The sequence below is a fragment of the Paenibacillus sp. FSL R10-2778 genome, assembly GCF_038593035.1.
In the GTDB taxonomy this organism is placed as follows: Bacteria; Bacillota; Bacilli; order Paenibacillales; family Paenibacillaceae; genus Paenibacillus_AQ; species Paenibacillus_AQ odorifer.
Map to the genome: position 1 here is coordinate 4,145,752 of NZ_CP151956.1, position 461,373 is coordinate 4,607,124.

Sequence of the window (461,373 nt, forward strand, 5' to 3'; positions counted from 1 at the left end):
ACTATTAATGGTGATCAGTACATCCGTCCAACGTGCCATCAAATACTCCAACGGATAATAAAGCATCCAGTTCAGAAAAGGAGCACCTTTAAAAAAATGAAAACCATGAGCTGTATACAATACGCTAGGGACACCTGCTCTATGGGCTGCAATCCGTCCGAGAATCGAAGCCACTGGTGTATGTACATGGACGAACTGAAATTTTTCCGCTTGGAAGCTTTTCGTTAAGATCCGCAGAGCCGTCCAATTCTTCAACTGTAAAGGACTTCGTTGTATAGGTACGTCGTGACATACAATTCCCCGCTGTTCCAAGCGCTGTCTGGCTTCGCCCGGCTGAGCGTAAGCATGGACTTCACACCCTTTTTGCAGCAATAACACCATGTAAGGTAAATGAAAACTCTCGAAATGCCCATATATGGAGGCTACAAAAGCAACCTTTGCTTGTAAGCCACCCTCAGCTGGAATACTCCCGATGTCCTTACTTGAGCTTTTATTGAGGTTGCTCTGCTCGTTGTCGAAGCTTGCGCCCAGTTGACCGTTCAACGTGTTGGGTTCGATAGGGCATCTCTCCTTTCAGGTTTTTGTCTGTTAACCGGATGCAAGCTCCGTTCATCGCCATCATGAACCACCAATACCGCTGGAATAACGCCTCAATACCCATCGATAACCCAATCATCGCCGCATGGGACAACAGCAATGCCATAATAATTGGCCTATGAATGGGATCTGCTGCACGATAAGAACGGATACCCACAATGAAGAACCAAATCATAAATCCTCCATATACAATCAAGCCCAATAAGCCGAATTCAGTCAAAAACCATATTGGCGTGTTGTGGATAATAATGCGCAGTTCGTAATTATAGGAACCAAGCCCAATGCCTAATAATGGACTTTGTGCGATCCAATCCACCGCTTTGTCAATGATGTCAAGACGCGACTGGATCTGGGAAGGTCTGCTGGACATAGACTCCAGCACATTTAGATAAGCGGTGCCTTTATACAGCAGCAGAGCTATAAAAGCTACACCAAACCCCATTCCGATCTTGAGCAGTCTGGAAGGTTTGGTAATCAAAAGTGTAAGTAATACAAGGAAGAGACCAATCCATGACGAGCGCGAGAAAGTCATCATAATGCCCCCGGCTAAGCTTATCGTCGCTAGTATGCTGACCCATCCCCGCAGCAGCTTTATCTTCTCCCCACTCGTCATGATATGAATGGCAAAAGCCGTCACCAGCAATCCTCCGTATGCATTGGGATCAATTAACATGCCGGACAACCGCCCGTCTTGCACCATAAACGGAACCTTTACTCCGCTGAAAAAAGCGAATAGGGCAACACCATTTAAGAGCAGCACACTGATCAGGAAAAATCGGAGCATCTTATATAACCGTTCCCAGCTATCTACGGCTTGCACAAGCATGATGTAGGTCAACAATAGGAGTATGAATCCAATATCTTTTTGCAGTAAGGCGTATTGGGTTATGAAGCCGTTGCGCCAAATGGATACAAAGGAAGCTAGAACAAAAATGAACAGCATGCCCCAATGCCATGAGCTGAATATCCTCCGGTCCAATTTGAGATGAAATCCAGCGGCAAACAAACCTAACATTAAGAAGAGATCCGACGGGGCGATACGGAAGGCTCCACCAAAATCAAACTGTGCCGGAAGGCATATGATATACCCCATGACCGCAAACAGAAATAAATTGTGCATGGTGTAGGGCTTCCCTACAACAGATACAGATGTCATACAAGTCCCTACTTTCCTACTTTCCTACTTTCCTATAAAACAAAGAACTTATGCTGCCGCTTCCGCTGTTCCCGATTTCTTACCTTTCCGATGACACGATACAGCACAACTACACTGCCAATCATCTGTACAAATAACGACGAACTAGCCCCCATCGCAGCACCTACTACCCCGTAATGAGGTACCAAGATCAGACAACATAAGCCATTAGTGAATGCTGTGCACAGAAACAATGGAATCTGGGCTTTGTACCTTCCGGTAGCCGTTATGGCGTACCACAGGTAGGATGAAATAAATACCAGCATGGTGGACGCCAGTAGCCAATGAAACAACCCTAACTCTCCTGCCACGTCTGAACTGAATAATAAGGTTAACAGCTTGTGTCCAAACAACCACCCTATCAAACAAGCGACCGCACTAAAACCCAAACCCATCGCTATCATTCGGCTGAGTAAAGTGACAAACTCCTTGTGTCTCCCGGCTGAATGCCACCTGGCAAGACGTGGTGTTATGGCTTCACCAAGTGCGGTGACGACAACATTACAGGCAACAATCATATATGAGAGTGAAGCATAAATACCTAAGTCATGCTCCCCTTTAAAATAGGAAATCGCGTATAATGGGATATTCGTATTTAACGACATCAACGCCAACACCACGCCTAGCGGTGAACTGACGATCAGTAAACTCCATAGGCTTCTTTTGTTGAAGAGTGGCCTGAGAGAAGTGTATATTCTTGCTTTACGAGCATCATATCCAATCGTTATCGCTAACCATCCGATAATCATGACTAACAAGGCAAGAACAAGGCTCTGTGTAGGGATAAATACGAGGATGAAGATTAGAATGGAGAATAACCCTTTTGCCATTCTGGAGATTGAGATTTGATCTAATCTCTCCTCCTTTTGAACGATGCCCAATAAAATATCACTGATTGATTCAACGATTCTATACAGACCGATGAAGAAAATAACCAATGCTGTATTCCAATCCAAACCACTCATAATGCAAAAGCCTGCGGTAATCGTAAACGCAAGGGCGGTTGTTATCAGCCGAAGGCCCAGAAAGTCTCCAAAACAGTATTTTCCCGATGAATCAACGATTAATACGGAACGAAGATGTAGATGCGACAGCATAAAGATCGGAGCAGTAACTGCAAGCCCTAGCGAATATTGCCCCACGATTGCCGATGACCCGAATTTATTCAACAGGATCACAATCACAAACTGAGCACCAGCGTAAGTGATATTCCCGAGCAAATAACGAAGAGAAGCAAATGACATAGACGTCAGACCATTCCTGAAGAAGAGGCCCACTCGGCAAAATCTTCACCACGAATCTTGGAACGCCTGCTCTTTTTCCGATAATTCAATACGGCTCCCAGTAAATGTGCTCCCTGCTGCTCTAACAAGTGCTTGGCAGAACTCGTGTGCTTTAAGAGCACTTTTCCGGATTTCACAACTAGCAATACCCCCTCAGTCATCGTTGCCAAAATAAGGGCATCCGAAAATGGCATTAATACAGAAGATGAGTCGATGACAATCGTATCAAAACGCACGCTCAGCTCTGCAAACAATCGCTTCATTCCTTCAGAGCCTAGTAATTCAGCGGGATTTGGTGAAATCGGACCAGAGGTCAATACAGACAAACCTTCTGCTTCCTCAATAGAAATAATGCAATCCTCTAAGCGGGTATGATCCACTAAGATACTGCTAAGCCCGATCCAATTAGGCAGATCAAATGCCTTATGCACCGTTGGCGTACGTAGATCCCCATCAATGAGTAGAACTGTCTTACCAGCTTCCGCCATGGCAATCGCCAGGTTTATCGCTACCGTTGATTTCCCTTCATCCGGAAGCGAGCTTGTGACTAATAAAGAGCGGATCTCTCCACCAACGCGGGTATAACGAATATTGGAGCGTATGCTTCGGAATTGATCTCCGTTAGATGACTTCGGTTGTTCCAGGCAATATAATTTTGGCGTCTTCTTCTTCATAACTTGTGGCTCCTTCTGCTGATTTGGTTTTCGCTTTATTCCGCCGTTTACGTGGCTTCAATTTGCCCACGGTTCCCAGAAGCGGAAGCTGCAAATCAAGCTGAATATCTTTGGCACTTCTCACGGGTTTCTCCATCATTTCCCGGAGGATAGAGATTGCGATCCCGGTAATCAGCGCCAATCCGAAGGCAATAGCCATATTGAAGACCGGCTTAGGTGAGACAGGATCAGAAGGAACCTTGGCACGGTCGAGAAATACAACATTCTCCACTCCCATAATCGATTGAATATTCGCATTAAAGGCTTCTCCGAAGCCATTCGCGATATCTGTTGCCCGTTGAGCTTTTGAATTGGTCACAATTACCGTTGTTACGAGTGATTCACTATTGGTTCTTGTCTTCACATTTTTGAGTAACTCTTCCGCTGTCATTTTTAGCTGCAGCTTTCTGACAACCTCTTCCGCTATCCTGCTGCTTCGAATGATCTCCCCGTAAGTGGTTACCAGTTTTTGTCCGGCCATAATGTCATTAATTGCTTTCTGCTGCCTGTCTCCTTGAATAAGTATAGAAGCTGTCGCCTCGTATTTCGGCTGTAAAACATAATAGCTAACACTACCAGCGAGCCCGACTGCAGCGATACATAATACAATAATGAACAGCAGCCTACGTTTTACTAGTTTCAAAATGCTGCCCAGTTCGAATTCCATCGATCATTTCTCCTAACTAGTTAATGTATTGTCGCCTCTTTAACAAGATTATTGTTGTATATTCATATTCTCTTTCTCTCAACATATGTCCAAGTCCGTACTTAAAATTTAAATGTCAAAATATTAAAGGGCTCATTTAGCTCACCTGTTAAAATCCAACAAAAAAAGGCATTCTTCCAGCAAAATCAACTGGTAGAATACCTTACATATAATCTATCTAGTTCAGGAATGTACAAGTGCAGTTAACACCATCAGGAGATATCTTTACGTTTCAGAACATGATGAACATTGCTTAACATGCCGGATAGAACTCCAGCAATTGGGAATACTGCCCAATTGACGTCCCAGCGCCCATAGACAAAACCCGTGAACAGAAAAATCGCCGTCGCCAAAGGCCATAATACAGCCCCAACAACTCCAACAAATCGGTTCTCTTCCTGCTTCTCTGCAGTGATATTCGGCTCCTCCAGCAACTTCGTATAAGTACCCTGGATATTCCCGTAATAGATGAACAAAAACACCGCCACAGCTGCAATAAACAGAAAAGCAGCGACTCCATAGGGAGCATAGTCATCGTTGACATAGCTAGTGGTAAAGATAAAAGCCGGCGACAGCACGCATAGGCAGACTCCTGTAATCAGAGAAAGACGGTAAGTCGGAGCATAAAGACTTTGGCTGCGTTGAAGCGCCATTTTTAGAGCATAAGGCAGCTGAAAGCCTTGCTCCAGACTCTTAAAGCGATCCAGCTTCATTCCGCTGTGTATAAACATCCCGACCGCGATAGCGACCAGCACGAACATTCCGACCAGCCCCAGCATCGAACCTTTATCACTCATAACAGCCTTATTTTCAAATATTGTATCCAGGGTGATCAAAAACGCCACTCCGCATGCGCAGAGAAAAACGCCGATCCCCGTCCATAATCCAGCGCTTCGTCTGGCCGCCGCATAAGCGTAAACCTCTTCTTCCGTCAGCACCGGAATAGCCTGTTCTGGCGCAACTGGATCGATGCCAAGCTCCGCTGTCAGCTCTTCAATATTGCCGAATTCCGATATGACGATACCAATCGCCTCATTCTCCGACTTGCCAGCAAGCTTCAGCTCCAGGTACTTCTCCTCCATCCCTGATAGCAGCTCTTGCTTCAGATGTTCCAGTTCCGGAGTCTTTGGCAGACCCGCAAACATATTATCCAGATATACTATGATCGTCTCCATGCTCTATCACCACTCCTTGATAAATTGGTTTACAACTTGCTGTGTAACCTTCCATTCCTCACATTTTTCTCGGTAATAGGCGAGACCCAAAGGGGTAATCCGGTAATACGTACGCCGCTTGCCAAGACTCTCATCCAGATAAAAGGATTCTATGTACCCGTTTTTCTCCAGTCGGGTGAAGGCAGAATATAATGTTGTCTCTTTCATAACATATTTCTCCTGTGTTAACTGCCTGATATTTTTGGAAATCTCGTACCCGTAAGATTCCCCGTCCAGCAGCATGTAGAGGATCATCGTATCATTGTAGCCGCGTATAACATCACTGCTGATCAAAAATATCCCCCCATGATTACTTCATCTGTCGTAGTAGTTGCAGTATAACATAATTACTACGACAGATGAAGTAGTTAATGGAAAAATAGGCCAACATAATTTGAGGACCGAACCTTCCTTGATTAAATCACAATTGCTGTCTGCGCATGACGTAGCTTCCAATATGAGGTTAGGTATACGAAGGTGCAGGCCAGTAGTGTTTGCGGGGACGATGGTGTTTACTAGTAGGCTGTTTGCGAGGGCGGGGTGTTTACCAATTGGTTGTTTGCAGGACGATTTACTAGTAGGCTGTGTGCATAGACGGTGACGTTTACCTACTCTTAGTTTGGCGGATGAGGTACTATCGGACTCAGTTGGCGTTATTCGAGGCATTTTACTACTTTTCAGGTTCTATCGGACCCCAATGCACCTATTGGCGCACAAAACATCATATTTAGGGCCCTTTCTAGGGAATAGCTGCACTGGAGTCCGAAACTGCGCTGGAACTGCGAAAAACATACTAATAACGCCATTGGGGTCCGTTAGCCTTCCTTGCCCCATTATCTATTGAAGCAACAAACCAACGCTGGTTTGTTTTCCTTTTTATTGAACCTTAATACAATAAGGCTGACTGCAAGAACATAGGTGTTTACTTCCCCTTACTTTGCCGGACGAGCTACTATCGGACTCAGTTGACCTTATTCGCAGAAATCCCCCATTTTGCTGATCCTATCGGACCCCAATGCACCTATTGGCGCACAAAACATCATATTTAGGGCCCTTTCTAGGGAATAGCTGCACTGGAGTCCGAAACTACGCTAGAACTGCGAAAAACATACTAATAGTGTCATTGGGGTCCGTTAGCCTTGCTTGCCCCATTATCTATTGAAGCAACAAACCAACGCTGGTTTGTTTTCCTTTTTATTGAACCTTAATACATTAGTTAGTTAATTACCCTGAACGAGGTACTATCGGACTCAGTTGACCTTATTCGCAGAAATTCCCCACTTTTCTGATCCTATCGGACCCTAATGCACCTATTGGCGCACAAATCACCATATTCGAGCCCACTTCTAGGGAATAGCTGCACTGGAGTCCGAAACTACGCTAGAACTGCGAAAAACATACTAATGACGTCATCTGGGTCCGTACCACAGTGGATGATTATGAGTCGGCGGTGTGATTGAGATTTAGATGTCGATTGTTGATGGTGATGTTGATGTAGTTTGATGTTGTTAGATGATGTTGATTTTGTTGATGTAAATCCAAGCGAAACTGAGTCAAAGTCAGCAAGTCAAAACACAAAACAGCGGTTCTCCCATATTGGGGAGAACCGCTGTTTTGTTGTTTTTTTATAATTAAAATACTTGATCATTGCTAACGAATACACCAACTTGAATACGTTGACCTATTAATGTCGTGTACGGAGCATGCGTCCAACAAAATAAAGCATTTGTTTTCGTGTGAAAAAACGTGACATTTGAGCAGAAATATAGTTTGTAAATCCTGGGACAGCAAATACTTTTTTAGCCTGAAGTGACCGAAGAGCCACTTGAACGACATTTTCTGGAGTGTCTCGTTTGCCTACCGAAGCCTCATCGGCTCCCACGACATTAAAAAATTCTGTTTCCGTAGCCCCCGGACATAACGCAAGAAATTGTACGCCCCGTTTCCGATTTTCCTCCCATAGCGCTTGAGTAAATGATAATACAAAAGCTTTTGTCGCTCCATATACAGCCATATTAGGGAGAGGTTGAAATGCAGCTGTTGATGCAACGTTTAAAATCACTCCACTTTTTCTATTTAACATCTCTGGCAAAAACAAATGGGTCAGATCTACAACCGCCAAAACATTTAGCATCACTTCTTCATGTTGTCTCGAACCAGATAGTTGTTCAAAAAGCCCATGCGTAGCAAAACCTGCATTATTAATAAGAATATCAACGTTCAAGCCACGTTCTACACATTGTTGATAGAGCCTGTCAGGGGAACCTTCTTGAGATAAATCAGCAACTAGAACCTCCGCTTGAATTTGAAATTCTCGTTTTAATTTTTCCGCTAAAGCAATCAGTTTATCTTCAGAACGGGCGACTAAAATTAAGTGACTTCCTTTGGCTGCAAGCTCTCGAGCAAACGCTTCACCTATCCCCGAAGAAGCTCCGGTAATCAACGTCCATTTATTTTGAATTGTAATCATTGCTATCCTCTCTCCCTTTAACGACCATTTAGAAACAGTGTTTCAATAAGAATCATTGTATCCAAGTGAGGTTGTGTTGTCAAATAAAGTTCTACACATTTAATTATTGGCTATTTCTCTTCTACATCAGTAAAATAAGGGTTAGAAATAACGGCTATCTAAAAAAAGCTAAAGTAAAGTTCTAAGGAAGTGAAACTACATGCAAAAATCGTCCAAAATATCTTCTATAGATGCTGAATCCGTTACAACCTACCCAAAAGCAAAGCAACGGCATGCGGAAATATTAAGACTGAACATTATCGAAGCCGCTGCGGCCATTATGCATGAATCTGGACCCGAAGGTGTAACCATCCGTAAGGTTGCTGAAAAAATGGAATGTCCCACAAAAATCATTTATAACTTGTTTGGAAACAAGGAAGGTTTAGCGAAGGAGCTTTTTCTGCAAGGGTGTAAATTGTTGGCTGCTGCCTTTCAAGCGGTTCCAAAACAAGACAATCTAAATTTATATCTTCGCGAGCTTGGACAAGCTTATTGGGATTTCTCACGGAATCATACTAGCTATTATATGGTTATGTTCGGAGGAGCCTTTAGCGAATTCAAACCGGAGGAGGAAAGCTTACATGCTATCTTTACGGCACTACAACAAGTGATAGCCCTTATTACAGCAGCCATCGAACAAGGATTTATTAACGAAAAAGACCCTCTGCTTGTTGTGAACCTGGTGTGGGCGTCATTGCATGGCGTCATTCATCTGCATTTAGGGGGACATATTCAAAATGAGGAAACGGCTAAAATATTGTATGATAGATCGGTCTCCAATTTAATTCATACCTTCTTTAAAAAAGATAATTAATTCTAAAAGGCCTCTTTGCAAGTCCCTACTCAATAAATTCAAGCCGTAATCTTGGGATATCCTTAGATCACGGCTTTTTTAACATGCTAAAAAAACACAAAAAAAACGGCATTTCTGCCGCTTTTCTTCTTCTCTCTAATTATGTCCGGCGCATATATGCACGCACAGTAATAGGTGCAAAAATTGCAACAATCACAGCGGCTCCGATAAGTGAGATAGCGAAATCCCAGCCTACGGTTCCAGAGTTAGCAAGCTCACGGACAGCTGACACAAGATGCGAGATTGGATTGACTTTGACAAACCATTGCAGCCAGTTAGGCATCGTATCTACAGGCACGAAGGCGTTGGATAGAAACGTGAGTGGGAACAACACAATCATTGATATCCCTTGTACGCTGGAAGCGGTTCGGGCAATCACACCAAAGAAAGCGAAAATCCAGCTAATCGACCAGGAGCAGACAATAACCAAAAGCGCAGCAATTGCGACATGCTCCAGACCGCCATCAGGTCGGTAACCCATAATATAGCCCATGACAAAAGTAAGCACAGTAGCGATCGTATATCGAATCGTATCTGCCAACAAAGCTCCGGCTAATGGGGCTATACGGGCAATCGGCAATGACTTAAAGCGGTCAAACACCCCTTTATCCATGTCTTCCCGCAGTTGGACACCAGTGACGATGGAGGTCGTGATTACAGTCTGCACTAGAATACCAGGAATAATAACGGGCAAATAGCTCACTACATCTCCTGATATGGCTCCACCAAAAATATAAGTAAACATTAGTGTGAAAATAATTGGCTGCAGCGTTACGTCGAACAATTGCTCGGGTGTGCGACGTATTTTCAATATCCCGCGATAAGCCATCGTTAACGAGTTACGAACAGATTGTTTGAAGCTCGTATGGTTTTTCAATTGTCGGGTCGCACCTGGACTAATAGTAGAAGTTCTCATACTCATGCTCTTGCTGCCTCCTTATTCATTGATTCTTGTGATGCTTGGGATGCCTCATCTGTAACTCCATGGCCAGTGATCGTCAAAAACACTTCATCAAGCGTCGGTTTCTGCACACTCATCTCCGCGAGTGGAATCCCCGCTTCGCGGAGTGCAATAAGCAAATCAGTGACTAAATCAGCGTTCGCCATCGGTGCAGTAATTTTTCCAGCCTCATTCGGCACAATAGACTGGATATGCAGCACATGTTCCACAATCCGGCGCGCTTGAGCGATATCTTTAAGATTTTGGACTTTTAAGTGCAGCGAGGTGGTGCCCACTGAAGCTTTTAGCTCATCCACGGTGCCTTCTGCAACGACATGGCCATGATCAATAACTGCAATGCGGTCTGCCAGCTGATCGGCTTCCTCAAGATACTGTGTAGTTAACAGCACTGTTGATCCTGTGTTCACCAACCGACGAATGGTATCCCACATTTGCGAACGTGTCCGTGGGTCCAGACCTGTTGTTGGTTCATCCAAAAAGATAAGCGGGGGCTGGGCAATCAGACTCGCTGCAAGATCCAGACGTCGGCGCATACCGCCAGAGAAATTTCGAAGCGGCCGTTTCGCTGCCTCCGTCAGACCAAACTCTTCTAACAACTCCGCTGCCTTTTGCCGCGCCTCTGCCCGCCCTAACCCTAAAAGACGTGAAAAGATAATCAGATTCTCTGTAGCACTAAGTGACTCATCCACAGAAGCATATTGTCCCGTAACCCCTATCAATTGCCGGACAATCTGCGACTCCTTTACCACATCATGCCCGAAGATTCGCGCCGACCCCGCATCCGGACGAAGTAACGTAGCCAGCATCCGAATTACCGTCGTCTTTCCTGCCCCATTGGGACCCAGAACGCCGTAAATCGTGCCTGCCTTAACGTTCAGATTTACTCCATCAACTGCGCGATTGTCACCAAACGTTTTGACGAGCCCACGCGCTTCGACGGCCCAATCTCCAGGGTTGGGCTCAATTATTTTTTTGCGTTCATTTACCATTACAATTCCTCCAACGTTTTAGTTTGTATTGTGATGGTAACTCCCTTTTATAAACTGAATTTAAACAACACAAAAAACCGGGGAGCGCGATCTCACGCCACCCGGTTTATCACTTCTCGTCTGAGTCAGACTCAACATATTCTTTAAGCGCAAACAATTTATTAGCCCAGTAACCTTCAAAAAAGGCAAGCCAATCTTGCAGCTCCAGCAAAGGTTCTGGCTGAAGCTTATACCGGGTCTCCCGTCCGACTTTCTGACTGCTAACAAGCTGCGCATCGGACAATACCTGTAAATGCTTATTAACAGCGGTTCGGCTGATCGGGTAGCAATCCGTAATAGATGCAATAGACATTTCCTTATTAGCGAGCAGCTTGAGCAGACTGCGGCGGGTAGGATCTGCTATCGCTTGAAATACATCATGTCCTGCTTCAGCAACCGGCATATTAAGCCTCGATATAAGCAGGAAGTTTTTCTTGGACGATTTTTTCCCAGCCGCTGTTCATAAAGCCGCGTACGATTGGATGTGGTTGGCCAAATTCAGTAACTTTTTCAGGGTCCCATCCAGAATGAATCAAGGTAAATTCAGTTTTCCCTTCGATTTCTTTCAGTTCAAAAGCAAGATGCCAATCCTTCCCCCAATTAAAACCAACACGATTCGGAGGATCAACTTCGGTTACTTTACAAGGAGAATCTCCGAATTGTCCAGCATGCAGGATGAATTCATGCCCAACAACAGGCTCAAATGTACTAGGCATCCACCAGGCTGCCATTCCTTCTGCCGTGGCAACAGCTTTCCAAACCTTTTCTATTGGCGCATTTAGTAAAATCGTTTGACGAATTTCTTGTAAGGGTTCTTGAGTTTGCATAATAAATAGCCTCCAGCATTCATTTAATATAACACCTTTTGGGTTCACTTTTCATTATAACACCTTTAGGTGTTATGTCAATTTACAGATTTCCCTAATTCTCCGTTCGTTATTCAACGTCTCAATCCTTCAATAATATCCTTTAACTGCTATAAAAAAGCCCATCCCTCGGTCATCCCGAAGAAAGGGCCTTCCTATTACATCAGCTCTATGGTCAGTTTCTTGGCTTGACAGTTACTGTGATTTTCTCGCTAGATGTCTCGCCTGATGCATTGACTAATACCGCGTAGTATTCATATATACCCGGTGTCTTATCTTTAAGTTTCGTAACTGTCATCTGAGCCGCAGGGGTAGCCGTGCTTAGTGTCTGTGTGTCGATTACTTCTCCATTCTCATACAAACGGTACTCAGTACCATTGGTTCCCCACCACATATTCATCACAACGTCGTAAGTTCCATCCCCACTCCAGTTGTCGTGGGATACTATAGGCTTGCCCGGCGCTGCATCTGTAACAGTAAGGATTAGCGGATCGCAGGTAGTCGAACCGAAGCTGTTGACTAGCTCGCACGTGTACGTGTAGGTTCCATTTGATTTGCCCACAATATCCGTACTCATGGCTTGTGCATTCGGTGAGCTGTCCGTCAGCATCTGGGTACTGATCAGTACATCGTTTTCATAGAGCTTAAACTCGGTACCGTTGTTCCCCCACCAAAGATTCATCGTGACGGCATAGCTGCCATCTCGAAGCCCGGTGTCGTGCCCATTATTGTCAGATAACACTGGCTTTCCAGGGGCTCCACCAGCAAGCGGAGTTGTACTCTGGAGCCATTGTGACCAACGGACTAGAACCTCTGCCTGCTCAGAAGTGAACACCTGATTGCTCTGGAGATTCACTTCACTATTAAAAGCTTCCAGCAAGCTATGAACTTCTGCGCCAGCATGCTGCTGAGCTTTTTCTTTGGCGTTAGCCAGCTGCTGCTTAAGTGAATTGGTTACGTTTTCTAAATCTGGAGCACCCGTCTCAGCTGCAAAATTTTTGGTTAATGCCGACATGCTGTCAAATGTCGCATATACACTATACGAATGCTCTGCCAGCCCGACATTGCCCGCCGCATCCTCGGCTTTCGCAGTTACACTATGAGTTCCCGCTTCCAGCGTATATGCTTTAACATCTGCGAGCGTTGAATCACATTGCGAATAAGTGATGCCTGATACAGTATCAGCTGCACTACAGGTGATGTTTAATGTCTGCTCTATGGTATAGGAACTCTCTCCTTTAATTACCACCTGTGGTGCGGTCCGATCAATCTTCACCACAGCAGGCTTCTGCGGCTGTTCCACATTACCCTCTCTATCAACGCTCCAATAAACTAACTTATGTGTTCCTTCATTGGACAAAATAACTGAATTCCCGGTTTGCTGCTCGCCATCGTTTACTGTGAAATAGGTTGCCGCAACACCAGAGCCTGCATCTGTAGCTGTGAAGGTTACCAACGTATCCTTGTTGGTCCAACCTTGTGGCGCATCATCCGTTGTCACCGGAGCTGTTGGGTCCGCCCCTTTCACTACGCCATAAAAGCGTAATTCCGCCATGTTTCCAAACCAATTACTACTATTATAGATCCGGATATAACGATAGGCTTCTGCGTTACTAATACTTAAGGTCTGCCAATCCATCGTTTTTCCTGCAGGAGAGGAGATTGTCGTCCAGCTTGTATGATCATTCGAACCCTGAACCACAGTCCCATTGATTCGTGTAAAATAATTATCTTGCCTGGAAAGCACCTCTGCCTTGGACAGCTGGACCCTATTCCCTTCTTTAAAATCAAACGTTATAAATCCTCCATATCCACTACCATTTACCCGAAAATCCGTAATTGTGCCTGCATTTCCATCGAATAATGATCCCGCAACATTCCTGAGGTCGGTTGGTGTTCTCCCACTGGAATCACTTAAATTAGTAATCGCAAGCACATTACTAATCAACTCGGTCTCATCGGGAATGTACAGAGAGGAACCATCTGTAGTTGATGTTTTTTCCGGCCCCTCGATTCCCTCCTTTGACTTGTATTTAATACTAAAGTTCACAGGTCCAGGTTGTGCGTTATTGCCCATGACCGCTTCAGCCGTCCAATTGATCTTATCGACAGTAGCAACGGTTGCAACTTGATCCTGAATATTGACATTCACTTGGTTAATTGCATCGCTTGCTTTAAAAGACAATTTCACCGTGTCCCCAGGCACAATTCGTTTCTGGATACTTTGGTCGGAGCTAATGGACACCGCATCAAGCTTTGAATTGATTGTAACATCACCATACAAACGTAGTTCAGCCATGTTTCCATACCAGTTGTTTCCATTGGTGATGCGGATATAACGATAGGGTTCTGTGCTGTTAATCGTCAACGTCTGCCATTCCGGCGTATTTCCTGCTACATTAGAGATCGTGATCCACGTCACATTGTCGTTGGAGCCTTGCACCACTGTTCCATTAATTCTGCCCGCATAATTATCTTGCCTTCCGATTACTTCTACCCTAGACAGCAATGCCTGGCCGCCTTCTTTAAAGTCAAAGGTTAGATATGCACCATAACCACTGCCATTTAAACGAAAATCAGTGATAGAACCTAAATGATTATCAAATAAAACTTTTGCTGTTGCCAAAAGATCAGCCGGATTTCTCCCACTGGAATCGATTAGGTTTGCTATCTCAAGCACATTAGCGACAAGTCCCGTCTGATCTGCAATGAATAAAGTAGAACCATCTGTTGTAAAAATAGTCTCTACTGCATCCGCTCCAGCTGCCGTTTTATAATTGATCTTAAATTTCACAGTACCTGATGGAACATTTTCATTCACCACAAGCTTAGCTGTCCAGTTGATATTGTCCACAGAACTGACTGCAACAGGTTGACCCTGTATATGGGCCGTGGCATTATGGATCATTTCTGTAGACTTAAAGGATAATTGAATCGTATCCCCTGGTATAATTCGATTTCTTAAGCTTTGATCCGAGTGAATGGACACGGACTCTAATTGATTTACTGTCTCATACCGCTGGCCAAAGATTCTAAATTCAGCAATTTCCAGCATAGTACTCGAAGGCTTTATCATTTCCATTTTCAAAAATCGGAATTTTTCATGCTCCAGGTCTGCTTGAACCTCAAGTCTCTGCATCTCTTCAGTAACTGTTGTCAAGCCGGGGGTTAAGCGGGTCCAATTTTCTTTGTCATTCGATCCGAACATTGCAACGCCGCCAATTCTCTCCGGAAAACTAGCTCTTACCTGAAGCTCAAAGCTTTCTGCTGATATTTGAAAATCCGGTCCTAAATCCATGTAATGCGCCCGATCCTGCGCTGTATAATACCCCACAAAACTATCATTTGTGTTGTCCAGCAGATTCGGGACAGCGTTACCAAAGGTTGAGCTAACAAACATATTCGTAAAATTAACACTTCCATCTTTCATTAATGGCGTCAATTCTTTAAGACTTTGCACTGCGAGATTCAGGTCAAATAACTTCTGATAGAAGACCTCGTCAGTGGCAGTAGTAATTACATCCATTACCTCAGCGTGCACTTGCTTATAGTAAGCTAACGTTGCCGAAGTGTAAGGCACATCAACATGATAAGGAGAAATGACGGCGTTGACGGCAGATTGCCGATCATTCGCTACTACAACACTAACATCCTTGGCTGTAACCGAAGTTCCATCTGCGGCACTCACTACAAAGGAGTAGGTTCCCGCATGTGCTCCAGACCAAGAGAAGACACCTGAAGTCTCATTGAACACTGCACCCTCAGGTAACTGATCCGCTTGATAGGTAACAACATCCGTTGCACCTGCGTCTGTCGCAGAGAAATCAAATTGAATTGCAGCTGTAGATCCCTCATAGGTAAATAAAGATACTGGTGCCTTTCCTGTTGTAAATACTGGAGGGGTAAGCTGTGCCCCAGCTTTTAAATTAATATGGTCAATATCGACTGTTGTTCCATTTCCTTTTACATTAAAATAGACAAGATCGCTGAAGCCTTGGAACTCATTGAACTCATACTGAATATACCTCCATTGCCCCTTTGTATCAGGCAGCGTAACGGTATCGCCAAACACCTCCATGGTTGCTATGCCATTAGTCCGAATCTTAAAAGCAATGATTCCTTCGCCACTGCTTGCACCCACAAAAGCAATTTTACTGCCCTCATCTGTTGCGGTAATTTCAACGTAAGTAGTGTCTCCTTCTTGTTTTGTGGTGGAGTGACCATCAAGCTTCGTGTACCGGTCTTCTAGTTCTCTCAAATCTGGATTCGTTATCACCTTCGGCAAATTGAGCGTACCCTCGTCCTCTGCTTCTTTAGGAATGTACAGCCAATAATCCCCGCCTCCATCCGGAGACTCCCAATAGAAAGGCAATCGCTTAGCAAACATCTCGCTAAAATAAGGAGCTTCAACCTCCATATTTATTCCAGCTGTATATTTATAATAATAATAAAGATCATAGACATTACCCCCAATTCTCCCCCTGTAACCGCCAGCCAAGTGTTTATAGATAATCGTTGGATTTCCATTTACATCTGTATGTGCCGCCACTGGAATCCATGGTGTATCATGGCCAATCATATACTGAGCAAAGTAGTCGGCAGCTTTTAAAATCCGTTGATCTAGAAATTCATACGGACCCACCGCATTTGGCGCACTAGAAACAGTCCCCTCTACCGGATCTACCTTTGTTTCCTGAGCCAATAATAAACGTGATAAAATCTCTACATTCGTTATATCCCCAGCGCCATGCGCCTGATCTCTGCCCATTTCAACATGCTGAACTACGGGTGGATTAACTTTTTCCCCTGTTACAATATTTGTATCAACCCATCTGAATAAAGCTTTTATCGCGCCATTTTGCCCTTGATCGACAGCGGTTTTATTGACGGTAAACCATTCAACTCCCTCATTGTACCTCTCTGTATTTCCTGTAAAAATATAACCTGACATAGCTCCAAGCAGCGGATAAAGATGCTGGTTCATAAAACGATCATTTGTGTGTTGGAACGTTTCAATAACCGGATTAATAAGATTATTCGTAAAATCAGCGACATCTTTTTCCGTCCATTTCAGCTCTTCAGTTTGAGCACTTGTGTACCTTAAGATTTCCGCCGCAGTAACCATTCGATTAAGTGGAATTCCTGTATGAATATGTGCATCATTAAAATACACGTATTTCTCAGGGTCCATCTGTGACCAAATCCGGATAATATGCATGGCATTGGCTCTGTAAACCTCATCACCCGATATTACATACAATAGAGCTTGTGTATAAGCCTTCAAACCATCCGCTATAAATCTTGAATTAAAGCCCTGGCTATTAAAAGCATCGCTCGCTGGTTTCAACGGATCCGCACCACTTTGATTGTTGGAAGTGACCGTCCTTGAAGCTGCCGGAGAGAGAAGCATCTGATTATAATAAGTGATCCAGGGTTCTTTTTGCGCCCGTACCTGTGTCCTAATATTCTCAAGAATATCCTTGGTCAGGCCAACACCCGGATGTTTGAATCCGCTTTCATCTATAACCTCATTAATGGTAGGTTGGTAATCCGTAATTATCGACAGCTCTGTCGATTCTACTGCGGCTCCTTCTGCCGATAAAGGCACTAGCGTTATCAACAAACTTAAGGAAACTGTGATCCTAACAATACGTTTAAGCGATTTTCCAAAGAGTAGCTCTTTAAATGAATTCATTGTTCTCCTCCATTCATTTACATCCTCTGATTTAATGCAAATAAATACCGCTGGCAAATTCATTCACTACAAAATGTTTGTTATTCAGGTCGACAATAACCTCCCCATTAATCTGAAGATTATAAAAATAAATATCCTTCACACCTCTTTCCTCGTCATAGCCGAATATACGGGAAGGATTGATATTCTTCCCATTGTAGGTGATATCGCTAAACTCTATATTTTCGATACATCGTCCTGCCACCGGATTATAGGTTTTATTCCACACCACGCGGACATCAAACAACTGCCCCAGTTCAAAATCCTCCACCCGGATATTTTTGAAAGTAACCTTACGAACGGTATTGTTATCCCCTGCACAGATTGCCATAACCCCCCAATAATTTTCCTGCGGCTCGTGATGCTCAAGCACATCGATATTTTCAAACCAAATATTTTCTATAAAATCGCCATTATGTTGGTGATCACCATGAATACCGACATGCATGGCATGAGCAACGTCCGCCCAGAGTATGGAATCTTTAACTGTGATATGGCGTGAGTCTCCATAATACTCTCCACGGCTGCCGTAAATGGCAATGCAATCATCAGAAGTTCTCAAGAACACATCTTTAATATCCACATTTGAGCTAGCCATCATATCAATTCCATCACACCAGCCGCGTGTACTGAAAGCTTTGAAGTTATGAATGCGGATATGTTTAGACGCTCCGATATATATACTGTAATGCGGAGGATCAAGCGTGATGATCCCTTCGATCTCAATCTGTTCAGAATGCTGGATTTGAACGCCTCTTAAATAAGTGGTTTTCTCCATATCCGCTAAATACAGAACACCTCTGCCGCGAACAACAACATTCTCAGCATGGTCAATCATTATGGATCCGCAAAGGAGCGCGCCTCCGGCAATATAAACTGTGGTCCCAGAAGGGATATGCAGCATTGGATTCTCGAATTGATGAAGCCCGGGCATAAAATATATCGTCTGACGCTCCCCATTAGCCCTTTCTGACAAATGCTGAACTTGTTCTGCGATAGCCGCAAATTGATGTATTCCTGGTTGGACAAGCACTACATTATCATCGTCAAGTATAGGTGGGGCTGTCTCCAAGGGGTTTGCAAAAAGATGCAAGTTACTAAAACGTTCTCCATTGATTTCAATGGAAAGCTTACACGGGTGCTCCAATGTGAACAAAAGGGTATTCTCTTCGATTTGAAAGGGAATATGGGTTGCCAAAGGGCGAATAACCGCTTGTTCAATCTGCCGGTTATTACAATGAACAGAGACCTCCACCGTGCCCTCCATATCAAAATAAACCATCGATGTCGATCGAACCTGATGCATATCCACCTTTGCTTCAAAAACAAACAGTGCTTGCCAAACCCCACCAGGCTCTCGTACACTCACTGTAAAATCGTCTTTCCCCAGGGCTTCATTCGGCTGCTCATAAATAATTAATTCGCTCATTTTTACCTCCGTTATCTTAGAATCAACTCACTTAAGGGTTTAATAAATAGGCTGGAGCAAGCTTTTGCTCCAGCCTATCATCCAGTACTAATCAGCGAACCCTGCTATTTACGATCTGCCAGCACTTTATTTACCTCATCCGTTACTTCCTGACCTCCGGCCTTTAGCCAGCTATCCTTGAAATTATCAAAATCTTTACCCGTGTTCGCTTCTCCTGTAACTGCTTTGATAACAAACGTATCTTGCAACGTCTTCAGATTGCCCCAATACTTGGGTTTGCTTGTTAATACCGCTGGTCCCAGTACATCTAGCAATGGTGTAACACCTGGAGTGATCTTGTCTCTCAAATCTAGCAATTCTTGTTTTACCGTATGTTTTTCCATTGAAGTGTCTGTGGAGCTAAGTGGATTATAGAAATTACCTGCTCCCATCTTCGGAGCACTAACCTCTTCATCCGCTTTTGGAATGGCAAGGTCCCCTTCCATATCATAGCTCACACCCAATTGACCGAAACCTGTCAGCAGAAAACCTTCGGAATCCGTAGACACATATTCGAGAATTTCCATAATCTTATGACGTTTCTTCTCATCCTTTTCGAGTTGAACACCGAACAATACCGGTGCTTGTCTTGCACCATACGCGAAAGAATAAGCAACGCCATCTGGGGCTGTAAACGGCTTGCCAGGCACGAATATTTGACCTTTCTCTAGACCAGGTTTTGCGACAAACCCAGATTCTTTATAAAAATTTCCCCACTTCCCGTTATCAACCATACCCACTTTTTGATCAGCAAATTTAATATTGATTTCGTTATTATCACTAGTTATGAATTCAGGATCAATCAGACCTGCTTTGTACCATTTGCTCAATAACGCCAATGCTGATCGCGTCTCTTCTGTAATGCCTCCATAAACTACGTTCCCGGAAGCATCCTTCTTGAACTGATAAGGGGAAACAGCAAATGCTGAGAATACACTTGTGAACAATTGCTCTGGAAGCTTGCCGCGGCCGATTAAGCCGTAAGTATCCTTCTTCCCATTTTTGTCCGGATCTTCATTAACAAATTTGGTGAGTACATCCTCAAGCTCTTCCAGGGTCTTTGGAGGTTCTGAGTAGCCAATATTTTTCAGCCAGGCTTCATTATAGCCCGGAATAAATCCATCAAGACCACCTGGCCAAATTTTCGGGATCCCCCAGTTTTTTTCGTTGTATAAGCCTACGCCCCATGCCCCGGAATCAACCGAATCCAATGCTGCTGCATATTTCGGCATCAGGGATTCAATTTCAGCCTTATCAATCGTCGCAATAATCCCTTGATCTGCCCATTGCACCATATCCGTTTCGTTTGCATCGACCGGGAAGATATCAGGAATATCTCCAGAAGCTAGAAGCACCGAAAATTGTTCTTTCCAAGTTCCACGTTCCAATTTAATATTTTTGATTTTTACATTAAATTTCTTCTCGAGCTCGGTTTGCACATAGTTACCGTCTTCTTCTGGCGTATTAAAGTTGTTCGCCCAAATAATTTCAATCGGAGCTTCAGCTGCTGATGCCCCCCCTTGACCTTGATTCGTCGCCTTCGCTTCGTTAGTGCTATTATTCGCCGCATTCCCGCCGCAACCACTCATGACAAGTGAAGCCGATAGGGCTATCGCAGCAATTTCCAACCATTTCTTGGATGTATGCCTCATATTCTTTTATTTCCTCCCTTTTTTTGTTCATCTATATATTTAGACAGCCCGCGGATATAGCGGACTGTTTAAACCGTTCTAAGCCTTCTAACCCTTAAGTGATCCAACCATAATTCCTTTGACGAAGAAACGTTGCAGGAATGGATAGATCATTAATATAGGCAGCGCTGTAAACATAATAATAGCCGCTTTGACCATTTCAGGAGCCTGCTCATTGGTAGGAAGTGGTAACATCGGATCTCCTTCGGCTGAAATAACAAGCCGTCTTAAGAAAAGCTGCAGTACAATCTTTGATTGATCCTGCATATACAACATTGCATCAAACCAAGCGTTCCAGTGCCCTACTGCAGTCCATAGGGCTAATGTTGCTAGAACAGGCTTCGACAGCGGAATAACAATCGTAAATAAGATCCGCATATCATTAGCCCCATCTATTTTAGCTGAATCCTCCAGTTCCTCCGGTATACCCATAAAGAAATTTCGCAGGAGCAGAAGATTAAACGTGCTGAGCAGGCCGGGGACAATATAAACCCATAACGAATTTATAAGTCCCAGACTTTTGATTAGCAGATAGGTAGGGATAAGCCCGCCGCCAAAAAACATCGTTACGACAATGAACATTGTATAAAATCCCCGGTGCGGCAAATATTTACGAGATAGCGGATATGCTCCCAGTGACAGAAACACGAGTGTCAGAACTGTTCCTACAACTGTGCGGAAAACCGTATTCCCCATCGTTTGCCAGACCGTATCTGTTGTCAGTACACGCTTCCAAGCAAAGAAGGAAACTTCTTTGGGATAGAAATGAATTCCCGGCCGTAGTGCTTCCGCAGGGGTGCTAAACGATATAGAAAGCACATGCAAGAAGGGATAAATCATCGTAATACAAAGAATGATTACAAATAGGATTAGAAAGACTTGGAATACTTTTTCACCAGTGGATAGCTTCAATTGTAGTTACTCCTTCCTTACATTCATTCATTAATAAAGACCTTCCTGCCCCATTTTTTTCGTTATGAAGTTAGCAAATAACACCAGGATAAGACCCACCACATTTTTAAATAATCCAACAGCCGTCGTTAGACTGAACTGAAAGTTTTGCAGACCTATCCGGTACACATAAGTATCTAACGTATCCGCCACCCCATATACAGCTGGTGAATAAAGTGTTAAGACTTGATCGAAGCCAGCATCCAGCACACTCCCTACCCGAAGAATAAGCAGAATAGCAATCACCGGCAGGATCGAAGGAATGGTGATAAATAACGTTTGTTTCCAGCGATTGGCTCCGTCCAGAACTGCAGCTTCGTACATTTGGGAATCGATGCTTGCTAATGCTGCTAAGTATATAATCGTTCCCCAGCCGATTTCCTTCCATATCCCTGACATAACGAGCGTAAAGCGGAAATATTTCTCGCTGCCTAAAAAGTAAATGGGATCAAAGCCGAGCCACTGAATAATATAATTGACCACACCGGAATTCGGAGATAACAAAGCGATCAATATCCCCCCAATAACGATCCAGGATAAGAAATGGGGTAAATAGGATATCGTCTGTGCAACCTTCTTGAAGAAGGAAAACCTAAGTTCGTTAAATAACAGAGCCAATATGATCGGTGCAGGAAAACCAAAAATGATATGGTAAAAACTGATAATAAGCGTGTTCTTAATGATTTTCAAAAAGTCGGGTGAAGCTGTGAACAAATATTCGAAATGCTTTAAGCCGACCCAAGGACTTCCCCAAATTCCATCACGAATAAAATAATCTTTAAAAGCCAGTTGAATGCCATACATCGGGCCATAAGCAAATACGGTATACCAGATGATCACGGGAGCTAGTAATAAGAATAAATATTTGTTTTTTTTGTATTGGCGCCAAGTATGTGTCCACCTCGAGACTTTCGGCTTAAGATTCTCTCCCTGTTTTTGAATGCCAGCAGTGCTTGCCGGGTTCATAGTTGTTTTCTCCTTCCGAATACGATTTTGCGTTAAGACTGTGTCTGAACACCCCTTACGTTAGGGCATTGTAAGCGCTTTTTCTATTGTAAATTCATTAAAATCAGTAAATTATCTTCGTATTGGGGCTATAATTTTTCGAACAAAAGAAAAGACAATCGCGAGACGATTGCCTTTTCCACATGGATTGGAGAATTATGCACTTGAATGGTTCGAATGGTTTGCATTGCCTGCGTTCCTATACTGGACCGGTGTAACTCCGTAACGTGTTTTGAATTTGTTGTGAAAATATTGCGGGTTACGATAACCCACCTGAGCAGAAATCTCAGCCACGGACAGCTGCTTTTTTTCTCTTAATAAATCAGCCGCCTTCTCCAACCGCACTCGGGTTACATATTCAGTGAACGATTCATTCATAACGGTTCCGAACAAGGTAGAAATATACGATGGCGCCAACGAAGCAACCTCAGATAATTTATTTAGCGATAAATCCTCTTGAATATTATCATCGATAAAGATTTTTAATTTATGAATGATCTCTGTATGTGCGTGATTTCCTGACTCTTGAATATAAGCTGTAATTTGTGCCGATAAATCACGAATGGAATCAAGGGTTTCGGCCAACGTCTCCTTTTTGAACTCATCGAACAGACTGGAAGGCGAAACGATTTGTTGCAGATCAAGCTCAATAATGGTCTGATACAGGACCGTAACCAACTGAAGCAGGCCTAACTCAACTGTCTCCAATTGGACATCACCTTTCTCCATGACCCTTTGGAAATCGTCCATAAACCTGTTCATCGTAACGTCATTGCCCGCCTTTAAGGCATTTTTATAAAGATCAAAAGAGAATAAGTGTGGCGTAACATCGTTAAGCGGGATATGTGAATACCGCGCAATAGCTTCCGAACCATAGATAAACCGATATCGATAGGCATGTAAGGCATTTTGATACGAAAAGGGTATTTCTTCAGGTGCCTGAACCTTCGATCCAAGCGCTGCTCCAAAGTGTAGTTGCTCAGGCAACACATTTTTTATAAGCTCCAGTTCCTTCAATAATAGAAGCTCCAGCTCTTCGTGATCCTTATTCAACTCACTGAAATAGATAAGCGCCGCTTCCTGGGTATTTAAGCTGATAAATTTATAAAAGCTATAGGCAGCATGCTGTTCATAAAAAGCCCTGAATTCCTCGCAATCTCCCTTAGTTATACGAATATAGCTAGTCATGTAATGACATTGCAAAGGTAAATAATCGTAATAATCCGAGCCAACGCCTGCACCTAATACCAGATTTTTTAGTTCATTCACTTTAGCTTTAGATTCTAAGGTTTCGATTTTTCGACCTAGCTTTGAGATTGTACTACCAATAATAGCGAATTCATTTTGCGAATAGTTTACGGTGCCTGGATGATAAAAGCTGCGAACATTGTTAACAAGCTTCTTCATCGGAACATATACACGTTTGGAAATCAAATATGCGAATAGAAGCCCAATTAACAATACCAGGATACAGCTGACAAATATTTGGCTCTTCAGCTGCTTTGATGAGGATACAAATGAATTCATAGGCCGTATTAATACGTATTTCCATTGATTATTCGAGGTTTGGTCATTTTTAAAAGACAACACATATTTGTCGCGTTTATTATAATGAATTTCCTTATTATTCCCTGCTGACTCCATCCATTGCTTAGCAGTCTTAAGCCCCTCTTCGACGTTCGAGCCCGTATGGATAATAGGGCTGCCCTTTTCATCAAAAGCATATAGCTTTTCCATCGGCGAGCTCATCGTGCTGGAAATCATTTTATTGATGTATTCTAAGCTAACGTCAATGTACATGGTGCCTGTTGATGTTTTTGATAAAGCACCATAGGGAAGGGCGATTGCGTAAGTCAACACCTCTTCTTCATCCGATAACGTTCTATATGTCCAGCGGTTTAAGGCTGGTGTCACTGAAGTTTTCAAGAAGGAAGCATCTGGAGAATTGTCCAGCTTCGAATAAAATTGGCTGTTATCGATGATATAATTTCCTTTCTCGAAGTATGTAGATATTTTGTAAACGCCTTCATTAGTAAGCTTGAAAATTTCGAGATCCTTGCGAAAAGCTAATATTCTGCTCGTATTGCCTTCCCATTCACTATCCAGTAAATAATTCAGCATAGATTGATTTTCTAACGACAAGGTAGACACTGCTCGGTTGCGGATACTGTTTTCGTATTTTTGCAGCAGCGTATTCTCCACAAAATCACTTGAAGTCATCAGTCGTTGCTTACTGTCTCTGGCAATCTCATCCACCATTAAGCGATTAGCCTGAACATACAGATAACTGCCCACAAGTCCGATTAAAACAACGGCTAATAATGTGAATGAAAAAATCAGATGGGTAAACCATGTGCCTCCATTTCTTAATCTGCCGCCGATCTTCATCACAAGCCCCCCTTTAGTTCATAGCCCTATCTCTGTAACTTTCTAAATTGAAAGCATTTATAATTAAAGATACTAAAATACACCAACTTTAGCCATTATAAAATCTTCTGTTTAAAGATAACGCATCTTATAAAACCGAAAAAAACAGGCTTCCCCGAAATTAATCGCTGGAAACCTGTTTATTAACCTATACAAAACATCTATCGCGACAAAGAAAGTAACTTCAATGCCCCCGCTCCCTTTTTGAATATTCCTTCACCCATGCAATCCATTCTAACCTGTGCGTATACATAAGGATCACAAAGCTCCCAAACCATACCCACAGGATAAGAGCAGACCACTTACTGATGCACAAATAAACACAAAGGAGCAGCATTCCGCTAACCACTTGCACACCATCCGAGACAGGTGAATTTCCTCTGCTTTTGTATCCGCTGCCGAGCACTTTCAACACTGCCAGGATAACTGCTAACGCTAAAGAGGCCTTGAATCCTGTCAACGCGCTCCATACCCCAAAGGTTACGGCAATCGCCTTCCCTCCTTTTCCTTTAAGAAATGGAGAGAAGGCATGACCGGCAATAGGAGCTAAGGCTAGCGGAATAATGAAATAACTCTGACTATAATGACTTTCCATTACCCATAAAAGAGGCAAATATCCTTTTAAAAAATCCAACAACACCCCAAAAATTCCTAATTTATAGCCAGATGACTTCCATAGATTCAATGCCCCCGGATTACCGTCGCCAATGTCTTTCAAGTTCTTTTTACGCGCAAGACCAAGCCAATAGGAAAACATAAGAGATCCCGACAAAAATAAACCCGCGACCCACAATATGATCATTAGTCCCTAGGGCCTCCCACCTGGATCTGCCTTCCTTTCCAGCTTACATGCCTCAGAAAAACGACCTGATATATCGAATAAAGCATAATCAAGATAAAGAATAGAGTTGCCACCACGTGAAATACAGGAATAACGATGCCAAATACACCTACATATTTTATAAAATAAAAGAGTTGGAACATATAAAGGAGATAACCGATCAATAAAGGCATAAACCATGAAGTATTCGCAAAAATAAACACAGTTTCTGAGATGATGAGTCCGATCACCCAAAGCGCGATTGGAATAATTGTCCGCGGGCTTAACGTTGAGGTGCTTAAGACAGCCCCTTTACTGAAGCCTTCAATCTCACTTTTTATCCCCTTCGGATACATACGAAAAGATACTAAGCCATAACCGATAAAATTTCTAATGGGAACACCTGCAGCGATAAACTTCTCTCCTAAAGACAAATCATCCAGCACTTCAGATCTAATACTTTGATGGCCATTAACTTTTTCATAATCCTGCCTTAAAGCTAGAATACACGAACCGTATAATCCTTTTTTAGCGTTATTCTTTTCAAAAACAGAGGTGAATGTGAAGATCCCCAGCATATTCATGATTAAGGCAAGTTTCTCAAACAGCTTTTCTGTATGATGAAAAGGAACTACCGAAATGACACCTTTCGATAGCTCCCTTGCTTTTAATAATGAGGCCAGAGCGTTAGGCTTTAACCGGATATCTGCATCCAGAAAAGCAAAAATATCGCCCGAGGCTTGTAAATATCCATTCCAGACTGCCCAGCTCTTGCCCGTCCATCCCTCAGGGAGACTGCTGTTGGCAATAACCTTAACTCCATAGCTTTCGGCAATTTTCTTGGTCCGATCCTCCGAGAAATCATCCACAACAATAATTTCATAGGGGGCAATGGTTTGGAGCTGGAGTGAGTCGAGCAGAAAACGCAAATTGTATTCTTCATTTCTTGCGGGGATGATGATGGACAATTTCTCCGGTCCTTGAAAATGTTCGGGATCGGCGGCCAATATATTCTTTCTAAACAATATAAAACCGGAGAGACATCCAACACCTATAATAATTAACAACCACATTTACAGCTCCCCCCTCCTATAGCTATATATATGAAGGGTTAGTCCGTAATATATTCAATTCAAATTTAACCGACATTTACTTTTGCTGAGTATTGATTTAGCTTTTCTGTACACAAGAGCATAACGATGGCGAAAAAAACGATCATCGCAGGAAAAATACCCAGCGTGAATTTCGAAGCTAATAAGCCGATAAAAGGCGGCATCAGCGTGGTGCCGGTATAAGCTGTTGCCATCTGAAAGCCCATAATCGACTGAGCATGTTTCTTCCCGAATCGTACAGGGGTTTCATGTAGCATACACGGAAAAATAGGGGCTAACCCTAAACCTATAATCATAAATCCTACAAGTGAAACTATAGTTGGAAGCGGCAATACTAACAGTACCGTACCGATTAAAGCAATGAGCTGGCCATATCGAATTAGCTGTTTATTACTCATTTTAAAAGTAATGAAACCCGTCACCATTCTACCAAAGGTAATCCCTAGATAAAAAAATGATACCCATGTCGCTGCAGTTGATGCAGGAATGTCTTTAATGTTTACAAGAAAGCTGCTCCCCCATAAGCCCATACTCGTTTCGATGGCAGAATAAAATAAAAAGGTTAACATTGCTAGCTTTACCCCTCTTAATTTCCATGGTTTTGTGTTCTCTGCGGCATGCTCTAGCTCCGGATGGTTGAACTCAGGATCACTTTCAGCATTCGGGTGGTTGTTGCTCCCAGCCACTCTATCCCATAAAGGCAGTGTAACGAATAGAATAATGACTAAGCTCAATTGTATGTAAGCAACCGTAAGATAACCTTGCCGCCATAGACCTTCTCCAGAGATAAAAGAGCCCATAATAATAGGACCCAGCGTGGCGCCCACTCCCCAGAAACAGTGTAACCAACTCATATGATGGGCTTTATAATGCGTAGCCACATAACTATTTAATCCGGCATCTACAGATCCCGCACCTAAACCAAGTGGAATTGCAGCAATAATTAACCAGACTAACGAAGGTGACCCTGCAAAACCAAGCAACGCTACAGCAGTCATGATACAGCTAATAAGAGTCACTTTCCCTGTACCAAAACGTTTAAGGATAACACCACTCATTAAACTGGACACAATTGTCCCTACTGCAATAACCATCGAAAGAATTCCAGCAGTACCTAATGAAGCATTTAAGTCCATTCTCATCACTGGCCAAGCGGAGCCAAGCAATGAATCCGGCAAGCCTAAACTAATAAATGCTAAATAAATAATAATAAGAAAAAAAGTTGCCATAGTTATCTCCTTAATTGTTCTCATCTATTTGTTGTGAAACTAATAAGCCTAATCCAAGACTTTGTAATCCATTCAAATAATCACGTTTCAAGTTACTTACCGCTAACGCTGGAAGATGCTCCTTCGGAACGTATATTGCACTCCGTTCATAGATTTGATTAAGCATGGCTGGAGCTAATTCATCCTCACAAAAAATAATATAATGCGGATTCAAAATAGAAGTCATAGTAGCCACTAATCGACTAATCGCATCCACACTATGATTCGATTGCATACTTTGTCCAACAGGATCACCAGTTAATGCCTCTATGAAATTTTTATGATCATACTGTGGCAAAAATTGAACTTCTCCTGAAAAGAACGTCTTTCCTCGCACGATTTCACCATTGACCGCGATCCCAGCCCCCGGACCATTTTTCCCTAAATACAGATACATTAGAGATATATTCTCTTTCAAATTTTGTTGCGTCATATAGCCGATTACAGCGGCATTCATATCATTTTCCACGATTGTCGGAATAGATAGTTGATCTTCTATGTGTCTTTTCAAATCTAAATTCTGATATTTCTCATAACCCGGAATCAGAAAAATCTGCCCATGATTCACCGCACCTGGAACTCCAATAGCCACAGATTGGATTTTAGGATTGGCCTTTTTTTCATCTTCAATAAGCATGACCAGTTTACTAACATCTTCCTCAAGAATACTGGGCAAACTCCCTTCTTTGATTACCTCACCAATGCAATTATAGATGGTATAATTGGTTTCATTTTTTTCCAAAAAAACAGCCATCCCTAACCGATAATTCGGATTATAGGTGTATCTTATTGCCCTTCTTCCCCCACTTGACTCATCCAGACCGCTGACCGTTATTTCCCCTGCCTCTTCCATCTGCATTAGAAATTTACTTATCGTTGGGAAACTGTATTGCAATTTATGGCTTAACTCTGCCTTCGTTGCTTTTCCTAGTTCTAATAATGCTGTTCGAATACTTCGGATAATTTCAGATTTCATTTGCTGTGAAGGAAGTCGTTTCTCACTCGCCATGGCTCTCCCACTCTCTCACCTATAGTCATACTGACTTATTAAACGCGTTTAATAAGTCAGTATGACTATAGCAGCAATTAAACCTAACGACAAGTTAATTCTTGAATCAAGCTCCTTCAGTAGGTGCAAGAATGAAATAAGGAGGCGTATAGCCCCCCCCTAATTCCTAGCATTTATCATTGTCAAAATCAAAGCCTTTGCAGGATTCGGTCCCACCTTCCAGGATGACTATCGTCTAAGTACACCGGCTGAAATCCTAATTTCAAATAAATACGGATGGCGGGCAGTCTGAAATCATCGGTCTCTAAAGAGGCTGCCGCTCCACCTGATTCTCTTATTTTGTGCAAAATAGCAAGACTTACAGCATAACCGAGTCCTTTGCCAGAATATTCCGGAAGCACTCCAACCATATGCAAGTACCAGCTCTTAGGGTCTCCACTGCCTAATTCCCAGGCCGTAGCAGTCGCTACAGGCTGATTCCCGCGGCAAATGAACAACAAGCGATCCGAATACAAGGGTACATGAGCACTGATTTTATGAGTAAATTTAACTTCTCTCGTAAAAGAATGACGGATAAGATCCTCCCAATTTCGCTCGTCCTCCGGCTGGAAGGACGTAAGTCGATACCCAGCGGGGCAATGAAAAGCAGGCAAGTCGGACAGCATTTCTTTTTTCATTACAAGTTTGGAAAGCGCCTGTTCCACCGTCAAATTCTCACCTTCGATCTAAAATCAGGAAAAGCTATAACTTTCCCACCCATCTCTACAGATTCCATAGATAATGTAAACACAGAGCTCCAAGTAACGGCATCATATACGTCCACCGAAGGGGTGCGATCCTCCTGAATCGCGGAAATGAATTCCTCAAGCACCATAAAATCACCTCCGCCATGTTTCGTCCCAGCAGCGTATTCGCCCCATTTTTTCCAGGTTGGATGATCATAAAGTGGCTGATAGCTGCTTAAAGGCTCCCACAATTCCTCTCCATCCGCTATATTTTTGGGCGAAAGATTCCTGAACCAGATCAAATCTTCCTCTTGCTGATGGCGGCCCGTAATATACGCCCCTTCAGTTCCTTGCAGCAAATAATGAGTTTTATTATGAGGTCGTACAGAGCTCCAATCTACACGCAGCTCAATCAGTACACCCTTTTCCGTTTGGATGACCGCAACCGCACTGTCGCCTTGCCGCCAGAAACCTTCACGCGCTGCCGGATGATCTTTTCCATAATGCTCTCCAAAATAATATTGTAAGGATCTTGATTTAGAAACAAAAGTCGAGATGCTTTTTAATCGATCTCCATCAGGCTTATTGAGATTAATCCATTGGGCAACTGGACCTATAGAATGCGTCGGATAATTGATCCCGTTATACTGCTGATGTAATTGCCCCCGCCAAGTCAGAGATCCATCCGGATGATGAGTCAAGTGACGTAAATCATGGATGTATCCGCCTTCCAGATAAGTAATTTCACCGAACATGCCTTGATCCGCCATATGTTTAATCGTCAGATTGGAGCGCGAGAAGCAGTAATTTTCAGACATCATATATTTAAGTCCAGTTTGTTCAACAGTTTCGATAAGCTCCCAAGCTTCCTCTAAAGATTGGATCGAAATCACTTCGCTTAGGACATGCTTACCCGCTTTTAAAGCATCCATAGATTGTCTGGCATGCAAATGCATGGGGCTTAAGATAAACACCGCATCAATTGCCGAATCTTTTAACATTTCATGATAATCCCGATACGTTCGGATGTCCGGAAATTTCTCTTTCCATTGATTAAGAACCCACTCATTCAAGTCACAAGTGGCGGTCAGATGTATCCGATCCGATAGAGAGTATAGTGCATTCATAAAACTGGCCCCGCGATTCCCGCCTACGATGGCTAATCTTACTGGCTGGCGATTCATTGCTGGTCCACCTGCTTTCTGTCCCTTTGAAGTCGATTGATGATTAGTTCCTGATCTCCCGCCTCCCCTTCAGCCTGCGGATATTTTTCATAATCAAAAATGCTGAGGGTAAATAATGAAGACCATTTACTTAATTGCTCGCTCGCCAGACTCACCATCTCTAACCGGATCTCATCTTCAAGCACAGTGAGAATTCGAGCAGCAGGAATATCCAGAATGGAGGCCGTTTGAATGAAATGCCAGTTTTCTTGTCTAACGATGGAATGTACATGATTATGGCCGTTAAAATAAAAACCCACACCTTGCCACTGCTTCAATATCGGCCAAATATCCAAGCTGGGATCCAGTGACATCATCGGTTCGGTTGATCTAGCCGTCGTATTATACAAGGGATGATGGCCAAAAACGAATAGTGGCTTATCTGTAGTCCGCTTCATTTGTGCTTCGAGCCAGGCTAACTGTTCATCATCAAGCGTTCCGCTCCAATCGTCACGATTTTCCCGTGCGGTATCCAGCAATATAATGATCGCATGGGTCTCTTCAATCACACTGTATCGCTGCTGCCGGGTGACGGAAAGGATTTCTTGCTTAGGATAAGTGTACGTATCATGATTGCCAAGAACATGTAGAAAACGCCTGGAATGCTTGCTGTCCTTAATCTTACCCATGATATAATTAAATTCGCTAAATTCTCCTGCATGCACCATATCTCCCACAGAAATATGATAATCGGCTGGGATGGACAAAAATAGATTCATAAATTGCCCGTAAAAAGCATCTCGTGCCTCTTTAATCAAAACCTTGTTGTTTAACAATTCGTCCGGATAATGTAAGTCTCCGATAATCGCCAGCCTCATAAATGCCTCCTCCTAACCTTTAATGCCAGAGCTCATAAAACTACCTATCACTTGCCGTTGGAACAATAAAAATCCAATCATTAAGGGTGCCGAGACAATCAGCGTAGCCGCGCAGACATCAGACCACTGTGCGCCTGATTCCGTGGTTTTTGCAAACATCGCCAATCCTACAGTTAACAAGCGATTTTCCTCTGAATTGGTTACAATTAACGGCCACAAGAAATCATTCCAATGAAAGCTGACCGACACGATGGCAAAGGACACATAAATCGGGCGTGACAGTGGAACATAGATTCTGGAAAGAATACGCAGCCGTGAGGCGCCTTCCACCCGGGCAGCTTCATCGAGCTCATAGGGTAATTGCTTAAAGGATTGTCTTAAGAGAAACACTCCAAAGGAGGAGGCAAAGTAAGGCAGCATAATCCCCAGCTTGGTATCCAGCAGACCCATTTCGTTCAACACTTGATAGTTGGAAAAGATAAGAACATCCGGCGGCACCATAATTTGCACCAAAAACAACAGGAATAGCAGCTCTTTTCCAAAGAAACGTACCCGTGCGAACGCATAAGCAGCCAATGTCATCGTAACGAGTTGCACAGCTAGCACAACACCGCACACCAGCAATGTATTCATTAAAAATCGTCCAAAAGGCGCTCCTTTCCAGACATGAATCAAATTCTCAAACGTAAAGCCCCAAGACCAGCCCGAATCGATAGCGACGTCTTTGGGTAAAAAAGCCGTTCTGACCACCCATAGGAAGGGAATGATCCAGACCGCGGCAAAAGTAAATCCAGCCGCATGCCACAGTATCTGCTGGATTCGGCGCTTCGTTTTTTCTGAGTTCAACATACGCTCCTCTTCTAAAGCTTTACGTGTATTCTGCCTTAATACTAAGGGCAGCTTTAATGGATTATCCTCCACGGATTCCACCTCCTATTCATAATGAATTTTCCGATCCCAGCCAAAAAACTGCAAAGAGGAAATCAGGAGCAGCAACACGATCATGACCACCGTCATCGATGCGGCCATTCCTTGATCGTAGAAATTAAAAGTGGACTCGTAGATATAATAAAGCAGCAGGTTGCTTGCATTGTTCGGGCCGCCTTTTGTCATAATCCAGAGATGGTCAACCAGCTTAAAGGAATTCGTTATCGCCACAACAGCCACGAACAATGTTGTTGGCATCGTGAGTGGAATTGTGATTCTACGAATGGAAGTGAACGTACTGACTCCGCTTACTGCAGCCGCTTCATATAAATCCTTAGGAATCTGCTGCATTCCTGCTAAATAAAAAATCATAAAATATCCGGCTTCTTTCCAAATCATCATGATGACTAATGCGCCCATCACCGTATCAGGTGTTCCCAGCAAATTCACAGGCTGATCTGCGATCCAAGAAGCCAGTCTGGCGAAAAGCCCAAAATGAGGGGTATACAGAAACAACCAAATGTTCGCCACCGCGATCATTGGGATCATATTCGGATAGAAAAAGGAAAGACGTGCCAGTCCCCGCCCTTTTATCGCCTTGTCGGCAAACAGTGCCATCAAGAAAGCCAAAACTATTGAGGTTGGTACTGTACCAAGGGCGAACCATATATTGTTACTGAACACCTTCAAAAAAACATGGTCATGCAATAGATTAGCGTAATTCTCAAATCCTACGAACAAAGGCTCAGGAGTTGCTAAGTTTTTCTCATAAAAGCTGAGCCAAAGGGATTTAAACATAGGGTAATAAGTAAACAAGCAAAGAAAGAGCAGCGAAGGCAACACAAGTCCCCAGCTTAATCCGTTTCGTCTAAGCCTCTCACTCCATCCGGCATTCATACCATTCAATCCTTCCCTGTTAAAGGTTTCTAAGATTATTGAATAATGGAATGACGCCAGAACATGCTACCAAGGCTGTCCTGGCGTACCCCATACCTTAATAATTACTTATTGAAGGGAGCTAGTGCCTGATCTGCTTCTGCTTGCGCTTTTTTGAGCGCACCTGCGGCATCAATCTCTCCTGCCAATGCCGCTTGAATCTGATTTGTTATTGCCGTCGATACTTTACCATGATTATGAGTGGATAATTCCCGGAACGCATATTCCAGCTGGTTTCTTGCAACCAATGCTTGCGGGAAATCCGCCGTATATTTCTTCATTGCATCTGTATCATATGCGGATTTTCTTACGCCAACATAACCGGATGAGCTGCTGAAGAGGGCCGCCTGTTCCGAAGCCGTCATGTATTTGGCGAATTCCCAAGCTGCAGCTTGTTTTTCAGGAGATGTGTCCTTGAAAATATACAGATTGCCGCCACCAGTGGGTGATCCAAATTGCTTTTGTGCAGGTGGGAACGCTACACCGAATTCGAATTTTGCATTATTTTTTACATTGGTCAAGTTGCCGCTTGTATGCATCATCATGGCTGTTTTACCTTGAATGAAATCTGTTGGAACCGTGGCCCAATCAATAACACCTTCCGGCATCGCCTTATATTTATGGGACAAATCCAACCAGAATTGCAATGCCTCCACATTCTCCGGTGTATCAAACATCGCTTTTTTGCCATCGGAAGACATTATGTTTTGCTTCGGATCAGAAGCATTTTGCCGAGCAAGCATTTGAAACATCCAATACGAATCATCATTGCCCGGAATTTCCAGCCCAACGTGACCGTCTTTGTTCAGCTTCTTAGCATAAGTTACAAGCTCATCCCATGTAGTGGGTGGTTTCTCTGGATCAAGTCCTGCGGCTTTGAACATTTCTTTGTTGTAATACATAACAATCGTGCTTCGCTGAAAGGGCAGGCTGTACGTTTTACTTTCAGACTGAGTATCCTCCACAAAGGCGGGATAAAAGTCTTCCATTTGAATGTCCTTGTCCTTCGCAATATAATCATCCAGCGGAACAATCGCATTCATATCGAGCATGCTGTATAGCTCTGTTGACATCATGACCGCGACATCCGGTGGCTGCTTAGCTTGTACACCCGCTTGGATTTTTACGGTATTATCACCGTAATTGCCTGTGTACACGGGATTAACTTTAATCTCTGGGTGCTGTTCCATGAATGCATTAGCCATCCCATCGATTACTTTAGTAAGAGGCCCCCCCACATTAACCGGATAATAAAAGGTAATCTCCACCGGTTTAGCGGCTGGAGTCTCTGTGGATTCAGGAGTTGCTACGATTGCTGTAGGCTGAGCGTTATTAGTTTTCGCTTTGGCTTCAACTGTACTATTATTTGCTTGGCCGCAGCCCGCTACTGCCAGCATAGAAACGGATAATAGCGTCAGAATGATTTTGGATTGCTTTAGCATTTCTGTTAGCCCCTTTTTCGCTTGGATTTGAATTAGAATGCATAATGGCGAAAGTTCACACTAATACGATTTGAGCCTACATCAAGAATATGAAGCTGGGCACCATCAGCGGTGGGCAATACAGCAATTCCCTGAGCTTCAGTACCACTAGGCAGATTGCGATCAAAGGCCACAGATACGTTTCCAGTCTCCGGATCAATCTGGTAAACCGTTTGGGTCGCGTTATCCGTAGAGGCATATAGAACCCCGTTGTACACTTCGGCACCTTGAATTCGATCAATGCTTTGGGAAAGTGGAACGGTTGTGATTACATGCATATCGTCGAGGCTAAGTACATTCAAGACGCTTGCATTACTCCACTGAGCTGTATAAACCTGACCGCGAGCGGCATCCACCGCTACCCATGGTACACCGCCAATATGCAAATTCAGCGGCAAAGCATAGGATGTGCCTGTATATTTCAAAGTGTTCACATCATAAAGGGCGATGTAAGGATGCTGATAGTTTTTGCCGTCTTCAATAGGAGCGTATATTTTACCGTTATAGTAGGAAATATCACCAATATGGTCTCCACCTTGGGAGGCAATCTCCAGTGGAATAGCCAATTCATTCCGTGCTTTTACGGATTTTCCATCAAGTCCAGTCCGTAAGAGCCCATACGAGGAATTAAAGATCCATGAATTCCCGTCTGTAGCCACCCCTTGTCCTCTTTCAAGAGCATCTAGTACCCAAAAGGTTTGCTTGGATACTTCATGCCATCCAGCAGTGATCATAGAAGCTGAAGTTGACTCTGCGCTGGACTCTACCTCGGTGTTTACTAGGTTATCCGGTCCGACAGGTGTGGCAGATGCTACTAAAGATAAAGAACTGGTCGTAAGTACCCCCGCGCAAATCAGACTGAATAATCTTTTTAATCTCATGTTTTCTCTCCTCCTAATAAGGTTGTAGTTCGGCATTTGTACGCCTTACTTCAACCTTATTATAGGAGCTGGCTGCAGCTCTCTAATTGAACAAAACACTTCATTCCTTGAATAAAACTCTCATTTACAAGAATAAAATTAATAAACCATATGATTAGGCTTGGAGGTGCTTTGATTCGCATACAGCTTTGGGGTTAGGCCGGTTTCTCGTTTGAACAATCTAGTAAAATGTCCTTGATCGGCGAAACCCACCTGAGACGCAATTTCCTTCAACCCAATTTTCCCGGAACGAATAAGAAATTTAGAACGTTCGATTCGCAGCCGGATTAAATAGTTATGGGGGGTATACCCTGTCTGTTGTTTAAAAATCCGAATAAAATGTGATTGGCTCATATTAGCCATGGTTGCGAGATCAGTCAGTTGAATCTCATCTTCCAGCCGCTCACGCATAAATTGAATGACCTGAAATATCTCTTGGTTGGCGGGCGTTTTACTGTTTGAGTGCTGGGGGATCACAGAAGAATAGTGTTGTAACAAATGAATAATTAACATATTCGATAAAGAGTCGCTGTATATTTTCCCTTTGGCACCGCCATTCTGCAATTCCTCCAGCATCCAAAGCCCTAATTGCAGCAGCTTGGAATCCTTGACATGAAATTTGCGGTCCAATTGGATATGTCCTTCCTTCAGATAACCTGATTCACGAGCAATCTCTTCGATGACCGCTGGTGTAATTTCAATTTTCAAAAAATAGAGCGAGGTTCTGCCCCAAGGACAAAGAAGGCTCTCATTACAAGGGGTAATATGAATGGTGTAATAGTTTTCGTAGTAGGCTGTGCAGTGAATCCCAATTAAATATTTTGACTCCGGGGATGGGGTGAAAGCTTGCTGCGGGCTATACCATTGTGAAACCTGAAGCTTATCCCAACCAAAAGTATCGCTTGCAAGAACAGGCTGGGTAGTGGTAAAGGACGATTCTTCCATTTCTCTCATATTTCATCCCCCTTTTCCCCTCAATATAACAAGCCTATATACGCTCCGCGTCAATGAGCTGTAAAAGCTATATTAATTTCCTCTCAGCTTCGAAAGGTGTATACTTCGAAACAGCAAAAAAGAGGGGTAGCCCCCTCTTAGTATTTTTGCATATTCCGTTTCTACTTATTGAAACTATCTACTCTTATTTCTCATCCAACCACAAAATCGCTGTAACGCCACGCGGATAATATTTACTGCCCGTGATCTCACCGGAAATAATCTGATCGCTCCAGCTCCAGATGGAAAGCTCCGGATGGGTGAGCCAAGCTACGTGAGCACGATCCGCTGCCGCTCCCCGTTCCTCCCATTCCAGTCCCAGAATGCTGCGGGAGATGAATTGGGAGAGATAGATTTTACTGAGCCAGCTATTATTGCTGGTTGAAGAGATTTTCCAGCCTCCGTCTTCGAATAAGCATACTCCCGGCTGTAACACCGCATGCAGATGCTTGTCGAGTGCGCCAATATAGGCGGCGAACCGTCCATTACGATCAAGAGCTTCTTTGCAGCCTGTAAAGTAAGGGAACACAAGGCCTTCGATAGCCGGAATGATCTTGGAGTCATTGCCTTCTCCAATGACAGCCGGAATATACCCGTCTGCTGTAACACTTGCCACCATTGTTGCGGCGCATTTTTCAGCCTGATCCCCTGCTGTTTTGGACTGTTCCGCACGCCCATGCTCTGCAAATATTTTCTCCATAGCCAAGTAAGCAGCCCAGCATTTTCCTGCCAGATAAATATTGTTACGAGCCTGACCTAAAGACACATCCAGACTGTCATACGTAGTAATTTCGGCTCCGCCCATCGTACGTGAGCTATCAAGCCCCATGACACCATTTCTTTGTTCAGGATCTGGATGATCGCGATTTACCATGCTATCCAGGCATTTCTCCATAATACTGAGATTACGTTCCATCCAGCCGCGGTCGCCTGTATGCTCTACATAAGTTGCTGCACTCAGCACCCAGTTAACCAATTGTTCATGTGTCATATGTGAGAAACAACCATCAATGCCATAGACCTCATAAGCAGAATATCCCGGACGTGAAACTACGTTGGCTACACCCATATCATGTGTGAAGCTAATTCCACCTGGATACTCTGTATCATCACCCGGGAAACGCACCGTATCTTCGTAGCTGAATCTTTCCACGAACATATCTAGTTCATTACGTACAGTCCAAGAATTCAAACGCAGCTCATAAAATAACTGATCGACGGTAAGATCAAAGGTATTCATCATCCGGTATTCGCCTTCGTTGACGATCCAAAATGGCTTATTCTTGTAGTCCAGCAATTGCGTGGAGCCATAATAACTACGAATCGCATGCGCTAACATAAAGGTTTGATCTGCGGAAAGGTCATCATGAGTAAATCTATCGTTAGCTTGCTCCGCTTCTTGCTTAAGGATATCAAATCTAGCTAATGCATATTCAGCCACTGCCTCTATATTGTTGAAATAATGATTGTAGTAATAAGAAGCATCAATTCCTGAGGTGACATAACCTGAACGGTGAAAACAAATAGCAAAGCGGTAAGTTTCTTTTACTCCGGCTGGAACATCCATGATCAAAGCGCCGACTCGTCCCAGTCCAAAGGTCCAATTCTCCTGCAGCTCCTCCGTTAGAATATCCTCCATCGTGAAATGCAGTGCGGACTTTGCAGTTCCTTTTTCCGCAGCAATCGCAATAAATCTTCCTTGGCCAACGCCTGTAATCTCCGATGATACATCATCCAGTCTTCTCATTCCGCTATACACATCTGTTCCCTGAAAACCAAAGAATGCACGGCGCGAGGTGGCGGATGAGGAGTTGTCCACTTCGAGTTCAACCAGCACTGCAGGCAGCAGCACATCCTTCATTTCTTCTATAGAGGCAGTTTCTGGATCCGGTACAGAACGAACGGGGGACAGAATCCGGAAGGTCAAATCACCCGCACTCCAGCTGTCTGTGGCTACATGAAAATCTCTGGAAATCTTATTCTCTTGAAAAGGGAACAGAATATTCTCCTTGTCAGGATTAGGATCCGGATTCTCAATATCATAACGTTTGCTTTCGTCCTCACCCCCGATTTCATGAAATGGCAGTGTATCATATCCCTTCCCGTCAGCACGTTCTAATCCTATGAATATATTTTGTCTAGGTGGTTTTCCAATCTCCAGATCGAAACCTCCACTAGCTCCTTTGAATCCTAAAGTGAAACTCGCAAATGCACCAATCGGTGAATGATGGGCATTAAAAAATTGATTATGCGCCATAAATAATAACACTCCTTCCAGCATGGTCCCGGATACCTCCGGGCTATATCTCCATGTTATCGATCTTTCCGGAAGTACAACAGGGTTAAAGCCTTCTTTTATTTGGGCAAATCAAACATCGATAATAACCTATGTTATAATGAAGCCAAACTTTACAGTAAAAGAGGATTGAAATGATCTCGAATGATCCCGCTTTTCATAATTCTATTGATGGCCAGATGTCACCAGACATCCAAGCGGCTTTCCATATCTTCGCCGCGCATTGGAGAAAAGTAAATCCGGATTGGCAATATCCCGTACACACTCATCCTATGTTTGAGATTAACGTTGTACTGCAGGGTGAGCAACATATGACGGTCGGCAATAAATCTTTTATCCAGCAAAGCGGTGATATTTTGTTCATTCGTCCCGGTGTAGAACATAGCAGCCTCGGTTCGAATGCTAGTCGTGACATGACTTATTACTGCCTACATTTTGATATTGATGATCTGATTTTACGGCGAGCTTTGCTAACAGCAGACGCTGTTAGTCTAAGTGGGAATACCCCGGAGCTGCGAGCCATTCGTTCCGCTCTAGATGTCATCATAAATTCTTCCATCCTGTCAGAGTCAAAGGACACACACAGAAATCGCCTGATTACATTGCATGCTTCGCTGCAACTTCTAACCGCGCTCAGCGGCTGGGTACTTTCGGAGATGCCCCTCCTGGCAGATACAGAAGCTACGGAAAATACCGTCGCCTTAGCTAACGCCATCGAAGGATTGCTGCAAGAATCTGTCTCCTCTGCTGCAAGCACAGGCGAAAGAGGCGGCGGTATTGAGTACATTGCGGCAAAACTCGGATACAGTACAACTCACTGCAATCGTGTTTTCCACCAAATTTATGGCATGTCGCCAAGACAATATTTATCCCGCTTGATCATTCGTCACGCCAAACTGCTGCTAATGGATAATAGTCTATCTGTCGAATCGGTCGCCCACCGGCTAGGATACCGGGATGTGTCCCATTTCAGCAAGCAATTCAAACGCTGGACAGGTCTCCCGCCAATGGGCTACCGCCGTTTAACCGCGAATCCAAATACGCTTTAGTGATTGTTACGCATACAAAAAAAAGGGATGTACCCCGCAGCCCACTAAGTGGTTACAGGATATATCCCTTTTTATGAATTAACCCTTCGTTGCACCAGACGCAATCCCCTTAACAAAATACTTCTGCAAGGCGATAAACACAATCAGCACAGGCACAACCGACATTGCTGTTCCTGCAAAAATCATATCCCAACGTGAGGAGAATTCTCCGATATAACGGTAAATTTCCACGACCATAGTTTTAGCCTGTCCTGAAGGCAATACCAGCATCGGCATCAGGAAATCATTCCAGATTCCAAGTCCGTTTAAGACCACCATACTGGCTGTGACGGGTCCTAGCAGCGGGAAAACAATTTTCCAGAATATCGCATAACGAGAACATCCGTCGATCTCTGCCGCTTCTTCAATTTCTCTAGGAATGCCTTTGACAAAGCTTGTATACAGCAGGCACCCAAAGCCCACCGCACCGGCTACATAAATTAGAATTGGACCGGCAAGGCTGCCGTATAACCCCAGCATTCTAAGCTCTTTAAACAGAGGAATCATATACGCCTGAAAAGGGATCATCATTCCTGCTAAAAAGTAAACGAACATGAACCGGGTCCATCTGGCATTTCTGCGTTCAATTGCGTAGCCCGCCATCGGAATAATCAAGACCTGTGCCGCAATAGAAAATGCTGTCAAAATCAGACTATTCAGAATAGCCCGTGGAAACTCTGTTTCGGTTAACAGATATTTAAAGCTGTCCAGATAAAGGGTTTTCGGAAAAGCAATGGCATCCTTCATAATCTCTGCATTACTCTTGAAGGCTGACATCAAATTAAAGAAAATAGGAAAGAAAAAGATAATAGCCACTAATAATGTAACAATGAAAAGTGCGATTTGCCCAACTCTTTTGCGTGTCTGCATCGTCATCTTAGAGCTGCACCTCCCGCTTCTGGAGAACCTTCACTTGGAAGACTGTAATGATAAGTATGATTAAGAACAAGACCATCGCCAGCGCAGTACCAAAACCTTGTCTTAATTCACCAAACCCAACCTTATAAATAATATAAGTTAATGTCTCCGTCTCAAAGCCCGGACCACCATCCGTCATGACGGCAATCTGATCAAAAATCTTCAAGGCACTGATCATCGATAATACCATACATACAGTCATTGACCCCGCAAGCAGCGGAAAGGTAATATGCCGGAACTGTTGCCAGCCCCCTGCTCCATCAATACTAGCCGCCTCATTCAATTCCTGCGGAATACCTTGCAATCCAGCGAGATAAATGATCATATAATACCCCGCGCCTTTCCAAACGGTAGACAAAATAATCGACAGCATCGCATATTTAGGGTTGCCCAACCAATCCACAATCCAGGTTCCAAGCCCAACAGACTCCAGAATCTGATTAAATACACCAAAGTTGTAATTCAGGATCATCGCCCAGACGAAACCCATTACGATCCCACTAAGCAACGTAGGGAAATAAAATACACTTCTGAATAAATTCCGGAACCAGCGTACCTTATCGACCATCATAGCCATTGCAATTGCTGCAATATTCTCTAGAACAACAAGTGAAATGGTCATGATCATCGTATTTTTCAGTGCGTTATGCACCCTTGGACTATTCCAAATTTCCACAAAGTTAGCGAAGCCGATATACCTTACGTTGTCGCTAATGCCATCCCATGAGGTGAAGCTTAAATAGACACTGCCTACCGTAGGGACGATAACGAACAAGGTGTACAAAATAAATGATGGTAATATAAACAACAGAGCGTAGGACTGCCATTTTTTCTTTTTCTTTTTGTGCTGCACAGTGCCTATCAATGACTTGTCAGCATTTACTGCGGATGTAGCCATGGCTACTCTCCCTCCCTTAAAGACCGCGCTTGTTAAAAAGAGAACCTCTGCAGCAGCAGAGGTTGCTCGATCAGGCGCTGCTCTTACATCTGATTAGCTTTCACTTGGTTGTCATACTCTGTATCCGCATCTTTCATGTACTTCGCTACATCTCCATCTTTTACCACGAGATCCTGCAACAGCTTGTAGTACCAGTTACGGAATTGTGGAGGGATTAGATTGTCTCCCCACCAGTTATTGATCGCCAACGATTTCACTACATTCGGGTCAGCAATAAGATCCAAAGCCACCTGCATTTGTTCACTTGTGTCATAGGTTACTTTCTCTTTTGTTGAAGGAATCGCATTTATCGTTGCTAAATAGTTCGAATACTGTTCTGGGGCGAAGAAGAAACGGATAAAGTCTTTGATGGCTTCTGTTTTGTCTGCATCCTTAGCGGCTTCAGCCGATAAAGACCAGCCTGCTGGTGACGGAAGACCAATGACATTGATTTTCCCTTCACGGTCAGGAAGAGCATAGAAGCCAAATTCAAAGTTCGGGTCTGCTTCAGCGATTTGTGTAAACATCCACGTACCGGAGTACAATTGTGCTGCTTTGCCAGAAACAAGAATCGAAGCGGTCTGATTGTCGCCCGTGCTGAGCCAACCTTTATCGACATAATTCTTGAACAATTCTTTGAAGTCCGTTATGCCCTGAACTACATTAGCATCAGTGAAGCTGACCGTTTTAGCGGTACGTTTGGAGTTCCAATCTGCATCTTTCGAGTAGACCTCATCAATCAGGAATTTGTTAACCCAGAAGCCCATATGGAAAATATCTTTTCCGCCTACTACAATCGGAGTAATGCCCGATGTTTTCAATTTTTCTTGGATGGCGATGAATTCGTCATAGGTTTTTGGAAGCTCGGTGATCCCTGCATCCGCATATGCTTTTTTGCTGTAGATAATCCCTTGGGGAGCGTTCACTTGCAGCGGTGCGTTCCACACCTTACCATCCACTTGTGGAGGGGCTTCGAACAAATCTAGCAGATCGGAAGGCAGCTCTACAATCTTACCCGCATCGGCAAAAACTTCTGTATCCCGCATTTCCACCAGGTCCGGGAATTCACCCACAGCATCCTTGGTTTTCAGCCAGTCAAGATAGGCAGCGGATGAAGTTTCGCTCAAATCTTTAATAGTGACATTCGGATTAGCTGCAGTAAACTTTTTGACCGTATCTGAGATAGCTTTTTTGGTGGCCGGATCTCCGGAGGCGTAACCTATCGTAAAGCTAACCTCTTTTTTGTTCTCTTGCGGTGTATTTGAAGGCGTCTCGGATGCTGGCGTATTAGTTGCCTTACTTCCTGCATTATTATTATTTCCACCGCAAGCAGTCAAAACTGTTGTTGTGGCAAGTAACAATACGGATAGTTTCATCATTGTTTTTTTGTACATATCATAATAACCTCCCCTTTTAGTGAACCGTGGAAACTGAAGCAAGATGTGCGCATCATCTCTCGAAAGCGTTTCCGTTGCTAATAGAATAGCATTCCTTATAAATAGTTAGAATGAACTTTTTTAAGCGGGATATGCGGTGAATTTAAGAATAAGTAAAAAAAGAACGAAAGACCGCAGTCTTCCGTTCATCGTCTATCCTTTACGCATTCTCCGAATCCGAGATTTTATACGGATCCTCTACAATCGGAAGCAACAATAGAATTGATGTCCCAATATGCTCCCGGCTGCTGATAGATACCCCGTATTCTGCACCGTACACTGTACGAATTCGTTCATGTACATTTTTTAGTCCAACATTTTTGCTAGGCGAACTAGGCTCTTCCAAGGTTTCAGCCAACTGCTGTACCTTTTCCTTGCTCATACCGATTCCATCATCATAGATCGTAACCAACAGCATTTCATCTTTCTTTTCGATCGTCAATCCAACTGTCCCTCTGCCTTGACTGCGCAAGCCATGCTGGATAGCATTTTCAACTAACGGCTGAAGTGACAATTTCAGAATGTACCAGTTCAGATCCACTTCGGGTGAGAGATCGACTACAAGCTCAAACTTATTCTCATACCGCACAGAGATAATATAGAAATAATCCCGTAGATGCTCCAGCTCCTGTCGTATGCTTACCCTATCCTCTCCATAGTCGATTACATATTTCAACTGGTTAGAGAGTGATAAAATCATATCTGCGACCTCATCATTATCTTTATCCACCGCATTCATTCGAATGACTTCCAGGGTGTTGTATAAATAATGCGGACGAATCTGACTCTTCAGAGCATTTAACTCCGTTTGCTTCTGCTTGATCTGGGCAACGTAAGCTTCATCGATATAGGCTTGTAAACGCTCGACCATTCGGTTAAAACCATGGCTAAGTCTACCCATTTCATCATTGCTGTTCACGACCATCTGGGTATCCAAATTACCGGATTCTACGATAGCCATTTGCTTAATTAAGTTCCGAATCGGAGCAGCCAGCCGCCTAGAGAACCAGACGCCCATGATGATCATTGCAATCGCACAAATAAACATCGCTATAAACACCGTCGTACGTGCTGAAAAAAGCTGATCGAATAAATTCGCTCGATGAATTCTGGCAGTCACCGTGCCTTTAAGAAAAGGAATCTCTTCACTGAGAACGATCATCTCCTCGTCCTTTTTAGCCCGAAAAGCCTCTCCATTCGCCGACCTTGTCTCATTCGTGAAATATACATTTCCGTCGCCATCCAGCAGGAATAATTCATCTTGTCCCCCCAGATTTAATTCTCTGAAGAACTGATTAAATAACGAAACATCCACATCCATAAACAAGGTCCCTACTATCTTGGGATCTTTGGTGACACGCCCGGAAATATCAATTAAAGTACGGCCGATGGTGAACACACTGCGCTTTGAACCTGTATAATATTCTTCGGAATGGGTAGGGAAAATTGCCACTTGTGAAGGATTTGGAGCCATTTTAGTTAACCACTCTTGATAAGGCAGCAAATCAAAATTGACCCCTCTGTTTTCTTTTTCCTGATAGTAGAGCTTATCGTCTGACTCCCTATGAAAATAAACACTGGTGATGTAGGAATCACTGTAGAGAACTGTTTTTAGAAAGGTTTCAATAGGAATCGTATTGATCTGCTCCAGCTCATTTACATTATAGGTTTGATTCTGAGAATAACTCTCGATAAAACCTTCATATCGTCCCGTATACATCAGCTTAGAGACCTCATTGTACTGATTAAAAGCTGAATTCAGGTTATAGCTCATATATAGCACCATTTGCTGCAAATTGCTTGTTGTGTAACGCTCGACATATCCGGAAAACGTCTGCACAGAAATGTAGCTAAGTGCAAAAAGCGGAATTAGGCCGACTAATAAAAAGGAAGCGGAGAATTTAACAAATATACTTTTGGATCTTCGGCCCCAGATAAACATGAATGAAGGCATCCCCTTTGCTATCCATCTGACTATTGGCTTTTGAAGGATTGCTTATATTCTTGTGGCAGCTTGCCATATTTCTTCTTAAACATATCGCTAAAATGCCGGGCATTGTTGTAGCCTACACTATCAGCAATCTCATAAACCATCATATCGCTTTGCAGCAATAAACGAAGGGCATGATTCATCCTCACCTCAGTGACATAATTCTTAAAGTTCTGTCCGGTATGTTTTTTGAAAAAGCTGCTGAAATAATAGGAATTCATAAACATCATCCCTGCCATAGATTCCAGTGTAATATTTTCTGGATAATGCTCCTCAATATAAGCCTTCACCTGGGATAGCTGTTTCAGTTCCTTACTGCCTATGCGACTGCCAATTTGCCCGGACATTTTGCTCAAAAGCACACGGAAATCTTCCTCCACCTCTTGGAAGGTAGAATAATTAGCCAATCGTTCAAGAATCGGATTTGTATCCTGAAGTGATGGACCTGCCTCCACACCGAATTGAATAAGCTCCTGTTCAAGCTGCAAGAATGTATTGTATACGGTAGAAACGGCTTGGTTTCTATTCCCGCCTGCCGTCTGCCGGATCGTCTGAAATAATCGCAGGCACTCTTGCTCAATTTGTTCTTTGTGTTGTAATTTCATGGCAATCCCAAGGGCGGACTGGATTTCATGCAGCGGAGCTTGAATCAATGATTCACTCTCATACCTGCTCTCTTTAACAGGAATCACACGATTAGGCCCTGTAAAATATTTATAATTTAGCGCTTTCAAAGCTTGACGATAAGATTCATCAGCATCATCCATACCGTCAACAGGATTGCCTACCCCAAGGGTCACCTTTAATTTCAGAAAACTTGTAATTTTGTCATGGAGGTCTAAGGCAATTCTCGCTGGTTCCTCAGCATGCTCATGCTGGAGCAGAATACAAAAACGTTCCCCTTTGCGGAACATATAGCTATTATCGCTTTGCTCCACGGTTTCTTTAATAATGTTAGACAGAGCAAAATCAATTAGCTTACGTTCTCGTTCTTCCCATCTGGAAGGCTGCCCCGACGACTCGTCCGTCTCTACCAAACAAATACTGACGTAGCGACTTAACGCAATAATTCCCATATCAAGCAAGGTGTCTGCTGTTCCCTTATTGCCGTCCGTCAGCTTGTCGAGCAATTCTTCGATCGTTAATCTGCGGTTTCTCTGTTCATAATGGTTCAGCTTCTCTTTGTTGCGCTCGCCTTCTGTTTCTTGACGAATAAGGGAAACGGCTTTGCTCACAACCTGTTCCAGCTGATTTTTGTTCACGGGCTTCACCAAATAATCCAGCGCACCATATTGCAGTGCTTGACGGGCATACGTAAACTCCTGATAAGCGCTTATAAAAATAACCTTCACCGCTCTGCCAGCTTCATGAATTTCGCGGATGATATCAATCCCTGTATATCCTGGCATGCTTATATCACTAATAATCAGATCAGGATCACAATCCTCGATCTGTTGTTTCAGCTCAATTCCATCACTGGCCTCTCCAACAATGGTGAGTCCAAGCTTCTCCCATGAAATCAGTTTTTTTAGGCCTCGCAAAATCACCGGTTCATCATCTGCGAGCAGTACCCGAATACTCTTCATTATGCAGTCCTCCTACCTTAGAGAAATCATCCCACAGCTGTCCAATCCTCTTAATCTTATGATAACAGACAAACAATCTTTGGTGCAGCTTCAAGCGGATGAACTTTCTTAAGAAGAAACCGCAGTTTCTTAAGAATATTATATCTACGCTTGTTACTACTCACCTGTTATTTTTATCTAAAGTTCAATGAAACAAACTATCCTCAACTTTAATATTGTTGAAATAGAAACAAAAAATCAATATAATTTATTAATGTAAGAGCGCTGGGAGGACAGGCCATGAACAAAGAAGATCAGGTCATGATGGGTTTCAGGGACGTATATAACAAGATGGTTTGGCTTAATAAGGATAAGATGGAAGACAGTCTTAAGGGTTATAAACCTTCTGAAGTACATTGCATCGAATACATTGAAAAAAATGCAGATTCCAACGTCACAAAACTTGCAGAGTCCTTTTATATGACTCGCGGTGCCATAAGTAAATTAACTAAGAAGCTCATCCAAAAGGGCCTCATCGAAAGCTACCAAAAATCGGATAACAAAAAAGAAATCTATTTTAGGCTTACTGAGCAAGGGAAAGTAATTTATAAAATCCATGAGGACCTGCACAAAGAGTTCCAAGAGCGGGATAAAGCCGTATTTGAGAAGGTAACTGAGGAGCAATTTGACAGTATGCTTAGCTTCGTAGAAAAGTATAGTAGGCATTTGGATGCAGAAATAAAGAAACAGGGTATAGATTTTAATCCGAATAAATTCGAATAATGAAAATGAAACTCCATGCAGCCGGGCTCTTATGAGAAAGGCTGCATTTTTATGGTTATTATTTTGTTGACACGGAAACAAAACCGTGATAAAAATGGTGATGTACCAGATTTGTTTCCAAGGAATCAAAAAATCAACTTTTGAGGAGAGAATTTAATGTTCAAATTCAGATCACATAATGAACAGAACACAGAGCAAACCGTAGATAAACACGCTCTAATCTTCGGTTTGATCTCTGTGTTTCTGTGCGGAATAGGCTTCAGTATCATCATGCCCGTTGTCCCATTTTTAGTGCAGCCTTATATAAGCAATCCGGGAGAACAGGCTATAGTTGTCACGCTGCTGACGTCTGTTTATGCAGTCTGCGTATTTTTTGCAGCCCCTGCACTTGGAGCTTTGAGTGACAAATACGGGCGTCGTCCATTACTTTTGGTATGCCTTTTGGGTTCCGCGATTGGATACTTAGTTTTTGGAATAGGAGGAGCGTTATGGGTACTTTTTGTTGGACGTTTAATAGAAGGTATAACCGGCGGAAGCATAGGTACTATCTTCGCCTATTTTGCTGACATCATTCCACCAGAACAGAGAACCAAATACTTTGGCTGGGTGAGTGCAGTTGTAGGTGTAGGCACCGTCATTGGTCCAACGCTAGGAGGTTTACTTGCCAAGTTTGGTTATTCTGTACCTATGTATTTCGGAGCAATAATAACCTTATTAAATGTTGTTTACGGATTCTTTTTTATGCCTGAGAGCCTTGACAAGAACAATAGACTAAAAGAAATTACCTTGGTAAGACTGAATCCATTTACACAGCTTGCAAGCATATTGTCCATAAAAAACTTAAAAAGGCTACTGGTCTCAGCATTCTTACTCTGGATACCCAACGGATCTTTACAGGCTGTTTTTTCACAATTCACAATGGATACTTTCAGCTGGAAGCCTGCACTAATCGGACTGATGTTTTCAATTATGGGCTTCCAAGACATCATTTCACAGGGTTTCATCATGCCTAAGCTTTTGCTGAAATTTAGGGATAAACAGATTGCAATTCTTGGAATGGTTTCGGAGATTATAGGCTACAGTCTTATTGCACTATCTGCTTTGTTCTCATACTATCCGCTTTTTATCGCTGGAATGTTTATATTTGGTTTTGGGGATTCGATCTTTGGGCCTTCATTCAATGGGATGCTTTCCAAGTCTGTCGATTCTAGTGAACAAGGGAGGATTCAAGGCGGTAGCCAATCTATTCAGGCTTTAGCAAGAATGATCGGGCCTGTCATTGGAGGGCAAATATATGTATCACTTGGCCATGCTGCACCCGCTTTTATGGGGATGATCCTGATAGCTGCGGCAATATCCGTTTTGTATAAGGATACGCATGTAAATATGTAATCTTGCAATCTCATGTTACAATACAACCTGAACTTATATTTTTAGAAGGCGGTTGATACTGTTGATTTACATCATCAAATTTGTATACAGCTTTGTGCTTCCCCCCGGCCTGTTTATCGTGCTTCTGCTAGGTTTAGTCATTTGGTTATGGAAAAAAAACCGCCGGCCAGCACTAGTTCTACTCGGGGTTACACTATTAATGTATTTCTCCATGACACCCTTAATCAGCGATGCGCTGATCGGCAGTCTAGAACGGAAATATCCGCAGCCGGAAACTTTGCAAGGAGATGTCATCGTCGTACTCGGCGGGGGCGCCAGCTCTGGCACACCGGATATAGACGGCGAGGGCAATTTATACGGATCAGCGGCAAATCGCCTGCTTACTGCTGTTCGCCTCCATCGGCAGACTGGTCTGCCAATCTTATTTTCTGGCGGACAAGTATTCTCCGACAGTGGTAATGAAGCGGATATCGCGCAAAGACAACTACTGGGTCTCGGCATACCCGAAGAGGACATCCTGATCGAAAATCAATCCCTCAACACGGAGCAAAACGCTGTAAATACCGCAGCCATCCTTCAACAAACCGGACTAAAAAAACCTATATTAGTTACTTCAGGTTTTCATATGTCCCGTGCGATGTTGCACTTTAAGAATGCAGCGCTAACAGCGCAAGCCTATCCTACGGATTATATCGCCAGCGCTGATATTGCACTGCAGCCCGCCAAGTTCAGTCCATCCCCGGGAGCGATCTCCACAACAGGGTTAGCATTGAAGGAATATTTAGGCCAGCTTGCTGCTCGGCTATTTGATTAGTTCTGTAAACTTCGCATGCACAACCTCAGCGAGTAACTGTGGGGCTACGTCCATTTGCTGGCCAATCTTCCCAGCGCTGACAGCCATCGTGTTCAGCCCTTCTGCACTACTATCAATGAACGTGGGGTACAGCTTTTTCATTCCAACAGGTGAACAACCACCGCGGATATACCCTGTCCATTTCTGCAGATCCTTCACTGGCAGCATCTCAATTTTTTTCTCTCCGGCGGCTTTGGCCGCCTTTTTGAGATCCAGCTCTTCGGCAACTGGGATAACAAATACATAAAGATTTGCGCCGCTATGAGCGACCAACGTTTTAAAAACCGTCTCTGCCGCCTTTCCAATCTTCTCAGCCACAGCCGTGCCATGGATTAGTCCATCTTCATTGTCATAAGCGAACACTTCATAGCCTATTTTTTTGGCATCCAGCATTCGCATCGCGTTGGTTTTGGTTACTTGCATTGTTGACCTCCCTTTCTATATCCTCTATTCCTTACCTTTATGATCAAAGAGGCCCCAAAGCTATGATAGCTTTCAGGACCTCCTGTTGCTGCCGTGCCCATTAATCTCTGGGATAATTAACCTGCATGATATCCATAAAAGGAACTTTTATGATTTCTTCATGGTTACTGAGGTGTACTTTCCCGGTTCGCGAATCCATTTCCACGATCATGCCGCGTACCTCTTCTTCTTTTCCCCATACGGTCAATAAAATCTCAGAACCTTCTTGCTTAGCTTCAACTAACTGATTACCTAACTCCTCAAGCACAAATTCATCTCTTGTGGGCCGCTTGGCCACCTTTGCTTTTGCCACACTAATCCTCCAATAAGCTATTACGGATATTAAGTATATTAAATACTAAGTATGAATGCTCTCATTTATTATACCATGTTTCAGATTAAGGCTCGAACCCCTTCTGGCTCAAGAATAGCTCCTCTTCGGAAAAAACTTGCTGAAGTCCTTCATACACTCTGCGATATGCTGCAGGATCATACCAATCTTCCAGTTGCAGCTCTTCATATAGGGAATAAATCCCTAATCTCCGTGTGCGTTTGCCGCCGCTGCCGTCGCCCATAAAATAGTCATCCACACAGACTCTATCCACAAAAGCCCTTAAGGTTGCTGGAAAAGTTGGACTGCTTGGCAGTACTGGCGCTATAGTAGCTTGAATGGGGATGCCAGCTTCACGTAGAAGCTGTAACGTCTTCAGTCTTGCAGCAATGGAAGGGGCGCTTGGTGTGAATTTTTGGCGAATATCTTCTCGGTCTGTTTCTACAGTTATACTTACACGAACCTTATCCTCTAAACGTAATAATAAATCTATATCTCTGCGAACCAGCGGACTACGCGTCTGCACGAATAGGAAATCGGGCGGATCTTGAACCATAACCTCCAGTAAAGATCTCGTCACCTCTTCCTTATGCTCTACCGGTTGATAGGGATCTGTGCTTGACGACATAAAAATAGAGACGGGACCTTTCGCCTTCGCTTTGTGCAGTTCTTTTTGTAAAATTGCAGCCGCTTCTTGTTTAACATCTACCCACGTCCCCCACTCCTCTTTGCGGAACAGCGAGACAGGCATCTGACGTACATAACAATAGGAACAGCCATAAGTGCAGCCCGTATATGGATTTAAGGAATGACTGTAGCCTGACAGATAACCTGTTCCTTTATTCAGCAAGGTTTTTGGGGAGGTGTAATTGGACTCTATTTTCATATATCTGCTGTATACTCTCCTCTTTCCAACTGAAGTAGCTTGGTCTTCATATCCAAACCACCCCGGTATCCTGTTAATGTCCCATTCTTACCAATAACCCGGTGGCAGGGCACCGTAATCAGAATCGGATTCGCGCCAATGGCAGTCCCTACCGCGCGCACCGCAGCTGGTCTTTGAATATGTGTGGCAATATCCGAATAGGACCAGGTTTGTCCATATGGAATTTCACATAACGCCTTCCACACCGCAAGCTGAAAAGGAGTTCCCTGATAATCAAAAGGAATGCCGAAGCTCTGCCGGTTCCCTTGCAAATATTCACTAAGCTCCCTCACATAAGGCGCCATCTTCTCATCGTCCTGCACCAGTTCACTCCCCGGAAAACGACGTCTAACCCATTCGCTTAATTCCTCAAAGGGTTGCTGCTGCGAACTCACATAACTTAAACCCTTCTCTGTGGCTGCAATATAAAAACTCCAGTCCTTATCGGTTAATAATGTCCAGTATAGAATAGCATTTGTTTTATTCTCCATGATTCGGTCCCTCCAAATTAAAATCAGAAGCCAACGTTACTTTCTGTTTGTTAAGCTGACGAAACTGTGTGGGCGTATACCCTGTTTTTTTCTTATATAAAGTAATAAAATACGATGTATTGGGCAGACCCACGCGCAATGCAATCTCAGCAACTGCCTGCTCTGTAGTAAGCAAATACTCAGATGCCTTAGCGATTCTCTTTTGCTGTATATAATCCACGGGAGTGATTCCTGTTACTTTCTTAAAGGTTCGATGTAAATGATAAGGACTGCCATGACATACCTCAGCTAACGTTTCAAGGGTGAGGGGGGCCATATAATTATGATCAATGTACTCCGTCATCACAGCTACCCATTCCTTATCAGGAAGACGCTCACCTGTCGGTTTACATCTTTTGCAAGGACGAAATCCGGCTGCCAGCGCTTGTTCAGCATTCTGAAAAACACACGCATTCTCCCGATTGGGTGCTTTGGATTTGCAGGAGGGTCGACAAAAAATTCCTGTAGTCTTCACCGCATAAAAAAATATGTCGTTATAAGCAACATCGTTTTGCAAAATAGCCTGCCATTGCTCCTCAGTCATTTGTTCCTCATCTTCAATCCTGTTCATCGCCTTCACCTCTAATGCAATTATACCCCTGAGCAGGCTCATCTGTACTCAATTTGGAATGGAAAAGCAAGATAGTGAAATCCAAAAGGGTGAGATTGCTCGTAATTACACTTTGTTTAGCGAATACGCACTACCTTTGTCAACCGTGCAGGGAGCCGCTGCTGGACAACGAATATTACTCATAACATGACTACGTGAACTGGAGGAATCGAAATGGATATTCTAAAAACAAAAGATGCCGCAGAGCTGCTGTCAGTTAGTCTAACCACAATTAAACGTTGGGCTGCCATGTTCCCTGATTTTTTTCCAAAAGACCGATTTGGCCATTATGTGTTCTCGGAGCAGCAAATCGACCTGCTCAATCATATTAAAGACCGTATTAATCACGGAGAGGCCTTGGAATGTATACAACTCACACTCACGAATGAGCAGCAAATTTCCACATCACAACAGGAAAACCCACTACAGCACACAGATGCTGAGCCTATGAAGGATATCTTGTCTCGCATCAACAATGTTGAACGTGCACTCGATCAAAAAGCCGATGAAGTAGTATTGATCCAACTGCTCCAGCAGCGTGAGGAGCTTGAGGACCTACGAATAATGATCAAGCAAATCGCGGCATCCATAGAACCGTTGCAAGTGTCTAACGGCAAACCGCTCACCTCTTATGAAAATTCCCAGTCCACTGCCTCTACCAGGCTAACGGCTCCGCCAAGAAAACGCGGCCTGTTACGTTCTTTATTTTTCTTTTAAGCCTGAAATGTAAAAAAAGAACCTACTTCAGACAATCGCGAAGTAGATTCATATAAGTAAAACATATTTAGGATCTCCCCCTGTCACCCTAAACGGTGGCGGGGGTTTGCTTTTTCCAAACAAAAAGCTCGATCCTCCGGAACATTCTACTCTTTATGCAATAAAGCTGCTCCTGCAATTCCCGGGTGTGTCATTTCGTATGGGTCCAGAATCAGATTAAGCTCTTCTTCGGTCAGCACATTATATTTAATGCACAATTCCCGTACAGATTCCCCAGTCAAAATCGCCTCTCTAGCGATCCGCGATACCACTTCATACCCCAGATGCGGGTTCACAGCCGTAATGATTCCGACACTCCGCTCCACATCCCGCTCAAGCTTCTCCTTATTGGCTTCAATCCCAGCCAGACAGAAGTCTGTGAAGACTTGGAAGGAATTGTTCATGATGCTGATGGACTGAATAAGATTGAACACAAGCACTGGCTCCATAACATTCAGCTCCAGTTGACCCGCTTGGGAAGCCAGACAGATCGTATGATCGTTCCCTATGACTTGAAAAGCCACCTGATTAATGACCTCTGCCATAACCGGATTAACTTTGCCCGGCATAATTGAAGATCCAGGCTGGCGTGCAGGCAATGAAATCTCATTAAACCCAGTCCGCGGACCGGAGGCCATCAACCGCAGATCATTAGCGATCTTGGACATGTTCATCATGCACACTTTTAGGGCAGCAGACACTTCTGTATAGGCATCCGTATTTTGGGTGGCATCGACGAGATGATCTGCCGTTACGAGCGGCAATTCACTGATCTCAGCTAAGTGCTCTACCACCAATTCAATATAACGAGGATCAGCATTTAATCCTGTACCCACTGCTGTTGCTCCCATATTGACTTCATACAAATGATGGCGTGTATGCTCAATACGTTTGATATCTCTTTCAAGCACTCTGCGATAAGCCTCGAATTCTTGACCCAGACGAATCGGCACTGCATCTTGAAGATGTGTCCGGCCCATTTTTATCACAGGATCGAATTCATCCGCTTTTACCGCAAACACATCATGCATTCTGTGCATCGTTACAAGCAGCTGCTCCAGCAGTGAAAGTGTGGCAATATGAATTGCTGTCGGAAACGCATCATTTGTAGACTGCGCCATATTTACATGTGAATTGGGACTTAAGTGACGATAGTCTCCTTTTTCATGGCCAAGCAGTTCTAAGGCACGGTTAGCAATAACCTCATTCGCATTCATATTTAACGAGGTACCTGCACCACCCTGAATAGGATCTACAATAAATTGCTCATGCCACTGACCCTCGATGATTTCTTCTGCTGCTTTCACTACAACTTCTCCAAGCCCTCGATAGAGACGGCCAACTTCCATATTTGCAAGCGCAGCGGCTTTTTTTACAATCCCCATCGCTTTGATTAACTCTTTGTGAACCCGATAGCCCGTAATAGGAAAGTTCTCGACTGCGCGTAGTGTCTGAATCCCATAATAAGCGTTCTTATCTACCTGTTTACTGCCTAGAAAGTCATTTTCTACACGAAATTCAGTTTCAATCACTGTTATATCCCTCGCATTCATTATGATTAGGTTTATTAGAAAATAAGTAAGCGCAATCATTTCTATCTCACTTAGATATTAACCTTTATTGTGACAAATGTCTCTCAGAAAAATAGGGTTTAATGTAATTAATTACTATTTAGTAACCTAACACCGCTATTCTAAAGGGAAATGTGCTTAGGGAGGATTGAATTACCAAATCGTTAGGTCTAGTTTATCCAGATAAATCGTCGTTCACCCCAATTATAAGTATTTTGGACAAAATCACGTTTACGGATACTTAGGTATCTATTGCGGGCTGTGCAATGGGGCATCACATCCTTTCATGTAGCTCCTTATTAAAGAAGCCGGCCAAAAAAGGCCGACTCGGATTACTATTTATCACAGCAATTGTGTTTTTTTATACTGAATAATGATCTAATGAGATCTGGATTCCATTAAGCTGAGCTTGCGGTAATTCTGACTCCCTACTAATACTCAAAACTAAGCTTTCACCATCTATGTTGATATAATTCGCTGCTAATACCTCTCCCACTTCGAAATTCCTTTCTTTATGAGCCATAGCTGCGGCAAAAGCCTCTAAACCAATAATACCACATTCGGCAGCTTTCTTAATGCCCAATGCTTCAACGATTACACCGCCCGGCATCCCTGCGACGGATACCTCTATGAATCTGGACCGTTCCTGCAGCTGATAAGGGTGAGATAAATAAATAATAAAATACGTCTCACCAACCTGCCCGTACAATGTATTAGGCTCTTGTTTCCATTCCCCTTGGGGAAGTACACCGATGATCGTATTCTTCTCACCCTGAGGGATTGGGAATAAAGAAATGATGACATTCTTGTGATAGAGAACCTCCATATAACGGCTTTGATGACGGGGATCTCCCTCATTGTAGCCTTGTCCCGGATGGAAGAAATACAGCTGATTTGCGCTTCCCTCTCCACTCACAGGTAACGAAAAAGCCCAGCGAAGCTGCTCATTATCGAATTCCTCAACCCGCTCCCACATCCCGCCTGCTGCAAACTCCTCTGTAATATAAGCATAGGAATGAAGCAAAGGCTGCGGCTGTGGATCCGTTGGGACAACCTTCTGAGTAATCTTCCCTACTTCCATTGGTGTCTGGCGATTCATAGCTGCGGCTAATATTTCATCGGATGCTTGATAGAATAATAAACCGGCATACTCAGTGCGCGGCATCCTCTCAGGCAGCTGGAAATCTCCAAACTGAACATAATCATGAAGTACATTAGCATCGCCGGGAACATCATGCGGCCAGCCTCTAGAATGCGCACCAACCCAAGCGCCACGCAGATAGAATTCAGCTCGTACATTCCATAAATGGTCAAGCATTTCTTTAAGGCTCGTAGTAAGCTCCGTATCCTCAGGCGGGACAAGTTCCAACGCGCAGGTGAATGCCTGCACCCAATGCCAAAACCACGGTAGACTGCCGTATTCCGGCATCCCTTTAGTACGAATATAAGCCAGTGTATCCTTCAGACTCTGCCGGCCATCCTCAAGCAATATTTCATCCGCAAACAGGGTGCCAAAAATCAGCTTAGCAGCTGTATATTTAGCTTCATGATGCCCAAAAGTAACCACCGGCTTACGGTAGAAATCACTGCGATAAATATGTCCAAACGCTGTATTCAGAACTATGCGAAGTTGAGCATTTAATGCTCCTCCGTATCTTTTGCAAAAATACGCCAGCAGGTTGCCCATAAGCTCCACTGGTAACTCATGCGGTGACGCATCTCGCGGAACCGGATTCAAACCGAGCGGCCAATGACCATATAACTCCGTGCCGGGCTGCCGGTTCTGAAGCATTAAGATCTCCAGCAGTACATCCTGTGCTTTCTGTTTCGCTTGCTCACGATCAAAAGGCAGCTCAAAAGAATCATCAACAGCCGCTGCAAAAAGATACGAAGCATAATAAAAGTTATTTCGCACATCATCATGGAACCAGAGTCCACTTTCCAATAAAGGGCGTTGCTCTGCTTCCAGTGCTATATTAAAAATAATTTCTTGCTGACGTTCCTTATAAGTACTCTGGATATTTTTCAACCCCGGCATTACATTTCAACCTCCATCGTTTCAGTTTTATATCATCTTCCGGCATTCATGAAAATCGAGCATAATAGCTCTATTGTGCACACTTTCCGTTCATTTTGCAATTGGAAAAACCAATAAATAAACATAAATAAACGAAATAAAAAAGATTAGCACTTGTAAAATGAACATAAATGGACTAAAGTGTACCTATACGAACGATAATATGTACACAAAGGAGATTGAACATTCAATGGAAAGACGTTTCGCATCCCATCCTAATGAAGTAAAACAATTTGACACTGAGCGCCTCCGTAAGGAATTCCACATTCCCGTTATTTTTGCTCCTGATGAGCTAAAGCTTGTCCTAACCCATGAAGATCGTATGATCGTTGGTGGAGCTAATCCTGTAAAAGAAGAGGTTGCGCTAACTACTGACCTTAAAGAACTTGGGGTTACTTATTTCTTGGAACGCCGTGAACTGGGCATCATCAATGTCGGTGGTAAAGGCTCCGTGGTTGTAGATGGCACAGAATATGAAGTGGATTTCAAAGAATGTCTTTATGTAGGTCAAGGCTCTAAAGATGTAGTCTTCAAAAGTGCAGACGCTTCCAAACCTGCTAAATTCTATTTGAATTCTGCTCCTGCCCATCAGTCCTACCCTACTACCAAAACCACACTGGCCGATTCTGAATCCGGTGCGATGGGTGGTCTGGAGAACTCTAACGAGCGGACAATCCACCGCTTCATTCACACAAATGGTGTGCAAAGTGCCCAACTGGTTATGGGTATGACCCAACTGAAACCAGGCAGCATGTGGAACACCATGCCAGCACATACCCATCCACGCCGGATGGAAGCCTATTTCTATTTTGATCTTCCGGACGATTCCGTTGTGTTCCACCTGATGGGAGAACCTGACGAAACCCGCCATATCGTAATGCATAACGAACAAGCCGTTATTTCTCCAAGCTGGTCCATCCACAGTGGTGTCGGCACTCATAACTATACTTTTATCTGGAGTATGGCTGGCGATAATAAAAGATATGATGATATGGACCCCGTATCCATGAAAGAATTACAATAGAGATAAATCAACTACGGAAAGATGAGGCAGGCGGATGAACCCGATACGACGACACGAGATGATTATGGAAGTTATGCTGAACCAAAAAGATGTAACGGTGAATGAACTGAGCGATAAGCTTCAGGTTACTGGAAAAACAATACGCGAGGATTTAAGCAGGCTGGAGGAACAAGGGCTGATCGTACGTGTACATGGCGGAGCTGTGCTGGCACAAAGCGACCAGTTTGGTATTTTGCCCTCCAAGGACCCGCTGGATAAATACTCTGACGAGAAGACGGAGATTGCCTTGCGTGCGCTTGCTCATATTGAACCGGACGATATTATCGCTCTTGACGGCGGTAGCACTACGCTTGAAATTGCTCGGCGTCTGGACAATATGCCACTAACGGTAGTCACCAATGATGTATACATCATCAGCGAACTGGTTCCCAAAGATAACATCCGTCTGGTCGTTCCCGGTGGTTATCGTGTCCGTAATATGTTGGCTGGTCCTGAAGCCGTCTCCTATGTACAAAAGCTTAATATTCAAAAAGCATTCCTTTCATCGACTGCTATTCATATAGAGCATGGGCTCTCCATTTATACCGGAGATTTAATTGAGTTCAAGCAAGCCCTTGTATCTACAGCCCGTAAGGTATTCGCGGTTGTAGATCATCATAAATTCGGCCATACTGCACTGCGTACCTTCGCTTCCCTACAAGAAGTTGACGTGATTCTGACGGACAAAGGGCTCTCCCCCGAAACGGCAGATCAGTTCCGCAGTGCAGGCGTTACCATTGAATGCGGGTAAACCCGGAATAACAATCCATTTACAATAAAGGGGCGTAATTTATATGTCATCATTATTCAGCTTGGCAGGTAAAACAGCTATTGTAACAGGCGCAGCTCAAGGTCTTGGACAAGGAATCGCGCTTGCATTTGCAGAAGCCGGTGCAGACGTTGCGTCTGTCTCCCTTAATTCGAGTGAAGAAACAGTAAATGCAGCAAAAGCTTTTGGAGTAAAAGCAGTTAGTATCGAATCTGACTTAAGTGATCACAGCAAGCTGCAAAGCACTTTTGACCAAGCGCTAGAGCTGACCGGACATGTTGACATTCTCGTAAACTGCGCAGGAATGATCCGCCGTGCACCGGCAAAAGATCATAGTGAAAAAGACTGGTTTGATGTCATCAATTTGAACCTGAACACAGTTTTTCTTCTGTCGCAAATCGCAGGCCGCCACTTCCTGGAAAGAGGATCCGGCAAAATCATTAACATCGCCTCCATGCTCTCCTATCAAGGCGGAATCAATGTCCCTGGTTACACTGCGAGTAAACACGGGGTTGCGGGTCTTACTAAAGCTTTTGCCAATGAATGGGCAGGCTCCGGTCTGAACATCAATGCAATTGCACCAGGCTATATGGCTACTGAAAATACCGCTCCAATCCGTGCCGACCAAAGTCGTTCGGACTCTATCTTAGACCGTATCCCTGCAGCACGTTGGGGAACGCCTGATGATGTTAAAGGTCCTGCCGTATTCTTGGCTTCCGCAGCATCTGACTACTTGAACGGTCACGTTCTTAATGTGGATGGCGGATGGATGGCTAGATAATCCATACAAAAATGGGTGTCCCATAGGGGCACCCATTTTTTGTATGGATATGAAACACTATCGGACACAGCTGAACAATCTGCACACGCAGCAGCTAAAGACTCAACTGAGCGATCTGCGCACGCAGCAGCTTAAAGGACTCAACTAACCAATCTGCACATGCAGCACCTAAAGGACTCAGCTGACCTTATACACCGTTTTATCCGCTATTTGGATAGCTATCGGACCTCATAGCCGCTATTGGTGCAAAAAACACCAATTATAAGCTCTTTCATGAGCAATAGCGACGTTGGAGTCCGAAAACCTGCTCAAAAGGCGATAAATTCGCAAATAGGGGCATCTGGGTCCGAAAATCTCAGTATCAGTGGTTGTGGATCGTTGTGCATCATTTAAATAAGCTTGCAATGGAATTCACATCAAAAGCACTAGTCATTCTAAAGTTTCCCGAACTGTATTTGTCCTTCTTATCAAGATCTGTCACATACAGGAAGTTAGTATCCGTAAGATTCATGCCAAACCTCAAGCTGTTATTCACAATAATACTTATCCAGTAGGTCTCCGTAGATTTGTCCAAAGCACTACTTCTTCTCAATTTTACATCTGAAAAAGCATAAATGATCTTTTCAATTTCCTTCGGATCTTCAATCACTACCTTTTCATCCACTAAAGATTTCTCAATCTCGATTGAGGTGATTTCTGTTTCATCGATTTGATCCAACACTAAATTCTCAAATGAATTATAACTATGGTAGAGATTAATGATTACAGGGATTTCGATTAATAAAAAAATAAGTACGAGAAATACATAACGTTTCTTCATATTCATAATTATGAACACCCTATTTCTACAAACTCCTCTGGATGAGTGCGAATATATTCGCCGATAATTCTATGCGTATTTGGTGTCAGGTTCTTATATCGTTCGAATAACTCACTAATTACTTCTAACAGCTGAGGGTCTCGATCCAAATCCGTGATGGCCGCATCCGCCCACTCTTTACCCAGTCGATGATTTCTTTCCTCGAGAAATGTCTTTGTTTCCTGAAGCAAAAGAATCATGGGTGAATCGTCAAAAAATCGTATGCCTCCTATCACCCCTGTCCAATACCCTGGCAGGTCTTGCATGTAGGAAATCCAAGCATAATATTCCCCTTCGGAATTACAGCTGTGACCATATAGCACTCTGAACATACATAAGGCTTGTTGCCCCTCTGTGAGCTTCGAGATCACTTCTGATTTGGTCGATGGCGATTTTCCGCGAATCAGCTGAAAGGTAGGCTCCATACAGGCCCATCCTAACCTTTCATCACTTAAAGTGTCCAAGTCTTCCCGCTTCATGGCTACTAAATTCATTTAACTCCTCCTTTGATTAACATCCAAAAATATACATATATTTCTTAACGATGTCAATAAAAATCACTTGGGGACATTAAGCAATTCGATCGTTTTTATGATAGGCTTTAAGCAGTAGATATTTTCACAAAGGAGCTTTTCTATGCATAATGAGATACTTACTATATTTGATGAAGCGGGACACCGAATCGGTACAGCTCCACGGGCAGAAGTACATCGGTTAGGACATTGGCACGAGACCTTCCACTGCTGGTTTATAAGCAAAACCCAAGAAATCCCCTATATTTATTTACAGCTTCGTAGTGAGCAGAAACAAGATTATGCAGGATTGCTGGACATCACGGCCGCTGGACATTTGCTGACACACGAAACGGTAGAGGACGGGATTCGCGAGGTTCAAGAAGAACTCGGTTTGGAGCTAGCTTTTGATGAACTGATTCCCTTAGGTACGATTCCTTACAGTATGATCAAAGAAAATCTTATCGATAAAGAACGAGCGCATGTTTTTGTTTATAACAATCCTTATCCTCTGGACGATTTTAAGCTGCAAGAAGAAGAGGTCGCAGGAATAGTTATCACAAAGTTTGCCGACTTCCGAAGCTTTTGGCAAGGAGAAATACATAGTCTACAAATCAATGGTTTCAAAGTGGATTCAAACGGACAAAAAATCAACATTCAACAAAGTGTGGATCGGACTCATTTTGTGCCTCATGAAGCAGCCTATTTCACTCGGATCATTGAGGGCATCGAAGCAATAATTCTAACATCACCCATCGTCACGGAGGACATATGATCATTAATCCTCAAACATTTACAGTGAATGGAATCCAATACAGCATTAGATCTGCGGCCTCTCATGATGCTAAAGTGTTATCTGAATTAAGGGTGCGGATCGATGGAGAAACCGAGAATTAGATCGGGAACCAGGCGAAGCCTTTATTGACGAAAAAGGGTTTGAACAGCTTATTCAAGCCGATTCCGAGAAAAATAATAACCTTTTTCTAGTCGCAGTAGTTGATAATCAAATCGTTGCGTTCTCCAGATGCGAAGGTTATCCCTTAAAAAGATTTGCTCATAAAGTAGAATTTGGAGTATGTGTGCTGCAGGATTATTGGGGATATGGTATTGGAAAAAATCTTCTCGCCGAATCGATTGCCTGGGCTGACACTAATGGTATTCAAAAGATCACCCTAAATGTGCTGGAAACGAACACCAACGCTATTAAGCTATATCAAAAGCTTGGCTTTGAAATTGAAGGGATTTTAAAGAAAGATAAACTTCTATCGGACGGCAAATTGTATAACACCATTATGATGGGAAGAGTTAAGAACTGATTCTATTCAAAAAAAAGGCAGAACCTGAAACTCAGGTCCTGCCTTTTTATTATACTAATGCTTTACGCTTCAACATCGCAAGTCCATTCACCGCTAGATTCAATAGGGCCGGAGCTGAAAGACCTGTTTCCAAGTCTGTGTATTCCGCTCCATCCAGCTCTACCGTTTGCGGACTGCCGCTGAAATTTTGCACAAAAACATAATCACTTTCGCCATCTGTGCGAAGTTGTGCAGTCACACCTGCTGGAAGCTCACTATCCATCGCACGGGTAATTCCTGCCTTAGATGTGATCGCTGCGTATAGCTCAACATAGAACGAAGTGTCTTTCACACGGGTAGCAAGATGGTACGCATTTCCTTCACCAAAACGATTGACTGTAAGCGCTGGACGGCCCGCATAGAAATCGTTGCGATAATGCCCCAAAGCCTCTGCACCTTCCAAATGAATCAGCTCGGCTATCTCATGCGCATCGTAGTCACCGCTTAGCTTAAGTTTATTACCTACCTCCATTACTAACCCGTTCAGATCACGGCTGTGCAGCCCTTCTGTCTCCTCTGCCCAAATCCCCAGTGTTCTGCGCAGTGGACCAGGGAATCCTCCCAGATGACATAAATCCGTTTCGTTAACTACTCCTGACCAATAGGTTGCGAGGAATGTGCCGCCTTGCTCCACATATTTCTCAATGCGCTTTCCATTCTCTTCACTAATCAGGTATAGCATAGGGGCAACAACCAGCTTGTAAGCAGACAGATCATCTCCAGAGCCTATAATATCAACTGGAATGCCCAGCTCCCAAAGTGCACGATAATGCTGTAGCACCGTCTCCTCATAACGTAATCCAGAATTACGGATGCCTTGCGCATCCTTTATCGCCCAGCGGTTGTCCCAATCGAAAATAATCGCCGTCTGCGCCGGAGTGGACGTACCCACTACTTCCGTCATTCCCGCCAGCGTCTTTCCTACTTCCGCTACATCTTGGAATACTCGAGTCTCGGAGTGGCCACTGTGGTCTACAACTGCGCCGTGGAACTTCTCACTTGATCCGCGGCTTTTGCGCCATTGGAAATACTGCACAGAATCCGAACCATGCGCTACCGCTTGCAAGGAAGACAGCTTGTGCATTCCGGGACGTTTCAGCTTACTGACCGATTGCCAGTTCGTAAGGGATGGCGTGCTTTCCATCAGCAGGAACGGTTTCTTTTTAAAAGAGCGCATTAAGTCGTAGTGCATCGCCGTCCATGCTGCCAATCTAGTATCGTCACCGTCTTCGGTATAATGCCAGTCTGGATAAGCGTCCCATGAGACCACATCCAGGATTTTGGCCAGCTCGCGGTAATCAATGCCATCGATCATATGCATATTCGTCGTGATTGGCAGCTCTGGATTATAAGGACGAACGGTATTGATCTCGTGCTGGCAGAAATCAATCGTCCGTTCACTAACAAAACGCCGCCAGTCAAGATTCAAGCCGTGTACTTGTGTCTCACCATGTGGAGCTGGGGATTCAATCTGTGACCATGAAGTGTAGGTATGGCTCCAAAAAGTAGCCCACCAAGCATGATTCACCTCATCCAAACTGTTATTATATTTCACTTTCAGCCATTCTCTAAAAGCATCCTGGCAGAGCTCGCAGTGACACTCCCCACCGAACTCATTCGAAATATGCCAACCGATAATGGCTGGATGCTGGCTGTACCGTTCCGCTAACTTTGCATTCAGAATTGCAGTTTTCTCCCGGTACACTGGTGAGGTAAAGCAATGGTTATGACGGAAGCCATGCAAATTGTGAACACGGTTACGCTCCACTCTTAAGACTTCTGGATATTTTTGCGACATCCATGCTGGGCGGGCACCACTTGGCGTTGCCAAGATAGCGTAAATCCCATTCTCTGCAAAAGAATCAAGTACACCATCCAACCATTCGAAAGTGAACACACCCTCTTCAGGTTCAAGAGATACCCACGAGAAAATGCCTACGGACATGACATTGCAGCCCGCCAGCTTCATTAATCGGATATCCTCACGCAATACTTCCGGATATTTCAGCCATTGTTCAGGATTATAATCAGCACCGTGCAGCATGACACCAGCTTTACTGCTTATCGGGGAATGTTTTTTATTCATTGTGTACGATCATCCTCTCAATTCTGCCCATATATAGAATGGGACTATTCTCTGATGATAGGCTAGAAGCGTAAGCTATCTTATTCAGTAATCATCATTTATACTATTTATAATATAGGAAAAGTCATTTCAATCAGTAGGAATATAGTCTCGAAGTGATAGCACAAAATGAAGATGAGGTGATAAACCTGCTGCCTTTTTCTCTGATTGAATTACCGCGCGACTCTGGAACGTTGCCCCTATCCCCCTACTCTGTAGGTCGCCATATCCAATTCCATCATGTGCGCCCAGCAGGATTTCCTGTGTATCAAATCTTTTTAATCCGGACCGGAACCGGGTTATTTCGTGATCTGGAAAGTGGCACAGAAATCATACTGGAACCGGGGATGGCTTTTGCCTTCCCGCCCGATCGTGGTCATGAATATTATCCTACCTCTCATGAACCGTGGCATGTTGGCTTTATCGGCTTTCAAGGCAGTCAAGCTCATGGATTGCTGGAAGCGCTTGAACTGCTCCCTTCTGTTCCTTATCGAACGGATCGTTTTGAACAATGCTGGGAAGAAATCGGCCAAATCTGGCATACGGTGAATTCTCCTGCCCCCAATCGGCAGGACGAGATGTGGATGCAAGAGTTGTCTATCACACTCTATAGACTGCTCTTAATGCTGCGCCCTGCCAAGAGTTCAGAAGGCTCCGGTAAACGTCTAGCCTTTGAGTCGGTCCGAAATGAAGCCCTAACTACAGCCGTCGGGCTGATCAACGAACATTACACAGAACCGCTTCTGATCTCCAATCTTGCAGCAGCAGTCGGGTACTCTGTGCAGCATTTCCAGCGTTTATTCGTGCAGGAATATGGGGTCACTCCGCATAAGTATTTGCAGAATCTGCGGCTGGAGCGGGCGCTGCAATTAATGACGGAGGATGTGGAGATTCCCGTTCAAGATATAGCGCTTCAGCTGGGCATGGAGACTAATTATTTTATACGTGTCTTCCGAAAAAACTACGGCTGTACACCCGGAGTAATGAAAATACGTTTGCTACAAGGCGAGCAAATGAAGTAACGCTTCCAAGCCTAAAGAAGATATTGTAAAATTAAGCAGATGATAGCTTGTAAATTGGGGGCACCTTTAATGAAAACATTATCTGATATTAACTTTAGAGATCCCTATATCCTATCTGTGCCTGAACTTGGACAATACTATTTATTTGGCACAGATGGCCTAACAGCTTGGAGTGGCGCACCTCACGGCTTCGATGTATATATCAGCTCAGATCTTCAGGAATGGTCCGGGCCCATTGCTGCTTTTCGTCCAGATGCTGATTTTTGGGCTGATCATCATTTCTGGGCACCAGAGGTTCACCGCTACAACGGAAAATATTATATGTTCGCTTCTTTTAAAAGACATGGCGTTCCACGGGGGACACAAATATTAAGCGCGGAAACACCTGAGGGTCCTTATCTCCCTATCAGTAATCATCCGATTACCCCTGCTTCTTGGGAGTGCCTTGACGGAACGTTATATGTAGATAAAGAAGACAAACCTTGGATGATCTTTTGCCGTGAATGGATTGAAGTGACGGATGGAGAAATGTATGCCGTTCGGCTGAAGGAGGATTTAAGTGCTACTATTGGCGAACCTATGCTGCTTTTCCAGGCTTCACAAGCTCCTTGGACGGTAGGCGGCAAAGAAGGGCAATACGTAACTGACGGTCCTTTTATGCATCAGACTAGCAGTGGTGAACTGCTTATGTTGTGGTCTAGCAGTGGAGCTAGTGGTTATGCCATGGGTTTAGCCCGATCCGTCAGCGGTGACATTAGTGGACCTTGGCAACATGATCCTGAGCCTCTTTATGCCAAAGATGGCGGACATGGAATGTTGTTTCGTGATTTGACGGGCAGACTTATGCTGGCCATTCATGCCCCAAATCTCAACCCACAAGAACGGCCGCTGCTTATTAAGGTCCAGGAAAGCTCCAGAACGATTTCGATAAAATCATTGTAGTGTAGAACGGAGTAGAACCCTTGGAACAAAAGATTAAGTCCTTATTTAAGGATCAGATTGTAAGTGCTGCCTGCACGAAATACGGTATCCCCATAGATGAGCTAAGCTTCATTGGCGGATTTCAAAATTTTGTTTATGAATATCAACTTAGCAATCATCAATATATTCTAAGATTTACTCATAGCTCGCTGCGCAGTATGGAATTGTTAACGGCTGAACTTGAATGGATTCTATACCTGGCAGATCATGGCGTTTCCGTATCAAGACCCGTGGGTTCTCTTCTGGGTAATCTAGTTGAGCAAATAGAGATTGATGATTCATGCTTTATGGTATCTTCCTTTGAAAAAGCACAAGGAAAACGAATAGGTTACCCAGACTGCCTGAAGGATCTAGACCTCTATGAGCAGTGTGGCATGATCACTGGACAAATGCACAGATTAGCAAAATCTTATAAACCACAGTCCAAAAGACATGCGTGGCATCAGAACTACTACCTGCAGAATGTAACGAAGTTTATTCCTCCATCCCAAAGTGGCGTTTTAGAAAGCTGTAAGGCGCTTATGAATCGGCTAAAGCATCTCGACGCTGAAATAAATACCTATGGTCTCATCCATGGGGATATCAATGTAGGCAACTTTTTGGTCGACAATGGTAAGCTGACTTTGTTTGATTTTGATGAAGCTCAGTACAGCTGGTTTGTAGAAGATATCGCCATTCAACTGTATTATCTAGTCTACGTTTACGGGGATGATAGTATGGAGGACAGGCAGCTTCAATGTCAGCGTTTTATGGAGCATTTTCTAAAAGGCTACGTTAAAGAGAACAGGATTTCAGAAAATGAGCTGAAGCTAATTCCTCTTTTTCTTCGATTAAGAGAGATTATTGTTTATACAGGGATGTACCGGAGTTTTGATATGTCTAACCTAGATGATTGGACCAAAGATTATTTAACGCAGAGTAAGGCGAGAATCGAGAATAGCGTATCCATCATTGAATCTTATTTCTGAACAAACATCCAAAACGTTTCATATGAATTGTCTCTCTTACAAAACCCACAGCTATCACTGTGGGTTTTGTGTTCTTTAAACAAGTCCATTTTTGCTTTTAAGAGGTTGATATGCCGTTACTCTATCCTAACTTGGACATATCGTATTATGAGACTTTTCCCAAAAATGCATATGAGGGGTTGGTTAAATGAGTGCTGTACCTCACAACAAAGCGAAGCAACAAGGTGTTTCCATTATTACCTGTACCAATCGCCATAATTATTTAAACAACCTACTCCAAAATTTCAGCAGACAAAGATATGCAAATAAAGAACTTATCATTATTATCAATAATAATAAAATTCCACTATCCCCCTACCAAACCTTAGCTAAAAAATACAAAAATATTAAGATATATCGTAAACCTGAACAGCAATCTCTCGGTTCATGCTTAAACTATGCCGTAACAAAATGCAAATATCATACCATCGCCAAATTTGATGACGACGATTACTATGCCCCTCATTATTTGACGGAAAGTATTCTGACCTTAAAAAGAACTAAAGCTGATATCCTTGGAAAACGGGCTCACTATATGTATTTACTAGGTTCAAAGACTTTGATTCTTCGTTTCGCAAATGATGAACACCGAATAGTTACCCATCTCCCTGGCGCTACGCTCGTCTTCAACCGAAAAGTATTCGATCATGTAAAATTTCCTAATAAAAACGTAGGTGAGGATGATCTCTTTTGCAGCAGAAGCAAAAAGAAAGGTTATAAGGTTTATTCTGCAAGTAAAAATAACTTCGTTGCCATACGTAGAAAAAACTCTTCAAAACATACATGGATCATCAGTGATAGTACACTAATAGCTAACCATAAGATCATCCGGAATATTAAAAACTACAGGAATTTTGTTGGACGCCGTCCAAAGATTTCGTTATGAAATTAACTGCTGAATCTACTTCATCTGCCGTGTCTATTCTAACTTGTACAAAACGAATGGATTGTATTAAAACAATATTTGATAACTATCAACGACAGAATTTCAAATCAAAAGAGCTTATCGTGATCATTAATAATGATAGCTTGAAAATAGAAGACTATATACATGCTGCAAAAAAACATAAAAATGTACGGATCTATAAACTACCTGAATATCGTTCACTGGGGTTTTGTCTGAATTTTGGTGTGCACTTAGCGAATTATAGTTGTATCGCTAAATTTGATGACGACGATTATTATTCTGCCAACTATTTAACGGATAGTATGAACATCCTCCATAAAACTAAAGCTGATATCGTTGGAAAACGAGCTCACTATATGTATTTAACTGATAAGAAGCTACTTTTGCTTCGTTATCTTCATATGGAAAATAAACAGGTAACCAATGTTCAGGGAGCGACCCTACTCGTAAAACGAAATGTCTTCCAGCAGATTTCCTTTCCAGATTGGAATAAAGGTGAATGCGTTAAGTTTTGTGCGGATTGTGCTGCACAGGGCTTTAAGATCTATGCAGGAAATAAGTATAACTTCGCTGCGATTCGTAGAAAAAACTCCAAAGATCACACTTGGGTCGTTAGCGACAAGAAACTTCTAGCTCAAAATGTTAAAGTTCTAAACGTGAAAAACTTCAAAAAATACGTAACGCGAGGCTGATTTAATCAATCTAATCCTACCAGCTATGCCTTAGTAACCCAATAAAAAGACTGGACAGCAATATAGCTAAGCGGCTATTCGCATCCAGTCTTTCATATTTTTAAAAAGTATAATCGTAAAATTTCTCTGCATTCCTTAAGCTGGACCATACATCAGAACTTTCTCCGCCTATATACCAATAAGCTACTCCAGCTAGTTTTTTAGTAACCGCTAAGTTGTATTTAGTTATTAATGAACGCCCATCCTCAATCCAGATCGTATGTTTTATAGCTTGTTTCGAGTAGCCCGCGACATATTGTCCCAGCGAAGGATTCCACACGGGTCTCGATGCATAGCTGCTGATAATCTGATTTTGCTCCGGAAGCGTAATATATTGAGAGGATAAAACCGTCCCCTTCTGGTTCAATGTCCAATCCCGATTATATAAGGGCAATGCCAATATAACTTTTTGACTAGGTACAACTTTTAGGATTGTATTCACAGCCCTTTGATCATAAGAAAGCGAGGCATTGGACCCCGGAACTTGACTCCCGTCATAATGCTCATCATAACCCATCATCACCATATAATTCACTTGCTTGCCTAGGGCAGCATAGTCAAAAGCTTCTGTCCAATCCGTTCCAAGATCAGGAGATACATCCATCGACAGGATAACATCTAGCGAACGCATTTTCTCGGCTAATAAAGTAATAAACGAAGTCAAATACACACGATCTTCGGCCGCTACATTTTCAAAATCTATATTTAGTCCATCTAATCCATATTTACTCACTAAAGCAGCTAACTGATTGACTGCCGTATTCCTTGCGGTTGTACTCAACAGTATCTGATGCGTCGCTTCTTGATCCGATCGATTGCCAACCATCGCCCAGACTTGCTTTTTATTCTTTTTTGCCCAAGTTACCAGTGAGGCGTCTGTCGAATCCGTTACTGCCCCTGTTTTCCCAACATAATACCAACGTGGTGATAATGTGTTGACGTTCGATTGCAGAACATGATTCTCAAATTGTGCCGTCGTGAGACCATACTGCCAGCCTATAACAATACGTTTGTCCGGATTACTTTCCAGCTGTGCCGCCCAGCTTGTATGTTGCAGCACCCGATCCATCAGCACTGCCGTCTCTTGCCTGGTTATCGGGTCCGCGGGCCGAAAATTTCCGCTATTATCGCCCTTCATTACTCCGCGATCATTAACCTTAGCTACAGCAGCACTTGCCCAGCTAGCAATTTGTTGCCGATCCTTAAAATTAGTTTGTGCGGCAGTTGCAGTGTTTGTTTGCTTTAGAGCTTTGGCTATCCACACAGCCGCTTCCTGCCGAGTGACTGCTTTTGCGGGTGCAAAAGTAGTTGCCGAAGTGCCGTTCGCCAGTTCAAGCTGAACCGCAGCCTGAATCCAGCCGTAATACCAAACGCTTTTGGCTACGTCGGTATAAGGAGATACCGGACTCAACGCTGGATCAAGCTTCAACAGTCGATCAAGAACTGTTATAAATTCAGCTCTAGTAATCGATTGAGTAGGTGAAAATTTAGTATTCGAGGTGCCAGTTAATATATTCCGGTTATATAAATCTATGATTTCTTTTTTTGCATAACTAGTGTTTATATCGTCAAAAGGAACCCCGTTATCGGCCGATATATGCTGAATAAATACTCCGGCGGCTAGCACGACAGCGAGGGTTATTATAGTAAATCTAGCAAATATATTTTTCACGGGTTAAGAGATTCCCCCTTGGTTATCAATCTTTGAATTATACCAAGGATACAATCAATAAACATCGCTAAAATATTGGTAGAGTACGATAGGATCAGCTCTTCGGATTACGCAAAAAGAGACTAAGAACCACACCACACAGCGCCAAGCCCAATGAAACTAGGAACGTGTCGTGGAATCCTGCAACCATAGCCGCTGAGGGTAGTTTCTGATTCCCTTGACTCATATGTGTAGCTATATTGGAAGTCAATAAGCCCGACATTATAGCGACAGCAAAGGAACCCACAATTTGTTGCGCAGAGGCAGTAAGTGGGGTAACACGGCTGATCAGATCCTTCGGAGCGGCTTTAAGCACATGTGTACCGAGCTGCATAGTAGTTAATCCTTGGCCAAGTCCCATAATGGCAAAATAACTGATCATAACGTATACACTTGTATCATTTTGTAAACGTGACAAGAGAAAGAGTCCGGTGGACAGCAGCACAAGTCCAGAGAACACAACGGGCCGAGCTCCAAACTTATCAAATAACTTTCCTCCAATAATCATGCCAGCAAAGGATATTAATGCTTGGGGAATAACTAAAAGCCCCGATTCAAAGGAAGAAAAACCTCTGACCTGCTGCAAAAAAATTGGAATTAACAGAATCGAACCAAATAAGGCGAACTGATTAATCCAGGTCAAAATCATACCTTTACTAAATTCTAGAGATCGAAAAGAGCGAAGTTCCAATAACGGTTCTTTTTGGCGCAATTCCACGAAAATAAACAAGACTAAAGCAATGAAGCTGAACGCAAGAGATATAATCGTTATACGATCCCCCCAGCCATCTACTCCCCCTCTATGCACCCCAAATACCAAGCTGGAGAAGGCGAGCGGTGATAAAATCACACCCCAAATATCCAATTTAGCTTTATTCCCCTTCTCTATTACCGGAAGAAATTTCACTCCAACAATCATTGCAATAATGCCAATGGGAACATTAATCAGAAAAATCCAATGCCAGCTGGCATATTCCAACAGCCATCCTGACAGTACAGGGCCAAGAACAGGCGCAATTAACATCGGTAGTCCAAGCAATCCCATGATTGAACCTCTTTTATCGGGAGGTGCGATTTTGAATGACATAGCCATACCAATTGGAGCAATCATCCCTCCGCCTAATCCCTGCAAAATACGAAAGATTATCAGCTCTGTTGTGGATTGTGCCATAGAGCATAATAAAGAACCTATGGTAAACAATACGATCGAAGCTAAAAAAACACGTTTGGCAGTAAACTTATCCGAGAACCAACCGGCCAATGGGATAATTACGGATAAAGCCAGCGTATAACCCGTAATGGCCCACTGTATTGTTTTTAGGCTGGCATTAAAGGTTTTTTCAAGCTGCGGGATCGCTACATTCATAATTGTACTGTCGAGCATAACCAGCAGCATTCCTGTTATAAGTGCCAGTATTACGGGAAGTATTGCTTTTATAGAAAATTCTTTGGTGACTGGTTGGGATTGTTCCACTTGAAGATTACTCATGGGTCTATACACATCCTTTTTAATTTTTACTAATAAAATTGCTAACTGCTGCCTCCTTTTTTTAAAAAATCGCACCTTTAAACTAACAGTGTAAGATTAATATAGCACCCGTTTATTTGCTTGTAAATAAAAATATCTAACACTGTAAGATAAAGCGGTAATCTAACGATGGTAGACCAGCCATTCATCTTCGCTTATGATAGAGAAAGACAGTAACAGGAGGTCGTTTCGATGAGAATCAAAAATCTGCAAATCACTGAACAAGATATAATAAAAGCTTCTTGGGAGCTGTTGGATGATATCGGCATAGAGGCATTTAGTATGCGTAAATTAGCAGAACTACTAAAAATACAAGCCGCCTCTCTGTATTGGCATTTTAAGAGTAAACAGAGCATTTTCCAGACGCTTGCTAATGAGGTCGCCAAAGAAGCCCTCGAAACTGCGAATCTCGAAGGTACTTGGCAAGAACAGTTATTTAATTTTGTGGACCGAATTCGTGGGGTTTTACATAAGTATCCTTGCTCGGCTCAGCTGATGATGAGAACCTTGCCTTCTGAACCAAATTATCTATCTTTACTGAATACTTTGCTTCAGATCGTGGATCATCTTCCTTTAAACGATAGTGATAAATTCTCCTTGATAGCATGCGTGTTAAACTATGTAATCTCATTCGAATTGGACAAATATGAGCAGGATCGAATTGACTTAGCCATGAAAAATGAACCTAATGGAGATGCTAGAGTGGTTTTTAAACAATCGCTTGAGCACTTATCCGGGGATGGACCTAATGTTATAAAACGAATGTACGAAAACAATATTTTTAATGAAATTGGCTCCGATAAGATGTTCTATACAGGTCTAAAAATAATGGTGGGTGGAATTGAACAGTTAGCTAATGAACGACAAGAACAACAAGAGCGACGGTAGAACTTAGGGATTTTTCACGAAAATAAATCTTGCACAAAAAAAGGGCATCCCAGCAGCCAATTTCGGCTTTTGGAATGCCCTTTTTTTAAAGAGCCCGAAATAAAAATTCTCCTGTGGACTGGATGTATCTATACATCACTCCACACGCTACTAATATCACCACACCAATACCTAACATAACGAGATTACCATTTAGATCAGATAAAAGAAAACTAAAACCAAATGGAATCAGCAAGCTGATAAATCCTATAATCATCGCTACAAGGACCGAAGCACTTTGTTTAATTACAGAGACTTCATTGGTCCACTCCAGTTTAGGAAGCTTCAAGTTTACGATCACACCTACCATTGCGGTAAAACAAGCGTATAGGACGGGGATTATTAGCAATAACAAGCTCTCCATCCAGCCAGTGCCCAGAGAAATCATAAGAAGCACACTACTAACAATCACAATCGGCACAGTAATGGTGAGATTCACTGTGATTTTACTTAATAATATAGTTTTTGTCGGAACGGGAGCGCTTTTTAAAATCCAAATATGGTTACCTTCAAGCGAAATCGAACTCGATGTCGTACAGCTTAATGCTACAAAGAGGGAAACAAATAGTGGCGCCAATCTGCTTAGATAATTAGAGAGTTCTGGTATCTCAATAATCTTTCCTAATTGCTCTGAGCTAACAAACAGTAAGGTGATCGCCATGACAAGTAGCATTACCATACCAATACTTGTATTTAGCACATATATAGAAGAACTGAAATAGCGGCGCAGCTCTTTTTTATACAATGTGTAAAGCGGTGAAGAGACTGCAAGTGACCTCATTTGATACTTATTCTTTGAGTAAGAAGTCGTAAGACCTGTGTGTATTGCTTTATATTTGCTGCCAAGAATAAGGGTAAACAGCATAAAAGAAAGTAATGAAATTCCTATAAATAATAGTAAAGGAGCTACCTGATACGAGCAGACAGCATCTACATACATGACCGTCAAAGGATATAAGTTAAAGATTTGATCGGCAATTTGTGTGCTCATATCCGCAAGTAACTGCGGGTCATTCCCATTCATTTGGCTTGAACCCAAAATAATAACAATGATTACGGCAAAAGTCAGAATAAGACTTATTAAACGACTTCCTTTAAAACGTGAGGAAATCCAACTAATCAATGTCCCTATAATCGTTGCAGCAATGATCGGCACTAATGGGATAAATAGCAGCGTTATCATGAAAAATAAATAATACACTACTGCCGGATTTACCTTTATAGCATAAACTACACCTGCTGGCACCATCACCATCAATGAGAACAGTATATTCAGCACGTAGAGCTGAACTACACGGCTTGCTACGATATGGCTCGTTTTGATAGGCAGCGACATTACGAGATCGTAATCTTTGGAGCCAAATAATACCCCACTCGCCTTATAGATCGTTGTAAAAAATCCAATCAAGCAAGTAACAGCCATCATAATCGCAAGCAGCAGCTCTGGCCGGCCTATCTGTTCAAGGGTCTCTGCTATCATGAAGCTATATCCAAACGAAACCACTGCCATCATGACAATCCCTATTAAGATACCGATGCTCAGCAAAAGCATTTTTCGTCTTTCTTTCAAATCTCGTGTATGCAAAGCTTTATTTAACCCAAAGGATGAGATTAGCTGAATTTTCGTCAATCTCCAGATATTAATCATGTTTTATCAACTCCAAAAACACATCTTCAAGGCTGCTGTCACCCTTCACCTCTTCTGTTTTCCCATGAGTGATCAATTCACCCGCTTTGATAATGGCGATCTTATTGCAGAGCTTCTCGGCCACGTCCAGTACATGCGTCGAAAAAAAGATCGCACTGCCCTGGCTGCAAATATCCGCCATAATTCTCTTGAGCGTGTGTGCCGCTTTTGGATCAAGTCCCACAAAGGGTTCATCCAGAACCAGCAGCTTCGGTTTATGAATAAGCGCAGAGATAATCGCGAGTTTCTGTTTCATACCATGAGAATACGCGGAGATCAAATCCCCCAGATTAGAGGTAATCTCAAATTCATCGCTATATTTCTTTATCAATAACTCCCGATCCGCTTTCGATACGCTAAAAAGATCACCAATAAAATTCAAGTACTGAATGCCCGTCAGATGATCGTATAAATCCGGATTATCTGGAATATACGCAGTAATCGCTTTGCAGGCTAAGGGATCTTTTTTAATGGAGTACCCACCAATCTCGATATCTCCCTCCTCAAAATCTAAAACTCCGACCACTGCTCGGATAGTCGTTGTTTTACCTGCACCGTTATGACCGATAAAGCCGTAGATGTCACCTTTTTCGACCACCAAATTCAGATCATTTACCGCCTTCTTGCCACCCTTATAGCTTTTGGTAAAATGTTTGATTGTCAACATCTTGCCACTCCCCTTCCAATCTCATAACACTCTCAATATGCCATATTTACTGTAGCTTCGTCGTCTTCAATATACGTTTCTTATAATACGTTTAGCCCGTCCAGATAGTTCATTCGTTTGCAAATATTTATTTTGAGATTTTTACCTCTAACGGGTGGGATAAAATTACGATTAAGTGCAACACGGTCCGTAAGGGCAAACAAACTACTTTGGGGACGTTGAGTTAGCTACTTGGCTGACGATGAGATAGCTAACTTTGGAACGCTAAGCGAACTACTTGGGTGACGATGAGATAGCTAACTTTGGAACGCTAAGCAAACTACTTTGGAGACGGTTGGCTGACAGCTTTGGAACGCTAAGGCAGACTGACGATGAGCTAACTAAATTGGAACGCTAAGAAGACTGACGATGGGATAGCTACTTTGGAACGCTAAACAAACGACTTTCTAAGCAATCTACTCCGGATCAGAAGCAATCTACCTTTGGTGGTGGCAGCCATTGCTACGTATCGGACCGAGGCGCCCTTATTTCGCAAATTCACGCTCTTTTCCACCCCGTTCGGACTCAAATGAAGCTATTGTGCCACATCCGCTCCTTTTTGCTGCAAAATCAGCCGAATAAGTGCTATGCAGTCCATTACTTTGAAAAAAGGCGTCAAAAACACCATTTAGCTGCAATACGGTCCGTAACGGTAAACAAATCACTTTGGAATGATAAGCAAATTACTTTGGTGACGATGAGCCAACTACTTTGGAACACTGAGCAAACGACTTTCTAAGCAATCTACTCCGGATCAGAAGCAATCTACCTTTGGTGGTGGCAGCCATTGCTACGTATCGGACCGAGGCGCCTTTATTTCGCAAATTCACGCTCTTTTCCACTCCGTTCGGACTCAGATGCAGCTATTGTGCCATATCCACTCCTTTTTCCTGCAAATTCAGCCGAATAAGTGCTATGCAGTCCGTTACTTTGAAAAAAGGCGTCAAAAACACCATTTAGCTGCAATACGGTCCGTAAGGGGAAACAAACTATTTTGGAACGGTAAGCAAATTACTTTGGTGACGATGAGCCAACTAAATTGGAACACTGAGCAAACGACTTTCTAAGCATTCTACTCCGGATCAGAAGCAATCTATCTTTGGTGGTGGCTGCCATTGCTACGTATCGGACCGAGGCGCCCTTATTTCGCAAAATCACGCACTTTTCCACTCCGTTCGGACTCAGATGCAGCTATTGTGCCATATCCACTCCTTTTTCCTGCAAATTCAGCCGAATAAGTGCTATGCAGTCCGTTACTTTGGGAAAAGTCTCCAAAAACACCATTTAGCTGCAATACGGTCCGTAACGCTAAGCGAACTACTTGGGTGACGATGAGATAGCTAACTTTGGAACGCTAAGCAAACTACTTTGGAGACGGTTGGCTGACAGCTTTGGAACGCTAAGGCAGACTGACGATGAGCTAACTAAATTGGAACGCTAAGAAGACTGACGATGGGATAGCTACTTTGGAACGCTAAACAAACGACTTTCTAAGCAATCTACTCCGGATCAGAAGCAATCTACCTTTGGTGGTGGCAGCCATTGCTACGTATCGGACCGAGGCGCCCTTATTTCGCAAATTCACGCTCTTTTCCACCCCGTTCGGACTCAAATGAAGCTATTGTGCCACATCCGCTCCTTTTTGCTGCAAAATCAGCCAAATAAGCGCTATGCAGTCCGTTACTTTGAAAAAAGGCACCAAAACACCATTTAGCTGCAATACGGTCCGTAAGGGGAAACAAACTATTTTGGAACGGTAAGCAAATTACTTTGGTGACGATGAGATAGCTACTTTGGAACGCTAAGCAAACTACTTTGGGACGGTGAGCTAACTACATTGGAACACTGAGCAAACGACTTTGGTGACGGCGGGCTACACCCAAACCAAACCAAACAAAACTAACTCAACCAAAAAAAGCATTCACCCCCAATTTAGGGATTGAATGCTCTTTTTCTTAATGCAAAGTCTAAGCTGATGCGAACTGACTGTTATATAATCTGGCGTAATATCCACCGCTGGCTAGGAGTTGGTCATGCGTGCCACTTTCGACAATGTCTCCGTCCTTCATGAAAAGAATGAGATCCGATTCTCGAATCGTTGACAAACGGTGAGCAATTACAAAGCTGGTCCGACCAGCGATCATTTTTAGAAAAGCCTTCTGAATCCGTACCTCAGTCAGCGTATCAATACTGCTGGTGGCTTCATCCAAAATGAGCATAGGCGGATCTACGAGCATCACTCGTGCTATGGTAAGCAGCTGCTTTTGTCCTTGCGACAAATTATCTCCTGAGCCACTGATCTTTGTATCATATCCCTCAGGCAGGCGTTTAATGAAGCTATGAGCATTTGCAGCCTTAGCAGCAGCGATGACCTCTTCTTCGGTAGCCTCAGGTTTGCCGTAGACAATATTTTCTCTAATTGTGCCGCCAAACAGCCAGGTGTCCTGCAACACCATCCCGAAATTACGCCGCAGACTGTCACGGGTAATCGTCTTGATATCCACACCGTCAATCTTGATGGAACCCTTATCCACATCATAAAAACGCATAAGCAGATTAACCAGTGTGGTCTTCCCCGCTCCCGTCTGCCCTACAATTGCAACCCGGGTACCTGGTTTCACTTCCAGACTGAAATCATTAATCAGAGGACGTTCAGGATTATAAGCAAAGGATACTTTTTCAAAGGTAATCGTCCCTTGGCTTGTATTCATAATTTTGGCGTCTGTTGCATCCGCTGGTTCAGGCGAGAGGTCTAGAATGGCGAAGATCCGCTGCGCTGATGCCGTTGCCGATTGAAGCTGCGTAATCACACCTGTAATTTCATTAAACGGCTTAGCGAACAAGTTGGAGAAGATCAAAAAGCTGGACAAATCCCCTACCGTCACAAGCCCGCGAATCACCATAACACTACCGATCATCGCGATAACAGAGAAGGTAATATTATTTACTAACCGTGTTGTCGGATTGGACAAGGAACCGTAAAATTGTGATTTCACGCCAGTCTGGTACAAAGTCTCGTTTCGTTCTTCAAACTGGGTCAGTGCACGGTCTTCATAATGATAAGCTGTGACCACTTTTTGTCCGCCAATCATTTCCTCCACGTATCCGTTGAGACCGCCCAGAATTTTAGCCTGCTCCTTAAACATCTTCTGGGAGCGCATCGTAATGAATCTTGCCACAAAAAATGTAACGGGTGCTGACAGAAGAACAACTAGGGTCATTAAAGGACTAATGTACAACATAAGTACAATTGCCCCCACGATAGTGATGATCCCCGTGAGCAGTGTTGAGAAGCCTTGCAGCAGTCCATCAGAGACCGCATCCATGTCATTAACAAACCGGCTGATGCTGTCCCCTTGCGGGTGGTTATCGTGAAATTTTAACGGCAAAACATTTAATTTATCAAAAAGCTCCCGCCGTAAGTCATATACAGTCCGATAGGCAATTCGATTAGTCAGGTAGGTAAGAAGCCATCCGAAAAAGCTGCCGACAATATACACCCCTGCCAGAATCAAAAGCAGTCTAAGTACGGCGTCAAAATCAACCTCTCCCGGCCCGATCATAAAATCGATGGCGCTGCCGATGAGCAGCGGGCCAATTAGACTGGCAATCACACTGAGTATTGCGCAGATTACTGCACCTATAGCTATTTTTTTATAATGCCCTGTGTATACAATAAGTCTTTTCCAAATGTTATTTTTGTTCATTGGCCCGACTCCTCACTTGATAGCTGGGACAGGCAGATTTCTTTATACTCTTCACAACCACGCATCAGCTCCTCATGGGTTCCGACACCGGCGATCCGCCCTTCCTCAAATACCATTATTTTATCCGCTTGCCTTACAGTGCTTACCCTCTGCGAGACAAGGAGTACGGTCATTTCCTGGCTGCTCTCTTTGAGAGCCTTTCGAAGTGCCGCATCTGTGGAGAAATCCAGCGCACTGGAGGAGTCATCCAAAATAAGAATCGATGGCTTTCCTACTACTGCACGAGCTATGGTTAAGCGCTGCTTTTGTCCACCGGATAAATTTAATCCCCCACGAGATACTTGCGTATTCAACCCTTCGGGTAATTTACGTATAAACTCCTCCGCTTGAGCAATAGAGGCTGCCTGCATGATTTCTTCCTCAGTTGCATCTTCCTTGCCCCAACGTATATTCTCAGCGATCGTTCCTGTAAACAGCACAGCTTTCTGCGGTACAATCCCAATCTTCTCACGAAGCTGATGCAGCTTATAATCTCGGACATTCACACCATCCACTTTCACTTCACCTTGAACCGCATCATAAAAACGAGGGATCAAATTCACAAAAGTTGACTTACCTGAACCCGTACTGCCAATCAGGCCCACGGTCTCTCCGCGATTAATTACTAGAGATATATCCTCTAATGCCGATTCACCTGTCGTATTATACCCAAAGGATACGTGATCGAATTGTATAGCAGGGGCAGCAGGGGCAGGGGCAGCAATCACTGCATTTCCTTCCTCAGACACGGAGACCTTAACACCCAGCACTTCATTTACACGATTAGCTGAGGATGAGGCTTTTGTAAAAATAATAACCAAGTTGGAGACCACTATCAGCGCCAGCAAGATTTGAGTGATGTAATTGATGAAAGCAATGATCTCCCCTTGAGACAATCGGCCCCCATCGATATGAATTCCGCCTACCCACAAAATAGCAATGATTGCCGCATTTACTACAAGTGTAGTCATCGGCCCAAGCAAAGCTGAAATCCGCGAAACCCGGATCGCTGTAGTAGTCAAATCATCGGACGAAGCATCAAAACGTTCTTTTTCTGTATGTCTTTTGGCAAAAGCACGAATCACTCGAATCCCCGATAAATTCTCACTCAGTACGAGCGCAAGGGCATCCAGCTTCTGCTGGTATTTTCGGTACAAAGGAGCACTGCGGGTGATAATAAAATATAAAATAATGCCAAAAACCGGTGTTGCCGCAATTAGAATCAGCGATAATCTAAAATCCAAAATCATGGACATTAGGATAGCCCCGATACAGATAAACGGTGCACGAATAACTAGACGAATTAGCATAGCCACAGCAATTTGCAGCTGGTTTACGTCATTGGTAATCCGATTAATCAGTGTAGGTGTACCTAAGGTATCCAGCTCAGCATACGACAAAGAGGTGATATGTCTAAACATCTTATTGCGTAGTGTCGTACCGAATCCCTGTGAAGCCCGGGCTGCATAGTATTGGCATACCATGGAGCAGCCGAAGCCAAGCAGTGACATCAGCACCATTAGGCCACCCATGCGGTAAACATAGGCGCTGTCATGATTGCCAACCCCGTTGTTGATGATCAATGCGACAATGGTAGGCAAAATCAGCTCCAGAATCGCTTCCATCAGTTTGAAGATCGGTCCAATGATCGCTTCTTTTTTGTACGGCTTTAAATATACTGCAATTTTGAACAAATTCATCCACACCCAACATAAGAAGTATTTAACCACTTGAAATATGTATAAGAACAGTTATGATTATGGCATATCTACTCACATATTAATAATATTGGATTCGTATCGCTCCCATACGATTAGCATATCTCAAGTTCGGAGGATTTTTATATGGATATTAGACAACTTAAATATTTTATGGCGATAGCTGAGGAAGGACAGATTACATCTGCAGCCAAAAAACTGCAAATGGCCCAGCCTCCGCTGAGCCAGCAGCTAAAGCTCCTAGAGGAAGAACTCGGTGTAAAGCTAGTGGAACGAGGTCCACGCAGCGTGCAGCTCACTGAAGCTGGAGCCATATTGCGGGACCGTGCCCAACAAATCCTGGAGCTGGCAGATTCCACTGCCCGTGAGCTCACTGATTTTGTCAAAGGTTTAAAAGGAACCCTAGCCATTGGTACTGTTTCTTCCTCTGGAGCTACGTTGCTTCAAGATCGGCTATGTGAGTTCCACAAAACGTATAGAGGTGTGAAGTTTGAGATTCATGAAGGAAATACCTTTAGAATCATTGACCTCCTGAATAAAGGTATTGTCGAAGTCGGGATTGTTAGGACACCCTTTAATGGTACAAATTTAGAATGTCTTTACACACAAGCTGAACCTATGATTGCCGTAATGACACCTGAGTATGACTGGAAAACGGATGAAAACTTTATTGAGATCGGTGAGTTAAAGGATAAGCCGCTTATTATCTACCGCCGTTTTGAGCAGCTTATCCGGGAAACATGTCTTGAGAACGGCTTTGATCCGCTGATTTTCTGTATGAATGATGATGCTAGAACAACACTGCTCTGGGCAAACGCTGGTCTTGGCATTGGAATCATCCCCAAATCCGCTTTCGAATTAACGAGTAACCGTAATTTGATCTATAAAGAAATCAGTAGTGAATCACTACGCACACGGGTCGCCGCCGTCTGGATTAAGGATAAATACTTATCATCCTTGGCTTCCAAGTTTATTGAAAGCTTCAGGAATGGATAAATACCAGCTCTATTTATTCACTTCCTGTTGATCTAGCCTATCCTCTTCTTCTTTAATACGGCTAATATCAATTCGTTCAAACAATAATTGTAAATCAGTAACCTGTTGGTAAGGGGGCACCGAGCAAGGCTGCCAATTCGGTAGTTCTAACGACAGGAACCCCCTGATCTTGTCACAAGAGAACGGTAGAAACGGATGCAACAAATTCGCTAAGTTCGCAATAATCTGCACACATGTGTATATTGCAGAATCACAAGAAACCTGATCCTCTTTTATCTGTATCCATGGTTTTTGCAGATCGAAATACTGGTTTGCCTTGCGCACATAAGAAAAAATAAACTCCAGCGCATCTTTTAGATTCCCAGCCTCAATAAGCCGTCCTGATTCCAGATACAATAGGTCGATATTGTCCTTCCACCCCTTATCTAATTGCCCATTTGGCACTTTCCCTTCATAAAACTTATCTACAAAAGCCAATGAACGGTTCACAAAGTTACCAAATGCTCCAAGCAGCTCTCCATTATGGCTATAAATAAACTCTCTCCAGGAAAAATCCGTGTCCCGCTTCTCAGGTCCATTGGCAATTAAGAAATAACGAATAGAATCTGGCTGATACCGCTCTAAAATATCAGGTACCCAGACCGCCCAATTTCGGCTAGTGGAGAATTTCTGCCCTTCAAGGGTTAAATATTCGCTAGATATAATCCTGTCCGGTAAATGCAAACCTCCTGCTCCTAATAACACAGCCGGCCATATTAAAGTGTGAAAAGGAATATTGTCTTTACCATGCACATAATAAGCGGTAATCGCCCCTTTTTCCTCTAACCAAAAATCCTCCCAGCTTCCTCCGGACTGTGCAGCCCACTGCTTACTGGCTGATAAATAACCACTTACCGCCTCAATCCAAACATAAATTTTTTTATCTTCAAATCCAGCCACAGGAACATCTACACCCCAAGACAAGTCTCTTGTTACCGCGCGGTCCTGCAGCTCTTCTTGTAAATAACGTTTGGTCAGTTTTATAGCATTTTCTCTCCAAAATTGTGCTTCCTCTACATATTCCGTTAATTCAGACTGAAAATTAGATAAGCTAAGATAATAATGTTCTGTCGGCCTTTCTGTTGGTGTATTCCCACATAATTTGCAGACTCTGTCTAACAAATCGGCAGGATCTAGAATCGTAGAACAATAATCACATTGATCCCCTCGCGCCCGCTCACCACATACCGGACAAGTCCCTTCCACATATCTGTCTGGCAAAAAGCGCTGATCCACCTCGCAGTAACATTGAGCAATGGTTTTTTTATATAAATGACCATTCTCTAGCAGCTTTGTAAACAACGCTTGCACAACCTTATGATGCTGCTGTTGATCCGTTCGAGTATATAGATCATAACTAAATCCCAGCTGTTCAAAACACTTCAGAAACTCTTCATGATATCTGCTTGCAAAAGCTCCCGGCGTAATCCCTTCATTCGCAGCCTGAACTGCTACGGGTGTGCCATGGCAATCACTGCCTGATACATATAATACGTTATCCCCTTTGGAGCGAAAATATCGTGCCAGCACATCCCCAGGCAACACACTTGATAATCTCCCCAGATGTAAAGATCCATTCGCATACGGCCAAGCGCCACCTATAAACACATTACTCATTAACCTTCTCCTCCTTTTTTTAGACAACAAAAAAACTCCCATCCACAAAGGACGAGAGTTCTACTCACGTGTTACCACCTAATTTTATAAATGCCTCATGACATTTACCTCTTCAGGTACGACGTTAATTAACGTTTATACCCTAGCACTGTAACGGATGCAGGTTCCGGCGCAGCCTACAACCCATAAGGTTTCGATGCGCAGCTCTGAGACCATATTCCCAAGGGTTTTCTTTACTCCTTTTCAGCGACCGGAGCTCTCTGTTGAAAGAATTGCCGTGGTACTCTTTCTCTTCTTTGCTTTTACATATTCAAGTTAGAGAAAATAATACTCAATTTGTTGTTTATTGTCAATGCGAAACATCAAGCTCTCTGTAACTTTTCCAGTTAATCTCCGTCTTTTATATAAATACGTTACAAGGAGGTCCCTCAGTGAAAAAAGTAAATTTGCTTACACTATCTGTTCTTTTACTAGCAGGAGTATGGGGTTGTTCCGATCATAAAGTTAATTCTGTTCCCAAAAGTGAACCCTATACTTCCAAAGAAGCCATCAGTAGAGGGGATATTGTTTCTTTTGAAAAAGTGTACAACCTCGATAAATTCGAGAAATTTATAACTAATCTCTCCAGCAACAAAGCAGACAATATACGCGTTACAAGTTACACAGATGAAGGCGATCCCATATTTAAGGATTTAAAATTTGACGGTAACGTGATTAATTACAGCTATGATACTTCTAATGATGCATTCGGTGGAAGCAACACAGGAGTCAGAACCGATACCTGCTCCGAAGTGACGAGTAAAAAAAGCACACAAGGTGAAATTATCTATTCGATCAGCGGTTGCACAAATAATGACTCTGAAATTGATTACTACCTTTTTCGCACAACAAAATGAAATACTGAAATAAAAAAGACCACCCAATCATAATACAATTGGATGGTCTCTGTACTTCATATTATTTCATGATTTTGCAAATATCATTGGTGAATTGAACAGGATCACTAACCTGTAGACCTTCGATCAACAGGGCTTGGTTGTACAGCAGGTTCGTGTATAAACCGAGCTTTTCATTGTCGTTCTCTGCTGCCGCCTTCAAGGACTGGAACACTTCGTGATGGATGTTGATTTCGAGTACCTTATCCGCTTGCACCTCTTGGCCATTCGGCATCGATTTCAGGATTTTTTCCATCTCGATTGTCAGTTCACCTTCAGCAGAGAGACATACCGGATGAGTCTTTAAACGTTTGGAAGCTTTGACATTTTTCACTTTGCCGGACAGGATGTCCTTCATCGCTTCAAAAAGCTCCTTGTTTTCGTTCTCTTCCGCTTCCGTTGGCTTGTCCGCTTCGTCGGCTTCGATCCCCAGATCTCCGCTGGATACGGATTTAAATTCTTTTTCCTTATAAGACTGAATCATCTTGATCGCAAATTCATCAATATCATCAGTGAAGTAGAGAATTTCATACCCTTTATCCGATACAAGCTCGGTTTGCGGGAGCTTCTCGATTCTGTCGATCGACTCTCCGGAAGCATAGTAGATATATTTCTGATCTTCTGGCATTCTTGAGACGTATTCGTCCAGCGTAACCAGCTTCTTCTCCTTAGAGGAGTAGAACATCAACAAATCTTGAAGGGTGTCTTTGTGCATCCCATAATCGTTATAGACACCAAACTTAAGCTGTCTGCCAAAAGCATTATAGAACTGCTCATATTTCTCTCTTTCATCCTTCAGCAGGCTTTGCAGTTGGCTTTTCACTTTATTCTTAATGTTCTTAGCGATCAGAGTCAGCTGACGGTCATGCTGGAGCATCTCTCTGGAAATGTTCAAGGAAAGATCCTCTGAGTCCACCATACCTTTTACAAAGCTGAAGTAATCAGGCAGCAGATCCGCACATTTGTTCATGATCAGCACACCATTGGAATAGAGCTCAAGACCTTTTTCATATTCCTTTGTGTAATAGTCAAACGGCGTATTTTCTGGAATGAACAGGATTGCATTGTACACTACAGCACCATCAGCACTGATATGAATATGTTTAAGCGGCTTATCGAAGCCGTAACGTTTCTCTGCATAGAAGTTATCATAGTCTTCTGTAGTCAGCTCGCTTTTGTTCTTGCGCCAGATAGGCACCATGCTGTTTACGGTTTGTTCTTGAATAACTTCTTCGAACTCGTTCTCCGTGCCTTCTTTTGGCTTTTGCTCCTTCACGTCCATTTTAATTGGGAAACGAATGAAGTCGGAGTATTTTTTAATGATGGATTTCAGGCGGTATTCTTCCAAATATTCATCATATTGATCTTCTTCCGTATTCTCTTTAATCTTCAAAATCACATCAGTGCCGATAGAATCCTTCTCGACAGTCTCGATGGTATAGCCGTCAGCGCCCTTAGACTCCCATTTAAAGGCCTCGTCACTGCCTAATGCCTTACTGATCACTATAACGTCATCAGCCACCATAAACGCAGCGTAGAAGCCCACCCCGAACTGCCCGATGATGTTGTGGCCATCTTTAGCTTCGTTCTCTTTCTTAAAAGCAAGAGATCCACTCTTCGCGATTGTACCTAAGTTATTCTCCAGCTCCTCTTGTGTCATCCCGATACCTGTATCGGAAATCGTCAAGGTTCTGTTCGCCTTATCGGCGGTCACTTTAATATAATAATCCTCTTTATTGAAGACCAGGCCTTCATCAGCTAATGCTTTGTAATAGATCTTATCAATCGCATCACTTGCATTGGAAATCAGCTCACGCAGGAATATTTCCCGTTGTGTATAAATGGAGTTAATCATCATTTCCAGCAATCTTTTCGATTCGGCTTTAAACTCTTTTTTGGCCATGAATAAATAAATCTCCTTTCAAAATAACCTTCTTGTCCAGCACATCGTGATTAGCACTCTTCTTAGATGAGTGCTAATTCTTCTTTTTATATAACATAAACTGATTTTCAATGTCAATATTTACAGCGACTTTCATTAAATAAAGCTGTATTTTGCATACAAATTTAGGATTTGATCGATAAATAACATTCAACTTGCACATAGGATGATTCTATGTTTTAAATAGATTAGATACATAAATTACAAATAAAGGTCTAGCATCTTCTCTGGAGGGATTCAAATGCATGAACAAGCACAGTCCATTGTAAATTCTTCAGCAACAAGTCCCATTAAGAATTTGATTGGCAGTGTATTTATCCCCGTACACGATATTGAAAAAGCTCGTAACTGGTATTGCCAAGTCCTAGAACTCCAAGAAGCAGATCATTCGATTATAAACGGTCATTTATGTCCGTTAACTATGCAAGGAAGCACTGGGATCATTCTGGACACCATGCCCATGTGGGGAGGTTTAGAGCCTGAAGGGGCTCCTCCAATTACAACACCTGCTCTTATGCTTATAACCGATGATCTGCAAGCCTCTTTCAACTATATAAAGGAGCTCGGTGTAGATATAGTAACCGAAATTCAAGATCAAAAATGGTTTGTAGTAAAAGACCCTGATGGAAATAAACTAATGATTTGCAAACAGCATTTGGATTAGAAATTGCAGTGGTTGTGATTTCCACTTCTTAGGGTGCATCAGAAGCTGCAGATCAAAATGAATTTCGGGATGAACAAAGGACAGCTCAGCCAAGCTTCCCCGTTCAATTTCTTCCTCTGCCACGATTTTTGGTAACAAAGCAATTCCAAGACCATTCATTACACAACGTTTAATGGCCTCCAGATTCGAAAGCTCAAAACCTATGCGGAATATGATCCCGTGCTCTTTTAACAAATTCTCGAACAAACTCCGGTAAATACAGCTTTCCTCCGAGACTATTAGCTCACAGTTATTCAGATCCTGTAGGGTTACCGTATCCATCTGGGCAAGCGGATGATGAATGGGAGCTATCAAAACAAGCGGCTCATCTCTGACGATCGTACGCTCAAGGATGGAATCCGCAGTGGTGCGATCCAACATTAAGCCTAGATCTACTTCGCCATCTTTTATTTTGGCAAGAAGATTAGCTTCCTGCATCGTTTGCAGATGAATATCCAGCTTCGGAAATTTAGTCCTTAGCTGCTGCAGGTAAGGAGGTAAATAAAAAGCCGCTAAAGAATCTATCGTCCCAATAGTTAGCGTACCTCCGATTTGCTGGGCGATGGTTTCTTTTGAACGATCATATAAATCCAAAATCTCCACGAACAGCTTCAATAACTCTTCTCCTGGCGGGGTAAGCCGCAGCTGACGGCCATGCCTCTCTATTAAAGGTACTCCATATTCCTTCTCTATCTTCTGAATCTGCATCGTCACACTTGATTGTGCATATCCCAATTCTTCAGCAGCTCGCGTAAAGCTCTGACGTTTAGCCACCTCGCGGAAGGTTCGTAAATAGGTTAAATCCATTACCTCACCCTAACATCAATATTTTTGATGATCCATATCATTTATTATAGCTAACGACGATGCTACTTTCCATGGTAAAGTGTATGTAGAGGAATTAAAATATTTTGGAGGCCGATAATTTATGCTTACAGAACAACAGATTTATGGAGTTTATGTCCCCGTGGTCACCCCGTTCAATGCTGCTGGTGAAGTTGATTTGGATTCGTATCAGCGTTATGTAAAGAACATTATTAACAACAGCATACAAGGTCTGGTCGTTAATGGAACCACCGGAGAATCGCCCACTGTAACCGTAAATGAAATGCAGCTTCTAGTAAACACTTCCCGTGAGCTTCTACAATCCACATCAATCCCCTTAGTAGTTGGTACAGGTACCAATGATACAGCCTCTACGGTTGCACGCACGGAAATTGCTGCAAACCTTGGTGCTGATTGTGCACTAGTAGTCGTACCTTATTATAGTCGTCCTTCACAAGAGGGTATCATTGCCCATTTCCGCAAAGCTGCAGAAGTAGGCATACCAATCATGGCTTATGATATTCCAAGTCGTACAGGTACGGCCATGACGGTAGATACTGCACGTACAATCCTAGAAATGAATAATGTTGTCGGTTTAAAAGACTGCTCAGGCAGTACAAAAATGGTTACAGAGTTAGTCCGTACAGGTGCTAAACCTGTGCTTGGCGGCGATGATTCCCTCTTTTATGAAATGCTTAGCTGCGGAGCAGCTGGGGGGATGCTCGCTACTGCCAACGTTTTCCCGGCAGAATGTCTTCGTATCTTTGAAGCCTTTACATCTGGTCAAGTGGACTTCGCTAAAGAAAGCTTTGAACAACTACTGCCGATCATCCGCCTATTATTCAAGGAATCGAATCCCGCTCCAATTAAATGGATGCTTAGCCAAAACGGCCTACTGTCCTCGGATACGCTTCGCCTCCCTATGACTTCCATCAGCGCAGGACTTCAGCAAGAACTGAGCCCCTATGTTCAGGACAATACAATTGAAGCAACCGCATAAATGAAATAACAACAGCCGTTGTACAGTGAGGAACTGTTTAGCGGCTGTTTTTTGTTGTAAATTATCAGGAAATAAAACATAAAAACCATCAGATTTACTCTGACGGTTTTTTTATTTTGCTATAGAAACGATACGCATTCAAACTAACTTATCTGCTGCTCGTTTTTTGTCTTCCTTTTGTGAACCACTCGGACTTTGGCTTCAATGGAGGGTTAGACTTAGGTTTTGCTTTAGCTGGTTTAGATGCCGCTGATTTTGTTGCTGCCGGTTTTGTTGCCGCAGGTTTAGCAGTTGCTGGTTTGGAATTCGACGGTCTGGAAGACGATGGTCTCGAAGCTGCTGCTTTCGAACCTGACGGTTTCGCCGAACGATCTGTCTTCATTTGCGTTTTACGAGACATCGGATAAGGATGGTCCTTAACTTCCGGAATCGATTTTCCAATCAATTTTTCAATATCTTTAAGGAAAGGAAGCTCTTCAGCTTCGCAAAAAGAAATTGCCGTTCCGCTCAATCCCGCTCTGCCTGTACGACCGATCCGGTGCACATAGGTTTCCGGAATGTTCGGTAAGTTGAAGTTGATTACGTGAGACAGCTCATCAATATCAATTCCCCGGGCAGCTATATCCGTAGCTACGAGAACACGAGTCGCACCGCTTTTAAAATTCCGCAAGGCGTTCTGGCGATCATTTTGAGATTTATTGCCGTGTATGGCTTGAGCAGCAATGTTCACTTTAGCCAGATCGCGGGTAACACGGTCTGCACCACGTTTGGTACGAGTAAACACCAAAGCTGAGACGATGGATTTATCCTGTAACAGCAGGTTCAATTGGTTTTGCTTATTTCCGTTCTCTAATAAATAGATCGATTGATTGATTCTATCCGCAGTAGATGACACAGGTGTGATTTCCACCTTCACTGGATTCACAAGCAATGTTTTGATCAATTTAGAAATCTCAGTTGGCATCGTTGCCGAGAAAAACAGAGTCTGCTTCTTCGTAGGCATTTTGGCGATGATTCGTTTCACATCATGAATAAAGCCCATATCCAGCATCCGGTCAGCTTCATCCAGAACTAAAATTTGTACATATTGCAGATCTACACGTTTCTGATTGATCAGGTCGATAAGTCTACCAGGGGTAGCAATAAGAATATCGGCACCTTGATTCAGTGCGCGCTCTTGCACTTTCTGTGACACACCGCCAACAATGGCAGCAGAGCGGATATCTGTATATTGGCTATACGCTTTTATGTTATCAGCAATTTGAATCGCTAGTTCTCTTGTCGGTGTTAAAATCAACGAGCGGATGCGTCGCACATTATTGGATTTGTTTGGGCTCGATTGTTCGCTTAGCAATTGAATAATAGGCACGGAAAATGCAGCTGTTTTTCCTGTTCCCGTTTGCGCGCATCCAAGTAAATCTCTACCCGCTAATACAGCTGGAATCGACTGCTCCTGTATTGGTGTAGGTGATGTATAGTTTTCTTTGCTTAAAGCCTTCAAAATTGCAGGCACAATATTCAGTTCATTAAATGTCATTGGGTCTCCTTAATTTCTAATACATATATTCTTAACAATAAATCCTTTTGTCACGTCATAAACCATAATCATAACACAATAAGTTACATAATAATAGATTTTCTTTATCATCACACCAATTTTCATTAAAAATCCATTTCAGGATACTATCCGTTCTGCTCTTACAGAAATTTTTTTGCTAACCGTAAAATACTCCTCTTCAATTTATCCTGCGGCGTATCTTTTGTTAATCCTGTCGATCCTGTTGAGCCTGCTGAGACTGCTGAGACTGCTGAGACTGTTGAGCCTGTTAAGCCTGCTGAGCCATCGGACTCAGACGCCCTTATTATGAGGATTCATGGATTTTGGACACGCTATCGGACTCAGATGCAGTTATTCACACCTTCGAAGCCCAAATCAGTACAAATATAAAGCAATAAGAGCTATGCAGTCCGAAACCTTGGCAAAATAGATCAAAATGCTGAAATAGCTGCAACACAGTCCGATAAGTACAAGCCGTCGGGTAAACCACACAATCCTTACAGCACGCAGATCAGCCACACAATCCTTACAGCACGCCGATCAGACACACAATTCTTACAGCACGCCGATCAGACACACAATCCTTACAGCACGCCGATCAGCCACGCAATTCTTACAGCACGTGGATCAGACACGCAATCTTTACAGCACGTAGATCAGAAACGCAATCCTTACAGCACGCAGATCAGACACGCATTCCTTATAGCACACAGATCAACCACACAATCTTTACAGCGCGCCGATCAGACACGCAATCCTTACAGTACGCCGATCAGACACGCAATCCTTACAGTACGCCGATCAGACACGCAAAAAAAGCGGAGGATTTCTCCCCCGCTTCTTATCTTTGCTATAACTATGATGACTATTCTACGATTTCAGCAGTATCGCCGTTGTTGGCACCTGCAGCGTTAGCTTCGTCAGTGTCAATATGCATATCCAGTTTAAAGCTGTCTGATACGCGTGCAATTACGTTCTCCAATACGAGACCACGGTCGCCTCCGAGGCGAACTTTAAGCAATTGCTTATCAGCAATGCCCCAAGCTTCAGCTTCAGAAGTATGGAAGTGAATGTGACGAGCGGCGATGATAACGCCTTGTTCCAATTCTACTTCGCCAGCAGGTCCTTTAAGCGTAATGCCAGGTGTTCCATCAATATTTCCAGATTCGCGAACTGGAGCTTTCACGCCAAGTGCGAAGGAGTCAGTACGGGAAATTTCTAATTGGGAAGCCGGACGAGCAGGTCCCAAAATTCTTACTTTGTCAAATTTACCTTTGCTGCCGATAACTGCTACTTGCTCATTTGCTGCAAACTGTCCTGGTTGAGAGAGGGGTTTGAACTCCGTTAGTTGATATCCTGGGCCAAACAAAGCCTCCACATGCTCTTGCGTAAGGTGAATATGTCTAGCCGACACACCTACGGGTACAGTCTTACTCATAGTAAAGTCACTCCTTGTATTTTCTCTAGTATCTGTACAAGCCATTAACCATTATACATCTTCTTAACCAAAAATAAAAAGCCCCACATCATAACGAGGGCCTTTTTTTCGACAATTCATACTTTTAGAGCAGGATTGTCATGATTTAGACACCTGAGAAGGTAAGTTTGTGCGCAGGTAGGAGACCGCATTCTCATATAACCAACCTTTTACGGAAGCTTCTGGATAGTAACGAAGCAGGTGCTCCGCGAGCTCAGGGTATTTTCCCGGATGCTCCATGTTCTCTACCCAAGTGTCAATGCCGTCAAAATCCGAACCAAACATCATATGTTTCTCGCCACCTAGACTACATACATGATCAATATGCTTTAATAAATCATCCATACGAGCTTTTCCATCATCACATACAAACCACGGATAAAAGGTCAGGCCCATTCTTCCGTCCATTGCAATCAAAGCTTTAATCTGTTCATCATTTAAATTTCTAACATGCCCACAGATTGCTGCGGCGTTCGAATGGGAAGCTATAAACGGACGTGTGCTTAAGTCGGCTAGCTCCCAAAAACCTGCCTGAGACAAATGCGACACATCAAGCAGCATTCCACTGTCGTTGCACCATTCGATCAGCATTCGCCCTTTTTCCGTAAATCCGCCGTTGCGCTGCTCCAGAACACCATCCGCTGCCCAATTGGCATAATTCCAAGTGATTCCCAAAAACCGCACGCCAAGCTCAAAGCAGAGCTGTGCATAAAACAAGTTCCCTTCTAGACCGTCTACACCCTCCAGAGAGAGCATTCCCCATGGGGATGCTCCAGCTGTTCGTTTTCCTACCTCCTCCTTCCAACGCAGCCACTGAAGGCTCTCTGCGCCTATTATTTTTTGCCGGAACAAATCAATTTGTCCTAAAACATTCTCAAAGCTAGGTCTACCTCTACTTGCCGAAAGATATATTGCAAAAATCTGCAATTCCACACCGCCCGCTACCAACCGATCTCCGGTAACATCCAGCCGAGGATCATTCTTAAAATCCATATCCGGTGATGCTTGCATTTTACTCAGAACATCACAATGAAAATCCGCAACCTGTAGCTTATCGGTTCTCATCCCAAGCCCTCGCTTTCATGCAGCCCTATTCCAGATTCTATGCTTAAAAACGCCAGACTATATATCAAAAGCAAAAAACCTGTTTACATAAGTAAACAGGTTCATCCGTTCTATGCTTCTATTATCTGGGTTCTACAATCAATTTAATCGCGGTTCGATCCTCTCCATCAATCACAATGTCTGTAAATGCCGGAATGCAGATCAAATCTACTCCGCTTGGTGCAACAAATCCCCGGGCAATGGCAACTGCTTTGACTGCTTGATTCAGTGCTCCAGCTCCAATAGCTTGTAATTCGGCCGATCCACGTTCACGAAGAACACCTGCTAAAGCGCCGGCGACGGAATTTGGATTGGATTTAGCTGATACTTTTAATACATCCATAGTAAGTACCTCCCCTGGGAAAATAATGGTGTTCTTCCACTACTTTAGATGTTATTCGCGAGAGAAGAAATAATTCCTTCTTTTTGCGGACTACTCTGGAGAAAATGGTACAATAGATACTCTTTTTCGATATAATAAATATCACACTTTACCCTTATTCGGCGAATTTACCCGGAAAATCACTTATCTTATCCTACTACTAGCTCATTACCCATTCATCTTCACGTAGCCGTATTTTCTCCAGACGGGTAGCCGCGCCAGTACTCTCGTCTAACTCTGCAAATAAACCGTGAAGCTGCCACTTGCCTTCATCAACAACAAATCGTGCTGGAAGCTGTGTAGTGAACTTATAAAGTACTGCATCTCTTTCCATACCCAGAATCCCTTCGCTTGAACCAACCATGCCCGCATCGGTCAAGTAAGCCGTTCCACCCGGCAAAATCACATCATCATTCGTCTGAACGTGAGTATGGGTCCCTACTACAATTGATGCGCGACCATCCATGAAATAGCCCATGGCGATTTTCTCAGAGGTAACCTCTGCATGGAAATCAACGAGAATGCATTTATGATCTCGACGTAGCTCTTCCACAATTTCTTCACCCACACGGAAGGGACAATCAATCGCAGGCAAAAATGTGCGGCCTTGCAGGTTAACTATAGCCAGCTCTTTGCCGTTACCTTTAACAACTGTATATCCTCTTCCCGGAGTTCCTGGAGGAAAATTAGCAGGACGGATAATCCGAGCCTCATCGTCAATAAACTCGAAGATATCCTTGTTGTCCCATGTGTGATTGCCCATGGTGATTCCGTGAACGCCCCAGTTAAAAAATTCATTTGCGATCGCTTTGGTAATACCTCTACCGGCAGCAGAATTTTCACCGTTAACTATAATTATATGTGGTTGATATTTGCTTTTTAATGAGGGCAACATCTCCCGAAGTGCCTTCCTGCCTACACTACCTACGATATCTCCAATGAATAGTACTTTAATGTTTCTCTCCTCCTAATCTTAACCTCTTCATCTAGCGGATAAGTCTTCATATTTAAAAGAAAAAAGGCCCCGCTTAGGGGCCAATTTTCATCAAATATAAGAAAGTATAAGTTATATCTTATCCTTTAACCTTATATTCCTAGCAGAAACATGTACCAGGAAACGATCATAAATATCGTTATTTCCGAAGCGTATGTTATCTACTTATTGCCTATTTAGCGTATTCAACAGCCCGTGTCTCACGAATAACGGTAACCTTGATATGTCCTGGATAATCCAGTTCACTTTCAATCATCTTCGTAATATCGCGAGCAAGACGGAATGCCTCTGCATCGTCAATCTTCTCTGGCTGTACCATCACGCGCACCTCACGGCCCGCTTGAATAGCAAATGATTTCTCAACGCCTTCGAATGACTCTGAGATTTCTTCCAGTTTCTCTAGACGTTTAATATACGTTTCCAGTGTTTCACGGCGAGCACCAGGTCTAGCAGCCGACAATGCGTCAGCGGCACCAACCAACATAGCAATAACCGAGGTAGCTTCGCAGTCTCCATGATGAGATGCGATACTGTTGATAACAACCGGATGTTCTTTATATTTCTTCGCTAGTTCAACGCCGATCTCAACATGCGAACCTTCCACTTCATGATCCAGCGCTTTGCCGATATCATGGAGTAATCCTGCACGTTTTGCAAGCACGATGTCTTCCCCAAGCTCACCGGCCATCAGTCCTGTTAAATAAGCAACCTCCATGGAGTGCTTCAATACATTTTGACCATAGCTTGTACGGAATTTCAGACGCCCCAGAATCTTGATCAAATCTGGATGTAAACCGTGAACGCCCACTTCGAAAGTAGCTTGTTCACCATATTCCCGAATCCGTTCGTCCACTTCTTTGCGGGATTTCTCCACCATCTCTTCAATACGAGCGGGGTGAATACGTCCATCAGCCACCAATTTCTCAAGTGCCGTACGGGCCACTTCACGGCGGATTGGATCAAATCCTGACAAAATAACTGCTTCCGGCGTATCATCAATAATGAGGTCGATACCTGTAAGAGTTTCCAAAGCACGAATATTACGGCCTTCACGACCGATAATCCGACCTTTCATCTCTTCATTCGGCAACGTAACAACTGAAACCGTTGTTTCCGCTACGTGATCAGCTGCACAGCGTTGGATAGCGAGTGTGATGATTTCACGGGATTTCTTATCCGCTTCTTCTTTCGCCTGCTGTTCAATTTCTTTGATCATTTGTGCCGTTTCATGGCGAACTTCTTGCTCAACATTGCTAAGAATGATACTTCTTGCATCTTCGATGCTTAAATTGGAGATACGTTCCAATTCAGTGACTTGGTTTTTGTAAATAACATCAATTTGCTGTTGGGTTTCATCAATTCGTTTCTCTTTGTTAGCTACTTGTTCTTCTTTTCTTTCAAGCGATTCCATTTTTTTATCCAGAGATTCTTCCTTTTGCAGCAAACGTCTCTCTTGCCGTTGGATTTCATTCCGACGTTCACGAGTTTCTTTCTCAGCTTCAGTACGGATTCTATGGACTTCGTCCTTAGCTTCCAATACTGTTTCTTTCTTCAGCGCCTCAGCGTCCTTCTTCGCATTCTCAACGATGACAACGGCTTCTCTTTCTGCGCTTTGGATTTTAGCTTCTGCAAGGGATTTACGAATAAAATAACCGAACCCAAAGAATATTGCAGCTACAACGAGAACGATAATGACCCAGATCCATGATTCCAGCATCTGTTCACCTCCTCGTTGGTTCCTCTCCAAGGTATATCCCTGGGAATTGTGCAGTTGTTTAACTATCCGTTCATCACCATACAAAAAACCGGTAAACAACCGATTGCCATACTGCACATGCTGCACATGCACACTGCCCGCCTTATCCGGCGATTACATTTCATATGAGTTGTACGTGAACCGTTTAAAACAGTCTCCTTTTTGGGAAGGAAAAAGGATTCTAATTTTATGCCGATTCATGTTATATTTTATTATTTATAAAAAGACATTGTCAAGAGAGTCGATATACGCATTAATGTCAAGAGAATCAGTGATTCTAGTAAAACTCCTCATCTTCACCTTCATAATTGTCTTCCGCAAGTAAAGTATTGATCACTTGGCGAACCATATCGCCCGAAAATCCACGGCGCATAAGGAAGGCTCCAGTCTTTCTTCGCTTATCTGAAGCTTCTCCACGGATGAGATTCCATTTCTTGCGCCCAGTTTCGAGTGCGCTCTCCAGCTCTTGTTCAGGAGTAATATTCTCCAAAGCTTCCGATATAAGGGTTTTGTCAATCCCTTTCTCACGTAGCTCTTGTCGAATCCACATCTTCCCTTTCCGCTGGTTCGCTATTCGTTGCTCTGCCCATTGCTTAGCATATAAAGGGTCATCAAGAAGTCTTTCCTCCTGCAGCCGCTGCACCACTTCCGCAATAATAGTCTCTCCTATTTCCTTCTGGCGTAAACGGCGAGTCATTTCCATAGCGGTGCGTGGTTTACGTTCTAGATAACGGAGGCCTTCTACATAAGCTCGTTGACGCTCATCAGCTACAACAATTTCCAACAAATCAGCCTTCATAAAAGAATTACCAGTAATCATTCGATATTTAATCATGACGTCCTCGTGCACAGTCATGTTATATGCTCCGAAATGTATGATATAACGGTGGTCAGATTTCTTTTGACGTTCTACTTTAGTGATCTCTAAGAGTTCTCCTTCAGGAAAATCAGATAACACCTGCTCATCTTGTTCTTCTGCTTCAAAATCCAGTTGTATTACCATAGTTGTTTGTCACCTCATAGCAATAGATCGGTTATCGTCTTACTTTCATTACTTGTTAAGAAAAGACACCCTGCAACAATCAATCACAGGGCGTCCTATTGCTTAATATACTATTCGATTTCGAGAAGCAATTTCTCTTCTTCTTCTTGCTCTGCAATAATATCTTCATTCTTCGGCGCAGCAACAATAGTGGATAAATTACTTGCTTCACGGATCTTATTCTCAATAATAAGGGCTATATCCTGATGTTCCTTCAAAAACTGTTTAGCATTCTCACGACCTTGACCGAGACGCTCGCCTTCGTAGGAATACCATGCACCACTCTTATTCACGATATCCATTTCAGTACCGATATCTACAAGACTTCCCTCTTTGGAAATCCCTTCACCGTACATGATATCAACATCAGCCTGTTTAAATGGAGGAGCTACTTTATTCTTCACAATCTTGATCTTAGTACGGTTACCAACCACATCGTTCCCCATCTTGATGCTCTCTACGCGACGTACATCTAAACGTACAGAAGAGTAGAATTTCAATGCACGACCACCCGGAGTTGTCTCAGGGTTACCGAACATAACACCGATCTTCTCACGAAGCTGGTTGATAAAGATAGCGATCGTATTGGATTTGCTAATGGCACCAGAAAGCTTACGAAGTGCTTGAGACATCAAGCGAGCCTGCAATCCGACGTGGGAATCACCCATATCGCCTTCAATTTCAGCCTTAGGTACCAAAGCAGCAACGGAGTCAACGACAATAATATCAACGGCTCCACTACGAACAAGTGCTTCGGCGATTTCCAGCGCTTGTTCACCCGTGTCTGGCTGAGAAAGCAGCAATTCATCGATATTTACGCCCAAGTTACGTGCATATTTCGGATCAAGCGCATGCTCGGCATCGATAAATGCAGCTTGTCCGCCTTGTCTTTGCACTTCTGCAATAGCATGAAGAGCAACTGTTGTTTTACCTGAAGATTCCGGTCCATATACTTCAATAATACGTCCCTTTGGAAGTCCGCCTATACCTAACGCAATATCAAGTGCCAAAGATCCGCTAGGTACAACTTCCACTTGCATATGCGTGGATTCTCCCAGTTTCATTACCGAACCTTTACCAAATTGTTTTTCTATTTGACGAAGCGCCATATCAAGCGCTGCACGACGATCTGACAATCAGACCACTTCCTTCACTGTTTATAGTAATATAATAACGTGTTTTTAAGGTCTTGCCAAGCTTTTTTTCGAACATACATTCGTTTTTTTTGTCTTGGGCGTTATTTATCCCTTTTATTGTAAGCCTCCCTCCGGAGATAGAAGTTAGTTAAATTCCCCACTTCACCGGACATCAACGACTTATGATCATGAGTAGCCATCGTGATCAAAATCTCTGCAAATATACAAAAAACCGCAGCAAAGAAATCTCAGTGCCACGGTTCTTCCGTATGTGTTTATTATAACTGGGCTAATCTCCCATTACAAGTCTGAACCCTCAAGAGGTGTCTCCACCTTGCGTTCCTCAAGTCTCCGCCACAGACGATACAGCAGAGCCTTTACAGTACGCAACCGGATATTTTCCCGTGTACCTTTAAGATTAAGCTCATAGACCTCTGTCTTACGTCCCCGTTCAGCCAAGCCGATAAATACAAGTCCAACAGGCTTGCGCTCAGAATAACCCGGTCCAGCCACACCCGTAACAGATAAGCCGAAATCGCTGTCTGCAATCATTCTCACTTGGTCAGCCAACACCTCGGCAACTTCTCGACTTACGGCTCCAGGAGCATTGGGTCCCTCCAAATAAGCACTTGGCACATTCAGTAGCTTTTTCTTTAAGTCATTCGAATAGCAGACGATTCCGCCGGCAAACATCGATGCACTGCCTGGAATATTTGTTATGCTCTCCATCAGCAAACCTCCGGTGCAGCTCTCTGCCGCACTTAAGGTCAGGCCGGCATCCGCCATCCAATCCACAATCAATTGCTCCAGCGGCACATCAATGTTCGCATACAAATGTTCCGGCAAAATCTCCTTGATTTGTTGTTCCAGTATCTCCAGCTTTTTTGTAGCTTCATGCTCAGAAGGGGCCTTTGTCGAAATACGAACAGTTACCTCTCCCTCTTTGGCATACGGAGCAATCGTTGGATCCGTCTGACTGCGAATCAGTTCGATGAGCTTGTCCTCCAGCAGTGATTCTCCGATGCCGGCAAATTTGAGCATTTTTGAATAAAGCGGTGTTTCGTTCGTCAAGGCGTGCTGCTGTAGCCACGGTACTGCTTTATCTACGAACATCGGTTTCATCTCACGAGGTGGACCTGGAAGCACAATATAATATTTCTTCTCATGCTCAAAAGCAATCCCAACCGCAAGACCGATTTCATTCGGCAACGGTGTAGTTCCTTCAATTATAAGTGCCTGTTTGCGGTTATTTTCGGTCATAACGATCTTACGATCATCAAAGAAACGTTGTACATGATCCATCGCCAAACGATCAATATGGAGCATTCTACCTAGCGATGCAGCCAGTGCATCTTTAGTCAGATCATCCTCAGTGGGGCCAATTCCGCCCGTAAAGATAATAACGTCGGCCCGACTCTGAGCGATCTCGATGGCTTGCTGCAGGCGGCTGCTGTTATCACCGACAACGGTTTGAAAGTATACATCGATCCCGATGGCAGCTAGCTCTATAGACAAAAACTGGGCATTACTATTCACGATTTGACCGAGCAAAAGCTCTGTCCCTACTGCAATAATCTCCGCTTTCATACCTGGCTTTCGCCTCCTCGTTATAATGTAGGTACACTGCTTTTGGATTTCAAAAAAGGTAATAGGTGCTTCACCTATTACCTTTCCTTGTATATCCAGCTTACATGCTTACGCATTATGCAGCTGTAGCAGATCCTTATTCTTCACAAAATAATCAATTCCAGAATAAATAGTGATCAGCGCTGCGGCCCAAATAGCAATATCGTCTACAGGAATACTGACAAATTGAAATGGGAAATTATTCAACAACAGCAGTGAGATCGCAACAATTTGTACAACCGTCTTTATCTTGCCCCATTTGCTGGCGGCAACCACTTTTCCCTCTAGCAATGCAATCTGGCGAAGTCCGGTGACTGCAAACTCACGACTGATGATTACAATAGCAATCCATGAATCGCATCTGCCCAGCTCCACAAGTGAAATCAGAACTGCAGATACCAGCAGTTTGTCCGCAAGTGGATCAAGGAGTTTACCGAGATTGGTGACCATATTATATTTCCTAGCAATGTAGCCGTCTATTCCATCCGTGCTGGCCGCAAGCAAAAAGATTACAGCTGCTACCAAATGATTAACAGATAGCTGAAACGAGCCCCAATGTATCGGTTCTGGATAAAAACTGAAATCCACCAGTAAAAAAAACATCATAATCGGGATCAGGCAAATACGAGCTAGCGTGATGCGGTTGGGCAAATTCACTGAAGTTTTCCTCCCCTAAATCGTTCATACAAATTGCCTAAATCAGGCTAATCCATTTCTACTTAAGCAAGTATATTATAGCAATAAATAGGTGTCAAAAAAACAGAAAGCACCCCGCGTTGTTAGTGCTAATAAGCACTGCGGGGCACAAAATTCTATTTCATGTTCATGAATTGTAGATCCAGCGGCAAATCAGCTTTACGCAAGATCTGAATAATCTGCTGCAAATCGTCGCGGCTCTTACCGGTCACACGAATTTGATCCCCTTGGATCTGGCTCTTCACCTTTAATTTTGAATCACGAATCAGAATATTAATCTTTTTCGCATTCTCCTGATCAATGCCTTGCTTAAGCCCTAAACGTTGACGTACAGATCCCAGGGAAGCCGGTTCTACTTTACCGAAATCCAGATTCTTTAGGGTAATGCCTCTTTTCACCATCTTTGATTGTAAAATATCAATAACAGCGTTGAGCTTATATTCGTCTTCAGAGGCGATAATAAGTGCATCTTTCTCCAGCTTCAGACTGCTTTTGCTGTTCTTAAAATCAAAGCGGTTGTCGATCTCTTTCTCTGTTTGGTGAATAGCATTCGTTAACTCCTGCATATCCATTTTGGATACAATATCAAATGAACATTCTGAACTCATTAAACTCCACGTCCTTTATACAATTAGTCTGCTACTATTATAAGAGAATGGTACTATTAAGTCTAATTTTGGATAAATCATTATGTAGCTCACCCGACATAGAAAACAGCCCCACTAAGTGGAGCTTTTCCTTCGAGTGAGTTTGGTTCAAAGGGTAGAAACACGTCTCCACCGGAAGTACGCCGTTGGAGACGTGTTTCTACAGCTTCTATCTGCTTCGGACCGGATTACGAAACATATCCAGAATTCCTAGCACAATATGTGCAATACCGAATCCGAGAATTCCGTATCCCCAAGCACCTGGTGTCAAATAGTATCCGATGAGACTGACAACAACCCCAAGGCCAGCTACAATCCAGCTAACTGTCATAAGATGTACACCTCACTTTGGCTAAAACTGAAAACAGTCTTATGTTCTCCCTAAAGCCAAAGTCTATACATCCTATTTGTTATTCGCCTGTCCCTTCACTTTGGGTACCTTCACTTCCAGAACCGTCATCAAGATTAAGCAGGAGACGTGAGGACGTCTTCTCATCCGTGATTACTTGACCATTTACGGTAATCTCAGTTGCTGGGGAATATCCAGACTTAATATACATGCCCTCACTACCAAGAACGAAGCTCAGATGATCTCCAGCTCCTGTAGTTCCGAAGGAGAGTTTTTCACCTTTAGAGTTTTCGCCTTTATAAACTTCAAGCCAGCTCTCTCCAGTAGCAACAATCTCAACCTTAACTTCGCTTCCGGCAGGAGCTGTAACCTTAAATTTCGTTGTTTTGCCTGACTTCCCATCTGGTGTAACCGTGATCGATTGAGGAGACGGCGTTGGTGTCGGTGTTGGCGTAGGCTCCGTAGTTGGCTCAGTAGTTGCTTCTGCACCTGCCGAGGAAGTAGGCGCTACTACACCGCCTCCTGATGCGGGTGGAGATGTTTGTGCTGTATTAGGATCCTGCACATTATTGGTGATATTTGTTTGATCAACTTGATCAGGGTCTGCTTTGTTTAAACTAGAAGCATAAATGTAAATCACCACAATAATCAATATAGGGAATGTCCACATCAGCACCGTTGGCAGCCATTTTGCATTCCGTTCGGTTTCGGGTCTACGGCTGCGCTTTTGAATCACCGTCTCCATGGTCGTGTCTGCGGGTGGTGCAGGTACGTTCCCATGCTCCTCGAGCAGTTCGTCAGGACTCATGCCTACTGCTTCTGCATACGTTTTGATAAACGCCCTCACATAAAAACTTCCTGGAAGCACCTTGTAGTCTCCAGACTCGATGGCTTCCAAATACTTTTTGCGAATTTTTGTTACTTCCTGGACATCGTCAAGACTCATCCCTTTTTGCAGACGTGCCTCTTTCAATTGCCGGCCCAGTTCCGACATACCATCACCTCCTGTAAGTTCTATGAATGTAAACTTCCTTAACCAGCTTTATAAAAAAACATGCTCGGAAGTGTATTCTTCATCGTTTGTGTTCTATAAATCATCACTGTAGCTCGTCGTAAATGACTCGTACAAGATTTCTTCCGTTGGATTATTCCGCAGCTCAATAATAATATCAAAGTCATCGTAACTATACTCAGATTCGCGTACGAAAATATCTGGATGCTCAATAACCTTTGTGCTTGGCATGCTCATAACATTTTGCAATAAATTATAATGTTTCTCATTAGAGCGGATCGTACTAACTATACCATCAATTATAAATACATTATGTGGGTTCATCTCATCTTCAGCCAATTGACTGCGCACCGTCTGCCGCAATAATGTGGAGGAGACAAATGTCCAGCGTTTCATAGCACAGACACTGCCAGCTATAATGGATTCCGTCTTTCCTACACGGGGCATACCACGAAGTCCTATAACCTGATTCCCATCTTTTTTAAACAGTTCACCGAGAAAATCAACCAATAGACCTAGCTCATCGCGGGTGAAACGAAACGTCTTCCGATCATCTGAATCCCGTTCAATATATCGCCCATGGCGTACAGCCAGCTTGTCCACGAGCCTTGGAGACCGCAGAGCTGAAACTGTAATATTATCAACTTTTTTGAGCATTTCGCCCATCAGCATAATTTTCTCATCATCATTGGTCTCCAGCAACATTCCGCGAGTTTTTCCTTCAACTCCATTAATCGTCAGAATGTTAACTTCCAGCATCCCTAACATTGAAGCGATATCACCAAGCAGACCGGGTCTGTTCTTGTGAATCTTGTATTCCATATACCACTGTTTATATTCCACTTGTACACCTCATAGATTCCTTTTCCCTACCCTTTGCCAATACAGCAAAAAAAGCTGCCCCGGCAAAGCGGTCTTTTACACGGGTCATGTTAATGATATATAAAATAAAAATGAAAGGCAAGGTCAGTCCTGTAATAATTGCAGAAAAGCTCCCACAGGGGGAGCTTTTCCGCAAACTTAGGCGTTGTCTTTCGCCAACTTGACCATGAGTTTAGCAATCGTTTGCTTTTCTTCATCGTTGCCGACATCCCATAGCTCTTTGATCGCACGGTTTTGAGTGTTTGCTGGATCCACTTTTTCATCAAGGAATTCCCCGATTTCAAAAGCCAGCTTAGAGATTGTGTCTTGACTCATCCCAAGTTTCTCCGCCTGTACAACCCGTTTACCTAGGAATTTCTTCCAGGTGTCAAAATTTTTGATTACGCTATCGTCTTGTGTCATCTTAAATCCTCCTTCATGTTTACGGTCAAACACCTGCATACAGGCTGTAAGCCGCCTTACGAGAGATTAAAAAACAACACTTATAATATGTCTCAGACGATAGATTCTTATGCTGGAGCTTTTCTCCAAGTTAAGCATTACGTAATCCAGCCACCGTTAGGGCTAATGATCTGCCCAGTAATATACCCGGATTCAGGCAGTGCTAAAAAGTAAATCAGTGAGGAGATCTCGTTCGGTGTAGCCAAACGTCCCGCCGGAATCTCATCCTCCAGCATCCGGACCTCATCCTCCTGTAGGTTAGACAACATATTCGTATTAACCGCTCCTGGAGCTACCGCGTTCACAGTTACGCCAGAAGGTGCTAATTCCTTGGCTAACGCCTTAGTAAAAGCATTTACTCCGCCTTTACTGGCTGAATAAGCGACCTCGCAAGAGGCTCCCGATATTCCCCACACGGAAGAAACGTTGATGATTCGACCATAACGCTGGGATACCATGTACGGCATAAAAATCTGGCTGCACATAAAGGTACCTTTCAAGTTAATGGCCATAATATCGTCCCATTCCTCTTCACTCACATCAGCCAGCATCCCATAATGAGATTTACCGGCATTGTTGACAAGAATATCCGGCTGCATTCCAATACTTTCAAGCTTCTCCGCCATTCGTACAATCTGACTGCGATCCTTCATATCCGCATTTACAGTCATTACCTTTGCTCCCAGGGCCATACAACGCCGAGCGACATCATTAGCAGCTTCATGTGAGTGCTTGTAGTGAATAACAATATTCATGCCTACAGAGGCAAACCGTTCTGCAATGGCGCCACCGATTCCCCCGCTGCCCCCTGTCACCAGAACTGTCATTTCTCCTAATGGTTTGTTGCTCTCTCCCAAAAGCGCCATTTAAGGACTCACCACTAGTGAAACAGCGAGCTGCTCCCAATTTACATGGGCATGTAAACGCTCATTCACTTCAGCTAAAGTAATCGATTCGTAAATAGGCAGAACTTCAAACAGGTCACCACCGCGGAATTGGTAACGTGTAAATTCATGTGCGATACTTTCAGGGGAGTTCAGCATGCGCAAATATCCGCCTATTTTCTTTTTCCGTGCCCGCTCGAAATCCTTATCAGCAAAGCCAGACTTTAAGATCTGATCCACTTCTTCTTTAATTCGTTTTAGCAGCAAATCCGGGTCTTTGGTATCTCCACCCATAGCTGAAAAAGCATATTGTTCTGAACTATTAAATTCATGGCCAAAGCTGTCTGAGATCAGTTCTTCATCATAGAGTTTTTGGTACAACGCTGTGCTGCTGCCAACCAGCAAATCAAGCATAAGCTTTGTGGCGAGATCACGCTTAAGCGCAGCTTCACCTGTAAGACCATCAACTTTTTCCTTAAATCCAAACATAATCTTAGGCATCGAAACTGCGAGTTTGCTTTCTAAGCGCTTCGTAGCGACTTGTTCCGGCTCCTCTTCAAAAATACGCTTAATCTCACCTTGTTTACCATAAGATTTCCCCTGCTGATTGCTGCGAATCAAGGAGAATACCTTCTCCGGATCCACACCACCCACTACGAACAACAGCATATTGCTGGGATGATAAAAAGAGTTGTAACAAGTGTACAGTGTTTCTTTCGTAATCGTACTAATCGACTCTATAGTTCCGGCAATATCAATCCGAACCGGATGTTTCGAATACATCGCCTCAATAAGGCCAAAGTACACGCGCCAGTCTGGATTATCTGCATACATATTGATTTCTTGACCAATGATCCCTTTTTCCTTTTCTACATTTTCATCCGTAAAATAAGGTCGTTGTACAAAATCAACGAGTGTACTAAGGTTGGTCTCTATGTTCTCTGTTGCCGAGAAAAGATAAACCGTCTGATCAAAACTTGTAAAGGCGTTAGCTGAAGCTCCATTTGAGGCAAAAGTGGCAAAAATATCGCCTTCTGGCTCTTCAAACATTTTGTGCTCCAAAAAGTGAGCTATACCATCAGGAACAGTGGTCTCTTCTCCACCTGCGACATAAAAATGGTTATCTACAGAACCATATTTAGTTGCAAATGTGGCGTAAGTTTTTTTGAATGTTGGTTTTGGCAATACATAAACCTGAAGCCCATTATCCATCACCTCATGATAAAGGGTCTCTTGAAGTCTGTCGTATTGAATCTGTTCCATCTCTATTCCTCCTTCCCTGTCAAGAAATAAATCGTATCCAGCTGAAAGGTCTCCGCTGCAGCTTTTACTTCCCCTGCACCGATTTGTTCCACCTCTTCTAGCAGCTGATCCGCTGTCCGTTCTTTTCCTGACAACTGGCGGTTGAAGTCGTAAGAGATCATCTCAAAAGCAGAATCCGGAATCTCGGAAAGCTGATTGCGGATCATGGCTTTGGTCTGGCTTAACTCCAGATCACTGATATTGCCAGCTTTCATCTCTTCCAATTGTTTCTCTATAATTTCAACAGCTTTGTTGTAATTTTGCGTTTCGATACCTGATTGTATCGTTCCAATCCCCTTGTGACCGTCATAGCGTGAAGAAGCATAGTATGCAAGACTGGCCTTCTCCCGTACATTGACGAAGAGTTTGGAGTGCGGATACCCTCCTAATATTCCGTTGTACATAAGTGCGGACGCATATGTATCGTCCTTGTACGTAATTGATGTGCGCAGACCCATGTTCAACTTGCCCTGACTGACATCCAGCTTCTCCTCTACCGTCCGTACCTCGCTGACGGATACTGGGACAAACTTGGAGCTATATAAGCCCACCTCCGACTGAATGCGTCCGAAGTGATGCTGCACAAGCTTTTCAACTTCCTCAGTAGTCGTATCTCCCACTACATAGAGATCCAAAATAGCTCCATCCAGCCATGAGTTATAGGATTCGTACAAACTTTTTGGAGTAATCCGATCCAAATCCGCTCTTTGACCCAGTGGATGAAGACGATAGGGCTCGTTACGGCACATTTCTTCGATACAGCGTTCTGCAGCATAACGAATCTTATCATTTACGATAGATTCCAGCTTCTTGCGCACTGTTTCACGCTCTGTTGCAACATAGGAGGAACGGAAGCTTCCATCCTCCACCAACGGACGGGTCAGGACTTCTCCTAGGAAAGCAAAGGATTGTTCAAGCAAGCTCTCCTGACTCTGCACGAAGGAGTCATTAATGGTGTCCATGCGAAACTGAACAATCTGATAATCGCCTCTTTTATAAATATCAAAACCAAATCCAGCGCCATACAGCTCCTCCAAACGCTCGCGGAATTGAGTAGTCTCTGGATAAGAAGCGGTACCTCTGCGGAGCACAAATGGAGCAAGTGCTGTAGGGGTTACCGTATCCTCATTAAGTGGGACGCCGGCATAAAGTGAGATGGCGTAGGTCTTGAACGCCTTGGTAGGCATCACGTGAATACGCATACCTGCAACGTTGCCATGCTGAAATACATTATTAGTCAAGTCCAAAACTCCTTTACCGCGTGGATAGTTGCTCATTAACATGTTTATGAATTAATAACCATTCTAAACCATTCCAAAGTAAGGAAGCAACCGGATGCCTCTTCCCGGTTGCTCTCTGGATTTACTTCTTTACTTATCTACATACAGAAAATATGCTGGCCGATAGTCTTGACCTGTGGACGAGTCCAAATCCATTTGGAGGTCGCCGTTTTAGGGTTGAAATAATACAAACATCCACCCGAAGGATCCCAGCCATTCAGCGCTTGCTGCACTGCTTTTCGTGCCTGCTCATTTGGCTCCAAATAAATCTGCCCGTCAGCTACAGCTGTAAAAGCTCCCGGCTGAAAAATAACGCCAGACGGCGTATTTGGAAAGCTCGGAGATTTTACCCGGTTCAAGATTACTGCAGCAACAGCAACTTGTCCTTCGAAAGGTTCACCTCTTGACTCACCATAGACGGCATTAGCCATAATTTTGAGATCATTTTCTGATAATCCCATCGTATTCCCTGAAGACAGAGACGCTGAATCCGAATTATTGGTTGTATTTGTTTTGTTACCGGTGTTGTTGTTTGCTGTATTATTTCCGGTTGCTGAAGCCGACTCTGTTGGCTTCCAGTTCTTAGTTGCGTTATACAATTTCAGCTTAGTCTTAGCGCCTACGATGCCATCAGACTTCATTCCAAACTTCCATTGAAACCACGTTACTGAATTTTTCGTTTTCGGACCAAACTGACTGTCTATTTTCCCTTCATAAAAGCCCAGATGTTTTAAACGTCCTTGCAACTCATAAACATCCTGACCAGAAGAACCGAGTTTAATCGGAGTCGTGCTGAAGGCAGGCAAGGCCTCTTCTTCAGGATGATTTAGTTCATGGACAAATGACGCAGCAGCACTTTGCTTGGTCTGTAGTATGCCATTACCCTGGAGCAGCATTCCTGCAAACGGCGCGGCAGCAAGTGCAAGGGTTAAAGAAGCAAAGATCCACAACTTATGTTTCTTCATAGGGGTTCGCTCTACCTTTCTTTTGTGAGTTCTGCATGGATGGCTAAAGTTATTATGACGACTGTCAGGACATCCTATGCATTACTAAAAAAGAAGTAATAGCGTTTCATTGTAATTGAGAATAATTATCAACTATAATCGAAATAAGAAAACGTTGGAGTTGATATTAATCATGAATTTAAAGGACCACATTTTATTGTGGAACCACGCATTAATAGAAATTATTGATATACGCCATACTTTTCAACGATCAAGTGATCTGAATTCACATTATCAGCTGCCCTCAAGCGCATTCTTGTTGATCATAAACGGCAAAGCCGAAATACTGATTGACGAGATCCCGCATGAGATCGGCAACTTTCATATCCTTCATGGTGGAAAAGGAATGAACATTCAATTTTTACGCACGGAGGAACTACTGGAGTATTACTTAATTTTATATAAAGCAAACCTTTCACTCGCCTCACGCAACAATCTAAAAGCAATTATGGAACACAATAATCCCTTTAATCTTCAATATGGATTTACGCCTACTAGTCCACTGCCCTTATTTGATAAGATGGAGAACATGTTTACTGATTGGGGCAAAACAGGTCTTTTGGATCGGTTGCATGTTAAAACACTGTTTTATCAATGGATTTATGAGATACTTAGGCAGCTGCATACGCTGGAAACACAGTTAATCCAACCTGATCCGCTAGATCAAGCAATTCGCTATATGCAGACTTATTATAAGGAAACCTTCTCTCTTGAAAAATTAGCTAAAGCGGTAAACAGCAGCCCTAGAACATTATCCAGATTATTCAGAACACGGCTGCAGACTAGCCCTGCTCAGTACTTAATCAGCATCCGCATGGAAAAATCGAAAATACTGCTCCTGAACACTGAGGCGAGCTTGCATGACATCGCAATTGCAGTAGGTTATCCTGATGGCTATTATCTAGGAAAAATGTTCAAAAAATATTACGGAACCTCCCCTGTCCGATACAAAAATAAATTGATCACCCAACCCAGTTGGCGTGATATGCCATCCCAAGGTGCACAAATTGACATTGCCCGAACACAACCTCTCCGTTATATTGATTATGATAATCATTATCAATATAACGGAGAAGGGGAATTACCAATGTTTAGAAATGCCAAACCATCATTACTGCTCACCCTGTTATTATGCTTTACCATAGTGTTAAGCGCTTGTTCCACGGGAACCACAAATTCAAATGCGTCAAGCAATGGGACACCAACCCCCTCAGCAGAAACAAGTACAGGAGCAAATACAGATAAAGCTGCTGTCGAAGCACAAACCCGGATAATTTCCACAGTTAAAGGAGACATTGCCGTTCCCACTAGTCCACAAAGAGTCGTAGTTCTTTATTTGCTCGGTGATGTACTGGCTCTAGGCATTAAACCTATAGGTGTATCCGATGTATCCGAGGGTGCTGCATTTGAAGATGAGCTAAAAGATGTGCAAAAGCTTGGCACCTGGTTTGAGGCTAGCCCTGAAGCAATCCTTGCTCTAAATCCTGATCTTATCATCGTGCCGTCAGAGGAAACTTATGAAGCCCTCCACCAAATTGCACCAACAGTGTTAGTTCCGTATGAAAAAATGTCAACAGAAGAACGGGTGTCCTTTATTGGACAAGTCGTAGGCAAAGAAGATCAAGCAAAAGAATTATTTACTGATTTCCATAAAAAAGTTGAAGACAGCAAACAAAAGCTGCAAGAAGCTGGTATTCTGGATCACACAATATCCATCATGGAAGGTGGAAAAGACAACAGTATGGCTGTTGTGGCAAGCAAACAATTCGGACGTGGTTCGCAAATCATTTATGAATATTTAGGCATGAAGGCGCCGGAAATCATTCAACAGAAAATAGATACGGCGACTGGTGCGGATGGCGAATCCGTATCCTTTGAAGTCCTTGGCAAATACAGCGGTGACTATATCTTCCGCTCCTCTTATGATGGTATGGCTGATCTGACCCAAAACCCAATTTGGAACAATATCCCTGCCGTGAAAGAAGGCCGTTTGATGGAAATTGATTTTGGATTAGGTTATTACAGTGATATCTATTCTCTAAATGTGCAACTGGATTATATTGTTGAAGCTTTGCTTGCTGCACCAAGAGTCAAATAAGTACTCAGGATACAAAAAAGAGATGGTCCACTTCATAAAGTGGCCATCTCTTTTACTGTCTATTGAAGGTTTCGACGGGCTTGTCCAGCTTAGGAGCTGATCTTGTTATGCTGATATTGCTCAAGTGACACCAGCACCTCACGCGGCTTGCTGCCCTCGTAAGGACCGATGACTCCACGAGCCTCCATAGAGTCAATCAACCGGGCTGCACGGGTATAACCGACACGCATACGACGCTGTAGCAGCGACACTGAAGCCTGTTTAGCCTCCAGCACAATTTGTACGGCCTGCTCGTATAATTCATCCTGCGGCTCCTGATCCTCTGTGATTGTATCATCCACTTCAGGAACGATGGACTCATCGTATTCGGCTTCACCTTGACTGCTGACATATTGAACAATAGTCTCTACTTCTTGGTCGCTCATAAAAGCTCCCTGTACACGAATAGGTTTAGATGCGCCCATTGGCAAGAACAACATATCACCTCGGCCTAACAGCTTCTCTGCACCGGGCATATCCAAAATGGTACGTGAATCCACATTGGACGATACGCCAAAAGCGATCCGGGACGGAATATTAGCTTTAATTAAACCTGTGATTACATCTACTGAAGGGCGTTGTGTAGCGATAATTAAATGAATTCCAGCCGCCCGCGCCATTTGTGCAAGTCGGCAAATTGCATCCTCGACATCATTGGCTGCAACCATCATCAAATCCGCAAGCTCGTCCACAATAACAACGATATACGGGAGAATTGCCGCTGGATTCTCAGCCATTAGCTTATTATAACCTTCCATATTCCGTGTTCCCGATTTGGAGAATAGCTCATAACGCTTCTCCATTTCCACAACAATCTTCTTCAAAGCTAGGCTAGCCCGCTTTGGATCTGTGACAACCGGAGCCAAAAGATGGGGAATTCCATTGTACACATTCAGCTCTACCATCTTAGGATCGACCATGAGGAATTTAACTTCATCAGGTTTAGCTTTGTATAAGATGCTTGTTATAATCCCGTTGATGCAGACAGATTTACCGGAGCCAGTTGCACCGGCCACCAATAAATGGGGCATCTTAGCCAGATTGCCAATAATGGTCTGGCCGGAAATATCACGGCCAAAAGCAATCGATAATCTGGATTCAGCCTCCTGAAAAATCTGTGTTTCCATAACTTCGCGCATGGTAACAATAGACACCTCAGAGTTCGGAACTTCTATCCCAATTGCAGATTTACCCGGAATCGGCGCTTCCATCCGAATGTCTTTGGCTGCAAGTGCAAGGGCAATGTCATCCGTCAGATTTACAATACGGCTAACCTTAACCCCAATATCCGGTTGTATCTCATACCTCGTAACCGCTGGGCCTCTTACTACCTCCAGCACCTTAGCCCGTACCCCAAAGCTTTCAAGTGTTGCTTCTAACTTACGGGCTGTCTGCATATAATCATTCTGATCTCCAGCTTTGCCACCATTGTTAGGTTTGGCTAGAAGACGGAACGATGGCAGCTTATATGGCTTCGGTGGCGGTGGTGCTGGAGGAGCAGGAATAATCTCTCCATCTGGAGAAGCACCTAGCAGGCCTTCCAAGTCTATGCTTACATTCTCCTCAGACTCATCCGTAGGCTGCTGCTTAACGGCATTAGGTCCGGCTACAGCAGGTTTAGCTGCTTCACCACGAGCTGCGGGTGAGAATTCACTCCACTCTTCCCGGTCTTCTTCGTTTAACCCTTCTGAACGGATATGTTCAAAGAAGTCACGAATAATAGGCGTCACAGGTTCAATATCCAGATCCGCATCATCAAAATCATGATCGATATCGTCTAATGGAATTACATGACTATCTGGAGTTAATCCCGAAATAATCGGACCGGTTGAAGCACTTGTCACAATTGGACCCTGATCGTCATCCTCAGAATCTGCTTCCACCTGTGAACGCGTGGAGCCTGAGAACCAGCCAGATATTTTTTTCATAAGGACAGGTTGTTTGCGATTAGGCAAATACCGATCGTCTTCGTCTTCTTCCTCCTCGTCATCATAGACAGGCTGCTTCACCTGCCGAGCCTTAGCTGGAGCAGCGGCTCTAGAAGGTCTGGCCGCTACGGGAACCGCCTTCGGACGGTTTGCAGCATGGAGACGAATCCCCTCCACAAACTTAACCAAGCGCACTCGCAAAAGCGTAAAAATCTCCACATAGGACAAGTTGGTAATTAGCATAAAGCTGATCGCCAGCATGACGATCATAAGCAGCTTAGCGCCCAGACTACCAAAAAGCCATAACAGCGCTGCATACTCCAACCCGCCGATGTACCCTCCGCTTATATCCTTACCCAGCATATAGACATTGCTTTCGTTCGAGCCAGGTGAAAGTGATCCCGAAAGATCATTATGTATTTGTGTCATTACATTGCCAGGATGTAACAAAGACAACGGGCCAAGCTTCTGCTCCATTGCAGATATTGTGCTCATAAGGCACATAGACAATAGAAGCAGAAGCACGCCAGTATGCCTGCTGTTCCACGAGGAAGGCCATCTTCGATGGATCATCACCATAAGTCCATAAAAAATGCCGATAAGCGGCAACACAAAATAAAATCTCCCTAATAAGTAACCCGCCATACTTGAAAGTGAGCGCCCTACGGCTGCTTCACCAGACAGTGCAATGACGGAAATAGTTATTAATAAAATTCCATATATTTCATATTTTAAAACGCTGCCGAGCAGCGCTTTTTTCTTCTTCTTTTTTCGTTTAGCCACGCCAGCCACCCCCGGAACAACATTATACCATATAATGGCGTGGCGTACCTATGTTCTCTTTTGTCAGAAAATGAATCTTTATGTTAATGTAATTATCGAACCTGGAGAGAACGCCGGATCTAGATAACGGTTCAGCGGACAATCCAATAATCTCACAATCCGCGCACGTCCTTCCTCCATCGGTTCAACCTGCATCAGCATGCCCTGCACACTAACTTCTCGGGTTGCGGCATAATTGTTAAATGCCCCCTCCCACACCTGTTCCATTGCAACTACTGTGTACAGTGTCATTGCGTAATCCCTCCTGGAGTCGATGCTGAGAAATCCCCGCCGATCATTCGGTTAAGATGCGCAAGTGCCGCTCCGATCCCGCCGACCTCATCCATCAGACCATATTTAACGGCATCCAAGCCCCCCACAGCCGTCCCGATATCACGATTGAGCTCACCTGTCTTAAACATGAGATCACGGAACTGTTCTTCAGAAATACGCGAATGGGAAGTCACAAATTTAACGACACGTTCCTGCATTTTCTCCATATACTCGAAAGTTTGCGGCACTCCGATCACTAAACCATTCATTCGAATCGGATGAATCGTCATCGTTGCACTTTCAGCAATAATCGAATAAGTGGAGGAAACTGCAATCGGCACCCCAATGCTGTGCCCGCCTCCAATGACTACGGTTACCGTTGGCTTGGAGAGGGATGCAATCATTTCCGCAATTGCTAATCCCGCTTCTACATCTCCACCTACCGTATTTAAAATGATAAGCAGGCCTTTGATGTTTTTATTCTGCTCAGCTGCCACCAGCTGCGGAATGATATGCTCATACTTTGTTGTTTTGTTCTGTGGAGGCATAACAATATGTCCTTCAATCTGACCAATAATCGTTAAGCAAAAAATATCAGGCTCTCCACTTGGGACTACTGTTTGTCCAAGCTCCTTAATCGCTCCCATTGTAGTGGGCGGCATATTTTCATTAGGATTCGGATTAGTTTCTCCTGGGACAACTTCCTCATTTTTTGCTCCATTTGATCCTTCGATGTAGTTCATCTTCGCAGCTCTCCCTTGTTATATGCAGCTCTAGTCTGCTGTTGCCTTACTAACAATCCTTAGTATGACGTTTCAGGGTGCTGCATTATGCAATTTTCAGCTTATGAACATACAAAAACCCCTTCTCCCGTGGAAACCGTCCAATATTTCCGGGGAAAAGGGGCTCAGCCCTAGCTATATATTCATTGAAGGAGAAACTCTCCTTACACTTCCATGATAATTGGCAAAATCATCGGTCTGCGGCGCGTTTGTTCATATAAGAAACGGCCCAGCGAATCTTTTACGCTTGTTTTAAGGGAAGCCCACTCATTTACTTTTTCACTCATCAGGCGTTGCAATGTACTGGATACAATTCGGTTAGCTTCGTCGAGCAGCCCTTCGGACTCCCGAACATAAACAAAACCACGTGAAATGATGTCAGGTCCAGAAACAATTGCACCATTCTGCTTGCTAAGTGTAACCACGACAACCAAGATACCATCTTGAGACAGCAACTTACGGTCACGCAATACAATGTTACCAACATCGCCTACACCTAGTCCGTCAATCAATACGTTACCAGCTGTTACTTTACCAGCCTTACGAGCGGCACCGCCCTGGATTTCAACAATTTCACCGATTTCAGTGATGAAAATGTTCTGTGGCTCTACGCCAACCGATTCTGCCAGTAAAGCATGTTTGCGCTGCATGCGGTATTCACCGTGGATCGGAATGAAGAATTTCGGTTTCATCAGGTTAAGCATAAGCTTAAGTTCTTCTTGACTACCGTGACCGGATACGTGAACGCCGGAGTTGGAACCGCTGTAAATCACATTAGCACCAAGACGGAACAATTCATCGATAGTACGGCCTACATACTTCTCATTACCTGGCACAGGTGTTGCCGCAATAATAACGGTATCGCCTGGCAGGATATCTACTTTACGATGACTAGAACGTGCCATACGTGTCAATGCAGACATTGGCTCGCCTTGGCTGCCTGTGCAAAGAACAACTACACGATTTGCTGCCATTCTATTCATTTCTTCCGGTTCGATCAGCATTCCGTCAGGTACGTTCAAATATCCAAGCTCTGAAGCGATGGATACAACGTTGACCATACTGCGGCCAATTACCGTAATCTTACGACCCGTAGATTCTGCTGCATTAACCACTTGTTGAATACGGTGCACATTGGAAGCAAAAGTTGCTACAACGACACGTTGCTCAGCCTTGCGGAAAATATCTTCCAGCACAATACCGACATTCTTCTCAGATGGGGTAAAGCCTGGTTTCTCAGCATTCGTACTATCTGACAAAAGAGCAAGTACGCCCTTTTGGCCAATCTCTGCCATCCGATGCAGATTTGCAAATTGACCGTTGACTGGGGTGTGGTCAAATTTGAAATCGCCCGTATGAACAACATTTCCTTCCGGAGTCTCAATGCATACACCCACGGAATCAGGAATACTGTGGTTGGTTCTAAAGAAAGTTACCTTAAGTGAGTTACCCAATTGAATTTCTGAATCTTCGTTGATCAGAATCCGTTTGGTGTCCCCCAGCAGGTTCGCTTCCTTCAATTTGTTCTCTACAAGACCTAAAGTCAATCTTGTTCCATAGACTGGAACATTCAAATTCTTAAGGACATAAGGCAGACCACCGATGTGATCCTCGTGTCCGTGAGTAAGCACAATACCTCTTACCTTGTCACGGTTCTCTGTCAAATACGAGATGTCAGGAATTACGATGTCAATACCGAGCATATCCTCTTCCGGAAACTTGAGTCCCGAATCCACGACTACAATGTCAGCTCCGTATTGAATAACATACATGTTTTTCCCGATTTCTCCGACTCCGCCCAATGCGAAAATCGTCAATTTATCGTTGTTGTTTTTTTTGGACAAATGAATCTAACCCTCCTATGATGTTGGACGTCATACTTTTATTGGTAAATATCGAACTTCGATTATTTCAGCGGCGCTGAACACATTTCTTTCAAACAGCCAATAACTTCCAATCGACGAGGAAATTCCTGAAATCTGTAAAATGCGCAATGCGAAAGCTCCCGATTCCGGGCAGTAAAGTTCATATTGAAGCGGACAAACGCCGTCAAAATTCACCGTCGCGCCCCTCGCGCGAAGACATGTCATTTATTTAAACAGACTCATCTTGGGACCTATCCTGTCTCACAATGTATTACATTGACGGAAGATTACCGCATATTTAATTTTAACCGCACCCAGTCACTTAAGATCATTATACATGATTTTTTTGGCAAAAGACAAGTCATCCGCCTCGTATCCAAATTCTTTCCTTAAATTCGCCTCAATATTTCAGAAAAAAAATATAAATGAAAAAACCGGCTCCCTCAATAGAGTAGCCGGTTTAGAACGTACATCAGCAATGATTAATTCTTAGTGAAATAGTGCTTCAATAAAAGCCGCTTCCGCTTCCGTTGGCGAAATAAGCGGCAATCTGACTCCGCCCACAGGGATCCCCTTGAGTCCTAAAGCATATTTTACAGCTGAAGGATTGGGCAGCGGTTGTGGGCATTCAAACATTCCTTTAAAAATCGGGAACAGCTGGCGATGAATCTCTCCAGCAAGCTGAACATTGCCGGAGGTATAAGCGTAAATCATTTCTGACATCTGCGCACCAACCACATGGCTAGATACACTTATAATTCCGTATCCACCGACAGCCAGACTGGCAAGACCTGAGGCATCATCACCCGTATATACACGGAAATCATCTGAACAATCAGAGGCAATAAGTGTTACCTGATCTACAGACGCGCATTCTTTCGTAGCAACGATGTTCGGAATCTCAGCAAGCCGCAGGGTAGTGGCCACGCTCATACTTACACCTGTTCGACCTGGAACATTATATAGAATCACTGGTAATGAAGTTTCTGAAGCAATCGTGGAAAAATGCTGATAAAGACCTTCCTGATTCGGTTTATTATAATAAGGAACGACCAAAAGCACTCCATCTACGCCTATTTTCTCCGCTTCCTTCGTCAGCTGAATGGAATGTTTCGTGTTATTGCTGCCAGTTCCAGCAATAACTTTACAACGTCCATTCGCCTTTTCCAGCACAAAAGAAAACAGCTGCAGCTTTTCCTCATCGCTTAATGTAGGCGATTCCCCTGTCGTTCCGCAGACAACCAAAGCTTCTGATTTCTGTACCTCAATTAAATAATCGACAAGCTGTGAAGTTACATCCCAGTTGATTTCTCCATCCCCATCAAAAGGGGTTACCATGGCTGTTATTAATCTTCCGAAATCCACTTTGAATTCCTCCTTGTCAGCGGTGCAATTCAAACATAGCATGCAGCGAACGCAGGGACTGCACCATATCTTCTTTTTTCACAAGCACCCATATCGTTGTATTCGAATCCGCGGATTGTAGTATTTGAATGTTTTGCGAGCTAAGCGCCTCAACAATGCGCGCCATAATACCAGGCACACCATTAATTCCGCCCCCGATAACAGAAACTTTGGCACAACCCGACAAACTCTTAGGTCGCAAACCCAGCTGCTGTAGAGCAGAAATAGCCTTCTCTGATTTGTCATCAAAAACCGTATAAAGAGCTTCCGTAGGTGTTACATTAATAAAATCAACGCTTATTCCGTTATCTGCCATACTCTTAAAGATTTGCAGCTGCACTCCGGTTCCGTTACCGTCCGGGCATTCCACAGAAATCTGTGTAACATTGCTGACATAAGCAATCCCTGTAACGAATCGATCCACAATTCCCCCTGCTTGGATATCGTTAAATCCTTCTGGATTCGTAACCAACGTACCTTCAGCTTCTGAAAAGGTTGAACGAACACGAACTGGGATCTGTGCCTGCATAGCAATCTCAACCGCACGTGGATGAATGACTTTCGCTCCCTGATGAGCCATATTGCAAATTTCAGTATAACTAACGTAAGTTAATGGCTTAGCATCTTCAACGATCCGTGGATCTGCTGTAAGAATTCCGTTAACATCCGTATAAATATCCACCATATCAGCATGAAGAGCAGCACCCAGTGCTGTAGCAGAGGTATCACTGCCGCCACGGCCTAAAGTTGTCAAATCACCCGCCTCAGTCTGGCCCTGGAACCCGGTAACAATAACTACCTTATCCTCACGCAGCTCACGGAGAATGCGTTCCGGACGCACATCCAGAATTCTGGCATTACCGTAGTTGCTATCTGTCAGAAATCCTGCCTGAGCTCCCGTTAACACTGTAGAAGCGATGCCTTCATTCTCCAGCAGCCCACATAGAGTAGTAGCTGAAATAATTTCGCCACAGCACATCAAGAGATCTTTTTCCCGGTCTGGAAGTGCATCTCCGTTCTGCACAGCCCAATCCAGCAAAGTGTCAGTTGCGTAAGGCTCTCCACGACGGCCCATAGCCGATACAACAATTACAAGACTATAGCCACTTGCCAGCTCCCTTTTGACATTGCGGATTACGTGTTCTCTAGCTTGCGGTGTGGATAGCGATGTTCCTCCGAATTTTTGTACCAGAATACCCATGTATAATTCCCCCATTATTATCAAAGCAAACACACTAATCATTCGTGAAAAGATTACGGTACGTGAGCTTATTCGTTAAGTAAGTTGTTAAATGGCTGTACCGCCCTCGAACCTGAGGACGGTAGCAATACTGCTTATATTTTTTTGATAGCAATGAACTTAGCTGGTTCCACTACGTTATCTTGGCATTTCTCATTGCTCATTTGGTGCATCTCCCCTTTTATTGTCCACAACAAAATCAGCCGAACTCTGTCAATTTTCTATGCTGAATGAAACCGTTCGATGATCATCGGCTGTAGTTGTTTACCTTGCAAAGCGGCATAGCAAGCTTCCGGGATAAGATCCATGCGTGCCACGAGCGAGTTAGGTTTACCCTCAGGGTTATCTTGACCGAATGGTACAAAATAAATATGTTTAGCCACCAGAAGCTTAGCAATATTTGCGGCATTTAGGCCCAATCCATCATTTGTAGATATCGCTAGAACTAGTGGACGTCCGTTGCGCATCTGTGATTTAGCTGCCATTAGCACGGGACTATCCGTCATGGCATTAGCCAGTTTACTCGTTGTATTTCCTGTGCAAGGTGCTATTGTCAGCACATCCAGCAGCTTGGAAGGACCCAGCGGCTCCGCTTCAACAATTGTAGAAATGATATCATTCCCTGTTATATCTTTCAACTGTTTTAACCAATTTTGCGATGTCCCAAAGCGGGTGTCTGTTCCTAGTACAGAGGCAGAAACTATAGGTACTACGTTTGCTCCCCCGTCTACGAAGCGCTGAATTTGTGGCATTACCTCAGCAAAAGTGCAATGAGATCCAGTGATCGCATACCCTACTGTTTTTCCGTGCCAATCCATTTTATTCGTCCCCCTTGATTAAAGCCTCGTCCGAAATCGACTGTACCAGCGCATTTGCCATAATAATCCCAGCGCTTTTTGGAGCTACAATGCCAGGGAGTCCTGGAGCCAGCATCGCCTTAATCCCACGTTTCTCAGCATAACGAAAGTCACAGCCGCCTGGTGCAGATGCCAGATCAATAATTACGCAATGCGGCGCAAGCCGCGAGAGCACCTGCGCGGTGATGATCATACTTGGTATCGTGTTAAATATAAGATCCACATCGGGTACGTGAAGCAGCAGCTCATTGGTCATAAAAGGCTTCCAGCCCATTTCCTCAGCACGTGCATAATGTTCTTGTTTTCTGACACCAACCTTTACAATGGCCCCCAGTCCCTGTAGACTTCGAGCCATTGTAAACCCAGTTCTACCTAAACCAAGCACCATTGATTTCGAGCTGTGAATCGTAAAATCCGTGTTCTGAATGGCCATTACCAGCGCTCCCTCCGCTGTCGGGATAGAGTTGTAAATAGCCACATCATCACGATTAAGCAGTTCGATTAACTTCAGTGAGTGCTTGGTACACATCCCGCGCAAGTAACTTTTAGCCATACCGGTATAAACTAAACAATCGGATGGCAGCGCAGTGAAATGCTCCTCCAGAATCGTTAAACGCTCAGAAGAAAATAGAGCACTAATATTTCCTTCATCATCACAGCCTACCGTAGGCAACACTAATACATCTGCATTACTCAGCAGCTCTACCGTCAATTGTTCCAGGCTCACCCCTGGGCTAGGGGTCTCCCACTTATCGAACCCGGCAGCGCTTACCGTCGCATCCAATTCCACACATTTCCGAATCACTTCAAGCTGTCTCGCGTCCCCGCCCAGGAACACGATCCTGACGCCAGTAAGCATAGGGATGACGCTCCTTTCAACATACACTATCGACTATAAAGCATCTTATGCTGGGCATAGTTAATGGGTGAAGAGCGGAAATGAAATCCCCGGCACGCATGGCTGATGATGAACTAACGGGTTACGGGTTACGGGTTACGGGTTACGGGTTACGGGTTACGGGTTACGGGTTACGGCTGATGAGTTAAGGACCGAGATGCAACTATTTGTGTATTTTTTGCCTTTTAGGAGGAGTTTCGGACTGGAGTGCTCTTATTCGATATAAACAGGCTCGATATCAGGTGTTTTTGATCAAATAGTGACACTGGGGTCCGAAAACAGCCGAATTAAGCAGAATTGTTATAAATAAGAGCACTGGGGTCCGATAGGGGCTTCGTCTTTACTTTGACGGTAGGGTTAGAGTAGTGGCAGAGCGCCAATGACAATGCTGAGTTTATTCGATGGGGAAGTCGGAGTTAGTTGTATAACAATCGAAGAATTAAAACTTTGGATAATTAACTCTACATAATAAAAAAAGCTCACGAATCATGCCTTGGGCATGAATTCGTAAGCTTTTTAAATGAATTGTAACAACAATCTTACTTGCCAGTATGGCCAAAGCCTCCGGCTCCGCGTTGAGTTTCGGACAACTCTTCCACTTCCACCAAATTAACCACTGGAACGGCTTGAAATACCATTTGGGCAATCCGCTCATTGCGAGCGATAGCAAAAGGCTCCTGCCCCAGATTGATCAAGAGCACTTTGATCTCTCCGCGGTAATCGGCGTCTATAGTTCCAGGTGTATTCAAGCAGGTAATCCCGTGCTTCAAGGCCAGTCCACTACGCGGACGGATCTGCGCTTCAAGCCCCTCTGGCATAGCCAGTGAAATCCCTGTTGGAATTAATGCCCGCTCTCCTGGTGCAAGTACAATTTCACCCGCAACGGCAGCATAAAGATCATAACCGGAAGCTTGCTCCGACATTTTACAAGGAAGATTTACATCCTCGTTTCCAGCAAGTTTATTGATTTGTACGTAATAAGACAAGATCATCTCTCCTAACATTTGCAATAGCTTTATCTGATGAGCCTACCATCGCTAAAGAAAGCGGCTCCGCGAACATATGATCCAGCACACTGTTGATATTGTCCATCGTCACTAGCTGAATTTTGGCGATCATATCGTCCAATGTATTATGTCTTCCGAGCATAAGTTCATTTTTTCCGATACGGTTCATTCGGCTGCTAGTGCTTTCGAGACTAAGGATGAGGCTGCCTTTAAGCTGCTCCTTACCTTTTCTCAGCTCATCTTCACTGAGGCCGTTGGTAGCAAGTTCGTACATCATTTCCTTGATTAACTCCATGACATCCTTTGTTTGCTTGGGCGCTGTTCCAGCATAGACCGTAAACAGACCAGAATCTGCCTGGGAGCTGTGATAGGAATACACCGAATAAGCTAATCCGCGCTTTTCACGAATTTCCTGGAACATGCGGGAGCTCATCCCTCCGCCTACGGCATTATTAATCAGCACCATAGCATACTGCAGGGGATCGCCAGAACGGACACCTGGTAAGGAAAGACAGATGTGATTCTGCTCTGTTTTCTTGCGGTGAAATATGAGCTCTCCATAGTAATCTGGTGGAGTCAGCGGAGCACTTGTACCATGATTATCAAAAGAACCAAAATGCTGTTCCAGCAGTTCAATCAATCCATCACTAATGTTGCCGGCAACGCTTATAACCGTATTCTCAATCGTGTATTGTTCCTTCATATACGCCCGAAGATCATCCGGCTTCATCTCCATTAGCCGTTCCTTCAAGCCAAGGATGGAATACGCAAGCGGATGGTCCTTGTAGGCAGCAGCACACATCAAATCATGCACAAGATCATCCGGCGTGTCCTCGCACATGGAAATTTCCTCAAGGATGACATTCTTTTCTTTCTCCAGCTCTTCAGCGTCCATCCGTGAACGGAAGAACATATCCGCTAACACATCTACAGCGATAGGCAGATGCTCATCCAATACTTTAGCATAATAACATGTATATTCCTTTGAGGTAAACGCATTTACATTGCCGCCGATGGCGTCAAACTGCTCAGCAATATCCTTGGCGCTGTACCGATCCGTTCCTTTAAAAAGCATATGTTCTACAAAATGGGATATCCCGTTGTTTCCAGGATGTTCATTCCGAGAGCCTGTCTTTACCCAGATTCCGAAAGAAACGGACCGGCCGGTCGGGATTTTCTCCATTACCACTCGTAAACCATTGGATAACACTATTTTTTCCACTTCAAGTCCTCCTGGCTAATAGCCATGTTCTATCTAATTTAATTACACGTGCCTATAATCCTACCAGAAATACATCTCTCACTCAACATTAGAGGGGATTAGCCGCTCTGCTGAGAGCGTTTGACTAACTGTGCCTAGCTGTAACCCTTTTGCTTTGATTCCACGTATCATGGCCTTCAGAGCTTTAGAGGATGCGGCTGTGGGATGCATTAGGACTAGAGTGCCCGGTTCCGCTTTGCTTGTGATTTTGGCAACCACAGATTCAGGAGACGGATTACGCCAATCTACGGTATCCACGGTCCAAAGTACGGTTTTGAGCCCTAAACTGCCTGCAATTTCTACGGTCTCCTGATCGAAATCACCAGAAGGGGGGGCGAACCATTTATTAGTGACTCCAAGCGATTCCTTTAACAGCTTTTGTGTCTTCTCAATTTCTACAGTAGCTCGCGCACGACTTAAAGTACTCATATTAGGGTGGGTATAAGCGTGATTCTCCATCTCATGACCGCGTTTTAGCATTTCTTTAGCCAGTTCCGGGTTTTTACTCAGCCAGCTCCCATCCAGAAAAAACGTAACTTTAACGTTCTCTTCATCCAAAACATCCAACATTGGCACAATGTACTCATTTCCCCACGCCACATTAATCATCAGCGATACCATCGGCTTAGCCGGATTCCCACGATATATGGGTTCAGCTCCCAGTTGATTCAGGGATATCTGTGGTTCGATCTGCCGATACACAAATTTTATAGGTTCTTTTGGTGCCAAAAGAGCATTCCGATATGTACTCTCTACATCAATTTCAAGCCCGTTATAACCCGGAATCGCCTTCCATACCCGATCAACCACAGCATTCACTGGAGGGGCATTAAGCTTGGCTGCGGCGGTCTCAATCCGTGTCCGAAGATCATTGTTCTCCGCCTTAGAAATATCCTTCCACACAGCTAGGTCATCCTGCGGCTTCAATTGCGCAAGCATGTCCTTTACCGGTCCCTGAGTGCTGCCAATTCCTATCACGATCGCAATACAAGCAACCACTAAAGCCACTTTTTCCGTCTTCATGACGACTTCCTCCCCGGTAGAAACGACTTGTAGTCCGTTCCACACGAATACAAAGACACTTTGTCCCAATCTATGAGACAAAAGAGGAATTTATGTCATAAGAACAGAGGCCAGAGGCGTGATAGTGATGCACATTACTTTATTTCATATAAAAAAAGAGCCAGAACGCAATCGCTTCTGTCTCCTTTTATTATGCTATTAGGTACTTTAGAAAAGGTACCTCTACAATCGAAACTTAAGCTTTAGCTCCAGTTTCCGAAGTCAATACCGCTTTACGCGACAGGTTAACCCGGCCTTGTTGGTCGATTTCGGTAACTTTAACGGTAATTGTATCCCCGACAGCTACAACATCTTCAACCTTAGCTACGCGCTCAGTAGACAATTGGGAAATGTGTACCAATCCGTCTTTACCCGGAATTAGTTCAATAAATGCTCCAAATTTCTCAATACGTCTAACTGTACCCACATAGATTTCTCCAACTTGTACTTCACGCACAAGTCCTTCGATAATCGAACGCGCCTTTTGGATCATTTCTTCATCTGAAGAACCGATAAAGACACGGCCATCTTGTTCGATGTCGATTTTTACGCCGGTTTCTTCAATAATTTTATTGATAATCTTACCACCAGCACCGATAACATCACGGATTTTGTCCGGATTGATGTTGATAATAATGATTTTTGGAGCATATTTGGACAGATTAGGTCTTGGCGCAGAGATCGCTTCATTCATTTTGTCCAAGATGAACAGACGGCCTTCTTTAGCCTGCTGAAGTGCATCCTGAAGAATTTTGCGGTCGATACCGGCAATCTTAATGTCCATTTGAATAGCTGTAACACCTTCTGCTGTACCAGCTACCTTGAAGTCCATATCTCCGAGATGATCTTCCATACCTTGAATATCCGTCAGGATGGAGACATGCTCTCCGTCTTTGATCAGACCCATTGCTACTCCGGCTACAGGTGCTTTGATTGGCACACCAGCGTCCATCATAGCCAGAATGCTGGCACAGATACTTGCCTGGGAAGTAGAACCGTTAGATTCAATCGCTTCTGATACTAGACGAATCGTGTACGGGAATTCAGTTTCACTAGGAATAACCTTGGATAATGCACGTTCTCCAAGTGCTCCATGACCGATTTCACGGCGTCCTGGTGCTCTAAGCGGACGAGCTTCCCCTACGCTGAACGGCGGGAAGTTGTAATGGTGCATGAAACGTTTCGTTTCAGTAGGATCGATTCCGTCAAGAATTTGCACATCACCTAGTGCCCCAAGAGTACAAACGCTAAGGATTTGTGTTTGTCCACGTGTAAACAGACCGGAACCGTGTGTACGCGGTAACAGACTTGTATCACATTCAATCGGACGGATTTCATCAAGTTTACGTCCATCTGGACGAACCTTATCATGTGTGATTAGACGTCTTACTTCATCCTTCACGATATCATGTAGGACTTCTTTAACATCTTTCAGAAGCTCCGGTGCTTCTATGTACTTCTCTACGAAATACGCAACCGCTTCATCATTAACGACATCAATCGCTTCCTGACGCGCATGTTTTTCAGCTATTTTAACGGCTTCCACCAGACGAGCCTCAGCAAATGCACGGACCTCAGTATTCACGTCAGCATTCACTGTATGCAGCTTCACAGCCATTTTTTCTTTACCAGCCACTTTAACCAGTTCTTCAATGGTTGCAACGATCTTGCGGATTTCATCATGACCGAACATAATCGCTTCGAGCATCACATCTTCCGTCACTTCGTTCGCTTCTGCTTCAACCATCATGATTGCATCCTTCGTTCCAGCAACCACTACATAAACATCACTGATTGCTTGCTGAGACATATCCGGATTGATCACAAACTCTCCATTAATCCGACCTACAGCAACGCCGCCGATTGGTCCATCAAAAGGCACATCGGAAATACTAAGTGCAGCTGAAGTACCGATCATAGCAGCAATATCTGGTGCGCAGTCCTGATCCACACTCATTACCATGTTCAATACCTGAACATCGTTACGAAATCCTTCAGGGAACAGTGGTCTGATTGGACGGTCTGTCAAACGGCTTGACAGAATCGCTTTCTCACTCGGTCTACCTTCCCGTTTAATAAATCCGCCAGGAATTTTACCTACCGCATATAATCTTTCCTCATAGTTAACTGTAAGCGGGAAAAAATCCAGATCCTTAGGCTCTTTCGAAGCCGTAACGGTACATAATACCGAAGTATCCCCGTAACGCACCATAACAGCTGCATTTGCTTGTTTAGCCAGGCGGCCCGTTTCCAGCACAAGGCGTCTTCCACCCAGCTGCATTTCTACACGTTTTTCCATAAATACCTCCTTGAATAGTAGTAGACCCGCAGTCTAAAATAGCAGGTTCACATATCGATCTAAATGATTTGGAAAGGCTTGTCCCAAAAGGAGGTTGCCTATTCTGTATGCATATAAGAAGAAACGGCTGGGCCTTACTGAAAAGTAAAGCCGCCGTTTTTGCGAATAATCTCATCGATCCTAATATTAAGTTTTCCCTAAATTTTCAAAAAGCAACCCAGCTGTCCCGCTGTCGCTCCGAGAAGGACATACGGTATACAACCAGGCTGCTTTAAGAGTAATCTTATGGAAAATTAACGACGCAATCCCAGTCTTTCGATCAGGGCGCTGTAACGTCTGATGTCTTTGTTTTTCAAATACGCCAGAAGTTTACGACGTTGTCCAACCATTTTCAACAATCCACGACGGGAGTGATGATCTTTCTTGTGCGTACGCAAGTGGTCAGTCAAATTAACGATGTTCTCCGTTAGGATAGCAACTTGCACCTCAGGGGATCCAGTATCGGATTCGTGAGTTTTGTGCTCGTCGATCAATTGATGTTTACGTTCTTGAGTTAATGCCATCCTGTTCACCTCCTTCAATATAATCGCCACTAGCCTCGTCACCGTCGGTGAGAACGTGCAACCAAGCTAAGGTTATGATGCTGTAAGCCAGCAACGTTACTTAGTATAGCATCTCCATTAACAAAAGTAAACGGCTTGTCCGGGATGACTATAAATTATACTCCAGAATCTTCTTCGCGGTTTCTGCATCCTCGCCAATCTGAGTAATCAATGCCCCAATGGAGTCAAACTTCCGTTCTGGACGAATGTAAGATACCAATTCTACCTTAAGCTCTTGATCATACAGGTCACCCTCGAAGTCAAACAGATGTACCTCAAAGCTCGGAGTCAACACACCCTCATGAAAGGTTGGTTTAACACCCACATTCATAACCCCGTACAGAACTTTATCCTTATAAAAGACTCGGACCGCATATACACCTTTGGTCGGAATGACAAAATGATCACTGAGCTTCAAATTGGCAGTTGGAAAACCAATTGTGCGGCCTCTCTTCTCACCATGCCCCACTTCACCACGCAGATGATAGCAACGTCCGAACCAGGAGTTTGCCAGTCCCAGATCTCCATTTTGGAGACTTTTGCGAATGCCGGAGCTGCTAACCTTTTCGCCTTCAAGCAGAAAAGGAGGAGCAACTTCCACATTCATAACACCTTCACCCAGCTTACGAAGCATCTCAACATCGCCTTCACCTTGGTAGCCAAAGCGAAAGTCAAAGCCAACAACTGCAGTTACAATATGTAGCGGCAAAAGCATAACAGAGACAAAATTCTGAGGACTAACCCGGGAAAGCTGTTCATTAAATTCAACAACATACAGGATATCGACACCCATGCTGGCAAGAATCTCTTGCTTTTCAAAGGGTGGCGTCAAGTACCCTTCATAATCCCCCTTACCCATAACATCTTTGGGATGAGGATGAAATGTAAGGACTGCAGCCGGCACACCTTGTTTACGGGCTAAGGCCACAGCGGATGTAATGACGCTGGCATGTCCACGATGCAGGCCGTCAAACTGCCCTAGAGCAGCCACTTGAGGTTGTGCCCATTCGGCAGCAGTCTCCGGCGACATCGGATAGGTTAACGTTACGGTTCTCACGCTGTTTCTCACCTACAATTCACTTGGTAAAATTGATTTAAGCTTGTGCAAACACTTTTACTGGGGCAATAGCACCTGTCTCTTCCAGCTCATAAATGCCAAGAAACAATCCCTGAAGATCGTATAGCCGAATTTGACCTGCTGTCTTCACTTCTGGAGCAATGAACCGCGAAGACAAACGTTGACCCTGCAGTGCTGCCTTCTTCTTCTCATCCATAACGGTATGCTTAGGCAAATGCGAAATTGCCTCATCAGCAGCGATTAAATGATCTTCCAATGTTCCGGCTTCCTTGTGCGCGGCAATATCCTCAAGGGATAAACAATGGCTGGCAGAAATTCCTGCCGACATTGTTCTCTCCAGCTTCACCATTACACCCGGCAGCCCAAGCGCACGACCGATATCAACACAAAGTGTACGAATATACGTGCCTTTGGAGCATAATACCCGGAAAGTGATGTCGGGATGATTACCTTCCCAAGTCATATCCGTCATTTCGATTTCATAAATCTCTACTTCACGACTTTTCCGTTCAACGGTTTTGCCTTCTCTAGCCAATTCATAAAGACGTTTGCCGTCCACTTTCACCGCAGAGTACATGGGAGGAACCTGAGAAATTACGCCTTTGAAAGAGGCAAGCACTGCAAGAATCTCTTCCGCAGTTACATGAACCTCATCTACAGTTTCCGTAATGGTTCCAGTTAAGTCTTCAGTATCACTGGACATCCCCAGTCTCAGTGTTGCCACATATTCTTTGGGCAGCTCCTGAATATACTCCACAACGCGAGTCGCACGTCCCAGACAAAGCGGCAATACACCAGTCACTTGGGGATCTAGTGTCCCCGTATGACCAATCCGTTTCATGCCGAGAATACGACGTGCCTTGGCTACAACATCATGTGAAGTGAAGCCTGCCGGTTTATAAACCGCCAGAACACCTTCTAGTTCACTCATAAATGACGTCTTACCTCCTCAAGCACCTGAGCTATTGCCTCTTCAAGCGTAGCTTCTATACGCGCACCTGCAGCACGGGTATGACCGCCGCCTCCAAACGTTTGCGCCAATGCAGCCACGTCTACTTTACCGGCAGAACGTAGGCTAACCTTGACCGCATGTTCGTGAATAACTTTAAAAAGAATGCCTACTTCCACGCCCCGAATATTACGAGGGTAGTTCACGATTCCTTCCAAATCTTCATTAGCAGCAGCACATTCGATCATATGCTCGGGTGTAACATATAGCCAGGCAATATCTCCTTCAGGAGATAATTCCAGCGTATTTAAGGCTTTATTTAATATTTTAACCTGTGGCAGCGTCATTTCTTCAAGCAATGTCTCAGCGAGTTCAGGACCGTTAACTCCAAGGGATAATAGCTCAGATACAGCTGCCATTACTTTTGGTGATGTGTTGGTATAACGAAAACCACCGGTATCTGTTAACAGACCCGTATATATAGCTGTGGCGATATCAATATCCCATTCGATCTCGAATGTCTTCAGCAGGTCGAACAAAATTTCCGCTGTCGCAGCTGCATCCGGTTTGATTAAATTAACGAATCCATAACCGTTATTTGTTGGATGGTGATCAATATTCAGGATAAGAGCCTCATTCGCAAAATAGCGATTTGTGAGCCCTACTCGCTGAAAATCCGCACAATCCACACAGATGACGTTGCTGTATTGACGGGGCGGTTCACTAGAGGCCATATTGATGATTTCATCCGAATGCCATAGGTATTCCATTCGCTTCGGGATTGGTCCTTCATTCAGCATAGTGTATTTTTTGCCCAGACATGAGAGAAGCCAGCCCACCGCAAGGGTGGAGCTGACTGCATCTCCGTCCGGCTGAACATGCGACACTACAAGGTAATCGTCGTGTTCCAGCAGAAACTCACGGGTCTGCTGGAGACTTTGTTCATAGCTCTGCATTCGCCGTCTCCTTTTTAAAGGTTGTTCAAAATAGCATAACGCTATTTTGAACCCCACTTTAATCACTTATTTCTAATCGTTCTTATGAAGCTCTCCAAGAAGCTTCTCAATATGACTGCCATAAGCGACAGATTCGTCGATCTTGAAGATCAGCTCCGGTGTATGCCGAAGGCGAATGGCCTTGCCAAGCTCTGAGCGAAGAAAACCATTGGCTTTCTCAATCGCTTTAAGCGAGTCTGACTTCTGCTCTTCATCCCCGAACACGCTTAGGTATACCTTAGCTTGCGATAGATCGTTAGTCACGTCTACGCCAGTTACAGTTACAAAACCGATTCGAGGGTCTTTCAGACCGCTTTGGATAAGTTGACTAAGCTCTTTCTTGATCTGCTCGCCCACTCGTCCTGCTCTAATTTTAGACATCTATATTCACCTCTTCGCTTAGCGCTCTACAGTTTCCATAAGAAACGCTTCGATAATGTCGCCCTCTTGGACGTCATTATAGCGTTCCAAAGTTATGCCACATTCATAACCTTGCGCCACTTCTTTGGCATCATCTTTGAAACGTTTCAAAGTATCAACCTTACCTGTGAACACTACGATTCCGCTACGGATCAAGCGCATTTCAGCATTACGGGTAATTTTACCGGAAGTAACCATACATCCTGCAATGGTACCCACTTTGCTGATTTTGAACACGCTGCGAACTTCGGCGTGACCGATAACATTCTCTTTATAGATAGGATCGAGCATACCTTTCATGGCACTTTCGATTTCTTCAATTACGTTGTAGATAATGTTGTGCAGACGAACATCTACTTTTTCTTGCTCAGCAGCTGCTTTGGTCTGTGCGTCTGGACGAACATTAAAGCCGATAACGATAGCATTCGATGCTGCTGCAAGCGTAATATCGGATTCAGTAATCGCACCAGCACCGCTGTGAATGATCTTCACGCGTACGCCTTCCACTTCGATCTTAGCCAAGGATCCTTTAAGCGCCTCGACTGAACCTTGTACGTCAGCTTTGATAATCACGTTAAGGTCTTTGATCTCGCCATCTTTAATGTGCTGGAACAGATCATCCAAAGTTACACGGGTGTTCGTATTCAGCTCAGATTGACGTTGGGAAGTAGAACGTCTATCAGCAATCGCACGCGCTTTACGCTCATCTTCGAAAGCCATAAACGGATCGCCAGCTTGTGGCACCTCAGTCAAACCAGTAATTTCTACTGGAGTAGATGGTCCAGCTTCTTTGATCTTACGACCTTTATCATTGACCATCGCACGTACACGTCCGAAGCAGTTACCTGCTACAAAGGCATCGCCGACTTTCAACGTACCGTTCTGAACGAGTATACGAGCAACTGGTCCACGGGATTTATCAAGCTCAGCTTCTATAACAGTACCGCGTGCCCGTTTGTCAGGGTTCGCTTTGTACTCATTAACTTCAGCTACGAGCAGGATCATTTCCAGCAGTTCTTCCAAGTTAATACGTTGTTTCGCAGAGAGGTTAACGAAGATGGTATCTCCGCCCCACTCTTCAGGAACAAGTTCATAACTTGTAAGCTCTTGCTTCACCTTATCAGGATCTGCACCCGGTTTGTCGATTTTATTAACAGCGACAATAATCGGAAGTCCAGCAGCCTTAGCGTGTGCAATAGCTTCAACGGTCTGAGGCATAACACCGTCATCAGCAGCTACTACGATAATTGTCATATCCGTAACCTGTGCACCACGAGCACGCATAGCAGTAAATGCTTCGTGACCAGGTGTATCAAGGAACGTGATTTTCTTTTGGTTGATTTCGACTTGATAAGCACCGATGTGCTGAGTGATTCCGCCGGCTTCGCCTAGCGTCACATTGGTCGAACGAATAGCATCAAGTAGTGTAGTTTTACCATGGTCAACGTGACCCATAATAGTAACTACTGGAGGACGAGTCTGAAGATCCTCTTCATTGTCATTCTCTTCCACTGTTTCGAAGCTGTCCTCGTCAACAGGAATCTTCACTTCTACTTCTACGCCAAATTCAGCAGCGAGTAGCAAAATGGTGTCGATATCAAGTTCTTGGTTGATGGTAGCCATAACACCCATCGAAATCAGCTTTTTGATTACTTCAGAAGCATCCTTGTGAAGCAATTTCGCTGTTTCACCAACGGTCATGCTGCCACGAACGATGATTTTCTTAGGTGTGTTATCGATCTTCTCGCGGTGTACCATTGGCTGGTTCTTGCCACGGCCATTCTTACCACCACGACCGCGGTAGTTACCACCTTTACCATCATCGAAACGTCTTTGATTATTATTCGGTCTGCCACCAGTTGTGTTCTTTTTAGGACCTCTGTCATCACCGCGTGTGAAACCTCCGCCTGTGCCAGATTGACCTTGTGGACGGCTGTCAGTGCGTGGTGCACTGCTTTGTCCTTGCGGACGGCTGCCACTTGTATTGCTGCCTTGTGGACGGCTTCCACCAGTGTTGCTGCCTTGTGGGCGGCTACCACCAGTATTGCTGCCTTGCGGACGGCTGCCACCGGTATTGCTACCTTGTGGACGGTTGCCGCCAGTATTACTGCTTTGCGGACGGCTGCCACCGGTATTGCTACCTTGTGGGCGATTGCCGCCAGTACTGCTGCCTTGCGGGCGGCTGCTACTAGTACTGCTAGTACTGTTAGTACTGTTAGTACGTGGAGCACCGCTTTGTTGCGGACGTGCATTCTGCGTTGAACCTGTTTGTGTTCTGCGGGAATCTTGTCCGCTTTGGGGCCTTGGGGACGTCGTCGATTGGTTGTTGTTTTGGTTACTGTTCATACCTACCTGCTTTTCCTGTTGATTTTTGTTGGCATTCTGAGCACTTTGAGGTTCGGCTGTTACCGCACCGGTTGTTACCGGCCGGCTGCTGGTGCCGGTATCCCGCTTGGCTGCAGCATTTGATTTGATATCCTTAAAGAACTGTTCAACTTTGTTCACGGATCCATTCTCCATGACACTCATATGATTATTCACAGGGACATTCAAACGCTTCAGAATAGTAATAATTTCTTTACTGCTCATGTTTAGTGACTTGGCGTATTCGTACACGCGCAATTTATCTTTGTTCTCTTCTTTAGTCAATAAATCCACCTCCGACAGTATCTCCGAGTTGCTTGGAGATCATTTCCGCGAATCCTTTATCCGTAATGGCCAGTACTACGCGCTGGTCTTTACCAATACTTGCACCGAGTTCATCCCGGTGAAATGCGATTACTAGTGGAATATCGTAAGTTCCGCATTTATCACGGAACTTTTTTTGGGTATTATCTGAAGCGTCACCTGCCAGAACGACCAGCTTCGCCTCTGAAGACCGTACAGCTTTGAGTACAGCCTCGTCACCGGTGACTATCTTGCCTGCTCTCATGGCAAGCCCTAAATAAGAAAGCGCCTTACTCATTATCCTCACTATCCTTTGCTGCTAGAAACTGCTCTTCCACGGAAGTAAACTCCCGGGCTAGCTGGGCGTAGATTTCAGGACTCACTTGACATTTCAATGCACGGTCAAGTGCTTTGTTCTTTTGTGCCAGCTGAAAGCATTCAAGCTTGCCGCATATGTAAGCACCACGGCCTGACTTCTTGCCCGTCAGATCAATCAGCACTTCACCTTCAGGCGTTCTTACCACACGAATCAGCTCTTTTTTAGGCATCATCTCTTGGGTAGCAACGCATTTACGCAGCGGCACCTTTTTTTGTTTCATTACAAACGCCTCCCGTCAAGCAGGTTAATTAATCTATGGAGACGGAATCCTGATGCATTTCATCAATAGAAGATTTCGGTCTGCCGTATTCCTGCTCCGCTTGAGTTTCACTCTTGATATCAATCTTCCAGCCGGTAAGTTTAGCGGCAAGACGTGCATTTTGCCCTTTAATACCGATAGCCAGTGACAATTGATAGTCAGGAACGATAACTCTCGCCATCTTCTCCGTTTCAAAGACTTGAACTTCAAGAACCTTTGAAGGGCTAAGTGCATTCGCAACATATTCCTGCACCAGATCAGAATAACGGACGATATCGATCTTCTCACCGCGAAGCTCAGTAACGATGGTCTGAACGCGTGTGCCTCTTGGACCTACGCAAGAACCAACGGGATCTACTTCTGGATTGCGGGAATACACAGCAATCTTCGAGCGGAAGCCAGCTTCACGGGCTACAGAACGAATCTCAACTACACCGTCAAATATTTCAGGAACTTCAAGCTCGAACAGACGCTTCAGTAATCCAGGATGACTGCGGGAGAGCATAATCTGCGGACCTTTTGTTGTATTCTCAACTTTTGTGATATAAGCCTTGATGCGTTCGCTTTGTTTGAACTTTTCACCTGGCATCAATTCGCTAAGCGGAAGAACCGCTTCGATTTTACCAAGATCAATGTAAATGTTCCGCATATCTTGACGTTGAACTAGTCCAGTAACGATATCATCTTCTTTGTCGATAAAAGCATTATAGATAAGTCCACGCTCTGCCTCGCGAATTCGTTGAGTTACAACCTGCTTAGCAGTCTGTGCGGCAATACGTCCAAAATCACGCGGTGTCACTTCAAGCTCAGCGATATCTTCCAGCTGGAAATGCGGGTTAATTTCTCTGGCTGCCGGCAACGAGATTTCAGTCCTTGTATCCAGGACCTCCTCAACAATTAACTTGCGGGCAAACACTTTAATGACACCTGTATTGCGATTCATGTCAACACGCACGTTCTGTGCTGCATTGAAATTACGTTTATAACTAGAGATCAGCGCCGCTTCAATCGCTTCAAACAGCACATCTTTACTGATGCCTCTCTCCCTCTCCAGCTCATTCATTGCTTCAATAAACTCCATACTCATGAATTTCCGGCCCCCCTTTCAAGACGTTAAAAAATAATGGCCAATCTCGCACTTGCGACCTTGGCGTACGGTACTACATGTTCTTTTTTGCCCGCGGAGATGAGCAGTTCCTCGTTCTCGAACGAGAGCAAACGACCTTCAAATTCTTTGAGTCCTTGAATCGGCTCATAAACAGTCACATACACGTCCTTACCTACCGCTTTAGCTACATCCGAAGCTTTTTTGAGAGGACGCTCTGCTCCCGGCGAGGAAACCTCAAGGAAATATGCCTCAGGAATAGGATCATTCTCATCTAACTTCTGACTGAAATATTCGCTAATGATCCCGCAGTCATCAATATCAATGCCGCCTTCTTTATCTACGAATATACGCAGAAACCAATTGGAGCCTTCCTTCACGTATTCAACGTCCACCAGTTCGAAACCATTGTCGTCGAGATAGGGCCCGAGCATCTGCTCTACCGTTTGTTTAATTTTAGATTTGGGTGTGCTCAAAAGAAAATTACCTCCACGAACTTGTCTTTTGCTATATACCAAAGATAAAGAGTGGGTTTCCCCACTCTTTACACAACGGACTTATCTCATTATTACCAAAGAAATTATACCATAGGGAAACTGGACTGACAAGTGCTAGCCCTTGACTCCCCCTTTGGAGCACTCTTTTCTAGCCATGAAATAAGTGTTGTTAAAGCCTTTAAAATAGGGAAAGTTGATTGCTTTCCGGTAAGCCGCGGAAGCAGCCCATGCCGGTCAGCAGCTCAATAACCGTCTTACTTGCCTTTGATTTCTGCTGGAAATCTTCAATAGACAGGAACTCGCCAGCATCTTTCGCAGCAGCTATGTTGATAGCAGCATTCTCACCAATTCCCGCTAAAGCAGAAAACGGAGGAATCAAACTCTTGTCATCAACAATAAACTTATTCGCTTCTGAACGGTAAAGATCAATGTTTTTGAATGTAAACCCACGTGCCGTCATCTCCAAAGCCATCTCAAGGACAGGCAACATAGCCTTTTCCTTAGGCAAAGCTTGAAATCCTTTTTGCTCAATTTCTACGATCTGACGGCTGATGGCTTCATACCCCTTACAGCACAATTCAATATCAAAATCTGCTGCACGTACAGAGAAATAAGTCGCATAATATTCAATAGGATGATACAGCTTGAAGTAGGCGGTACGTACTGCAGAAATTACGTATGCAGCAGCATGCGCCTTCGGGAACATGTATTGAATCTTTAGACAAGAATCAATATACCATTGTGGGACCTTGCACTTTTTCATTTCCTCGATCCATTCGTCAGACAAACCTTTACCTTTACGAACACTCTCGGTAATTTTAAAGGCTAAGCTCGCATCCATTCCCGCTTTATAAATTAAGAAGAGCATGATGTCATCACGACAACCGATAACGGTCTTAATGTTACAAGTGTTATTCTTTATAAGCTCTTGAGCGTTACCAAGCCAAACTCCAGTACCATGAGACAAACCTGATATTTGCAGTAAGTCAGCAAAGCTGGACGGCTTCGACTCAATAAGCATTTGACGTACGAACTTGGTACCCATTTCGGGCACACCATAGGTCGCAACCGGTGATCTGATTTCGTCAGGTCTTACTCCAAGTGCATCTGTAGAGTTAAACATGCTCATTACTTTCGGATCATTCATCGGGATAGAAGTTGGATCAACACCTGTCAAATCCTGAAGCATCCGCATCATCGTCGGATCATCATGACCCAGAATATCAAGCTTCAGCAAATTCGCGTCAAAAGCGTGATAATCAAAGTGTGTGGTCTTCCATTCAGCATTGACATCATCCGCCGGGAATTGTACTGGCGTAATATCTTCTACCTCCATATAGTCTGGAACAACGACTATACCACCCGGATGCTGTCCCGTACTACGTTTAACGCCTGTACAGCCAGCCGCCAGACGGCCAACTTCAGCTCCACGCCAACGTTTCTGGTGCAGTTCTTCGTATTTTTTTGCAAATCCGAAGGCTGTCTTCTCAGCTACGGTACCAATCGTTCCGGCACGGAATACATTTTTCTCACCAAACATTTCTTTGGTAAAGTTATGTGCATTCGGCTGATATTCCCCTGAGAAGTTCAAGTCGATATCGGGGACTTTATCCCCTTTAAATCCAAGGAAGGTCTCGAACGGAATATCCTGGCCTTCACCTTTGAGCTTCTGACCGCAATCCGGGCAGACTTTATCTGGTAAATCGAATCCGCTCCGCACACTACCGTCCAGGAACCATTCATTATGGCGACACTCGGGGTTTAGGCAAATATAATGCGCAGGCAAAGGATTTACTTCTGAAATCCCAAGAAATGTAGCTACTACAGAAGAACCTACGGAACCCCGCGAGCCTACGAGATACCCATCCTGATTTGACTTTTTAACAAGACGTTCAGAAATCAAATAGTTGGCAGAGAACCCGTATTTAATAATCGGTGCAAGCTCTTTCTCCAAACGGGCAATAACTACCTCAGGCAGCTCTTCACCGTAAATGGATTTGGCAGTATTGTAGCAGGTCTCGCGAATTTCTTCGTCCGCCCCGTCAATAATTGGTGTAAATAGCTTATCTGGAAATAGCTCCAGTTCTTCAAAACGCTCCGCCAGCTCAACTGTATTTGTGACAACGACTTCCATCGCTTTTTCAGCACCAAGAAATTCGAATTCAGACAGCATTTCATCTGTTGTGCGGAAGTGTGCATCCGGTTTGCGTTGGTCTTTAAGCGGACTAAAGCCCGTGATCCCATTAATCGTAATATCACGATACAGCTTGTCCCGGGGTTCAAGATAATGTACATTCCCCGTTGCGATAACAGGTTTATTCAACTGTTCCCCTATTTCGCAAACCTTCCGGACTACATCGCGAAGCTCATCAGGGCCTGCTACAAAGCCCTTGTCCACCAAGTGCATGTACATGGTCAATGGCTGAATCTCCAGCACATCATAAAAATGAGCAACCTCCATGGCTTCCTCAGTCGTTTTGTTGAGTACTGCTTCAAAAAACTCTCCACGTTCACAACCCGAAATCACGAGCAGTCCATCTCTATGCTCTTCCAGCTTGGATTTCGGAATACAAGGTACACGTTTGAAATATTCCGTATGTGACATGGAAATGAGCTTATAGAGATTTTTTTTCCCTATTTGATTTAGTGCATAAATATTACAGTGGAACGGTCGTGTGTTCGAAAGATCATTACCCACATAATCGTTTAGTCGATCAAGGCGGGTCATGCCCTTCATCTTTTCAGCATCTGCGAGCAATCCTGTTAATATACCGCCGAGTGCTATGGTATCATCAATCGCACGGTGATGGCTTTCCAGAAGAACTTTATATTTATCGGCTAATGTGTTCAGCCTGTGATTCTTCATGCTTGGATATAGTAACCGCGCGAGCTCAAGCGTATCAAGAGATGGATTCGGAAGCACAGGTTCACCTATTTTACGTAACGAGGCCTGAATAAAACCCATATCAAATCTGGCGTTATGAGCTACAAGGATACTATCACCCACAAATTCAACAAACTTACGCAGTACTGGCTCAAGATCAGGAGCATCCTTAACCATTTCATCCGTAATATTGGTCAATTGCTGAATATGATAAGGGATTTTCTCATGCGGATTAACAAAAGTAGAATAACGGTCTACTTCTTTGCCTTCGCACATTTTAATGGCCGCCAGCTCCGTAATATTATTGCGGGTAATCGATAAACCCGTGGTTTCTATATCAAACACTACATAGGTAGCTGTCTTCAAGTCCAAAGGCTGAGCGTTCTCGACAATATTCACAGAGTCATTTACAACATTAGCTTCCACGCCATAAATCATTTTTATCTTATGCTTATGAGCTGCATGGTTTGCATCAGGAAAAGCCTGAACGCCGCCATGATCAGAAATCGCAATCGCAGGATGCCCCCACTGGGCAGCTGTTTTGACATAGGTAGTGATCGGAGTGACCGCATCCATCGTACTCATCGTAGTGTGAAGGTGGAATTCCACCCGTTTCTTAGGAGCTGTATCTTTACGCGCAGGCGGTGCCTTAACTTCCGTTAAATCCGAAGGGATCATCACGAGCTCAGGAATCTGCATAAAACGGTCATATTCTACTTTCCCGCGTGCTCTTACCCATTTGCCATTAGCTAGCTGACTCATAACCTTCAGATCATCTTTAGTCTTCGCGAACATCTTCATTTGTAGAGAATCCGTAAAATCGGTCAGACTGAAAGTGAACAAGGTACTGCCATTGCGAAGCTCCTTACGATCCAGACCAAAAATGGTACCCTGAATTGTAATTTTCTTCTCTTCATCTTGAATTTCAAGAATCGGCACGGCCTGTTCCTTAATTTCATACCCCACTTGAAGCTTAATTACTTCATTAGGATCGCTATCATCAGCAGGAGCTTCTGTTTCCACAGCAGTCATCATCTGCTCAACGATCTCGCGTTGTTCTTGCTGAAGCTTTTGCTGAAATTCTTCGAATGCTTCAACATTATTATTTTCGTTCTCCGCCATTAGTAATTTAACCTTTAAGGAGAGACCGAAATACTTATCATAAAATTTAATAATTGCTCCATCGATGCTTTTTTTGCGAGCTAACTCCATCGAAGTGGAATCACTCATCGTTAACATTAAAGTATCCTCTTTAAGCTCCTGCGAGGAGCGGGTCAGCCAGCCGTTTACCGATGGAATCTCCCGATGTACCCACTCCAGAAACAGTCCCCAATATTCCTGGACAAGCTCCGCTCTGCTAACCTTCTCATCATATAGGAACAAAAAGCTTACTTTAGCTATATGCTGTAGCTTCTCACGCATTCTAAGGCAAAATGTCCGATATACCTGTGCTGGAACCAGACTATCTTTCGCTATAACGATTTGCCAGTCCCGGTTGCCACGACTGATCTCAACACGTTCTATATACCCATCCAAAAAGTAGGGGTCCATGATTGCAGGTGGAATTTCACCCTGCTTCATCAAGAGCTCGAACCTTTTTCTTCTCTCCTGGTTTTGTTCCATGCTTTCCTCCCACCTTTAATAACCCAGTTAAAACTATCCATGATATACAGTGAAAGTACAATATGATAAGAAGAAACGATGTAGTCGACTTTTAAAGACGACAACTGTTTCTCGTAAAAATATAAGAATTTATAGTGAAAACCTATAAATTCTTATATTTTAAAAAGCTTCTGGGTTCAAAAAGCATTGGGTTCTTACGGCCCGCCGACTCCTCTCGCCAGAAGCTAAATTAAAATACTACAAGACTGTTGATCGGTGCCTAAAGATTAATATGCCTTTGCAAAAACCACAGTATGCTTGGCTGGTTGGCCACAGCATATGCAGACTTGCTTAGTCTCCGCTGGATCAAAAGGAATATTGCGGCTACCCGCACCTGTCTCTTCCTTAACTTTGGACTCGCATTCTTCGGAACCACACCATCCCGCTAGAGCAAATCCACGTTTTTCGTCCATCGAAGCTTTCATTTCCTCCAAGGAATCTACAGAATAGAAATGGTCCTCACGGAATTTCAGCGCACGTTCGAACATTTCATTGTGAACCTGTTCAAGCATTGTTTGAACCTCTTCTACGAGGTTTTCCTGTTGAATAACCTTCTTCTCACCAGTGACACGTGAGACGAGAACGCAGACGCCATTCTCCATATCGCGTGGTCCAAGCTCCAAACGTACTGGCACTCCACGCATTTCATATTCATTAAACTTCCAGCCTGGGGTAACATCTGAACGATCATCTACACGTACACGAACGCCAGCATTCTTCAATTCCTTAAACAGCTCGTCCGTCCGCCCAATCACAGCTTCGCGGGTCTTAGGAGGTCCGATAGGAATCATAATAACTTGCGTTGGAGCTACCTTAGGCGGCAGAACAAGACCGCGGTCATCTCCATGTACCATAATCAAGGAGCCAATCAAGCGAGTGGTTGAGCCCCATGAAGTAGTGTGTACATACTCCAAATTATTGTCACGGCTTAAATATTGAATCTCAAAAGCTGTGGCAAACTTGGTGCCAAGGTAATGTGAAGTAGCAGCCTGAACAGCGCGTCCATCCTTCATCATCGCTTCAATAGAATACGTATCTACCGCACCGGCAAAACGCTCGGAAGGTGTCTTTTGTCCGGTAATAACCGGAATGGCAAGATAGGTCTCGACAAAATCACGGTAGTTATCCAGCATCCGCATAGTTTCTTCACGAGCTTCCGCTTCATTCTCATGCGCGGTATGCCCTTCTTGCCAAAGAAACTCAGTAGTGCGGATAAATGGCAATGTACGTTTCTCCCAACGAACCACGTTCGCCCATTGATTGATAAGTACAGGAAGGTCACGATAAGATTGAATCCATTTGGAGTACATGTGGCCGAACATGGTCTCTGAAGTAGGACGAACTGCGAGACGTTCCTCAAGTACGTCACCACCCGCTTCTGTTACCCATGGCAGCTCTGGATTAAAGCCTTCAATGTGATCCTTTTCCTTCTGAAAGAAACTCTCTGGAATGAACACTGGAAAATAAGCGTTTCGATGCCCAGTTTCCTTGAGTCGACGGTTCATTTCCTCCTGAATATGCTCCCATATTTCATAGCCTTCTGGCTTAAATACAATACAGCCACGAACAGGAGAGTAATCCATCAAGTCTCCTTTTTTAATAACATCAATATACCAGCGTGAGAAATCCTCGCTTTGCGGCGTGATTTCCGTAACGAATTGTTTATCTTTTGCCATGTAATGGAATGCCTCCCGAAGAAAATTAGCCGCTGATCAAACGTAAAATATCATTATACGTAACAGCAATCATTAATAAAAATAGCAGTGCAAAACCTACAAAGTGAACCATGCCTTCATGACCCGGATCCACAGGTTTGCCACGCAGTGCCTCTACACCTAGGAATGCCAGACGGCTTCCATCGAGTGCCGGAATCGGCAAGAGGTTAAATATCCCCAGATATAGACTCAAAATAGCGGCCCAGTATGTAAGATACTGAATACCTTGTTGAGCAATTTGACCGGTTACTTCAAACGTACGAACCGGACCTCCAATATCATCCATATTGAATTTATTGATCAATTGTTTAAAGCCCAAAAAGATAGCTTCTGTCGTATCGACCATAGCTTTTCCTGAACCTGTTATCGTCTCGCCAAAACCAGCTTTACGAGTAGGCAGCTCAGGAGTGATGCCTATTTTACCGCCTTCTTGCCCTTCCATACTACGAGGAACTAGCGTAACGTTAAGGGTTTCCTCTCCCCGCTGCAGCGTCCAGTTCATTTCTTTCCCTTTGGACTCCGAGGTCAAGCTAATCATTTTTTGGTAATCAGCACCGATCTTCTCACCATTGATGGAGACAATGATGTCGCCCTTTTGGAGTCCTGCTTCTTGCGCAGGCATTCCTTCGGAGACGTCGCCAATCTTAACAAAAGTAGGATTTTCAACTTGAATACCGACCATTTGCAAATGGATGGCGAAGAGTACAAAGGCTAACAGAAAGTTCATCACAGGACCCGCAACAATAGCCAACGCACGCTGACCCACGGTCTTGCTGCCGAATTGACGATCTTTAGGTGCAATTTGTGTCTGTTGCGTTCCTTTAATCATCATCGCTTGCGGATGAACATCATAAGTTGTAACTTCTCCGTCCACATCTAAGGTAATCTGCAATTTATCCTCGAGATCGGTATTCAGCGCCTCACCACGGATAACATTTCTACGGGTGTCTAGTGCATCCAGATAAATGTTTTTAACTTTATTGTCTTGTCCGAGCCTTACCGCAATGGTCTGTCCAGAACCAATCTCGACAATCTCAGGATCTTCACCAGCCATACGGGCATAACCGCCAAAAGGCAGTAAGCGAAGAGTGAACTGAGTCTCATTCCGTTTATAAGAAAACAGTTTCGGACCGAAACCGATAGCAAATTCCCTCACGAGAATACCGGCGCGTTTGGCAAAATAATAGTGACCCCATTCGTGTACAGTCACAAGTACAAAAAACATGAGCACCGTTAAAAAAACGACCTGAACCATTTCCAAACGTATCATCCCCCTTTAGGTGTAAGACCGAAGTATGTCCTCTTAATTTATCATTATTCTCCGATCAGGCACAAGAGAATCAACTGTCCCAACCTATTTTTAGGGCAAAGTAAGTATTTCCAGTCAAGCAATAACGCCATCGGTGTCCCTTAAGGAGACGGTACGCGTTTACGCGAGAAATATAAGGATAATGTATAAAGTGAAACTTATACTTTCTTATATTTTGAAAAGGAGATCTTTCTACGTTCTACAGTGTAGCCGCCAGTTCTCGAACACGTCTATCACAGGATTCAATTTGTTCCAGATTCGGATTATGCTCGTTATTATGACGATCTAGCACTTCTCCGATAATCTCCTCAATACGCAAGAACGAGATCTCATGACTCAAGAATCGAGCAACAGCTATTTCGTTCGCAGCATTAAAAGCTGTAGTCGCCGTTCCACCAGCTTTTCCACAATCTATCGCTAGCTTCAGTGCAGGGTAACGTTCAAAGTCCATTTCACGGAAGGTCAAACGTCCTATCTCAGCTAACGACAACCGCTGTGCCGGAGATTCCCAACGAGCTGGATAAGTAAGTGCATATTGAATCGGGACACGCATATCGGGATTGCCAAGCTGGGCAATAATACTGCTGTCACGGAATTCAACATATGAGTGAATGATGCTCTCCGGGTGCAGCAGCACATTCACTTGTTCATACGGAAGACCGAATAACCAATGCGCTTCAATAACCTCTAGGCCCTTGTTCACCATTGTAGCAGAATCTATCGTTATTTTCGCGCCCATGCTCCAATTCGGATGACGAAGCGCATCTTCTACCGTCACATCCTTAAGCTGATCACGCGTGAAGTCGCGGAATGAGCCGCCGGATGCTGTTAAAGTAATGTAGGCAATATCTGAGATGTTCTCGCCATTGAGACATTGATAAATAGCTGAATGCTCACTATCAATCGGCAACAGCTTAACTCCCTTACGATTAGCGAGATTAGTGACCAAATGGCCGGCCGTTACTAATGTCTCCTTATTGGCGAGTCCAATATGTTTGCCAGCTTCAATTGCCGCTAGTGTTGATTGAAGCCCTACGCTCCCCATAACAGCCGTTACGACCATTTCGGCATCGCCGCCAGCCGCCACTTCAACAAGCCCTTCATTCCCGCTGTAAAGCTCTATACCAGAAGGTAGGCTGGATCTAATCTCATCTGCCAGCTCTTTCGTTGCCACAGAGACTCTACGCGGGTTAAAACGACGAACTTGCTCCAGCAATAATGTTGTATTTGTTCCGGCCGCCAAGCCATCTACTTCAAAAGAGTCTGGGTGCATTGCGATGACATCTAGAGTCTGAGTGCCGATCGAACCCGTCGAACCTAGAACACTTATTTTTTTCATAGTTATACTCTCTCTCCCTTCGTTTAATAGTAAGGCATAAGCATTACAATATGTACGAATGGAAATACGATAATCCAGCTGTCACATCGATCAAGAATACCGCCATGCCCTGGCAAAAGTGTACCTGAGTCTTTAATGCCATACGCACGTTTATAAGCTGACTGCACAAGATCTCCAAGCTGTCCTAATATCGCACAAGAAAGCCCAATAAGCAATGCTCGTCCTATCGTCAAGTGTTCAGGAGCAAGCAACGCAAACACGATAGAAATAAGCATCGAGATCAGTACCCCGCCAACAGCACCTTCCACCGTTTTGTTAGGACTGATGGCCGGCCAGAGCTTGTTCTTGCCAAAGCTTCTGCCTACAAAATATGCCCCCGCATCACTGCCCCAAATGCAGAACAGGAGCAAAAAAGTCCAGAACAAACCATGTCCGTCATCCGATGCACGAGCCACGGCCATATAAGAGAAGCCCATTCCAATGTATACAATACCAGTAAACAGCAAGGCTGTTACTCGAATATCTAATTTATTTTTAGTAAAAACGGTGACCAGAAGGAACAATAACAGCAGAATCCAAATCCCTTGCTCCCAGGACAACGGCTCATTAACACCAAGCAAATTCCATGGGATCATGAAGCTTAGAATAGCTGCGTAACCCAGAACAGTAGTACCGGAAAGCGTAGGAATACCTATCATTTTGACAAATTCATAAAAACCTATAAGAGCCATAGCAATAAGCAGAACCTGATACGGCCAGTTTCCCAGTACACATAACCCTAAAAATAATATTCCGGCAACAATTCCGGTAATCAATCGCTGCTTCAAAGGTTCCATCTCCTAACAAGCTACTTCAGTCCACCATAACGGCGTGTTCGTCGTTGATATTCAGCAACGGCCTGATGCAAATGCTCTTTGTCGAACTCAGGCCAGTACACATCAGTAAACCACAGTTCACTATAGGCAACCTGCCATAACATAAAATTGCTAAGCCGAATTTCTCCGCTTGTACGTATCAGCAAATCAGGATCGGGTAAACCAGCAGTTAATAGTCTGTTGTTAATCAACTCTGATGTAATTTCTTCTGGCGACAATATACCAGCTTGGATATCTTTCCCTAAACTGCGCATACAGCCTTCTATTTCATTGCGTCCACCATAGTTAAGAGCAAAATTTAAGATCAATCCAGTATTCTCTTTTGTTCGAGCTACCGCCTCTTCCATAGCCTTACGGGTATATGAAGGTAAAGCGTCAGCGTCACCCATCATGCGTACTTGAACATTCTTCTCGATTAGCTCATCAAGCTCAATCGCCAGAAACTCCCCAGGCAAACGCATCAAGTAATCGACTTCTTCTTTCGGGCGTATCCAGTTTTCTGTCGAGAACGCATACATCGTTAAGTATTTAATACCTAATTCGTCTGCAGCGATCGTAGCACGTTTGACAGCCTTCATGCCGTTCTGATGACCCATAACGCGCGGTAAGCCGCGCCGTTTAGCCCAGCGTCCATTACCATCCATTATCACAGCCACATGCCGGGGAATGTTATCCGGTGAAATCTCGACTGACTGTTGCCTGTCTTTACGGCTCAGCCACGCTTGAATCCGTTTGATCATTTCCGTTTCCTCCAAGCTCTTATCAGAAAGAGACAAACCCCACCATTAACGGAGGGGCCTTCAGTCTCTTGAATATCATTAAACTTCCATAATCTCTTTTTCTTTGGAAACAAGCACTTTGTCAACTTCGGCTATGAACTTATCCGTTGTTTTTTGAATGTCTTCCTGATGGCCACGGGACTCATCTTCAGAGATACCGTTTTTCTCCATCTTTTTAATATCATCGTTGGCATCACGGCGAATGTTGCGGATCGCAACTTTCGCTTCTTCACCAAATTTCTTAGTCAGCTTAACCAAGTCCGTCCGACGCTCTTCAGTCAGCGGAGGGATAGAAAGACGAATAATGGTGCCGTCATTGGCAGGTGTCAATCCGATATCGGATTTCATGATCGCCCGTTCAATATCAGACATCGATGTTTTGTCCCACGGCTGAATCAACAGTGTCCGGGAATCCGGAGTGCTAATGTTGGCCAGCTGATTAATTGGAGTAGGTGCCCCGTAATATTCAACTTGAATACGATCGAGAAGCGATGTTGTTGCACGTCCTGCACGTAATGTCGCCAAGTCACGTTTTAGCGATGAAATCGCTTTTTCCATACGCTCTTCAGCATTTTTTTTGACCGATTGTGGCATTAATCTACACTCCCTTTAACAATCGTTCCGATCTTCTCACCGAGAACGACACGTTTGATATTGCCTTGTTCTGTAATGGCAAATACAATGAGCGGTATATTGTTATCCATGCATAAAGATGAAGCTGTTGAATCCATAACACCGAGGTTTTTGTTCAGAACATCCATATAAGTAAGCTGTTCGAATTTCTCAGCGGTACTATCTTTGAACGGATCAGCAGAATATACTCCATCAACCTTATTTTTCGCCATCAGAATAACTTCTGCTTCGATCTCTGCCGCTCTAAGTGCTGCAGTAGTATCTGTTGAGAAGAATGGGTTACCTGTGCCTGCTGCAAAAATAACAACACGGCCCTTCTCCAAGTGGCGAATCGCACGACGACGAATGTATGGTTCAGCAATTTGCTGCATCGAGATCGAAGTCTGTACTCTTGTTGGCACATCGATTTGCTCCAATGCATCCTGCAGTGCAAGTGAGTTCATTACTGTTGCCAGCATGCCCATATAATCTGCAGTAGCGCGATCTATGCCGCTTGCGCTGCCCGCGATCCCGCGCCAAATGTTCCCCCCGCCACAAACAATCGCAACCTGAACGCCAAGTTCTACAACTTCCTTGATCTGTTCAGCGATGGAAATAATCATGTCGGCATCAATACCATATCCGTTTTGTCCTGCCAAAGACTCTCCACTTACCTTAAGGACTACTCTCTTAAATACCGGCTGTTCCAAATGTATACCCTCACTTTCTGCAAAAGACGGAACACTACGTGTACGTGTTCCGCTCTTCTGATGCTTGCCTTTATTCAATTCTTCACATTTATGATGAAACTATTATTGATTAACTTGTGCCATAACTTCTTCAACAAAGTTATCCACTTTCTTTTCCAAACCTTCGCCAAGTTCAAAACGAGCAAAACGACGGATCGAGATGTTTTCTCCGATGGTGCTGATTTTTTCATTCAACAATTGGGAGATTGTTTTGTCAGGGTCTTTAACGAAAGTTTGCTCAAGCAAGCAATATTCTTCGTAATATTTACCAATACGTCCTTCAACCATTTTTTCAATGATTTTCTCAGGCTTACCTTCGTTCAAAGCTTGAGCTTTCAGGATTTCTTTTTCTTTCTCAACATCTTCTTGTGGAACTTCTTCACGACGAACATAACGCGGGTTTGCTGCAGCGATTTGCATAGCGATATCGCGAGCAAATTCCTTGAAGGAATCTGTTTTACCAACAAAGTCAGTTTCGCAGTTGATTTCTACAAGTACACCAATACGGCCGCCAGCGTGGATGTAAGATTCTACAACGCCTTCAGTAGCAATACGCCCTGCTTTGTTCGCTGCTGCGGACAGACCTTTTTCACGAAGCAATTCTGCTGCTTTAGTGATATCGTTATTAGCTTCTTCAAGCGCTTTTTTACAATCAAGCATACCAGCGCCTGTTCTTTCACGAAGTTCTTTTACTGCTTTTGCATCAACTGCCATTGTTTATTCCCTCCAGGTAATTGTCGTTTTCTTACATTATTCAAGGCCTTTATCCTAAAAAAAGGGCAGTGAGAGGTTATCCACCTGCCAACCACCCTTTTCATTTAAGTTCTTGTATGTGTTAGTCGCTACTTAAGCAGTAGTTGTGTCTTCGCCTTGGTGAGCTTCAACAACAGCGTCTGCCATTTTACCAGTCAACAATTTAACAGCGCGGATAGCGTCGTCGTTACCTGGAATTACGTAGTCGATTTCGTCTGGATCACAGTTAGTATCAACGATAGCTACGATTGGAATACCCAATTTGCGAGCTTCTGCAACTGCAATACGCTCTTTACGCGGGTCAATGATGAACAGCGCGCTTGGAAGACCTTTCATGTTCTTGATACCGCCCAAGAATTTTTCAAGACGATCTTTCTCTTTGCGAAGAAGGATAACTTCTTTCTTAGGTAGCACTTCAAAAGTACCGTCTTCTTCCCAAGATTCCAATTTTTTCAAGCGATCAATACGCTTTTGGATAGTTTGGAAGTTAGTAAGAGTTCCGCCCAACCAACGTTGGTTAATGAAGAACATACCGGAACGTTCTGCTTCTTCTTTTACGGAATCTTGAGCTTGTTTCTTTGTTCCTACGAATAGGATTGTGCCGTTGTCACCAGCGACGCTTTTTACAAAGTTGTAAGCTTCCTCTACCTTTTTGACTGTTTTTTGCAAGTCAATAATGTAAATTCCGTTTCTTTCAGTGAAGATATAACGATCCATCTTTGGGTTCCAACGACGAGTCTGGTGACCGAAGTGTACCCCAGCTTCTAGAAGCTGTTTCATGGAGATTACTGCCATCTTCACACACCTCCTAAGTTTGGTTTATTGTGTGTCTCCTCCGCCATGCGTCATCTTTCAGCAAGACTTTCTTCAGAAGAAAGCACCCCTTGTCGAAATCAACCGGCGTGTGTTTTAACACCGTCAATTACTATACCATATTATCTCAGTGTATGCAACGATCACTTTAAAGTTATTAATTTCTCTATTATTGAGTCAATACTTTCTCCCTTATTAAAGCTATAAGAACCGGATTGAATTTTGGTATTAATCTTACGTTTGTTTGCAGCCTCTAGAAAAGTAGACTTATCTTTAATGACACCAGCCTTCGCTAAAATATCTGTTGTTGCGGTCAATGTGCTGCCAGATGGAATTCGAACAGAAACACTAGCATTTGCTGTGACTTTAGGCGTTACAGGAGCTACAGCGGTTGGAGCGGCACTGGCCTTTAGAGTGACCTTTGGCTGCTCAACCTTGCCGTTAGTAGGCGTAGATGGCTTGTTCGGCGCAATGGCTTTATCAGAGCTCTCAGGCGTTGTAGGTGACACTGCCGGCGTGGGGGAGGCTGCAGCAGCCGGCGCAGAGGGGCTGACGTTCTCCTTGCTTTCTGCTGTCGGCCCCCCGGTCTCTGTGACTTCCTCTTTATTATCATTCTCAGCTTCCCCCGAGGAAGGTTCTGCAGCTTCATCGATGACTTTCATATTCAATTTCTCCGCACCCTGTAGAACTTGTTCTTTGGTAAGTGGGGCCGCTCCACCGGAGATCATTAGTTGAAGTAATAAAGCGCCAGTAATTAGTCCTGTGCCTAGCCCGAACAAGAATGAACGGTTCTTAATCATACCGATTCCTCCTGTTTGGCAAGTTGCAGAATCAGTTGCACTTCCCCTCGCTGAAGTCCAGCCGTCTTGGCAATGGAGTCTATCGATTTGCCCTGCTCATGCAGTTCAAACAATCTTGGGTAACGTAATTTTATCGAACTAATAGGTTTCGCTTTCACATCTGGCGACACTGAACTCATCTCTGCTGGGAGAGACGGATCTTCGTTAACACCAACTTTAACCTTCGAACCTTGTTCAACCGACACTGCAAGTTCTTTCAAACTCTTTTCTTCCTCGGCCACTCGTGCTTCTAGCTTTAAAGAGCTGTTCTGCAACTCTACCACTTGACTCTGTAATTCATTAACCTGTCCCTGCAGTACATTATGATGAGTTTGCGATTGTTGTTTAATACTACTAACTAATTGTACCAGTTCCTCATTCTCGCGCTCTATGTCTGCCATATATAGCTCAAGCGCAGCCTCTGTTTCTTTGAGGCTTTGCTGATTAGCTTTTCCTTCCTTAACACGTGCGGGAAGTAAAAGGGCATAAAGAATAGCGGCGACACCTACTAGCACAATATAAACCCATGGTTGCAAGTGCCTTATCTCCTTTTACATATCAGATGTAGATTCATGTAGATTCTTATTAAAGACTTAGATCAATACGTTGTCCTTTGTAAGGATGCTCGGCATCACGGGTTGCAGGCGGGTTCGAATGTTTATCTGAAGAAGAATTGCCACCTGAATGCTGATTGCCTTTTCCACCGCCATCACGTAAAGCGGATTCAGAAGACTCATCCACTTCTGTGCTTCGCATGGCCAATTCCTGGCTTTGTTTAACATTTTGGCCAGCCAATTGATGTTGGTCGATAGCAGGACGTTGCTGAGATTCATTCTGGATCTTGCCCGCCTCCGTGGTGCGAGGCAAAGCAATTTGCAGTTCCACCGGTTTAAGGCTCATCTTAACCCTTCTCTCACAAGTAATGGCCGGCCGCAAATGCTGCCCGCCCGATTAATTGTACGGCGTTAAAGATATATCCCCATCACTGTAAATAAACACAACCCGTTCCGTAGGATCTTTAACAAATCGGGTATATCTGCCGATCATGATCTTTGAACCGCCATAAATGGTTTTGATAACCTCAACTCTCGCTCTACCTGTATCTTCTAACATTCTTTCTATCTCTAGCACCCGTTCTTTAATTCTTTTTTCTTCACGTTGATGGGATTGTTTAGTAGCATTTAATTTGACGCGAAGCGCCACTTTATCCGCAGGGAGCTGTCCGTTAGTAGCCAATTGATTTAATAGATACAAAGCTTTAGAGGTTTTATCCTCGTTCTCCAGCAGCTGCCGCAGCTCTTGACGAAGTTCGTTAATCTCATTTCTAAGCTCTGGAACCACGCCTACCTCAATCACAGTCGCAGTGGACATGGTGTTACCTATAGTTCTTGCTACAACTCTTTCTCCAGACTGAACGATTCCACCCACAATCAAACCTTTAGAGCCGTTACAGATAACATCTCTACCCGCGCGTATATTGGAATGCATAATACTCTGAGAAACAATTACATCTTCCCCAGCGGTTACGTTTCCATCTTGAATGAAAGAAACCTTCACACTTTTCCCAGCGGTAACTTGGCCTTTGTTATATCCGATAATTCCACCAGTAATTTCAATGGAGCCCCCAGAGATTAACTCTGCACCTTCAACGCCGCCTACAACCCGAATGTCACCGGCAGACTTTACAGTGAAGCCTGAAAGGACATTCCCACGTATGACGACTGTACCTACAAAATCAATATTTCCAGTGCTGTAATCCACATCACCATTCACTTCATATACAGGAAACACATTGATTTTCCCGTTATCAGTTAACGTGACCAGCCCATCAATCGCTGCATACATCGAAGTGCCATCATTATCAATGAGTACATTTTTCCCGATTTTAAAATGAGCTTCCTTTCCAGCCTTGAAAGCAAGCTCATCACCAGTTACAGTCATCCCTAACTTTCCAGGCTGGGCAGGGATAATTTTAGCTATTAACTTTCCTTTAAGCACATTACGAAGCCGGACCAAGTCCTTATAGTCGACCTTACCATCCGCTTTCTCAAGCGGTTTGCGGTCCTCTTCCAGATCAACAGTAAGCATAACTCGTCCATCCGTGCCATGCGCAGCAGGATAACCAGCAGCAATCGGAACTTTACTCCAAAAAAACTCCTCAGGATGACTACAAATACGTTCGACAACATCACTCTTGATACCGTAGCGAATATTGTGACTGTGCAGGAAGGCTTCCAGTTCTGTAGATGAGCAGGAAAAATTCTCATCCTTTTTGGAGAACTGCAAATACGCGATTCCTTTGTCCTCCGAAAAAGTTATACTCAAGTACTGATTCAAAGCATATTGACCGATCAAATTTTGCTCCCCCTTGTCACCGCTAACGGTTAATCGTTCTGCATAAGGAGATCACGGTTCTTCTCGAGCGTTCCCCTCAGCCGCAAAATAGCTTTGGAATGCAACTGCGAAATTCTTGAAGGAGATAACGACATGACCTCAGCAATCTCACTTAAAGATAAATCTTCATAATATAAAAGGGACACAACGGTCCTTTCTTTCACCGTTAATTTCTCAATACCTTTGGTGAGCGCTTCGCGCAAGTAGAATTCATTTACCTTGCTATCCGGATTCTTAGCTTTATCGTCCACCAGTATGGACATTCGGGTCTCTGATTCCTCTTCACGAATCGGGTCTTCCAGTGAGCAAAGTGACATCACAGCCACATCCTGCAACATATTTTGAAATTCCAGTTCACTAATATTAAGGTATTGGCTCATTTCCTCGTCACTAACTGACCTTAAGTGCTTCTGCTCCAGCTGCTGATAAGCGTCCTCAATTTTTTTAGCTTTTTCCCTAACGGATCTAGGTACCCAATCACTTTGGCGTAATGAATCTAATATCGCACCACGCACACGCCAGGACGCATAGGTCTGAAATTGCAATCCTCGTTTGTAGTCGAATTTCTCAATCGCATCAATTAGTCCCATAACCCCATTGCTGGCTAAATCATCTTTGGATACATTCTTGGGTAATCCCACAGCCAAACGACTGGATACATAATCAACAATATGGAGATAACTCTCTATCAGCTTCTTTTTGGCATCAGGGTCTCTGTGTTCTTTCCACAGTTCCCATAGCTCGTCAGTTTCCAATTGAGAAGCTTTACGCTCGTTCAATAGCTTTCACCCTTCCCAAAGTTTAGTCAGCGAGCATGCGCGGCGAAATGTACCTTCCAATAAGATCACCGATTCCGCCTCAGCCCTCACTTATTCTTCTTTCAGGTGACGAACGGCCTTGGCCAATTCTTCAGGATCCTTCATCGAAACTAGCTTAGGAGGTGTAAGAGGCTTAAACCCCTCGCTATTTTCGTTTCCTAGTCCTGGCTTCGGTTTTAGTAGATTGATTAATTCTTCATCCTCATTAGGCGTGCTGATGTCCAGCTTCGCCCCAAGTTCTTCGCCGCCAGTGTCCACTTCATCCGGAGGCGATGTTTGAATCATAATAAAACCCAATACCCATCTTACGAGGAAAGCAAGCAGAAACCAGATGATAAATGCAATTAGGCTTCTTAATAAACTAGTACCCAATACATTGTTACTGTAGGTTACAAAAAAGGTAAATATGAAACCTACCAAACCCGACACCAAGTTTATCAAAATGTTTCCAATCATATTCATAATTATAGTTCCTTAGCGCCTTTTTGCACACTGCGAATAAACAATACACCAGTGTTGCAGGCTATTTCTATCGTACGGCCATAATTGCCGCCTGTGTCTTCTGCGATTAACGGAATTTTTAAATTTTCAAGTGCTAGTTTACAAGATTCAACATTACGAGGCCCGATCCTCATGGTGTCGCTCCCCCCGGCAAAGGCAAACATCTGTGAACCTCCGGCCATCTTGGCTACGATCCGGCTCCGAACCGCCCCAAGCTCTAGCAGACGGGATAAGAGCTCCGGCACTGCAGTATCTGCAAACTTAGCAATGTTTAACTGCCCTTCCCTAGCAATCTCAGATGATGGGAGCATCACATGCGCCATCCCTGCGAGCTTTTTTCCAGGGTCAAACAATGTTAATCCCACGCAGGAGCCAAGACCTGTGGTACGAATTAAACTGTCTTGGCTTCCAACGTTAAGATCCGCCATCCCTACTTTAATAATGCTTTGTTCTTCAATCATTTTCAAAAGGAACTCCTAGCGATTTGAAGATTTTCGGGAATGATTCCGGATCGGGAATAAGGAAAAATTGCCCTTCAATTTCGTTTTTTCCTTCAAAGAAGGTAGTGTCGATCAATAAAGCATCGTCCCCCATCTGCCCGAATTGCAGCAGACCGTAGCTAAGGATAGCGCCAGCCATGTCCATAGCAAGAGCCGGAACCGTTGGATACATAGAAAGTGCGGTGAAGTCTGCCAGAGAAGAAAGATACGATCCTGCTAGAATATTGCCAATTTCGCTTAGTGCAGAAAGCTCCATTTCTCCAAGCTCTTCATCACTCGATAGCTCAATGCCTGCAATACGACTAAGTAAGTTCATAGCCGCTTCTGGTGACAGAATGAAAAATAGGTTACCTGGAGCTTCACCCTCCACACGTAGAAACACCGCATATACAAGTTCTTCGGCTCCGCCAACTTTATCTGTTATTTCTTCAAAGTTAAGGAGCTGTACCTTAGGAACAGCCATATCTATAGGCTTATTCAAGAGCTGTGATAATGCGGTGGCTGCATTTCCAGCTCCAATGTTCCCAACTTCCTTAAGCACATCCATTTTGAAATCCTTATAGTGCTTAAATAGTTCCACAGGTTAGCCCTCTAGGCTTTCTAATTGAACGATTTCGCTTTTGTTAAGCACTTCTGACAAGTTAAGCATAATCAGTAAGCGCTCGTCTCCAATCTTGGCCACCCCATCCAAATACTTTGCCTTGATGCCGCCAACAACATCAGGAGGTGTATCAATAGAATCTCTGTTCAGATCTATAACATCATTTGCAGAGTCTACAATGAAGCCTACTTCCATTTCATTCACAGATACGATGATGATTCTTGTCTGATCGGTGTGTTCAGCCTCTTCGATGCCGAAACGGCCCCGCAGATCAATTACAGGAATAACAACACCACGTAAATTAATTACACCTTTGATAAATGAATAGGTCTTAGGTACGCGAGTAATGGGCATCATACGCTCAATAGTTTGTACCTTTTCAACTTCAATTCCATATTCCTCTACGCCTAATTTAAACACTATCACTTTAATATCTTCAGCCATGGAATGAACCTCCCTGTTCTATCCTAGTTATTTAATAAAAGCGTTCGGATCAATAATAAGTGCTACTTGACCATCACCAAGAATGGTTGCGCCAGATATTCCTTGTACATCAGGCAAATATTTACCCAGATTCTTAATCACAACCTCGTTCTGGCCAATAAAATCCTGTACTGCTAAGGCAACTAATCTTTCTCCCTTACGCACCACTACGATTTCTGTTTCTTCTTCGGTACTCTCATCATAATCTGGTACTGAAAAGAGACGACTTAGCGAAACCAGAGGAATATGCGAATCACGGAATTCTACCATTTTATTGCCATGGATTGTACGGATCTGAGATTGCTTCACGATTCCGGTTTCCACTATAGAGGTCAAAGGAATGGCATACTTCTCGGAACCTAATCGGATAAGCATTGCAGCAATGATTGATAGAGTTAAAGGCAGCTGCACTGAGAAATTTGTTCCTTTACCTGGAGCAGAATAAATCGTTACATTGCCGCCTAAAGAAGAAATCTTAGATTTCACTACATCCAGCCCTACCCCGCGGCCTGAAACATCAGAAATGACCTCTGCTGTACTGAAGCCTGGGGCAAATAACAACTGAAAAGCTTCATCGTCCGACATACTGGCTGCCTGCTCTTGTGTTATAACACCCTTCTTCACAGCAGATTTCAGAACCTTCTCTGGATAAATCCCTGTTCCATCTTCTTCGATCTCAATGAAGACGTGATTACCACTGTGGAAAGCCCGCAAATAGACCGTACCGGTCTCAGGCTTACCAGCAGCAACACGATCCGCAATGGATTCAATACCATGGTCAACTGCATTACGCAATAAATGCACCAGCGGATCCCCGATTTCGTCAATGACCGTTCGGTCTAGCTCAGTTTCTGCTCCTGTGATGATAAGATCTACTTTTTTGTCTAGTGACTTGGCTAGATCACGAATCATACGTGGGAATCGGTTAAATACTGTATCTACTGGAACCATCCGCAGCTTCATTACAATATTCTGGAGATCTCCGCTTACCCGGCCCATATGCTCAACCGTTTCTGTAAGATCACCATTTTGAACCTCAGAAGCCAGCTGTTCCAATCGGACACGGTCGATAAGAAGTTCACTGAATAAATTCATCAACACGTCCAAACGTTCAATATCTACACGAATGGTACGTGATGGTGCCCCACCTGTTTTATGAGCTGCCGGTTTGTTGCCCTCTTCTTTGGTTGGCAGGGGTTTAGCGGCAGAAGCCGCAGGTGCAGCTGCTGCTGGAGCCTCAGTAGTCGTGGCAGCCACTTCAGAGGCTGCTGCTGTTTCTTGACCCAGCTGTTGCAGAGAGTCTTGATCCAATGCTACTGCCGATACTTTATCAATCTCAGACAGATTTAGTATCATAGCCTGAATTTGATCAGCACTTTTTTGAGTTATGTAATAGAGAGAGAAGCTTTGATCAAATTTCTCTTGTTCAATATCCTGAACGGATGGGAAGGATTTAACCACTTCACCTGAACGCTCCAAAAGATCAAACACCATATATGCACGTACTGCCTTAAGCTGACAATCCTTGCGAATGGTTACGTCCACATATAATACTTGATGTCCTTCTTGAATCGACTGTTCTAGAACAGAAAATTGAAACTCATCTAAATGAATCGGGGTTTCAACCGCTTGTGCAGCAGGTCCTGAGACAGAAGCTGCCTCACCACCCGCAACAGGAATCTCTCCCCGGACTATAGCCTGTAAGGAGGAGACGATAGACGAAACATCCGCTTTACCCTCGCCTCCTCCCGTAATATCCTCAACCATAGACTCCAAGGCATCCAAACTTTTGAACAACGTATCAAAAATGAAATCCTGCATGCGCAGTTTGTTGTTGCGTACCAAATCAAGAACATTTTCCATTTGGTGTGTGAGTGAAGCCAAATCTTCAAAGCCCATAGTTGCTGCCATACCTTTTAAGGTATGCGCAGAGCGGAATATTACCTGTACAATACTAATGTCCTCAGGATTCGCTTCCAGCCCCATCATGCTCTCGTTCAATGACTGCAGATGATCGTTCGACTCATCAATAAACATGGATAAATATTGGTTCATGTCCATCAGTGAGCACCTCCCCTTTGAGTTCGCTTTTCTGTTATTTAACAGCTTGCACCAGCCTTGGAGCAATTTCTTGCAAAGGCAGTACGTGCTGGACGCACTGTAATTCCACCGCAGATCGCGGCATTCCATATACGACACAAGTTTCTTCGCTTTCAGCAAAGGTTGAGGTTACCCCAGAGTCGTATAAGGATTTCATCATTCTTGCCCCATCACTACCCATCCCTGTCATTAGTAACAAATGACGTTCTAACGATGTGAGCGGCAGCAATGATTCAAATAAAACATCCACAGAAGGTCGATGGCCATTACGTGCCTCCTCCTTTGTGAGTACAACCGCATATTGCCCTCTAGAGGATGGGACAACTTGTAAATGATAGCCTCCAGGTGCTATATAAGCAGTTCCTTTTTGCAATATCATCCCCTGCTCAGCTTCAATCACTTCTAGCGGGCTGAAGGTATTCAGTCGCTGGGCTAGTGATTTGGTAAAGTTAGGCGGCATATGCTGCACAATAACAATAGGCGCTGGAAAATCCGCAGGAATCTTTTCCAGAAATACCTTTAGAGCACGTGGTCCACCTGTAGAGCACCCCACGGCAACCAACTTTTGCAGATCATTACTCCCATACTTCCGGACCTGAGGATTTGCAGGAGCGTCAGAAGACACTTCCACTTTAGGTTTAGGCAACGGTTTTGGTGGGGTAGCGTTATTCTCTACTCTTGACCTTGCATTACTCTTTTCTGATAAAGGTGGTGGAGTAGGGATTAATGGTTTTGCTGCTCTTTTAGGATCAGTATGATCTAACAGCTGCTTCACCCGCGGTTTTTTGGTCACTTCATTTTTGAGTGAAGCTTTAGGTTCTACCTTGGGTTTGCCGGGCATCACTCTCGGTACAGTTGGCGGTGCGACTTCTACTGGCGGTATGTCTGGCAACTTAAATGCAGAAGCACGTGCTTCGCGCTGCTCCCGGGCCATCATAGCCTCTTTCATTTGTTCCCTTAAGGATTCTCCCACTCCCATGATATCCTGAGAGTTGGTAATCGAAGGTTTACGAATAAAGTCAAAAGCGCCCCATTCCAGTGCAAGAATGGTTTCCTTCATGCCCTCTTCATTGATCCCTGACAGCATAATCACTGGCAGAGGGTCTGAGGCCATTATTATTTTCAGCGCTTCCAGGCCGTTCATTTCTGGCATTTCTACATCCATAGTAACCAGATCTGGACGAAGCTCATTGATTTTTTCGATAGCCTCACGACCGTTTTTTGCTGTTGCCGTCACCTGAAAGTCAGCGTCATTTTCAATTAAATCGGAAATGATCTTGCGCATAAATGCCGAATCATCAACAACCAATACTTTATATGGCTTCATATCATTTCCACCTCTGTCCCAAATTCAGAACAACTATTTACTTCGCTTTAACCATTTATGGATAAAGCCTTTAATCCCTTGGACTTTTGTGGTCTTTTTAGAATCAATGGTCAAATAACTTAGGGCAAGCCGATGTATATCTTTTGCAGCAATACTGTTTGGAAAAGCCAATGTGAAAGGCGTTTGCCTTTTGACAGCCTGCACTACATGGGCATCTGAGCTTATATGACCAAGATAAGAAATATCTAATTGCAAAAAACGACTGGCGGCCATTCGGATCTTGTCGCTTGTCGCTATGGCTTCCCTTTCATCACCTGCCTGGTTCACAATCAATTTAAAGGAAGTCTCAGGATAGGAACGATTCACAACCTTCATTAATGCGTATGCATCTGTGATAGCTGTTGGTTCTGGTGTAGTAACGACTAAGCAATCGTCGGCAGAAGTTATAAACTTCATCGTTTCCTTAGATAATCCAGCACCTGTATCGAACAAAATATAATCCATGCTGTCCGCGATAAGTGCTATCTGATTTGTGAAATAATCAAGATCAGACTCTGAAAGAGTAAATAGCTCATCCATTCCAGAACCACCTGCTATAAAAGGGAGCGAATTCGGACCGTATTGAATAATCTGCTCGATATCCGCTTCTCTTTTTAACAAATGATATAGATTATATCTCGCCGATACGCCCATCAACACATCTATATTAGCCATGCCGATATCTGCATCGAACAGCAAAACCCGTTTGCCCATAGCTTTTAAAGTTAGAGCGAAGTTAAGTGTAAAATTCGACTTACCAACGCCCCCTTTACCACTACACACCGTAATGATCCTGGCGGATGATCCCCCTCTTACAGCTACTTTAGAATCCTGACTGGATACAAGCTGTCTTAAGGATTGTGCCTGATCCATCATGTTTCACCTGTTCCAAGAAGCAACTCACTAAGCTGTCCTTTGGTAGCCATAAGCAGATCATCAGGTACATTTTGACCATCGGTCATATAAGACAAGGTAAGTGGGAAGTCATTCAGGACATTAAAGAGCGGGCCGTAACTCCCCGTCTCATCCAGCTTTGTGAAAATAACCTTGTCCAGTCTATATCTGCCGAAATGCTCTGCAATAAGTTTCATATCTCGGCTTTTGGAGGTCAGGCTAAGCACAAGATAGGTTTCACTTCTCAATTCCTTCGCAAGCAAGCTTTGCAATTCTGCTACTAGCATATCATTGCGATAATTTCGGCCAGCTGTATCCATTAATACTAGATCACAACTCTCCAAGCGAAAGAGTGCTCTTTGCAAATCTCCTGGCGATTGGACAACCTCCAGTGGGACATTGAGGATAGCAGCATAGGTTCGCAACTGTTCAACAGCTGAGATTCTATACGTATCTGAGGTGATAAACCCTACCTTGCGTCCGTGCTTAAATAGCTGTTCTGCCGCAAGCTTAGCTATGGTTGTGGTCTTTCCAACTCCAGTAGGTCCGGCAATATATACAATTTGAGTATCCCGGGCAATTCCATCAGCAATTCGCCCCGTCAGGAAACCGTCAATCTGTTCTTTAAGAGACCCCATAAATTTCTCTGGTCCCCATGTACGCCCTTCATCTACCCACCGTTCCGAGATGTTACTGATCCATTCCTCAACAAGCACAGCATCCATTTCCTGCTCTAACAAAAGATCCCGTAACTCCTGCAGACTGTCTGGCAATTCTCTTCCACCTGAAGAGTGTCTGGCAATTCGCTCCATCCAGAGCTTCATATCTCTAATCTCACGAAGAACATCATTTTCGAGACCGGTGGCAACCTGTGAAGATTGTTCTAATCCTAATGATTCATACAACGCTGATACAGAAGGTTCATCATCCAGATTTAATTCAGGAAGTTTCTGCTCAGATTCTGGCTCTGCCTGCTTGGCTGTCGATTCTTGTACATTAATAGCTTCTGATAAGGCTGCGGCAATCTCCGCAAACGTCCGTGACTCTTCTGGCTTTTCTAATGAAACAGAAGGTACGGAAGGTATAGAAGATGTAGTTGAAGCAGATGACGCTTTTTGATAAGCCTGTGGTACTGCACTCCGTGGAATGTTCATCGCTGGCGCAGCCGGCTTTTTTGGAACATTATTCTTCTCTGCCTTTTCTACTGCTGCTACAACTTCTATTTTTTTCTTCTTAAATAATCCTAAAAATCCGCCGATTTTGATTTCCTTTGTACTTAAAATGACGGCCTCGCTCCCAAGCTCGTTGCGAATGGAAAGCATGGCGTCAGGCATCGAATCGACCACGTAACGCTTTACTCTCATAAATTCACCACTCCGACGCTTTGTATTTCAATGTTAGGCTCTAGCTCGCTATAAGACAGTACAGGAATGTCCTGCATCGTTCGTTCAATCACCTGCCGCAAATACATACGAATGGTTGGTGATGTGAGCACTATTGGCTGTTGCCCTGTCTGCAGCAATCGATTGATCTGTTCACTTAACCGCTGATAGATCGTTTGTGTCGAAGTTGGATCTAGGGCCAAATAACTTCCCTGTTCAGATTGCTGCACACTCTCGGAAATTTTCTTTTCAAGATTAGGTCCAACCGTGATGACTTTCAGCGTTTCTCCTACTTGTGAGAATTGCTGAGTAATCTGTCTAGACAAGGACTGACGAACATATTCAGTGAGAATATCCGGATCCTTGGTGTATGTCCCATAATCCGCCAATGTCTCAAAAATCGTAACCAAATCTCTGATCGATATCTTTTCACGAAGCAGCTTAGCAAGAACCTTCTGCACATCCCCAATCGCCAATACGGAAGGAATAAGATCGTCGACGAGCACTGGATAATTATCCCTAAGGTTGTCCACCAGCATCTTAGTTTCCTGTCTTCCTATCAGCTCATGTCCATGACGTTTGATTAACTCCGTCAGATGTGTTGCGACAACAGATGGAGGGTCGACTACAGTATAGCCGGACAATTCAGCCCGCTCTTTAACCGATTCATCAATCCATAATGCTGGAAGCCCAAAGGATGGTTCGATGGTCTCAATACCGTTTATAGATTCATCATCATATCCTGGACTCATTGCAAGGTAATGATTAAGTAATAATTCACCACCACCGACTGTATTTCCTTTAATTTTTATGACATATTCATTCGGTTTTAGTTGAATATTGTCGCGAATACGAATAACAGGTACTACAAGACCCATTTCTAGGGCACATTGCCGTCGAATCATGATGATACGATCTAACAGATCGCCTCCCTGACCTGTATCCGCCAAAGGAATAAGACCATAACCAAACTCGAATTCAATGGGATCAACTGACAGCAAATTAATGACACTTTCCGGACTTCGTACCTCTTCAATCTGCTTCTCTTCAACAAGTTGCTCTTCGGCAATCTGTTTCTTATTTAAATTTTGTCCCATACGGTAGGCTGCAAAAGCCAGCAAACCGGCCAATGGGAGCGTTGTAATCATATGTATGGGTGTAAAGAGTCCAAGAAAAGCTACCGTAACTGCGACAATATACAACAATTTCGGATAGGACAACAACTGTCCTGTCAGCTCTTCTGCAAGATTACCTTCCGAAGAAGCTCTAGTAACAATCAAGCCGGCTGCTGTCGAAATCAGCAAAGCTGGAATTTGACTGACGAGACCGTCCCCGATGGTCAATACAGAATAAGTGGATAACGCAGTAGCAAAGTCCATCCCGTGAACCATCATACCGATGATAAATCCACCGATGAGATTGATCAGCAAGATGATAATACTCGCAATCGCGTCTCCTTTAACGAATTTACTCGCACCGTCCATGGCTCCGAAAAAATCCGCTTCGCGTTCTACGTTACGACGACGCTCACGTGCCTGGGTTTCGTTAATCATGCCTGCGTTAAGATCGGCATCAATACTCATTTGCTTACCGGGCATCGCATCCAAGGTAAATCTAGCGCCTACCTCAGCTACGCGCTCTGAACCTTTGGTGATAACAATAAACTGAACTACTACCAAGATCAGAAACACGATAAATCCAACAGCAATTTGTCCGCCAGCGATCCAGCTACCGAAAGTAGATACCACTGAACCGGCATCTCCATAAGTCAGGATCAGTTTTGTAGTCGAGATGTTAAGTGACAGACGAAACAGTGTGGTTACTAGGAGCAATGAAGGGAAAATTGAAAATTCGAGTGCATTTTTCGTATTCATAGCAACCAGAATGATAATTAATGCGATTGAGATGTTAATAACAAGCAAAACGTCCAATAGCCAGGACGGGATAGGCAGAATCATCATAAGCACGATCCCGATGATGCCTAGCAAAACTGTTAAATCTTTAGCTTTCAATGTCCTAACCCCCCCGCCTTATCTCCTCTTACCTTTAAGCTTATATACATATGCCAGCACTTCAGCCACAGCCTGGAACAGATCATTTGGAACGACATCTCCAATCTCTGCCCTTTGGAATAATGCCCGTGCCAGCGGTTTGTTTTCCATAGTCACGACGCCGTGCTCTTTAGCCAGCTCCCGGATGCGAAGTGCTACATAATCCTGCCCTTTTGCTATAATCTGCGGCGCTTCCATCTTGGTACCGTCATATTTAAGCGCAACAGCAAAGTGCGTAGGATTCGTAATGATTACATCCGCATTTGGAACTTCCTGCATCATACGCTGCATGGCCATTCTACGTTGGCGTTCCCTGATCTTACCTTTGATTAGAGGGTCACCCTCCATTTTTTTGTATTCATCCTTGATATCCTGCTTGGACATTTTTAGGCTTTTTTCATGCTCGTATTTCTGATACATGTAGTCCAGAAAAGCCATAACCAATAGGGCAGCCCCGATTTTCAAACCAAGACTCATCGTCAGCTTGGCCGCAAATTTAAAAATCCCCTCCGCACTGATATGCGACAGGGATGCAAAGTTCTTCTTTTCTCCCCATAAAGTGCTATATACCAGATAAGCGATAATTAGAAGCTTAAATATGGATTTCAGGAACTCGACAAACGAACGCATGGAGAAAATATTTTTGAACCCTTTTATCGGATTAATCTTGCTGAATTTAGGGGTGATCCCCTCTCCTGTGGTCATAAATCCCACCTGCGCCAAATTGCTTACAAGCGCCATAACAAAAACTATTCCAAGTAATGGAGCTAGCAAAATCAGTATTTGTAGTCCATATTGATTAAATAGCAGCGTTATATTCTCAGGAGTAACCTCCATCGTCATTTGATTCTGAAATACGTCCATATATAGCTTCATGAAACGTTCTTTCATAAAACCACCAAACATCATCAAGCTAACTATTGCTGATAACAATACAACTGCACCGGATAGCTCAGCACTTTTGGCTACTTGACCCTTCTTACGAGCATCTTGCCGTTTCTTCGGGGTTGCTTTTTCCGTCTTTTCACCGGCGAATTGTTGAAGATCCAGTCTATACCGCTTCGTCTTAGGCATAATACGCTCCCCTTACGGTCACCTACGGACTCTTCCCCATGAGACTCAATAAATTCTCCATGGATTCGAACATGATATCGAAGAGATTCTGAAACAGCACAGCCAGACCAGGCATGAGCACTAAAAGCAGTGCAAGACCTATAATGATTTTGAGCGGAACCCCAATAACAAATACATTATATTGCGGAGCCGTTCTCGCCAAGAAAGCAAGGCCAACATCAGTCAGAAACAGCGCAGTTACTAAAGGAGCCGACATTTGAAAAGCGAGTACAAAGGACTGCACAAATGTTCGAACCAGAAACTCTGATAAACTACCGTCAATCATGCCTAGAAATAAATCATTATTCATAGGAACCCATTTATAACTGTACACAATAGCATCTAGCAGATGGTGATGACCATTCATGCTCAGAAACATTAGCAGGGCAATCATATATTTGAAATTACCGATAACAGGTGCAGATGTTCCAGTCATAGGATCAATGACATTAGCAATACCGAAGCCAATCTGAATATCTATAAACGAACCTGCTGTCTGAATCGCCATAAACATCAAATATCCAATGAAACCTAGCAATAAACCTATTAATATCTCTCTGGCAATCAGCAAAATATAACTGAAATCCTGCGGGATTGTAAGTCCTGTTCCATTAGCGCTAAAGACAACCAATGCTACAAAAAAAGAAATGCCAATCTTAAAGGTTGTCGGGACCCCTTGTGAAGAGAACACAGGAACGACAACAAAAAAAGCGGTTATTCGACAAAAAATAAGCAAAAAGACGGGTAAACTTTGCAGTAGGGTCTCCATGTTCATTCTTTAACCAATATACATATAGAGATTACCCAAAATTTGGCTTGTAAAGTCAATCAGCTTCGTGACGATCCACGGACCAAATAGCAATAAAGCCAGTAGCACTGCGACGATTTTGGGAACAAACGCTAGCGTCTGTTCCTGAATCTGTGTCGTAGCCTGAAAAATACTGATTATTAGTCCTACCACCAGACCAAGAATCAGCATGGGTGCGCTGACTTCCAGCACTAAATATACGGCTTGGCTTGCTAGCCCGATTATAAACTCCGTACTCATCCCTCATGCCTCCTCTTTAGGTCAGGTGTTAAAACTAAGAAGTAATGATTTAATGACTAAGTACCAGCCGTCTACCAGTACAAAGAGCATTATTTTAAAAGGTAATGAAATCATAACCGGGGGAAGCATCATCATCCCCATGGCCATCAGCGTGCTCGCCACAACAATATCAATAATCAGGAATGGTATGAAAATTAAGAAGCCCATTGTAAAAGCTTTTTTCAATTCACCAATTGCGAAAGCTGGCACCATCACCGTCAGTGGAATATCACTGTATGTAGCCGGTTTAGTAGATCCGGTATAACCGGTGTATTTCATAAATAACAGAAGATCTTTGGTGTTCGTCTGTTTAAACATAAATTCTTTCATCGGATCAGCAGCTTTATCAAAAGCTTCGGTCTGGGTGATTGTCCCCTTCATATACGGCTGCAACGCGTTTTCATTCACAGTGGCCAGCGTTGGTGACATAATGAACAGGGTCAGAAACAGAGCAAGTCCTACCAGCACCTGGTTCGGAGGCATATTCTGAGTACCCAGCGATGTTCTCACAAAACCTAATACGATTACAATTCTAGTAAAGCTAGTCATAAGAACCAGAAACGCCGGAGCAATACTCAGAACCGTAACAAGAAGAAGAATTGATATGGAACTGGTACCACTGCTTGAACCTTCATTACCGACCTGAATATTAACATTAGGTATAGGATCAGCATGTATCGGCGTCATCATAACCACACTGATAATACCGAACAGCAGAATAGCAAGAATTAGCTTCTTTTTCATATATTCCTCGACTCATCCTTAGTAACATCATCCCGAAGCAGCTCTTCCATTTTCTCTTTACGCTCTGGTGCAGAACGAAGCTTGGATTGCAGAGTCTCGTAAAAAGATGATGTTTCACTAAGTTCAATTTCCTGAGATGGAACCTCCCCACGCAGCTTTACCTTAACCTTGGCAATAAGCGGTGCGAGGAAATTATTCTGGTTAGAGGACTGATCCTCAAATGCCGCAATGATCAATGCTACCTCATCCGGATCGGTGACTTTATCCAAAATGGATATATTCTCACCAATCCCGATTAAGTAAAGACTGCTTCCCAGTTCGATAACCTGCATCGACTTATTAGGTCCAAGCCCAATTGCACCAAGCGTTCTTATGGAACGGTTGCTCATAAAGGTCTGATTACGTCGTCCAAGAAAACGAATTAGTACCACTATAAGTACAATGATTATCGCCAGGACAATAATAACTTTAAACAAATTCAGCAGGGTGTTACTGCTTCCGAACGCTTCGGAATATAACATGACTTTATCCTACGCGCCCAACGTTTTGTTAATAGCTTCGATAACCCGGTCAGCTTGGAAAGGCTTCACAATAAAGTCTTTAGCTCCTGCTTGGATTGCATCGATAACCATAGCCTGCTGGCCCATGGCTGAACACATAATAACCTTTGCAGCCGGATCTACTTTTTTGATTTCTTTCAGGGCGGCGATTCCGTCCATCTCAGGCATAGTAATATCCATCGTGATGAGGTCCGGACGCAGTTCCTTGAATTTTTCTATCGCTTGAGAACCGTCCTGAGCTTCGCCCACTACTTCAAATCCGTTTTTCGACAAAATGTCACGGATCATCATTCTCATAAATGCTGCATCGTCCACGATTAGAATTCGGTTAGCCATTTTTACAAAATCCTCCCTAAGTATGCTTATTGTAATTTCTGAATTCGGTCCCACTGGCTGACGATATCCGTAACGCGTACGCCAAAGTTTTCGTCGATAACAACGACTTCACCTTTGGCAATAAGCTTGTTGTTAACCAAAATATCTACAGGCTCACCTGCGAGCTTGTCCAGCTCAATAATTGAGCCTTGTGACATTTCTAAAATATCTTTGATCTGCTTCTGGGTCCTTCCTAATTCTACGGTTACTCTAAGCGGTATGTCCATCAATAAATTTAAATTATTTTCATCAATATGACCAAAGGCCCCACCATTCAGATTTGCAAATTGCACAGGCTGTACATTTACATTGCGATTTGCCTCAGAATTAAGCGGTGGTGTCTGTCCATATGGCATCCCTTGCGGTGGCATACCGTATGGTGGCATCCCAGGCATTCCGTATGCTGGCATACCCGCTGGAGGATAATAATACCCGCCTTCTGGCATCCCTGGATACGGTGGCATACCCTGCGGTGGATATGGTGGTTGCGTTCCTCCTGCGGGCTGTGAGGGCGCCTGTTGCACCGGAGGTGCTGGAGGTGGTGTCTCAGCAGAATTAGTCACGGCAGGTGTTTCAGCCATTGTGACCGCTGCCTCCTCCTCTGCAGGACTAACATCACCAAGAAGCATGGATACCATATCTTTTGCGAACTGAACAGGCAAGAGCTGCATAATAGTAGAATCTATCAAATCACCAATTTTAAGCCGGAACGAAATACGAATTAAGGTCTCATCGTCTGGCAGACTGCCTACTCCTTCTCCGCTGGACATATTCAAAATGTCGATACCCGGAGGCGAGATATTAACAAAACGATTAAAAATCGTAGACATCGATGTAGCAGAAGAACCCATCATTTGATTCATAGCTTCTTGCACAGCGCTAATATGAATTTCGTTCAACTCTTCATCCTGAGGTTCGCCAGCACCGCCAAGCATCAAATCGGCAATGACCTGCGCATCCCTAATCTTAATAACTAGTGAGTTAATGCCTTGAAACCCATCCACATATTGAACGTGAACAGCTACATGCGGTTTAGGAAAAGCAATTTCAAACTCCCCGCGTGTAATGATCGAAACTTGAGGGGTTGTAATATCTACTTTTTTCCCTAGTAAAGTGGAAAGTGCTGTTGCTGCACTGCCAAACGTTATATTACCAATTTCGCCCAAAGCGTCCTGTTCAAACGGTGTTAAATAGTCATCTACCGTTTTCTCCGTAGGAGCTAATGAGCCCTCCGCAGATTGTCTCAGAAGGGCGTCGATTTCTTCTTGGGATAAATAATCTTTACTCGTCAAATTCTTCAACTCCTTCATTGACAATTTCGTCTATTTGCACGGCTACCCGATCTTTAACCATTCCGGGACTTCCGATGAACTTAAGCTTCTCCCCTACCTTAATCGACAGTCCAGAATCTACGTTTCTGTTGAGAGAAATCACATCACCGACACTAAGCCCTAAGAATTCAGATATGGATAAGCTCGATTCTCCAAGTTCAGCAACAATCGGCAGCTTCGCTTTATGAACTCTAGCTCTAATGGCTAGAAGCTCATCTTCATCCCGTGTCTTCTTCTCTGTCACAAACCATTGATGAACAGAAAGTCTGGACATGATAGGCTCTAGAACGACATGCGGTATACAAAGATTGATCATGCCCGTTGTATCTCCAATTTTGGTACTTAGAGAGATTAATGCAATGGTCTCATTGGGCGATACAATCTGCATGAACTGCGGGTTCGTCTCGAGAGCTTCCATCCGCGGATGAATATCCAGCACCGTTTTCCAAGCCTCCTGCAGACTCTCAAAACATCTACTAAAGATACGCTCCATAATTGTTGTTTCGATCTCAGTAAGAGCATTAATCTTAGAAGGTGCAGTTCCAAAGCCTCCAAGCAACCTGTCCAGCATAGCAAAAGCAATGTTAGGATGAACTTCCATTACCATGCGGCCCTCTAAAGGTTCTGCTTCAAAAATGTTCAATATCGTCATTTTCGGTATGGAGCGAATAAATTCATCATAAGGGAGCTGCTCTACTTGAACGACATTAATCTGAACGAAGGTGCGCAATTGGGCTGAAAAATACGTTGTAAGATAACGGGCGAAATTGTCATGTATCCGTGTAAGACTGCGGATATGATCTTTGGAAAAGCGGACAGCCCGTTTAAAGTCATAAGAGCGGATTTTCTTCTGAGTTTCTTCCTTTTTTAGTTCATCGGCGTCCATCTCACCTGAAGAAAGTGCAGCAAGTAGAGCATCAATTTCGTTTTGTGATAGTACATCAACCAATTCAATCACCCCCCCATCAAAGAATTATCAGGAATAAAGCTACACAGAAGCCAAAAGGAATTTGGTGATTTCGATCTGAGTAATTTGGCCCTCAGTCAATGTCTTATTGATCAGATTAATAAGCTTACTGCTAAGCTGATCTTTTCCATTCGCTCCATTAAGGTCCTCAGGTTTGGTATCTGCAAGCGTCTTGATAATTATTGGTTTGATTTTGATCTCTTTTATTTTTTCGAATTCTTCCTTTGATTTCGCAGAACTTAGTTGGAAGGCGAAATCTACTTGAAGGATAAAATCGGGATCAGCAAGATTTGTTTTGATATCAATGATCTCTGCCGTCAATTCGACGATTTCATCTGCAGTTAAATGTTTTGTTTCCACATTTTGAACAGCAGCACTTACCTCGTTCGTATCTTTCGGAAAGATCCTGTCCATTAGTAAAAATGCGGCGACCACGATCAGAGTAATCGCTAGTAATATCGTGATAAGCCACGGCATCATCTTTTTCATGTTAGCTCCTCCATTGACTGGATTTTAATGGTGGCAGCATATGTGCCTATGTCCCTGTTATAATCCCGGATCTTCGTAATAACCTCATCGGCTTTTTCGAGAACGATTAGTCTTTTTCCAGTTACGAGCGTAATATATGTATCCGGGCTTTCTTCTACCATTTCGACCAGTAGGGCATTGATCCACATCGGTGTTCCATTTAATCTCGTTACCGATATCATAACAGGCCTCCTAACAAAATAGGGGGAGGAGTAACTCCCCCACGACTCCGCATGAACCATTTAAGAAAATTTAGAAATTATTGATTAAATTAACGCTTCAGGTTTACTACTTCCTGCAGCACTTCATCAGAAGTTGTAATGATACGTGAGTTCGCCTGGAATCCACGCTGTGATACGATCATTTCTGTAAATTCACTGGTAAGATCTACATTGGACATTTCCAGCTGTCCAGAGATGATTGCTCCGGTTCCATCTTCTGTATTATTTGCTGTAGTCGGAACTAGTTCGCCTTCTGCATTCGCATTAAGTGTCATACGGTATAGATTGCCTCCGATTTTCTCCAGACCAGATGGGTTAGTAACCTTAGCTACACCAATCTTCACTCCGGCTCCAGTTGTTCCATCTGCCAAGGTCTGTACAATCGTTCCATCATTAGAAATAGAAAACGCCGTTACATCGTCTCCTAATTGAATGAGCCCACCTTCGGAATCTAAAACATGGAGTCCGTCAGCGGTAACCAGATTACGCGCAGCGTCAATGTGGAAATCTCCAGCGCGGGTCAAAAATGCAGTCTCCTGATCCTCAGTAAGCTTAACTAGAAAAAATCCATCCCCATCGATACGTAAATCTGTCGGGTTATTAGTAGTTTGAGCACTACCAGCTAAGTGAAGAGTATCAACAGATGCAATACTAACTCCTAGCCCTATTTGTTTAGCATTCACCCCACCTTGACCATCCTCACCCGGTGCTGTAACACCAGAAACAGTTTGGCTCATAATATCTTTGAACATAACACGTCCGGATTTAAACCCGATAGTGTTTACGTTAGCAATATTATTACCGATTACATCAAGCTTAGTTTGAAAGCCTCTCATTCCTGAAACCCCTGAATACATTGATCTTAACATGTTTAATGTCCTCCCAGATTATAGAGTCCTAATAACTTTCCAAGTGAATTGGGACCGCGTCAGTCGGTCAGCGGCCGCCTCGGCTTTCCGTTAGGACCAGCCTATTATGAAATCACTATTGCACTATCGATTTGTGTAAATACATTATCTTTGATCGAGTTACCATCCATAGCAGTAACTACTGTGCGATTAGGAACGCTAACGATAAAAGCCAAATCCTTCATTAATATCAAGGATTCTTTACTTCCCTTAGCAGCTGCTTTATCCACAGCAGATGAAATTTGATCCAGCTGGCCGCTTCCAAGCTCTATCCCTCTTTGTTCTAGGCGCTTAGCAGCATGATTGCTGAATTTTAATAGTTTCTGTTGCAGTAGACTCTCAAAAGAAGCTTCCCCCGCCACAGACTGCTTAGGCAGCGAAGATCGTTGTAACGTTGAGGAATGCAGGGACGCAGGATACAGTTGGCCTATAGTAAGCCTGTCACTCATATGGTCGCCCCGCTTCCTCCGCTATTCTCCGGAGTATTACTATCTGTACCAGAACCGCCTTCTGGCGTTGCTGCGGCATTCTGAATTTGTGTAATATCGGTTAAAGCAATTCTGTCTTTCCCCACAACCGCATATTGAATACCATTGCTAACAACGATAGATTCAACATTACCTGTTTTAGGCAGCTTTGTGGCGGCGTCTGTCCATGTAATATCTTTACCGATCAACCCGGATACAGATCCAAGGGACTGATTCATAGCCGTAAGCTGAGTTGAGATATTCATCAATTGCTCCACGGATGTAAACTGGGCCATTTGCGCAATAAATTCTTTATCTTCCATCGGTTGCATCGGATCTTGATTTTGCAGCTGAGTAATCAAAATTTTCAAAAACTGATCCTTACCTAAAGTAGAATTACCCGTTGTGCGTGCACTAGAGTCGGGAGTTGTATAATTCCACTGATCTTTAGTAGAGACCGGAACTGTTGTCGCCATAACCACTCACCTCTCTTTCCTTTGTTATTAAAGTTAAGCCTTAGCAGAAAAAGATCCACCTTGGGACTGATCTTCTTGTCCCGCATTTGAAACCCAGTCCTTCCATTCACCATTCAGCTCTGCGGCTAGAACAGCATCACTGGCTTCCTCTCTGCTTTCTTTGGAGCGTCTACCCTGCTGTCCACTTCCGGAATTAGGTTGGCGTCCTTCCTGCCCCCATTGCGAATTAAGAGGGGTATTATTTTGCGTAACTTCCAGCTTCTCCACTTGAAGACCTTGAGATTGCAATGCAGCACGAAGCTGGTTCATTTGTTGTTCCAGCATGTCTTTAGCGCCGGAATGTTCAGTCATGAACTGGGCAACTAAATGACCATTTTGCATGGTGATCTTAACATCAACTTGTCCGAGATTTTCTGGAAAAAGGGATATAGTCGCTTCAGCGATACCACCTTTTTGCACAATCTCTAATTTACCCGTAATGAAACCTGTCATTTCCTGAGCAAATTGCTGAACCGGAACAGGTGCTGTTGGCACTTCAGCCTTCAGCGGTGCTGTAATTCCTCCGCGCAGAGATAACTGCCCCGCAGTAACAACCTCATGATCCCCTTCGTTAGCTGTAATTCCTAGCGGGGAATCTTGAGCAGATTCTGTTGTCTTCGTTTCCCCGGTTACGCCTGTCTTGATTAACGGTGTGTTCGCAGTCTCTGCTTCAGCTTCTTGCACAGTTCCTGATGTCACAGGCGAGCTTACAACCGTATCATTTTTCACTACAACAGCTTCTCCGGAACGACTGCTCACATTCTGAATTGTTTTATCCGTTGGGTTATTTTTGCTTTCAGTAATAACGGGCTGTTGTAAGGAAGAATCAGAATTAATACTCACATTGCTGGTCTTTCCCTTCCCCTTATTAGTGTTAGAGGAGGACTCTTCTAAAAGCCCTGTGAAATTATTCAATAAACTGATTCCCTTAGTTGCAACTTCCTCATTGCCACTTACTGCAGCTTCTTGAATCATAGAAACTAAACTTTGCAAGTCATCTTGAACTGCAAATCTTAATGTATCAGCATTCTGTGCCAATGGTGACAAGCTTCCAGCCACTTCTGCTTCCGTTGTAGTAGTACCATTCTCTGGAGCATGGCTTCCAGATAGAAGTGCAGATACCTGAAGAATCCAAGCTTGCAAGGCTACCAACAGAGCTGGATCACTACTGATACTTTCATCCAGCTTCTCAACATCAGCAGCAAGTTTTTCAAGGAGCTCACCCTTCTGAGTGTCTTGCCCTGCTTGCTCTTCTCCAGTCGGCTGCACTTCCTTTAAAAGGCCTTGCAGCAAAAAAGCTAGATTTCCCAATAGGGGTTCAGCTGGAGTCGACGGGGTGTTGGCATTGCCTCCCATGGTTTGTACCAGGGTTTGAGCAAATGGTGCACCCGTCGTTGTTGTGCCCGTTGTAGTCGATGAACTCCCGTTTACTGCAGTTGCGTTTGCACTCACAAGCGATTGAACGACTAAACTCATTTATTTTTCACCTCCTTTCCCTATCTATTTAGCACCCATCAGACGATTAACAATTTTCGCAGTTTGCGCGCTATCATTTTTAGTCATTTCTCCCAAAATAGATGAACGAACACTATCACTTACGGTATTCATAATCGTCACGACCTTATCAGGGCTAATCTTGTACATTTCTCCTAGTAACGATGCTGCATTAGCAGGAGTCATTGAGCTGAAGGTCTGATTCAACTTTTCCTTATCCAAATTCTTACTGGTTGTTGCTGTTGCTGTTGTGCCGGCATCTTTCTTCAATCTAGATTGAAGGGCTGCGATCGCCATGTCACTCGAAGATGTGGTTTCTTTTAACTTAATTGTTACATCTGCAGCCTTTTGCGGATCCATTTTTTCCAAAATCGCAGTTTTACTCGCTTTATTCATGACACTGAAGATCTGTACCATTTCTTCTGTAGTTAAATTCTCCATGATCGGTGCAGCCTTCGAAGCTTTCATGCCCGCATACAGCTTAGCCAAATCAGAAACCTGTTTCTGATAAGGATCTTCAGTTTCTTCTGTGCTTGCTTCTGCGGTTTCAGCTTCCTTCTTCATTCCCTCAATCTGTGACTCTAGCGCCTGAACCTTGGTATCCTGGGCTGTTTTTTCTTCTGTAACCTTCTTCAGGTTTTCTTCCTGCTGGGCGAGCTGAGCTTTAAGCTCCTTAATCGTTGTCGCTGAGCTCACTTCCTGCTTTTTGCTTTCTTCCTTCGGTTTAGAAGGATCCGCAGGCGGATCAGGAACCCATTTTTCCAGGATAGGAATTTTATTCGCAACTTCAAGCACATTATTACGAATGTCCATATTAAAAAGCGTCAACAGTACTCCAAGCAGTACTAGCGTGAAGATAATCGGTATCATTAAGAATAAGAACCGCTCAAATTTCCCCGCTGACCCTTCATTTTCAAGTTCCATATCATTATCAATATTAGCCACTAGCGGAAACCTCCCGGGTTAGAGGGATTTCATCGCGAAGCGGACGGTTGCCATCTCATCCAGTTCGTTTTGTTCCCGTAAAATCATACTTTGCTGAAACAGTGTCTCAGCCTTGTCTTTTGCCTTCAACCATACTTTTTCATCTAAAACCTTAGTGCTTAACTGATCTTGTTTCTTCTGGACTTCTTGATGTGCACGGCTAATGTCCGTATGCTTACGGGCAATGCATTTATCCAGATATTCCACATACTCCTGCATTTCACGAATCTTAATCATAGGTGTCTTTTGCTCTGCGGCATTTTGTAAGGATAGCATGATAGCACTCCGCTGAAAGATGAGTTCATCCAGGCTTCTTTCCTGTGCCTGCAATTCTCCAAGCGCGCTTGAGAGCATCCATTCTGCCTGTGTCTTCTCATTGCCCTTCAAGTCAACGACTTTTTGAAAAGTATAATGAAACCTCATAATACCGAATCAACTCCTTGAGAACTGTGAAATTAAAGACTGTTGAACTTCAGCCAGCGTAACTTTTTCATTCACCTTTTGTTTGGTGAAATCCCATATACTGTCGATAAATTCCATCGACTCGTCAATTTGAGCATTAGAGCCTCTTTGATAAGCTCCAATATTAATCAAATCCTCTGAATCCTTATAAACGGCCATAAGGCGTTTCACATTCTCCGCTGCTGCAATCTGTTCTTCTGGAGCAATATCCTTCATTACTCGACTTATGCTGGAAAGAACATCTATTGCTGGAAAGTGTCCTTTGTTAGCAATATTTCGATTGAGTACAATATGTCCGTCAAGTATTCCTCTGACTGCATCTGCGATTGGCTCGTTCATGTCATCACCATCAACCAGTACCGTATAGAAGGCTGTTATAGAGCCTGTAGGACCTGTACCGGCGCGTTCCAGCAGTTTGGGTAAGCTGGCAAACACCGAAGGTGTATATCCCCGCATGGCTGGCGGTTCTCCAACTGCAAGTCCAACTTCACGTTGGGCCATGGCATAACGGGTGACCGAATCCATCATCAGCATTACATTAAGGCCACGATCGCGAAAATACTCGGCAATCGTTGTAGCGATAAGAGCACCTTTTATGCGAATCAATGCAGGTTGGTCAGAGGTAGCAACAATTACTACGGATCGCTGCAAGCCCTCTGGTCCTAAATCACGTTCGATGAAATCCAATACTTCTCTGCCACGCTCACCAATCAGAGCAATAACATTTACATCGGCCGATGTATTCCGGGCAATCATCCCCATCAAAGTACTCTTGCCGACCCCCGAGCCAGCAAAAATACCGACCCGCTGTCCCTTGCCAATCGTTAGCAAACCATCAATCGCTCTCACACCAATACTGATGGGTTCCTGCACCCGCGGTCTATTAAGTGGATTGGAAGGAATATTAAAGGTAGAGCTATGTGGCATTCGTGCTGGAATGAGAGAGCCATCAAGCGGCTGCCCCAGACCATCCAGTACTTTTCCTAACAATTCAGAACCTACTTGCACGCTAAGCGGCTTACCAGTGCCCACTACATCACAACCAGGTCCAATCGCCTGCAGTTCACCAAGTGGCATCAATAGTACCTTGTTATCACGGAAACCAACGACCTCAGCTTGCAGCGGTTTGTTTCCTTTAGAAGGGTAGATGTAGCATACATCACCTATACTTGCGTCAGGACCTTCCGATTCAACCATTAGACCGATTACCTGCGTCACTTTCCCATTGATCCTCACCGGATCGAGATTACGAAGTTGCTCCTTATAACGGTTGCTATTAAGCATCGTCTTCCCCATTTCTCTGCTCATCGGTGTCCAGCGCAATTCTTACCAGCTCTTTCTTGATCTCTGCGAGCTGAGTGTCGATTCGAGCATCAATGCTGCCAAAGGAAGAGCGGATAACACATCCTTGGTCTTTTACCGTTGAGTCGGGCAAGATTTGCAGTTCAGCCTGTGAATCAACAGCTAGTGATAATTCTTCCCGAGCAGCATTCACAAAAGCGAACTGCGCTGGGGATACACAAAGTGAGATCAAACCCTGTTCTCGCTTACGAGCCAGATTTTTGCGAATTAAGTCCATTGCGAATTGTGGTTCTACCGTTAACTGCTTGTCCACAATTTTCTCTGCAATATCACAGCTTAACTCTACTAAAAAAGGCTCCGCTTCCTGAATAATCACTTCTCTTGCTTTATACGCCTCAGTCAAAACAGCACGCGCTTCTTCCATCATCTCTGCGATCTTATGCTTCATCTCTTCCTCAGCCTGAGAAACACCTTCCTCATAACCTTGCTGATGAGCTTCAGCTTTGATAGCTTCGATCAGATGTTCATCCTGCTCACGCCGTTGTTTCCACCACTCTTCAGCCTCCGCTTTCGAGGACTCTACAATCTGTTCCGCTTCAAGAGATGCATTCCGAACCTGCTCTTCAGCAAAATCCTGAGCGTCCTTAAGCATTTGCTTACGCGTCTCTTCTGCCTCTTCACGTGCGGGATCATGATAGTCAGTCTCGCTTAAAGTCTCCTCGGGAACGGGCTCCTCAGTTAGGCCCGCATATTGCCGGGCCTGTTCCAGTCTCTTAAAGACATCAACCGGAACATACTGGGAGTGTTTGATCAGCTTAGACAATGATGTCATCTCCTCCGCCACGAGCGATGATAATTTCACCAGACTCTTCGAGTCTGCGGATCGTGCCTACAATACGAGTCTGTGCTTCTTCAACATCACGCAGCCGCACAGGACCCATGTATTCCATTTCTTCTCGGAACGTTTCTGCCATACGCTTGGACATATTTCTGAAAATAACATCCCGTACTTCTTCGCTGGCAACCTTGAGTGCAAGCTGTAAATCCGCATTATCGATATCACGAACAATGCGCTGTATTGAACGATTGTCCACATTAACAATATCTTCGAATACGAACATCCGTTTTTTGATCTCTTCGGCAAGCTCTGGATCTTGAATTTCAAGAGAATCCAGAATCGTACGTTCTGTCCCCCGGTCAACCCCATTCAAGATTTGTACAATTGATTCGATACCACCAGCATTTGTATAATCCTGGGTTACTGTAGCGGAAAGCTTCTGCTCCAGCACACGTTCAATTTGCGTAATTACCTCTGGAGAGGTACTGTCCATCACAGCAATTCTTCTCGCCACCTCTGCCTGCTTCTCTTGAGGAAGTGAGGAAAGGATTGCAGCAGCTTGTTCAAATTGCAGATAAGACAATACAAGTGCAATAGTCTGTACATTTTCATTCTGGATAAAGTTGAGAATCTGATTAGGATCCGCTTTTCGTGCAAAATCAAAAGGTCTTACTTGCAATGTTGCAGTCAGACGATTAATGACCTCCATTGCTTTTGTTGACCCAAGCGCTTTCTCCAGAATTTCTTTAGCGTAGTTAATACCGCCTTGTGATATATATTCCTGGGCGAGGCATATCTGATGGAATTCAGACATGATCGACTCTTTTTCACCGCTGTCCACTTTGCGAACATTAGCAATTTCAAGAGTCAGCTGTTCAATCTCCTCGTCTCTTAAATGTTTGAAAATTTGCGCCGATACCTCGGGCCCTAGTGTGATAAGCAGGATCGCAGCTTTTTGACGGCCACTAAGTCCCTGCTGGCTAGCCTTTGCCATTAGTTCACCTCTGTTCGTCTGCAAGCCATGTACGCAGCAGATTTACGAATTCGTCTGGCTTCTTCTTGGCCAAACTTTCCAATTGCTTACGAACTTGACTTTCATTCGTCACGCTCTCCAAGTTAATAGAAGGAAATTCAGTAGGAACCTGCAATGGAATGTCTTCATCTTCCTCTTCCACAGTCTGTTTACGACTCCGGTAGATTAGATATCCTCCACCTGCTCCAACCAGCAATGCTGCTGCTCCGATAGCCCATATCATCCAAGAAGCGAGACCACCTTTAACGGTGTTGGCATCGGTGCCACCAAATTGTTGCGAGTAGACCGAAACCTTTTTGGTCAAATCAGCGTCTGTATATGTAGTACCTGAATCTGCAAGAGAAGCGCGAACAATATTCACCAAAATATTTTGAATTGCAGCTGATGTTGCATCATCTAAACTTTTTTCTCCTGAAGGTGGTTCAACTGCAACATTTATGGTTAAGTCTTTAACAGTATACGGACTAGCAATAACATCTTTAGTAATTCGGTTAACTTCGAAGTTCCTCGTTTCCGAAGATTCCTCCGAGGTAGAAGTATCCGCACCCGCATTAGAAGGATAGCCCGTAACATCTTGAGAACCAGTGCCAGCCACTCCGCCAGTCGTGTTACCTTGACCCGAATACGAATTACTAATTATTTGTGAACTGATCTCAATCCCCTTCATGTTCTCTGTATCCACAGGGGTAACAAGATCTTCCTTCCGGTTTTCCTTGTCAAAGTTCAACTTTGAGAACACAAGAACATCCACTTTATCAGGACCGGTAAGAGTGCTAAGGAATTGTTTCACATTTTTCTTTACTTCTTCTTCGAATTTCTTCTGAAGAGCGAAGTTTTCTTCAACTTGGTTTGTGACACCAGCCTGTCCACCTTTAGCTGTTGGCATTAATTCAATTTCATTATTTGCAATGGTAATGTTGTCAATTGGTAAATTAGGCACAGCAGTTTTCACAAGATTGAAATACCCGTCAATATTGTCTTGGGTAGGTCTAAATCCTGGATCAAATGAAAGCACAACGGATGCAGACGCCTGCTCCTGATCAGCCTGTGAGGCAAAAACTGTCTCTTTAGGCAAATTAATCAGCACTTTTGCATCTTTAATCCCTTGCATACGTCTCATTAACTGTTCAACTTCACCGTTTAATGCATTATTGTACTTCACGTTAAACTCGCTATCTGTTGTACCTATCATTGACGAATTTTCGTCAAAGACTTTATATCCGATAGAGCCACCTTGAACAATCCCCTGAGAACCGATATCCACCTTGACCCGAGCTGCTTCTGTACTTGGTACAGAAATACTCTTTCCATCTTGACTTAATCGGTATGAAACACCTGCTGAATCTAAGGCTTTCATTACTCCAGCCGAATCCGTACTGTCCAAATCTTGAAATGCTACTTCATATTCTGTTTTTGAAAGCTGCATGGTCATAACTACGATTATTATTAGAATGATAAACAATGTTGAAAAGAATAAAATCTTCTGTTTACCACTAAATCTGTTCCAATACAAGAGAACCTTCTCCCGATATTGGGCAAATCTTTCATTCACAGTGTCACCCCATCCGAAACTAAGCTAGGATTTATTATATTTGAGTTCTCATAATTTCTTGATAGGCTTCAATCACTTTGTTCCGGACTTGTGTAGTCAACTGTAAACTCAGTAGAGCCTGTTGGGAAGAAATCATCACTTCGTCAATGTTCACTTCTCCCAATACAAATTTATTACTCATATCCTTAGCTTGTTGTTCCTGATCAGCCACTTTATTGAGCGCATCCTCAAGATAAGAGCCAAAGCTCTCCATCGAATTAGCAGGAGTGGATGAAACTTCGGAAGTTGTCGGTTTCATAGCAAGCTGCTGTACAGCCTGAACCCCATTAGATATATTCTGTATCAACTGTTTCCCCCCTTAAGTTAATCAACATTCATTTATCTACCAATTTCGAGTGCCTTGCTTACCATAGCCTTGGATGCATTAAGCATCGTAACATTGGCATCATAAGAACGAGATGCAGATAACATATCAACCATTTCTTTGGTAATGTCTACGTTTGGCATATAGACATATCCTTCAGCATCCGCATCAGGATGGCTCGGATTGTATACCGGCTTCAATGGTGAAGTATCTTCTATGATCGACTGCACCTTAACCCCTTCATTGCTATTATTCATTTTCGAATTTAGTATATTCGAGAATTTATTACTTTCGTTCGTTTCCAAAACAACCAACTTACGTCGGTAAGGAACAGCCTTGCCATCCACCACGGATGCTCTTGTAGTTTCAGCATTGGCTACGTTGGAAGAAATTACATCCATCCGCAACCGTTGAGCCGTTAATGCAGATGCGCTGATCCCAAAACTACTTCCAAAGTTCATACTCTCTTATCCTCCTTGAATTACGGCTCGCATCATCGAAATCTGACTGTTAATCTGTTCAACATAAGAACTATACCTAAGCTGATTCTCTGCGCTTAACGCCATTTCGCGATCTACATCCACATTGTTGTCGTTATTGTTCATAGAGGTAGTTTCATCAGTATTTTCAACAGCAGCGGGAACAATTGTGTTGCTGCCAAATTGATAATGCCGGGTATCCGAAACTTTCGCTCTAAGTGTAGATTGGATTCCACTTTCCTGTTGTTGCAGGATACTTTCGAATGAAACATCAGAACGTTTGAAATTGGGCGTATCTTGATTAGCCACATTATTTGCTAGAGCATTTTGTCGTTTATAGGCAGCATCAATGCCTCCCTGCAATCGTTGAAAACTGACACTATTCAGCAATCCCAAGACAATTCCTCCTTTCAAAGCTATCATAATGAAAAGAATTCCACAACTTCCATCAAAAAACCTGCTTGCTTTCGACAAATAAAGAAAAAAATACTCTAAATTTACGGTATTCCGTCGAACGCTGTCGCAATGAATAACACTTAGCATTTTCACATACATTGATTTTCATTTAATTTGTATATTATTACAATAAGAAATAAGCCCTATCTTTTTAGAAAAGACAGGGCTTTTAGCACTTTATTACTATTTATTTACATTTTCAACTCATTTTTTTCTTTTTAATTGCATGTTTTGACATAATTTTACGTTTTCGCGACACCAATTTGTAATTTATCTAATCCGTTATGCCCAAATTCAAAATACATAGATTTTTTGTTTTTTTGTCGCTTTAAAGAATATACTGACTTAAATCACGATCCTGAGCTATACTTGCCAATTTCTCGCGCACATACTCCGGGGTAATAACCATTTTTTCTAAAGTCAGCTCAGGTGCTTCAAAAGAAAGATCCTCTAACAGCTTCTCCAAAATAGTATGAAGACGCCGAGCACCTATATTCTCCATATTTTGATTCACTGAAGCCGCTATTTTGGCGATCTCATGTATAGCATCCTTCTGGAATTCCACTTCTAAATTTTCTGTTTTAAGCAGATTCACATATTGTTTAGTTAAAGCATTCTCTGGTTCCGTCAAAATAGAAACGAAATCCTCTAACGTTAGACTACTCAGCTCTACGCGAATCGGAAAACGACCTTGAAGTTCTGGAATCAAATCTGAAGGCTTAGCAATATGGAAAGCTCCGGCAGCCATAAAGAGTACATAGTCTGTCTTCACAGGACCGTATTTCGTCATAATGGTCGAGCCCTCTACAATCGGCAAAATATCCCGTTGCACGCCTTCACGCGACACATCCGGTCCAGACCCTTTTCCCTGACTTGCTACTTTATCGATTTCATCGATAAAAATAATGCCTGATTGTTCAGCCCGAGTCACGGATTCCTGGATCACATCATCCATATCTATCAGCTTGGCCGCCTCATCCTGAATGAGTACCTTGCGCGCTTCCCGAATAGGAAGCTTACGTTTCTTGGTCCGCTTAGGCAGCAAACTGCCGAACATCTCTTGCATATTCATACCCATCTGGTCATTTCCTTGACCTGCAAACATATCCATCATAGTTGGCGCTGTATCCTCAACATCAATTTCAATGATGTCATCTTCCAGCTGACCAGCTAACAGCTTAAATCTAACCCCACGGCGGCGTTCACTTAGGCTTCCATCCTGCTCAGCGTCTTCTTTAGAGTCCTCTTGGGCAGAATTCCCTCCAAAAATCATCTCGAAAGGATTCTTTTGTGATTTATTTTTGGAAGAGGAAGGGACCAATATAGAAACAATCCGCTCATTAGCCAGTTCTTCCGCACGATCCTTAACCTTCTCCGTACGCTCAAGCTTCACCATACGAATAGAAGTCTCTACCAGATCACGAACCATAGATTCCACATCTCGACCTACATAACCGACTTCAGTAAATTTAGTGGCCTCCACTTTGATGAACGGTGCATTAACAAGCTTTGCTAGACGCCGGGCAATTTCTGTCTTCCCCACACCTGTAGGTCCGATCATCAAGATGTTCTTAGGAACGACTTCATCACGCAGTTCCTCTGCTAGCAGACTGCGCCGATACCGGTTACGAAGCGCAACGGCTACCGATTTCTTGGCTTGCTTCTGACCTACGATATATTTATCCAATTCGGCTACAATTTGACGGGGTGTAAGCGATTGATTCACCATCGTGAATTCCTCCTTGTCTCTATGGCACTGAGTCTATAATTGTTCAACAATAATGTTGGAATTAGTGTACACACAAATTTCAGAAGCTACCTGAAGCGATTCTCTAGCAATATCCGCAGCGGAAAGATTGGGTGCATGACGTTTGAGTGCTCGACCTGAAGCCAGCGCAAAATTACCACCGGAACCAATCGCAAGAACGTCATCATCCGGTTCGATAATTTCACCATTTCCGGAGATCAGGAGCATTCCTTCCTTATCCATAACAATCATCAAAGCTTCAAGCTTCCGAAGAATACGATCTTGACGCCAGTCCTTCGCTAATTCAACTGCAGCCCGCTGCAGGTTCCCATGATGCTCCTCCAGCTTGCCCTCGAATTTTTCGAATAGGGTAATAGCATCCGCAACGGACCCCGCAAAGCCTGCTATTACTTGTCCTCTGTACAGGCGACGGACTTTTCTGGCCGTCGTCTTCATAATAACACTCTCTCCGAATGTAACCTGTCCATCACCTGCTATAGCTGCCTGTCCGTTATGTCTTACAGCACAAATTGTAGTCGCATGAAAGCTGGGTACCATGATTGTAAGTTACCTCCTTAAGATGGGCTTTGTTCGCTATCGACAACCTCCGGCTCCGAATAAGCGAGTCCTGTACGGTTGGCATATTCGGCAAGACTGTCCAGAGCGCGATGAGCTAACATTTCATTCTTTTCCTTCTTATTGCGGATCTTCTTCTCTACCTTCGGCAACAAACCGAAATTGGCATTCATAGGCTGAAAATGCTCTGGATCGGCAGAAGTAATATAAGCTGGCATGCTGCCTAGAACAGTATCCTGCGGGAAGATCAGTCCTTCCTGTCCAAGTGCTGCCCGTGCAGCATTAATACCAGCAATGAGCCCGGAAGCAGCTGATTCAACATAACCTTCTACACCTGTCATCTGTCCAGCAAAAAAGAGTCTTTCCTTGCCTTTCATCTGATAGGTAGGGTGCAGAAGCTTAGGAGAATTAATAAATGTATTTCTGTGCATCACACCATAACGAACATATTCAGCATTCTCAAGACCTGGGATCAGCGAGAATACACGCTTCTGCTCGCCCCATTTCAAATGGGTCTGAAAACCAACAAGATTGTAAAGTGTGCCGGCAGCGTTATCCTGACGGAGTTGCACAACCGCGTAAGGAAGTTTACCTGTATGCGGATTGATAAGTCCTACTGGCTTCATTGGGCCAAATAACGCTGTTTGCTTGCCGCGTTTCATCATGATTTCAATAGGCATACAGCCCTCAAAGTATATCTCTTTCTCAAAATCCTTGAGTGCTGCTGTCTCAGCAGAAATCAACGCATCATAAAACACGTCGAACTCCTCTTCTGTCATCGGACAGTTCAGATAAGCCGCTTCTCCCTTATCATAACGGGAAGCCAAATACACCTTGTTCATATCAATGGTGTCTTTCTCAACAATCGGTGCTGCTGCATCATAGAAGTAGAAATACTCTTCACCCAGCAGCCCTTTTATTTCAGCAGATAATGCCGGTGAAGTTAGTGGGCCCGTTGCAATAACAACAATCCCTTCCTCCGGTATATGCGTAAGTTCTTCATTTATGACTTCAACGAGCGGATGATTATGCAAAGTATGGGTGATCTCACCTGAGAATCCGTCCCGATCTACGGCGAGTGCTCCTCCTGCGGGTACCGCGTGTCGGTCAGCAGCACCTAATACAAGAGAGTTCAAACGCCGCATTTCTTCCTTCAATACACCTACAGCATTTCCTAATCCATTCGCACGCAAGGAGTTGCTGCATACCAGTTCAGCAAATTGATTCGTGTGATGGGCTGGTGTCTTTACTACGGGTCTCATCTCATATAATCTTACCGGTACTCCTAGTGATGCTATTTGCCAAGCGGCTTCGCTTCCTGCGAGACCCGCTCCAATTACTGTTACTTTTGCTGTATCTGACACTGTCTTTTTTCCTCCCATAGAGACTATTAATCTGCTAATTCTTCTTCGTTGTCTAGAACCGCCTCTGTATGATCACAAGATGTACATTGTAGCTTGGTTCCTTGCTTATTACGTTTCTCAATCATCCAAGATCCACATGATGGACATGGTTTTATAGAAGGTCTATCCCATGAAACGAAATCACAACCAGGGTACTGGTCGCAGCCATAGAAAACTCGCCCTTTTTTGCTGCGTCGCTCCACAACCTTACCTTCATGACATTTAGGGCAAGTTACGCCAATATCCTTGATAATCGGTTTCGTGTTTCGGCAATCCGGAAAGCCAGAGCATGCTAGGAATTTCCCAAAGCGACCCAGCTTATACACGAGAGGTTTGCCGCATTTCTCACAGATCTCATCAGAGACTTCATCTTCAATCTCAATTTCTTTCATCTCTTCTTCCGCGAATACCAAACGCTTCTCAAACGATTCGTAGAACTCTGCAAGAACCTTTACCCAGTCTTCTGAGCCCTCTTCCACATGGTCAAGATCCCCTTCCATGTTCGCGGTGAATTCAACGTTTAGGATTTCCGGGAAAAATTGCTCCATCTGCTCTATAACAAGCTCGCCAAGTTCGGTTGGCATGAATTTTTTCTCTTCAATAGCCACATAACCACGCTTCTGGATGGTTTCCAGCGTTGGGGCATATGTACTTGGACGGCCTATACCCAGCTCCTCAAGCGTCTTTACAAGTCTTGCTTCCGTATATCGTGGAGGCGGTTGTGTAAAGTGCTGCTTAGGCTCGATCTCCTGCTTATTTAAAGCATCTCCCGCTTGAAGCGGCGGCAAATACTTGTCTTCATCTGTAGTTCCGTCATCGTTGCCTTCTACGTAAACCTTCATGAACCCGGGGAATGAAACCTTCGAACCAACAGCTCTGAATGTAGCATTACCTGCAGCAATATCGACCGAAAGCGTATCCAGCAGGGCAGAAGACATCTGACTTGATACAAATCGCTCCCACACTAGCTTGTAGAGACGGAATTGATCACGGCTCAAGAACTCTTTGACCATTTCAGGTTCGCGTAATGCCGAGGTAGGACGAATCGCTTCATGCGCTTCCTGTGCTCCAGCTGCCTTTTTAGAATACTGCCGTGGGGATTCTGGCAAGAACTTCTCACCATACTTAGCTGTTATAAGCTCTTTAGCTTCATCCTGAGCGGTGACAGAGAGACGCGTGGAGTCAGTACGCATATAAGTGATCAAACCTACGGTACCTTCTTTACCGAGTTCCACACCTTCGTATAGCTGCTGTGCAACAGACATTGTCTTAGCGGCACGGAATCCAAGCTTACGGGCTGCTTCCTGTTGAAGTGAACTGGTGGTAAAAGGAGCTGAAGGATGACGTTGTCTTTCCTTCTCCTTCACATCACTCACCTTAAAAGATGCGTTCTTAATGGCTTCAAGAACCTCCTGAACATCACTTTCCTGGTTCAGTTCTTTTTTCACACCATTCAGCTTATGAAACTTAGCTTCAAAGACGGAATCCCGGATTCCAAGCTTCGCTGTTATGCTCCAATATTCGGTGGGTACAAAAGCGGAGATTTCATTCTCACGATCCATAATGATCTTCACGGCAACGGATTGTACACGTCCAGCAGATAAACCTTTTTTGACTTTCTTCCATAATAGAGGGCTAATCTTGTACCCTACCAGTCGATCCAGAATACGTCTAGCCTGCTGTGCATTCACGAGATCCATATTAATCTTACGCGGTGTCTTAAAAGCATCTTTTACCGCTTGTTTGGTGATCTCATTAAAAACAACTCTGCATTCTTGTGTATTATCTAAATCCAGCGCATGCGCCAAATGCCAAGCAATTGCTTCCCCTTCGCGGTCGGGGTCAGCTGCGAGATAAACTTTTTTAACTTTTTTACTAGCGTCTTTCAATTCCTTCAATATAGATCCCTTACCGCGGATAGTAATATATTTGGGACTGAAATCATTCTCCACCTCAACACCAATTTGACTCTTCGGTAGATCTCTAATATGTCCCATTGATGCCTTTACAATATATTTACTACCTAGATATTTGCCAATTGTCTTCGCTTTTGCAGGCGACTCGACAATAACTAATGCATCTGCCATAGACTCTTCCTCCTCGTTAACACTCGCACCTCTATATCAAATTACCTTGTAAATAGCTCCTGGTAATTGTGTTACCGCTTTTTTTATGATTAAAGATAACAGAACTGAATGCAAATGTCCAAAATCCCATCCTGTTCTTACAAGCAGATCGTCCAACATAAAAGGGCCTTGATGCAGTATATGGTATAGGTGAGACTCCTCATTTGTCAATTTCTTTTCAATCATAAAGTCGTCTGCTGTCTGTTCGGTAGTGCTATTATTCCCTGTTTTTATTACGTTTGTCGGCAAATAAGAAGTGTATTCTTCTATAATATCTAATCCACTGGTTACCAGCTTTGCACCCTGTTTGATAAGCTCTAACGCCCCTCTGCTTTTAGGTGATGTAATAGGTCCGGGAACTGCGAAGACATCCCTTCCAGCTTCCAAGGCAGCATCGGCTGTAATAAGTGATCCACTGCGACTGTCAGCCTCCACGACCACTGTCCCCCGTGATAAACCTGCTATGATCCGATTGCGCTGTGGAAATAATCCAGGATGACTTTTAGTTCCAAGAGGATACTCTGTAATGACAAGCCCATCCTGAGAGATACGCCGCTCCAGTTCAATATTCTCAGTTGGATAGACTTTGTCCAACCCTGTTGCCACTACCGCTATGGTCCCTCCACCGCTTCTTAGCGCCGCTTCATGACAAATGCTATCGATCCCCCTCGCAAGTCCGCTAACCACCGTTAGACCTGCTGCACTAAGCTCCTCCGCGAGAATCTCCCCTACCTTTCGTCCATAAGCTGTTGGCATACGAGTGCCAACCATCGCCACACTAGGAGTTGATAACAGTTCCAAACGCCCTCGATAATAAAGGATCCACGGTGGCTGTGCCGTCTCCTTCAACAAAACAGGATAAGCCGCATCAAACACAGTTACCATTTTCACTGCACATTCTTCCATTAATAAGCGCCTTTTGGCGATCCATTCTAATGTATATATGGAAGCAAGATAATTCGACAGCTTTCCGTTCAATCCGATCGTTTCCCAATCTTTTGCACTACAGCAAAATGCTCGTTCTGACATTAAACCGGCTCTGCGAATCTTGTCGATACTCTTCCAGCCAATCCCCTCCACTTCATTAAAACCAAACAGCAGATCTTTTTCTTCCATATAAGCTTACTCTCCTTTAATGGAAGGGGTTAGCCTTCCCTATTTTGTAACATGAATTAGAGTAATGCAATATTTTCTTGTAATTCAATATTTTTCTATGTCAAAAAACAAAAAAGCAACCTTTTATCCCTTGGATAGGAACAAAAGGTTGCTTACCTCTGAAATAATTATACACGAAAGAAGCCCACTCGCGTAGAGTGAATTCCTTCAATTAAATAAAATAATTAATGCGTTGTAAAAGCGCTAAGAATACCGCGTTCTTCAAGCACACTCACCAGCGTTGAGCCCATTTCGGCAGGTGTAGGAGCAACCTTGATTCCGCACGATTCAAGTACGGCAATTTTCTCACTCGCTGTGCCTTTGCCTCCGGAAATAATAGCACCCGCATGCCCCATACGTTTGCCAGGAGGGGCAGTAGCACCGCCAATAAACCCTACAACCGGCTTAGTCATATGCTCGCGAATCCACTCTGCTGCTTCTTCCTCTGCGGTTCCGCCAATTTCGCCAATCATGATGACTGCCTTTGTACCCGGATCCTCATTAAAAAGCTTCAGAATATCAATAAACTCCGAGCCTTTAACAGGGTCACCGCCAATACCAACAGCTGAAGATTGCCCGATTCCACGCGTAGTCAGCTGATGAACAGCCTCATAGGTTAGAGTTCCGCTGCGCGAGACAACACCTACGTACCCTGGCATATGAATATAACCCGGCATAATTCCTATTTTGCACTCACCAGGAGTGATAACTCCCGGACAGTTGGGTCCGATCAATACAGTAGAGCGCCCCTCCATATAACGGGACACTTTTACCATATCAAGCACTGGAATCCCTTCGGTAATACAAATCACCAAATCGAGTTCTGCGTCCACGGCTTCCATTATGGAGTCTGCTGCGAATGCCGGCGGCACATAGATTACACTAGCGGTTGCGCCTGTAGCCGCCTTAGCAGCTACAACAGTATCGAAAACCGGAAGGCTAACCTCACTGCCATTTTCAAGCGTGATGTTGACAGCTGTTCCACCTTTACCCGGTGTTACCCCTCCAACCATCTGTGTTCCATAATCCAGCGCACCTTTAGTATGGAACAAACCCGTTGATCCTGTAATTCCCTGCGTGATAACTTTCGTATTTTTATCTACAAGAATGCTCATGCCTTAAGTCACATCCCTACTTATATTGTCAAATACGATAACTGGCTTCCTAAATCAGGCCATTATTGCACAAGAGACACAATCTTACGGGCACCGTCCGCCATAGAATCAGCAGCAACAATATTAAGTCCCGATCCAGCCAAAATCTGCTTGCCCAATCCAACATTTGTTCCTTCAAGACGCACAACCAGCGGTTTGGTCAAACCCAGTTGACTAGCCGCTTCTACAACACCGTTAGCGATAACATCACAGCGCATAATACCACCGAAAATGTTAACAAAAATTCCGTTCACCTTTTCATCCGATAAAATGATTTTAAAGGCTTCTGTTACCTTCTCGGTCGTTGCACCGCCCCCTACATCCAGGAAGTTGGCGGGTTCGCCCCCATAATACTTAATAATATCCATAGTCGCCATCGCGAGACCTGCACCGTTTACCATGCACCCAATATTGCCATCAAGTGCAATGTAACTAAGGTCATACTTCGAGGCTTCGATTTCCTTTAAATCCTCTTCATCCAAATCCCGCAGCTCTAGAATATCCTTATGACGGAACAAGGCATTGGAATCAAAATTCAGTTTGGCATCCAGTGCCATCACATTCCCATCCGCAGTCACTACCAAAGGGTTAATTTCGGCAATAGAGCAATCTTTATCCACGAAAGCTAAATATAGCGCTTGCATGAATTTCACAGTTTTGCCTACCAGCTCATTGGGAATAGCGATGCTGTAAGCAAGCTTACGTGCCTGGAACGTCTGCAAACCTACTGCCGGATCAATGATCTCTTTAAAAATTTTCTCCGGATGTGTTGCAGCTACTTCTTCAATTTCAGTACCGCCTTCTTCAGAAGCCATCATGACCACTCGGCCAGTACCTCTGTCAACTACGATACCAATATAATACTCCTTAACAATTTGACAACCCTCTTCAATGAGCAGTCTTTTTACTACCTTACCCTCCGGTCCAGTCTGGTGAGTTACTAGAGTCTTGCCCAGAATCTCAGTTGCGTAACTACGCACCTCATCGATATTCTTAGCAACCTTTACTCCTCCAGCTTTACCGCGTCCACCTGCGTGAATCTGAGCTTTAACTACAACAACCGGTGTGCTCAGTGACTCTGCGGCTTCTACCGCTTCCTCCACTGTATAAGCTACTTTTCCATTCGGTACGGCTACACCGTACTTCTTAAGCACTTCTTTTCCCTGATACTCGTGGATATTCATAGCGGTAGCCTCCTAAAGTAGCGTGGTGACTAAACAGGCAGCCTGTTGTCATCTCGCTTTCCGTTTTGATTGCCGCGGGGTTAGGGATAGGCTGATGTTATACATGCAGCACTATTCCGGAACCAGCAGAAACTGATCTACCACTCGTAAAAAGAATGGCATTATTTCTGCAAGAGACATTGTGTAAATCTATAAGACTAAGCTTATATTTACCTATATGCCATACAAAGGAACCCAGAATAGTGTAACATGTTTTTAAAACGCTTACCTTAAATATATTCATGATTTGTACACATTTTTTCGCTTGATTTCATGCCGGAATGCGAACGATCGCATTGACTCCTTACTACGCTTACTTTTTACTATCTTGGATATTAGCTTCGTGAACACGATTCAGTAAGTCTTTAAACTGATCAAGTAGCTCTATGGATTCATTATTTGTCAGTGTCGTTTCTTCCATCATTTTGCCGGGAATACACACGGCATCACTTTGGAGTGCCCAGCCTTGTTTCGTTAGTGAGATTAATACCTTTCGCTCATCCTGCATCGAGCGTTCACGTATAATTAGGCCTGCAGCTTGCAAGCGTTTCAATAGCGGAGTCAGCGTGCCTGAATCCAAAAATAACGCCTCACCAATCTCTTTTACTGTACATTGCTGCCGTTCCCATAACACAAGCATTACTAAGTATTGGGAGTAAGTTAAACCGATCTTATCCAAATACGGTTGGTACAGCTTTGTAATCTCACGCGAGCAAGCATAAATGGTAAAACAGAGCTGATTCTCGATCAGCAGCTCTGGGGTTGTAGTCATTTTCTGCATATCTTCTTCACTCATTTTCATATTTATTCACCCGCCTTATCTCTTTATTTTATCATAATTCACTCATACATCATAATAATAGCAAAAAATTAATTTGACTTTTATATTAATTGTGATAAATTAGATTGTACACAAACTAATTAATGAATAGGAGAGATTTATTATGATGACAATTCAACAAAAGATGTATGAAACCACAGTTAAAGCCGTTGGGGGAAGAAACGGTTATATAGAATCAGAAAGCCCTAAACTCAACCTTACGATCAGTACACCACGCGAAATGGGTGGTGCCGGTGGTGAAGGCACTAATCCTGAACAATTATTCGCAGCTGGCTACTCCGCTTGTTTTGACAGTGCTCTAAACATGGTTGCTCGTCTTGGAAAAGTTAAGATTGAAGGCAGTGAAGTTACGGCTACTGTAAGCTTTGGTAAAGTTGAAGATGGCGGGTTCGGTATTGCAGTTAAGCTTGACGTGCTGGTTAAAGGCGTTGACAGAGAAACCGCAGCATCTTTGGTAGAAGCTGCCCATGGCGCATGTCCTTACTCCCGTGCCACTCGTGGCAATATCGAAGTAGAACTGAATGTACTGTAAGAAATTATAGAGAAAAATGTATGTGAAATTTGCTAAACGATCTAACCTTCGTTTGAATACGTGGCATTTCACATTCGAAGTCGCTAACGGACACAGTTGATCTTAAACGCAACTTAATCCCATATTTGGGATGCTATCGGACCTCATAGCAGCTATTGGAATGAAAACCACCCAATATAACCTTCTTCCGAAGGAATAGCGTCTTCAGCGTCCGAATCTACGCTCCAAGGGCTAAAAACTTGCAAACAACGTCCTCTAGGTCCGTTCCGTAAGCACCAGTGGATAATAATGGTACGGCGGTGTTCCTCACTACTGGCCCATAGTATAGAGCAGCGATTCTCATTAACGGGAATCACTGCTCTTTTATCGATATTCCTCCGCTAATACCTGTCGATCCAGATTACGGTATTGCACAGCTTCCGCGAGATGTGCAGAAGAAATATCCTGTGCACCCTCCAGATCAGCTATGGTACGGGATAGCTTAATAATCCGATCATGCGCTCGCATGCTTAGACCTAAATTCTCCAAAATATCATACAGCATTCGAGCACTCTCTCGGTTTAGGCTTGCATATTTCCGAAGGGAAGCACCGGAAAGTTCACTGTTCCATGAAATCGCCAGTCGTTTGTAACGTTTAGCTTGGATGGCCTGAGCAGCCAACACCTCCGCACGCATATCTGCTGACGATAAAACATGCCCCTGCCGATTCCATTCCTTCGGGCGGGGAACATCAACCTGTAAGTCGATCCGATCCAACAATGGACCGGATATTTTGGCTCGATATTGGGCAATCCTTGATGGACTACAGGTACAATTTTGCTGGGAGATACCGCTTCCAAAAAAGCCGCAGCTGCACGGATTCATCGATGCAGCGAGCATGAATTTGGCAGGAAAAGTAAAGGAAGCCCGGGCACGACTTATAGTAACCACCCCATCTTCGAGGGGCTGTCGCAGCACTTCAAGTACATTCCGGGAGAATTCAGGCAATTCATCCAGAAACAGAATACCTCGATGCGCAAGACTTACCTCACCTGGCTTGGGAATACCGCCCCCTCCAATTAATCCGGCAGAAGATATCGTGTGGTGTGGAGAACGAAATGGACGACTTCGCAGCAAACCGTTGTGTGCATCCTTCAAATTTCCAGCCGCACTAAAAATTTTGGTTACCTCAAGTGCCTCACTATCCGACAATTGCGGAAGGATACTGGGAAGGCGTTTGATCAGCATCGTTTTGCCTGTGCCAGGTGGGCCGATGAGCATAATATTATGCATCCCTGCAGCCGCGATAGTTAGTGCTCTTTTCACATGTTGCTGTCCAAGCACATCACTGTAATCATCCATTATTTCATTCGCTTCGGAAGAAGCAGCCTCAGAATCAGAATATTTAGGGTTATATTTGAGATGCTCTACAGAAAGAACAAGCACCGGAGGTTGTTCTTTTGCCCCCGTCCCCATACTCACGGATACAGGAAAAGGAAGTGGTGATCCTTCAGATTCTTCTAGAGGAACTAGCTTATCTATAATCGGACCAAAGCTAGCCACAGATTCAGCAGCATTCGCTAACGCTTGCAAATGGTCGATGGTATAAACATTTATGCCACTGATTAAAGCGGCTTCTGCCGCATTGCCTTGCGGGAGCAGAACGGCTTTAAACCCGCTTTTACGCGCTGCTTCAACCATCGGCAGCACACCCGAAACCGGACGCAGACTGCCGTCGAGCGCAAGCTCTCCAATCAAAAGCATCTCTTGAGCTGAAGGCATAATCAACTGGCCACTAGTTATCAGTATCCCTAAAGCAATCGCTAGATCAAAAGCGGAACCTTCTTTACGGAGGTCAGCTGGAGCAAGATTGATCGTAATACGTTGCTGTGGATAGCGGTAACCGCAATTTTTAACGGCAGCCCTAACTCGTTCAACAGCCTCGCGAATCGCTGAATCTGGTAAGCCAATGATATTCGTCTGCGGCAGTCCATTTGCAAGATCGATTTCCACACCAATCATTACCCCTTCAATCCCATACAGACACGCGCTAAACATTTTCCCGTACATAATAAAAACACCTCATCTCCTGAATTACACCCTAATTTGGTGTCATAGCTTCAAGAAAAAAGGTGCTTCCTTATTTTCCAAATATATATTAGCTGTTAAGTACATTATAGAAGTTGTGTCCTAACGCAATCTGTGAGCAATTTATCTTTAGAATAAGAAATTCAAGTTTTACATAAAAGCGAAAGCACATCTCTAAAGACCTACATCAATCCCCTTCTTTAACTACGACCGAGTCCCTAATCTGCTCAAAAGTCAACGGTTTATAGTTCCAATGCTCTACACAAATGTTAAAATGATTGTTTCCCTCATATTTTTGCCCATGAATATGGCCGTGCACATTTACGTAAGGCATATGTTTATTCATGTACATAGGCTCATGTGAGAGGAAAAAGAAATCCTTATAAATCAAAGGATATTCACTAACCTCATCAAAACCTGCATCAAGCCACCAGCTTCGGCTGCGGCCGCGATCATGATTGCCAAGGATCAGGATTTTGTATCCATGCAGCCTGGCCACAATCGCACGAGTTGCCTCCTTATTCAGAAAAGAAAAGTCTCCCAAATGAAATACTTTGTCGTCCGGATTCACTACCGAATTCCAACTTTCAATCATAACTTCATTCATTTGCTCTACATCGTTGAAGGGCCTGGATTCAAAATCAATGATCAACTTATGCCCAAAATGATGATCAGATGTGAAAAAAACCTTAGCCATGTGCACCCTCCTTTTGTTCCTATTCTAATGACAGTATGTATGAAAAAAGCTCCGACTACCCATAAACCCTAGGAAATTCGGAGCCCCGAGGACTTTTCCGCCTAATTTCTCACGAAATTATACGTATCATTCTATGTCATGAGGCGATGACGGAATACCTCTTTATTGTTAATGTTACTTTTCCCAGTCGCGCCGCTTACTCGAACGTTTATTAACATCACTCTGAATCAGTTCAGCTAAAGGAGGCGCCTCCTCATTGTCTATGAGCCAACCACGCATCTCCTTGATCGCTTCCACCTGTCCATTGCCTTTGTCACGCCATGTAAGCAGTTCAATAACTCTAATTACAAGCGCTAAGAGACTGCTATTGCTGTTTTGCGACTTTTCAGCCCGGATTTTTTGAAATAACGCTTCATTTTCCCAATCTATTAATATTTCCTCCGCTATAGTGGGCCGCATTACCGTGAAGGTCTTATTGCAATTATCGCAACAGACGACAGATATTGGCTCTGCTTTAAATTTCACTTCAATCTTCTGCTGGCAATATTGGCATGTAAAACTAACCTGCATTTCAGAAGGTTTATTCTTCACTAGACAGCCCTCCTCATGATGACATTAAAAAGTTACTCCTAATGTTTACCCATTTCTTTTGAGAAATGACCCACAGTGCGGAAGGTATGTAAAGACTTTTTTATCAGAACAGCAGCAAATTCATAAAGAATCGCATGAGAAAATAGAGTTACTCTTAAAACGCCTCGCGAATATGACTAAGTGAAGCTAGGCTAAGATCGTCATTTAACAAGACGCTAATTACATCAAAAGAAACCCGCCGTTCCTCATAACCCTTCATATGCAAATAAACCTGTGTTGTACTCCGAACCTGGTTTATTTTGCGAGCATTCACCGATTCTTCTGGAGTTCCCTGAAGCAGCTCTCCACTGCGGCTACGAACTTCGACAACAACAATACAGTCTTCACGCTCCGCAATGATATCAAGCTCTCCAGTACGACAACGCCAATTCCGTTCCAATATCATATACCCGCTAGAAGATAGGTACTGCACAGCTCCGTTCTCTGCAGCAGTTCCTTTCTCTTTGCGGTTATAGTGCTTTCTTACATAGGGCTCTTTCATTCTTGTCCCCGTTCACCAGCGGAACGATCGCTCTGATACACAAAGCTGAGGATTTCCGCCACCAGCTGATAGAGCTCAGACGGAATCTGTTGGTCCAGATCAAGCTTTGAAAGAACCTCCACGAGGGCTGCATCTTCCTGAACAGCAACCCCGCTCTCCTTAGCCTTTTGCAGAATAAGGTCTGCTATCGCGCCTTGTCCCTTGGCTACTACGACAGGAGCCTCGTTTTGTCCGGGACTATATTTGAGAGCGACCGCTTTTTTGAGCCCTTGTGAAATTGGCTGTACAGGCTCATTCATATACGGTAATCCACTCCTTTGTAAGCCTCAGGAACATAATCAACAAACTTATTAGTATTGGAGCCAGCAAGCTCTTTAGGCAAATTCAATTCTGGCAAGGGTTCGGTTCTTAAACCTGATAATTGATAACCGATGGATTCTACTGCAGTTTTTATATCTTCACGCCGCGTCTCCAGCAGCTCAAGCACCCACGGATGATCATTATGAAGCTTAAGACTAACGATTCGATCTACAACCTGCACATCTACCAATGTCTGCCCTAGCTGCTTCATGTCCAAATCGAACCACAATCGACAGTTAGCTGCATCCAACTCCCCTTTGCGGCCCCGCCTGGACTGGATATGAACCGATGCAGTTTCCTGCCCATCTGGACCTTGCAGCGGCAAGAACAATGTAACCTGCGCGAAGGGAGCAGTCCGATCTGTATTCAGCAGCAGCTGTTGGCCTGTCAGCTGCTGCACTAGCCCGCTCGCGGCATCTTTTACCGCGGGCGGCACCTCGCTGCTGCTCATAAGCTGCAGCAGCACGCCCTTCAACGTGTCGGCAGCTTGCTCCCCGCCGACACTGCCTAGCGCGGCTGCAGCTGTCCCCGCTGCCGCTCGCGCTGTCTCCGCGGCCGGCAAAGCGCCGCCGCGCACGGCCTGCTGCTCGTGCTCCGCACCGAGCAGCTTCAACACCCGCCCCACCCACGACTCCGCATCCGCGGGTGGGGCGGTGTCTGGCTGCACCGGCGAAGCCGCAGCAGCCGTGGTCTCCCCGCGCGGCGCTGCCGGCGCGGGGGCAGGTTCTTGTCCCGCCGCGTCAGCGGGCGGGACGTTCGCGAGCTGCGGCATGCTGCCGCGCAGCTCGGTGAGCACGCCCTGCAGCTTCGCGAGCAGGGCAGCCCCGCTAGGCGCAGCAGCTTGGCTTCCCGCAGCAGCTTGGCTATCTGCACCTGCTGATCCAGTGGCGCTTGTAATCGCGCCACTGACACTACCCTGCGCTCTATCTTTATTTAGACTCATTTCATTGCCATGAGTTTCGCTCTGATTAGAACTATTTTGATTGCTTACAATTCCGTCCCCTTGCGTGTTAGCAGCACTACTCTGAGTTCCTGAAGCAAGCGTAGAAGTTATTTTCCCAGTCAAAGGTTCACCAGTATTTCCACTCTTCGAGAGCTGAGCTACCTCACCAGCCTCTTCGGGGACCACTGGCTTAGCAGTTACAATACCGGTTTCATTCTCAGGAGTTACAGCTGTACTTGCAGCTGCACTTCCTGATATTTCTGATTTCACTGAATTCAAAGGAATTATTGGTTCATCAGAAATAACTCCGGCTCCCGTTGCCCCTCCTGTTGCAGCAGCACTTCCGCTTGTAGTAGTAACACCAGCACTACCTTCAGCAGGTTTACTTACAGGTTGTCCAGTTCCTTTAACCGCCACCTGGTCCATTTCCGCATCAGCATCACCTGCTGATACCGCTTCCCCGTTAATCACAGCGCCCGTACCTGTCGTTACAGGAGCATTCAGCTTTCCGGTTGGGGTACCCATTCCAGTTTTAGCTTCGGCTGTTGTTGTTTCTTCACCGGCGACTTGACCTGCCCAAATCGTAATCTGTTCTTCGAGCGCTGACAAAAGCTGATGAAGCTGCGGACCAAAAACCGCCTGCTGCAATCCTTTCACACTTTCAGGGGTAACCGGCAAGCCCCGCTTTACAGAAATGACAGCTGCATCAAGCCACTCTGAGGTCGGCACGCCCGCAGGTTTCGCACTCATTACAGCATCCAGAATCGCCGCTGTCTCTTTGGTAAGCGGAATACCACCCGACTGCATCGCCAACACAATTTCCCGACCCGCTTTGGAGTCAGTAAGCCCAAGCGATTCCAATGCCTCGCCCATGTTTTGCGGGGTGGCTAACACCGTTTCGCCGAGGGAGACCGGCTTCAATACGGGCAATCCGCCTTCTCCGGGTGCTCCAACCTGTAAGTTCAGGGTCTCTCCTGGCAGTAGTGGTGTTTCCAACTCCGCACGAACAGGTGTGCCTTGAATCTGCACAACGGCTTCTTTTCCCGAATCCGATACAGACAATACAACACCACGTACAACCTGCCCTTCCTTCAATTCCAAAGACTTGGCTGCTCCCGGTTTATTATCCCCGAGCAATCCACGGATCAATGTTCCGATATTCATACCGTTTCTCCTCCCTCCATTTTCTCTCTTCTTACTATATCGGTATTAATCCGACTTTTTTGAGCGGTGAATTTATCCAAGCTTAAACGCCTTTGGCGTCTTTTATATTCTGATATTTCTAAAAAAGGGTTTGCTGTTCAGCAAGAATCTTCCCAATAAAGCTGCGCCGATGCATAGGTGTCGGACCTAACGCCGTAATTTGTTCCCTGTGAAGCTTGGTCGCATAACCTTTATGTATCGCAATCCCATAATCAGGGTATAATTCCTCCCACACCCCTTCACACAGTCTATCTCTTGTTACTTTAGCTATAATCGAAGCTGCCGCAATGGACTGGCTGTTTGCATCTCCTTTTATGATCGCCTGCTGCGGCAACGGAAGATCAACTTTTTCAGCATCGATTAACATATAGTCCGGGGTATGACTAAGACCTTCTACCGCTTTTTTCATCGCCAGACGAGAAGCCTGTTTAATATTAATTTCATCAATCATGCGAGAATCCACATAACCTACACCAATAGCTATCGCCTGCTCCATAATAATCTCGAATAAGGCATCTCTTTTTTTCGCTGTAAGCTTCTTAGAGTCGTTGACGCCATCAATAATAAGCCCTTCCGGCAAAATCACCGCTGCTGCAACAACATCCCCAAACAAACAACCTCTGCCTACTTCATCTACGCCGGCTATACGGCGATAAGACTGTTCCCAGCCCTCTTTTTCATAACTCAACATATCTATCGTACTCACGATCTGTCACCGCCAATTATAAATTATTCTATAAACTACATAAGTAGCTTACCATAGTAAAGCTCACATGGTCATGTACAAATAACCACTCCAATTTGATCCAAATCAGCAAAAAAAAGAGCCCCCGAAAATTTCCGGATGGCTCTTCCATACCCATTCATTTAAACGCCTTTAAGGTGTTTCCAGCGTAAAACGACCAAGCTTACCTGCCCGCAGCTCATGCAGCAAAGCACGTGAAGCTTTTTCCAGATCAACACGTCCACCGCTAATCAGACAACCGCGTTTGCGGCCCACGGCTTCCATAACTGCAACGATCTCATCAGGGTTCTCAAGATCCTCAGGAAGCTTCTCAATACCAAAGCGTTCTTTAAATCTGGAACCATAATCCTTGACCAAATACTTCACTGCATAAAAAGCAATGTCCTCAATGTTCAGGATTTCTTCTTTGATCGCACCCGTCACGGCCAAGCGGTAACCCACGTCTTGATCCTCAAACTTCGGCCATAAGATACCAGGAGTATCCAGAAGCTCCAGATTACCTCCTGTTTTAATCCACTGCTGGCCCTTAGTAACCCCCGGGCGATCACCCGTAGCAGCGATACTCTTACCAGCCATTCGATTAATCAGCGTTGATTTACCGACGTTAGGAATACCGACGATCAATGCGCGCATAGCCCGTGGGTTCATTCCCCTTGCGATCTGCCGATCAATCTTTTCCTTCAACAGCAGCTTGACCTGCTCCGGAATCTCCTTAACGCCTGTTCCAGTAGATGCGTCCACAGGATGGGCAACATGCCCTTGTTCCTTAAAGTACGCCAGCCACTTCCGAGTAATTTCCGGATCCGCCAGATCCGCTTTGTTCAAAATAATTAATCTCGGCTTGTCCCGCAAAATATCGTCAATCATCGGATTGCGGCTGGAAAGCGGCAGACGGGAATCGAGCAACTCTATAACAACATCAATCAGCTTCAGCTTATCCTCGATTTGCCGCCTAGCCTTCGTCATATGACCAGGAAACCAATGAATGGCCATTGCCGTCACCTCCTTTGACTTCTGTCAACTTAATGGTTAATCAGTGTAATATCTTTTATCGGCCAGAAGATTAAATCTGCACGACCCACAATATCACCCAGCGGCACATAGCCAATCATCCGGCTGTCTGTACTATCCGAGCGATTATCCCCCATAACGAAAATATGTCCTTCTGGTACAGTACCATCCGTGAATTTTTCATTTGGAAAATCTTTATTATTATACAGAGCGTTGTTACTATGCGCAGCATCAATAGCGCCTTGGATGTAAGTCTCGTTAACAACCTCACCGTTAACTGTAACTACATCTCCTTCTACTTTCACAGTATCTCCAGCCACACCAATTACACGTTTAATAAAATCTCTGCCTTCAGATGGCACGTGGAATACAATAACCTCACCCCGCTGCGGAGATCTTATATCGTATAAAATTTCATTAACGATAACACGTTCTCCCGTATGGAAATTAGGCTGCATGGAAGGTCCATCTACAATAAAAGGCTTGAATAAAAGCCAGCGAATCAGTATAACCAGAACTAAAGCAATCGCAATGGCCTTGACCCATTCCAGCACTTCATTTTTCTGTTTACGTGGGTTCTGCTCGCTTGATTCCAAAGTTTCGCTTTGTTCCTGCTGCATAGTTCACCGTCCTCTCTTAATACTACTCTTACTATACAACACAAAAAAACTCCTGCCAAAAACCCCTCCACAGATACTCCTTCAGGAGGCCTTTTCGGAGAAGCTTATCCCCAAGCGTATATGTCACACGCATTGTATACCAAGCTAAAACGCCCTCAGCGTCCTTTTAAGGACGGTATGCGTTTATGCGAGAAATATAAGAATAATGTATAACGTAAAACTTATGCTTTTCTTATATTTTCAAAAAAAAATAAAGCGAAAGGGGCTTGAACTCAAGCCCCTCTCCTCTGTCACTATTCTAGCGACGAATTTCTTTAATTCTCGCTGCTTTACCACGTAGTTCACGAAGGTAATAAAGCTTAGCACGACGCACTTTACCACGACGAGCCACTTCGATTTTTTCGAGTTTAGGCGAGTTGATTGGGAATGTTCTTTCCACACCAACACCGTAAGAAATTTTACGAACCGTAAAAGTCTCACTGATTCCACCGCCACGACGTTTGATTACAACGCCTTCGAACAACTGGATACGCTCACGAGTTCCCTCGATAACTTTTACATGCACCTTCAAAGTGTCACCCGGACGAAAACTAGGGATATCTTTACGAAGTTGCTCTTGCGTAATAGCTTGTAGGATATTCATTAAGGACTTCCTCCTTCCGTACAGGTGTTCTTGCCTCTTCCGGAGAGATCTGAGCTCTCCCTCATTATCCGCAGCGGACCACCGTATTCCACACAACAGAGTTAATAATATCATAAAGGACGGGCTAATACAACTTATTTTTCTATTTTATAACGGTAACATATCTCTTTTTTTTGCCTTAGACTGGCAGTCTTTACACAAGCCGACCACGGTTCCATTGTCTTGAGCATAGAAGATCAACTTCCCATTCTTCTTCTTGCAAGAAGAGCAAGGTTGCTCCCCTGGACTCTGTTTGGCTTTGCGATGACTATCCATTGAGATCACATTACTGCTAGTTGTGCGCAAAGGATCGCTTGAGCTGCTTGTTTTCTTTTTCTGAACGATATAATACCCAACACCCAGCGCTAGCAAGACAAGCAAAATAACTACATATTTCATCTGGCTCCCTCCGCTCTTCATGATTTACTTGAGGTAAGAAAATAAAAAGACCGCCCTGTGATGCAAGTAAGGCAACGGTCTATATCGTATTCGCAAACTAGCCTTAGCACATCTCACTATAAAAAGCGCTTTTCAGTAGCTGCTGAAGATTATATATGAGAGCATCTTCGCTCTTTTTATATGTACCCTTACCCATTTTAATGTGAGCGTAAGATCTATATTTCATTTTAGCACAATTGAAATTTGAAGTGTAGTGAACACTTTTTAAATACCTAGTCTTTGGTCCAGTATATTAACCCGCCTACAGCCGTTTTTACAATAAATCCCCATAGGCTATACTTACAGAAGTACGTACATAACGTAGCGCTTAGGGAAGAACACATATACCCAAAAATAAGGAGGATTTTATTCAATGAAAAAGAGTAATACAACTAGCGTAATGGCAGCTGTAGCCGTCTTGTCCATCGTACTTCTGGCAGGATGCACAGAATTACCGGGTAGGCAATCCGCTAATAATGAATTAGGAAAGAATATTACTGAAGATGTGCAGCAAAATATTGGTGAGGCTGTGAAGCAAGAGCTAGGTAAAGCCGCTGCAAGCGTGGAGCAGGCCGTTCAGGATACAGCTACCAAGGTGGTCGACGAAGTTAAAGCAAACAGCATTAGCAAAGAACTATCCTTATCTAAAGAGATCGGCTCTGCTTCAGTGCTTAGCATGAACAATGCAGTGGGAGAAATAGAAGTTACATCAACTACGGGTGATCAAATTAATGTGAGTGCGACAATCTTAGCCCATAACAGCTCCGCTCATAAAGCTGACCGCCAGAAAATTTTGGATGACGCTGAGATTTCAATAGACGTTAGTGACGATACTCTGAAGGTATCTACAAATTCCAAATCAAATCCGAAGAAGGATTTATGGACTTGGGCTCAAGACAAATACGGTTATTCAGATTTTAGCATTAACTATACCATTGAGATCCCCACCCGTATGGATGAATATCAAATCACCAATAATGTCGGGCAAATTCGTCTCCGCAATCTGGACGGAAATTACCGCATCGTCAGCAACGTTGGAGCTATTGATATCGAAGGAGCTAACATCACCGGTAAGTCCACTCTAGAGTCTAATACAGGAAGCATACGTATGGATATAGCCGGAATGAAGAGTGATAGCCGTCTTAAAGCGACAACAAATGTAGGTAGCCTCAATGCTGTTCTAGCCGATGGCGTGAAATGTAGCTTGGTGGCTAAAAGTGATCTAGGCCAGATCACCGGGGTTGAGGGTGGCAAACGTGATGTTAACGGAGGAGGTCCTTTGTTATCCTTAAGCTCAGATATAGGTGCAATTACAGTAGAGTAACCAACCACTAAAAACAGACCGTCCGGATTAGCGGACGGTCTGTTTTTGCATCATCATATCAGATTAATGCAATAGCCAACAGCGTGAACAAGCTGAGAGTTAAAATATTGTCAGCAGCATAAGGGTAACCAAAAAATGCAGAAGTCTGCACAGGTCCATTGGATCCTGTTCTTAAGTAAACATTATATCTGTCCACATCTGTAATCACACCTTCATGCTGTCTGCCATCAGTAGTCAGGATACGTACCCTTCTATTCTTACAACGTAAGCAATTATAATAAGCCTCCACTAGTGTACTCCTCCTCATTCGTAATGATATACTCTATGGTGAGGAGTACAGGTCGGTAACGGCTAAGTTACATAGGTCATTTGTTTGGATCGATATTTACTTTCCGTTCTCTGCATTTTTTGTATTCCCAAAGGTTATATATAAGGAAAGACATATTTTCGGCTTGTTATCCGTACCATCCTATCCATTCAAGGAGGCCAATCGAATGAATGTAGCACGTAAACAGTTTATTAAGGAAGGCGTACTGCGTATTACCATCTTTATTATTTTATCATCGCTTACCTATACCGTTCGCAACTATGCATGGGCAGTTACTGTTCTCGTATGTTTTGCGCTTTACGCTCTACTTACAGGAGTATATCGCCTCTTTCGCAAAGAGTAGAATGCGCCTCCACGAATTTTTATAGTTAACCAAACGCCCCCTTTCCAAAGAGTTTTTAATTCTCCTTGAAGAGGGGGCGTTTACATTCTGATCAGAATCACAGGGTTTGACCTCTTAGTAGAGCACAATAAAACCATTAGATGTAGTGAACTTTCGTTCGCTATACTCTAATGGTTTTATTGGACTTGCTTATTCATACTTAATTATTAATCTTATATGTTCAAGCTTTAAAGGGCGAATGGGAATTACGATTTGCGATTTGTATAATAATCGATAATATCATTCACGGTGCGGAGCGGCTCCGCATCTTTGTGGATCGTGTCCACGCTAGGCTTGAATTCTTCACGCGTCTTCGTAGTCACTTCAGTTCATTCCTTTCAATAGTTAAGCTTGCTGCATCGTAAGCTGCATATAGTATTATGCCACCTCTATCTATTACCCCAAATAGAAGAGTTCAACGCACCTATGCTAATTTGTTTTGGAAATTACGCAAAAAAATACGAGATTATAGCCCTTCTTATACTTAAGTAAACATAACAAAAACGCCTCCTTAACGTAAGATACGTTAAAAAGACGTAAAATATGCCTGTTTTATTAAAATTTTACTCCGGCTTGATTTCATTTTTCAGACGTTCCAGTGTTTTCTTGTCTTTCAATGTTAGTTCTGCACTTTCGAGCAAATCAGGTCTACGTTCAAGTGTACGCTGTAACGCTTGCTCTCTCCGCCATACTTCGATGTTGGCGTGATGGCCACTCAGCAACATATCTGGTACCTTCCAGCCGCGAAATTCAGCGGGTCGAGTGTAGTGAGGATACTCCAACAGCCCTGTACTGAACGAATCCGTGATCGCAGAGGTTTCATTTCCAAGCGCCCCTGGCTGTAGCCGAACTACTGAATCAATAACCGTCAGTGCTGGTAGTTCTCCACCCGTTAACACGTAATCGCCAATCGACAGTTCATCTGTAACCAGATGCTCCCGTATCCGCTCATCGTAGCCCTCATAATGACCACATATAAAGATTAGATGCTGCTCTTGTGCCAGTTCCTCAGCAATCTTCTGATTATAGGTCTTTCCTTGTGGGCACATAAGAATGATGCGCGGCTTCACAGAGGAAGGCGACGGGACTGCAGATTCAGAACCATTCTCCAAAGGACTAGCCTCGATCCCCAATACATGTTCTACCGCTGCAAAGATCGGGTCAGGCTTTAGTACCATACCCCCGCCCCCGCCATACGGTGTATCATCCACACTGTTGTGCTTATTTCCTGAGAAATCACGAAAGTTCACAGCATTCAAAGATACAATCCCTTTTTCGCGTGCCTTACCAAGAATACTTGTGCTAAATACGCCTTCGCACATCTCCGGAAAGAGCGTTAGCACATCAATTCTGATCATGGCAATAGTCCTTCCATTAAGTGAACCGTAATTCGTTTGGCCTCAATGTCCACGTTCAGCACTACATCGTTAATTACAGGGATAAGGATGTCTTGACCTTTAGCAGGCTTAACAACCCACACGTCATTTGCACCTGGCTGTAAAATTTCCGTAATTGTGCCAAGCGGTTCACTTCCAGCATCATCCGTATAAACTTCACAGCCAACGATTTGGTGGAAGTAATATTCGTTCTCTGGCAGATCAACCAGATCATTACTTGGCACCTTAAGCAAACTTCCCTTATACTTTTCCACTTCGTTAATATTGGTATATCCCTTAAGCTTAACGATAAACATACCCTTATGCTCTCGAGCGGATTCTACAGTCACTTCGAATTTTGCACTGCCATCCGCAGGAATGACGAACAGCTTCTTGTCTTTAGCGAAACGAACCTCAGGAAAATCGGTATGGGATAATACTTTAATCTCCCCGCGAATTCCATGTGTATTCACAAGCCGGCCTACGGTTAATTCTTCCGTCATATAACCCTCTCCTCTACAAGCTTCATCTATATATTTGAACAAAAAGGAGCCGGGATATACTATCCCTAGCCCCTCATTGTACGCATTATTTAAGATAAAATATCTACAGTTACGCGTTTATCGCTCTTGACTGCTGCAGATGTGACTACTGTACGGAGCGCCTTGGCGATCCTGCCTTGCTTGCCGATGACCTTTCCTACATCATCTGGATGTACGGACAGCTCATAGACAATCAAATGCTCTTTCTCCACAGCCCGTACCGTCACATCTTCTGGATGATCCACTAAAGCCTTAGCAATTACTCCAACTAATTCTTCCATAGAGGACCCTCGCAATCAGTCATTATTTCTGTTGCTTAAGCTCATGAAACTTCTTCATCACGCCTGCTTTGGAAAGCAAGTTGCGGACGGTATCAGATGCTTGCGCACCTGTTTGAAGCCATTTAAGAGCTTTTTCCTCATCGATCTTAACTACTGCCGGTTGTTCAATCGGATTATAATAACCGATTTCCTCGATAAAACGACCGTCACGAGGGGACCGGGAATCGGAAACCACTACACGATAGAAAGGCGCTTTATGCGCTCCCATTCTTTTTAGACGAATACGTACTGCCACGAAAAATCACCTCCTTATAATAGTTTCCAACATTAGTTGGTCAGACATTCAAGATCATTTAAAAGGGAATTTCAGCCCTTTTCCACCACCAAGACCTTTAAGCTGCTTCATGGCATTTTTCTTGGAGGCTTTGCCGCCTCCGCCCATCATGCCGGAGAATTGCTTCATCATCTTACGCATCTCATCAAATTGTTTGATGAGGCGGTTGACCTCAGCGACTGAGGTTCCGCTGCCGGTTGCAATACGCTTGCGGCGGTTATGGTTAATGATCTCAGGCTGTTGCTTCTCCGCCTTAGTCATAGAATGAACTATGGCTTCAACGCGTCCCATTTGCTTATCGTCGACCTTTAAATCTTTAATGCCCTTGGCTTTGTTCATACCCGGGAGCATATCAAGAATTTGATCGATAGGGCCTAGCTTCTTCACCTGATCCATTTGCTCAAGGAAATCATCGAACGTAAACTCTGCATTACGCATCTTACGTTCCATTTCTTTAGCCTTGTCAGTATCAATGTTCGCCTGGGCTTTCTCAATCAGCGACAGCATGTCGCCCATACCCAGAATCCGCGAAGCCATACGTTCCGGATGGAACGGCTCCAGCGCGTCGATCTTCTCCCCTAAAGCGGCGAATTTGATCGGGCAACCGGTAACAGCTTTTACTGACAGTGCAGCACCACCACGGCTGTCGCCGTCGAGTTTCGTCAATACGACCCCTGTAAGCTCAAGCTGCTTATTAAAGCTCTCGGCTACATTCACGGCATCTTGACCTGTCATAGCATCTACTACAAGAAGTACTTCATCAGGATTTACAACATTGTGAATCTGCTTGAGTTCTTCCATTAGTTCTTCATCAATATGCAGGCGGCCTGCAGTATCGATAATAACATAATCAAGTCCGTTATCCTTCGCATGTTGTACAGCTTGTCTGGCAATTTCTACCGGACTAGTCTGATCACCAAGTGAGAATACAGGAACCTTAATCTGTTCTCCCAGCACTTGCAGCTGCTTGATAGCAGCAGGCCGGTAAATATCTCCCGCAACCAGGAGCGGACGATGATTGCCCTTCTGTAACAGCTTAGCCAGCTTACCTGAAGTGGTTGTCTTACCAGCCCCTTGTAGACCCGCCATCATAATGACGGTCGGCGGCTTGTTCGACTTGGCCAGCTTCGCTTGGCTTCCGCCCATCAGCTCGGTTAGTTCCTTGTTGACGATGTCGATAATTACCATGCCAGGCGTAAAGCTGTCCATGACTTCCTTGCCGATGGACTTTTCTTTCACCTTAGCCACGAATTCTTTAACTACCTTAAAGTTAACATCGGCTTCCAGAAGGGCTAACCGCACTTCACGCATAGCTTCGTTTACGTCTTCTTCGGATACTTTACCTTTACCGCGTAGCTTGCTGAACACATTCTGCAATCTTCCGGTTAAACCTTCAAACGCCATATGCAGATTTCTCCCTTCATGCTACTCTAACCTCTGCAAGCGATCCACGATCTCCGCGAACCGAAGTTTATATTGCTCAGGCAGCATCCCATTCTCCGGCAGTCTGCGCAGCTCTTCTAAATATTTAGTACGACTCTCATGTTTCACTAATAGTCCAAGTTTTTCTTCATAATTCTCAAGGACTTGCTCAGCCCGCTTAATATGCTCATAAACAGCTTGGCGGCTGATTTCAAATTCAGCGGCAATCTCTCCCAAGGAAAAATCATCGTGAAAATAATATTTAAGAAACGTTTGCTGCTTATCTGTAAGCAGTCGTTCATAGAAGGCAAAAAGCAAATTGATACGATTCGTTTTCTCGAGCCTATTCTCCTGACTCATTAAGGACAACCCCTTCGTCAAGGAAAAACACTTTACACCTTCACAACGTCCCTTATGATACCTAAAAGAAAGAGAGATGTCAAGCACTTTTGCTTGTCATCTCTTTCTTTATTAAAAATCCATATTTTCCGCGATAAATCCGCTTGAAATTATTGGATTGGCAGTACATAAATCAATATGGCGAAGAAATGTGTGACACTGCCTGCAAGAACAAATACATGCCAGATGGCGTGATGGAACGGAAACCCTCTCCATACATAAAAAACTGTGCCTAGAGTATAAAGCACTCCGCCAGCCATCAGCAGAATCATACCACCGTCCGCTACCACTGCCGATAGAGGATTCCAGGCGATAACAATCAGCCAACCCATAGCAATGTAGAATACCGTAGACATGAACAAGAACTTTTTAACAAAAAACGCTTTGAAGAAAACGCCAAATACTGCGATTCCCCATATAACACCAAATAAACTCCAGCCAAGTGTTCCCCGAATAGCTACTAGCAAAAAGGGTGTATACGTGCCTGCGATAAACAGATAAATAGAGGAGTGATCGAAAAATTCGAACAAATCCTTCGCCTTGCCCTCTTTGAGACTATGCACAAGTGTTGAATTGAGATACAGAAGCAGCATTGTCGTTCCATAAATGGAGAAGCTGACTACATGCCATGCCGTTCCTTTCAGACTTGCAAAAACAACAAGCAGGACAAGTGCAGCGACGCTTAATACAGCTCCGATCCCGTGCGTAATCGCATTCGCGACTTCTTCTCTCCGGGTGTAGGTGTGAGTATTTGCCATATCCATATCCTTCCGTCTAAGCTTTCTTTCTATTATACCACGCGGACCTCACTGGATTACAGTTTGTAAATCTCCGTGTATTTCTCCTCCAAATAATCAGCCAGATAATCTGGACTGAGCGGCTCACCTGTTACTTGTTCGATAATTTGCGAAGGGGTCAGGCTTTTTCCGAAACGGTAGATTTTTTCTGTTAACCATTCTTTAATCGGCAAAAGATTTCCCGCAGCAATCAATTCATCGAAGTTCGGCAGCTCCTTGCGGAGTGTATTCAAGATTTGGGCAGCATACATATTTCCCAGAGAGTAGGATGCAAAATATCCGAAGTCTCCACCGGACCAGTGCACGTCCTGCAATACACCAAGCGCATCATTAGGCGGTGTAATACCTAAATATTCTTGATATTTAGCATTCCATACCTGAGGCAGATCTTTGACAGATAGACCTTCATTAAAAATAAGCTTTTCGATCTCGTAACGCACAATAATGTGCAGATTGTATGTAAGCTCATCTGCTTCAATTCGGATGAATGAATTTTCCACACTGTTAATAGCCCGGTAGAAATCCTCTACATCTACATTCGCAAGCTGCTCTGGGAAATGCTGCTGCAGATCACCGTAATAACGTTGCCAGAACGCACGGCTGCGGCCGATCATATTCTCCCATAGTCTCGACTGAGATTCATGAATCCCCATCGATGCGCCTTGAGCCAGTGGTGTTCCCACTAAATCTTGGCTGATATTTTGTTCGTAAAGCGCATGTCCACCTTCATGCAGTGAGCTGAAGACGGCGCTAGTCACGTTATCAAGTAAATAAGCAGTCGTAATACGAACGTCACCTGGATTCAGCCCTGTAGCAAAAGGATGCACACTCTCATCCAAGCGGCCTGCGTCGAAGTCATAGCCCATTTGCTTCAGAATAAAGTTACCAAACTTTTGTTGCTGCTCTTTAGGGAAAATCTGCTGCAAGAAGCTGGTATCTGGTTTATTGGGTGAAGCAGCGATAGCTTCCACTAACGGAACCAAGCGGCTGCGGAGGCGACTGAACACTTCATCCACCTTTTCTACCGTGAGATCAGGCTCATACATATCTAGTAGCGTATCGTAACGTGTGCCATTTACACCCCAATAATCGATGAACTCTTGTTTCAGAGCTACGATTTTACTCAAATAAGGTTCAAATGTAGCAAAGTCATTGTTCTCCTTAGCTTCTTCCCAGATTGTTTGGGAATGAGCAGACAGGACAGCGTACTCTTCAAATCTTTTGGAAGGAATACTCTTACTGCGCTCATACTCTTTGCGGCAATCGTTGACGATCTTTTGTTGATTAGCTGTAAGCTGGCTCAACACTTCTGGACGGCTGAAAAATGCTGTGAAGTCACCCATCTCCTGTGAAATCTCAAGTCTGAACAATTCTCCACTCAGCATCCCAATCGTACCGGAACGTACTTCTACTCCCTTACGCGGTGCACCTGTGCGCAAATCCCAGTGCATTAATTCTATGGCCTCTGAATATCCACTAATTTTTGCTAATAACTCGCTGAATTGTTCCCATCGTTCCTTTACTTGTTGTTCCATTCTACTCCACCTGCTTTCTCTGTTTTACAGACTCCTCTTGATGATACTTTTTTGAATGAGTATAATCAACTTCAGAGATTACATCTCTAATTTTAAATATTTAATGAGTTACATAAGAAGCAGAGCATGCTTCGAACAAAAATCAAGGAGCGTGAACAGGGCTATGATGATTCAAGTTACACCTCTCGCAGAAAGGAAGTTGAAGGAAAGGCTTGGAGATCAGCCAGGATTTTTCAAGCTCTTTTATGATACGGTAGGCTGCGGGTGTGACGGAATTAATGTGTTACTGATTGTTTCAGAAGTGGAGCAAGGCGATTCTAGGATAGAGACGAATTCTCTTCCCTTTATCGTAAGCCGGCAACAGGAAATCTTTTATGAAGACAAGATGCGACTCGATGCAGAGGAACGTTTCTCTTCCTATAAGCTGGTCAGTGATTCTCAGATTTATGGTAACAATATCATGGTAAGAGATATGCGCAACGTAAGTACAATTCAAGGAATTTAAGGGAGGAAGCTAATATGAGCCACGTATCAGAAATTATTAACTTTAATAAAAGTTTTGTAGAGAATAAGGACTATGAAGCTTATTTAACCAGTCGTTATCCTGACAAAAAAATGCTGATCATCACCTGTATGGACACTAGACTCGTTGAATTATTGCCGAAAGCCATGAATTTCAAAAATGGTGATGTCAAAATCATCAAAAATGCTGGTGCGGTTATTTCTCAGCCTTTTGGTAGTGTTATGCGTAGTGTAATGGTAGCTCTATATGAACTAGATGCTGAAGAAGTAATCGTGGTTGGACACTATGAATGCGGTATGGCCTCCCTCAATGCGGACCATATGATCAATTCCATTAAAGAACGTGGAGTATCTGAAGAAGTGCTGTCTACACTGGAGAATTCCGGAATCAAACTTACAAAATGGCTGCGTGGGTTTGACAATGTCGAAGAAGGGGTAATTCAGACTGTGGACCTGATTAAACGTCATCCACTGCTTCCCCCTAATGTACCTATCCATGGCATGATCATCGATCCGGCAACCGGAGCGCTTGAGCTTGTCGCTGATGGGTATAAGTAACGAATGACGACTCTCTAACTGCTGTTTGCGTGGATCCTGGATCCACGCTTTTTTTGTGCATAAAAGTATAAATTATGATAAATAAAATTGAAACCTTGTGGGGCATGTCTGCGTATTACCGACCATACACAAAAATTCATGCTCACAGGAGGGTTTTCGTACTAAATGAAACCAATGAAACGCGTAATGATGATTCTAATGGCCTTCACTCTGTTTTTTGCAGTGGTTGCTCCAGACTTTGCCGATGCACGTCGAGGTGGCGGCGGATTCAAATCCGGCACTCGCAGCTATTCAACAACCCCAAAAAAATCAACAACAACAAATAACATCAAAAAAAGTGACAGCACTAAAAGTTCCACAGCAGGATCTGCTGCAAATACAAAACGTGGCTTCTTCAGCGGCGGCAGCTTAATGAAAGGCATGATGATCGGTGGTTTGGCCGGATTATTATTCGGTGGAATGTTTGGTGGAATGGGAGCTTTTGGTGACTTCCTAGGCTTTGCCGTTAATATGCTAGCTATCTATGTATTGGTTATGCTCGTGATGTCCTTCTTCCGTCGTAGAAAAGAACGTCGCCGCTTAGAAGAACAGGATGGTCGTTACTAATGTCTACAATTGTTCTAAGCATGGATGAGATCATCAATGCCCTCTGTCTGCACATGGCGGAACGAAAGGCTGTTCGCCCAGAGGATGTTCAGGTAGAACTGAGCTGGGAAGAAGATACCGGTTACTCTGCAGAGGTTTGGGTACAGGGCCGCAGTCAATTTCTAGTGGAGTCCAATATGATTGAAGCGATCCTGCGTTACATGCTCAGCGAATATGGTGTTCGCGCCTATCGTGAAGATGTAAGACTGGACCTGGATGAGGAAATCACAGCGATTGTAAATACAGGGAACTAATGATAGTAAAAGGGACAACCCGAGGGGTTGTCCTTTTTTGATATAACGCTATTCATAGAAATATTGCTTTACCGTCCCTACTCCGTCTGCCACTTCAATTTCTGCATAAGCTCCATTAATAAAAGTAACCTGCGGCGGGACATGACCACAATCGATATCATAAACGATCGGTACCTTAAGCTCTTCAAATAGTTCAGCATAGATATCCTCGGCAGTATAGTTATCCACAGGCCGATTAGCTGGACTTCTGCCAAACATAATCCCCGAACAATTCTCAAACCACCCTGCCAGCTTCATCTGCACTAAAGATCTGCGTAAATCCGCTGTGTTCAATTCACAATTTTCCAAATACCAAACAATAGGTTCGTCATGAATCATTTCTTGCTGAAAATGCTGGAGCTTTCCATAAGTCGTGCCGATCAAATGCCTAATTACATCTATACAACCACCCAACAGACGTCCTTTCATCGTTACAGCATCTGTAGTTAGAGACTTCCAATAAGTCTCCTCTGTCAAATGAAAAACGCATGGCGAAGGCACATCATGCTGCCATTCCCGCTGATATTTAAGAGATGAATGCTGCACAATGGACTCACCCACTGGTGTCTCTAGAACCGCATGCCAGAGGGCTGTAGTATCATCCGAATACTCTCCCCGTAAATCAATGAGATTCGCTCCGTGGGCAGTAGCCAACCCGGTTGTCAGCGTGACCGCAAGCAGCAAGACGCTTATATCTGAATATCCCACGATCCATTTGTCCTGCAAAGCATCAAAATCAATAAACTCCAGAGCTTCAATTAACAATTCCCCGCCCCAAGGCGGAATAAGGACATCGATTCCATCATCTTTGATCATCTCATTAAACTCATGACCACGAACATTTGCTGGTGCAGATTTAGCCTTATCTTGCTTCCATGCCGTTTCGCCGATAATGACATTAAATCCTTGCGACTTCAACCGGCTGGAGGCCAGTGTAAGAAGTTCTGCATTTTGAATGCCTACTCCAGATGAAGGTGCTGTAACGCCTATCGTCGCATTTTTTTTCAAAAAAGGGTATCTAATCATATGCCACCTCCCAGAGTTTGTACCCATTATATCCCTAAAGTGATAATGAGAACACCTTCTTCTAACACATACTTTGCTCATATAAAAAAAGGACCTGGCTGGATGCGTCAACGTATGACCGCAAATCCTGCACATGTCCTTCTTCAATTAAGCTCAAGCACTAGATTAAAGAGATAGCAAGCAGTTCAAACAACACAAGCGGTAAAATCACATTATTATTGTATGGGGGACCTGGATAAGGTCCTGGATATGGGCCAGGTCCCGGGCCCGGATGAGGATGATACGGCTGATGAGGGTTGTAAAACCCGCGGGGCATTTGCCCATTAGCTGCAACATTCAGATACAAGTGTTTATTATCTACTCCGGCTATAACGCCTTCATGTACAAAGCCATCTATTGTCTGTACGTTCACCTTATGGTTAAGGTATGGCTTGCAAGATTGATGTAAAGAATCACGGACACCGTGCAGGTGCCGGATCACAGCAGGATCGGCCTGATAAATCACATTTTGTTGCTGCCCAGTGTTAAATGTCGACATGGATGTTCTGACCTCCGTAAATGGATTTGCTCCATTCTATGCAGAAGCCTAGATTACGGTGCCTATTAAATGGGCTATTCTTAGAATGGCAGAGCGACTTTCTCAACCTTAACATTTACGGAAACTAGAGACAGTCCCATCATATTTTCAACAGCATTTCTTACATTTTGCTGCAGCATATAGCAGACCTCTTGAATCACACATCCGTAATTAACTATGACCTGAAGATCGATGGCAACATCCACTTCTTTTACTTCAACGGACATTCCTTTTTTTACATTTTTACCGCTTAGACGTTTAGCCCAGTTGTCCGAGATACTGCTTCCTGACATGCCGGCAATACCCGGTGTGTCCAGAACCACTTGCCCGACGATCGAAGTCACCACATCATCTGAAATATGAATTAGTCCTTGCTCCGTTCCTTCATTCATAGAAATCCCTCCATAATGTTTTATTAACTTATGAGATATCAGAACTCTCCTCTACCTCTATCTCTACCCGGCGTTGCTTGACAAACAAATAATAGGCCTTGGTCAAGACGATTTTAACAATCATATACAGCGGAATAATCAGTAAAATCGCAATGATCCCGCCTAAATCGCCGCCAACTAATACCAGAATAATCGTAGTCAGTGGATGAATATCGAGCTTTTTCCCAAAGATGTAGGGAGCGATTAAATTATCCTGTATCTGCTGCGCTACCAGAACAATGATGATGGACCAGACGGCAATAGACGGTGATTGAATGAATCCGATGATAAAAATAGGGATACTAGACAGTATCGCTCCAATAAAAGGCACGAAGTTCATCACAACTGCGATTACAGTCAACAGCAATGCATATTGCAGGCCAATAATAAGGAAACCAATATACATCAGAACGCCTAAGGCCAAATTAACAAGCACCCGGCCCACGATAAAACCACTAAGCGCACTGTCGATTTCAGTCATCATTGTAGTTCCTTCTTCACGATACTTCTTTGGAAAGAAACTTACAATCTTACGTCCGAATTTCCCACCTTCCTTAAGCATGTAGAATAACATGATCGGAAAGGTGAATAAAATGATCGCAAAATTCGAAACAAAAGAGAACAGTCCTGAAACGTAATTCGTTAACAGCGTAAACCCTTTATTCAAATAATCCGTCAATGTGGAGGCTGGATTCGCATCAGCAGGGATCAACGCAGACAGAAATTCATTATCTTCTAGTTTCAATAGCTGTTGATTCAAGGAGGCAATGAGATTCGGCATATTATCGACGAAATTAACTAATTGTGTGCGAAGTGAAGGCCAAACGCCGATAATAAAAGCAAACAGAAGCACTAAAATAACTACATATACGATGATAATCGCCAAAGAACGATTCAGCTTATATTTCTCCAAGGTATCGATCAGTGGCCGCAGCAGGTAATAAAAGAAACCCGCCAGCATTAAAGGCACTATAATGACACTGAACAAAGACAGGATCGGTGTGAATAAAAAATCTACGCGTGAGCCTAAAAATACAATGCCTAACACTAAAAGGATCGCTAGACAAACTCTGATGAAATTGTTCAGTTTAGCCATACTTTCTCTCCCGTCTTCTGATTTGGATGTCTTCCAGCTCGTTATTTCGGAATCCGGATGGTGAATACCGTAGGTTCCTTCTTTGAGTGACTGAGATGAAGCGTCCCCCCCATTTTCTCTGTATTTTTCATAGCTATCGAGAGACCTAGCCCTGTTCCTCCCGAAGCTGTCCGCGCTTTATCTCCCCGAACAAACGGATCAAACATTGTGGACCACAGTTCTTCTGGAATACCCACTCCAGTATCAGCGATTTCAATCATGACTTCTTTCTCCAAAGGGATCACCTCCACACGCAAATGTGTACCTGGAGGATTATAGATCAGTGCATTGGAGATCAAATTATGAACCACACTCGAGAGCAGCTCCGCATCAAAGTTCAAGAACACATCCTCTTCGGGAACATTTAGATGCAAAACAAAGTTCTTTTGTTCAATCTCTCCGTACGTATCTGCAATGATTTCACGAATAAATTCGCCCAGTTCTTGATGCTCCATTCGTAGCAAGAAATCCGGTGAATCTATTTTTAACAGCTCCAGCATGTTCTGAATCAGCTTAGTAACCTGTGAGGATTTATTATAAATATAGCTTAAATATCTTTTTTGGCGTTCGTCATCCTCGCCTCTACCCTCTACAAGCGCCTGTGCAAAGCCCTGTATACTCGTTATCGGCGTCTTCAGATCATGGGACAGATCAACCATCATCCGTTTCTTACTTTCCTCTGCCTGGCGTTTTTCTTTGGTCGTCTTTTCAATTACGTCTGCCATATAATTAAAAGTCTCTCCAATTTGCGAAAATTCCTTCTCTGCATATAAAGCGATTCGAGTATCATAATTCCCCTGAATCATCTGCTTCAACCCAAGCGTGATGATACGCAGTGGTTTCCTGATTCGCCGCGCCACCCAATAGCTGTACACGATAATTAGCAAAAGAATCATTCCCACACCCAAAAAGACGTAGTATGAAAGCGAATGATTAAAGTAGGCCACGAAGGGATCACTATTAATGGTGATGGTGATAGCTTCCCGCGGCAGCTTCAAGAGCAGCCACTCCGATTCGCTCTGAGCATTTAGCGTGGTCAACGAGTAAAAGTAAGCTTGATCTTCTCCATTTTCCAAACTTTTTAAAAGCTGGTTACTGGTATATTGGGTTACACCGTCTTTTTTTTCTCCAACAACCTTGGTGACCTTCATGTCTTGATCCAAGACCTCGATCCATCCCCCGCTCCGCAGAAGACGTTTGGTTTCTATCCCATGCTCCAGATTATCTCGATAAGCACTAGCTTCCACCTTCAAATCAGGATCAGCGATTTTATTTTTTTCAAAAATATGGGTCACATCAAGATTAATAAACAAATAATATACAATCACGAGAAAAAACAAAATACAGATAAACAACAAAAAATCCAGCGTCAGCGATGATTGTAAAGGTCGTTGATCTCTATTGCTCCATAGGCGCTTCAATTTTGTATCCCAGCCCTCTAATAGTCTTTAAATATACTGGCTTTTTGGAATCTTCCTCAATTTTTTCCCGGATATTGCTGATATGTACCATGATACTATTATCTTCGTACACATAGAAATCTTCCCACACGGCCTCATATATTTTTTTGCGTGTAAAGACTCGTCCAGGCTGCTTCATCATTAGTTCCAAAATTTTGTACTCGGTAGAAGTAAGCACCACAGGTTCACCTGAACGATAGAGCAGACACTGGCTTTGATCCAGCATTAATTCACCTAATACAATCTGTTCAGCTTCTTTTTCCTCAACGACTTGCGCATCGAAATGATGTACACGCCGCAGCAGTGCTCCAACACGGGCTACTATTTCTAATGGATTAAACGGTTTGGAAATATAATCGTCGGCTCCTAGTTCAAGACCCAGAATTTTGTCATGATGTTCGCTTTTGGCGGATAAAAATAACACTGGAAAATGATGCACCTCGCGGATCTTTTTCAATAATTGCAGTCCATCCAGACCCGGCATCATAATATCCAGAATTGCCAAATCAACTTTATGGTTCCGTACCTGCGTTAAGGCTTCAGTACCACTGTTTGCTTCCAAAATGGTGTACTCTTTCTCTAAATATAATCTTAGCAATTCTACAATTTCTGCTTCATCATCAGCGATCAATATTGTATACATGATAATCCCCCCATCTAACTATATTCTGTGATTATTAACAGAGCCTAAACACAATCTAAAGAATAGCTAAATTATCACATAGTAATAAAATAAAAATCGCACACGGGAAACCGTCCCATGTACGATCGTAATTTGTCTGGATTGTGAGGATCACTACTTTAAAAAGCTACGCCAATTCCGCCTTCCCCAGCATAGGTTCCCATAACCGGACCCATGCTTGAGAGTAAGACTTCTTTGAAGGGATGCTTTAGTAAAATGCGTTCTTTAATCTCGAGTGCCAGCTTCTCACAATTACTGTGTACAATAGCGATAACCGCTTTCTCGTAATCATGCTGCTTCTCATCCAAATGCGCTAGCAGACGATTCAGTGCTTTTGGAAGACCCCGGGTCTTCTCCACTACTTCGACAGTGCCTTCTTCGCTGATTTTGAGCAGCAACTTTATATTGAGTACAGACGCTACGGCTCCCGAGAGCCGACTTAGACGTCCGCCTTTCATTACATTCTCCAGAGTGTCCAGCGTAAAATAAGCGTTAACTTCCTCTATCTGCTGAAGCACCTTTTCCTTGAGCTCTTGCAAGCTTGAACAAGTTAAGGACCACTGCGCCGCCAGGCCGACAATCAATGACAGCCCGCCTGAGAAGTTTTTGGAATCTATAACCTCTATTGCATTGGTATGTCCTTCATCCTTATACATTTCCATAGCAATCATAGCCGTCTGATAAGTGCTACTAATATTAGAGGACATACAAATGACCATAATGTCAGTTCCCTCCTCCACTTGCTTGAACTTCTCAAGGAATTCGTTGGGACTTGGACTAGCTGTGGTAGGCAGCTCCTTGGATTCGCGCATTTGAGCATAAAAGTTTTTCGTGTCCGTATCAGCCGGCATTAACTCATGCCCAAAATGAACCGGTAGGTGGATCACGGAAACATTATACTTCTCCATGTAGTCAAGGGGTAGGTCTGAACCGCTGTCTGTTATGATCTTGATTGCCATAATATAAGTACTCTCCTTTCAATATCAGTACTATTATAGCCACCATAAAATGAAATCTCCAGTAACCTTTATAACTTGAAAAATTCTTCGATCTGTGTTATGTCTTTCTTCCTTAACTTGTCCTTATATGATATGGTTTATGAATAAGCGTATAGAAATGGAGTGTATGTATGAGTAAGGGTAGAGTATGGAACAGAGGCAAACATGATGGTACAGGACTATCGAGGAAAAAAACTGTAGATCAAGAGGGTACAGCTTCTACTGAAACTGAATCCACAGAACCTTCGAATGAACCTTCCAATTCAAGAATTGATACTGTAAAACCGATGAATCGCACGAATTGGGTGACCAGACCCACCCGTGTCAGCAATAAAAATTCGAAAGACAAACGATAATTCATACATTCTAAGATTTGAGGACCCAGATGACGTTATTGGCAAATTTCCAGCCTTTTGAGCAGAGTTTCGGACTCCAGAGCCGTTATTCCGTAGAATGAGGTTCATATATGGTGTCTTTAGTGCCATTAGTGGCTATACGGTCCGTTAGCATCCCAAATGCGGAATAAAACTGCGTTTAAGGTCATCTGTGTCCGATAGTTATCTTTGTACATGCAAAAGTAATAAAATCCAGCGAACAACAAAAAGGGTTGTCCCAGTAGCCATTTCATCATTTCATGGCTTATGGAACAACCCTCTTCTATTTTCTACGCCATATATCCTAACTCCGCTTCATCTCTGGAGGGGGCTTCGCCAATTAACTGCTTCAATAGTTTTTTCATCATTACCGAAGCCTTTACTTTGGTATGAAGACACGGAGAAACCTCTATTTCATAGTTCCCTTGTTTGATAGCTTCCTTCAATTCTTCCACAGTTGAGCAGGAGTCTTGCAGACGATTCACAACACTGCCATATTGCAAACACTGATGACTGTCACTGCCAGCAATCACAGGCACACCCAACTTCTCAGCAAAGGGCGTGATCAGGTTCTTATAAGTCTCCACCCCCTGCATGTAAATATCCTTAGCGTTGAAATCAAAAGCGTCTAATCGCTGAAGCAATGCCGGATCCAGTTGATGTAAAGGCGTAGAAGTTCGGAAGGGGTGGGCTCCGATTTTCCAAAGATTATGTTCATCGGCCATATCAAGCAACTGCTTAAAAGGTATGAAATTCCCCTCCTGCGTATGCTCATCTAGTAAAGCGCGGACAGCTAGAACATTCTCCTTCAGTCCGATCAAGAGGATATGACCTGTCTCCGCGATATCCACTTCCATGCCTGGAAACAGTTTAAGTCCGTTCACATCGTAATAATGCCCGTTATAGGGATAAGTCTGATCCAGCGCATCATACATCACAAAGAAATTAGAAGTATTAAAATGCTCGGTCAATGCTACAGCCTGTAATCCATTTGCCTTGGCTTCGAACATCATCTCCGCAAAATATTCGGGGGAAAACGTAGATTTTTTAGATAATTTACCATGGGTATGCAGATCAATATTCATCATGTCTAATTCGTCTCCTTTGAGCTTGTAAGTTATGTTAATACACCAGTTCAGGGTAGAGATAACCAATACAGAATATCAAGATGACATAAGCAGTGGATCCGGATAAAAAGTACCAGTCGGACCGCTTCATTTTCAAATAAGATAACTTGATCTTCTTCACTTTCTTATTATTAAGGCCGTAGCTAAATCCCCGAGTCTCAAGTGCTTCAATCGTTGTTCGAGAACGTTTAGCTGTGTTCAACATGAGCGGGTAAAATGCCAGAATGACGATTCGCAAATAATACGTGATTGTTCGCCAGTAGAAAATTCCATGTTGAAGCGGTCGTTGCCCTCTCAATCTAAAGGAAAGTAGAATTTGATGGAATTCCTCCAGTAAAGTAGGCAAAATACGATAGCCATAAGATAAGCTGAATGCAAAAGTATCAGGGATTCCTAAAGACAGTAAGCCGTCACTAAGTCGTTCCGGATCAAGACTAGAGAAAACCGTTATACTCGCCAGCGAAATCACCGAAAGCTTAAGCGTCAGTGTCAGCATAGGCAGCAAGGATTCAATCCCCCCGCCGAAAAAAAGCGACAATATAAACATCCAGCCAATCTGGCTGATTAAGCCGAGACATAATATAAAAATAATATAAGGGCTGACCCGGGAGAGGACGGTCGTTAAAACCATAAGCACGAACATCCCTAACAGGATTGTCCGGTTATGTACAAACCAAGGCACGATGGCAAAAAAGAGATACCAGAGCAGCAGAGTTCGCGGGTCCAGCCTGCCCAAAAAAGTACTGCTGCTATTATATGCGGTTCCGAGCAACTCCAATTTGATTTGTTCTACAGATATACGGTCAAGTGCCCGTTTAACGGCTTCCATGGATTGCAGCTACCTCCTTCTTTTCCACTAAACTCACAAACTCTTCTAAGCTACTGCAAATTCTAGGGAGACCGAGCATACGACTTAGCTCCATCAATTGGGTCTGAGCCAGACCCGCACGCCGTAAAAGAAGGCCGTCAGCGAAAATTTCATCCTTCGTCCCATCCGCAATTATCCGCCCTTGATGCATTACAATTATTCTGCTGGCCCATTCAGAGACAAGCTGCATATCATGAGTTGCGATGACGACCGTCTTCACATGATTACGAAGCGTCTCCAGCACATGTACCATTTCTTGTTTGGTCGAAATGTCCAGATTAGCTGTCGGTTCATCAAGCAACATGATAGCAGGCCTAACCGCGGCACCAATCGCCAAGGATACCCGGCGCTGCTGCCCTCCACTTAGCAGTCGGGCATCCCGTTCAGCCAGCTCGCTTAAGCGAAATGCCTTTAGCATCTCATCCACTCTTCCATCCGTATCTGGTAGTTTCCGCGCCTTCAGATAATAAGCAATTTCCTTACGCACAGAATCCTCGATAAACATTTCCTCCGGATTCTGGAATACGTAAGCTACCGTACCGGAGAGACGTTCAGGCGGCAGCCCGTTCACCGTCATTTCTTTAACCTTTACGGTTCCAGCTGTAGGTCTGACAATACCAGCAATCAGCTTCATTAATGAAGATTTACCTGCTCCGTTGTTGCCAATAAGAGCAATGGACTCTTCCTGCCCCAGTTCTAGCTGAATTCCATTCAGTACAGGATGCAGCACCTTATGAATCGTACGGTAAGAGAGGTGAACATTCTCCAGCTGAACGATAGAATTTCCTTCTTTTGCAGCTATGGGGAGCTGCTCTTGCATACGTCCGATTGGAAGTGTCTCCTTGGCATCCTGACGAAGCGTCATGCGGGTACTGCCTTCCTCAGCATTTAAGGGAAGCAGCTTTGACTTCTGATCATCAGGCTGTAGCAGCCAAGCCGCCCGGGTCACATCCGGTGGGTATATGCCCAGCTCTAGCAATTCTTGTACAGATGACAAAGCTTCACGCACAGGCTTCTGCCAGCGCATTTCCCCCTGATCCATCAGGACAACATTTTTGCAATAATCCGCAATAAATTCCGCATGATGCTCAATCACTACAATGGTCTTTCCATGCTCCTCATTCAAACGCTGCAAAATATCATAGATATGACGGGCATGCTGCGGATCCAGCTGGGCTACGGGTTCGTCGATCACCAGAATTTCCGGATCCATAGCTAGGGCTCCAGCTAGAGCGAGCAGATGTTTTTGCCCACCACTTAACTGCCAAATAAATTCATGCCTCAAGTCACTAAGTCCGGTTAGCGCCAGCGCACGCTCTCCCCGTTCCTTGTAATCCGTAAACCCATAATTTAGAGGTGTAAAAGACACATCATCAAGCACAGTCGGTCGTACCAATTGATTCTCGAAATCCTGATAAACATAACCGATACGTTTGGACAGCTCTGCTACACTTTTTCCATCCGCAGATTGGCCGCAAACTGTCACCTCTCCACTGAAATCACCAGTGTAATAATGTGGAATTAAGCCGTTAAAGCATTTGCAGAGAGTAGATTTCCCGGAGCCATTACTGCCGATGATCGCAATAAAATCCCCTTCTCCCAGTCGTAAGTCTACGTCTTGCAGTACTGGTTGTTCAGCTCCCGGATACGTAAAGTTAATTTTGTTCAATTCAAGAATTGTATTACGCATCTGCTTGACCCGCTTCCTGTCTTTTTCGTGCCGAACGCCGAAGCAGTGCAATAATCGCCGTTGCCGCTACTACAGCCGCCACCAACATACTGAGCCAAATCAAGGTCTTTTCATTCGATTCCGCCCCTGCAAGCTCAAAATCACCGAAGTTCCAGCCCGATTCCGATAACAATTCCGAACCCACTGCTACCATCACTAGAAAGGTTCCGGCAATGACCAGCTTAGGAGATAGCCACGCTCCTGTTGCATATTTCATATTCCGCTCACGCGGTTTCATGCCGAGTAATGGTTCAATTTTTCCATATAAACGCGGAACCAGATACATGGTAGGAATTAGCGCGAACAAAATGCCGGAGAAAAGGACATCATTCAGGAACCCTACTCCCTCAATTACAACGATACTTTCTGCCAGCCCTTTAACAGCCTCTAGCTCTTCTACCCCTACCCACACCTTCACAATATCTATAATGGAGCTAAAAAACTGGTGAATCGCCACGCCGGTAATCGCAGCCACTCCAACTTGTCTTCGATTTTTCGGATCAGACACCATACGGCCTGCGGTGTACATCGCCAGTGAGAAGGTAATGAATTTCTCCAGCTCCCCTAAACCTCCAAATTGGCCTAACATCAATTCCCCGAAGATTACCTCACCAACAGCTGCTCCGACCGCCGCATATAAGGGGTGAAACAACATACATAATGTCAAAGGAATGAAGGCGAAATATTCAATGGATAATTCAATCGGGCCCAGTTTGATCCCAGGCACTAGCTCGGTAAACATATTGGACAACCCGTAAAGCGACATCGACAGTACAAAAATCATCATTTTTTGTGACTGAGTCAGTGTGTAACGCGTTTTTATCGTGCTCATGAAATATTTGGCCTCCCAATAAGAATTTATCTTCATTATAAGAAGGCCATGTCATCACAGCTTTTTTCATTTGTTAAATGAGAGTAATATTTTTTTCAATATTTTTAACGTTGTAAAAATATTTACAACATATTCACACGTTATATTCTATCTATCGCATCATCATAGGAGGATTGAGAGATTGTATAAAGATTGGAACCACCGCGCTTTTTCGCCTAATCAACGGATAATTGCCGACTTTATTCAAAAAAATGAGCAACGTGTGGTCTATATGACCGAACAAGAAATGGCAGACGAGCTGCATTTGAGCATCGCCTCCGTTTCACGGTTCTGGAAAGCTGCGGGATACAAACATGCCAAAGATTTTAAAAACCGGCTCCGTTTCCGCTTTGAATCCACACCTTCTGTAAAAATGCGTGATGCCATGCAGCGATCAGACGATACCTCACTCCCTCAACTGCTGCTGGACAATTGTTCACATCATTTGCAAGAAACACGCCGCTATTTAAGCGACGATGTACTAAAGCGTGCAGTAGATGCGATATCTACAGCTCGGATTATTTATGTATACAGCCCTGGACCTTGCGCCGGATTAGCAGAGCTAATGATCTATCGAATGGCGCGTTTTGGTCTTCAAATGAAAAAAATGGCCCCCAGCGGCCATGAGCTGCTAGAGACCTTAATGCATGCTGACAAACAAGATGTCTTGCTTGTCTTTGGATTTGTACAAATACTGCCTGAGATTGAAGTCATACTGAACCATGCACGTGAAGCAAATTACCAGGTCATCCTGATCACAGATAGACTTGTATACCCGCGATCCCAAGATGCAGATATCGTAATTTATGCGGGGAGAGGTGAGGTTTGGGAGTTCCATTCCATGGTTGGCCCCACCTATATTATTGAGAATCTGATCCTTGGAGTGGGATTAGCGAATAGGGACAGTAGTCTAAGCAAGCTGGATAAATTGCAGCAATTGCGCGCGCAGTATGGGGGGAAGCTCCCGCGGAGTTAGCTTTAGATTTGACTGCAAGGAGAAGGGAAATTTAATTCATTCCTAAAGCTTCTTTAATTTGTGGGATAGATAAACCGTTTGCTTTCATTTCTTTGATCCAAAGAATGCGCGCGACGGTTTCTTCTCTTTTATATCTGCGTGTTAAATTCTCCTCTGCCTGTTCAAAGGGCAGCATGCCTTCTTCTGTATAATGTTTGAGTGTACTATAACGAGCATTTGTGATTCTTACTAATTCCCCTATCGATACATATTCTGACGCCATAATATTCTCCATGGATCGTTGTCTAGACATTGATAACCAACTCCTTTACAGCGGGCGCTTCGGAATAAGACGCACACCTTGAATTGGCACTTTCATCATTACAAAATGTGGGATCGCATCGTAGAGCAAATTATCAATTTTAAGAGTCGCAATCGATCCTCTCTCCAGCACCTTAACTTCATGTCCATAGGACATTAATCTTGTAATAACTGCGTCTAACCTTTGATTAGAATTATCAAACCAGGACTCTGTTTCTATAAAGACAGCTCGTGATCGCTCCAGGGCAGGGAAGATAAGATTGATACTACTGCCGATAAAGGTCTTCGCAAACTTTGTCTTCAATGCTAAAAAACGTTTGATACCTAACTCAACTCCCTGGCGAATTTGTATAGGAAACAGCGCCTTTGCCCATATGTTACTTTGGTATAGATCATGTAATTTGATATTCACCTCTTCTAATTCGTTCAGCGAGAAGAAATCATGCATACATCCACATTCACGAAGTAGCCATAGCATACAAATGACCTCATCTGTTACTGGGCCCTCTTCCAAAATCTCTGCCCGCATATTCTCTGTAATGCTCGTGTACGCCTCCATATTACTGCGATAGGCTCTAATTTCAACTTCAGCAGAATCAAAATACATGTCGCTCCCTATCAGGCTTGGTATATCTTCAAGCAAATTCATTGCTTGAAGATAATCTGAAATCGCGGTTTCGAACTTTTTTAATTGATGGTTAGACTTCCTCGAAGCCTTCTTTAACCACCAATTTAAGTCACCCGTTACCTCAGCACTATTATGAAGTAAGGGTTGTAGAACAGTTTCTCTATAGAGTGTTGAATGAGATTGATCAAGTGCTTCCTTGTGCAAAGTTAACTTGTTCTCAGATTGTGTAAAACATCCCTCTAAGTAAAGCTCCAATATAACCGCTGCTGCCATGCAGCGCAAAGACACTTTCTTAACAGTAGTCATCTGAAGACTTCTCTGTGCATTAAGCGCGATCAATGAAAAACTTGGTGCTAATTTAAGATCCATCATAACCATCCACCCCTATCCATTAATTCGTATTTACAGGATGATATTTATTCCGTATGGTGAGCGTTTGATTTACTTACTACTTACTACTTACTACTTACTACTTACTACTTATCACTTACAATACACCATCTTTACAATAATTGTCAATGGTCTGGAATAACGTAAAGAAGGCCCTGCCCTTAATGGTCAAGCCCCGATTTTACAGGCACCAAAAAAAAGACCCTAGGCTATAAGCTGCTTCTGGTAATCAACCAGGGTATCTTAGAAATAGGAGGATCAGTTCTAACGGGAATTTATGTAGCCAATGAAGCAATTGGAGCCTCCGGCTGGTCACAAAAAAGAAGTCGCCTTGTAAAGCTAAATAAAGAAGGCTGGCCATGTGAGCCTGCCTTCTTTATTCACTCAGATCAATAAGTAATTTGGTTAACTCTAGATTTTCAACCTTGTCTTCTTTGACGACAAAGGCAAGGGAAGGGAAGGATGATAGAATCCTTCGTCAAGCTTGGTAACGTTCACCCAATAGTTAACAACACCATCTACTTTCTTTTCGCTGCGGGATGCCTCAGGGATAGCCGCAATGATATCCTTTTCACTGCTTCTGATACCGATATTTTTATCCGTCCTAAGCGAAGAAAGAGAGCTAATCGGTATATCAACTACGCCTCCGACTGGCTTAGTTTCTCACTACGGTAAAACTGATCGTCAAATTATCTTTTTCATATAACCAGCGCATGTTAAGAGGTTCCCCCCACTTCCGTCATCCGTTTCGAATAAATTCCCGCTCCGCTTTTTTCAAATGCTTTAATGAATTTTCGAAAGAATATGGAAACTTAGTCCTAAGTTTAGAGAGTTTTTCAACCTCTCCCATAGCGATAGCTTCCTTAATAGCAGGAACCAACTTCGCTTGAATAATGCCCCAACTTTCTGCCTGAAGAAGTTCGTCTATCAACATATGCGGTTTGGAATGATATTGTTCAATTTTTGTTCTCCTCTTCTCGATTTCTACCCTCTAATAGCTCTATCTTTATTTTTTCAAGACATAGCTTCTCCCTTAGAGTGTATAAGTTCATCCTTATGTTCTAATACTTCTATTATCATAGCAGCCCCCGTCTGAATCCGAGAGTATAGGCGGAAGCGGATGAGATAGAGTTCTGCATGCCACTCAGATCCAAGGCTTGTTCAATCATAGTAAAGTCTTCTATAGATAACTTTGCTTTTAGGATGTCCATAAACTCTGAGATTAGCTTGGAGTTCTGTATATACTCGGGATCGCGTAAACACAAAAGTTCACTTGGACAGATTTTCCCGTAATATAAATCCTCCAAAAGACTCACCAGTCATCCCTCCCAAATCATCTCTTCAATCATCTTAGCGAATTTATCGCTAAAAATAAATAGCGAATAATTCGCTAAGATATGCTTGCCTTGGAGGTGTTTAGTATGTATCAACGTATCCGAGATTTGCGTGAAGATAAAGATTTAACTCAAACCCAAATGGCAGAGTATTTGCAATGCAGCCAGAGGATTTATAGTAATTATGAACGCGGTGATGTTGATATTCCCACGGCCATTCTGATTAAGCTAGCAGATTATCATAAGACGAGTACGGACTATTTACTAAACAGAACGAACCAAAAAACTCCTTACTCTAAAAGTTAAATTAAAAGAATGAGTAGATATCGCAGTTTTCAAAGGATTTCATCCTTATGGTGATGAGCATTGTACACAGGAATCCGTGATTTACGCGGAGACAAAGATCTGACACAGCAACAAATAGAGGAGCTTTTACATATTATACAAGCCACCTACTCCCGCAATAAAAATGGAAATTTGGATGTTCCGAGCGCCGTTTTAATTACGCTAGCTAATTTCTATAAAGTAAGCATCGACTTTATTTTAGGTCAGACAGATAATTCTAAATGCTATCCCAACAAAAAATAATCCGCAGCACAAACAAGCTCCTGTGATAATCACAGGAGCTGTTCACGTTTAGGCTAAAAATAGCCTGAAATTAGCGGTTGCTCTTAGATACCGCTCAGGCCAGCAAGGTACGGGCTACCTGATCCACAATGTAATTGATACCTGTCGGTCCGTAGCAGCCGATCCATGTAGCGGCATCTACCGGGTATATATACGGCCGCTCATCGGAATCCAACATCCCTCGGACGCTTTGCTCTGTCGCAGATATCCCCTCCTGCATCATCTCGTTACTAAGTAAAAAATAATGGCTGGCATGCACAGCCGGCAGTCTATCAACTGTAATATGATAAGCCGTGTCGGAAGTGTCTGCGACAAATAGAGGAGCTGGCAGACCAAGATCCCGGTACAGCACGGCACCTGTGCGATGGGAGGCAGTATGCACCCGTACCAGCGACTCACGCGGACGGATCAAGGCCACGCTCTGACCCGCCAGCGCCGTTGCAAGCTGCTCAGACAGCAATGCTGTTCGGCGCAGGTAATCCGCAATAATACGCTCCACCTCTGTCCGCTTGTCCGTCAATTCACCGAACAGGCCCAGAATCGTCTGCCAGCTCTCATTCCGTTGAAACATTAGGGTTGGAGCAATCCGGCTTAACCGTTCATAATGCTGGGCATGCACCTCAGTACAAACAATCAAATCCGGCCGCAGCCGTTCAACAGCTTGCAGGTCCGGGTACTCATAAGTTCCGAGCATTTCGGTTGTCTTAAGCCTTTCCCTGATATATTGGGGGAATTTTAACGCTGCACTACCCGTTCCTACACTCCCTGCCGGAGATATCCCAAGCGCAAGCAAATGGTCTGCATATTGAACGTCGAGTACGGCGATACGCCTCGGAGAAGCGGTGACGCAATATTCGCCTCGCATATGACAAATTACCGGGCCTTGCAGCGACTGGTACGATGAGGCCAGGCGATCCGGCAGCCCAGAATATGCTAAGAGAGCACCGAACCCTGAAGCAGCAGTGCGCCTGTAGATCTGCGGGGGAACTCCGTGATATTTCTTAAATGCCCTGCTAAAGTAATACATGTCGCGATAGCCCGTTTTTTCTGCAATTTCGCCGATGGGAGCATCCGTATGACGCAACATCCGCTCGGCACTCTCCATCCGCAGCTGGATTACATATTCCATCGGTCCTAGTAACTTCTCCTGTTTGAATCGCCGCTGTAACTGTCTTGTACTGCATCCGGCAAGCGCTGCCAGCTCCTTAAGCTCCAGCTCCTGACGATAATGCCCCGCTATATAGGCAGCGACAACATCCACCATATCCGCCTCTGTGCCTTTCTGACCACATTCATACTCCATAATAAGCTCGTAAAGCATTCCTTGCAGTAGCGCATTCGCATGGAAACGCTCCAGCCCTTCGCCCCGGCTCCATTTGGCTTCGATTTGTTCCGCAGTCTGATGCAGTTCAGCCAGGAGCACAGGACGGTGAACAAATGAAGTGCGTAACGGGTGATTGCGCTGCGGAAACAGAACATGGGCAGCCCCCAACATTGGAAAAGCCTTGTACATAATAACGGTATAATGAATGGTTTCTGATCCAGCAGTCAAAGTAAATGCTGATCCCTTGACTGCGTGACAAGCGAAATAGGCCTGGATATGGCAAATTTCGCCATTCATCACAAGCCTACCTTCCCCGCCGCCTGCCAGCAGCAACACATTAGCTGTTAATCCGGTTTCGCTCATAACGCCGCCGGGTGGCAAAGTACCGCTGCGCACATCAAGCATCTTGATCGTTGTATCACTCCATAAACTTGCCTGTTCTTTCAGCGGCATTTCTCTCATCTCCTGACAATAGCATCCTCTGTTAAACGGGTGCACTCGAATAGGATTACATACTTTAGTGAAAGCGCGTCCGCAACATAAGTGAGTGCGTTGCTGTTGTCATTTTAATTGAGATTCATTCTCATTGTCAATTTTCGGACATTTCCCGCAATATTCCGCCGACATCCTGTAATAAAAACAGCAGGTGATACGTTTCTTTTTTGCAACCGGAGCTAGGTCATTGTTCTCTGTGAACCGGGTAAATGGATTGCGTCTTGCGCCGAACAATTGTCCGGGAGCTATCCGGGTCAGGAAGGCAAAATCTGCTTGTATTCGTTGCCTTTCTTGCCCTAATTCACCTGTTCCAGGAGAATACAGCGGAGCAATACGTACCATAATATTCTCCCAAAGTACTGCCATGGAGACGGGACCAATTGCAGCAAACGTATGCAGCATCGGCGCAAGACGTACCGCGAAAATTTCCTCTACGATCTCTTCTCGCCACGCTTCCCTGTCTTCGGGTGCCGCCGTCGCTCGAAGCCCGTTCAGCGCAAGGAAAGGAAAACGCGTATCCCCTTTAAAAGCTGGGGAAGCAGGATGATAGAGGAAGCAGTTCTCCAGCGGGATGGAGACTTCCCGGTTATGAAGGGTCATAGCGGTCAGGATCGGCGCGATCCACAGATAACCGATCCGCTTGGCCAGCATGGAAGCGGCAACCTGCAGATCAGGCGCACCGATATAACCCTTAAGCCAGCTTACATACTCGCGGCATGCAGCTTCTTCGTGCAACTGGCTAAGGGCAATTGTCCGAACGTTGCCTTCAGGCGGTTCACCTACCCACAGACGGTATTCCTCCGCCATTTGCTTCCAGGTGGCAGACGACAGATAGTTGTCCATTTTAATGCGATCCCAACAGCGCTTCCGCGGTTTGATCTACAATAATGTTGAGGGCAATTGGCCCATAATAAGCGATCCATAGCGTTGAATTCACATTGTATACGCGGTTATTTTTAACGGCATCATGAGATTTCCAGACCGGACTGTTCGCCATTGCCTCTGCCTCTTTGGCAAACAATTCATCCGATAACAGGAAATAGTGATCTGCTCCGATATCAGCGATGGTCTCCATCGAAATTTCAACGGAGGTATCATCTTTGATCTCCTGAACGAATGCAGGGATATTCAATCCCAAATCCTCATAAAGAATGCTTCCGGTCCGATGTTCGGGACCGTGTACGCGAATACCTTCCGGTCTTGGGCGAATTAGAGCTACCGTTTCGTCGCCCAGCTTCGCCGACAGCTGCTCCCGCAGTCCGGCGATTTTGTCCTCGTAGGCTTGACGCACTACCTTCGCCTCCGCCTGCTTGCCCGTTATCATACCGATGGTAGCCGATGTATCCCGCCAATCTTCATAGAAGTCGAGTACTATTGTGGGCGCTATTTTACTGACGCTGTCATACACCTGCTCCTGAAAGTCGGTCATCAATATAAGATCCGGATTCATCGCTACAATAGCTTCAAGATTGGGCTCATCGCGTGTGCCCAGGACCTTCACATCACCCAATTGTTCACTTAAATATTCTGGAAACTTTGCATCTTTCGCTCCAGCCACAACGCTGCCTGCCGGATGCTCGCCTATCGCTAACAATTGATCGACGAATTTCACATCAAGCGCGGCGATGACCTTCGGCTTCTCAGTCAGCGTATATTCACCCTTCATATGCGAGATGGTAACCGGGAAGGCTGCAGTCTGAGCCTGTGTCTCAGATGTAGGTGACGGCTCGGCTGAAGCAGATGGCAGTGCGGCAGTGCCCGCATTTGCTCCACCTCCAGTACCGCAAGCCGTTAGCACAAGTACCAGTGCCATCATCCATATCATTAATAGTCCTGCTTTTTGGGCAGCATCTACCTTTCTACCGGTTGCTTGCCTCTTCTTTGTTCTTTTCATGCTGACTCCCCCTTATGTATGATAATGATTTTCATTATCAGATCAATAAAGCGATTATAATCTATCTTCATACTCTATTTCCATGTACTTTTGCGACATTGCAGCCGGATTAATGCGACATTGCACACCATAGGAACGACTCAGGAGAACCGCGGCTGGCTACAAAAATTCCTCACAAGCACCCAATTCTCTAATTTCAACATAATTTCTTTGCTCCAGTTCTGCAATTACGCCAACACAGTCGATGGTAATCTCGCTCAATTCAAGCTTTTCCTTCTCCAGAAACTGATCATCGAGCAATCTGGCTACTTCAGAAATGGTTCTCCCATTGCACTCCCTGCTTCTTCCCAAAATGAAAAAAGGTATCTTTGTATTACACAAAGATACCTTTTTTCATTAAAAGCTTACGGCTCAATCCCCCACACAAGCTGACCATTCATATACCCGGTGACCTGTTCATTATTTATGAACTGACTGCTGGATGCCTTGAACGAATAATCATTAGCCTGGTTGTAATTGGACCAGTCGGTTTTGGAGAAACGGGTTTGAATTTCTGCGCTCTGACCTGGATTAAGTATTCCAGCCGAACTCGTGAAACCAATTTCCAAAACATAATCTGCACTGGCAACAGGAGTCGCCAGCTTAACGAAATTGCCGGTTACATTCGCATTTCCGATGCTGGCCCAGTCGATCCAGAAACTCTGATCTTTCTCGCCATCAATCGTATAGTAATACCGGACCTTCACATCACTTAGTTGAATCGCTGAATCACCGGTATTGACTACTTTGATTTTGGGTGAAATCCCGTTGGTGGAGGCACTTGTGTTGCCATTAAAAGCTTGGACCGTCAAATCTCCAGTGGGTACTGGAACACTGCTATCCGCTACGTTCACTGTAAGAACAGCATTATTTCCTCCATTAAAATGAAAGGTTAGGGTATTCTGTCCCAGCGGCAGCGTGGAAAGATAGGATTTTTTCAGAACAACAGCAGCGCTTGATGCCGTATAATCCTGACTCGCTAAAAGTGTGGAATTTCCATTTGTGATACTTGCAAGCTGGTGTCCATTTAAGGTAAGGGCTACGGAAATATCCTGGGCTAGATTCGCCGCTTTATCAAATGCAGCGCTCACGGGCGCAATGGATGCGCTTGGCGTGGAATCGACAATTTTCACTTTTAATACGGGATCTTGTCCTTTATTAAAATCAAAGATGATCGAATGCTCGCCAACCGGCAGTGTCGCCAGAAATGCTTTTTTGAGCAGCAGCGTATTTCCACTCAAGGTATAATCCTGAGTCGCTGTCAATGCATTGGCGCCTGTCCGGAGAGCGGTTAACGTATTGCCGTTTGAATTCACGGTGATGGCTTTGTCATTCTGATTGGAGGCATTTTTATCAAATTCGACGTTTGCAGGTGTGATAGACGCACTTGGAATTGGATTGTTAACCTTCAAATCAGGCAGCTCATCGAGCGTGATTACATAATTGCTTTGGTACAGCGTTGTTAAGGTAGCCGGATAATTAAAGGCGGAACTCATGAGATGCTCACCATACCACGGTAAGAAATAGAGCCAGCCCGATTTTTCCTCTGTCAGATTCTGAACGCTTGGAACGGTGTCGTTCTCCGTCATGGCTACCATTTTCGTACCGCCGGTTAAATCAACAAGCTGATAGAAAATCGAGGTAATCGCGTCCTCATTGGGGACACCAGACAAACCGTCATAGCGGTTATAGATCGTGTTGTATTTATCATAACCTACAATATCCACCTGATCATCGCCGGGATACCATGCGGGAGAAGTGCTGTACACATAGCTGTTGTAGGTCCAGATCAAATTGTGCAGACCGTACGTTTCTGTAAGTTCAGTATAGAGCAGGTCCCACAACTGCTTGTACACCTCCGAGCCTGCCGAAGCCCACCAGAACCATGCACCTTCTCCATTCAATCCACCGTTGCCCTCCGCCTCATGGAAGGGTCTGAAGATAACCGGCACATTGTTATTTTGCAGAATCTGCAGTTGCTCCGCCAAATCCCCAATGGCCAGTTGTACATATTGGTATTCTTTCGTACCTGGAACTACCGCATTAGCTGTATTAAAATTGGTTTCTGTCGGCTTGTAGGTGGCTTTCTTCCAATCTACAAATTCCCCGAGCTGATAGGCGGTGAAATCTCGGGGTACAGTGATATGCCAGCTGTTTGTCGCGATCCCGCCCCGGTTATTCACCCAATCGATCATCCGGGCGGTCGTACCATCCTCCCAGCCGTAAAGCGGATTGTAGTTCATCAGATCAAATCCGCGGATCGCCGGATACTTTCCCGTTAAATTGTGAATCCAATCAAACTCCAGCTCGGAATTGCCGTCATTTCCGCCTCCGTAAATCTCCTGCTGGCCGGAGATCATATGATTGCCGTAAACCTCCGTTAAATAATTCATCAGAAGCTGAGTTTCCGGAGTCGCTTGAGTATCGCTGAGGACAGGTTGCACATCCAGGGGATCAAGATCGGCATAATCCACAGTGAAGGTATCAAAATAAGCGAAACCCCAGCCGGCCTTCAGTTGAATAGTGTTGCTGCCTTGATTCAGCTTGTGATAGCCAAAATCGAAATTCGACCATGTGGTCTTATAGGGCAGCATATACGAACCCTTCGTAACGCCGTTAACGGCTAAAGATTGAAGCCTTCCGTCAGCACTGAGCTCCTGCATATAACGTGTAGAGATCGTATACATGCCGGTTTCTGGGACAGTCACTGTGAAGGAAATTGTACCGGAATTCTGCATCCAGACAAATCCGCTTCCAGAGTATCCGGGTTTGGGCTGTCCGTAAATTTGGGTAGTCACTTGAAGATCGGAGGTGAGCTGAGCGTTTTCGCTTTCAATTGTGAAAAGTGCGTTGTCTGCATGAACGGGCGGCGCTGTCATCAATCCAAGTAGCAGAGTAAATGCCAGCATCATTGTGATTGCCTTCTTGAGCAAATTTTTCATTTCCACCTTTCCTCCCTATGTTAAATATGGTAAATAAAAGTTCAATATACCATCTCTTGGATGCGCTTTCATAGATAAGATAGCATATATTCCATATTTTGTAAATCTACCAAATCGAGAAAATTTCCACATGCAAAAAAACTCCCACCAATATTTATTAGGAGGAGTTAAATAACATTGGCTTCTTACAACTTAAAGTTTCGGAGCGGCTTTCCGTACCGTACCAAAACATGCCATAAGAGTTTTAATTCTTGAAGTACTTCTTTTTCGGTTCCTCGGTCACGCCAAGCTGCAGGATCATGCTTTAAGTGCATAGCAGCAGATCCAATCATGCTCGCATCAATATAACCGTGATGAGCAATACGCTTAGCCAAAGAGGGCATCGTAGGCCCTCTAAAATCTGAAGGCACTTCGTCTACCCACATCGCGAATCCCATGTGCCAATAGAGTTGGATGGCATACTGTAAACATATTTGCTCCAGGATTTGCCCTGTTGGAGTGCCCTTGAATGAAGGATCGGCTACTAAGATTTCCACATCTTCCTTAAGACGGATGTTTCCATGAACTTGCGCTTCAATATAGTGGTTAAGATTACGTTTAGCTTCACATTTTGAAGAGTCTGAAAACGGCATTGTGAGGTTGACCCGAAGATGGTCAACTAATTTTTGTGATCGAAGATCTTTTTCCCCTAGAGCGGAATCTCTTAAGAAAATCTCCTCTAGTAATGCCGCCATCATATCATCAAATTCTGCAAATGTTCCTTTCTGTACAGGGTTTTGATGCGAATCCATATAGGTGTATGTACTGCGATAAGAAACCTCAGGGGATAGGAGGAAATAGCAGGAGCCAAAGCGCGGAGCTGGCCCATCCGAATGACGCATCAAATCAAGAGCGCCATATTTAGGGCGTTCGCTATTCGAAACACCCTCTTGTTGGTATGCCCCTACAAATAGTCTTTCCTCCCACAAATCACGTGGACCACCAGAATAGGCTGATACACTACCACTGGATAACAAGGTCTCAAATTGGCTCTTGTACACGCCTTGCTCCAATAGCGCCTCTGCAACACTTTTCTTTACCGGATCTAGTCGATCTGGATGGAAATGTAGAGCAATCTTCGCATGTGACTTTATTTTGACCACAGCATCTTCAAACTCTTCCCGATCCACATTAGACATTTGAAGAATTTCATGGATGGTCTGAACTGCTTCACTTTTTCGAGTTCGCGCGTAATTCGTAACATATTCTAAAGCCGATAATTGTGACTCCGATAGTTCCTCAGTGAACTGAGACTCTCTTTTTTTATTGGCATTTGCATCGCCTTTCCACTCCATTGCTTATTCACTCCTTTCTAGACCCAGTACATAAGAAAAGAGACTTGATTTCTCCTCTCAGTGTATCAAACGCTTCTTCACTTAAAACTTCATATCCTTACCATCGCAGATTTCGATAACTTCACATGGATCTCGAATGATATAAATTCAAGATCGAATGTTGCTGGCTTGAACATCGTATGCGCGTTATGCGTAATCTTCCTTTTTCGCAGGAGTAATCAACTCGATTTGCTCGTAAGGTGCTGTCAAATAGGGACTCAAAACAAATACCATTCAGTTAACCGTCAGTGTCACAACCACTCAACCATAATTAGAGCGTCTCAGCCAATTTCTGAATCTTTGAGTGGGAAATTAAATATACATTGCCTATAATGTCGATTTTGTTGCCCTTCACACGTACAGCACCATCTTTGTCTGCCGCCACATAAATATCCATTTTATTTGATAAAGGGAAACGCTCCTCAATCATTGCGGTGTTATCATGATCAAAATGAGCTTCAAAAGAAAAGTGATTAAGAGCCATACCTTCACAAACAGTGCATTCATCCACATATTCATCAGACATGTTCATCCCACCAGCACTTGTTCCCATTACAACAGCATTGCTTTTTTTAATCAAATCCGATAATTCATATTCCGTCAAAAGGTGCTTTTGGTCCCGAGCGGTTCCACCACATAAAAAAACGACAGAGGCGTTTTGAATTAATCGCTGGGCATCTTCCTTCTGCGTGCGGTCATCAATGAAATGATATTCATCAAAATAAATGTTAGCCTGATTAAACCATGTCCTTTCAAAAACACTATCAATATTAACTTGTTCATCACTAAAATCAGACGATTCAGCGCTAATCATAACAAGCGATTTTCTGTCTGTTATATCCTCATGCAACACATTGACTAGCTTCTCAGAAAAGCCCTTATCATAAAACCAATCTAAGTAATAGTGAGTTTTCATCCGTAATTACCTCCATATGTAATATCTAAATTTATCCATTATGTTTATCAAAATTCATAGCGCCAGGCAAGTGAAAAATGTCTATAGTAATATAAATTTAGAGGCATAATCAAAGTTTTTTATCTACGCTAGATCCACATTAAGCTTATCCGGCGAGGAAATGGGCCACGTATTTTTGTTCTGCACCGATTATCTTCACCTCCTTTTATATCATGGACATCGTACCATATAATGGAATTCAATAAATCTTACAAATTGATTAAAACAAAAAAATGCCAGCATCATTAGTACCTTCGGTGAATAGCAAAAAGACTTACTCGAGGTATCGATCCCTTCAAGTAAGTCTTTATTTCTAAAGTTATAACGTTACTAGTCCCTTAAACGAAAACATACTCCCCATCACCAATCGAAATCGTCTTCCCTTTCAGCTCTAACGAATCCGTTTCAAAAACCACCTGCTTGAATTGGTTCTCGTCTCCTTGCACGAAAGCAAATGATCTATCGCCAATCTTAAGGCTGAAGGTATCATCCTCTGACTTCGTAACAGGCAGTCCGAATATGGTTCCCCAATGGTTGGCTGCAGCTTCAGGATCGGAGACATGAAATACAGCACGGACGATTTCGACTTCTCCCGCAGGATGAGGTTTAATGACTCCAGATGATGTTAATCTTTCCACTCGCTCTGTATCCGTTCCGATCCATTGAATGATGAACGGATAGACCAGTCCCCCAAAGTCACCAGCAATGGTCATCATCCGCCACTCTATTAATCTTCCCTCGTTATCTAGACGCTTACCATCGATAATTGGAGATAATGATAAGCCTGCTGCTTTCAGGGAAGCCGCTACTTCTTCAATATCATCCGTCCGGATGACTACTCTACTTAGAACTTCATGTTCTGGTAGAAGTTTTACTGCATCTTTCACCACTAAATTATGTTCAGTTGCCTTTGCCAGCTCAAGATTCTCAATGCCCAGAAACTCGAGATAGGTTAGCCCAAAGTAACTTAAGGCATTATAGGTTCCCCAATCTTTATGAGAGCCTCCCTTAAAAGCAACCAATCCATGAGCTCCAAAGATCTCAACCGGTTTGGCCAAATCATTGACATAGTGAACTAAATGATCCCATTTCATCGTTGCCATGATTACTTCACTCCCAGCTCAGTAGTACGTTTTACGGCTGCCAGAACACTTCTTTGCAGACCCGCTGCGAAATCACTGTTGTTTAATTCGTACAAGCCATGCATGCCGACACCGCCAGGTGAATTATTAATATCCAGCAGCTGTCGTGGATGCAGCCCTGTCTGTTGCAGCATTGCTACCGAGCCCATCATATTCTCCAGTGCAACCTTCCAGGCTTGGTCACGCGGCAGTCCGGCAAGTACACCTGCATCTACGAGAGATTCAATGAAATAATAGATATAGTTAGGACCCGCCACACCAAATCCAGTGAAAACATCCATTAACGCCTCATCCAGATATTGTACTTTTCCAAAGCCGAGTAGGAAATGCTCCACTTGATCACGAGTAGCATAAGCATTTAACGCTACACCACTATAGCCATATCCTGTATCGGTCAAAGTATTGGGGATAACCCGGATAATGGGCCGTTCAGCTCCAAAATAACCAGCTAACTGATCATTCGTCACACCCGCCACAATCGATACGATTGCGGCAGAAGCTGTAGCGAATTGTTGTACGTTTTGACCAAGGGTAGTTAAATCATCCTGTGGGCGAACTGCCACTACAATCACATCTGCTGTAGACAGGTTATGCTCTTGCGAACTCTTCGTATCTACACCGTATTTGGTATTTAAAAACTGCAGACGCGCTTCATTAATATCCGATACACAAATTTGATTTACAGACAAGGTGTTATTCGCTATACATGCGCGGATGATCGCTTCCGCCATCTGTCCGCCACCAATAAAATGAATCTTTTCTTTGGTCACTTCGTTCACTTCCTTAATTAATTGTTGTCCCAAGCTTCAGGTAGAATGAAACCATCATATTTTTCTAATCCAAGAATATATTCTTCAAACTCTTTGGATTCATAAGCAGCTTTCAAATCTTTAGCCCACTGAGAATTTTCATCCTTTTTATTAACCGATACGATAATTCTGTGTTCCATAGGTGTGTTTTCTATTTTCAAAGCATCCGTAATCTTTCTGTCCGAATTAGCAATATAATTACCATTTACAACGCCATAATCAACATCTTGAAGGGAGACAAGGATTTGAGCGGGGTCCAATATTTTAATATCAATATTATATTTATCCGGTTCCATACTATTAATATTAAAATCCGCTACGCCTGCCCCTTCTTTAATTTTGACCCAACCCAATTCTTCCAGAATACGCAGTGCACGCTCTTGGTTTACCGGATCGTTCGGAACAGCTACGGTTGTACCGTCTTTAACATCGTCTAGCGTGGTATGATTTACAGAATAAAGACCTTGTGGAGCACCTGGAACATAAGCAATTCCGACCATATCTGCATTGATTTCTTCGTTAATGGCCTCCATATAAGCTGTACTTTGGAATATGCTTGCGTCAATGGAGCCTTCCTTCATTGCTGGATTGACCTGCATGTTTTGCGAGAAGGTTTTAATGTCAACGGAATACCCTTGTTTCTCTAGAATCGGTAGAATCGATTGGCGGAATTGTTCCTCATAGGTTCCGACACCAAATCCAACGGTAAGCTTTTTCTTATCTCCAGAATCCCCCGCCTCTTTATTGCCACAAGCCGTCAACACTGCAAGAACACCTATCATCATCACTAACATTAACTTTTTCATACTTATTTCCCCTATTCCAATATAGATTTTTTAAATTGTGCCAACGCCTCATCCGTCACATTGAGTGGGATTGCGCAATTTGGAGATAGAATAAACGGCTGGTCTTTCATTAACTTTAATGCATCTTCAGCCTGCTGCTTGATTTGGGCAATATCGTTTACCGCAAACAACCCATGATCGACTCCACCCACTTTAGTAGCCTTGAGATTTGCCTCTAACCCTGGATTCCCCTCGGCTATCGTATCCCAACTGATCCCGTCAATCCGATAATCGTTGAACTTCTCAGGCTGGGCGTAGGCTCCACAAGTATGAAGAATGTTTTTTCCATAGCTTGCTGCTTCTAACACAATAGAATCATAAGGTCTGGACAGTTCGTCAAACATAGCTTCATCAAATAATCCTGGGTGAGCTGTGCCCGTCACTGCGTAGAACAAACCGTCAGAACCCGCTTGCTGTAACTCTTGTACATAATCGGCTAAGGTTAAGGAAATCGCATGTAGCGCATGATGTGCTGCCGCTCGATGTTCTTTAAACAAGGATTCCAAAGTTACCGGGTGCTCAATACCAAACACCGTTTTAGTAACGTAAGCAGAACGCCCTACAATAAATAGCAATACTGTTAATGGTGAAAATACCGTTTGGATTAGCGGGGTGTCTGGTAACCCTTGACGAATTTTTCTAACCGCATCTAAATGCTCTGCCAAAGGGGCTGACTGGACTGCCTTTTTGACGTCGATATCCCACAGACTAGCCGCTGTTGGAATAGCCGTCGTTTGCTGTCTCGGAAATACGGTCTGATAATCCGTAAAATCGTATTGATTCCCCCAAGCTTCCGCCAGATAAGTCGCTCTTGGATTAATCTTGACCCAATCCCAATCATATTTTTTCGTAAAAGAAATTGTAGTTTCTGCTAAATCCTCTGCAGTTTGTTCTTTGTCGATAAAATGGCGCCAACCACTTCCGATTGGACGATCCGCCCGTTCTCCAGATAATAATGCTTTAAAACGATCTTGCTTACTCCATTCACTCATCTGTCGAATCCCTCCCAGAATATGTAGTAACTAGTAACGGCGAATTTTTCTTGCTAGCGTGTTGCCTAAAGACTGAATACCTTGCACTAAAATAATGAGGATAATCACGGTGGCTACTACGACAACAGTGTCAAAGCGTTGGTATCCATATACAATCGCCAAGTCTCCCACGCCGCCTCCCCCTACCGTTCCAGCCATTGCAGTTGCACCTATCAAACCAATCGTCGCTGTAGTAAGAGACAGGATTAAGGATCCAACCGCCTCTGGCAATAAAAAGTACCAAATGACTTGAAAAGGAGTGGCTCCCATCGCCTCAGCGGCTTCAAGGATTCCCGGATTCACTTCAAGCAGTGAGTTCTCTACCAACCGTCCTATATAAGGTGCGATATAGATAATCAAGGGTACGATCGCTGCGCTTGTCCCAATTGAAGTATGAACAATCAATCGTGTGAAAGGCACAATCGCAACCAGTAAAATAATAAAAGGCAATGAGCGAATGATGTTGATAATTGGATTTAGTACGGCGTAAAGCGCTTTGTTCTCCAAAACCCCACCCGGACGAGTGATGACAAGCAATATCCCAAATGGGATCCCAATCAGGGAACCAACAAACAAGGAGAACCCTACCATTTGAATTGTTTCTATAATCGCCTGCAGAAATTGATCACCTGTTACTGTGGTCGAAAACATTAGATTCTACCTCCTCTACAGCGACTCCATTTCTTGTTAAGAAAGATAATGCATTGTTAATCTCTGCTGCCTCACCATCGAATTGAATGATCACTGTTCCCAGTGTTGTTTCTTGAATCTCCGTCGTATTCGCAAATAAAATATTGACCTTTATATCGCAGGAGCGAATCATTTCAAACAGGATAGGCTCAGAGGCACTTGCTCCCACAAAATTAAGCTTGTACAGCTGACTTCCGGGTTCTGTTTTGATAGATTTCCGCACGCTAGAGGTCATGCTATTTTGAATAACCGTCTTCACGAAATTTTGCGTGGTCAGATGTTTTGGACTTCCGAATACATCCAGAACACTTCCTTGCTCAATAATCCGGCCTTCTTCCATGACCGCTACCTTGTTACAAATTTCTTGAATCACGGACATTTCATGTGTAATGATCATCACGGTAATGTTGTATTCAGCATTGATTTTTTTTAATAGCTGTAAGATAGAATGTGTGGTCTGTGGATCTAAGGCAGAGGTCGCTTCGTCACATAAAAGGATAGACGGATTCGAGGCAAGCGCTCTGGCAATCCCGACACGTTGCTTCTGACCACCTGATAGCTCACTCGGGTAACTCCCCGCTTTGTCACTTAATCCAACAAACTCTAGCAGCTCCATTACCCGCTGGCGGATTTCATTTTTATTCTTTTTCAGGAGAACTAGAGGGATCGCCACATTATCAAATACTTTTTTAGATTCTAATAGATTAAAATGTTGAAAAATCATTCCGATATTTTTCTTAGCGGTACGCAACTCTTTATCGTTGTATGTTCCCAAATCACGTCCAGCGACCATAACTTGTCCTTTGGTGGGTCTTTCCAAATAATTGACTAAACGAATTAATGTACTTTTCCCAGCACCGCTATAGCCGATAACCCCGAATATATCGCCTTTCTCGACCTTTAAATCGATTCCCTTAAGAGCATCAATAGTGGTCCCTTTCCGAGTGAACGATTTGTAAACATTCTTTAATTCAATCATTTCCATTCCCCTCAATCATCTTTAGGATTAAGCTTCCTCTTGCGACTTCACCAGCGCTTGTTCTGCCAATAAAGCGAAGTACTTAGCAGCTGGCAATATCGCAGCTTCATCAACATCGAAACGAGGGTGATGTAAGGGATAGGCTGGACCTGATCCTATATTCACAAAAGCACCCGGTATCTGTTGTAAATAAAAAGAGAAATCTTCTCCACCCATCTGTGGAGGAATATCATGTACTTCATAGCCGAAATCTGAGGCGATCTCTTTGGTAAAGTCCGCCCATTCCCCATGATTTATCGTTGCGGGTGGACCTGGATACCAGTGTAACTGGGCCTCTGCCCCAGCTCCCGCAGCAATCCCTTCGATAAGACGAGTCATTTGTATTGGAATATTGCGGCGAATCTCTTCATTGTAAGTTCTTACTGTACCTTCTAATTCGACTTTTTCCGGCAATACATTCCATGTGAAGCCTCCATTAATTCGGGTAACACTTAACACTACTGGTTCCGTGGTGCTGTTTTGGCGACTTACGATGGTTTGTAGTGCGGTAATGATCTGAGCCGCAGTTACAATCGTATCCACACCTTTTTCAGGATAAGCAGCATGAGCGCCGACACCTTTTATTGTAATTTCAAACCGGTCAACACCGGCTGTTAAAGCTCCTGTTCTTGTTCCAAAAGCTCCCGTAGGCAAGTCAGGTGAATTATGGAGACCAAATATAGCCGCCACATCCTGGAGTCCTCCCGAGGCTAAGACGCTTTCCGCCCCATGCCCTGTTTCTTCCGCGGGTTGAAACAATACTCTAACCTTTCCAGGTAGTTCATTTTCACGATCCTTTAATAATAATGCAGCACCTAAAATAGTAGCCGTGTGAAAATCGTGACCACAGGCATGCATCTTTCCTGGGATCTCTGAGGCAAAGGACAATTCAGTTTGTTCCTCTATGGGAAGTGCATCAATATCACAACGAATGGCCACTATGGGTCCCTGACCCTGCCCGATCTCTGCGATGAGTCCGGTTTGTAAAGGTAAGTCAAGGATGTGAATATTGGCTTGGGTCAGCCATTCCCGTAATTTTGTTGTGGTTTTAAACTCTTCATACGCTAATTCAGGCTCACGATGCAGGTTTCTGCGAACCTCTATTAATTGATTAGCTAAAGCTTGCTCAACCTCATTTAGTGGTTTCATAGGTGATGTCTCCCCTTTCGTTATGCTTCCAGCTTTTCTTCAATCCCTTTGATGCGATCAAGCGCAGTCGATAGACTGCTTAAAATATGATCTTGCATGGCTTTTTCAGCACCATCTTCATTTTTAGCAGCGATCATTTGTAAAATAAGATCATGTTCTTCATCCGCTTGTGTGTTCCAATCCCCATGCATAGAGACGAATCGACAATAACGAAGCGAATGATCTCTTAATTGATTCAGAACCTTCTCGAAGGTTTTTAGTTCGCTGATTTCTGACAAATAATCATGGAACTCAAATCCATATGTAACAAAATTCTGATTATCACCAAGCTGGAACGAGTGTTTCATTTTTGTAATCATCGTCGTTAAATTCACAATATCTTTCTCTGTGGCATGCTTAGCTGCACTTCTTGCAATATAGCCTTCAAGCATGCTGCGAATAAGAAATATTTCTTCAACCTCTTTAAGGGTTACTGAAGCTACCCGCAGTCTTCCATTTGGCTGTCGAACCAGAAAATCCTCGTTCTCCAGTCTCTGTATCGCCTCTCTTAGAGGTGTGCGGCTGACCCCGAGCAAGGCCGCCAAATTTTCTTCATTTACAGGTTGATTCGGTTCAAACTCGCTATCAATAATTTTTTGTTTTAATTCATAGTAGGTATTATCCTTTGATAACCTTCGTGATCGTATCGCCATTTCTATACTGCTCCTCATCGATAATCTGTGGGGTCCGAATCCCAATAATATATTTGTATAATTGTATACAATTATTAGTTAAGAATGGATTGGTTAGTTACATTCCCTTCCATACCGTTCAAGCTTTTTTATACTATATTCCAATTATTCCACCTAGTCAAGTAGGAATTAAAAATCAATTTAATCCCCTCTTTTCAACACAAAAAAACCCTACAACCCTCAGGGGGTGTAGAGCTATTTTTGGATAAATAAATTTCAGAATTAGAAGGAAATAATCCCCGAGGTATGGAGCAGCACTAGGAACACTAGGATCGGCGCCACATAACGGAGCATAAACAGCCAAACACGGAACCAGCGCGCCTGTAGTCCAGCGGCTTCCGCTGCACCTTTCCAGAAATAACCGGCGAAGATGGTAATCAGCAGACCTCCAAGCGGCAGCATAATGTTAGAGGTGATAAAATCCAGCCCATCAAATAGAGATTTGCCACCAATCGTTAGCTCCGGGAACATCCCCAGTGACATCGCTAAAGGAATACTAAGAAGGAAACAGATCAGCGTCAAAATCCAAACCGAACGTTTCCGGCTCCAATTCCAGCGCTCCATTGTGAAGGATACAGGCACTTCAAGCAGCGATACAGCTGAGGTTAGAGCAGCAATCGCCAGCAAGATAAAGAACAAACCGCCGAAAAGCGCACCAAAAGGCATAGCCGAGAAAGCGGCTGGCAAAGCGATAAAAATCAGCGAAGGCCCCTGATCAGGAGCAATACCAAATGAGAACGTCGTCGGAAAAATAATCAAGCCTGCGATAAACGCGTATAACAAATCTCCTGCACCGATTGCGATGGCAGCGGTACCCAGCGATTGTTTTTTATCAACATAAGATCCGTAAGTCAGGAGAATCCCCATCCCGAGCGATAATGAAAAGAAGGCATGTCCCAATGCAACTAGCGCAGATTCCGCTGTCAACACTGAAAAGTCCGGTTTTAGGAAAAAAGATACCCCTGCGGATGCACCCGGTAAGGTTACTGCGCGAATCATTAACACTACAAGGAGTACGACCATACCAGGAATTAATACTTTGTTAAATTTCTCAATCCCGCCTGATACGCCAAGGATGACTACACCCGCCGTAATCAGAATGGCTATCCCCTGCCAAACGATCGGCATATATCCGGAGACAAACGAATTGAATTCGCCTGCATAATCAGTAGTGCTGAATAGTTGTCCATTAAAAGCAATCATCGAATAGTTCAGCGTCCAGCCAGCAACAATAATATAAAAAGAGAGAATTAGAAACGGCGCAAGTACCTGCAACATTCCAGCTGCAAACCAACTTTTCCCGCCTCCAGCCCGCATAAAAGAGGTCGCCGCGCTACCACGCCCGCTGCGTCCGATAGCCAGTTCTGCCAACAGCACCGGTAACCCTATCAGCACTAAACAGACGATGAAAAGCAGGAAAAAAGCTGCCCCCCCATTTTCTCCTGTAATATAAGGAAACTTCCACATATTCCCTAGCCCAACCGAGCTGCCGATGGCGGCAAAAATAAAGCCCGCGGAAGAGAAGCGTTCCTCCTTCTCCGAGAGAAGATTTTTGTTACCCTTCATTTGATTCATTATAACGCCCCGTTTTCTTTTTTAGACCTCATTATAGCTTAAGTAACAAAGCACGTCATATGGAAATTTTCTGACTATTTTTATAACCACTCGAATTCTCTGTTTGTAAACGCTTATATTATTCATTCGGCCCTTGAATCTCATTATATCCACTAATGTCGTGCCCCATTGCTTCAATGAAACGGATTGTCTATATCCTGACAATATTTTTAACAAAAAAGGCTCCCACTAAGGGAGCCTTTTCTAAACATTATTTGCGGACAGAGAGAATGAACCTCTCAAGCTTAGCTGTATCGGTTATGCTCCGATTACATTCCAGATTATCCAGACATACGTATTGACCCACAGCAGAAATATTATCCGGCGAAACGTTCACATTCTTGGTCTTAACATAAAAGAATGCAAGCTCTTGATGCCGATTGCAGAACATGCAGTACCCTTTTTTGTGCGTTGGTGTGATTCTACCCTCAATACCAATGAACTGTCCTTCGTACGGATAGATAATGAATAATTTATTACTGGCAATATCTATCCAACTCAAATACGTTATGTTGCGATAGTCGATGAGTTGTAGATCAGGTACTTTCAGTTTCTTATTCTTAGGGAATAGCTTCTGAATCTGCTTCAGCGTAATCGTCGGATATGACTCTAGGTATGGTTCTAATTCACTAAGATATCTCTGGAAATCTTCTGCAGTTTCGAAGGTCGATATTTGTTCCAGCATCTGCTTGTGATTCTCCGTAAGAGAAGGAAATGCCTCAATAATGTTCGTAGCAGCACTATATCTTACAGTCTCCAAGACTCTACGATCCGCAACGGTTCGCAGGGTATGCAGAACAAATTTCGTTTGTTTCTTAATTAAGTTATATTGATGGTTTCTAATAAATGGTGTACACATCGCTTTTCAGCCCCTTATTTATATTAAAAGTTCATAAGGTGCAAAGCCCATTTATAGAAACGATAAAATTAAGTTGGGCGATATAGTCCATCCATCGCACCTCACGCAAAGTATCGCCCTATATTAGGCTTTGCGTGAGGAACTTCTAGCTAATGGGCATTTCAACATTAGCACTGTACCACCTCCGAGCATATTTCATGCCAAAAGTATAGCACCGTATTTTAGAAGGCGCAATTCATCTGGGAATGCTTATTTGCATGCCATACCTACAAAAAAAAAGGGAGCTACATGGACTAGTCCAGTAACTCCCTCTTTTTTGACTATTCTTTTACAGCGCCGACTACGATCCCTGTCACAAAATAACGTTGCAGGAATGGATAAACTAACAATATCGGTAGCGCACTTATGAAAATCTGTGAAGCCCGTATGGTCCGTTGAGACAAGTTAGCTACAGCTGACGGATCAAGCTTGGACATATCTGCCTGAACGATAATGGTCTGCATAAACGTCGCCAGCGGCAGCTTATCCGAATCTCTGATATAGATTATACCGTCAAAGTAAGAGTTCCAATGGCCCACCATCATGAATAAGGAAACCGTTGCAATGACTGGTAAGGAGACTGGTAAATATATTTTCAAAAAGGTCTTAAAATGTCCTGCTCCATCAATAAAGGCTGCTTCCTCAAGGTCCTTAGGTACACCACGGAAGAAGTTCAGCAGCAAAATGATGTTAAATACGGCTACCAATCCAGGTAAGATAAGTGCCATCAAAGAATTCATCAGCCCGAGCTTTAGAATCAGGATATATCCCGGAATCAGACCCCCACTGAACAACATGGTTACGACAAAATACCAAAGATAGATATTACGCGCCCGGAAAACTCTAGTTTCCTTAGAAAGAGCATAGGCTGCAACCGTATTTACTACCAGTGCAAGTGCTGTTCCTAGTATTGTCCGCTCTACCGACACCCACAGGGATGTAAGAAAATTAGTATTGTTAAAAGTTTTTGCATAGGCCTCCAAAGTGAAGCCAATTGGCCAAAAGGTGACCAACCCAGCATTGGCTGGGGCGGACGCACTAAGAGATACCATGAGTAAGTGATACAATGGCAGCAAGCAGAGCACCGAAAGGATAGTTAGGAGCACATTATTGAATATGCTAAATATTCGATATGGAAGGGTTTTATGGTACATTTGTTGTCATCCTTTCTAGAAAATTCTGTACCCTGCAAATCTATAGGCAAGTCGGTATGAAATAACGATTAGAATTAAACTAATTGCTGATTTAAAAAGATTAACTGCGGTCGCAAAGCTGAATTGTCCGCTGAGAAGACCTTCTCTATACACAAAGGTATCAATGATATCCCCTTGTTGATAGATCAAAGGACTATATAGGTTAAATACCTGGTCAAAGTTGGCGTTCAATACATTGCCCAGTGCCAAGGTCGCAATTACAATAGCAATTGGAATAAGTGCTGGTATGGTAATATACATCGTTTGCTTCCAGCGACCTGCCCCATCCACTTCAGCAGCTTCATAAAGTGATGGATTAATGCCGGATAGCGCAGCTAGGAAAATGATCGTGTTGAAACCAAATTCTTTCCAAACATCACTGGCTATGATGGTAAATCGGAACCAGTTGCCGTCCCCTAGAAAAAAGATCGGTTTTATGCCGAAAACGGACGAAATAAACTGATTCACAATCCCTGTTTGAGCTAGGATATCGATCAGAATTCCTGAAAGGGTAACCCATGACAAGAAATGCGGTAGATAGACGAGTGTTTGAATCGATCTTTTAAGGCCCATATTCCTTACCTCATTAAGCAACAAGGCGAATATAAAAGGAATAATCAGGTTCAAAACAATTTTGGAGCAAGCAAAAAACAGTGTGTTCCAGGTAATTTGCAGGAAGTAATCGTTCTCCCACATGTACCTAAAATGCTTAAGTCCGACCCATTCGGAATCAAAAAATCCTAATGCAGGCTTATAATCCTGAAATGCCATGAGTATTCCTGACATGGGGATATAAGAAAAAATAAAAACCATAATTGCCGCCGGTAATACCATGAAGTGGAGCACCCATGGTTGTTTATAGCCTTTTTTTCTTTTTCTTTTTATACTTGGTTTATTTTCCAGGCCTACCTGCTGTATTGAATTAGCCTCCATAGCTCTCTCCTGTTCCCAAAAAAAATATTTTGTGTGTGATGGGGATCTCTGCTATAAATAGTATCAGGCGTTTCTCAGGTTTGACTATATAACATTGTTAGGCTTGATATGGTTTTATTAGGACATCATCTGGAGGGTACATTTATGAATATTTGGAAGCGCTTTACATCCCTGAGAGAATTAACACAATCCCGGTTTAGTTTATTTGCCAAAATAAACTGCCTGATCATACTCTTGTTCATCCCCATCATTATCATGTATACCTTTTCAAATAACGTCACATACGATGTTGTAAGCAAAGAGCTGCAGGTGTCCAATACGAAGCAGCTCACTTTTCTGTCCAGTCAAATTGATTCGCGTATTAATCAGATGATGGACTTCACCCTTATCCTTTCTAGAGATCCCAATGTCAGAGCCTTCAACGGATTAAACATTTGGGCGGATCGATATGATCAGATGCAGACCCGGTATGTCATTCAGGAAAAGATGGTGCTTCAATCTGGGGTTGCAGATATTTGGCCTGCCAGATATGCCGTACATTCACAGCAAAATAAAGATGTCATCTCCAACTACAATCGAGCATTTGGGTATGATGAGGATTACTTAAAAAGAAATATGAGTGGAAAATGGACGTATGGCGATCACAGCTTGGAATCTAAAGATGAGTTAAAATCCTTCTACTGGTTCTATACAGATTCCTTAGCTCAGCCGGGGATGTTGACGGGAAGCAACTTGGTGATTGAGGCCAGCTTCAGTTATGAGAATATTCAGAACATGCTGGATACGTACAAGGAAGGTGGACAAGGTGATCCTTTTCTCTATCATAAAGGGAACTCGCCAATTCTGAATCGCAGTGCGGACAAACAGCTATCTGAAGAACTCATTCGTTACCTGGATAAACACTCACCTGAGAATACTACCCAGGATGTAGTCAAACTCAATGGCAAGAACTACCTGGTCAGCTCTGTGAAGTCCTCCTATTTGGATTGGAATTTAATAGATGTTGTCCCTCTATATCAAATCCTAAAACCCATTTCGCTCAGTCAGGATTTGTTCTATATCTCGATGATTTTGCTGTTTGTTATGGGAATTTCCGCTTCCATATTACTATATAGAAATGTTCAATATCCTATCAAAAAGCTAATTAAAGGCTTACGGCGCGTGCAGCGTGGAGATTATTCTGTACGTCTTCATAACGAGGGCCGGAACGAGTTTTCGTTTCTATTCCATCGCTTTAATGATATGTCCCATCAAATTCAAGACCTGATAGAGAATGTGTTCAATGAGAAAATCCGTGCCCGCGAAGCTACACTTAAGCAACTGCAGGCGCAAATCAATCCGCATTTTCTCTATAACTGCCTTGGTTATATTATCAATATGGCCCAAATGAAGGATGAGGACGCTGTCGTCTCCATGGCTTATAATTTAAGTGCTTACTACCGTTATACTACCCGAATGGAACGGGAAACCGCGTCACTGGATGAAGAAATCAAGCTGCTCGTCAACTATTTGGATATTCAAAAGCTGCGCAATGCCAGAATTGATTATCATATCGAAATCCCTGAGAACATGTTAAGCCAGTCTGTGCCACGTCTAATGCTACAACCTATTGTGGAGAATTCAGTCATTCACGGAGTGGCAAAATCGTATTCATCGGGTGAGATCAGCATTAGTGGTGAGATTTCGAACGGCTTCTGCAAGATCTACATTGATGACGACGGACCTGGCTTGAATCCGGAGCAGCTGGAAGCTTTGAATCGTAAAATGCAGGAGCCATTGCAGGAAGAAATGGGCTGCGGGCTCTGGAATACGAATCAGCGGATCATGCACCTGTTCGGCAATCAATCCTGTCTAACCTATAAACCATCCCCTCTTGGAGGTTTCCGAACAGAGATTATCTGGGAAATCCCTACGGAGGATGAATATTCTAAATTTAAGAATCATCAAGGAGAATAACAACATGCAAATGATTATAGTAGACGATGAAGCACACTGGGTAGATAATCTTGCCATGACTAAACCCTGGCATACGCTAGGCATTGAACAGGTGCATAAAGCGTATTCGGCCCGTGAAGCGCTACAAATTATCGATACAAACCCTATTGATATTGTGATCTCGGATATCCAAATGCCCGAAATGACGGGAATTGAATTAATAGAGCGGATAAGAAAACGTGATAAAAAGATCAAATGTATTATTTTATCAGGCCATTCGGAGTTCGATTACGCCAAAAAAGCACTTCAGCATAATGCCGTCGATTACTTGCTTAAGCCACCTACCGATGATGAAATTATCGGTGCAGTCAAAACTGCCATCGAGCAATTGAACACAGAATGGGAACTTATCAGTTCGCTTAAGCGAACCCAGTTTACCCTACGGGAAAATCTGCCGCTTTTACGTGGTCAACTGCTCCTTGATGCCTTGCAAGGTCATCAATTTCAAGCTGGCGAATGGGAACGGAAGCTCGTAACTTATGATTTGCCCTTCCATTCTGGCGATTGCGCTTTGATGCTTGTACGCATGGAAGAAGAATTTAGCCATTATAACAATAATGATCAAACCTTAATTGAATATGCCATCATCAATATGGCTGAAGAGATTATGGGTGAATTCATGCAGGTCTGGGGCGTTAAAGAGGAACATGGATATCTTGTGTTTCTGCTTCAGCTTAAAGAGAAAGGATCCGACATCGGCAAAGAAACCATCCTAGAAAAGCTTTCTTTACAGCTTCAGTATAAGGTTAAGCAATTTCTGAAAGGTTCCCTGTCCATAGTAATCACCGAGTGGTTCCAGTTTCCCGAGAAGGTGTCGAGCCGTTTCCGTCAGGCCACAGCTTATTTCCGGCAGATCGTGGGAGACGAGCGCGAATTCGTAATGCGGGTCAGCGAATTTGAACCTTCCACTACCCAAGGACCTTTGGATGCCCTTTACACCCCGCCGACACTAATTCACCTGCTTGAAAGTGGGCATTGGGATGCTGCGGAAGAGAAACTACTCGCTGTCTGCGCGGAGCTGGATGAGAAATGGTCTGAATCGTGGGAGCATTGCATGGAGGCCGGTTTTTTAATCACTGCATCCTTCACGAATCTCGCACACCGAAATGGGCATACTCTAGCTAACTTAGCGGGAGACGATCTCGGTTGGTTGCAAAGCGGTGAAGCGTTCTCGACCATCGGTAAACTTAGAAAATGGTCCCTCAGCATTCTGAGCAAATTGAAAGAAGGAACGTCTAACGAAATTAAAGACATCAGGTCTGAATATGTGAAAAAGATTCAAGATTTCACAGACAAAAACCTGCATTTAGATGTTTCATTACGGGTTCTGGCTGACCATGTAAACCTCCATCCGACTCATTTATCAAAAATTTATAAGATTGAAACGGGTGAAGGAATAAGCGATTATATCTCGCGTCTGCGCATGGATCGCGCCTGCCATAAGCTGAAGACTACCTCTAAAAAAGTCTATGAAATCAGCATGGAGATTGGCTATATGGACCCTGCTTATTTTATAAAAGTGTTCAAACGACAGTTCGGAGTAACGCCGCAGGAATATCGAGACAATAATAAATAGCATGATAGAGTCCTATCGAAACTAAAAATCTCATATAGATGCCATCCCCGACTAGTTGTTAAAGTTACACTTGTAAAGATCATACACAGTAGGGGGAATTAAAGAATGATCAAATTCAAAAAAATGTGGTCGTTGTTAACGGTCACAGCACTTATCACACTCACAGCCTGTGGCAGTGGCGGCGGAAATAATGAAAACGCCAAACAAAACAATACCACATCGTCTGAGACTAGTTTATCTGAAGCAGATGCTGCTTTTGAAAAAGGTAAATACGATCCACCCATCGAGTTCAGTTCGGTATTGATGCCGAAGAAATATGTTCAAGGTGATACCAAAGAAAACAATGTTCACGATCGCTGGATGCTGGAAACACTGGGCATGAAGCATAAAGATACTTGGTATCCTGCCAATGACGATCAATACAGACAAAAGCTTCAGCTTGCCATTGCTTCTGGCGAAAAGCTGCCTGACTTCGTTTCTGTACCAACCAATGCAGTATTGACCAATCAACTGATTGATTCCGGTCAGTTCATTGCTATCGATGAGTTGTTCGACAAATATGCTAATAAAATTCTAAAAGATCATGCTGCAGCACACCCAGAACTTTGGTATCCATTCACAAAAGACGGTAAGAAATACAATATGCCGATCCTTGAATATACCGATAATGACGATACTCTTCTCTGGTTACGTGAAGATTGGATGGAAAAGCTGAACCTTCAGGCTCCAAAAACAATCGCCGATCTTGAGAATATCATGGACAAATTTAAGAACGAAAACCCTGACGGTCTAGCACCTAAAGATGTTTTCCCACTTGCGATTTCTTTGAAAAATAATACAAACACCTGGATGGGCCAACTCGACTGGTTATTCGGTGCTTACGGTACGATTGAGGAACAATGGAATAAAGATGCCGACGGCAATCTGGAATACGGTTCCATTAACCCTGGTGCTAAACAAGCCCTTGCTAAGCTTAGTGAGTGGATGGACAAAGGTTATATTCACACAGACTCTGCACTTTGGGATGAAGGTAAATCTGCTGAAAGCTGGACAAAAGGCGCCGCAGGTATTCTACCAGGAGCAAACTGGGTTCCAGACTGGCCGGCTCCCGATCTTATGAAAAATGTACCTGGAGCGAAGATCAAAGCTTATCCGGTTCCAGCAGGTCCAGACGGACTCATCGGTACCAAATGGCAGAACTCTGGGGTAAACGCTAGTATCATGATTAACAAAGATGCTAAGCACCCTGAAGCAATTTTCTTATACTACAACTACTTGCTTGATAACCTAGCTAATCCAGCAGCTGGTAGTGAATTTGAATACGGCTTTGCTAAAGGCTACGATTGGGACATGATTGATGGAAAGCCCACTAGTGATAAAGAGAAGATTAAAGACTTCTCCAATGAGTTTCCTTTCTTAACTGGACCGGCTCGTATTCCTGATCTGTTCATGAAGACATTGGTTAAACTTGCTGATGGTGAAACCCCTGTAACTCCTTATGAAAAACAAATGGCTGAGTTCCGTAAACCGGAAAACTGGGCCGCTGCAAAAGTTGTTATGTCACAAATAGACATTCGTAGACAGAACTATTTCACTGGCGCTGCGACACCAACGATGGTATCCAAATGGAATCTGCTTCGTCAATCCGAAATGGAAACCTTCAACAAAATCATTTACGGTAAGCTTCCTGTAGATGCCTTTGACTCCTTTGTTTCCAACTGGAAAGCAAATGGTGGTGATCAAATCACCAAAGAAGTTAACGAATGGTTCAAGTCTGTATCCACCAAATAGACTAAAGTAAATAAAAACAAGCCAGAGCGTGATCCTTTCGCTCCGGCTTATTTTTTTATGAATTCCTCATTAACTTTCGCTCGCTAGAATCCCTTTCAAATACCCCGTCAACTCTTTTGCCGCTTGTTCATGAGCTAATGCTCCCGGATGACTTCTTGCCCCTATGGTCTCATCCGTCATATTTGGAAGCTGCAATACAGAAACCTGCTTGTCCCCTGTTTTCTTGCTATAAACATCGACCGCGCGGTAGATCACTGGCATCATCGGGATACCAAGCATCCCATATGCCCATACGAGATGTGCATGTTGATTATTTTTTCTAAGCTTCATCAGAAATTTCTCGGCGGCATCGACAAAAGCTTGTATATCATCCTCATGATAGGTCCCGTCTTCATTTAAACGTTGTTTATGGCTCTCCCCTGTTACCTCATCTTTCCATTCTGGCGATTGAAAAGCGCCCCCATCATTTGTTCCTAGATTAACTACCACAACATCTGGCTGCCAGGTTTCAAAAGAATGTTCTTGAAAAGCTCCTAAAGCTTCGTTTTTTGCTCCAGTTAGAAGACCACAAACCTGCTCATAACAATCAGGGATATTACCGTGCGGATTATTATCCCAGCTAGTAAGGACGCCCCAGCCACTTTGAGAAATAACTCTATATTCTGCATTTAAAGCATCTGCTGTCATTCTGGTATAGTTGTTGATGGCGCTAAACCACATTGGAATCCAATCTTCTTCAGCCTTGGCACCTATACTTCCTTCTCCGGATGTGATGCTGTCACCTATGAACTCTATCTTGTGGGGTTTGTCCGCAACAGGCAGGAATTTTCCATCCATCTTCACCGCATGTATCTGCAAAGAGCAGCCAGGGTCTCCACTCATTGCCTGCACATCTTTTACAATACGGACATTTTTCACAACACGATCATTCATGCCTCTAAATACACAAATCCAATACCTGCCTGCTACTAACATTTGTCTGCTAACAGGAACGGAATTGATCAGGATGCTAATCCAGGGTTCATAAACATCATAATCTGCTTCTACTTCAAGCCATAGCTCAGAATTTTTAACATTTAATTCGACCGCACTGCCTGTCCAAAATAACGTTAGTGGAGAAAGTGACCCTGTTGTTCTGCCGTGAATTTTCAGATGTTCGATATCAGCTAATGTATGTACCTTTAAGTTTGTATTCTGTTTCATAAAATCGCCTCCTAAATTACCGCTAGAATCCTAATCTACACTTCTACTTCACTACTTCTTCAATACTATCTTATAATCCTTTTCCAAATAGCATATACTCTTCCTCTGGTACAATAGAATTAAATGAGGTCATGAACAAAGGTGGGATTGAAGTTGAAAGTTATACCTAACTGTATTACACTTGGCAGAATTATTTTGGCAATAATGCTGTTATTCTTCGAGCCGCTAAGTTCGGCCTTTCTTGCAATTTATATCCTTTGCGGAGTCACCGATCTGATAGATGGTCCAATTGCCCGAAAATCAGGCACAACAAGTCATCTCGGAGCAAAGCTGGATTCTGCTGCCGACACGATACTAATCGGGATCTGCTTATTTACTTTGTATCCGTATCTGGGTCTTACCCTCGAATTCATCCTATGGATCTTCTTAATCGCGGGCTTCCGCATAACATCGATAGGGATTGCCCTCCGCAGATTCAAAACTTACGCAAGTATCCATACCTACGGCAATAAATTCACCGGGCTTCTCTTATTTGTAACTCCTATATGGCTTTCCCATAGTAACCCCACCATTTGGACAACCATTGTCTGTATAGTTGCAACCTTATCCGCTGTGGAAGAATTGATCATCCAAATCACATCCACTCAATTACAGCTGGACAGAAAAGGATGGTTTTACAACCCTCCTAATCAGGAATAATGAAAGACACCGTAGTTCCCACCCCAGGAATACTTTGAATCTTCAAGCCTTGTCCATATAATTGTGTTAATCTCCGATCTGTATTAAGGAGCCCAATTCCTTGATCCTTAAGACTTTTTGGTTGCAATAACTTACTGACTTGAGCTTCATCCATTCCAATCCCCGTATCAGCAATGATAAAATGAACAGCCTCCGCATGTGTCTCGATGTGAATACGCAAGGTTCCACCTTTTGCCCGACTTAAGATCCCATGCCGGACGGCGTTCTCGACCAGTGGCTGAATGGTCAGCGGAGGAATTAGAAGCTGTAGATTCGCGTCTACCTCCCATTCAACCTGCAGCCTCTCCTCAAAACGCTGCTGCTGGATATATACATAATTCTCGACCAGCTCCAGCTCTTGCGACAGCGAAACAAGTTTGCCTGCATTTAAGAAGTCAAAGCTGATCCGCAGATAAGTAGTGAATGCATCTGAAAGATCTTTCATTTTGACAGTGTCAAAATCACTCAAGGACATAATCGAATTTAATGTATTAAAGAGAAAATGTGGATGGATCTGCGCTTGTAAATAAGCAGCCTCCATTCTCAAACGATCATTGACTGCTTGCTTCATAGAAGTGAGCGACGAAGCACGATACTTCAATTCCATGGCATCTACTGGCTTGGGTACATAGTCATTAGCTCCAGCCAAGAAACCTGCGTAAACATCCTCCTGCTCACTGCGAGCGGTCAATAGAATAATAGGAAGTTCATACATCGTGAACCGCTCGCGTATCAATCTTGTCAATTCATATCCAGACATGCCCGGCATCATCACATCAGCGATAACCAAATCGAACTGCTCATGATGCAACATATCCAGCGCCTCACGGGCTGAAGTCGTTGTATCAATCCGATAGGCTCCATCTGATAAAATATTTTGCAGAACTTTTAAATTGACCGAATCATCATCAACCGCCAGCACATGTATGATGTCAGCGTCTGTATCGAGCTTCGAGAGTGCCTCTACTTCCTTTGTGTTATAGGTGGCAGCCACCATAGCTGATTTCTCCGCAGTTATCCACGTGCTGAATGGTGACAATGGATCCGAATCTTTTTCTGTATGAACATCTGGAATAGATGACTGCAGGCTCCCTTTGGCTACAGGTAATTTAAAGCTGAACTTACTTCCCTGACCCGGCTGCGATTGCAGCAATAATTCACTGCCATGCAGTTCGACCAGCTCCTTACAGATACTAAGCCCCAACCCAATGCCGCCTTGACCGTAAGCCCCTTGTTCATAGCGCATAAAAACACGCTTTTTCAAAGCTTCATCCATACCTACTCCTGTATCCGTAACATGTATCCATACATCCCCACCCACTTGTTCTGCGGCCAGTTCAACACTTCCCTGTTCGGTGTACTTTAGTGCGTTATGAACTAAATTAATCAGAATCTGCACCAATCGCTCCTCATCAGCATAAACACGAGGCAGATTCTCATCTATAGACATTCGAAGCTCCACCTTCGTCCCACCGGTTAAGAAACGTAACATATCCATTACACCTTCAGCCAATGACCTCACTTGCAGCGCCTTTATATTCATCACAATCCGCTTATCCTGCAATCGCACAACATCAAGCAAGTCATTCAGCATAAGCGACATCCGGCGACTGACCATAATTAGCAATTCCATGTCACGCTGGCTCTCTTCATCCAGCACATGTTTTTTTCTTGTTAACACACTTTGGGCAATATTCATAATCCCATGCAGTGGAGTGCGCAGCTCATGTGACGTATTGGCTAGAAAACGGTCCTTTAATTTATTGGATTCCGCCAATTGAGCGTTCAGTAACACATTTTGATGGGATTGATGAAAATATCTCCTAAACCAATAGGCGGAAAATGCGGCAAGGGCAGCAATTAAATCTACGGGATAAAACATAAATTGTGAGCTACCGGCATAGTAGACAGCCCCCCACAACATATTATTTAGTACTGCTAACACTGAAAACAATAAAAATAGAGCACCTTCAGCTCGTAAGGCTACCATCTTCCAAAAATAATATACCGTCCAACACACTGGAACGTAATACAGGATCATGTAATACCCTTTTCCGATGACATATAACACTGCCTCTTCAGGACCTACAATAATAAATAAAGTAAAAATGAGAACTGACAGGATGTAACTATAAAACGCCTTGCCTTTCCGTCGATTCCCCAATAGTTCTCTTCCCATCAATAAAAGGAATAAACAAAACCCTATATACGAAAGAACCTTTAACCTCAGCATCCAGGCAAAATCAACATGAAGAAACCTGAACAACAGTCCATTATGTTCAACCCCAATGGATACAGCCGCAGCGACCATCATTAGGAAAAAAATAATCAGCTCTGTTTTTCGTACATCCATCAGATAGATAATCAATAAATACAACCCATGTAGAAGAAGCATGACCCCTACGACTAGCTGCAAGCCAATGGAATTCCAGTATATAGTGTCTACCCCATGTTGAATGCCAAACTCCACGGACCGAATTATGCCCCCTTTTAGTGGAGACTCATAGTTTGACGTCCGAACAAACAGATCCAGATGCTTCTGATCTGTAGGTGTATAACTGATTAAGAATGCTTTCGTCACATAAACATGCTCTTCCTTCTCGTCAGATAACACTCCAAACCGTGAGAGGACTGTTCCATTAATCTCCACTTCAGAAGAAGTATAGATGGATTGGAACCAAAAGCTAAGTGGCTCAGACAAGGGACGATCTAGCAGAATCCGCAAATGATAAGTTCCGTATCCATACGCCTTCTTTTGCTCAGCAGAATTGAATACAGAATTCCAGTTACCCGGCACCTGAAGCATCTGGCCTTTTAAAACACTATCCATATTGGCAGCGTTCACCCATTGTTCAGGATAAAACTCCCATTCTCCATCCAATGGAAAGGAGCTTAGTGATTCAAGGTCTACTCCCCGCAAATCGAGCACACCTTGCTCCACTACAGGAGGATTAGACAGATTAAAATGATTGTACCAGCTCCAGCGTATTGCAATCAGCAGGCAGATGAATACTACTATGTACAACATATGACTTAACTTAATTTTATTCTCCGAAGTTCTCATAGACTCCTCATTCGTCAATAGTATTTAATAGTGCTATATCCCTATCTCCAACTTTGAGCAATACAGTATGATTATACTATATTAAGAGGCCTATAGACGTATGTATTCCTATGTTCAGAGGAAAAAAATCAACCATCCCATAGAGCAGATGGTCGATTCTTTTATTGCGATTTATTGATTAAAGCAGATCGCATCGCGGCGAACTTACTAGGCATTACTCCCACATTTGTTTTGAACGTCCGACTGAACAGACTCATCCTTAACGCTCCTTCCAATGTGGGTTTCGATGGGGTTAGATTTCCAGTGATGAGAATACTTTATCGAAGCCTGCTTTGGAACGAGAAAATAATTCAGATGAACTTTGTGATGAAGCTGGCGCTAGCACTTCTTGAGCGATAACGCCCTTGTATCCGATCTTTTTCAAGCTTCCCAAGAATCCGGTAAGATCAATGGATCCTTCCCCTGGATACAATCGATCGGAATCAAGCAATTCCTCTATCAGCAGAGGTTTAGCATCATTAATATGGACATACGCAATTTGATGCGGTTGTAATTTCAGCAGGTCCTCACTCGTTAATCCATTCGTATGCCAATGATAGGAATCCAGTAACAAACCGATATTTCTCACTTGAATTGTATCCATCCAGTCCAACGTATCTTGCATCGTCCAGATTAGCGGATTTGCCCATTGTGTACGTAAGTGATGAGGACCAACGAACTCTAAGGCTAGCGAAATACCATAGGCGCCTAATATTTCTGCACATAGTCTTAAACGTCTAGTGGCTGCAATCATGAACGGTGCGACCGGAAGATCTGTCGAAGGCAAAATATAGGTACAGCATGTGGTGCAATTTAATGCAGCAGCGGCCTCAACCATCAGCGTAAGCGATTTCAGACTTTTCCTAAAGCTTTCCTCTGTCGTGCGCCAATCTACCTCTAAACCAAATGATCCTAGCATGATGCCTTGACTTTCCAGTAATTGGATGGACCCATCCTTGCCATACTGCTGTACCAACTCTAATGGATTGACGTCTATGGCCTGAAACCCGAATTGGCTCGCAAGTCTGATATATTCTTCATTAGAAGCAATTTCTCCCAAACCCGCTGTTGTTAATCCTCTTATCATCGTCGTTCTCCCCCTTTATGACCAATCAAACAGTACGCCATTGTACTGGGTACCCATTCCAAGTCTAGCGCATTTGGCACTCGAATAAAACACCTCAGAGGACATGTCATTCCTTTCATTTTCGTTCAAAGATCCTTATACTTGCTTGGAGAAGCATTTCAAGGGAGAATGAAAAGTATGGACATAAAAAAATTACAATACTTTATCGCAGTAGCAGAGGAACTGCATTTTAACCGTGCAGCAGAGAAGCTAAATATGACGCAGCCTCCCTTAAGCCAGCAAATTCAAGCTCTGGAGAATGAAATTGGTGTGAAACTATTAGAACGGAATAAAAGACAAGTTCGTCTCACGTCAGCAGGGGCGGTATTTCTAGAGGAGGCTAAATCCATTTTATCTCAACTGGAACGCTCTATTAAAACAACACAATTAGTCGATCAAGGAATTATCGGACATTTGAACATTGGATTTATAGATTCTGCAGCTGGTGGAGTATTGGTTAATATGTTAAAAATGTTTCGGGAACGTTATCCACAAGTCCAACTCACATTACATGAGATGACGTCTGCTCAGCAGTGGCAGGCTTTACATGAAGGAACGATTCACATTGGATTTGTACGTTATACAGAGTCGGGCAAACATATCGAGCATCGTCCCTTAGTCAATGAATCGCTTATTGCCGTTTTGCCAGAGCAGCATCACCTAGCTCAATTACCGGTGTTATCCATTCGCTCTTTAGCTTTAGAGCCGTTTATATCGTTCCCACGTCATTTAGGAGCACCTTTTCATGACCTCATTATGAGCTTCTGCGCCCAACACGACGTGTATCCGAATGTTGTACAGGAAGCCATTCAGATGTACACCATTGTAAACTTGGTAGCTGCTAATCTTGGAGTTTCCATTGTGCCCTCTTCAGTTGCTATTTTTCAGCGTGAAGGTGTCGCATTTCGTCCTTTTGAAGAAAGCACACCATCGATTCCCCTTTATGCCGCTTGGAGAACCGATTGCGATCGTGCCTCCTTATCCGCGTTACTAGAGATCATAGGACAAATGAGTTCAGAAGCTATTAATGGTGAATAATATAATATTCAGCCCGTTTTTCTAGGATCACGTTCAACGAGTCCTTCTAGCACCCTATCGATTTCCAACATCACTTCCCTATCCAGACGAACTCCCGCAGCTTTGGCATTTTCTATAACCTGCTTAGGTTTGGATGCCCCAATAATTGCAGATGAGACTTGTGGATTTTGCAACACCCATGCTATAGCCAACTGCGGAAGCGTCAACCCAACTTCGCTGGCGATGGAAGAGAGATTCGAGACCGCCTCAAGCACCACAGTCCGAAGCCACTGACCCGCCAATTTATTCATAAATGGTGAGCCCGCAGCTGTTGAAGCACGAGAACCCTCTGGCAATGGTTGACCTGGCATATATTTGCCTGACAGAATCCCTTGAGCAAGCGGCGACCAGACCACCTGTCCAATCCCTTCCCGCTCACAAGCTTGAACTACCTCCGTCTCCATCACGCGCCATAACATCGAATATTGAGGTTGACTAGCCACCAATGGCACCTTCAATTCCCTCGCCAAAACAGCACCTTCTGCTATCTGATCCGCCGTCCACTCACTTATCCCGACATAGAGAACCTTACCTTGACGCACCAGATCCGAAAAAGCCAAGAAGGTCTCTTCAAGGGATACTGTTGCGTCAAAGCGATGCGCATAATAGATATCAATATAATCGGTCTGTAATCTGTTCAGTGAAGCATGGCACGCCTCCATAATATGCTTGCGGGACAGACCTCTTGCGTTACGTCCCGTCCCTGTGGGATGGCACACCTTGGTACACAATTCGATATCAGCTCTGTGCACTCCTTTTAATGCTTGGCCCAGCACCATCTCAGCTTTCGTATCGGAATATACATCTGCAGTATCAAATGTTGTGATCCCTACATCCAATGCAGCGAGAACACAAGCATGGGCAGTATCATTGTCCACTTGAGCACCATGTGTAATCCAATTACCATAAGCAATCTCACTTAGATGTAAGCCACTCGTTCCTAATTTGCGATAGTTCATTTTATACCCTCCTTTAGATAACAATCTGATTGTAACAAAGAGATATTAATACGAGAAATACTCTTTAAGATGCGGTTTAATTCAAAAAAGATATTACTGAGATCCTTAAAGATAATAAAAAAAACGCCCTTTAGGCGTTTTTTTCGGTAAATATTCTGTTTCGAAACTCTAACTTCGCCTATACTCCGGTGAGTATTAACCACCAAGCTTTGTTACCGCACCACAACTAACAGTACAATAATTCCGAGCCAAAACAGCCAGCTTACTGGGTGACCGAAATTTAATCCCCAGCCGACTCCGAGCCTTTTCTTGACGATTAGGTTTGGATCTTTACGATTGAAATAAATCATACCTAATCGCCATTTATCATCATCATGGACAGGTCTGACATTGGAGCTATCGGCAGATCGCTCCAAGCGGCTTTCGCCCTGACCAGCCCAGAACGTTAAGGCCAAGGCGTATAGGATGACAAGGGCTATTATGATTAGGATAATAGGGATAGCGAAACTCATGTTAAGCAGAGATATCATGTTTAGTTGCACGACGGAAAACAGGATAACTATTAAGAAGCTTGCTGTAAGCATAAAATATGACCAAGTACGGCGGTAAGCTGCGTCTTGTCTGATGGAACGGTTAGGATCATTGGGTTGAACCTGCTGCTTTACTCTGCGAATACTCCAATTCTCAAATATGAACAAAAGTGTTATGAACACTTGCATGATCGTAGGCATAAACACAGAACTAAAAGATTTAGCTGCATAGCGGTCTACGTTCCAACTGCTGTTGTAATGGATCGGAATCTGATCAGGAATCAGATCGTAGTTGCGCAGCACAGTTACAATACTAACAACAGTAATTAAAACATGAATGAGGAACCAATTATTAGACAAGCCAATGTTTATTTTCCGAAATCCAGTGTCCACTGCCATGATCGATGGTTCCAGAGCAATAGGCAGCATAGGTAGTAAACTTTTCATTTTGAAATGATAGCTAATGTTTATGACTAGGGAGATTACGACCATGGCGAGTGAATAAGTGACAATGATCCAACTTTGTTGCTTGGAATGTTCATCACCGTATATTAGACAGAGGATACAAACAATGAATAGGATGGTATGCACGGTAGCACTAATCCTAGCATATGACTTCCGCATCTGGCGCAGAGGCTCACTATGGAATTGTACAGGGCTGACGGTGACCCCAAAACTAATCGTCTCTCTTGTTAAATAAGGCATGCTTACCATGAGTACAATGGCAGGTACAAATACAAAGATCATTACTATAACAGGCATTATCGTCATATCATTCGCCTCCTCTTATACATAAGTGTGTATTTAAAAACTCTATAACCCTTATAGCATAGGCGATTCAGCGCTATGCCTTTTTGCGTATGATGATCCTATTAACTTAGGATAGGTGATCGACTTGAACATAAATTTTATTATAATCGATTTTAGTGACTGTAGGGGTGAAATTAACAATTTATCCAGTTTTTTTGCTACGCAGAGCTACTCATCTGAAAACTGAATTATGGCAAGTACATCTGTTTGAAATTCTGTGTAGGTAAAGGACTCGCCTCGTATCTGCAATGGTGCGGATCACTGCGTCAGAGTATAAATAAGTCCATCCATGCTTAATATAGTACTTGCTCAGGTTTGTTCCATTAACTCATGTATGGTCATATGCAGCACTTCTTTAGCATTTACAAGAATGTACTCCGCTACTTTTTTCTCTGATTCTGGCAATTCATTTAAGTCTAGCTCAATTTGCGAAATCATACTTCCCCGCAATTATACCCGCTCCAACAAATGCAGGAATCATTAGTATGAAAATATTTCCGATTTTTCGCAAAAAGTTCTTGAACGGTTTATCATTCTTCTTTTTAAGCTGCCCCTTCATTTGTGCACTTTGTGCTTGTAATTGCTCAGCCGAAGTCGCTAATTTCCTAATCCTCATTTAGACTATATTGAGCAATCTAAATTTTGTATCACTTCTATGATTCCACACGTTCCATTATTGACGAAATTTTTTTTCAACATTAAACTATAAGTTAAGAAATTAAATTTCAAAAAAACCTTTTTTTTCATTTATTAAATTTATCCCAACATTACGGCGCAGGAGGAAATGAAAGATGACGACGACACCAAACATCATCGTAATGAACCATCCAACTAGAGAGCAGCTTGAAAAGATTTACGATATTTTAGATGAATGCTTTTCCGTAGGCCGAGCTTATTTCCAAGAAAGATTAGACCTAGACACCACATATGATCCAGATACAACATGGTTTGCGATGGTTGACGATAAGATTGCATCTAATGTACAAATTTTTCCGTTTCATATTAGAGTCGGTCAAGCGATCTTGAAAACGGGTGCAATGGGGAGTGTCGGTACAGATCTAAATTACCGCGGGCTGGGGCTTGCACACAAAATTCTTCATGCGCAGACCAACTATATGAAAGAAACCGATTATGATATAAGCTTGCTTTTGGCTAGTAAGCATGCGTTTTATGAAAAAGCTGGCTGGAGACTTATTCCCGAGACTGCTTTCGCAATTGAAAAACCAGCAAGTTTGGAGCAGCAGCAAAGCAGTGATGAAATCATTCCTTTTGAAGCCTGTTATCTCGATGATATCCGTTTCATCTATGAACAATTTAATAAGAATCGTACCTACACCGTGATCCGAAGTAAACCGTATTGGAATGATTTATTGACCTGGCCGGAATGGAAGAAAGTTGACTGCTTGCTCCTTCGCAGAAATGGAAAAATCGTCGCTTATGGCATCATTGAAAAGAAAGATACTGAACAAGTATTTATTAATGAATTATTGTATTTGAACGAAGCCGAAAACGGTGTTGAAGCTTTGTTTCATGCCTTATGTCAGCTGCGCCAAAATGCAAAGCAAATATTAGCGATGCTCCCAGAGGACCATAAGCTATATTCCTATTACCAACAGCATCAAGCAAATTCAATTCAAATCAATATGGCGATGTGGAAAATGATCAATCTCAGTTCAACTTTCCATAAGCTTCAGCCTGAATTAGAAGATCGCCTAAACCGTAGCAACCTAATTGCAGGCCAGGAGCTGCATATTGCACTTCGCAGCAATGAGGACTGTATCTACTTGGATTATAAGCAAAAGCAGCTTTCTGTTTCCGATGCTAGTAATCATACCAATCCCTATACTTCAATAGAAGTAGATGAACGCGAGCTAATGACTTATATCATGTTCGGCTATAATGAAGCAGGCGCAGCAAAGGACAGTACGGAGGACGCTAACATCCTTCAAGCTCTATTTCCGAAACAACAAGCCGTGTTTTATTTGACCGATAAATTTTAAGCCATTTTTGATTCCTACCATTTTAAAATAAGGGTGTGTCGCAAGTCCAACTGCTCGGACTTATGACACACCCTTATTTTTCCATATCGATAAAAACTAGTCGTTGTTCATTTTTGATCTTCCTAACAGGACAGCACCGTAGGCTGCATCCTTAATCGGCAAAATCAGCTTTGTTTGCGGGTAACTCTGTGCGAGCTTTCGCTCCAAGGCTTCTTTCACAAAGCGAGACTTTTGCAGCACACTTCCTGCAATCGCAATCGGACTTTCATATAGCTTAAGCCGTTCAATAACAGGCACAACAAGCTCATATAGATTGGCTGCACATTTCTCCGCTAACGCTAGTGCATGTGCATCGCCCTTCTCGCATGCGGTCGTCATAATCGGTGCGAGCTGCGCAATATCTTTTTTCGTCGTATTTTTATCATAAACAAAGCCAATAATCTCTTTCACAGTACTTAAGCCAAGCCGCTCATATACCATCGCTGGGATGACCGTATCGGTTATTCTTCCGTCATCCACTTGAACTAATGCGGATAATAGATCCCGCCCAATGCTATAACCGCTTCCCTCGTCATCAATCAAATGACCAAAGCCTCCTGTGCGATGCTGCTCTCCTTTTTCATTGACCCCGAAGCAAATCGATCCTGTACCGGCAATGAGAATGATGCCTTGCATCGCATTTTGTGCCCCGTATAATGCAGTTTCTTGATCGCCTGTAATCGTTAATGGCCCGATATAACCGTTATTTCTCACATGCTGCTCCAAAAAATTGATGACCAGCGGATTACTTATTCCTGCCGCACCTATACATATATGAGCAACTTCTTGTAAATTACCGCAGTAGAGCTTCGTTTGACTAAAAATTCCCTCAAAGGAGGCGGCAATAGCATCAGCATCACCACCGTTATAATTAATAGGCCCTACAGTAAAGGTGAATAAAGAGTCTTCCTGGTCATGCGTAATGGTGACAGCTGTTTTCGTGCCACCCCCATCAATTCCAACGATAAATGCCATACCTATGTCCCCTTGTTGTACTTTTTTCAAAGATAAGAATTTATATGTTTCACGCGATATATTATCCTTATATTTCTCGCAGAAACGCTTGCCGTCCTTGAAAGGACGCCGAAGGCGTTTATGCTTGTCTACATCTGAATCGTAATCTTGGCGGTGGGTACAACCTCACCATTTAGGATTGGAAGGAGTGATTTGAATGCATCAAGTGTATACTCAAATGCCGCAATTCCGCAGAACTCGCCTTCGATTAACGGTAAATCATACGGGCGACCTAATGTAATGGCCGTTACTTTGCAGCCTGCTGCCAGCAGCTTCTGAACAAGCGCAAGCTGACCTTTGTTTTCACGCGCATTGAACAAGCCGATAACAATATGCTTGTAGCCTTGTACCTTTGGCAGCGCAGCGTTGATTTGTTCCTCGCTCGGGTCAATGTCGATAATCTCATAAGCTGTATTGAAATGCTCCCCCATATATTGCGGAAAGCTAAGAGCTTGATTCAAGCTGCTGGACGCAAGATCGGTGCGGTATGAATAGGAACCCATAAATAACACTTGCTCGTCACCGGTATGAATGGGCTGGAGCTCACCTTTCATGAGGCAGATCGTTTCCGTACGCATTAGCTCATTTGCTCGGCGATGTACATCGCAGCCAACTAGTTCATAATCCAGCTCCTCAATCGTCGCATATTGTGCTTTATAAGCTAAAATTTTTGTAACAGCTGCATCAATCAGCGCTTCATCCAAATCACCGGTGGCTACAGCTTCTTCGATCAAATGAATCGCTTCCTTCACTGTCTCAGGAGTATGGCTAATGAATACCAAATCAATACCTGCTTTAACAGCTCCTAACGCTCCTTTTGCCGTACCATAGTATCGTTTGATCGCGTCCATTTCTAAACAATCCGATACAACTAACCCTTTATATCCTAATTTTCCTTTTAATATCTCTGTAATAATGGTATGAGACATAGTTCCGGGCACACCGGATTTTTCAATTTTCGGAAATAAAATATGTGCACTCATAATCGCTTGAGCGCCTTGCTCAATTGCGGCCTTAAACGGCAGCAGCTCAAGCTGCTCTAATTCCTCAAGTGTTTTTTCAATGGTAGGCAAGCCAATATGTGAATCGACATTTGTATCACCATGACCTGGAAAATGCTTAAGTGAGGACATGACGCTTCCATCGAGCAATCCCTTCATCATTTGAATTCCATACTGGGATACTGTTGCAACAGAATCACCATAGGAACGAACATTTATGACTGGATTCAATGCATTATTGTTAACGTCCATAACTGGAGCTAGATTAAAATTAATACCTAATGCTTTCAATTCTCTGGCAGTCATTCTGCCTGCTGCATACGCATTTTCAGGTCGTCCTGAAGAAGCAATTGCCATGGCTCCAGCAACATTGGTCGCGTCTTTAGGCATACGAGTGACTCGACCGCCTTCTTGGTCGATCGTAATAAAGCCCGGGATACCAGTATGTGTCGTGTACCATTGCTGCAGCTCAGTAACAAGCTCGCCTAATTGATATTTATTGTCGATATTATGTGAGAATAAAATAATATTGCCGACTTTATAATGCTCAATAACTTCCTTCAGCTCAGGAGTGATCTCGGTTGAAGGGAAGCCTGTTACGAACATTTGTCCAATCTTTTCGCGCAGGCTCATATGTTCTATTGTTCTCATCAATTATTCACCTTCCTCTAGCGATATAAATGATACTGCTGTGTTATTTCTGCAAATTGCTTGCTTTCCGCTGCAAACTGTTCAAGCAGCTGCTTGGCTTGCATATTGTCCGTACGATACATGTTGTCTCCCCCCAGCAAATCGATAAATGGACGAGAGCCCTCCTTCACAGGAGGCAGGAATGAAAATTGCTCGTACAAATCTCTTATCGCAAATAATAAGGTTACCCCAACTTCTAAAGGCCTCAGCACTTGGAGATCTGTAATGTAAATTTGTACCCCGCCGCATAGCTCGCCACAATGTTTAGATGACGTTGGCTTGAAATGAACTGGACGAAAAAACACACCCGGGATACCTTTTGCATTCATCTCATCTGCCAATTGCTGCGCTTGAATGAACGGAGCACCAATCATTTCAAAAGGGAACGTTGTTCCACGTCCTTCGGAGCAGTTTGTGCCTTCAAATAAACATGTTCCTGTATATAATAACGCCGTTTCATATCGTGGTATTCCAAGTGAAGGATGAACCCAAGTTAATCCTGTATCCGGGAAGGACATGCTCCGTTCCCAGCCTTCCAAACGAACGACATGCAGCGATGCATTCCAATTCATTTGATCATTTGCCATCGTTGCTACCTCACCTGCTGTTAAGCCGTATCGTACGGCTAGCTCGTAATTTCCAACAAATGATTTGAAGCCGGGCTTCAAGACATTCCCTTCTACCGTTACCCCGTTAAGCGGATTAACACGATCAAGAACAACAAATTCTACACCTGCATTTGCACAATCTTCAAGTGCATACAGCATCGTATAAATAAATGTGTAATAGCGAACACCAACATCTTGAATATCGTATACAATGATGTCTACTTCATTCAGCATTTCTTTTGTTAAACGCTTGGAGTCTTTACGGTACAAGCTATAGACTGGAACATTCGTAAAAGGATCCATGTAAGTGTCTACTACTGCCCCTGCATCCAAATCTCCGCGAACGCCATGCTCAGGTGAAAACATCGCAGCAAGATTAAAATTTTCATGTAAAATAGTAATCGTTGATGCAAAATCCTTCGTAAGACCTGTCGGCGCTGTAATCAATCCTACGCGCTTACCTTCGAACAAATAACGATAATTCGTTATAGAATCAATCCCATTTAACACCATATGAAGCTGCCTCCTAGCTGCTTTTTCGCATAAATGGATAGAACAAGGGAATGTTTCCTGCAATACATAGAAACACTCCCTCTTAGCTAGTTGAATAGTTACCAAAGACTAGACTGCCTAACCTTCACCGTTTCAGCTGGCACCATAAATGCTTCTGCATATGTCTTTCTTGCTTCACAGCCGCGAACAACTGCTAGTGCTTTATAGTAATCCATGTATTTGAAAGATTTGCTATTCGTCACAAACCAATGCTTGCTTAAAGCATCTATCCATAGATCAAATGCCGCTTGATCGAAATCCACATATACGTAAGGGACATAATCAACCGCATCCTCCCAGTTTTCGGAGTAATATAATCTTGCTGCAAAGTGCGCGGGGAGCGCTCGTTCAAAGGATGATAGACTTGCGAAGAAACGGGCATCATTTACGATATGATGCGTTAGCGCATGGTCCTTATGCATACTGTTTTTCCAGTGTGTAATAATAATGTTAGGCTTCACGCGACGAATTACATCACAAACCTCCATACGAATTTCTTGATTGTCAGGCAACTCTCCGTCACAATAATCATCGAATACAATGGCTTCACCACCTAGCATATCCGCAAAAACCTGTGCCTCTTTCACTTTTTGCTGACGATATTCCTTCATATCCTGTCCTGCCGGGACCCCTCGTTCACCCGCAGTTAACGCTAATGTCACAATGCGATCTCCCTTTAAACTATGACTAGCGAGTACACCACCAGAAGCTAGCTCCACATCACCAACATGCGCTCCAATTGCTAATACTGTGAATTTTTCGCTCATCTTTAAAGTTCCCTCCGCAATATAGAAAATTGTTTTTCAATAGTAAAGCCCGCTTTTTGATAGATTCGAAGAGCCGGATTATTATTTCCAGTGAATAGAGAGATATATTGACAGCCCACATTTTGAAAAGCTTCAACCATTCGGAAAAACAATACACTGCCAAGGCCATGCCCCTCATGCTCTGGGTGCACTCCGATACCGCAAAAAAATGCTCTTCCATCAGGCTGCGAAATAATTGGACCTGCAAAGCCCACAACCTCGTTTCCGTACACAGCTACTACAAGTGGTGCGCCAACCTTCACGTAAGTAACAATATCCTTCTTCCACTGCGGATTTTGCAGGGCAGCAAGCGTTGCTTCAAGCCCTGTATGTAAATCAGGGACATAGGACGTAATGTAATAGTCCTTGCTATTTGCATTGGTTTCCTTATCTAAAATATCTTCGGGAACTATAAAGCTTCCGAGTTTTAAATACATGCCGCATTGCGTCGCACGATCTTCGTAGCCTCTAGCCATTAAAGCTTCATATAATGGCAGGTCCTTACTGATGCCCGGGGCATTATTATGCTCATGCTGAGGTGCACTTGGTATACTCCACTTCAGCTTAACAGGGTTGAAAAACAATACATCCGCTTGTCTTTTCCCAAGTTCTTGGAATCTTTTTTCTAAACGCAATAGAAAAGCATCGTAAAGCTCCAGAGAAGCCACATGGGTATCTATAATAACACTCGTAATATAACCCGCCACATCTCCAAGAGGGAGATCGTCACCGCAGCAGCCAGCTGCAAAACCAACAATCCCTTTTTCGTCACAGCCTACCCATATACAGTCAGCGTCAAAATAAGGATGGTCGATGAATGTATCTTGAAACTCTCGCTCTGTAAATGGCTTATAATCATATTTTGTAGCCTCACGATTCCAAAGCTCTACAACTGCAGAGTGATCTTCAATTGAAAAGGGTCTGATTTGCAACATTTAAGCCTCCTGTGAACGTCCAATATAGGGCCAGGAAATTTTGCCCATTACTACTGGCTGTGATGCTCCAGTTACTAGCGGGATATTGTTTGGTAAGCGCTCCATCGTGTAATACGCTAGCAGAGCAAAAGCAATTGCTTCCTTAGCATCACTATTACCACCGATATCCTCCTGCGTCAGCACCTGCACGTTATGCGGTGCAAATAAGTGCTGCAAATCACGCAAAAGCGTCTTGTTATAGCTTCCACCGCCGCCAATTAACAATTGCTCAGCCTGGTGCTGCGGTGCAATATACCGTTCATAGCTATCGACGATGCTCCAGGCAGTTAAGTACGTAGCTGTTGCAACAACATCTTCTGCTTTCCAGTGATTAACCTTCATCATTTCAATAATTTGTGCCACGTATTGTTGGCCAAACCGTTCTCTGCCTGTCGATTTTGGTAACGGCATCGTATAATATTTATCCTGCTGCATCCATTTCAATAGCTCATCAATCACTTGACCGCCCGCACCAATTTCGCCATTAACATCCATTGTCATTGGTATAAATAATTGCGATACAAGGCCATCGATAATCATATTTCCAGGACCCGTATCAAAAGCAAATACCTCATCCGGTGAGGCATTTACAGGCAAAACAGTCACATTGCCTATTCCTCCAATATTTTGCATCAGTAGTGTTTTCTTTGGATTGTTAAACAATAAGTATTCGGTAAATGGTACTAACGGAGCTCCTTGTCCACCCATTGCCATGTCAGCAACTCGAAAGTCTGATACGCAAGGAATCCCTGTGCGATTGGCGATAACTGCACCATCCCCAATCTGAACGGTACAATGCAGATTATAGCCGCCCATAACATTCTCTTCCGGAGCATGATAGATTGTTTGACCATGCGATCCTACTGCGAATATTTGCGAAGGCGAAAGGCCGCATTTCCCTATAACGGATAATGTGGCTTGGGCGTATAATTCGCCAAGCCACATATTCATTGCGCCAACCTTATCAATCGTAGCGCTAGCGGGATCAAAAAGCTCAAATATGGAGTTTCTAACTTGCACCTCAAAAGGTGTGTTTTCAAAAGCCAGTAATTCAATCTCTACTCCATGCTCTTTTTCGGCTGAAGGGAAAAGCTTAACTACTGCTGCATCAATACCATCTACTGATGTACCTGACATCAAGCCAACTAAGTATGTTGCATCCACTTTTGATTGTTTGTCCATTAACCTTTCACCGCTCCAACTGTTACCCCTTCAAGGAAGTATTTTTGTAAACTGAAGAACAAAATAAACATTGGAACTGCTGAAATGGTTGCCCCCGCCATCATCGGTGCAAAGTAAGTTGTATTCGCAAAGCGAAAGTTTTTCAAGCCGACCTGAATGGTTTGCATATCCATCGTATTCGTTACTAGGAACGGCCAGAAAAAGTCATTCCATGCCGCCATGAACGTTAGGATTGCTAGTACTGCCATAATTGTTTTAGATAGAGGCATAATGATATACCAGAAGATTTTAGGCTGGGAACAACCTTCGATTTTAGCAGATTCAATAATTTCACCTGGAATGGAGGACATGAACTGCTTAACCAAGAAGATATTGTATACCGTTACTATGCTCGGCATAATCAACGCAGTGTACGTATTTTGTAATTCAAAAATATTTACGATCAAAATATATAGTGGAACCTGAGTAACTTGAACAGGAATCATCATAGATCCCAGCAAAATAGCGAACAAAATGTTTTTCCCTTTAAATTTCATTTTTGCAAAAGCATATCCAGCAAGAGTAGCAAAAAATACGTTAGATACCGTGATACACGCTGCCACTATAAAAGAGTTCAATAACCAGTCCCATGTATGCGGGCTAAAGTTAAAAAAGAATTTATAAGATTCAAATGAAATCTTCTTTGGTAGGATAGAATAGCTCATTGCACCAGCTTCTACCGGATCACCGAACGAGGAAATGACCATAAAGTATATCGGGAATATGGTAGCTGCGGCGAATAGGATAAGGAACGTAATGTTTGCACCATTACGTATAAACAGATACCCTTTGCTTCTTAAGCTGTTGTTGTACAAACCCATAGTATTCTGCTCCTTTTCCTAGTATTCTACATCTTTACCTATAAACTTGAATTGAAGGAATGAGATAAATCCGATAATCGCTGCTAGAACTAATGATTGTGCCGCTGCCTCACCAAACTCAAAATATGTGAACGCATTGTTAAAGATTAACAAACCTACCATTGTTGTTGCATGGTCTGGTCCACCGCCTGTCATAAGATAAGCGTTTTGGAATACTTGGAAGGAACCGATAACACCCGTAACAAGTAGGAATAGCGTTGTTGGCTTAAGGAAAGGGACAACGATAAACCAAAGCTTTTGCAGGAAAGACGCGCCATCAATTTCAGCTGCTTCATAATAGCTGTTATCAATAGCGAGTAATGCGGCTATATAAATAATAATTGCTGTACCATGACTTGATAACCATGACATTAACACAAGTGAGAACATTGCAGTTGCACTGGAACCAAGCCAGTTTTGATTTTCAATACCTAAAAAACTCACGAGCTTATTGGCAATACCTGATTTTAAAGGATCGAAGATCCACAGCCACACAACAGAAAGCGCTACACCAGATGCTACGGCTGGCAAGTAATATAGTGCTTTAAAGATCGTTTGTGTTTTTTTCTTGAAAGGAATAATCAAAATTGAAATTAAAAATGACAGAAGAATATTAAACGGAACAGTTAATAGCGTATATACTAACGTGTTTTTCAGCGCTTTCCAGAAAAGTTCATCTGAAAACGAGTTAACGAAGTTATCCATGCCGACAAAAGTGGATCCTAATGGACCATATTTTTGTAAGCTGATAATAAAAGCATTGATGACTGGATATGCGGTAAATAAAGAAAACGCAATAAGTGCTACTGCGATAAACGCGTATCCCCAACCTGAGTCACTTTCGAGCTTCAATTTTTTTCTTTTAGTCAACGTTTGATTCATTGGGTCGCACCTCTCTTCTAAAAACAGTACAAGCTCTAGCTAATTTAGAAGGAAAGCTGTACGTTCTAGCTACGCACAGCTTTCACATGTCAGCCTACGACAGACTAGTCAACTACAATACCATCTTTACCGAAAGATTTAATTGCAGCCGCTTTAACTGCATCATACATTTCTTGTGGAGCAATCTCATTTGCAAGTAAGGCTTGTAGTTTAGGAATAATAACTTCTGTTTCAATTTTTAATGCTTCAGCAGCCAGATCAGTAGGAATATCTGTACGAGCCGGAAGCGCTTTTGCCATCATAGCTTTACCTGCAGCAACGTTATCTTCGTTACGAGGGAATTTTTCAAGTACTTCTGCATTACGTGCAGATTCAGTAATTGGTGATAAGAACAGCTCATTACTGTAGTTAGCAGCAATTGAACCAGAAGACAAGAAATTCGTTGCTAGGGCAATATTTTTGATGTGCTCTTCAGATGGAGCTTTTTTACCACGAAGTGCGATATAACCATCAACGATTGAAGTAGGGACATAATCGGCACCGTTGAATGTTGGGACTGGAAGTGAAATATAATCAACTTCAATAGAATCTGCAACAGCTGAACCATCGTTCGCTTTAATCTTCTCATTGTTTAGACGAGCAGAGTTTTCAAATGCAGATAAACCTTTACCTGTGATCATCGTTTGGCCCGTTAGGAACATGTTCCACCGTTTGCCAGCATCGATAGAGCTTAGCTCTTTAGGCATAGAACCATCGTTGATCATTTCGCGAATAGATGTAAGTAGCCCCAAGAAGTTTTTGCTTGTATACGTATATTTAAGATCTTTATCGAAGTAATCTGGTAAACCTGCAGTTTTAGCAAGAATAGCTAGATAGTCTTTAGATGCTACACCAGATGTTGCGAACACGAAACCATAACGAGTAGTTTCACCTTTATCATTTTTCACTACGCCTTTAGAAATTGCATTACGGAACTCTTCATAAGTCCAACCGTTTTGTTGAATGCTTTTCCAATCAATTCCGGCTTCTTCAAGGAATTGTTTGTTACCACCGATAGTGTGGATTTCCATATATGCTGGTAGGCCGTATTGAGCGTCACCTAGTTGGAAATATTTCAATGGAACTTCGTCATAATCGGCCTTGGCTTCATCAGAAAGGGCACCGTTAAGGTCGATTAGTACATTAAGTGCTGCATATTTCGAAATTCCTGAAGCACCGATAAAAGCAATATCTGGAGGAGACCCTGCATTTACTTGAGTATCAAGTTTTTGCGTCATATCTTCCCAGCTCGCTGGTTCGATTTTCAAAGTCAAGTTAGGATGTAGTGTATTAAATTCTTTTTCCATATCAGCAAAACGTGTTTGATAGTTCGCTGATATCGGAGGTAAAAGTGCTGTAATCGTATCCTTTTTAGGCTCAGAACCACCGTTACTAGTTCCTGTATTACCGGAATCTGTAGAAGTTGTAGCGTTATTTCCGTTTCCTCCGCAAGCCGATAAGAGTGATACCATCATGATTCCTGACAAAAACAGAGTTAATCCACGTGATCTTTTTTTCATCGAAAACAGCCTCCTCAATTATTAATAGCATCCATCCTGTTATTCCACTTTTCACACCTAAACCAATGATGCGATTGCCTGTTTCAAGCGTCCTCCGTTTGCGTTAAGTACTTGTTCTGCTTCTTTTGCATCTAACCCCGATTTAATCATCATAATTGCCAGCTTACAGTTCATAGATGCTTTATCAAGTGTTTCTGCGGCGGTTGATGTATCTACACCAGTCGTGTTCATGATGATACGAATCGAGCGATCTACGAGCTTAAAATTACTAGCCTTCAGATCAACCATCAAGTTGTTGTACGTTTTTCCTAACTTGACCATTGTGCATGTTGTCAGCATATTAAGCACCAACTTCTGAGCAGTTCCTGCCTTTAATCGAGTCGAACCGCTAATGACCTCAGGTCCTACAACAGGTGTTATACAAACATCTACAATGGGTTCGAACTTTGAGCCTCTGTTGTTACAAACACCGATAGTGGCTGCTCCAAGTTCCTTTGCTTTCGCTAAAGCTGCAATAACGTAGTTTGCACTACCGCTTGCCGAAATCCCAATAAGTACATCTTTGTTTGTTACACCAATGCTTTCGATTAATGCGATCCCTTCATCCATATCGTCTTCACAGCCTTCAACCGCAGTACGCAAAGCAATATCACCACCAGCGATATAGCCCTGCACCAAGGAAGGATCTGTACCAAAGGTAGGAGGACATTCGGAAGCATCCAGAACACCTAATCTTCCTGATGAGCCAGCTCCTATGTAAAACATTCTTCCACCATTAGACAACCTATGATGTAGAATATCTACCGCCTTTGCAATCTGCGGAATCTCCTCAGTTATAGCTCTGGGGACCAGTGCATCTTGTTGATTCATTAACTGGATCATTTCTTCCGTAGTACATTCATCAATCATTAATGTGTCTGGATTCACAGCCTCTGTTGTCAATCCCGCAAGGTAGTCATTCATAGCCATCCTCCTTCTTCCCAGTCTTAATCTGTCATTTAGTTAACAAAACGTGTTATATTAACTTACAATTATTATGCTCTTATACTAATACAACACCATCGCTTCGTCAATAGATTTTGAAATATAATTTCATAAAGAAATTAAATTCTGATGTTTTATTTCATTTCTTACATACTATGTTATACCACATTTATAAAGCGCTTACAAGATACAATTTAAATTTTTACCATTTGCTTTGATCGCTATGGCTCTAAGGTTAAAGCGATTTAAAAAAATGTATTATTTGCTGATTATCGCTCCAAACGAAACATAAAGTTACATCATCCGCGTTCAACCGGATGATGTTTCGTCTTCGATTCCATTCATTTTCTTCCTCATTATTGTGTGCCAAGCTATTAATTATTGAATTAAACTACTTATTATATTCATTAGATCAACGTATTCATCATGTAGATAATCTAACATGGATTGATATGTAGTACATTTTAGTACACGAATAAGCGAATGAAATACAAAAAAAGGAAAGCATTGATCCATGATCAATGCTTTCCTTCACATTCATTCTATCAGAACCTAATTTCTAAGTTTTTTCTTTAATATATTATGCGTTTTTGTTAAGTAGGTTTTTACTTCTTCATATTCTGCACTTGCGACACCAGCAAATAATATGTCGATGATCGTAAGCATCGCAATACGTGAGCCCATAGCCCCACTGCGGATTGTTATTTCAGGTGTGGATATGCTCAGTACAATATCCGCCCGCTCCGCAAGCTCACTTTTATTGTACTTCGTAATCGCAATACATTTCGCTCTATTCTTTTGGGCAATTTCCAGTGCATCAATAATATCACTAGTTGCTCCAGAGTTAGAAATGAAAATGGCAACATCATCTTTCTCAAGTAAAGTTGCTGCCGTGAGCTGACTATGACCATCTGTATAGGCATGACACATCTTATTAATTCGCGAGAACTTCTGTTCCCCGTCCATACAAACGAGTCCCGAAGCACCTATTCCAAAGAAAACAATTCGCTTACTATGACATAGTAATTCTACAGCTCTTGTAATTTCTTTTCGATCAATAACACTAAGCGTATCCTCAATGGACTTGCAATTATTCAATGAAATATTTGATATAATTGTCGAGAGATCATCACCTGGCTGAATATCTGTATATTGAGCCTTTGAATCCTCATCACGAGAACCCAAAGATGCCGATATACTCACAATAAAATTGCGGTATCCGCTGTAACCCATCGTCTTACAGAAACGAAGGACAGATGCATCGCTTGTCTTACTCGATTGAGCCAATTCCTTAATCGACAAATGAGGGATCTCTTCCGTATTTTCTAAAATGTAATCTCCGACCAATCGTTCAACTGGTGTAAAACTCTCTCGCATATCACGAATTTTAATTAATACGTTGTCATTTAGACTCATAATCTACCTACTCTAGATTTAATTAACACCTTTATTAATATCATAAACAATATAAACAACCTATTTCAATAACAAAATACGTTTCGGCATATCAAAGCTAATATTAATTAATCTATTAAAATCATCCTACTCTTAGGTCATCTGGTGACTTTACGTTGATTATAGCGTAATAAAGTTGTAAGGTATAGTCGATAATTATATACTTTCTGATATGGTGAAACAAGGGACCACAAAGGTCCCCGAAGATTCTTTCTATTGTTCTCAGCATACGTAATACGCATGTATTTTTAAATTTTACTGCCGTCTAAATATGACTCGATTTGTCAACGACATTCTTTGATGTAGCACCGTACTTGAACCATTTAATTTGCTAGCAAGCTGCATTAATGCAGTCAAGAACACCGGCATGGCCGCTACACTTAATAATAGTGCAATGATTAATACGAATGCTACCTGTATAAGTGTCGTTACGCCCGAAGGAATCAACGCGGCGCAGGTGATCCAACATCCCCTTCAAGCTCGTTATACCGCATCATCAGGAATATGCTGTAATCAACGCCCAGGGCTGCAATCATAATGAAGCTGAAAAATGGAACGATCCAGCTCAAGATTTCACTGATTCCAAGAGAAGTAAGTACACTAGCACCAAGGAAGCAATAATGAACAGAGAACTGGACACAGAGCGCGTAATGACTATTAGCACAATTATGATTCCGACCAGCATAATCACGGCTGTACGTACAAAGTCATCCTGTGAAATATTCTGCAAATCAGCATTGGTTGCAGTTGTTCCTGTTAAGGCTGCTTGCACTCCTTGCAAGTCGCTGCAATCTATTGGCATTCCAAAAGCTGTCTGCAAGTTCTTCTTCGAGCTCAAGCGAATACAGTAACTCACCTTCTTCCATCATTTTAGCGAACATCTTCAAAGGGCCATATACAGTGCAGATCAATGCCATGGAAGGCAGGGGGCGTAACAATTTCTCCTCCTTACCTGATTTGTCTATATCTAGAATGAATTTTAATAAATGACCGAATATTGCTTTGCTATGTTCGTCTAAGTAATATCCATCTTCATGCAAGCCTTTCTTTTGCGATTTTTTTGCGCAAGAAATAAAGAGTTCTTTATAATGTAATAATGTACATAAAGACGGATTTGGAGGGAAATAAATGGCAAGTCGTAAATGGGTATTAATCATAGACGATGAAGATGATTTAGCGCGTCTGATGAAGGCTGTTTTACATAAAGAAGGTGTTCCAGACGTTGTAACTGCCGGGACCGTTGCAGAGGGTTGGGACAAGTTTCAGGAGTATAAGCCTGAGCTTATATTGCTAGATATTATGCTCCCAGATGGAGAAGGATATGACTTATGCAGAAAAATTCGGGAAACATCAAATGCACCCATCTTATTTATGTCTGCAAAAGACGAGGAAATTAATAAGCTGTTAGGACTGGCGATAGGTGGCGATGATTATATTACTAAACCGTTCAGTCCGAAAGAAGTCGCTTACCGGGTAAAGGCACAACTGAGAAGAGCTGGCTTTACAGAAGAAAAAAAAGCTCCGAAAAGCTTACAAGCTGGCCCCTTTGAGCTTAGTGCCAATGAGACAGAATTAAAAAAGAATGGCGAGGTCCTCGTGCTAACCGCCAAAGAAGTCGGTTTAATGAGCTGTTTTATGCATCATCCCAATCAGATTCTAAGCAAAGAAACCTTGTTTGGACAGGCGTGGGGTGAGGACTTTTTTGGTTCCGATAATACAGTGATGGTACATATTCGGCGCTTACGCGAAAAAATTGAGGCAGACCCTTCAAATCCTTCCTTTATTTTGACGGTTAAAGGGTTAGGTTATAAATTAAATACCAAGGAGTGAGACTAGTTGAAATGGAAATTGACACTCCGCTTTTTAAGATCGGTTATGACTATTGTTGTGATCGTTGGTATTGTAAACGCGATTTTGTTCCTTTCCTTATTCGTTATAAAGGTAAATAATAATAACTTTGGCACTGAAGAAGCATCTGCAGAAACCTTTAGCCGAACCTTTTCACAATACGTAGAATTACAGGCTGGCAAACCTGTTGTGAATGAAGAAGGTCTCAAAAAACTACAAGAAATGAGCGCCTGGGTACAATTCTTGAATGACCAAGGGGAGCAAGCAGCAGCATTTTATACCCCTGAAGAATTGAAAACAGAGTATTCTCCTATTGAAATTGTACAAATGTATAAATATAAAGAATTAGATGCACGCACGACGGTTTTTGTCAGCGAAGCCCAACATTTCAGTTACTTTTTAGGGATTAATAATCCTAAAATAGGCCGCTACGTAATGACCTATGACTACGCTAAAATTTTCAAAGATGTTAATGTTTTTCTTTTCATTTTTTTAATCGTTGATGTGCTTATTGTAATCCTCATTGGATTTCTATTTGGGAAAAAGTTAACTGCACCCCTTCATACATTAATAGAGGGTATTCAACAGCTCAGGGAACGACGTTTTAAGAAAATGCCTACTCCCAAAGGTGTTTATGAAGATGTTTTTCGTAATATGAATGAACTATCTGAAAAGCTCGATCGACATGAAGAGGAACGTAAACGTCTCGATCAAATGCGTGAGGAATGGATTAGCAATGTTTCACATGACATGAAGACACCACTTGCTTCTATTCAAGGTTATGCAGAATTTATTAACGACAGTGCCACAGATTTAACAGCCCAAGAATTACAGGAATACACGTCAATTATCAAGAGTAAATCGATGTATATGAAAGATCTGTTAGATGACCTCAATTTAACGACACGTTTGCGTAATCACCAGCTATCCCTGCAATTTGAAGAGGTGAATCTCGTTCAGTTTCTACGAGAAATGACGATTGAACTTTTAAATGACCCGACCTTTGGTGAACGGAAGATAGAGTTTGAGGCAAATGTGGTTAAAGCTGTACATAAAGTAGATAAAAAATTACTAAAACGAGCGATCCTTAACTTGATCTACAACGCGCTGGTGCATAACGATGAAAATGTTGTGGTGAAGATTCGAGTGGAAACCATTAGTCCGCATACCCAAATTACAATTTCTGATAATGGTCATGGAATTCCAGCTAAAGATCTGGAACATATTTTCGAACGCTACTATCGGGGTACAAACACAACGAGTAAGCATGGTACTGGTTTAGGAATGGCCATCGCAAGAGACATTATTTGGGCTCATGAGGGGAAACTCGATATGACGAGCATTGAGAATACCGGAACCACCATTACTATACTTTTATAATACAAATGCCTTACTTACTCATTAGGCAGAGAAAAGGGCTGTGCTCCATTACCTTTATTGGAGACAGCCCTTCTTCAATTTATTAGTTTTTTATTGCTTTTAGCGGAATATCCTCTACCTTCACTTCATCATATGAGGAGACTTGATCACCTTTTTTTACATACATTTTTAAGTAGGCGCCTTTACGAAGATTTTTTTGTGCATTAAATTCCAGTGGAATTGTATTACCTTTGGCATTTGTAGCTTCTAGTGTATAGGAATAGGAAGTCATCACTGTACCATCACTCAGTTTATATTCATGGGGTTCCCCATCCTCTGTAATTTGTAAATAATAATTTTCGGCATTCATGCGATTGAAATCAATCTTTGCTAGAGCAAAGACACCTACAACCCCAACAACAAACAAAATACCCATAGTAATTAGAAATTTTTTCATCTCAATCATCCTTCTGTTCTATTATTTAGTGTGATAATACGATTGTATGAAGCTACGGTTAAGAAATAATACAACCCATAAATTAGGGTATAAGCAATCATCCAGAGCAACACTGGCTTTGCTAAATCTATCATCAGTAGACTAGAGAATGCTTTTAAAGCCACTACACTATGCAATAACCCTACTATAAGCGGTACAACAAAGATAACGAATACCTGTGACGCAATGGATTTCCGCATTTCTTTTGCACTGACACCCATTTTATGCAGCATATTGTACTGTGCTTTATCTTCTTCTGCCTCAGTTAAAACTTTAAAGTAAATGATACTGCCTGTTGCAGCCAGAAATACGAGTCCAAGGAAACTTCCTATAAAAAGTAGAGAACCCACACTTTCCAAGCTTGTTTGGTAATCTTGAGGCCTGCTTGAAAATAGCGCTTCTTCAGGTAATTGGTTTGCAATTTTTGCAGATAAATCCACAGAGGCATCCTCTACCCCAAGAACACGATAGCGTAGCACTTCTCCATCATTCCGTAATACTTTATACTGTTCATCCGAGACTACAACTGTTATACCTGCTGTACCTGCATTTAATACGGTTTGTGTTTTAAAGCTTTGGAATGTGAGTGGATGGCCGTTGCCTGTTGTTATAGTTTTTCCTGTATACATAGGTGAGAACCTTTTGTTATATCCGATATCTAAAATAACCGCGTAGCCATCCTTTACATTTAATTTTTCTTTATGCTGTACATTTGCTAAATTGTTGTATGTTTTTTCATCGATAACAGTATACCCTCTTTTATCAGAGCTATCGAACGAGGATCGCGAGTTTAATTCTTTCGTATGAAACGTAATGGATAGCGCTTCGATATTTTCATCGTATTTTGTAGCTGGCAGTACAGCACTTACTTGTTTATCCATTTCTGCATCTGTTAATTGATACATAAAGGTATTCGGATTAATCGTTTTTGCCGAGTCATTCGTATTGTAATACAGGCTATAGACCGCTCCACCGGCAGTTACTGTTGTAGCACTCAACACAGCAATCACAGTTAATGTACGTGCATTCCCACGGATACGATAGAGCAGCTGCGAAATGGTTATTACATGAAGGCCCTTCCACAGCCACTTTTCATTTTTCTTAATCATTGCTAACAGAAAGCCAGTCACACTGTGGAACAATAAAAATGTACCCACAATTACCGTTGTTAAAATAATTAATACGGTCATGAGAAATCCGATTTTTGCCCATACCTTAGAAGTGAAAAGGTCCTGCATTGCAAGCCAATAGCCCAAGACAATAAGTAACACTCCAAGAACAGCTACTATCATAGATGGTTTAGGCGCCACTTCTCCCTTTTTGGAAGCATGAAATAAATCAATCAGCTTAAATTGATAGATCAAACGGTAGCCTTGAAACGATGTCACTAAGAAAATAACCAGAAATACGATAGCCGTGTTCATCGCTGCCGCCATTGAAAAAGTAAAGGGGGCTACAACGTCATAACCCATTAAATGAATCAAAATCGTCATAAATCCTTTTGAACAAAGGAAGCCAAATACAATCCCTACTATTAAAGAGAATAATCCTAATAATAAATTTTCAAAAAAGAGCATAAAACCGATTTGACGATTACGTACCCCCAGCAACGCATACAGTGCGACTTCTTTTTTACGTTTTTTCATAAAAAATGAATTGGAATAAGCTATAAATATGAACACGAAAAAGATAAGAATGACTGCCGCTCCACTCATTAGGGAACCCAGTTTTTGGGATGAAGCCGTCTGTTCTGCTATCGTATCACTATATTTTAAGGTCACAAATGTAAAGTAAATGACGATACTAAACACCATCGATGCGATGTATAAAAAATATTGCGAGAAGTTTCTGGCTATATTTTTTCTTGCTAGACTAAATAACGTCATCTACCTCACCCCCAATGGCCGCATGAACCTCTAAGATCTCTTGGAAGAAGGCTTTGCGTGTCTGATCACGACGATAGATTTCTGTTGAAAATGAACCATCCTTGATGAAAATGATCCGGCGGCAGAAGCTTGCGGCAAAGGCATCATGGGTCACCATCATAATGGTCGAATTGTTATTTTCATTTAAAGTACTTAAGCTTTCCAATAAATCTGTTGCTGATTTGGAGTCAAGTGCACCTGTTGGTTCATCAGCCAAAATCAGTGCAGGCTCTGTCACGAGCGCTCTAGCCGCAGCGGTTCTTTGCTTTTGACCCCCAGAGATTTGGTAAGGATATTTCCCCAGTAAATCTTCAATCCCAAATACTTTAGAGATCTGAGTCACGAGGTGATTAATTTTCTTCGCTGGAATTTTGGCAATCGCCAGGGGAAGCAATATGTTCTCCTTTACCGTCAAGGAATCGAGTAAATTGTAATCTTGAAAGATGAACCCGAGATGTTCACGCCGGAAGTCTGACAAAGCTGTTTCCTTCAGATCATGAATACTCTTGTTCTTCATATATATCTTTCCTTCTGTTGGAGAATCTATGGTTGCTAACAAATTTAGCAAGGTTGATTTTCCCGCTCCGGAAGGTCCCATAATCCCTACAAACTCACCTTCATGAATGTCAAAAGACACGTTTTCCAACGCTGTGTAAGCAGCACTTAACTTCCCGTACACTTTTTTTACGTTTTCTACTTTTAATAATGGTTCCATTCATTTCACCTCATAATTTGCTGATACTTATACTATAGGCACCGAACCTTACAGCAAATTCATGCCAACCTTACAACAAGCTTAAATCTACAAAAAAAAGATACCCTGTAGCCATTTAAGACTACGGAGTATCCCTTTGCTATTGAATAGCATTCATTTTTTTCTGGTTGTATATAAATCAGAAGCTTCATCAAAGTAAAAGCGGCGTTTTTGTTTGCCAAACACGACTAATATAACATGAACGAACAATACGATCGTTAAAATGAGAGAGGTCAATCCAGCACCTAGCGTTAAGAATATAGATGCCTTATAAAATGGAGAATCCATTGATATTTCCACATTATTCAACGTTTTCGCAATGACTGTTATGAAGTACATCGCGTAAATGGCACCAAAGCGTTTAAATAATCGTTTGTTAGTTTCCACTCGACTTATTTTACTGTCATAGCGATAACGCATTATTTTCGTACCGATTGTCGATCCATTCCAAATCATCGGAATAATAAAAAAGGTTACAGAAAGTGTAATGGTGCTCGCAATAAATTCACTAACCATATTAACGTTGGTCATACTCAACACAACTTTAACTACTAGGTTGCTGATAAATAGATCAATAATAACAGCCAGTAACACAGACATCCCTCTTACTTCATCAAGCGCTAATAATCTTTCCGCTTTCTCCTTAATTTTCTTTTTTGACGGGAATAACGCCAACACAGCTGGAGCAATAAAGAACCCCAGTACACCGCCAGTAGTATTTAACAATAAATCATCCACATCAAAAATACGATAAGGGCAATTATAAATCCCGTAAATGCCGGTTACCTGTGTTATCTCATAAAATAAAGTTAATAAGAACGTGAAGCCTAGAGCTTTCTTCCAATATTTCTTATCTTGAAAAAAGTATCGCAGATAAACACCAAAAGGTAATAATAGCAAGAAATTAAAAAACGCTTGATAGAATGAGGGTTGGCTAAATAATAGCCTATAAGTTGCAGGCTGTGATAACACGATGCCACTATTCCCAAAGGTGCCCACTATAAATTGAAATGGCATAAGTGAATAATGTTGTGTACCCGGTTTTTGAAGAGAACAAGTGTTACGTATTTCCGGCAACGGCAACAATACTAAAAATAACGCTGCTAGAAAGTAAAAGATAAACGAAAACGAAATTAACGTGGTAGAAAAGGGAAGGTAATTATATTTTCTATAGGTATAAATGAGCCATGGGATAAATAAGGCAAATGCTAAAACCACAAAAAAGATCGCTGCCACAAAGATCGGTTGAGTATATGCTGACATTTCTAGTTCACACCCCAAAATGATTTAGTATTCATATTAACCATAAAACTGATTCTAATTCAACTGGAGTTGGAACATTTTATCAAATTTAAGGATCCTGTAATGTTGGCATCAATTTAATGTAAGGTTCGCAACTTATACTGACTCCTAGGCAAATAAAAATATTTTCAAAGGAGCACTATTAATGAATCCCTCCATTTCGCAAAAAGAAAGAATCATTTCACTCGACATCATTCGCGGACTTGCTCTTTTTGGCATTCTGCTTATAAATGTTGGAGCCTTTAAAGTTATTATGGAAGGAGATCCCTTACCAGACTATAGTGGCATTAATGGAATCATCCATAGCTTGATAATCATCTTCGTACAAAAAAAGTTCTTTTCTATTTTTTCATTCCTATTTGGTGTAGGTCTATACATTTTCGCCTCAAGAGCCGAAAGCCGGGGAGATAAACCCAGATGGCGTATGGCTAGACGTTTACTAATCCTTTTGCTGCTGGGAATCATTCATGTATTTATCTTTTGGGGAACCATTCTGCCCGCATATGCCATTATCGGATTGTTTCTGATCCCTTTTTATCACACAACGGTTTCTACACTTAAAAAGTGGCTTATGGGTATGACATCCATTTACATCATTTCCTTAGTGGTAAAAATATTCCTGCCTTCTCAAGGGGCAATCTCATCTATTCTTGATATTTTTTCTAATGACGCTATACAAATCTTTATTATGTTTTTAGCTGGTTTTTTAACCGCAAAGTCAGGTTGGCTTACACACATACAAGAATTAACAAGACCCATTAGATGGATTCAAATGGTATCATTTCTGTTGTTCATTGGTTTTTCACTATGGATTTGGAACGCTTCTCAAAATGGGAACAGCAATGTAGATTCAGTTACGGGCTTAGGATCTCTCCCAACCACTTTGTTCTACTTAACAACATTATTTCTACTATTAGAAAATAAACAAATGGTGAAATTCCTGAAACCCATATCACGGGTGGGTCAAATGGCGTTTTCAAATTATGTAGCACAAAGCATTATAGGGACGGCAATCATTTCAATGATAGGTCTCGAAGTCGTTTCACCAAAAGATATTCTCTACATCGCAGTTCTGATTTATATGATTCAAATCATTTTTAGCACCATTTGGTTCAATTTTTTTTCCATGGGCCCTTTAGAAAAGGTTTGGCGCTTGATGACCTATGGAACAAAGCCTGCAATCAAACGATAAAAGCTTCGCTTTCCTCGCCTCAATTCAAGTCGGAATTTCTTATCTAAACCCAAAAACCCCTTTTAAAAAGGGGTTTTTGGGTTTAAGCGCTTTAACTTTTAGGCGACAGATCACAACATGAACTTTAAGAATTAGAGAATTAAGTCCAAAGCATCCTGCGAAATCCACACTTTATCTTTAATCATTACTGTCAGCACATTTAGTTTCGTTGTTTTGCCATCCTGAATGACGATATTTTTATCTATAGGCAGCTTGAGAACTTGGCCTGCTTTTTTCACTACAACCACCGGATTAGTCTTATCGGTCTTATCTAGGGTAATCGTAGCTCCTTTGGCCTTGAATTTATCACTGGATACGTACAGTGTATCCTGAAGCTGCGCCAGATTGAGTCCGGTCACTTCTTGAATATACTTATTCACATCCGTATTCTGGATTACACCGCTGTTCATGAAATCGGTCGGTTTAAAATTAGCCGGATGGTAGGCGAACAATCCAACTTCTTCCGATGTGTGATCATCCGTAGAGAAGGTTACACCTATTTTATCCCCCAAAATTTTACCGATGACTGGCGAAAGGTTATCCTGCATTCCCAATCTGACTTGATCCGCTTCTTCTTTGGTTAGATCACTAAGTCCATAATTATCCGCAAGGACCTTTTTGAAATTGCTCTCATTAATACTGCCTTCAATGTAATAACTGGTGTGCTTCGCTTTCTTCAGCACGGAGATTAGATCTTTGGTAGAATCATAGTTCGTCATATTGAGCCCGCCGGTAGCATGATCCGAAACCGATAAGACTGCTGTATTCCCGTCTTTTTCTGCAAAATCAACAGCGGCTTTGAAGGCTTTATCAAACGCTAAGGTCTCACTCATAATCCCCACTGGATCGTTATCATGACCATACCAGTCAATCTGGCTTGCTTCGACCATCAGAATAAAACCATTCTCGTTCTGTGACAACTTCTCTATCGCTACATTGGTCATTTCGGCAAGGCTCGGTTGCTTTTGCGGATTCAGGTCAAAATCAGCATCCAGTGCTTCGGGGTTGAATAGTCCCCAGATTTTATTCGTTTTAGAATTCATTAAACCTGCTTTATCCGTTACGTATTCATACCCATTTGATTTCAGGATTTTGGTTAAATCTTCTCCGTCCTTGCGGTTAATGTCTTCTTTGCCGGGTACCAAATACCCGGAACCGCCCCCAAGTAGTACATCTACACCACTATAGACCATCTGTTCTGCAATAGACTGCGCATTGTCACGCGTGTATGCATGACTTAAAAATGTAGCCGGTGTCGCATCCGTTAATTCACAAGTGAATACCGTTCCTGTACTTTTCCCTGCCATTCTCGCTGCATCCATAAGGGTAGGCAGAGGTTTGTTCATGTCCTCTGGTTTAACTGCGCTTACGAAAGGCATCGTTATTCGGTCTGGAAGTATGGATACCGTCTCACTCTTAACCTTATGGCCTGTGGCATAAGCCGTAGCTCCCGCAGCGGAATCTGTGGTCAGTGAATCCGTAGAATAGGTTCTCACCAGCCCGCTGAAATACTTATCCAACGCAAGCGCCTGACCTCCCTGATACCATCTGGCCAAGTTCACATCGGATAAGCTCATCCCATCCGTAATAAACAGGATTACGTTTTTGACCGATTTGTTGGTAGGAGCATCAGAGTTATTGGCGTAGGATGTTCCGTTGCCTGCTGCAAGCAGACTGCAAACCATAACTGTACTGCAAATTGTCCCGATAACCTTTTTGCGCATTTGAATCCTCCTCTAGCAGATTTTGTTAAGTACGTTACTAGTTTAAAGGAGGATTGTATGCGGGAGCAGCACCTATTCTCTTATTTTATATTAAATTCTATGCATATTTTGTCTTGACCTGTGCTACTGATATTTGTAAAAAAGGGGCGCCCTAGGGGCACCCTTTGCATTATTATTGTCTTATTACGAGGACATCTCGAGGCGCTCTACCCGTGCTTTGAATTTGGGAAATTTCGGAGCTTGTAAGGATACGGTCTACCAATATCAACGAAGATGTGACATTGTTAAAGTTAAAATTATTCAAGTTCGCTACGTTTTGGCTGCCACGGAATACACGGAACGATCCCTGAAAGTTAATTCGCGAAAATAGTACAAGCGTTACTTGAGAGCTCTGCACAACATTTCTGAGACGGAAACTCGAGAGAACGTTGTTAAACCGAAACGCTCCAAGATCACGAACCGCAACTCCCCCACGTCTGAATCGAATCCGGCGATTGGTAAAATTAGTACCCGACCAAAGAGTAAGACGTATATCACTGTTAGCCAACTAAATCAACTCCTTCTCTGAGATTGATATAGTCTATTACTAACTTCAAAGAACGGTACAAGACAAACACAGTTGCACAAATGATTGTTTTTCAGATTTCCCTACGGTGGTATTATCCAAATCACCGGGTCGAGCCTCGGATAGGTTAGCAGCCGAAGTGATTTTCCAGTTATATTCATCTACCTATTAGACACTTTCTTATACGTTAGGAGCGAATATGAAAAGAATAACTCAAACATTCGGGTATTTAGGTAGTACAATGTTGGCTGCAGCTTTACTGTCATGGATCTGCGTATTTTTGATTCACGGCTTACCTGGGGTCTATGTATGGATGGCACTTAAATTTATCATCCCAATTCTAGGTTTCGTAGGACCCACCCCAAACCCTCTTGCCGATTCTGCTCATGATCTGGTAAAAAGTGAAGCTATCTTTCCGAGGAGTTACCCTAGGAGGAATGGACAGCTTCAACAACTATGAAAAAAAGACGTTAACGGATGCCTAAGCCCCGTCAACGCCTCCTCTATCCATTCATTGCATTCCTGCCTCTGCTGGAAGCGAATTATTTCTTGTCCCCACTGCTTTAATCACGAAATTGTAGGCTTTAGCAGAATCTATGCCGTTTAATGTATAACTGTAACTCGTCTGACCGCTTACCGTCGGCACATACACGCTCCAATTTGTGCTGACTTTATCATTTTTCTCGTACATCCGGTAACCTCGCACAGGCTCAGAGCTATTTGCTGGCGCTTTCCACGAAAGAACTGCACGGTTCCCTGACTGTCTTACTGCACTTGGATTTTCGACAATGCCGGGTTTGACGTCAGTCCGTTTAATACTGTAAGCATCATAGACGGCAAGAGGTTTATCTTTAACAGCTGTGTAGGATGTGAATTTCAGCACGTCGCTTGTAATGGAAACATCCACGAACATTTTCTTATTGGGCTGGTCGTTTTTTGCTGCAAAAAAAGTGTCTGCATCTGGATTAATGGCATAAAATTTCGAAGCGGCCGAGTTGCCCATCAGATACACGGTCCCTTTAGGATTCAGCACATTTCCTTGCTCATCGGTAATGACATTCTTAATCGGAACGTTGTTCAGCATTTGAAAAGACCTCATATACATATGGTCATGTCCCTCAAACACCATATCCACACCCAGCTCATCAAATACAGGAATTAGATATTTCCGGTAAAATTCTACCCGGTCGCTTTCTGCCGAAGCATTATCCCCTGAAGAATACGCTCCCTTATGCATCGAGACGAATTTCCACTTCTTGTCGGTCTTTGCCACTTGATTCCGCATCCATTCCAATTGCTTCGTGAATTGAATATCCGCTTTATACGGCTTAACCTCCCCTTCGTACTGGGAATTGATCTGCATAAACAGGGCATCGCCGTATTCGAAAGCATATACCGACCCGTCATGAGCGCCCGTCCCGACATCTTTTGGAAGATTAAAATGGTTATAGAAGTTGTTATTCGGATAATCCTCTATCTCATGGTTGCCGATAATCGGTGCAAATGGCACATTGGCAAATTCTTTTTTCGGCACACCTAAGAACCACTGCCACAGCTGCTCCAGATCACCGTCATCCGTTAGATCCCCTGTAAGAAGAACAAACTTGGGATCTACCGTTTTCTCAATAGCTCTCTTAAAAGTATCCTGCCACAGATCGAAATTCGATTTACTTGAGCCTTGGGTGTCGGTTACATAGAGGAAATGGAAATCCTGATTATCCGCCTTGTCCGTAGTAAAAGAACCCGCCTCGCTCCAGCCGTCCGCATCACCGTTACCGGCCCGGTAGATATACTTAGTTCCAGGCTTAAGACCGCTTGCAATAACCTTGTGGCTAGCGAACTTTTTATACTTTTTGGAGCTTCTGTCTCCTGATGTCATTAAGGTTTCAATAACTGTTACGCTGCCCTCATAAGAAGCTGCCAGTTGTTCCGGGAACTCGCTTCCTCCCGCATTGGCGGCCTCCACTACTTGCACTACTGTACCTCTGACGGTTTCGGCTGTATACCAGTCAAAGGCAATACTTGTCTTCGGGTCTCCATTAAAAGTCATGTTCAGAAGCGTTGGTGTTTTGATGCCGGTATCCGGAGACTTCGTCTTAAAGCTCCAGGTAATATCGTTCTCAGGTGTCCGGCCATCCGTAGTTCCCTTAACAAACTCTTTAGGGACGGTCACGTTGTAAGTTTTGCCGGCAGTGAAAGTAGGGTGGCTGACTTTGACTGTGTCTTGACCGAGGAGTGAAGCAGAAATGTTGGTAAGAGGAAGATTGTTTTCTGTGATTACAACTTGATAACTACTGTCGAGACTGATGGCTTTGTTAAACTTCACGGTGATCTCTGCGTTAAGGGGAACATCTGCAGCCCCTGAAGCGGGCGTTTTGCTTACCTCAAGTGTGGGAGTGTCCCCAGGTTCGCCGCTGCTGCGTGTTCCTTTAATTATCACATCTTTGATTCTGCTTGAGCCTGAGCTGGACACCGTTCCCCCGCTTACGCTTTTCGCAGAGTTTACCACCCAGCGGATATAGAGTACATCTTGATTGTTTGTTCCGGCAGGTAAAGCGAGGTTAGTTAATTTGCAGGAATTATTGGAACAATTAAAATTGTTCTGGGCTAGAACAAGGTTGCCGCCCGTAACATCTGTCCATTCCTGTTGATCTATACTGTATTGCACCTTAAAATCCCTGGGTCCTGTACTTGAAGAGGTTTGCTGGGAAGAAAGGAAGATCCCTTCGAAGCCTTGGGTAGAAAGCGTGGCAAGCCAGTATTTTAGGCCCGTTCCTTCATGCCAGCCCTGGTTGCGTACGCTGTTCTCACTTGACTCATAGGTGTACGCATCCGTATTAGTTCCTACATCACGAATGGATGAAGATGTCTGATATACCCCGCCGGTAGCCGGAAATACACCGTTTTCGCCTTTGTCTTTAAAAATCCACTGGGCAATCGTTTCCTGAACTGCAGTTGCTTCATTTACAAGGTCTTCCTCAATTTCTTCCCTTCCTGCTGAGACAAAACCAGTCAACTCCATGGCAAGCAGCAAACCTATAACCATTAGACTGATTACCTTGTAAAATCTATTTTTGAGATAAGATCGGTTGTTATCCATTCAGCCCATCTCCCTCTTCCTTAATCTCACTTATCATCGAACCGCCGTCTCCGAGCAGAACGGCGGTTCTGCTACCCTTACCTTCCTGTTATTGGAGTTCCCAGTCGGTGACTTGAAGGATTGCTGAATCTGCACCCTTCAGGTCTGTCTCTCCCATGTTCAGCAAATTGCTCCACTGCTTCACACGGTTCTTGCCGTTAGGCGGAGAGTTATACTCATTAGTATCCACAATCTTGGTCCGTTCTTTATAAAATTTGGTCATAAAAGTCTTCTCATCCGTGATGCTTCCGGATTTACCCAAAAGCCCTTGAAGGGTCTCGGAGCCGCCGGTAGCTCCATGGTTCAGCGCTGCATCCACGAAGGAACCAATAGTTAATGCCGAGTTAAAGCCGCGTTTGCGGGCCTGCTCCACACTGTATTTAATATAGATATTGTAGAACGTTTTCCACATAGCCTCTCTCCACTCGGGATCATTTTGCAAATTGCCGATTTTTCTGCAGAAGCTCTCTTCGCTTTCATTGATCTCGAGGATCTTCCCTTTCATCGAACCCTTAACACCGATCCGGGCCAATGCGCCTTTAACCGAAGGATTACTCGCGCCTTTGGCAGCGTCATATGCCTTGAACAGATCCGGACCGTCGGGACCGGTATCATTTGAGCCGCCTGTAGTCGCACCGAATATTCCAATCGTATACCCGCGGTCATCATCAATATCTTCACAATATCCGTAAAAATTGATCCAGTTCAGATCGTCCTGCTCCGGTTTGTTGACAAGCATCATAATATTGTTCCACTGCTCACCATCCAGACCTGTGTTGTCACGCAAGAATTGAAGTGTTGCCGGTGAGAAATTAGAATCAGGGTTCCCTGCCGCATAACTTTTCTGTTGAGATGTTTTGGACAGACAGCCATAAGAAAAAATCATTGAAAAACTGAGCAGAATCATCAATGAAAATTTCATCTTCTTGGAAACCTTACTCTTCGTTGAATTTAGCACCGCAATCTCTCCTTTAATTGAATAGTTTAAGCGCTTTAACTTTTAGTGGCAGTGAACCTTATCCCTAACCTATCTGAGCATGACAGCCCTCCTTTTTCCAACACTTGGTAATTCAATTTAAGCTTATCTCAAAAACTTTGTCCAAACAGCACGTATTTTCTTGTAAATATTAATTTTTATACATATGTTGCTACAAAGCATAGATTAAGTCTACAATCCTCTTAGGAGGTGCTGAATGAAACCGGTATTTTATGAGTCTACTCTTTTTGACATCAGCCGCAAGAAACAGGTATACACCAGCATGCCTTCAAGACACTATCATGATGCATATGAGATTCTGTATTTAATATCCGGGGATTTTTATTATTTTATAGGGGACAGAACTTACCAGGTTGCGGGCGGAACACTGCTATTTATGGATATTCACGAAATGCACAAACTGGTCAATTCCGGCTGCAATATGTATGAACGGGTTACACTCCTGTTTAAAAAAGAATTCCTGCAGCATTTCTGCACCGGCAGTCAATGTGAGGAACTGCTCGAATTGTTCAAAAGTGATTACCGCGCTTTGAAGATGACCGGGATGGATCAATATTTCATCGAACAGCTTTTTCAGAAAATGATCCAGGAGGGGAAGAAGCAAGCCCGCGGATATGAACAGTACCAACAAATATTATTGGTGGAGCTGCTTCTCTATCTTAATCGTAAACTATTTGACAGCCGCGTAGCTTCATTTGTAGAATCCAATCGTACACATAAGAAAGTCCTGGACATCGTTAATTATGTAAATCAACATTATATGGAACCGCTCAAGCTCTGTGAGATTTCACGGCAATTCGACATAAGCTCTTCCTACCTTTGCCGCACTTTTAAAGAATCCACCGGGTTCAGCTTCATTGAATATATCAATAACATCCGCATTAAAAAAGCGCGTGATTTGCTGGTTGGCTCTTCTTTTAATGTTACTGAAATTGCGGGAATGGTTGGGTTCGATAACACCTCCCACTTTGGACGAACCTTCAAATTAATAATGGGCATCTCGCCGCTCTGCTTCCGCAAACAATTTAAGTCTTAATAACAAATCACTGGAATACATCAAGACATTTCATCAAGCCGAACAAATTGCAAGTTTCTTGCCTGTAGTTGGTTTAGCACTTCTTCTAAAGCTTGCAGCATAAAATAAGGAGCATGCCGGTCCGCGCCCGCAGTCTCTCCGCTGTCGTGAAGTAAAACAACGGAGCCATCGGTGATTCCACCTAATAAAATGGCCTGCATCCGGGTTTGACAGGCCCGGATGTTCCAGTCACTCGCCTTCAGCGACCATAGAACAATTCGATACTGCTTGTGCCGAAAGAAATCAAATAGATTGATTAATCCCCAGGGTGGACGGTAATGATTGGGTCTGATTCCGACAATAGACTCTATAATATCAGCGGAGCGTTCCAGATGTTCTCGCCTAATCGTACTGGGCAGCATCAGCCAATTAGAGGTATGGCAGTAATTATGGATGCCAATCTGATGGCCTTCCCGATCCATCCTTCTGATCAGATCTGGATACTGCTCCGCTCGCGATCCAAGCACGAAAAAAGTAGCCTTCACTTGATGTAACTTCAATAAATCCAGCAATTCCGGCGTATATTTTGGATGTGGCCCATCATCAAAAGTGAATGCGACCTGTTTTTCTACCGTTCCTTTGCGAAAAACACCAAAGCCGCTCACTCGCGTAATCAAACTTGGAATAAACATGTAAAGAGTAGCGGCACATAGTATTCCTCCTATCAGATATGTAAGTATGATTACACCTCCTTATAACAAGCATAAGACCTATCCAGAGTAGTTCTGTCCGGGTGAAAATCGATTTTTCAGTGAGGCGCGTGAATGGATCAGTAACATCGGGACCAGTTGCTCTGTTCGCCGATTGATTCTTTGTCTCCCTTCAGGATGCATGGCAGACAGCAGCAATCGAAGATAGATGGTGGTGATGCGTTCGAAAACGCCGGACTTTATATTTTGTTGTTCAAAACCAAGACCGTGCGTTAATCCCCGATGGAGCAGTGTAATCCCCAATAAAGCCTTGACCTGCCTGAACTCCGACTGCGATTCGAACGCTTCATTGATTTGCTGCATTGATTTGCGCAGCATGCGAGCCGTTTGCAGTGCGGCACGATCCGATCCTTCGGACCGGATCAACTTCAGGATTCTTTCATTGTCGAGGTGGAGTTCTCCCACCCACTCTCCCTGATTGATGACCGTGGCGTCTTGGCATACAATAGGCTGTCCCCGGTGCTTTTTTAGCATCACGGTACATATACCAAAGCGTGACTTATGTGATCCGCGAAAATGTGACAGCAACGCAAAAGTTTTTTCCCACATCATCCAGACGGACTGCACCGTGTTTTTACGTATTTTGAAACCCAACTTTTTCACCATCCTTAAAACGGTTATTGTCTCTTATTTCATCCATTGTACCTAACGAAACTTTCTTTTTTCCTAACGTCTACTTCTATTTGACGCTATTCACCGGAATTTCTCTGCGTGTAAATCTAAATTTTTGGCATCTAGTTAAAAAAACTTTCTGACCTAAAAAAAGGACAAAATTTAGTAAGTCTTAAATTAGACAACTTCTGCAAGAAAATCCAACTACATAAAGAAAAACCCATGTCTCTTGGACATGAGTTTCGGATGTTATCTTTTTGACTAAATCAATCTGGTTTCACTATCATTCCAAACTACCCCACTCTACCACAACTCCGCTGGTGGCCTTCACGGCATAATCACAATCCAGCTTTCCGCACAGCACATACTTCTTCTGCCCAGGATCATATACATAGACGGGTGTTAATTCGAACCATCCCTTGAGCTTGTCATAAGCTTCGTCATGGCTCACAGCAATTTTCCCTTCACTCTTGAATTCATCAAACGTATCGAGCATTAGCTTGTTATCCATATAATTTATAACCTTATAATTGTTCGTATCGATGAACAGAAGGAGCTTACGCTGAAAAATACGATTACTTGATACATTCTTCCTCAATGTCGCTTGAATATGTCCTCTTTCCCGATGTAAAGTCTTCAATATCCATTGTCCGGATTCTTCCGGATAGAGCTGGCTTAAACCAATTTCGACTGCGGTTATACATTGGGCTTGTTCTATGTCTGTGATTGAAAATGAATCTGGATGCGGCTCACGTGCTATTGCCTGTTCGATTGTAACCACTTCTTGCAGACGGATCTCCGTCCTTGCGAACTGTTTAGTGTCCGCTTGCTCCCACTGCATTACTTGATCAATATTCAGTCGTGCTCTCGTTCCTGATATCATCTCAAATAGAATTGTGGTTGTTCCATCATTTGTAATGTAGATTTCTTCTATCCCATAGATCGGCAGGAGATGCTTCATCTCGTACACTGGATATTCTATAAGCTGTAGTTGGTTTTTAGCCAGTGGCTCTACCGCTTGAAGCGTGAGAGAATAATTCTCTTTTTGCACAAGGGAGCTGGAAGGAAACTGGCCATAGACACTATAAAAAATAATTCTACCTTCCGCATCGAAGCGTAACTCCATTCGCCCGCCGGGAGAGATGGGTATACCGTCTATACATTCAGCAAAATGATATTCTCCTCTTTCTTCCTTCACTAGGTAGAATTGTTTACCATATTCAAGCCCTACTTCAGCTTCCATCCACTGAATAACGCCGTTTAATTCAATGTTTTGGAACGTTGTTCGATTTGCATAAGATTTCCCTCCAACAAAAATAACACTTTTATAGTTATTGGATAGCAGGTCAAGCGTAATGACTGCAGTTCCTTCCGGATTATAATCTTCCTTCCATTCCTTAATGTGAGAAGGAAACCATTCCATACTAAGCAAATAGCCGGTTTCTCCCAGCATCGTAACTTCGCGATAAATTTCATTTGTATGTAAATAGTAGTTGTCCAGTCCATAGGTTTGCTGTGTAGCATTAACTAGTTCTTTGATTCGGAAATCCATATCAGTGCACCCCACAAAATTGATACCTATATCATATCATTACTTAGCAATGATTATGAAGCGCAGCGAATCATATCTGCTACATATTCTACGATCTTATGTAACGGGTTTTGCTGGTGTTCAGAAAATGATCAGTAGCTTGGGGTTTAATAATGCAGAGTGTATCAATCGATTGGACAAGTCAGGGAAATTCACCCTGCTGACTCAGACCTTGCCAGAATACTAAACGTGTATAGTGAACACATATTTTAATGGAGGTATATCATCATGATTGACATCATCGACGGAAATGCGGCATTAATACATTTTTTTCCACTTCCGGCGCATCTTTATTCTAAGAATATTGCTTGTATTGTTGCTGTAGCGCATGCAGAAGAACGGGGTCCAAATTTAACAGGCCTCATAAATGCTCTATCCTCGAAGGGATATACAGATCTTGAACATCTATTCAATTCCACATGGAAAAAACTATATCAAGTTCCGAGGTTGGGCCAGCAAAGACTGGTGCTTCTACTTAGTTTACTAGAACGAATTTCTGCAGATCCCAAGACCATAGAAAACTATACAGCTGTCCCTCATGTTACCATCCACAGTAAAAAGGAAATGAAAGAATTAACTTTAAAGAGGATCATTAAGAAGTATAACGAAACATTTGTAGAGGTATTAACTGAAGACACCGAAAAAGAAGCTCGTTTAAAGAAAATTAAAGATAGACTCCGAGAAATGGGGATGATCGTATAACAAAACCCCGCCAGTATAGTGAAATGCCCCCCTTAGAATAGACATTGGATAACCCCCTGGGTCATTCCGATTTCTATTCTAGGGGTGTGACTTTCAATTCATTTAGTAATCGCGTGCTGCATCGAACCAGCGTTGAGCCATCTCCTCTGTGATAGGCTGGCCAATCAGGTGGTCAGACTGGCTAAGTTGCCATACCGCTTCACCAAGGTCTTCTCGTTCGGTGGTTTCGATGCCCTTAAGATTGTTGAAGCGCACGGTGAAAGCGGTAATGGCGGCCTCGGCTTCAGCAAAGCTACGGGCTTCGGACAAGGTTACCTGTGCAACGTTGTAAGCTTCATTAGCCAGCTTGGCTAGACGTTTAGCCCAGGAGGAGAATGGGCGGCCAAACTCGGTCGTCCACCACTCTGGCTTTCGTAATTGGCTCACTGAAGCATGGTCGGTCCAAGGACGGGTTTCAGCGCGAGTTTTCATTTGCTTTTTTATACGCTTGCCAGCGCTTTCTTCGACATTGTAGGCGATGAATCTGTCAAGCAACGGCCACGCGTTTAAGGTCGGCAAGTCCCCCAGATCAGGCATGAAGCGCAGCTCCAGATTCGTTAACTGGGTATGATGAGCTAATAAATTCAGGTCGCAGAAGTTTCCCCACAAACTCAGTGAGTTAAGGTTTGGGTACCGGTTTAGACACTCTAGCGAGATGGGCTGTCCCAGCGGTGCGTTATGTAGCGTCAAGCTCGTTACCTGGTGCAGCTCCCCCATATCGGGCAGCAAAAAAGGGGGATCATTCTTACGTCGGCCGGTGCGCGGTGCTAGTGTAAGAGAAGATGGCATATCACCTGTGGCCGAGAAGCGTGATAGATCGCCGGACACACTCAGGCGGAAAGGCTGCTTCGGAAGTATTAGGCTAAGGGACCTCCCGGATGGTTCCAACTCGACATGCAAGCCATGCAAATTGGACTGACTGGCGTCCGCCACCGTGTCTGCAGACAGGATCGGAGTCCATGTCATCTCTTCAATGGGACGTTTCTGTGCCCAGTCAAAGAAGCCTGAATCACTGCCTGTATAATGCAGAAATCGCGGCCAGGGAGAGCCAGCCGGTGTGGCAAAGACATCGAATACGGTCCAATCGATAGGCGCATCAGACGCGACATGAAGGTCAACCTTTTTCCCCAATTGCGACGGACCCATGGATAGACTGCCCACACCGGGCTTAAGGACAAGAGTATGACTACGTGGACCTGTCAGGTTGATAGGATAACTACCAACTTCTCTAACAGAACCAGATGAAGGACCAGCTTGGCTATCATTTGGCATTTCTATCATCCTTTCCTCTAATGCATATCAAGATCTAACTATTCACACCTGACTCTATCTTCTCTGTAATAAATTGTTTGAATCTTGTAAAATACCGCTCTGATGCTTCCCAGCGCCTAAGATCCAAATAGGACATGTCCTGCTTGCCATATTGATCGGGCGGCTGATAATGCCGGGAAACATAAGTTCCATTGTCCACTGTATAAAAATAATACGCTTCATCTGGAGTCCTGATTTCAATCCGACCATGTAGAAGGTCTCCGTCCTCGTCTGTATGCGTTTGACGGAAGCTGTAACATTTAGAGCCGTCCCAGAACCCGCCATTCTCCTCCACTTCCGAATATAATTCCTGAATTACAGTGTGTTGCAAAATGTCTTGCACATACTGTACCTCAATGTTTCGTAAATAAAGCTCAGTCATATTAACGCAGGTCAGCAACATCGTCCAGCAATCGCTAATCTCTGCTAGTTGTTCCTGAGACTCTTCTGTAATGTCCTCCCACTCAGACCCTTCTTCTATGGTTCTCTTCAACAAACCGACAGAATGATCTTGCTCCAGCCAAATATAATAGTGATGCCGGTTATCATTCATATAAACGCTAAGATCCCGCTCATCCCCGTCAGCATCAATATGCTCCAGTTGAACTTTGAAAAAAACGTCTTGCTCCCGAAAATTAAAAGAAGGCTTGTCACTTGGCATTAAAATACACTGCGTCAACTTCAATATATTTTCTTCATTGATTGTGTTATGGGTGAAATATAAATGAACAGCTTTCTTGCTAGCGGGGGATTCCTTTATTTTTTTTAGAGCAGAACGGCCTTCTTTAATTACGTTCACCAGTGTACCAAAGGAAAAGTCCTCCTCATCCTCTTCCATATCCAAAAAAACTTCATCAATCAACACTTCATGAATGTCTACCGGAAGCTCCTGAAATACGCCGTCCCCCTCCCACACATTTACTAAGCAGGCGATCGATTTATGTCCGTCCACTTTGAAACTGTACTCGTCATCCTGAACCAAAACCGCAGCGCTGAGATCACCTTTAACAATCGTTTCCCCATGATTGTAGGAGCCACATAATATTTCCTCAATCATCAGGTTGCCCGAAACATAAATTTCCTGACCGCCTACAGCTATATTTTTCGCACTCATATTACCGGTCACCAAAAGCCCTATGGCACCATCCGTTTCTTTATTATAAAGATTGTCTACAGTAAAATTTCCTTCTATAAAAATGATGATTACCTCTTTTTGTTGCGGGAAAGGTTGCTCCCAATCTAGATTAAGAGAAGGCAGCGTCAAATCCCCTTCATAGTAAGCGGCAAGTTGCTCGTCACTAAAATCTTGGTAAAACTTCGCCCACCAAGATCCTTCGGGAAATTTATCTGCTAGTTGGCTAATAGGAATGAATCTGAAAAGATTGCTCATAAATTATTTTCCTCTCATTTTAAATCCGAATATAGTAGACGATTTCCGAAAGCGGAGGCTTCTACTCCGCCGCTTCCTCCAACCATACTTGCATAGCTGGAGATTCTGCCCGATTCAAACGGAGGGCGATTTCAGTATTGATCTCATCCGGCGGCATGACTTCGACAAGGACGCATACTGACTCTCGCAGTTGATTCAAGGCAAACACACCTTCATCATCGAGTATTTTCATCGCCAGCTCCATGGCCTTCAGCCTCAAATCAAACTCGCGATTCCCTTCGTCATCCTCAAGAACCGCAATGAAAGAACGATCGGTAAATCGTTGTTTAACATTATCAAAGTTCTCATCGCCGAAACAACAATAGGGCGAATCCGCATAAGACCATTTGATAAGTTCCGCAATCGCCGATGCCGGTGTGTCACTTTCGACGCCTTGCCTGGCTGCTTCTACCTCCAAAGCTTCCCACGACCAGGCGGAGATACTTGGCGCATGTCCCTCGCCAGTAGTGTAAAGGGTACAGTAATAGTAACATTCGCCATTTTCAAAAAGAGCGCGAAAAGACGTTCTAGCAGCATCGGCGATCTCTATCGCCAGCCTCTCTATTTCTTGCATCGGCTTCCTCCTTTCCGTTAGTGGATCCGTTCAGGCAGGATGTCTTCTATTTGCTCCAGCCTTCTAGAAATGATATGGCGGTGCTTTTTCTACTACAAGGTTATCAGGATGAACATCAGTTGGCTCATAGTCATTCATACGGAGAAGGATATACTCAATCTCTTCTAATGGCATCTGCAATTTCTGGCTGACTTCATAAAGATCCATGTCTTGCGAAAGTAGGTCCCGTGCTTGATTTAACTTTCCATTTAGCCAATTGTTTTCGAGCATCCATTTTTTCACTAGGTCCAGTAGTTGATTTTGGGTTTCCTTATCTGCATGCTTATTATATTTAGCAACTGACTCTGACAAATAGTTAAAAAGGTGAATACCTAATCCCTCACGTTGCTCATGCTTGGACATCCGTTGGTACTGCTCATAACTTATGCTGATATCTAATTCGAGGGTATGATCCCTGCTATCAAGCCGTCTGGATGTTTTTCGGCCATAACCTTCAGGTAAAACACGCAACACAAAAAAGATATCATAGGGAAACTCCCATGTATTTGCTAATTCCTCTAAGGGCAGCAGTTCATCTCTCAATTGACCCACACACGTTCCATGTGTATCCAAAGTAAAAACTAGTTTCATGCATACCTCCCTCTCCCAGACTTACGGAGCACCCAGATTAGCTGTTATTTTCTGAAATCGCTTCGCAGCCTTTCGATAAGAGCCACTGCTCCATTACGGCAAACGCCTGACCCATATCCTGTTCATAGAAGATGGCCACCTCTTGCTGGTAGGCATAATTCAACCGTACATATCCTCCCAGCTGCCGGTAGAACAGGAAACAAACATAGGCATTCTCAATAAACAAATCCGGCGGAAATTCATGTTGGCACAATCCAGCCAGTTCGGGTAGCGTAAGCTGGGCTTGCCCTTGTGGCAAACGCAAAAAGCGATGGCTGCGAGTGCCCGTCCACGGTTCATAATAGACGCTCTCCCCTTGACTGATTCCATACACCTGACGATAAATTTCGTCCAGCACCAAGGCGTACAACCCTTCGTCTTCCTGCTCCCCTGCCTGCAGGGAAATCGCCTTTACGTGCTCCGCATGCCGAGGTAGCCAAAGCAGCCCAGTTGTCTGGGGATGTATTGCCAGAAAATCACCGTCCACCGTTGTACCTATAACGATACACTCATCGATCTGTTGTTCAGTAATGGGGCTATTCTCGTCATGCTCCCATAATCCGTACTCTGCAAAAGATTTAAGCACCTCCGCATCCGGAAACTGAACATTCAGCCACCCTCTGTAAGTCCCTTCGCCGAATCGCCGCAAAAACCGGAGGTAGCCCGGTGGATAAACAGTGGCGTCTTCCTTTGCAAGTGCTTGGTTTTGACCATCAGACAGCGGTTTTGGCCGAGATACGATGTACATAAATACTCCTCCTGCTGCCCCCAACATGCAACTCTTCCAGATAGTGAATTCTTTAAAATATTGCAGGTTGAGCAGCTTTTTTATCCAAGATAATACTGAAATTTTAGAGAGTGCAACATATCAATCCCCAATTTTTGAATTCTCCAGCTTGGTCAATGCCTCGGTGTAATTTGCCCTGAACTATTTGCCACCCATCACAAGCCCATATTTATTGAAAATCCACGATTTGCTCAAATCGTGAATCGCACCATGGCTTATACGCACAGAAGGCTTTTGCTCCTTCATAGCATCTGCATCATGCGCTGAGAAGCGAAGCGGCTTTGTCATTTTTTTAATAGCACCCGTTATTTCATCGAAAAACGTATATGTTAACGGCTTATGATCCCGAATATCCTCATAGATATAATACTTCCCTTTTTCATCTTCCAAAGCTATTTGAAAGCCTTTAGGAAATGATAGCAAGATACACGGCAGTTCATCCTCTGCCCATTGTCCGTAATATGGAAAATAGACACTCTCATTTCTCGCGAAAAATCCGGAGCTTTCATTATCAGACGTAACAGAAATGGAATAAACAAAGAAAGGGGGACCCTCATTCCTTTTTTTCTCTGCCGTAAAATAATGATAAAAGGTCTGATATGCTTCATACACCTGTTTCAGATCATGCTCTGTCTGGGCATAATTGGTTAGATGAAATTGCGCTTGCTTATGTTCAAAATGCTTCAAAACGCTTTCAAACTCTTCCGGCCTGATGAAGAATCTAAGTTTATAAAATCCGCTGTTCTTTAATTTATCCATTTCTTTTTGCTCACCGCCATGTATTAAAATGTCATCTCAGAGGTCCTTAGCCATTTACTCGTGTATTTTCAAAATTCATATTTCACAAATCGATTTTTGAGAGCTTCTTCGTACGGGATCCACTCCCAGTCACTCCATAAAGACATGCTTACGATTTCTGACAGCTTATCTACGGCTAGTCCCGGACTCGTAATGCCAATGAAGCCGTCAAAATCCTCATTACGGATATCCAACGCTTTTCGCAAGTAATCATCATTGAGACGCTCTTCCCGGAGTTGTTCATATTCATCCCTCGTCCACTGCTCACAAAAGATCTTTTCGGCTTGAATGTCTCCATTCTCGAACAACGACAACTCGAATATCTCCTCATTCATATATCCGGCGGTCATCACTGGCTCCCCGGTAAGCTGGGACAACGTTTTACCGGCCTTCTTCACCGTACCCCATACAAAATAATCGTGGAGCACGCTGATCCAGTTTTCGTTGCTTTTGCTTACATACATGACAACTTTGCTCTCTGGAGCTTCATGATTTTTCTTGCCTAATACTTTGGCATGCCCTTCGCTTAGCTCTCTTAATGCTTCGACAGTCTTCTCAAGGTTATTCGACTTGATATGCAAATTTGCGAATGATCTTCCCACGAAATGGCCTCCTCTAATCGCTTTTTTAATCAGCCGGATTCTTATTTATATCCTATTGATCGGTTCTATGAATGTCTCATATTTCCATTATAGTGATCGCTTGTCCTGAGTCTACCTACTTTTCACCTGGATTTTAGAAATAACCTTTGCACAGAAAGAGTTATAACCTTGACCGTTCAACACAATCTCTAGTCCCTTCCCCACTCCGCTCTTAAAAAAAGGAGGGTATCCCTCTGCCATTTTATGACGTTTAGGACACCCTCAGTCGAGCTATTCCGCACCCCCACAACACTCTTCATCTTTCCAAAACAAAATTTTTTCGTCGTCACTTATGGTAAGGATCAGCGCGCTGGCTGTAACGGCAAGTTCTGATTTTATATTACCGTTCGATCAATCCTTACTCTAGGCAGTTACCGACTCGCTGCCTCGATGATCCAGTCGGTCAAATCGTTGATTTGTCTTTTCACGGCGATTGGGTCGCGGTACCAGGATTGGTTCTCCGTCCATAAAAATACCCGATTGTTGCGAATCGGCTCTAGCGACCCCCAGATTGGATCAGCCTGCAGCGATTCCAAGCTGGCTTCCGTCGTCAGAATCAAATAATCACCCATGTACTCCGAAAGTTTCTCCAGCGAAAATTCATAGTAGGATTCCTTCAGCATAAATTCTGGAACCGTCGTCGGCGGCTTCAGCCCCATTATTTCATACATCAGCCGGCCGCCTCGTCCCGACTTCGGACCAAAAAGGCTCACGTTTCCATCGTACTCTTGCATAATCGAAAGCGTCTCTCCTTCGGGAACGGCTTGTTGGACTTTCTCCCGAATGTCTGCAATTTCCTTCTCGAATTTTTCGTTCCATTTCTCCGCTTCCTCACGTCTATCCAGCAACTCGCCAAAATACAGCATTTCTTCCTGAATGGATACAAACTGATTGTAAGGAACCGATACCGTAGGTGCGATCATCTGATATTTCTCGACTACCTCAGGCTGTGGATTATGCGTTATGATTAAATCCGGATTGAGTTCCAGCAGCTTCTCTAACGAGTCGCCTACATCCGTCACGACGTCCAGCATTCCCTCGAGATAAGGACTCGACATCAAGAACGATTCGGCTGCGATCGGCTGGACTTCCAGAGCAAGTACGGTGCCGAGATAAGAAATTGCCGCTACGCGCTGAGGGTGTGCAGGAACTTCGACATCGCCGAAAGCGGTCTTGACTACCTTGATCTCAGAAGATGCCAAAACCTCTGACTCTTGAGTGATCATGGTTGGAGAAGCGCTGACGGCAACCTGGCTGTTCGCTGCACCTCCGTTGTTCACCGACCCACCACAAGCTGTTAACATCACGGTCAAACATAACAGCATCACTGCATAAAAACTTCGGGTTGCTCTAGTCATTTTATTCGCCCCATCCTGTTGAAATTGATAATCAATATCACTCACATAAAAAGGATAGCTTAATGACCGGCTTAGAACAACGGACGATTGTGACCTATTCCTTGCATAATCTGAAACGAACTGGCCGTATCGTTTACGATATTGACCTGGCGTCATGCCGGCATGCTTTTTGAACATGCGGCTGAAATAAATGAGATCCGAATAACCGACATGTGATGCTATTTCCTGTTGTGTTGCTATCGTACCGGCCAGCAGAGCCTTCGCATCTTCCATTCGGAAACGAATGACGTAGTCCAGCGGACTGAGCCCTGTCTGTTCTTTAAATTTTCGCGATATATATTGTTGGCTGTAATTCAATTGCCGAGCAAGCTCCTCAAACGAGATCGGCTGGCGATAATTCCTGGACAAATGTCGAATAACTTGCTCCGATAAAGAGGGCTCGCCGGCTCCGAACAGACGCTCCCTCAGGACAGCGTGAACGAAGCGGATAAAGTCTCCCTTGGCCGACAGCCGGGTCAATCCGTCGTCAGATTTAAGCCAACCGTCGCGTATCGTTTGAAGCAGCTCAAGCATGGCCAGCGGTTCGCCAGGCGGGAACCCCCAGCTTTCCAGAAACGGGTCGGATTCCTCCATCATCATATGAAATTCGCACGAGGCCGAAGCGGGGAGAAACGCTTTGTAGAGTACGATATATACATTCAGCGCTTCTCGGCTCCGAACCGTCACCAGAGAGCCTTTGCCGGCGTGTAGTACATGGAAACGATCGCACAGCCATACCTCATCGTCAACCCACAACTCGCCTTGTCCTTGAAAAGCGAATAAAAATGCGCTTGCCGGCAAACGGTATTGATTCAAATCGTTGTCGATTCCGGCCTGCTTTAGCCGTACGTCCAGTACACTCATAATCACCTGGTTCCATATTTGTATAAGTTTCAGAACATCCATAACTGATTCGCAAACTCCCTTTAAATTCTCAAGAGATAATCATTCTCAATTGAATCATGTTTCTAAACACAATAACGAATACGTCTAGCGCTGTCAATAAGGTGTTGCCGAATGAGACGAGGATGCGAATAGCGAGGCATACGGCTATTTTGCCGGAGCCTAGCCCAAAAGCAAAAGACGCTGATCCGCAAACATACGTGCGGAACTAGCGTCTATTAATGAATCGTGAGGGCCCTTTTTTTGATCTCACAATTATCTTAATCATTGGCATACTTTTATGTCGCCTGCTTAGTAAATGCCTGTCTCTTTCGCAAGGGAATTTTTGTAGGCTGCAATTTTGTCTTTCAACATCTTCTCTGTGGCTGTTAAGTTTCTGATTTGGCTCTGTATAGAGTTACTATGATTCTCAAGGAGGTTCAAGCGGGCTTGGGCCGTATGCTCTCCTTCTAAATATAACTGCGCATATTCTCTAATTTGTGAGATCGGCATTTGGGTTTGTTTCAACCTCATCACAAATCGCAGCCAAGCAAGATTGGAGTCATCATATATTCTTTCTCCATTCGCATTCCGCATCGGAGCAATAATCTTTTCCTTTTCATAATATCTCAGTGTATATGCGGTAATCCCTAGTAATTTGGCTACATCGCTGATCGTATACATACAAGCCCCCGAATCTATGTTAATTTTAAGAGTCCCCATAATTATAAAAAATATTTGACTTAGAGTAAACTCTAAGCTTTATGATTACATCGTTGTTGAAACACTAAATATTCTTGTAAAAACGGAGGAATTCACATGCAATATACTGTAATTACAGGCGCCAGTTCAGGTATAGGTTTTGAAACCGCTCTAGCCTTTGCGGCTCGCGGTAAAAACTTAATTGTTACAGCCCGCAGAAGGGAGCAACTGGAGGAGCTAAAATCTGAAATCAATCATAACTCCCCCGATGTAGATGTCGTTATTCGAGTAACTGACTTATCCGTTTCTAGTAATGCTTATAAGCTTTATGAGGATCTACAAGGGTTCGAAATCGAAACTTGGATCAACAATGCGGGGTTTGGAAATTTCGCTTCAGTGGCCAAGCAAGATTTAGATAAAATTTCTGCAATGCTGCATCTGAACATTGAATCGTTGACGATCCTTTCCTCTCTATTCGTTCGTGATTATTCCAATGTTGAAGGAACACAATTAATCAACGTTTCATCCGGTGGCGGCTATACGATTGTGGGAAATGCCATTACGTACTGTGCGACTAAGTTCTATGTGAGTGCCTTTACTGAAGGACTCTCTCATGAGTTGAAGAGTCAAGGTGCACTTATGCAGGCTAAAGTGCTAGCACCTGCCGCAACAGAAACAGAATTCGCGAAGCTTTCTTTCGATGTCCCCGAATTCGAATATCATGGGACTGTGCCGAAATATCATACCGCGAAGGAAATGGCTGGATTCATGCTTGACCTGTATGATAACGATCATGTTGTGGGGATTGTTAATGGTTTGACGTACGAGTTCGAGTTGAGAGATACCCTCTATAATTATGTGGCGAGCACGCGATAAGCTCATCTTGTAATGGCAAGTTAAGAAGCATGACCATCCATTACGGATCGCTATGCTTCAACAATGATGTATCACCTAAATCCCCTATCAAAAAAAGGCTGCCAATCCCTTATGGGCGGCAACCTTTGATTTTTACTCTACGACAACGCCAACATCGCGTTCATATCTTCTTCAGCAGTAGTAATTAGCTTCAATCCAAAAAGCTCTACCAGAACATCCAGTACACCTGGTGAAATGAACTCGGGTGGCTTTGGTCCGATGCGAATGTCCTGAATGCCGAGACTGAACAAGCCTAGCAGAATGGCTACTGCTTTTTGCTCAAACCAAGACAGCACGATGCTGACAGGCAGCTCGTTCACCGTACACTCAAATGCCTCAGCCAGAGCCATGGCAATCTTCACTGTAGAACCGGAATTATTACATTGCCCAAGGTCAATGTAACGCGGAATACCGGTGTCTCCAACGGTGCCATAATCTACGTCATTGAAACGGAACTTTCCGCAAGAAGTCGTTAAAATGACAGTATCGTTCGGTAAGGAAGTCGCCAACTCACGGTAGTAATTCCCGCCAGTACCTGGCGCATCACAACCAGCAATGACGAAAAACCGGCGGATATGCCCGTCTTTGACAGCTTGAATGATCTCTGGTGCTAACCCGATTACAGTTTCATGATGATATCCGGTCGTAAGTACCAGATCTGACTCTACATCAGCCGCAGGTAGGGACAACGCACGATTAATTAATGGGGAGAAATCGTCGCCCGTTATTTTCTCTACACCTTCCAGCCCCGCTACTTCATATGAGAAAAAGCGGTCTGCATACGTGCCTTTAATCGGCATTACACAGTTTGTGGTAGCAAGAATTGCACCGGGAAACTGCTCGAACAATCTACGCTGATCATACCATGCTTTGCCGATGTTGCCTTTCAGATGCTTATACTTTTTGAGTGCAGGATATCCATGCGCAGGCAGCATTTCTGAGTGGGTATAAATGTTGATGCCTTTCCCCTCTGTCTGCCGCAGTAATTCCTCCAGCGCATATAAATTATGTCCTGTTACAACAATACATTGACCTTCAATTTTGTTCTGACTGACTGTGATCGGTTGCGGAATGCCAAAGCGGTCCGTATGCGCACGATCCAGTACATCCATGATGCGAACCGCCGCATCCCCGACCTTCATCGCCATCTCCAAATGTTCCTGTGTATTAAAGTTGGAATTGGTCAACGTCATATACAAAGCTTCGTGGGTGATACGATCCACCTCGGGATCGCTATATCCTAGCTGCCGGGCATGTGTCGCATACGCTGCAATTCCTTTTAATGCAAAAATCATGGTATCCTGCAAACTCGCAATGGTTTCATTTTTGCCACATACCCCTACAACGGTGCATCCGCCATTCGGTGTCTGTTCACATTGGTAACAAAACATATCGTTATCCTCCATATCTAGATAATCATTCGTTACTTCCAACGTAACAGAACACCAAAGCTTGAGTTGTGATTACACACACATTTTTTTAGATCAAGCAGATTTAAATGTCCTTCTATTTATAACAACCATTAATACAATAACGCTTAAACAAATGAAAATATTAATCTCAAAAACCAATTTGAACGCCTGCAACTGACTCCCTTGTCCTGTCTCTCCACTCATCACACCAAGTCCAAGTGCTGAGCCAAAGACCATACCCGCATTTCTTGTTAAAGCAATTAATCCGCCAATCGAACCCACGTGTTCCCGAGGTGTCTGCTGCATAATGAAGCTATTATTAGGAGAGGCAATGAGCCCCATACCAAGGCCAATAAGAGATAGAATCGCCGCGATTCCATAAATCGGTATATGATCTAAATACACCAGTAACAAGATAAACCCGCTTCCCATGCAGCTCAGTCCCATAAGCATCAGACGATGAGAGCCATAACGGTCGGAGCAGTAGCCTGCGAGAGGGCCTGCAAACGCCAAGGCAATGGGATAAGCCGCCATAATATATCCTGTCGTAGATGACGAGAACGGAGCCGACACCCCCATCAAATAAAATGGAATGAGGACAAGCAATGTATTAGATAAAATAAAAGAGGCACAGCTAACGATCAAGCCTCCCGCTACAGTTGGAATTTTCAATGCTTGTAAGGGTAGAAAAGGAGTCTTTTGCTTCCGCTCCCAGAATAGAAAAGTAATCAACAACAAGGAAACCCCCACCAAACTTGTCATTGTCCGCACGGACACCCAGCCCCATTTGCTCCCATTTGTTATTACGAGAAGGACCAAGGTGATGAATGCCATAAACAAGCTGGCCCCCACGAAGCTGATAGCACCCGGCTTGCGCTCTTGCACACGGTTCGGGATGTACCGATATGCCATAATTGTAGCCACAATCGCCACAGGAACATGGATTAAAAATAACCATTTCCAGCTCAGCCACTCTGCAATCAAACCTCCCGCTATAGGTCCCGTCATCCCGCCCAGCGCGACAGCTGTACTTAAAATTCCGAGTGCACGACCTCTTTGCTCTTTCGGCATATGAATGGTGATGAGTGCAATATTAGTTGCTTGGAACATCGCAGCTCCTACTCCCTGTACAACTCTGAGCGTTAGCAATATTGGCAGATTAGGTGAAAAAGCGACCAGGATAGAACCCACAGTAAAAATCACAAATCCAAGATTGTGAATCCGGCGAAAACCATAACGGTCTCCCAGTTTCCCCATAATAGGAAGAAGAGCCGTAATCACTAGCAGATAACCTGTTGTGATCCATAATCCCTTCCCAAGCTCTGTCTGAAAATAATTCACAATAAAAGGAAGCGACACATTCACAATTCCAGCTGTAAAATGGGAAATAAACGCCCCCATACAAATAGCCGCCATCATTCCCAGCCGCTGCCCGTGTGTGCTTTTAAACTCTATATCTTTTGCTGCCATCATGTTGATCCCGTCCCTACTCATATTGTTTAAGAATTACTAACAATTATAAGTAGATCCCTTGCAAGAACAATCCCATAAAGATGGGATGGGAATGGTTTAGGCGAATATGTCTATCAGTATAGGTGACGAAAATCAGAGATAATGCAAAACAGCAAAAAGCGGCACATTTAAGTGCCGCCACTGAATTATTATCTATAAGAGTCATGCGTTGGGCGAAACAAATCTTCTTCGGAACTTCTGACCATAGAAAAATGTTCGACATTGTAGTGCCCATGTAATGTTTTATTGTGATGCTTGATGATTTGTTCTGCACTTAAAACATCATTGTCCGTTGTAGAATGACCATCTCCGACCAATGTAACATCCATGCCGCTAACCGTAGCCGTCCGAACCGCAGTATCGATGCAGTGTTGAGTTTTACATCCCATAATCACCACATGCTCAATCTGCTGATCTTTCAGATATTGTAGCAGCTCAGTTCCGTGAAAAGAATTCGTTGCCAGCTTATCAAAGATTTTGGCATTTGCAGACCTGTTGATTTCATTGTGAACTTGAAAGCCTGTACCTGTTCCTTCAGCGACATCTAGATCCCTAACGAACACAACTTCGACATCGGCTTCTTTTGCTTGTTCAATCACTTTATTAATATTCCGGATAAGCTGCTCTTTATTGAATACTGCACTTTCCTTTTCGTTTCCATCCATTAATTCTTGTTGTGCATCGATGATTAATAATACCTGATTCAAATGATTTTCCCCTTTCGAATGGTGGGGAAACGTCAACGCTTGATCAGTTAAACGTTATCCCCATATCATTTTGCAAGCTGACATTGTTTTTCATAATATCTACCTCCCAATAAAAATGGTATATAAACTTTAATCTTATAATTTAAGACTTTTTTAGTTTACCATATTTTTAAAATGTACTCTCTAAAAACTTTGATTGCTACATCCATTGATACATCATAAAAATGGTGGAAATCAGATTAGTCAGCCCGTGCAGAACCCAACCTGGAATGATCGAACCGCCGGATAATTTCTCATCCAACATTCCGATGCTCCAACCCACAAAACCTGTAAGAATCATTACAACAGCAGAATTCAATAATCCGGAACTGCTGTATAACAGCACAGCATGTACGACACCAAATAATAAAGCTTGAGCACAGTTTCCAATTCCGAATCCGAATTTCGAACTTAACCGTTTACCAATGAAGCCGCGGAACAGAATCTCTTCGGACAAGCTAGTCTGTAACCAAGAATAAATCAATGCCGGAATCAAACCTTTAAGACCTGTACCATAAAACTGTGAGCTGGCCAAAGTATTCTTATCCAGCATATAGATTGCTGTAAGCATTCCCAGGCTGGTGAATATAGTCATTGTAAGTATAAACCATAGTATGAACTGCTTCCTAGAAAGCAAGTGGGGTTTCTTCCAGCCAATCCACATGGCAAAGGATGAAGTTGTTCTGCTTGTAAAAAACCAGTATGTATAGGGAATGATGCTGAATAAGATGAGCTGAAGGACTGCACTGATGAGCAATGACAATGTCAACGGAATACCCTCCCTTTAATAAGAACAGCCTCAATATATCATGGACCGCTGCTTACCAGCGGAAAGAGACCGTAACTTGCAGGTTAGGTGGAGTAGTTGGTTGCGGATTGCTACTCAGGCAGTGGTAATACCGCCAACATCATGAACTGCCCATTCTCATATCTGAAACTGACGCTTCCTTGAAGCTGTTGAACCGCATACTCAATGCTTTCGATTCCGAACCCTCTACGCCCAAAGTTCCGCTTGCTGGACAAAAAAGAGCCCTGCCCGTCCTCTGTAAGCAGAGATGCAGGATTCTTTAAAGAAATCACCAATAACCCGTCGCAATAAATCACTTCCAGCCCAATAACATTCTGCTCTGACTCTGGTAATCTCTGAACCCCTTCGATTGCATTATCTAATGCATTGCCTAAAATAATTGCAATTTCAACCTCTTTGCCTGCAAGTAACAGGTCCTGCGGGATGCGAAAATGAGATTGCATTGTAACTTGATGTAGCTCGGCTTTGGCGAACTTCTCATTATAGATGGCATCAATAGCTATATTTCCAGAAGAAATATACTTTTCTCCTGCCTCCTGTGTCGAAGCAAGCTCCGCAATATATCGCTTGGCTTCTTGTACAGCTCCTTCGTCCAGCAGAGAATGAATAAGGATCAACACATGGTTCAGATCATGCCGCAAACGCTGTGCTTCCTGATTAACTTTCAGTTTACTCGTGTAATCCTTCACTTGCTGCTGAAGCACATGATTATGCAATTCTATTTGCATCCGTTTCATTAACTTTTGATATATAAACATTACAGCCACATTAATTACAAGAATCCCAAGCAGGATGAATACAAAATCAAACGGAATATCAAAAGGTTTATCACTGGAATTTCTCAGATTCACAATAATAATAAGCAAAGAACCCGCAGAAACAAGATTCAGCACAGCCCAATCCTGATTCGACAGTAACGTTGTGGTATCCACTTTGAACAACCGCAGCAATAGCAGACATAACATGATGCTTAGCAAAACAACAAATAGGAAAGCAAAAGATAACCACCAGAAATTAACTGTATCTATTCCCTCGGCATTGAGTGGGATATGCTGAATCCCAGACCATACCAGCATCTCAATAACCACCGTAAACACTGTATAGAAACTGCTAAAGAACAGCTTTTGTAGCACACTGCCGCGGAAATAAATAATGGTAATCAGACTATACACAAGCAGGTGAAGGATGACCGAATCAACTAGAGGTAAGCTAGCAGCGGTAAGCGATTTAATTATATAAAAGATAATAAGACAACCTATAAATGACTGTTTGCTCCTGCTCAGGATCAGGAATTTCTTGAGAAAAATATAAAATGTGACCCCTTGCGAGACATATATAAGGACGAGCATAAATACACCAAAAAAGTAAGGACTAATCTCCCGGATGAAAGACATTTATCTTAAGAGCCTCTTTTCTATAAAGGCATGGTAGGACCGTAAAGAATCAGAGCTTCTACTGCGGCTGACGGGAAGCTCCACCCCGTTCTTCAGCTGAATAAGTTCTTTGCTTAAAGAACGAACATACAGCCAATTTACTAGGAATCCCGTATGTACGCGACAAAAATCATGTGATCCCAGCTGTCCTTCCAACTCTCTCAGTTTGCCATAATACGAGTAAGTCCCTTGTTCAGTACAAAGGACCAATTTTTTGCCTCGTTCTACCGTGATATACATAATATCATCTACCCTTAAATTATAGCTCATATGATGGATTGAGAATGACAGCACGTTGTTTCTTTGCATGCATTGCTGAATGGCTTTGACTGTGGCGGTCTGCAGTTCATGTTCATCAATGGGTTTCAGTAAATAGCGAAAGGGATGAACCGCAAAGCTTCTTCTCATATAACTTGTATGGCTGGTGACATAGATAATTAATACCCTGGCATCTTTGAGCCGGATCTTCTCTGCGACTTCTATACCGTTATACTCGGGCATCTCCATATCCAGATAAACTATATCGTATGCGGTAGTCGTCATTGCCTGAAGCAGGGTTTGGCCTGATTCAAAAATCTCAATAGAGGCAGTCATCCCTTGCAGGCTAGTTATCTGCTTCATGAGTAATTCTTCCAACCGCGAGGCATCTTGCCTCTGATCGTCACAGATTGCAATGTGAAGATTCATATTATGTATCCCTCCAAGTGAACGTAATTCTATCATATTATAATTTGAAAAAATATGAAGAACCGCCAAAAAGCCGATCCTCTCGGACCGGCCTATAAACTCTTTTTTACAGGGAAGTTTTTACCCTAGTCAATTCATCGGAATCGCGGACGCCAGCCGCCGAAACTGGATGAAAATAAACAGAGCGGTCAGCATCACCACAATTCCTGAACCGAGGAACCATAGCTGCACACCGTATCGATCCACCACAGGTCCTGCCAACAGCAGCCCAATTGGCGAAGACAACATCATAATGCTGGTCACGAGTGAAATGACACGCCCAAGCATCTCGGGTTCAAAAGAACGTTGGATCATCGCCATGAAGGGACCATTGAAGAAGGGTGCCGCACTACCCATCAAGAACGAGAGAATGGCAAAGATCACAAATGCATTCGGACCAATCAAACCACTGACCACACAGGTAAGACCGATGACTAGCAGACCTACGCTCATATAGCTAATGTCGCTCCATTTAGATGAGAACATCGACAATAGCAGACCGCCTAAAATCATCCCGATGCTGAACACCGCTTCCACCAGGCTGGCACTGTATCCTCCACGGCCAAAATGAGACAATGTCATATAAGGAAACAGTGTCGCCAAGGGCATAAATGCGATACTAAACACCGCAGTAGCCCCCGTAATCAACACAATGGGTTTCGCTTGAATGAGTGCGTTCCAACCCAAACGGAATTCTTGAACGAAAGACGGCGCAGCTGAAGACTGCACTTTAGGCTGATGGATCTTCACCATGAACAGCATCAGATTCGCAATCAAAGCCCCGGCCACATCGAGTAGTAATACTGCCCCGAGCGAAGTTGCCGAGTAAACCGCTATCCCAAGTGCAGGACCCATTACATTCGAGAAAGAGAACACCATCTGCTGCCAGCCCGCGACTCTTGTCAATTCTTCTTCAGGAGCAATCAACGGAACAGCCGCCTGAAACGCCGGAGCATGAAAGGCTGATGCCGCCGAACGCAGGCTCAGAATGACATACACAAAGCCAAGTCCCGGTTCCCCCCACATGAAATAAATACCTAATATCAGACTGAAGAGCGCAATTGCGCTATCAGCAATAATCATCGTTATTTTACGATTCCAACGGTCCAGCCAGACCCCTACAAAAGGACCCAAGACCGCTTGCGGCAAAAACGCTGCCAACCCAGCAATCATCAAAACTGCCGCTGACCCTGTCGATTCCGTCAAGTGCCAGATCACCGCGAATTGAACCATCGAACTCGTGAGAATCGAGAAAATCTGTCCGCTAAAAATAAGGGCGAAGGCTTTTTTCCATTGTATTTGCATAAGGTCATCTCCTTTGATTAAAAACTTAAATAAACTCATTCCATGAGCATAGGCACACTGAAACAGGCACATCACAAATAAACTCATTTCCATATCTCAAAAAATGAATGAGTCCACTTGTCTTGCACCACTGATTACCATAAACGAATGGAATGGGTCACAAGGAGCACCTCCTGAAAAAAATTATGTTCATTATAACATCGCATCTCTTCCCTGAGCCAGTTCCAATTGTTCTTTTTGCGAAAAATTTGATCTATCTCCACCTTCCGAATAAATTCCTAAATAAGGGAGAAGATAAAAATCACTTAACATCTCATTTATTTAAGGAGAATTGCATGCGGAAATTTTTTAACGCCAAGACACCTCCGTCTAATCCTAAGGTGCACCCTCAATTCGAAGCCGAAAATGAGCTTTCAATGAAGGATCTTTTTTCCCATGCTATCTCTGCGTCTCTCGAAGACAACTTACAGATTATTAATAATTGTTTTGCGAATTGTTCGGACCTAAAGGTTATTCCATGGCATTATGGCCCGGATCTTAAGTATGAAGCCTCATCCGTCTATTTCAATACACTTACTAAGTCTGACCCTACAAATTATTTTAAAGATGTCTTGCAGAATTTAGTTCCGCATGAGCTGGGTCCCACCTTGGACGTGACCGTTGAAGATGTCATCTCCTATTTTGAAAAAAATGGTGTTTCATCACCGCTGCTTGAATTAATGGACAATATCGGTCAAGCCATTAAGGGGATTCTTGATGGGAAAGTTGTCCTTTTCTTTACAGGTTGGCAAAAAGCCGTTGCCTATTATGCCTTCGATGTAGAACAGCGCCAAACCTCTGAGCCCATTTCAGAGCCTACTGTTCAAGGTCCCCACGTCAGCTTTATAGAAAGCTTAGAGCGTAATGTAGGTGTTATTCGTAGTTTGCTGAAATCTACTAATCTTAAGTTCGAGTTCTTTACCTCTGGTAAGCAGGTTCAAAGAACGTTGTCCTATGGTTATCTGGATGGAGTAGTCAAACCAGAAACATTAAATCAATTCAAACAACGGATAGCAAGTATTGATCAGGAAGAAATTCTTGACGTTTCCTATCTCGAAGAGTGGATCGGTGATTCGCTCTACTCACCATTTCCACAAGTCCGCTATACAGAACGACCGGATACAGCTATAACAGCTCTGCTAGACGGAAAAATTATTGCTATGGTTAACGGAAGTCCTTCCATTCTGATCTGTCCCGGGAATTTCATGGAGTTTTTTACGAATAGCGAAGATTATTACTACCGGACCATTTTTTCATCATTGATAAGAATGATTAGGGTCGCTGCCTTCATCATTGCCCTGCTGTTACCCAGTACCTATATTGCCTTATCCAACTTCCATTCCGAACTAATTCCCACGGTTCTGCTGCTTGCCATTCTAAACACACGCGAAGGAATCCCCTTTCCGGCTATGGTTGAAGCTTTGATCATGGAGTTTTTCTTTGAACTATTGAGAGAGGCGGGCATACGCTTACCCAGACCGATTGGATCGGCCGTCAGTATCGTTGGGGCTTTGGTCATTGGACAAGCTGCTATTCAATCGCAGATTGCCTCTCCGGTCATGGTCATTGTCGTCGCTTTGACGGGCATTGCCTCATTTGCGCTACCACAATACAATATGGCAATTGCGCTGCGGATTTTACGGTTTCCCTTAATGATTCTCGCGGCAACATTCGGAGGACTTGGCATCATGGTCGGTTTTATTCTAATTTATCTCCATCTGGCTACCTTGCGCTCTTTAGGAGAACCGTATTTAGACTCGTTAGCTCCGTTAGATCTTAAAAGAGTACGTGATTCTATTTTTCTACTTCCGAGAAGACTGCTGCTTCATTCACCACGGAATCGACACCTATATAAAAAGACTTCGGGAAGGAAGTAGATATAGTGAAGCGGCTTACTACCATACTAATTTCCCTTCTTGTACTCACTCTAACTAGCGGATGCTGGGATAATAAAGAATTGGACGAGTATGGGTATGTGCAGGCGGTCGCCATTGACCAAAGCGAAGACAATCGGATTGTAATCACGACACATTTCTATAATCCTTCCACCAAAATAGAAATGGGACAAGCAGGGGATCCAGCGTCCAAGGGAATTAATATTGTTACGAGTGGAGAAACCTTTTTTGAAGCAATAAGGGAGATCCCGGCAAAATTTGGCCGAAAAGCCAAATGGGATCATATGCGTGTCATATTAATCGGGGAGCAACTAGCCAGAACCTCGAACATCCGGGAGGTACTTGATTTTTTCTCCAGGGATCAAGAACCGCGTGGTACTGTTCTTCCTCTCATCGCTGAGCAATCTGCGGCACCATTTTTAGATATCAACCCGTTTATCGAACAGACCATTGGTCAACAGTATAAGAGAATGGAGACGAGCGGTGCTCTATATGCCGCAAAAACTTCCAAGATTCCTCTCTATGAGCTGGCTATACAAATGTGTAGCCCCTCCAATACTTCCATCATCCCTTACCTCCATAATTCCAGTTTGGATCATAAACCCTTGATATCTGGGCTGGCTGTAATTCATGACGGTAAAATGATTGACATTCTAAAGGAGAAGGATACAGAAGCATTCATGATGCTGACGGATAGATATATCTATGGAGTACTAGAATTTCCTTGCCCGGATGAGACCGAAGTACCGCTGCGGAAAAAAGAAACGCTTGAAGTGCTTACCTTCAACAGTACGCTTACTCCAATCGTAAAAAACGGTTCTGTGTCCGTCGGTGTAAACATTGCTATTGAAGGGATGATCGGAGAATTACGTTGCTCACATTTAAAAAACAATAAGGACATGAAGCTTTTTGAGCAGCGTATCATAACTCAGGTTGAACAACAGGTTGAGCACGCAACCAAGTTTTTGAAAACAAAAAAGATCGACGCACTCGGAATTGGCAATCAGATTTACCGAAAAAATCCGCAGCTGTGGAAACAACTAGAGCCTCAATGGAAGGATACATTCGCCCAGACTCAGTTCGATATCAACGTTGATGTCAAAGTGTTAAGCACTGGAATGAACTCAGGCACAATATTTGGAACAAAGGAGAAGTAGCTATGGTGGGAAAAATAATCTGCATTCTCTTATTAGCTTCCGCTATGCTAGCCCATGACATCCCAAGGTTTAGACAAGCCTCCATCCGCGATCGAGTAGTTTATGGAGTATTATTACTACCCGTACTTTATCTCGGATTTATCTTTATTGCAGCTAAGCCATGGCCCAATTTAGATTCCATCTTCAATTTATTCACGGCTCCAGCTGAGCACATCGTCCATTGGATCAACCCTGCCATTTCATAAGCTTAAAGAATGAGGAGGAACGTATGAATAAGCAAGAACGTGTTAGTTCGATCCAAATGTCCATGCTGTTTCTCTTCTTTATGACCGGTTCCTCAATCGTTATCGTCCCTGCGTCACTAACTAACTTTGCCGGCAACGGAGCCTGGATATCCCTCTTAATCGCCTCGGCCATAGGAATGGCTCTGCTTTCCGGTATTCTATATTTGAACCGACGAGCGCCAGATCTTTCGCTTGTGGAACAAAGCCGCTCCGTACTTGGAAACGGACTGACCCTCGTCCTCCTGATTCCTTTCACTTGTGTACTGTTTTGGAATGTCGCAGGAATTGTAATTGAGATCGGAACCTTTTTCAAAAGCACGATGTTAAAAGAAACGCCCACTTACGCAGTAAATACCATGTTTTTTATTACGATTGCGATGACAGCTCTAGCTGGAATTGAAGTGATTGCCCGCATGGCAGCCGTCCTAATGTCACTAATGTTCGGATTTATCATCTTAGTCTGGATACTCGTAGCAGGGTTGTATCATCCCGAGTACCTACTGCCCATCATGCCTGATGGATTTAGGCCTATCCTAAGTGCTGCATATGTAGTCTATGGCTTTCCCTATTCCGAGCTTATCGTTTTTTCGATGATTTTACCGTTCGTGCGTAAAGAAGACAATTCTAAACTGGGAAAACAGATGTATCTTGCACTCATCATCAATGCCCTGACGTTAATTGCTTCTGTCATTAGCAGTATTATGGTATTGGGACCACTGTCCGGCAGCTTGAAATATTCATTATATCAGTTGGCGAGACTCATTTATTTTCAGGAAACCATTGAAAGAATCGAATCCGTGATTGGTTTTTCACTCATTATCGGGTTCTATTTCAAGGCTTCTATCCTGCTGCTTATTCTTATTAAAGTACTAAAGGAGCTTCTGAGATTGAAGGATGAACGTTTAATTGTTTTCCCACTTGCTTTTGTCTGCCTGCTGTTATCTGTAACGACTTACACACAGGAGTCTGAGCTTGAGGAAATCGTGAATACTACATGGCCCTTGATCACTAACCTAGCTTACATCCTGCCGTTTCTTCTGATTCTATTGGTCACTTTTATTCGTTATCATATAAATCAACACAAAAAATAACCCGTTCTAAACGGATTCCATTCCCCTATATCATTTCGCAGACTTCAGCTTCTTCTTTTCTTGGATCCAGCCCGCCAGGAAAAGTATTACTCTACATAATTGCTTGCCATCACGATTGAAGATTCTGAGATTTCCGGACCCAGAGGACGTTATTTGCAATTTTTTGGCCTATAGAGCAGAGTTTAGGACTCCACTGACACCATCTCATAAAAAAGACTCATATTGAGTGTATTTAGTGGGAATAGCTGCTATACAGTCCGCTAGGATGCAAAATATGGACCAACGACGCGTTTAAGGTCAGCTGTGTCCGATGGGCTTGGTCTGTACAATTGTTATTGGATCAAACGAAGCAAAGTAGGGATGCCCAACAGCCACTTTTAGCTTATTAGGACACCCCTGTTAAGTTTATTACGTTACTCGCTCTAACCAATAAATTCTTGAACCCACTCGCTGTTATAGTAACCTATTCCAATTTCTGTGAAGCTGCTATTCAGGATGTTGGCACGATGACCAGGACTGTTCATCCATTGGTTCATTACTTCTTCTGCGCTCGACTGACCTTTGGCGATATTTTCCCCTGCTGAATTGTATGAGATCCCGAATGCTTTCATCATATCAAACGGAGATCCATACGTAGGAGACTGATGGTCAAAATAGTTATTGTCATACATATCCTGCGCTTTAGCCAAAGCCATTTTCGAAAGTTCGCTATTTAAGCTAAGAGGCTTCAAGCCTGCATTCGTTCTTTCTTTATTCACCAGATCCAATACTTGCTGTACCGATTGGGATGTATTGGTGGATGGTTGTGGATTTGCAGACTTCTGTGGGACAGCAGAATGTTGCGGATTTGCAGAATATTGTGGTTTCGCCGACTGCTGCGGATACGTTGTTTGATCTGTTGTGCTTCCTGTAGGTGGATTGGTACGGATGAACCCATCCAGCCATTTCGTTACATCGCCAGGAACTTGTTTAGTCTTAATTGTTGAATTCCCTGCATTCTCCGTGGAAATGGAAGATGCTTGCGTTAAAGTTGAACTTGAGGCAGTTTTACGAGCATGATTGTCAACCTTCGTTTGTTGAGTTGTCATTTGGTTGTTGGCCGAGTGATTACCCGAACAAGCAGTAACGAGTAATAGCGCTACTATTACGATAAATGGTTTAATAAGAACCCCTCCTGATTTGGCAAAGTAGTGACTTAATCGAATAAAGTTTTTGTAAAGTACCCCTGATTTATTCATCCCTAATTCAAAAATATAAAAAGCAAAAAAGTCCACTCGCAACATGGTTGCTGTGGACTTAATCTTAGTGGATATTTTAGATGCGTCGATATAGTTACATTTATAGTAATTTATAGAATTTTTTACTAATTAATGTTATGCTTTGTTAAGATCATAAAGTATAACATCAAATAAGATTTGGACAAACAAGCTTATAGAAATAAGCAGGCGTTGTTAGGTAAATAGATACTTTTAGATTACTTAATGTAATGTGATTGCAAAATTATTACAAGGAGTGATCATGCTATGTTAGAAGGTATCTCGATAAAACAAGTCTCCATTTATTGTCCTGAAAGAGTGATTAACAACCAATATTTTATTGACCATTTTCAAAAGCAAGGTATAGATATTAAGCGGATTCTTAAAAAGACAGGCAGAAAAAACCGCCATGTTATTGAAGGAACGAAGGAGAACTCGTTGACGATGGCGATTAATGCCGCTCAACAGGCAATTGATGCTGCATCATTGAAATCTGCAGATATAGACCTGATTCTTTTTTCCAGCTCAACTCCGGAATATTTATCACCTACGAATTCATTGCTTATTCACAAAGCTATCAAAGGTAAAGATGATACGCTTTGCTATGACTTGAATGGTAATTGTATAGGAATGTTTATTGCGGTTGAACAGGCTGCTCGTACTTTATACGATGATCCTGATAGAGATAGAGCGTTGGTTATCGGTTCGGATTTTTTAAATTTATGGGCTGATCCTTCACATCCAATAACATATTCAATTTTTGGCGATGCCGCCGTAGCCCTCATTTTAGAAAAAGATCATTCAGAGAGTGGATTAATTGACGTAAGGTATCTTTCGGACAGCCGTTTTACAGAAGAAATTGTGTACCCCGCTCAAGGATTGGCTAAGTCTTTGCGTGATGGGGCTGAACACCGCTACTTACACTGGGGGAGATTCAGCGGAATAGACAGTGTACGATTTGCGGAAGCATCTATTGTTGAATTATTAAACAAACATCACCTAACATTCGAGGATATACAAGTTTTTTGTTTTTCACAATTTACATTGGCTAATATTAAATTACTTCAAGTTAAGCTGAACCTGGATCAACATAAAATTATTTATGTAGCCGACGAATATGGCTATACAGGCACAAGCAGTCCCTTTCTGGCCTTATATTGTGCTATTGAACATGGTTTGATCAAACGTGGCGACAACTTATTATTTTGGACATTGGGGTCAGGTTATCAAGCCGGTTCAATGTTATGGCGTTATTGACATGGGGCTCCATTCATTATCATCCTATCACTATCGAAACTCCACAATACACTAACAACAATCCCATAAGTATATTAAATTGACTTCTATATTTAGATATCATTTTTTTGAAAAGAGAACCGCATAAACACCAACTAAAAGTGCCCATAAACCCGATGAATGCTAAGACTATAGAGTAACTCAATAAGCTAAAATAGGAAGAATGAGAGGTAAGAATAAATGTAGATGTAACTGTGATTCCATATAATATCCCTTTAGGATTAATAAATTGTAAAAGCATACCCGCAATAAAACTGTTGTGTTTATCGCCACTTCCATCACTTTCTTGATGTTTACTTGTAATAATTTTAAATGCTAAATAAAACATGTAGACTCCGCCTATCACAGCCATAATAGATTCAATCTTAGGGATAAAATTGATCAGAAGTATATTAAAATAGCAACATAACAATATGATCACGAAAAAACCTGTGCCCACTCCTAAACAAAATCTCATTGTTTTTCGTAAACCAAACTGGTTTGCAAAAGTCATTGCCATAATGTTATTAGGTCCCGGAGTAAAGCTAGCCACAAATGCATATAAAAACAAAGAAACAATCACTGAATTACACCTCGTTGTATGTTATAATGTATTTATCAGACGCTATAACGTCCTTATGTGCGTTTTATTGTATATCCTGGTCGTTATAAAGTAAATAGAGATAGGAGAATTACCGTGGAAGAGATAAATCAAATCATTGCGGAGAATATAAAAAAGATTAGAAGAAGTAAAGATTTAAGCCTGGAAAAGGTGGCTGAATTAACAGGAGTAAGCAAAACAATGATTGGTCAAATAGAAAGAGGCGAATCGGCACCTACCATTACAACCATTTGGAAGATCGCCAATGGATTAAAAACTTCATTTTCTGCGCTGATAGATTACCCAAAGCCTGACACAAGAGTCGTATTAAGAAATGAAATTCAGCCACTGCTTGAAGACAACGGAAAATATCGGGTGTATCCCTCTTTCCCATTTGATGAAAGCAAACGATTTGAGGGTTATACGGTTGAGATAGACGAGGGTGGATACCTTGATGCCAATCCACATATGGAAGGAACTGAAGAATTAATCACTGTATTTGATGGTGAATTGTCTTTGCGTGTCGATGATAATGAATATCTATTAAAATCTGGTGATTCTATCACGTTTAACGCAGACAAACCCCATGTATATTATAATCCAGGACAATCATTGACCCGTTTAAGCATGATCTTATATTATTCTAGTTAGCAAAAAAAGGAAGGTTCTTAAACCTTGGGATCAAATCTTACTATGATAACCTGCGGAGATAATACTCAGCCTCCCCATTATGAACCGTCCAGCATTAACTTATAAACCTTACCGTCTTTTACATATTCATTATTAAAAAGCAGGGCATCCCCTTCTCTTTTCAGGAATTTCAGATTGTCTCCAAAAAAAGGAAGGTCGTTTGTTTCGGCATATTTTTGCTGTTCTACGTCAAGAAGTGCCTTGTACAACAATGTTTTGGCACCTGTTTTACGATCTATCATCATGAGGAAACCTTGCTGATTGGACCGAATCAGCAGAAAATCCTCGTCCATTCCCTCCACTAAATAATTACCCGAATTACCACCTAGGGTGTTCAGATTAATCGTCTCCGTTACGTTCCCTGTTCCATCTTCAATTAATCGTAATATTTTCCCATTGGTAAGCAGGAGCTGATCGCCAGCTATTTTCACATTGTCACCATAACGAAGATGGTACCCTACACTTGCGTGCCGAATGACCATTCCATCCTTAATAATCATCGTATACCATTTATTATTGATATGTGGTTCTCCGTAAACATCTGTTACGGTTAGATAGATTAGACCTTTCGGCGTCTTCTGAAAATCGAATTGAACAGCATCGAATAACTGCGAACCAAGGTTCGTTAGCAAGCGAGTTTGTCCTGCGGAATCTGTTAGATATAAACCCCCTGTTTTTTATCCACTGTATAAGTAGATCCAGCAAATTGTGCGCTGGCACTAGCATAGTTCAATAGCCCAGTTGCTGTATATATCCTCTTCGTCGCATCCCAGCTGACCGTTGTTCCTCCTAATGAATTTACAAGAAAACGGGCAGGTACATAGAGTTGACCATTAATTTCAAAAGGAACACCTTCTACACTTACCAATTTACCATCAAGGACCCCCTGTTTACTTCCAATACGAACGGCTATCTTTTTTCCCCATCCAGTAAACTCCGCTCTTTGATGCGATTTATCCCATACAACCTTAAGTCCTGCCGCTTCCCAGTGACTGGCTGAAACATAAGTAATCCCATCCTTTACTAGTGCAGCGCTCGTACCTTTCCCGCCTCCATCCATAATGAAAGTGAAGTAAGCGGGCAATGCCGCATTCGCAACTGGAGCAGCAAGCAATGATGCAACAAGTATTGGAGCTAGCAACCATCTTTTATCCATATCTTGATCAACCTCCATGTTAGAAAATCATAAATTCTTCATAGGGTATAGACGCAGTTTAATTCCAAAGATTCCTATAAGTTAACAATAATGGTAAATTCTAAGTTCAAAGTCTCTCCTTCTATTATTCCTCTCAATCTGCCTCTTTTTCTCTCATTTCGTTGTTCCCCCAAGAATCTGTGAAAATTTTCTCATATATTGATAGGGAGGTTGGCGCCAATCCTTAAACAAAATAATTGAAAGAAGGCAATTACAATGGCTTTAGGTTGTGATACAGCTACAAATGTAACAGCAGCAAGATTAACTACACTTAAAAATAATAAATTCACATTCGTTTGCCGATATTTAAATCGCGTGGAAGGATACCAGGATGGTCTCACCTCAGCTGAGATTACACGGATTTCAGATGGGGGATTATATATCATATCCCTTTATCAAATCAGCAAATCGCTCGATCATTTTACGAAAGCCAATGGGGTTAAAGATGCTGAAACGGCTGTAGGCTTAGCAAGTGATTTGGGACAAACCAGCAGCACTCCGATTTATTTTGCGATAGACCGCGATATGACCTCTACCGAAATCACAAACAATATAGTACCTTATTTTCAAGGCATAAAATCAGTGCTAGACAGCAGTACTAAAAATTCCAAAGGTTATAAAATGGGTATCTACGGATCACGAGCAGTCTGCTCTCATATTCGAGGCACTAATTCCGCCACAACACGTTACACCTTCATCGTAGATAATGACTGGCAGGGAACCTTCGAGGATTGGAACCTGCGACAATATAATTTCAACACTGAGGTAGGAACAAGCACCGGCAAAATCAACGTAGACTATGTAGAGTCCTCCTCACATAGCGGTGGAGGCTGGAAAAAGTAATTTATTCCTCTTTTATCGGTGACGAGGCGTCGTACGAAAGCAGATTATGATAGATTCAAATAAAGTCTCGTTATTATAAAAATAGTAAAAAGACAACCAGGCATGGATTATCCGATTATTGGAGAAGCTCTGCCTGGTGTTTCTGGTTTGTAGCGGTTTGTTTAAGCAGATATTCATAAATCGTAGCTATCCGACTTTAATGTCTTCTTTGGGCAACCCTCGGAGAAAAATCCATAGAATTTTCCAATGTCCAGCCGAATTACGATCGAGCATCCATTCCACACTGACAGCAACTTGCTTCCGCTATCCTCTCCCCGTATATTTTATCGCTGTAACTTTATGCAACCTATGAGATAACTGCACTCTATACACTTATTTCGTCTGTAAAAGGCTAACTTCTCACTTTAACTGTATTCTATACAATTAAAAATCACAGTTATCAGCTTTAGCGGCAAAAAACTAAAAAATAGCTGTACAAAATACAATTAAAAGCCGCTACATATTAAATTCGTCCGCTCTCCATATAAAAAAGGGGCGAGATCTTTGTAGATCACCCCCTGCTCCACTTGCTTCTATTTAGAATCGCCCATTTGATCATATGCTGGATCATACGTCCACTTCAGGCCGTTGTCCTTACTCGACAGATAGATGGTACCTACAGTGTTGCCCTCTTTGCTGAGCAGAATAGGATACAATCCTTCTTTTCCATTAAAAATAGGTGAAAGCGGCGTTTTTTGATATTCATTAAAGGTTTCCGGAAGGGATACCACGAGCTTTTCCCATGACTGCCCCTTATCTTTGGTCCAATAAATAACAGGCCCATTATCTTCATAATATCTGAACCCTAAGAATCCGATATCCTTGTTAGAAAACCCTGCCCCGGCTAAACTTTCCGCGTATAAATCGTTAGGATTTCCAAGCTCCGTCCATGTCTTCCCGCCGTCAGAGGTCTGGTATACATAATTTAATGAGCGTCCCACGCCTGCAGAACCTCCGGAGACGATCCATCCATTTTGTTTGTCGGTAAACCCGATGAACTTGGCGTCATAACCCTTTGCACCTGCAATGTTGTAGTTATTCCACGATTTCCCCATGTCATCACTGATTAATACATGTAGAGGGGATTCTTTACCATCCGCAAATCCATATACAATTGCAGTTTTGTCCTCGGAGATATAAAATCCGGTATCCGCTCTCCCCATCCCCATTTCTGTTCCAGTCGTATCAAGTTTTAAAGGCGTTTGCGCTTGGATCTCCCCTTTCCGATAGGAGACAGAGACATTACCATCCTCGTCCATGGAATACGCATTCCCAGCGTCATGCACAACCACTTGTTCGCCACTAGAGCTGTAGGAATAAATAGTACCTGGTTTGAGCGCCGCCGTATCTGTAGATTGGCCGGTTAGGTTGGTACAGGCTGCTAGCACTGCTGTTACACCAACCACCATTAAGACCGCAAGAAATGCGCCTACTCCATTTCGTTTTTCTTTCATATTTAAAATACTGCCAAATCGCTGCTTCATCGAGTGTTTTCCTCCTGCAAAATTCGTTGATAAAGCTACATGCCGTGTAGCATTACTTTGCATAACCGATAAAATGGCTGCGCAGTATTTCTTTCGATATGCCGCATTTTGCTTACGTACAACGGTGTCATCACAATAAATTTCAATTTCGCGGACAGCTTCGCGTGCCATGAACCAGACCAATGGATTAAACCAATGCAGTGCCTGCACAATCAGTAGCAGTAGCTTATATATGATGTCATGCCTTTTGTAATGGACCAGCTCATGTTTTAAGATAAACTCCAGCTCTTCGTCACTATATTGATCATGCGGCAAGAATAGTGTTGGCTTATAAAAACCCATTAGCATCGGATTCGGAACTTTACTGCTTATCAGAACCGCAATGGTGGTTGTTACATGCATTTCTTTAGCGACTTGTTTGAGCTTGGAGAACATATCCTCTCTCTGAAGAGGGCTGCTCCAACGTAACACCTGTTTCCTGAAAAAGAAATAACTCAGCAAATGATACCCTAAAAAAAGCACAGCGCCAGTAACCCAGATGTAAGCTAAAATATTAATTATAGAAGGGATATGGCTTACATCCCCTGTCTGGACCGGCTGAGAGATTACTGGCGTATCCGCCTGCAAATTCTGGGACACTGAGCTTTGAAAGACAGTTGCTATGGCCTGACCTTCGGGTAGCTGAATCGCCACAGGAGGATTGGTAAAGGAAAAGTTGAATGGCAACAATAATCGCAAGGTTAGGATCAACCATATCCAATAGCTCAACTTAGCCGAATAATGTTTTCTTAACAAGGGAGTTAATGTGATTAAGCCGATAATAACTAAACTAAGGGTCACAGAAATAACCAGAAAATCTGTAAAAAGACCTGTTATCATCAGGATTCCTCCTTATCTACTCTATCGAGCAGTTCCCGCAACTCAGCAAGATCGCTTTTATCAATCGCCTTCCCGTTGTATAAGGACATCACCATATCCTGCACAGAGTTGCCAAACAGCTTTTCAAGCGTAGACTTCCCTTCGCTCTCTTTATAATCTGTCTCAGAAATTGCAGCGAGATAACGGTTGCTCCGCCCTTCTTTTTCGCAAGATAGAAAGCCCTTTTCAACCAGCCGTGACAGCACTGTCATCAAAGTAGCAAGCGCCCACTTACGTTTATCCCCCAGTTGATTCAAAATATAAGAGGAGCTAACCCAACTCTCGGCTCTCCAAATCACCAGCATAATTTCCAGTTCAGCATCTGGCAAGCGTTTGATTTTGTTATTCATCCATATTTCTCCTTTTTATACATTTGTGTAATACATTCATTATACAAACGTGTAATTAAAAAGCAAGCACATTATTTCTAAAATATGTATACATTCTTAGACGTTTATTATTTTAATAAAGGTTTCCCAAGTCCAGTAGCAAATAATAAATAGAACCCTAGGAATTTTTATAAGATTCCAACAATGAGATAAGCAACGCACACTCAGCTGAAATTTATAACTATTTTGGAAACTAAGTGATTGGTCTGCATTATTCTTAAGTAAGGAGGTAGGTTATGAAAAAATTTAGTATTCTATCATTTTCACTGATAATTTTACTGATTTTATTATTTGTATTAGTCAGACCCACGCAAAAGATCGTAAGTGTGTATCTTGCATCCGAAACAACAGAAATTACTTATACTGACCGTGAAAGCCTTCAAATCTTCGAAGATGCTATAAGAACTGTAAAAAAAGTACGCGGGTCTGTTGATGTGGGTGAACCGACTTATCGAATGACTGTTACTTACGCTAATTCAAAGGTGGCCGGATTCAGCCTTTATATGGATTTTAAAACGAAAGATGGTTTCCTGATTAAAGCTAGCAATAGCGAAAAGATGCTGGATTTAAGAAATAAGAATTCGGTTGAGCTAGCTGATCTGTTAAGTAAAGAAAAGGAAGATTAAAATTTGGAAACTCAATCTAAAAATAGGCATGGTCATCATACAAATGTAAAAACAAGCCATCCTTTAGTACTAACTAAGGATGGCTTGTTCGTAATTATATTATTTTCCTGCGCTTCAGATATACTGTCCCGCTCCGCTCAGAGCGCTGCAATTCTCTGCTGGATGCGTGGGAATAATGCAAAGGCATTCTCATAAAATACTTTCTCGTGGTGCTGCTCAGGCACAAGCCGGCGGACGAACTCCGCATAGAGATCAATAGGCGCGAGTGGCCAATCGGTACCGAACAACATTTTTTCATAGTGATCAGAGTACACCAACGCCCGGCGAAAATGATCCATAAACAGGGGTTCATTCATGAACCGCTCAAAATGAGGCCGATCACCAACAACGAGACCGGACAAATCGGCATAGACGTTCGGATTCTTGGCGACCACTTCGGCAGCATCCATCACCCAGGGATCGCCTAGATGGCAGACCATAAAGTTCACGTCGCGCCGTTGGAACGCCAGTTCGTCCACGGTAAGGGGATGCGCATACTTAAGCAATCCATTCATCGAATACGTATCACCGGTATGAATAACTACAGGCGTGCCGTACTTGGCGGCCAGCTCATAGATCGGCGAGTAGATTTTGTCATAAACGTAATGATGATAGTACCCGGCATAGAGCTTAATACCAGCTACCTCAGGAGCTTGCAGCCTTGCCTCTATTCGGTCCAGCTCATCCAAAGCATCCTTTCCTCCGAGCATATTCGGATTAATGCCCACGCATTCCATTAAGAATGGCGGCACACTGGCTTCCAAGTCGAGTCCCATCGGATTGGGAGAGGCAGAGTCAGGGAAAGCTCCCTTCGTCTGCTCCGTGACCCCCATTCCAATGCCGAGAACAACGTCGTTCTTGTCAAACTCCGCTTTGAGCCCAGCAGCTGTGTAATCAACTTTGGAGAGATCCAGTGCTGTCTGATGAAAGCTATCGATGTCCGACAGATGAATGTGAATATCAATGATTGGCATTTATAGTCTCCTTTTTGTCAGAAACACTAGCAAAGGTCACCTTCATAAGATTACGAACTACCTCTGGATTCAGAGCGAGCTCTCCCATGATCATGAAGGTCGGCTGTGTCCAAGCGGTTTCTCCGTTCAGAAGTAGTAGATGGTGATTCACACCATATGTGAATACCTTATTGTTCACGTAAGACATAGCTCTCTGATTAGGATAACCATGCACCACATGCAGCATGTCTTTACGCGAAGTTGCACCGATTCGGATAAGCCCCTTGGATTCCAGATGGGCTTCGACCTTCCCGATTGGGAAGTTGCCTTCCTCTGGGAGATCCATCCAGCCTTCCGAATAGATTGGTGAAGGCTTAAAGTAACTATCCTCGGATAGCGAATAATGCGGTAGCGTCATTCCACTTTCATTGGTTACTGAAATCAACACACAGAGCACAGGGACTCCGGGCAGCATAAGGTAATGCTGATTGATCGTGATCCCCCGGTTTGCTTCCTGCTTCTCCATCGAAGTGGTCAGTCTCAATCCCTTCCAGACGTTGCCGTGATCATCCATCTGCTCCGTCCAAGCTGCGCTTCTTGGCTCCTGCAACCGGCTAAATCCGCCTATGCCAGATATACCCACACCGAGTCCACCATGCCAAGGATTCCACCAGGAACGTGGTTCAGCTTTCGGAAAGGTGCTGTCCAGCCACTCTTCTCCTTGGTGCTTCAAGGAATGCACAACGCTGCCGAAATCAGGAGCAGCTGCAATAGATAGAACTCCGTTGCTCACTGTGTAAACGGGACCCGCAGGTCCTTCTTCTATCCCACAAACAACGCTTGTTTCCGTTTGTGGAAACCAGAGGCCTGTTCGCTCTTGAATGCGATCCTCACCACGATAGACGACCCGGACCTTACGGCCAGATTCGTTGTGTTCTGGTGATTCTGTATCCTCAGTAGAGAGTTCAAAACCAGCGGAGTGCAAATTTTGTCCTCTTTGCAACTCCATCTCAGCGACACTTCGCTCCTCTTCTCCATCAGCCTGTACATACAATTCAAGGCTTCCATCAAGCGGTGTCATCTTTCGTTCGATTAGCTCGGCATGAAGTGCCCCTGCCGCAAAAGGATTTCCACCGCCGAGCGTTAGCTCAAGATGGTCATCCAACACCGGTATGACCGAATTCTGCTGTTTTAGGGCAAAGGCGCGGAATTCCGACCACTTAAGGAAGGTGTTAAGAGTAAACACCATAGTTTTTGTCCGTACGACATCTCCAGCGGAGATTCGGCCAAGATTATGCTCCAGCCCAAGCGGGTATTCCGGACGAAGCAATTTTAGCGAAGGATCCCAGCAGATTCCGCATGTGACGTTCTCTTCCTTGCAGAACAACCAGTTCTCCGTAATTTGTGCACTGTCCCAAAGACTTGGATCGCCTGAGTAAGCATCGCCCATGTCCACGTATTGGCCCTGATATGGCAAGATGAGCTGTTTACCGAAAAAGCCGAAATTCGTTAACAGATACATGTCTTCTTCCAGGATATCACTATTGGTATTGCAGACCTCGCTATAAAACTCAGCGATTCCGTTGGCAAATAGCTTAGCCACTCTTTTTATCTCAAGACCCGGAAATTCTTCCGACTCGTAAAGAGCTTCGAGAACCTGGCTCTCCCCTTCAGAATAGATCTTTACTTCTTTGGCCTGTTTCTTAGAGAATTCTTCTGCGAATGGCTTGCCTAACTTCGGATGGGTCAACCAGAAATTATGGCTCGAGCCGGGATATTCAATCCACATTCCATTGTCGGTATTATTAAGATGAATAGAGTAAGCGCCATTCACAGCCACCCACTGATCCCCGTTTTCCCCGCCAAAGCGGCCATGCGTTCCCTTCATTAAAACGGATAGTTTGCTTATGAAGGTGACTGCCTTCTCTCCAACCGGAACGGCCGTTACCTCAATAGCCTGTGAATAAAGACCGTATGAAGTTAGGGTATAGGGTACTTGAATAGAAGCCTTACTCTTAGCTGGAACAGTAAAGCTTACTGTACGGTCCGCCCATACGAGGAATTCGTCTTCGGGCAAATCAAAAGAAAATTCTGCTTCTGCAGCAAAATTATTCTCCACATTAAGGTACAGTTCCGAAGGAAGACCCAGATACAGTTCCCGGTGTGGCAGCGCTATCTTCATTTTGAGTGGAAATTTAGGAGCAACGCCAATGCGGAATTCCGCACGCTTGCCACCGATGATCCACTTGCTCATAACAACGGGGTGTGTCTTCTTATCGTTCTGCTCTTCCCGAACTGAATCAAGCTCAAAATCACCTTCCACGATAACCGTTTCACCTGGAGCGAGTATTCGCGCAGCAGATAGAGCAAAACGGATATTTTTATCGTTCTGGCCTTCGATCTCAATGGCCAGCTCAGACGTCGAACGATTCTTGATGCGATAGCGAATCTTGTAGGTCGAACCAAACACAAGATCATGATCATCAATTTCCGTAGAGATTTCATAGTCTGGTGTATCAAGAGCGGTCAGACCGCGGCCAGTCTTCTCGAATTCCGCCCGCAAGGAGAGTTTTCCCTTTTGCCAAGTGTAATCAAAGAAATCAAAGCCACGCTCCTGGCGGCCATCTGGCTGGATGGGAAGTTCACGGGTACTGTCTGCATACCAATCCAGTTCTTCAAAATAAGGAGCAAGTGCTTCCGTTTGCAGTACTGTTGGAATGAAGTTCATCAGATGGACGTAATCTTCATTTTTCTCCCAAAAAAATCCGCATTTCTTATACATCGGTACGGCTTTCGTATTACCTGCCCAAGTGAACAGATCAAGACGTGGCCAGCCCGCTTCTATTGTTTGGCGAACAGCGTTCAGAATCAGATTGCGGCCAACCTTGTATCCGTGATAATCGGGGCGTACATTCAATAGCGGGACATACAAAGCCCCTTCATCTTGACGGTAGTGGGCGAAGCTGCAGAAGCCGACTACCTCTTTGCCATCAACGGCAAGAAAGGCATTAAGATTGGACGAGATCTCCATCTCACGGCGCACACTGTCCTCAGTTCTTTGATTGGTGCCTCCGCCCCAGCTTTCGTTGCTGCGGTTCCACATTTCTGCGACCGCCCCAGCATAAGAAGAATCGTATTCGATAATGCGGATTTGTTCCGCTGTAGTATTTACAGTCATGCTTTCATCTCCTTATTCCTCAAAAAAATATGAGTATGTATTCGTATAAAGTTATTGTGGATAACCTCTCTACAACATATTGAAATAACTCCTACGAGTTCTTATTATACTATTAACTGGAAGCTCAATACGAGGTAAAAAACTCTTTCTCCTTATTTTCTACATAAACTCACTGCCAGCAGAAAGCTACAAAAAAAGCTGTCGAGTCACCCTCGACAGCCTGAAGCTGCTCCTAAGAGCAGCCTTTCTTCTTTAACAACTCTCCACACGATCCGCCGCTTTTTTCTTCATATTAGCGAGACCTACAATACATATCAACAGTACGCAGATAGAATAAGGAAGCGCCATATTAACGGTGTATAAGGCCGTCCCTATAACTGGCCCTATGAATGACCCGCCACCTTGCAGGGCCGCAATAAAGGAAGCAACGCTTCTTTGCTCATGGTCTTGAACCGCCATTGAAGCACCCGCACTGTAGCCGAGCAGTGTAAAGCCGATGCCAATACCCAAAAATGTAAAGTCTACATACGCAAATCTGATGAACAATAACAATCCCAGCAAGCCTAAGGCAACAAATAAGAGTCCCACGAGCAGCACTTTTTTAGGATGCCATTTGAGATACTTACTGATTACAATTTGCGAGAGCACTACCATTATTCCCGAGATCGCCAGCCCCATTCCAATTAACTGAGTGGCTTGCTGAGTACTGTAACCCAAGCTATCCTGCACAAAAAATCCGATAGTAACCTGCACGATATTCAGAGCAAACGAAAGCAAAAGTCCAATCCATAAATAGAGGCGTATCCGTCGATCATTGGGGGAAAGTGAAATCGCCTGCCGCTCAATCTCAATATTCTTTTCTTTAGGAATAAACACCAGAAACAATATAGCCAAGGTGAACAATAAAATAGCGGCCGCGTACATTGGTGAGGTCAGGCCCAGTGAAGCCATTCCTCCACTCATTGCGGGTCCTACTACGAAACCAAGACCGTTGGCCGCACCAAATAATGCCATTCCTTGTGTACGGGTTTCTTTTGTACTCCAGCCCATAACATAAGCTTGTGCTAATGCCGGAATTCCTCCAAAGAAAAAGCCAGCGATTGCGCGAAGTAAAAAGAACCTCCAAAACAGACTCTCTTTACTCTGTGCATTTACTGCATAATCAGCCAATAGTGCAAAAATAATGAGTGTGGCCATATAGACGAACATAATCGAAGCAAGCAGCCACTTTCGGCTCATAAACGTTTGTTTTTCCCAGAAATATCCTCCGAGCAGCCAACATAACCCCGCCACCGATACTAAACATCCTGATTGAAAATCACTCAGCCCCAAATTTCGCGCAAGCGGACCAATAATCGGATTAAAAGCAGCTATTGAGATCATTCCTGTAAGTACGATTAGAAACATAATACCCCGTCTGTATTTCATAAAATTCCCTTCTCCTCTCAAGTAAACCAGAAACAATATACGATTCGTTATAATCGCTGTGTTTATGGTACTATGCATGGAAGTCAGGCCTCTACCTCTTGGCGGATTACTTTACTGGTTAGCGGGATTTATAGTAGAACAAACAAAAAAACCTGCTCTTAAGAGCAGGGTTATAGATGTTAATCCACCGTTCCAACATTCTCCAAGTGTAATGAGCTTTCGGAGCTGACGCCTGCTTCCGTACTCAGAGTAGTAAGTGCTTGTTTTAGATCCTCTTTATTCACATAGACATACGGACTCTTCCAAAGAGATTCCACATGTAAGGAATTAATATGTTCTGGTTTAAGTTTAGGAAAGTTGAATAACCACTGCTGCAGATCTGCTTGAGGAATATCCGTCTTCACATTTTCACCAATGATATCCAATACATTTCCCCATTGGGACACGCCTTGGAAATTTCCTAGCTTATCCAGAATCTGCTTGATTACTTGCTGCTGCCGATCATTGCGCTGGAAATCGGAGGATTCAGCCGTTCCTTGATTCGATTTACGGTACCGCACAAAATCAAGAACTTGTTGGCCATCCAGCTTCTGCAAGCCTTTCTTTAAATCGATGTGTGTACCATCTGCCGTATCGGTATATTTCATATCCATATCGACATCTATAGTCAGTCCGCCAAGCAAATCCACGGTCTCCTGCAACACATCAAAATTCACCACAACCATGTGATCAATCGGCAGACCGAGTAAATTGCTGAAAAACTCTTTTGTATTCGGAATAGCCTCTGTTTTGTCTTTTATGTAATGATATGCATAATAATAATTGGCTTTACGGGAAGGTAACGATTTAGGTTTTAGCAACAAATCCCTGGGTAAAGATAAGAAACTCGTCGATTTCGTGTCCGGATTGAAGCTGACAAGCATCAGAACATCGGTATTCATTACCCCACCGCTACCGTCCCGGCTATCTACCCCGGCAAGCAGAAAAATCATAGGTTCAACCGATACCGTCTCCTTTTTTTCCTCTGGAGCAGCAGTGGGTTGTACGGTGACTGGAGCTGCCATACGCTGTATCGCATCATCCGTCTTTTTGTATAAATACCCTGCATATACTCCAATCCCTATAATAGTTGCGCCTAAGACAAGACCAATGCTCGTCAGAATTTTACGGGTTGTTGTCCACTTGCGTTTGTTAGACATAATTTCCTCCACTCAGTTCCAATAGCTTATTCAATCAGCGCTTTCATCCTTATGAACTTTAACACTTAGCACTATGCCAATCGCTATCATATTAGTTAGCAACGAGCTGCCTCCATAACTAATAAAAGGCAATGAAATCCCCGTTAGGGGCAGTAACCCAATATGCATCCCAAGATTAACGGAAACTTGAAAGATGAACATAGCGATAAACCCGGTGACAATATAGGTACCCGCACGGTCCCTACTATCCAGCGCAATAAAGATCATTCGGTACACGAGCAGCAAATAAAGCATCAGCAGCACGGATGAACCTATAAAACCGTATTTTCCCCCGATGACTACGTAGATCGAATCGGAATACGCATATGGAATATATCCTTTTCGCAAAAAAATACCTTCACTGCCCGATAATCCCCCGGAGCCAATGGCTATCATTGCGTTTTTTACATGCCAAGACTTATCTGGATCGCTCTGCGGGTCCAAAAAAGCTTGGATTCGTGACAGTTGATGGGGCTCGACAATCTTGGATAACAGGTCGAAGTTAGCATAATACAGCCATAGTATCGTGCCGATCGAAATAATCACAACACCAAGGATCAGAATCATATATAGAGCACGGATGTTACCAATCCACAGCATACTAAGTAATATGCCAGCAAATACGAGTGCTGTACCCAAATCGGGCTGATCCATTATTAAAATGAAAGGAATTAAAAAAACAAAACCGACCGGCACTAAATCTTGAAAAAACCGCAGCCGCTGGCCCTCTCGTGTACCTAATAGATGAGCAATGAGCAGCACCGTACATATTTTAGCCAGCTCGGAGGGCTGAAGCTGAAAGCTCCCAATACTTAACCAACGCACGGCACCATTGAGGTTTTCTCCAACCAGCTTGACTAGTACTAGTAAACCTATGCCCACGCCATAAAAGAGATAGGCTAACCTGCCTAATAGAATCTTATAATCTACCAAAGCAATGAATAACATGGGTAGGCAAAATAAAGCAAATAAATACAAATAACTTATGTAAAGACCGTCTAACCGCGTATCCGTAGTCGCTTCATAAATAGCAACAGTACCCATGCCAACTAAGCAGGTGGTGAGGAAAAGTACGGATCTGTCCAGCTTTGCAATTTTGGTAGAGATAAGCATTTACAACCTCTATTTAATTTCTGTAGTTTTCTTGTTGTGTAGGGGATATATGCATGAAAATGGGCATTACAAATAATCCGCTGAGCACTTTTACTTCTTTTTTCTCAATGAAGCGCTGCGGATGATTAGGTTAAATGATTACCTCAGATCATATTTGCCCTGATACGCCTTCTTCGATAACAGCTTAAGTTTATCTTCACTTAGCGTATAAATATCCATACCATTTCCAGCCTCACCCAATGACCAGCCCAGTGCAAGCTCGTTATGGCCATCTTCATCAACATCAAAGAATCCGGCATAATCTAGACCATACCCAAACCCCTCAACCTCGGAAATCTTCTGCCAAGCTTCATTTTCCTGCCTCAACAACATTGCTTTTATAGTGTATCCTTTGTTTTTACTGTACTCATACACAACTACAGCTTCGTCGATTCCGTCTCCATCCATATCGCCAAAGGAGATGGCATTATCTTCTTGTCCCTTCATCGGAGTTATCAATTGAGCTTTGTCTGGAAGCCACTTAATAAATTCCTGGCTCGTTTTGTCTCGTTGCAGATTTGCTTCTGATGATGGAGGTTTAATCAGCTCTCCGGGTGTCGCCGGGACTCCGCATCCTCCGAGCAAAAATAAAGTTGTCAACAGGGTACCTATTTTTATGAATTTGCTCGGCATTTGGATCATCGACTCCTCGCTTGTCCGCATATATAGTATTTTATCTGTGAAAGAGATGAAAGTGGTTATGAAATAGTTAAATTTGAATTCTTATTCTATCGGTAAGTCAAATTGGACAATCGTTCCTTTGCCTAAAGTGCTGCTTATTCGCAGCTCTCCATGATGCAATTTAATGATCTGTTCCGAGATGGATAATCCCAAGCCGCTGCCCGAAGCCTGTTGATCCCCTTTGTAGAATTTTTGCCGCACATTCTCTAAATCCGTCTCAGCGATGCCTGAGCCTGTATCCTCTACAGAAATCACGACTTTCCCTGGAACCGTATGAGCGGTGATAAAGATTCGACCTGATGAACCAGTAAATTTGAGCGAATTATCAATGAGATTAATCATGACTTGCTTCACACGATTCTCGTCAGCTTGAATCACTGGCAGATGTTCTTCTATTTTTACATCTAGTGAGATGCCTTGTCGGGTCGCTCTAGGGGTAAGTTGTCTGCCGATATGCTGCAGTAGTTCTGTTAGATCCACAGATGTGAAGTGAACGGCGATTCTTCCGTTATCCAACTTGGAGAAATCCAATAATTCATCCACCATATGAGTTAACCTGTCACTTTCGGATTCAATAATATCAAGCCCATCATAAAACAGAGGTTGATTACTCACCTCACTCGCCTTTAAGGTAATTGCCCAACCTTTGATCGAGGTCAAGGGCGTTCGCAGTTCATGGGATACGGAAGCGATAAAATCATTCTTAAGCTGTTCACTCTTGGAGATTCGGCTTGCCATCATATTTAACGTATCCGCCAATGAACCCAGCTCATCTTGATAGCGCTTATGCACTCTGATGCTAAAATCACCTTCGGTCATCTGGTCTGCTGCCTGCTTCAAATCTTTAATGGATCTGGTTATGGTCCAAGACAGTAATAATCCAAGTAAGGTGACAATGCCAATGACGATGATCCCCACCCCGATCAGTAAAACCGTAATCTGTTTAACTGTATGTATAGTTTCCGTTAAGGACGTGATAAATCTGACTCCCCCCACGATGTTTCCATTCGCTTGTAAAGGATAGGATACCGCGTAAATCGCTTCCTCTGTGTTAGGGTCCGCACCTTTCCAACTGCCGGGCTGCCCTTTTATTGCTGCTTGCACATCTATGTACTCAGTCATAGTAAGATCGCCTTGAAGTCCATTTGAATCCTGCAACAGCCGGCCTTCAACATTAATAATCTGTACCTGTGCATCGGAATGACTCGCAAAACCCTTCAGTAACCTATCCGATTGTTCCTCCAGATCCTGGTCCCCAAAGTATTGCTGAAAAAAAGAAGCCGATAGCTCTGCTTGATTCATCAGGGTTTCCTCTATGTTATGAAAATAATAATATCGCACAGATACATTAAGAATGATTTCAAGAATGAGCACAGTAAGACAGATGACTACAAAATAGCTTCCTACTAATCTTTTCTGAATCCCCATTCTTCAACCATCCTTTCTAAAGCGGTATCCGAGCCCCCATACCGTCTCAATCCAAAGCGGACTAGAAGGATCAACCTCAATTTTCTCTCTTAACTTACGCACATGAACATCTACCGTCTTAGGATCTCCAATATAATCTTCTCCCCAGACAAGATTCATTAATTCATTCCTAGAGAGTGCTGTATCCGGATGCTCCAGAAAGGTCTTCATCATCTGAAATTCCTTCGGAGTTAATTCAATGCTGTCATCCTGCTTAAACATCTTGTTTGCATTCAGATCCAGCCGAATCGGTCCAGCTTGAAGTATCGTTTTTTGCGGCTTGAGAGCTGATTCTGTACGGCGCAAAATCGCTTTAATACGTGCTACCAATTCTAATGGATTAAAAGGTTTAACAATGTAATCGTCAGCACCCATTTCAAGGCCATTGATTTTGTCCATATCCTGTCCACGAGCGGTTAAGAAAATGATGATGACCCCAGCGTCTTTCTCTCTTAGCTTTCGGCATATTTCGAACCCATTAGAATCAGGCAACATGATATCCAGAACCAGAACATCTGGACGGCTCACCTCAAAGCTCTGCAAGGCTTCTTCTCCACAAGCAGCTTCACTAACCACAAACCCGTTATTCGTTAAATTTATAGATATAAAACGTCTAATATTATCGTCATCTTCCACAATAAGCACATGATTGCGATCAATAGTATCCACGATTTCCACCCCTATTACCCAGAGTCTAAACAAGTAAAAAACAAAAAAACTCTCCCGGTAAAGAGAGAGTCTTGTCTCAGATCCCTATAATTAAATCACAAGTGGATATTACTCTAAATCGCTATAGTTGTCAAAATCTAATCCAGATACACAGCCTTGCCGGTCTGCGCCGATTCATAAATAGCTTCCAATATTTGCGAAACAATAAAAGCCTGTTCAGGAGTTACAACCGGGTCCTTATCCTGTTCAATCGCTTCAATCCACTTTCTTAATTCTATATCCGGAGCACTTTCAGCTTTTCCTTCATAATAGGCAACGCCGCCTGCCCCAAGCTCAATTTTATTAGTGTACAGCTTGCTGAATTTCTCACCGTTAATTCTAAGTCCGTCCTTCATATCTGCGCCTGCTTCCGTCCCACTTAAGCTGCATTTCGCTTCATGTACGTCTAGTAAATTCAGAGCCCAGCTCGCTTCCAGCATGATTGTTGCGCCATTCTCCATTACGACCATTCCAAAGGCTGAGTCCTCCACGGTGAACTTTTTAGGGTCCCACGGTCCCCATGCGTTGGCAGCTTCTTCTTTTTGTGAAAGTTCATGATATTTAGTGCCCAGCACGACTTTAGGTTTATAGTTATCCATCATCCAAAGGGTTAGGTCCAGCGCATGAGTTCCGATATCGATAAGCGGACCGCCGCCTTGTTTCTCTTCATCAAGAAATACTCCCCAGGTCGGTACGGCTCTCCGTCTGATGGCATGCGCTTTTGCAAAATAGATATGACCAAGCTCTCCGGACTCACAGGCTTTTTTCAAATATAAGCTGTCTTCTCTATATCGGTTGTCATATCCAATGGTCAGCTTCTTGCCTGTACGTTTCGCTGCTTCAACCATTCGTTTGGCATCTGCCGCTGTCTTAGCCATTGGTTTTTCGCACATCACATGTTTTCCGGCTTCTAGTGCAGCGATTGATATTTCCGCATGGACATCATTAGGCGTAAGCACATGAATAATATCAATGGATTGATCTTTTAATAGTTCAGTGTAATCCGTATAGACAGTAGCTTTATTATTTCCGTATTTCTCCGCTGCTTCTTCAGCACGTTCTTTAATAATGTCACAAAAAGCCACGATCTCAACCTTACTTTGTCTGCTCAAGCTTGGAAGATGTTTGCCATTCGCAATACCACCACATCCAATAATCCCTACACGAAAAACCTTACTCATATCCTTCACCCTCACCTCTAATGGATTTGTTTGCTGTTTCGATAAGTTGCCGGTGTCATGCCTAACCGCTTGCGGAAGACAATATGCAAATAGGTAGCATTGGTAAACCCTTCCGACTGTGCGATTTGTTCTATCGGATAATTGCTTTCTTCAAGCTTGCGGCAGACCGCTTGCAATCGGATGTCCTCAAGCGCCCTACTGAATGATTGTTCTGCATTTACTTGCTTAAACACCCGCTGCAGCTGCCTTGAACTAATATTTAGCTTTTCCGCAACATTTTCTAAGGTAACCGTTCCTGAATAATTCGCTTCCATATATTGCATTGCGTATTGATACCGGTAAGTCAGCATATCTCTAACCGGCGCCTCCGTGCGGATCCCGCCTGAATCATACGCTCTAACGGCCTTTAATAAAATACTAATCACGAGATGCTTAATTGAAGTATAATATCCGGTCAACTTCCCATCGCATGCTTCGTACGCTTCTCGAAAACACTTCATAGCCCCGTGATAATCTTGTGCTGGGACCAAGGGTAAACACTTCAGCTTCTCCACACAGGTCTCAGCTTCCGCAACCTCCCAAAGATCCGCATCATCCCGGATCCTCTTCTTGATGTCAACATGCAGGCATAGCTCTTCCATGGATTCATCTACGGCTGCCTCTTGACGATGCATGACACCTGGTCCGGTTAGATAGAACATTCCCTCTGACAGAGGATACTTTTGATCCCCAAGAATGACTTCTCCCTTCCCGCGCGGAATGAAATGAAACTCAAATTCAGAATGATTATGGAACTCGACTACTCTGCCCGGTGGAAAAGATGTCAAATGAAATCTAAACACTGTAATCTCGTAATGTCCCCATAGAATCGTGATATCCAATCTTTCAAGCATGTCCTGCTTCTCAAACATCATCTCATAGGGAAAGCTGCTCAACGTTAAGTCCTCCCAATCGGAATTACACAGCCTTCTTTAGCCGAGCGGTTCGCCGCCTCCATTAATCTGGTAAGCTCAACTGCCATTTCAACATTTTGAGTGGCGAGTGTATTATTTTGAATATGATCAACCCATTGATGGAAGGCGCTTTCACGATTGCTTTGCAGGGCTACTTCTTTCCAGCCTTCTTCTTTATCTGTGGATTTGTTCGTTCTAAGAAGAAGCTTATTCTCTGGTGTTCCGTAAAGCAGCGTTCCTTCAGTTCCATGCACCTCGATAGTAAACGGCGAATGACTATTCACGAAACCAGCCTCCACCACACCAATTGCTCCTGAATCCGTAAATAATGTCACTACAGCATTATCTTCCACTTCTTTACCGGTTACATACCCAAAATTAGCACTAACCCCAGTCACATCTTGATCTAAGAAAAGCTTTGCCAAATACATGGGATGACAGCCCAGATCAATCAAAGCTCCGCCTCCACATTGCTCCAAGCTAAAGAAATGATCAGGAAGCCAGCTTTCCGTTGCTCCGTTATGGGATAAGCGAACTCTAACGTAAGTAATCTTGCCGAGCAGCTCCTGACTTAGAATCTCTTGAATAGTTAATGTATAGCCGTCATTTAAACGAGGCAAGGAGACCGTTAGCTTCACTTTGTTCTCGTTAACTTCTGCGATAATTGCGTTAACTTCTTTTAACGTTGGGGCAATAACTTTTTCTGTAAAAATATGTTTGCCCGCCTTGGCCGCAGCCACGATTACGTCTCTATGCATATTCGTTGGTGCATCCACGATAACGGCATCTATATCCTCTTGCGCAAGCAGATCATCCAGTGATTCAAAAAAAGGAATATTCAAGCTTTCCGCAGCTTTGTTCCCACGCTCTACGTTTTCGTCCCAAACTGCAGCTAATACGGTATCTTCATGCTCCTGAGCTTGCTTGGTATAATCCCATGCATGCACATGCCAATAGCTGAGCTTACCAATTCTAATGGTCATTTACTTGTGCCTCCCGTATATATGTTATTCTGACATCTGCTATAAAAATAACACATAATAAACAGCTTTTTTAGTAGGAAAATGCGACAAAACATATATAATATTACGACACATAAAATCCGGAGTGAAATACGATCCCTAAAAAAAGAAACCCTTGCTATAAAAGCTAAAGGTTTCTTTATACTTGGCTTAATGGGTTAGTGGCTTATTATATCCTTTGTCATCAAAGGGCTGCAGTTTCTCGAACCACTTCTTTTTCAATAGTTTAAGCTCCCAGCGCACGTCGGTTACGTCTTCTGACTCCTTCTGCTCTAACACCTCATAGCTGAAGGCTTCTGCTCCAAGTTCCTTCCAGTCCTTTTGCAGCTCTGCATTCGCAAATCTGCCCATATCTAATTGCATCTGTATAGTCATCCATTTATTCTTCAGGTTGGGATAGCTGTCAACGAATATTTTCCCGCTTCTTTTGTTTGTAATTTGAATAGCACCCATGTACGTCTTGAGCTGCTTATATTGCTCCTGAAGTTCTTTACGTTTACTTTTGTCCATTATAATTTATGATTCTCCTTTCACAGGCCATTCTGCTAAATTTCAGTACCCCATTTCTTTCAATAAACGGGACAATACCGAAAGTCGTTCTCCGACCATTTCACCATCATCACTAAGCGCCTGAGCGAACAGCTTAATATCATTATCAATCATGGGATTATCTGCACATACAGATACACTCATTGCATCTCCCTGCAGTCCAATACGATCAATCATAGGGCTCTCGGGATCATACATTTTTGGAAAACGATAGGCCTCTTGAAAATACAAACTACTTCTGCAAATCAAAATTGCCAGGTCAAGCACTCTGTGCATTGGCAGCTCTTCGGACTGTCTCGACCATTTGTCCCCTGTATGTCTCCATACCTTTGCTGAGATGTCGACCTTTCCTCTATCGTTCCATTGTGCTAATCCTAGGGACAGACCTTTTGCATCTGTGTCCCCGGCGTAGCGGCCATCAACCTGCTCGTAATTTTCTGACACGACTACAGGTTTATGTTTTAGAGTTGTTGGAATTTTCATGTTAGTCACTCTCCATTTTATGATTTACTAATTTACTCATTTACTAAATTACTAATTTACTAAATATAAGATTCATATTACCCGGCAAAAGATCATCTGTCAAACGACATTACACCCGTTTTATCCAACAAAACAAAAAATCCCTCTGCGCGTAGCAAAGGGACTGTTATTTTCATGTAATATATATCTCTAGCTTAAATGATCATTCACATTACAAAACCAAACCATATGGACAGAATCAGGTCCCCAATAGTCTTCTACTACTTTATAAGGCTGCCCAAATTTACGTTGCCACCTGACCTGTGCACGTTTATAACCGCTGTCCAGACAAAACTGCTCTACCCCTTGCTTTTTTAGAAATATCATCATTTCCTTAATTAAGGCTGAACCCACACCTTGGCCCTGATAACTTGGCATAATGTATAAACTGCCCAATTCCCATATTTCATCTAACTGATGATCCGTGCAGGTTTGAATATCTTCGCCACAAGGTCCAAAGGAAATCGTACCGACAACCTGCTCTTCTATTTTTGCAAGAAGGAAGTAAGGCTCCCCAGTCGTAGTATCCAGTGAAGCCATCACCATTTGCTTTTTATGATCTATTTCACTTTGGATATCGTCTTGTAAATGATCAAGCCCTTCTTTTTCAAAGGCATCTTGGATTGAAGTTTCAAAAACAGAGCATGTGGATTCAAAATCAGCTGGAGAAAGTGTGCTTATGGTCATTGGATTACTCTTATTCATTGATTCGGACACCTCTTCTATTCCCGGCCGGAATTCTTAAAAATCCTGCAATAATATACTATCAGCATTCAGACTGAAAGGTTTATATTCATAGAACTACTTTACTGGAGGTCATCATGAATATATTGTCCTTTCTGATCTATTGCGTTGTCGCTACATTTACACCCGGTCCTACCAATATTGTTATTCTTTCTTCCGTGCAACATTCCGGGGCTAAAAAATCAATGGGGTATGTATACGGATCTACGCTGGCTTTTGGCTTATTACTCATCCTTTCTACTCTGCTGAACCGTGTTCTAGTAGAAATCATCCCAAATATCCTGATCATTATGCAAGTCATTGGGAGTTTATATATGCTCTACCTTGCTTATAAAATCTTTAAAATGGGTTCAATGGAAGACCAGCCTGACCCCAATGCCAATTTCCGCTCAGGCGTGCTTATGCAGCTTGTGAATCCTAAAGTGCTAGTATTTACACTAACGGTCATTCCCAACTACGTAATGCCATTCTATACCTCTTCGCTTGCCTTGTTTATGTTTGTTATAATTATAACTGTGATCGGATTTTTTGCATTTACGACATGGGTTGTATTTGGGACAATCTTCAGAACATTTATGAAAAATCATCAAAAAGTTCTAAATACCGTGATGGCACTGTTTTTAGTATACTCGGCCATTATGATATCGGGAATCCTATAAAGTCGCGGAGGTTAAGAACGTGGAGAAATTTAACTATAAAAAGTCAGCAGAGATCCTGTCCTTATCCGCCAGCCTTACTGATTTCACCTATAAAAAACATTGCCATGAGGAATATGCACTCGGTGTGACCCTTCGTGGCATTCAGCAATATAATCTTGACGGTAGTTTGCAATCCTCTCATAAAAATGGCGTAATGTTGTTTAATCCAGAACAAACGCATGATGGCAATGCGTATGATAAAGGTGGCATTGATTATGTCATGCTTTATATTAAGCCAACCCTAATGTTAGAGATATTAAGAAAAAAAGAACTCCGCTTCGCCACTCCTATCTTATACGATGACAAATTGGCGCAGTGCATATTAGCCCTAAACCATGCCATTCAGAATGGCAAAGAGGAGTCTTTGTGCAGTGAACTGCTATTCACTCTGGTTCATTTAGTCTCTAATACTGAAATAGTTACCGATCGTAGAACGAATAATAAATTTCTCAAAAAAGCAAAGGAAATGATGTACTGCAGTTTAGACCATGTGCTGAAGCTGGACGATCTCTGCACAGAGTTTGGTCTATCCAAATATCAGTTTATTCGCGAGTTTAAGACACATACAGGAATATCACCCTATCAATTTTTCTTAAATTGCAAGGTAGAGCGTGCCAAGCAGTCCATAGAGAGAACCAAGGATATCTATGCAGCTGTTGTAGATTGCGGATTTGTGGATCTAACTCATCTGAACAGGCATTTTAAAAGCGTGTTCGGAATAACCGCACATGAATACCGGTCACAGCTGTAAGATCTGCCCTCCTACCATTGTCCAGAGCACTTTGAATTCATCATCCAAGAGAACCAGGTCAGCATCCAAGCCAGAGGTGATCGTCCCCTTTTGTTGAAGTTCAAGAATATTGGCCGGTGTAGTTGAAGCCATTTGCACGGCATCTGTGAGCGAAATTCCAGTTTCGACAGTATAACGTAAGGCTTCATTCATGGTAACTGTACTGGAGGCCAGCGTGCCATCTTCCAATCGCGCTATGCCACCAGATACCGTAACCTGATGTCCTCCAAATATATAATTTCCATCCCCTAACCCCATTGCCTGTAAGGCATCTGTGATCAAGACCATTCCTTCCGGTCCTTTCATGGTATGCATCAAGCGGATAATTGCAGGATGCAGATGGACATTATCCACAATAGCTTGCAGGCTCACATGCTTCTCTTCGAAAGCGGCAACCACAATCCCCGGATCTCGATGATGGATCGGCCGCATGCCATTAAAACAATGCGTAACATGACTTGCCCCAGCGGCAAAAGCTTGTTTGGCTTCCTCATATGTGGCATCCGAATGAGCAATCGCTATCACTACTCCCTGTTCTTTCAAAAAGGAAAGAAGCTCCATGCCTCCCGGCAGCTCAGGAGCAATCGTAACCATTTTTATGAGTGATCCAGCTTCTTGGAAAATGAGCTTCATTTCCTCTAAGTTAGGATGCCGCAGATACTTTTCATTTTGCATTCCTTTTCTCTTGGGGTTTAGATAAGGTCCCTCTAAGTGAATGCCTGCGATCTTTGCTCCCACTTCATACCCAATTACACGTTTGACACTACGAATCATCTCTAAAAGATCCTCCATCGTAGAACTCACAGAGGTAGCCAGAAATGAGGTGCAACCAGAAGCTGCACAAGCCTTCGATACTTCTTGAATACTCTCTTCAGTACCGTCCATCATATCAAACCCGTTAGCGCCATGAATATGCACATCTATCATTCCGGGCACTAACAAATGCCCTCCGCCATCAATCCGTTCATACTCACCCTCTGGGATAGAAATATCTCCTGAGTCTATCCTCATCACTTTTCCTTCAGAAATCCATACATTGGCCGCTGAAACTATACTATTCTGAAGCACTACTTGTACATTTTGCAAAATATAAGTCATAAACATTCTCCTCCAGTCGTTATCACTCTTGATTTCGAACCTCTTCAGCTTCATCTAGGCACTCAATAACTGTGATGTTCTTCTGATCTAGAACTTCTCTGATCTCGATTGGAAGCTCTCGATTTGTAACTAAAATATCAACGAAATCAAAGTCTAGCCGATAAAAGGATTTAGCATTAAATTTGGTGTGATCCGCTACTAAAATCACTTGATCAGATCTTCGAGCCATTTCTCTTTTTACCCGCGCATCTTCTTCATAAGGATAATAGAGTCCATCAGCACAGATCGCCGATGCTCCAATAAAGGCTTTATCCGCACGAATTTCACTAAGTCTATCGATAATGGAAGAACCATATAACAAGCGGTTTTTCACATTCAAGTAACCACCAAGTACATAAATTAGCAGATCCTCGCGATGGGATAAAATCCCTACATTATCTATCGAGTGCGTGACAACCGTAATATCCTGCGCACTAATTTGTTCTGCAACAAACTGTACAGTGGTCGATACGTCTAAAATTACAGTCTCACGATCTTGGATAAGCCCGGCCGCGATCTTCCCTATTCTCTGCTTACTCTCGGATTCATCGATCAAACGATCTTGATAAGATAATAATTCTTTTTGCAATTCAGGTAACGCTAGACCGCCATGCGTCCGAACAACGACGCCCTCTTGTACTAACCTAACAATATCCCGTCGGGCAGTATCTCTTGAGACTTCAAATTGCGTACAGATATCTTGAACACTCATCGATTGGTGTTGTTTCAAATATTCGAGTATTTTTAATAATCGTTCCTCTTGATACATAATGAAATTCACCTCCTAAAGTCATCATAAGTCATTTTATAAGTATTTACAAGCGTTTATAAGTTAATAATTAAGTATATATAAGTATTAATACGTAAAAAAAGACGAAAGCCAGATGAATGTGCATCCGCTAACGCCTTTAAAATGTCTATTCTTTAGGATTCACTTCACAATGTCACTTCACATCGCGGTTCCAGCTCTTCTGTATCTTTCGAATATAAACAATTTGGCCCACATGATAAGCATTATGGGTTGTTACATTTCCGAGGACTTCCCACCATTTACTGTCTGGAAATCCTTGAACATCAGCTTCCAATTGTTCTTTCTTAATCAATTCCTGCCAGTGTAAAAGAACCTCTAAAAGTTGTTTTTGCAGCGCTTGGAACGTTTTCCCTTCTGCAACGACAAAGGTATTATTATTACTATCCACTGGAGGAACCGCCTGAACACTGGCTTCTTTATACCTTGTTTGCCAAGTTTCATTCCAGTAAAGCAGATGCTGCACAATCTCAGCAATACTATTGCTTTCTTCCGTTACCTTCCAAAAAGCTTCTTCTTCACTTAAGTCTTTAACCGCCACTTCAAGGGGCACATACCAACTCGGATCATTCGCATTGGCCAGCAACTGATTGGCTAGAACATCATAAGCATGAAACATTCTTCCTTCCCCCATTTTCCAGATAAATTATATGCAAATCAAGTACCGCAGAATGTACGATATGGACATGCGGATTCCTCAGGAAGTGCCGAGTATTCCTCTTGTTCAGAGGAGTAGGCGTATGGGTTAGTCAAAGCTTGAAGTAACCTCTCCATCACATCGTAATCTTTCCGCTCTACCGCTGCCTCAAGCGCTTCTTCTACACGATGGTTCCGTGGAATAATCGCAGGATTGCTGCTGTGCATCAGCTTCAGCGAAGAGGATTGTGATTCCTGCTGCCTGCTAAGTCGCGCCTGCCACAGCTCATTCCATTCCTTAAATTCAGGGGTGCCAAACAGAGCAGCATCTTCCATTACGCCTAGAGTTAAGGACCGAAATGTATTAGTGTAGTCAGCCCGATATTTTTGCATCAGTTCAAGGAGGGTATCAATCAGAGCAACATCCTCTAACTCTTCGTTAAAGATTCCCAGCTTCGCTCTCATTCCCGTTAGCCAATATTGATAGGACCGCTCCGAAAAATCTGAAATTGCCTCCTCAGCCAGCTTAATCGCCTGTGCCTGATCGTCAGCCAGCAATGGCAAGAGAGTCTCGGCAAATCTGGCGAGATTCCATGCGCCAATCCCGGGCTGATTGTGGTAAGCATAACGACCCTGCTGGTCTATGGAACTAAATACTGTCTCAGGATTATACACATCCATGAAGGCACATGGACCATAATCAATCGTTTCTCCGCTAAGGGCCATATTATCAGTATTCATCACTCCGTGAATAAAACCTACAAGCTGCCATTTGGCAATTAGCGCTGCTTGACGTTCCATTACTTCCCGAAGCAGAACAAGATATGGATTATCTTCCACAGGAGCTTCTGGATAATGTCTTTGCAACGTGTAATCAGCCAGAATACGCAGATCCTCCACAGTCCCCCATGCAGCAACATATTGGAAGGTTCCAACACGCAAATGACTGGCAGCAATCCGGGTCAGAACCGCCCCCGGCTGTTCCGTTTCCCGAATTAGCGGCTCCCCTGTAGCTACCACCGCCAAGCTGCGAGTCGTAGGAATCCCAAGTCCATGCATAGCTTCACTGATGATATATTCGCGTAACATCGGTCCAAGCGCTGCCCGGCCATCGCCACCACGAGAGTATGGGGTTCTTCCCGCACCCTTCAATTGAATATCTACACGATCACCTTGAGGGGTGATCTGTTCGCCCAGCAGCACTGCTCGACCGTCTCCCAACATGGTAAAATGTCCGAATTGATGTCCAGCATAAGCTTGTGCAAGCGACAGGGTACCTTCAGGAACTTCGTTGCCGGCAAGAATCCCAAGACCCTCCTTACTCTGTAGTGCTGTGCTATTCAGCCCAAGAGTAGTAGCCAATGGTTCATTAAAAATAATCAGTTCCGGTTTACGCACAGGCGTTGGCTTAATCCTTGTAAACATTGATTCCGGCAGATGAGTATAACTGTTCGCAAAATTCCAGCCTATATCTATTTTCTCTGTCATATTATCTCCTTTTCATACCCTCAGTCTCTATGCCTTTATTAACTCAGAATAAGTTATGTTAAAATTTAATGCAAATCTTCTCGCAGACCTATGTTTTTGCCGAAGTGTTACAAAGACCGCCCGGCTTCCTGCCATTTTATGCAGGGAACCGGGCGGTCTTAATTATGATGTTCTATCTTGTTTTCAACTTATTTGGAAGCTAATTCGCTCCGCCTTTGGAGAGCATAATATTGAGAATGGTCTTGTCAGTATCCGCCAGCCCTTCCTGAACCAAACGCTCCATGTTGCGGATGGTATCTTCCACCTCTTCGAAAATTACACCATCCTTGGTTGTAGGAGCAATGTTGTTCATAGCCAGAGTGGCTGCCTGGATCGCCGTATTGGTGGAGGTGGAAATCTTCAGCGCACAGGTAGAATTCGCACCGTCACAGATCATGCCTGACAAAGAAGCTATCGTATTCTGTATCCCATGCTTGATCTGCTCAAGACTGCCGCCCATGAGATAAATGATCCCGCTATTTGCTCCTACTCCCCCTGCAATCCCTGAACCACATAATGGGGACAAACGCCCGATATAATGTTTGATGTGCACAGTGACCAGATTGCTCAGTGCAAGCGCCCGAGCTAGCATTTCTTCATCCTTGTCCAGCAATTCCGCCAGAGCTATAACGGGAAGCGTACAGGCGATGCCTTGATTGCCACTGCCCGCAGTTGTCATCACAGGCATTGCACTGCCATCCATTCGAGCATCTGAAGCCGCTGCGGTAGCCGCGATAATTCTGTTCGCTACATCATTGCCGAACAGATTCACCGCAGATTGCTGATTCATTTTCTTACCTACTTGCAAGCCATAATCGCCTCGCAATCCCTCATCAGAGATCGCTTTGTTCATCCGCGCCCCTTCCAAGAGAAAGCTAAGGTCTGAAAAAGGAGCGGTACAGATAAACTCGAATATCTGGTCAACTGAGCCCGCATACTCTTCCGTGTCGGAAAGACCAGGCTTGCCACAGTCGGCTTTTGAATTCCGGGGTGTTATTTTCTCCCCGTCCAGAGCCAAATATTCTATATGGGTATGCTCTCTGGCAATAATGGCAGTCGCCGTATGGTTCTGCGTAAACAATTGGGCTTCAATATATAATTTCTCAGGAGTGTCCTTTATCTCCACTTTTAGCAGCTTTCTATCCAGCAGGTCATTTGCCATCTTCAACTCAGCCTGCGTCAGACCTGACAGAATTTCCAGCTCCTTGTGAGAACGGCCGACCACCGCTCCAAGGGCTGCTGCGATGGGCAGGCCTGTCTGGCCTGTCCCGGGAATGCCCACTCCCATTGCATTTTTGATAATATTACCGCTGAGATGCAGCTGAATCCCCGTAATTTCTTCCTCGAGAAGCTCTGCCGCCAAGGAGACGGCATACGCAACTGCAATCGGCTCCGTACAGCCTTCTGCCGGCACGACTTCCTTGTGTAAAATTTCCAATAAGTTGCTCATGTATGCATTTCCCCCTTTTCTCACGCTGTTGGACTTATTTATATATAGTAACTCAGAGAGAAGTTTCAGGGAATCCTTTTTCTTAGGAAACACTCCTTCATCCCCCTAATATAGTGTAGGAAAGAAAGGCGGGATGTACGTGAGTAAGAGGGATGAGCAAGAGCAAAGGGCGATCTTTCTAGCTGCAGTCTGCGGGCAGACCTATACACAATTTTCAAATATAGATGGAGTTTTCGTCATTCCATTAGATTATCAGCTATGTCATCCCATTGAAGCACAATCCTTCAATAATGTATGGGAACGTTTCGGCTTTATTTTGGAGTCTCCACAAGAGATTATTATCGCTTTTCGGGGAACCAGTACGACGACCAATTGGATATCCAACGTCCTCGCTTCACAGGAACGGTTCAAATATCTTAAAGAAGACTCTCTCACCCATCGTGGCTTCACCAACATTTATTCTTCAGCTCGGGACGGCATCTTCTCTGCGCTCTCCAAGCTATCTCCTGACAAGACCTTATACATTACGGGCCACAGCCTCGGTGGAGCGCTCGCCACCTTATGTACCTTAGATATTGCGGCAAATACCTCTTACACCTCACCTAACCTATATACTTATGGTTCCCCACGGGTAGGTGATCCGGACTTCGTTAATATTTTCAAACAATATGTGCGGAAGAGTTACCGGTATGCCAATCTTTTTGATGTTGTAACCTACGCACCTCCACATGTCTATAAGCTCCCCAAACGGGAAAAAAAGTATTATTACAATCATGTCCATACTTTTAACTCACTGTCTTTCCAGAATGGATCTACAAGTGGTAATCACGTAATCAGCAGCTATTTCGCCGAGCTCTCCAAGCTCCAACCGGAATTCGCTCAAGAATTATGTATAACGAACCCTGGATTCTGTCCACTCGTGGCTACGAAAGCAGAAGTATAATGTGAACACAAAAAGAAGGTGCCCAACAAGCCATATGCTGGCCGCCGGAACACCTCTTTTCTTCGTATGATTCGAAACCATCAGCAGTCACAAAGTCACTAACGGACCCCATCGACTCTAACAGCAGTATATTTCCACTTTAAGAATTCCATCGGACCCCATGGCCACTATTGGCATAAAAACCCGTAATATAAGTCACATTCTAACGAATAGCTGCACTGGAGTCCGAAACGCTGCTCAAAAGGCGATTATTTAGCAATTAACATCATCTGGGTCCGATACCGGTACGAATGAAACTAGATCAGAATATAAAATAAACTAATACCACACCTAGGACTAACAGAATAAGTGAAACTATGTGCTGTTTCGTATGTTTTAGAAATTTCCAGTCGATAAACGACTGAAATCCTATTGCTACTATTATAACTACAATCCAAAACCACTTCATAACCGTACCCTCTGGGCCATCGGCAATTATTATCACAATCCCCGTAATTAATCCCACAAGTGCAAGTATAAGCTTCCCTTTTATATTAAGCTCATAACCGTCTTCAGGAAGTTTTTCTTTATCCGGGCCAACAATCCATATCCTTAGAAATAGGTTAGAAAAAGCAAGGATTATAAGTATAAGTCCAATTTTCACTTTCGTTCACCTCCACTCTTATATAGAATTCATTCGTATTTATTTCTGATCATTAGTTCTTTGATTTCTTTTAACTCATTTAATATTTCTTTTGATAGTTGCGTACTTCTAGAGTTATCGATGCCTACTTTAATCACGAATATTCCAAGCAACAAATAGATGATTAGCATTACGATGATCCCCAATTTACGTTCACTCCTCTTATTTTTGTATATTTCATTAAAGATATAGTTAGCATTAGATTAATATTATTCCCATGATACCATAATAAGGATATCTAATTAACACTCAGGAGCTTGCCGTTGGCTTGACAAATGATCAGTATATTCGATAAAATATACTATATCTCGATAATCAAGATAATTGGTATGCGAGAGTTTTTTCAATGCGGGAACACGATTAATCTTAACTGAAAAGAGGGAACACAATGGCAGTACTTATTCTATACGCTACAAAATCTGGAGCAACAGAACAATGTGCAAAAGTATTATCAGAAGAGCTACCTCAGAGCAAAATTTGCAATATAGAATTAGAGAAGCCGAATATCGAGGCATTTGATAGCATTATTTTAGGAGCAGGAGTAAGAGATGAAAAAATATATAAAGCCATTCGTGACTTTATCAAAAAAAATAAAGATGAGTTACTGACTAAGAAGATGGGCTACTACATTTGCAACGAGAAACCTAAGAAAACCGAAGAATTAATAGAGAAAAATTTCCCTGATGATCTGAAAGAAGCTGCGATTTGTATTGAATCTTTTGGAGGTTATAAGGCCTATAAGGCTCCAAAGGAAGGTACTGATCAGCTAAAAGGGATTTTGGTAGATAAAATAAGAGAATTCTCACAAAATTTCAAATAAAAAATCCTGTTACCAAGACGAAAATCTTGATAACAGGATTCTTTTTTTATATACGTTTATTGCGCCTTGAGGGTCACTTCAAACTTCGCACCGACATCACCTACAAATACAATTTTGCCGTTGCTAGGAAGTTTGACTTGTTTAAGACCGCTTATGGTGAAGTAATTCACACATACACCATTCTCATCATAGACGGCAAAAGAACTCTTGGTTGGCAGCTCTACTGTCATTATCTTACCTGTTGCCGTTTCAGGAACTCCATACCATCTAGCATATCCATCTGATTGGATAGTTACCATAGATTGCGGGCCTGCATAAATAGGTTTAACCGCATCTTGATGTATAAACAATTGATTGCCAATCTTTAAATACTCCACACCATTTTTCTCTTCAAAAATAAGATCCGCAAGATCGCGTCCAGCGATGGTTGGGATTTGCACGGTCATTTCTGCTTTATTAGGCCCAGTTATTTTATTCGAGCCCATATAACCAGGTGCGTCAGGGAACATAGCGATTCCAGCTACCGGCATACTCATGTAATATTGGGAGCTGTACTTCTCGCTGACATCAAAATACAATTTCCCTTGGCGCTGCTGCCATGCAGTAGTGACCTCTTGAGATAGAGCATTAGGTTCAAGCTTCTCAGCTGCATATTGGGTAACGGCAGTTTCACCAAGTCCTGGAATCACCCCATACCCTTGACTCCAAAGATAGATACGGCCATTGCTCTCCTTCACAAAGCTAACTTTACTTGTACCCTCTGCATCTAAGAATTCACCGTTCGAATTATAGGAAAATTTCTGCGCAGGCATTGTAGGAGCTATAATTGAAGATATACTCAATTCCCCAGCTTTACTAACCTCTATCTTCATTAGTTGCGTAGAATCACCATAGACACCCGCATAGTTTAACAATTCTTGCGGCATATCTTCTTTGTTCGAAGTTTTAAATGTTGGTGTAGCTTTCAGTTCCTTAATAACTCCGTTTTCCTGTAAAGCGCTGAGTAAAATTTCGTTGGCAAGCATCTGGTCCGTTGTACTTGATCCGCCAGAAGATATTACTGCTGCTGCCATCCGCTGCTCGGGCAGTACAACTAATGAGGTATGATACAGACCTGTATCTCCACCCTTTGTCAAAGCCTTGATTTCGTACTGGTTAAATGGATATAAGTTCACACTGTCCCAGCCTAATCCATAAGCTAACGAATTATCGGCTCCTTTAGGCCATATTCCACGCTTATATTCCTCTTGTTCCATCGCTTTTACAGACTTTTCTGACAAAATGCCAGTCGATTGGCCTGTAAAAATAGTTGCAAAACGCACCAAATCCTCAGCAGTGGAATAGATACCACCTGTTCCAATCACGTTAATGGTTTCTTTGGGTAAAGCTGCTGAGTAGGTAGCATTATAGACACTAGCCAGCTGAGAAGAAGCTACAGAATCTACAGGCGTTTTCGTATGTTCAAGCCCTAGAGGTTCTGTGAAATTTTGATGAATGAATGTGGTAAAGTCCGTGCCACTGACCTTTTCAACAATCAACTCAGCCAACGTAAAGCCATCATTACAATATACTGAGTAGGCGCCTGGATCGGCCTTCAGACGTTGTGTTGACAAAGTCTCTAGCAAACTATCTTTTGCAATAGGATCGGAATCATTAAATAAGAAAGAATTGGATAAGTTCGAGCCAGCAAGACCTGATGAATGATTCAACAGCATCCGTACAGTGATTTGCTTATAACGAGAATCTTCCATCGTAAAATTATTCAAATAAGATACGACTGAACCGTCCAAATCTACTTTTCCTTGCTCAACAAGCTTCATAATAGAAGCTGTTGTATACATTTTACTCGTTGAGCCAATACCATACATCGTTGTGACGCTTGGTGCTGTCTTACTCTCCACATGGCTAAATCCAGATTGACCGCTCACAACGATATTATCGCCATCAATAAGAGCATATTGGAGACTAGTCGTCCCCAGCTTCTCCGTTAAGAACGCCGCCTTCTCTGCTGCCACCTTCTGAGTGTTCACATACGTTTGCCCTTTGCTGCTATCCGCTGCTAAAACACTAGTAGGGACATACACCAATAGAAGCAATGCAACTAATAAGGATGCCAAATTTTTCTTCATACATAACCTCCCGATATGAAATCGTCATCCTTTAAAGGATAATTTATCCATGGAGTAATGTAAAGGAAGTTTATACTATTGGGATTATATATCTAATCTACTATTTCTACTTTATCTCCGATTCGAATTTCCCCTGTTTTGATTACTGAGGCATAGACTCCGAAATGCAAATCAAACTCTTTATGTAATTTTTTCAAAAGCACTGGGTCCTTCTGGAGACTATCCGGGTCCATCGTAATCACAACACATCTCTCACAAAAACTATCTACCTGTAGCTGTACATCCCCAATGTTGAGCCGGCGTCCAATCCAATCTCCTTCAAAAAGAGAATCATCATTCAGCGCGATAACAAAATTCCCGCGAAAACGACGTTGATCCAAGGAATGCCCCCAGGTTGCCTCCAGTTTTTTTAAGCTGGCATCCGTAATGAGTAGAATACTAGCGCCATCCACGGATAGGAGCTGCGGATGTTCTGGCTGTGGATGTGCAGCTTTTAGACCAGACATAGTGATTGGAGTTTTGATTTGGCTTTGGATTTCTTCCAATAGATTATCATCCCATCCAAAGGTTCGCCCGTCTGATGCCGTTACATGGATTTGTCCATCTATAAATTGCGCTTGATAGGTAAGCATATTCGGTATATTTCTAGCGGTGATATATCTTCGCCAGCCCTCTTTTGACTCATCGTAAAAGGAGCAAAAACGGTCACCAAGCATTCCATACGGTTCAATCATACAGCTTTCTAATTTTTCACCCGCAAATGACTTGACCGGGTAACGATTAATTCCTTGAATTTCACCAACAACTGATAACATAATACAACGCCTCCACTTGTCTTAAAATGCAACGTATCTTCCTATTCTACCTGATTTTATTTAACTGTTGTATGAATATCTAATAACCCAGAAATTTTATATGTTTTATTGAGTTATATGTTTTATACTATGACTGTTAGACATATTGCATTTTGAAATAACACTCACTCCCCCATAAAGAAGAGAGGTAACCTGCTGTGCGGACAAATGATTTTCAAGGTTTTGACTTTGTTTTTACTCAAGCCGTGATGGGTATGGCCCTTATTTCGCTTGATGGAACGTTCCTAAAACTGAATTCAGCATTATGCGACCTCTTGGGGTATGATGAAACCGAATTAACGACACCCTCTCCAACCGTCCGTACCCTACTAGATCAGATTCATAAATTCAATTCATTAGGAAGTTCTCTTCCACCTACGAGCACTGATCCGCAGAGACTCGAAGTAGATTATTTCCATCCCACCGGACGCCGGTTATCTTTAAAGGTCTCCATATCTATCCTTCTGGGTGACAATGGTCAACCCATATATTATTTTACTCAATTCGAGAATAAAACCCTGATCAGGGAAATGGAGACTCAGCTTCAGGTTGTGAATTCCCATCTACTTGAAAAAGAGAGCTCTTTTCTACAGCTGCTGGAGGAACTGCCTCAGCCCGTGCTTATCACTAGGGGAGGGATTGTTCTGTATGCAAATTCGGCAGGTTTACAATTAATCCATGCGGAAAGCCTAGATCAAGTGCTTGGTCTATCGACTATGGATATTGTAGACTACTCTAATTATGAAATTCTCTCAGAACGAAGAAAGAAATTCAACACTGATAGAACAACAGGTTCTGTCTGCTACCTGATTAATTGTTTAAATAACCAGCAGAAATATGTAGATGGGATTACATTGCCGATCATTTATGAGGGAAACGAAGCCTACATTGGCATATTCAAAGATATATCCGAGCAAGTATTGGAAGATGAACGACTGATACAGTCCGAGAAATTATCCACAGCAGGACAGTTAGCAGCTGGAATCGCTCATGAAATACGGAATCCTCTTACAGCCATTAATGGCTTTATGAAGCTACTGCGCTCTTCCGAGCGGATGAATGATAAATATATTTCCATTATTGAGTCAGAATTGAAACGCATCGAGTTCATCGTCAACGAACTGCTTGTCTTATCTAAACCCCAAACCACTCATATTAGTAAACCAGTGGATTTATTGTCTTTGCTGGAACAAGTCACCACACTAATGAATGGACAAGCTGCCCTAAAAAATCTCAAGATCCTCCCTGTCTGTACTGATCAATCCATTTGGATCAATGGTGAGGCTTATCAGATGAAGCAGGTATTTATTAACTTACTTAAAAATGCGATGGAAGCAATGAATCATGGGGGAAACATCTATATTCATGTGCAAACCTATGACAGAGAAGCCCGAATCAGTGTGCAGGATGAAGGCTGTGGGATGACAGAGGAACAGATCAATGCCCTCGGCAAACCATTTTATACGACCAAAGAAACAGGAACAGGCTTAGGTTATATGATCACACAAAATATTATACATAATCATGGCGGAGCGATCTCTATAGAAAGTATTCTGGAGCAAGGAACAACTTTTACTGTGAGTATTCCAACGATCATTACACCTGAGGAACCTATCATGTAGAAGATGAGGTATCGCAACATCATGCAAGAATGCCCCTAATTTTCACATTATAATGGTTATACATAATTGGAAAAGAAGGTGCAGCAATGACTCGTGAAGTTCGAACAGTTGTTTTCGATCGTGACTTAAAATTTGAGGCCTATCGATTCGAAGGTATTATGCAGAAGTTTCCCAACCATTTTCATGACTATTATGTCATAGGTTTTATTGAACAAGGAAAAAGACATCTGCTATGTAACCAAGAAGAGCATATTCTTAACAGCGGAGATGTGGTCATCTTTAATCCGGCGGATCCCCATGCCTGTGAACAGATAGACGGGAGAACGCTTGACTATCGCTGCATCAATATTCAGCCGGAAGTCATGCGTGAGTATGTGCTAGAAATTACCGGCATAGACTACTTACCGCGGTTCACACACAATGTCCTCTACCAAAGTGAACTGTCGAGCCCTTTACACGATCTGCACCAAATGATATTAGAGGATCAATCCGATTTTCAAAAAGAAGAGTTGTTTCTATTTCTCCTTGAGCAGCTTCTGAGAGAATACACGGAGACAGAAACCCTCTGTCCCGCTCAAGAGCCTACTTCTGAAATTAAAATCATTTGCGAATACATAGAGTTACATTATGCGCAGAACATTACGCTGAACCAGCTAAGTGAATTGAGCGGCTTAAGTAAATATTACTTGCTGCGTTTATTTACCAGACAGAAAGGAATATCACCTTACCGTTACTTGGAAACTATTCGCATCAACCACGCCAAAAGGCTTTTAGAACAAGGAATATTGCCAATAGAAGTGGCCTCTCTAACCGGATTCAGTGATCAGAGCCATTTCACAAATTTTTTTAAAAGACTCATAGGCTTAACCCCTAAGCAATATATGCGTATATTTGTTCAACAAACGGGAGTAAAGTCATCAATGGAACTTACGAAATGATAAATCAACGCAAGATTAACACAGGACATCTGCTGGCATTGCTTACGATTTTAATCTGGGGAACCACCTTTATCTCCACAAAAATACTGTTAAAAGACTTTACGCCTGTGGAAATTCTGTTCTTCCGTTTTCTTATTGGGTACTTTGTACTGTTACTGATCTATTCACGTCCAATCCGAACTACATCCTTTAAAGAGGAATTACTCTTTATCTCAGCAGGTCTTTGTGGAGTCACGTTATATTTTCTTATAGAAAATATTGCCCTAGTCTATACCCTTGCATCCAATGTAGGTGTGATTGTCTCCATCGCTCCATTTTTCACGGCGGTTATCGCTCACTTCTTTTTAGAAGAAGAGAAATTTCATAGGCAGTTTTTTATAGGATTTTTGATAGCCTTGGCAGGAATTATATTAATTGGGCTGAACGGGAGTTATCTTCTGCCACTGAACCCCATCGGCGACTTGCTGGCATTGCTGGCACCTGTGGTTTGGGCAATATATTCAGTGTTGATGCGAAAAATAAGCCTACTAAAGGTTCATACTATAGGGGCTACCCGCAGAGTATTTTTCTATGGTCTGCTGTTTATGCTGCCTCCTCTGTTTCTGTTTGATTTCCAGCTGGGTCTGAGTAGATTCAAAGAGATTTCAAATGTAGCTCACCTGCTTTTCTTAGGTCTGGGTGCCTCGGCACTGTGTTTTTTGACTTGGAATAAAGCTGTAGGGATTCTAGGGGCTGTAAAAACAAGTGTATACATCTATATTGTGCCTGTAATTACAGTGGCAGCTTCTGCCCTTGTTCTGAATGAAAAGATCACCTGGGCGATCCTGACGGGAACTTTTTTAACGCTCACCGGTTCATATATTTCCGAACGCAAACCTAAATAACCACACCATCTTTAACATTTAATAAAAAGAAGCCCCAGCAGCGTGATGCATACTGGAGCTTCTTTAAGTTTCATTCCATACTCAGAACAACGAGACAGGAATAAGCTTTCTTCCTCCCTTGATCAGGGTCGATTCCAGCATGTCCCCTTTGACGCCTCCAAAATAAAGCTGCCAATACACGCCAAAGCGCACGCTGACATCATTCTTCACCAGCTCCGGCGGCGTAACAATCAGCCATTGGAATTTGAGCGCCTTGGAAATTTCAAAGACGGGGTCAAGCACGTTATTGGAGACCATTTCTCCGAAAGGATTGTCATATAAAAAGACCGTCCAGCCTTTATTCTCACGATTCACCCGTTTATGCGTCATGATCATCATTGCGACCAGCAGCTGTACAGATTGACGTTGCCCACCACTGCCGACTGCTTCATCCAGTGCGCCGCGATTAATAATCTCCCAGTCCGAATAATGATAATCTTCCGGTGCGGCGTAGAGGAAATAATTCTCCGTTACCGGTTTATACACTTGAAGTATCGGAAAGCGGTTCTGCAGCGCTGCATAGACAATTCGTCCGTCATTAATAACCTCTTTGATTACCAGCGCCGGCACTTGTTCTATCTTGGGATACTTTTTGAGCAATTCATTGATGCATTGATTGAAGTAGTCACTCACCATCGGCTCTACCTCATCGCTTGTTCTTGGCACATTGATATTCTTGTAGTTCAGACGTACCAGCGGGAAGGCATAATTATTCTCGTTATGAATAATCATCCGGCGTTCCATTCGCTTCATAATATCAATGATTTGAACCACTCGTAGAGATGCCCGGCCAACCCACATCTTGCGGGAGAGATCCATGCCTTCCTTATCGCTTTGAATGCTCTCGATCTGATCGCGCGAACTGCGTAGCATGGAATCTAGGACTTGCAGTGCAATGGCGAAATTATCCCAATGGACCGTATTCAATCGATCTAGAATCTTGGTCTCCAGTTCGGAATTCCGTTCATTTTTCGCAAGTTTTTCGGTTAAGGAATTTTTCTCTTCCTTCACCTTTTTGGAGATCTCATCCTGTCTAATCCGGCTATCCTTAATGCGGAGAAGCCAGTCGGCTACTAGAGGCTCGCAGCTTTCTCTAACCCTCAGCGTTATTTCTTCTGGCACACTCCGTAGGTTGACGCGATCCTCAATATGCGCGTTCATTATTTTGATTTGATTGGATAAAGTCTGAAGGAGGACATCGATTCGGTCCAAGGATCTTTTACACTGATTAAGCATAAGCTCATTCGCTTGGCAGCGCTCCTGAATTTCTGTCTCCTTATCCCCTAGCGCCTCATTCCAAAGCTCCACGGCACGTTCATGTTTCTCTTTGATCCCCTTCTCTACTTTGCGCAACTCTTTCTGCAAGTTCTCCAATTCAGTCTGGCAGCGGATGTAACCGTCGTGAACAATCTGATAGTCTTCCTCCAACGAAGTAGTATCCGTCTTTTGGTGATTTCTTGCAGCCATAATGGTCTCAGACGTTTCCGTAGGTTCAGTCGCCTTCCGCCAATTCACATCCACTTGATTCAGGCTGGATTCAAGCTCAGCCAGATTCTCGCTTGCTGCTTTAATCTGTGCAGCTCTTGTCCGAACTTCCAGTTCATTTTCAGTTAATGATTGCTGTAGACTTTCCACGGTACTGAGCTGCTGCAAGAGAAGATTCTGCTCTACAGGATCTATAGGTATGACTTCTCCTTCATCAGAAAGCTGGTGATCTGTTGGGAAAACTATCTCAGGAAACCATCGTTGCAGTCTGGGGAACATCGCATATTCGGTTTCTCTCGTCCATTTATTGCGTTGTCCACTCAAGCTTTCCATTTGCACCTTTAGGTGTTCAAGCTGCTGATCTTTACCTGCTAACTCTTTGCTCACCAGATTCTTTCGTTCGATTATTTTTTGTTTTTCCTTATAATCTTGTTCCTGTTTCTTCGTCCGTTCAATCCAAGCTTGCAGAACCCCCGCTCTCTGCTCATGCTCCACACTTAGAACTTTGTTCTCAGCGAGCTCCCGTCCGATCCGGGTAAGCGTCCCTTCGTTCTCATCCATCTCATGGCTCAGATTGTTAATGCTCTGCTGAAGTTCAGCCTGCAGTTTAATAAGGGCATCCTGCTTGGCTGTAAGCGTCATGGTATTCTCGGTTTGGAATAAACGTTCATATTCTTGACGCACCGATTTTAACTTAGATAAATAAGCTTCAGAGTCCTGAAGGATCTGCTCCTGTTCTTTGAGCTTCCCCTGAATACTGCTCTTCCAATCCTGGAAACGATCCGGCTGCAAGACCATTTGCGGCCCTTGATTCGCAAAAAGCATGAAGGATGCTTGATCTTGATGCGAAGCTGCCATCTCTTCACGGATAAAGATCGGCACCGCTGATTTAAGCAAGGTGTCCTTCATCAGTTCCGGCTGAATTTTATCAGCTTCGCGCCGGGTCATAATCAAACTATATGGAAGTAACGGATATTGCTCCAGTTCTTCCTCACGTTCAAGATACGGACGGTCATTTAAGTAGGAACTACCTAGTGTTGATTGAATCTTTAACGAATCGAGTGTATCTTTGACCGTCAGAATATCTGAATTGGGTAGCCAGTAGGATTGGTTCTGAAGTTCCACATCCATGAGCTGATTATAGTAATCCCTTCTGGAACGTTTAGTCTGTTGCTCTACTTCATCTATTTTTCGGATAAAACGTGCCGGGATAACATCTTGTTCTTCAAAAAGGCCAGTAGCTCCTAAACGATTATGCTCTTCATACATTTCCAGCAGTACAACGAGCTGTGACCATAATTGGGATTCTTTCTGAGTCTGTGACTCAAGCAGAACCCCAAGCTCGTCCGCTTCACGCTCATAAGAACGCCGTTTCTCACTCAGCTCAGCATGACTCTTATGCAGTGCCAGCTTCCGAATCTCTTCCTGCTTGTGCTGTTCTTCCAAGTCTCCAATGTCTTGAAGAATCGTTTTGGCCGCTGAGATCGTACGCTGCAGGGCAGCTGCCGGAGAATGGGCGGCATCCTGCCCATATTGGGCTGCGAATGCTCCGAGTTCTTCCGTGTATTGGCGAATAGATAAGGTCAAATCATTGATCTGATTATCCAGCCCGGCCAGCTCTACCAAGAAACTTTCCCTTTCCTTGCGCAATCTTCTCTCTTCCGCCGTTAGGTCTTGCTGTGCTGTCCCAAACTCTCTGATCGTTTGCTGCCAGAGATTAAACACCACATCCCACTGTTTCCGCAGCTGTTCCTTGGCTGCCTGAATGACCTCCTGCCGTTCTTTCATCTCCAGAGAACCTTCGATAGCTTGAATTTCTTTTTGCCACTGCTCAATTTGCCGGGTATGGAGCAACCGTTTAGCCAGAAAATAAGCTACTTCAAGCTTCTTCTCTTGCGCTTTGGAATCCTCCAGCCGACCACGCGCACGGCTCTGATCATCACTGAGCTTCTTAAACTCTTCTTGCTTCAGTTCCGTTTCTTCCTTGTTGCGTAAGTATTTAAGATTGTCTGTCTCAAAGCGCAATTGCTTCGCATCCTGATAACGTCCAGCCAGTTCATCAGCAATCTTACTTCGCTCAGCTTCTGCATTTCTCTGCTCTTCATAGATAACCGTATAGATTTGGCGTCCACGTAATTCCGTTTCTTGAACTACGTTTTCTGCTTCCACGCCTAGTTTTACCAGCTCATAAAGTGGTGCAGCCATACTAAGAAACTCTGTATAGACCTGCTCCCGCTGTTCAAGCATCGGCAAGCGCTGAGCCACTGTTGCTGTATCGATAAACATCCGCTGCAGCGTATTGTCGTCTTCCTTTAATCCTTCATTCAGACTAGATCCGATTTCAGGAATAATCAGCTTTTCGAACAAGTTATGATTGGTGAAGGCATCATTTTTTTTAAAATAACCTTTGATACCGCCCTCTTCACCATTGATCCGCCGCATATTACGCCACTCGGCGATATGGATATCCCGGGTAGCCAGGAAGTCATAATATCTTTTCAAATCCGAGCTATGGCTGCCAAAAGGTACAATCTCTCCCCGCCGATCGCGCACAAATTGCTGGATCGTTTCAAAACTCGTAGGTTCAGCAGTCACCTCGTTAAATAACGGCAACGTTGATAGCGTAAGTTCAGCCGCTTCACCGTAATCTGTAAGTGCGTACAGCAAGTAATCCACTTTGATATCCTGCTGATCAAGCGAATTATGTGCCGTCATAGCGATTCCCGTGGTCATATACTCATTGCGCTCATTGTTGTCGAGATGCCATTCGATAGCTACGTGAAAAGTGTACGGTTTAAGTTGTTTTTTATGATTATGAAAGAATGCCTCAACCTGGTTCTCACTGTCTTTGCCCCATGGTGTTTTGGGCATCAATAGCTGGAAAATAGATTGCAGCAGTACGCCCTTTCCACCGCCATTCATGAGCGTAATAAGCGTATTAGCGGGTCCCTCTTCGTTGCAGAGGTCCAGAATCATGTCGTCGTATTTCTTGAGCATCTTCTCGTATTTAAGTCCTGTAATTCGTATGCGTTCAATCCGCGGCATAGGTAGCACCGTCTTTCTCAGCTAAAGTTCTTCCAATGAGGCTCTTTAATTCCTGGTATCGATCGACATCATGATATAAATAACGCATTCTCTCATAAAGCTCTTCCCGAGGAAAGATACGCTTCTCTGTTTCAGAGATGAATACGAGTTTCTCCTCTTCCAGAAGTTTCATGCCTTCATGAATCAGCCCAATTCGTGAGCCTGCGCCTCTGGTCAGAAGATCACTCTCTTCCTGACTCTTAGTCTGCATGTAAAGACTGGTCCATACCTTAAACATCGCTTGGATATCAAGCTGCCACTGCTGGCTGAATCGTCCCTCCTCATCCATCTGAATCCACGTCTGAAAGAGAGACGACACCTGATCAGCAATTTGTATATAGGACATACTGTCCTGCCCCGACTTAAAATGATTCTCATCCTGATCCATTTCGGCTAGAAAAACCAGGATAATAATATTGATAATATGTAAGTGAGTTTTACGCTCAACACGTGAATATTTGTTCTTCAACTGGGTGAAATTGGTTGCAAACACTGACCCTAGCGGATTAACTAGCAGATGGAGACGGTGCCCGGAATTCATCACCCGACAGCCCCCTTCTTTAGCAACATACTGAAGTGCATCATAAGTTCCTGCATCCTGAAGGCATTCTGCCGCTGCAGGGTCATCGAGAGGAATTACTTTTTTACGGAGCAATTCAAAAAATAGCCGCGAAGCTTGCTGTACCTGTTCTAATGTATAACTCATGTTAGTAACTTCTCACCTCTCCACGATCATAATCATATATGGACTCATATCCAGACCAGAACACCGTACCCCTGAGGCTGGTTCTGGAGCAATGCTCGTCCGCAGCGTTTTGCCGCGTAAACTCTCCAACAGAAGATCTTCTGCAAGTACATATTGGATTAGCTGTTGGCATTCATCAGAAACGCCGCTACCACCTTCTGGTGCCTGTTCCTGCATTAAAATATCAGTATGAAAAAACTGCACCCACAGATCAACAGCATCCGGTGTGTTTGCCCACCCTGTTAGTTCTTCGGCGGAAAAAGCGTCTGCAGTAAAGGTAAAGCTTCCCTGCTCAGCCAAGGCAGCAAAAACCGGCTTCCACAGCTCTACTACTTTTGCCCATGGAATACCTTTAGGAATATATTGAACAGGCTCTGTGTCCACCTCATCTTCGAAATCATCCATCACTAAGTCGGGGATAAACCCTACCTCTTGTTCCTCCCAAGCCCAAGGAAGCGGATAAACGAAGTCCTGATTCGGAGCGAATAATCCACTGAGCAGCAGTTCAAGACTGTCACCGCTTGGCAGCCCCTCCTCTTTCACCCATTCCTCCCATACATGTGTACGGAAGTTAAACCCGGCTGCTCCCCAGAATAATTCAGGGAAGTTCAACCTTAAATTGGTCTCCATCTCAAAAATATTCAACACTACCTCAGCCAGCTCATCGTGTACACGCCTAGAAAGCTCGACTCGTTCAGAGAGAATACGGATCTCATTGAAGTCGATCACGTCTTTCTCATCATTGGCCAGCCGGGCCAGAGAACGGTGAATACTGTCAAAATGTTTGCGTTCCTCCTCGAACTGATGATGAATCTCTTCGAGTCGCTGATGCCGAGCTACCCCGAATTCACTAAAAATATGCTTTGGATTACGGCGTAACGCATTGCGGTATTCTTGCTGTTGCTGGGTCATCTTGCGGACACGGGAGATCAGTTCATTAACATCCTGAAGAGCCCGAGTTACGCGCCCATGCTTTATATGCATTTGAATCTCGAGCAGTTTGATGCTGATCTGAAATTCATCAATAATCTCATGGCTCATAAAAATGAGCTCCATTGCATATTCAGAGAGTCGATAGATGGTTCTGCCGTTCTCTTCCCAACTGCTGCGAGTCGCATCCTCATCCACCGTGAAATACTTATATTTCTGCACGGACATTTGCCGGGTCACATCATCATAGAAAAAGGATTCGAAATCCCCACCATTCCCGCTCCACAATAAACCGTCCACGAGACGCTCTACGGATTCGGTAGTCCCAAGATTGGCGATATTAAAACGTTCCAGCGCAGTCCAAGTAAGCTCAATAATATCCTCTTTGGATCTTCTCTCATTCGATTCTAGCTCCAGATAATAGACTTGCAGCAGAACGCTTAAAGATACCATTTCTTTGTAAGGTTGGATTTCGCCAAGGTTCATGCCAGCCCCCAAATTCCACAGGGGATTCAATCGTTTGTTTCGTTCGCCAAAATCCGACCAATTCATCTTTCTGCTAACCTCGCCATCACTTCATAATTTAAAATTTCCTGCGGAACTCTCCGATCCTCTTTTCCCTGTTCGGACAACCCCATACTTGTTCTCGATTCCCTCACTAAAAGAAATAAAACCCCTATACATCCTGTATAGGGTTCTGAAGCACGGGAATATATGTTTCTATTATAACAATCCTACAAAGGTTATGCTATTTTTGTTAAACAAAATAATAGATTCTAGCCGGATGACAAAGATCGCAGAATTACAGGGAGAAATGCCCTGATTTTTCTGTTGAAGCTTCATTAACCCTTATAGACTCCGCAAAAAAAAGACTGCCCCAAAATCATGAAATGGCTGAATGGGACCGCCCTTTTTATTAACTACTCGGCAACTCCTGGCGTAAACGCCATACAATACTGCTCAAGTGAACTATTAGGTAGAGGAATGACCTTAACCGTACGGAACTGATAATGCTCATAAATGGGCAAATTGCTCGGTGTCTGTGTCTCTAATGTACATAACGTATTGCTCATACGACATTCCGCGAGTAGCGGTGTCATGATTTTTGATACATATCCTTGACCTCGATATTGATCCTGCACTGCAAGCATATCCAAATGTTTATACTTCTGATCCCCAAACATTGATAACCACAAGGAACTCATACTACACAAAATAGATAAACCACGTATAAATCCTCGCACCCCAATGATTCGGCAAATCGGTAATGACTTAATTATCGCAAGGACTATCTGTTTCATATACCTGACGTTCGAAATCACTGTCCCTGTCTGACGCTCCGAATGGAACACTAAAGCCACTGCTTCAAAGTGAGTAGAAGTCGTTAGTAAATCCGTATATGGATACAACATCTCAATGTAACGATGAAAAAAAATATTCAACACGCGTAATCGGGTTGATTCATCAGGCAAGATATGCTGATATAACGGATCATTTTTGGCAAATGCTTCGGCCAGAACACTGGCTGCTCTTGGAATATCATGCTGCTGAATTTTTAGTAATGTACTACAAATAGTTCCACCTCATTTAATAGTCTTACGAATTAGTATAACTCGTTCAATTGAATATGGCACGATGGTTCTATTGTCATTTCTTTATTGAATACGATATGATTGAAAAGATTACAAAAATACTGGGAGGTAAAATGGAAGATATTATACTGTGGCTTAAATACTTGTTTCTAGGGTTTGTTCAAGGGGCAACTGAGCCAATCCCCGTCTCTTCGAGCGGCCATTTGATCATCGCACAGAAATTGCTAGGCTTAAAACAAAATGGGCTATCATTTGAAATCTTAACAAATACGGCTTCACTAATTGCGATTTGTTTTATTTTCCGCAAAGATATCGGAAGATTGATCACTGGATTCGTTCAATTTATTCTGACCCGCAAAGAGGAATATAAGTCGGATTTCCTGTTCTCTTTGTACATCATCATCGGTACCTTGCCTGCGGTAATTGTTGCCTTACTCTTCAAGGATCAGATTGAGGATATCTTCTCGTCGGTTCATACCGTATCCATCGCCTTGCTGGTTACAGGGGTAGCTTTATGGTTGATCCGTAACCTTCGCGGACGTAAACAAGATGGTGACTTAAAAGCGAAGGATGCAGTTATAGTCGGACTTGCCCAAGCAGTCGCCCTTATTCCTGGGATAAGCCGCTCTGGTGCAACTGTCATCTCTTCCATCGCTGTGGGAATGAAGCAAGAAACTGCCTTACGCTTTTCTTTTATGCTTTATATTCCTGTCAGTTTGGGCGGACTCGTTATGGGCGCATCTGATATTGCCCACGATCCTAACCGCTCGCAGCTAGCCATTCCATACTTGATTGCATTTATTACTACACTTATCGTTACTTATTTCTCCATGCGCTGGTTTATGGGGATTATGGCTAAAGGTAATTTGAAGTATTTCTCTTATTACTGCTTCTTAGCTGGGATACTTCTCCTCATCTTTATGTAAGACATAATTTCAACTGAAAAACCTCATGACAATCTCTGAGATCACAGAGAGAGCATGAGGTTTTTTTATATTATTTCAACATGGATATTACTTCATCGCTCGACCGGATCTTACCTATGCGAGGGAAGATAGTTTTGCATACATAATCATGCTCTTCTTTAGCCATCGCGGTCATAGCATCTTCTACAAAAACTTGATGATAACCAAGCTGATAAGCTTCTCTAGCAGTAGTATCCACACCAATCGAGGTAGAAATACCACATAATACGATCGTGTCTATACCGCGGCGTCGTAACTGCAAATCAAGATCTGTACCGAAAAATGCCCCCCACTGCCGTTTGGTAATCAGATGTGCATTTTTGATATTCGCTAATTCTGGTACGATGTCGTCCCAACCTTCTGGATAGGTCACGGAATTCATTTTCAAATCAGTTTTAGGTTTAAGCATATCTTGCCCATCTAGCCATGACACCCTCACCAGAACAACAAATCCTCCTTTCTCCGTAAAGGATTGGGCTAATTTGCTGGCATTCTCAACCACTTGAGCACTTGTATGCGGCCCCTGCTTTGGACTGTGGACAATTCCCTGCTGCAAGTCGATCACGACTAACGCCGTTTTACTTGCCTCAATACTTTCAGATGCTAAGCTTGTTAATTCTTCCATTGTCTTCTCTCCGATTACTATCAATTTTTGTATACTACAATTACCCTATATTACCCAATAGGTGTCCCATTAGGTAATTTAATATCTGGCTTCAAGAGAACCACATCCCCTTTATCCAGTATTCCTCCAAGAACTAATACTTCTGATTGGAAACCCGCAATATTTCGAGCAGGAAAGTTAACTACCCCAATGATTTGTTGCCCTACAATCTCTTCGGCCTTATATCGTTTAGTAATCTGTGCACTTGATGTTTTGCTTCCGGTATCTGGTCCAAAATCAATTAGGAGTTTAATCGCAGGTATTTTTGCTTTTGCAAAAAACTCCGCATTAATAATTGTTCCAACACGAACATCAAGTTTTAATAAATCATCAATAGTTACCATTTGCCAACCCCCTATTTAGCTAAAATATTTTCCGACTGCTTATTTACTTATTTTGAATGTTGTACTTTAAAGATTTCGCCCAAAAATACATTCCCATACCGAATAAGGTTATTATGCCACCTATAAACTGGAATAACGATATAGTTTCCCCTAATAATAGATATGCAAGGACTATAGCAAGAACAGGCTCACCAATAATCCCAACCGAGACAGTAGTTGCTCCAATCGACTTTAACAAAAGGTTAAAGATGTATTGACCAAAAATAGTTGGAATTATTGCAAGAAGCAAAAAATAAATCCAATCTGATGAAGCATAATTAATTAATGAGACATTATTTATCAAATTGTACACGAGCATAACAGTACCACCAATAAAAAAGACGAAAATGCTGTATAGACTTGCATTGATTTTGCCGCTTACTTTTTGCCCGGCCAACAGATAGACTGAAGCAAAGAATGTGCCAATTAACGATAAACCATCGCCAATTAGTGCATCTTTCGAAACCCATATGTCTCCCCATGCAATAACAATCGAACCTAAAAGAGCAACAATCAGGCAAAAAACGGTTAGCAGGTTAACATGTTCTTTGAATAAAAAGTAAGACCCCATCATAACAAATAGCGGCTGTAACGATAAGATCACCATGGAGCTTGCAACTGAAGTATAGACCAATGATTCCATCCAGAATAAAAAGTGTAACCCTAGAAATAGGCCGGATAAAATAACGATGACCCAATCTTTTTTATTCATCTCAGTAGAACGAGCCATTTTCCCAGATGTAAAACAGAGCATGATGATTACAGAAATAAACAATCTATACATCCCGGCCACTGAAGTAGGTGTATCTGAAAGTTTAATCATGATTGAAGAGATAGAAACGGACAAGATACTGATAAATAACAGAATAAACGGATGAAATAGTATAGACGGTTTATTTGAATTAACCATAGTTCCTCCAAAATGTGTGACAATCCCTGTGCACAGAATTGTATGATAAGTCTAGGCTGGATATAATAATATCACCGTCAGGGTCTATATTGTGCAACTATATCTTTAATTTATATAGAAATATCGTCAAATAAGGAGAATAAGCACTTTGAAAAAGCAATTGCACGAATCCATTCAATTTCCTGATGATGCATTTCCATACATCATGTACACTCATACCAATTATGAATCTATTCCTAATGGCAGAGGGGTTAACGATCTACATTGGCACCAAGAACTACAAATTACTTTAGTGACCAAAGGGAAACTAACCATACAAGTCAACGGAATCAATTATGATTTAGAAGCAGGTCAGGCCATCTTTATTAATAAGAGCGTACTTCATATTGTTACGTACCTTAACCAAGAGGGTGAATATGTTAGTTTTAACTTCCCAGAGAAGTTACTTGCTTTTTATTCTGATAGTGCAATGGAAAAAAAGTATGTACTTCCGTATACCAATTCATTCTTGTTAAGTTTAGAAATCAAAGGAGATAAGGACTGGCATAATCAAATCCTACAAATTCTTTGGGATATGAAAAAAGAATTTGAATCGAAAAAAAAATGGGGATGGGAGTACGAAGTTTCTATCAAAACAGTCCAGTTATGGTTAATCCTTATATCAAATTTTTCTCTATCCTCTGAGGAATCGTCTAAATATAACAGACTCCAGCAAGAGAGACTACAATTAATGCTTAGTTTTATTCACAAAAACTATTCTAATAATTTGACATTGAAGGAAATAGCAGATACAGCACATCTAAGTGTATCGGAGTGCACTCGAGGTTTTAAGAAAAGTATCCATATGACTCCGTATCTCTACTTAATTAAATATCGCATTAATAAAAGCTGTGATTTGTTAATAGCAACTGACTACACGATAACTGAAATCGCACAGCGAGTTGGTTTCAATAACGCAAATCACTTTATCCAGTCTTTTAAAAAACACTTAAACATAACTCCTAAGGAGTTCAGAAAAATTAGAAATGAACGAACTTAAAAAATCAAAAAAGGCAGAGTCGATCACTTTGTCTGATTGCCTTGTGTTAGCGTAATTTCGATGTCCTTCGTAAATCCCGAATATATTTCCAAGACACAAGCTTAATGTTTTCATTTTCTAATAGTCTATGATTTCGGGATCGCCATATAAACGATATCCCACTCTTTTCCAATAAAGTTACGTTTATATCTTCAACCTTTTCGTCCTGCATGAATTAGTGTTCAATTCTACTATATGATAAACTTGCAAGAAGTTATCTGCTATTTATCTATTAATAAAGGAGCGGAAAAATGATATGGGCAAAAAGAAAAAAACATTACCCGCCAATTTTGCCGAGCTGGTTAAAACGAATGATATATCTGCCTTAAAAGAGGTATTTGAGCTATGCGAATGGGATGCCCGTGGGGGTTTCAGCAAAGGTACCGCCCTCAGCTTCCGGCAAATACCGGATGAAATGGTTTTCTGGCTTGTGGAGCAGGGTGCTGACATCAACGCTGCCGACAACTATAAGCGTACCCCTCTTCATGCTCAGGCTGCAACCTGGTCCGGAAATGTCCCCTTACTCCTTGAACTAGGTGCAGATATGAAAGCCCTGGATTACCAGAATGAGACACCGCTGCACTCAGCAGCAGCTTCTTACAAAACAAAAGTAGTGCGTGATCTGGTGGTACGCGGCGCAAATGTCCATGCAGAAAATAACCGAAAAAACACACCTCTCGCCAAAGGATTATTACAATGCCGGAATATCGACATAGTTCACATGGCAGAAATCTCGCGAATTATGCTGGATGCAGGAGCAGTAATCACGCCGGAGATGAAGGAATCCGTGCGGCGTATCGGCAAGGATTTTGAATTCGTCAGAACAAATTACAATAAAGATCGACTGGAGGAAACTGCAAATGCTCTCCTGGAGCTGTACCGGCAATTTGATGTCGAGCCTATAGCGAAACTGCAGAGACATGATGGAATCTCTCCTATCGAGGTAACGGAAGCCGCATGGCCCGCACAGCACCAAGAGCTGTGGGAATTTCTCGTCCCTGCTTCAGGACACGCGACAACGGTGCAGGGTGAGGTTATCCGCATCACAGGGCGGGTTTCTCATGAAATCCTTAATAATGGCGGAGGAAACTGGGATGCCGATTACCGTAAAATGCTGGATGCACTGATACGGCATTTTAGCACGGGAACGCCTTTAGAGCCCGTCCTTCTTCAAGAGGCAACATCACTCGCCAAACGGTTCCGCAACATCGCTGGCAATGAGCAACCGGCCAGATTATGCGAGCTGGCGGTGCGATGGGTACTTGCCAATCCTCAGCCTATTTCTATGACACAACCCGATTATTCCCGTTAAGTCTATCCAGAATCCTTAACGTTGTCTATTAGCTAACTAAAGAAAACAAAGAAACGCCCCGAAGAAAAAAACTTTGGGGCGTCAATTTGCATATATTCTAGATCCAACAAGTTTTAAGGATAATGACGAGAAGAATGTAAAGCACAAGAATTGTACCCGTTGATGTCCAAGGATTAATACAAACTGGAGCCTTTTTTTGTTCTTGAACGCCTCCAACACAATTATATCCCATTTTAATCCCTCCCTAATAACTTTTTTTAATTTCAATTTCACAACAGCATATGACTATGTATCATCAAGTGATTGGGCATTAAATAACTTTGTCGCTTGTATCTAAGCCTATGACTCTATTCATTTTCTTTACCTTGACAAGCATCTGTTACTTTATGCTAATATAGACAAATCAATAACGTTGATATATCATCTATTCTTCTATTAGGAGAGATCATATGGATTCCAAAGACCCGCTAGGTTTAGTTATTCGCGATTTACATTTGGAAATAGCAAATTATTTAACAAAATTGCTTGCCCCTGTTCGACTTGCGCCTGAACAACATTTACTTATGGCTTTGTTGCTTGAGAAAGAAGGTTTATCTCAGAATGAGATTGCTAATAAACTCGGGAAGGACAAAGCCAGTGTTGCCCGAATGATCGCCAGCTTAGAGAGCAAAGGTTATATACGCAAAATAACAAGTACGCAGGATCGCCGTTCAGTAAATGTTTTTGTCACAGACGAAGGCAGAAAATTAGAGTCTACAATAAATGAGGTGACTATTAAATTAAACGAAGTTATCGCAACAGGACTATCCCCTGCGGATTATTCAACACTTAAGACTTTGTTAACTCGTGTGCAGGATAATGTAAGAGATGCTTAAAGCATTTCTCTCTCCCTTATAGTTGATATATCATCTATCATGCAAAAATAATCCGAATCAAAATTCTGAAAAGAGGTTCATCATTATCATGGAATCAACATCAACTGTTCAAGTTAAACGTCCCGCTCTTATGGCCTTCTCGCTTATGCTAGGTACATTCGTCGGGCTATTCAGTGAAACCGCCTTAAACATGGCTTTTACAAATTTAATGGATGAATTTTCAATCAACGCCTCAACGGTTCAGTGGCTAACCACAGGATATTTACTTGTATTAGGAATCCTCGTTCCAATATCCGCCCTATTAATGCAATGGTTTACCACTAGACAATTATTCACAGCTTCTTTACTATTATCTATCGTCGGCACATTAATTGCTGCCCTCTCGCCTAATTTCACCTCATTATTAATTGCACGATTAGTGCAAGCCTTAGGGACAGGCTTATTGCTTCCATTAATGACCAATATTATTCTTATTATTTTCCCTGCACATAAACGCGGAACTGTCATGGGAATGATGGGACTCGTTATTATGTGTGCACCGGCCCTTGGACCTACTCTATCCGGTTTAATTGTAGATCATTTAGGCTGGGAGTATATCTTTTGGATAAGCTTACCTTTATTGTTATTTACATTAGGTTTCGGATTAACATTCATCAAAAATGTAGCCAACATCACAAAACCTAAAATTGATATTTTATCCATCTTGCTTTCTACTCTTGGATTTGGTGGAATCGTCTTTGGTTTTAGTAACTTTGCTGATCATTCTTTGAGTGAAATCATTGTTTTGCTGCCTCTTATTGTTGGTTTCATCAGCTTAATCTTGTTTGTATTACGGCAATTTAAATTGGAAACCCCAATGCTGAATTTACGGGTATTTAAATATCCTATGTTTACTATAGGTCTTATAATGCTCTTTTTAGGGATGATGATCATTTTATCTTCTGCAATTTTATTACCTTTATATTTAAAAGGAGGTTTATTGTTATCGGCCACAATGGCGGGTACTCTACTTCTTCCAGGCAGTGTTATTAACGGGGCTATGGCTCCAGTTACGGGTAGAGTATTCGATAAATACGGTCCGAAATTATTGCTGCCGCTTGGATTTTTTATCGCAACCATTGCTGGTTTTCTATTTACAAGAAACTCTACTGAAACCAGCAGCCTAACCTTTATTTTAATACACTGCGCAATGTTTATCGGATTAGCTATGGTCATTATGCCCGCTCAAACCAACGGGTTAAATCAATTACCCGTGAAATACTATCCGGATGGGGCTGCTGTTATGAGTACACTTCAGCAAATTGCAGGTGCTCTTGGTACAACGTTCGCTGTTACGCTAATGTCTAGCGGACAAACACGATTCGCAAACACACATCCAACCGCTGCACAGCCTGAAATATTAACCGCTGGAATTACACATGCTTACTTATTTATCGCAGCAATTGCAGCTATAGGATTGATTTTATCGTTATTTGTGAAGCGTATTCGAGTGTATTGATTTGTCTGTTAAAAAGACAGTGGACATGAACTGCCCGCTGTCTTTTTTTTAAGTATAACGCTATGGCTTTAACTCATATGTTTTTCATAAAAAACTAATGTTAAGTTGTCATTTATTTTTTTGGTTTCCCCCGTGCTTCTATACCCTAACTTTTCATATAAATAGCAATTTCTTTGCTCCTGTATAATACTATCCAGCTCCCATTTCTTTGCATCTTTATATCTCTGTTCAATGATTGCAAAAACCTGCTGGGCAATCCCCTTTCCATGGTGTTCTGGCAATATAAAGATGATGCTGACCCGATAAGCTTTATTATCCTTTTTAACGATACGGACACCGCCCACAGCAATATCAAAATACTTAATCATATAATAATCTGCAAAAGACTGATTAATTCGATCCCTGATTTGTTCCACAGATTCATTGGCTGGGCTGGTTTCATAATCTTTATATTTCTCCAGCAATGGCATAAAGGCTTTGACTTGCATTTCATGAATAAACTCTGCGTCGCTCCCGTCTGCTTTACATAAAGAAATCTCCATAAAGTTATACCCCTCCGAAAGTTAGTAAATATATAAGCTGTCAGATATTCTTTTTATCCTCCGGTTTAGAGGAATCTCTAAAAGAGCCCAAGATCCCCGTAAACAGTCCAATTAATCCAATAAAAACGCCTATCCCGTGACCACCCTCATAGGCTAATATCACAACTACTCCAAACAATGTAATGTGAAGACCAAAAAGTTGAGTTTGTAGCACACTAGGCCGGATAAAATCTAATAATGCTCCTGCGTGAAACATTACAACAACTAGCACAATTAGAGCGGTTAAGATCCATAATCCTAAACTAATCATCCATACCTCCATTAAAATTTATTATCCACTGGGCACTCCTGATTTCAAATAAAGACACTTGAGCCTCCCGGCTCCAGCGTCTCATCATGTTGATTTATGGTTTGTTTTTGGGAAGGATATAGAGCGTTCCGTCTTCTTTATATTCAGCATAGGCAATATCCTCAATGCAATTATAACCAGACTCTCTGACGCGTTCCTGAATCTGCTCCTTGTTCATCGATCTGCCCCGCATGGACTCTTCCAGTACCCTGCCTTTATCAATAACTGTTATGGAAAAAGCAGAAGACTGCTCAGCTTCAGACTTGCGCATAACCGATAGAGAGCCGTTCGTTTCAAGCAGAGCATACCGTACTTCACTTAGGGAGAAGATATTTTGTTGCCTCAGCATGAACAGCAGTTGGGTATACTCAATATCGTATTTCTCCAACAAATCCTGATTCACTTTGCCATCGTCAATTAGCAGCACTGTCCGGCCTTCCGCCATGTTCCCGAATTTCACAAAATGGGTGGTCACCTTTTCGAACAGATAAGATAATGCGGTCCAAATAAAAAGAGCAAACAGCAGATGCCAGATCTTCACCTCATCATCATATATCGTATTGCCGACAATTTCACTTAAAATCAATGAAGACAGAAAATCGAGTGGTGTCAATTGACTAAGCGTCTTGCGGCCGGTAATAAAGGTAATGATCCACAAACCAAAAAAGCTGATGACCAATTTGACGCCTATAGATACAAATATCTCCATTGCTGCACCTCCAGATGGGACTCGTACAGGCTCATTGCCCTTTTTACACGAAATCCATTCATGAGAGGTATTACACACTCCTAGTGGGGTATAAACAGCAAAAGATACTCTCTGCAACTTGCCTATGTTGGGATAGTTATAAGGAACGTTGTCCCTTTGCCTTTTTCACTATCGACTTCAATAGTTCCTTTCACTTTATCGACGGTACTGTAGACCATAAGCATACCCAGCCCCGTTCCTTCTGCTTTAGTCGAATAATACGGCTTACCGAGTCGCGATATTTCATCTTTAGTCATGCCGACTCCGTTATCTTTAATACTGATCATAATATTTTGTTTTTTTTCAAATATATCGATAAATAGCGTACCGCCATCGGTTTCCTTCATCGCTTCTATACCATTTTTATATAAATTAATTAGACACTGCTGAATCTGGTTTCGGTCATAGTTTTTATTTAACGAATTATTAAAACTAAATTGGACATCTACTTTGTGCATAGTGGCATAAGGCATTATGATATTTTTAGTATATTCTGATTCTGCCTTCATATTGGAGTAAACCATGTTTTCAGATTGTGGCTTGGCAAAGGAGAGATAATCACTTACAATTTTTTCTGCTCGCTGTAGCTCTTGTAGAGATAACTCTACAAAGCCCTTTTCCTCTGGCGTCATCGTTTTAGATTTATTTAATAGCTGCAAAAAACCACTAGTCACTGTAAGTGGATTTCTGATCTCATGGGATACACTTGCCGCTAGCTCGCTGACGACATTTAATCTTTCCGATTGGACAATCCGTTCCCGATTTTTAATATTGGAGATAATTTTCTCAATCAAAATCATAATGACACTCATCACCCCAACATGAGTTGTCAACGCATTTAATGAAAGAATCCAAAATTGCCTGTCTAAGGAATCCTGAACAAAACCTAAAATTAACAGATAAACCCCCATAATTAGCAAAGCAATCAGACTTGCCGCAATCACACGGCCCTTCGATGGTAATTTTAAAAATCTATTTTTATATAACGGCACCAAAATCAGAATCGCTGTCGCAAATAGAAACGAATAAAATACGCCACCTCCACCCACATAGAATCTGTAAGCATTCAAAATAATATATAGAGGAAGAACGTTCCTATATCCTCCAAACAGTGCCACAATAATAAACGGAATGTACCTTAAATCAAAAATATAGCCAATTTCAAGTCTGATAGGTTTTGCAATACAGAGACTCATGGTCACTGCAGACATAAAAACGAGAATCAATCTATTGTAGGAATAGGCCCGATTCTCAAAGAATATTAGAAATGTTAATACTGGAAAAAGCAAAAACAAAAAATTTAAAAGTAGGGTTTCAAACAAGAGATGACTTCCTTTCAGCCTTTTGCTGCGTAAATGAATATATTCAAGGTTATATTAAGAGTTTTAGATCATTACCTAAGCTAACATTATAAGTCACAGTATTGACTATACACTATGTATTTCTCAACCATTTTTCAAATAATCCCAAAAAATCATACTATAGAACCACAATTAGCAAAAAAATACAGACATCTGAAGTCTGTTTGGGGTCATCAATTTTCGTATTCCTGAATATCTAAATTGTAAACTGTACCTTCGTAGTTTTTAAGGGCGCATAAATCTAGAGCTGCCACCTTTCTGTATCTGAGAGAAGGAGAGGATTTCATTGCATCCCATAACCGTAATCGAAATTGTAACGTCGGTTGGGTTTGTCCTTGTCATTTTTGTTATAGTATTAGTTTCACCTACGAGGATTAGAAAACTCGGTTTAATCGTAGCCTCTATATTAACATTACTTTTGCTTTTATCCTTTGCGATTCGTCCCGTTTGGATTGAGTTTCAAGTTTCTAAAAAAACAGAACAACTTAATCAATATCTGGAGAAAAAATACCCTTATCAAGAGTGGGAGATTAGCCGGCCAGAAGGTAGACAATATAATCCTTATCATTTAACGGTTAGATTTAAAAATGAAGCGGGCTGGGCTTATACCTATTTAGTAGCAGACAATAATATTCATCAAATCGTTTGGATCCCACCAGAAGGCAAATCTCCTGAGGAAGGAACGCATTCGGAAATGAATCATTAAGTTGTCTTTCACAGAAAACAGCCATCCCCTCAGGATGGCCGGTTTTTATTTCACTAAAAATCCGTTAACTGTGATATGGAGCGGCGCCTAATTTAACTTCGCTCGGATCTCCACTTTTGATAATAGCAATGGAGACAGCTATAAGCAATATTTTCCGGAGAAGAAATAAGTACTACAGCCTAAAAACAATTTGATTTCCTGTCTCATTGTTCTTGAAGGGCTTACCATGTTCCCTGAACTCTAATATAACACCTGAAGGATCGTCAGAAAGCGGTGGAGAAATTACGTAATTATAAGAAGCTTGTCCGGTTGAACTTCCGCCATTCATCATTCGACTATCATATTCTTCGCCTATAAACAGCTCGAAAAAGCTATGGTTATGAGAATTTGTTGGAAGCTCAGTTGTCATGTCCCAATCTATATTAAGGGTGACCACACTAGCATTACTATATTGGCGTATAGAGGTCAGTGTATAAAAAAATCCATCTTTCTCAATTGATTTAAGAACTGCAATATGTTTTCTAAAATCAATTGGCTCAACCATCGGTTTAAAATGATCTTCACTTAGCAACGTCCCAAATACCGCTTTCAAAAAATCCTCATAGAGCTCATAATTTTCTGCCCATTTAGAGATAGATTCAAACGGTGGGAATCCTGGATTATTATTCGAGATTTCCTTTCGTTGCTTGATCAATGCACATATTTGCTCGTCAATATCCTTAATTTGCAGATCGTAATGTTCGGTTGGTCGTACAAACGGCATCCTTTTCATTTTGAACCTCCTTTTTGCACAAATGCAAAAGAAATCTCAGCTTCACATACAAGCTCACTATTTACTGTTGCGGTGCCTTTGCCTTTTACAATTTCACCTTTCATCCGATTGACTTCGAATTCGAGAAGAAGCTGATCCCCAGGCGTTACTTGGCGCTTAAAACGGGCATTATCTATGCCAACTAATAACCCCATCTTGCCCATCAGCTTCTCGTTTTTGCACATTGTGATTCCGCCTACCTGGGCTAATGCCTCCACAATTAAAACACCCGGCATAACAGGATGCTCAGGAAAATGGCCGCTAAAAAACGGTTCATTAATGGATACATTTTTAATACCTACTGCTCTTTTGTTCTCCTCCAACTCTATAATTCTGTCCACTAAAATAAACGGATACCGATGAGGAATAAGTTCTACAATCTGCTGTATATTTAGCATAATTCCCGTCTTAGCCTCCTAAAATACTTTTTGGGTAATTTTAACATTAGAAGTGATTTTGTACTACTCAAAAATACCCGGACAACTGGCCTATAACATCCCTTCTGGAGATCCTAAAAAAACAACGGCAACCCTGGACTAGAAAATAAAGTCCACGACTGCCGCTTTTTATTGATATATTGTACCCTAGCTTAAGATTCAACTCGATTAACAAACACCTGTGTCTTTCTCCCTGCTTCAATTCGTTCAGTGAATTTTCCGCCAGTGTATTCCTCTATCACCTTTTTCCAAAAGCGTTGTGCGGGCTCGTTATTATCTAATTGGTAAACTTCCCATTGCCCCTTATGTATATTAAAAATATCTTTTGCAACTAGTCTACCTAATCCTACTCTCCGATACTTTTTTATAATAAAAAACTCTGCAATGGAAAAGTATAAATCATCATCTCTATTTTTTAATTTGACTAAAACGAATCCAGCATTTTTCCCATTCAGAGTTAAAAGATATGGGAAATTCGACTCTTCTGTCCAGTAATCGTTGAGGGGATAATCATTAAATTTTCCGTTTTCTTCAAGGTGCAAATCCATATACTCGGAGAAATCATACATATAAAATTGCATTAGGTTGTTGAGGATTTCTTTTTCTTCAAGGGTCGCCCTTTTAATTTGATAGTTCATCTAAAAACCATCCCATATCTATATTTTATCTAATTAGTAACGGACTCTTCTATTTTCTCGGATAAGTTTCTTCGCATCCTTTTGAAATAAAATGATTGTTGTTGTACGCTTCAATGGATTGATTCCCAATGACTTTGCAGTAATATGTTACCACTCAAGAATACTCTCTTTCAACTTTACAAATTTTCACTTTGTAATTTTGGTACCATTCTTTCTTACCTTTCTCCTGAGCAACTTTGTGAGATTGATGTTGTTTCCAGTTACTAATCGCCTCCAAGCTCTCCCAATAAGAAATCGTAATACCCGCTCCTGAAGAATCCCTGACACTCTCCACTCCTAAAAACCCAGGTTGCGCGGACGCAAGCTGCTCCATTTTTTCAGCCATAAGGTTATACCCGTTATCCCCCTCCGTACGTTGACTTGAAAATATGACTGCATAATAAGATCCGTTTGATTCATGAACCATTCCGCTCAAACTCCCCTTTAATCGTAGATGTTTTTATATAAAACAGATTATACTATTATAATTAAGATAAAAATAATGAATATTAATTGTTAGTTTAATGAATTTTTTTCATACATTATTGAGGAGAGAAATCATTATGAATCTTTTAAAATATCAAATTTTCAGTAAGGTAGTTGAGATCGGCAGCATTACCAAAACAGGAGAGATATTAAATTTAACACAATCAGCCATCAGTCATGCGCTTTCTAGCTTAGAAGCTGAATTCGGACTGTGTCTTCTCATAAGAAACAGATCGGGTATCCGGTTAACCAACGATGGCGAACGTTTAATCCCACATATCAGAGAAATCCTCCAACTTAATGAAAAACTCAATCAAGAAGTAGCTGCATTAAAGGGTGTCGAAATCGGAACTGTGAAAATAGGTACTTTCTCTAGTGTATCGATCCAATGGATGCCCCAAATCATTAAACAATTTCAAAATCAGTTTCCACATATTGAAATAAAACTACTTGATGGTAACTACTCTGAAATAGAAGAATGGATTGCCGATGGAACCGCTGACTTGGGATTTGTTAATCTGCCTACTCGAGATGCTTTTCATGTGGTCCCTCTTCAAAAAGATAGGATGGTCTGCATTATGTGTCAGAATCATCCTCTCGAGCGCCAATCAACCATCCGCCTTGAGCAATTGATTGATGAACCTTTTATCATGCCCATTGCGGGTTGTGACACCGATGTAAAGCGAATTTTCTCGCAAAATAAACTCACACCCACGATCAAATATGAATTAGAAGATGATCATGCCATAATCGCCATGGTACAAAATGGTTTAGGGTTAAGTATTCTCCCAGAAATGATTTTGTCACATCTCCCCGACATTGTATGTTATCGCCCATTGGAAGGCGAGTATTATCGTTCTATTGGTATTGCAGCCGCCTCCATTAAAAATGCCTCTCCAGCGGCAAAAAAACTAATTGAATTCATAACACAATGGATCACCAACGTGCCCATCCCTCCGCATTACCGTGATTTATGAGATGGCTCAACGCGCTGTCTGTAACGGCAAGCTTTAAGGCTATCCTTCGCAGAGTAGTCCCTTTTTTGATCCAGCATTAACGTTAGCGTCAGGGGAAACGATTCTTCACTATGTATCTTTTGAGAAATTCACAACTCCCGGGACACGATAATTTGCACAACATAGAGAACAGCCTGCTGGCTGTTCTCTATGTTGTCTGCCTTAGAAGCACGTGAACGAGCTAATCCGATTCAAATCAATGCCGAAGTACGACCAGAAAAAACCATTCCATCTGAACCCTGCAATAGAATTACGTCCGACGAATACCGGAAAGAACCAGAATTGCTCGCCGTTGTTCAGCCAAATGTATGTGTTGCGGAACAGGCAGCGTCTGATCCCGCCGGGATCAATGGCAAATGTGGTAGACGACATTTGCGGCACGAATTGCGGTGGAGGAGCCGTCGGCGCTTGAACGCCTCCGGGGGTTCCACCCGGAAACCCTGGTCCCCCTGGTCCTCCTGGCACGCCAGGTCCGCCTGGTCCGCCTGGGAATCCTGGAAATCCTCCGCCGGCACCCGGTGTTGGAAAAAATCCCATATGTGATCGCTCCTTTCAATGAGTAGGCATAATCATCATATGCATTCGCGGAGAGAGCGTTTGGGCGCAATAGACGTTTTTTCAAAAAATGAAAATCAACAATAAGATCTAACATAGGCACTATCGGAAACCTAACTTGCCTCTACTTATGGTACGTTCAGCGCATCATAGATAAACTGACCAATTACACTCAGCTTTACCTGCAGAATTTATTCCGTCCACATCACTTTACTAAGTTCTTAACTTTAATATTGAATCTTCACTGATGTGATGTAGATGCCTGGTCAGCCTTCACACAATCAATAGCGACAACGAATGCAATCATGAGCGTCTCCATCTCATCCTTCAATATTTGAACCTTATAGCTATCCCCCCAAGTGAACCATTCCTTGTTCACTTTACCGATGACTAAACCATGCTGTAAAACCTGAAAATCCATGTCCCACCAATTACCATGTACCTCAATGTCAGCCGCATCAATCGTATAACGTGCTTTAAAGAAAGAAAACTCCTTCTTAATCGTCAATACCTCTCGACCATCTACTTCTACAAAAAACTTTGGTAAAAAACTGAACACTTTTTTCGTAATAAGTGCGACTTCATCTCTTGTTGTATTCATGATGGAGAATGTCTTGGGAATTTGCATAAAACTGCCCTCTACGTAATAGACATCTTGCTCCTGCTGATTCTTTACCGTGAATTTACCACTTAGACTGAATACCTTTTGTTTTATATAAAGTTGCTTCATTCTAAGCCTCCTATCGTTCCTCTCAGTTAACATCATTTTAGACAAATGTTATAGTTGTTTTGTCATAATAAAATCTATTTGTTCTTCTTCACCCATATAAAAAGAATGAGTTCCTGTATGAACAAACTTCATTTTTTCATAAAAGCTAATAGCGTTTTTATTTTTTTCCCAAACCCCTAACCAAATCTTCTCTTTATTACATTGTACCGCTATTTCTATAGCTTTATTTATTAGATATTTCCCAAGCCCCTGTTTATGAAATTTTTTTCTAATATAGATCCTCTCGACTTCAAGTGAATCATTACCCATTACTTCAGATTGAGCATCCTCGGTGTTTACCTTTAAATACCCAGCGATTTCTTCATTAAAATAAATAAAATAGAATTCTGATGAGCTATCCGACAATTCTTTTTCTAATTGTTTTAAGTTAAATGCACTATCCAGGTAGGCCTTCATATTTTCAGATGAATTTTGATTACTAAATGTCTCATTAAATGTTTCAACACTAATTCCTTGAAGTGAACCTAGATCTTCGAATGTGCACTTTTTTATATTGATAGCCATATCGTTTTCTCCTTTTAAAATATCAATTTACAAATAAACTCTTATTTCGAGCTCTAATTATATGGTGTTATGCAGATGTGACAGGAAAATAGTATAACATAATTGTTGTATTTGCAACAAAAAACTAAGGATTTATCATTCATTCTACCTATTAGCGTATTGGCGTAATCAGTCTCTATACGGCAGTCAGAACTCCAAAAGTAGAAGCGAACGAGGTTTTGGGGATTCGATGATGGATGGCGGTTACTTTCGGACCCAGATGACGTTATTTGCGAAGATTTCGGCTTTGGAGCAAGGTTTCGGACCCCAGTGCAGTTATTCCCCCGAAAAGGCTGCTTTCGGGGTGTTTTTCAGGCTAATAACGGCTATGCGGTCCGTTAGGATTCCAAAAGTGAGATATGACGCGTCTAAGGGTCATCTGAGTCCGTTAGATGCTTCCGGGCGCGCAAACGTGATCGAAGAAAGTGTGGCTTAAAGGTGATGATAGCGGAAGTGAGCCAACTTTGAGAAATCGGTGAGGGAGAATAGATCAGCGAGGTTGGGGGTCTACGATGGAGAATGTCAGCGGGATTTGGAAAATCAGTGATAGCAGTAGCAAACGAAGTATGAGGATTCGTGGATAGAGGAAGCGAACGAGGTTTGGGAATTCGATGATGGAAGATGGTTACTTTCGGACCCAGATGACGTTATTTGCGAATATTTCGGCTTTGGAGCAAGGTTTCGGACTCCAGTGAAGTTATTCCCCTGAAAAGGCTGCTTTCGGGGTGTTTTTCAGGCCAATAGCGACTATGCGGTCCGTTAGAATTCCAAAAGTGGGATATGACGCGTCTAAGGGTCATCTGAGTCCGATAGATGCTTACGGGTGTGCAAATGTGATCGAAGAAAGTGTAGTTTTTTTTTGGGGGATAGCGGAGGTGACAAAAGTAGAGGGTTCTTGATGATGGAGGAAGCAAACGAAGTTTCAGGATTCGCGGATGGAGAAAACGAGCAACGTTTGGGGGACGATGATGGAGCAAAAAAAATGAGGTGCCCCAGCAGCCATTTTCGGCTTTTAGGACACCCATCCTTTCCGCTGTGCGCATAAAGCGCGGTATGGTGGACTGGTAAAAGCCCGGTTAAAGCCATCTCATAAATCTTTTTTTAGATAGTTTAATCTGATTACTTTCGGCCCATGCGGTTAGTTCTTTCATTCCCTTGTATTCTTCGTCAAGAAAACTAAAACATAATTTATAGGGAGGAAATTTGTGATCTACAGGTTTAATGCCTATTACGGGTATGAAATAGCCCTTTACATAAATATTATCAATTTGATTCGCTTGAATTTCTTTGTTTTCTACTATTATAGCGTCCGGATGAATTCGAACCTCAATGAACTTTCTAATCGTAATGATCCTATAGAGCAATATGATTACAACAATCAGACAGAAAGCCGACCATATATAACCAAAATAAAGTAATACATTATACTCCATATTATTTCTGGTATTTAACAATAGTATGCCACTTGAAAAAATCATAGAAAACAGAAGCGACATTAACGACGGACGACTCACCTTATAAGCACCTATATTTTCCATAACCCCCTCACTTTCTCAGACTATTATAGCTTACTATATTTCATAAATTATGGATATGGCACTTCTTTTTAATCCACAGGAATCTCAATGACCTTGTTATATTCCTTCATATAATGTATTCCTTCTATCAGAATACTTTCAGGTTTCGTTTGTGTATCAAATAATAAGGTGCGTTCCTTCATGAGTTTACCGTTCGTTTGTTCTGACTCTTTTTGATTAATTGTTGTTTTTAAAGCCGTGTTTTCGTCAGCATTTTCTATAGACACACCATCCAGCATTACATCCTCATCTGTAGCAATAGTTATTTCAATCCCTTGAGCGGTCTTGGTCACATCTTTAATCCATAATTCTTTATCCCCTAGTAGAATCGGCTCATTACTATCAGCATTTAGAGGATACTTCTCTTCCAGCTTCTGATATCCAACAAACTCTTTAACAACCAGCTGCAATGAATGTAATTCTTTTGGCAAGGTGTCATAACGAATATCAAATGATCTCCCACCCAGCGAGGTTTTATTGCTACTACCTAATATTTCTACAGGCTTTCCATTGGCAATTAATTGAATGCCTTCTAACCCTAATCTTATTCGATCGAAATTCTCGACATTCATACTCCCTTTAATCACAGTCATGGTGGGTGTGGCCGTGATCGACTTGAAGGTAATTGATCCTTTGTCGGCTTTGACCTTTTTATTAATCGACTGTTTGATCTGAGTCACCATCGCTTGATTTGGATTATAAGAAAACGTTATGCTCCCTTCACTCATCTGCCCTTTCTGTGGAGGTCCCCAGTAATGAAGTGTTAGTTTTTTCGAGAATGGGCTTACGCTATCAAATGTCATCGTGCCTTTTATTTCTGTATGTTCGTCGTTGATTAAAGATACGCCGCTTCTTATGTTGGAATTCGTGAGAAACCCTTCTATTTTTGAAGGACTAAAATGATCTCCCGTCTCCTCTAGTCCCTTAGGATTGTTTAACGTGTAATACACAATAAATTGATTGGCATCTGCCATAATTCCGTTAATCGTAAGTTCTGTTCCATCTGCTAACGTCGTCTTTTTGTCTATGCTTTGTCCCATTCCTTGTTCATTGAGTTGTTGTAAAGTTCCCTCTAACACCTCATCAAAACCAAATAACTTTTTTCCATAATAAGCGAAGGCATTATAACTGTTTCCAGAAACTATTATCACTAATATAATGACGGCTGCAATCTTCCAGAGGGGCGAGCTTTTTCTTTTTATTCTTTTTGGAGGTGCCGAGTCTAAAGCATTTCTTAATCTCATTTCTAAACCCTCAGGTGCAGTTATGGATTCTAAATTCCTCTTCTCATCCACTAATCGTTGTTCGACGTTATTGTTCATAAACATCACCTCTGTAATGATTTTTCAGCGTTTGTAATCCATTGTAGATCCTTGATTTAACAGTTCCGATCGAGACCTGTGTGATCTCAGCTATCGTTTGATAATCGAGATCATGAAAATACTTCAATTGAATTGCTTCTCTTTGCTGCTCGTTCACATGTAACAATAACGCCTGCATATCCATTTGCTGTTCACTTTTATGATAAGGATCGCCTGATGTAACATCGGCTTTTTCCTTCTCGTCAGTGATGCTCCAGTCCTCTAATAACACCAGCTTGCTTCGCTTATGAAGTTGCCTTTTACAGCCGTTTACCAAAATCGTCTTACTCCAGCTGTAAAAAGACTCCTCTTTCTTAAGTTGGTCAATCTTCTCGTATAACGTAACTATCATTTCCTCCATGGCATCCATAGCATCATGCGCATTTCCCATATAGCTGTACGCAAGCCTATAAAAAACATCCTTTTCATACATGATTAATTGCAGCAAAACTTCTTTATTTCCCTTTTTAGCTTTTTTCACCAATCGAACAACATCCATGCCTTCACCTCTCTCCCCTATATGAGTCAGGAGCACTGTAAAAAGTTCATCTTCATAAATTTTTTTTATATATCGTGAACTATTCAATCCACCTAAACTGTAATATTCAGGAAATTTTCACTCAGACATACCCAAATCTAGTTGATTTTAAACGCTTCAATGTAATAGAATGAACTAATCTAAAAAGAAAAGGATGGGCATAAGCAATGCCGTTTAAAGAACCTCGTACACTTAGTAAAAGATCCCTGCTATTCTTCTCTCTCATTATGCTTGTTAAAAGCTATTTTGCCTGGTATTTTCTATTTGAAGATGGCCCTACTTGGACCACTTGGCTTAAAGAAATCCCTTTTGTACTTCTAGTCTTTTGCTTGATTGAATGGTTCGCTACGAAACGAAAAATTGCAATTTACATGCTTGTCAATGTATTGATTACTACTCTATTTTTCTCATTAATTGTATATCATAATCATTTTGGCATCATTGCTACTTCGCAAGTATTAGATCAGGTCAAACAAGTGGGAGCCGTAAAGAAAAGTATATTTTCGGTCCTTCGTCCTCAATATATGCTTATCTTTGTGGATATCATTGTCATCAGCTTGGTGATGTTTAGAAAACAGAAAGCGCTGGATTGGAAAAAAGCCATGTCGCGCAAAAGTAACCGTAAAGCGGTGGCAGTCCTGTTCTGTATTTCCATCATCATTTGTGCAATGAATATTTTTCCAAACCGTGCCAGTATGAACGAAACGATTAAAGCGGAACAAATGGGCATTCTTAATTATGAAGCCTACTCTCTGCTAGCTGATCAAGAGGAAGAACAAATTGACGTTTCTGAGATTACGCAATCCACTATTGATAAAACTAAAGGAATTCAAGCTAGCTCTAATCCGGTTTTATTTGGAGCCGCCAAAGGAAAAAATCTAATCATTCTGCAAATGGAGTCTTTCCAGAACTTCTTAATCAATCTAAAGATTGATGGACAAGAAATCACACCAAATATGAACAAGCTTGCCGCCAGCAGCTTCTACTTCCCGCGTTTCTACCAGCAGGTTGGACAAGGCAACACTTCAGATGCAGAGTTTATTGTGAACACTTCTTTTTATGTACCCCCTGATGGTCCAGCTACCCAAATGTACGCTCCTAAAGAGCTTCCAAGCTTACCCAAGCTGCTGCAAGCACAAGGTTACGATACGGCAACATTCCATACGAACGAAGTCGACTTTTGGAACCGTGGTGAGCTTTATAGTGCTTTGGGATTCAATCGTTATTATGATAAAACTTACTTCGGGGAAGAAGACACTGTATTCTATGGCGCTTCTGATGAAGTTTTGTATGAAAAAACAGCTGCAGAGCTGGCAAGAATGGATCAGAATGAGCAACCTTTCTACTCCCATGTAATTTCGATGTCATCTCATAATCCGTTCTCCATCCCAGAGGATAAATACAAAATGACACTTCCAGAGCGATTCGAAGGAACGCTTGTTGGCGATTATATTCGGGCTCAGAATTATGCTGATTATGCGCTGGGACTTTTTATCGATGATCTCAAACAAAACGGTGTGTGGGATAACAGCTTGATCGTATTGTACGGGGATCATCGTGGACTGCCTATCTTCTCTCTAAAAGAGGATGATCATCTCCTACTGGAAGAGATTCTCGGCCATGAATATTCGGAACGTGAATTGATTAATATTCCGTTGATCATGTCAGCGACAGGGATTACAACTCCTAGTGTAAAAGAACAACTAGGCGGGCAAGTGGATATTTTACCTACCGTATCTAATTTATTGGGTGTCTCTCTTGCAGATCATATTCATTTCGGACAAGATCTCTTGAATCAATCAACTTATAACTTACTACCACAACGGTATTACTTGCCTACAGGATCTTTCGTAAATAACGAAGAGCTCTTCTTATCCGGCAGTGGCTTCGAGGATGGCCAGCATTATACTTTATCTGGTAACGGCAACCAACCTCTGCAATCCACAGAAGACGAATTCGAGCGTGCCTTACAGCTGCTCCATTTGTCAGACAGCTATGTTACACAGCTACCGGATAGAGTTATTGAAGAATAAGCTGCAATGTATAGCAAAAAAGACTGTGCTCACCAAATCGGTGAGCGCAGTCTTTTTCTATAATGATTATTATTTTGACTCTTTAACAACTAGTTTAAGCGGTGCCGCAATCAGCTTCTCTACGGTTTTGCCTTCTAATACATCCTTAGCGGCTTGAATGGCTAGTTGGCCAATTAATTCAGGCTGCTGCGCAACGGTTCCTGTTAATTTACCAGCTTCGATGGATTTAAGTGCATCTTCATTTCCATCAAAACCAATCACAGGGATATTCTTGCCTGAACTTTGAATCGCTTCAATAGCACCTAGCGCCATTTCATCATTATGAGCGAAAACTGCTTGTACGCCAGGATTTCCTTGTAGAAGGTTCTCCATAACGGTCAGGCCTTTCGTGCGGTCGAAATCAGCTGTTTGCTTAGCAATGACCTCTAGCTGGCTGTCCGCAATCTCATGGAATCCCTTACCGCGTTCCCGAGTCGCTGACGCTCCTGGGGATCCTTCTAACTCGATGACCTTTGCACCTTTCCCAAGCTGCTCTACAATATATTCTGCTGCCATAGAGCCACCCTTTACATTATCAGAGGCAACAAGAGCTTTGATATCCCCTTGATCTGCGGAACGGTCCAACGTAACGACGGGAATATTTAAACTGTTAGCTGTTTGCACTACCGTCGAGATCGCTGATGAATCCACTGGATTGATCAATAACGCATTCACACCTTTTTGCATCAAATCTTCGACGTCATTACTTTGTTTAGCAGAATCATTTTGGGCATCAATGACAAGGACTTCCAAGCCTTGCTTCTTAGCCTCGGCCAAAACACCATCTTTAACGGATACAAAGAAGGGGTTATTCAATGTAGATATGGATAATCCAATCTTCATATTCTCCAGGCTTCCACCACTGCTAGGCTTAGCCCACTCTGGAGGCTCCAAGGAACAACCTGTCATGAGAATTAATAGTAAGGAAGTAAGAATCAAAGTTAACTTTTTCATGTTGGAATCCCCCTTATACGGCTTTCTTACGGTCTATGAGTACGGCAATGGCAATAACGATCCCTTTGACCACCATTTGGTAAAAAGAGGATACGCCGAGCAAGTTCAATCCATTGTTCAAAATCCCGATAATCAGTGCACCAATCAATGTGCCCACGATACGTCCACGACCACCAGTTAAGCTCGTACCGCCTAATACTACAGCTGCGATAGCATCCAACTCATAAGATGTGCCTGCTGTGGGTTGCGCTGAGTTCAATCTGGAAGTCAGGATCGCTCCTGCCAATGCGGACAACATACCGGTCAATGAATAGATCATTATTTTAATGCGGTCGACTTTAATCCCTGAAATAATAGATGCTTTTTCATTACCACCAATGGCATAGGTTTTACGACCAAATGGAGTTTTGTGCAATACAACCCATAAGACTGCGAAGACGATGATCATTGTTATAGCAGGTACAGGTATTCCCAGTAAATATCCACGGCCAAACAATTGGAAGGTCATGCTGTCTCCGAGACCTGTGATCGGATTACCGTCTGTGTATACAAGTGTTAATCCCCGGAAAATCGTCATGGTCGCCAACGTAGCGATAAATGGCGCCATTTTACCTTTTGTAATCATCAGTCCGTTAACCATCCCCATCACGCCACCCGCTAAACAACCTACAATAATGGCTAAGACAGGATCCCAACCAGACAACATCAGGTTAGCTGTGAAGGCACTGGATAGGGCTAGAATAGAACCCACCGATAAATCGATACCACCCGTTAGAATAACAAAGGTCATCCCAAAAGCGATAAGCGCATTTATGGCAACTTGTCTAAGCAAGTTCAGGATATTAAGGGGCTCCATAAAGCTTGGGTTCAACACCGTAACGATAACAATTAGAATAATCAGCCCTAGTAATGGACCTAGCTTCTGTGTAATTTGCCCGATTTGAAAACCTTTATTTTCTCTCTCACCTTTGATAGTTGTCATTACTATTGCCCCCCTGTAGCTAACGTCATGATTTTTTCTTGCGTAGCTTCTTGTTGTGATAGCTCTCCACTAATTTCCCCTTCATGAACCACTACGATCCGGTCGCTCATTCCTAAGACTTCAGGAAGCTCTGACGATACCATGATAATGGCGACTCCACGCTCTGTTAATTCGTTCATGAGCTGATAGATCTCCCGTTTAGCTCCTACGTCCACTCCACGGGTAGGTTCATCGAGGATAAGCACACTTAAGCCGATCCCAATCCATTTGGCGATGACCACCTTTTGTTGATTCCCCCCGGATAAATTCCGGACTAAAGTGGAGGAAGACTGTGTCTTGATGTGCAGCCGCTTGATAAGTATGTCTACAAATTCTTGTTCTTTTTTATCATTGATTACACCCTTAGGAGCGAAGCTATATAAATTTGTAAGCACCATATTGTCTCGAATAGAGAAATCAAGCACTAACCCTTCATCTTTACGGTCCTCCGTAACGAATCCTATCCCCGCCTTCATCGCATCATTGGGATTTCGAATCGTGACCTTTTCTCCTCGCACCATAATCTCACCACGGTCTAACGATTCCAATCCGAATAAGGTTCTCATCATTTCTGTTCGTCCAGATCCCATTAATCCTGAGAAACCTAAGATCTCACCCGAACGAACGGAGAAATTAACATCTTTAAATTGCCCTTTTTTCGTGGCATTTTTAACTTCAAGAACAACCTCTCCGGGTTTGGAGGTACGCTCAGGAAACCGGTCGGTTAATTCACGCCCTACCATCTTCCGAACTACATCATCGAAGTTAGTCTCTGGAATGGGCTTCGTGTCTACTGTTTTCCCATCTCGCATGACCGTTATTCGGTCACATATCGTAAAAATCTCTTCCATCCGGTGCGAAATATACACGATGGAGACGCCTTCCTTTTTAAGGGAAGTTATGACTTCGAACAATTTCTGGATTTCCCGTTCGGTTAATGCCGCTGTCGGTTCGTCCATGACGATAACTTTTGCATGAGTCATAAGCGCTTTTGCAATCTCAATCATCTGTTTCTCCCCTACCGAACATTCCCCCGCCTCTTGATTTAAGGGAATCGTTACGGAGAGCTTACGAAACTGTTCATTTGCTAACGCTTTCATTTCTTTCATATTTAAGATCCCTAGTTTGGAGGTTCGTTCCTTACCAATAAACAGATTATCTAGAACTGTCATATCCGGCCACACATTCAACTCCTGATGGATAAAAGCGATCCCATAACGTTCAGCCTCTTTGGGATTGTTAAAGTATGTTTCCTGACCATCTATACTAATGGTTCCTTGATCACGCTGATGCAGTCCAATCAAAATGTTCATCAGAGTAGACTTTCCTGCGCCATTCTCTCCCATTAGGGCATGAACTTCACCATCCTTCAGCTCAAAATCCACACCCGTCAACACACGGTTAGCCCCAAAAGATTTATAAATATCCTTCATCGTAATGTGCATATGCTTTGAACCCCCTTTTTATCAAAAATAGACCCCGGCTTGTAAAATACAGTTTGCATACGGCTTAGCTTCCCCCGTACGAATGATGACCTTCGCATGCCGGGTTAACAATTTAAATTGTTCATGTGAAATCGCCTCTATAGGTATTTCCTTAAATTTGTCATTCAAGTATTCAGAAGTGCCTTTATTTTTTGCTGCTAATTCCTCTGCCACGATAACTTTCTCTATGACCATATCCTCTGATATGATTTCGACAATCTCTTGAAAGCTGGGAACTCCCAATTTAAGCGCTAAATCAATCTTTGGAACACCAGATGGAACGGGTAATCCAATATCAGCAATGACAATCGTATCGGTGTGGCCTAAGTCAGTAAGCACTTTGGAAACATGACTGTTTAAGATTCCTTGTTTTTTCATAATTAAAGACTCACCTCCACCTCTACTCTTGTTGGCATGCCACCTTGGGCACCAAATTTTGTGACGGATAAAGAAGCGGCGCGATTGGCAAACTTTACACTAGTTCGAATAGACTTGCCTTCGGCTAGAGCAACAGCAAATGCCGCATTAAAAGTATCTCCTGCTCCAGTGGTATCTATAGCATTCACTTTATAGGTGGGAACTAAAACTTCCTGTTTACCATCGTAATAACGCACACCATTGCTGCCCTCGGTTATAAATAACTTATTGGGGTATTTGCGTAAAGCTTCAGCAGTACTCATCTCAGGAAATAATATTGCACATTCATGTTCATTGGGAGTTAAATAGGTGGCATTGTTTATAATCGTTTCACTGATAGGCCGAGCAGGTGCTGGGTTAAGCAACATAGGCACATTGAATTTATAGCAAATCTCACTTACATAAGACACCGTCTCTTCCGGAATTTCTTGTTGGATTAATACCATGTCAGAGCCTTTAATATTATCAAGTGCCCGTTCAACCAATGCAGGAGTAACTAAATCATTGGCTCCTTTTACAACGATAATGCTGTTATCGCCTTCCGCTAAAATGATGTGAGCTGTTCCACTTTCGACATGTGTAACCGGTTCCACATTGGCGGTAAAAACGCGATTCTTTTTCAGATTATCCATGATAGCGGTACCATAGAAATCATCACCTACACAACCAACCATCGTAACTTCTGCTCCTAGTCGGGCAGCAGCGACGGCTTGGTTCGCACCCTTACCGCCCGGAACGGTGGAGAATTGTTCTCCAAGCACAGTCTCACCCGCGTGAGGCCGCTTATTCGAAGTCACTACTAAATCCATTGAACAGCTGCCAATTACACATATCTTAGCCATATTCATCAACCTTTCTCATGTTGTCATCTATTCTTTACTTCTTGTAGTTTCCCGCTCCACAAAGCTAACGGGTAGTTGAATAATCTTCTCTTCCACCTTATCTTGCTCAATTAGCTTAATAAGTAAACCCGCTGCTTCTCTACCCATATCATGTGCCGGCTGGCGAATGGTGGATAAAGCAGGTGACAACAAGCTGCTGAGCGGGATATCATCAAATCCGATGATTTGCAGATCCTGCGGCACTCTTTTACCTAAACGATGCGCTTCATGAATGACTGCCGTCGCCACAATATCATTACTGGCAATTACGCCATCCGTATCTATATATTTATCAAATAACTCCACTGCCCATTGTTCTGCTACTGTATGGGAGAAGGATGAAGTTTCGATCACATTATAGCTGATTCCCATTTCATTAAGGACTTCAATCGCCCCAAGAAATCGATCTTGTGCTGGTTTGATATGCGCCGGTCCTTGTATCACTGTAATTTTTTTGCTTCCCCGTGCGATAATCTCCTGTGCTGCAAGACGTCCGCCCTTTTTGCCATCTGCGTATACGGAAGGGCTATCATTAGAAGTACGGTCCAGAAATACGACCGGAATCTTCAAGTTAGAATAAACGTCACTCTCAGGGAAATTGGTTGACGATATCATGCCAATGACATTGTTTTGGATAAAGGTTTGAATATAATCCATCTCTTTGTCCTCGTTCTCATCACTATTGCCAAAGATGATCCGATAACCTTGCTCCTGCATCCGATCCTCTATCCCCCGCGCTAACTGCGGGAAGAACGGGTTAGTAATATCAGGCAAGAGCAGCCCGATTAATTTAGATTTCCGCTTGTATAATGATCTTGCAACCTCATTAGGGGTATAATTCATTTCTTTGATCGCTGCCTCAACCTTTTTGCGAGTATCGATATTCACATATCCAGATTCATTTATAACCCGTGAGACTGTTGCTACCGAAACTCCAGCTATTTTTGCGACATCTTTGATCGTCATCATTCTTTCATTCATCCCCCAATGTGTAACCGGTTACATGTATTACATAAATTAGATTATCACATAACCTTTTCATTTACAAATCTTTTTTTCGATCATAAAGCTAACAAAAGATACCAACTATATATCGATATCTTTTGTTATTTGAATTTATTTATCTGCAAAGCGATTTAATAATTTTATTGTATTGAAATGCATACCTTCATGGTAAAGTGTGAAATTTATGAATTCACCGATTGAATTTAAGGTTAATCCACTTCCTGTTGTAAGAGGGGTTACTTGCTCACTTAAGCGATTGTGAAAAGCTTCCTGGATCCGTTTGGGTTGCTCCGTAAGCATCTCAAGTAAAACTTCAAGCGTTGGCGGTTCCTCATTCCACTCGGCTGGTTTAGTCCCTTTCGCAAATAAGCGTTCAAAGCTTGCCGGCAATTACATAAGCTCCCTAGCAGAATGAAAGGCAAACTTCTCTTGCACCAAATAAATATGTCCCAAATTCCATCGGATATTGTTATTAAACCCTTCTGGAATGCTATTCAAAGTTCCCTCAGATAGTCCCTCGACAGCACGCACAGTAACACTACGCACAAACTTAATTTGTTTGAATACAATTTGATCCATTATGACCCCTCCTAATTTTTATCCATAGTTTACCATAAGATTATCTTTAATTTCCTAATATTATTTTATACTTAATTGTTTCATAACGAGCGTAATAAACGACTGCATATAACTTTCTTGAAGTTCCTTCTTTCTGTAGCCCATCCATATCGAATGCTTGGAGACTACATTTTCTACTGCTATTTTAGCTAATGTTCCCTGATCAAGATAAGGTTTCGCCAACAAAGCGGATACATAACTAATTCCATAACCGGCAATGACAGCTTGAATAACTTCATTCACTCCATTAAATTGAAGCCCAATCGTTGGCTGCTGTACACTTCTTTCTTCACACAACCGGACAAGCCGCTCTCTGGCTGCACTGCCCTCTTCCCTCATAATAAATGCTTCAGACATTACTTCTTCAAAGCTAGCCTGCTGATTGGCAATAGGGTGATGGGAAGAAACCACGAATACATACTCGTCCCTATATAACTCCCGATGTTCGAACACTCCTGTATTATGCGAAGGAAACTCCATATCACTGTAAATCGCCACGTCTGCTTCAAAATTATTTAATTTTTCCATGACACCATGAGAATTAGTAGTAGTGATCTGAATGTTAACTTCCGGAAAAGATTGTTTGAATAATGACGCCCACCGGGGAATGAGGATGCTTGTCGCCAAATAATTACCTGCAATCCGCAGATTCCCCTCAGGAAATTTGTGATAGTCTTCAATGATTTGCTGGACTTGATCACCCATGGCAAAAAACTTCTCAAGAGGTTCGATTAACCTTTTTCCTAAAGGGGTGAGCACCATCCTCTTTCCTTTAATTTCAAATAATAAAATATGATTCTCCCGTTCAAACTTACGGATTTGAGCTGATATAGCGGGTTGACTGATATGCAAACGTTCAGAGGCTTTGGTCACACTACCTGTGATCGCAACGTAATAAAACAATTTTAATACATGATAGTTCATCGTCAACTCTTCCTCACTTTATAAAATAATATCTGTATTCGCCGCTTATCCTCAGCTATTTTACTATAACTATACATTATGGATGTTAACTATTATATATTGTTTATTTATATTTATTTATCTTATACTTACAACTATTCATAAGGGAGGTCACGTTAATGACAAAGACAGTATTCTACTTAACCCGCCACGGGCAAACAGAATGGAATTTACAAAAACGAATGCAAGGGCATCAAAATTCTGCGCTTACAGCCTTGGGCGAACAGCAGGCGGAATGGTTAAGAGATCGTTTGGAAGTAGAAAACTTAGGCGCAATTTATTCTAGTACTAGTCCAAGAGCATTGCATACTGCGCAGATTTTACGGGGAAAGCGGAGTTTACCTATTCATCAGCAAGTTTCTTTAATGGAAATTAACATGGGGAGCTGGGAAGGAATGAATACGGATCAGATACAACTAGAATCTCCTTTACAATATTCCCATTTTTTCACCAGACCCGATCTATATATTCCTCTAACCTCAGGTGAAACTTACAAGCAGCTTGAACAAAGAGTAGTGCCGACAATAGAGCGCATCATAAACGATAACGCAGGGCTAGAAGTGCTCATCGTCACGCATCGGATGACTTTAAAAGTCATTATGGCTTATTTTCTCAATAAATCATTGCAGGAAATTGGGGAGTTACCGGATATTCTCTCTACAGCATTATGTAAAGTAACCCTAACTGATAACAATACAACCATTGATCTGTATGGAGATACTTCACATTATCAATGACTATGGGTCAAAAAATAAAAAGGTAACTCCGATTAACGGGGCTACCTTTATAGGGTTCAACATTAAATATCCACACTTTTGATTATAAAACTGCGGACCTTCATCCATTTGCCTGAAATGAATTCATCAATCGTTTTCGTCTTTGGTCTAACGCAAAAGCGGTGTTTTGCCCCTTTATCAAAGCCCACAGCTTCAAAAATTAAGCTATCCCCTATTTGCTCCTTGAAGAACACCTGCTTTAATCCCAACCTATTTAACATTTCAAGCTTTACGCTCTCAATATATGTGCGCGAATACTCCTTAGACATATGTGTTCCTCCTAGTAGTGGTAGTAATATTATAAGTCAATATGAAGAAAATCAACAATAGTTCATATATTCATCCACAAAAAACAACCAGGCAGCGATTCTCCGTTGGAGGTTCACTGCCTGGTGTTTTGGGTCTGCGGTGGTTTGCTTGAGTAGGTTACGAGCTAAGCTTAATCATTCGTAGCTTTCGGATACCCACTCCGTTGTAACGCACTATCTTGTTGAAATTTGTAAGATAACTGCATTTTATACACTTATTCCATATCCACAAGGGCTAATTCTAACTTTAAGTGTATTCTATACAATTAAAAACTTAAGAAATAGCCTGTAGAGTATTAAATCAAGAAAATAGATGTACTAAATACAGCTATTTTCATTGGCCGAGCATTTTGAGCATTTTAGTTGTACAAAATACAGTTAAAACCATCTACTGTACACTTCAATACTCCATTACTTGTTACTTCACAGCTTCCGTCGGCTCTCATATGGTAATTAGATGGGGTGTAGTCCATTATGAGTTTGCCCATTCATACTGATTCCATTTTCCTGAACCTATCCGGATAATTCTATCTATTTAGTCCTTCAACTTCTACATCTACCTAATCGAAATCATCACTAACTTATTTAACTTCAGTTGCCCCAGTTACTTTACCTTCAATCCCTGCAGTTGCTTTCACATCTTCGTTTGCGAAGTAAAGATTGCCATCAATAGTCGAGGTTTCATGCAGATTAAATCCGTTCGCTTCTACATAAACATCACCTTTAATGGTTCCGCCTTGAACCCGTAAATTTTCACTTTGTACAGTTAACTTAGGTACAGTGAGTGTGTAATTGGCAGTAACTTTGTGATCAGCATCTTGGGCATAAAGAGCAATCTTACGGTAGATATCGCCGTCTGCGGCCCCTTTATCATGGAATTCGCCTTCAACAACAACATCTTGGGCAATCGTCACATCATTTAGAATGGCAATAATCCAGTTTCCATCTTTACTTACAGCCTTGGTAAACGCATCTGCTTGATTTACGATTGAAGCTGTAGTAACTGCATCCGTTTGCTCTGTAGTTGGAGCCGTAGTAGCCGCCGAATTAGTCGCATTATTATTATTCGCACCACAACCAGACAAGACTGCAACCGAGACGCCTGCTACTAACATCATTTTAAATAACTTCATTTGAAATCCCCCTTGTTTTTGATTATAAATTAATTATATATTAAAATTTTTAATAAACAGGTGAAAATTTTCACAATATTGTGTCGTTATCTGAAGCGGTTTCACAAAGATCACTCCTTTCCATCCGGAATCGTATCCATAAGTAACACCTCATCTCGCTGCCCGTTTTAGGTTCATGGATCTTAATACTTATTTACCCAAATTTTAAGAAAGGTCACAAAGGTGCTTAATTCCATACAAAAAGGACACTCCCAATAACTGCGGAAGTATCCTCATAATCTTTATTACTATAAATCTTTAGATTAGATATTCTCTTGAAAAAGATATGGAACCATCATACTCTACACTTACTTTTTTAATGTTAGGTTTATGCAAAACTCCAGCATAAAAATAATACAGCGGAAGGATGACCATTGGGTTAATAAGCATTTTTTCAGCTTTTGCATAAAGCTTGTTTCGTATAATTTAGCTTAAGACGATTATCAAGCAGATCTTCCCAGAGTTGAATCTCAAGGGCTACATTCTTCCATTTCTAGCTACTTAACAGGGTCATCTGACTGCTCACTCCCCCCCATTGACGCTTTAGAATCAGAATGTTAATCTTTAGAAAATATCACAAGGATAAGGGAGCTATTTACTGGTGAAAAAGACAACCATGAAGGACATCGCACTTCGTGCCAATGTCTCCGTCGCAACAGTGAGCTATGTTCTGAATCGTGTCGGCAACCAAACCATTCCTGAGAAAACGCGCCAGCAGATTCTTCAGCTTGCCGAGGAACTGCATTACATACCGAATCTGGCAGCACGTTCACTTGCGAATCAGAAAACAAGATTGGTCGGTGTGCTTGTTAACACATCAGTCCATACCCCACACTGGAAGCTCCATGCCCAGTTCTCATTTATACATGCCTTGGAACAACGGTTAACAAATGCTGGTTACCATACGCTGCTATATTCACTTGATGTTGACCAGCCTTCTTTGGATATTATCGTAGAAAGAAAACTGGAGGCTGTATTTCTGATCGATGTGCGTGAGGAAGCCTTTTATTCGATCTCTACACATTTTGTAGAAGGAATTCCTTTGATTCTGATCGACAGCATGATTGAAGATAAACTCTTTAAGCAAGTCCTTTTCAACTATCGAGCAGCTCTGCAAAAGGTAAAACCACAGAACCTTTCAAAGGTATGTTTAATTATGGAGAGCTTCAATAATTCTTTCCTCACCCGCTTTATTCAGGACAGTCTTCCATTACCTGAAGAAGCGATATTCACCGTTGTCAATTTGGAGGAATTAAATACATTCTTACAGGAGGGGGGCTATAAAGAGGCTATTGTCATTAATGAGTTTATTGGAAGTTACGTTGGAAAAAACGGGAGGTTCGAACAACTCTCTGTTCTTTGCACCTGCAATTGTCCGGAAATATTAGGCGATGACGTTCATAAATTCATTTTCACAGGGGATAAAGCGGCTACTGCATTTGAACTCATGGACAAATTATTGCATCATTCTGACTACTCCGCACAAGAAAATAATTGTTATTTTGTAGAATAATTTTTTTGGCTATTCACTTAAGCGTTTAAGTTGAAAGGAGCATAACTTATGCCTGGTCCTGTATTAGTGAAACAAGTTCCCTCTGCTGTTCAAGCTCATCCCTCTCTTTGGGGAAATCGGAGATTCCTGCTGCTACTCAGTTCGTACTCCATTTCCTTGTTCGGTAACACTTTTCATAGTATTGCTTTAAGTTTATGGGTACTGCAAACGACCGGCAGCGCCAAAATGATTGCCATCATCACGATAATCAATTTATTGCTTAGTTCTTTGCTCGGATCGATAGGGGGAACTTTTGCGGATAGGGTCAATCGTCGAACCCTCATGCTGATCACAGATCTGATAAGTTGCGGACTCGTAGTGACGCTAGCTTTAGCCATTTCCCTGCCCTCTACTTCGTTCATTATCGTCGCCATACTGACGGGTCTTACGACCATTTCAGCTTTATTCCAGTCCCCGGCATACCAAGCTTCTATCACTACTGTTGTTGGTAAAGAACATCTACAAAAAGCGGTAGGACTGTTGAACTTGTCTGAAAACATCTGCCGGACTATTGGTTATTCCGCCGGTGGGATTTTCGTAGCGAGTTTTGGAGCAGCCGACGCTATTTTATTTGATGGAGCTACATTCTTCCTCTCCTTTCTGCTCGTGTTAGCGGTCCGTTCCCTTCCTTTGCCAACTCAATTAAATAACGTGCCCAAGAAAGAACGGAAATTCACACAGGATTTGATCGATGGAATTCGCTATATTTGGAGGTACCCTTTTGCACGCGCCGTTATGATTATGCTTCCTACCTTAACCTTATTTTTTGTCCCCTCCCTGATGTTGACCCAGGTTATGGCTGTCAACGTGTGGGATTCCACTCCCTTTCAGTTTGGACTTATTGAAGCCTGTATTCCACTTGGTTATATGATCGGATCCGGTCTGATCTTACTGCTCGGCTCCAAATTGAAGAATAGAGGATTTCTTATTATGACTGGACTGCTATGTCTCGGTCCCCTGTACCTCCTGTTATCATTCGTCACTTCCGCTGCGATTGCCATTCCTATCATTCTTGTAATTGGCTTCATGTTCTCATTCTGCACGTTGCTGATTAATACAATCCTTAGGCTGGAAGTTTCAGAAGACCTCCAAGGTAGGGTGTTCGGTGTATTAGGTTCTATCATGAGTGTAGCCCCATCCATTGGTCTTACTGCTGTCTCATCCTTGTCTGATCTCTTCAGCCCTGGTCCTGTCATGGGTTCAATCGGAGTCTTACTGCTGCTGTTTGCCTTATCAACTATCACTAAATTAAAGGTAATTCGAAACTACAAGTAATTTCAGAACGTATCCTGTGTTCTTTATCGCCCTCTTTTTCTAATAACGCGTCTAAGATGAAGCTCAAACAGTAATAAAACAACCAGAAAAATCAATAACAGGAGACCCGCTATTCCAGTTAAAAACGGAAATAGGAGTGGGAAGAAAATACTAGGATAGGCCTTAGTAACATCTGAATAATAGCCCATACCCATAAGGGAGGTACCGGAGAACTCGATTAGCTTGACGCCTAAATGATTGTTGCTTCTTTGCGCATAGCTGAGAACCTCTTCGTCTACTTCTCCGTCTTGTGCAATCGTGATGATTTTCCATTTTCTTGTTTCCATGGGTTGACTATCGTCGGTCAGTCTTTGGACTATATTTATTTGATTCTCACCAGTCTTTCGGTCCTTTACTGTGAGAATATCTATCCACGAAAAATACCTGCTGCCTCTGTCCCGATTGGATAGCCATATTTCATCAGGGGTGGAGATTTTTTGATCATTTAATAAGAACTGAACTTTGACAATATCACCAGGCGGGACCTTCTCCTCTTCATCCCATGGGGTCAAATCTGCTTTCCTGCCTGTTTTTTCTTCCCTGATTTTAATATTCTTATCATCAACCGTTATCTCTTGTACGTTTATTGGGTTATTTTCTTTTTCAGCATGCTTTATCTCATAACGCTGATTAATTTGATCAGAGATTATGTACTCACGTATATAGTTGAACAATGGGTTAAAAGAAATCGCCAACAAAAATAGCGAGACGCCAGATATAACTATAAACTTCTTCATAAGTCCTCCTTTTTAACGTACAGTCAGTTTAAACTTTTGGCGTGAACCCCCTTCCGGTCCATCGGAGCACACTCATCCATTTATATCTTCCATCATAGCGTTAACAACATTCATAAATAAGTTCTCCTTTAATAGATTAGGCACTACCTTCCTCTAAATCTCCCAACCATAATAAACATTGTGGAATAAAATCTGCGTAGTTCTGTAATGCATTAATCGTACGGATTACCTCACAAGTACCCAGCTCCCGTTCTGCGTCATCCGAGCTCTCCAGTCCTAGCGAACGTCTGATATTGTAAGCTAACCATTCTAATTTTCCCAAAAAGCCATAGTTGAGCACAACCTGCCAATCCGCATAAATCTCTCCGCCATGCTCCAGATAGCTGTTAATCAAATTTGAGAATGCCTTTTTGCTTAAATCTCCCGATTCAGAACCTGACCAATATAAAGCTACATCTATCAGCTCTAACGTCGGATGAATAGGTCCTGCTGCTTCCCAATCGATTATTATTGGAACTTTCCGCTCATCCCACAAGACATTTTTGGGGTCTAAATCCCGATGGCTGATAACATAATGATTCGTCAATAGACTCGCTGATGAATGAATCAATGACTCCCAATTCTCTATCTTATGCAGGTGATCTGCCAGCAAGCTTGACCATTCTGCACTCTGCTGCTCTCCTTTGAGAGCAAGCTCTTTCCAATTGGCAACTGCAGTATTAGACGCTTTAAGCGTTTCAAAGTGATGATCATCCGTTCCCTGTGAGAAATCGATGATGTGGAGCTGCGCAAGAATTGCCCCAATCTTTTTACAACAATCTAAATCTATTTCATCTAAAGGTAATGCCTTCCCCTGAACCCATGGAAACAATAAATAAAATTGCCCTTCAACCTCGTGCATACTACTGCCATTAGATACAATTGCCGGAACAGCATGGATTCCCTTTTGATAAGCCAGATTCGCAACCATTTCAGAAAAAATATAATTGGACATTGCTGTATCTCGTTGCATAATTTGAGGATTTAAGGCCTTTACTGCGTATTGCGCTTTATCCGTTTGCAGGCGATACATTCTGTGCAAGAGTCCGCCTGTTATCGGTTCAGGTTCATTCATCAACAGACCCAGATTATATTTGGCACAAAGTGTAGCGAATTTTAAATTATAGCTTATATTTTCCATGTTATGTATTCCTTTCTGTGTGAGTAAAGTCGTACTCATTTAAAATGGTTCAAGTAAATTTAAAACATATTTTTATCTTTATGAAATATTATGTACTGTTCACTATGACATCCTGTGTAACCCTCGTGAACCAAAAATGAAAAGGAGGCTTCGTTAATGAGTAAGCGGTTACATCAATCAGGGTATCTTGTAATCATTTGGTTTTTAGTCTTTACCTTAGGGACGGCAGCTTTTGGCTCTCTTTCCTCTGTGTCGGCAGCATCTGCCCGGCAAGCGGAAAAGCTAAATCGGGGACTAGTAGCAGTGAAGGTATCCAGTGGTGTATTTGTGAGCTGGCGGCTACTCGGAACAGAAGAACTGTCGGTTTCTTTTAATTTATACCGCAATGGCACAAAAGTAAACGTTACCCCAATCACGGACAGCACGAATTATCAGGATAACGCCGGCACAACTTCTTCTAGCTATACAGTTCGAGCAATCGTTGGCGGTATTGAGCAATCTGATTCCCCAGCAGCAAATGTATGGGCCAACAATTATTTGGACGTTCCAATTCAAATTCCGGCTGGCGGCACTACGCCAGATGGCGTAAGTTATACCTATAGTGCCAATGATGCCAGCGTGGGCGACTTAGACGGTGACGGGGAATATGAAATCGTGTTGAAGTGGGATCCTTCCAATTCCAAAGACAACTCGCAAAGTGGATATACAGGCAATGTCTATCTGGATGCCTATAAGCTGAATGGAACTCGGCTATGGCGAATTGATCTGGGTAAAAATATTCGGGCTGGCGCACATTATACTCAATTTCTAGTCTATGATTTCAATGGTGATGGTAAAGCCGAAGTAGTCTGCAAAACAGCAGACGGTACAGTTGACGGAGTTGGCGTAACCCTTGGAAACACAAGTGCAGATTATCGCAACTCCAGTGGATATATCCTGACCGGGCCTGAATATCTGAGTGTATTTTCCGGACAAACGGGCAAAACCTTAACCACGATTGATTATGTTCCTGCCAGAGGAACCGTATCCAGTTGGGGTGACAATTACGGCAATCGAGTAGACCGCTTTTTAGCAGGTGTAGCCTATCTGGATGGAGTACATCCAAGCATCATTATGGCACGTGGTTATTATACACGCACAGTCGTTGTAGCTTTTGACTGGAATGGCAGTGCTTTGACCCGTAAATGGACCTTTGATAGCAATAGCTCCACCAATGCTGGAACCGCCGGTCAAGGTAATCATAGTTTAAGTGTTGCCGATGTGGATAACGATGGTAAGGATGAGATCATTTATGGTGCCTTAACTATTGATAATAACGGTGCGACCTTATACAATACAGGGCTGGGTCATGGAGACGCGCTGCATGTAGGCGATTTAAATCCGAACCGCCCCGGTCTCGAAGTTTTTAAAGTCATGGAAAACACTAGTTCTCCCTATGGTGCTGCGGTATGGGATGCTGCAAACGGGACGGTCTTATGGGGTGTATACACGGGAAAAGATACCGGCCGGGGGATGGCTGCCGATATTGATCCCAATTATCCCGGGGAAGAGGTATGGGCTCACGGCGTTGGCCTATACTCCATTACAGGCACCAAAATAAGCAGCTCAATGCCTTCTGTGAATTTTGGAATCTGGTGGGATGGCGACTTGTCCCGCGAACTGCTGGATGGTGTCAAGATTGATAAATGGAACCCTGCAAGCAACTCCGTTACCAATTTATTAACCGGAGCGAGCGTAGCATCCAACAATAGTACCAAAGCAACGCCAAGCCTACAGGCCGACCTGCTTGGAGACTGGCGCGAAGAGGCTATCTGGAGAAAGTCCGATAACTCGGCTCTACGAATCTATACAACTACGAACATCACCACTAATAAAATATATACCTTAATGCATGATCCAGTATATCGGTTAAGCATTGCCTGGCAGAATACAGCTTACAATCAACCTCCGCACACAGGATTTTTCCTAGGCAACGGTATGGCCACTGTGTCTAAACCCAATATCTACGTAGTGCCGTAAGCTTTCTAAAGAATCAGTAAGTGAACAAAAAAGCAATTGCTGTTATCCGGATGTGCCGGGGCAACTGCTTTTTTGTTCGGTTTATACCAGCATCAGCAATGATCGAGGTGCGTTAATAGTTTTTTTAATTGTTTAATGCCTTCGCATTGAGTGGTTATTATTGCATATAGGATAGGTTTTAGTGCTGGGCAGATATTAAACTGCAAAACGTTGTTTGACATTCGTACAGCGCTAGATCCCCAATCAGAACCCCAGCTTTAATAGCCAAGCCGCAAGCTTCTCCTCCCGCCTTTTCAATTCCCCATCTACGCGATTATATTTTCCAAGCCGTTGCTCAGCTGCAATGCTGCCATCTAGCATATACAAAACACGCTCAGCTTGAGCAGCGACTTTAGCATCATGTGTGGCGATTATAAGCGTTGTTCCTGATTGATTAATATCTGCTAATATGTCCATGATTTCACTAGCTGCTTTTGAGTTAAGCGCCCCGGTTGGCTCATCGCCAAATAATATATCTGGCTGATTAATGAGTGCTCTGCAGATTGCTGCTCTTTGTAATTGTCCTCCTGACACCTGTGTAATATCACGTTCAGCCAGCGCAGATATTCCTGTTTTGTTCATTAACTCAGCTGCTCTTTTATTGATAGTTCTACGGCTGCTGGTTCTCGCCCGATAAGCAGACAGGATGATATTGTCGCGGATATTCAAGTTTTTTAACAGATGCATTTGCTGAAAAATAAAGCCCATATGCTTTAAGCGCAGACCGGCTAATTCGTTCTCTGAAACTCCGCTGATCTCCTGCCCTTTAAAAATAACACTTCCCTCTGTCAACTTATCCATCCCGCTGATCGTATACAGCAATGTTGATTTTCCTGAACCAGAAGGTCCCATGACAGCTATGAATTCCCCCTGAGACACCTGAAGCTGAACATCCTTTAATATCGACTGCGGAGTTCCTTGCCCTGTTGAATAACTTTTTTTTAACCCTTTCGTCTCTAATATGAACATTCTGCCACCTCCTATCATTCGGCAATTAGTTTGGCTATACTGGATTTTCTGATTGAGATCGTGCTTGTTACGGTGGTGAGCGCTACAATCAGCATGAAAAGTAGAGGAAGAATAAGATAGGCTACCGCCGGATTGACTACAAACTGTATCTTAGAAGCCCCCATGAAAGAGCCTAGCATTTGAGCAATTTTTTGCCCGAGAGTGTTAGCCGCAAAAGTACCAAGAATGACGCCCAGCCCTGATATTATCAGCATCCTTACCAGGTATTGCCTACGAATATCTCCTAACGTAAAGCCAACACTTCTCAAAATAGCGGTTTGCGAAGAATCCTTGGCAAGCAGCATTTTCAGAAATAAAGAGGTAATCAATATCGAAATCGAAAATGCGATAACGATGGATAAGCCTGTAACCAGCTTCAATTGGCGAATTGTATTTCCTAATGTCTGAGCTAAATAGCTTTGCAGATGAGTGATTTTTGCTGGATAAAATAATTTGGTGTACTGATCCATTTTTGCCTGGACGGAAATTCCCGGATTCACATCCAAAGCTACTACATACCAGAGAACCGTCTTCGAATCATATGGCAATTGCGCTTTTGCGGTTCGGCCACCATTAGTTATATCCTGATAGATCCCGCTAACGGTCAATTTTCTTGCCACCCCAGCAACCTCTAAATGAACGATATCCCCCACCTTTTTATTCAGTTCCTTGGCGTTCAGGTCAGAAAGAGCGATCTCATTTGCACTTCTAGGAGTTCCTCCATGAACATACGAGAGCGGAAAAATAGTAAAGTCACCGGTTTCAACATTTAGCGATTCCCATACACCATCACTACCTAATACCTTAAATCTAGAAGTAATCAGTGGAGAAAATTTAGAGATGTCCGGGTCATTTCCAAGCTTGGTTATCATCTCATTAAAACGCTTCTCTATTTGGTTCGATTGCTGCAAATCAATGCGAATATCGCTCTGACCGACGCCCATATAAGAAACAAACCGGGGAGACTGAAGGGTATTCAATATATTCACTGGCACTAGAACGATAAACAAACTGATCACAAATACGAAGAACAATAATCCGTACATGGTGAAGCGCCCGTAAACATCTTTTACCCCGAGAAAAGCATTCACGTTAACAAATTTACGCTTGCTAAGTGAAAATCTGCTTGTGTTCATCCTTGCTTCACCCCTCGTACCTGACCGTAAAGCTTCTACAACCGTGATGCGATTAAAGCGTCTAAGAATCATCCGGCAAAAGAATACAACAACTCCAAAGATCAAACCTACCGCCAGGACAGGAACAAAATATTGAAGGATACTGGCAGGAGCAACGCCCAAATACAAAGTAATATTGGCTGTAAACAAACGCACCACACCTAAAGACAGTAAATATCCACATACAGAGGCGACGGCTGCCATCACGATATATTTTGCTAAATAAATGCTGCGAATATCTTGCTGCGTGATCCCAATCGCTTTCATGACACCTATCTCTCTGTAATCCTCTTCCAAGGTAGCGATCATCGTAAATCTGAGACATAAAATAGCAATCAGCATCAGCAGAACACTTACCAAAATAATAACAACTGCGATAATCCCGTCCGTCAGTGCATTCAGCGTTTTAAATAAAGGATAGTCAATGGAGGGGCCTTTATTGGGCAGATTTGAGGATTGATACTCATTGCGGAAATCATTGAGCTTAGATAGATCTGTAAGCTGAAATTCAATCAGGTATTCAGGTTCGCCGAGCTGTTGTTTAAGCGCTGTAAAGTCAGCAGCATTTACGACAAAACGTTTGGAGCTGACCATGGCTGGATTCATTTGGACATCCCTTACAAAATCAGTAATCACAAACTTTTTATCGAACTGTTCACCTAGAACGCTAACTACGTCGCCGATTTTCAGATTCTTTTGCTTCATATAATAAATGGGGACAGCGATTTCTCCTGCCGATACCTCAATCACCTTGTTCTCTAAATTCAGCAGCAAATCAAACGAAGGGTTCTGCTCTACAAAGCCGATATCCATCACGCTGTTTGCTTCCGAGCCTTGGTTACTGCCTAGATAAACGTTAGATCCATCCAAGTTAAGCATCTCTACGGTTTGTTGATCTTTCACCAGTGGATTAGCGGCTGTAAAGCTCTCGATTGCTGAACTGTCGATTTGTCCTGCGTGCATCTGCACGAAATGAGGGGCTTTAGATTTAATCAATAGCTGATTCAAGGACCCCGACAATTCAATAATCACTTGCGACGCTGAAGCAACAAGCAAAGCCGATAACATGATAAACACAAATAATCCGAAGGTAATGATTTTATTGCGTTGAAGGTCTCTTTTTACAATTCGTAGCAGCATTGACGGGCCTTCTCCTCTCTAATACGGAATTCAATTATTCACGTTCAAGGCAGCGAATTGATTTCATTCTGGGGATCACAAATGCCATAATAATGATGAGCAAACCAGAGATGATAAATAATAAGCCGATTCCCCGTCCTTCCCCTGTGCCTATCACCTTACCTACTGATGAAGCAAGCAGACCTCCCTCTCGTAAAAGAGGATTAAACACTTGATCAGCCAATATGCCAGCAAAAGCATACGCAGCCACATAACCAAGTTGTGATAAAATGCCAATGATCCCCCATGCCCGCCCCTGTGTGTCATTTGGGATATGGTTGCGAATCATAACGTCAGCACTGGTATTAACAAAAGGCAACGTTGCAAAAAATAAAAAGCCAGCAGCTGTAATAAAAGCAACATTCGTGGTCAGACCCACCAAAGAAAAAAACAGTCCGGCGAATCCTAGGCCGAGCGCTAATACTTTGATATATTTACGATCGATGCTAAAAACTCCAATAATCAGACTGCCGAGCAACATCCCTATAGCACTTACAGATAATACCGTGCCTAGAGTTTTCGTATCCGTAAAGGGTAAAAGCATAGGCGTATATAAGGTTTGGAGAAAACCCACATAAAAAGTAACGACAGACAAAATGATCGTAAGCTGCAGTACACCTTTCGTGTAAATAAGAGCATCCCAGCCCTCCTTCAAATCTTTTACAAACGACTGATTCGTTGGAACTCTGTGTTCAGTCTGTAGATTCCTGCGAACAGCCATCACTGCAAGAACTGTAACTAGAAAGGTTGAGATATCTATAAGCAGGATAGTTTTTATATCCATAAAGCTAAGCAAAATCCCGGCAAGGATAGGGGAAAGAAGATATTTTGAGGACGCAGCAAGCTGAACTAAACCACTAGCCTTGGCAAATTGCTCCTCTGTTAATAAATCTGTAATGGTAGCCTTGTAGGCAGGTTCAAGCAAGGATACAAAAATCGAACTAAACGTCACGCCCAGACAAATCTGCCATAAATGAGGTTCACCCAGCAGCATGATGATGAGAACATATACAAGTCCAAAAGCAGACAACAAATCCCCTGCTATCATCATCAATCGCCGATCAAACCGATCCGCTAACACGCCGCCAAAAGGACTGATCACAATGGAAGGGAGAAAAGCACATAAGGTTAAAAGTGCCACGCTAGAGGCAGTCTGTGTCATCTGGAACACATAAACCCCTAAGGTGAAAGCTGTCAACCCGCTGCCAACACTGGATATCCACTCCCCCATCCAAATGATCATAAAATTCCCGAAGGATTTGTTGTTCAGAATATTCCCTCTCCCCTACTCAAACATTTGAAACACATAGTCGAAGCTGCCCTTCTCCGCCCCCAGCGTAATTTCCATCGTATAGATAAACGCTCTTATCTTCTGGATGATTTCCTCAGGCTGCCACTTGAATATCCCTTCATCAAAAAGAAATTGAGAGGTGATCAATAGAAATTCCATCGTCTCCCGGGGATACGGATTGTGAAACAGTCCCTCCTCTATGCCCTGCTCAATGACCTCCGTCAAAACAGGAGTTAGCCGCAAAATGGTTTCCACCAGGCTTTTCTGGTGCAGCTGTGCATTATCAGGCTGATGGAACTGCTCAATCATTTGGCTTTTTCTGTCCGTATCCGGCTTTTGCGCCATAATGATTTGCAGCAGCTTTTCATGAACGGTCAGCTTAGGATCTGCAGCAATTTGCTTAGCAGCTGCTACACCAGCATCAATAAATCGCAGCACAACAGCATCCATGACCTCTTCCTTCGATTTAAAATAATAGTAAAAGGTTCCCTTCGCGATACCTATAGCCTGCAAGACATCATTCACTGTCGTTTTGGTATACCCTTTCGTAAAAAACAGCATTTCTGCTGTATCCAATATTTCATTTCTACGTTCTTCCGCTTCTTTGGAAATTCTCATCTGCAACGTCCTCCATTCTATCGACCGACCGTCGGTCTATTCCAATTATATACAAATATTAGATCCTGTCAAGATTAATCCGGCATCACAAAAAAGAGAGAATTCCAAAAGCTACGTTATAGCAGCTGGAACTCCCTCGTTTTGGGATATACTGTTGGGTTTTACTGTTGAGTTTTAGTCTTACTGTTTACTGTTTGGTCTTATTGTTTATTGTTTGGTTTTACTGTTTGGTCTTACTGCTGCATCTTATTTTTAGCTTGCTCTTTGATCTGATCCATGGAGATACCTTTGCTCGCGTTGTAACACTAAACTACTAAACTTCGTTTGCTTGGATCACATTTGCACTTACGACGCAGCTTATCGGACACAGCTGACCTTATACGCTGCATTATCCCCCATTTGGATTCCTAACGGACCGCATAGCACCTATTGGCATCAAAAACACCACAAAAGACCGCTTCCTCAAGGAATAGCTGCACTGGAGTCCGAAAACCGGCTCAAAGGGCTATAAATTTGCAAATAGCGTCCTCTGGGTCCTTAAGCAACACGGGATAGGGATTCATTAGGTATTCAATAGGTATTAATTACCTAAGTTCGGACTAAGTGGCTTCCGGCTGCAGATTTTGCCCCCAAACGGCTTCCCTGTATAGAATGCTGCTATTTCGCATGAGCTTCTGCAATCCCGTCTCAAATAGATTATCTAATCCGCCGGATTGTACTAATGAAAATTTGCTGCCCAAGGAATAGGCTATATAATAATCCGCCCAACTGCTATAGCGTTCTTGTAGCTGCCTTGCGGCTTCTATTTTGTATTCCCAGGCTTCTTCCTTCTTCAAATAATCCTCAACATAACCAATCCGGCTCAGATAAATTACCCAAGCTAATCCAAAAGCTGAAATGTCACCAGAAGGCAACTGATGTATACCTTGTGCAACAACCTTCAGATTAACAAAATCCTCATGATCCTTATGTGCCTCAAGATATTTACTGCGTGAGGTTTCGGAAAGTGTGGCTAATCGAGCATGTAAAGATCTATATTCTGCACGGTTGCCATCTTCTAGAAGCCAGCGAATCTGGCGATGAAAGGAGTTAGCATCCTCGATATTCCATCTTTCACAAGCATTTTTGATTAATCCTCTTTTGAAGAAGACATTACTGAAATCAAACTCATAAACCACATAGTATCTCCCTAAGAGACCACGTATGCAGGTAGAGGAAAGACAGCGGAAATACATTTCCAATCGTTTTCTTTGCTTAACATTGTATTCCTTCAGCATATAGAGCCTCCTGATATTAGTTCGTGAATAGGTATGCTGTTTTGCAAATCTTCCTGATTTTCCATAGAAAAATAAGAATGAACACCGCATTGACAAGTGGGGGAAGCTCAGAAACTGAAAAATAATATATGGTATATACCAAAATATAGAACCAGCTTAATTTCAGGAAAACCAATAGATAGAATAATATAGATCCTATAATGCTCTTTCCAATGCTTACGAGCGAGGAGATACGAAGACGTTGTGGATACAGTTTTTTGTTCTTCAACATGAACTTATTCGCAAGGTAACGAAAATGAATGAACTCGTCCTTTTTAGGCTCATTAGTCTCCGTTTGTGTAAGAGCTTCCTCAATTTGAGAACATGCAATCTTACATTCCAGAATTAAACATTGCACATCTCTATTTCCAGCATCCTCTTGCAACAAATATTCACAATCCTTCATCGCTTCCTCATAACGCTGCAAATAGTAGAGAAGCCGCCCTCTTAATAAGTAACCGTCTCTTTCGTTAGGCCACATAGTGGTTACTCGGTCCAAGCACACCAGCGCTTCCATATAATCAGCAGTATCCAGACAATTCTTAGCTCGCAATAATTGCAGATCAGGATCATACTGAAACAGCTTATTTGCTTCGTCGAGCAGTTGACCCGCTTCAGTATGTTTATCCTCCATCAGCATGAATTGAGCGGATTGCCTCAGATTTAGATAGTGTTCTATGTCAAACTCAAGAGACTCCTGCAAAAGGAAACACTCATAACGCATCTCCATGCTTCCGTCGACCTGCCCCAGTATGTACTCGACTAACTTATTATCATAACGTTGAAGAAATATTTCCTTGTCCTCACGAAAATGAAAAAATGAATCCAACGCCTCCCATACGGCATGAGGCAAATTCCGATGCTGATCAAGGAACAACATAAGCTTATCCCTTAGCCGATCACGATGCTCTATACTCCACATGAAATCTTCATTCAAAAGTGAATGCCACGAAGCTTGTTGAATCCGGCGCGAGAAGTCCGCATACAGTTCCCTAATTTGTCTGTCAAAAATATCTGCTGGCTGTTCTTGAAGATCAGCATCAAGTTGAATGGGAAGTGGGCGAAACAGCGCCCACTCGTTTTCATGCGGTATAGTAGTAGCCCCTTCTACTTCTTCCTCGGTGTCTTCCTCCGCAACTTCTTGTTCTTCCTCCTCGCTTTCTTCCTCCTCAGCTTCATCTACTCGTATTACTGTTTCTGCTTGTATCACCATTTTTTCTATTTCTTTTGATATTGCTTCTGCTATTTCTTTCTTATCCTCACCTATAAATGAAGGGACAGTGCTTGCTATACGCTGCCCGGAGCGGGCCCATTTCACGGCTGTATCATAAGCTTCTCTAAGCTGTTGGTATCCTTCAGGGTCATCTTCGGGGTGATGCGATTTCAGCTTTTTGGCATAGGCCTTCTTGATGATAGCTAGTTCATCTGTGGGTTCAATCTCCAACATACTCCAGATTGTCATGTGAAGTATGACCACCCTTCAATTTCCGCCAATTGCTCATTGAAAGCTTGTGCCGCTTTTTCAATCACTTTTTCGTTCTGAGTATATAACGCATCTTCGAATACTTTCAGACACTGTGCGATAAATTTCCGTTGGTCCCCAAGCACCTCTTCATATAAACGCTCACCTCTAGCAAGCAGAAGCCTGTTCTCGGTACGCTCACGCGGATGAATTTTGATACTCCGCAGTTCCAGTAAACGAGCTTCAATTTGCTTTTTCGTCATTGCACCAGCATTTTGCTCAATGATCATCTGATGCTTCTGACCTGTTGAAACGGTTGTAACCTCCACCTCAAGAATCCCATTCACATCATATGTATATCTGACATCTATACTTTCTTCTCCCCGAGGTGCTTGCGGAATCTGAAACTCCATTTCTCCCAGAAAAAGATTATTTTCAACGCGAGGACTCTCCCCCTGATACACATCCACACTTATGATCTTTTGATTATCTGCGGCTGTATATAGACGTTCTACCCGGCTAACAGGAATCGGAGTGTTACGTTCAATGATCGGAAAGTAATGTCCAGATGACGTTTGTCCGCTTGAACCTCTTCGCAGAACACTGGTTCCTAATGTATAGGGGCAAACGTCCGTCAAAATCATTTCATCCAGCGCTTGATCACGCTGCTTCAGCGCCACCTGAACCGCAGCTCCCAGTGCGACGGTCTCATCTGGGCTGATATTCGCATAAGGCATTTTCCCGAACATACGGCTGATAATTTGCTTAATCAGAGGCATTTTAGTAGCACCCCCAATCATCACAATCCCATCCAGATCGGAAGGCTGCAGAGAAGCATCCCGCAATGCTCTTTCTATCGGCTGTCTTAGACGTATTAGTAATGGTTGTACCAATTGCTCAAGCTCTGAGCGTTCTATAGTCAGCACGTATTCTTCCTCTTTAATAACTATCCGCATAGTCGCAGCAGACTCTGTACCAAGAATTCGTTTACTCTGCTCAGCCTGCTTATACAACATCGACCTCGTTATTGGTGTTAACGATTCAGCGTCCAGCTTATTCTTTTGGATAAAATAGGCCACTAGTATCTCTGTGAAATCTTCCCCGCCAAGATAGTTATCTCCGGCAATCGACTTAACATCCATTACCCCTTCGAAAAGCTCCAGGATTGACACATCAAAGGTTCCTCCACCCAAATCAAAAACAAGAAATGAAGTCTCCTGATTCTGATGCAGGCCATAAGCGAGTGCTGCCGCCGTAGGTTCACTAATAAGCCGCTCTACTTGTAAACCAGCCATCTCAGCCGCTTTCTTAGTTGCTTTCCGCTGAACATCATTGAAATAAGCCGGAACACTGATTATAGCTTTCGTTACGGACTCACCTAGATGATTTTCCGCATCCTCTTTCAGTGACCGCAGAAGAAAAGAAGATAACTCTTCAGGAGTAAAAGTCATCGTACCTAGTTTGTATTTCTTTGCTGATCCCATAAAGCGCTTAAAAGTCGAGGCGGTTAACTGTGGATGTGTAATCAGTCGTTCCTGTGCGATTCTTCCAACTAATACTTCTCCCCCTGCATCTACACTAACAATCGAGGGTGTTACATGCTCCCCGAGTACATTGGGAATAATTACAGCCTGACTGCCGTCCCAATAAGCAGCAAGACTATAGGTCGTTCCTAAATCAATTCCGATTGTTCTCACTACTATCTCCACTCCTTTTATATACAATAATATACAAAGAAAAGAGTCCAAGAATCGAAATGTCACTAATTCAACATATTTACATCCAGAGCATAATAATGAAATTGCGCTTCTGCAATAGACATAAAAAAGGTATCTCAAAAGCCACAATGGCTAATGGGATACCTTCATTTTTTGGCGGAGGATATTTTTCTGTACATCATCTATAAAAAAACAGTCTCATTCGTTCTCTGGACGTCCTAACATCTGATCTATCTTCTCTTTTGCACCTTCCCATGAGGTCAATAATGGAAAAGCATATTGTTCACGGGCCCGCAAATTCCATGGATGCGGAATACAAAGCACTTTTCTTCCCTCCTGCAATGCCGGAACCAGGTTATGCACCCCGTCATCGATCAATAGATCGTAGTTAATAAGATTTTTCCGCTTACAGGTAAAGAAATTTTCAATCGGAATAAACGGCATATGCTTCTGCAGCCAGTTCCATTTTTCCACCACCGACTGGGGTTGGGCTGCCGTAACTATAATTACATCATAAGCGTTATGCAGCTTCTCCATTTCTCCTACGACATGTTCGTCAAACAGTTCAAGCTCTTCATACAGACCGGGCCGCCCATAGAAAATATCTTGTGTACAATCCGGATGACGTAAATGATCCGTATTCCAATCAAGCATTTCCTCATACCGCAGCAGATGCGTGGGAAAATCATTATTATTATGGTATATGGCTCGCTTCACTAGATGGCAAATTGTATCATCCATATCTACTGCAATTATTGGCTTCCTCATCTGCGCCTCCATTATTTTTTTAGATTACACTTTAATTATATACAATGAAATTATGTTTTTCGTCGAGAGTTTATTAAAATCCCCGTTAATGTTTATTAAATGCTTCTACGCATTTTTGGCAGATACAAGCTTTCCCTCTCAGTTCTTCCGGGATCTGTTCTTGCAATTCGAGTGGAATTTCTGTATGGAAACACCAACAGTCACCGCTTTCAGCGCCACAACGATTCAATTCTTTACATAAAGGACAATGGCGTTCTTCAACCAGTATGTTCATCATATCCAAAATTTCTACTCCCCCAAAAATCACAAACTATTTTGCTTTGGAAAACCATATCAATAAAAAAAATCCAACAAATGACAAAACGTCAGTAAGTAAAACAAACAACTCCCCGAATAGGTTTCCGCCATAACCACTTCTGAAGATTCCAAGTTAAGCATAAGTTCAATTTCTCTATTATTCCTACACTTGTGAACTCGGTTCACTTGCATTAAGATAGTGAACATTACGAACTCAAATGGGAGAATAACAGATGAATGATAAGAAGCTGAGCTTTTTAGATACCCTACATAGTGACTTACTTGCTACCATGGAAGAAGTATATAATCCTTGCAGGTTTGATTGCTCCGAACCAATTCTTGAACCGCAAAATGCGGAATACGGAGCATATATCTTTACCTTAAATGTGCTGGCCATTAGATTCCGGGTGGCTAAAATCACACCCACTAAAGTCGGGCAATTTGTGACACTATGGGAGCGAATTGGAGATTATCCCATCCAACCCTATGACATCTCAGATCCTGCTGATCTCTTCGTTATAAGTACACGAAATGGGAATCACTTTGGCCAATTTATTTTTCCAAAAGCTGTCCTAAGAGAACAAGATATTCTATCTGATAAAGGTGAAGGTGGAAAAAGAGCTTTTCGAGTCTACCCGCCTTGGGACATTCCCACGAGTCGCCAAGCTCAAAAAACGCAAACATGGCAGTCGGAATATTTCTTGGATATCCCTGCAAATAAAACCGTAGACTACCTTCGTGCGCAAGCACTTTACGGTTTACCCGTAAATCTTACGGTCTGACCTATCTCCTCCACATGTTCCTTATCACCCTGCAAAATAAAATAATAGTATACATCATCTCCTATTTTCACCGCTTCGGGATATTTAATTATAAGCGCCGCTTGATGATTCCATTCCTCCCCTTGGTCAGCAGAAGGCATAATCAACTTTGCCTTCTCTTCCTCTTTTAACCCCTCTAATGTCAGTTCAGTGATTTGCGGATTGGAGCCATAAGGCTTCAGCTGATGGGAGGCAATGATTTCAGCTACTTCATCTATTGATTGTCCCTCTCCAGACATAGCTGATAATTGAAAAAAACCATCCTCCCCCTGACCCTTCTCATCATCTGCTGAATCGACGACCCATTCCGTTGGATACTTCAAAGAGACTCCATAAGCATTGGAAGTAAAGGTTGCAAACCCAGTTTGCCTAACTAGCATACCGATTACAGTACCTGCAAGTGCAATAACCACGATAGCCAACACCCAAAGCCACCGTTTTTTGTATACATTTGTTTTCACGATATCCCCCTAAATCAATAATTAGTTGACATGTACAATATTAGGAAATAAGATATAAACAAACATATGAGCAATCATTCATATGTATTGGTAAGGAGGAAATCATAATGAGCGATCTTAAAAATATCCTATCTCTACTTCTTTTCTGCATCTTCTTAATTTCTTATCTATTAAAGCTCCTTATACTTTACAAGAAAAACCAGATTAAAGGAAACGTTCTGGCTAAAGGCGCTAAACTATCTAAGCTCCATTATATCGAGCTATTGGTAAAAACCTCTACTTTTTTATGGGGTGCAGCATGGTTTGTTTTTTCCGTAGCAGAGTCCTTTATGGTTACACTTGTAGGCAAAACGTTTGATATTCCTGTAGTTCACTTTATCGGTGTTAGTGTAGCTGCCCTCGGATGTTCCATTTTTATTCAAGCTATGATTGCTATGCGCACTTCATGGAGAGTTGGGATTGATAAGACTACTGTAACCAAACTCATCACACACGGTATTTATAAATATAGTAGAAACGCTGCATTTGTCGGGTTTGATCTCATGTTTTTGGGATTGTATCTGATGTACCCCAATCTGTTAACACTCCTAATATTCATTCTTAACATTGCCGCGATTCATTTACTAATTCTTCAAGAAGAGCAACATTTAAAGTCCGTATTCGGAGATGAATATATCCAATATGCCAATAATACACCCAGATATTTTTTATTTTAAAATCTTTTATCACAGCTCCGATAATTTAAATTCGCTATATCATTTTACATTTTTTACAAGTCCGGAAAATATTCTCTTAATGTAACTACTATAATATGAGACTGTAAACATACATTAGGAGGGAAATTATGAAATCACCGAAAAAGTATGGCGTCAAAACAGCAATTGTAGCAACAGCGGCAACTGCTCTTTTTGTATCCAGCATTGTTACTACAAATGCACCTAATCAAGCAGACGCAGCATCTTCGAACACAAGAAATGTAATTCTGTTTATTGGAGACGGAATGGGTGCTGCTCAGCGTGATGCCATCCGGCTTGCCACCGTAGGTGAAAAAGGAAATCTAGCAATGGATTCCATGCCATACGTTGGATTAATTCATACAAGCTCCACTGTCCCTGTTACAGATTCGGCTGCTTCTGCTTCTGCTTATGCCAGCGGTGTGAAGACTTATAATGGTGCTATCGGAATGGATGCCGATAAAAAAAGTGTTAAGACCATTATGGAATATGCTAAAGATGCCGGGAAATCAACAGGTGTCGTTACTACTAGTCAGATTACAGACGCGACTGGCGCCGCATTTGGTGCTCACGTTGAAGACCGCTCAAAGCAAAGTGATATCGCTCTTCAGCTTCTGACTAAGAGCAAGGTTGATGTTCTGCTCGGTGGGGGTGAGGATTTCTGGTACCCTGCAGGCAATCCCGGCAAATTCCCAGATGAACCCGCTGAAGATCCTTCAGAAAAAAGCAAAGGAACACAAGGAAACCTAGTTGATAAAGCTAAACAATTGGGCTACACCTATGTAACGAACAAAGCGGATATGCAAAAAGCAAAGGACGGCAAGCTGCTTGGAATTTTCGCAAACGAGGAAATGTTCCAGCAAAAGCCTGAAGGTGAAGGAGATATTTATAATCCGGTGGTATCACTGCCAGAGATGACTAAGAAAGCTATAGATACGCTAGCAACAAATAAAAAGGGATTTTTCCTTATGGTGGAAGAAGAAGGCACTGACGAATTTGCACACCAAAACAACGCTAAAATGACGATTAAATCAGGTCAAGAACTGGACAAATCCGTGCAAGTAGCCAAAGACTTCGCCAAAAAGAATCCAGATACACTGGTTCTAGTGCTTGCCGACCATGAGACCGGCGGATTTTCTATTGAAGCAGTTGACGCAGATGATGAGTCCGGTGACGGCATATCCAAAGAAGACGGTCCATTCGCCATCGCCAATTCCAAACACAATTTTGTAGTGGACTGGACGACCTCAGGCCATACTGCGGTTGATATTCCAATCACAGCTATGGGCAAAAATGCACAATTATTTACGGGAATCTACGAAAACACCGAAGTATTCACCAAGCTTATGCAAGCATCAGGTTTTAAAGCCAATAAATAAAAGCGAGTAAAAAAAGACTAGCCAGATTTTTTTCTGGGTAGTCTTTTTCATTTTAAAATACAGTATTTACTTAGCATCTGTTCGCACAACAAAAATGATATCCTTAGTCTGATCCGCCCATTTACCTGTCAGATGAAATCCTCTGATCGTTGCTCCAGGCTCATAATCTTTACTATTTGAACTCAAAAAGGCTGCCAGATTAGACTCCAGTTTAAACGTTGCTTTTCGATCTGCGAATTAGTGGATGGTTTCACCAAGCTTTACATAAGGAATAGAAGCCGCAGAATCCTTCATTTGTGCTTGAAAAAGCGCACTCTCATCATCCAGTTCTATGCCCACCTCTCTGGAGAGGGTCTGAGATTGATTCACTTTTCCATCCATATGAATGGTTATCTCTGGCATCGCCGTGCTGCTGACTTCCTCACGATCACAAATGGTTAATACAAGCAGAAGTACAAAACTTAGGACTGCGATGTATATTCTTTTCAAGAAGACACCCCTTCTTCCCATTGTTCAACTAATCTGGTGTGAAATATTCGATTCCCAATATGATCAAACCCAAAATAAAGATGATGATACCAATCACAAGCGGAAAACCTAAAGCTAAACTATGAATCGATTTTACAAATATACCGTTAATTAACGATTACAGCGAGGTGTGTTTATAAAATTCTATTTTTATAGCTAATCCAACGGTTTCCTTATGTTTCTAATTTACGTGACAGCTCCTTAATTAACTCGATCTCTCGTAAAACCATACTTCGGGTGTAAAAATAGAGCTCCTCAGAGTAATCCATATCCTCACTATTGCCAACTACTTTGGATAACTGCTGTAAATGGTCCAGCTTTTCGTTCATATAAGTCTCTCTGTAATCAAGCAATCTTCTACGTGTCTCACGATCCAAAAGCTCATAATAAGCAAGACGAATAGACCATTCATTATCAATTCGAATAGTCTCCAGCGTAAATTCTGTTAAGCAGGTGTTAAACCGCTCCTCACCCTCAGTAGTTATAGAATATACATAACGTTTAGGCCGGCGTTCCTGAATTTCCGTTTTTTTGATTACCCATTTTCGCTTTTCAAATAATTTCAGCTTTGGATAAAGCGAGTTATTGTTTACGATTTTATCATTGCCCATTACAAAAATAATGTTTTTTTTAATTTCATAACCATGTTTGGCCCCTTTCATTAATTGGGCCAGAATCAAAACTTCAATATCCATAATCATCCTCCGGGCTTCCGGAATACGTATCCGGTTCATCATTTTCTTATATTACCTCAATTACTACATTCCTGCCAAATCACTCGTGATTTTTTGCACATACTTTCGCCCTGCTCTTTCGCTAATATAGGTTAAAATAACCTATTTATTTTTAACCTATATGTAGAGAGGAAGTTATCGTATGGAATTCACACATCTATTTAGCAAGGGCACAATCGGAAATATGGAGCTTAAGAACCGGGTCATTTTACCAGCGATGGGCACGAAAATGAACGCGCCGGGTGGATACGTCAGTGATCGTCTGATTGATTACCATGTAGCACGAGCTAAAGGCGGCAACGGCTTAAATACTGTAGAAGTAACAACTATTCACCCAACAGCGGCCTCCGATGATGCTCCTGCCCTTTATGATGATAAATTCATTCCAGGTATGGCTCAATTAGCATTAGCTATTCGAGAGGCAGGAGGCAAAAGCTGTCTACAGTTATGGCATGGAGGTAAAGTAACTCCCAACCTAATTCAGGTCTCCTCTTCACCTGTTCCGTTTGAAGGCGTGACTCATATACCACGTGAACTAGCGCATCATGAAGTCGGTGAGATGGTTCAAGCTTACGCAGATACAGCATTACGTGCGAAGAAAGCCGGATTTGACAGTGTGGAATTCCATGCCGGCCATGGTTATTTGCCCCAACAATTTCTAAGTCCTGCAATGAATTTTCGTCAGGATGAGTACGGCGGTTCTTGGGAGAATCGCTGCCGCTTCCCGCTGTCTTGTATCCGGGCTATCCGGAAAGCGGTTGGACCTGGGTTCCCTATCTTGATGAGAATCTCTGCGATTGAGGATCTACCGGGCGGACTTACACTGGAAGATATGAAGCTCTTCTCAAAGCTCGCTGAAGAAGCTGGAATTGATGCTATTAATGTATCTCGTGGGGTCCCTGCTGGCGCTGCAATTAAATATGAAGTACCGCCGATCGATTTACCTGTAGGCTTCAATGTAGATAACGCAGCACAAATTAAATCTGTGGTTAACATCCCTGTTATTGCCGTAGGCCGTATTAATGATCCAGCAATTGCAGACCGGATTATTGCGGAGGGTTTGGCTGATTTTGTAGCCATTGGGCGTGCGCAGCTGGCAGATCCGGAATTCTGCAATAAAGCTTTAGCCGGACGTGCAGACACGATCGTTAAATGTGTGGGGTGCGACCAAGGCTGCTTCGATGGATTCGTGAATCCTAATGTTCCATTTATCAGCTGTGTGTTTAATCCTGCAACCGGCCGTGAAAGTGAATATGAATTGCAGCAAACGGGTATCCCCAAAAAAGTACTTATTGCTGGTGGTGGCCCTGGCGGATTAGAAGCAGCTGTCACCCTGAAACGACGTGGGCATCATCCAATATTATGCGAAAAAAATGACATTCTGGGCGGACAGCTTTATATTGCCGGTGCCGCACCACGTAAAGAGGAAATGGCTGCAGCCGCTCTGAATATGGGAGAAACCGCTAAACGTGAAGGTGTAGACATTCGAATGAATACAGAGGTTACACCTGAATTAATCCAAGAAATTGCGCCAGATGAGGTCATTCTTGCAATCGGATCTTCTCCTATTATTCCGCCTGTGGAAGGCATCGACAGTTCACATGTGGTCAATTCACATGATGTGTTATGGGGAACGGTTCATCCAGAAGGAAGAGTCGTTATTATCGGCGGTGGTTTAGTGGGGCTTGAGGTCGCAGAACTGCTTGTAGAGCGCGGACATCAAATCACTGTAGTTGAAATGCAAGCTGATGTTGCTAATGATCTAGGGCTTCTGCGGAAAATCTGTGTCATGGAAAGTCTATATGGACATGGCGTTGAATTAATGACCAACAGCAAATGTATGGCGATTCAAGGGGATAGCGTAATTGTTGAAAAAGACGGCGAACGTCACAGCCTACCTGCTGATTATGTAATAATTGCTGTAGGTTCACGCGCCCTCAACAAACAAATCCTTCAGGATTTCTTGGAGGAAAGCTCCATCCCTTATCATGTAATTGGCGATGCGGTGCAAGCGCGTAGAGCGCTGAATGCGATTTGGGAAGGCGCTGAATTAGCTAGACGAATCTAATTAAGCTAACTATATGCTTCATCAAAATAACCCGGCAGGTCCGCCCTGCCGGGTTATTTTTTACTCAGAGTGCATTCGTGAGCGGCTATTCGGTAATCGGTATCCATTTAACCCCTCACCCCTCACCCATTATGCCGTTCGGACTCAGGAGACGCTATTGAGCTAAAAATAGCCTTTTTACGAATCTATCGGACCCAGATGCCGCTATTCCGCAAAAATAGGGGTCAAAAGAGGTGCTGCGACGGGAATAACTGCATTGGAGTCCGAAAAACTCAGCAAATTAGCATTTAGGTGCTAATAAGCGCAACGGTGTCCGTTAGCGAGAAAGAAGCACACAAAAGAATGGTAAGAAAGATGAAAATGGTGAGAATAGTGAGAATGATCAGAATGATGAGATTGGTGAGAATAGTGAAATACTCATCTCAATGAACCACTCACATTCATTTTGAGTACTGGCAGCCCAATAAATGCGGCATATCGCTCAGCTTCTTTAAGTACCAACTTTTCCGTATCGCCCAGATCGGCAAAAGGATGGATCATAATCTCAATCCCCTTGGTCTTTAGGGTTCTTTTCCATGTACCCACCACCTGACCCTCCACAACAATCGTCGGAAGAAAAACACCATTATTCCCCGGAACTATTAAAGGAGCAACGTCGGGCTCTAGAACGGCACTTCGGTCTTTATAACCCAGAATGTACTCATCAAAACCCGGAAGCAGATGAACGCCCGAGTCCTCAGCAGCTGGCTCTAGCCGATGAGCAGACATCCAATACTCACTGCCATCAATAACCTCTGATTGCAGTTGACTTTTGGCCGCTTCCAGACCTCTTCTAGCATCGGTAAGGGTGATGCCTGCCCACCAAGCAAAATCTTGAACAGTTGCTAAACCATGTCCGGTGAAATATCTCCGAGCGAGTTCATACAATGACTCATCGTAAGAAAGTTCTCGAAACTGTGGCACCCATTCCTCTAACAAAACAATCGTTTGCTGCTTACCATTCATCGGTCCGAAACAAATCAACCCTTGGTACGCAACATTCCACAACATATGATAACCACGCTGGTTCCCTGTGTGAATACCTTCTTCTTCTATAAGTTGAAGTAGAAGTGCACGATCTATCTGCTTTCCACCTTGTAAAGCATTAACTATAATATGTCTACAACGTTCTAGTGTCTGATCATCTAGCCCAAGCTCTGCATTCCGCCGCTTTGTTTGTCCTGCTAAACGCGGCACAGATAGCTGATGCATCCACTTTACATCTTCCGGTGGGACAAAATGAAGCGTACCTCGCAGCGTCCAATTCAGAATCATCTTACGATCAGCGATAGCACGCTCTATATCAGCTAAACTCGAAGATGGAGTACGTAACCCGATCGCCCACATCGCCTGCATGTAATCCTGCGCCTGTACTGCCCCTAATTCTTTAACGACCTGTTCGGGCTTGATTAGCTTGGAATCAACGATCTTCTGGTTGTATAAACGTTGCGCAGCTATCATTTTATTCGTCACACTTTGCCTCCTTAAGTGATCCTTCTCAAACCATCGTTTAACCTTATTGGAATAATTTTAATATAATTTTTTCCAATCTCATAGTTTTTCTTATTTCTTAGCTGTGGCCCGTCTTACGGCTGGTGCGACTACCGATCCCAACAAATCAATGATTTGCTCAACCTGAGCATAAGGTAAACCACCAATATCAATCTGAGCCAGAAAACGATTGTGTCCGTACAGCTCATGTTGATAAAGGATTTTTTCAATAACCTGTTGTGGGCTGCCTACGAGCAGCGCATTTCTCACACTCATGGCTTCAGCAAATTGGTCTTTAGGGTACGCTGATCCACGAAGCTCTTTCATCATGTGATTTAAATATGGGTAATAGTTACGGAATGCTTGCTGTGAATCTTTATCGATATATAAAAGGGTGGTTGTACCCACCGGCAGCTCTGCCGGATTAAAACCTGATTGTGCGGCAACCTGACGATACATATTCACAGAGGTCTTGAACGCTGAAGCAGGTCCACCTAGAACAGCCAGCATCATCGGGATGCCCATTCTTCCTGCCTTAACTGCACTTGCCGGAGGTCCACCAACCGCTCGCCAGATAGGCAGTTTACCATTCAGAGGCTTCGGAAAAATCTCCATATCATTCAGAGCAGGACGGAATTGCCCTTCCCAGGTAATTCTTTTTTCGTTATTTATTTTCATAAGCAATTCAATCTTCTCTTCGAACAATTCTTCATAATCCCTCACGTCATATCCGAACAGTTCATAAGCTCCTAATCGTGATCCACGTCCAGCAACAATCTCTGCTCTGCCTCCGGATAACAAATCCAATGTCGAAAATTCTTCATGTACACGTACAGGATCCGCTGTGCTCAATACAGTCGCTGAACTGATGAGTTTGATTCGTTCCGTTGCGTTTGCTATAGCTCCAAGTACGACCGATGCTGCTGAAGTAATAAATTTCGCCTGATGACTCTCCCCCACTCCAAATACATCTAATCCAGCATCCTCTGCTAATTTGGCGGCAGCAATGATCTCTTGAATCCGTTGTCGTTCACTGATTGGTTTACCTGTTAAGGCATCTGCAACATGATCACCTAAAGTATATAAACCTATTTCTAAACCCTTATTCTCGTCGATTCTATATTGTTCCATCATGATGATGTCCTACTTTCTTAGCTGTATTATTGGATAGGATGAAGCTTCGATGCAATCTCTTCCCGGCGTTCTTCCAGAAAAGAAGGCAAGGTCAAATTCTCGCCCAATGTGTCAAAAGATTCATCAATCTCAAACCCTGGACCATCTGTAGCAAGCTCGAAAAGAATATGGTTCGGATCACGGAAATACAAGGAATGGAAGTAATAACGATCAATGACCCCTGTGTTCTTGAACCCTGAAGCTGTGATTTTAGCAGCCCATGCGGTTAATTCTTCCAGATCCTTCACTCTTATAGCCACATGATGGACACTCCCTCTTCCCGGTCTTTCCCGGTCTTGATCATTAACTTCTTTGAGCTGAAGTTCAGTGTACAAGCCGCCTTTAGCTGTTTCATAAATATCCACCATAACTTTCGGATCACCCATGGATGGCACTCTACGAACTTGTGTATAGCCTAAAATATCCTCCAAAACAGCCTTTGTACGGCTAGCCTCACGGACAGTCAATTCAACGGGTCCCAATCCAACAATGGCATATTGTGGTGGAATATCATCAGTAATCCAAGGTTCTACCAGCTGAGTCACATTATCTTTTTCTGCGGAAACCAGATGAACCGTTAATTCATCACTATCCTGAAAAGTAAGCGAATTGCGCTCCTCTATACTTACGATAGCTTCATGAGCAACTTCAAATGTATCTAATCTTCTAGCCCAATATACTAAAGCCTCATCGCTAGGAACGAGAAGAGAGATTGCAGAAATACTGTTCGTTCCTTTCCGGGTCTGGCCTGCATTTGGCATTTCAAAAAAGGATACCTCGGTGCCTGGAGCGCCATTAGAGTTGCCATAGAATAAATGGTACATGGTTGGATCGTCCTGATTTACGGTTTTTTTGACAAGTCTTAGTCCCAGTACTTCTGTATAAAACCATAGGTTTTGTTTAGCGTCTTTAGTAATCATTGATACATGATGTTGTCCGGTTATTTGTGGTTGGCTCATTTTAATTTCCTCCTAATATGATTATGGTTTACTAGTAAACTGATGCTGAAAAAAGGAAGCTTTATTCAGCATAAAGCTTTTACAATACTACTGAACTCCTCGTGGAATTCGATTCTCATTCAGGCTATGGCGGTGAATCTTCTTAAACATGCTGTAAAATACTTTCTTCTCGTCGTCCGTCAGTGGATCGAATAACGAAGCTTGGAAATCCGATTGCAAAGGAAGAACCTTCTCGATAAGCGCCTGTCCCTTTTCAGTTAAAGAAATATACTTCACCTTCCAATCCTGCTTACGCTCAATCCATCCTTCTTTTTCTAATCTGCCAAGCATATGTGATACTCCACCTTTAGTAATGGTTAAATGCTCGGCCATTTCCATCTGTGTCACAGGCTGATGTAATAGTATTTGTACTAACGCATCAAACTGGCTAACCGTTAAATCAAACTGCTTCAAGAACTCATTGGAAAGATCATTACTATTGTCATAAACTCTTACCAGCCGCAGCCAGATCAATAAGCTTAGTTTGTTGTCTTCAGTGAATCCATTGTCTCGCATTATGCCACATCCATTGCTTTGGAATTGGATCTATTTGATTATCAGTTTACTAGTAATCTGATATGAAGTCAAATTTCGTATTAACTTAAGAAATAGAGAAGTACAGATAAACCATTACTAAACATGTGCGCGCCTATAGGCACTAATATATTTTTTCTTTTCTCATATAGGTAGGCAAAGATTAATCCAGCAGCCATATAGGAAAAGACATTCCACATTTCGTTATAGTTGCTCTGGAACACCACGGCTCTATAGACATGCTGGAAGCCAAATAAAAAGGAGGATATCAGATAAGCCAGAAGACGACTTTTCCTGCGGATCGTTCTATAAATGGTAACCCGATATACTAATTCTTCAATCACGGGGCCAATCCATACCACGTTCACTGTAAAAATAAATGGATACGAGGACAACATTGCCCGTAAATCCACCTCATTTACAGACTTTGTAATAGGATGAAAAATGAAAATTAGTGTGGGAATCAACATACTTCCGATGATAATAATCAAACAAAGTCCCCAAACCATCCATAACATATTACGGACCCAGTATTGTCTGAAATCATGAATAGCTTGTTTATAGAATCTCCTAAAACCTATAATCACTCCTATGTAGATCAGACTATTCAACATTAAGGCCATTCGATTTTGTTGTTCTGGCTGCCAAATAAAAACATGGTTAAGAATTCCCATAACCGGCCTGATCAAGAGAATGGAGAACAATCCTAAAAAGTACATTACTGCTAATATAACGCCCAAGATCAATTGCCTTTTACTTAATTTTTCATCAATCATTATAATCTGTTCCCCCAAGTAAAATTGTTAATAGACTGAATATCAACCATTTTAGCATTGGGAAATTTCATACGACTTAATGTAATCTTACATAGACCTTAAATTTGCCGGTTCAGCTCAATTATAATTTCAAACTGGTTATCTTGCGTATTCAGCTGAACAGTCCCTCCATGAGCAGCTATTATTTTTTGAACAATGAGTAACCCTAATCCAGAACCTGCCGGGTTCAAGGCTGATGGTTGGCCGTAATTAATAAAAGTAAGCTTGGCTCCATCATTCACCTTTTCCAGCACAGCTTGAAACGTAGAACCTTGCTCCTGATAAGCGATGGCATTATAAAGCAGGTTTGAGAATACTCGATTCATTCTTTTTTTATCAAACTGTAGAATTATTTCTTCTGGCTCGATTACAAAATCAGGGATCAGACCCGCAGCCTCAAGCTCGGGCAACATATGTATCATTTCTTCTCTCAAATATTCTGAGAAATCATCTGTTGTAACATCCAAGCGGAATTCGGGACTTTCCATTCTCGATAATTCAAACAAATCCTGAATCAATACATTGGCACGGATACTATTTTCGTATATTATTTTGGCAAATTCCAAATGTTCTATCCGACCGCTCACCTGTTCTTTTAGTTCAAGCTCTGCGTAACCCATAATACTTGTTAATGGATTTTTTAAATCATGGGATATATCCAATATTAGATTTTTTCGATTGTTTTCACTCTGTTCTTTTAACGAGGTCTGGATCTGAATCACTTCTGCCATATGATTAAAAGCCTGCTCCAGTTGACTAAACTCCCGATTCCCGCCTACCTGCACTCTTGCTGAATAATCCCCATTCTTAATTTTTTCAACAGCAGCGGACAACTGGTCTAAGGGTTTAATGAAACTAACCGCCGTAATTCTCGCATAAATCATCGTGCTTAGAATCAGAATCAACAAATAACCTAACCCAATAAACCCAAGCATTTGAAGGGTATGATCCTGCATAGGTGAATCTGAATTCCAATGGAAACTGCCTGTCATTTTCACTTGTATAGGTAAAGAGACGATCAGCCAAAATTGTTCCTGCTCATTATATTCAACAGTGATCATATCTTTGTTAGCGCCAGTATTCATTAGAAAATCCGTAAATTCTTTGACACTAATCTGCTTGGACGTAAATGGATTGTTGCCAATGGAATGTATGACTTCGTAATTGGAATTCACAACCTGTAAACTGCCCCCGACATCATTAACAACACTAGTGTCAATTCTTTGATAGTCATTTTGCATAAGCTTAGCAGCCGTTAACTGATTATAAATAATGTCCTTAGATCCCAGCCTGTTCATGCAAAACAAAGCAACAATCACCAATATCGTTATAACCGTTGTTATAAGAAAGATCGCGATATAGTTTTTTAACAATTGATAGGATATATTTTGTTTTCTCATCTTATTTACCTGGGTTGTAGAATTTGTAACCTAGTCCACGCACTGTAACGATATATTCGGGATGGTGTGGGTCCCGTTCGATCTTATTCCTTAGACGGCTGATGGTAACCATAATCGTATTATTATCACTATAGAAATCTTCTTCCCACGCCGCTGCATATAACTTTTTGGGCGTAAAAATTTGATTAGGACTCTGCATCAGACATTGTAACACCTTATATTCCTTGGCATTTAGAAGAACTGGACTTTCATTTATGTACAACATACATTCCTTTAAATTCAGCTTCAATTCTCTATGTTGGATTGTTTCTTCAGTTATCGATTGGCTAAGATCGTATACATTTCTTCGTCTCAGCTGCGCCTCAACCCTAGCCACAAGCTCTGAAGCACTAAATGGCTTCACCATATAATCGTCTGCTCCAAGGCCTAAGCCCACTATCTTATCAATTTCTTCACCGCGGGCAGTTAACAAGATAACCGGAATATGGCTTTTCTCTCTTATCCGTCGCAGCAGATTAAGCCCATCAAGCCTGGGCATTACAATATCCAGAATGGCAAGATTTATTTCATGTTGATTAACAACCTCTAAAGCCTCAATGCCATCCTTGGCTTCGAATACTCGATAGGATCGATCTTCTAAATGTATTTTCACTAGTTTTCTTATATCAGCTTCATCTTCAGCAATCAGTATATTCATCGCTTAATTCCCCTAACTATTCTCAAATAGCTGAGTCTTTTCACTCAGTATAACTTGCCAATACCACTTCGGTATATAAAGCCTAAAGAATACATCTGGAACATCATGATTAAAATACCCATGGATCACCATAATCAAATCTATTAAAATCAATAATTCCAAGTTCCTCGACTTCGTAATGATCATACTCCCGTTTTTTCTGATCATAATGGGAAATCTCCGCCGTTCTCAACAATAACTCTCTGCCCTTATGAACCGGTTCAACTACCTCCCATGTAGAAGCATTCGGGATGTCACTAAAAATCACGACCTCCTTTTAATTAAACTGCTTCACAAAATAGAAAAGTTTTCCTATTTATTTCTCAGAAAATTATTTTATTCAATTGATGTTGGAACAATAATAGTGTATGATGCATAGTATAGATCAAATACTGTATGACACATAGTAAGTATAAACGACTTCGACATCCTCTTAAGGACAGCAAGCGTTTAAACCAAAAATATAAGAACAATTTATAAGAGATTATAAATCCTTATATTTTAAATAATGAGGTGGGTGAATGAGTACTTTATTAAATTCTTTAATCACAGAGCTTAGAAGAGGTACGTTAACGCTAGCCGTTTTAAGTCAATTACGAACGCCCCAGTATGGATATTCGCTCGTTCAATTGTTGGAGGAATCCAGCATCATCATCGATCAAAGCACCCTATATCCATTACTTCGCCGATTAGAGAAACAGGAATTAGTGACGAGCAGCTGGGACACATCCGAGAGCAGACCCCGTAAGTATTATGTTCTAAGTGACTATGGCGTAGAGATTTTTTTACAGCTAAAGGAAGAATGGCTTAAGAATTCGAAAGAACTCTACGGCCTATTACAAGGGGAGGATGACCATGAAGCTGATTGAGATTTACATTCATGAAGTTACTCGGAGGTTACCAGAACAAAATCGGGAAGACATCGCATTAGAATTACGCTCAACCATCGAGGATATGTTACCGGATGATTATGACGAAAAAGAGGTAAAAGCCGTCCTTGCAAAATTGGGCAATCCAGCTATTTTAGCTAGTGAGTACCGCGATCAGCCCATGTATCTCATCGGCCCACGCTATTTCGATTTATATGTTACGTTATTAAAAATGATTATACCCATCGCTGTAGTTGTTTCTTTAATCGCTCTGGTTGCTGATTACTTGATTGGCTACAGCGGCGATAAAACAGTTGCGGATATTGTTACTGCAGTTATAAGTACAGGAATTGGAACCTTCCTTGAAGTAGGCATCCAAGTCTTTTTCTGGATAACTGTTGTGTTCGCTATTATCGAACGGGCGGATAAAGGAAAGGAAGGTCATCCTCTTACTACAAAATTAAGGAAATGGACTCCTGATGATTTGAAGGATATCGCGCTTGTCCATAAGAAAAAAGCAATTACAAGCTTCGAAGTGTTCGGAAGTTTACTGTGGACTGCCATTTGGGCTACTGTTTATTTTAATGCTGAACACCTGATCAGAGTCTATAGAGGCGGTGAAGGCGCACTTAACTTCGTGGCCCCAGCTTTTAATCAGCATGTATTACTTGATTATTGGCCTATTATTCTTATTGTGATCGGATTAGAAGTCGCGTTAACTATATATAAATTAATCAAGAGACAATGGACTAGAGAATTAGCATTATGTAATACGGTCCTTGAGCTCATTGTACTTATTGTATTCGCTGTTATCCTTATAAATCCGAGTGTATTTAACCAAGAATTTATTAATTACATGTCTAATTTATTAAACACTACAGCTAACCAATTTGAAACGGGACTAGTAGGTGGAGGAATAGCAATCTTGATTTTAGTCGCGGTCCTCAATATATATGAGGGCTTCCGCAAGGCTCGCCTTTAGTATTCACAGAACGGCGATTCTCCTGTTATTTGGAGAATCGCCGCTTTGTTTTCTGACTCGTTGAATGCCTGCTTCAAATGCTTCAACAACTTCAACATTGTCACCCCCCTCTGAGAGTTGCGGACCCAGATGACGTTATTTGCACATTTTCTGCCTTTGGAACAGGGCTTCGGACTCCAATGACGCTATTCCCTAGAATCAGCTCCATATCGGGGGTGTTTCAAGCCAATAACGACTATGCAGTCCGTTGGCATCCCAAAAGTGCGATATTTCTGGGTTTAGAGTCATCTGTGTCCGATAGGTGTTTCGTATGTGCAAATGTTGGCGAAGAATACGAAAAAAAGGAGTTGTCTCAGCAGCCATTCAGGGCATATGGGACAACTCCTTCTGATTTAATTAAATAGTTCAAGCTCGATAACCGTATCCATCTCATCAGGTAACATCGCGCCTTTTAATGTAATAAAAGCTCCACCGTCAACATCCGAATATTCCTCAGCCATCCACGGCACCTCCACCTTTAGCTCGGTACCATCACGTAGTAATCTAGCCTTATTAATCTTCCCTTTCAAGCCTTGGAAATAGATCGGGCCAATTCCACGGTCGTAGACATGCGCATACAATTTATTGCCCTTTTGCGTATAACGTCCCCACTCTGGCTTAGGTAGCAAAGACTTCCCGCATCCATAAATACTATCTCCATTAAGGCGCATCCACTCCCCAACTTCGTCAAGGATAACCAGGGATTCCCGCGTCATTTCACCTTTGGCATCTGGTCCAACATTGAGGAGCAGGTTACCATTCTTACTGATACATTCGACCATCGTACGGATGACTTGCTTGGTCGATTTATAATTCTTATCCTCGGAATGATAACCCCAGTTGTCATTCAGGGTAATGCAGGCTTCCCAAGGGATGGATTGCCCGTTTACGTCAACAATGCCGCCAGGCGGAATGATCTGCTCGGGGGAGAAGAAATCTCCAGCATACTCCTCAGGTTCTGCCGCACGAATATTGCCACCTAATCGATTGTCGATAATAATATCAGGTTGTATGGAACGAATCATCCGGATAAGCTCCGTCGCCTTCCACTTCTCCCCTGTCATATTATCGTAGGAGAAGTCAAACCACATAATGTCGATTTTACCGTAATTGGTGAGCAGTTCCTTTACTTGCCCATGCATATACTCCAAGTATCTATCGAAATCAATCGGCTTATCTTTGACCGCTTCGTTATCCCGATCAGGATGTGCCTTATCTCCATAACCGGGATAATCCTCATGGTGCCAGTCTATGATAGAGTAATATAGACCTACTGCAATCCCTTCAGCACGGAAAGCGTCTACATATTCCCGCACTAGATCACGCCCAGCAGGCGTATTAGTCGCTTTGAAATCAGTCAGCTTACTATCGAACAGACAGAACCCGTCATGATGTTTGGTCGTAAGCACAGCATATTTCTGACCCGCAGCTTTGGCTGCACTTGCCCATTTCTTCGGGTCATATCGAGAGGCGTCAAATTCATCGAAATACGTCATGTAATGCTCTCTACTCATCCGCTCGTTGCCGCGTATCCATTCCCCTCTAGCAGGAATTGAATATAATCCCCAATGGATAAACATCCCGAACCTATCCTGTAAGAACCATTTCGTTCTTTCTTCTCTTGTACCCATCTCTCCAACTCCTCCGTTAATGAAAGCTGTGATCAATCATTCACTCCACCTAAGCGGTATGAAATAATGCAGCTGCTCCAATTAGGCCTACATCGTCTTTGAGCGCGGCAGGTTCAATTGTAAAAGTACCCTTATAAGGATCCATGACAAATAGCTCCGTCTTTTCCACCAGTGCAGGGAATAACAAATCTCCAGCCTTACTCACGCCTCCACCGATCACGATCCGATCAGGATTGAACGTATGTACTGCATTGGCTAGACCTAGTGCCATATAATGAATACTCCGGTCAATAACCTCGACGGCCACGGGATCGTTAAGTGCCATGGCTTCAAATACGTGCCGCGAAGTAATTTTTTCTCCATTTATATTAGCCAGTTCCGTAATCATCGACGGGCTGCTCTCCATACTTCGCAGCGCCATATCCCGAATCGCTGTGCCCGAAGCGAAAACTTCCCAGCAGCCGAATCTTCCACAGCTGCATTCCGTTCCGTTCGGGTCAATAATATTATGACCTAGTTCACCAGCAAATGAATTTTTGCCAAGAAGCAGCTTGCCGTCAATGACGATACCTGCTCCAATCCCTGTGCTAAAGGTAACATAAACCATGTTGTCTGCACCTTTGCCAGCACCTCGGACATACTCGCCCCAAGCCGCAGCGTTCGCATCATTCACTACCTTTACTTCAACGCCTAGCTCCAACTCCATCCAGTGCTTCAGTGGGACATTATCCCACTCCGGAAGATTGGTGCCGTGAATAACGATCCCGTCCTGGCTATTTACAGCTCCGGGAGAAGCCAGACCCACTCCTGTGAGTGGTCGCCCTTCGGATACGGAGCGGATCATATCGATCATTCGCTGCACCACTTCTTTAGCGGTACGTGCCCCAGCCGTTTCCATCAATTCCCGTTTCAACACGGTCCCCTTTGAATCAAACAATGCTGCGGCAATTTTTGTGCCTCCTAAATCGATTCCAACTACGTAGCTCTCAACCTTCTGCATAACCCATTCACCTTTTCACTATCTATTATTAGCCGTTAGAATGAATACTCTCCGCTAACGCCCGTAAGGCTGCTGGATCGATTGGCGACAAAGCGTCTTTGTCATAACGTACAGCCGACCCAAAATGTACTTCTGTTACTCCAGTCTGATGTATAAATGAAGTAATACCTTCCGGCTTCAGACCGCTTCCAGCCAGTATACTTACCGATTTACCCCTTGATTCCTCGACTAGCTTCCGCATAGCAGGAATAGCTTCAGGTGCCGGACCTGGCCCGGCAGAAGTGAGCACACGCGTAATTTGCGGATACTTACAAAGCGTTCGATAACCTTCTATTTGATCCTTCAACTCATCAAAAGCACGGTGGAAGGTAACTTGCAATCCCTCGGTCAACGGCAATAATGTTTCAAGCGCTCGCTCGTCGATAGTCCCTTCCGGGGTTAACGCACCAAGCACAATCCCCGCCGCACCGCTGGCTGCAATTTGCTTTATCTCTGCTGCCATGGTCAAAATGTCATACTTTGAATAGCAAAAAGAACGGCTGTGCGGGCGAACCATAACAAACGCAGGAATGTTAACCGATTTGGCAACTTGTTGCACCAATCCTATCCCTGGTGTTAATCCGCCTTCCGTAATCGCAGTAATGAGCTCCAGGCGGTCAGCCCCGTTCGCTTCTGCTGTAAGGGCATCGTCCATACAGGTAGCGATGACTTCCAATCTCATAACTTTCCTCCACTCTTCCGGTTGTTATTGTTGTGCCTGTTTCATGACATAATCAGCGAGCAGTCGAGCACCATAGCCCGTTGCTCCAGCTTCTGAATACCCCACATCCTGTTTGTACTGAACCGTCCCAGCCATATCAATATGAACCCAGCTCAGCGATTCCGCTACAAAACGCCGTATAAAAAGCGCTGCTGTAATCGCACCTGCAAAAGGTGAAGTACTAACGTTGCGCAGATCAGCGTAATTGCTTCGAAGATCGACTTCGTATTCATCCATAAGCGGCATGGGCCACAGTCGTTCTCCATTGCGCTCACCGATTTCGACGAGGCTCTGCGTCATCTCTCCATCACCCCATATGCCGGCGATACCTAATCCTAACGCTGCGCCAACATTTCCAGTAAGTGTTGCAATATCAATGACCTTAGTTGCCCCGATATTTGCTGCATGAATAAGAGCATCCGCGATAATAAGCCGCCCCTCGCCATCCGTATTTGCAACCTGAACCGTCAGCCCATTAGGATAGCGTATAACAGACGATGGCAGCATTGCTTCAGCATCTGGTACGTTATCAACAACGGGGATCAACGCGGTCACATTTACATGAGCTTGATTCCGCACTAAAATATCCAGCGCCCCAAGAACAGCTGCTGCGCCACCCATGTCCATACGTGCATCGCTAATATCACTTGCGGTCTTAACATTCATCCCACCCAAATCGAAGGTAACACCTTTACCCACCAATGCCAGCATTGGCAATTCAGGGTTACTCTCATAGCGAATTTCAACGAGGGCTGGGGAGTGTTTACTGCCAGCTCCAACCGCCAGCAACCCATTCATCTGTAGGTCAACCAGCTCCTGCCCCCGGTAGACATGAACTTTCACTGCTGCGTTATCACGCTCGAAATATTCGACCATCCATTCTGCGAACCGATCCGGATTTAGAGTCCCGGGCACCTCATTCACCAGATCGCGAGCAACTACTGCTCCTTCAGCGCGCATGCGGCCAGTACTTAGTACAACTTCCAGTTCAGGCTTAGTCAGTTCAGGCCAATCGGCTGTCTGGAGCAGCAAATCAACTGAAATGTCTATTTTAGTAACGCCACGATAGGTTTGAAAACGATATAATCCAAGAAGCCAGCCTTCAATCCATGCTTGCAGCTCATCCGCAGCGGAAATATTACTTTCTGCTGTCCTACGAACAAATGAAGCTGAATTTCGTCCTTCTCTTAGAGCTGTACGGGCGGCAGATCCCGCTGCTCGGCGAACTTTCTCAAGCGTAAGAGCCCGGCGTTTTCCCATTCCAATTGCTATCACATCGGACTCTTCCTCAGAGCGAGCATATAACCATGTCACACTGCCACTCTGTTTGTGAGCTTCTCCCAGCCGAAGAGGAAATGGCTCCTCTTCATAGGCTAAGTAGATAAGCGTATCCGCCCCATTAGCGGAATCGAACAAGATATTCATAGCTGTCCCTTCTTTTCCGTAAAGTGTACTCACATTTAAAATTATCGTTCTAGTTTCAACATTTCTTCATCAAACAGATGACAAGCGAGCTCATGACCTGGTTCAACTTCCCGGAATACAGGCACATGTTGCTTACAGATTTCCATACAGGAAGGGCATCTTGTATGAAAACGACAGCCCGTCGGCGGATCAACTGGACTTGGAAGATCCCCTTTTAGAATAATGCGTTCCTTCTTCAAGCTTGGATCGGGCACAGGAACTGAAGATAGCAGCGCTTGGGTGTAAGGATGCAAGGGACGGTCATACAATGTATCCTTATCAGCCGTCTCCACAAGAGAACCCAGATACATAACCCCAATTCGATCACTAATATGCTCGACCACACTGAGATCATGAGAGATGAATAAATACGTCAGGCCATATTCCTCCTGCAAGTCCTGTAACAGATTCAACACTTGGGACTGAATCGATACATCCAGCGCTGACACGGGTTCATCCGCCACAATTAGACTTGGGCGAACGGACAGAGCCCGGGCAATCCCAATCCGTTGCCGCTGTCCACCGCTGAACTCAAACGCGAATCGCTCGGCGTGGAAACTGTTCAATCCAACGGTCTCTAGCAGTTCGCAAGCTAGTTTATCCCGTTCTTTAGAGGACAGCTTTGTATGAATAAGCAGGGGTTCGGCGACAAGATCCTTCACCTTCATGCGGGGATTAAGTGAAGCATAAGGGTCTTGAAACACCATCTGCATATCTTTGCGCAGAGGCCGCATCTGGTTGTCTGAGATATGGCTAATATTTTGTCCCTTAAACCATACTTCTCCATGATTGGGTTCCAGTAAGCGAGTCACCAGCCTGCCCGTAGTCGATTTTCCACAGCCACTTTCACCTACAAGGCTGAACGTTTCTCCCTTACGAATGGCGAATGAAATCCCATCAACGGCGTGTAAATATTTAGTCGTTCCGAAGAAGCCCTTCTTCACAGAAAACAACTTCTTCAAACCCTTAACCTCAATTAATGGAGTCTCTTTCATAAACATCCCGCTCCTTCCGTGTCCTCCTGCTGTGTAAGCCAACAACGGCTTTTGCGCTCTAGCCCCTCAATCGGAAGTAGCTCAGGTTCTTGCGACAGACAACGCTCCATGGCAAATTCGCAGCGTGGCGCAAACTTACAGCCGGCAGGCATTTGTGAAAGGTCTGGCACATTCCCTTTTATAGACTCCAAGCGATGTACATTCTGGCGCAGCTTAGGTACCGATTGAATCAATCCCTTGGTATACGGATGTTGCGGTCTGGCGAACAGCTCCTGAACAGAGGCTTCTTCCACCACACGACCAGCATACATAACAACTACCCGGTCACATAATTCCGCAACTACTCCAAGATCATGGGTAATGAGCAGCATTCCCATATCCTGTTCATCTTTCAACTGCTTCATCAGATCAAGAATTTGCGCTTGAATCGTTACATCGAGTGCGGTCGTGGGTTCATCGGCAATCAACAGCTTTGGATGACAAGACATGGCCATTGCAATCATAACCCGCTGTCTCATCCCGCCGGATAGTTGATGCGGATATTCATCGATTAATTCCTCTGCGCGAGGGATACCTACAAGCCGCAACATATGAATCGCATGCTCACGAGCCTTCTTGCGTCCATAACCCAAATGCAGTCTAATCGGCTCTGTTAATTGCAGCCCAATCCGCAGCACTGGATTAAGAGAGGTCATCGGCTCCTGAAAAATCATTGCCAGATCATTTCCCCGGATTTGGCGCATCTCCTTCTCAGAAATCTTCGTCAAGTCCTTTCCTTCAAAACGCACAGAACCTTCAGAAATTCTGCCCGGCGTATCTTTAAGCAACCGCATGATCGATAATGAGGTTACACTTTTGCCACAACCAGATTCACCAACCAGGCCTAGCACTTCACCTTTTTTAATAGCAAAGTCTACCCCCGCAACCGCAGTTATACTTCCATCGCCGCGTTTGAACTCCGTTTTCAGCCCTTGTACATCCAACAAATGTTGAGTCATGTCTTGTCCCTCCTTAGTTTTTCATTTTGGGATCAAGAGCATCACGCAGTCCGTCCCCGACCAGGTTAAATGCAAGTACTGTTAAAAAGATGGCTATCCCCGGAAAATAAACGATATGTGGAGCAATACTTAAATAATCACGTCCCATACTTAACATTGCGCCCCAATCGGGCTCTGTTGTTTTTGCACCCATTCCGAGAAAGCTCAATGATGCAGCGGCCAAGATCGCTCCGCCAATCTTCATGGATAGATTAACGATAATGCTGGGCACGGTCTCAGGAAAAATATGACGCCAAATAATCCGGCGATGCTTCGCTCCCATGGAACGAGCCGCTTCCACAAACAATGTTTCTTTCGCAGACAGCGTTACGCTCCGAATAATTCGGGCGAACGATGGAGTACCAAAGACTGCAACTGCGATAACAACGTTGGATAGACCCGGACCGAGAATGGCGACGATCCCAATGGCAAGCAGCAAGTCAGGAAAAGAAAATAGTACATCACTGCCACGCATAATTATCCGATCTAGCCAACCGCCATAATATCCGCTTAACAGACCTAGGATAGTTCCAAGTACACCTGCGATTAAGACGGAACTGAGACTGACCGCTAAGGTTAAGCGAGTACCATCAATCAGACGGCTTAGAATATCACGGCCATATTCGTCTGTCCCGGCCCAATGTGCAGCAGAAGGACCTGCCATAAGAGCATCGTAGTTTGGTTCATCAGGATTATACGGGGTCAGAAATGGCCCGAAAATTGCAATTAGGAATAGCAATATAATAAAAAATGCGGCCACAAGGGGCATCTTTTGTTTACTGAACTTACGTAAAAAAACACCCATACGGCCTTTTGTTTTCTCCGGGGCCAGTACCTCTCCGGGTAATGGAGATTTTGCTCCCATCACCGCCGAATTGTCACTCATGATATCCCTCCTGATCCTAAATTCACCCTATAAATCTATTGAAATTCTGCTTCTTAGTCGCATTAGCTACTGAGAAAACCTTATTTTCGGATTAAGAACACCATACAATAAATCTACTAATAGATTGATAAGAATAAATTGTGTAGCAAACAGAAGCAGTAAGGCTTGAATGACTGTATAATCCCGGAACAAAATGGAGTCTACTAGCAGCCTGCCAAGACCCGGAATACTGAATACCGTCTCAACCATTACAGAGCCGCCGAGCAGGAACCCAAACTGAAGTCCAGCTACGGTAACCACCTGAATCAAAGAGTTGCGCAGCGCATGCCTGCCGATAACAACATACTCGCGTAAGCCTTTTGCACGTCCTGTACGGATATAATCCTCCCGAAGGGTCTCCAGCATAGATGACCTAGAATAACGGGCCAACATAGACATAATTCCCATCCCGAGTGTAATGGAAGGAAGAATATAGGACTTCCAGGAATCAACACCACCCGTTGGAAACCAACCAAGCTCTACCGAGAAAATTTGAATGAGTACCAAGCCTAACCAAAATCCAGGAATAGACATCCCTGAAATGGCTGTCAACGTCCCTAAATGATCCGGCCACCGATTGCGATAAACGGCTGAAACCACGCCAATTAGAAGACCAATAATTAGAGCCCAGGCCATACTAAGAAAAGTCAGCCACAACGTAGGCATTACTCTGCTTTCCAGCATGTCAGTAACCGGGATCCCTGAACGGATCGAATTGCCCAGATTCCCACTTAGCAGATCACCCATGTAGTTTATGTATTGCTTCCACAAAGGCAGATTGAGACCCAGCTGCTCCTGAATTCCACGAATCTCTTCAAGCGTAGCATCTTTACCGGCAATAAGTCGGGCTGGATCGCCTGGGATTAAGTGAATAAACAAAAAGACAAGCACCGATACAATGAACAACAGCGGAATAACCCCGAGGAGTCTTTGTAAAGCATATCTACCCAACTCATAAGCCCCCTTCAGTATCGACAAATGATTTAGTGAGGCCGCTTCCCACCATACTACAGAAGCGGCCTCGTTCATTTCTTGGGATATTAAACCTAACGTTTGTTTAGCATTATTTCACTTCTGCATTCAGGACATTAATGGAACCATCCGGGAAGACCTTAACTCCTTCCAGATACGATCTTTTGCCTGAGATGATTTGGTCGACGCCCATGAATGCCCATGGAGCATCTTCCCAAATTGTTTTTTGAATATTGCCATAGATGGATTTAGCCGCTTCTGGATCAACAGATTTATTCGCCTCAGCGATCCATTTGTCTACATTTTCATTTTTGTAATAGGCTGTATTTGAGCCAGCAGGCGGGAACATTTCACTACTGAACAACCCTCTGGTTGCACCATCTGCATCACCTGAAGACGGAGACCAGCTGACATACCACATTTGAATTTTTGCTTCTTCTGGTGTCTTAGCAGAGTTAATTTGGTCGGACAATGTGCCGCCTTCCATGGATTTCACGTCTACCTTAATCCCTACAAGTGCTAGCTGTTGCTGAATAAATTGCATCCCCTTCATAGTTTCGGATTCATTTTCACCCCAAATTTCGGTTTCGAATCCATCAGGATAACCTGCTTCAGCAAGCAATTGTTTAGCTCTTTCAATGTCATAGTCATAACCTGTTTGCGGGGAATAGTATTGTGTTTTGGAAGACATCGTGGAATCAAGCTTAGCACCAAGACCCGATTTCACAACTTTGATATAAGCTTCTTTATTGATAGCATAGTTAATGGCTTGACGTACCTTCACATCATCAAAAGGTTTTTTCATCGTATTTAACGTTACATAACGGACAATTGTCGAATCGATGGTATCTACAGTAATTCCTTCAAGACCTTCAACCTCAGATACTTGCTCCGTTGGCATTGGATAAATAAAATCTGCCTCGCCGGTTTTTAGCATGGCTATCCGTGATCCATTCTCTGGCACAGGTCTAAAGGTCACACTATCCACTTTTGGCAAGCCCGCTTGCCAGTAATCAGGGTTCTTAACGACAACCAAGCGGTCGCCTTGCACCCATTCTTTGAACTTAAATGGTCCCGTCCCTACAGGATTTTTCGAAATATCGGTGCCATTTTCTTCTAAAGCTTTCGGACTAATAATAGGTGCCATAGCTACTTTATTTAAAAATGCGTTGTACGGCTCACTGAGTGTAATAACCACGGTTTTAGCATCAGGAGTCTCCACTTTCGCTACCTTTGCGAAGCTTTTGCGCAGTCTCAGATTGTTCTTCTCATCTTGAATACGGGCGATGTTTACTTTAACCGCTTCAGCATTAAAGTCAGTACCGTCTTGGAATTTAACATTCTCTTGCAGCGTGAACGTGTAGACCAACCCGTCTTCACTTATGGAATGGCTTGCGGCAAGAACAGGAACCACGTTCATATTCTCGTCAAAACCCATCAGACCTTCGTACATCGTTCTGGCAGCGCTGATTGAATGCGTATCGCTTGCGTTATGAGGGTCCAGCGTAATAAAGTTAGAATTGATGGCAATTACAATGTCTTTATCATTCTTTGTAGTTGGGGTGCTAGTTTCAGTTCCACCAGCAGTATTGCCGTTTTGTCCCTCGTTGCTCGCTTTGTTGCCGCACCCTGCAGTCACTACTACTGTAATAAGCAGCAGCATGAACATTGACCATACTTTTCCTTTTGCTTTCATTTTTTACACTCCCCTATTCAAACGATGTATTAGAAAAGCTTCTAGTCCGATTAATCACCAAACTTGAAGATTATTCTTGACCTTATGCTCTAGATCTCCCATTGAAATACAGCACGGCGTTCGCCGACTACAGTACCGCCATCATTAACAATCGTGTTAGGCACGAGTGCATATAGGCGATCAATTGTGTCTTGATTGCTGTAACCAATACGTTCTAGAATCGATGCGATAATACATGGCCAGACTTGTTCTGATCCGTCGGATACTTTCAGTGATATACCCATTCGTTCCTTACGGAGTCCGATACCGTATACCCCTTTTGCTCCACCCTTAGCCGTCAGATTGTCATCCTTCAGGAGCTCTGAGCATACAAATTTCGTGTCAGCAATCATAACCGGGTTATCGTTCATAAGTTTTGCAATGGCAGCGGCTGCGTTACGTATATCCGTATCCTCAATTAAATCGGGACACGCTAGCTTTAGATAGGAATAAGCGATTTTATGAAGCGGAAGTGCGAAGATAGGAAGTCCACAGCCATCAATACCTTGCGGGATGGACGCTTTGGGAACTTCAGCGATATAAGCCATCATCTCAAGAATCTCCTGTTGTACAGGATGGTTAGGATCGTAATAAGTGTTTATATCCCAACCCATATATTTGCTAAGGCCCATTAACCCTGCATGTTTGCCTGAGCAGTTATGAAAGATTTTACGAGTGGGTTCATTTGCCCGGTGACGTTCTGCTTTGGCTTCTTCATTCAGCGGGTATGTAGAGCAGCAATGTAGTGACTCTTCTTTTAATCCCATTTTCTGAAAAAGAGCTTCAAGCGCTTCAATATGGAAGACTTCTCCCCGGTGTGAAGCGGTAAACAGCGAAGCTTCTTTACTTGTCAAACCATATACTTCATCGATCCGGCGTTTCATTACCGGCAAAGCTTGGAATGGCTTAGCAGCAGAGCGAAGATAAGTCATATGCTCCGGATCGCCTGCTTTGTACAAAATGTTGCCCTTCTCATCAACTACACTAACTGCACCATAATGCACATTCTCCAGCAGGCCACCACGATATTCTTCTACCAATGTTGTAAATCCCATCTGTACAACCTCCCCAGCAGTAGTTAATTTAATCTAAGGCAAAAAATCGATTCTGCGATAAAAGTCCCGATCCGATAATTACACCCTTCTCATTCAGCAACGAGCGATGAATCGTAAAGGAACCACGAAGCGGCTCCCAGGTAAAGCGCGAGAGGTACAGCTGCTCAACTTCTTCGTATATATCCGGGAATTTGTCCACGAGTTCTCCACTTAAAATCACGCTGTCGGGGTTATACATGCATACGACATTATTAATGGTGATGGCCATATACATGAGTGCACGGTCGATCAAGTGAATCGCCCATTGTTCTCCTGCATGTTTTGCTGCGAATAACTCCTCAATCGTACGGATCGGGCGAATCCGATTAGCTTCAGATAATAAAGAACTGATATTTATATAGGTCTGTAAACAGCCCGCTTTGCCGCACTCACACATCATTCCGTTAGGATCTACTGTCGTATGCCCAATTTCACCCGCACTGTTCATCACCCCTCGATAAATCTCTCCCTCGAGAATCATCGCAGAACCCACGCCTTGACCGAAACCCAATAATGCCGTACGGCTTGAGCCGACTGCGGCTCCTTTAAGATGTTCAGCAAGAGCCCTTACTTTCAGCTCATTGTCCACAGCGATTTCAAAACCTGTCAGCTCTTTCAAGCGTTTGGCTAACGGCACATTTTTCCATCCTAGCTGAACAGAGAAGACAACAATTCCTTCTTCGTTATTCACAATGCCGGGAAGTCCAACGCCAATACCCACGATACGTGTTCTGTCAATCACATGCTGCTGGAACAATTGCTCAATGGCTTCATGAATCCGTTCCAGCGTTCCATCCGGGCTTTCGTCTGGTGTACGGGGAAATTGACTACTGCAGATAAGCTGTCCTTGTAAGTCCACAATTCCAATAGACATAAGACTGCGATCCAGTTCAACGCCAACCGATAATACAGAAGCGTCCATCATACCTATTAACGTTGATTTCCGACCTAATCCTGATGATACCTGCTCTGAATCGAGTAAATATCCTTCCTCCGTCAACTCTCCGACAATTCGACTTACAGTCGTAGGACTCATACCAGTCTGTTTAGCAATAGAAGCGCGAGAAATCGGTTGTTGATTTTTTATAATTTCGAAAACCGTTAAACGATTTTGTCGCTTCATAAAATCCTGATCGTGCTTTTTCACGGGCATTCTCCTAATTATTTTCTCCAGTGCATTAATTGGATTAATAAACCACAAAAATAAGAAATTATTTGCAAATAAAGCGCTGATAATGTATTCTTTGATTTAAATTTTAATTTAGTTTCTCCAGTGATGGGATTAATAATAAAGGGTCATGGTTTATGTGTCAATATAAATGACATATTTTTTATTTAAAAATAAATGTAAGCGGTTAACGAAAGATAACCAACACAAAAACCACTCAATATATAACACAGACATAACATATAAGCCCATGAATTAGCATTTAATTTGAATCTTGAACCTATTAATTGGAACAGAAAGACTGAAAGTGGTATTTTGAGGGTGTGTGAATCGATGGTAAATTGAAGGTAACACTCGCATCAAAAGGAAACTCTCAAAAAGGAGGTAGCTTTTGATGCGAAGTGAGTTAGTTACATCGAAGGTGCTAAAAAATCATTGAAACTCAACGGTCTTAACCGCTGCGTCCTCTTGGATCATCGATAACAATTGTACTGGATTAAATGATTCAGGCAATCTTACAACGATTTCTACGTTTAATTCGGATTCTACACTGTTATTTTCAGCATGAAAACTTAGAACAGCGATTTTGTGTTCTTTAAGCAACTCTTGAATTCGGCCCATAGCGCCTTCTGTGTTAGCTAGACTTATAACGAGCTGTTGGGTTTTTGGTGCGGCCAGCCAGCTATTACGACTGTGTAAGATCTTTTGCCCAAGTAAAATGATTATCGTTGCTCCTACGCCAAGAATATAAAGACCAGACCCTATAGCCATGCCCACTCCGGCTGTTGCCCAAATCCCTGCAGCAGTAGTGAGCCCTTTGACTGTGTGTCTTTGCATAAAAATCATTCCTGCGCCCAAAAAACCTACTCCGCTTACTACCTGAGCAGCTATCCGAGCGGGATCAAGAGAAAGATTAGGCCAATCCGCTTGATCCTGAAACCCATATTTGGAGATGACCATCATGAGTGCAGCACCTAAGGCCACAACAAAATGTGTTCTAACTCCAGCTTCTTTCATCCGGCTTTTGCGTTCATATCCAACTAATACGCCACAAATTCCCGCGCCAATTACACGAAGCAAATACTCAAACTCCATACCTTCACCTTCTTTCATCATGATATGTATGTTGGATTAGTATCACGTAGGATAAATTCGATAATCTATTTATTGTATCACAAACAAAAAACCATAATACGTCCTCTCGCATTATGGTTAACTCGCATTTTTTAATTTTATACTTCTTAGTTCGTATCGGAAGCTAACAAAGAGCAAATCTCCGCATCTACAAATCTACCTTTTTCAAAAAAAGATTCGCGCAACAATCCCTCATACTTAAAGCCCGCTTTCAAAAGAGACTTCTTGGAGGCAATATTAGCCGGATCATAAAGCGCCTCAATTCGATGGAGCTTCATATGCTCAAAGCCATACGCAATAATAGCTGTCAGGACTTCCGTCATCACACCCTGCCGCCAATAAAGTGGAGATAATTCATACCCAATCTCTGCTTTGAAATTTCTGTGCGCCCAGTTATGATATCCGCACGAACCAATCATTATATTATCCTCACGCCTGGCTATTCCCCAGCGAATGCTTTGTTTGCCTTTGAAACGTTCATCCCATCTTTCGATAAGGTTGATCGCTTGCTGTATATCGGTAAAGCTATCCAGATCATAATACTGGGTCACTTCATCTTTTGAAAAATAATTATATATTTCTTTAGCATCATCCAGTGTAATTCTTCTCAAAATAAAGCGGTCTGTTTCGAGCACAGGAAATCCTTCAACGTTATCGATCATATTTTCCTTAAGTCTCCTCTCATTTCTCTAGTAGTACAGTTCGTCGTGGAAAGTGAAACTTCCTTTAGGATATAATGTATTTTATAAACTAGTGATTTTTTTCACCTTGTAATCATTTGTTCATATTGCGTTCTTAATTGCTTGATACACTTCAATCATAACGATAACTACAAAGGAGATATTCTTATGAAAAAATTGTATTACACGTCTTTTTTCTATGCAATTCTTGGTTTGATAGCCGGAGTGGCCTATCGCGAAATTACTAAAATGAATGATTTCACAGGAGATACTATATTAGTTGCGCTTCACACTCACATTCTAGTCTTAGGATTCTTTTTCTTTATTATTGCTATGATCTTAGACAAGTTATTTAATATCCATGAGGCTAAATCTTTTGGTGCATGGTACATTGTCTATAACATTGGTCTTCTAATCACGATTGGTGCAATGGCTACACGTGGAATGCTGCAAATTAACGGCAGTGATATTAGCTTCCTGCCCCATATTGCGGGACTTGGTCACGCCATTGTTGGGGCTGGAATCATCTGGCTGCTTGTGCTACTCGGTAAACGAATTAAATAATACAGAAAGAGCCGCCTGGATCACTCCAGCGGCTCTTTTAATTATCCCCTGCTTTCCGTTACGGAGCAATCCCCCATACGAGAGCATCATTCTGATAAAGCGTCACTTTATCCCAGTTAGTATAAGCAGTTTTAGTAGCATCAAAGGAGTAGTCATTGACTTCGTTAAAATTAGTCCAATCTGATTTATATATTCTGAGTTGAATATCTCCGGACTGGCCTCCAGCTGGAATGGAACCAGACGAAGAAGCAAACGAAAGTTCAACGTAAGTGTCTGCATTCGTGCCAGTGTAGTCTGCAAAGGCGACTTGAACATTATTATTGCCGATCTGTGCCCAATCAATTGTGCCATTTAACGTCTGATTACTATCTTTAGTGAAATAATAACGGATTTTAAGATCGCTTAAGTTCACTGGGGTTGTGCCGTTATTTTTAATATTAAAATAAGGTTTGATCTGATTGTCTGTCGCATTAGTATCTCCCGCCCGATACTGCAACGTCAGACTAATTGCTGCCGGAACTTGTGGAACAGCACTCGCTTGTGCCGAATTCACACTCTCTCCTGTACTATTGGTTGCGCTTACAACATAGTAATAGGTTGTTCCGTTCGTTAAGCCCGTGTTAATGTAGCTCGTTGCCGTTAGCCCTGTTGCTACAGTGGTATAAGGCCCTCCGCTTGTGGTTGCACTTTTCACAGTGTAACTAGTCGCACCACTGGATGCACTCCAGCTCAGGTTTACTTTTGCATCTCCTGCTGTCGCTACCAAATTGGTTGGCGCCGCGGGAACAGTCGCCACTGCTGCTGGAGCCGCACTCGCTTGTGTAGAATCCGCACTCTCTCCCACACTATTGGTTGCGCTTACAACATAGTAATAAGTTGTTCCGTTCGTTAGGGCGGTGTTAGTGTAGCTCGTGGTCGTTAGCCCTGCTGCTACAGTAGTGTACGGGCCTCCGCTTGTGGTTGCACTTTTCACAGTGTAGCTAGTCGCACCATTGGATGCGCTCCAGCTCAGGCTTACTTTCGCATCTCCCGCTGTCGCTACCAAGTTAGTGGGTGCCGTCGGAACAGTCGCCACCGCCGCTGGGGTCGCATTCGCTTGTCCCGAATTCACACTTTCTCCTACACTATTGGTTGCGCTTACAACATAGTAATAGGTTGTTCCGTTCGTTAAGCCTGTGTTGGTGTAGCTCGTTGTCGTTAGCCCGGTTGCTACAGTTGTGTACGGCCCTCCGCTTGTGGCCGCTCGTTTTACGGTGTAACTAGTCGCACTGCTGGATGCCGTCCAGCTCAGGCTTACTTTTGCATCTCCCGCTGTCGCTACCAAATTAGTGGGTGCCGCAGGAACTACAGTGCCCCCTCCGTTACTCAGAGGAATTACAGGGTAAGCATTCTGTACCAGCTGAACAAATTGATCATGGAACCAGTGGCCTGATACAGGCGCATTAGGTAATGCACCGGTCAGTGTGCCGCTTGAGCTGGTATAAGTCGGATCACACATTCTGTCAAAGCCCTTGCCCTCATTATTTGGAATGGCACTGCTGGAGCCATCAGATTCTCCCGGAGGTTTCACCCAGACGAATGCATCCAAATGTGAGGCTGCATAACCTGCGGGTGCTGCTTGTGGAACTTCTCCAATTCCGGCACCGCTGGCATTACACCAATTGCCGCGATGGAGACGTTTATCAATCCGACCGGAATCCGCATAAGCGTTAACGGTTGTTCCGCTTGCACTAGTCGGACGATTAGGTCCTCCCCACCCGTTACGGGAAGTATCAATAAGGAAGCCGATCGTGGAAGGCCAACCTTTTGCTACAAAACCTGAATACAAAGCTGCTGTGAAATCGGCTTCATCAAAATACGGATTCCATTCATAATAACTTGCAGAACGAAGCTGCTGGCTGCCTATCGTAAGATTCGGATCTGGAAGATTAGGTTCTACTAGTGGAGTGGTATTGGCTGTATTCGTAATGAATCCATCGACACTAGCAAGTCCAGCTGTAGTGCCTGACACAACCGAAGTAAAGAGGTCTATAGCGGGGCCACGGTTAGTATCCCATCCGAGCCAGCCGGAGTGACCAATATCCATGTAAGTATACACATTTGGAATGGCATGGAGAGCATTTAAAGTGTAACGTGTAGCATCACGGTAAATATTCGTGGAGTTAGCTTGAGCACACTGTGGTGTGCTGAGATTGGTAACTAGATTCGGAAGCGAATCCGGCTCTACGATAGTCACTATACGAATGTCACTATATTTGGGCTTTGCAAAAATACTGGCGATTACGTCAACATAATCTGATTTGTAGGTTGTCAAACCCGCTGCCGTCAGTGGCAGCTCGCCATTGGAGGCCAAAGCGTGGCAATCCCGCCCTGGCATATCATAAATTACAAATGTGGCTGTAATCGGCGTGTTGGGTTGCTTTTGCGCGAGTACGGAATCTAATGTTTCCTCAAGACTTTTTCTGCCTCCGTTTTCTGTCCCGCCATAAATTGCAGCAATTCGATCCAGCCATACGGCTGTCGGATATTTTTTAATGGTCTCCATCTTGGAAACTAAAGTACTATCGGTAACCTGAGCAATAGAGGTATCAATCAGTGCGGCATAATCAGGATTAACATATGCTGTAGCTCCTACAAACGGATTGTCAACATGTGCCTCACTGGCATACGTGGTAGAAGGAGCATATCCGGTGATAACTAAAGCCATGATCGTAAGCAATAACAACATTTGCTTCCTTAGTGCTTTTGTCATTTATTATTCTCCTTTCGACAATTAAATAAATTCGTAAATAATTTATTAATAGCCACGCGATGCTACAATTGCAGTATTCACTCCTTTAAAGAATGGTCACCTCCTCTATGCCTTACCCGCACTCATCATCACCTCCCCTCCGTTTTAAAAATCTAACAAGAGCCTAAATCCTCTAACTATTTAACATAAATATAATTTTATTTAATTTATAGAAAATTATCCCTTTTCTTGAATACTACCATATCCTATTTTTAATTAGAAGATAGTAGATGAAATAAAAGTTTAATAATGAGACTATAAGAATATTTGTTTATAAACTGGTAAATGATACAATGTGGAAGTGACAAGGTATTTTGAATTTTAAGTATTTTCAAAGTAACGCTAACAAACCTTTAAGGAGTGAAAAAAATGTCTATCGATGTTTATCTTAATTTCAATGGGAATTGTCGTGACGCAGCAGAGTTTTACGCAGAGGTGTTTGGCACTGAACGTCCACAAATCATGACCTTTGGTGAAACACCACCCGATCCCAATTTCACTCTTCCTGAGGAAGCTAAAGATTTGGTTATGCACACCCGCTTGAATATCGAAGGCAGTAATGTAATGTTTTCTGATGTTTTTCCAGGTATGCCTTTTATCGAAGGAAACAATATTAGTCTTTCCGTAGTTAGTAAGGATTTAGATAACATAAAGAAATATTTCGATAAGCTTCAAGAGGGCGGTAAAGTAGTTATGGAACTGCAAGAAACCTTCTGGAGCTCTTGTTATGGTAGTCTAAAAGATAAATTCGGCATCGACTGGCAATTCAATTATGATGACGGACGAATAAATATGTAATAAAAAAACAACGGGCATGGAGTAACTAACCTCCTGCTCGTTGTTTTTTTGTTTTTCGCTTAAATTAGTCCATAATCAAATCGTACACACTAACCTTCCGAATTCGCCGGGCAACAAGCATAGACACCGCATAAGCGACTACTAGAATGGCTGCACACAATAGCAATACTTGAGGCAAACTAACCGCCAGTTGGACATTATAAATCCCTAAACTCGAGAGCAATAGTACAAACGCTGAGTCTGAGAAAAAATACCCCCCTATGCTCCCCAAAGCTACTCCCACCACAATCACCGGAAACAGACTAAAGGTAATCTGCGTCATCAGATTAAAAGTGGTATAACCCATTCCTTTAAGAATGCCGAACTCACGTTTTCGCTTCAGAATCAAAGTCTTAATCACTAAATACAAAATCAGACTGACTACTATAATCGTCACCACAGTGATGACTGCTGTCATAGAAGATACTGCGGCAGTGAATGTACTGAGCGTACTATCAACCGTTTCTCGAATGTTAGTAATGTTCCATTGCTTAGGGAAGCGTGCTTCCAGATCCTTCACAAAAGCTTGCGCATCTCCCCCCTCTTTCAGATACACATTGATGGACAGAGGGGTGTACTCCGGTTGAAGTCTTCTCATTCCATCACCGGTCATACTCGCCACCATTCCAAGTTGGCTAATCTGCTGGCTTAAGCCAGTAACCAAATAATTCTCCGTCACACCATTAAAAGTGATCGGGACCTCGTCCCCTATTTCTGAATTTTCCAACTTTGCAATAACACCGGAAATCACAATTTCATTATCATAAATTGGCTCTCGCCCTTTGTATATGGTTTGTGTCTCCAGCTTGCTATAATCGTCAGATACCCGGAGCATAAAGCTGGTGTTTTTAATCGAAGCGACCATGCTATCCAATACAGTCAACTTTTCAACCCCTGGCATGGCTTCTAATTCTGTAAACTTCCCCTGCTGTAGGTCACCGTTTTTCGGCAATAACAAAAAGTCGCTGCGTTCTATACCTACCAGTTCTATAACGGCGGAGGTATCTCCCTTAAAGTTGAAATTCAATATAGAGCAAAAAATACTAGAAAAGGTTAATCCGGCAACGATCAATACGATCATCATATTCTGTTTCGCCTGCCTTACTAAAGCTTTAAGGCTTAAGCTGAATTGCAGATTCATCCGGGATGTTTCGAGTGGAATTGGGTTCCGCTTGAAATTGTGAGTGAGGATTCCGCTCTGCAGAGCTGTAATCGGAGTAATGTTCCGAATTCGCCGGCTCGACAGATAGGTAACAAGTAGCACTAGTCCAGAGACAATAACCAAACTAAGCACTGCACTGACCCCTTCAAAGGATATTGGCCACAGAAGTCCGATTGAAGACGAAATCATATTCCCTACCAACGGCATAACCAGCCCAGATAACCCGCCTCCCGGTATAGCTGCAATGATGGAAACTGAGGTGAACTGTAGCAGAAGCGCATTTTTAATCTGCCATGAAGTATAGCCGTTAGCTTTTAAAATACCGATGTTCGTTAAATTGTCTTCAATATGCCCCAATATTTGAAACCTGATGACAATAAGCGAGATTAGAACCATAATCAGTGCAAATACGATTAAAATGGCTGCTAAAAGATTAACAAAAACACGGTTCCCTTCGAGCCCAACCTCTGCCCGCATGACTTGAAATTGATCCGTACTTCCTGAGGCGAAAATCCGCTCACTAAGCATTTGCTCCAGCTTTACATCCTTTGAAGGATCGGTTAAATTTGCTGATAGAAAGCTGTACTGAGCTTCAGTTCCAAGACGTTCCCCCAACTGTTTATAACCTTCATCATTCAAAAATACTTTTAAAGCTCCATTAGTTAACGTCCCTAGCAACGGCTCCTCAATAAAGCCACCTATGGTATAAGAAAATGAGTTATTATCGTATACAAAAGTAAAAGTATCCCCAAGGTTATACCCCGATCCAACATGGAACAAATAAGGCAGATAGATCATATCCGCATCCTTAGATCCTAGTGGAGTCGTTGTCTTGAACAGTCCCTTGGTCCGCGGTGTATCCATGTTAAGAATTATAAAAGCTACCGTAGTGTCCGTTTGTCCGTACTTCATTTTAGCATCTGCTAACAGAATTGCTGCTTCATTCTCCCAGGATTCTGTATATGAATAACTATCCACAAGCTCCTCATACTCTTCTAGATAATCATCTTTTGGAAAATATGCACTTATTTCTGGAGTCCTTAATTCAGTCATTTTTTCTTGCTGGAAGGAATTGAGCTTCAAAATGACCGTAAGACCAATGTTCAGCAGCAGCACAGCTATCATGATAAGAATGAAGAGCGTAACCGTAGCACTTTTTCTTTTACGAATATTGGACCAAGCTAATTTTCCTATTAGGCTGCTCATCCCTACCACCCCAATTCGGTTAGAAAGGACTGTAATTGCTGCTGCCGTTCAGGTCCGTTATCTTCGCTATAAGGGGTAAGACGCAAATCTCCCACGATGACTCCATCCCGTAAATACAATATCCGATTTCCACGCAACGCGGTTTTAAGATCATGAGTAACCATAATTATACTTTGCCCTTGTCTATTCACCTCAGTAAGGACGCGCAGTACACCTATTCCTGCTGAACTATTTAACGCACCCGTCGGCTCATCGGCGAAAACCGCTTTTGGACTGTTGATCAATGCCCGGATAATCCCGGCCCGCTGAGCTTCGCCACCTGAGATTTGCGCCGGAAACTTGCCCCAGACAGAGTCATCCAGACCTACATCAGAGAGTAGCTTTTTGGCTTTTTTTACAGCCCCTGCTCTATCCTTTTGTACAAGAAAAGCACTTGATAATACATTGTCGAGGACACTCATCGTATCCAGCAGATGAATCTGCTGAAACACGAACCCACAATTCTTCCGCCGGAATATCGCAAGCTGATCATTACTCATGGCTGTGATATCCTGACCTTCAAATAGAACCTCTCCAAGTGTTGGCTTATCCATACCCGAAATGGCATACAGCAGTGTTGATTTACCAGAACCAGAGCTGCCCATGATAATCGTAAAATCACCATGATATAAGGTCAGATCCAGATTTTTCAAAACATGCTGCTGAGTTCCTCCATGGGAGAAGGTTTTTCCAAGCTTATTAGTCTGCATCAGCACTTTATTATTCACTTCGCTCATGTTGAACACTCCATTTACATTCATGCTCATTAATTGCGCTAAAAAAAAATTATAGCTCTACGCGAAATATAATGGCTGCAATCACAAGCTCATTCGTAATTGCAACCTTATCGTACGTTAAATGTTCTTAACATGTCTTTGTGCAATCCTTAGCTAATTCTTAATTCTGTCCTGCTAAAGGAATTAGCAGTTTAACTGTAAATCCGTCCTCCCGATTGGAGCACAGAATGTCGCCTTGCATTTTTTGCATCATATAACGGGAAATGTACAGGCCTAGACCTGCACCATTCTGGCTCACGGCCAGACTGCCCCGAAAAAATTTATTGAATACTAAAGGCAGCTCCTCTTCAGGAACCCCGGGACCATAGTCCAGAATATCTACCTCCAGATAATGATCCGTGATCTCGAACTTAATATCTATGGGTGTGTCTGTGTAGGCATATTTGTAGGAATTATTCACAACATTATCGATCACCTGCTGCAACCGCAAGGGGTCCACCGTAATGAGACAGTCAGGCACAGATGCTGCTGAAATCCGTTCATAGAAATTCACATTATTTATAATTTGGATCAGCAGGTGGCTTTGCTCTTCCGTTAAGCTGACTTTAAGTTCATTTAGTTCCTCCAAGGTCGAATGGAACATATCAGTCACCAGACGATCAATCTGATCTGCTTTGGAGTACAAAGTGTTAAGCTGTCTGCCGGTCTTCTCATCCCTTGCGCTTAATAACATCAGTTCCGTGATCGCCTTTAACGAAGCAACGGGTGTTTTAATGTCATGACTGAGACTAGCAACCAGTTCCTTTTTACTTTTATTCGCCAAATATTCGCTGTGTCTAGCCGCTGCAAGCTCTTCCCGCATCATATCAAAGCTTTCGGTAAAAGCACCAAACAGATGATTACGATCCATCTCCAGCGGCACTTCCAGATCACCTCTCGCGATATGCTTCGCGAATTGCTGCATTTTGCGGAACGGACGGAGAACCGATCGATTCAGGAACCAAATATAGAGAACGCCTAGAACTGTAAGCAGAAGCAGCATCACAATAGAAACTTGTATAAATTGTTTTTTCATATGTATAAAGATCGCACGGTAATCATTATTAATAATCACCTTCCCCACCATCTTATCCTGAACAAAAACGTCCACTAGAGTATCCCGATTATTGATGGCTTCGTTAACAGTAACGGAAATCACATTTCCCGTCTGATATTTAAGTACTCCCGTGGTATCTATAATGGCAAATTCATAAGGACTTTCCTTGTACAGCTTCGGATCAAGCTTGTCCCAGTTCTGTTCCGTGAGCTTCACAATGGTATTGATCGCCACTCTATCTGTTCCTGTCTCCACCTGCAAATTAAGAATTAGGAAGGTGAGCGCTAAACTTGCGGCAAATATAGTAAGCAGAAGGGCCAACAGCAGTTTTTTTGTCATAACTATTTGTCCTCAAAAGCATAACCGATGCCCCATACTGTACGGATGTACTGAGGATCATTAGGATTCTGCTCAATCTTCTCACGTAGATGACGGATATGTACATTTAAGGTGCCATCCCCCGCAAAAACATCTCCCCATACCTCTGTAAATAACTCCTCTTTGGGGATTACCCTATTTTTCTGCTGAATCAAATAGCTGAGCAATTTATATTCCATCGTTTTCAGCTTGAGAGCTACGCCATTAAGGCTTGCCCTCCTAAGTTCGGGGTCTATCTGGATAGGGCCGGCTTGGAGGATAGCTGCCTCCGCTATAACTTCGTTATTGTGGCGTTTAAGCACCGCCTTCACTTTTGCGAGCAGCACTCGCAGGGTATACGGCTTATGAATATAGTCATCTCCTCCGATATCAAGAGCAATCAATACATCATCTTCACTAGAGCGGGCACTAATAAACAAGATGGGAATCCCCAACGTCTGACGCAGCTCTTTGCATAACTGGAAGCCGGATTCACCGCCTAAATTAATATCAAGCAGTAACATTGAGACCTGATGCTCACGTAAAAAGCTTCGACAGGCATCAGCGCTTGTAACAAACGCGGTTTGAACATCGAACAAATTAAAATATTCGCAGGTGGTCTCCGCAAGTTCAGTTTCATCATCAATAATTAAACAATCATATCTCATGGATTTCTCTCCGCTTCAACAGAATTTAGTATTATGTTAGAATATGCCTTTAAGGAGGGGTTACCTGTGGATAAACAATCCCAGCGTCTGGAGCAATTTTTAGATAAATACGAACAAAGCTGGCCATTGAGCGGCACAGTCTTGATAGCTCAGCATGGAGAAATCAAGCTACAAAAAGCATATGGGTATGCGAATCTTGAACATCAGGTCCCGAACGCTATAGATACCAAATTCCGGATCTGGTCGCTAACCAAGTCATTCACTGGCATGGCGATTCTGATGCTAAAAGAACAAAAACGTCTGCGACTGGAAGATCCGATCTTAAAATATCTTCCTGAACAGCATGCATTCGAGGGGATGACCATCCTTCATCTGCTGGGACATACCTCGGGTATAGCCAACTACACTTCTCTACCCGAATATAATCAAAAATTAAATAAACTGAAGCTGACTCCCTTGGAGATGTTACAGCTATTTGTGAGTCAACCGCCTGCATTTATGCCCGGCACATCGTTTTCCTATAATAATTCGGGTTATTATTTATTAGGAATGATCATTGAAAAGATTACTGGCATGACATTTGAAGATTATATCACTACTTTTATATTACAGCCTCTTGGCATGGTAAATACAGGAGTTTATAACAATCAGCAAATCATTTCAAAATTAGCCTCACCTTATCATTCCTCATGGGGAGAGTATACTCAGGGTGAATACATACATATGAGCTCTATCCTGTCAGCGGGTGCCATGTATTCGACGGCTGCTGATCTTTTCCTGTGGGATCAAGCGTTATACTCCGATCAATTAGTGTCTCACGATACTCTGGAGATGGCTTTTCATTCAAGTAATCTCAAATATCGATTTGGTTGGTTTTTGGACGAACGTTATGATCGCAAAAGAATGTATCATGGTGGTGCTTATCGCGGCTTCCGAAGTGAAATGCACAGATATCCAGAAGAGCAGACAACCGTCATCATGTTGACCAATTATGATTGTGTCCCCATTACCAAGTTAACGGAATCTCTATCTGGATTAGTATTCGGTGAGCCTGCCGAAATGCCGATATTCCCGCGAGCCTTTCCACTTGATGATAGCATGTATGCTGAATATATGGGGACCTATGAGGGATTTGGCTGCAAAGCGAGCGTGGAGCGTAGGGGCCAGGACTATTATTTTGTCTGGAATGATGAAGAGGTTACACCGTTCTATCCTATCTCAGAAACAAGATT

At 43.0% G+C, this 461,373-nt stretch carries 428 protein-coding genes, 3 pseudogenes and 1 other annotated feature (2 of these 432 cut by a window edge); of the genes and pseudogenes, 81 read left to right on the top strand and 350 right to left on the bottom strand.

Going from position 1 to position 461,373, the window contains the following annotated elements; translation table 11 throughout:
* The 8 genes from NST40_RS18690 to NST40_RS18725 all read right to left on the bottom strand — a co-directional run.
* On the bottom strand, positions 1–543 hold the beginning of the coding sequence (locus NST40_RS18690) for a glycosyltransferase family 4 protein (RefSeq protein ID WP_081387637.1). Its footprint begins 768 nt before the window's first position; only the first 543 of its 1,311 coding nucleotides appear in the window; it begins with the start codon at positions 541–543; its stop codon lies off the left edge, out of view.
* Positions 491–1,717, bottom strand: coding sequence for an O-antigen ligase family protein (locus NST40_RS18695; RefSeq protein WP_076194873.1), 1,227 nt, complete (start codon positions 1,715–1,717; stop codon positions 491–493). Before NST40_RS18695 ends, NST40_RS18690 begins: the two co-directional genes overlap by 53 nt.
* Positions 1,718–1,785: 68 nt before the next feature.
* Positions 1,786–3,036, bottom strand: a complete 1,251-nt coding sequence (locus tag NST40_RS18700; protein ID WP_342409883.1) for an oligosaccharide flippase family protein — start codon at positions 3,034–3,036, stop codon at positions 1,786–1,788.
* 5 nt (positions 3,037–3,041) lie between these two features.
* Positions 3,042–3,749, bottom strand: a complete 708-nt coding sequence (locus tag NST40_RS18705; RefSeq protein ID WP_076277771.1) for a CpsD/CapB family tyrosine-protein kinase — start codon at positions 3,747–3,749, stop codon at positions 3,042–3,044.
* Positions 3,697–4,455, bottom strand: a complete 759-nt coding sequence (locus NST40_RS18710; RefSeq protein WP_076277772.1) for a Wzz/FepE/Etk N-terminal domain-containing protein — start codon at positions 4,453–4,455, stop codon at positions 3,697–3,699. Before NST40_RS18710 ends, NST40_RS18705 begins: the two co-directional genes overlap by 53 nt.
* Before the next feature lie 251 nt (positions 4,456–4,706).
* Positions 4,707–5,669, bottom strand: a complete 963-nt coding sequence (locus NST40_RS18715; RefSeq protein ID WP_076129752.1) for a permease prefix domain 1-containing protein — start codon at positions 5,667–5,669, stop codon at positions 4,707–4,709.
* A gap of 6 nt (positions 5,670–5,675) precedes the next feature.
* Positions 5,676–6,002, bottom strand: a complete 327-nt coding sequence (locus NST40_RS18720; RefSeq protein WP_076129753.1) for a PadR family transcriptional regulator — start codon at positions 6,000–6,002, stop codon at positions 5,676–5,678.
* Between the two features lie 1,390 nt (positions 6,003–7,392).
* Positions 7,393–8,178 (bottom strand): SDR family oxidoreductase, encoded by a 786-nt coding sequence (locus NST40_RS18725; protein ID WP_076277776.1) that lies wholly within the window; start codon positions 8,176–8,178, stop codon positions 7,393–7,395.
* A gap of 199 nt (positions 8,179–8,377) precedes the next feature.
* Between NST40_RS18725 and NST40_RS18730 the strand changes: the two genes are divergently transcribed.
* The gene (locus NST40_RS18730; RefSeq protein ID WP_076277777.1) at positions 8,378–9,031 is read left to right on the top strand and encodes a TetR/AcrR family transcriptional regulator; all 654 of its coding nucleotides are present in this window, start codon (positions 8,378–8,380) and stop codon (positions 9,029–9,031) included.
* A 139-nt stretch (positions 9,032–9,170) separates the two neighbouring features.
* On the opposite strand, the gene NST40_RS18735 is transcribed toward NST40_RS18730, so the two are convergent.
* The 23 genes from NST40_RS18735 to NST40_RS18845 form a co-directional block, all read right to left on the bottom strand.
* The gene (locus NST40_RS18735) at positions 9,171–9,986 is read right to left on the bottom strand and encodes an ABC transporter permease (RefSeq protein ID WP_038574573.1); all 816 of its coding nucleotides are present in this window, start codon (positions 9,984–9,986) and stop codon (positions 9,171–9,173) included.
* A gap of 2 nt (positions 9,987–9,988) precedes the next feature.
* Positions 9,989–11,020, bottom strand: coding sequence for an ATP-binding cassette domain-containing protein (locus NST40_RS18740; RefSeq protein WP_076129855.1), 1,032 nt, complete (start codon positions 11,018–11,020; stop codon positions 9,989–9,991).
* A gap of 109 nt (positions 11,021–11,129) precedes the next feature.
* On the bottom strand, positions 11,130–11,462 hold the full coding sequence (locus NST40_RS18745) for a metalloregulator ArsR/SmtB family transcription factor (protein WP_076182444.1): 333 nt from the start codon (positions 11,460–11,462) through the stop codon (positions 11,130–11,132).
* Position 11,463: 1 nt separating this feature from the next.
* Entirely contained in the window at positions 11,464–11,886 is a 423-nt protein-coding gene (locus tag NST40_RS18750; protein WP_076129854.1) for an SRPBCC domain-containing protein, read from the bottom strand.
* Between the two features lie 214 nt (positions 11,887–12,100).
* Positions 12,101–17,620, bottom strand: a complete 5,520-nt coding sequence (locus NST40_RS18755; RefSeq protein ID WP_342409884.1) for a discoidin domain-containing protein — start codon at positions 17,618–17,620, stop codon at positions 12,101–12,103.
* Between the two features lie 31 nt (positions 17,621–17,651).
* Entirely contained in the window at positions 17,652–19,088 is a 1,437-nt protein-coding gene (locus NST40_RS18760; protein WP_342409885.1) for a glycosyl hydrolase family 28 protein, read from the bottom strand.
* 104 nt (positions 19,089–19,192) lie between these two features.
* Positions 19,193–20,779, bottom strand: a complete 1,587-nt coding sequence (locus NST40_RS18765; RefSeq protein ID WP_076277781.1) for an extracellular solute-binding protein — start codon at positions 20,777–20,779, stop codon at positions 19,193–19,195.
* An 87-nt stretch (positions 20,780–20,866) separates the two neighbouring features.
* A complete protein-coding gene (locus NST40_RS18770) occupies positions 20,867–21,730 on the bottom strand; it encodes a carbohydrate ABC transporter permease (protein ID WP_076129850.1) in 864 nt (287 codons plus the stop codon).
* A gap of 30 nt (positions 21,731–21,760) precedes the next feature.
* On the bottom strand, positions 21,761–22,735 hold the full coding sequence (locus NST40_RS18775; RefSeq protein ID WP_076217808.1) for an ABC transporter permease subunit: 975 nt from the start codon (positions 22,733–22,735) through the stop codon (positions 21,761–21,763).
* Positions 22,736–22,930: 195 nt separating this feature from the next.
* Positions 22,931–25,162 (bottom strand): helix-turn-helix domain-containing protein, encoded by a 2,232-nt coding sequence (locus NST40_RS18780; protein WP_076277782.1) that lies wholly within the window; start codon positions 25,160–25,162, stop codon positions 22,931–22,933.
* A gap of 223 nt (positions 25,163–25,385) precedes the next feature.
* Positions 25,386–26,003 carry a glycerol-3-phosphate acyltransferase gene (locus NST40_RS18785; RefSeq protein WP_342409886.1) on the bottom strand — a complete coding sequence of 206 codons (618 nt, stop codon included), beginning with the start codon at positions 26,001–26,003 and terminating at the stop codon, positions 25,386–25,388.
* Positions 26,003–27,094 carry a glycosyltransferase family 2 protein gene (locus tag NST40_RS18790; RefSeq protein ID WP_076281643.1) on the bottom strand — a complete coding sequence of 364 codons (1,092 nt, stop codon included), beginning with the start codon at positions 27,092–27,094 and terminating at the stop codon, positions 26,003–26,005. Before NST40_RS18790 ends, NST40_RS18785 begins: the two co-directional genes overlap by 1 nt.
* A 65-nt stretch (positions 27,095–27,159) precedes the next feature.
* Entirely contained in the window at positions 27,160–28,362 is a 1,203-nt protein-coding gene (locus tag NST40_RS18795; RefSeq protein WP_076129845.1) for an MFS transporter, read from the bottom strand.
* Between the two features lie 10 nt (positions 28,363–28,372).
* Positions 28,373–29,410, bottom strand: coding sequence for an ROK family protein (locus tag NST40_RS18800; protein ID WP_342409887.1), 1,038 nt, complete (start codon positions 29,408–29,410; stop codon positions 28,373–28,375).
* Between the two features lie 188 nt (positions 29,411–29,598).
* A complete protein-coding gene (locus NST40_RS18805; RefSeq protein WP_342410912.1) occupies positions 29,599–30,114 on the bottom strand; it encodes a GNAT family N-acetyltransferase in 516 nt (171 codons plus the stop codon).
* A 2-nt stretch (positions 30,115–30,116) separates the two neighbouring features.
* Positions 30,117–31,319, bottom strand: a complete 1,203-nt coding sequence (locus NST40_RS18810) for a Gfo/Idh/MocA family oxidoreductase (RefSeq protein ID WP_076281640.1) — start codon at positions 31,317–31,319, stop codon at positions 30,117–30,119.
* On the bottom strand, positions 31,316–32,176 hold the full coding sequence (locus NST40_RS18815; RefSeq protein ID WP_342409888.1) for a metallophosphoesterase: 861 nt from the start codon (positions 32,174–32,176) through the stop codon (positions 31,316–31,318). Before NST40_RS18815 ends, NST40_RS18810 begins: the two co-directional genes overlap by 4 nt.
* Positions 32,177–32,188: 12 nt before the next feature.
* Positions 32,189–33,097, bottom strand: a complete 909-nt coding sequence (locus NST40_RS18820) for a carbohydrate ABC transporter permease (RefSeq protein ID WP_342409889.1) — start codon at positions 33,095–33,097, stop codon at positions 32,189–32,191.
* Between the two features lie 12 nt (positions 33,098–33,109).
* Entirely contained in the window at positions 33,110–34,000 is an 891-nt protein-coding gene (locus tag NST40_RS18825; protein ID WP_342409890.1) for a sugar ABC transporter permease, read from the bottom strand.
* A 104-nt stretch (positions 34,001–34,104) separates the two neighbouring features.
* Positions 34,105–35,481 (bottom strand): ABC transporter substrate-binding protein, encoded by a 1,377-nt coding sequence (locus tag NST40_RS18830; protein ID WP_076277789.1) that lies wholly within the window; start codon positions 35,479–35,481, stop codon positions 34,105–34,107.
* A 32-nt stretch (positions 35,482–35,513) separates the two neighbouring features.
* The gene (locus NST40_RS18835) at positions 35,514–36,401 is read right to left on the bottom strand and encodes a hypothetical protein (RefSeq protein WP_340033241.1); all 888 of its coding nucleotides are present in this window, start codon (positions 36,399–36,401) and stop codon (positions 35,514–35,516) included.
* A 138-nt stretch (positions 36,402–36,539) separates the two neighbouring features.
* The gene (locus NST40_RS18840; RefSeq protein WP_342409891.1) at positions 36,540–37,394 is read right to left on the bottom strand and encodes an AraC family transcriptional regulator; all 855 of its coding nucleotides are present in this window, start codon (positions 37,392–37,394) and stop codon (positions 36,540–36,542) included.
* Between the two features lie 184 nt (positions 37,395–37,578).
* Positions 37,579–39,690, bottom strand: coding sequence for a glycoside hydrolase family 52 protein (locus NST40_RS18845; protein WP_342409892.1), 2,112 nt, complete (start codon positions 39,688–39,690; stop codon positions 37,579–37,581).
* Between the two features lie 173 nt (positions 39,691–39,863).
* On the opposite strand from NST40_RS18845, the gene NST40_RS18850 reads away from it, so the two are divergent.
* Positions 39,864–40,778, top strand: coding sequence for a helix-turn-helix domain-containing protein (locus NST40_RS18850; protein ID WP_076277792.1), 915 nt, complete (start codon positions 39,864–39,866; stop codon positions 40,776–40,778).
* Positions 40,779–40,856: 78 nt separating this feature from the next.
* On the opposite strand, the gene NST40_RS18855 is transcribed toward NST40_RS18850, so the two are convergent.
* From NST40_RS18855 to NST40_RS18875, 5 genes are all read right to left on the bottom strand, one after another.
* Positions 40,857–41,693 carry a carbohydrate ABC transporter permease gene (locus NST40_RS18855; protein WP_175619013.1) on the bottom strand — a complete coding sequence of 279 codons (837 nt, stop codon included), beginning with the start codon at positions 41,691–41,693 and terminating at the stop codon, positions 40,857–40,859.
* A gap of 1 nt (position 41,694) precedes the next feature.
* Positions 41,695–42,633 (bottom strand): sugar ABC transporter permease, encoded by a 939-nt coding sequence (locus NST40_RS18860; protein WP_076129834.1) that lies wholly within the window; start codon positions 42,631–42,633, stop codon positions 41,695–41,697.
* An 83-nt stretch (positions 42,634–42,716) separates the two neighbouring features.
* On the bottom strand, positions 42,717–44,066 hold the full coding sequence (locus NST40_RS18865) for an extracellular solute-binding protein (protein WP_076129833.1): 1,350 nt from the start codon (positions 44,064–44,066) through the stop codon (positions 42,717–42,719).
* 202 nt (positions 44,067–44,268) lie between these two features.
* Entirely contained in the window at positions 44,269–46,050 is a 1,782-nt protein-coding gene (locus NST40_RS18870; protein WP_076217821.1) for a sensor histidine kinase, read from the bottom strand.
* Between the two features lie 32 nt (positions 46,051–46,082).
* Positions 46,083–47,684: a response regulator gene (locus NST40_RS18875; RefSeq protein ID WP_342409893.1), complete on the bottom strand. Its 1,602-nt coding sequence runs from the start codon at positions 47,682–47,684 to the stop codon at positions 46,083–46,085.
* 279 nt (positions 47,685–47,963) lie between these two features.
* Here NST40_RS18875 and NST40_RS18880 point away from each other — a divergent pair, with 279 nt between their 5' ends.
* From NST40_RS18880 to NST40_RS18890, 3 genes are all read left to right on the top strand, one after another.
* A complete protein-coding gene (locus tag NST40_RS18880) occupies positions 47,964–48,446 on the top strand; it encodes a MarR family transcriptional regulator (RefSeq protein WP_076217823.1) in 483 nt (160 codons plus the stop codon).
* 156 nt (positions 48,447–48,602) lie between these two features.
* Entirely contained in the window at positions 48,603–49,838 is a 1,236-nt protein-coding gene (locus NST40_RS18885; protein WP_076182520.1) for an MFS transporter, read from the top strand.
* A 61-nt stretch (positions 49,839–49,899) separates the two neighbouring features.
* Entirely contained in the window at positions 49,900–50,652 is a 753-nt protein-coding gene (locus tag NST40_RS18890; RefSeq protein ID WP_342409894.1) for a YdcF family protein, read from the top strand.
* Here the strand turns inward: NST40_RS18890 and ybaK are convergent.
* The 5 genes from ybaK to NST40_RS18915 form a co-directional block, all read right to left on the bottom strand.
* Positions 50,641–51,114 (bottom strand): Cys-tRNA(Pro) deacylase, encoded by a 474-nt coding sequence (gene ybaK / locus NST40_RS18895; RefSeq protein WP_076217825.1) that lies wholly within the window; start codon positions 51,112–51,114, stop codon positions 50,641–50,643. The two genes, NST40_RS18890 and ybaK, sit on opposite strands and share 12 nt — an antisense overlap.
* 100 nt (positions 51,115–51,214) lie before the next feature.
* Positions 51,215–51,466 carry a YolD-like family protein gene (locus NST40_RS18900; protein WP_036688306.1) on the bottom strand — a complete coding sequence of 84 codons (252 nt, stop codon included), beginning with the start codon at positions 51,464–51,466 and terminating at the stop codon, positions 51,215–51,217.
* 85 nt (positions 51,467–51,551) lie between these two features.
* Entirely contained in the window at positions 51,552–52,370 is an 819-nt protein-coding gene (locus tag NST40_RS18905; RefSeq protein WP_342409895.1) for a radical SAM protein, read from the bottom strand.
* Positions 52,367–52,900, bottom strand: a complete 534-nt coding sequence (locus NST40_RS18910; RefSeq protein WP_342409896.1) for a methylated-DNA--[protein]-cysteine S-methyltransferase — start codon at positions 52,898–52,900, stop codon at positions 52,367–52,369. The genes NST40_RS18905 and NST40_RS18910 overlap by 4 nt, the downstream gene beginning before the upstream one ends.
* On the bottom strand, positions 52,890–53,510 hold the full coding sequence (locus NST40_RS18915) for a bifunctional transcriptional activator/DNA repair enzyme AdaA (protein WP_076217828.1): 621 nt from the start codon (positions 53,508–53,510) through the stop codon (positions 52,890–52,892). The genes NST40_RS18910 and NST40_RS18915 overlap by 11 nt, the downstream gene beginning before the upstream one ends.
* 213 nt (positions 53,511–53,723) lie before the next feature.
* Between NST40_RS18915 and NST40_RS18920 the strand changes: the two genes are divergently transcribed.
* Complete coding sequence (locus NST40_RS18920; protein WP_280753091.1) at positions 53,724–54,266, top strand: MerR family transcriptional regulator; 543 nt, start codon at positions 53,724–53,726, stop codon at positions 54,264–54,266.
* A 146-nt stretch (positions 54,267–54,412) separates the two neighbouring features.
* On the opposite strand, the gene aspA is transcribed toward NST40_RS18920, so the two are convergent.
* A complete protein-coding gene (gene aspA / locus NST40_RS18925; RefSeq protein ID WP_094903409.1) occupies positions 54,413–55,843 on the bottom strand; it encodes an aspartate ammonia-lyase in 1,431 nt (476 codons plus the stop codon).
* 394 nt (positions 55,844–56,237) lie between these two features.
* Positions 56,238–57,914 (bottom strand): hypothetical protein, encoded by a 1,677-nt coding sequence (locus tag NST40_RS18930; protein ID WP_076217829.1) that lies wholly within the window; start codon positions 57,912–57,914, stop codon positions 56,238–56,240.
* Positions 57,915–58,143: 229 nt separating this feature from the next.
* Here NST40_RS18930 and kduI point away from each other — a divergent pair, with 229 nt between their 5' ends.
* From kduI to kduD, 3 genes are read left to right on the top strand one after another with little or no spacing between them, the layout of a single operon-like run.
* Positions 58,144–58,977, top strand: a complete 834-nt coding sequence (gene kduI, locus NST40_RS18935; protein ID WP_036688322.1) for a 5-dehydro-4-deoxy-D-glucuronate isomerase — start codon at positions 58,144–58,146, stop codon at positions 58,975–58,977.
* Positions 58,978–59,011: 34 nt separating this feature from the next.
* Positions 59,012–59,767 (top strand): DeoR/GlpR family DNA-binding transcription regulator, encoded by a 756-nt coding sequence (locus NST40_RS18940; RefSeq protein WP_076129821.1) that lies wholly within the window; start codon positions 59,012–59,014, stop codon positions 59,765–59,767.
* Positions 59,768–59,810: 43 nt separating this feature from the next.
* A complete protein-coding gene (kduD, locus tag NST40_RS18945) occupies positions 59,811–60,566 on the top strand; it encodes a 2-dehydro-3-deoxy-D-gluconate 5-dehydrogenase KduD (protein WP_036688326.1) in 756 nt (251 codons plus the stop codon).
* Between the two features lie 385 nt (positions 60,567–60,951).
* Here the strand turns inward: kduD and NST40_RS18950 are convergent, their stop codons facing one another.
* Both NST40_RS18950 and NST40_RS18955 read right to left on the bottom strand, forming a co-directional pair.
* Positions 60,952–61,392 (bottom strand): hypothetical protein, encoded by a 441-nt coding sequence (locus tag NST40_RS18950; protein WP_076217830.1) that lies wholly within the window; start codon positions 61,390–61,392, stop codon positions 60,952–60,954.
* Between the two features lie 2 nt (positions 61,393–61,394).
* The gene (locus tag NST40_RS18955) at positions 61,395–61,919 is read right to left on the bottom strand and encodes a hypothetical protein (RefSeq protein ID WP_280753090.1); all 525 of its coding nucleotides are present in this window, start codon (positions 61,917–61,919) and stop codon (positions 61,395–61,397) included.
* A gap of 142 nt (positions 61,920–62,061) precedes the next feature.
* On the opposite strand from NST40_RS18955, the gene NST40_RS18960 reads away from it, so the two are divergent.
* Together NST40_RS18960 and NST40_RS18965 are read left to right on the top strand one after the other, a co-directional pair.
* Positions 62,062–62,712: an NUDIX domain-containing protein gene (locus NST40_RS18960; protein WP_076190947.1), complete on the top strand. Its 651-nt coding sequence runs from the start codon at positions 62,062–62,064 to the stop codon at positions 62,710–62,712.
* A pseudogene (locus NST40_RS18965) lies at positions 62,709–63,253 on the top strand (GNAT family N-acetyltransferase). Before NST40_RS18960 ends, NST40_RS18965 begins: the two are co-directional and overlap by 4 nt.
* 49 nt (positions 63,254–63,302) lie before the next feature.
* Here the strand turns inward: NST40_RS18965 and NST40_RS18970 are convergent.
* On the bottom strand, positions 63,303–65,378 hold the full coding sequence (locus NST40_RS18970; protein ID WP_076277801.1) for a beta-galactosidase: 2,076 nt from the start codon (positions 65,376–65,378) through the stop codon (positions 63,303–63,305).
* Between the two features lie 155 nt (positions 65,379–65,533).
* Between NST40_RS18970 and NST40_RS18975 the strand changes: the two genes are divergently transcribed.
* The 5 genes from NST40_RS18975 (at position 65,534) to NST40_RS18995 (ending at position 70,026) form a co-directional block, all read left to right on the top strand.
* Positions 65,534–66,439, top strand: coding sequence for an AraC family transcriptional regulator (locus tag NST40_RS18975; RefSeq protein ID WP_342409897.1), 906 nt, complete (start codon positions 65,534–65,536; stop codon positions 66,437–66,439).
* Between the two features lie 69 nt (positions 66,440–66,508).
* Positions 66,509–67,381 (top strand): glycoside hydrolase family 43 protein, encoded by an 873-nt coding sequence (locus NST40_RS18980; RefSeq protein WP_248548822.1) that lies wholly within the window; start codon positions 66,509–66,511, stop codon positions 67,379–67,381.
* 20 nt (positions 67,382–67,401) lie between these two features.
* The gene (locus tag NST40_RS18985; protein ID WP_342409898.1) at positions 67,402–68,388 is read left to right on the top strand and encodes a phosphotransferase; all 987 of its coding nucleotides are present in this window, start codon (positions 67,402–67,404) and stop codon (positions 68,386–68,388) included.
* A 187-nt stretch (positions 68,389–68,575) separates the two neighbouring features.
* Positions 68,576–69,313, top strand: a complete 738-nt coding sequence (locus NST40_RS18990) for a glycosyltransferase (RefSeq protein WP_076277804.1) — start codon at positions 68,576–68,578, stop codon at positions 69,311–69,313.
* The gene (locus NST40_RS18995) at positions 69,310–70,026 is read left to right on the top strand and encodes a glycosyltransferase family A protein (RefSeq protein ID WP_076190933.1); all 717 of its coding nucleotides are present in this window, start codon (positions 69,310–69,312) and stop codon (positions 70,024–70,026) included. The genes NST40_RS18990 and NST40_RS18995 overlap by 4 nt, the downstream gene beginning before the upstream one ends.
* A 100-nt stretch (positions 70,027–70,126) precedes the next feature.
* On the opposite strand, the gene NST40_RS19000 is transcribed toward NST40_RS18995, so the two are convergent.
* Together NST40_RS19000 and NST40_RS19005 are read right to left on the bottom strand one after the other, a co-directional pair.
* A complete protein-coding gene (locus NST40_RS19000; protein WP_342409899.1) occupies positions 70,127–71,737 on the bottom strand; it encodes an S-layer homology domain-containing protein in 1,611 nt (536 codons plus the stop codon).
* 94 nt (positions 71,738–71,831) lie between these two features.
* On the bottom strand, positions 71,832–73,265 hold the full coding sequence (locus NST40_RS19005) for an MDR family MFS transporter (RefSeq protein WP_076277805.1): 1,434 nt from the start codon (positions 73,263–73,265) through the stop codon (positions 71,832–71,834).
* A gap of 231 nt (positions 73,266–73,496) precedes the next feature.
* Between NST40_RS19005 and NST40_RS19010 the strand changes: the two genes are divergently transcribed.
* The gene (locus NST40_RS19010) at positions 73,497–74,192 is read left to right on the top strand and encodes a TetR/AcrR family transcriptional regulator C-terminal domain-containing protein (RefSeq protein WP_076217839.1); all 696 of its coding nucleotides are present in this window, start codon (positions 73,497–73,499) and stop codon (positions 74,190–74,192) included.
* A gap of 85 nt (positions 74,193–74,277) precedes the next feature.
* Here NST40_RS19010 and NST40_RS19015 read toward each other — a convergent pair whose 3' ends face one another.
* The 4 genes from NST40_RS19015 to NST40_RS19030 all read right to left on the bottom strand — a co-directional run bounded on the left by NST40_RS19015 (position 74,278) and on the right by NST40_RS19030 (position 82,064).
* On the bottom strand, positions 74,278–75,879 hold the full coding sequence (locus NST40_RS19015; protein WP_341003074.1) for a hypothetical protein: 1,602 nt from the start codon (positions 75,877–75,879) through the stop codon (positions 74,278–74,280).
* On the bottom strand, positions 75,872–76,585 hold the full coding sequence (locus NST40_RS19020) for an ABC transporter ATP-binding protein (protein ID WP_076217841.1): 714 nt from the start codon (positions 76,583–76,585) through the stop codon (positions 75,872–75,874). Before NST40_RS19020 ends, NST40_RS19015 begins: the two co-directional genes overlap by 8 nt.
* A 2,006-nt stretch (positions 76,586–78,591) precedes the next feature.
* Positions 78,592–80,331, bottom strand: coding sequence for an ABC transporter ATP-binding protein (locus NST40_RS19025; RefSeq protein WP_342409900.1), 1,740 nt, complete (start codon positions 80,329–80,331; stop codon positions 78,592–78,594).
* Positions 80,328–82,064 (bottom strand): ABC transporter ATP-binding protein, encoded by a 1,737-nt coding sequence (locus tag NST40_RS19030; protein WP_342409901.1) that lies wholly within the window; start codon positions 82,062–82,064, stop codon positions 80,328–80,330. Before NST40_RS19030 ends, NST40_RS19025 begins: the two co-directional genes overlap by 4 nt.
* Positions 82,065–82,214: 150 nt before the next feature.
* Between NST40_RS19030 and NST40_RS19035 the strand changes: the two genes are divergently transcribed.
* Entirely contained in the window at positions 82,215–83,084 is an 870-nt protein-coding gene (locus NST40_RS19035) for a LysR family transcriptional regulator (protein WP_076182582.1), read from the top strand.
* Positions 83,085–83,093: 9 nt separating this feature from the next.
* Here NST40_RS19035 and metG read toward each other — a convergent pair whose 3' ends face one another.
* Positions 83,094–84,740: a methionine--tRNA ligase gene (gene metG, locus NST40_RS19040; RefSeq protein WP_342409902.1), complete on the bottom strand. Its 1,647-nt coding sequence runs from the start codon at positions 84,738–84,740 to the stop codon at positions 83,094–83,096.
* Positions 84,741–84,784: 44 nt separating this feature from the next.
* Positions 84,785–85,046: a binding site (T-box leader), on the bottom strand.
* 125 nt (positions 85,047–85,171) lie between these two features.
* Between metG and NST40_RS19045 the strand changes: the two genes are divergently transcribed.
* Positions 85,172–85,636 (top strand): DUF4362 domain-containing protein, encoded by a 465-nt coding sequence (locus NST40_RS19045; protein ID WP_076276228.1) that lies wholly within the window; start codon positions 85,172–85,174, stop codon positions 85,634–85,636.
* 61 nt (positions 85,637–85,697) lie between these two features.
* Here the strand turns inward: NST40_RS19045 and htpG are convergent, their stop codons facing one another.
* Entirely contained in the window at positions 85,698–87,578 is a 1,881-nt protein-coding gene (gene htpG / locus NST40_RS19050) for a molecular chaperone HtpG (RefSeq protein ID WP_076276227.1), read from the bottom strand.
* Positions 87,579–87,858: 280 nt separating this feature from the next.
* Here htpG and NST40_RS19055 point away from each other — a divergent pair, with 280 nt between their 5' ends.
* On the top strand, positions 87,859–88,281 hold the full coding sequence (locus tag NST40_RS19055) for a VOC family protein (protein ID WP_076218619.1): 423 nt from the start codon (positions 87,859–87,861) through the stop codon (positions 88,279–88,281).
* Here NST40_RS19055 and NST40_RS19060 read toward each other — a convergent pair.
* Complete coding sequence (locus NST40_RS19060; protein WP_076127886.1) at positions 88,252–89,127, bottom strand: LysR family transcriptional regulator; 876 nt, start codon at positions 89,125–89,127, stop codon at positions 88,252–88,254. The genes NST40_RS19055 and NST40_RS19060 overlap by 30 nt on opposite strands.
* A 121-nt stretch (positions 89,128–89,248) precedes the next feature.
* Here NST40_RS19060 and dapA (NST40_RS19065) point away from each other — a divergent pair, with 121 nt between their 5' ends.
* Positions 89,249–90,145, top strand: a complete 897-nt coding sequence (dapA, locus tag NST40_RS19065; protein WP_076179900.1) for a 4-hydroxy-tetrahydrodipicolinate synthase — start codon at positions 89,249–89,251, stop codon at positions 90,143–90,145.
* Positions 90,146–90,293: 148 nt separating this feature from the next.
* Here dapA (NST40_RS19065) and NST40_RS19070 read toward each other — a convergent pair whose 3' ends face one another.
* The 19 genes from NST40_RS19070 to sleB all read right to left on the bottom strand — a co-directional run bounded on the left by NST40_RS19070 (position 90,294) and on the right by sleB (position 109,678).
* Complete coding sequence (locus tag NST40_RS19070; protein ID WP_081383205.1) at positions 90,294–91,682, bottom strand: DEAD/DEAH box helicase; 1,389 nt, start codon at positions 91,680–91,682, stop codon at positions 90,294–90,296.
* A gap of 886 nt (positions 91,683–92,568) precedes the next feature.
* Positions 92,569–93,141, bottom strand: coding sequence for a phosphate propanoyltransferase (locus tag NST40_RS19075; RefSeq protein WP_036688383.1), 573 nt, complete (start codon positions 93,139–93,141; stop codon positions 92,569–92,571).
* A 138-nt stretch (positions 93,142–93,279) separates the two neighbouring features.
* Complete coding sequence (locus tag NST40_RS19080; RefSeq protein ID WP_342409903.1) at positions 93,280–94,245, bottom strand: membrane dipeptidase; 966 nt, start codon at positions 94,243–94,245, stop codon at positions 93,280–93,282.
* A gap of 121 nt (positions 94,246–94,366) precedes the next feature.
* Entirely contained in the window at positions 94,367–94,627 is a 261-nt protein-coding gene (locus NST40_RS19085; RefSeq protein ID WP_019910496.1) for a stage V sporulation protein S, read from the bottom strand.
* Between the two features lie 199 nt (positions 94,628–94,826).
* Positions 94,827–95,621: a TIGR00282 family metallophosphoesterase gene (locus tag NST40_RS19090; protein WP_076276224.1), complete on the bottom strand. Its 795-nt coding sequence runs from the start codon at positions 95,619–95,621 to the stop codon at positions 94,827–94,829.
* A gap of 211 nt (positions 95,622–95,832) precedes the next feature.
* Positions 95,833–97,374, bottom strand: coding sequence for a ribonuclease Y (gene rny, locus NST40_RS19095; protein ID WP_036689085.1), 1,542 nt, complete (start codon positions 97,372–97,374; stop codon positions 95,833–95,835).
* A 319-nt stretch (positions 97,375–97,693) separates the two neighbouring features.
* On the bottom strand, positions 97,694–98,419 hold the full coding sequence (locus NST40_RS19100; protein ID WP_076182595.1) for a RecX family transcriptional regulator: 726 nt from the start codon (positions 98,417–98,419) through the stop codon (positions 97,694–97,696).
* Positions 98,420–98,529: 110 nt separating this feature from the next.
* On the bottom strand, positions 98,530–99,594 hold the full coding sequence (recA, locus tag NST40_RS19105) for a recombinase RecA (RefSeq protein WP_076127879.1): 1,065 nt from the start codon (positions 99,592–99,594) through the stop codon (positions 98,530–98,532).
* Between the two features lie 300 nt (positions 99,595–99,894).
* Complete coding sequence (locus tag NST40_RS19110) at positions 99,895–101,181, bottom strand: competence/damage-inducible protein A (RefSeq protein WP_342409904.1); 1,287 nt, start codon at positions 101,179–101,181, stop codon at positions 99,895–99,897.
* 108 nt (positions 101,182–101,289) lie between these two features.
* On the bottom strand, positions 101,290–101,877 hold the full coding sequence (gene pgsA / locus NST40_RS19115; protein ID WP_036688397.1) for a CDP-diacylglycerol--glycerol-3-phosphate 3-phosphatidyltransferase: 588 nt from the start codon (positions 101,875–101,877) through the stop codon (positions 101,290–101,292).
* Between the two features lie 155 nt (positions 101,878–102,032).
* Positions 102,033–102,524 (bottom strand): YajQ family cyclic di-GMP-binding protein, encoded by a 492-nt coding sequence (locus NST40_RS19120; RefSeq protein WP_076127877.1) that lies wholly within the window; start codon positions 102,522–102,524, stop codon positions 102,033–102,035.
* 208 nt (positions 102,525–102,732) lie between these two features.
* Complete coding sequence (locus NST40_RS19125; RefSeq protein WP_169744781.1) at positions 102,733–102,894, bottom strand: hypothetical protein; 162 nt, start codon at positions 102,892–102,894, stop codon at positions 102,733–102,735.
* A gap of 79 nt (positions 102,895–102,973) precedes the next feature.
* Positions 102,974–103,906: a RodZ domain-containing protein gene (locus NST40_RS19130; RefSeq protein WP_076276222.1), complete on the bottom strand. Its 933-nt coding sequence runs from the start codon at positions 103,904–103,906 to the stop codon at positions 102,974–102,976.
* 93 nt (positions 103,907–103,999) lie between these two features.
* Positions 104,000–104,767, bottom strand: coding sequence for a DUF3388 domain-containing protein (locus NST40_RS19135; protein ID WP_036688406.1), 768 nt, complete (start codon positions 104,765–104,767; stop codon positions 104,000–104,002).
* A 177-nt stretch (positions 104,768–104,944) separates the two neighbouring features.
* Complete coding sequence (locus NST40_RS19140; protein WP_036688409.1) at positions 104,945–105,208, bottom strand: DUF3243 domain-containing protein; 264 nt, start codon at positions 105,206–105,208, stop codon at positions 104,945–104,947.
* A 137-nt stretch (positions 105,209–105,345) separates the two neighbouring features.
* Positions 105,346–106,113: a 3-oxoacyl-ACP reductase FabG gene (fabG, locus tag NST40_RS19145; RefSeq protein WP_076218615.1), complete on the bottom strand. Its 768-nt coding sequence runs from the start codon at positions 106,111–106,113 to the stop codon at positions 105,346–105,348.
* Positions 106,114–107,394 carry a pitrilysin family protein gene (locus NST40_RS19150; RefSeq protein WP_076276221.1) on the bottom strand — a complete coding sequence of 427 codons (1,281 nt, stop codon included), beginning with the start codon at positions 107,392–107,394 and terminating at the stop codon, positions 106,114–106,116.
* 2 nt (positions 107,395–107,396) lie between these two features.
* Complete coding sequence (locus tag NST40_RS19155; RefSeq protein WP_254848801.1) at positions 107,397–108,635, bottom strand: pitrilysin family protein; 1,239 nt, start codon at positions 108,633–108,635, stop codon at positions 107,397–107,399.
* Between the two features lie 176 nt (positions 108,636–108,811).
* Positions 108,812–109,678, bottom strand: coding sequence for a spore cortex-lytic enzyme (sleB, locus tag NST40_RS19160; RefSeq protein ID WP_076127869.1), 867 nt, complete (start codon positions 109,676–109,678; stop codon positions 108,812–108,814).
* A gap of 172 nt (positions 109,679–109,850) precedes the next feature.
* Here sleB and NST40_RS19165 point away from each other — a divergent pair, with 172 nt between their 5' ends.
* Complete coding sequence (locus NST40_RS19165; protein WP_342409905.1) at positions 109,851–111,815, top strand: AraC family transcriptional regulator; 1,965 nt, start codon at positions 109,851–109,853, stop codon at positions 111,813–111,815.
* Positions 111,816–111,904: 89 nt separating this feature from the next.
* Here the strand turns inward: NST40_RS19165 and NST40_RS19170 are convergent, their stop codons facing one another.
* From NST40_RS19170 to NST40_RS19550, 77 genes are all read right to left on the bottom strand, one after another.
* Positions 111,905–114,565, bottom strand: coding sequence for a DNA translocase FtsK (locus tag NST40_RS19170; RefSeq protein ID WP_076276219.1), 2,661 nt, complete (start codon positions 114,563–114,565; stop codon positions 111,905–111,907).
* 78 nt (positions 114,566–114,643) lie between these two features.
* Positions 114,644–114,856, bottom strand: a complete 213-nt coding sequence (locus NST40_RS19175) for a YlzJ-like family protein (protein WP_076127863.1) — start codon at positions 114,854–114,856, stop codon at positions 114,644–114,646.
* Entirely contained in the window at positions 114,853–115,620 is a 768-nt protein-coding gene (locus NST40_RS19180; RefSeq protein ID WP_076136428.1) for an ATP-dependent Clp protease proteolytic subunit, read from the bottom strand. The genes NST40_RS19175 and NST40_RS19180 overlap by 4 nt, the downstream gene beginning before the upstream one ends.
* 203 nt (positions 115,621–115,823) lie before the next feature.
* Positions 115,824–117,503, bottom strand: coding sequence for a ribonuclease J (locus NST40_RS19185; RefSeq protein ID WP_076127859.1), 1,680 nt, complete (start codon positions 117,501–117,503; stop codon positions 115,824–115,826).
* A gap of 510 nt (positions 117,504–118,013) precedes the next feature.
* Positions 118,014–118,889 carry a 4-hydroxy-tetrahydrodipicolinate synthase gene (gene dapA, locus NST40_RS19190; protein ID WP_340010494.1) on the bottom strand — a complete coding sequence of 292 codons (876 nt, stop codon included), beginning with the start codon at positions 118,887–118,889 and terminating at the stop codon, positions 118,014–118,016.
* 16 nt (positions 118,890–118,905) lie between these two features.
* The gene (gene dapG / locus NST40_RS19195; protein ID WP_036688442.1) at positions 118,906–120,129 is read right to left on the bottom strand and encodes an aspartate kinase; all 1,224 of its coding nucleotides are present in this window, start codon (positions 120,127–120,129) and stop codon (positions 118,906–118,908) included.
* Positions 120,130–120,389: 260 nt separating this feature from the next.
* Entirely contained in the window at positions 120,390–120,986 is a 597-nt protein-coding gene (locus NST40_RS19200; protein WP_036688443.1) for a dipicolinate synthase subunit B, read from the bottom strand.
* Between the two features lies 1 nt (position 120,987).
* The gene (dpsA, locus tag NST40_RS19205; RefSeq protein ID WP_076276218.1) at positions 120,988–121,884 is read right to left on the bottom strand and encodes a dipicolinate synthase subunit DpsA; all 897 of its coding nucleotides are present in this window, start codon (positions 121,882–121,884) and stop codon (positions 120,988–120,990) included.
* 578 nt (positions 121,885–122,462) lie between these two features.
* A complete protein-coding gene (gene dut, locus NST40_RS19210) occupies positions 122,463–122,909 on the bottom strand; it encodes a dUTP diphosphatase (protein ID WP_172628834.1) in 447 nt (148 codons plus the stop codon).
* Positions 122,884–124,152, bottom strand: coding sequence for a pitrilysin family protein (locus tag NST40_RS19215; protein WP_076276217.1), 1,269 nt, complete (start codon positions 124,150–124,152; stop codon positions 122,884–122,886). The genes dut and NST40_RS19215 overlap by 26 nt, the downstream gene beginning before the upstream one ends.
* A 78-nt stretch (positions 124,153–124,230) precedes the next feature.
* Positions 124,231–125,214: a polysaccharide deacetylase family protein gene (locus NST40_RS19220; protein ID WP_076190910.1), complete on the bottom strand. Its 984-nt coding sequence runs from the start codon at positions 125,212–125,214 to the stop codon at positions 124,231–124,233.
* Between the two features lie 235 nt (positions 125,215–125,449).
* Positions 125,450–127,552, bottom strand: a complete 2,103-nt coding sequence (gene pnp, locus NST40_RS19225) for a polyribonucleotide nucleotidyltransferase (RefSeq protein ID WP_342409906.1) — start codon at positions 127,550–127,552, stop codon at positions 125,450–125,452.
* Between the two features lie 293 nt (positions 127,553–127,845).
* On the bottom strand, positions 127,846–128,115 hold the full coding sequence (rpsO, locus tag NST40_RS19230; RefSeq protein ID WP_036656390.1) for a 30S ribosomal protein S15: 270 nt from the start codon (positions 128,113–128,115) through the stop codon (positions 127,846–127,848).
* Positions 128,116–128,263: 148 nt separating this feature from the next.
* Positions 128,264–129,211 carry a bifunctional riboflavin kinase/FAD synthetase gene (locus NST40_RS19235; RefSeq protein ID WP_076182610.1) on the bottom strand — a complete coding sequence of 316 codons (948 nt, stop codon included), beginning with the start codon at positions 129,209–129,211 and terminating at the stop codon, positions 128,264–128,266.
* 37 nt (positions 129,212–129,248) lie between these two features.
* A complete protein-coding gene (truB, locus tag NST40_RS19240) occupies positions 129,249–130,163 on the bottom strand; it encodes a tRNA pseudouridine(55) synthase TruB (protein ID WP_342409907.1) in 915 nt (304 codons plus the stop codon).
* Entirely contained in the window at positions 130,160–131,137 is a 978-nt protein-coding gene (locus tag NST40_RS19245; RefSeq protein WP_076106341.1) for a bifunctional oligoribonuclease/PAP phosphatase NrnA, read from the bottom strand. The genes truB and NST40_RS19245 overlap by 4 nt, the downstream gene beginning before the upstream one ends.
* 72 nt (positions 131,138–131,209) lie before the next feature.
* Positions 131,210–131,557 carry a 30S ribosome-binding factor RbfA gene (rbfA, locus tag NST40_RS19250; RefSeq protein WP_076136417.1) on the bottom strand — a complete coding sequence of 116 codons (348 nt, stop codon included), beginning with the start codon at positions 131,555–131,557 and terminating at the stop codon, positions 131,210–131,212.
* An 18-nt stretch (positions 131,558–131,575) separates the two neighbouring features.
* Positions 131,576–134,245, bottom strand: a complete 2,670-nt coding sequence (gene infB, locus NST40_RS19255; protein WP_340393946.1) for a translation initiation factor IF-2 — start codon at positions 134,243–134,245, stop codon at positions 131,576–131,578.
* Positions 134,238–134,561, bottom strand: coding sequence for a YlxQ family RNA-binding protein (locus NST40_RS19260; protein ID WP_036688466.1), 324 nt, complete (start codon positions 134,559–134,561; stop codon positions 134,238–134,240). The genes infB and NST40_RS19260 overlap by 8 nt, the downstream gene beginning before the upstream one ends.
* The gene (locus NST40_RS19265) at positions 134,554–134,862 is read right to left on the bottom strand and encodes a YlxR family protein (protein WP_036688467.1); all 309 of its coding nucleotides are present in this window, start codon (positions 134,860–134,862) and stop codon (positions 134,554–134,556) included. Before NST40_RS19265 ends, NST40_RS19260 begins: the two co-directional genes overlap by 8 nt.
* Before the next feature lie 28 nt (positions 134,863–134,890).
* Complete coding sequence (gene nusA, locus NST40_RS19270; RefSeq protein WP_076182615.1) at positions 134,891–135,988, bottom strand: transcription termination factor NusA; 1,098 nt, start codon at positions 135,986–135,988, stop codon at positions 134,891–134,893.
* A gap of 26 nt (positions 135,989–136,014) precedes the next feature.
* Positions 136,015–136,482, bottom strand: coding sequence for a ribosome maturation factor RimP (rimP, locus tag NST40_RS19275; protein ID WP_076182620.1), 468 nt, complete (start codon positions 136,480–136,482; stop codon positions 136,015–136,017).
* 199 nt (positions 136,483–136,681) lie between these two features.
* A complete protein-coding gene (locus NST40_RS19280) occupies positions 136,682–141,010 on the bottom strand; it encodes a PolC-type DNA polymerase III (RefSeq protein ID WP_076127841.1) in 4,329 nt (1,442 codons plus the stop codon).
* A gap of 266 nt (positions 141,011–141,276) precedes the next feature.
* Positions 141,277–142,725: a proline--tRNA ligase gene (gene proS / locus NST40_RS19285; RefSeq protein ID WP_036688477.1), complete on the bottom strand. Its 1,449-nt coding sequence runs from the start codon at positions 142,723–142,725 to the stop codon at positions 141,277–141,279.
* 25 nt (positions 142,726–142,750) lie between these two features.
* Complete coding sequence (rseP, locus tag NST40_RS19290; protein ID WP_076127839.1) at positions 142,751–144,025, bottom strand: RIP metalloprotease RseP; 1,275 nt, start codon at positions 144,023–144,025, stop codon at positions 142,751–142,753.
* Between the two features lie 247 nt (positions 144,026–144,272).
* Entirely contained in the window at positions 144,273–145,412 is a 1,140-nt protein-coding gene (locus NST40_RS19295; RefSeq protein WP_076182634.1) for a 1-deoxy-D-xylulose-5-phosphate reductoisomerase, read from the bottom strand.
* Positions 145,413–145,435: 23 nt separating this feature from the next.
* Positions 145,436–146,239 (bottom strand): phosphatidate cytidylyltransferase, encoded by an 804-nt coding sequence (locus NST40_RS19300; RefSeq protein ID WP_076276212.1) that lies wholly within the window; start codon positions 146,237–146,239, stop codon positions 145,436–145,438.
* A gap of 20 nt (positions 146,240–146,259) precedes the next feature.
* On the bottom strand, positions 146,260–147,027 hold the full coding sequence (locus NST40_RS19305) for an isoprenyl transferase (protein WP_076127834.1): 768 nt from the start codon (positions 147,025–147,027) through the stop codon (positions 146,260–146,262).
* Between the two features lie 78 nt (positions 147,028–147,105).
* Entirely contained in the window at positions 147,106–147,660 is a 555-nt protein-coding gene (frr, locus tag NST40_RS19310) for a ribosome recycling factor (RefSeq protein WP_076127832.1), read from the bottom strand.
* A complete protein-coding gene (gene pyrH, locus NST40_RS19315) occupies positions 147,660–148,388 on the bottom strand; it encodes a UMP kinase (protein WP_036688491.1) in 729 nt (242 codons plus the stop codon). Before pyrH ends, frr begins: the two co-directional genes overlap by 1 nt.
* Positions 148,389–148,490: 102 nt before the next feature.
* Complete coding sequence (gene tsf, locus NST40_RS19320; protein ID WP_036688492.1) at positions 148,491–149,141, bottom strand: translation elongation factor Ts; 651 nt, start codon at positions 149,139–149,141, stop codon at positions 148,491–148,493.
* Positions 149,142–149,273: 132 nt separating this feature from the next.
* Entirely contained in the window at positions 149,274–149,975 is a 702-nt protein-coding gene (gene rpsB, locus NST40_RS19325) for a 30S ribosomal protein S2 (RefSeq protein WP_036688493.1), read from the bottom strand.
* Between the two features lie 161 nt (positions 149,976–150,136).
* On the bottom strand, positions 150,137–150,793 hold the full coding sequence (locus tag NST40_RS19330) for an endolytic transglycosylase MltG (protein ID WP_342409908.1): 657 nt from the start codon (positions 150,791–150,793) through the stop codon (positions 150,137–150,139).
* Positions 150,790–151,368 (bottom strand): hypothetical protein, encoded by a 579-nt coding sequence (locus NST40_RS19335; RefSeq protein ID WP_076276210.1) that lies wholly within the window; start codon positions 151,366–151,368, stop codon positions 150,790–150,792. Before NST40_RS19335 ends, NST40_RS19330 begins: the two co-directional genes overlap by 4 nt.
* Before the next feature lie 49 nt (positions 151,369–151,417).
* Complete coding sequence (locus NST40_RS19340) at positions 151,418–151,732, bottom strand: hypothetical protein (RefSeq protein ID WP_076276209.1); 315 nt, start codon at positions 151,730–151,732, stop codon at positions 151,418–151,420.
* A 51-nt stretch (positions 151,733–151,783) separates the two neighbouring features.
* The gene (locus NST40_RS19345) at positions 151,784–153,187 is read right to left on the bottom strand and encodes a FapA family protein (protein WP_076276208.1); all 1,404 of its coding nucleotides are present in this window, start codon (positions 153,185–153,187) and stop codon (positions 151,784–151,786) included.
* Positions 153,188–153,216: 29 nt separating this feature from the next.
* Positions 153,217–154,005 carry a FliA/WhiG family RNA polymerase sigma factor gene (locus NST40_RS19350; RefSeq protein ID WP_076276207.1) on the bottom strand — a complete coding sequence of 263 codons (789 nt, stop codon included), beginning with the start codon at positions 154,003–154,005 and terminating at the stop codon, positions 153,217–153,219.
* A 90-nt stretch (positions 154,006–154,095) separates the two neighbouring features.
* Complete coding sequence (locus tag NST40_RS19355; protein WP_076276236.1) at positions 154,096–154,500, bottom strand: hypothetical protein; 405 nt, start codon at positions 154,498–154,500, stop codon at positions 154,096–154,098.
* Positions 154,501–154,508: 8 nt separating this feature from the next.
* Positions 154,509–155,006, bottom strand: a complete 498-nt coding sequence (locus NST40_RS19360) for a chemotaxis protein CheD (protein WP_076219965.1) — start codon at positions 155,004–155,006, stop codon at positions 154,509–154,511.
* Positions 154,999–155,625, bottom strand: a complete 627-nt coding sequence (locus NST40_RS19365) for a chemotaxis protein CheC (RefSeq protein ID WP_076127823.1) — start codon at positions 155,623–155,625, stop codon at positions 154,999–155,001. Before NST40_RS19365 ends, NST40_RS19360 begins: the two co-directional genes overlap by 8 nt.
* Before the next feature lie 3 nt (positions 155,626–155,628).
* Entirely contained in the window at positions 155,629–156,090 is a 462-nt protein-coding gene (locus NST40_RS19370) for a chemotaxis protein CheW (protein WP_036688501.1), read from the bottom strand.
* A gap of 27 nt (positions 156,091–156,117) precedes the next feature.
* Positions 156,118–158,190, bottom strand: a complete 2,073-nt coding sequence (locus tag NST40_RS19375) for a chemotaxis protein CheA (protein WP_076140998.1) — start codon at positions 158,188–158,190, stop codon at positions 156,118–156,120.
* Positions 158,191–158,224: 34 nt separating this feature from the next.
* Positions 158,225–159,556, bottom strand: coding sequence for a chemotaxis response regulator protein-glutamate methylesterase (locus NST40_RS19380; RefSeq protein ID WP_342409909.1), 1,332 nt, complete (start codon positions 159,554–159,556; stop codon positions 158,225–158,227).
* A 33-nt stretch (positions 159,557–159,589) separates the two neighbouring features.
* Entirely contained in the window at positions 159,590–160,471 is an 882-nt protein-coding gene (locus NST40_RS19385) for a MinD/ParA family protein (protein WP_076276206.1), read from the bottom strand.
* On the bottom strand, positions 160,468–161,853 hold the full coding sequence (gene flhF, locus NST40_RS19390; RefSeq protein ID WP_076276205.1) for a flagellar biosynthesis protein FlhF: 1,386 nt from the start codon (positions 161,851–161,853) through the stop codon (positions 160,468–160,470). The genes NST40_RS19385 and flhF overlap by 4 nt, the downstream gene beginning before the upstream one ends.
* Positions 161,850–163,883, bottom strand: a complete 2,034-nt coding sequence (gene flhA / locus NST40_RS19395; RefSeq protein ID WP_036688509.1) for a flagellar biosynthesis protein FlhA — start codon at positions 163,881–163,883, stop codon at positions 161,850–161,852. The genes flhF and flhA overlap by 4 nt, the downstream gene beginning before the upstream one ends.
* Positions 163,884–163,901: 18 nt before the next feature.
* A complete protein-coding gene (gene flhB, locus NST40_RS19400; RefSeq protein ID WP_326047469.1) occupies positions 163,902–164,996 on the bottom strand; it encodes a flagellar biosynthesis protein FlhB in 1,095 nt (364 codons plus the stop codon).
* 22 nt (positions 164,997–165,018) lie between these two features.
* Positions 165,019–165,804 carry a flagellar biosynthetic protein FliR gene (gene fliR / locus NST40_RS19405; RefSeq protein ID WP_076276204.1) on the bottom strand — a complete coding sequence of 262 codons (786 nt, stop codon included), beginning with the start codon at positions 165,802–165,804 and terminating at the stop codon, positions 165,019–165,021.
* Between the two features lie 9 nt (positions 165,805–165,813).
* On the bottom strand, positions 165,814–166,083 hold the full coding sequence (gene fliQ, locus NST40_RS19410) for a flagellar biosynthesis protein FliQ (RefSeq protein ID WP_076220246.1): 270 nt from the start codon (positions 166,081–166,083) through the stop codon (positions 165,814–165,816).
* Positions 166,084–166,104: 21 nt separating this feature from the next.
* On the bottom strand, positions 166,105–166,866 hold the full coding sequence (fliP, locus tag NST40_RS19415) for a flagellar type III secretion system pore protein FliP (protein ID WP_076220247.1): 762 nt from the start codon (positions 166,864–166,866) through the stop codon (positions 166,105–166,107).
* Entirely contained in the window at positions 166,863–167,387 is a 525-nt protein-coding gene (locus NST40_RS19420; protein ID WP_076127813.1) for a flagellar biosynthetic protein FliO, read from the bottom strand. Before NST40_RS19420 ends, fliP begins: the two co-directional genes overlap by 4 nt.
* A 9-nt stretch (positions 167,388–167,396) precedes the next feature.
* Entirely contained in the window at positions 167,397–167,762 is a 366-nt protein-coding gene (locus NST40_RS19425) for a response regulator (protein WP_076127811.1), read from the bottom strand.
* A gap of 26 nt (positions 167,763–167,788) precedes the next feature.
* The gene (fliY, locus tag NST40_RS19430) at positions 167,789–169,093 is read right to left on the bottom strand and encodes a flagellar motor switch phosphatase FliY (protein ID WP_341004290.1); all 1,305 of its coding nucleotides are present in this window, start codon (positions 169,091–169,093) and stop codon (positions 167,789–167,791) included.
* Entirely contained in the window at positions 169,083–170,081 is a 999-nt protein-coding gene (fliM, locus tag NST40_RS19435) for a flagellar motor switch protein FliM (protein WP_036688529.1), read from the bottom strand. The genes fliY and fliM overlap by 11 nt, the downstream gene beginning before the upstream one ends.
* 39 nt (positions 170,082–170,120) lie before the next feature.
* Positions 170,121–170,588, bottom strand: a complete 468-nt coding sequence (locus NST40_RS19440; RefSeq protein ID WP_076100380.1) for a flagellar basal body-associated FliL family protein — start codon at positions 170,586–170,588, stop codon at positions 170,121–170,123.
* A complete protein-coding gene (locus NST40_RS19445) occupies positions 170,585–170,809 on the bottom strand; it encodes a flagellar FlbD family protein (protein ID WP_036688535.1) in 225 nt (74 codons plus the stop codon). The genes NST40_RS19440 and NST40_RS19445 overlap by 4 nt, the downstream gene beginning before the upstream one ends.
* An 89-nt stretch (positions 170,810–170,898) precedes the next feature.
* A complete protein-coding gene (gene flgG / locus NST40_RS19450) occupies positions 170,899–171,717 on the bottom strand; it encodes a flagellar basal body rod protein FlgG (RefSeq protein WP_076221002.1) in 819 nt (272 codons plus the stop codon).
* A 104-nt stretch (positions 171,718–171,821) separates the two neighbouring features.
* Positions 171,822–172,205 (bottom strand): TIGR02530 family flagellar biosynthesis protein, encoded by a 384-nt coding sequence (locus NST40_RS19455; RefSeq protein WP_076221004.1) that lies wholly within the window; start codon positions 172,203–172,205, stop codon positions 171,822–171,824.
* The gene (locus NST40_RS19460) at positions 172,202–172,699 is read right to left on the bottom strand and encodes a flagellar hook capping FlgD N-terminal domain-containing protein (protein WP_076276202.1); all 498 of its coding nucleotides are present in this window, start codon (positions 172,697–172,699) and stop codon (positions 172,202–172,204) included. The genes NST40_RS19455 and NST40_RS19460 overlap by 4 nt, the downstream gene beginning before the upstream one ends.
* A gap of 33 nt (positions 172,700–172,732) precedes the next feature.
* Positions 172,733–174,214, bottom strand: coding sequence for a flagellar hook-length control protein FliK (locus NST40_RS19465; protein ID WP_076220695.1), 1,482 nt, complete (start codon positions 174,212–174,214; stop codon positions 172,733–172,735).
* Positions 174,215–174,238: 24 nt separating this feature from the next.
* On the bottom strand, positions 174,239–175,156 hold the full coding sequence (locus NST40_RS19470) for a kinesin (RefSeq protein WP_076220696.1): 918 nt from the start codon (positions 175,154–175,156) through the stop codon (positions 174,239–174,241).
* A gap of 39 nt (positions 175,157–175,195) precedes the next feature.
* Entirely contained in the window at positions 175,196–175,639 is a 444-nt protein-coding gene (fliJ, locus tag NST40_RS19475) for a flagellar export protein FliJ (RefSeq protein WP_036688544.1), read from the bottom strand.
* 9 nt (positions 175,640–175,648) lie between these two features.
* Positions 175,649–176,974 (bottom strand): flagellar protein export ATPase FliI, encoded by a 1,326-nt coding sequence (gene fliI, locus NST40_RS19480; protein WP_235219563.1) that lies wholly within the window; start codon positions 176,972–176,974, stop codon positions 175,649–175,651.
* Positions 176,955–177,803: a FliH/SctL family protein gene (locus NST40_RS19485; protein ID WP_036688548.1), complete on the bottom strand. Its 849-nt coding sequence runs from the start codon at positions 177,801–177,803 to the stop codon at positions 176,955–176,957. Before NST40_RS19485 ends, fliI begins: the two co-directional genes overlap by 20 nt.
* Complete coding sequence (fliG, locus tag NST40_RS19490) at positions 177,796–178,812, bottom strand: flagellar motor switch protein FliG (protein ID WP_036688550.1); 1,017 nt, start codon at positions 178,810–178,812, stop codon at positions 177,796–177,798. The genes NST40_RS19485 and fliG overlap by 8 nt, the downstream gene beginning before the upstream one ends.
* Positions 178,813–178,816: 4 nt before the next feature.
* On the bottom strand, positions 178,817–180,403 hold the full coding sequence (gene fliF / locus NST40_RS19495; protein WP_076127802.1) for a flagellar basal-body MS-ring/collar protein FliF: 1,587 nt from the start codon (positions 180,401–180,403) through the stop codon (positions 178,817–178,819).
* Positions 180,404–180,437: 34 nt separating this feature from the next.
* Positions 180,438–180,749, bottom strand: a complete 312-nt coding sequence (fliE, locus tag NST40_RS19500; protein ID WP_076276201.1) for a flagellar hook-basal body complex protein FliE — start codon at positions 180,747–180,749, stop codon at positions 180,438–180,440.
* Between the two features lie 32 nt (positions 180,750–180,781).
* On the bottom strand, positions 180,782–181,228 hold the full coding sequence (gene flgC, locus NST40_RS19505) for a flagellar basal body rod protein FlgC (RefSeq protein ID WP_036688555.1): 447 nt from the start codon (positions 181,226–181,228) through the stop codon (positions 180,782–180,784).
* 6 nt (positions 181,229–181,234) lie between these two features.
* A complete protein-coding gene (flgB, locus tag NST40_RS19510) occupies positions 181,235–181,642 on the bottom strand; it encodes a flagellar basal body rod protein FlgB (RefSeq protein ID WP_036688558.1) in 408 nt (135 codons plus the stop codon).
* Positions 181,643–182,030: 388 nt separating this feature from the next.
* Positions 182,031–183,431, bottom strand: coding sequence for an ATP-dependent protease ATPase subunit HslU (hslU, locus tag NST40_RS19515; RefSeq protein ID WP_036688559.1), 1,401 nt, complete (start codon positions 183,429–183,431; stop codon positions 182,031–182,033).
* 33 nt (positions 183,432–183,464) lie between these two features.
* Positions 183,465–184,007, bottom strand: coding sequence for an ATP-dependent protease subunit HslV (hslV, locus tag NST40_RS19520; RefSeq protein ID WP_036688562.1), 543 nt, complete (start codon positions 184,005–184,007; stop codon positions 183,465–183,467).
* A gap of 17 nt (positions 184,008–184,024) precedes the next feature.
* Positions 184,025–185,407: an FADH(2)-oxidizing methylenetetrahydrofolate--tRNA-(uracil(54)-C(5))-methyltransferase TrmFO gene (gene trmFO, locus NST40_RS19525; protein WP_076100371.1), complete on the bottom strand. Its 1,383-nt coding sequence runs from the start codon at positions 185,405–185,407 to the stop codon at positions 184,025–184,027.
* An 8-nt stretch (positions 185,408–185,415) separates the two neighbouring features.
* On the bottom strand, positions 185,416–187,515 hold the full coding sequence (gene topA / locus NST40_RS19530) for a type I DNA topoisomerase (protein ID WP_076276200.1): 2,100 nt from the start codon (positions 187,513–187,515) through the stop codon (positions 185,416–185,418).
* Positions 187,516–187,551: 36 nt separating this feature from the next.
* On the bottom strand, positions 187,552–188,670 hold the full coding sequence (gene dprA, locus NST40_RS19535; protein WP_076276199.1) for a DNA-processing protein DprA: 1,119 nt from the start codon (positions 188,668–188,670) through the stop codon (positions 187,552–187,554).
* Between the two features lie 224 nt (positions 188,671–188,894).
* Complete coding sequence (sucD, locus tag NST40_RS19540; RefSeq protein ID WP_076276198.1) at positions 188,895–189,824, bottom strand: succinate--CoA ligase subunit alpha; 930 nt, start codon at positions 189,822–189,824, stop codon at positions 188,895–188,897.
* 62 nt (positions 189,825–189,886) lie between these two features.
* On the bottom strand, positions 189,887–191,047 hold the full coding sequence (gene sucC / locus NST40_RS19545; protein ID WP_076219532.1) for an ADP-forming succinate--CoA ligase subunit beta: 1,161 nt from the start codon (positions 191,045–191,047) through the stop codon (positions 189,887–189,889).
* A gap of 352 nt (positions 191,048–191,399) precedes the next feature.
* Entirely contained in the window at positions 191,400–191,888 is a 489-nt protein-coding gene (locus tag NST40_RS19550; RefSeq protein ID WP_235219564.1) for a MarR family transcriptional regulator, read from the bottom strand.
* Positions 191,889–192,030: 142 nt separating this feature from the next.
* Here NST40_RS19550 and NST40_RS19555 point away from each other — a divergent pair, with 142 nt between their 5' ends.
* Positions 192,031–192,459: an organic hydroperoxide resistance protein gene (locus tag NST40_RS19555; protein ID WP_036688575.1), complete on the top strand. Its 429-nt coding sequence runs from the start codon at positions 192,031–192,033 to the stop codon at positions 192,457–192,459.
* Positions 192,460–192,822: 363 nt separating this feature from the next.
* On the opposite strand, the gene NST40_RS19560 is transcribed toward NST40_RS19555, so the two are convergent.
* From NST40_RS19560 to NST40_RS19610, 11 genes are all read right to left on the bottom strand, one after another.
* Positions 192,823–194,508: a YifB family Mg chelatase-like AAA ATPase gene (locus NST40_RS19560; protein WP_076276197.1), complete on the bottom strand. Its 1,686-nt coding sequence runs from the start codon at positions 194,506–194,508 to the stop codon at positions 192,823–192,825.
* A gap of 205 nt (positions 194,509–194,713) precedes the next feature.
* Positions 194,714–195,223: a metallophosphoesterase gene (locus NST40_RS19565; RefSeq protein WP_076218229.1), complete on the bottom strand. Its 510-nt coding sequence runs from the start codon at positions 195,221–195,223 to the stop codon at positions 194,714–194,716.
* Between the two features lie 174 nt (positions 195,224–195,397).
* The gene (locus NST40_RS19570; protein WP_051491578.1) at positions 195,398–195,814 is read right to left on the bottom strand and encodes a hypothetical protein; all 417 of its coding nucleotides are present in this window, start codon (positions 195,812–195,814) and stop codon (positions 195,398–195,400) included.
* A 154-nt stretch (positions 195,815–195,968) separates the two neighbouring features.
* Positions 195,969–196,355 carry a YraN family protein gene (locus tag NST40_RS19575; protein ID WP_076127091.1) on the bottom strand — a complete coding sequence of 129 codons (387 nt, stop codon included), beginning with the start codon at positions 196,353–196,355 and terminating at the stop codon, positions 195,969–195,971.
* Entirely contained in the window at positions 196,352–196,654 is a 303-nt protein-coding gene (locus NST40_RS19580) for an EscU/YscU/HrcU family type III secretion system export apparatus switch protein (RefSeq protein ID WP_038571992.1), read from the bottom strand. The genes NST40_RS19575 and NST40_RS19580 overlap by 4 nt, the downstream gene beginning before the upstream one ends.
* Positions 196,651–198,822, bottom strand: a complete 2,172-nt coding sequence (locus tag NST40_RS19585; protein ID WP_076276196.1) for a hypothetical protein — start codon at positions 198,820–198,822, stop codon at positions 196,651–196,653. Before NST40_RS19585 ends, NST40_RS19580 begins: the two co-directional genes overlap by 4 nt.
* 118 nt (positions 198,823–198,940) lie before the next feature.
* Positions 198,941–199,552 (bottom strand): ribonuclease HII, encoded by a 612-nt coding sequence (locus NST40_RS19590; protein WP_076100429.1) that lies wholly within the window; start codon positions 199,550–199,552, stop codon positions 198,941–198,943.
* A gap of 186 nt (positions 199,553–199,738) precedes the next feature.
* On the bottom strand, positions 199,739–200,599 hold the full coding sequence (ylqF, locus tag NST40_RS19595) for a ribosome biogenesis GTPase YlqF (RefSeq protein WP_076276195.1): 861 nt from the start codon (positions 200,597–200,599) through the stop codon (positions 199,739–199,741).
* A gap of 29 nt (positions 200,600–200,628) precedes the next feature.
* Complete coding sequence (gene lepB, locus NST40_RS19600; protein WP_036688589.1) at positions 200,629–201,237, bottom strand: signal peptidase I; 609 nt, start codon at positions 201,235–201,237, stop codon at positions 200,629–200,631.
* 298 nt (positions 201,238–201,535) lie between these two features.
* Complete coding sequence (gene rplS, locus NST40_RS19605; RefSeq protein ID WP_036688590.1) at positions 201,536–201,880, bottom strand: 50S ribosomal protein L19; 345 nt, start codon at positions 201,878–201,880, stop codon at positions 201,536–201,538.
* Positions 201,881–202,027: 147 nt separating this feature from the next.
* Complete coding sequence (locus NST40_RS19610; RefSeq protein WP_051491579.1) at positions 202,028–202,318, bottom strand: hypothetical protein; 291 nt, start codon at positions 202,316–202,318, stop codon at positions 202,028–202,030.
* Positions 202,319–202,730: 412 nt separating this feature from the next.
* Here NST40_RS19610 and NST40_RS19615 point away from each other — a divergent pair, with 412 nt between their 5' ends.
* Positions 202,731–203,681, top strand: a complete 951-nt coding sequence (locus NST40_RS19615; RefSeq protein ID WP_076276194.1) for a hypothetical protein — start codon at positions 202,731–202,733, stop codon at positions 203,679–203,681.
* A 58-nt stretch (positions 203,682–203,739) separates the two neighbouring features.
* Here the strand turns inward: NST40_RS19615 and NST40_RS19620 are convergent, their stop codons facing one another.
* The gene (locus tag NST40_RS19620; RefSeq protein ID WP_036688596.1) at positions 203,740–203,970 is read right to left on the bottom strand and encodes a hypothetical protein; all 231 of its coding nucleotides are present in this window, start codon (positions 203,968–203,970) and stop codon (positions 203,740–203,742) included.
* A gap of 205 nt (positions 203,971–204,175) precedes the next feature.
* Between NST40_RS19620 and NST40_RS19625 the strand changes: the two genes are divergently transcribed.
* Positions 204,176–204,352, top strand: coding sequence for a hypothetical protein (locus NST40_RS19625; RefSeq protein ID WP_155288145.1), 177 nt, complete (start codon positions 204,176–204,178; stop codon positions 204,350–204,352).
* 602 nt (positions 204,353–204,954) lie between these two features.
* On the opposite strand, the gene trmD is transcribed toward NST40_RS19625, so the two are convergent.
* The 8 genes from trmD to NST40_RS19665 form a co-directional block, all read right to left on the bottom strand.
* Positions 204,955–205,746 (bottom strand): tRNA (guanosine(37)-N1)-methyltransferase TrmD, encoded by a 792-nt coding sequence (gene trmD, locus NST40_RS19630; RefSeq protein WP_036689109.1) that lies wholly within the window; start codon positions 205,744–205,746, stop codon positions 204,955–204,957.
* Complete coding sequence (gene rimM / locus NST40_RS19635; protein ID WP_036688599.1) at positions 205,746–206,270, bottom strand: ribosome maturation factor RimM; 525 nt, start codon at positions 206,268–206,270, stop codon at positions 205,746–205,748. The genes trmD and rimM overlap by 1 nt, the downstream gene beginning before the upstream one ends.
* An 89-nt stretch (positions 206,271–206,359) precedes the next feature.
* Entirely contained in the window at positions 206,360–206,590 is a 231-nt protein-coding gene (locus NST40_RS19640; protein WP_036688600.1) for a KH domain-containing protein, read from the bottom strand.
* Between the two features lie 22 nt (positions 206,591–206,612).
* Complete coding sequence (rpsP, locus tag NST40_RS19645) at positions 206,613–206,885, bottom strand: 30S ribosomal protein S16 (RefSeq protein ID WP_036688604.1); 273 nt, start codon at positions 206,883–206,885, stop codon at positions 206,613–206,615.
* A gap of 54 nt (positions 206,886–206,939) precedes the next feature.
* Entirely contained in the window at positions 206,940–208,328 is a 1,389-nt protein-coding gene (gene ffh / locus NST40_RS19650; protein ID WP_036688607.1) for a signal recognition particle protein, read from the bottom strand.
* 21 nt (positions 208,329–208,349) lie between these two features.
* The gene (ylxM, locus tag NST40_RS19655) at positions 208,350–208,706 is read right to left on the bottom strand and encodes a YlxM family DNA-binding protein (RefSeq protein WP_036688609.1); all 357 of its coding nucleotides are present in this window, start codon (positions 208,704–208,706) and stop codon (positions 208,350–208,352) included.
* A 149-nt stretch (positions 208,707–208,855) separates the two neighbouring features.
* The gene (locus tag NST40_RS19660) at positions 208,856–209,503 is read right to left on the bottom strand and encodes a hemolysin III family protein (protein WP_036688612.1); all 648 of its coding nucleotides are present in this window, start codon (positions 209,501–209,503) and stop codon (positions 208,856–208,858) included.
* A gap of 56 nt (positions 209,504–209,559) precedes the next feature.
* Positions 209,560–211,077: a carboxypeptidase M32 gene (locus NST40_RS19665; protein ID WP_076276193.1), complete on the bottom strand. Its 1,518-nt coding sequence runs from the start codon at positions 211,075–211,077 to the stop codon at positions 209,560–209,562.
* 163 nt (positions 211,078–211,240) lie between these two features.
* On the opposite strand from NST40_RS19665, the gene NST40_RS19670 reads away from it, so the two are divergent.
* From NST40_RS19670 to NST40_RS19685, 4 genes are all read left to right on the top strand, one after another.
* Positions 211,241–211,582, top strand: coding sequence for an iron-sulfur cluster biosynthesis family protein (locus NST40_RS19670; protein WP_076127099.1), 342 nt, complete (start codon positions 211,241–211,243; stop codon positions 211,580–211,582).
* Between the two features lie 14 nt (positions 211,583–211,596).
* Entirely contained in the window at positions 211,597–212,157 is a 561-nt protein-coding gene (locus NST40_RS19675) for a carbonic anhydrase (protein ID WP_036688619.1), read from the top strand.
* A 165-nt stretch (positions 212,158–212,322) separates the two neighbouring features.
* The gene (locus tag NST40_RS19680; RefSeq protein WP_076127101.1) at positions 212,323–212,763 is read left to right on the top strand and encodes a hypothetical protein; all 441 of its coding nucleotides are present in this window, start codon (positions 212,323–212,325) and stop codon (positions 212,761–212,763) included.
* Positions 212,764–212,771: 8 nt separating this feature from the next.
* Positions 212,772–213,056: a YxcD family protein gene (locus tag NST40_RS19685; protein ID WP_036689115.1), complete on the top strand. Its 285-nt coding sequence runs from the start codon at positions 212,772–212,774 to the stop codon at positions 213,054–213,056.
* 48 nt (positions 213,057–213,104) lie between these two features.
* On the opposite strand, the gene NST40_RS19690 is transcribed toward NST40_RS19685, so the two are convergent.
* The 7 genes from NST40_RS19690 to NST40_RS19720 form a co-directional block, all read right to left on the bottom strand.
* Entirely contained in the window at positions 213,105–214,121 is a 1,017-nt protein-coding gene (locus NST40_RS19690; protein ID WP_076276191.1) for a S66 peptidase family protein, read from the bottom strand.
* Positions 214,122–214,281: 160 nt separating this feature from the next.
* Complete coding sequence (locus tag NST40_RS19695) at positions 214,282–214,659, bottom strand: hypothetical protein (protein WP_036688624.1); 378 nt, start codon at positions 214,657–214,659, stop codon at positions 214,282–214,284.
* Between the two features lie 80 nt (positions 214,660–214,739).
* A complete protein-coding gene (locus NST40_RS19700; protein WP_036688625.1) occupies positions 214,740–215,090 on the bottom strand; it encodes an Asp23/Gls24 family envelope stress response protein in 351 nt (116 codons plus the stop codon).
* A 28-nt stretch (positions 215,091–215,118) separates the two neighbouring features.
* Positions 215,119–216,225: an AI-2E family transporter gene (locus tag NST40_RS19705; protein ID WP_076276190.1), complete on the bottom strand. Its 1,107-nt coding sequence runs from the start codon at positions 216,223–216,225 to the stop codon at positions 215,119–215,121.
* A gap of 41 nt (positions 216,226–216,266) precedes the next feature.
* The gene (locus NST40_RS19710; protein ID WP_076218234.1) at positions 216,267–217,685 is read right to left on the bottom strand and encodes a HAMP domain-containing sensor histidine kinase; all 1,419 of its coding nucleotides are present in this window, start codon (positions 217,683–217,685) and stop codon (positions 216,267–216,269) included.
* Positions 217,663–218,370 carry a response regulator transcription factor gene (locus NST40_RS19715; protein WP_143761880.1) on the bottom strand — a complete coding sequence of 236 codons (708 nt, stop codon included), beginning with the start codon at positions 218,368–218,370 and terminating at the stop codon, positions 217,663–217,665. The genes NST40_RS19710 and NST40_RS19715 overlap by 23 nt, the downstream gene beginning before the upstream one ends.
* A 155-nt stretch (positions 218,371–218,525) precedes the next feature.
* Complete coding sequence (locus NST40_RS19720) at positions 218,526–219,365, bottom strand: DegV family protein (protein ID WP_076218235.1); 840 nt, start codon at positions 219,363–219,365, stop codon at positions 218,526–218,528.
* A gap of 170 nt (positions 219,366–219,535) precedes the next feature.
* Between NST40_RS19720 and NST40_RS19725 the strand changes: the two genes are divergently transcribed.
* Positions 219,536–219,760, top strand: a complete 225-nt coding sequence (locus tag NST40_RS19725; protein ID WP_342409913.1) for a hypothetical protein — start codon at positions 219,536–219,538, stop codon at positions 219,758–219,760.
* A gap of 308 nt (positions 219,761–220,068) precedes the next feature.
* On the opposite strand, the gene NST40_RS19730 is transcribed toward NST40_RS19725, so the two are convergent.
* Genes NST40_RS19730 through NST40_RS19745 form a run of 4 tightly spaced genes read right to left on the bottom strand, consistent with a single transcriptional unit; the run spans position 220,069 to position 224,334 of the window.
* Positions 220,069–220,866 carry a PHP domain-containing protein gene (locus NST40_RS19730; protein WP_305954096.1) on the bottom strand — a complete coding sequence of 266 codons (798 nt, stop codon included), beginning with the start codon at positions 220,864–220,866 and terminating at the stop codon, positions 220,069–220,071.
* 34 nt (positions 220,867–220,900) lie between these two features.
* Positions 220,901–221,734: an energy-coupling factor transporter transmembrane component T gene (locus NST40_RS19735; protein ID WP_076100351.1), complete on the bottom strand. Its 834-nt coding sequence runs from the start codon at positions 221,732–221,734 to the stop codon at positions 220,901–220,903.
* Positions 221,721–223,463 (bottom strand): energy-coupling factor transporter ATPase, encoded by a 1,743-nt coding sequence (locus tag NST40_RS19740; RefSeq protein ID WP_076276187.1) that lies wholly within the window; start codon positions 223,461–223,463, stop codon positions 221,721–221,723. Before NST40_RS19740 ends, NST40_RS19735 begins: the two co-directional genes overlap by 14 nt.
* Positions 223,456–224,334 carry a cell division protein FtsQ gene (locus tag NST40_RS19745; RefSeq protein ID WP_076276186.1) on the bottom strand — a complete coding sequence of 293 codons (879 nt, stop codon included), beginning with the start codon at positions 224,332–224,334 and terminating at the stop codon, positions 223,456–223,458. The genes NST40_RS19740 and NST40_RS19745 overlap by 8 nt, the downstream gene beginning before the upstream one ends.
* Positions 224,335–224,515: 181 nt before the next feature.
* Here NST40_RS19745 and NST40_RS19750 point away from each other — a divergent pair, with 181 nt between their 5' ends.
* Positions 224,516–225,349: a MurR/RpiR family transcriptional regulator gene (locus NST40_RS19750; protein WP_076276185.1), complete on the top strand. Its 834-nt coding sequence runs from the start codon at positions 224,516–224,518 to the stop codon at positions 225,347–225,349.
* 31 nt (positions 225,350–225,380) lie between these two features.
* Here NST40_RS19750 and NST40_RS19755 read toward each other — a convergent pair whose 3' ends face one another.
* The 3 genes from NST40_RS19755 to NST40_RS19765 form a co-directional block, all read right to left on the bottom strand.
* Positions 225,381–225,641: a helix-turn-helix domain-containing protein gene (locus NST40_RS19755; RefSeq protein WP_036688642.1), complete on the bottom strand. Its 261-nt coding sequence runs from the start codon at positions 225,639–225,641 to the stop codon at positions 225,381–225,383.
* Positions 225,642–225,656: 15 nt separating this feature from the next.
* Complete coding sequence (locus NST40_RS19760) at positions 225,657–226,649, bottom strand: hypothetical protein (RefSeq protein ID WP_076276184.1); 993 nt, start codon at positions 226,647–226,649, stop codon at positions 225,657–225,659.
* Between the two features lie 1,094 nt (positions 226,650–227,743).
* A complete protein-coding gene (locus tag NST40_RS19765; protein WP_076276183.1) occupies positions 227,744–227,983 on the bottom strand; it encodes a DUF6809 family protein in 240 nt (79 codons plus the stop codon).
* A gap of 105 nt (positions 227,984–228,088) precedes the next feature.
* On the opposite strand from NST40_RS19765, the gene NST40_RS19770 reads away from it, so the two are divergent.
* Together NST40_RS19770 and NST40_RS19775 are read left to right on the top strand one after the other, a co-directional pair.
* On the top strand, positions 228,089–228,307 hold the full coding sequence (locus NST40_RS19770; protein WP_076100339.1) for a helix-turn-helix transcriptional regulator: 219 nt from the start codon (positions 228,089–228,091) through the stop codon (positions 228,305–228,307).
* A 60-nt stretch (positions 228,308–228,367) separates the two neighbouring features.
* A complete protein-coding gene (locus NST40_RS19775) occupies positions 228,368–228,589 on the top strand; it encodes a helix-turn-helix transcriptional regulator (RefSeq protein ID WP_076276182.1) in 222 nt (73 codons plus the stop codon).
* A 94-nt stretch (positions 228,590–228,683) separates the two neighbouring features.
* Here the strand turns inward: NST40_RS19775 and NST40_RS19780 are convergent, their stop codons facing one another.
* The 19 genes from NST40_RS19780 to NST40_RS19870 form a co-directional block, all read right to left on the bottom strand.
* Positions 228,684–230,405 carry a helix-turn-helix domain-containing protein gene (locus tag NST40_RS19780; protein WP_076276181.1) on the bottom strand — a complete coding sequence of 574 codons (1,722 nt, stop codon included), beginning with the start codon at positions 230,403–230,405 and terminating at the stop codon, positions 228,684–228,686.
* A gap of 108 nt (positions 230,406–230,513) precedes the next feature.
* Positions 230,514–231,290, bottom strand: coding sequence for an IucA/IucC family C-terminal-domain containing protein (locus NST40_RS19785; RefSeq protein WP_076276180.1), 777 nt, complete (start codon positions 231,288–231,290; stop codon positions 230,514–230,516).
* A gap of 1 nt (position 231,291) precedes the next feature.
* Positions 231,292–232,341: an iron-siderophore ABC transporter substrate-binding protein gene (locus NST40_RS19790; RefSeq protein ID WP_076276179.1), complete on the bottom strand. Its 1,050-nt coding sequence runs from the start codon at positions 232,339–232,341 to the stop codon at positions 231,292–231,294.
* A 159-nt stretch (positions 232,342–232,500) separates the two neighbouring features.
* A complete protein-coding gene (locus NST40_RS19795) occupies positions 232,501–232,692 on the bottom strand; it encodes a hypothetical protein (protein ID WP_143761879.1) in 192 nt (63 codons plus the stop codon).
* A gap of 53 nt (positions 232,693–232,745) precedes the next feature.
* Entirely contained in the window at positions 232,746–235,322 is a 2,577-nt protein-coding gene (locus NST40_RS19800) for a glycosyl hydrolase (protein WP_076276178.1), read from the bottom strand.
* Positions 235,323–235,507: 185 nt separating this feature from the next.
* Entirely contained in the window at positions 235,508–236,656 is a 1,149-nt protein-coding gene (locus NST40_RS19805) for a DUF3626 domain-containing protein (RefSeq protein ID WP_076276177.1), read from the bottom strand.
* A gap of 310 nt (positions 236,657–236,966) precedes the next feature.
* Positions 236,967–237,611, bottom strand: coding sequence for a Type 1 glutamine amidotransferase-like domain-containing protein (locus NST40_RS19810; protein ID WP_076182759.1), 645 nt, complete (start codon positions 237,609–237,611; stop codon positions 236,967–236,969).
* Between the two features lie 377 nt (positions 237,612–237,988).
* Positions 237,989–238,753, bottom strand: coding sequence for a VOC family protein (locus NST40_RS19815; protein WP_076276176.1), 765 nt, complete (start codon positions 238,751–238,753; stop codon positions 237,989–237,991).
* 2 nt (positions 238,754–238,755) lie between these two features.
* The gene (gene proC / locus NST40_RS19820; RefSeq protein ID WP_076276175.1) at positions 238,756–239,562 is read right to left on the bottom strand and encodes a pyrroline-5-carboxylate reductase; all 807 of its coding nucleotides are present in this window, start codon (positions 239,560–239,562) and stop codon (positions 238,756–238,758) included.
* Between the two features lie 17 nt (positions 239,563–239,579).
* Positions 239,580–240,407, bottom strand: a complete 828-nt coding sequence (locus NST40_RS19825; protein ID WP_076141012.1) for a MetQ/NlpA family ABC transporter substrate-binding protein — start codon at positions 240,405–240,407, stop codon at positions 239,580–239,582.
* Between the two features lie 11 nt (positions 240,408–240,418).
* Entirely contained in the window at positions 240,419–241,438 is a 1,020-nt protein-coding gene (locus tag NST40_RS19830) for a uroporphyrinogen decarboxylase family protein (protein ID WP_076276174.1), read from the bottom strand.
* A 30-nt stretch (positions 241,439–241,468) separates the two neighbouring features.
* Positions 241,469–242,128: a methionine ABC transporter permease gene (locus NST40_RS19835; RefSeq protein ID WP_036688669.1), complete on the bottom strand. Its 660-nt coding sequence runs from the start codon at positions 242,126–242,128 to the stop codon at positions 241,469–241,471.
* Positions 242,103–243,146 carry a methionine ABC transporter ATP-binding protein gene (locus NST40_RS19840; protein ID WP_076276173.1) on the bottom strand — a complete coding sequence of 348 codons (1,044 nt, stop codon included), beginning with the start codon at positions 243,144–243,146 and terminating at the stop codon, positions 242,103–242,105. Before NST40_RS19840 ends, NST40_RS19835 begins: the two co-directional genes overlap by 26 nt.
* Before the next feature lie 27 nt (positions 243,147–243,173).
* Complete coding sequence (locus tag NST40_RS19845; RefSeq protein ID WP_076276172.1) at positions 243,174–244,334, bottom strand: amidohydrolase; 1,161 nt, start codon at positions 244,332–244,334, stop codon at positions 243,174–243,176.
* 20 nt (positions 244,335–244,354) lie between these two features.
* Positions 244,355–245,026, bottom strand: a complete 672-nt coding sequence (locus NST40_RS19850; RefSeq protein WP_052097124.1) for a GntR family transcriptional regulator — start codon at positions 245,024–245,026, stop codon at positions 244,355–244,357.
* Between the two features lie 261 nt (positions 245,027–245,287).
* Positions 245,288–246,640, bottom strand: coding sequence for a sodium-dependent transporter (locus NST40_RS19855; RefSeq protein WP_076127152.1), 1,353 nt, complete (start codon positions 246,638–246,640; stop codon positions 245,288–245,290).
* Between the two features lie 250 nt (positions 246,641–246,890).
* Positions 246,891–247,538, bottom strand: a complete 648-nt coding sequence (locus tag NST40_RS19860) for a FusB/FusC family EF-G-binding protein (RefSeq protein ID WP_076179940.1) — start codon at positions 247,536–247,538, stop codon at positions 246,891–246,893.
* Between the two features lie 320 nt (positions 247,539–247,858).
* Positions 247,859–248,731: a carbohydrate ABC transporter permease gene (locus tag NST40_RS19865; RefSeq protein ID WP_036688680.1), complete on the bottom strand. Its 873-nt coding sequence runs from the start codon at positions 248,729–248,731 to the stop codon at positions 247,859–247,861.
* A gap of 15 nt (positions 248,732–248,746) precedes the next feature.
* Positions 248,747–249,703 (bottom strand): ABC transporter permease subunit, encoded by a 957-nt coding sequence (locus NST40_RS19870; RefSeq protein WP_036688682.1) that lies wholly within the window; start codon positions 249,701–249,703, stop codon positions 248,747–248,749.
* Between the two features lie 144 nt (positions 249,704–249,847).
* Between NST40_RS19870 and NST40_RS19875 the strand changes: the two genes are divergently transcribed.
* The 3 genes from NST40_RS19875 (at position 249,848) to NST40_RS19885 (ending at position 255,065) form a co-directional block, all read left to right on the top strand.
* A complete protein-coding gene (locus NST40_RS19875) occupies positions 249,848–251,659 on the top strand; it encodes a histidine kinase (RefSeq protein ID WP_342409914.1) in 1,812 nt (603 codons plus the stop codon).
* Between the two features lie 4 nt (positions 251,660–251,663).
* Positions 251,664–253,274: a response regulator gene (locus NST40_RS19880; protein WP_076218728.1), complete on the top strand. Its 1,611-nt coding sequence runs from the start codon at positions 251,664–251,666 to the stop codon at positions 253,272–253,274.
* Between the two features lie 105 nt (positions 253,275–253,379).
* A complete protein-coding gene (locus tag NST40_RS19885) occupies positions 253,380–255,065 on the top strand; it encodes an ABC transporter substrate-binding protein (RefSeq protein ID WP_076127158.1) in 1,686 nt (561 codons plus the stop codon).
* 69 nt (positions 255,066–255,134) lie between these two features.
* Here NST40_RS19885 and NST40_RS19890 read toward each other — a convergent pair whose 3' ends face one another.
* Positions 255,135–256,268, bottom strand: a complete 1,134-nt coding sequence (locus NST40_RS19890; RefSeq protein WP_342409915.1) for an SGNH/GDSL hydrolase family protein — start codon at positions 256,266–256,268, stop codon at positions 255,135–255,137.
* Positions 256,269–256,421: 153 nt separating this feature from the next.
* Between NST40_RS19890 and NST40_RS19895 the strand changes: the two genes are divergently transcribed.
* Positions 256,422–256,967, top strand: coding sequence for a CDP-alcohol phosphatidyltransferase family protein (locus NST40_RS19895; protein ID WP_076276235.1), 546 nt, complete (start codon positions 256,422–256,424; stop codon positions 256,965–256,967).
* On the opposite strand, the gene NST40_RS19900 is transcribed toward NST40_RS19895, so the two are convergent.
* Together NST40_RS19900 and NST40_RS19905 are read right to left on the bottom strand one after the other, a co-directional pair.
* Complete coding sequence (locus NST40_RS19900; protein ID WP_342409916.1) at positions 256,954–260,070, bottom strand: ATP-binding protein; 3,117 nt, start codon at positions 260,068–260,070, stop codon at positions 256,954–256,956. The two genes, NST40_RS19895 and NST40_RS19900, sit on opposite strands and share 14 nt — an antisense overlap.
* A 292-nt stretch (positions 260,071–260,362) precedes the next feature.
* Positions 260,363–261,196, bottom strand: a complete 834-nt coding sequence (locus tag NST40_RS19905; protein ID WP_076276169.1) for a sugar phosphate isomerase/epimerase — start codon at positions 261,194–261,196, stop codon at positions 260,363–260,365.
* A 177-nt stretch (positions 261,197–261,373) separates the two neighbouring features.
* Here NST40_RS19905 and NST40_RS19910 point away from each other — a divergent pair, with 177 nt between their 5' ends.
* On the top strand, positions 261,374–262,273 hold the full coding sequence (locus NST40_RS19910; protein WP_076220039.1) for a LysR family transcriptional regulator: 900 nt from the start codon (positions 261,374–261,376) through the stop codon (positions 262,271–262,273).
* Positions 262,274–262,281: 8 nt separating this feature from the next.
* Here the strand turns inward: NST40_RS19910 and NST40_RS19915 are convergent, their stop codons facing one another.
* From NST40_RS19915 to NST40_RS19930, 4 genes and pseudogenes are all read right to left on the bottom strand, one after another.
* Positions 262,282–263,271, bottom strand: coding sequence for an aldo/keto reductase family protein (locus NST40_RS19915; protein ID WP_076220040.1), 990 nt, complete (start codon positions 263,269–263,271; stop codon positions 262,282–262,284).
* Positions 263,272–263,483: 212 nt separating this feature from the next.
* A complete protein-coding gene (locus NST40_RS19920; protein WP_076220041.1) occupies positions 263,484–264,572 on the bottom strand; it encodes a DUF1648 domain-containing protein in 1,089 nt (362 codons plus the stop codon).
* A gap of 348 nt (positions 264,573–264,920) precedes the next feature.
* Positions 264,921–265,049: a hypothetical protein gene (locus NST40_RS19925; RefSeq protein ID WP_081393586.1), complete on the bottom strand. Its 129-nt coding sequence runs from the start codon at positions 265,047–265,049 to the stop codon at positions 264,921–264,923.
* Positions 265,039–265,173, bottom strand: a pseudogene (locus NST40_RS19930) (PTS sugar transporter subunit IIC); the annotation flags it as partial. The pseudogene NST40_RS19930 and the gene NST40_RS19925, both read right to left, overlap by 11 nt.
* 229 nt (positions 265,174–265,402) lie before the next feature.
* Here NST40_RS19930 and NST40_RS19935 point away from each other — a divergent pair.
* Entirely contained in the window at positions 265,403–266,611 is a 1,209-nt protein-coding gene (locus NST40_RS19935) for a GNAT family N-acetyltransferase (RefSeq protein ID WP_342409917.1), read from the top strand.
* 96 nt (positions 266,612–266,707) lie between these two features.
* On the opposite strand, the gene NST40_RS19940 is transcribed toward NST40_RS19935, so the two are convergent.
* The 12 genes and pseudogenes from NST40_RS19940 to NST40_RS19995 form a co-directional block, all read right to left on the bottom strand.
* Positions 266,708–267,625 (bottom strand): BadF/BadG/BcrA/BcrD ATPase family protein, encoded by a 918-nt coding sequence (locus NST40_RS19940; RefSeq protein ID WP_342409918.1) that lies wholly within the window; start codon positions 267,623–267,625, stop codon positions 266,708–266,710.
* 128 nt (positions 267,626–267,753) lie between these two features.
* Positions 267,754–269,316, bottom strand: coding sequence for a glycoside hydrolase family 3 protein (locus tag NST40_RS19945; protein ID WP_076220045.1), 1,563 nt, complete (start codon positions 269,314–269,316; stop codon positions 267,754–267,756).
* 17 nt (positions 269,317–269,333) lie between these two features.
* Positions 269,334–270,476 (bottom strand): DUF1343 domain-containing protein, encoded by a 1,143-nt coding sequence (locus NST40_RS19950; RefSeq protein WP_076276166.1) that lies wholly within the window; start codon positions 270,474–270,476, stop codon positions 269,334–269,336.
* Positions 270,477–270,574: 98 nt separating this feature from the next.
* The gene (locus NST40_RS19955; RefSeq protein ID WP_076106428.1) at positions 270,575–271,282 is read right to left on the bottom strand and encodes a PIG-L family deacetylase; all 708 of its coding nucleotides are present in this window, start codon (positions 271,280–271,282) and stop codon (positions 270,575–270,577) included.
* Between the two features lie 2 nt (positions 271,283–271,284).
* Positions 271,285–272,256, bottom strand: coding sequence for a GNAT family N-acetyltransferase (locus NST40_RS19960; RefSeq protein ID WP_076276165.1), 972 nt, complete (start codon positions 272,254–272,256; stop codon positions 271,285–271,287).
* Complete coding sequence (locus tag NST40_RS19965; protein ID WP_076127187.1) at positions 272,257–273,477, bottom strand: anhydro-N-acetylmuramic acid kinase; 1,221 nt, start codon at positions 273,475–273,477, stop codon at positions 272,257–272,259.
* Entirely contained in the window at positions 273,477–274,337 is an 861-nt protein-coding gene (locus NST40_RS19970) for a carbohydrate ABC transporter permease (RefSeq protein WP_076127188.1), read from the bottom strand. Before NST40_RS19970 ends, NST40_RS19965 begins: the two co-directional genes overlap by 1 nt.
* Before the next feature lie 18 nt (positions 274,338–274,355).
* The gene (locus NST40_RS19975) at positions 274,356–275,258 is read right to left on the bottom strand and encodes a sugar ABC transporter permease (RefSeq protein ID WP_060622964.1); all 903 of its coding nucleotides are present in this window, start codon (positions 275,256–275,258) and stop codon (positions 274,356–274,358) included.
* A gap of 104 nt (positions 275,259–275,362) precedes the next feature.
* Entirely contained in the window at positions 275,363–276,817 is a 1,455-nt protein-coding gene (locus NST40_RS19980) for an extracellular solute-binding protein (protein WP_076190768.1), read from the bottom strand.
* Between the two features lie 57 nt (positions 276,818–276,874).
* Entirely contained in the window at positions 276,875–277,780 is a 906-nt protein-coding gene (gene murQ, locus NST40_RS19985; RefSeq protein WP_076217895.1) for an N-acetylmuramic acid 6-phosphate etherase, read from the bottom strand.
* Between the two features lie 573 nt (positions 277,781–278,353).
* Positions 278,354–279,217: a MurR/RpiR family transcriptional regulator gene (locus NST40_RS19990; RefSeq protein WP_042129113.1), complete on the bottom strand. Its 864-nt coding sequence runs from the start codon at positions 279,215–279,217 to the stop codon at positions 278,354–278,356.
* 294 nt (positions 279,218–279,511) lie between these two features.
* Positions 279,512–280,043: pseudogene (locus NST40_RS19995) on the bottom strand (MMPL family transporter); the annotation flags it as partial.
* A 341-nt stretch (positions 280,044–280,384) separates the two neighbouring features.
* Between NST40_RS19995 and NST40_RS20000 the strand changes: the two are divergent.
* Both NST40_RS20000 and NST40_RS20005 read left to right on the top strand, forming a co-directional pair.
* Positions 280,385–281,086, top strand: coding sequence for a response regulator transcription factor (locus NST40_RS20000; RefSeq protein WP_076276163.1), 702 nt, complete (start codon positions 280,385–280,387; stop codon positions 281,084–281,086).
* Positions 281,087–281,092: 6 nt separating this feature from the next.
* A complete protein-coding gene (locus NST40_RS20005; RefSeq protein WP_342409919.1) occupies positions 281,093–282,484 on the top strand; it encodes a HAMP domain-containing sensor histidine kinase in 1,392 nt (463 codons plus the stop codon).
* A gap of 82 nt (positions 282,485–282,566) precedes the next feature.
* Here NST40_RS20005 and NST40_RS20010 read toward each other — a convergent pair whose 3' ends face one another.
* From NST40_RS20010 to NST40_RS20025, 4 genes are all read right to left on the bottom strand, one after another.
* Positions 282,567–282,920, bottom strand: coding sequence for a YxeA family protein (locus NST40_RS20010; protein WP_076276161.1), 354 nt, complete (start codon positions 282,918–282,920; stop codon positions 282,567–282,569).
* 5 nt (positions 282,921–282,925) lie between these two features.
* Positions 282,926–284,845 carry an ABC transporter permease gene (locus NST40_RS20015; RefSeq protein WP_076276160.1) on the bottom strand — a complete coding sequence of 640 codons (1,920 nt, stop codon included), beginning with the start codon at positions 284,843–284,845 and terminating at the stop codon, positions 282,926–282,928.
* Positions 284,832–285,599: an ABC transporter ATP-binding protein gene (locus NST40_RS20020; RefSeq protein ID WP_076276159.1), complete on the bottom strand. Its 768-nt coding sequence runs from the start codon at positions 285,597–285,599 to the stop codon at positions 284,832–284,834. The genes NST40_RS20015 and NST40_RS20020 overlap by 14 nt, the downstream gene beginning before the upstream one ends.
* A gap of 153 nt (positions 285,600–285,752) precedes the next feature.
* A complete protein-coding gene (locus NST40_RS20025) occupies positions 285,753–286,901 on the bottom strand; it encodes a VanZ family protein (protein ID WP_076127204.1) in 1,149 nt (382 codons plus the stop codon).
* Between the two features lie 184 nt (positions 286,902–287,085).
* Between NST40_RS20025 and NST40_RS20030 the strand changes: the two genes are divergently transcribed.
* Positions 287,086–288,132, top strand: coding sequence for a DUF418 domain-containing protein (locus NST40_RS20030; RefSeq protein ID WP_342409920.1), 1,047 nt, complete (start codon positions 287,086–287,088; stop codon positions 288,130–288,132).
* 131 nt (positions 288,133–288,263) lie between these two features.
* Here the strand turns inward: NST40_RS20030 and NST40_RS20035 are convergent, their stop codons facing one another.
* The 3 genes from NST40_RS20035 to NST40_RS20045 form a co-directional block, all read right to left on the bottom strand.
* Entirely contained in the window at positions 288,264–289,895 is a 1,632-nt protein-coding gene (locus tag NST40_RS20035; RefSeq protein ID WP_342409921.1) for an alkaline phosphatase, read from the bottom strand.
* Positions 289,896–290,971: 1,076 nt separating this feature from the next.
* Positions 290,972–293,560 (bottom strand): metallophosphoesterase, encoded by a 2,589-nt coding sequence (locus NST40_RS20040; protein ID WP_341003123.1) that lies wholly within the window; start codon positions 293,558–293,560, stop codon positions 290,972–290,974.
* Between the two features lie 88 nt (positions 293,561–293,648).
* Complete coding sequence (locus tag NST40_RS20045) at positions 293,649–294,557, bottom strand: chitosanase (protein ID WP_341003124.1); 909 nt, start codon at positions 294,555–294,557, stop codon at positions 293,649–293,651.
* A gap of 235 nt (positions 294,558–294,792) precedes the next feature.
* Between NST40_RS20045 and NST40_RS20050 the strand changes: the two genes are divergently transcribed.
* Positions 294,793–295,632, top strand: a complete 840-nt coding sequence (locus tag NST40_RS20050) for an AraC family transcriptional regulator (protein ID WP_076217885.1) — start codon at positions 294,793–294,795, stop codon at positions 295,630–295,632.
* Positions 295,633–295,652: 20 nt separating this feature from the next.
* Here NST40_RS20050 and NST40_RS20055 read toward each other — a convergent pair whose 3' ends face one another.
* The 3 genes from NST40_RS20055 to NST40_RS20065 all read right to left on the bottom strand — a co-directional run bounded on the left by NST40_RS20055 (position 295,653) and on the right by NST40_RS20065 (position 298,545).
* Positions 295,653–296,303, bottom strand: a complete 651-nt coding sequence (locus NST40_RS20055; RefSeq protein WP_175618995.1) for a polysaccharide deacetylase family protein — start codon at positions 296,301–296,303, stop codon at positions 295,653–295,655.
* Between the two features lie 78 nt (positions 296,304–296,381).
* Entirely contained in the window at positions 296,382–296,933 is a 552-nt protein-coding gene (locus tag NST40_RS20060) for a polysaccharide deacetylase (RefSeq protein WP_076183172.1), read from the bottom strand.
* A 343-nt stretch (positions 296,934–297,276) separates the two neighbouring features.
* The gene (locus tag NST40_RS20065; protein WP_342409922.1) at positions 297,277–298,545 is read right to left on the bottom strand and encodes a hypothetical protein; all 1,269 of its coding nucleotides are present in this window, start codon (positions 298,543–298,545) and stop codon (positions 297,277–297,279) included.
* A 267-nt stretch (positions 298,546–298,812) separates the two neighbouring features.
* Here NST40_RS20065 and NST40_RS20070 point away from each other — a divergent pair, with 267 nt between their 5' ends.
* Entirely contained in the window at positions 298,813–299,286 is a 474-nt protein-coding gene (locus tag NST40_RS20070; protein WP_076276155.1) for a hypothetical protein, read from the top strand.
* Positions 299,287–299,388: 102 nt separating this feature from the next.
* Here the strand turns inward: NST40_RS20070 and NST40_RS20075 are convergent, their stop codons facing one another.
* The 9 genes from NST40_RS20075 to NST40_RS20115 form a co-directional block, all read right to left on the bottom strand.
* Positions 299,389–300,597: a hypothetical protein gene (locus NST40_RS20075; protein WP_342409923.1), complete on the bottom strand. Its 1,209-nt coding sequence runs from the start codon at positions 300,595–300,597 to the stop codon at positions 299,389–299,391.
* Positions 300,598–300,631: 34 nt separating this feature from the next.
* A complete protein-coding gene (locus NST40_RS20080) occupies positions 300,632–302,026 on the bottom strand; it encodes a hypothetical protein (protein ID WP_342409924.1) in 1,395 nt (464 codons plus the stop codon).
* Positions 302,027–302,087: 61 nt separating this feature from the next.
* Positions 302,088–302,639, bottom strand: coding sequence for a DUF4303 domain-containing protein (locus tag NST40_RS20085; RefSeq protein WP_076276152.1), 552 nt, complete (start codon positions 302,637–302,639; stop codon positions 302,088–302,090).
* A 63-nt stretch (positions 302,640–302,702) separates the two neighbouring features.
* The gene (locus NST40_RS20090) at positions 302,703–303,269 is read right to left on the bottom strand and encodes a hypothetical protein (protein ID WP_076217881.1); all 567 of its coding nucleotides are present in this window, start codon (positions 303,267–303,269) and stop codon (positions 302,703–302,705) included.
* A 37-nt stretch (positions 303,270–303,306) separates the two neighbouring features.
* Positions 303,307–304,056, bottom strand: coding sequence for a hypothetical protein (locus tag NST40_RS20095; RefSeq protein ID WP_076276151.1), 750 nt, complete (start codon positions 304,054–304,056; stop codon positions 303,307–303,309).
* A gap of 180 nt (positions 304,057–304,236) precedes the next feature.
* The gene (locus NST40_RS20100) at positions 304,237–304,854 is read right to left on the bottom strand and encodes a hypothetical protein (RefSeq protein WP_341003129.1); all 618 of its coding nucleotides are present in this window, start codon (positions 304,852–304,854) and stop codon (positions 304,237–304,239) included.
* Between the two features lie 68 nt (positions 304,855–304,922).
* Positions 304,923–305,495: a hypothetical protein gene (locus NST40_RS20105; protein WP_312148251.1), complete on the bottom strand. Its 573-nt coding sequence runs from the start codon at positions 305,493–305,495 to the stop codon at positions 304,923–304,925.
* A gap of 410 nt (positions 305,496–305,905) precedes the next feature.
* Positions 305,906–307,837: an AraC family transcriptional regulator gene (locus tag NST40_RS20110; RefSeq protein WP_342409925.1), complete on the bottom strand. Its 1,932-nt coding sequence runs from the start codon at positions 307,835–307,837 to the stop codon at positions 305,906–305,908.
* A gap of 288 nt (positions 307,838–308,125) precedes the next feature.
* A complete protein-coding gene (locus NST40_RS20115; protein ID WP_076182898.1) occupies positions 308,126–308,497 on the bottom strand; it encodes a MerR family transcriptional regulator in 372 nt (123 codons plus the stop codon).
* Positions 308,498–308,632: 135 nt separating this feature from the next.
* Between NST40_RS20115 and NST40_RS20120 the strand changes: the two genes are divergently transcribed.
* Positions 308,633–309,391 (top strand): SDR family NAD(P)-dependent oxidoreductase, encoded by a 759-nt coding sequence (locus tag NST40_RS20120; protein WP_342409926.1) that lies wholly within the window; start codon positions 308,633–308,635, stop codon positions 309,389–309,391.
* A 137-nt stretch (positions 309,392–309,528) separates the two neighbouring features.
* Here NST40_RS20120 and hcp read toward each other — a convergent pair whose 3' ends face one another.
* The 7 genes from hcp to NST40_RS20155 form a co-directional block, all read right to left on the bottom strand.
* A complete protein-coding gene (hcp, locus tag NST40_RS20125; RefSeq protein ID WP_036688774.1) occupies positions 309,529–310,821 on the bottom strand; it encodes a hydroxylamine reductase in 1,293 nt (430 codons plus the stop codon).
* 93 nt (positions 310,822–310,914) lie between these two features.
* Complete coding sequence (locus NST40_RS20130; protein WP_342409927.1) at positions 310,915–312,315, bottom strand: MFS transporter; 1,401 nt, start codon at positions 312,313–312,315, stop codon at positions 310,915–310,917.
* Positions 312,316–312,503: 188 nt separating this feature from the next.
* Entirely contained in the window at positions 312,504–313,061 is a 558-nt protein-coding gene (locus NST40_RS20135) for a cysteine hydrolase family protein (protein ID WP_076127240.1), read from the bottom strand.
* A gap of 199 nt (positions 313,062–313,260) precedes the next feature.
* Positions 313,261–313,869 carry a CPBP family intramembrane glutamic endopeptidase gene (locus NST40_RS20140; protein WP_076306918.1) on the bottom strand — a complete coding sequence of 203 codons (609 nt, stop codon included), beginning with the start codon at positions 313,867–313,869 and terminating at the stop codon, positions 313,261–313,263.
* A 110-nt stretch (positions 313,870–313,979) separates the two neighbouring features.
* On the bottom strand, positions 313,980–315,302 hold the full coding sequence (locus NST40_RS20145; RefSeq protein ID WP_341003131.1) for a GHKL domain-containing protein: 1,323 nt from the start codon (positions 315,300–315,302) through the stop codon (positions 313,980–313,982).
* The gene (locus NST40_RS20150) at positions 315,303–316,028 is read right to left on the bottom strand and encodes a LytTR family DNA-binding domain-containing protein (RefSeq protein WP_076190714.1); all 726 of its coding nucleotides are present in this window, start codon (positions 316,026–316,028) and stop codon (positions 315,303–315,305) included.
* Positions 316,029–316,157: 129 nt separating this feature from the next.
* Positions 316,158–317,372: an MFS transporter gene (locus NST40_RS20155; RefSeq protein WP_076276144.1), complete on the bottom strand. Its 1,215-nt coding sequence runs from the start codon at positions 317,370–317,372 to the stop codon at positions 316,158–316,160.
* Between the two features lie 335 nt (positions 317,373–317,707).
* Here NST40_RS20155 and NST40_RS20160 point away from each other — a divergent pair, with 335 nt between their 5' ends.
* The 4 genes from NST40_RS20160 to NST40_RS20175 are packed head-to-tail and all read left to right on the top strand — an operon-like array spanning position 317,708 to position 321,838.
* Positions 317,708–319,288 (top strand): spore germination protein, encoded by a 1,581-nt coding sequence (locus tag NST40_RS20160; protein WP_256717474.1) that lies wholly within the window; start codon positions 317,708–317,710, stop codon positions 319,286–319,288.
* 5 nt (positions 319,289–319,293) lie between these two features.
* Complete coding sequence (locus tag NST40_RS20165) at positions 319,294–320,463, top strand: Ger(x)C family spore germination protein (RefSeq protein WP_076276143.1); 1,170 nt, start codon at positions 319,294–319,296, stop codon at positions 320,461–320,463.
* Between the two features lie 2 nt (positions 320,464–320,465).
* A complete protein-coding gene (locus NST40_RS20170) occupies positions 320,466–320,708 on the top strand; it encodes a hypothetical protein (RefSeq protein ID WP_076217873.1) in 243 nt (80 codons plus the stop codon).
* 23 nt (positions 320,709–320,731) lie between these two features.
* A complete protein-coding gene (locus NST40_RS20175; RefSeq protein ID WP_340396889.1) occupies positions 320,732–321,838 on the top strand; it encodes an endospore germination permease in 1,107 nt (368 codons plus the stop codon).
* Positions 321,839–322,260: 422 nt separating this feature from the next.
* Here the strand turns inward: NST40_RS20175 and NST40_RS20180 are convergent, their stop codons facing one another.
* Positions 322,261–322,926 (bottom strand): CAP domain-containing protein, encoded by a 666-nt coding sequence (locus NST40_RS20180; protein WP_081387123.1) that lies wholly within the window; start codon positions 322,924–322,926, stop codon positions 322,261–322,263.
* A gap of 435 nt (positions 322,927–323,361) precedes the next feature.
* On the opposite strand from NST40_RS20180, the gene NST40_RS20185 reads away from it, so the two are divergent.
* The gene (locus tag NST40_RS20185; protein ID WP_076276140.1) at positions 323,362–324,351 is read left to right on the top strand and encodes a ketoacyl-ACP synthase III; all 990 of its coding nucleotides are present in this window, start codon (positions 323,362–323,364) and stop codon (positions 324,349–324,351) included.
* 19 nt (positions 324,352–324,370) lie between these two features.
* Here the strand turns inward: NST40_RS20185 and NST40_RS20190 are convergent, their stop codons facing one another.
* Positions 324,371–324,952: a LysE family transporter gene (locus NST40_RS20190; protein WP_076304549.1), complete on the bottom strand. Its 582-nt coding sequence runs from the start codon at positions 324,950–324,952 to the stop codon at positions 324,371–324,373.
* Positions 324,953–325,066: 114 nt separating this feature from the next.
* On the opposite strand from NST40_RS20190, the gene NST40_RS20195 reads away from it, so the two are divergent.
* The gene (locus NST40_RS20195) at positions 325,067–325,621 is read left to right on the top strand and encodes an XRE family transcriptional regulator (RefSeq protein ID WP_342409929.1); all 555 of its coding nucleotides are present in this window, start codon (positions 325,067–325,069) and stop codon (positions 325,619–325,621) included.
* Positions 325,622–325,698: 77 nt separating this feature from the next.
* Here NST40_RS20195 and NST40_RS20200 read toward each other — a convergent pair whose 3' ends face one another.
* Positions 325,699–326,292, bottom strand: coding sequence for a hypothetical protein (locus NST40_RS20200; RefSeq protein WP_342409930.1), 594 nt, complete (start codon positions 326,290–326,292; stop codon positions 325,699–325,701).
* A 23-nt stretch (positions 326,293–326,315) separates the two neighbouring features.
* Entirely contained in the window at positions 326,316–326,816 is a 501-nt protein-coding gene (locus tag NST40_RS20205; protein ID WP_342409931.1) for a copper amine oxidase N-terminal domain-containing protein, read from the bottom strand.
* A 255-nt stretch (positions 326,817–327,071) separates the two neighbouring features.
* Here NST40_RS20205 and NST40_RS20210 point away from each other — a divergent pair, with 255 nt between their 5' ends.
* Positions 327,072–327,698 (top strand): glycoside hydrolase domain-containing protein, encoded by a 627-nt coding sequence (locus tag NST40_RS20210; RefSeq protein WP_076190697.1) that lies wholly within the window; start codon positions 327,072–327,074, stop codon positions 327,696–327,698.
* A gap of 572 nt (positions 327,699–328,270) precedes the next feature.
* Here NST40_RS20210 and NST40_RS20215 read toward each other — a convergent pair.
* Positions 328,271–330,100 (bottom strand): M56 family metallopeptidase, encoded by a 1,830-nt coding sequence (locus NST40_RS20215; protein ID WP_342409932.1) that lies wholly within the window; start codon positions 330,098–330,100, stop codon positions 328,271–328,273.
* Entirely contained in the window at positions 330,100–330,489 is a 390-nt protein-coding gene (locus tag NST40_RS20220) for a BlaI/MecI/CopY family transcriptional regulator (protein WP_076143756.1), read from the bottom strand. Before NST40_RS20220 ends, NST40_RS20215 begins: the two co-directional genes overlap by 1 nt.
* 275 nt (positions 330,490–330,764) lie before the next feature.
* Here NST40_RS20220 and NST40_RS20225 point away from each other — a divergent pair, with 275 nt between their 5' ends.
* On the top strand, positions 330,765–331,154 hold the full coding sequence (locus tag NST40_RS20225) for a hypothetical protein (protein WP_076217867.1): 390 nt from the start codon (positions 330,765–330,767) through the stop codon (positions 331,152–331,154).
* Positions 331,155–331,291: 137 nt separating this feature from the next.
* Here the strand turns inward: NST40_RS20225 and NST40_RS20230 are convergent, their stop codons facing one another.
* The 14 genes from NST40_RS20230 to NST40_RS20295 all read right to left on the bottom strand — a co-directional run bounded on the left by NST40_RS20230 (position 331,292) and on the right by NST40_RS20295 (position 346,930).
* Complete coding sequence (locus NST40_RS20230) at positions 331,292–332,167, bottom strand: amidohydrolase family protein (RefSeq protein ID WP_076276136.1); 876 nt, start codon at positions 332,165–332,167, stop codon at positions 331,292–331,294.
* Positions 332,154–335,324 (bottom strand): GNAT family N-acetyltransferase, encoded by a 3,171-nt coding sequence (locus tag NST40_RS20235; protein WP_342409933.1) that lies wholly within the window; start codon positions 335,322–335,324, stop codon positions 332,154–332,156. Before NST40_RS20235 ends, NST40_RS20230 begins: the two co-directional genes overlap by 14 nt.
* A gap of 252 nt (positions 335,325–335,576) precedes the next feature.
* Complete coding sequence (locus NST40_RS20240; RefSeq protein ID WP_342409934.1) at positions 335,577–336,752, bottom strand: MFS transporter; 1,176 nt, start codon at positions 336,750–336,752, stop codon at positions 335,577–335,579.
* A gap of 179 nt (positions 336,753–336,931) precedes the next feature.
* Entirely contained in the window at positions 336,932–337,951 is a 1,020-nt protein-coding gene (locus NST40_RS20245) for an LCP family protein (RefSeq protein ID WP_076301711.1), read from the bottom strand.
* A gap of 30 nt (positions 337,952–337,981) precedes the next feature.
* On the bottom strand, positions 337,982–339,103 hold the full coding sequence (locus NST40_RS20250; RefSeq protein ID WP_076127270.1) for an FtsW/RodA/SpoVE family cell cycle protein: 1,122 nt from the start codon (positions 339,101–339,103) through the stop codon (positions 337,982–337,984).
* A gap of 138 nt (positions 339,104–339,241) precedes the next feature.
* The gene (locus NST40_RS20255) at positions 339,242–339,775 is read right to left on the bottom strand and encodes a hypothetical protein (protein WP_076182931.1); all 534 of its coding nucleotides are present in this window, start codon (positions 339,773–339,775) and stop codon (positions 339,242–339,244) included.
* Positions 339,776–339,865: 90 nt separating this feature from the next.
* Positions 339,866–341,251 carry a HAMP domain-containing sensor histidine kinase gene (locus NST40_RS20260; protein WP_076301712.1) on the bottom strand — a complete coding sequence of 462 codons (1,386 nt, stop codon included), beginning with the start codon at positions 341,249–341,251 and terminating at the stop codon, positions 339,866–339,868.
* Between the two features lie 3 nt (positions 341,252–341,254).
* Positions 341,255–341,959 carry a response regulator transcription factor gene (locus NST40_RS20265; RefSeq protein WP_076278708.1) on the bottom strand — a complete coding sequence of 235 codons (705 nt, stop codon included), beginning with the start codon at positions 341,957–341,959 and terminating at the stop codon, positions 341,255–341,257.
* Positions 341,960–342,096: 137 nt separating this feature from the next.
* Complete coding sequence (locus NST40_RS20270; protein WP_342409935.1) at positions 342,097–343,179, bottom strand: Gfo/Idh/MocA family oxidoreductase; 1,083 nt, start codon at positions 343,177–343,179, stop codon at positions 342,097–342,099.
* Between the two features lie 17 nt (positions 343,180–343,196).
* Entirely contained in the window at positions 343,197–344,114 is a 918-nt protein-coding gene (locus NST40_RS20275; RefSeq protein WP_256720973.1) for an AraC family transcriptional regulator, read from the bottom strand.
* Positions 344,115–344,116: 2 nt separating this feature from the next.
* Positions 344,117–345,115 carry a Gfo/Idh/MocA family oxidoreductase gene (locus NST40_RS20280; RefSeq protein ID WP_076218419.1) on the bottom strand — a complete coding sequence of 333 codons (999 nt, stop codon included), beginning with the start codon at positions 345,113–345,115 and terminating at the stop codon, positions 344,117–344,119.
* Positions 345,116–345,304: 189 nt separating this feature from the next.
* A complete protein-coding gene (locus NST40_RS20285; protein ID WP_038572157.1) occupies positions 345,305–345,664 on the bottom strand; it encodes a GIY-YIG nuclease family protein in 360 nt (119 codons plus the stop codon).
* A 42-nt stretch (positions 345,665–345,706) separates the two neighbouring features.
* Positions 345,707–346,186 (bottom strand): DUF6530 family protein, encoded by a 480-nt coding sequence (locus tag NST40_RS20290; protein WP_342409936.1) that lies wholly within the window; start codon positions 346,184–346,186, stop codon positions 345,707–345,709.
* Between the two features lie 189 nt (positions 346,187–346,375).
* Complete coding sequence (locus NST40_RS20295; protein WP_076301714.1) at positions 346,376–346,930, bottom strand: GNAT family N-acetyltransferase; 555 nt, start codon at positions 346,928–346,930, stop codon at positions 346,376–346,378.
* Positions 346,931–347,046: 116 nt separating this feature from the next.
* On the opposite strand from NST40_RS20295, the gene NST40_RS20300 reads away from it, so the two are divergent.
* The gene (locus tag NST40_RS20300) at positions 347,047–347,628 is read left to right on the top strand and encodes a LysE family transporter (protein WP_038572164.1); all 582 of its coding nucleotides are present in this window, start codon (positions 347,047–347,049) and stop codon (positions 347,626–347,628) included.
* Between the two features lie 19 nt (positions 347,629–347,647).
* Complete coding sequence (locus NST40_RS20305) at positions 347,648–348,418, top strand: AraC family transcriptional regulator (RefSeq protein ID WP_076127284.1); 771 nt, start codon at positions 347,648–347,650, stop codon at positions 348,416–348,418.
* On the opposite strand, the gene nagA is transcribed toward NST40_RS20305, so the two are convergent.
* From nagA to NST40_RS20330, 5 genes are all read right to left on the bottom strand, one after another.
* Complete coding sequence (nagA, locus tag NST40_RS20310; protein WP_076127285.1) at positions 348,407–349,555, bottom strand: N-acetylglucosamine-6-phosphate deacetylase; 1,149 nt, start codon at positions 349,553–349,555, stop codon at positions 348,407–348,409. The two genes, NST40_RS20305 and nagA, sit on opposite strands and share 12 nt — an antisense overlap.
* Positions 349,556–349,577: 22 nt before the next feature.
* The gene (locus NST40_RS20315) at positions 349,578–350,363 is read right to left on the bottom strand and encodes a DeoR/GlpR family DNA-binding transcription regulator (protein WP_076301715.1); all 786 of its coding nucleotides are present in this window, start codon (positions 350,361–350,363) and stop codon (positions 349,578–349,580) included.
* Positions 350,364–350,538: 175 nt separating this feature from the next.
* Positions 350,539–351,021: a DinB family protein gene (locus NST40_RS20320; RefSeq protein WP_076301716.1), complete on the bottom strand. Its 483-nt coding sequence runs from the start codon at positions 351,019–351,021 to the stop codon at positions 350,539–350,541.
* A 38-nt stretch (positions 351,022–351,059) separates the two neighbouring features.
* Entirely contained in the window at positions 351,060–352,526 is a 1,467-nt protein-coding gene (locus NST40_RS20325) for a YdiU family protein (RefSeq protein ID WP_076301717.1), read from the bottom strand.
* A 199-nt stretch (positions 352,527–352,725) separates the two neighbouring features.
* The gene (locus tag NST40_RS20330) at positions 352,726–354,015 is read right to left on the bottom strand and encodes an L-serine ammonia-lyase, iron-sulfur-dependent, subunit alpha (RefSeq protein WP_076218429.1); all 1,290 of its coding nucleotides are present in this window, start codon (positions 354,013–354,015) and stop codon (positions 352,726–352,728) included.
* A 133-nt stretch (positions 354,016–354,148) separates the two neighbouring features.
* Here NST40_RS20330 and NST40_RS20335 point away from each other — a divergent pair, with 133 nt between their 5' ends.
* Complete coding sequence (locus NST40_RS20335; protein ID WP_076127292.1) at positions 354,149–354,958, top strand: lipase family protein; 810 nt, start codon at positions 354,149–354,151, stop codon at positions 354,956–354,958.
* A gap of 301 nt (positions 354,959–355,259) precedes the next feature.
* Here NST40_RS20335 and NST40_RS20340 read toward each other — a convergent pair whose 3' ends face one another.
* Positions 355,260–355,601, bottom strand: a complete 342-nt coding sequence (locus NST40_RS20340) for a DUF4181 domain-containing protein (protein WP_076127294.1) — start codon at positions 355,599–355,601, stop codon at positions 355,260–355,262.
* Positions 355,602–356,028: 427 nt separating this feature from the next.
* Here NST40_RS20340 and NST40_RS20345 point away from each other — a divergent pair, with 427 nt between their 5' ends.
* Complete coding sequence (locus NST40_RS20345) at positions 356,029–356,460, top strand: flavodoxin domain-containing protein (RefSeq protein ID WP_076190655.1); 432 nt, start codon at positions 356,029–356,031, stop codon at positions 356,458–356,460.
* Between the two features lie 56 nt (positions 356,461–356,516).
* On the opposite strand, the gene NST40_RS20350 is transcribed toward NST40_RS20345, so the two are convergent.
* Together NST40_RS20350 and NST40_RS20355 are read right to left on the bottom strand one after the other, a co-directional pair.
* Positions 356,517–358,589, bottom strand: a complete 2,073-nt coding sequence (locus NST40_RS20350) for a serine hydrolase domain-containing protein (RefSeq protein WP_342409937.1) — start codon at positions 358,587–358,589, stop codon at positions 356,517–356,519.
* A 92-nt stretch (positions 358,590–358,681) separates the two neighbouring features.
* The gene (locus tag NST40_RS20355; protein WP_342409938.1) at positions 358,682–359,404 is read right to left on the bottom strand and encodes an MOSC domain-containing protein; all 723 of its coding nucleotides are present in this window, start codon (positions 359,402–359,404) and stop codon (positions 358,682–358,684) included.
* 197 nt (positions 359,405–359,601) lie between these two features.
* Here NST40_RS20355 and NST40_RS20360 point away from each other — a divergent pair, with 197 nt between their 5' ends.
* From NST40_RS20360 to NST40_RS20370, 3 genes are all read left to right on the top strand, one after another.
* Positions 359,602–361,065: an ATP-binding protein gene (locus tag NST40_RS20360; RefSeq protein ID WP_256720974.1), complete on the top strand. Its 1,464-nt coding sequence runs from the start codon at positions 359,602–359,604 to the stop codon at positions 361,063–361,065.
* An 86-nt stretch (positions 361,066–361,151) separates the two neighbouring features.
* A complete protein-coding gene (locus NST40_RS20365; protein ID WP_076218426.1) occupies positions 361,152–362,003 on the top strand; it encodes an AraC family transcriptional regulator in 852 nt (283 codons plus the stop codon).
* Positions 362,003–362,887 (top strand): DMT family transporter, encoded by an 885-nt coding sequence (locus NST40_RS20370; protein WP_342410913.1) that lies wholly within the window; start codon positions 362,003–362,005, stop codon positions 362,885–362,887. The genes NST40_RS20365 and NST40_RS20370 overlap by 1 nt, the downstream gene beginning before the upstream one ends.
* Before the next feature lie 81 nt (positions 362,888–362,968).
* Here the strand turns inward: NST40_RS20370 and NST40_RS20375 are convergent, their stop codons facing one another.
* The 4 genes from NST40_RS20375 to NST40_RS20390 all read right to left on the bottom strand — a co-directional run bounded on the left by NST40_RS20375 (position 362,969) and on the right by NST40_RS20390 (position 370,327).
* On the bottom strand, positions 362,969–367,456 hold the full coding sequence (locus NST40_RS20375) for a hypothetical protein (protein ID WP_342409939.1): 4,488 nt from the start codon (positions 367,454–367,456) through the stop codon (positions 362,969–362,971).
* The gene (locus tag NST40_RS20380) at positions 367,443–368,201 is read right to left on the bottom strand and encodes a DUF6063 family protein (protein WP_342409940.1); all 759 of its coding nucleotides are present in this window, start codon (positions 368,199–368,201) and stop codon (positions 367,443–367,445) included. The genes NST40_RS20375 and NST40_RS20380 overlap by 14 nt, the downstream gene beginning before the upstream one ends.
* Before the next feature lie 12 nt (positions 368,202–368,213).
* A complete protein-coding gene (locus tag NST40_RS20385) occupies positions 368,214–369,722 on the bottom strand; it encodes a hypothetical protein (protein ID WP_342409941.1) in 1,509 nt (502 codons plus the stop codon).
* Positions 369,723–370,090: 368 nt separating this feature from the next.
* Positions 370,091–370,327, bottom strand: a complete 237-nt coding sequence (locus tag NST40_RS20390) for a hypothetical protein (protein ID WP_256718939.1) — start codon at positions 370,325–370,327, stop codon at positions 370,091–370,093.
* A 548-nt stretch (positions 370,328–370,875) separates the two neighbouring features.
* Between NST40_RS20390 and NST40_RS20395 the strand changes: the two genes are divergently transcribed.
* Complete coding sequence (locus NST40_RS20395; RefSeq protein ID WP_036688882.1) at positions 370,876–371,688, top strand: undecaprenyl-diphosphate phosphatase; 813 nt, start codon at positions 370,876–370,878, stop codon at positions 371,686–371,688.
* A gap of 70 nt (positions 371,689–371,758) precedes the next feature.
* On the opposite strand, the gene NST40_RS20400 is transcribed toward NST40_RS20395, so the two are convergent.
* The 3 genes from NST40_RS20400 to NST40_RS20410 are packed head-to-tail and all read right to left on the bottom strand — an operon-like array spanning position 371,759 to position 373,684.
* Positions 371,759–372,352: a hydrolase gene (locus tag NST40_RS20400; RefSeq protein ID WP_076127313.1), complete on the bottom strand. Its 594-nt coding sequence runs from the start codon at positions 372,350–372,352 to the stop codon at positions 371,759–371,761.
* Between the two features lie 50 nt (positions 372,353–372,402).
* Entirely contained in the window at positions 372,403–372,735 is a 333-nt protein-coding gene (locus NST40_RS20405) for a tRNA-binding protein (protein ID WP_342409942.1), read from the bottom strand.
* A 43-nt stretch (positions 372,736–372,778) separates the two neighbouring features.
* A complete protein-coding gene (locus tag NST40_RS20410; protein WP_342409943.1) occupies positions 372,779–373,684 on the bottom strand; it encodes a DMT family transporter in 906 nt (301 codons plus the stop codon).
* A 148-nt stretch (positions 373,685–373,832) separates the two neighbouring features.
* On the opposite strand from NST40_RS20410, the gene NST40_RS20415 reads away from it, so the two are divergent.
* Positions 373,833–374,723 (top strand): AraC family transcriptional regulator, encoded by an 891-nt coding sequence (locus tag NST40_RS20415; RefSeq protein ID WP_342409944.1) that lies wholly within the window; start codon positions 373,833–373,835, stop codon positions 374,721–374,723.
* Positions 374,724–375,018: 295 nt separating this feature from the next.
* Positions 375,019–376,074: an ankyrin repeat domain-containing protein gene (locus NST40_RS20420; RefSeq protein WP_342409945.1), complete on the top strand. Its 1,056-nt coding sequence runs from the start codon at positions 375,019–375,021 to the stop codon at positions 376,072–376,074.
* A 97-nt stretch (positions 376,075–376,171) separates the two neighbouring features.
* Here the strand turns inward: NST40_RS20420 and NST40_RS20425 are convergent, their stop codons facing one another.
* The gene (locus NST40_RS20425) at positions 376,172–376,252 is read right to left on the bottom strand and encodes a YjcZ family sporulation protein (protein ID WP_232061537.1); all 81 of its coding nucleotides are present in this window, start codon (positions 376,250–376,252) and stop codon (positions 376,172–376,174) included.
* A gap of 271 nt (positions 376,253–376,523) precedes the next feature.
* Here NST40_RS20425 and NST40_RS20430 point away from each other — a divergent pair, with 271 nt between their 5' ends.
* Both NST40_RS20430 and NST40_RS20435 read left to right on the top strand, forming a co-directional pair.
* The gene (locus NST40_RS20430) at positions 376,524–376,949 is read left to right on the top strand and encodes a MarR family transcriptional regulator (protein ID WP_076218165.1); all 426 of its coding nucleotides are present in this window, start codon (positions 376,524–376,526) and stop codon (positions 376,947–376,949) included.
* Positions 376,950–377,031: 82 nt separating this feature from the next.
* Positions 377,032–378,447 carry an MDR family MFS transporter gene (locus NST40_RS20435; RefSeq protein ID WP_342410915.1) on the top strand — a complete coding sequence of 472 codons (1,416 nt, stop codon included), beginning with the start codon at positions 377,032–377,034 and terminating at the stop codon, positions 378,445–378,447.
* A 68-nt stretch (positions 378,448–378,515) separates the two neighbouring features.
* Here NST40_RS20435 and NST40_RS20440 read toward each other — a convergent pair whose 3' ends face one another.
* From NST40_RS20440 to NST40_RS20455, 4 genes are all read right to left on the bottom strand, one after another.
* Positions 378,516–378,989, bottom strand: a complete 474-nt coding sequence (locus NST40_RS20440; RefSeq protein WP_342409946.1) for a GNAT family N-acetyltransferase — start codon at positions 378,987–378,989, stop codon at positions 378,516–378,518.
* Between the two features lie 40 nt (positions 378,990–379,029).
* Entirely contained in the window at positions 379,030–379,299 is a 270-nt protein-coding gene (locus NST40_RS20445; protein WP_342409947.1) for a hypothetical protein, read from the bottom strand.
* 94 nt (positions 379,300–379,393) lie between these two features.
* Positions 379,394–380,047 (bottom strand): DUF421 domain-containing protein, encoded by a 654-nt coding sequence (locus NST40_RS20450; RefSeq protein WP_076190621.1) that lies wholly within the window; start codon positions 380,045–380,047, stop codon positions 379,394–379,396.
* Positions 380,048–380,169: 122 nt separating this feature from the next.
* Complete coding sequence (locus NST40_RS20455) at positions 380,170–381,408, bottom strand: ATP-binding protein (protein WP_076127331.1); 1,239 nt, start codon at positions 381,406–381,408, stop codon at positions 380,170–380,172.
* A gap of 325 nt (positions 381,409–381,733) precedes the next feature.
* Here NST40_RS20455 and NST40_RS20460 point away from each other — a divergent pair, with 325 nt between their 5' ends.
* Positions 381,734–382,153, top strand: coding sequence for a hypothetical protein (locus tag NST40_RS20460; RefSeq protein WP_076127333.1), 420 nt, complete (start codon positions 381,734–381,736; stop codon positions 382,151–382,153).
* Between the two features lie 172 nt (positions 382,154–382,325).
* Here NST40_RS20460 and NST40_RS20465 read toward each other — a convergent pair whose 3' ends face one another.
* The 4 genes from NST40_RS20465 to NST40_RS20480 form a co-directional block, all read right to left on the bottom strand.
* The gene (locus tag NST40_RS20465; protein ID WP_076278720.1) at positions 382,326–382,925 is read right to left on the bottom strand and encodes a chorismate mutase; all 600 of its coding nucleotides are present in this window, start codon (positions 382,923–382,925) and stop codon (positions 382,326–382,328) included.
* On the bottom strand, positions 382,922–383,362 hold the full coding sequence (fabZ, locus tag NST40_RS20470) for a 3-hydroxyacyl-ACP dehydratase FabZ (RefSeq protein ID WP_342409948.1): 441 nt from the start codon (positions 383,360–383,362) through the stop codon (positions 382,922–382,924). Before fabZ ends, NST40_RS20465 begins: the two co-directional genes overlap by 4 nt.
* 191 nt (positions 383,363–383,553) lie before the next feature.
* Entirely contained in the window at positions 383,554–384,039 is a 486-nt protein-coding gene (locus tag NST40_RS20475; protein ID WP_342409949.1) for a GNAT family N-acetyltransferase, read from the bottom strand.
* Positions 384,040–384,193: 154 nt separating this feature from the next.
* Complete coding sequence (locus tag NST40_RS20480; protein WP_342409950.1) at positions 384,194–384,505, bottom strand: antibiotic biosynthesis monooxygenase; 312 nt, start codon at positions 384,503–384,505, stop codon at positions 384,194–384,196.
* 136 nt (positions 384,506–384,641) lie between these two features.
* Here NST40_RS20480 and NST40_RS20485 point away from each other — a divergent pair, with 136 nt between their 5' ends.
* The gene (locus tag NST40_RS20485; protein WP_342409952.1) at positions 384,642–385,541 is read left to right on the top strand and encodes a LysR substrate-binding domain-containing protein; all 900 of its coding nucleotides are present in this window, start codon (positions 384,642–384,644) and stop codon (positions 385,539–385,541) included.
* A 201-nt stretch (positions 385,542–385,742) separates the two neighbouring features.
* Here NST40_RS20485 and NST40_RS20490 read toward each other — a convergent pair whose 3' ends face one another.
* From NST40_RS20490 to NST40_RS20515, 6 genes are all read right to left on the bottom strand, one after another.
* On the bottom strand, positions 385,743–386,117 hold the full coding sequence (locus NST40_RS20490) for a collagen-like protein (RefSeq protein WP_342409953.1): 375 nt from the start codon (positions 386,115–386,117) through the stop codon (positions 385,743–385,745).
* Between the two features lie 259 nt (positions 386,118–386,376).
* Positions 386,377–386,865: an LURP-one-related family protein gene (locus NST40_RS20495; RefSeq protein WP_342409954.1), complete on the bottom strand. Its 489-nt coding sequence runs from the start codon at positions 386,863–386,865 to the stop codon at positions 386,377–386,379.
* 48 nt (positions 386,866–386,913) lie between these two features.
* Positions 386,914–387,429, bottom strand: coding sequence for a GNAT family N-acetyltransferase (locus tag NST40_RS20500; RefSeq protein ID WP_341003165.1), 516 nt, complete (start codon positions 387,427–387,429; stop codon positions 386,914–386,916).
* Between the two features lie 1,115 nt (positions 387,430–388,544).
* Entirely contained in the window at positions 388,545–389,006 is a 462-nt protein-coding gene (locus tag NST40_RS20505) for a hypothetical protein (RefSeq protein WP_341003167.1), read from the bottom strand.
* Positions 389,007–389,074: 68 nt separating this feature from the next.
* Positions 389,075–390,367, bottom strand: coding sequence for a DUF4179 domain-containing protein (locus NST40_RS20510; RefSeq protein WP_342409955.1), 1,293 nt, complete (start codon positions 390,365–390,367; stop codon positions 389,075–389,077).
* Positions 390,357–390,905 carry a sigma-70 family RNA polymerase sigma factor gene (locus NST40_RS20515; protein WP_342409956.1) on the bottom strand — a complete coding sequence of 183 codons (549 nt, stop codon included), beginning with the start codon at positions 390,903–390,905 and terminating at the stop codon, positions 390,357–390,359. The genes NST40_RS20510 and NST40_RS20515 overlap by 11 nt, the downstream gene beginning before the upstream one ends.
* 206 nt (positions 390,906–391,111) lie before the next feature.
* Between NST40_RS20515 and NST40_RS20520 the strand changes: the two genes are divergently transcribed.
* On the top strand, positions 391,112–392,977 hold the full coding sequence (locus NST40_RS20520) for an LTA synthase family protein (protein ID WP_342409957.1): 1,866 nt from the start codon (positions 391,112–391,114) through the stop codon (positions 392,975–392,977).
* Positions 392,978–393,046: 69 nt separating this feature from the next.
* Here the strand turns inward: NST40_RS20520 and rbsB are convergent, their stop codons facing one another.
* The 9 genes from rbsB to NST40_RS20565 form a co-directional block, all read right to left on the bottom strand.
* Positions 393,047–393,970 (bottom strand): ribose ABC transporter substrate-binding protein RbsB, encoded by a 924-nt coding sequence (rbsB, locus tag NST40_RS20525; RefSeq protein ID WP_339187698.1) that lies wholly within the window; start codon positions 393,968–393,970, stop codon positions 393,047–393,049.
* Positions 393,971–393,983: 13 nt separating this feature from the next.
* A complete protein-coding gene (rbsC, locus tag NST40_RS20530) occupies positions 393,984–394,952 on the bottom strand; it encodes a ribose ABC transporter permease (protein WP_076127362.1) in 969 nt (322 codons plus the stop codon).
* 2 nt (positions 394,953–394,954) lie between these two features.
* Positions 394,955–396,436, bottom strand: coding sequence for a sugar ABC transporter ATP-binding protein (locus NST40_RS20535; protein WP_076190602.1), 1,482 nt, complete (start codon positions 396,434–396,436; stop codon positions 394,955–394,957).
* A 21-nt stretch (positions 396,437–396,457) separates the two neighbouring features.
* Positions 396,458–396,853 carry a D-ribose pyranase gene (gene rbsD, locus NST40_RS20540; protein ID WP_342409958.1) on the bottom strand — a complete coding sequence of 132 codons (396 nt, stop codon included), beginning with the start codon at positions 396,851–396,853 and terminating at the stop codon, positions 396,458–396,460.
* 2 nt (positions 396,854–396,855) lie between these two features.
* The gene (gene rbsK, locus NST40_RS20545) at positions 396,856–397,734 is read right to left on the bottom strand and encodes a ribokinase (RefSeq protein ID WP_076127398.1); all 879 of its coding nucleotides are present in this window, start codon (positions 397,732–397,734) and stop codon (positions 396,856–396,858) included.
* A 27-nt stretch (positions 397,735–397,761) separates the two neighbouring features.
* Complete coding sequence (locus tag NST40_RS20550) at positions 397,762–398,742, bottom strand: LacI family DNA-binding transcriptional regulator (protein WP_076127368.1); 981 nt, start codon at positions 398,740–398,742, stop codon at positions 397,762–397,764.
* A 147-nt stretch (positions 398,743–398,889) separates the two neighbouring features.
* Positions 398,890–399,168: a DinB family protein gene (locus NST40_RS20555; protein ID WP_342409959.1), complete on the bottom strand. Its 279-nt coding sequence runs from the start codon at positions 399,166–399,168 to the stop codon at positions 398,890–398,892.
* Positions 399,169–399,357 carry a DinB family protein gene (locus tag NST40_RS20560; RefSeq protein ID WP_342409960.1) on the bottom strand — a complete coding sequence of 63 codons (189 nt, stop codon included), beginning with the start codon at positions 399,355–399,357 and terminating at the stop codon, positions 399,169–399,171. It lies immediately after the preceding gene.
* A gap of 60 nt (positions 399,358–399,417) precedes the next feature.
* A complete protein-coding gene (locus NST40_RS20565) occupies positions 399,418–400,320 on the bottom strand; it encodes a LysR family transcriptional regulator (protein ID WP_312148331.1) in 903 nt (300 codons plus the stop codon).
* 158 nt (positions 400,321–400,478) lie between these two features.
* Here NST40_RS20565 and NST40_RS20570 point away from each other — a divergent pair, with 158 nt between their 5' ends.
* Positions 400,479–401,096 carry a histidine phosphatase family protein gene (locus NST40_RS20570; protein ID WP_076276100.1) on the top strand — a complete coding sequence of 206 codons (618 nt, stop codon included), beginning with the start codon at positions 400,479–400,481 and terminating at the stop codon, positions 401,094–401,096.
* Between the two features lie 62 nt (positions 401,097–401,158).
* On the opposite strand, the gene NST40_RS20575 is transcribed toward NST40_RS20570, so the two are convergent.
* Both NST40_RS20575 and NST40_RS20580 read right to left on the bottom strand, forming a co-directional pair.
* Positions 401,159–401,404 (bottom strand): hypothetical protein, encoded by a 246-nt coding sequence (locus tag NST40_RS20575; RefSeq protein ID WP_036688955.1) that lies wholly within the window; start codon positions 401,402–401,404, stop codon positions 401,159–401,161.
* A 620-nt stretch (positions 401,405–402,024) separates the two neighbouring features.
* Positions 402,025–402,576: a polymer-forming cytoskeletal protein gene (locus NST40_RS20580; protein WP_076183054.1), complete on the bottom strand. Its 552-nt coding sequence runs from the start codon at positions 402,574–402,576 to the stop codon at positions 402,025–402,027.
* A 640-nt stretch (positions 402,577–403,216) separates the two neighbouring features.
* On the opposite strand from NST40_RS20580, the gene NST40_RS20585 reads away from it, so the two are divergent.
* Complete coding sequence (locus NST40_RS20585) at positions 403,217–404,128, top strand: LacI family DNA-binding transcriptional regulator (protein ID WP_342409961.1); 912 nt, start codon at positions 403,217–403,219, stop codon at positions 404,126–404,128.
* Positions 404,129–404,176: 48 nt separating this feature from the next.
* Positions 404,177–405,442: an MFS transporter gene (locus tag NST40_RS20590; RefSeq protein ID WP_076190596.1), complete on the top strand. Its 1,266-nt coding sequence runs from the start codon at positions 404,177–404,179 to the stop codon at positions 405,440–405,442.
* A 23-nt stretch (positions 405,443–405,465) separates the two neighbouring features.
* On the opposite strand, the gene NST40_RS20595 is transcribed toward NST40_RS20590, so the two are convergent.
* On the bottom strand, positions 405,466–406,218 hold the full coding sequence (locus NST40_RS20595; RefSeq protein ID WP_342409962.1) for a hypothetical protein: 753 nt from the start codon (positions 406,216–406,218) through the stop codon (positions 405,466–405,468).
* Between the two features lie 136 nt (positions 406,219–406,354).
* A complete protein-coding gene (locus NST40_RS20600) occupies positions 406,355–407,398 on the bottom strand; it encodes a phosphotransferase (protein WP_342409963.1) in 1,044 nt (347 codons plus the stop codon).
* Between the two features lie 156 nt (positions 407,399–407,554).
* Here NST40_RS20600 and NST40_RS20605 point away from each other — a divergent pair, with 156 nt between their 5' ends.
* Positions 407,555–409,417, top strand: a complete 1,863-nt coding sequence (locus NST40_RS20605; protein ID WP_342409964.1) for a rhamnogalacturonan lyase — start codon at positions 407,555–407,557, stop codon at positions 409,415–409,417.
* 243 nt (positions 409,418–409,660) lie between these two features.
* Here the strand turns inward: NST40_RS20605 and NST40_RS20610 are convergent, their stop codons facing one another.
* The 9 genes from NST40_RS20610 to NST40_RS20650 all read right to left on the bottom strand — a co-directional run bounded on the left by NST40_RS20610 (position 409,661) and on the right by NST40_RS20650 (position 420,268).
* Positions 409,661–410,425: an ABC transporter ATP-binding protein gene (locus tag NST40_RS20610; protein WP_076129868.1), complete on the bottom strand. Its 765-nt coding sequence runs from the start codon at positions 410,423–410,425 to the stop codon at positions 409,661–409,663.
* 14 nt (positions 410,426–410,439) lie between these two features.
* On the bottom strand, positions 410,440–412,779 hold the full coding sequence (locus NST40_RS20615) for an ABC transporter permease (protein WP_342409965.1): 2,340 nt from the start codon (positions 412,777–412,779) through the stop codon (positions 410,440–410,442).
* Between the two features lie 34 nt (positions 412,780–412,813).
* The gene (locus tag NST40_RS20620; protein WP_342409966.1) at positions 412,814–414,061 is read right to left on the bottom strand and encodes an MFS transporter; all 1,248 of its coding nucleotides are present in this window, start codon (positions 414,059–414,061) and stop codon (positions 412,814–412,816) included.
* Between the two features lie 42 nt (positions 414,062–414,103).
* Positions 414,104–414,727: a TetR/AcrR family transcriptional regulator gene (locus NST40_RS20625; RefSeq protein ID WP_342409967.1), complete on the bottom strand. Its 624-nt coding sequence runs from the start codon at positions 414,725–414,727 to the stop codon at positions 414,104–414,106.
* Between the two features lie 599 nt (positions 414,728–415,326).
* On the bottom strand, positions 415,327–416,004 hold the full coding sequence (locus NST40_RS20630) for a DUF1266 domain-containing protein (RefSeq protein ID WP_051491590.1): 678 nt from the start codon (positions 416,002–416,004) through the stop codon (positions 415,327–415,329).
* Between the two features lie 16 nt (positions 416,005–416,020).
* On the bottom strand, positions 416,021–417,505 hold the full coding sequence (locus NST40_RS20635; RefSeq protein WP_342409968.1) for a J domain-containing protein: 1,485 nt from the start codon (positions 417,503–417,505) through the stop codon (positions 416,021–416,023).
* Positions 417,502–419,202: a molecular chaperone HscC gene (locus NST40_RS20640; protein ID WP_342409969.1), complete on the bottom strand. Its 1,701-nt coding sequence runs from the start codon at positions 419,200–419,202 to the stop codon at positions 417,502–417,504. Before NST40_RS20640 ends, NST40_RS20635 begins: the two co-directional genes overlap by 4 nt.
* 219 nt (positions 419,203–419,421) lie before the next feature.
* Positions 419,422–419,991, bottom strand: a complete 570-nt coding sequence (locus tag NST40_RS20645) for a hypothetical protein (protein WP_076276092.1) — start codon at positions 419,989–419,991, stop codon at positions 419,422–419,424.
* An 85-nt stretch (positions 419,992–420,076) separates the two neighbouring features.
* Positions 420,077–420,268 carry a cysteine-rich CWC family protein gene (locus NST40_RS20650; protein ID WP_076141099.1) on the bottom strand — a complete coding sequence of 64 codons (192 nt, stop codon included), beginning with the start codon at positions 420,266–420,268 and terminating at the stop codon, positions 420,077–420,079.
* A gap of 253 nt (positions 420,269–420,521) precedes the next feature.
* Between NST40_RS20650 and NST40_RS20655 the strand changes: the two genes are divergently transcribed.
* The gene (locus NST40_RS20655) at positions 420,522–421,070 is read left to right on the top strand and encodes a MepB family protein (protein ID WP_342409970.1); all 549 of its coding nucleotides are present in this window, start codon (positions 420,522–420,524) and stop codon (positions 421,068–421,070) included.
* On the opposite strand, the gene NST40_RS20660 is transcribed toward NST40_RS20655, so the two are convergent.
* Positions 421,040–421,570, bottom strand: coding sequence for a hypothetical protein (locus NST40_RS20660; RefSeq protein ID WP_342409971.1), 531 nt, complete (start codon positions 421,568–421,570; stop codon positions 421,040–421,042). The genes NST40_RS20655 and NST40_RS20660 overlap by 31 nt on opposite strands.
* Positions 421,571–421,677: 107 nt before the next feature.
* Between NST40_RS20660 and NST40_RS20665 the strand changes: the two genes are divergently transcribed.
* Positions 421,678–422,286: an isoprenylcysteine carboxylmethyltransferase family protein gene (locus NST40_RS20665; protein WP_076276089.1), complete on the top strand. Its 609-nt coding sequence runs from the start codon at positions 421,678–421,680 to the stop codon at positions 422,284–422,286.
* Between the two features lie 128 nt (positions 422,287–422,414).
* Positions 422,415–423,683 (top strand): alkaline phosphatase, encoded by a 1,269-nt coding sequence (locus NST40_RS20670; RefSeq protein WP_342409972.1) that lies wholly within the window; start codon positions 422,415–422,417, stop codon positions 423,681–423,683.
* A gap of 237 nt (positions 423,684–423,920) precedes the next feature.
* Here NST40_RS20670 and NST40_RS20675 read toward each other — a convergent pair whose 3' ends face one another.
* Complete coding sequence (locus NST40_RS20675) at positions 423,921–424,172, bottom strand: hypothetical protein (RefSeq protein WP_076276087.1); 252 nt, start codon at positions 424,170–424,172, stop codon at positions 423,921–423,923.
* 212 nt (positions 424,173–424,384) lie between these two features.
* Positions 424,385–424,906, bottom strand: a complete 522-nt coding sequence (locus NST40_RS20680) for a PadR family transcriptional regulator (protein WP_076276086.1) — start codon at positions 424,904–424,906, stop codon at positions 424,385–424,387.
* A gap of 181 nt (positions 424,907–425,087) precedes the next feature.
* Between NST40_RS20680 and NST40_RS20685 the strand changes: the two genes are divergently transcribed.
* The gene (locus tag NST40_RS20685; RefSeq protein WP_341003188.1) at positions 425,088–427,013 is read left to right on the top strand and encodes an FAD-dependent oxidoreductase; all 1,926 of its coding nucleotides are present in this window, start codon (positions 425,088–425,090) and stop codon (positions 427,011–427,013) included.
* A 417-nt stretch (positions 427,014–427,430) separates the two neighbouring features.
* Here NST40_RS20685 and NST40_RS20690 read toward each other — a convergent pair whose 3' ends face one another.
* The 8 genes from NST40_RS20690 to NST40_RS20725 form a co-directional block, all read right to left on the bottom strand.
* A complete protein-coding gene (locus NST40_RS20690; protein ID WP_076276084.1) occupies positions 427,431–428,525 on the bottom strand; it encodes a winged helix DNA-binding domain-containing protein in 1,095 nt (364 codons plus the stop codon).
* A gap of 90 nt (positions 428,526–428,615) precedes the next feature.
* Positions 428,616–429,677, bottom strand: a complete 1,062-nt coding sequence (locus NST40_RS20695; RefSeq protein ID WP_217696585.1) for an LLM class flavin-dependent oxidoreductase — start codon at positions 429,675–429,677, stop codon at positions 428,616–428,618.
* A 26-nt stretch (positions 429,678–429,703) separates the two neighbouring features.
* Positions 429,704–430,675 (bottom strand): ring-cleaving dioxygenase, encoded by a 972-nt coding sequence (locus NST40_RS20700; protein ID WP_342409973.1) that lies wholly within the window; start codon positions 430,673–430,675, stop codon positions 429,704–429,706.
* Positions 430,676–430,762: 87 nt separating this feature from the next.
* Entirely contained in the window at positions 430,763–431,230 is a 468-nt protein-coding gene (locus tag NST40_RS20705) for a MarR family transcriptional regulator (RefSeq protein ID WP_342409974.1), read from the bottom strand.
* 80 nt (positions 431,231–431,310) lie between these two features.
* On the bottom strand, positions 431,311–432,024 hold the full coding sequence (locus NST40_RS20710) for a type II CAAX endopeptidase family protein (protein WP_342409975.1): 714 nt from the start codon (positions 432,022–432,024) through the stop codon (positions 431,311–431,313).
* A 98-nt stretch (positions 432,025–432,122) separates the two neighbouring features.
* On the bottom strand, positions 432,123–433,463 hold the full coding sequence (locus tag NST40_RS20715) for a HAMP domain-containing sensor histidine kinase (protein ID WP_076306959.1): 1,341 nt from the start codon (positions 433,461–433,463) through the stop codon (positions 432,123–432,125).
* Position 433,464: 1 nt separating this feature from the next.
* Positions 433,465–434,160 (bottom strand): response regulator transcription factor, encoded by a 696-nt coding sequence (locus tag NST40_RS20720; RefSeq protein WP_342409976.1) that lies wholly within the window; start codon positions 434,158–434,160, stop codon positions 433,465–433,467.
* Between the two features lie 109 nt (positions 434,161–434,269).
* The gene (locus tag NST40_RS20725) at positions 434,270–434,467 is read right to left on the bottom strand and encodes a hypothetical protein (protein WP_342409977.1); all 198 of its coding nucleotides are present in this window, start codon (positions 434,465–434,467) and stop codon (positions 434,270–434,272) included.
* 253 nt (positions 434,468–434,720) lie between these two features.
* Between NST40_RS20725 and NST40_RS20730 the strand changes: the two genes are divergently transcribed.
* Together NST40_RS20730 and NST40_RS20735 are read left to right on the top strand one after the other, a co-directional pair.
* On the top strand, positions 434,721–435,068 hold the full coding sequence (locus tag NST40_RS20730) for a PadR family transcriptional regulator (RefSeq protein WP_076129886.1): 348 nt from the start codon (positions 434,721–434,723) through the stop codon (positions 435,066–435,068).
* Complete coding sequence (locus NST40_RS20735) at positions 435,055–436,050, top strand: hypothetical protein (protein WP_076129887.1); 996 nt, start codon at positions 435,055–435,057, stop codon at positions 436,048–436,050. The genes NST40_RS20730 and NST40_RS20735 overlap by 14 nt, the downstream gene beginning before the upstream one ends.
* 392 nt (positions 436,051–436,442) lie before the next feature.
* Here NST40_RS20735 and NST40_RS20740 read toward each other — a convergent pair whose 3' ends face one another.
* The 13 genes from NST40_RS20740 to NST40_RS20800 all read right to left on the bottom strand — a co-directional run bounded on the left by NST40_RS20740 (position 436,443) and on the right by NST40_RS20800 (position 450,666).
* Entirely contained in the window at positions 436,443–437,720 is a 1,278-nt protein-coding gene (locus tag NST40_RS20740) for an alpha-L-fucosidase (RefSeq protein WP_076129888.1), read from the bottom strand.
* 49 nt (positions 437,721–437,769) lie between these two features.
* Positions 437,770–438,720: an ROK family protein gene (locus tag NST40_RS20745; protein WP_342409978.1), complete on the bottom strand. Its 951-nt coding sequence runs from the start codon at positions 438,718–438,720 to the stop codon at positions 437,770–437,772.
* 28 nt (positions 438,721–438,748) lie between these two features.
* Positions 438,749–439,441 carry a copper homeostasis protein CutC gene (locus NST40_RS20750; RefSeq protein WP_076219992.1) on the bottom strand — a complete coding sequence of 231 codons (693 nt, stop codon included), beginning with the start codon at positions 439,439–439,441 and terminating at the stop codon, positions 438,749–438,751.
* Between the two features lie 24 nt (positions 439,442–439,465).
* Positions 439,466–440,905 (bottom strand): leucyl aminopeptidase family protein, encoded by a 1,440-nt coding sequence (locus tag NST40_RS20755; protein WP_341003200.1) that lies wholly within the window; start codon positions 440,903–440,905, stop codon positions 439,466–439,468.
* Between the two features lie 41 nt (positions 440,906–440,946).
* Positions 440,947–441,939: a dipeptide ABC transporter ATP-binding protein gene (locus NST40_RS20760; RefSeq protein WP_139332068.1), complete on the bottom strand. Its 993-nt coding sequence runs from the start codon at positions 441,937–441,939 to the stop codon at positions 440,947–440,949.
* A complete protein-coding gene (locus NST40_RS20765; RefSeq protein WP_076129893.1) occupies positions 441,936–442,937 on the bottom strand; it encodes an ABC transporter ATP-binding protein in 1,002 nt (333 codons plus the stop codon). The genes NST40_RS20760 and NST40_RS20765 overlap by 4 nt, the downstream gene beginning before the upstream one ends.
* A gap of 13 nt (positions 442,938–442,950) precedes the next feature.
* Positions 442,951–443,862, bottom strand: coding sequence for an ABC transporter permease subunit (locus tag NST40_RS20770; protein ID WP_038572342.1), 912 nt, complete (start codon positions 443,860–443,862; stop codon positions 442,951–442,953).
* A gap of 66 nt (positions 443,863–443,928) precedes the next feature.
* The gene (locus tag NST40_RS20775) at positions 443,929–444,852 is read right to left on the bottom strand and encodes an ABC transporter permease subunit (protein WP_036689023.1); all 924 of its coding nucleotides are present in this window, start codon (positions 444,850–444,852) and stop codon (positions 443,929–443,931) included.
* 112 nt (positions 444,853–444,964) lie between these two features.
* Positions 444,965–446,569: a glutathione ABC transporter substrate-binding protein gene (locus tag NST40_RS20780; RefSeq protein ID WP_076276078.1), complete on the bottom strand. Its 1,605-nt coding sequence runs from the start codon at positions 446,567–446,569 to the stop codon at positions 444,965–444,967.
* A gap of 89 nt (positions 446,570–446,658) precedes the next feature.
* Positions 446,659–447,663 (bottom strand): asparaginase, encoded by a 1,005-nt coding sequence (locus NST40_RS20785; protein ID WP_076218481.1) that lies wholly within the window; start codon positions 447,661–447,663, stop codon positions 446,659–446,661.
* Positions 447,664–447,691: 28 nt separating this feature from the next.
* Entirely contained in the window at positions 447,692–448,849 is a 1,158-nt protein-coding gene (locus NST40_RS20790) for an ROK family transcriptional regulator (protein WP_076276077.1), read from the bottom strand.
* Between the two features lie 453 nt (positions 448,850–449,302).
* On the bottom strand, positions 449,303–449,965 hold the full coding sequence (locus NST40_RS20795; RefSeq protein ID WP_094903188.1) for an MgtC/SapB family protein: 663 nt from the start codon (positions 449,963–449,965) through the stop codon (positions 449,303–449,305).
* Positions 449,966–450,111: 146 nt separating this feature from the next.
* Complete coding sequence (locus NST40_RS20800) at positions 450,112–450,666, bottom strand: GNAT family protein (protein ID WP_081387401.1); 555 nt, start codon at positions 450,664–450,666, stop codon at positions 450,112–450,114.
* Positions 450,667–450,852: 186 nt separating this feature from the next.
* Here NST40_RS20800 and NST40_RS20805 point away from each other — a divergent pair, with 186 nt between their 5' ends.
* On the top strand, positions 450,853–451,248 hold the full coding sequence (locus NST40_RS20805; RefSeq protein WP_076129897.1) for a DUF2871 domain-containing protein: 396 nt from the start codon (positions 450,853–450,855) through the stop codon (positions 451,246–451,248).
* A gap of 58 nt (positions 451,249–451,306) precedes the next feature.
* Here the strand turns inward: NST40_RS20805 and NST40_RS20810 are convergent, their stop codons facing one another.
* Positions 451,307–453,955 (bottom strand): glycoside hydrolase family 6 protein, encoded by a 2,649-nt coding sequence (locus tag NST40_RS20810; protein ID WP_256718945.1) that lies wholly within the window; start codon positions 453,953–453,955, stop codon positions 451,307–451,309.
* 453 nt (positions 453,956–454,408) lie between these two features.
* Between NST40_RS20810 and NST40_RS20815 the strand changes: the two genes are divergently transcribed.
* Complete coding sequence (locus NST40_RS20815) at positions 454,409–454,837, top strand: VOC family protein (protein WP_076183122.1); 429 nt, start codon at positions 454,409–454,411, stop codon at positions 454,835–454,837.
* Positions 454,838–454,901: 64 nt separating this feature from the next.
* Here the strand turns inward: NST40_RS20815 and NST40_RS20820 are convergent, their stop codons facing one another.
* The 4 genes from NST40_RS20820 to NST40_RS20835 all read right to left on the bottom strand — a co-directional run bounded on the left by NST40_RS20820 (position 454,902) and on the right by NST40_RS20835 (position 460,141).
* Positions 454,902–457,244: an ABC transporter permease gene (locus NST40_RS20820; protein WP_341003207.1), complete on the bottom strand. Its 2,343-nt coding sequence runs from the start codon at positions 457,242–457,244 to the stop codon at positions 454,902–454,904.
* A 2-nt stretch (positions 457,245–457,246) separates the two neighbouring features.
* The gene (locus NST40_RS20825; protein WP_076183127.1) at positions 457,247–458,020 is read right to left on the bottom strand and encodes an ABC transporter ATP-binding protein; all 774 of its coding nucleotides are present in this window, start codon (positions 458,018–458,020) and stop codon (positions 457,247–457,249) included.
* A 160-nt stretch (positions 458,021–458,180) separates the two neighbouring features.
* The gene (locus tag NST40_RS20830; protein ID WP_076218475.1) at positions 458,181–459,455 is read right to left on the bottom strand and encodes a HAMP domain-containing sensor histidine kinase; all 1,275 of its coding nucleotides are present in this window, start codon (positions 459,453–459,455) and stop codon (positions 458,181–458,183) included.
* A gap of 2 nt (positions 459,456–459,457) precedes the next feature.
* Entirely contained in the window at positions 459,458–460,141 is a 684-nt protein-coding gene (locus tag NST40_RS20835; RefSeq protein WP_076218474.1) for a response regulator transcription factor, read from the bottom strand.
* A gap of 66 nt (positions 460,142–460,207) precedes the next feature.
* Here NST40_RS20835 and NST40_RS20840 point away from each other — a divergent pair, with 66 nt between their 5' ends.
* Positions 460,208–461,373, top strand: the 5' portion of a protein-coding gene (locus NST40_RS20840) for a serine hydrolase domain-containing protein (protein WP_076276075.1). It continues 100 nt past the right edge of the window; the window shows 1,166 of its 1,266 coding nt (coding positions 1–1,166); the start codon lies at positions 460,208–460,210; its stop codon lies beyond the right edge, outside the window.

What these genes read in the sequence shown, in the direction of transcription:
- NST40_RS18765 (WP_076277781.1), bottom strand. Translation starts at nt 20,779, where the DNA reads ATGAGGCATACATCCAAGAAATGGTTGGAAATTGCTGCGATAGCCCTA.
- NST40_RS19260 (WP_036688466.1), bottom strand. Translation starts at nt 134,561, where the DNA reads ATGAGTAAGGCGCTTTCTTATTTAGGGCTTGCCATGAGAGCAGGCAAG.
- NST40_RS19590 (WP_076100429.1), bottom strand. Translation starts at nt 199,552, where the DNA reads ATGTTGAGTTATGAAAAAGAGGGCTGGGAACAGTCTTATCGCCGTATA.
- NST40_RS20110 (WP_342409925.1), bottom strand. Translation starts at nt 307,837, where the DNA reads ATGGATGTTCTGAAACTTATACAAATATGGAACCAGGTGATTATGAGT.
- hslV (WP_036688562.1), bottom strand. Translation starts at nt 184,007, where the DNA reads ATGGTACCCAGCTTTCATGCGACTACAATTTGTGCTGTAAGACATAAC.
- NST40_RS18775 (WP_076217808.1), bottom strand. Translation starts at nt 22,735, where the DNA reads ATGAACCCGGCAAGCACTGCTGGCATTCAAAAACAGGGAGAGAATCTT.
- NST40_RS19055 (WP_076218619.1), top strand. Translation starts at nt 87,859, where the DNA reads ATGCATGAACAAGCACAGTCCATTGTAAATTCTTCAGCAACAAGTCCC.
- pnp (WP_342409906.1), bottom strand. Translation starts at nt 127,552, where the DNA reads ATGGAAAAACGTGTAGAAATGCAGCTGGGTGGAAGACGCCTTGTGCTG.
- NST40_RS19015 (WP_341003074.1), bottom strand. Translation starts at nt 75,879, where the DNA reads ATGATTAATATCTGGAGATTGACGAAAATTCAGCTAATCTCATCCTTT.
- NST40_RS19725 (WP_342409913.1), top strand. Translation starts at nt 219,536, where the DNA reads ATGAGTAAGGGTAGAGTATGGAACAGAGGCAAACATGATGGTACAGGA.
- rimM (WP_036688599.1), bottom strand. Translation starts at nt 206,270, where the DNA reads ATGACGGAAGAATTAACCGTAGGCCGGCTTGTGAATACACATGGAATT.
- NST40_RS20440 (WP_342409946.1), bottom strand. Translation starts at nt 378,989, where the DNA reads ATGGAGATTTCTTTATGTAAAGCAGACGGGAGCGACGCAGAGTTTATT.
- dpsA (WP_076276218.1), bottom strand. Translation starts at nt 121,884, where the DNA reads ATGCTTACTGGCGTCAGGATCGTGTTCCTGGGCGGGGACGCGAGACAG.
- NST40_RS20070 (WP_076276155.1), top strand. Translation starts at nt 298,813, where the DNA reads ATGATTGACATCATCGACGGAAATGCGGCATTAATACATTTTTTTCCA.
- NST40_RS19165 (WP_342409905.1), top strand. Translation starts at nt 109,851, where the DNA reads ATGAATTTAAAGGACCACATTTTATTGTGGAACCACGCATTAATAGAA.
- NST40_RS19125 (WP_169744781.1), bottom strand. Translation starts at nt 102,894, where the DNA reads ATGACAGTTAGCTGGATTGTAGCTGGCCTTGGGGTTGTTGTCAGTCTC.
- NST40_RS18725 (WP_076277776.1), bottom strand. Translation starts at nt 8,178, where the DNA reads ATGATTACAATTCAAAATAAATGGACGTTGATTACCGGAGCTTCTTCG.
- NST40_RS20595 (WP_342409962.1), bottom strand. Translation starts at nt 406,218, where the DNA reads ATGAAGAAGTTTATAGTTATATCTGGCGTCTCGCTATTTTTGTTGGCG.
- NST40_RS20590 (WP_076190596.1), top strand. Translation starts at nt 404,177, where the DNA reads ATGCCTGGTCCTGTATTAGTGAAACAAGTTCCCTCTGCTGTTCAAGCT.
- NST40_RS19805 (WP_076276177.1), bottom strand. Translation starts at nt 236,656, where the DNA reads ATGGAGTGGAAAGGCGATGCAAATGCCAATAAAAAAAGAGAGTCTCAG.
- NST40_RS19845 (WP_076276172.1), bottom strand. Translation starts at nt 244,334, where the DNA reads ATGAAACCACTAAATGAGGTTGAGCAAGCTTTAGCTAATCAATTAATA.
- fliJ (WP_036688544.1), bottom strand. Translation starts at nt 175,639, where the DNA reads ATGAGGTTTCATTATACTTTTCAAAAAGTCGTTGACTTGAAGGGCAAT.
- fabZ (WP_342409948.1), bottom strand. Translation starts at nt 383,362, where the DNA reads ATGCTAAATATACAGCAGATTGTAGAACTTATTCCTCATCGGTATCCG.
- NST40_RS20430 (WP_076218165.1), top strand. Translation starts at nt 376,524, where the DNA reads ATGGATTCCAAAGACCCGCTAGGTTTAGTTATTCGCGATTTACATTTG.
- NST40_RS20550 (WP_076127368.1), bottom strand. Translation starts at nt 398,742, where the DNA reads ATGATGACGATCAAAGATGTCGCAAAAATAGCTGGAGTTTCGGTAGCA.
- NST40_RS20450 (WP_076190621.1), bottom strand. Translation starts at nt 380,047, where the DNA reads ATGGAGATATTTGTATCTATAGGCGTCAAATTGGTCATCAGCTTTTTT.
- NST40_RS20170 (WP_076217873.1), top strand. Translation starts at nt 320,466, where the DNA reads ATGGTGGGAAAAATAATCTGCATTCTCTTATTAGCTTCCGCTATGCTA.
- nusA (WP_076182615.1), bottom strand. Translation starts at nt 135,988, where the DNA reads ATGAGTATGGAGTTTATTGAAGCAATGAATGAGCTGGAGAGGGAGAGA.
- kduI (WP_036688322.1), top strand. Translation starts at nt 58,144, where the DNA reads ATGGAAAGACGTTTCGCATCCCATCCTAATGAAGTAAAACAATTTGAC.
- NST40_RS20320 (WP_076301716.1), bottom strand. Translation starts at nt 351,021, where the DNA reads ATGTTTCATGCTTATGATGTTCTAGCCAATCAGTTGCTGGCCAATGCG.
- NST40_RS18885 (WP_076182520.1), top strand. Translation starts at nt 48,603, where the DNA reads ATGTTCAAATTCAGATCACATAATGAACAGAACACAGAGCAAACCGTA.
- NST40_RS19455 (WP_076221004.1), bottom strand. Translation starts at nt 172,205, where the DNA reads ATGAGTGACAGGCTTACTATAGGCCAACTGTATCCTGCGTCCCTGCAT.
- NST40_RS19945 (WP_076220045.1), bottom strand. Translation starts at nt 269,316, where the DNA reads ATGAGAACAATAGAACATATGAGCCTGCGCGAAAAGATTGGACAAATG.
- NST40_RS20375 (WP_342409939.1), bottom strand. Translation starts at nt 367,456, where the DNA reads ATGCCGCGGATTGAACGCATACGAATTACAGGACTTAAATACGAGAAG.
- NST40_RS20815 (WP_076183122.1), top strand. Translation starts at nt 454,409, where the DNA reads ATGTCTATCGATGTTTATCTTAATTTCAATGGGAATTGTCGTGACGCA.
- NST40_RS19940 (WP_342409918.1), bottom strand. Translation starts at nt 267,625, where the DNA reads ATGGCATTTATCGTTGGAATTGATGGGGGTGGCACGAAAACAGCTGTC.
- NST40_RS19110 (WP_342409904.1), bottom strand. Translation starts at nt 101,181, where the DNA reads ATGAAAGCGGAGATTATTGCAGTAGGGACAGAGCTTTTGCTCGGTCAA.
- fabG (WP_076218615.1), bottom strand. Translation starts at nt 106,113, where the DNA reads ATGGCGCTTTTGGGAGAGAGCAACAAACCATTAGGAGAAATGACAGTT.
- NST40_RS19935 (WP_342409917.1), top strand. Translation starts at nt 265,403, where the DNA reads ATGACGACGACACCAAACATCATCGTAATGAACCATCCAACTAGAGAG.
- NST40_RS19915 (WP_076220040.1), bottom strand. Translation starts at nt 263,271, where the DNA reads ATGAACTATCGCAAATTAGGAACGAGTGGCTTACATCTAAGTGAGATT.
- NST40_RS18715 (WP_076129752.1), bottom strand. Translation starts at nt 5,669, where the DNA reads ATGGAGACGATCATAGTATATCTGGATAATATGTTTGCGGGTCTGCCA.
- NST40_RS18735 (WP_038574573.1), bottom strand. Translation starts at nt 9,986, where the DNA reads ATGAGAACTTCTACTATTAGTCCAGGTGCGACCCGACAATTGAAAAAC.
- NST40_RS18845 (WP_342409892.1), bottom strand. Translation starts at nt 39,690, where the DNA reads ATGGCGCATAATCAATTTTTTAATGCCCATCATTCACCGATTGGTGCA.
- NST40_RS20795 (WP_094903188.1), bottom strand. Translation starts at nt 449,965, where the DNA reads ATGGAGTTTGAGTATTTGCTTCGTGTAATTGGCGCGGGAATTTGTGGC.
- NST40_RS20760 (WP_139332068.1), bottom strand. Translation starts at nt 441,939, where the DNA reads ATGAAAGAGACTCCATTAATTGAGGTTAAGGGTTTGAAGAAGTTGTTT.
- NST40_RS18700 (WP_342409883.1), bottom strand. Translation starts at nt 3,036, where the DNA reads ATGTCATTTGCTTCTCTTCGTTATTTGCTCGGGAATATCACTTACGCT.
- NST40_RS20535 (WP_076190602.1), bottom strand. Translation starts at nt 396,436, where the DNA reads ATGCACATTACGATGAAGGATATTTATAAATCTTTTGGGGCTAACCGT.
- NST40_RS18905 (WP_342409895.1), bottom strand. Translation starts at nt 52,370, where the DNA reads ATGAAAATAGAGTCCAATTACACCTCCCCAAAAACCTTGCTGAATAAA.
- NST40_RS19745 (WP_076276186.1), bottom strand. Translation starts at nt 224,334, where the DNA reads ATGAGCACGATAAAAACGCGTTACACACTGACTCAGTCACAAAAAATG.
- NST40_RS20560 (WP_342409960.1), bottom strand. Translation starts at nt 399,357, where the DNA reads ATGGATCAAATTGTATTCAAACAAATTAAGTTTGTGCGTAGTGTTACT.
- fliP (WP_076220247.1), bottom strand. Translation starts at nt 166,866, where the DNA reads ATGAAAAAGAAGCTAATTCTTGCTATTCTGCTGTTCGGTATTATCAGT.
- NST40_RS20060 (WP_076183172.1), bottom strand. Translation starts at nt 296,933, where the DNA reads ATGATGTGGGAAAAAACTTTTGCGTTGCTGTCACATTTTCGCGGATCA.
- NST40_RS20145 (WP_341003131.1), bottom strand. Translation starts at nt 315,302, where the DNA reads ATGTCTTTCATCCGGGAGATTAGTCCTTACTTTTTTGGTGTATTTATG.
- NST40_RS19155 (WP_254848801.1), bottom strand. Translation starts at nt 108,635, where the DNA reads ATGCGTATTCACGTGATGCCTACCAAGGCGTTCAAGACCTACGCCATC.
- NST40_RS19470 (WP_076220696.1), bottom strand. Translation starts at nt 175,156, where the DNA reads ATGGAACTTGAAAATGAAGGGTCAGCGGGGAAATTTGAGCGGTTCTTA.
- NST40_RS20380 (WP_342409940.1), bottom strand. Translation starts at nt 368,201, where the DNA reads ATGAGTTATACATTAGAACAGGTACAGCAAGCTTCGCGGCTATTTTTT.
- NST40_RS18745 (WP_076182444.1), bottom strand. Translation starts at nt 11,462, where the DNA reads ATGCCGGTTGCTGAAGCAGGACATGATGTATTTCAAGCGATAGCAGAT.
- NST40_RS20055 (WP_175618995.1), bottom strand. Translation starts at nt 296,303, where the DNA reads ATGTTTATTCCAAGTTTGATTACGCGAGTGAGCGGCTTTGGTGTTTTT.
- NST40_RS18825 (WP_342409890.1), bottom strand. Translation starts at nt 34,000, where the DNA reads ATGAATGCCGGATGGAGTGAGAGGCTTAGACGAAACGGATTAAGCTGG.
- NST40_RS20750 (WP_076219992.1), bottom strand. Translation starts at nt 439,441, where the DNA reads ATGAGATTGGAAGTCATCGCTACCTGTATGGACGATGCCCTTACAGCA.
- NST40_RS20220 (WP_076143756.1), bottom strand. Translation starts at nt 330,489, where the DNA reads ATGAATAACAAAATCAAACGCTTGCCAGATGCTGAACTGGAAATTATG.
- NST40_RS19735 (WP_076100351.1), bottom strand. Translation starts at nt 221,734, where the DNA reads ATGGAAGCCGTTAAACGGGCACTTGACCGTATATCTGTAGAACAAATC.
- proS (WP_036688477.1), bottom strand. Translation starts at nt 142,725, where the DNA reads ATGGCAAAAGATAAACAATTCGTTACGGAAATCACGCCGCAAAGCGAG.
- rbsK (WP_076127398.1), bottom strand. Translation starts at nt 397,734, where the DNA reads ATGGCTAAGATATGTGTAATTGGCAGCTGTTCAATGGATTTAGTAGTG.
- NST40_RS19950 (WP_076276166.1), bottom strand. Translation starts at nt 270,476, where the DNA reads ATGGTGTTAAATGGGATTGATTCTATAACGAATTATCGTTATTTGTTC.
- NST40_RS20825 (WP_076183127.1), bottom strand. Translation starts at nt 458,020, where the DNA reads ATGAGCGAAGTGAATAATAAAGTGCTGATGCAGACTAATAAGCTTGGA.
- fliR (WP_076276204.1), bottom strand. Translation starts at nt 165,804, where the DNA reads ATGGAGACCCTACTGCAAAGTTTACCCGTCTTTTTGCTTATTTTTTGT.
- NST40_RS19705 (WP_076276190.1), bottom strand. Translation starts at nt 216,225, where the DNA reads ATGGCTAAACTGAACAATTTCATCAGAGTTTGTCTAGCGATCCTTTTA.
- NST40_RS20820 (WP_341003207.1), bottom strand. Translation starts at nt 457,244, where the DNA reads ATGAGCAGCCTAATAGGAAAATTAGCTTGGTCCAATATTCGTAAAAGA.
- NST40_RS20385 (WP_342409941.1), bottom strand. Translation starts at nt 369,722, where the DNA reads ATGAATTGGTCGGATTTTGGCGAACGAAACAAACGATTGAATCCCCTG.
- NST40_RS18870 (WP_076217821.1), bottom strand. Translation starts at nt 46,050, where the DNA reads ATGTTTATCTGGGGCCGAAGATCCAAAAGTATATTTGTTAAATTCTCC.
- NST40_RS19355 (WP_076276236.1), bottom strand. Translation starts at nt 154,500, where the DNA reads ATGATTGGAAACATTTTGATAAACTTGGTGTCGGGTTTGGTAGGTTTC.
- NST40_RS19860 (WP_076179940.1), bottom strand. Translation starts at nt 247,538, where the DNA reads ATGTGTACACCATTTATTAGAAACCATCAATATAACTTAATTAAGAAA.
- NST40_RS19955 (WP_076106428.1), bottom strand. Translation starts at nt 271,282, where the DNA reads ATGAGCGAAAAATTCACAGTATTAGCAATTGGAGCGCATGTTGGTGAT.
- NST40_RS18835 (WP_340033241.1), bottom strand. Translation starts at nt 36,401, where the DNA reads ATGAGATTAAAAAGATTATTCAGTCTGATTTGCGCGGGGGTACTTACG.
- tsf (WP_036688492.1), bottom strand. Translation starts at nt 149,141, where the DNA reads ATGGCAGTTGATGCAAAAGCAGTAAAAGAACTTCGTGAAAGAACAGGC.
- rbsC (WP_076127362.1), bottom strand. Translation starts at nt 394,952, where the DNA reads ATGACAACTATCAAAGGTGAGAGAGAAAATAAAGGTTTTCAAATCGGG.
- ffh (WP_036688607.1), bottom strand. Translation starts at nt 208,328, where the DNA reads ATGGCGTTTGAAGGTTTAACCGGAAGATTGCAGAATGTGTTCAGCAAG.
- NST40_RS20040 (WP_341003123.1), bottom strand. Translation starts at nt 293,560, where the DNA reads ATGGATAACAACCGATCTTATCTCAAAAATAGATTTTACAAGGTAATC.
- NST40_RS20100 (WP_341003129.1), bottom strand. Translation starts at nt 304,854, where the DNA reads ATGGATAAATTAAAGAACAGCGGATTTTATAAACTTAGATTCTTCATC.
- NST40_RS18830 (WP_076277789.1), bottom strand. Translation starts at nt 35,481, where the DNA reads ATGCTAAAGCAATCCAAAATCATTCTGACGCTATTATCCGTTTCTATG.
- NST40_RS19120 (WP_076127877.1), bottom strand. Translation starts at nt 102,524, where the DNA reads ATGAGTTCAGAATGTTCATTTGATATTGTATCCAAAATGGATATGCAG.
- NST40_RS18955 (WP_280753090.1), bottom strand. Translation starts at nt 61,919, where the DNA reads ATGAATTTAGTAGCCATGAAGCGGGAAGACTTGGACACTTTAAGTGAT.
- NST40_RS20710 (WP_342409975.1), bottom strand. Translation starts at nt 432,024, where the DNA reads ATGATTGATGAAAAATTAAGTAAAAGGCAATTGATCTTGGGCGTTATA.
- NST40_RS19465 (WP_076220695.1), bottom strand. Translation starts at nt 174,214, where the DNA reads ATGAGTTTAGTCGTTCAATCGCTTGTGAGTGCAAACGCAACTGCAGTA.
- NST40_RS20330 (WP_076218429.1), bottom strand. Translation starts at nt 354,015, where the DNA reads ATGAGCAACTTATTGGAAATTTTACACAAGGAAGTCGTGCCGGCAGAA.
- NST40_RS18990 (WP_076277804.1), top strand. Translation starts at nt 68,576, where the DNA reads ATGAGTGCTGTACCTCACAACAAAGCGAAGCAACAAGGTGTTTCCATT.
- NST40_RS19580 (WP_038571992.1), bottom strand. Translation starts at nt 196,654, where the DNA reads ATGAATGAGCCTGTACAGCCAATTTCACAAGGGCTCAAAAAAGCGGTC.
- fliQ (WP_076220246.1), bottom strand. Translation starts at nt 166,083, where the DNA reads ATGAGTACGGAGTTTATAATCGGGCTAGCAAGCCAAGCCGTATATTTA.
- NST40_RS19825 (WP_076141012.1), bottom strand. Translation starts at nt 240,407, where the DNA reads ATGAAAAAGTTAATGTTAGTGATGATGATAGGTGTTCTTGCAGTGTTG.
- NST40_RS18970 (WP_076277801.1), bottom strand. Translation starts at nt 65,378, where the DNA reads ATGAATAAAAAACATTCCCCGATAAGCAGTAAAGCTGGTGTCATGCTG.
- NST40_RS19060 (WP_076127886.1), bottom strand. Translation starts at nt 89,127, where the DNA reads ATGGATTTAACCTATTTACGAACCTTCCGCGAGGTGGCTAAACGTCAG.
- NST40_RS19130 (WP_076276222.1), bottom strand. Translation starts at nt 103,906, where the DNA reads ATGTCGGAACTGGGCCGGCAATTGAAAGAGGCACGTCTGCAAAAAGGG.
- NST40_RS18960 (WP_076190947.1), top strand. Translation starts at nt 62,062, where the DNA reads ATGCATAATGAGATACTTACTATATTTGATGAAGCGGGACACCGAATC.
- flhF (WP_076276205.1), bottom strand. Translation starts at nt 161,853, where the DNA reads ATGAGAGTAAAGCGTTACGTGGTCGATTCGATGCCTGACGCCATGCTT.
- NST40_RS19575 (WP_076127091.1), bottom strand. Translation starts at nt 196,355, where the DNA reads ATGAAAGAGCCCTATGTAAGAAAGCACTATAACCGCAAAGAGAAAGGA.
- flgG (WP_076221002.1), bottom strand. Translation starts at nt 171,717, where the DNA reads ATGTTAAGATCAATGTATTCAGGGGTTTCAGGAATGAGAGGCTTTCAA.
- NST40_RS20770 (WP_038572342.1), bottom strand. Translation starts at nt 443,862, where the DNA reads ATGAGTGACAATTCGGCGGTGATGGGAGCAAAATCTCCATTACCCGGA.
- NST40_RS18740 (WP_076129855.1), bottom strand. Translation starts at nt 11,020, where the DNA reads ATGGTAAATGAACGCAAAAAAATAATTGAGCCCAACCCTGGAGATTGG.
- NST40_RS20365 (WP_076218426.1), top strand. Translation starts at nt 361,152, where the DNA reads ATGACTCGTGAAGTTCGAACAGTTGTTTTCGATCGTGACTTAAAATTT.
- NST40_RS19970 (WP_076127188.1), bottom strand. Translation starts at nt 274,337, where the DNA reads ATGGGTTTGTACAACAACAGCTTAAGAAGCAAAGGGTATCTGTTTATA.
- rpsB (WP_036688493.1), bottom strand. Translation starts at nt 149,975, where the DNA reads ATGGCAGTAATCTCCATGAAACAGCTTCTAGAAGCTGGGGTACACTTC.
- NST40_RS19100 (WP_076182595.1), bottom strand. Translation starts at nt 98,419, where the DNA reads ATGGTAATACAACTGGATTTTGAAGCAGAAGAACAAGATGAGCAGGTG.
- NST40_RS19890 (WP_342409915.1), bottom strand. Translation starts at nt 256,268, where the DNA reads ATGAAACAGAATACAAACTTAAAGGTACATACATTAGCTGATATCGAA.
- NST40_RS20300 (WP_038572164.1), top strand. Translation starts at nt 347,047, where the DNA reads ATGAATATATTGTCCTTTCTGATCTATTGCGTTGTCGCTACATTTACA.
- rpsO (WP_036656390.1), bottom strand. Translation starts at nt 128,115, where the DNA reads ATGGCATTAACTCAAGAACGTAAACATCAATTGATCGACGAGCACAAA.
- NST40_RS19640 (WP_036688600.1), bottom strand. Translation starts at nt 206,590, where the DNA reads ATGGAAGAATTAGTTGGAGTAATTGCTAAGGCTTTAGTGGATCATCCA.
- NST40_RS20630 (WP_051491590.1), bottom strand. Translation starts at nt 416,004, where the DNA reads ATGCTGAAGGAATACAATGTTAAGCAAAGAAAACGATTGGAAATGTAT.
- NST40_RS20600 (WP_342409963.1), bottom strand. Translation starts at nt 407,398, where the DNA reads ATGGAAAATATAAGCTATAATTTAAAATTCGCTACACTTTGTGCCAAA.
- NST40_RS20290 (WP_342409936.1), bottom strand. Translation starts at nt 346,186, where the DNA reads ATGAAAATTCCAACAACTCTAAAACATAAACCTGTAGTCGTGTCAGAA.
- NST40_RS19370 (WP_036688501.1), bottom strand. Translation starts at nt 156,090, where the DNA reads ATGGCTGAAGATATTAAAGTGATAGTGTTTAAATTAGGCGTAGAGGAA.
- frr (WP_076127832.1), bottom strand. Translation starts at nt 147,660, where the DNA reads ATGCCACAATCGGTCAAAAAAAATGCTGAAGAGCGTATGGAAAAAGCG.
- NST40_RS20485 (WP_342409952.1), top strand. Translation starts at nt 384,642, where the DNA reads ATGAATCTTTTAAAATATCAAATTTTCAGTAAGGTAGTTGAGATCGGC.
- NST40_RS20420 (WP_342409945.1), top strand. Translation starts at nt 375,019, where the DNA reads ATGGGCAAAAAGAAAAAAACATTACCCGCCAATTTTGCCGAGCTGGTT.
- NST40_RS20745 (WP_342409978.1), bottom strand. Translation starts at nt 438,720, where the DNA reads ATGCAGAAGGTTGAGAGCTACGTAGTTGGAATCGATTTAGGAGGCACA.
- NST40_RS20405 (WP_342409942.1), bottom strand. Translation starts at nt 372,735, where the DNA reads ATGGTAACTATTGATGATTTATTAAAACTTGATGTTCGTGTTGGAACA.
- NST40_RS20120 (WP_342409926.1), top strand. Translation starts at nt 308,633, where the DNA reads ATGCAATATACTGTAATTACAGGCGCCAGTTCAGGTATAGGTTTTGAA.
- NST40_RS19880 (WP_076218728.1), top strand. Translation starts at nt 251,664, where the DNA reads ATGCAAATGATTATAGTAGACGATGAAGCACACTGGGTAGATAATCTT.
- kduD (WP_036688326.1), top strand. Translation starts at nt 59,811, where the DNA reads ATGTCATCATTATTCAGCTTGGCAGGTAAAACAGCTATTGTAACAGGC.
- NST40_RS20830 (WP_076218475.1), bottom strand. Translation starts at nt 459,455, where the DNA reads ATGACAAAAAAACTGCTGTTGGCCCTTCTGCTTACTATATTTGCCGCA.
- NST40_RS20625 (WP_342409967.1), bottom strand. Translation starts at nt 414,727, where the DNA reads ATGAGAATTTCCAAAGAAGCGGAAGAACGTAGAAATGAAATATTGGAT.
- NST40_RS19670 (WP_076127099.1), top strand. Translation starts at nt 211,241, where the DNA reads ATGATGATTCAAGTTACACCTCTCGCAGAAAGGAAGTTGAAGGAAAGG.
- NST40_RS20500 (WP_341003165.1), bottom strand. Translation starts at nt 387,429, where the DNA reads ATGGCTATCAATATAAAAAAGTGCACATTCGAAGATCTAGGTTCACTT.
- NST40_RS20130 (WP_342409927.1), bottom strand. Translation starts at nt 312,315, where the DNA reads ATGATGGCAGCAAAAGATATAGAGTTTAAAAGCACACACGGGCAGCGG.
- NST40_RS20150 (WP_076190714.1), bottom strand. Translation starts at nt 316,028, where the DNA reads ATGAATCTTCACATTGCAATCTGTGACGATCAGAGGCAAGATGCCTCG.
- NST40_RS19385 (WP_076276206.1), bottom strand. Translation starts at nt 160,471, where the DNA reads ATGATGGATCAGGCACAATCCTTAAGACAGCTTGTATCCAGTCAGGAT.
- NST40_RS20570 (WP_076276100.1), top strand. Translation starts at nt 400,479, where the DNA reads ATGACAAAGACAGTATTCTACTTAACCCGCCACGGGCAAACAGAATGG.
- dapA (WP_076179900.1), top strand. Translation starts at nt 89,249, where the DNA reads ATGCTTACAGAACAACAGATTTATGGAGTTTATGTCCCCGTGGTCACC.
- NST40_RS20800 (WP_081387401.1), bottom strand. Translation starts at nt 450,666, where the DNA reads ATGATCGATAACGTTGAAGGATTTCCTGTGCTCGAAACAGACCGCTTT.
- NST40_RS18920 (WP_280753091.1), top strand. Translation starts at nt 53,724, where the DNA reads ATGGATATTCTAAAAACAAAAGATGCCGCAGAGCTGCTGTCAGTTAGT.
- NST40_RS20490 (WP_342409953.1), bottom strand. Translation starts at nt 386,117, where the DNA reads ATGGGATTTTTTCCAACACCGGGTGCCGGCGGAGGATTTCCAGGATTC.
- NST40_RS19695 (WP_036688624.1), bottom strand. Translation starts at nt 214,659, where the DNA reads ATGTCGACATTTAACACTGGGCAGCAACAAAATGTGATTTATCAGGCC.
- NST40_RS20345 (WP_076190655.1), top strand. Translation starts at nt 356,029, where the DNA reads ATGGCAGTACTTATTCTATACGCTACAAAATCTGGAGCAACAGAACAA.
- NST40_RS19865 (WP_036688680.1), bottom strand. Translation starts at nt 248,731, where the DNA reads ATGTACCATAAAACCCTTCCATATCGAATATTTAGCATATTCAATAAT.
- NST40_RS20065 (WP_342409922.1), bottom strand. Translation starts at nt 298,545, where the DNA reads ATGGATTTCCGAATCAAAGAACTAGTTAATGCTACACAGCAAACCTAT.
- hslU (WP_036688559.1), bottom strand. Translation starts at nt 183,431, where the DNA reads ATGGTGAATCAATCGCTTACACCCCGTCAAATTGTAGCCGAATTGGAT.
- NST40_RS20635 (WP_342409968.1), bottom strand. Translation starts at nt 417,505, where the DNA reads ATGACAATCTGGAGTATGTTGGAGATTGAACCCACAGATGAACTAGCT.
- NST40_RS20155 (WP_076276144.1), bottom strand. Translation starts at nt 317,372, where the DNA reads ATGCAAATACAATGGAAAAAAGCCTTCGCCCTTATTTTTAGCGGACAG.
- NST40_RS18750 (WP_076129854.1), bottom strand. Translation starts at nt 11,886, where the DNA reads ATGCAAACTCAAGAACCCTTACAAGAAATTCGTCAAACGATTTTACTA.
- NST40_RS19070 (WP_081383205.1), bottom strand. Translation starts at nt 91,682, where the DNA reads ATGACATTTAATGAACTGAATATTGTGCCTGCAATTTTGAAGGCTTTA.
- NST40_RS19020 (WP_076217841.1), bottom strand. Translation starts at nt 76,585, where the DNA reads ATGTTGACAATCAAACATTTTACCAAAAGCTATAAGGGTGGCAAGAAG.
- NST40_RS20780 (WP_076276078.1), bottom strand. Translation starts at nt 446,569, where the DNA reads ATGAAAGCAAAAGGAAAAGTATGGTCAATGTTCATGCTGCTGCTTATT.
- NST40_RS19870 (WP_036688682.1), bottom strand. Translation starts at nt 249,703, where the DNA reads ATGGAGGCTAATTCAATACAGCAGGTAGGCCTGGAAAATAAACCAAGT.
- NST40_RS20670 (WP_342409972.1), top strand. Translation starts at nt 422,415, where the DNA reads ATGAAATCACCGAAAAAGTATGGCGTCAAAACAGCAATTGTAGCAACA.
- NST40_RS18980 (WP_248548822.1), top strand. Translation starts at nt 66,509, where the DNA reads ATGAAAACATTATCTGATATTAACTTTAGAGATCCCTATATCCTATCT.
- NST40_RS20185 (WP_076276140.1), top strand. Translation starts at nt 323,362, where the DNA reads ATGTTAGAAGGTATCTCGATAAAACAAGTCTCCATTTATTGTCCTGAA.
- NST40_RS19295 (WP_076182634.1), bottom strand. Translation starts at nt 145,412, where the DNA reads ATGAAAAAAATAAGTGTTCTAGGTTCGACGGGTTCGATCGGCACTCAG.
- NST40_RS20350 (WP_342409937.1), bottom strand. Translation starts at nt 358,589, where the DNA reads ATGAAGAAAAATTTGGCATCCTTATTAGTTGCATTGCTTCTATTGGTG.
- NST40_RS19755 (WP_036688642.1), bottom strand. Translation starts at nt 225,641, where the DNA reads ATGTCTAGACAACGATCCATGGAGAATATTATGGCGTCAGAATATGTA.
- NST40_RS20210 (WP_076190697.1), top strand. Translation starts at nt 327,072, where the DNA reads ATGGCTTTAGGTTGTGATACAGCTACAAATGTAACAGCAGCAAGATTA.
- NST40_RS20230 (WP_076276136.1), bottom strand. Translation starts at nt 332,167, where the DNA reads ATGCCAATCATTGATATTCACATTCATCTGTCGGACATCGATAGCTTT.
- NST40_RS20620 (WP_342409966.1), bottom strand. Translation starts at nt 414,061, where the DNA reads ATGATCATTTGGATGGGGGAGTGGATATCCAGTGTTGGCAGCGGGTTG.
- NST40_RS19965 (WP_076127187.1), bottom strand. Translation starts at nt 273,477, where the DNA reads ATGGACAAACAATCAAAAGTGGATGCAACATACTTAGTTGGCTTGATG.
- NST40_RS18855 (WP_175619013.1), bottom strand. Translation starts at nt 41,693, where the DNA reads ATGACGATGCAGACACGCAAAAGAGTTGGGCAAATCGCACTTTTCATT.
- NST40_RS20510 (WP_342409955.1), bottom strand. Translation starts at nt 390,367, where the DNA reads ATGAACAATAACGTCGAACAACGATTAGTGGATGAGAAGAGGAATTTA.
- NST40_RS19220 (WP_076190910.1), bottom strand. Translation starts at nt 125,214, where the DNA reads ATGAAGACGGAAAAAGTGGCTTTAGTGGTTGCTTGTATTGCGATCGTG.
- NST40_RS19420 (WP_076127813.1), bottom strand. Translation starts at nt 167,387, where the DNA reads ATGTTATATTCCGAAGCGTTCGGAAGCAGTAACACCCTGCTGAATTTG.
- NST40_RS19800 (WP_076276178.1), bottom strand. Translation starts at nt 235,322, where the DNA reads ATGAAAAATTTGCTCAAGAAGGCAATCACAATGATGCTGGCATTTACT.
- NST40_RS20700 (WP_342409973.1), bottom strand. Translation starts at nt 430,675, where the DNA reads ATGAGCCAACCACAAATAACCGGACAACATCATGTATCAATGATTACT.
- NST40_RS19330 (WP_342409908.1), bottom strand. Translation starts at nt 150,793, where the DNA reads ATGATTAAGAACCGTTCATTCTTGTTCGGGCTAGGCACAGGACTAATT.
- NST40_RS20720 (WP_342409976.1), bottom strand. Translation starts at nt 434,160, where the DNA reads ATGAATATACTGATTGCTGAAGATGAAGCTGATATAAGAAAACTAGTG.
- NST40_RS19675 (WP_036688619.1), top strand. Translation starts at nt 211,597, where the DNA reads ATGAGCCACGTATCAGAAATTATTAACTTTAATAAAAGTTTTGTAGAG.
- NST40_RS20240 (WP_342409934.1), bottom strand. Translation starts at nt 336,752, where the DNA reads ATGAAATACAGACGGGGTATTATGTTTCTAATCGTACTTACAGGAATG.
- NST40_RS20610 (WP_076129868.1), bottom strand. Translation starts at nt 410,425, where the DNA reads ATGTTCATATTAGAGACGAAAGGGTTAAAAAAAAGTTATTCAACAGGG.
- NST40_RS20035 (WP_342409921.1), bottom strand. Translation starts at nt 289,895, where the DNA reads ATGCGCAAAAAGGTTATCGGGACAATTTGCAGTACAGTTATGGTTTGC.
- NST40_RS20325 (WP_076301717.1), bottom strand. Translation starts at nt 352,526, where the DNA reads ATGACAGAGAAAATAGATATAGGCTGGAATTTTGCGAACAGTTATACT.
- NST40_RS19085 (WP_019910496.1), bottom strand. Translation starts at nt 94,627, where the DNA reads ATGGATGTATTAAAAGTATCAGCTAAATCCAATCCAAATTCCGTCGCC.
- NST40_RS20175 (WP_340396889.1), top strand. Translation starts at nt 320,732, where the DNA reads ATGAATAAGCAAGAACGTGTTAGTTCGATCCAAATGTCCATGCTGTTT.
- fliI (WP_235219563.1), bottom strand. Translation starts at nt 176,974, where the DNA reads ATGGGGAAGACGATGCTTAATAGCAACCGTTATAAGGAGCAACTTCGT.
- trmFO (WP_076100371.1), bottom strand. Translation starts at nt 185,407, where the DNA reads ATGGGAGGAAAAAAGACAGTGTCAGATACAGCAAAAGTAACAGTAATT.
- NST40_RS18865 (WP_076129833.1), bottom strand. Translation starts at nt 44,066, where the DNA reads ATGTACAAAAAAACAATGATGAAACTATCCGTATTGTTACTTGCCACA.
- NST40_RS20020 (WP_076276159.1), bottom strand. Translation starts at nt 285,599, where the DNA reads ATGGAACCATTATTAAAAGTAGAAAACGTAAAAAAAGTGTACGGGAAG.
- metG (WP_342409902.1), bottom strand. Translation starts at nt 84,740, where the DNA reads ATGAGTAATGTGTTTATAGGTGGCGCTTGGCCGTATGCGAATGGATCT.
- NST40_RS19680 (WP_076127101.1), top strand. Translation starts at nt 212,323, where the DNA reads ATGAAACCAATGAAACGCGTAATGATGATTCTAATGGCCTTCACTCTG.
- NST40_RS19740 (WP_076276187.1), bottom strand. Translation starts at nt 223,463, where the DNA reads ATGCGTAATACAATTCTTGAATTGAACAAAATTAACTTTACGTATCCG.
- NST40_RS20810 (WP_256718945.1), bottom strand. Translation starts at nt 453,955, where the DNA reads ATGGCTTTAGTTATCACCGGATATGCTCCTTCTACCACGTATGCCAGT.
- NST40_RS20505 (WP_341003167.1), bottom strand. Translation starts at nt 389,006, where the DNA reads ATGGAAAATATAGGTGCTTATAAGGTGAGTCGTCCGTCGTTAATGTCG.
- NST40_RS19690 (WP_076276191.1), bottom strand. Translation starts at nt 214,121, where the DNA reads ATGATTAGATACCCTTTTTTGAAAAAAAATGCGACGATAGGCGTTACA.
- rplS (WP_036688590.1), bottom strand. Translation starts at nt 201,880, where the DNA reads ATGAATATCCTACAAGCTATTACGCAAGAGCAACTTCGTAAAGATATC.
- NST40_RS20565 (WP_312148331.1), bottom strand. Translation starts at nt 400,320, where the DNA reads ATGAACTATCATGTATTAAAATTGTTTTATTACGTTGCGATCACAGGT.
- NST40_RS19830 (WP_076276174.1), bottom strand. Translation starts at nt 241,438, where the DNA reads ATGAGTGAATGGAGTAAGCAAGATCGTTTTAAAGCATTATTATCTGGA.
- NST40_RS18730 (WP_076277777.1), top strand. Translation starts at nt 8,378, where the DNA reads ATGCAAAAATCGTCCAAAATATCTTCTATAGATGCTGAATCCGTTACA.
- flgC (WP_036688555.1), bottom strand. Translation starts at nt 181,228, where the DNA reads ATGAACTTTGGAAGTAGTTTTGGGATCAGCGCATCTGCATTAACGGCT.
- NST40_RS19035 (WP_076182582.1), top strand. Translation starts at nt 82,215, where the DNA reads ATGGATATTAGACAACTTAAATATTTTATGGCGATAGCTGAGGAAGGA.
- NST40_RS20270 (WP_342409935.1), bottom strand. Translation starts at nt 343,179, where the DNA reads ATGAGTAAGGTTTTTCGTGTAGGGATTATTGGATGTGGTGGTATTGCG.
- NST40_RS18710 (WP_076277772.1), bottom strand. Translation starts at nt 4,455, where the DNA reads ATGGAATTCGAACTGGGCAGCATTTTGAAACTAGTAAAACGTAGGCTG.
- NST40_RS20575 (WP_036688955.1), bottom strand. Translation starts at nt 401,404, where the DNA reads ATGTCTAAGGAGTATTCGCGCACATATATTGAGAGCGTAAAGCTTGAA.
- NST40_RS18840 (WP_342409891.1), bottom strand. Translation starts at nt 37,394, where the DNA reads ATGAGAGAAATGGAAGAATCGTCCTTTACCACTACCCAGCCTGTTCTT.
- NST40_RS20335 (WP_076127292.1), top strand. Translation starts at nt 354,149, where the DNA reads ATGTACGTGAGTAAGAGGGATGAGCAAGAGCAAAGGGCGATCTTTCTA.
- NST40_RS20695 (WP_217696585.1), bottom strand. Translation starts at nt 429,677, where the DNA reads ATGATGGAACAATATAGAATCGACGAGAATAAGGGTTTAGAAATAGGT.
- NST40_RS19080 (WP_342409903.1), bottom strand. Translation starts at nt 94,245, where the DNA reads ATGAGAACCGATAAGCTACAGGTTGCGGATTTTCATTGTGATGTTCTG.
- NST40_RS19665 (WP_076276193.1), bottom strand. Translation starts at nt 211,077, where the DNA reads ATGGAACAACAAGTAAAGGAACGATGGGAACAATTCAGCGAGTTATTA.
- NST40_RS19990 (WP_042129113.1), bottom strand. Translation starts at nt 279,217, where the DNA reads ATGAGTCTAAATGACAACGTATTAATTAAAATTCGTGATATGCGAGAG.
- NST40_RS20655 (WP_342409970.1), top strand. Translation starts at nt 420,522, where the DNA reads ATGAATGATAAGAAGCTGAGCTTTTTAGATACCCTACATAGTGACTTA.
- NST40_RS19585 (WP_076276196.1), bottom strand. Translation starts at nt 198,822, where the DNA reads ATGAATATCGGAACATTGATCCGTGGATTGCTCGGGGATAATAAACCG.
- NST40_RS19555 (WP_036688575.1), top strand. Translation starts at nt 192,031, where the DNA reads ATGATGACAATTCAACAAAAGATGTATGAAACCACAGTTAAAGCCGTT.
- hcp (WP_036688774.1), bottom strand. Translation starts at nt 310,821, where the DNA reads ATGTTTTGTTACCAATGTGAACAGACACCGAATGGCGGATGCACCGTT.
- NST40_RS20245 (WP_076301711.1), bottom strand. Translation starts at nt 337,951, where the DNA reads ATGTCTAACAAACGCAAGTGGACAACAACCCGTAAAATTCTGACGAGC.
- NST40_RS18800 (WP_342409887.1), bottom strand. Translation starts at nt 29,410, where the DNA reads ATGGCGAGTGAGAAACGACTTCCTTCACAGCAAATGAAATCTGAAATT.
- NST40_RS20465 (WP_076278720.1), bottom strand. Translation starts at nt 382,925, where the DNA reads ATGAAAAGGATGCCGTTTGTACGACCAACCGAACATTACGATCTGCAA.
- sucD (WP_076276198.1), bottom strand. Translation starts at nt 189,824, where the DNA reads ATGAGCATTCTTGTAGATAAAAATACGAAAGTTATCACGCAGGGAATT.
- NST40_RS19885 (WP_076127158.1), top strand. Translation starts at nt 253,380, where the DNA reads ATGATCAAATTCAAAAAAATGTGGTCGTTGTTAACGGTCACAGCACTT.
- NST40_RS19380 (WP_342409909.1), bottom strand. Translation starts at nt 159,556, where the DNA reads ATGAAGCCATATAAAGTATTGGTTGTTGATGATTCGGCATTTATGCGC.
- NST40_RS20280 (WP_076218419.1), bottom strand. Translation starts at nt 345,115, where the DNA reads ATGACCATTAGAATTGGTAAGCTCAGCTATTGGCATGTGCATGCATGG.
- NST40_RS19810 (WP_076182759.1), bottom strand. Translation starts at nt 237,611, where the DNA reads ATGAAAACTCACTATTACTTAGATTGGTTTTATGATAAGGGCTTTTCT.
- NST40_RS19440 (WP_076100380.1), bottom strand. Translation starts at nt 170,588, where the DNA reads ATGAAAAAGATGATGCCGTGGCTTATCACGATATTACTAGCGATTACT.
- NST40_RS19625 (WP_155288145.1), top strand. Translation starts at nt 204,176, where the DNA reads ATGAATGTAGCACGTAAACAGTTTATTAAGGAAGGCGTACTGCGTATT.
- NST40_RS19340 (WP_076276209.1), bottom strand. Translation starts at nt 151,732, where the DNA reads ATGAGCCTTAAACCGGTGGAACTGCAAATTGCTTTGCCTCGCACCACG.
- NST40_RS19305 (WP_076127834.1), bottom strand. Translation starts at nt 147,027, where the DNA reads ATGATCAAACGGATTCAAGCGTGGCTGAGCCGTAAAGACAGGCAACAG.
- NST40_RS19815 (WP_076276176.1), bottom strand. Translation starts at nt 238,753, where the DNA reads ATGGCAACGATGAAATGGGATCATTTAGTTCACTATGTCAATGATTTG.
- NST40_RS20250 (WP_076127270.1), bottom strand. Translation starts at nt 339,103, where the DNA reads ATGCTTATCTCTACCAAAATTGCAAAGCTGGACAGATCCGTACTTTTC.
- NST40_RS19265 (WP_036688467.1), bottom strand. Translation starts at nt 134,862, where the DNA reads ATGAAACAAAAAAAGGTGCCGCTGCGTAAATGCGTTGCTACCCAAGAG.
- NST40_RS19200 (WP_036688443.1), bottom strand. Translation starts at nt 120,986, where the DNA reads ATGGATTGGCACGGAAAAACAGTAGGGTATGCGATCACTGGATCTCAT.
- NST40_RS19280 (WP_076127841.1), bottom strand. Translation starts at nt 141,010, where the DNA reads ATGGAACAAAACCAGGAGAGAAGAAAAAGGTTCGAGCTCTTGATGAAG.
- NST40_RS18760 (WP_342409885.1), bottom strand. Translation starts at nt 19,088, where the DNA reads ATGAGCGAATTAATTATTTATGAGCAGCCGAATGAAGCCCTGGGGAAA.
- NST40_RS18930 (WP_076217829.1), bottom strand. Translation starts at nt 57,914, where the DNA reads ATGCCGGGGTTGAAAAATATCCAGAGTACTTATAAGGAACGTCAGCAA.
- htpG (WP_076276227.1), bottom strand. Translation starts at nt 87,578, where the DNA reads ATGGCCAAAAAAGAGTTTAAAGCCGAATCGAAAAGATTGCTGGAAATG.
- NST40_RS19960 (WP_076276165.1), bottom strand. Translation starts at nt 272,256, where the DNA reads ATGTTGCAAATCAGACCCTTTTCAATTGAAGATCACTCTGCAGTTGTA.
- ylqF (WP_076276195.1), bottom strand. Translation starts at nt 200,599, where the DNA reads ATGGCCATTCATTGGTTTCCTGGTCATATGACGAAGGCTAGGCGGCAA.
- NST40_RS20285 (WP_038572157.1), bottom strand. Translation starts at nt 345,664, where the DNA reads ATGGACAAAAGTAAACGTAAAGAACTTCAGGAGCAATATAAGCAGCTC.
- NST40_RS20400 (WP_076127313.1), bottom strand. Translation starts at nt 372,352, where the DNA reads ATGGAAGAATTAACAAGCTTAGCATCTGAAAGTATTGAGGCAAGTAAA.
- NST40_RS19910 (WP_076220039.1), top strand. Translation starts at nt 261,374, where the DNA reads ATGGACATAAAAAAATTACAATACTTTATCGCAGTAGCAGAGGAACTG.
- NST40_RS20755 (WP_341003200.1), bottom strand. Translation starts at nt 440,905, where the DNA reads ATGAATATCTTGTTCGATTCCGCTAATGGGGCGGATACGCTTATCTAC.
- NST40_RS19550 (WP_235219564.1), bottom strand. Translation starts at nt 191,888, where the DNA reads ATGAAAATGAGTGAAGAAGATATGCAGAAAATGACTACAACCCCAGAG.
- NST40_RS19840 (WP_076276173.1), bottom strand. Translation starts at nt 243,146, where the DNA reads ATGATTGAATTAAAGAATGTTTACAAATCGTTCACTCGGAAAGGGACC.
- NST40_RS19700 (WP_036688625.1), bottom strand. Translation starts at nt 215,090, where the DNA reads ATGAATGAAGGAACGGAGCAAGGACTAATTCATATTTCAGATGATGTG.
- NST40_RS20645 (WP_076276092.1), bottom strand. Translation starts at nt 419,991, where the DNA reads ATGAGGAAGCCAATAATTGCAGTAGATATGGATGATACAATTTGCCAT.
- NST40_RS20315 (WP_076301715.1), bottom strand. Translation starts at nt 350,363, where the DNA reads ATGTATCAAGAGGAACGATTATTAAAAATACTCGAATATTTGAAACAA.
- ylxM (WP_036688609.1), bottom strand. Translation starts at nt 208,706, where the DNA reads ATGAGTCAGGAGAATAGGCTCGAGAAAACGAATCGTATCAATTTGCTT.
- NST40_RS19010 (WP_076217839.1), top strand. Translation starts at nt 73,497, where the DNA reads ATGAGAATCAAAAATCTGCAAATCACTGAACAAGATATAATAAAAGCT.
- NST40_RS20740 (WP_076129888.1), bottom strand. Translation starts at nt 437,720, where the DNA reads ATGGGTACAAGAGAAGAAAGAACGAAATGGTTCTTACAGGATAGGTTC.
- ybaK (WP_076217825.1), bottom strand. Translation starts at nt 51,114, where the DNA reads ATGCAAGTAACCAAAACCAACGCGATGCGAATGCTGGATGCCAAAAAA.
- NST40_RS19720 (WP_076218235.1), bottom strand. Translation starts at nt 219,365, where the DNA reads ATGGCAATCAAGATCATAACAGACAGCGGTTCAGACCTACCCCTTGAC.
- NST40_RS20050 (WP_076217885.1), top strand. Translation starts at nt 294,793, where the DNA reads ATGAAACCGGTATTTTATGAGTCTACTCTTTTTGACATCAGCCGCAAG.
- NST40_RS20000 (WP_076276163.1), top strand. Translation starts at nt 280,385, where the DNA reads ATGGCAAGTCGTAAATGGGTATTAATCATAGACGATGAAGATGATTTA.
- NST40_RS20235 (WP_342409933.1), bottom strand. Translation starts at nt 335,324, where the DNA reads ATGACTGTAAATACTACAGCGGAACAAATCCGCATTATCGAATACGAT.
- NST40_RS19785 (WP_076276180.1), bottom strand. Translation starts at nt 231,290, where the DNA reads ATGGACAACTATCTGTCGTCTGCCACCTGGAAGCAAATGGCGGAGGAA.
- NST40_RS18910 (WP_342409896.1), bottom strand. Translation starts at nt 52,900, where the DNA reads ATGGAGAATAAAACAAATGCTATTCTATACTGGACATTATTAACCGAT.
- NST40_RS18940 (WP_076129821.1), top strand. Translation starts at nt 59,012, where the DNA reads ATGAACCCGATACGACGACACGAGATGATTATGGAAGTTATGCTGAAC.
- NST40_RS20095 (WP_076276151.1), bottom strand. Translation starts at nt 304,056, where the DNA reads ATGTACATCGTATCTCGGCCAAAACCGCTGTCTGATGGTCAAAACCAA.
- NST40_RS18810 (WP_076281640.1), bottom strand. Translation starts at nt 31,319, where the DNA reads ATGAATCGCCAGCCAGTAAGATTAGCCATCGTAGGCGGGAATCGCGGG.
- NST40_RS19075 (WP_036688383.1), bottom strand. Translation starts at nt 93,141, where the DNA reads ATGAGTAAGACTGTACCCGTAGGTGTGTCGGCTAGACATATTCACCTT.
- NST40_RS19140 (WP_036688409.1), bottom strand. Translation starts at nt 105,208, where the DNA reads ATGACACAAGACGATAGCGTAATCAAAAATTTTGACACCTGGAAGAAA.
- NST40_RS20295 (WP_076301714.1), bottom strand. Translation starts at nt 346,930, where the DNA reads ATGAATAAGAGTAATCCAATGACCATAAGCACACTTTCTCCAGCTGAT.
- NST40_RS18995 (WP_076190933.1), top strand. Translation starts at nt 69,310, where the DNA reads ATGAAATTAACTGCTGAATCTACTTCATCTGCCGTGTCTATTCTAACT.
- NST40_RS20685 (WP_341003188.1), top strand. Translation starts at nt 425,088, where the DNA reads ATGGAATTCACACATCTATTTAGCAAGGGCACAATCGGAAATATGGAG.
- NST40_RS20730 (WP_076129886.1), top strand. Translation starts at nt 434,721, where the DNA reads ATGAGTACTTTATTAAATTCTTTAATCACAGAGCTTAGAAGAGGTACG.
- flhB (WP_326047469.1), bottom strand. Translation starts at nt 164,996, where the DNA reads ATGCCTAAGACGAAGCGGTATAGACTGGATCTTCAACAATTCGCCGGT.
- NST40_RS19150 (WP_076276221.1), bottom strand. Translation starts at nt 107,394, where the DNA reads ATGGAACAGATTCAATACGACAGACTTCAAGAGACCCTTTATCATGAG.
- NST40_RS19900 (WP_342409916.1), bottom strand. Translation starts at nt 260,070, where the DNA reads ATGAGAACTTCGGAGAATAAAATTAAGTTAAGTCATATGTTGTACATA.
- murQ (WP_076217895.1), bottom strand. Translation starts at nt 277,780, where the DNA reads ATGAATGACTACCTTGCGGGATTGACAACAGAGGCTGTGAATCCAGAC.
- NST40_RS19925 (WP_081393586.1), bottom strand. Translation starts at nt 265,049, where the DNA reads ATGATTTCGCAAATTGAGCTAGACTTAAATGAATTGCCAGAATCAGAG.
- NST40_RS20445 (WP_342409947.1), bottom strand. Translation starts at nt 379,299, where the DNA reads ATGATTAGTTTAGGATTATGGATCTTAACCGCTCTAATTGTGCTAGTT.
- topA (WP_076276200.1), bottom strand. Translation starts at nt 187,515, where the DNA reads ATGGCAGATGCATTAGTTATTGTCGAGTCGCCTGCAAAAGCGAAGACA.
- NST40_RS18795 (WP_076129845.1), bottom strand. Translation starts at nt 28,362, where the DNA reads ATGGCAACTTTTTTTCTTATTATTATTTATTTAGCATTTATTAGTTTA.
- NST40_RS19445 (WP_036688535.1), bottom strand. Translation starts at nt 170,809, where the DNA reads ATGATATCGGTAACGAGATTAAATGGAACACCGATGTGGATCAATGCC.
- NST40_RS20255 (WP_076182931.1), bottom strand. Translation starts at nt 339,775, where the DNA reads ATGCCGAGCAAATTCATAAAAATAGGTACCCTGTTGACAACTTTATTT.
- NST40_RS19760 (WP_076276184.1), bottom strand. Translation starts at nt 226,649, where the DNA reads ATGATGGATCTTAAATTAGCACCAAGTTTTTCATTGATCGCGCTTAAT.
- NST40_RS19770 (WP_076100339.1), top strand. Translation starts at nt 228,089, where the DNA reads ATGTATCAACGTATCCGAGATTTGCGTGAAGATAAAGATTTAACTCAA.
- NST40_RS19920 (WP_076220041.1), bottom strand. Translation starts at nt 264,572, where the DNA reads ATGACGATAATGCCTGTTATAGTAATGATCTTTGTATTTGTACCTGCC.
- NST40_RS20080 (WP_342409924.1), bottom strand. Translation starts at nt 302,026, where the DNA reads ATGAGCAATCTTTTCAGATTCATTCCTATTAGCCAACTAGCAGATAAA.
- NST40_RS20615 (WP_342409965.1), bottom strand. Translation starts at nt 412,779, where the DNA reads ATGCTGCTACGAATTGTAAAAAGAGACCTTCAACGCAATAAAATCATT.
- NST40_RS18875 (WP_342409893.1), bottom strand. Translation starts at nt 47,684, where the DNA reads ATGAAGAGTATTCGGGTACTGCTCGCAGATGATGAACCGGTGATTTTG.
- nagA (WP_076127285.1), bottom strand. Translation starts at nt 349,555, where the DNA reads ATGACTTATATTTTGCAAAATGTACAAGTAGTGCTTCAGAATAGTATA.
- NST40_RS20260 (WP_076301712.1), bottom strand. Translation starts at nt 341,251, where the DNA reads ATGGGGATTCAGAAAAGATTAGTAGGAAGCTATTTTGTAGTCATCTGT.
- NST40_RS20215 (WP_342409932.1), bottom strand. Translation starts at nt 330,100, where the DNA reads ATGATAACAGGTCTTTTTACAGATTTTCTGGTTATTTCTGTGACCCTT.
- NST40_RS20030 (WP_342409920.1), top strand. Translation starts at nt 287,086, where the DNA reads ATGAATCCCTCCATTTCGCAAAAAGAAAGAATCATTTCACTCGACATC.
- NST40_RS20680 (WP_076276086.1), bottom strand. Translation starts at nt 424,906, where the DNA reads ATGGATATTGAAGTTTTGATTCTGGCCCAATTAATGAAAGGGGCCAAA.
- NST40_RS18785 (WP_342409886.1), bottom strand. Translation starts at nt 26,003, where the DNA reads ATGATCATATTGTGGGTCGCGGGTTTATTTTTGTCGGGATCTCTTATG.
- NST40_RS20715 (WP_076306959.1), bottom strand. Translation starts at nt 433,463, where the DNA reads ATGAGAAAACAAAATATATCCTATCAATTGTTAAAAAACTATATCGCG.
- NST40_RS18695 (WP_076194873.1), bottom strand. Translation starts at nt 1,717, where the DNA reads ATGCACAATTTATTTCTGTTTGCGGTCATGGGGTATATCATATGCCTT.
- NST40_RS20395 (WP_036688882.1), top strand. Translation starts at nt 370,876, where the DNA reads ATGGAAGATATTATACTGTGGCTTAAATACTTGTTTCTAGGGTTTGTT.
- NST40_RS20085 (WP_076276152.1), bottom strand. Translation starts at nt 302,639, where the DNA reads ATGCAAGAAATAGAGAGGCTGGCGATAGAGATCGCCGATGCTGCTAGA.
- NST40_RS19025 (WP_342409900.1), bottom strand. Translation starts at nt 80,331, where the DNA reads ATGAACAAAAATAACATTTGGAAAAGACTTATTGTATACACAGGGCAT.
- NST40_RS19730 (WP_305954096.1), bottom strand. Translation starts at nt 220,866, where the DNA reads ATGATGAATATTGATCTGCATACCCATGGTAAATTATCTAAAAAATCT.
- rbfA (WP_076136417.1), bottom strand. Translation starts at nt 131,557, where the DNA reads ATGTCTAAAATTAGAGCAGGACGAGTGGGCGAGCAGATCAAGAAAGAG.
- NST40_RS20010 (WP_076276161.1), bottom strand. Translation starts at nt 282,920, where the DNA reads ATGAAAAAATTTCTAATTACTATGGGTATTTTGTTTGTTGTTGGGGTT.
- NST40_RS19875 (WP_342409914.1), top strand. Translation starts at nt 249,848, where the DNA reads ATGAATATTTGGAAGCGCTTTACATCCCTGAGAGAATTAACACAATCC.
- NST40_RS19855 (WP_076127152.1), bottom strand. Translation starts at nt 246,640, where the DNA reads ATGAATCAAATGAAGGGTAACAAAAATCTTCTCTCGGAGAAGGAGGAA.
- NST40_RS19975 (WP_060622964.1), bottom strand. Translation starts at nt 275,258, where the DNA reads ATGAATCAAACGTTGACTAAAAGAAAAAAATTGAAGCTCGAAAGTGAC.
- NST40_RS18705 (WP_076277771.1), bottom strand. Translation starts at nt 3,749, where the DNA reads ATGAAGAAGAAGACGCCAAAATTATATTGCCTGGAACAACCGAAGTCA.
- NST40_RS20805 (WP_076129897.1), top strand. Translation starts at nt 450,853, where the DNA reads ATGAAAAAATTGTATTACACGTCTTTTTTCTATGCAATTCTTGGTTTG.
- NST40_RS18880 (WP_076217823.1), top strand. Translation starts at nt 47,964, where the DNA reads ATGAACAAAGAAGATCAGGTCATGATGGGTTTCAGGGACGTATATAAC.
- NST40_RS20650 (WP_076141099.1), bottom strand. Translation starts at nt 420,268, where the DNA reads ATGATGAACATACTGGTTGAAGAACGCCATTGTCCTTTATGTAAAGAA.
- NST40_RS20665 (WP_076276089.1), top strand. Translation starts at nt 421,678, where the DNA reads ATGAGCGATCTTAAAAATATCCTATCTCTACTTCTTTTCTGCATCTTC.
- NST40_RS20765 (WP_076129893.1), bottom strand. Translation starts at nt 442,937, where the DNA reads ATGACTCAACATTTGTTGGATGTACAAGGGCTGAAAACGGAGTTCAAA.
- NST40_RS20475 (WP_342409949.1), bottom strand. Translation starts at nt 384,039, where the DNA reads ATGAACTATCAAATTAAAAGGGCGACCCTTGAAGAAAAAGAAATCCTC.
- NST40_RS20605 (WP_342409964.1), top strand. Translation starts at nt 407,555, where the DNA reads ATGAGTAAGCGGTTACATCAATCAGGGTATCTTGTAATCATTTGGTTT.
- NST40_RS19565 (WP_076218229.1), bottom strand. Translation starts at nt 195,223, where the DNA reads ATGGCTAAGGTTTTTTTCACATCTGATCATCATTTTGGGCATAAGTTG.
- NST40_RS19245 (WP_076106341.1), bottom strand. Translation starts at nt 131,137, where the DNA reads ATGCAGAGCTATGAACAAAGTCTCCAGCAGACCCGTGAGTTTCTGCTG.
- NST40_RS20785 (WP_076218481.1), bottom strand. Translation starts at nt 447,663, where the DNA reads ATGGGATTTACAACATTGGTAGAAGAATATCGTGGTGGCCTGCTGGAG.
- NST40_RS18815 (WP_342409888.1), bottom strand. Translation starts at nt 32,176, where the DNA reads ATGAGGCTGGCGATTATCGGAGACTTACATTATCCGGACGAATTGTTA.
- NST40_RS20015 (WP_076276160.1), bottom strand. Translation starts at nt 284,845, where the DNA reads ATGACGTTATTTAGTCTAGCAAGAAAAAATATAGCCAGAAACTTCTCG.
- NST40_RS20835 (WP_076218474.1), bottom strand. Translation starts at nt 460,141, where the DNA reads ATGAGATATGATTGTTTAATTATTGATGATGAAACTGAACTTGCGGAG.
- NST40_RS18755 (WP_342409884.1), bottom strand. Translation starts at nt 17,620, where the DNA reads ATGAATTCATTTAAAGAGCTACTCTTTGGAAAATCGCTTAAACGTATT.
- NST40_RS19175 (WP_076127863.1), bottom strand. Translation starts at nt 114,856, where the DNA reads ATGACACTGTACACAGTAGTTGCAATGGAACAGGTGTGGGAGGGGGCA.
- NST40_RS19460 (WP_076276202.1), bottom strand. Translation starts at nt 172,699, where the DNA reads ATGGCGACAACAGTTCCGGTCTCTACTAAAGATCAGTGGAATTATACA.
- NST40_RS19905 (WP_076276169.1), bottom strand. Translation starts at nt 261,196, where the DNA reads ATGATAAGAGGATTAACAACAGCGGGTTTGGGAGAAATTGCTTCTAAT.
- NST40_RS19980 (WP_076190768.1), bottom strand. Translation starts at nt 276,817, where the DNA reads ATGAAAAAAAGATCACGTGGATTAACTCTGTTTTTGTCAGGAATCATG.
- lepB (WP_036688589.1), bottom strand. Translation starts at nt 201,237, where the DNA reads ATGCAGCAGGAACAAAGCGAAACTTTGGAATCAAGCGAGCAGAACCCA.
- NST40_RS19375 (WP_076140998.1), bottom strand. Translation starts at nt 158,190, where the DNA reads ATGGACATGAACCAATATTTATCCATGTTTATTGATGAGTCGAACGAT.
- NST40_RS20495 (WP_342409954.1), bottom strand. Translation starts at nt 386,865, where the DNA reads ATGAAGCAACTTTATATAAAACAAAAGGTATTCAGTCTAAGTGGTAAA.
- NST40_RS20355 (WP_342409938.1), bottom strand. Translation starts at nt 359,404, where the DNA reads ATGTTATCAGTTGTTGGTGAAATTCAAGGAATTAATCGTTACCCGGTC.
- NST40_RS19790 (WP_076276179.1), bottom strand. Translation starts at nt 232,341, where the DNA reads ATGAAAAGAACAAAGAAGAGGCAAGCAACCGGTAGAAAGGTAGATGCT.
- NST40_RS19425 (WP_076127811.1), bottom strand. Translation starts at nt 167,762, where the DNA reads ATGGCTAACCGAATTCTAATCGTGGACGATGCAGCATTTATGAGAATG.
- fliG (WP_036688550.1), bottom strand. Translation starts at nt 178,812, where the DNA reads ATGGCAAAGGCTAGCCAGCAGGGACTTAGTGGCCGTCAAAAAGCTGCG.
- NST40_RS20705 (WP_342409974.1), bottom strand. Translation starts at nt 431,230, where the DNA reads ATGCGAGACAATGGATTCACTGAAGACAACAAACTAAGCTTATTGATC.
- NST40_RS20205 (WP_342409931.1), bottom strand. Translation starts at nt 326,816, where the DNA reads ATGGATAAAAGATGGTTGCTAGCTCCAATACTTGTTGCATCATTGCTT.
- dapG (WP_036688442.1), bottom strand. Translation starts at nt 120,129, where the DNA reads ATGGGTATTCTGGTACAAAAATTCGGAGGAACATCGCTATCCACACCG.
- rbsB (WP_339187698.1), bottom strand. Translation starts at nt 393,970, where the DNA reads ATGAAAAAGTTAACTTTGATTCTTACTTCCTTACTATTAATTCTCATG.
- NST40_RS20735 (WP_076129887.1), top strand. Translation starts at nt 435,055, where the DNA reads ATGAAGCTGATTGAGATTTACATTCATGAAGTTACTCGGAGGTTACCA.
- dprA (WP_076276199.1), bottom strand. Translation starts at nt 188,670, where the DNA reads ATGGAAGAAAAAGATCTGCTGTTTGGTTTTAATGAAGTGGAGGGGATT.
- NST40_RS19560 (WP_076276197.1), bottom strand. Translation starts at nt 194,508, where the DNA reads ATGTACGGGAAAATGTTTAGCGCGTGTCTGTATGGGATTGAAGGGGTA.
- NST40_RS18790 (WP_076281643.1), bottom strand. Translation starts at nt 27,094, where the DNA reads ATGTGGTTGTTAATTATTATAGGTGTTGGATGTCTCTCCGGTTTTATA.
- NST40_RS18850 (WP_076277792.1), top strand. Translation starts at nt 39,864, where the DNA reads ATGATCTCGAATGATCCCGCTTTTCATAATTCTATTGATGGCCAGATG.
- NST40_RS20075 (WP_342409923.1), bottom strand. Translation starts at nt 300,597, where the DNA reads ATGCCAAATGATAGCCAAGCTGGTCCTTCATCTGGTTCTGTTAGAGAA.
- NST40_RS19660 (WP_036688612.1), bottom strand. Translation starts at nt 209,503, where the DNA reads ATGGCAAATACTCACACCTACACCCGGAGAGAAGAAGTCGCGAATGCG.
- NST40_RS19835 (WP_036688669.1), bottom strand. Translation starts at nt 242,128, where the DNA reads ATGTTTTCGACCACAGTAACAGGTGATCAATTTCTGCAGGCGATTATA.
- NST40_RS20115 (WP_076182898.1), bottom strand. Translation starts at nt 308,497, where the DNA reads ATGTATACGATCAGCGATGTAGCCAAATTACTAGGGATTACCGCATAT.
- NST40_RS18950 (WP_076217830.1), bottom strand. Translation starts at nt 61,392, where the DNA reads ATGAATATGAAGAAACGTTATGTATTTCTCGTACTTATTTTTTTATTA.
- NST40_RS18780 (WP_076277782.1), bottom strand. Translation starts at nt 25,162, where the DNA reads ATGAAGATCGGCGGCAGATTAAGAAATGGAGGCACATGGTTTACCCAT.
- NST40_RS19005 (WP_076277805.1), bottom strand. Translation starts at nt 73,265, where the DNA reads ATGAGTAATCTTCAAGTGGAACAATCCCAACCAGTCACCAAAGAATTT.
- NST40_RS18915 (WP_076217828.1), bottom strand. Translation starts at nt 53,510, where the DNA reads ATGAACAGGATTGAAGATGAGGAACAAATGACTGAGGAGCAATGGCAG.
- NST40_RS20515 (WP_342409956.1), bottom strand. Translation starts at nt 390,905, where the DNA reads ATGGATGTTGTTCGATTGGTGAAAAAAGCTAAAAAGGGAAATAAAGAA.
- NST40_RS20480 (WP_342409950.1), bottom strand. Translation starts at nt 384,505, where the DNA reads ATGGTTCATGAATCAAACGGATCTTATTATGCAGTCATATTTTCAAGT.
- NST40_RS19780 (WP_076276181.1), bottom strand. Translation starts at nt 230,405, where the DNA reads ATGCCGCTGAAAGAACAGGCAAGTTTATGGAGTGATACAACGATCAAG.
- NST40_RS19850 (WP_052097124.1), bottom strand. Translation starts at nt 245,026, where the DNA reads ATGGCGATACGATCACGAAGGTTATCAAAGGATAATACCTACTATGAA.
- NST40_RS19360 (WP_076219965.1), bottom strand. Translation starts at nt 155,006, where the DNA reads ATGATTGAAGAACAAAGCATTATTAAAGTAGGGATGGCGGATCTTAAC.
- truB (WP_342409907.1), bottom strand. Translation starts at nt 130,163, where the DNA reads ATGAGTGAACTAGAAGGTGTTCTGGCGGTTTATAAACCGGCAGGCTTC.
- NST40_RS20520 (WP_342409957.1), top strand. Translation starts at nt 391,112, where the DNA reads ATGCCGTTTAAAGAACCTCGTACACTTAGTAAAAGATCCCTGCTATTC.
- NST40_RS20580 (WP_076183054.1), bottom strand. Translation starts at nt 402,576, where the DNA reads ATGAAGTTATTTAAAATGATGTTAGTAGCAGGCGTCTCGGTTGCAGTC.
- sleB (WP_076127869.1), bottom strand. Translation starts at nt 109,678, where the DNA reads ATGAAGAAACATAAGTTGTGGATCTTTGCTTCTTTAACCCTTGCACTT.
- NST40_RS19610 (WP_051491579.1), bottom strand. Translation starts at nt 202,318, where the DNA reads ATGAAATATGTAGTTATTTTGCTTGTCTTGCTAGCGCTGGGTGTTGGG.
- sucC (WP_076219532.1), bottom strand. Translation starts at nt 191,047, where the DNA reads ATGAATATCCACGAGTATCAGGGAAAAGAAGTGCTTAAGAAGTACGGT.
- NST40_RS20025 (WP_076127204.1), bottom strand. Translation starts at nt 286,901, where the DNA reads ATGTCAGCATATACTCAACCGATCTTTGTGGCAGCGATCTTTTTTGTG.
- rbsD (WP_342409958.1), bottom strand. Translation starts at nt 396,853, where the DNA reads ATGAAAAAACAAGGAATCTTAAACAGTCATGTTTCCAAAGTGCTTACT.
- NST40_RS19615 (WP_076276194.1), top strand. Translation starts at nt 202,731, where the DNA reads ATGAAAAAGAGTAATACAACTAGCGTAATGGCAGCTGTAGCCGTCTTG.
- NST40_RS20160 (WP_256717474.1), top strand. Translation starts at nt 317,708, where the DNA reads ATGCGGAAATTTTTTAACGCCAAGACACCTCCGTCTAATCCTAAGGTG.
- NST40_RS20410 (WP_342409943.1), bottom strand. Translation starts at nt 373,684, where the DNA reads ATGGTTAATTCAAATAAACCGTCTATACTATTTCATCCGTTTATTCTG.
- NST40_RS20225 (WP_076217867.1), top strand. Translation starts at nt 330,765, where the DNA reads ATGAAAAAATTTAGTATTCTATCATTTTCACTGATAATTTTACTGATT.
- NST40_RS20180 (WP_081387123.1), bottom strand. Translation starts at nt 322,926, where the DNA reads ATGACAACTCAACAAACGAAGGTTGACAATCATGCTCGTAAAACTGCC.
- NST40_RS18860 (WP_076129834.1), bottom strand. Translation starts at nt 42,633, where the DNA reads ATGGCTACATCCGCAGTAAATGCTGACAAGTCATTGATAGGCACTGTG.
- NST40_RS20090 (WP_076217881.1), bottom strand. Translation starts at nt 303,269, where the DNA reads ATGAAACTAGTTTTTACTTTGGATACACATGGAACGTGTGTGGGTCAA.
- NST40_RS19180 (WP_076136428.1), bottom strand. Translation starts at nt 115,620, where the DNA reads ATGAACTACATCGAAGGATCAAATGGAGCAAAAAATGAGGAAGTTGTC.